Genomic DNA, 453,133 nt, shown 5'->3' with positions numbered 1-453,133 from the left:
GGCCGGATGCTCGTGCACAAGTCCTGCGCCGCGACCGTCTGCCCCACGGAACAGATGTCGTCGCGCTCGCCTTCCACGGTGAGCAGCACGGTGCGCCGGATCGCCGCCGGATCCACCTTGCGATCGCCCACCGTGAGCACGCCGCGCGCCAAGTCGTAGGTCTGGAACACCCGCTCCACCGTCTCCAGGTAGAACTCCGCCGGCAGGTCATTCACCGCAAAGTACTCGTCGTAGAACTTGCGGATGATGTCGGCCTCTTCGATTTCGCCTTCCACCAGATGCTGGAAGAGCAGCTCGAACTGCTTCTTGTGCCGCTCCGGGTTCATGCTCATGAAAGCCGTGAGCTGCAGGAAGCCGGGGTACACGCGCCGCATCACGCCCGCGTGCGGCCACGGCACCCGGCTGATGAGGTTGCGCTTGAACCAGTCGATCGAGCGTTCGTTCGCCAGCTTGTTCACCGCCGTGGGGTTGATCCGGCAATCGACCGGCCCGGCCATCAGCGTCAGGCTGCGCGGCGTTGCGGGGTTGTCGTCTTCCGACATCAGCGCCGTGGCCGCCACCGCCGCGACGCAGGGCTGGCACACCGCCACCATGCTCGCGCCGGGGCCGATCGCTTCCAGGAACTCGATGAGTTGCAGCGCGTAGTCGTCCAGCCCGAAGCCGCCGTGCCACAGCGGCACGTCGCGCGCGTTGTGCCAGTCCGTCACATAGACGTCGTGATCGCGCAGTAAGGTACGCACCGTTTCGCGCAACAGCGTCGCGAAATGGCCCGAAAGTGGTGCGGCCAGAAGCACCGGCGGATGCACGGCCTTCGTCTCTTTCCGGAAATGCAGCAGGGTGCCGAAGGGCGCGACCAGGGTCGGCTCCTCGTGCACGGCCACTTCCTCGCCGTCGATGACGACGGAGCGGATGTCGTAGTCGGGCCGGGAGTGCGTGAGCCGCATGCGGGCCAGCACCTCGAAAAACGAGGCCATTCGCCGGGTCGCGGTGCGTTCGCCCTTTTCGTGCCACAGGGCACGGCTCATGTATTGAGCGGCAAGCCGCATCGGCGAAGTGGCATCCGCGGAGGATTGGTAGGCCCGATACAGCATATGAAGACAACGCAGGCAAGTTGCGGGCCAACGCACAAAAGCGAGTCAGCGGCAGGCGCACCTTTCTGGCACAGCCCTTGCACTCACCCCGATTGCCACCCGGCGTTGCCGGATCACGAAGGAGCACGCGATGGCCAAACCCGTTCTGACGATCAGCAGCAAAAACTACGGCGCCTGGGCGCTGCGCGGCTGGCTGATGTGCCGCCTCGCGGAACTGGACTTCAGCGAAAAAGTGATTCCGCCCGACGACCCGGCCATGAAGGCCGAGATGCTGCTGCTGTCATCGTCGATGCTCGTGCCTTCGCTGGAGCATGGCGGCATCAAGGTGTGGGACACCCTGGCGATTGGCGAGTATCTGAACGAAATCAAGCCCAAGGCCGGCCTGCTGCCGGCAGACGCCAAGGCCCGCGCACACTGCCGCGCCATCTGCGGCGAAATGCACTCGGGCTTCAGCTCGATGCGCAGTTCGCTGCCGATGAACATCAAGGCGCACTTCAAGAACTTCAAGGTGTGGTCGAAGGCGCAAACCGATATCGACCGCATCGTGACCATCTGGCGCGAGTGCTTTGCGGCCTACGGCGGGCCGTTTCTTTTCGGCAAGCAACCCTGCATGGCCGACGCGATGTATGCGCCGGTGGTCACGCGCTTCCTGAGCTACGACGTGGCGCTGGACAAGAACTGCGCGGCCTATTGCAAGCGCATCATGGAATTGCCGGCGATGCAGGAGTGGGTGAAGGCGGCGAAGAATGAGCCGGAGGAAATCGACGAACTCGACGCGGAGTTCTAGAAAAACGCGCTGCGCCTGACCAGAATTGAATGAATACAGTCGCGGGCGAATTACCGGTTGATGAACTCAGGAATTCAATTACGTCGACTTCAGATGCATTGAATGTCGATGCATCTAGTATCTGACAATTATTGAAAATCGTCATCCAGCGGAATATCCAAATCTCCACAGAAATTTCCGCGAAGCGTTGGAGAGACGCCAATGTCTCGCGGCTGAACTCCCTTCGATGCGGGGTGGCGCGCAGCGCGGTCACGGCCATCGGACACACAGGCGAATCCACGCCGCATCGAATGCAATTTAAGAAATCAGGCAAATAGAAGCCGGAATAGAAGAAGCGCCTTGTGAGAAATCGCCCTGCCACCTATTCAGACCACAGGAATAAATTAACAACAACCCGCGCAATGTGAATTCAATCCCCCTGACATCCATTAATTAACAGTCCAAAGACAACCATCTCCAACAAAATCTGCGCAACACAGCAGATACAGGGTTGGAAAAAATGTCTAACAAGCGAGGCGCGCGGCGCCAGCGCTCATGGGAGGGAATTGCGCCTTCACGCGCAACTTGGCAGGTCAGCGCAATGGCGGCGACCGTGCTGGCCACGGGCCTGGGCGGTGCATGGGCGCAAGGCAATCCGTCAGCCCCGAGCCCATTCGTGGAAGAGCAACGCCAGCAAGAGCGAGAGCGCGCGCTGCGCGAGCAGCAGGAAGCGCCCGTCGATGTGCGCTTGCCTTCGGCCGCGTCGGCCGCCCCCCCACGGCTGCCCGAGCAGGAAAGCCCCTGCTTTCGGATCGACAGCCTCGCGCTCATCGGCCAGCGCGCCCCATCCTTCGACTGGATCCTCGACGCCGCCGCCGGTGAAGACGGCACGGACACTCCCATTGGCCGCTGCATCGGCACGGCGGGCGTCAACATCGTCCTTGCGCGCCTGCAGCAGGCGCTCATCGCCAAGGGCTGGATCACCACCCGCGTGCTCGCCGCGCCGCAAGACCTGAGCAGCGGCAAGCTCGAACTCACGCTGGTGCCCGGTCGCATCGCGGCGATTCGCTTTGCCGAAGGAAACGAAGCCACGACCAGCCTGCGCAACGCCCTGCCGGCCCAGGCCGGCGACCTGCTCAACCTGCGCGACATCGAGCAGGGCCTTGAAAACCTCAAGCGCCTGCCCACCGCCGACGCCGACATCCAGATCGAGCCCTCGACGGCGGCCGGCGCACAACCCGGCGAAAGCGATCTCGTCATCAAGTACAGCAAGAAGTCGCCGCTGCGCACCACGCTGAGCATGGACGACAGCGGCACCGAAGCCACCGGCAAGACGCAGGCCGGCGTCACTGTTGCGTGGGACGGCCCGCTGGGCCTCAACGACATTGCCTATTTCAGCCTGAACCACGACGCCTTCAACCACGGCGGCCAAGGCACGCAGGGCTATCGGTCAGATCATGCATTGAGAGCCGGCTGCACAACCTGCTGAGCAACTCGACTACCGGTCGCTCGCGGCGCCTGGGTCGCACACAGCAGCGGCAATGAGGCGACGACTGTCGTTCTGTCCCCGGTGCGTTTCCAGGGCACGTCAGCAAGGTCTCCGGCAAAGCCCCGAGTTGGCCGGTGCCATCGCCACCAACGTCAATCTGGCCTCGATGTCCGGCGCGGTACTCGCAGCGCCCGAGGGCGACGTCATCCACAAAGTGGCCATGCGGCGCAAATCAGTATCGCTGCTGATGCTGCCGCCAACGCGGCTGCAAACGACGGACTCAAGCACTTCGCGGAAAGAGCGTTGAGAAAGTTGGCGGACCGGTTGACGTCAATGTAACCCTAGCCACTGGTTGAACGGCAGCAACTGATCAGGGACTATCTGGACTATGCCGCAGTGCGCGGCGGGTTGACTGGTCGAAATCGCGGCGTTGGGTGTGATGTACGCGACCAACGAAGCCTTGTTCCCCACTTCCGTTCTGGCCGCGGCGCCTGTTGGCAAGGCGGTGAAGAAGGCCGGCGGCGAGGCGAAAGACGCGGCAAGATCGGAGCTGCCGAGTTGAAGGGCGCCAGGCGTATTGCTGATTCGGCAGCATCTGAGGCGGCAGCCCAATTTGAAAAAGGCCTCGTAAGATCGCCAACTGGTGAGCTGGTGGCGCTCGTCAAAGAGGAGGGTAGGGCGATTGCGCTTCAAAGGGAATGGAGCAATGCGTTAAAAGCGATGGAAAATTCTATTGATTTTTCTGGCGGTCATGATTTGAGGTTGAAATGATTGAATGGAATAAACTAATTGAGCGAGGTGTTCCGTCAATATCTCGAGGCGCACTCCTGAAATTTCCAGCGAAATACCCATTTGAGGCATACGTTGTAATGATGCTTTGCGAGGGCCCTCAGAATTCAAGTGAACGGTGCCTTGTCACCATTACTGGACATAAAGCAGGAATTAACTGCTATTTGGTTTTTCCTTCTGAGGCAACCACTTCGGATTGCTACGTTTCGACGGCATGGTTAATTGAAAACTGGAATAAATGGGTGTGGTCGGATGGAGATGTCGCTGATGTCTGTATATGCGACGGGCTCAGTGCTCAGGACCTCTGAGCACTGGCGAAAAACGATCGATTAGCAATCTCCGCTGGCAGCCTGAGCAACCAACAGCGTGCGACATCACACTGCAAGCGGAGCGCAACCTCACCATCGAGAGCGCGCACAACACTGCCACCGAGTCGGGCGCCCAGTCCAGCAGCAAGTCCGGATGATCGGCATTTGGTAGAACCCGTCGCTTGGCAACGTCAGAACTTCCCGGTCAACGCCAGCGGCATCACCCAAACCGGCAGCCAGGTCGCCAGCCTGGACGGGCAACGTTAACCTGATGGCGGGCATCCAGTACCGCCAGACGGGCCGGGCGAGGTCGTGCCGTGCGACCAACTGCGCAGCCGCGCAATGAATGCGGGAGTATCAATAGGAGGTTAAGAGGACGCGCCCGGCGTGAACCGGCTCAGGTCCAGCACAGCCGAATTTCCAAGCCACATCGCATGCGCCGTGTGGTCCGCGTAGTCGTCGCCCGTCAGCCCGTGCACCAGCACGTCCAACCCATCGCGATGCGCTTCGAGCCACGCGATCACCTGATCGAACATGGCGGCGTCGAAGGCCATCTGGAAGCTCCAATGCGGGTGCGGCCCCACGGGCTTTTCATGAAAACGCCCGATGCTCGCGGGCAGTTGTTCGCCCGCCGCTTCCCTCAGCTTGCGCGCCTGGTCGGCCGTATCGGGGCCGAAATAGACGTGGGCATGGTATTGGGCGTAGAGATTTTCGGGGCGTCTTGTCATGGGGCGGATTGTGGCGCAGCAGCTGGAATATCCGCCTTGCGGGCCGGGGCATGCAAGCCCGCGCCGACTGCTGCATACTGTACGAAAATACAGTATCTGAAAAGAACCCCTCCATGCCCGGCGACGTGCGCATTCCCCTCCATGCCATCAAGGGCCGCGGCGCCGCCACGCGCCTGGCGCACCGCTTCGAGCGCGACACGCGCGCCGACTTCGACGACGGCTGGGGCACGCTGGAAGAAGGCGAGGCCGAGGCCGAAGGCCTGGCGCCGCTGCAAACCGAAGTGCGATTCGAAGACGTCAAGTCCGTGCTCAGCAGCAACGATTCGCCCGACATTCCCTTCGACCGCTCGCTCAATCCCTACAGGGGCTGCGAGCATGGCTGCATCTATTGCTTCGCGCGTCCGACGCACAGCTACCTCAACCTCTCGCCGGGCCTCGACTTCGAGACCAAGCTCATCGCCAAGCGCAACGTCGCAGAGGTGCTGCGCGAAGAGCTTGGCAGGAGGAACTACCGCCCGAGCCAGATCGCCATCGGCACGGCCACTGACTGCTACCAACCCATCGAGCGCGAATTGCGCCTCACGCGTTCGGTCATCGAGGTGCTGAAGGAGGCGCGCCATCCCTTTGCCCTGGTCACCAAGTCCAGCGCCGTCGAGCTCGACCTCGACCTCATCGCCCCCATGGCGGCGCAGAAGCTCGCCGCGGTCTACGTCACCGTCACCACGCTTGACGGCGACGTGGCGCGCAAGCTGGAACCGCGCGCCGCTGCGCCGCATCGGCGCCTTCGCACCATTCGTACTTTGGCCGAAGCCGGCGTGCCGGTGGGCGTGAGCGTGGCGCCGCAGATTCCCTTCGTTACCGAAGACATGGAACAGGTGCTCCAAGCCGCGTGGGACGCCGGTGCGCGCTGCGCCTTCTACACGGTGATTCGCCTGCCGTGGGAAGTGGCGCCGCTGTTCAAGCAGTGGCTCGAACTGCACTACCCCCAGCGGGCCGATCGCATCATGGCCCGCATCCGCGAAATGCGGGGCGGCAAGGACTACGACGCGGACTTCGCCACGCGCATGAAAGGCAGCGGCTTGTGGGCCGACCTCATCAAGCAGCGATTCGAAAAGGCAACGCAGCGCATCGGCTTCAACCGCGAGCGCATCGCGATGGACCTCAACGCGTTTCGGCCACCCGGCTCATCGGGGCAGGGCAGCCTGTTTTAGCCGCGGCGTCGGTTGCAGGGTCGCCGCACCAGTCGCCGCCCAGCGCCTTCACCAGGAACACCGAAATGAGCAGGCGCTGGCCCAGCAACTGCGCCGCTTGCCGCTCGGTGTTCAGCACCGCTTGCTGCGCCGTGATGACATCGAGGTAAGTCGCCGCGCCGCCCTCATAGCGGTTGCTGGCCATGTCGAGTACGCGCCGCGATGCCGCGACCGCAGCCAGCGACTGCCTGAAGGCGCGGTCGAGCGACGAGACGCCGGTGATGCCGTCCTGCACTTCCTGCATCGCGGTGAGCACCACGCGACGGTAGTTGGACACGGTCGCGTCGTAGCCGGCCTGCGCAAAGTCGACGTTGGCGCGGATGCGTCCACCGTCGAACAGCACCTGCGTGGCCGACACGCCCAACGACCACAGCAAGCTGGGCGCATCGAACAGCGTCGAGATGTTGTTGCTGTCCACGCCAACGATGGGTATCAGCGAAATGCTGGGATAGAAGGCCGCTTTCGCCACGCCGATCTGCGCATTGGCGGCTGCCATGGCCCGCTCCGCCGAGGCCACGTCGGGCCGGCGTTCCAGCACATCCGATGGCACGCCCAGCGGAATGGGCGGGGGCTCGATGGGCTTCAGGTCGGGCGCCAGCTCGAAGTTCGGTGCCGGCGTGCCGATGAGCGTGGCGATGGCGTGCTCGTATTGCGAGCGGGTTTTCTTGAGCACGTCCACCTGCGTGAGCGTGTTGTCCAGCAGCGCTTGCTGCTGCGCCACGTCCAGGCCCGACACGGCGCCCAGGTCGTGGCGGGCGGTCACGAATTCCAGCGCGCGCTGTTGCAGCGTGATGGATCGCGAGACCACGTCCAGTTCGATGTCGACCGCGCGCATGTTGAAGTAGGTCGACGCGAGATCGGCGGTGATCAGCAGCCGCGTGTTTTCAAGGTCTGCGGCTGATTGCTGTGCCGATGCCGTCGCCCCTTCGACGGTGCGGCGCACGCGGCCCGCCAAGTCGATCTCGTAGCTGGCCATCAGCTGCAGCATGAAGTCGCTTTGCACCGTCGACTGGTTGGCCACCGCGTAGTTGGTCAGCGGGCGGTTGGCCGAGATGTCGAGGCGCGAGGCGCGGCCGCCGACGCTCACCTGCGGATACAGCAAGGACTGGCTGCCGGCCAGCGAGGCACGCGCCTGCGTCAGCCGCGCGTTCGCGATGGCCAGCGTGGCGTTGTTGGTGAGGGCCTGTTGCACCAGGCCGTCCAGCCGCGTATCGCCGAAGCGTTGCCACCAGGCGCCTTTGTCGGCGGCGTCTTGCGGCGTGCTTTCGCGCCACGGCGCTTCCAGTTTCCAGCTCACCGGCAGATCGGCGGCGGGCGTCTTGTAATCGGGGCCGACGGCGCAGGCGGTGAGCACCGCACAAGCAAGCACGCCCAGCACCGCGCCCAGGCGCATCACGCGGCTTCCTTCGCGACCGCGACCTGATCGCCGTCGGCGAGCGAGTCGGAGGGATTGAGCACGACGCGGTCCGTCGCGGCGATGCCGTCGAGCAATTCCACGGTCTCGCCGTAGTTGCGCCCGATGGTCACGGTCTTCAGGCTCACGCGGCCGCCCGCGTCCACCACCGCCACGCGCGTGCCTTCGGCGCGGAAGATCAGCGCATTGGCCGGCACGGTGAGCGACTTTGCCGCTTCCAGCGGCAATGAGACCTGCACGTAGGCGCCGGGCATCAGCGTACCGTCCGGATTGGGCAGCGCGACTTCGACCTGCATCATGCGCGTCGTGGTGTCGATGGCACCGGAGGTGCGCGCCACTTCGCCGCGGAAGGACTGGCCGCGCAGTTCGCTCTGCGTCACGACCACCGGCTGGCCCGGCTTGACCAGTTGCGCATAAGCCTGCGGCACGTTGATGTAGACGCGCAGCGGATCGGTCTGCGCCAGCGTGAAGAGGGCGCGGCCACCGTTGCCGGAGCCCGCATCGATCAGGTCGCCCACGTCCACGTTGCGCCGCGTGATGACGCCCGCAAAAGGCGCAACGACGCGCTTGAAGCCTTCGGTCTGCTTCAGGCGCTGCACGTTGGCATCCGCGGCGGCGAGGTTGGCGGTGGCAGACGCCACGGCGCTGCGCCGTTCGTCCAGTTCCTGCTGCGAGACCACGTCTTTCTTGCGCAGCGCTTCCCAGCGCACGACGGTGCTGCGCGCGAGTTCGAGCCCCGCGGCGGCTTGCTGGCGCGCGGCGACGGCTTGCGACAGTTGCTGGTCGATTTCCGGTGTCTCGATTTCCGCCAGAAGTTCGCCTTTTTTCACGCGGGCGCCGATGTCCTTGGTCCAGCGCGCCAGGTAGCCGCTGGCGCGCGCCGAGATGGGCGACTGCACGAAGCCCTGCAAGGTGCCCGGCAAGGCGAGCGTCTGCCCCGCGGTGGGTGTTTGCGGCGTGGCGACCTTGACGTATTGCGTGGCGCGCTCGGTGGTGCCGGCTTCCAGCGCCTTGGCATTGGCAAGGCGAACGAACACCGTGCGCGCCGTGCCGATGGCCAGCAGCAACAGCACGATGACGACGGCAATGCGCGCGCGCCGCACGATCTGGCGGCGGCGCAGCAGCTCGTGGTGCGCGCCCGCCTCCTCGGTGGCGGCGATCGGACGGATGCCCAGGGCCGTATGGCGTTGCGACATGGCTTTCAACTCTCCTGGGGATGGGCGCCGATGGGTTCGGAAGATGCGGCTTCACGCGCGGCGCGACGATGCGCCATGCGGCTGTGGATGCCGGCGTAAACGGCCGGCACGAAAAGCAGGGTCGACACCGTCGCGAAGATCAGCCCGCCGATCACGGCGCGCCCCAACGGTGCATTTTGCTCCGCGCCTTCGCCCAGGCCGAGCGCCATGGGAATCATGCCGATGATCATCGCCAGTGCCGTCATGAGCACGGGCCGGATGCGCGTGGCGCCTGCTTCGAGCGCGGCCGACAGCGGCGGCGTGCCGGCCTGCAATCGCTCGCGCGCAAAGGACACCAGCAAGATGCTGTTGGCGGTGGCCACGCCCATCGTCATGATGGCGCCGGTCAATGCAGGCACGCTCAGCGTCGTGCCGGTGAGGAAGAGCATCCACGCAATGCCGGCCAACGCGGCCGGCAGCGCGGTGATGATGATCGCGGCGTCCAGCCATGACTGGAAGGTGACCACGATCAGCAAATACACCAGCACGATCGCCATCGCCAGGCCCACGCCCAGCCCGATGAAGGACGACTGCATGGTCTGCACCTGCCCGCGAATCGTGACCTGGCTGCCGCGCGAGAGCTTGGGCTTGATGGCTTCCACCTGTTCGTTCACCTTGGCGGCCACGCTTGCGAGGTCGGTGCCCTGCACGCTCACGTAGACGTCGATCACCGGCGTGATGTTGTAGCGCGATGCCACTTGCGGCAGCCGCGCCGGCCCGGCTTCCACCAGGTTGCCCAGCAACTGCGGTGCGGTGCCGGAAGCCGCGCTGCCGCCACCTGCACCCACCGGAATGTTGAGCAGCGCATCCAGCGAATCAACTTTGTATTGCGGCGACTGCACGGCGATGTTGTAGACCACGCCGTTCTGCGGATTGAGCCAGAAGGCCGGCTGCGTCTGCGAACTGCCCGAGAGGGCGATGAGCACGTTCTGCCCCACGTTCTGCGCCGAGAGGCCGAGCTGCTGCAGCCGCGTGCGGTCCATCTGCAGGCTGAGCGTGGGCGCATCCAGCCGCTGGTGCACGTGCACGTCGACCGCGCCCGGAATCTTGCGCAGTTCCTTGACCAGTTCGGCCGCGCGCGCCGCGTTGGCCTGCACGTCGTTGCCGCTGAACTGCACGTCGATGGCGGCCGGCAAGCCGAAGTTCAGGATCTGCGTGACGATGTCGGCGGGCTGGAAGAAGAACTCCACGCCGGGAAAGCGCTTGGGCAACTCGGCGCGCAGGAGCGAGACCAGTTCGTCGGTCGGTCGGTGTCCGTCTTTCAGCGACATCAGGATCTCGCCATCGAGCGTGCCGATGGTGCCGGCGTTGCTGTACGACAGGTTGATGCCGCTGTTGGGCACGCCAAGGTTGTCCAGGATGGTCTCGAGCTGGTCCTTGGGAATCAGTTCGCGAATGGCGACTTCCACCGCGTCGGCCAGGCGCGCCGTTTCCTCGATGCGTGTGCCGGTGGGCGCGCGCATGTGCAGGCGGATCTGGCCCGAATCCACGCTCGGGAAGAAGTCGCGGCCCAGCGCCGGATACAGCAAACAAGACAGCACGCAGAAGCCCAGGAACATCGCGATGAACGGACCGCGCCTGGACAGGATGGCCGAGAGCACCAGCGTGTAGGCCCGGCGCACGCGCTCGAACTGGCGGTCGAAGGCGCGATAGAGGCGTTGCAGCGCGCCGGGCTTCGTGTTGGCTGCGTTGGCTTCATGCACGCCGCCCATCAGCAGCATGACCAGCGTGGGCACCAGCGTGCGCGAGAGGATGTACGACGCCAACATGGCGAACACCACCGCCTCGGCCAGCGGCACGAACAGGAAGCGCGCCACGCCCGACAAAAAGAACATCGGCACGAACACGATGCAGATGCACAACGTCGACACAAATGCTGCCGCGCCGATCTCGCCCGCGCCGACCATGATGGCCTCGTTCAGCTCGGTGCCCATGTGCAGGTGCCGCTCGATGTTCTCGATGGTCACGATCGCTTGGTCCACCAATATGCCGACCGAGAGCGCGAGGCCGCCGAGCGTCATGAGGTTGAGCGTTTCCCCCAGCGAATAGAGCACCAGCACCGACGCCAGGATCGACAGCGGAATCGTCAGCCCGATGATGAGCGTGCTGCGCCAGTTGCCCAGGAACAGCAGCACCATCGCGGCCGTCAGCGCCGCGGCGAGGATGGCCTCGAACACCACACCCTTGACGGCAGCCTTGACGAACAGCGACTGGTCGAAGAGGGGCGTGATCTTGATGTCCTGCGGCATGCCTTGCGCCGCCACGGGGAGCAGGGCGCGCAGGTTGGAGACGATGTCCAGCGTCGATGCGCCGCCGTTCTTGAGCACCGACAGCAGCACGCCGCGCACGCCGTCCTGCCGCACGATGTTGGTCTGCGGCGAGAAGCCGTCGCGCACGTAGGCCACGTCGCGCAGGTAGGTGGTGGCGCCGTTGGTGGTGCGCACCGGCAAATCGTTCAGGCCGCTCAGCACGTCGGGCGAGCCGTTCATGCGCACGTTGTATTCCGTCTCGCCGAACTTGGCCGTGCCTGAAGGAAGGATCAGGTTCTGCGCATTGACCGCGTTCACCACATCGGCCGGCGACAGGCCGCGCGCCTGCATGGCCTGCGTGTCGAGGTCGACGGAAATCAGCCGGTTCTTGCCGCCGTAGGGAAAGGGCACGGCCGCGCCGGGAATGGTGATGAGCTGCGGGCGCAGCTGGTTCACGGCTGAATCAAACAGCGAGTTCTCTGCCCGCGTCGGGCTCGACAGTGCCAGCTGGATCACCGGAATGCTGGACGCCGAATACTTGATGACCAGCGGCGGCGTGATGCCCGGCGGCAACTGCCGCACCTGCGTTTGCATCGAGGCCACCACCTGCGCCAAGGCCGTCTCGATGTTTGCGTTCGGCTGGAAGAACACCTTGATGACCGAGATGCCCGCCAGCGACTGCGACTCGATGTGCTCGATGTCGCTCACCGTGGTCGTCAGCCCGCGCTCGCTCTGGCCGGAAATGCGCTGCCCCATTTCCTGCGCGGGCAGGCCGCCGTAGTTCCAGATGATGCTGATCACCGGAATGTTGATTTCCGGAAATATGTCGGTCGCCATGCGCATGAGCACGAACGGCGTCGCCAGGACGATCAGCATCGCCATGACGATGAACGTGTACGGGCGCTTCAACGCCACCGAGACCATGGACACGAATTGTTACCTTCTGTGTAAGGGCGCCATCATAAGGAGTGAAGCTTTGGCAAATGGTTCGCGCGCGGGGAGCTTTACTTTTCTTCGTCAAAGCGTCGCGTGGCGGCTGCGCTCGTGGTGGTGGCGCATGCATGTTTTGCGCCTGAATTGCTGCATCAGGCGCGTCGAGGGGCTTGTCTCTTTTTGCGGGACGCGGGTGCGCCTGATCGAAGCGCCACCTCGAAGGCACGGGCTCCCCAACGCGCGGCTTCGTCCCGGTCTTCGAAGACTTCCTCGGGTGCCTGGCGGTACGAGGTGGGCGTCGGCTTGCCGGCGCGCAGGTAGGTGAAAGGCGGAAGCTGGCGCTCGTCGAAATGCGACGCCGTCTGCGCATCGGACTTGAGGTAGAGCGTGTCTTTGGAGACCAGCGCGAACATGCGGCCATCAAGAAAGAGGCCATGGCCGCCGAACATGCGCTTGACCTCGATGCGGCCCATTTTCTCGAACACCTCCGGCAGGCTCGCGGCGAACTGGCTCATGGGTCGGCTCAGCGCTTCAGGAGGATGTTGGCGTGATGGGCCAGATGATCGGCCATGAAGCTCTGGATGAAGTAGTAGCCGTGGTCATAGCCCTCGTGGCGTCGCAGTTGCAGCGGCTGGCCGACTGCGCGGCAGGCGGCCTCGAGGCGCTCGGGGTGCAGCTCCTGCGCCAGGAATTTGTCCGCCATGCCTTGGTCGACGAGGATGCCATCGGGGTAGGGCGCCGCGGTTTGCGATTGCATGAGCGCTGACGCGTCGTGTGCCAGCCACAAGGCGCGGTCGCTTCCCAGGTAGCCGGTGAATGCCTTCTCACCCCACGGGCACTGCGTGGGCGCGCAAATGGGCGCGAAAGCCGAGAGCGAACGAAAGCGTCCCGGGTGACGCAGCGCGAGCGTGAGCGCGCCGTGGCCGCCCATCGAATGGCCAAAGACACCGATGCGGCGTGCGTCGATGGGCAGCCGTTTCGTGAGCGAGGGCAGCAGCTCGTTCATGAGCCAGCTTTCGGTACGCCAATGTGCGGCCCACGGCGCTTCGGTCGCGTCGAGATAGAAGGCGGCGCCGATGCCGAAGTCCCAGCTGGCGGTGGCACCCGGAAGGCTTTCGGCTGCATGGCCGCGCGGGCTGGTGTCGGGCGCGATGAGGGCGATGCCCAGTTCGGCCGCCAGGCGTTGGGCGCCGGCCTTCACCATGAAGGTCTCTTCGTTGCACGTCAGGCCGGCGAGGTACAGGAGCGCCGGCACCGGCCCGCGCTGCGCCTGCGGCGGCAGGAACACCGAAAAGCGCATCGGCAAGCCGATCTCGCTGGAGGCATGCTCGTGGAATCGCATCACGCCGCCGAAGCAGCGGTGTTCGGAAAGGGTCTGGATGGCGTGCGTCATGTCTTGAGGCGGGCCACGAGTTCGGCGACGGCGTCGGCGAAGACTTGCGGCTTTTCCTGCGGCAGATTGTGGCCGGCGCCGGGAATGACCCTGTGCTGGTGCGGCCCGGTGAACTTGCGGGCATGTCCTGCCGTGCCGCCGACGGGCATCACGCCGTCGTCGGCGCCGTCGAAGGTGATGGCGGGGACGGTGATCGGTGGCTGTTCGGCCAGTCGCTTTTCAATATGCGAGTGAGCCGGATCGCCGGCCACCAGCCCGTAGCGGTGGCGGTAGGAATGGATCACGACGTCGATGAAGTCCGGGTTGTCGAAGGCGGCGGCGGTGCGCTCGAAGGTCGCGTCGTCGAAGACCCATGTCGGCGACCACATGCGCCACAGCAACTTGCCCAGCGCGCGCCGGTTCTGCGTGAGCCCGGCGCGGCCGCGTTCGCCGTGGAAGTAATAGTCGTACCAGTGGCGCGCTTCGTTTTCTGGCGCGGCGGGTTGGTGCGAGAGCGCGATGTTCTGGATGTTGTAGCTGTTCTGTGACACCAGGCCCGCACACCGATCGGGCCAGAGCGCCGCCACCACGCAGCAAGCCCGGCCGCCCCAGTCGTAGCCGGCCAGCACGGCGCGTGGAATCGACAGGGCGTCCAGCAACGCGAGGAGGTCGGCTGCCAACGCGGCCTGCTCGCCGGAGCGCGGCGTGCGTTCGTCCAAAAAGCGTGTGCCGCCGTAGCCGCGCAGAAAAGGAACGATCACGCGGCAGCCCTGGGCAGCCAGCAGCGGGGCGACTTCGGCGTACGCATGCACGTCGAAAGGAAAGCCGTGCATCAGCAGCACGGCAGGTCCGTCGGCTGGGCCGCTTTCAAAGCAGGCGACATCGAGCGCCCCCGCTTCGATCCGCCGCAACTCACCCAGTGATTCCATGGCATCTCCTTGGTCAGTGGCGGCCATCATTCCAGAAACGCCGTGCCGACCGGTGGCTGATGTCAAGCTGGCGACTTGCCAGCGCCGCGAAGGAGCCGCCCGGTCGCATCAGGCATCGCGCTCATCCAGGGCCAGCGCGCAGACATCTTCCTCGCTCATTTGGCGCCCCTGCGCGATCAGTCTCTCGAGGGTGGCCTCGTCCATCCGGCTTGCGAGCAGTGCAAGGGCGCGCGCATGCACCGCAACGCTGGAAGGGCTGGCCCGACCGAGCCGGTGCGTTGATTTGTCGAGGAAGCCCACCAGGCGTGCAGCGCTCGCGTAGCGTTGCTCCAGCAGTGCCAGCCGGACGGCCAGACCAGAGAAGTCGTCGAAGGCTTCCCATTCGGCACTTCGGCAGCAGTCGAAGAACTCCGCCAGCGCCGCGCGTGCCTGTCTTGCATCTCCCGCCGTCAGCAACGCCAGCGCCAGATAACCCAGCGAGACGATGAGCAATCCGCCCCGCAAGCGTTCGCGTGCCACAAGATCGCGGCAGCGGGACACGGCCGCCTCCACATTGCCAAGCATGAGGTCCGACCTCAGAACGAAACCTTCGAACACGGCGGCAAAGCGATCGGCGCCGGCCAGCTTCGCGAGTGAGAGCCCCGCCCCGGCTGCGGCCTGGAAGGCGGCGCCATCGTTCGCGTACATGAACACGTTGCTCCGCGCGAACTCGAGGTACATCCGCAGGCGGGGCGGCCATTGCGGATCATGGAGAGCGGCGATCTCGTCGAGCATCTTTCGGCAATCCTCCGGGGGTGCGATGCCCGTGGATGCGCGATAGCACAGCGAAAGATAGAGGCCGCGCGCATCGCCGGTCTGCCGAAAGAGCTCAACCGCCTTGCTTGCACATTCGTGCATCACGCCATACGCCGAATATGCGAGGGACTGGGTTCTTCCGAACCAGAACTCGGCGAGAACAGCGGGGTCGACGCCAGGCGGCAGATGGGCTGCCAGCTCGGCGCTGCGGCGGCGGTGCTCGTGCGACAGCCCCATCGTGCGCAAGGAGCGCGTCGAGCTGCCCATCAGCGCCACCGCCAGTGGCGGGTCGTGCCGCATGCTCCATTCGATGGCTGCGCGCATGTTGTCGAGCTCCGGCGCGCAAAAAGCAAGCCAGGCGGCGTCGCTGGTGACCCAGGCACTCTCGCTGCGGCGTTGAAGGATCTGCAGCATTGCCTTTGCATGGTGGTGCTGCGTTTCCTGCAACTGGCCACTGGTGCGCAATTGGTCCAGGGCGTATTCCCGAGCGCTTTCAAGCAATTGGTATCGCGGAGGATCGCCGCGATCGACAACGACAAAGGACCGGTCCACCAACTCGGCAAGAGCATCGACGAGCGCCGTCTCATCAGCCGCCAGGCTGGCTTCTTCCAGCCGTGTGAGCGCGCAGGCGAATTCCAGCGTGAAGCCGCCGACGAATACGCCCAGCGTCCTGAACACGGCCTGTTCGCTCGCGTTCAGGAGCCCGTAGCTCCAGTCGAGCGCGGCGCGCAGCGTCTGCTGGCGTGGCGGTGCGTTGCGGCTGCCTCCGCCAAGCACGCGCAGCCGCTCGGTCAGTTGCGAGGCCAGTCCGGCCAGGCCGAACAGCGGCATTCGCGCAGCGGCGAGCTTGAGGGCGAGCGGGATGCCGTCCAGCCGGCGGCATACGTCGATCACGGTGTCGACGTTGTCTTCGGTGAGCGCGAAGTGGTGGTTCGCGGCCTGGGCCTGGTCGATGAACAAGGCCACCGCACCATAGCGTGCCGCCGCGCTGCTCGTCGTTCGTGCTTCGGGGACTGCCAGCGCGCCCAGCCGGAACATGTGCTCGCCTTCGCACTTGAGCGCGGCCTGGCTGGTCACGAGCAGGTGAATCTCCGGCGCTGCGTGGATCAATGATTCGGCGAATGGCGCCACGACGTCGAGCAGGTGTTCCGCGTTGTCGAGCACCAGCAGCATTCGCCGCGGCTTCAGGCCCGCCAGCAGCGAGGGAAGCGGGGCGTCGCCGCGCCCCACCGGCAGGCCGACGGCGCGCGCCACCGTCGCGTACAGCAGGGCGGGATTGCTGATGGGGGCCAGCTCGATCCACGCGGCCCCATCCCCATGGGTCGCCTGCGCCGCATGGGCGGCCCACAGCGCCAGAGAGGTCTTGCCGATACCGCCTGCGCCGAGCACGGTCACGAGGCGGTGTTGCGCCAGAAGATGTTCGAGCACAGCCAGGTCGTCATCACGACCAATGAGTGGCGGGTGAGGCGTGGGCAGCGTTGAAAGAGGCCTTGTGCCTTCCTGCGCCGCGGATGCGGCCCCTTTTTCGGGCGTGTCTTGCAGCGCGCGGAAGGTGCGAAGCGGTGTCGCAATGTTCTTGAAGACCTGTTCGCCCATGTCTTCAAACGCGGCGCGGAGCCGGGGCGAGACCGCGCCCTGAACTGCTTGTGAAATCGCGATGCCTCCCGGCTGCGCGAGTTCCTGGAGCCGTGCGGCAATGTTGACCCCGTCGCCGTAGACGGTGCCGTCTTCCTTTTCGAGCACGTCACCCAGGTGGATGCCGATGCGAAACAGCATCCGGCAATGTTCAGGCACCGCTTTGGACTGCCCTGTGATGTCCCGTTGGACCGCCATCGCCGCGCTCACTGCATCGATCGCGCTTTCAAACGCAGCCAGCACCGAATCACCCGCGGTGTCGATCAACCGGCCGCTGTGCGAATGGATGTGCGACGCGAAGACTTGGCGCGCCGAATCCAGTGCCCTCAGGCTGCCAACGTCGTCTGCCGCCATCAGGCGCGAATATCCCGCCGCGTCCGCAGCCAGGATGACCAGGAGTCGATGCCTGACGCCGCCGTCCTGCATGTGCCAGCTTGCCTGAAGGCAATCCTCGTTCGAGCCTGCCCCATTGTCGATCCGGACGGCGACCAGCGGAACTCGCCGGTGTTACGGATTGAGCGACCTGAACGCCTCCACTTCAATGCCCAGCTTGCGCACCTTGTCATAGAGCGTCTGGCGCGCAATGCCGAGCGCCTGCGCCGTTGCGGGCTGGTCGCCCTGATGCTTGCGCAGCGCCTCGGCAATCACGGCGCGCTCGAAGGATTCGACCTGCTGCGGCAGGCTGCGCGGGAGGTCCGGCGCGGCCTCGACGCCGCCGCGCACCTGCGTGAGGCGCTCACCCAGCAAACCCAGCACGAAGCGGTCGGCCACGTTGCGCAGTTCGCGCACGTTGCCGGGCCAGGCGTAGGCCATCAGGTCGGCGAGCTGCGCGCTGCTGAGGATCGGCGCAGGACGCTCGTAGCGCGTGGCCGCCAGCAGCGTGAAATGTTCGAAAAGCAGCGGAATGTCCTCGCGGCGTTCACGCAGCGGCGGCAGTTCCACGAAGGCGACGCCGATGCGGTAGTACAGGTCGGCCCTGAACTTCTGCTGGTCGCTCAGCGCCTTCAGGTCGTCCTTGCTCGCTGCCACGACGCGGCAGTCGAATGCGATGGGCTTGTTCGAGCCGATGCGCTCGATGTTGCGCTCCTGCAAGGCACGCAGCAGCTTGATCTGCACCGCCATCGGCATGCTTTCGATCTCGTCCAGGAAGAGCGTGCCGCCATTGGCGTATTCGAACTTTCCGACCCGCACCTTGTTGGCGCTGGTGAAGGCGCCGGGCTCGTGGCCGAACAGCTCGCTTTCCGCCAGCGCCTCGGGCAGGCCGCCGCAATTGAGCGGCACGAAGTGATGCCGGCGGCGGTCGCTGTAGTCATGAAGGCAGCGCGCGACGAGTTCCTTGCCGGTGCCGGTCTCGCCGTAGATCAGCACGTCGGCAGAGGTTTCCGCCAGCGTCTTGACCGTGCGGCGCACCTGCTGCATCTGCGCAGAGCGGCCGATGAGCACGGACTGGATGCCCTGCCAGCTCTCCAGCGCCGTGCGCAGGGCGCGCACCTGCAGCATCAATTGCCGGCGCTCGATCGCATGGCGCACGACGGCTATCAGGCGCTCGGAGTTGAAGGGCTTCTCGATGAAGTCATAGGCGCCTTCGCGCATGGCCTGCACCGCCATGGCGATGTGGCCATGGCCCGTGACGAGGATCACGGGCAATTCGGCGTCCACACCGCGCAACTCGTGCAGCCATTCGGTGCCGCTGACACCGGGCAGTCGAACATCGCAGACCACGACGGCGGGCACGCCGAAGCTGATCTGCGCCCGCGCGCGCTCCACGCTCGCAAAGGATTCGACTTCGAACCCGGCAAGGCTCAGCGCCTGCGCGGTGCTCAGGCGCACGTCCTCGTCGTCATCGACCAGCAGGACCCGGATGGCAGCAGCTTCACTCACTCGATGGCTCCTTGTACCTGTGCAGTGGCGGCGGGCAAGTCGATCACGAAACACGCACCGCCCACTTGTTGCTCGACCGGACGCAAGGTGCCGCCCATGGCGCGCACCAATTGTGACGAGATCACCAGGCCCAGCCCCAGCCCCGACCCGGCCGTCTTGCTCGTCACGAAGGGCTCGAACAGGCGGGGCAGCACGTCGGCGTGAATTCCCGGCCCGGTATCGCTGACAGTGACGATGACGCGCCCATCATGCGCCTCGCCCGCAAGTCGCAACACACGAAGCGGCGACTCGTGCATGGCCTCGATGGCATTCTTCATCAGGTTGGCCAGCACGCTGACCAACGCCGCTTCCTCGCCCATGACGGAGAGCGTGGGCGGTTGCAACTCGACCTCGATCGTGACGCCGTGCTTCTTCGTGGCCTCGGCCACGATGACCTGCGCGTCATCGATGGTGCGCGCGAGCTGCACCGGCACGCTGGCCAGCTCGCTCTTGTGCGCAAAGGTCTTGAGTTGCTGGGTCAGGCGCGCGAGGCGGTCCACCATGTTGCGGATGCGCTGGAGGTTGCCTTGCACATCGTCCAGGCGATTGTGTTCGAGCAACTTGCTGGCGCTCTCGGACAGCGTGCGCATAGCCGTCAGCGGCTGGTTCAATTCGTGCACCACGCCAGCGGACATTTGGCCCAGCGCCGCCATCTTGCCGGCGTGCACCAGTTCGCCCTGCGCGGCGCGCAACTGAGCCGTGCGCGCGATCACGGTGGATTCGAGGTTGTCGTGCGCCGCTTGCAGCGCCGCCTGGTTCGCGAGCTTTTGCCGCTCGGCGCGGCGGCGTTGCCTCAGGGTCAACACCACCAACAGCAGCACGGCCATCGCCAGACTGGCGGTGATGGCGGCATTGCGTGCCGACACGCGCAGCGGTGCCATGGCATCGAGCACCACCAGTTGCCACGGTGCGCTGCGCAGTGAGCGCATCGACGCCAGCTGGTCGATGCCGGCCAGGGAGATGAGATGGACGTCGCGCGACAGCGCTTGCGACTGCTTCCACTGCAACGGCTCGAGGCCGGCCTCGCCATAGGGCCGCGAACGCTGCACTTCAACGCGCTGCACGGCATCCAGCGCCTGCAGCGGGCGGAACTTGATGTCCGAGCGCGTTGAAAGAATCACCACGCCGCGCTGGTCAATCAGCACCACGTCTCCCGGCAGGTTGCGCCACGCGCGCTCGGCTTCTTCGAGGTTGACCTTGACTGCCACTACGCCACGCGAGGGCTGGTCGCCGCGCAACGCATAGGAGAGGTAATAGCCCGGCTTGCGGCTGGTGATGCCGATGCCGTAGAAGCGGCCCCGGCCCTGGTTCAGCGCATCGATGACATAGGGCCGGAACGACAGGTCCTGGCCCACCGTGGTCTCAGGGCGGTTCCAGTCGGACGCGGCGAGCGATGTGCCGCCGGCATCCAGCACGTAGAGCATCTCTGCGCCCACTGTCGCGTTGACGCCCTGCAGATAGCGGTTGGCGGCATCCCGAAGCTGCGTGTCGGCTGGCGCGCTGAGCAACTCGGGCACGACGGGCGTCATTTCGAGCAGCGCGGGCAGGTAGTCGAAGCGGGTGAGTTCGGCATCGAGCCCGGTGGCCAGCATGTCCAGGCGATGCTCTGCCGCTTCTTGCAGGCGCGCCAAGCCGGCATGCATCGCGGCCTGGTGGCCGGCAAACGCCGCCGCGGCCACCAGCACCAGTGCAACAGACCAGCGCAACAAGGCTCGCCATCGGCGTCTTCTCCTGGAGGCAAGGTCCATGTGCGGCGCCGGCTCCCGTGATGTCATGCGCCCGTTATTGCACAAGGCCGGGCCCGCCGCATCGGTGCGAGCCCGGTGGCGCCATCAGCCGGATCAAGCGACCGGTGCGGCCCTGTTGGTGTCATCGGGCGCAGGAAGCGCCTCTCCGATCCACGTGCTTGCCTGCATCAGCGTGTCGCCGCAGCGACCGGCATGTGCGCTTCCGTGGCGTCGAGCACCATCTCTGGCTCGTCCGCTCCGGCAGACGTCTCGCCATTGAGCTGCTGCGTCATGCGCGCCGTGTCCAGGTCGCCGGTCCATTTGGCGACGACGATGGTGGCCACGCCGTTGCCGATCAGGTTCGTGAGCGCCCGCGCTTCCGACATGAAGCGGTCGATGCCCAGGATCAGCGCGAGCCCCGCCACCGGCACATGGCCCACGGCGGACAACGTCGCGGCCAGCACGATGAAGCCGCTGCCGGTCACGCCGGCTGCGCCCTTGGAGGTGAGCAGCAGCACCAGCAGCAGGGTGAGCTGCTGGGTCAGCGTCATGTCGGTGTTGGTGGCCTGCGCAATGAACACCGCCGCCATCGTCAGGTAGATGGACGTGCCGTCGAGGTTGAAGGAATAGCCCGTAGGAACCACCAAGCCCACGACGGACTTACGGGCGCCCAGGTTCTCCAGCTTGGCCATCATGCGCGGCAGCACCGATTCGCTCGACGAGGTGCCCAGCACGATCAGCAGTTCTTCCTTGATGTACTTGATGAACTTCCAGATCGAGAAGCCGTGCGCCCTCGCAATGCCCCCGAGCACGACGAAGATGAACAGCAGGCAGGTGGCGTAGAAGGTCGCCATCAGCTGGCCGAGTTGCAGCAGCGAGCTCACGCCGTACTTGCCGATGGTGAAAGCCATCGCTCCGAAGGCACCGATGGGCGCCACCTTCATGATGTAGCCGACGATGACGAAGAGCACGTGCGAGCCCTTTTCGATCACGTCGAACACCAGCGTGCCGCGGCCGCCGAACTTGTGCAACGCAAAGCCGAACATCACGGCGATCAGCAGCACCTGCAATATCTCGCCCTTGGCGAAGGCATCGACGACGGTGTTGGGGATCACGTTGAGCAGGAAGTCCGTCGTGCTCTGCATCTTGCCCGGCCCGGTGTAGGCCGCGATGCCCTTGGTGTCGAGCTGGCTCACGTCCACGTTCATGCCGGCGCCCGGCCGCACGATGTTGATGATGATCAGGCCCACGATGAGGGCGATGCTGCTCACGATCTCGAAGTACAGCAGCGCCAGGCCGCCGGTCTTGCCGACCTTCTTCATGTCCTCCATGCCGGCGATGCCGACCACCACCGTGCAGAAAATGATCGGCGCAATGATCATCTTGATGAGCTTGATGAAGCCGTCGCCCAGCGGCTTCATCGCCGCGCCGGTGTCAGGATAGAAATGCCCCAGCAACACGCCGATGACGATCGCCGTGATGACCTGGAAGTACAGGGACTTGTAGATGGGCTTGGATACGGGTTGGTGGTCCACGGGATATGTCTCCTTGTCATGGCGAACAGCGCATCGGACGACGCGGGCGTCTTTCTGGAGAGCAATCGATATGCCATGCCGTGCGAGCCGTAGCGGGCGCGCCAAGTCATTGATTCCAAAGGGATTTCACCTGCCGCATCGCAGGCGTCTTGCCGACGGTCCGGGCTTTGGCAAATGGGGCCGTCCGGTTCACCGTGTCGCCGTCCCCGCGTAAACCCTTAGGCCTGCGCTGGACTCGGGCGACGTGCCACGAAGCGGGGCAAAGACTCGCATACTGGACGCCTCACGAATGGAGGTCGCAGATGGCTCAGCATGCAATTACCGCGGTTCACTACGCGGGCGGCAAGATCGATCGCGTCGCCGTTCACACGGTGATAGACAAGGAATTCGGATCGCACGGTCTTTCGCTGGGGCCGGCGCAGCGCGTCAGCATTGCCGACTGCGCCAACCTGCTGGCCCTGGGCGAAGAAGTGTGCATCCTGCGGCGCACCGAAAGCCACAGCTGGGAGATCGTGTGTGACGTCATCCCCACGGGCGGTGGCGCCGGCATCGTGGGTGTCGACATCGTTGGTCAGCCCAACGATGCCCTGGACAAGCTGCCCAGCTGGGACTAGTACAGCACCACGCCGCGGATCGACTCGCCGCGCTTCATCAGGTCGAAGCCCTTGTTGATGTCTTCCAGCGGCATCGTGTGGGTGATCAGGTCGTCGATGTTGATCTTGTTCTCCATGTACCAGTCGACGATCTTCGGCACGTCGGTGCGGCCACGCGCGCCACCGAAGGCCGAGCCTTCCCACTTGCGGCCGGTCACCAGCTGGAAGGGCCGCGTGCTGATCTCAGCGCCCGCTTCCGCCACGCCGATGATGATGCTGCGGCCCCAGCCCTTGTGCGTGCATTCCAGCGCCTGGCGCATCACCTTCGTGTTGCCGATGCACTCGAAGCTGTAGTCCGCGCCGCCGTCGGTCAGCTGCACGATGGCATCGACCACGTTTTCGGTGTCCTTGGGGTTGATGAAGTGCGTCATGCCGAATTTGCGTGCCATCTCCTCGCGGGCCGGATTCAGGTCGACGCCAATGATCTTGTCCGCGCCGACCATCTTCGCGCCCTGGATCACGTTCAGGCCGATGCCGCCCAGGCCGAACACGACCACGTTGGCGCCGGCTTCCACCTTGGCGGTGAAGATCACAGCGCCGATGCCGGTCGTCACGCCGCAGCCGATGTAGCAGACCTTGTCGAAAGGCGCGTCTTCGCGGATCTTGGCCAGCGAGATTTCGGGCGCGACTGTGTAGTTGCTGAAGGTCGACGTGCCCATGTAGTGGAAGATCGGCTTGCCATCCAGGCTGAAGCGGCTGCTGCCATCGGGCATCAGGCCCTTGCCCTGCGTGCCGCGGATCAGCTGGCACAGATTGGTCTTGCGACTGAGGCAGAACTTGCACTGGCGGCATTCCGGTGTGTAGAGCGGAATGACGTGGTCGCCTTTCTTCAGCGTCGTCACGCCCGGGCCGACGTCCACCACGATGCCCGCGCCCTCATGCCCGAGGATGGCCGGAAAGATGCCTTCCGGATCCGCGCCCGAGAGCGTGTAGTAGTCGGTGTGGCAGATGCCGGTGGCCTTGATCTCGACCAGCACTTCGCCCAAGCGCGGACCCTCCAGATCGACGGTTTCGATGGTCAACGGCGAGGCGGATTTCCAGGCAACGGCGGCGCGGGTTTTCATAGGGTCTTCTCAGGTAGTTGGTTCGAAGGTGCGGCGACTATATGACGACGCGCCGAAGCTGAATGCGGCATCGGCCTACAAAGGTGCGTGGCCAAAATCGCCAAACTTTTGTTTCTAAATGTGTCTTTCTCCACGGACAACAAATGGGCTCGGTGGCAGCATCGAAATGTGAGCGCTCAATTTCACCCGCTTGATGACTATTTCTGACCGCGCACTGCTGGAACGCGCCTTGATCGGCATGGAAGAGGTCATGGCCAGGTTGGGCACGCCCGAGGGCGCCAGCCTGCCGACCGGAACGCCCGCGCATGGGGCGACGACCCTGTGCCTGACCGCCGCCATGGCGCTGGTCGATGTCGCGCAGGCGCTGCTGCGCGATCCGGCGGCGTTGCCTGCGGACGGGCAAACGGCGGATTGGCAGACGATCATCGGCCACACCAAGAACGCGAGCCGCACCGCACACCAAGCGGTCCTGCTGCTCGCCGCGCAACGCAACTTTTCAGCGGCACGCGGCGCCATCACGGTCGCCGCGGACGGCGGCGCGGCAGCCTGATGGCGCTGGTCTGTCCGTCCTGCGGGACCGAGAACCGTTCGGTCGCCAAGTTCTGCATCGAATGCATCGGCGCGCTGCCGACCACGTTTGCGCCGACGGAAGTGGCACCGCTGCTGCATGCGCCGGTCGCCGCGGGCCGCGATGGCATGCCGTCCGCCTTGATGGCGTTTGCGGCGAATGCGCCGATGCCCGCCAGGGCGGCGACTGCGGCGGCGGATCCTGTCCCTTCAAGGCCTTCGGCCGTGCAATCACTGGAGTCGCCCCTGCCGATGGCTGTCGACTCCCGCAAAGGCTTGTGGGTGAGTGCGGCAGCCTTTGCCATCGCGCTGGTCGTCGGTGCGGCGGGATGGATGATTGCGGGGGCGGGGAGTTGGTACATCTACTCCTCTGGCGGAAATGTGGAGGAAGCGGCGGCATCGGTGCCAAAAGCGACGGAGGTTCCGGCAACTCAAGCGTCTCACGTGCCTCAAGGACCACAGGCGCCAGAGGCGTCCGTTGCGACGGCAGTGCCTGCGCCTGCGGTCGCGCAGGTTACGTCGCCCACCGTTGCAGGAGTCGCCGCGGCCGCACCGCTTGCTGCGCCAGCCTTGGCCGCTCCGCCTCCCGCACCATCGCTCCCAGCGCGGGCCGAGGCAAGAGCGACGGACGTCTCGCCTGTCGCGGCAGTACCCACCCAGCCGCACAAGTCAGTGGCGACAGCGAAAGCGTCGGCGCCAGCAGACTTCGCGCTGGCGAAGTGCGACAAGCTGACTTTCATTTCCGCGTCGCGCTGCAAGGTCGAGCAGTGCAGCAAGCCGCAGTTTCGGGCTCGCGCCGAGTGCGGCCCGGTGCTGGCGCAACAGCGGCTGATCGAACAAAAGCGCAATCCGTCGATGTTCAACTGAAAGGGTCAACCCCTAAAAAGCGCGATCATCGATCAGTGGGGTTCATTCAGCGTTCGGCCGCATCGCAGGCTGGCTGGCGGCAGGGCAGCGTGACTCGTACAGTGGCGAATCCTTTCAACCCACCCCACCGAGAGCGCGCAAACATGATCAGCGGCAAGACCACCCTCATCGCCCACATTGGCTACCCGACGGAGTCCTTCAAGGCGCCGATGATCTACAACCCGTGGTTCGACAAGCACGGCATCGACGCGGTCGTGATGCCGATGGGCGTCAAGCCCGAGGACTTCCCGACCACGCTCAAGGCCATCGGCCGCATGACCAACCTGCGCGGCGCGCTGGTCACCATGCCGCACAAGGTGACGACGATGAGCCTGGTCGACGAGGTGACGCCCACGGCCCTCATCGCGGGTGCCTGCAACGCGATCCTCAAGCGGCCCGACGGCACGCTGCTGGGCGACCAGTTCGATGGCGCAGGCTTCGTGCGCGGGGTTGAACGCAAGGGTCGCGCGCTCAAGGGAACGCGCGTGCTGGTGTCCGGCACGGGCGGCGTGGGCTCGGCGATTGCAGCGTCGCTCGCCGCGGCGGGCGTGGCGGAACTCGCGCTCTTCGACATGAGCGCCGCGTCGGCCGACGCACTGGCGGGCCGCTTGCGCGAGCATTATCCGCAGCTCATCGTGAAGACGGGCTCCAAGGACCCGGCCGGCTTTGACGTCGTGGTCAACGCCACGCCGCTGGGCATGAAGGAGGGCGATCCGCTGCCTTTCGATGTGGACCGCATCGCACCAGGCACCTTCGTGGGCGAGGTCGTCATGAAGTCCGAATACACGCCGCTGCTGCGCGCCGCCAAGGACAAGGGCTGCGACGTGCAGGTAGGCACCGACATGCTGTTCGAGATGATCCCGGCGTACCTTGAATTCTTCGGCTACGGTACGACGACGGCCGAGGAGTTGCGCTCGGTCGCCCAGCTTCAATACTGAACCCGACAATCAAACAGACCATGAAAAAAATCCTCATCCTCAACGGCCCCAACCTCAACCTGCTTGGCACACGCGAACCGGCGACCTATGGCCACGAGACGCTGGCCGATGTCGAGACACTGTGCAAGGAGACTGGCGCAAAGCTCGGCGTGGATGTGGAGTGCCGCCAGTCCAATCACGAGGGCCTGCTCATCGACTGGATCCATGAGGCCGGCCGCGAGATCGCCGCGGGCAACATGCTGGGCGTGGTGATGAATCCCGGCGCCTACACCCACACATCGATTGCCCTGCACGACGCGATCAAGGGTGCGAGCGTCACGCTGATCGAGTTGCACATCTCGAACGTGCATGCGCGTGAGTCGTTCCGGCATCACTCGTACATCTCGCCGGCTGCGAGAGGGGTGATCGTGGGGTTGGGGGTGCAGGGTTATGCGGTTGCGATGGAGGCGCTGGCGCGCGTGGCGAAGTGATTTTCTGCCTCCGGCGGGGAGGTGCACGCGGCGCTCGCTGTGGCAACGTCGATGCCCCCATCCCGACCTTCCCCCGGAGGGGGAAGGAGCAAGAACTTCAGTGCGGGGCGGCGGCCTTGTAGCGGGTGATGTGGCCCTTGCTGTCGACGCTTTCCAGATGCACGTCGAAGCCCCAGAGCCGCGCGACGTGCTTCAGCACCTCGCTTGCGTCGTCGTGCAGCGGCCGGTCGTTGTGCTGCGTATGCCGCAGGGTGAGCGAACGGTCGCCGCGCAGGTTCACGCTCCACACCTGGATGTTTGGCTCGCGATGGTTCAGGTCGTACTGGCGCGACAGCGATTCACGCAGTTGGCGATAGCCGCTGTCGTCGTGAATGGCGGAGACTTCCAGCTCGGATTCGTCTTCCTTGTCGCTGATGGCAAACAGGCGGAAATCGCGCATCAGTTTCGGTGAGAGGAACTGGCCAATGAAGCTCTCGTCCTTGAAGTTGCGCATCGCATAGTCCAGCGAGGTGAGCCAGTCGGTGCCCGCAAGGTCGGGGAACCAGCGCTTGTCTTCCTCGGTCGGCTTTTCGCAAATGCGCCGCAAGTCGGTGTACATCGCGAAACCAAGCGCATAGGGGTTGATGCCGCTGTAGGCGCGGTGACCAATGGGCGGCTGGTACACCACGTTGGTGTGCGACTGCAGCCACTCGATCATGAAGCCGTCCGCCAGCAGGCCTTCGTCATACAGCGTGTTGAGCAGTGTGTAGTGCCAGAAGGTGGCCCAGCCTTCGTTCATGACCTGCGTCTGGCGCTGCGGATAGAAATACTGCGCCACTTTGCGCACGATGCGCACCACTTCACGCTGCCAGGGCTCCAGCAAGGGCGCGTTCTTCTCGATGAAATAGAGCAGGTTTTCCTGCGGCTCGGGCGGGAAGCGCTTGGCGGTTTCCTCGCTGGCGTCTTGGCCCGCGCGACGCGGCAGGGTGCGCCACATGTCGTTGACCTGCTGCTGCATGTAGTGCTCGCGTTCTTCGCGGCGCGTCTGCTCCTGGCTCAACGACAACTTCTGCGGCCTGCGATAGCGGTCGACGCCGTGGTTCATCAGCGCGTGGCAGGAATCGAGCACGTCCTCGACGACGCCCACGCCATGCTTTTCCTCGCACTCGGCGATGTAGTTCCGTGCGTAGACCAGGTAGTCGATGATGGACGACGCATCCGTCCACATCTTGAAGAGGTAGTTGCCCTTGAAGAAGCTGTTGTGCCCATAGGCCGCATGCGCGATCACCAAGGCCTGCATGGCCATGGTGTTCTCTTCCATGAGGTAGGCAATGCACGGATCGGAGTTGATGACGATCTCGTAGGCCAGCCCCATGTGCCCGCGGCGGTAGTTCTTCTCGGTGGAGATGAACTGCTTGCCATACGACCAGTGGCGGTAGATGACCGGCATGCCCACGGAGGCATAGGCATCCATCATCTGCTCTGCCGTGATGATCTCGAGCTGGTTGGCGTAGGTGTCGAGCTTGTAGCCGCGTGCCACCCGTGCGATCTCGCTGTGGTACTGCCCGATCAGGTCGAAGGTCCAGTCCGAGGGACTGGGCAAGGGCTCGCGCGTCCTCGTCTTCACAACATCTTCTGTCATGCCGGCACTCCCTCCTTTTTGAACAGGTCGCGGAACACGGGATAGATGTCCTGCGCATCCGAGACCTTGCGCATGGCAAAGTTCTTGTGGCCTTCGGCGAGCTGGGTGTATTCCTCCCAGAGGTTCTGCTCGGCGTCGGCCACTTGCACGTAGGCGTAGTAGCGAACAAGTGGCAACAATTGCTCGTCGAGCATCTTGCGGCACTGGCCGCTGTCCTGGTGCCAGTTGTCGCCGTCGCTCGCCTGTGCGCCGTAGATGTTCCACTCGTTGCTCGGATAGCGCGCCCGCACGATTTCATGCATGAGCCTAAGAGCGCTCGACACCACCGTGCCGCCGGTTTCGGTGGTGTGGAAGAACTCGTCTTCCGTCACCTCGGTGGCTTGCGTGTGATGGCGGATGAAGACGAGGTCGATCTTTTCGTAGTGCCGCGTCAGGAACAGGTATAGCAGCATGAAGAAGCGCTTGGACATGTCCTTGCGCGCCTCGTCCATGGAGCCCGACACGTCCATCAGGCAGAACATCACGGCCTTGGCCGAGGGCACCGGAATGCGCACGCGGTTGCGGTAGCGCAGGTCGATCGGGTCGATGAAAGGAATGCGCTTGGCGGTCTTGCGCATCTCCGCAATCGCCAGCTCGGTTTCCTTGATCTCGAGCTGCACCAGCGCATCGTCCACGCGCGGATTGCGCAGCAGCTTGAGCAGGTGCATTTCCAGTTCGCGAAGCTCGCGGCGTGGCTCGCCGCCCAGCGCAATGCGCCGTGCCAGCGCGCCGCGCATCGAGCGCACCACGTGCAGGTTGCTCGGCATGCCGTCGCTGGTAAAGCCGGCGCGGTGGCTCTTCCATTCGGGCACTTCGGCCAGCTGGGTGCGAACGAGGTGCGGCAGCGCCAGGTCTTCGAAGAAGACGCGCATGAACTCTTCCTTGGTCAGGCGAAAGACGAAGTCGTCTTCCCCCTCGCCACTGTCGGAAGCCTGCGAGCCGCCGGAACCGCCGCCGCCCCCTTGAGGTCGCTCGATGCGGTCGCCCTTGACGTACTCCTTGTTGCCCGGATGCACGTATTCGCGATTGCCGCCTTCACCGTGGCCGAACACAGGCTCGGACACGTCGTGCCGCGGCAGCGTGACGTCCTCGCCTTGTTCCAGATCGCGGATGCCGCGACCGCTGACGGCGCGCTTGACCGCCTCGCCGATCTGCTCACGATAGCGGCGCAAGAATCGCTCGCGGTTGCCGATGGACTTGTTCTTTCCCGACAACCGGCGATCAATGATCTGCTGCAGCACGGACAAGGACAGTTCTCCTCAGTACGTCTATGAACTCTTGCGAACCCGAAGGTACCACTCGCACAGCAGGCGCACCTGCTTCGATGTGTAGCCCTTCTTGACCATCCGGTTCACGAAATCTTCGTGCTTCTTCAACTCGTCGGCACTGCTCTTCGCGTTGAAGCTGATGACGGGCAGCAGTTCCTCGGTGTTGGAGAACATCTTCTTCTCGATCACCGTGCGAAGCTTTTCGTAGCTTGTCCACAACGGATTCTTGCCCGCATTGCCAGCACGCGCACGCAGCACGAAGTTGACGATCTCGTTGCGGAAGTCCTTCGGGTTGCTGATGCCCGCCGGCTTCTCGATTTTTTCAAGCTCGGTGTTGAGCGATCCGCGGTCGAAGACTTCGCCGGTGTCGGGGTCGCGGTACTCCTGGTCCTGGATCCAGTAGTCCGCGTAGGTCACGTAGCGGTCGAAGATGTTCTGGCCGTATTCCGAATAGCTCTCGAGGTACGCGGTCTGGATTTCCTTGCCGATGAACTCCGCATAGCGCGGCGCCATCAGTTCCTTGATGTAGGAGAGGAATTTCTGTTCCGTCTCCGGCGGGAACTGCTCGCGCTCAATCTGCTGTTCGAGCACATACATCAGGTGCACCGGATTCGCTGCGATTTCAGAGCTGTCGAAGTTGAAGACCTTCGAGATGATCTTGAACGCAAAGCGCGTCGAGACGCCAGCCATGCCTTCGTCCACGCCCGCGTAGTCGCGGTATTCCTGGATCGACTTGGCCTTGGGGTCGGTGTCCTTGAGGTTGTCACCGTCGTACACCAGCATCTTGCTGAAGATGCTCGAGTTCTCGGGCTCCTTCAAACGCGTGAGCACGGAGAACTGCGACATCATCTTCAAGGTGCCTGGTGCACAAGGAGCGTGCACGAGCGATGAATGACGCACCAACTTCTCGTAGATCTTGACCTCTTCCGACACGCGCAGGCAGTAGGGCACCTTCACGATGTAGATGCGGTCGAGGAAAGCCTCGTTGTTCTTGTTGTTGCGGAAAGCCTTCCATTCGCTCTCGTTGCTGTGGGCCAGCACGATGCCGTCGAAGGGAATGGCGCCGAAGCCTTCGGTGCCCTTGTAGTTACCTTCCTGCGTGGCCGTGAGCAACGGGTGCAGCACCTTGATGGGCGCCTTGAACATTTCCACGAACTCCAGCAGGCCCTGGTTGGCCAGGCACAGTCCGCCCGAATACGCATACGCGTCCGGGTCGCTCTGCGCATAGGTCTCGAGCTTGCGGATGTCGATCTTGCCGACCAGCGAGGAGATGTCCTGGTTGTTCTCGTCGCCCGGCTCGGTCTTGGCGACGGCGATCTGTCGCAGCACCGAGGGGTAGCGCTTGACGATCTGGAACTGGCGGATGTCGCCGCCGAATTCCTCGAGCCGCTTCACTGCCCAGGGCGAGAGGATGCGCTGCAGGTAACGGCGCGGAATGCCGTATTCCTTCTCGAGGATCTCGCCATCTTCGGCGTCGCTGAACAGGCCCAGCGGCGATTCATTGACCGGCGAATCCTTCAGCGCATAGAAGGGCACGTGCTCCATGAGCTGCTTGAGCCGCTCGGCGATGGAGCTCTTGCCCCCGCCCACCGGGCCCAGCAGATAGAGGATCTGCTTCTTTTCTTCCAGCCCCTGCGCGGCATGGCGGAAGTACGACACCACCTGCTCGATGGCGTCCTCCATGCCGTAGAACTCCTTGAACGCCGGGTAGAGCTTGATGACCTTGTTGGAGAAGATCCGCGAAAGACGGGGGTCGTTTCGCGTGTCTACCAACTCGGGCTCGCCGATGGCCTGGAGCATGCGTTCGGCCGCGGTGGCGTACGCCGTCGGCTCCCGCTTGCAGATTTCCAGGTACTCCTGGAGCGAAAGAACCTCTTCCCGAGTCCGTTCGTAACGGGCTGCGAAGTTACTGATGACATCCATGTTCACACCTCCAACGAGAGTCAACGGTGGGCGCTGCCCGGACCTTCCTGGCTGCACGCTGCCGCTTCTTCCGCAAGAAATGTGCTCAGCGTCGTTTGCATGCCCCTGGAAAATTCCTCATAAAGCCCAAACCTGCTTGCCAGCATAGACAACAAAACGAAATCAGGGAATTGTTTTTTAAATTAAGAACGGCCCGCCAGTGCAAAAGTTCCTGACAAAACGCGACAGCATTTGAGTGCGATGACAGGGTCCGGAATGTGGGATGACCGGCCGCGCGCACGCCAGACGGTTCCGCAGCGCGCTCCACTGGGAACCGGTACCCGCCAAGGCGCCTCGGCAGAGCATGACTACGGGTTGTGATTAGTCATTTTCATAATCTATAAACAATATATAGATCTATGAAGAAAACTATTTCCTTCAATGAGTGCTGAAGAATTAGACTTGAGAACTGCACTGCAAAAACGTGCGGTGCGTTCAAGCAACAAAATCGGCAGCCGGCAAGGCTGCTTTTTTGTTTTAAGTCGTGACTTACTCCACCTTGCCGATCTTTTGCACTGCTGACGTCATGGTTTTTGCGTCGGCGTCCCAGTAGGTCTGGAAATCGGCGGCGTCGAGGTAGGCGATGGGGCTGCCGGCCTTCTCGATCACCTGCACGACGGCGGGGTCCACGGCGGCTTTGGCCGCTGCTGCGCGCAGTTGCGACACCACTTCCGGCGGCGTGGCCTCGGGCACGAAGAGTCCCGACCACTGGGCGAATTTCACCTTGTAGCCACGCTGTTCGAGGCTGGGCACGTCGGGCAGCGAGGCCAGTGGCTTGTCGCCCCAATGCGCCAGCGCGCGCAGCTTGCCGGCCTGGATCTGCTGCACCACCGTCGAGGGACCGCTCGCAATGGCGTCCACCTGCCCCGCGAGCAGCGCGACGATGGCGGGGCCCGCACCGGTATAGGGAATGTGGGTCATCCGGAAGCCCGCAGCGCCCTTGAGCATTTCCATGGGCACATGCATGGTGCCGTAGTTTCCCGAACTGCCGTAGTTGTAGGTCCCCGGTTTGGTGCGCGCATCCGCAATGAACTCTTCCAGTGTTTTCCACGGCGCGTCCGCGCGCACCACCAGCACGGTCGGGTCGGCGGTGAATCGCGCGATCGGCTTGAACTGGCTCATCTGATAGGCCGGCTTGCGCTCGAGGATGGCATCGGCCTGCGGCAGGATGGAAATCGACGACAGACTCAGCAGCACCGTGTAGCCATCGGCAGGCGCGCGGGCCGCCGCACCGATGCCGACCGAGCCGCCCGCGCCCGCCCGGTTCTCGACGATGACCGGCTGCCTGAGTTCGCGCGACAGCGATTCGGCGACAGGCCGCGCCACTGTGTCCGCCACGCCGCCCGGCGGAAAGGGCACGATCATCGTGATCGGCCGGGTCGGCCAGCCCGATTGCGCGAAGGCGATCGTCACGGCGGCGGCGCTGCAGGCCAGTGCGAGGGCGGTGGCACGCAGCAGGGCGCGGCGTCGTTGTGGGTACATGTGCGTTCGTCTCTTGTTGCGGATGGGGTGTTCAGGCGAAGCGGTTCTCGATGACGCCCAGTCCGTCGATCTCGATGCGCACCACGTCGCCGGCCTTCAGGTAGCGCGGCGGCGTGAAGCCCATGCCCACGCCGGCGGCAGTGCCCGTGGCAATCACATCGCCGGGGTAGAGCGTAATGCCGCGCGAACAGGTTTCGATGAGGCTGGGAATGTCGAAGATCAGGTCGGTGGTGCGCGCGTCCTGCCGCGCCTCGCCGTTGACCCAGCAGCGCACGCAGGTGTCGGTGCCGTCGAGCGCATCGGCCGTGACGATCCATGGGCCCATCGGGCAGAAGGTGTCGAAGGACTTGCCCAGATCCCATTGCTGGTGTCGCATCTGCACGTCGCGCGCCGTCACGTCGTTGACGATGGTGTAGCCGAACACATGCGACATCGCATCGGCGCGTGCAATGTTGCGTCCGACCTTGCCGATGACGACGGCCAGTTCGGCTTCGTAGTCGATCTGCGTGGACACCGCCTCGCCCGGCAACTGCACGTCGTCGTGCGGACCGGTCACGCATTCGGGCACCTTGGTGAACACGATGGGCCAGGTGTCGGTGTTCGGCGCGTTGTTCTTGAACACCGAGGCCGACAGTTCCCTGGCATGCGCGTGGTAATTGCGTCCCACGCAGAAGATGTTGCGCCGGGGCAGCGGCAGCGGTGCTTCCAGCCGCACGTCTTTCAGGGCGATGGGTGCGTACGTGAGCGCCAGCGATTCCGTGCCGGCTGCGCAGTCGTCGATGAGCGTCTGGGCGCCGCGTTGCGATCGGCTTTCATCCCACTGAAAGGGGGCGACAGTGGTGCCGTCGTCCGAGACGATGCCGACATGTCGGCGGCCGCGATGCTGGAAGGTGGCGATGCGCAAGCTGATCTCCTGTTGTCTGCCAAATCCTACCAATGCGGTACCAAAGCGGCAATAAAATATGCGCGTAGTACTTTCAAACTCATCGACCGTGCAAAGTGCCCTGTCCCTTCGGGAGGCCATCCTCGACAACCTGCATTCGCGTGCCTGGCGCGCCGGGCACCGGCTTCCGACCGAGCGCGAACTGAGCGGCCAATACGGGTTGAGCCGATCGACGGTGCGCCGGGTCCTGGCGGATCTCAAGAACAAGGGCCTCATCACGCAAACCGTGGGCAGCGGCACCTATGTGAGCGACCAGGTCGGTGTGGCGCTGGCCCAAATTGCGGGCGGCAGCTCGCCGCTGGCCACCAGTCCCGCCGAGTTGATGAGCGCACGGTTGGTGCTGGAGCCAGCCATCATCGCAATGGTCATCGGCAGCGCCACCGCCGCGGACTTTTCCCGAATGGACGAGTGCTGCGACAAGGGAGAGGCGGCGGCCACCATCGAAGAGTTCGAGCTGTGGGACGGCAAGCTGCACGAAGCCATTGCCGACGCCGCGCACAACAGCTTCATCTCCACCGTGTTCCAGCGCATGAACGAGGTGCGCGCCCAAAGCGAGTGGGGCATGCTGAAGCGCCGCACTGCCACGCCCGAGCGTCGCAGCGCCTACGAGCGCGAGCACCGCGCGCTGGTGGCGGCATTGCGCAACCGCGACAGCGCGCAGGCGGCGCAGCTGTGCCTGGAGCATCTGGTGCATGTTCGGCGCAATTTGCTGGGTTACTGACTAACCCGGACTTGCATTGACCCGTCTTACCGGGCTCGCTATATTGGGCCTGCCTTGCGATCAGGCGAAACCAAACAAGACCAATCAACAAGCTTCTGCGTGGAGACACCGCCTTGAGAGCCGCCCGCCCCGATCGACGAATGCGACGGTGGATGGTCGGCGCGGCGCTGCTGGCCTGCCTGCCATGGGCCGCGGCGCAGGACTATCCGGCGCGGCCGGTGCGCCTTGTCGTTCCCTTCGCCGCCGGCGGACCGGCTGACGTCTACGCGCGCTTCATCGCAACGCGCCTGCAGGAATCGTTGGGGCAGGGCTTCGTCGTGGACAACCGGCCGGGCGCCGGTTCGGTGATTGGCACCGACGCCGTGGCCAAGAGCGCGCCCGACGGCTACACGCTGCTGCTGATGTCCAACGCGCACACGGTCAACGAATCGCTGATCCCCAACAAGCCCTTCCAGTTGATGCGGGACTTTGCGCCCATCGCGCCCATCAATTCGTCGGACCTGTTGCTGGTCACGCGCGCCAACCTGCCGGTCAACAACCTCGGCGAGCTGATCGCCATGGCCAAGGCCAAGCCGGGTTCGCTGAGCTATGCGTCTTCCGGGCCCGGCACGCCGTACCACATGGCCGGCGAACTCTTCAAGGCGATGGCGGGCGTGTCGATCCTGCACATCCCGTATCGCGGCAGCGCCGGCGCGCGCACCGATGTGCTGGGCGGACAGGTCGACATGATGTTCGACGCTGTGACCACCATGGCCGAACAGGTTCGCGCCGGCAAGGTGAAGGCAATGGGGACGACCGGCCTCACGCGCTCCGATGTGCTGCCCAACGTGCCCACCGTGGCCGAAGCCGGCGTTCCGAAATACGAGGCCACCATCTGGCTCGGATTGATGGCGCCCAAGGGCACGCCGGCGCCCATCATCGAGCGCCTCAACGCTGAAATCGGCAAGATTGTGTCGAGCCCCGACGTGGTGCGCGCGTGGCAAGCGCAGGGCGCCACGCCGATGTCGATGAACGTTGCGGACTTCACGCGCTATATGAACGAAGACATCCAGAAGTGGGCGCGCATTGTGAAGATTTCTGGTGCAAAGGCGGATCAATGAGCGCAGTGCCGGGCCGCCCCAAGCAAGCTCGCGCCCCCTCGGGGGGCAGCGAGGACACGAAGTGCCGAGCGTGGGGGTACATGGACACAGTGCCGGGCCGCCCCAAGCAAGCTCGCGCCCCCTCGGGGGGCAGCGAGGACACGAAGTGCCGAGCGTGGGGGTTGCAATGAACATCTTGTGCGCTGGCGCGGCGCAGGGTCTGGTCAAGGCCTTGCAGGGCGTGTTCCTCGAATTCACCGGCGCGCGGGTGGAAGGGCGTTTCGGCGCCGTCGGTGCCATGAAGGAAGCCTTGCTCGCCGGCGAGCCCTGCGACGTGATGATCGTGACCGCGGCGATGGTGCATGCGCTGCAGGCCGAGGGCCACCTGGTGCCGGGCTCGCAAGCGGATCTGGGCTGCGTGCGGACCGGCGTCGCGGTGCCCGACAGCGATCCGAAGCCAGACATCTCGACCCCGGCTGCGCTTCGCACCGCTTTGCTCGATGCATCGGCCATCTACATGCCGGACCCAGAGCGCTCGACGGCCGGCATTCATTTCGCCTCCGTGCTGCGCGACCTGCGCATTGCCGACGCCGTTGCGGAGCGGCTTCACAGTTTTCCGAACGGCGCGACGGCCATGCGCGAGTTGTCGACCAACGCGCCGTCCGGCGCCATCGGCTGCACGCAGATCACCGAGATTCGCTACACCTCGGGGCTTTTGCTTGTCGGCCCGCTGCCACCGGAATTCGAGCTGGCCACTGTCTACACGGCGGCCATCAGCACCCATGCAGAAAACCCGCAGCACGCGCAGCGCTTCGTCGATCTCATCGCCGGGATTCGCACGCGCGTGATGCGCCAACAAGGCGGGTTCGAGGTCACGGCATCCGGCGCCACAGCCGGATAAAAAAAGGCCCCCGAATCGGGAGCCTTCTGGATCAGCTGAAAAATTCCTTGGCCTTGTCGAACCAGCCCTTGTCCGTTGGGCTGTGCTTGTTGCCGCCCTTCTTCAGGGACTCGTCCAGCTCCTTCATCAGCTTGCGCTGGTGCTCGGTGAGCTTGACCGGCGTTTCGACGCGCACGTGGCAATACAGGTCGCCCGGATAGGTCGAGCGCACGCCCTTGATGCCCTTGCCGCGCAGGCGGAACTGCTTGCCGCTTTGGGTGCCATCCGGAATGTCGATGGCGGCTGCACCCTTGAGTGTCGGCACCTCGATCTCGCCGCCCAATGCGGCGGTCGTGATGCTCACCGGCACCACGCAATGCAGGTCGTCGCCATCGCGCTCGAAGATCTCGTGCTTCTTCAAACGGATCTCGATGTACAGGTCGCCGGGCGGCCCGCCGTTGGTACCCGGCTCACCGTTGCCGGTGCTGCGGATGCGCATGCCGTCGTCGATGCCGGCGGGAATCTTCACTTCCAGCGTCTTGTTGTTCTTGATCTTGCCCTGGCCGTGGCAGGTGACGCACGGCTCGGGAATCAGCTTGCCGGTGCCGTGGCAGGTCGGGCAGTTCTGCTGCACGCTGAAGAAGCCCTGGCGCATCTGCACCACGCCTTGGCCGTGGCAGGTCGTGCAGGTGATGGGCTTGGTGCCGGGCTTGGCGCCGCTGCCGTGGCAGGTGGCGCAGTCGTCCCAGCTGGGAATGCGGATCTGGGCGTCCTTGCCGTCGGCCGCTTCTTCCAGCGTGACTTCCATCGCGTAGCTCAGGTCGCTGCCGCGGAACACCTGGCGGCCTCCGCGTCCACGGCCTGCGCCGCCACCGAACACGTCTCCGAAGATGTCGCCGAAGGCTTCCGCGAAACCGCCGAAGCCTTCCGCGCCCGGGCCGCCGCGCATGTTCGGGTCCACGCCCGCGTGGCCGTACTGGTCGTAGGCCGCGCGTTTCTGCCCGTCCGAAAGCATCTCGTAGGCCTCCTTGGCCTCCTTGAACTTCGCTTCCGATTCCTTGGCCGTGTCACCGTGGTTGCGGTCGGGGTGGTGCTTCATCGCAAGCTTGCGATAAGCCTTCTTGATCTCTTCCTCGCTCGCGTTCTTCGGGACGCCGAGGGTTTCGTAGTAGTCGCGTTTGGTGGCCATGATCGGTGGTCAATCGTCGAAATCGGGGGCGGGTCTGAAAACGGAAAAAGGCTGGCCACCCTTTTGCGGTGGTCCAGCCTTGGGTTGGGCAGGGAAATCAGCCCTTCTTCACTTCCTTGACTTCGGCGTCGACCACGTTGTCGTCGGCCGGTGCCGCATTCGCCGCTTCGGGGCCGGCGGTGGCACCCGCAGCGCCTGCCGAGGCCGCCTGGTCGGCGTACATCTTCTCGCCGAGCTTCTGGCTGGCCGTCATCAACGAAGCGGTCTTTTCTTCGATCACGGTCTTGTCTTCACCCTTGAGGGCTTCTTCGACTTCCTTGATCGCCGCTTCGATCTTTTCCTTTTCGCCGGCTTCCAGCTTGTCGCCGTGTTCGCCCAGCGACTTCTTCACGCTGTGCACCATGGCTTCGCCCTGGTTGCGCGCCTGGACGATTTCCAGCTTCTTCTTGTCGTCGGCCGCGTTGAGTTCGGCGTCCTTCACCATCTTCTGGATCTCGTCTTCCGACAGGCCCGTGTTCGCCTTGATGGTGATCTTGTTTTCCTTGCCGGTGCCCTTGTCCTTGGCGCCGACGTGCAGGATGCCGTTGGCGTCGATGTCGAAGCTCACTTCGATCTGCGGCGTGCCGCGCGATGCCGGCGGGATGCCTTCCAGGTTGAACTCGCCCAGCAGCTTGTTGCCCGAGGCGATTTCGCGTTCGCCCTGAAACACCTTGATCGTCACGGCCGGCTGGTTGTCTTCAGCGGTCGAGAAGGTCTGCGCGAACTTGGTCGGGATCGTCGTGTTCTTCGTGATCATCTTGGTCATCACGCCGCCCATCGTCTCGATGCCGAGCGACAGCGGGGTCACGTCCAGCAGCAACACGTCCTTGCGGTCGCCCGACAACACTTGACCCTGAATGGCGGCGCCGACGGCCACGGCTTCATCGGGGTTCACGTCCTTGCGCGGATCGCGGCCGAAGAATTCCTTGACCTTGTCCTGCACCTTGGGCATGCGGGTCATGCCGCCGACCAGAATGACGTCGCTGATGTCGCTCACGCTCACGCCGGCATCCTTGATGGCGGTGCGGCAGGGGGCGATGGTGCGCTCGATCAGTTCGTCGACCAGGCTTTCCAGCTTGGCGCGCGTCAGCTTGATGTTCAGGTGCTTCGGGCCCGATGCATCGGCCGTCACGTACGGCAGGTTGATGTCGGTCTGCGCGCTGTTCGACAGTTCGATCTTGGCCTTTTCAGCGGCTTCCTTCAGGCGCTGCAGGGCAAGCACGTCCTTGCTCAGGTCGACGCCTTGTTCCTTCTTGAACTCGCTGATGATGTAGTCAATGATGCGCTGGTCGAAGTCTTCGCCGCCCAGGAAGGTGTCGCCGTTGGTCGACAGCACTTCGAATTGCTTTTCGCCATCCACGTCGGCAATTTCGATGATCGAGATGTCGAAGGTGCCGCCGCCGAGGTCATACACGGCGATCTTGCGGTCGGCCTTGTCGTGCTTGTCCAGGCCGAAGGCCAGTGCGGCTGCGGTCGGCTCGTTGATGATGCGCTTGACGTCCAGGCCCGCGATGCGGCCGGCGTCCTTGGTGGCTTGGCGCTGGCTGTCGTTGAAGTAGGCCGGCACGGTGATGACGGCTTCGGTCACGGTTTCGCCGAGGTAGTCTTCGGCGGTCTTCTTCATCTTGCGCAGGATTTCGGCGCTGATCTGTTGTGCCGCGAGCTTCTTGCCGCGCACTTCAACCCAGGCGTCGCCGTTGTCGGCCTTGACGATGCTGTAGGGCATCAGGTCGATGTCCTTCTGCACTTCCTTTTCGTCGAACTTGCGGCCGATCAGGCGCTTGACGGCGTAGATCGTGTTCTTGGGGTTGGTGACCGCCTGGCGCTTGGCCGAGGCGCCGACCAGCACTTCGCCGTCTTCCTGGTACGCGACGATGGAAGGGGTGGTGCGCGCGCCTTCCGAGTTTTCGATCACGCGGGTGGTGTTGCCTTCCATGATCGAGACGCACGAGTTCGTGGTGCCGAGGTCGATGCCGATGATTTTGGCCATGTTATTTGCTCCTGGATCAGAAATTGAGTTGTGTTGAACTTGTGGATAACCGCGCTGGAATCAAGGGATGAAGCGGGGATTTCCTGTGGGTTTCTTTTGTGAAACCTGATGTGTATGTCAGGCCGGCGCGCTGACGGTGACCAGCGCCGGGCGCAGCACGCGGTCGGCGATGGTGTAGCCCTTTTGCAGCACACCGACCACGGTGTTGGGTTCCTGGTCGGGCGCGGGCACGACCGAGATGGCCTGGTGCTGGTGCGGATCGAACTTGCTGCCGGCGGCCGGCGCGATCTCGATGACCTTGTTGCGCTCGAGCGCGCTCTTGAGCTGGCGCAGCGTGGCCTCGGCCCCTTCGCGGATCTGCTCGGGCGTGGCGTCGGCGATGGCCAGGCCCGCTTCGAGGCTGTCGGTGACCGGCAGCAGGCTTTCGGCGAAGGCTTCAACCGCGAACTTGCGGGCCTTGCTGATTTCGTCGTCGGCGCGGCGGCGGGCGTTCTGCACGTCGGCCTGCGCGCGCAGGTACTGGTCGGCCAACTCGGCGTTCTTCGACTGCAGCGCGGCGAGTTCGCCCTGGAGCTGGGCCAGTGCTTCGGCGGCCTGCTGGCCTTCGGCTTCATTGGCAGCCAGCGCGGCTTCGAGTTCTTCAGGGGAAGGATCGCCCTGGAGGCTTTGGTTTTGTTCGGGGTTTTGAGCTTCAGACATCATCAGGTAGGTCGGCCAGAAAGTCGGCCAAACGGATGAAAATAAACAATCTCGCCCTAGATAGGGCCGCCAAAGGCCTTTTCAAGGGAAAACACATAAAAAATGCGGCCCGCAGGCCGCACCTTTCAGCTGGCGCCCAAGGCGCCGATCTCAATGGGCGTCGAGCAGCTCGACGTCGAATTTCAGCGTGGCATTCGGGGGAATCACGCCGCCGGCGCCGCGTGCGCCGTAGCCCAGCGATGCCGGGATGATGAGGGTGCGGTGGCCGCCGATCTTCATGCCGGCGACGCCTTCGTCCCAGCCCTTGATGACCTGGCCGGCGCCCAGCGAGAAGGCGAAGGGGTCGTTGCGGTCGCGGCTGGAGTCGAACTTGGCGCCTTGCACGCCGTCGTTGTAGAGCCAGCCCGTGTAGTGCACGTGCACATGCTGGCCGGCCTTGGCCTCGGCACCGCTGCCGACGGTGGTGTCTTCGTATTGCAGGCCGGAAGGGGTGGTGGGCATGCAGGCTCCTTGGTGAGTCGGTTGAAAAAAGAGGGAAGGCGCGGAGTTTAACGAGCCGGCGCGACCGTCTTCTTGACTTGTGTAACTTGCCACTTCGCGGCGAAGGCTTGCAGGTCGGACATGCGCTTGAGCAGGTCCTGCCCGGTAAGCGTCAGGCTGTAGCCCTCGCTGCCATGGTTCACGATGCCCGCTTCGCGCAATTCCTTGATGCGGGTGTTCAGCGTGTTGGGAGTGATGCCGCCCACGCTGTCCTGCAGGAGCCGGAAGGTTTGCGCGTGCCCGTCACGCAGTGCCCAGAGCACGCGCATGGCATAACGTGCTTCAAGCAACGCCAGCAACTGGCTGATGGCCGCGGTTTCCTTCGTGCTCATCGGGCGTGTCTCCTCTGGCTTCTTTTGGGCGTCCCGGCGCATCCGGTGTTGCAGGCCCTTCGCAGGGGCCTTTGGTCGTGTGTGTTCGGTTCGACACAGCGTGCGGCGAATCGGCCGGCGACTATAGCGCAAAAAGCGCTCTGCTACGAGTTTTGTAGCTGCCGGATCAGGCTGGCTGCGGCCTGTGGCGCGGCCGCCTCAGGCGCGGGGAAAGTGACCCATGACTTCGCCAAGACGCACTGGACCTCCCGGCGCCCATGCCGGATTGAAGCTGACGCGCGGCGGCGGAAACAGCATGACGACCGTCGAACCGAGCAGGAAGCGGCCCATCTCCTCGCCCTTGCGCAGCACGATCTGCTGGTCCGCGTAGTGCCACTCGCGCACTTCCTTGGCGCGTGGCGGATTGACCACGCCATGCCACACCGTGGCCATGCTGCCGACGATCGTCGCGCCCACCAGCACCAGCACGAAGGGCCCGCGTGCCGTGTCGAACACGCACACCACGCGCTCGTTGCGCGCAAAGAGGCCCGGCACGCCGCGCGCCGTCGTCGGGTTGACCGAGAAGAGGTCGCCCGGCACGTGAATCATGCGCATCAGCCGCCCGTCGCAGGGCATATGGATGCGGTGGTAGTCGCGCGGACTCAGGTAGAGGTTGGAAAAACTGCCGTTGGCAAACTGCGCCGCCAGCGCGGCGTCGCCGCCCACCAGCGCCGTCGTGGAGAAAGCGTGGCCCTTGGCCTGGTAGATCTGGTCGCCCTCGATGGGGCCGAACTGGCTGATGCCGCCGTCCACCGGCGACACGAGATCGGCGTCGGCAATCGGCCGCACACCCGGCTTGAGCGCGCGGGTAAAGAAGTCGTTGAAGCTGGCGTAGCGCGAGATGTCCGGCTCGGCCGCCTCGTTCATGTCGACGCCGTACTTGGCGACAAAGCGCCGCACGATCCACGTCGTGACGTCTCCACGCTCCTTGCCTGCGACCCATCCGGCAAAAGACGTGAGTGCCTGCTTGGGAATCAGGTATTGCGGAAGGACGGAAAAACGATCGGACAAAACGGCGCGGCCTTTGAGAGGGGGAGCGCGATTCTATCGGGCGGGGCGCTGTGGGACGAGTCGGCCGGCGTCCCGCTTGCGTGAAGCGGCGGGGCGCCGGCAGCCTGTCAGGGCATGTACTGCCCGCCGTTCACCTCGAGGATCTGCCCGGTCACGTAGCCCGACAGCTTGTCGGAAGCCAGGAAGACGAAGGCACCCACGCATTCCTGCGGCTCGCCGATGCGGCCCATCGGAATGGAGGCCCTGAAGCTTTCCATCATCTGCGGGGTCGAGAAGCGGTCCTGGAAGGGCGTCTGGATCACGCCCGGCGCGACGGCATTCACGCGGATGCGGTCGGGCACCAGTTCCTTGGCCAATCCGTGCGTCACCGTGCTCACGAAACCCTTGGAGCCCGCATAAAGAAATGCGCCCGGACCCCCGCCGTTTCGAGCCGCCACCGACGTCACGTTGATGATGTTGCCGCCCCGGCCCTGCGCGCGCATGAGCGGCACCACCTCGCGGCAGAAAGCGACCACCGAGCGTGCGTTGATGTGCAGGATCTCATCGAACATCTCGTCGGTCATCTCCGCAATCGGCGCGCGCTTGACCAGGCTGCCGGCGTTGTTGACCAGCACGTCGATGCTGCCAAGGCGATCGTTCGATTCCTTGACGACGCGGCGGATGGCCGCAGTGTCGCGCACGTCGCCTTGAACGGCGAAAGCTTCGCCACCGGCGGCGACGATGTCCGCAACCACCTTGTTCGCAGCGTCGGCCGAGCTGTTGTAGTGCACCGCCACGCGCATGCCGCGCGCCGCGAAATCGATGGCGACGGCTGCGCCGATGCCCGTGCTGGCGCCGGTGATGAGTGCTGTTTTGCCCTTCAGGTCGTCCATGGGTTTCCTTTGGTCAGGCGGGAGGGTTCAGGTCACGGGTGCGGGATTGAACAGAACCAGCGCGTTGTGCAGCTTCCACTGCTCCGCCCAGGTCTTCTTGCGTCCGCTCGCGACATCGAGCATCAGCTGGAACATCTCCCAGCCCACGTCCTCGATGCTTGCGCTGCCGTCTGCAATGCGTCCGGCGTTGATGTCCATCAGGTCGTGCCAGCGGCGCGCGAGATCGCTGCGCGTGGCCACCTTGATGACGGGCACTTCCGCCAAGCCGTAGGGCGTGCCGCGGCCGGTCGTGAACACGTGCAAGTTCATGCCGGCCGCCAGTTGCAGCGTGCCGCAAATGAAGTCGCTGGCGGGCGTTGCCGCGTAGAGCAGGCCCTTTTGCCGGGCCTTTTCTCCCGGCGGGACCACGCCCGAGATGGCGCTGCTGCCGCTCTTGATGATCGAGCCCATCGCCTTCTCGACGATGTTCGACAGGCCACCCTTCTTGTTGCCCGGCGTCGTGTTGGCGCTGCGGTCGACGCGGCCTTTTTCCAGGTAGTTGTCGTACCAGGCCATCTCGCGAATCATGGCTTGCGCCACCTCGGGCGACGATGCGCGCGAGGTGAGCTGGTCGATGCCGTCGCGCACCTCGGTGACTTCCGAGAACATCACGGTGGCGCCGGCGCGCACCAGCAGGTCGGTGCAAAAGCCCACGGCTGGGTTGGCGGTGACGCCCGAAAAGGCATCGCTGCCGCCGCACTGCACGCCGACCACGAGTTCGCTGGCCGGCACCGTCTCGCGGCGACGGGCGTTCAGGCGCTCCAGATGCTCCTCGGCCTGCGCCATGATCGAATCGATCATCGACATGAAGCCGACGTGCGCGTCGTCCTGCAGGCAGACCACGTCGAGCCGGGCGTCGGCGCTGGAGCCCACGTCGGCCACATTGCGTTCGTCCACCAACGGGAAGCTGCCGGGTGGCAACAGGCGCTCAGGCTGCAGCTTCTCGCAGCCCAGGCTGATCACCATCACTTCGCCGCCAAAGTTGGGGTTGAGGCTGATGTTGCGCAGCGTGCGGATGGGAATGATGGCGTCGGGCGCGTCGATGGCCACACCGCAGCCGTAGCTGTGCGCCAGACCGACCACGTCATCGACGTGGGGGTACTTGGGCAGCAGTTCGGCCTTGATGCGACTCACCGCGAAGTCGGTGACGCCGGCCACGCACTGCACCGTCTGCGTGATGGCCAGGATGTTGCGCGTGCCCACCGAGCCGTCGGCGTTGCGGTAGCCCTCGAAGGTGTAGCCCTCCAGCGGCGGCTGCACGGGCGCCTTCACGGTGGAAATGGGCAGGCCTTCGAGCGAGCGGGCGTCGGGCATGTCGAGCAGGCGCTCGTGCACCCAGCTTCCAGCCGGCAGGTCGCGGTTGGTGCGGCCGATGACCACGTTGTAGCGCAGCACCGGCGAGCCGGCCGGCAGGTCGACCAGCGCCACCTTGTGGCCCTGCGGCACCTTGTCGATCAGCTTGAGGCCCGAGGCAAACACGGTGCCCGCCGGCAAGCCGCCATCGTTGGCCACGATCGCGACGTTGTCGCGTTCGTGCATCGTGATGTAGAGCGGGGCGGAACTGGTGGTCGCAGACATCTGTGTCAGTCCACCAGCGCGAGCGTCTCGACCCAGTTGGCGCCCTTGCCCGCGGGCGCGTCGCCCAGCACGCTCAGCGCGCCGGATTGCGGGTCGATGGCGTACAGGCGAAGCCGGTCGGAGAGCTGCCCCGACGCGATCAGGAAGCGACCGTCCGGTGTGACGTTGAAGCCGCGCGGTTGCGCTTCGGTGTCCACGTGGCCGATGAGCGACAGCGTGCCGCTTGCGGCATCCACGCGGAAGGCCGCAATCGTGTTCGAACGCCGTTCGCAGGTGTAGAGAAAGCGACCGTCCGGCGTGAGGTGAATGTCCGCGGCCCATGGCTTGTCGCTGAACGCCGGCGGCATGGCGCTGATGGTTTGCACCGTGCTCAGCGTGCCGGCAGCCGAATCGAAGGCGAGCACGTCGACCGTGCCGTCCAGTTCGTTCAAGAGATAGACAAAGCGCGCGTCCGGGCTGAACACCAGATGGCGCGGGCTCGCATCGTCGTGCGGCGCAAAGGCAGCCGGCTTGTGGGGCGTGAGTCGGCCTGTTGCAGCATCGAAGTCGAACTGCATCACCACGCGACCGCCAAGGCAGGGCACGAAGACAAAGCGGTTCGACGGGTCCGCCACGATGGCGTGCGCGTTTTGCCCGGTCGGCAACACCTGTTGCGTGGCGCCTGCAACGCCATCGGCATCGATGGTGTTGACGGCAATCTGGTGGCCGCCGTAGGAGCCGGTGAACAGGTAGCGGCCGCTGCGGTCCGTCGAGGCGTAGGCCATGCTTTGCGGCAGTGCCCCGGCGCCCAGCGCACGGAGTTCGCCGCTCCGGGGATCGATGGCAAAGCTCAGCGCCTCGTGCGGTTCCGAGCGACGGACCGCGTAGAGGCGATCGCGCTTCGGACTGAGCGCCATCGGCATCACGGCGCCGCCCACGGCCATGCTTTGAATCGGCGTCAGCGTGCCTTGCGCCGGATCCAGGCGCAGGACCGAGATGTCGCCACTGTCGGAGTTGGAAACGTAGACCGCAAACATGCGCTTATTTCACCACCATATAGAGGCCCGGGAGCCATGTGGAGAACGCGGGCACGAAAGTCACCACGCCCAGCGCAAAAATCAGCGCGCCATAGAAGGGCCAGATGGTCTTCATCACCGTGCCGACCGACACGCCGCCAATGGCGCAACCCACGAACTGCGTCGTGCCCACCGGCGGGGTGTTCAGGCCCAGCGCGCAGTTGATCAGCATCACCACGCCGAACTGCACCGAGGTCATGCCGTACTGCTGCGCGATCGGCAGGAAGATCGGCGTGCACAGCAGGATGGTCGCGGCCATGTCCAGGAAGGTGCCCAGCACGAACAGGATGATGTTGATCAGCAGGAAGATCATCCACGGCGTGGTCGTGATCTGCGACAGCATCTGGCCCGTGAGTTCCGCCACGCCATACAGGCTGATGAGGTAGCCGAAGGTGCTTGAGATGCCGATCAGCAGCAGGATCACGCCGGTGGTGCGCACGGCCTTCGAGGCGGCCTTGACGAAGTGTTCCCACTTGAGCGTGCGGTACACGAAGATCGTGAGCGCCAATGCATACAGCACGGCCACGGCGGCCGATTCGGTGGCCGTGAACACGCCCGACAGGATGCCGCCCAGGATCAGCACGACGATGAACAGGCCCGGCAACGCCGCCGCGAACGAACGCGCCACGATGCTCCAGCCCGGGAAGGTGCCGGCGGGGTAGCCGCGCTTCACCGCGACCAGGTAGGCGGCCGCCAGATTGCTGATGGTCAGCACCGCCGCCGGCAACAGGCACGCCAGGATCAGCGCCGCGATCGACACCTTGCCGCCCGCTGCGAGCGAATAGATGATGAGGTTGTGGCTGGTCGGCATCAGCGCGCCCACCAGGGCAGCGTGCGTCGTCACGTTGACGGCGTAGTCCGCGTGGTAGCCCTCTTTCTTCATCATCGGGATCATCACGGCGCCCATGGCCGAGACGTCCGCCACGGGCGAACCCGAGACGCCGCCGAACAGCGTGCAAGCCACCACGTTCGACATGCCCAGGCCGCCGCGCACATGGCCGACCAGCGCACGCGCGAAGTTGACGATGCGATCGGCGATGCCGCCGTAGAGCATCAGCTCGCCGGCAAAGATGAAGAAGGGAATGGCCAGGAACGAGAAGATGCCCATGCCCGATGTCATCTGCTGGAAGCCCACCGCCAGCGGCAGGCCTTCATACAGCAGCGTGGACAGGGCGGAGAGGCCGATCGAGAACGCGACCGGCACGCCGAGCAAGAGGAACAGCGTGAAGGACACGCACAGGATAAGGAGCGGAATAGTCATTGCAGTGCTCAGCCCCAGGCGGGTTCTACTTCCTGGCCTTTGGCCAGGGCGATGATGTGTTCAATGGAGAACATGACGATCAGCACGCCGGCGATCGTCGCCGGCACGTATTTCCAGCCTTCCGAGATCCACAGCGTCGGCAGGCGGTAGTCCCACACGGAGATCGCCAACTCGCCGCAGCCCATGGCCATCGCGATGCCGAACAGCAGGATCAGCGCGTGGATGAGGTATTCCATCTTCAGGCGCAGCCAGTCGGGCGCGAGCACGAGGAAGGATTCGAGACCGATGTGCCCGGCGTCACGCACGCCAACGGCCACGCCGAACATCGTGACGTAAAGCACCAGCAGCAGGGCGAGGCTCTCGGCCCAGGTGGGTGTGTTGTTGAGCACGTAGCGGCCGAACACCTGCCAGCTCACGGCGCAGATCACTGCGACGAGCCCGAAGATGCCCAGCCACATGCAGGCACGCGCGAGCGTGCGGCAGATTTTGGTGTACATGGTGTTTTCTTTTTTCTCCCTCCCCCGCCGGGGGAGGGTAGGGGTGGGGGCGCGCGGCGCATCCTTGTCGCGCATGCATGCCCCCATCCCGGCCTTCCCCCGGCAGGGGAAGGAGTGAGGTCATTTACTTCGTGTCCTGGACGCGCTTGACCAGGTCCTTCAGCTTGGCGTCGGTGATGAACTTCTCATACACCGGCTTCATCGCTGCCTGGAACGGGGCCTTGTCGACGTCGATGATCTCGGCGCCGCCCGCCTTCACCGTCGCGAGCGACTTGATTTCACGTGCTTCCCACTGCTTGCGCATGTAGGGCACCGATTCCTTCGCCGCCTGGCGCAGCCAGCCTTGCTCTTCCGGCGAGAGCTTGTCCCACACGCGCTTGGAGAAGAGCAGCACTTCGGGGGCCATCGAGTGCTCGGTCTTCGAGTAGTACTTGGCCACTTCGAAGGCGCGTGCGCTTTCGTAGGTGGGGTAGTTGTTCTCGGCGCCATCGATCAGGCCGGTCTTCAGGCCGGTGTAGACCTCGCCCATCGGCATCGGCGTGGCGTTGGCGCCCATGGCTTCGAGCATCGACACCCACAGGTCAGACTGCTGAACGCGGATCTTCATGCCCTTCATGTCGGCGAAGGAGCGCACCGGCTTCTTGGCGGTGAACATCGAGCGTGCGCCGCTGTCGTAGTAGGCCAGGCCCACGAAGCCCTGCTTCTCGCACGACTTCAGGATCTCCTCGCCGATCGGGCCGTCCAGCACCTTGTGCAGATGGTCGACCGAGCGGAACAGGAAGGGCATGGTCGGCACCTGCGTCTCGGGGCAGATGTTGTTCATGGGCGCGATGTTCACGCGCACCATGGCCAGGGCGCCGATCTTTGTCTGCTCGATGGTGTCCTTTTCCTGGCCCAGCGCGCTGTTGTTGAACACCTTGATGGTGTCCTTGCCGCCGGACAGTTCCTTGAGGCGCTCGCCCATGAACTTGACCGCCGTCACTGTCGGATAGTCGTCCGGGTGGATGTCCGCCGAGCGGAATTCGGTGGCCTGGGCGCCGATGCCGGTGAGGGTCGCGGCAGCAAAGGCGGCCAGTGCGATCAGGGAGCGTCGGAGTTTCATTTGTCGTCCTCTTTGGTTGTCGAAAAAAGTGAAAGCGGGTGGTGGCGTATCAGTCGCCGAAAGGGCCTTGCGCGGTGAACGCGCCGCCCTGGTAGATGGCATTGGGATCGGTGGGGGCCACGGGAGGCTGCGCCTCGACCTTGTCGCGGAATACTTCAGAGCTGTCTTGCGGCTTGAATCCCAGGTGCGCGGCGGCGCTGTTGTCCCACCACACGACCTTGTTGTCCGACATGCCGTAGGCCACCGTGTGCTTCACGCCAGGCGTGAAGAGCGACTTTTCCATCAGCGTCGTCAGGTCGCGGAAGCTCAGCCACGAACTCATCATCCGGCGATTGAGCGGCTCGGGGAAGGACGAACCGATGCGGATGCTGACGGTTTCGATGCCATAGCGGTCGAAGTAGAACTGCGCCATGTCCTCGCCGAAGGCCTTCGACAGGCCGTAGTAGCCATCGGGCCGGCGCGGAGCATGGGCGTCGATGCGCTCATCCTGCTTGTAGAAGCCGATGACGTGGTTCGAACTGGCGAACACCACGCGCTTGACGCCATGGCGGCGCGCGCCTTCATACAGGTTGAAGATGCCCTTGATGTTGGCTTCGAGGATTTCCTCGAAAGGGCGCTCCACCGAAACGCCGCCCAGATGCACGATCGCATCGCAGCCGGCCACGAGTGCGTCCACCGCGGCTTTGTCGGCCAGGTTGCAGGGCACCACTTCTTCGTTCGGGCCCTGCGCTGGCGCCATCTCGGCGACGTCGGAAAGGCGAATGACGTCGGCGTACGGGCGAAGACGCTCGCGAAGCACCTTGCCCAAGCCGCCGGCGGCGCCGGTGAGGAGAAGTCGGGCGACTTTGCGCTCTGAATTTGACATGTTTTAAAAAGCGGTCCTGAAGCTGGCATCAGTCCGGTCTTTCCGTTGACTGATGCATCCTGTTTCGATTGACTCTGACCCAATAGAGATCAGTTATATGTTGTCGTACAACGCGTGGGGGATTATCATCTTCGCATGGCGTCCATCGATACGGGTAATCACCTACTGCATGCAACGCCGGCGACAAGCGCCGGTGAGGGGGGCCCGCCTGCGGCCCCGCAGGCGCCCTTTGTAGGGCGTCCGCGCCAGCGTGCAAGAGGATTGGCACATGGTTTGGTAGAAGACCTCAGCGCCAAGATTCGCGATGGGGCGTTGCGCCCGGGCGACAAATTGCCGACCGAATCCGAAATCATGCAGGCCTACGAGGTGAGCCGCACGGTGGTGCGGGAAGCCCTGTCCAAGTTGCAGGCCGGCGGCCTGGTCGAGACGCATCACGGCATCGGCACCTTCGTGCTGCAGCCGCGCGCCGGCGGTGCATTCCGGCTCGACGCCGGCGACATCGCGACCTCGGTCGATGTGCTGGCGGTGCTCGAATTGCGCATCAGCCTTGAAACCGAATCGGCCGGCCTCGCGGCCAGCCGCCGCACGGAAGAGCAGTTGCAGGCCATGCGTCAGGCGCTCGACGACTTCGAGAGCAACGTGGCCGAAGCGGGCGATACCGTGGCGCCAGACTTCCGATTTCACCTGCAGATCGCGCAGTCGACGGGTAACCCGTACTTTGCGGACATCATGAGCCACCTGGGCACGACCATCATTCCGCGCACGCGCATCCATGCGATCCGCAACCAGGACAAGGGCGGCGAATACCTCAGCCGCGTGAATCGCGAGCACGAAGAGATCTACGCAGCCATCGCGCGGCGCGATCCGGAGTCAGCCCGCGCGGCCATGCGAATCCACCTGACAAACAGCCGCGAGCGCCTGCGGGTGGCGCAGGAAGCGGCACAAAAAGCGCAGCCCACGCCGCCTTCGCCGGTGGGCTGAAATCCTGTTTCGATTTTTTCTGGACAAGTCGTTCGTTGAGTTGTACGATGACTGATAACTTCAACGCCAGCGGGAAATTCAGCCCGCACTTTCATCCAGGCGCCATGTTTTTTCAACGCAAAGGGGACACATCAATGAGTTTCTTCCGTCAGCGCCGCATCGTCGGTGCCGCCTGCATCGCCGCCCTCTCCACCACCTTCGCCGTCGGTGCCTTCGCGCAGGATGCATGGCCGTCCAAGCCGATCAAGATCGTCGTGCCGTACCCGCCGGGTGGGTCGTCAGACATCATTGCGCGCGCCATCAGCCAGCCACTGTCGCTCGCGCTCAAGCAGCCGGTCATCGTGGAGAACAAGCCGGGCGCCAATGGCAACCTTGGCGCGGACTTCGTTTCCAAGTCGCAGCCGGATGGCTACACCATCCTGCTGTGCGACGTGGGCGCGCTGGCCATCAGCCCGTCGGTCTTCAAGCTGGCTTTCGATCCGTCGAAGGACCTGCGCGGCGTGACGATGCTGGCGTACTCGCCGCACCTGCTGGTGGTGCACCCGTCGGTCAAGGCCAACAACCTGAAGGAGCTGGTTGCGTTGTCGAAGACGAGCGACCTCAACTTCGCGGTGACCGCCACCGGCAGTGCGCCGCATCTCGCCGGCGTTGCATTGCAGCGCGCCGCGGGCGCCAAGTGGACCTACGTTCCCTACAAGGGCGGCGTGCAGGCGGTGCAGGACACCGTTTCCGGCACCACGCAAGTGCTGATGAACGGCATGCTGGCCACCTTGCCGCAAGTGCAGGGCGGCAACCTCAAGGTGCTGGGCGTTTCCAAGGCGACGCGCATGCCGCTGATCGGCAACGTGCCGACGATTGCAGAGCAGGGCGTGCCCGGATTTGAAACCGGCACCTGGCAAGGCGTGCGCGTGGCCAAGGGCACGCCGGACGCGGTGATCCAGCGCCTGAACAAGGAACTCATCGCCATCATCCGTTCGTCCGACATCCGTTCGCGACTGGCGGGGCAGGGCGCTGAAGTCGTGACGATGACGCCGGCTGAAGAAGAAGCGTTCTTCAACAAGGAACGTGCGCGCTGGGCGCAGGTCGTCAAGGAAGCCGACATCAAATTGGAATAGTCAGCCCCCCGGCTTTTCATTCCGCTTTGCTCCATGTAATTCGCCAAACGAGTCGATGCCAGAGGCATCGGCCCTTCGTCCCGTCCAAGCCTGCGCAGGCAGGCTTGGAGCCGCGGTCCTCAGCCCCGTGGGGGCGACCCCGGCACGCCTTGGGGCGGCCCGGCGGCGGCCGCGTTGCTTGAAACAGGCAGCAGTCGGCCTTGGCGAATTGCATCCGTTTTTTTCTCCCGAACCAATTCAATCTGGACACTCGATGAACCCGCAAGAACTCAAGACCATCATGGGCTCCGGCCTGCTTTCGTTTCCGTTGACCGACTTCGACGCGAACGGTGACTTCAACAAGAAGGGCTATGAAAAGCGCCTGGAATGGCTGGCGCCTTATGGTGCGAGTGCGCTGTTTGCGGCGGGTGGCACGGGCGAGTTCTTTTCGCTGACGGGTGCGGAATACCCCGGCATCATCAAGACGGCTGTGGACACCTGCAAGGGTGTGGTGCCGATCATCGCGGGTGCGGGCGGCCCGACGCGCTTTGCCATCGAGTGCGCGCAAGCGGCCGAAAAGGCCGGCGCGCACGGCATCCTGCTGTTGCCGCATTACCTGACCGAAGCCGGCCAGGAAGGCTTGGCCGCGCACGTGGAAGCCGTGTGCAAGAGCGTGGACTTCGGCGTGATCATCTACAACCGCGGCTCGACGCGCTTCAAGCCCGAGACGCTGGCGAAGCTGGCAGAACGCAACCCGAACTTGGTCGGCTTCAAGGACGGCATCGGCGACATCGAGACCATGGTCGCGATCTACCAGCGTATGGGCGATCGCTTCGCCTACCTCGGTGGCTTGCCGACAGCAGAGGTCTACGCCGCTGCCTACAAGGCGATGGGCACGCCCGTGTATTCGTCCGCCGTGTTCAACTTCATCCCGAAGACGGCGATGGACTTCTATCACGCAGTCGCCAACGACGACATGGCGACGCAGCATCGCCTGCTGAAGGACTTCTTCATGCCGTACCTCGACCTGCGCAACCGCATGCAAGGCTACGCGGTGAGCATCATCAAGGCCGGCGCGAAGATCGTCGGCCATGATGCAGGCCCGGTGCGCACGCCGCTCACAGACCTGAAGGCCGACGAGATCGAAATGCTCAAGGTCCTGATCGACAAGCTAGGACCACAGGGCCTGTAAAAACTTGCCCCGCCCGGGGCAAGACCAGCGGGCCGGCTGAGCTGGTTCCGCGGGATTCCACGACAACAAATTTCATAACAACCGCAGGAGACCACATGCTCAAAAAACTGTTCCTCATTGCCACCGCTGCATTGGCCCTGTCTGGCTGCGCCGGTATGTCCAACAGCCCTTCGCCGGGCGATGAGCAGGCCGTCGCGGCGGCCGCTGAAAAGCTGCGGCTCGCGATGATCGACCCGTCGCCTGCCGCCCTAGGCGCGCTCGTGGCGGACGATTTGAGCTACGGTCACTCGGGTGGCAAGGTGGACACCAAGACCAGCTTCATCGCGGACCTGATGAGCGGCGCGTCGGACTTCGTGACCATCGCGATCACCGAGCAGACCATCAAGGTGGTGGGCAATGCGGCCATCGTGCGGCACACGCTCACGGCCGACACCAACGACGCCGGCAAGCCGGGCAAGGTGAGCATCAAGATCCTCGGCGTCTGGCAGAAGCAGGGCGGCGACTGGAAGCTTCTGGCCCGCCAGGCCGTGCGCCCACCGGCACCATGATGCGCGGCTGATTCTCGACAACACACCGGGGCCGAAGCGGCATACGCTTCGGCCCTGTTCCGCTATTCCACTGCAAAGGACAACCAGAGATGCAACAACACGACAACCTCATCGGCGGCGAATGGGTCAAGGGCAACAGCTACAGCCCCAACCTGAACCCCTCGAACCTGTCCGACACCATCGCCGAATACGCGCAGGGCGACGCGGCGCAAGTTGCAGCGGCTGTTGCCGCCGCCACGGCCGCCTTCCCCGCGTGGGCCACGGGCAGCGTGCAAGCGCGCTCGGATGCGCTGGACAAGATCGGCAGCGAAATCCTCGCGCGCAAGGAAGAACTCGGCACGCTGCTCGCTCGCGAAGAAGGCAAGACCAAGGCGGAAGGCATCGGCGAAGCCACGCGCGCCGGCCACATCTTCAAGTTCTTCGCCGGCGAATGCCTGCGGTTGTCGGGCGAACTGCTGCCCTCGGTGCGTCCTGGCATCGGCGTGGAAATCACGCGCGAACCGGTGGGCGTCGTCGGCCTCATTACGCCGTGGAACTTCCCCATCGCCATTCCCGCCTGGAAGATCGCGCCGGCATTGGCCTTCGGCAATTGCGTCGTGCTCAAGCCGGCTGACCTGGTGCCGGGCTGCGCATGGGCGCTGGCCGACATCATCAGCCGCTCCGGCATTCCGGCGGGCGTGTTCAACCTCGTGATGGGCCGCGGCAGCGTGATCGGCGATGCGCTGGTCAACGATCCCGGCATCCATGCGGTGAGCTTCACCGGTTCGGTCGGCGTGGGCCGCCGCATCGCCTTGAAGTGCGTGGAGAACCACAAGAAGGTGCAGCTCGAAATGGGTGGCAAGAACCCGCAAGTCGTGCTCGACGACGCCGACCTGAACCAAGCCGTCGAACTGAGCGTCCAGAGCGCGTTCTATTCGACCGGTCAACGCTGCACCGCGTCGAGCCGCCTGATCGTCACCGAAGGCATCTACCCGAAGTTCATCGAGGCGATGAAGCAGCGCATGGCGAAGATCAAGGTGGGCGATGCGCTCGCCCAGGGCACCGACATCGGGCCGGTTTCCAGCCAGACCCAGCTCGAGCAGGACTTGAGCTACATCGAGATCGGCAAGAGCGAAGGCGCCACGCTGGCCGCCGGCGGCGAGCGCCTCAAGCTGGACACCGACGGTTTCTACATGTCGCCCGCGCTGTTCAGCGAATCCGTCGCCTCGATGCGCATCAACCGCGAGGAAATCTTCGGCCCGGTGGCGAGCGTCATCAAGGTCAAGAACTACGAGGAAGCGCTGGCGACAGCCAACGACACCGAGTTCGGCCTCTCGGCCGGCATCGCGACCACGAGCCTCAAGTACGCCACGCACTTCAAGCGCCACAGCCAGGCCGGCATGGTGATGGTGAACCTGCCGACGGCAGGCGTGGACTATCACGTGCCCTTCGGCGGGCGCAAGGGTTCGAGCTACGGTCCGCGCGAGCAGGGCCGCTATGCACAGGAGTTTTTCACGACGGTGAAGACGGCTTACACGCTGGCCTGAATGGGTTGGCCGCTCCGGAAGCGGCCTCCTCCAATTGAGGGAGGAACTGTAGGAAATTTCGAGGATCGTTTCAGGTCTTTCTTAGTCTGGCAACGCCTTGCACGAAGTGAAAATTGCCGACCACGCTCAGCGCGGTTTGCGAGGTTCAGCGACTTCGGCAATGCCAGAAAAGGGAGAGAACGATTCCACGAATCAGATTGCGTACGCCGGGGCCGGTGGGCCCGTCCTTGGCGCGCCGCGCAGAAGCGGATCCGGCATTTGGCTCCGAGACTCTTCCGGTCGACAACTCCAGCATCAAGATCGTCATCGTTGGCAGCAGCGGTAGCGGCAAGATCTGGCTGGCCAACACCCTGGGTGCCATTGCAGCGGCCCCGGTCCTTCATCTTGACGAACTCTCCTGCATTGCGCCCGCCGCCAGGCAAGAGCGGCCCGCCCGTGCGATTGCTGCGCAGGTTGAACAGATTCGCAGCACCGAAAGCTGGGTGGTGGCAGGCGGCTTTGGCGAGCTGGCAGCACCCTTTCTGGAAGACGCGCATGCGCTGATCTGGCTCAACTTCCACTGGGCCGCTTGTCGCGAATTCTCGATGAGCGCCGCTTCTGATGACAGGACGCCCGAGACCGGCTTCACCAAGCTTGTGGAGTGGGCGTCGGCCTATCAAACGCGTGGTGAATCCTTTGCCGGCCATCTCTCGTTGTATCGGCGCTTTCCGGGCCCGCGACTTTGCCTTCAAACGGAAGAAGAGGCGATCAGCCTCGTGGATGCCGCCATGCAGGTGGGCATTCACGACGCGCTGGGCGAAGGCGCCGCACGCCTGAACAGCCTGCGCTGGCGCTGAGCACCAGCAGGCGCATTTCGCTTCGGATTCGCGCCAGAATCGCGGGCGCATGAACACTTCGACCCGCCCCGACATCCTTCGCCTGCATGAACTTCGCTTTGCCTATCCGGGCGAGCCGCCATTGAACTTCGGCCCGACGCTGGCCATCGGTAACGGCATCACGCAGGTGTACGGCGACACGGGCAGCGGCAAATCGACTCTGCTGAAACTGATCGCGGGTGAATTGACCGGCAGCGGGCAGTTGACGCTGTCAGGCGTACGACTTGACGCGAACCGCGAGGCCTATCGCCGCCAGCTGTTCTTTGTCGAGGCGCCAACGGATGCCTTTGACCAGCTCACCGGCCGCGAATGCACCACGCAGCTGCGCGACGGCGACGAGGCTTTCGATGAAGGGCTCTGGCAGGCTGCAGTGGAAGGCTTTGCCCTGCCACCGCACATCGACAAGAAGATGTTCATGCTCTCCACGGGCACGAAGCGCAAGGTCTGGCTGGCCGCAGCGCTCGCCAGCGGCCGGCCGCTGGTGCTGCTCGACGAGCCGACCGGCGGCCTCGATGCAGCATCCATCCGCTGCCTTTGGCGGCTGTTGTCCGATCGCGTGCCGAGCGCCGGCCGTGCTGTCGTCGTTGCCAGCAGCGAGCGCATCGACGATCGCGTGCCTCTGGCGAAGGTCATCGAACTGCCGCTGGCTTGAGAAAGCCCTCGAACAGCCCTTCAGCCTGAAAACCGCATCACGCCGTCGTTCACCGAGCCAAAGCGCAAGGTCATCATGTCGGCGAGGTAGTTCTGGTTGAGCTTCCACGGCTTCTTCGTGCCTTGCCTGGGAAGCTGCGACAGCACCCGCTGGAAGTAGCCCGACGACAGGTCGACCCATGGGGCGGTGGCCATTGAATCGTCGACTTGCGGAATGCACTGGCGAATGCCGTTGCGCTTCATGTGATTGAGCAGCCGGCACACGAAGCCACTGGCCAGGTCGGCCTTCAAGGTCCAGGAGGCATTCGTGTAGCCGAAGACGGACGCGAGGTTGGGCACGCCGCCGAACATCACGCCCTTGTAGCTGACCATTTTGGACGCTTCCAGCTTCTGGCCATCGACGACGAATTCCAGACCTCCCAAGGGCTTGAGTTTCAGGCCCGTGGCGGTCACCACCAGATCCGCCTCGAGCTCGGCGCCGCTCGCCAGCCTCACGCCCTTTTCGGTGAACGATGCGATCTGGTCCGTGACGATGCTCGCGCGCTGCTCCCGGATGGACTTGAACAGGTCGCCGTCAGGCACCAGGCACAGGCGTTGCTCCCACGGGTTGTACCTGGGCGTGAAGTGCGTGTTGACGTCGTAGTTGTCGCCCAGTTCCTTTTTCACCATGCCGATCATGGCGGCCTTCACCTGCGCGGGCTTGCGCCTGCAAAGCCGGAACACGTACATGGTGAACAGCAGGTTCTTCCACCGCGTGAGGCCGTGCGACCACGAAAGCCCCAGCCGACGGCGCAACCACATGGCGACTGGGTCGATGGACGGTCGCGACACCATGTAGGTGGGCGAGCGCTGCAGCATGGTGACGTGCGCCGCGTCCCTGGCGAGCGCCGGCACCAGCGTCACGGCGGTGGCGCCGCTGCCAATGACCAGCACGCGCTTGCCGGCGTAGTCGATGTCTTCGCTCCAGTGCTGCGGATGCACGATGCGTCCCTTGAAGCTTTCGATGCCCGCAAAGTCCGGCGTGTAGCCTTCGGACGTGTCGTAGTAGCCGATGCACATCAGCAGGAAGGCGCAGCGCATGCGGATGTTGTCGCCGCCGTCGCGTTCGATGTCCACCGTCCATTGCGCGTCCTGCGAGGACCAGCTCGCGCGCCGCACGCGGTGGCCATAGCGGATGCGGCCTTCGATGCCTTCGTCGCGCGCCGTGTCGCGCAGGTATTGGAGGATGTCCTCTCCGGCGGCAATGGCCTGCTCGCCGCCCCACGGCCGGAACGAATAGCCCAGCGTGTACATGTCCGAGTCGGAGCGCACGCCCGGGTAGCGGAACAAATCCCAAGTGCCGCCGAGCCGTTGCCGTCCCTCGACGATCGTCACGCTGCGCTCCGGGCACTCGCGTTTCAAATGGCAGGCCGCGCCGATGCCCGAAAGCCCGGCGCCCACGATCAACACATCGACGGTTTCTTCTGCCATGGCGGGCATTCTCCTCAGGGCTCGCTGATCGTAGCGGCGGGGATTCCCTTGGTCGAGCCTCCGATTGGGGAGGTGTTGTCCCTACCTCGGCAACGCCAGCGCAAAAGGCAGGCTGGCCGCGCCGAGCAAGGTCGAGAGGGTGACCAGCCCGGCCACGAGCGGGCCGTTGTAGCCCATGCGCGCGGCCAGCACGTAGGCGCTCGAAGCGGTCGGAACGGCAGAAAAAGCGAGCAGCACAGTGGCCTGCATCGGCTCCAGCCGCAGCCCGCGTGCCAGTCCCCACGCGACCAGCGGCAAGATGAGGTGCCGGATCGACAGCACCGCCACGGCCAGCGTCTTGCCACGCCCCAGGTGCGCGAACTGCATGCCGGCGCCCGCCGCCATCAGGCCCAGCGCAAGCGATGCGCCGCCAATGCGCGAGAGCGTGGGCGTGAGCCAGGTCGGCACGGTGAAGCCCAGCACATTGGCCAGCAGCCCGCTGGCCGTCGCGATGATCAGCGGATTTCGAACCAACTGCCGCAGGAAGCCGGTGCGCCCGTGCCGCGCCATCGGCCATACCGATGCGACGTTGAGCAGCGGCACGCACACGCCGATGAGCACCGCGATCAGCAACAGGCCCTGCGCGCCGCCCAGCCGTTCCGCAAGCGTCAGCGCAATGAAGGAGTTGAAGCGGAACGCGACCTGCGCGCTGGCCGCATGGTCGCGCGCGTCGATGTGATGGCGCAGCCAGGGCAGCCAGGGAAGGCTGTAGGCCAGGCCAATGCCGATGAGGCTCATCGTGACGCCGGCCGCGAGCAGGCTCGAGGTCGCGCCAAAGTCCAGCGGACTGCGCACGATGGAATGAAAAAGCAGTACCGGGAAGAGAAAGTAATAGACCAGGCTTTCGACCTGGTCCCACACGCGGCGATCGAGTGCGGTGTAGCGGCACAGCAGCCACCCGCAGGCAATCAGCGAGAAGTCGGGAAAGAGCAACTGGGCGAAGTTCACCCGCCCGAGGATAAACGCCGTGCTCTCGGGCTTTACACCGACAGAAGGGGTGTGCGCTTGCCGCTAGCATTGAATGCTTCTTTCCAAGCTTTCAAGTCCACAGGAGATTGCTGATGTTGCAACGCCGTCAATGGGGCCAGCTGGCCATGGCCACCACGCTTGCCGCCCTTGCGGGCCCGAGCCTGGCGCAGGGCTACCCCACGAAGCCCATCGAACTGCAGGTGCCCTTTGCGCCGGGCGGCACCACCGACATCGTGGCGCGTGTCATTTCCGAGCCCCTGGCCAAGCAGCTGGGCCAGCCCGTCGTGGTGGTCAACAAGGCCGGTGGCGGCGGCGCCGTGGGCGCGAACGAAACTGCCAAGGCGGCGCCGGATGGCTACAAGCTCGGCGTGGCCACGGTGTCGAGCACGGCAGCCAATCCGGCGATCAACCCGAAGACGCCGTATGACCCGATCAACGACTTCACGCCCATCGTCAACATCGCCGCGACGCCGAACCTCATCGCGGTGAACCCGAGCTTTCCGGCGAAAAACTACGCGGAGTTCATTGCCGAACTCAAGCGCAATCCGGGCAAGTATTCGTACTCGACTTCCGGCACGGGCGGCATCGGCCACCTGCTCATGGAGCTCTACAAGAGCCTGACGGGCACCTTCATCACGCACATTCCGTATCGCGGTGCCGGCCCGGCGCTCACGGACACGGTCGCGGGCCAGGTCCCGATGATCTTCGACAACCTGCCCTCGGCGCTGCCCTTCATCAACACCGGCAAGCTGGTGCCCATCGTGGTCGCCGCACCGCAGCGGCTCAAGGAACTGCCCAACGTGCCGACCTTCAAGGAAGTGGGCCTGGAGCCGGTGAACCGCATGGCCTACTACGGCATCCTCGGTCCCAAGGGACTGCCCAAGGAAGTGGTCGACAAGATCAATGCCGGGGTCAAGAAGGCGGTGGAAGATCCGGCCGTCAAGAAGCGCATCGAAGACACGGGCTCGCTCATCGTGGCCAACTCGCCCGAGCAGTTCGCGGCGCAGATCAAGGCGGAGTACGAGGTCTACAAGCAGGTCGTGGCCAAGCAGAAGCTCAAGCTCGACTGATTGCTTCGGCAGTGCATCCATGAACCCAGGCCGCCCCCACCGGGCGGCCTTCTTGTTTTGATATCTTCGGCACGATGACCACGGCGGCTCCCGCACTTCCCGAAATCGACGACTTCGTCGATGCGCTCTGGCTGGAGAACGGCCTGTCGAAGAACACGCTCGCGGCCTATCGGCGCGACCTCACGCTGTTTGCCGTCTGGCTGCATGAGCGCGGCATGGCGCTGGACGCCGCGCGGGAGAATGACCTGCAGGCCTACATGGGCGCGCGCTTGTCGCAAAAGGGCAAGGCGACGTCCGCCAATCGTCGCCTGACGGTGTTCAAGCGCTACTTCCGCTGGGCACTGCGGGAGCGGCGCATCGTTGCCGACCCCACGCTGAGGCTCGTGCCGGCGCGGCAATCCTTGCGCGTGCCCAAGACCATGTCGGAAAAGCAGGTGGACGATCTGCTCGCCGCGCCGGACATCGACACGCCGCTGGGCTTGCGCGACCGCGCGATGCTGGAGCTCATGTACGCGAGCGGGCTGCGTGTGAGCGAGCTGGTTTCGCTCAAGGTTTTCGACATGAGCCTCAACGATGGCGTGTTGCGGGTGCTTGGCAAGGGCAACAAGGAGCGGCTGGTGCCTTTTGGTGCCGAGGCGCGCAAATGGATCGAGCGCTACCTGCACGAAGCGCGCGCCGTGATTCTCGGCGGCCAGCAGACGCCCGACCTCTTCGTGACGGCACGCGGCGCGGGCATGACGCGCGTCATGTTCTGGATCATCGTCAAGAAGCAGGCGCTGGCCGCGGGCATTCGCTCGCCGCTGTCGCCGCACACGCTGCGCCATGCCTTTGCCACCCACCTGCTCAACCACGGCGCTGACCTGCGTGCGGTGCAAATGTTGCTCGGTCACGCCGACATTTCGACGACCACCATCTACACGCACGTGGCGCGCGAACGCCTGAAGCAGCTGCATGCGCACCATCATCCCCGCGGCTGAAAGGATGTTCATCGGCTGCGCGGGCTGGAGTTTGCCGCGCGCGCAATGGCCGAAGTTCGCGTCGCAGGGATCGCATCTCGAGCGCTACGCGGGCCGCTTCAATGTGGTCGAGATCAACAGCTCCTTCTATCGGCCGCATCGCGTGGAGACCTACGCGCGCTGGGCTGAAAGTACGCCGGACGACTTCCGCTTCGCAGTCAAGCTGCCCCAAACCATCACGCACGAGCTTCGGCTGGTGAATGCCATGGCGCCGTTCGACGCCTTTGCAGGGCAGGTGGCGGGGTTGGGGAGCAAGCTGGGTTGTCTGGTCGTGCAACTGCCGCCGAGCCTTGCGTTCGACGCGGCGGTGGTGAAGCGTTTTCTGTCTGCGCTCCGGCGGCGTCACGAGGGCCCTGTCGCATTGGAGCCGCGACACGAGAGCTGGTTTGCCTCGGCGCCGGACGCCTTGCTGGCGAGTTTCAGGATCGCCCGCGTGCTCGCCGACCCGGTGCTGTTTCTCGCTGCAGCAGCGCCGGGCGGGTTTGACCGGCTGGTCTACCTGCGGCTGCACGGCTCGCCGCGCCGCTACTGGTCGCGCTACGCGGACGATCTGCTCTTGCAGCTTGCGCAGCGGCTTCGAATGGCGCAGGCGGGCGGCGCGCAATGCTGGTGCATATTCGACAACACCGCAGGTGGCGAGGCGATCGGAAATGCCCTGACGCTTGCCGATGCACTTGGCGCGACGCAGGCCTTCAACCCGCCCAATCAGTGAGAATTCAAAGGATGAGTTTGAACATCTCCCGTCGCGCTTTCGCCGCGTCTGCGCTCGCCGCAGCCGCGCTCGTGAGCGCAGGTGCCAACGCCCAGACCATTCCCAAGACCATTCGCCTCATCGTGGCTTATCCCACAGGCGGCGTGAGCGATGTGATTGCGCGCATGCTCGCCGAAAAGCTCTCGGCACAACTTGCCACCACGGTGGTCGTGGAAAACAGGGCCGGTGCCAGCGGCACCATTGGCATGGACGCGGTCGCAAAGGCACCTGCCGATGGCAGCGTGATCGGCTTTTCCGCCATCAGCCCGCTGGTGCTCAGCCCGCACTTGACCAAGTCGCCCTTCGACCCGGAGAAAGACATCGCGCCGGTGGCGAGCGTGATGTACTCGCCGGTGCTGATCCTCGCCACGTCCGCCAGCGGAACCAAGGACTTTCGCAGCCTGATGAGGGACGCCGATGCGTCGCCCGGCGCGATTCGCTGGGCAACCTCGGGCCAAGCCTCGCTGGGGCACATCATGCTGGAGCAGCTTCGTGTGGGCGCGAAAGTCGACATCACGCACGTGCCCTACAAGGGCGGTGGTCAACAGATGAACGACGCGCTGGGCGGGCAGTTCGAAATTCTTTCGACCAACGCGAGTCCGGCTGTGGCCTCGCATATCAAGTCCGGGAGGTTGCGCCCGCTGGCCGTCGGTGCGCCCAAGCGGCTGGAAAGCCTGCCGCAGGTGCCGACGCTGGCAGAGCTGGGCTACAAGGCCGCCAACATGTCGTCCCAGTTCGGCGTGTTCGCGCCCGCCGCGACGCCGGAAGTACTCATCATCAAATACAACGTCGAGATCAACAAGGCGCTGGCCTCGCCGGACTTGCGCGCCAGGCTGCTTGCGACCGACAACGTGCCCACGGGCGGCACACCCGACGATTTCGAGCGCGAGATCGTGCAGGAGTTCGAGAACAACGGGCGCATCATCCGCGCCTCCGGCATCAAGGCTGAATGAAGTCTCAGGGCTGATTCAGCGCGCGCAATTCTTCCTCGCTGAAGCCTGCACGCTGGCGCGCCTCGAGGTTGAAGGGCGGCTTGAGCCGTGGTGCCTCGTAGCGCGCGACCAGTTGCGGATACATCGCTTCAGCGTCGAGCCCCGCGTGTTCGCAGAGCCAGCGGTACCAGTGATTGCCGATGGCCACGTGACCCACTTCATCACGCAGGATGATGTCCAGGATGCGCACCGCCTCGTGCGCATCGGGCGTGTTCACGCGGCGCAGCTTGGACTGGATGAGGGGCGTGGCGTCGAGGCCGCGCGCCTCCAGCGTGCGGGGCACCAGCGCCATGCGGGCGAGCACGTCGTCGCGCGTTTTCTCGCACATGGTCCACAGGCCGTCGTGCCCGGGGAAGTCGCCGTAACGAAAGCCCATGCCCTGCAAGTGCGCGTGCAGCATGGTGAAATGTTGCGCCTCTTCATCGGCGACGCGCAGCCAGTCCTCGTAGTAGGCCGGCGGCATGCCGTCGAAGCGCCAGACGGCGTCGAGTGCGAGGTTGATCGCGTTGAACTCGATGTGGCAGATGGAGTGGATGAGCGCCGCGCGGCCTTCGTGGGTGAAGGGCGATCGGCGCGGAACGGCGGTCGCGGCCACACGGGCAGGGCGTTCCGGGCGGCCCGGCACGCCGGCATCGTCGCCGGGCTGGCGCACGGCTTGTTGCGGGGCGCGGGCCATGTCGCCATCAGCGGCAAGGGCGCGCGTGGCGGCAACTTTCTGTTCGGGGTCGTCCAGACGCAAAGCCGTCAGGGCGCGAAGGCGGGGGTGCATCCCTACAATTCTAGTTTTGACCCCCGAAGGAGCACCTGATGGCCGTGTATGAACTCGATGGCGTGGCGCCCCAACTGGCCGAAGGCGCCTGGGTTGCAGACAGCGCGCAGGTCATTGGCAACGTCGTCATGGCTGAAAACGCCAGCATCTGGTTCGGCAGCGTGGCACGTGGCGACAACGAGCCCATCACCATCGGGCGCAACAGCAATGTGCAGGACCTGTCGGCGCTGCATTCCGACATGGGCTCGCCCCTGACCATCGGCGAGAACGTGACGGTCGGCCACATGGTCATGCTGCATGGCTGCACGATTGGCGACGGCTCGCTCGTGGGCATCGGCGCGGTGATCTTGAATAACGCGCGCATCGGCCGCAATTGCATCGTCGGCGCCGGCAGCGTCGTGACGGAGGGCAAGGAGTTTCCCGACAACTCGCTCATCATCGGCGCGCCCGCCAAGGCGGTTCGCACGCTGGACGACGCCGCGGCCGCCCGCCTGCGCGACAACGCGCAGCACTACATCGACAACAGCCGGCGCTACGCCAAGGGCTTGAAGAAAATTGCCTGATCGGCGCCGGCGAAGCCGGTTGCGGTCCCATCCCCGAGGAAACCTGTTTTGAGCGAGCTCCATAAATTCCTGTTCGACGGCCTGCCGGTGCGCGGCATGATCGTGCGGCTGACCGACGCGTGGCAGGAGATCCTCGCGCGCCGCGCGTCGAACACCACCACAGGCGCCTATGCGCCGCCGGTGGCCGAACTGCTGGGCGAAATGACGGCCGCTGCCGCGCTCATGCAGGCCAACATCAAGTTCAATGGCTCGCTCATCCTGCAGATTTTTGGCGATGGCCCTGTCAAGGTGGCCGTGGCGGAAGCCAAGGCCGACCTGAGCGTGCGTGCCACCGCGAGCGTGACCGGCGTGGTGCCCGCCGATGCGCGGCTGCCGGACATGGTCAACGTGCACAACAAGGGCCGCTGCGCCATCACGCTGGAACCGGGTGAGCGCGTGCCGGGCCAGCAGCCCTATCAGGGCGTCGTTCCGTTGTTCGACGACCGGCGCGAGCCGCTGCAAAAGCTCAGCGACGTGCTGCAGCACTACATGCTGCAAAGCGAGCAGCTCGACACGACGCTGGTGCTGGCGGCCGATGAAAACGTGGCTGCAGGCCTGCTGATCCAGCGCTTGCCCACCAAGGGCATTGCCAACCTGGCCGGTGCGGCGGAAGGCGCGCAGGAGCGCACCGCGCATGAAGACCAGATCGGCCGCAACGAGGACTACAACCGGATTTCGATCCTTGCCTCCAGCCTCACGCGCGACGAACTGCTGACGCTGGATGTCGAGACCATCCTGCGGCGCTTGTTCTGGGAAGAAAAACTCCTGCGCTTCGAGCCGCAGACCGGCTTGCTCGGACCGCACTTCCGCTGCACCTGCAGTCGCGAGCGCGTGGCGGGAATGATCCGCGGCCTCGGCGTTCAGGAGGCTGAGGAAATTCTCGCGGAACGTGGCGACATCGAGGTGGGCTGTGACTTCTGCGGCAAGCAATACCGCTTCGACGCGGTGGATGCGGCGCAGATCTTTACCGCGCCGACCGACCAGGTGCCGGGCAGCAATCTGGTGCAGTGAGCCGGCTGGGCGAGCCGTATTCACCGAGCAGGTTCATCGCGCCGGCTCGGCGAGCCGATCAAGCGAGCCGATCAAGCGAGCCGATCAAGCGAGACGATCGAACGAGACGATCAATCGAGGCGATTCAGCGAGCCGGATTCAGCGAGCCGGATTCAGCGGGTCGTCCGGCGTGCCGCCCTGCGTGGTGCGGCGCTTGTCCGGCCGACGCGCGTCACGCGTGCTCTTGCGCTGTTCGCCGGCGACAGCTGCCTTGTCATTGGCGACGGCGCCGCCTTCCGCGCTTTTCGGCGCGTCGCCCCCCGGGGCGCGGACTTGGCCCTGCGTCTTCGACTGCTTGCGTTTTTCGCCGGCATCCTGCGATTTGCCGACGGTGTAACCGGGCGTGCCAGGCGGCACGGCCACGCCGGGCGGGAGGTCTTGCGCGTGGGCGTAGGCGCCCAGCAGGGTGGCGATCAGGACCGCGGGGACTTTGGTCATGAGATGCTCCGGTAAGGACGAGGCGGTGAGATCACCGCGCCGTCGGCCCGGTTCCCCGCCAGCCGTCAACGACGTTTATCCAGAAGACTGGAGAACATGCGGTGCTCGCAGACCGGGTCGGAGCACTTGTCGCAAGTCCAGTTCCATTCCGTTCGCGATGTGCTTGCGTCGGCGGTGCCGGGCAGCTTCAACCGGCGCTGAACCAGGCTCCACGCCGCCTCCAGCCGGGCCGCCGCGTCACCATGCAAGACGGAGTAGCCGACACCGCCTCGCGCGAGCGCGGCGCGCAGCAGGCGGTCCGCGCTTTCACGTGCATCGTTCGGTCCGGCGGTGTCCTCGATGGTCGAGAGGAGGGTAATGGCGTGCGCGCGGTGGGCGGCGAGCGCCTGCGCGTAAAGCGACGCATCTGCAAACTGCAGCTCGCACGCCACCGCGAGGCCGAGGGCGGTGCCGTCCACGACGGCCACTGCGCCCTGGGTCGACTGATCGATTCGCGCGGTCTGCTCGCGCGCCAGGGCGGCAAGCTCCTCGCGCGTCGGCGAACGGCCTTCGCGAGGAGGCCAAGCGTGGAGAGGGTCTTCGACCAGCGTCGCAGCGACGCCCGCCTCATTCAGCCGAAGAACCAGCGCCCGCGCCAGCGTCGTCTTGCCGGTGTTGCCGGCGCCGACCAGCGCGATCGTGACGGTCAACGCGCGATCTGCACGAAGACTTCGTTGGCCTTGACCATGCCGAGTTCGGTGCGAGCCCGCTCCTCGACCATTTCAAGCCCTTCCTGCAGGTCGCGCACTTCCGATGCCAGCCGGTCATTCGCGATGGCCGCCCGCGCGTTCGACTCGCTCAGCGCGGTGAGCGCCTCCCGCTGCCGCTTGACGTCCGGCACGCTGCCGCGCCCCGTCCACAACTGGTACTGCAGGAGTACCAGCAACATCACGAGAACGATGGGGACGATGCGAGACTGCATGGGGCCGGTCCGTCAGGCGTTTGATCAGCGAAGGTTATAGAAAGCGGCGCGGCCTGGATAGCTGGCAACATCACCGAGGTCTTCCTCGATGCGCAGCAACTGGTTGTACTTGGCCATGCGGTCCGAGCGCGAGAGCGAGCCGGTCTTGATCTGGCCGGCGTTGGTGCCCACGGCGATGTCGGCAATGGTCGAGTCTTCCGTTTCGCCCGAGCGGTGCGAAATGACCGCCGTGTAGCCCGCGCGCTTGGCCATCTCGATGGCGGCGAAGGTCTCGGTCAGCGTGCCGATCTGGTTGATCTTGATCAGGATCGAGTTGGCGATGCCCTTGTCGATGCCTTCCTTCAGGATCTTGGTGTTGGTGACGAACAGGTCGTCGCCCACCAGTTGCACGCGCTTGCCCAGGCGCTCGGTCAGGTGCTTCCAGCCGTCCCAGTCGCCTTCGTGCATGCCGTCTTCGATGCTGATGATCGGGTACTTGTCGCACCAGGTGGCGAGCATGTCGGTCCAGCTCTCGGCCGACAGGCTGAGGTTTTCGCCGGACAGCACGTACTTGCCGTCCTTGTAGAACTCGCTGGCAGCGCAATCCAGGCCCAGCGCGATCTGCTCGCCGGCCGTGAAGCCTGCCTTGTCGATGGCTTCGAGGATGAGCTGGATGGCGGCTTCATGGCTTTCGACGCTGGGCGCAAAGCCGCCTTCGTCGCCCACGGCCGTGCTGATGCCGCGGTCGTGCAGGATCTTCTTGAGCGCGTGGAAGGTCTCGGCACCGTAGCGCAGCGCTTCGCGGAAGTTCGGCGCGCCCACGGGAATGATCATGAACTCCTGCAGGTCCAGGCTGTTGTTGGCGTGTGCGCCGCCGTTGATGACGTTCATCATCGGCACCGGCAATTGCATGCCGCCCATGCCGCCGAAGTAGCGGTAGAGCGGCAGGCCCGATTCCTCGGCCGCGGCGCGGGCCACGGCCATCGACACGGCCAGCATGGCGTTGGCACCCAGGCGGGCCTTGTTGTCGGTGCCGTCCAGGTCGCACAGCGTGCGGTCGAGAAAGGCCTGTTCCGAGGCGTCGAGGCCCAGCACCGATTCGGAGATTTCGGTGTTGATGTGCTCGACGGCCTTCAGCACGCCCTTGCCCAGGTAACGGCCCTTGTCGCCGTCACGCAGTTCGATGGCTTCACGCGAGCCGGTGGAAGCACCCGACGGCACGGCCGCACGGCCCATGGTGCCCGATTCGAGCAGCACGTCGCATTCGACGGTGGGGTTGCCGCGGCTGTCAAGAATTTCGCGGCCGACGATGTCTACGATTGCACTCATGATTTGGAGCTAGGTTGTGAAACTGTAAAACTGGATCAAGGCAGGCGACTGAATCGCGCAATGCTCCAGGGCTGTGTGGCGTACGAGAGGCTGGCCTGTCGTGCGCTAGGGAAATCCGGCGCAGTGGATGCGCTCCGGAATATATCCCCGCTCGGGAAACGAAAGTTCTCCGGAATGAATTTCGGCGAGATGTCGATGAGAAAGAGGCCATGCCGGCCGTCGGTCAGTTCACAGGTCGTGGCCATGACCGATCGAAGCGTCTGGTTCAGACGCCTTCGACAGCAATCATGCGCATCACGGCCGCGCCTTCCCGGGCGTCGCGCGCCTTGCGGTATTCAGGCGTCTCGTAGAAGGCCTTGGCCGCTTCGAAATTCGCAAACTTGAGCACGACGACGCGGGACGGCGACCAGTCACCCTCGAGCACTTCCACCTGCCCGCCGCGAACGCACACTTCGGCGCCATGCGCTTGCATCGCAGCCGAGGACCACTTCTTGTATTCCTCGTACTGTTGCGGATTGGTGACTTCGATGTGGGCGATGACGTAACCGCTGCTCATGTTCAGGCTCCGAAGTTGTTCTCGAGGAAGGGCGACTTCTTGGTCACGCGGTCGAGCGCGACCAGCGTTTCGAGCAGCGCCTTCATGTGCTTGAGCGGCACGGCGTTGGGGCCATCGCTCATTGCCTTGTTGGGGTCGGGATGCGTTTCCATGAACAGGCCCGAAATGCCCACGGCCACCGCCGCACGCGAGAGCACCGGCACCATCTCGCGCTGGCCACCTGAGCTGGTGCCCTGGCCGCCCGGCAACTGCACCGAGTGGGTGGCGTCGAACACCACGGGCGCACCGGTCTCGCGCATGATCGAGAGAGACCGCATGTCCGACACGAGGTTGTTGTAGCCGAAGCTCGCACCGCGCTCGCAGGCCATGAAGTTGTCGACCGGCAGGCCCTTTTCCTTCGCGGCCTCGCGTGCCTTGTCGATCACGTTCTTCATCTCGTGCGGCGCGAGGAACTGGCCCTTCTTGATGTTGACCGGCTTGCCCGACTGCGCCACGGCGCGGATGAAGTCGGTCTGGCGGCACAGGAAGGCCGGCGTCTGCAGCACGTCGACCATCTTGGCGGCTTCGGTGATGTCGTCTTCGGTGTGCACGTCGGTGAGCACCGGCAGGCCCAGCTCGCGCTTGACCTTGGCGAGAATCTCCAAGCCCTTCTCACGGCCCGGGCCCCGGAAGCTGGTGCCGGAAGTGCGGTTGGCCTTGTCGAAGCTGCTCTTGAAGATGAAGGGAATGCCCAGCGAGGCCGTGATTTCCTTCAGCGTGCCCGCCGTGTCCATCTGGAGCTGTTCGGATTCGACCACGCAGGGGCCGGCGATCAGGAAAAACGGCTTGTCCAGTCCAATGTCGAATCCGCAGAGCTTCATGCCACCACCTTCAAGGGTTGCTTGTTGTCAGCGCCCTGGTGCGCAAGCGCGGCGCTGATGAATGCGTTGAACAGGGGATGCCCGCCCCAGGGCGTGGACTTGAATTCCGGGTGGAACTGCACGCCCATGTACCAAGGGTGCGCTTCCTTGGGCAACTCGACGATTTCCGTGAGGTGCTCGCGCTGCGTGAGCGCCGAAATCACCAAACCGGCGTTGCGCAGTTCGTCCAGGTAGTTCACGTTGGCTTCGTAGCGGTGGCGATGGCGTTCGGTGACCACGTCGCCGTAGATGCTGTGCGCCAGCGTGCCAGGCACCACGTCGGAGCTTTGCGCGCCCAGGCGCATCGTGCCGCCGAGGTCTGATTGCACGCTGCGTGTCTTGATGCTGCCGTCCGCGTCTTTCCACTCGGTGATGAGCGCGATGACGGGGCAGGAAGTCTCGGCGTCGAATTCGGTGCTGTTGGCGTTCTTCAGGCCCGCCACGTTGCGCGCGTATTCGATGGTCGCGACCTGCATGCCCAGGCAGATGCCGAGGTAGGGCACCTTGGTTTCGCGGGCATAACGGGCTGCGCAGATCTTGCCTTCCACGCCGCGCTGGCCGAAGCCGCCGGGCACCAGGATGGCGTCGTACTTCGACAGGCGCGACACGTTGTCGGGCTGGATGGTTTCAGAGTCGATGTACTCGATCTTCACGCGCGCATGGTTCTTCATGCCGGCGTGGCGCAGCGCTTCGTTGAGCGACTTGTAGCTGTCCGACAGGTCGACGTACTTGCCGACCATGGCGATGGTGACTTCCTTTTGCGGATGCTCGACTTCGTAGACCAGGTCGTCCCAGCGCTGGAGCTTGGCGGGCGGCGTGTTCAGGCGCAGCTTGTCGCAGATCAGGCCGTCCAGGCCCTGTTCGTGCAGCATGCGGGGCACCTTGTAGATGGTGTCCACGTCCCACATGGAGATCACGCCCCATTCGGGCACGTTGGAAAACAGCGAGATCTTGGCGCGTTCGTCCTCGGGAATCGGCCGGTCGGCGCGGCACAGCAGCGCGTCGGCCTGGATACCGATCTCGCGCAGCTTTTGCGCGGTGTGCTGGGTCGGCTTGGTCTTCAATTCGCCGGCTGCGGCAATCCAGGGCACGTAGGTCAGGTGCACGAAGGCGGCCTGGTTCGGGCCCATGCGCAGGCTCATCTGGCGCACGGCTTCGAGGAAAGGCAGCGATTCGATGTCGCCCACCGTGCCGCCGATTTCGACGATGGCCACGTCCACTTCATGCGGCGTGCCGATGCCGGCGCCGCGCTTGACGTATTCCTGGATCTCGTTGGTGATGTGCGGAATGACCTGCACCGTCTTGCCGAGGTAGTCGCCGCGGCGCTCTTTTTCGAGCACGGTCTTGTAGATCTGGCCGGTGGTGAAGTTGTTGGCCTTGCGCATGCGCGTCGTGATGAAGCGCTCGTAGTGGCCCAGATCGAGGTCGGTTTCGGCGCCGTCGTCGGTGACGAAGACCTCGCCATGCTGGAAGGGCGACATCGTGCCCGGATCCACGTTGATGTACGGGTCCAGCTTGATGAGGGTGACTTGGAGGCCGCGCGATTCGAGGAGCGCGGCGAGAGAGGCGGATGCGATTCCCTTGCCGAGGGAAGATACGACACCACCGGTGACGAAGACGAATTTGGTCATGCCAGGTCCGAATGCGGAGATTCGGTCAGTGGGAAATTCGAATTATAGAGGCTCCAGATTCCGGGACGCGGCGAAGGGCTGTCGTCAGTACACTCCGGGCCATATGACCGATCTTGCTGGCAAACACATCGTTTTGGGCCTCACCGGAGGCGTGGCTTGCTACAAGTCAGCCGAACTATGCCGGCTGCTGGTGAAGGCAGGCGCCACGGTCCAAGTCGTCATGACGGAGTCGGCGACGCAGTTCATCACGCCTGTGACGATGCAGGCGTTGTCGGGCCGGCCGGTGTACATCTCCCAGTGGGATGTGCGTGAGCCCAACAACATGCCCCACATCAACCTGAGCCGTGAGGCCGACGCGATCGTGCTGGCGCCGTGCAGCGCGGACTTCATTGCGCGGCTGGTGCAGGGGCGGTCCGACGAGTTGCTGAGCCTGATGTGCCTCGCGCGTCCGATCGGGCGCGTGCCGCTCCTCATTGCGCCGGCCATGAACCGCGAGATGTGGTCGCACCCCGCCACCCTGCGCAACCTGGCGCAGGTGCAAGCCGACGGCGCCATTGCACTGGGCGTGGGCAGCGGCGATCAGGCCTGCGGTGAAACGGGCGACGGCCGCATGCTGGAACCCGCCGAACTGATGGAAGACATCGTGGCGCACTTCCAGCCCAAGGTGCTGGCCGGACAGCACGTGCTGGTCACGGCCGGGCCGACCTTCGAGGCACTGGACCCGATCCGGGGCATCACCAACCATTCGTCCGGAAAGATGGGCTTTTCCATCGCCCGCGCGGCGCGCGAAGCGGGCGCCGAGGTCACGCTGGTGGCGGGCCCGGTGCACCTGTCCACGCCACGGGGCGTGCGGCGCATCAACGTGCAGTCCGCGCAGGAGATGCTCGCCGCAGCAACGGCGGGTGCGGCGCAGGCCAGCATCTTCGTCGCGACCGCAGCCGTGGCCGACTGGCGACCGGCCAGCCACAGCACGCAAAAAATCAAGAAGGACGGCAGCGGCCAGCCGCCGATGCTCAGCTTCATCGAGAACCCGGACATCCTGTTGACGCTGGCGCAAAGCGAGCGCGCCAAGAGCGGCGAACTCTTCTGCGTCGGTTTCGCGGCAGAGAGCGAAAACCTCGTCGAGCACGCCAAGGCCAAGCGCGAGCGCAAGGGCATTCCGCTGCTGGTGGGCAACATCGGCCCGCTGACATTCGGGCAAGACCACAACAGTTTGCTGCTGGTGGACGAAAAGGGCGTGCGTGAGCTGCCCCGCGCGCCCAAGCAGGTGCTCGCACGCGAGCTCGTAGCCGAGATCGCGGTGCGGCTTCCCCAATGGAGGGCCAAGTGAACCCGCAATGGAACACGCCACCGAATGGAGATTTCGCAAGCTACGTTGAGCGGCTGACCGCCCGCGCGCCCGTGTTGAGCGCCCAGCAGCGCGACGACAATGCACACCAGGCGCTGGACGATACGCCCGAGAGCCCGCAGATGCAGGCGCATCGCGCCGGCAACCCGGCAACCGCGGCGCACCAGATGACGCAGCCCTCGGTCGGCAGGGTGCAGCCCATGAGCGCCGACAATCTGCTGGCACGCGGCCTTCTGGCCATCCTCACCAAACTGCGCCAATCGCTTGAGCGCAACATTCAGAACACCCCTCGAAACCGATGAGAATTGACGTCCGAATCCTTGATCCCCGCATGGCCGAGCAACTGCCAGCCTACGCCACGCCGGGCAGCGCCGGCCTCGACCTGAGGGCCTGCCTCGACGAACCCGTCACGCTGGAGCCCAACGCCTGGCAACTGGTGGGAACGGGCATTGCCATTCACCTGGCCGATCCGGGCTATGCCGCGCTGATCCTTCCGCGCTCGGGGCTCGGGCACAAGCATGGCATCGTGCTGGGCAACCTTGTGGGGCTGATCGACAGCGACTACCAGGGCGAACTCAAGGTCAGCGCGTGGAATCGCAGCGACGTGCCTTTTGTGCTCCAGCCCATGGAACGGCTGGCGCAGCTGGTGATCGTTCCGGTGGTGCAGGCGCGCTTCAACGTCGTCCCGGAATTTCCGCCCACGGAGCGGGGTGAAGGCGGCTACGGCTCGACCGGCAAGCACTGAAGATTAAGCGCAGATTAAGCAGTAGGTCGCATCCTTCACATTGTCGCTGGCGGCGCCCACAGGTAAAGCGGGGAACCGCCCGCTGGCAACCCGCGTCGAACTGGACACACTTTTCTGCAGGTCATCCTGAAGGCGCGAGGCACGTTGAGTACATAGGCCACCGCACTCAGGTGACGAGGAGCAACACATCATGAAAAACTTTTCGACCCGATTCATCTCCGTTGCCGGCTCCGTGCTGGCGCTCGCCACCCTGACCGCCTGCGTGGCCCCGGCACCGGTTTACCAGACGACCAACCGTTACCCCTACCAAGCGGCGCCATATCCCGTTGCCGCGCAACCCGCGCCCAACGTGGTCTACGGGCGCGTGGCCAACATCGAGGTGCTGCAAACCACGGCCAGCGGCGGCCCCACCAGCGGTGGTGGCGCCGTTGCAGGCGGTGTGGTCGGCGGCGTGCTGGGGCACCAGGTGGGCAGTGGTCGCGGCAACACCGCTGCGACCATTCTTGGCGCGGTGGGCGGCGCCGTTCTGGGCAATGTCATTGAAGCCAACAACAGGGCGCCGCAGGTCTATCAAAGCTACCGCGTGTCGATCCAGACGGAGCAAGGCGGCTATCGCGCGTTCGACGTCAGCAACCCGGGCGATCTGCGCGTCGGCGACCGCGTGCGCATCGACAACGGCCAGATCTCGCGCATCTGACGTCGTCGACCTGGCGTTCGCGCCAAAAGAAAAAAAGCCGGGCTTGCCCGGCTTTTGCTTTGTTGACGCCCCTCAGTGCAAGGTGTTGTTGCCCGGCTCGATGGTGTGGACCTTGAAGAAGCCGGTGCCTGCCGTTCCGCGGCCCACTTCTTCCTCCGTTGCTTCGCGCACCGAGGCGACCGTCAGGTCGAGCCGCAGCGCAATACCCGCGAGCGGATGATTACCGTCGAGCACCACGTGCTCCGGATAGATTTCCGTCACCGTGTAAAGCACGTTGCGCGGCATGTCCGCATTGACGCCGGGTGGCAGCGCCGCGCCGTCGAAGGTCATGTCTTCCTCGATGCCTTCGGGGAAGAGTGCCCGGCGTTCCAGAAAGACTAGCTCTTCGTCGAAGTCGCCGAATGCCTGTTCGGGCTCCAGGTGAAGTTGCACCTTGGCGCCGGGGCCGTGGCCCTGCAGCGCGGCTTCGATGGCATCGAAGAGGTCGTCGCCGCCTACCAGGAACTCGACGGGTGCGTCGAGTTCATCCAATATTTCGCCGAGCGTGTCTTTCAGCGTCCAGGTCAGTCCGACCACGCATTGTTCCGAGATTTCCATAAGCGAGAATTCTCCCATGGAGACCCATATGCCCTTAACGTTGCTCGGCGGATTGAGCGCCGACCAATTCATGCGCCGTTACTGGCAGAAAAAGCCGCTGCTGATTCGCGGTGCCATACCCGATATGGTGCCACCGATTGCAAAGCCCGCGCTGTTCGAACTGGCGTCCCAAGAGGGCGTCGAGTCTCGCCTCATCCAGCACGGCGCCAAAGGCTGGACGCTGCGCCACGGTCCCTTTGCGCGGCGTGCCCTGCCGGCTGCAACACAACCCGCGTGGACGCTGCTCGTGCAAGGCGTGGACCTGCATCACGAAGGCGCGCATGCGCTGCTCAAGCAGTTCCGCTTTGTGCCTGACGCGCGGCTGGATGATCTGATGATCAGCTACGCCAGCGACCAGGGCGGCGTCGGGCCGCACTTCGACAGCTATGACGTGTTCCTCCTGCAGGCCACCGGTTGCCGGCGCTGGTCCATCGGCCGTCAGCGCGACATGGCCTTGCAACAGGGCGTGCCGCTCAAGATCCTCGAACGCTTCGAGCCGGAGCAGACATTCGACCTCGAACCCGGCGACATGCTCTACCTGCCGCCGCGCTATGCGCACGACGGCGTCGCCGTCGGTGGCGATTGCATGACCTATTCGATCGGATTGCGCTCGCCCGCGCGCAACCACCTGGGCGCCGACTTGCTCGCGCGCATCGCCGAAGCGCATGCCGATGAACTCGAGCACGCCGTGATCTCCGCGCGCACGCACTATCGCGATCCGGGCCAGGCTGCAGTGGCCACGCCGGCCGCCATGCCAGCGGCTTTGCAGGCCTTTGCGCAAGAAGCCGTCGAAGCGGCATTGCGTGAACCGCACGCGGTGGAACGCGCGCTCGGCGAATCGATGACCGAGCCCAAGTCCAACGTGTGGTTCGAGTCATCCGACGTTCCCGATGAATGGCTTAAGGTCACGCTCGACCGGCGCACGCGCATGCTCTACGACGAGCGGCACATCTACATCAACGGCGAAAGTTTTCGTGCGTCGGGCCGCGACGCGAAACTCATGCGCAGCCTCGCGGACACGCGCGAATTGCAGGCACGGGAACTCGCCAGCGCGAGTGATGACGCCATCGAATTGCTGAGCGACTGGTGCGAGGCGGGGTGGTTGCGTGCCGGCTGAAGACGACGCTTCATCGCTGCCGCATGGCCGCTTCGAAGGGCCACAGGCATTTCGCGAACTCGTGCTGTCTGCACTCGAAGCAGCGGCACGCGAAGGCTGGCGCGAGATCGTCCTGAGCGACCCCGACTATGTCGACTGGCCCCTGGGCGATCGCGCGACGGCGGATGCCTTGCAGCAATGGTCGGCCGCGGGGCGCAGCATGGTCATGCTGGCCGAACGATTTGATGTGTTCGAGCGGTATCACGCACGCTTCGTGACATGGCGGCGCATGTGGGGGCACATCGTTGATTGCCGCGTGTGTCGCGGATCCGGCATGCCGCAAGTGCCCAGCGGCATCTGGACTCCTGCATGGTTTGCGCGCCGCATGGACGTTGAAAATTACAAGGGAATGAGCGGCAACGACGGCGTGAGCCGACGCGCATTGCGCGAGGCCATCGACGAATGCCTTCGACACAGCCGGGCGGGTTTTCCGACCAGTACCCTGGGCTTGTAGGCCAAACGCGCAATCACCCTTTGATACACGGGTAAACGGCGAGCCGGGTCTAGAATTTTTCTCCTTGGACATCCATTCAAAGGAGTACACATGAAGAAACACGTTCTGGTCGCCTCAGTGGTGGCGGTTGCTGCGTTGAGCGCGTGCGGAAAAAAGGAAGAAGCGGCACCCGTTGTCGTGACGCCGCCTGCGGCTGCACCGGCACCCGCGCCTGCTCCACCGACGGCGGTCGTGGTAACGCCTGCACCTGCGCCCGCGCCCGCTGCTTCGTCACCGGCACCAGCGCCCGATGCGGCTGCCGCACTGGACGAAGCGAACAAGGCGGCCGAAGCTGCGCGCAAGGCCGCTGCGGATGCTGCTGCTGCGGCCCCACCCGCCAAGCCGTAACAGCCCGTCTCTTTCGTTGTCTTTGCTCTGAATCCGAGCGACAGGCCGCCCTTCGGGGCGGCCTTGTTTATGGAAGGATGAAGATGAGCGCAAGAGACTTCACGCGTCGAGCCAGCAAGTGCCTTCGCTGGCCGTGGCAGTGAGCATGTCCTGCTCTTGTGCGCCCAGGGCTTGCGCCATCACGCGGCGCACGATCTCTGGTCGATTGTTCTGCTCGCTCAGGTGTGCAGCCACCAGATGCCGCAATCCGCCATGCAACACCGCCGCAGCAATGGCGGCGGCAGCGGCATTGGACAGGTGGCCATAGTTGCCGCCCACGCGTTGCTTCAGGAAGGGCGGATAGGCTGATCCCGCAAGCATGTCCGCGTCGTGATTGAACTCCAGCAGCAAGGCATCCAGAGCGCCGAGTCGATGGATGACATAGGGCGTTGCGTGGCCCAGGTCCGTCAGCACGCCAAGATGCCGCGCGCCATCGGTGCAGCGCAGTTGAAGCGGCTCGCGTGCGTCATGCGGCACGGTGAAGGGCTGCAGTTGCATGTCGCCGATGTCGATGGTGTCGCCATCGCGCGCAATGTGCAGACGGCCTTCGAAGTCGCGCCCGCCCGTGGCGAGCCATGTGCCTTCGCTCATCCACACCGGGATGCGATGGCGCTTGGACAAGGTGTGCGCACAACCGATGTGATCGCCATGTTCATGCGTGATGAACACCGCGTCGATGTCAGTGGGCAGGAGGCCTGCGCGTGCAAGACGCGCTTCGAGATGACGCAGCGCAAAGCCGCAGTCGATCAGGAGGCGCGTGGTGCGGCCAGCGCTGGTCGCTTCGACCAGCGTGGCATTGCCCGTGCTGCCACTGCCGAGGCTACGAAAGCGCAGCATGGCAAAGGCGAATCACTTCAGGTCGTCGGCGATGACCTGGACGATCTTCTTCGCGTTGTCGGATTTCTCGGGCGCGCCCGCTTGATCAAGCACGCTCACCACGCTGGTGTCGGCCTCGCTCTTCACGAGCACGCGCAGCTTGAGCGGCGCCTCGCCCTTGCCAGCCTGGCCGAAGGTGATGAGCTTGGCCAGGGCGCCGGGCTCCTTGCGATCCGGCGGCACGTAGCGCACGAAGTAAGTGCCGGCGGCGCGGTCGCGGTCTTCCACCGTGAAGCCGGTGCGATCCAGCGTCAGGCCCACGCGGCGCCAGGCGCGATCGAAGCCGTCGTTGATCGTGACGATGGGTTGGCCGTTGAGGTCGGACACTGTTGCGCGCTGGCGTTCCACCGGCGCGGAGCCAGAAGCCACCAACGCCTTCGATTGTTCTTGCGGAACGCCCAGCTTCACCATCAGGCGGCGCAGGAATTCGGTTTCGAGTTCGCGGTCGGCCGGGCGCGGCTGCCAGATGGTCTGGTCCTTCTGGCTGTTGGAGTAGACCTCGATCATGCCGCGGTGGCTCACGAAGACTTCGGTGCCGTTCGCCGTGCGCTCCAGGCGCGTGCGGAAACGGTCGAGTTCACCCGTGGAATACAGCGAATCCACCATCTTGCCCAGCGTGCCGCGAATGATGTCCTGCGGCAGCTTGGCGCGGTTCTCGGCCCAGTCGGTTTCCATGATGCCGAGGTTGCGCTGGTCGGTGGTCAGCAGAAAGCCGCTCTCCTGCCAGAAGTCCTTGATGGGCTCCCACAGTTGATCGGGCGAGCGGTTGACGACCAGCCAACGCTGCGTTCCCGACGTTTCCATGCGAACGTCGCCCACGACGCTCACGGCCGTTGGCGCGCCGGGTGCATTGGCGATGCCGGTCTGGAAGGCGGTGGCCGACACCGGGCCGCCAGGCACGACGTAGCGGTTGTCGCGCGACAGTTGCGTGAGATCGGGCGGCACCTCCAGCGTGGGGGCCTTGCCGGCGCTCTTGTAGTCAATCTTGTCGCTCTCCAGTGCGGAGCAGGCGGCAAGGCTGGCAACGAGGGCCAGCAATGCAAATCGCGAAAGGGTTTTCAACGTCTTCGTCCTCAGTGGAATGGCGGGTATCTCAATGGCCGTCGGTCAGGGCGCGGCAGGTATCAGAGCGAATGGCGCGCAAAAGGTTGCCGGCTTGCATGACCCGCCGCGTTCAATGGAATCAAGCCTTGAGCAGGCCGGTTTGACGCAGTGCCCCTTCGACAACGGGTCGGGCGCCTTCGGACAGTTCGGTCAGGGGCAGTCGCAGCGCACCGCCGCACAGGCCCATGCGGGCCATGGCCCACTTCACGGGAATGGGGTTGGGCTCCACGAACAGATGGCGATGCAGCGGCAGCAGTTCCATCTGGATCTGCATGGCGCGCTTCACGTCGCCTGCAATGGCCGCCACGCACAGCTCGTGCATCTTGCGCGGCGCGACGTTGGCCGTCACGCTGATGTTGCCCTGGCCGCCGCACAGCATGAGTGCCACGGCCGTGGGGTCGTCGCCGGAATAGACGGCAAAGTCTTTCGGCACATCGCGGATGAGCCATTGCGCACGCTCGATGTTGCCCGTGGCTTCCTTGATGCCGATGATGCCCGGCACCTGCGCCAGGCGCAGGACTGTTTCGTGCGCCATATCGGCCACGCTGCGGCCGGGCACGTTGTAGAGCACCGTCGGCAGGTCGCCCACCGCTTCTGCGATGGCCTTGAAATGCTGGTACTGGCCTTCTTGCGTCGGCTTGTTGTAGTAGGGCACCACTTGCAGTTGCGAATCGGCGCCCACGCCCTTGGCGAATTTGGCGAGTTCGATGGCTTCGCGGGTGGAATTGGCCCCGCAACCCGCCATGACGGGCACGCGGCCCTTGGCCTGCTCGACCGAGACGCGAATGATTTCGCAGTGTTCCTCGACGTCGACCGTCGGGGATTCACCGGTCGTGCCAACGACGCCAAGGCAGTCGGTGCCTTCTTCAATGTGCCAGTCGATGAGTCGGCGCAGGGCCGGATAGTCGACGCTGCCGTCTTCGTGCATCGGCGTGATGAGCGCGACGATGCTGCCAGTCAGTTGCTGCAAGGGAGTGTCTCTTTGGGAGGACGAAAAGTACCTATTCTAATGAACCTTGGGCACTTGACCTTGCGCGTCTCGGGTGATACGTGTTATTCGGACCCGCGGCCGGTGCGGCTACAGCAAGTGGCGCGGCGGCCCTGAAGCTTGGCTTTCGGGGCGAACGGCCGCGATTCGCTGCACGAAGCGGTCGGGATCGGGCAGGAACCCGTCTTCATAAGCCACGATGCGCAGGCCGGCGCAGGCGCGCAGGAGTTCGCCCGGCGCCAGCAGGAAGTCCGGCCGCGACGGCTTGCCCACGGTCTCGTTGCCCTGTGCAAAAGTTTCGTAGAGCAGCACGCCGCCCGGCGCGAGCGCGGCGACGACGTCGGGCAAGCGCTCGCGCCAGAGGTAATTGGTGACGACCACCGCGTCGAACGCCTTGCCGTCAAAGGGCCAAGGGCCCGACTCGATGTCCGCCAGCACGGTGCGTCCGAAAGCGCCGGCCGAGGCCAGGGCGTCGCTTGAGCGATCAACGCCGGTCGTTACAAATCCCTTGTCTGCGAACCAGCGCATGTGGCGACCGGAACCGCAGGCCACGTCGAGGACGGTGCCGCCGGGCGGCACCAAGTGCGTCCACCGGGCGATCCAGCCCGATGCGGCGAGGGCGTCGTGCGGGCCGCTCAAAAGCAGGCCCAGATTTGATCGACCAGGGTCACCAGGAAGCCGGGCCGCGTGTAGAGCACGAACACGCCCGCAAGCGCTGCTGCGGCGGCAACGAACCAGGCTGTGCGCTCGACACGGTGACGTGTGTGGCTTCGCATTTCAGCGTGTCCTCAGGCGGGCTGTGGCGTGGGCACCGGCCGCACGATGGCCGATTCGCGCACCGGCAGGTTTACCAGCGCTGCGAGCACGCCCAAGGCAATCGAGATGTACCAGACGATGTCGTAGCTCCCCGTGCGGTCGTACAGGAAGCCACCCAGCCAGACGCCCAGGAAGGAGCCGATCTGGTGGCCGAAAAAGGCAAAGCCGCTGAGCATCGACAGGTGCGCCACGCCGAAGATGTTGGCCACGATGGCGTTGGTCGGCGGCACGGTCGACAGCCACAGGAAGCCGATCACCGCCGCAAACACATAGACCGACAGCGGCGAGATCGGCGCGATGAGAAAGGCCGCAATCGCAATCGAGCGCCCGAAGTAGATGGCCGCGAGGATCTTGCGGCGCGCCAGGCGTTGGCCGAGCGAGCCGGCGATGTAGGTGCCGAACACGTTGAACAGCCCGATCAGCGCCAGCGCGTAGCTGGCCACATCGGGCGACAGGCCCTTGTCGCGCAGGTAGCTGGGCATGTGAACGCCGATGAACACCACCTGGAATCCGCAGACAAAGTAGCCCGCCATCAGCAGCCTGAAGCTCGGGTAGCGAAAGGCTTCGGAAATCGCCTGTGCGATGGTCTGGGTGCGCGGCGCGGCACCATTCGCGCCATGCTGCGGTTCGCGCAGCCCTGCCGCCAGCGGCACGATGAGGAGCGAGGCCGCCGCGAGCACCAGCAGGGCGGTCTGCCAGCCGAAATGGCCGATCAACTGGCCTTCGACCGGCACCATGAGGAACTGGCCGAAAGAGCCCGCAGCCGCTGCGACGCCCATGGCCCACGAACGCTTTTCAGCCGGAATCTGCCGCCCGATCACGCCGTAGATCACGGCGTAGGTGGTGCCGGCCTGCGCGGCGCCGATGAGCACGCCCGTGGTCAGTGCAAAGAGCAGCGGCGTCGTCGACAGCGCCATGCCCACGAGGCCCAGGGCATAGACGACCGCGCCGATCACCAGCACCTTCGATGCACCCAGCTTGTCGGCCAGCATGCCCGCGAAGATGCCCATCACGCCCCACGACAGGTTCTGGATGGCCAGCGCCAGCGAGAAGGTTTGCCGTGACCAGTCCTGCGCCTGCGTGATCGGTTGCAGCCACAGGCCGAAGCCGTGGCGGATGCCCATTGAAAGGGTGACGATCATGGCGCCGCAAAGCAGCACCTGCTTGAGGCTGAGGGCTTGGCCGGTGGTGGAACGCATGCCGGCCAATGTACCCAAAAGCCCCTCAGGCCGCGGCCTGCGGGGCATTCCCGATTGTTGAAATATCGCCCGCGCTTTGATGCCGTATCAGCATCGCTGGCGCGCCGGAGTCCCGTTCATGCGACCGTTCCATGGGCGGCGGCGGAGGGCGCCGCGCCCCGGCTGCCCGCGCCGTACACCGGTGCGTTCACGTCGCGCCACGCCAGCATCGCACCCAGGCGACGGTCGGCGGGCGTCTCGAAACCGCACTCGCCGCGAAACTCGCGCGGATTGCGAAAGGTGCCCATCAGCAGGTCCCACAGCGGCAAGTCGCCGTAGTTCCAGGCGTGCACGCCCTGGCGATGGTGAACGCAATGCGCTTCGGGCCGCTGGATGATGTAGCCCAGCCACTGCGGCGTGCGCACGTTCCAGTGCTGGAACATGCCGTAGAAGGCGGCCACATAGCCCACCAGTGCCGCCGCCAGCGGGTCGAGCCCGAGCACGATGACCGTCACGAAAAGCTGCAACAGCACCTGCACGATCATTTCTGCCGGGTGGAACAGCGTCGAGCCGGAGATGTCGACGCGTTGCGGACCGTGATGCACCTGATGGCCGAAACGCCACAGCGGCGAAAACGTGTGCTCCGCGCGATGCCAGACGTACGCCAGGCCCGACAGCACGAACCAGCCGAGGGCGGTGCCGCCGACCACACCCAGGCGCGTGCCGTCCATCCAGCGGTGCGCTTCCATCCAGGAGAGCGGCAGCAGCATCGGCACGACGGCGCCCGCCGTCCCGATCAACACCAGAAAGCCAACCCCGAGCCATCGCCACCCGCGTCGTGCCGGGAAGGCACGCGCCGGCCAGCGTGTTTCGACCGCCAGCATCAACAGATAAGTGACCGGCACCAGAAGGCCGACGAGATCGACGGTTTCCATGGAGAGGCTCCTTTCTTACGCTGTAAGGTTTGAGCAAAGTCTAGACCTTACGCTGTAAGATTTCAAGCATGGCATTGAGCAAAAAGAATGGAGACGGTGGGGCTGAGCCCCTGTCGGCCCAGCGCATCTTGCAGGCAGCACTCGACGAGGTCGCGGCGGATGGGCTGCCCGCGCTGAGCATGCGCAAGGTGGGCCTGCGCTTGGGCCGGGAGGCGATGAGCCTCTACCACCACTTCCCGAGCAAGCAGCATCTTCTTGACGCCATGGTCGACCATGCGCTTTCGTCGCTGGAAAACCCGCCCGTTGACCTGACGCCGATGGAGCGCGTGCGCCACGCGATCTACGGCTACCGGGCCATGGCGCACCGCTTTCCGGCGCTGTATCCGCTGATCGCGGTGCACCGACTCAACACGCCCACGGGGGTGTGCTTCATCGAGTCCATCCTGACGCTGATCCAGGCCGTCGTGCAAGACCCCGAAGTGTCGGCGCGCTACTTCCGTGCGATCGGCTACTACGTCACGGGCGCCGGGCTTGACGAGACCTCGGGCTATGCCAAGGGCCCGTCGGCGGCCGATCCGGTCAGCGACGAGTTCGTGATGCGGGAGTGCCCGCGGTTGATCAGCGCGGGGAAGTTCTTTCAGCCCTCGCAATGGGACACGACCTTTGCGGTCGGCATCGAGGCCCTGCTGTCTGTGATGGGTCAGGAAGCACAGCGCCTGAACGCTGCGATTTCTGCTCCCTGAAAGCAGTCACGCTCGACGGCTGGATGGATATCCAGTTATTTCCGGTGCGGCTGACTACAATCCGCCACCATGCCAACCACCAGCAAGACAAATCCTCCCGCCTATTCCGAAGGCTCGATCCGCGTCCTCAAGGGACTCGAGCCGGTCAAGCAGCGGCCGGGCATGTACACCCGCACCGACAACCCGCTGCACATCATCCAGGAAGTGCTCGACAACGCGGCCGACGAGGCGCTCGCGGGCTACGGCAAGAAAATCAAGGTCACGATGCACACCGATGGTTCGGTGAGCGTCGAGGACGACGGGCGCGGCATTCCCTTTGGCCTGCATCCCGAAGAAAAGGCGCCCGTCGTTGAACTGGTGTTCACGCGCCTGCACGCGGGCGGCAAGTTCGACAAGGGCTCCGGCGGCGCCTACAGCTTTTCCGGTGGCCTGCACGGCGTGGGCGTGTCGGTGACCAACGCGCTTTCGACGCGGCTTGAAGTGACTTCGTACCGCGAGGGTTCGGTGGCGCAACTGGCGTTCTCCGCCGGCGACGCGATCGAGGCATTGCAGGTTCGGCCCCAGGAAAGCGGCGGCAGCGCCAACGCCGAAGGCGGACGCGACCGCAAGCAGGGCACCACGGTGCGCGCCTGGCCGGATGCAAAGTACTTCGAGTCGGCCGTGTTGCCCATCCACGAACTCACGCATCTGCTGCGCAGCAAGGCGGTGCTGATGCCGGGCGTCACCGTCACGCTCGTCAACGAGAAGACCAAGGACACGCAGCAATGGCTCTACAAGGGCGGTCTGCGCGACTACCTGATGCAGACGCTCAACGGCGATCCGGTGATCCCGCTGTTCGAAGGCACGGGCTATGCCGACAAGAACGCCGACAACTTTGCCGAAGGCGAGGGTGCCGAATGGTGCGTGGCCTTCACCGAAGAAGGCCAGCCGGTGCGTGAGAGCTACGTCAACCTGATTCCCACCAGCGCCGGCGGCACCCACGAAAGCGGCCTGCGCGACGGTTTGTTCAATGCCGTCAAGAGCTTTGTCGAACTGCACTCGCTGCTGCCCAAGGGTGTGAAGCTGCTGCCTGAAGACGTGTTTGCGCGAGCCTCGTACGTGCTGAGCGCCAAGGTGCTCGATCCGCAGTTCCAGGGCCAGATCAAGGAGCGCCTGAACTCGCGCGATGCGGTGCGGCTGGTGTCGAGCTTCGTGCGGCCCGCGCTGGAGCTGTGGCTGAACCAGCACGTCGACTACGGCAAGAAGCTGGCCGAACTGGCCATCAAGGCCGCGCAGACGCGGCAGCGGGCTGGACAGAAAGTCGAGAAGCGCAAGGGCTCCGGCGTGGCCGTGTTGCCCGGCAAGCTGACCGACTGCGAGAGCAAGGACATCGCGCACAACGAGGTCTTCCTGGTCGAGGGTGACTCCGCCGGCGGCAGCGCCAAGATGGGCCGCGACAAGGAATCGCAAGCCATCCTGCCGCTGCGCGGCAAGGTGCTCAACACTTGGGAAGTGGAGCGCGACCGGCTCTTTGCCAACAACGAAATCCACGACATCTCGGTGGCGATCGGCGTTGATCCGCATGGACCCAACGACACGCCGGACATGACGGGCCTGCGCTACGGCAAGGTCTGCATCCTGAGCGATGCGGACGTCGATGGCTCGCACATCCAGGTGCTGCTGCTCACGCTCTTTTTCCGGCACTTTCCGAAGCTCATCGATGCGGGCCACGTGTTCGTGGCCAAGCCGCCGCTGTTCCGAGTCGATGCACCGGCGCGCGGCAAGAAGCCCGCGGCCAAGGTGTATGCGCTGGATGAAGGCGAACTCACCGCCATCCTCGACAAGCTGCGCAAGGACGGCGTGCGCGAAGGCGCATGGTCGATCAGCCGCTTCAAGGGCTTGGGCGAAATGAGCGCCGAGCAGTTGTGGGAAACCACGCTCAACCCCGACACGCGACGCCTGCTGCAAGTGCGGCTGGGCCGGCTCGACTTCGAGCAGACGCAAGGCGAGATCACCAAGCTCATGGGCAAGGGCGAAGCGGCTGCGCGTCGCGAGCTCATGGAGTTGCGCGGCGATGACGTCGAGGTGGACATCTAGTTCACCCTCGACTTGCTCGTTTCGTGAGGCCGGTGAAAACAATGCGCTCCCTGCTCGTCGCGCTCTGGGTTGTTGCGCTGTCGCCCTGGGTGCATGCCGCGGACATCTACGGTTACGTGGATGCCAGGGGCGTAGCGCATTTCGCATCGGAGCCGCTGGATTCGCGCTATCAATTGTTCTTTCGCGCGGGTCAAAGTTTCGACACGGCCAAGGGCGTTGCGCCCTTGGGCAGGAGTGCGAAGCGGGACGCCCGAAATGCGGGCGTGCCACCGGCGTCGCAGACCTTGCTGACGCTGTTCAATGCGTCGCCCGGCTACAAGATTGCGAAGGCAGCCTTGCGCGATGCGTCGCGCACGCATTCGATCGACTATGAATTGCTGCAGGCATTGATCGCCACGGAGTCGGGTTTCGATTCGCAGGCCGTGTCGCCCAAGGGCGCCATCGGGCTGATGCAGGTCATGCCCGACACTGCGCAGCGCTACGGCGTTCGCACCGACGCGCGCGGGGCGATCGAGCAGAAGTTGTTTGATCCGAAGCTCAATATTTCGACAGGCTCGCGCTACTTGCGTGATCTGATCGCGATGTTTCCCGGCCAGATCGAACTCGCACTCGCTGCGTACAACGCGGGCGAGGGCGCGGTGCAGCGGGCTGGCAACAAGATTCCGAACTATCCCGAGACGCAGAACTACGTGGCGACGGTGCTGCAGTTGTATGCGTACCTCAAGCCGACGGCCGGAGGCATCGCCGTCCCGGGCGGCACGCGCGGCGGCAAGGCGCCCGGTCGGGTCCACATGGAAATGGGCGGCGCGATCGGGCGCGGCAACTTGCCGCCCGCGCAGCCGGCCAGAATGCCGGACATGCCCGACCCGCCGGCCGCGCCAACGCAACCGGCCAACGAATAAATACTGAACACAAGCGACAGAAGAAGATGGACTCCCAATCAATGCTGGATCTCCCACCGCCGGACGACGACACCGGTCTCACGCTGGCGGACTACGCGCAGCAGGCTTATCTTGAATACGCGCTCAGCGTGGTCAAGGGCCGCGCACTGCCTGACGTCTCCGACGGGCAAAAGCCCGTGCAGCGCCGCATTCTTTATTCGATGTCGCGCATGGGGCTCGGGTACGGCGGCGCCAACGGCACCGTCGGCGCCAAGCCGGTGAAAAGTGCGCGCGTGGTGGGTGACGTGCTCGGCCGTTTCCACCCGCACAGCGACCAGGCCGCGTACGACGCGCTGGTGCGCATGGCGCAGGACTTCTCGCAGCGTTATCCGCTGGTGGACGGGCAAGGCAACTTCGGCAGCCGCGACGGCGACGGCGCAGCGGCCATGCGCTACACCGAGGCGCGCCTGGCGCGCATCACCAGCCTGCTGCTCGACGAAATCGACGAAGGCACCGTCAACTTCGTGCCCAACTATGACGGCAGCACCGAAGAGCCGAGCCTGCTGCCAGCGCGCCTGCCCTTCGCCTTGCTCAACGGCGCCAGCGGCATCGCGGTCGGCCTGGCCACCGAAATCCCCAGCCACAACTTGCGCGAGATCGCCGACGCCTGCGTCGCGATCATCAAGAACAACGGCAAGATCAGCGACGAGGAACTCTTCTCGATGGTGCCGGGGCCCGACTATCCGGGTGGCGCGCAGATCATCAGCAGCGCGAGCGACATCGCCGACGCCTACCGCACGGGCCGCGGCTCGCTCAAGGTGCGCGCGCGCTGGAAGATCGAAGACCTCGCCCGCGGCCAGTGGCAACTGGTCGTCAACGAACTGCCGCCGGGCGTCAGCACGCAGAAGGTGCTGGAAGAAATCGAGGAACTCACCAACCCCAAAGTGCGCGCCGGCAAGAAGGCACTCACGGCCGAGCAGACGCAGCTCAAGTCCACGGTGCTCGCGGTGCTCGACGTGGTGCGCGACGAATCGAGCAAGGACGCGCCTGTGCGCCTGGTGTTCGAACCCAAGACCAGCCGCATCAGCCAGGACGAATTCAGCAAGACGCTGCTGGCGCACACCTCGCTGGAAAGCTCGTCGCCCATCAACCTCACGATGGTGGGCATCGACGGCAAGCCGGTGCAGAAGTCCTTGCGGCAGATGCTGCTGGAGTGGGTGGCCTTCCGCGAGCAGACGGTGCAAAAGCGCTCGCAGTTCCGGCTCGACAAGGTACTCGACCGCATCCACATCCTCGAAGGACGGCAGCTGGTGCTGCTCAACATCGACGAAGTGATCGCCATCATCCGCGCGGCGGAAGATCCGAAGGCAGCGCTGATTGCGCGCTTCAGCCTGAGCGAGCGGCAGGCCGAAGACATCCTTGAAATTCGCCTGCGCCAGTTGGCGCGGCTGGAAGCCATCAAGATCGAGCAGGAGCTCAAGGGCCTGCGCGAAGACCAGAAGAGGCTGGAAGACGTGCTCGGCAGCCCTGCCGCATTGCGCCGCCTGCTCATCAAGGAAATCGAAGCCGATGCGAAGAACTTCGAAGACCCGCGGCGCACGCTGATCCAGGCCGAAAAGCGTGCGGTGGCCGAAGTGCGGGTCGTCGACGAACCCGTCACTGTCATCGTGTCGCAAAAAGGCTGGGTGCGCGCGCAAAAGGGCTGGCCCGCGGTCGGCGCGCCGGCGCCGGAATACAGCTTCAAGTCGGGCGACGGGCTGTACGGCGCCTTCGAGTGCCGATCGGTCGACACGCTGCTGGTGTTTGGCACTGCCAAGGACAAGAGCGTGCGCGTCTACACCGTGCCGGTGGCGTCGTTGCCGGGTGCACGCGGCGACGGCCAGCCGGTCACGACGTTGATCGAACTGGAAAGCGGCACGCACGTGGCCCACTATTTCGCCGGGCCGGTCGGCGCCAGCGTGCTGCTGTCCAACAGCGGCGGCTACGGCTTCATCGCCACGGTGGAAAACATGATGTCACGCCAGCGCGGCGGCAAGGCCTTCATCGACGTGGGCGAGGGCGAGCAGCTGTGCCGGCCCTCGCTGGTCAGCGGTGCCAGCGGCGCCGAGCCGATGCCGGCTGCCACGCACGTGGCCTGCGCATCGACGGGCGGCCGCATCCTGACCTTCGAGATCAGCGAGCTGAAGGCCCTGCCCAAGGGCGGACGCGGGCTGACCCTGATCGACCTCGAAGCCAAGGACACGCTGGCTGGCGCTGCGGCGTACACCCGCAGCGTGAAGATCGACGGCGTGGGCCGCGGCGGCAAGGAGCGCGAGGAAACGCTGGAGATCCGTTCGCTCAACAATGCGCGCACCCATCGCGGACGCAAGGGCAAGGCGGCGGACCTCGGGTTCAAGCCGGCCAGCATCGTGCGCGTGCAGTAGCGGGAGATCGACATGTTGGACTTCGGCGTTGTCGGCACCATTTTGCTCATCGCAAGCTGCATCGGCAGCTTTGCACTGGCGCGCTTTCTGTCGCGCAAGCGGCGCGCCAAAAAGGCGGAGCGCGAGCGCGCGGCGGCGCTTGCGACGCAAAGCCGACAGGTTCGGCGCGCGCATGAGCGGCGTGGCAAGCGTTGAAGCGACCCGATGAGCAGTTCAGATTCCTCCGCCCTGACGAATGCCCCTGCCGGATATGCAGAGTGGCTTTCGGAATTGAAATCCCGCATTCATGGAGCGCAACGACGGGCGGCGACATCGGTCAACCGTGAATTGGTACGGTTGTATTGGGAAATTGGACGGGACATTCTGGTGCGTCAGGCGAACCAGGGTTGGGGCGCGAAGGTCATTGAGCGTCTGTCGCATGACTTGCGCGTCGCCTTTCCCGACATGCGAGGCTTTTCGCGTGCCAACCTCATGTCCATGCGTGCCTTTGCCGAAGCATGGCCGAGCGACGCAATTGTCCAACAGGCTGTTGGACAATTGCCTTGGGGGCACAACCTGGTGCTGCTCAGCAAGCTGAAAGCGCCGGCGCAGCGCCTGGCCTATGCGCAGCGGGCCGTTGAACACGGCTGGTCCCGAAGCGTGCTCAATATTCACATCGAGACGCGCCTGCTGGAACGCGAAGGCAAGGCCGTGACCAATTTTTCAGCCCGCCTCCCTTCGCCGGGGTCAGATCTGGCTCAGCAATCGCTCAAGGATCCCTACGTGTTTGATTTTCTGGGCATCGGGCAGGAAGCCGATGAGCGGGCGATTGAAGAAGCCTTGGTGCAGCACGTATCCCGTTTCCTGTTGGAACTGGGTGCGGGATTTGCCTATGTCGGGCGGCAGGTTCCTCTCGAAGTGGGTGGTGATGATTTTTTCATCGACCTGTTGTTCTATCACCTGAAGTTGCATTGTTACGTTGTCGTCGAACTGAAAGCCGGCGCATTCAAGCCGGAACACGCCGGCCAATTGAGTTTCTATCTGACGGCCGTCGATGAACAACTCAAATCTGCGCTGGATACCCCGACGATTGGCCTGCTACTGTGCAAGACGCAGAACCGCGTCGTGGCGGAATACGCACTGCGCGACTCGAACAAGCCAATTGGCGTCGCCGAGTATCAACTGGTCGAGTCGCTGCCAGCAGAGCTTCGATCCAGCCTGCCAACGATCGAGCAAATCGAGCGTGAATTGGGCCAGTTTGGCGAAGAATGAGTCTGCAAAGCATGATTCGCTATCGAATTGATAGCAAATCATGTGCTCCTCGGGTGCGCTAAGGTATCGGGTTGCGCCAAACATCGAAGCAATACGCCATGTCCCTCCCACCCATCGAAATCGAAACCGGCTCCAACCCCACCGCGGCCATCGTCCTCATGCACGGCCTTGGCGCCGACGGCAACGACTTTGTGCCGATTGCCCAGGAAATGGATCTTTCCAGCGTGGGCCCCGTCCGCTTCGTGTTTCCCAACGCCCCGGTGATGCCCGTCACCGTCAATGGCGGCTATCGGATGCCCGCGTGGTACGACATCTTTGGCCCCAATCTTGTCCAGCGCGAGGACGAAGCCGGCCTGCGCCGCTCGCAGGTGGCGATTGAAGCCGTCATCGCCAACGAGAAAGCGCGCGGCATTGCCGCTGATCGCATCGTCGTGGCCGGTTTTTCGCAGGGCTGCGCGATGGCGCTCATGACGGGGCTGCGTCATCCGGAAAAGCTCGCCGGCATCGTCGGCCTCTCGGGCTACCTTCCGCTGGCATCGACGGTGGCGGCGGAACGGCATGCTGCCAACCACAAAACCCCCATCTTCATGGCGCACGGCAGCCGCGACGGCGTGGTGCCCATCGCCCGCGCCACCGCTTCGCGCGACGCGCTGGCAGCGCTTGGCTACGCCATCGACTGGCACGAATACCCCATGGAGCATTCGGTGTGCATGGAGGAAATAGGCGACCTCAATGCCTTCCTGCTGCGGGTTTTGGCGCGCTGATCATGGCGGTCCCCGGGGCTGTGCCCGTCGCCGAGCAAGGCTTGTCAGGTCGTGCTAACTTCCTGCCCCACGAAAAGAACGACCGGTCATCAATGGAAAAGAGCACATTGCAGGAGCGGCTGAGCACGCTCTCGCCCGCGCGGCTGAAGGGAATCCGGCGCGGGGTCGAGAAGGAAAGCCTGCGGGCGCAGCCCGACGGCAAGCTCGCCTTGACGCCGCACCCGGCCGTGCTCGGCTCGGCGCTGACGCATCCCCACATCACCACCGATTTCAGCGAATCGCAGGTGGAATTGATCACCGGCGTGCACGCGGACGCCGAAAGCTGCCTGGACGAACTCACCCGCATCCACCAGTTCACGTATCGCGCGCTGCGCGAGGGCGACGAGCGCCTGTGGGTGTCGAGCATGCCCTGCGGCCTGCCGACTGATGAAACGATTCCGATCGGCCGCTATGGCGCCTCCAACGTGGGCCGCGCCAAGAGCGTCTATCGCATGGGGCTGGCGCACCGCTACGGCCGGCGCATGCAGACCATTTCGGGCATTCACTACAACTGGTCGCTGCCGGAGGTGTCGAGCGAGGAGTACTTCGCCCTCATCCGCAATTTCCGGCGTCACGCCTTCCTGCTGCTGTACCTTTTCGGCGCTTCACCTGCGCTTTGCTCGACCTTCGTCGCCGGGCGCCAGCACGAGCTGCAGCCGCTTGGCGAAGGCAGCATGCACATGCCCCATGGCACGTCGCTGCGCATGGGCCGGCTGGGCTATCAGAGCGATGCGCAGTCCTCGCTGGCCGTGAGCTACAACAGCCTGGACGGCTACGGCGCTTCGCTCGAGGACGCGCTCACGCGGCCCTGGCCCGCCTACGAATCCATCGGCATTTCCAACCCCGGCGGCGAATACAACCAGCTCGCCACCAGCCTGCTGCAGATCGAGAACGAGTTCTACGGCACGATCCGGCCCAAACGCGTCATCTATTCGGGCGAACGCCCCTTGCATGCGCTGCGCGAGCGCGGCGTGGAATACATCGAGGTTCGCCTGATGGACCTCGACCCCTTCGAGCCGGTCGGCATCAACGCCTCGACGATGCGCTTCCTGGACGTGTTCCTGCTGCATTGCCTGCTCTCGGACAGCCCCGACGACACGCCCGACGAAATCGCCGAGCTTGCCCACAACCAGCACCTGACGGCCGCGCGCGGACGCGAGCCGGGCCTGCACCTGGTGCGCGGCGGAGAAGAAGTCCTGCTCACCACCTGGGGCGAAGCACTGGTTGAAGAGTTCGGCCCCATTGCGGCGGCGCTGGATGCCGTGCACGGCGGCACGCTTCACGCCGATGCGGTGCGCGACGCGGCCATCGGCCTGCGCGACCCCGCCACGCTGCCCTCGGCACGCATGCTTGCCGCGATGGAAAAAGACCACGGCAATTCCTTTGTCTCCTTTGTCCGGGCGCAGTCTGAATCGACGCGCGAGCGGTTGATGGCGCTGCCCTGGCCCGAGCACGAAGAGGCGCATTTCGAACAGATGACCACCGATTCGGTCGAAGCCCAGGCGCAGATCGAAGCCGCCGACACGATGCCTTTCGAGATCTACCGACAGCAATACGTTTCCCCCGACCGCCTCGGCCTTCGCCGCCGCACGGTGATCGCGGCAGCGTAGTCCCACTTCCCTGACGAGCTGGTGGCCTGGCGCCACGGCAGCCGCATGTCAAACGCACCCCTTTTATCTAAACCAAGGAGACAGAGAGAAATGAGCATCGAATTCAAGGGCCGCGTTGCCATCGTGACCGGCGCAGGCGGCGGCTTGGGCCGTCAGCACGCGCTCGCATTGGCGGCGCGCGGGGCCAAGGTCGTGGTCAACGACCTCGGCGGCACGGTCAATGGCGGCGGCGGCTCGCCGGTGGCTGCGCAGGCCGTCGTGGACGAGATCAAGGCAGCCGGCGGCGAAGCCATTGCCAACGGCGCGTCGGTGACCGACTTCGAGGCCGTGCAGGCCATGGTCAAGCAGGCAGTCGACACCTGGGGCCGCGTGGACATCCTGGTGAACAACGCCGGCATCCTGCGCGACAAGAGCTTCTCGAAGATGGACATCGCCGACTTCAAGCTCGTGGTCGATGTGCACTTGATGGGCGCCGTGAACTGCACCAAGGCAGTCTGGGCCTTGATGAACGAACAGAAATACGGCCGCATCGTGATGACGACTTCGTCGTCGGGCCTGTATGGCAACTTCGGCCAGAGCAACTATGGCGCCGCCAAGCTGGCCCTGGTCGGCTTGATGCAGACACTCAGCATCGAAGGCGCCAAGAACGACATCCGCGTGAACTGCCTGGCGCCCACGGCGGCCACGCGCATGACGGAAGACCTCTTCCCGAAGGAAATGCTGGAAGCGTTCAAGCCGGAAGCGGTGGTGCCCGCCATGCTGGTGCTGGCAAGCCAGGACGCGCCGAATCGCACCATCCTGTGTGCCGGCGCCGGTACCTTCGAGGCCGCCAACGTGATCCTGACGCAGGGCGTTCATATCGGCATCGGCAACCACGCGCCGGAAGAACTTGCAGCGCGCCTGGCCGAGGTCACCAGCCGCACGGACGATCAGGTGCCCCAGAGCGGCGCTGCCCAGGGCAGCAACGAAGTCGCCAAGGGCATGGCGGCGGCTGCCGCCAGGTAAGCGCGCGCGCCGTCAATCCTCCGGACCGGCCATCTCCGCACCGCGAATGGATTCGCGGGCGCGATGGTCCGTCAAGCGGCCGAGCTTGCTGTCCAGCAGGTGCTTGAGCTTGTCCGCTGCGCCCCGGAACGCTTCGTCGATGCCAGGTGCATGGTGCGTGACCGCCACCGGCGCGAATTGCGCAAGGCGAGCCTCCATGGTGCAGCGTTTGTCGCTCGCGCCGCCCTTGTCGCCCGTTTCGCCGCTCAGGTGAATCTCCACGCGCGTGATGTCATTCCCGAAGCGCCCCAGCGCATGCCGGATTTCCCCGTCCGCCCATTTCTCGAGCGTTTCCTTGTTGTCGATGCCATTGCTTGCGTTGACTTGAACTTGCATGTGTCTGTCTCCCTTGTTTCACCAGGAACAATGTGAGCCGGACGGCTGACCCCTTGCGTAGGTGCATGCCGACGATGAGCGCCGGCACAGGGCATGATGGCGCTTTTTACACCGCGCCATCAAGCCACGGATTCGCATGTCCACACTCCCTTCAACGCTTTGCTATCTCAATGGGGACTACACCCCGCTCGACCAGGCCAAGGTTTCGGTGCTGGACCGCGGTTTCATTTTTGGCGACGGCATCTATGACGTGGTGCCGGTGTATGGCCGAAAGCTCTTCCGTTTCGGGCAGCATCTGGCGCGACTGGACCGCAACCTGAAAAAGCTGCGGATCCCCAACCCGCATACGCAAGACGAGTGGCTGCAACGATGCCGCAAGCTGATCGCGGCGCACGCGTCCGAAGACCAGATGATCTACATCCAGGTGACGCGCGGCGTGGCGGTTCGAGACCATGTGATGCCCGCCCATGTCGTGCCGACGGTGTTCATCATGGCAAGCGCCATGAAGTCGCCGAGCGCGGAGGCGATCCGCAACGGCGTGGCCTGCGTGACGGCCGAGGACTTCCGGTGGGAGCGCGGTGACATCAAGAGCACGTCCTTGCTGGGCAATGTGATGGCGCGGCAGGTGTCGGCGGATGTCGGAGCAACGGAGACCATCCTGTTCCGCGAAGCTCGGCTCACCGAGGCGTCGTCGTCCAACGTGTGGGTCGTGAAAGATGGTGCCGTGTTTGGCGTGCCCAGGAGCGAGCATGTGCTGGAGGGCATTCGCTTCGAGCTGATTCGCGAACTGTGTGCAGGGGAGGGCATCGAGTTCTCCCTGCAGCCGATCATGGAGGCGGAAGTGCGCGAGGCCGATGAGCTCATGCTCAGTTCGGCGAGCAAGGAGGTGCTCGCCGTGACGACGCTGGATGGAAAGCCCATTGGCAAGGGTGAGGCGGCGGGAAAGACGGGCGCCATCTTCCAGCGCCTGCACGCCGCGTACCAGCGCGCCAAGGCGGCGCAGGCGAGTTAGAGGTCTATTCGCCAGGCGTGACGCGCGACAAGGTCTTCTCGTCGGCCACGACGCTCTTGACTACGTTGCTGTCGTCGAACACCACCTGGAACTCGGTCCACGAATCGAGCCAGAAGCGCCAGACCTTTGCGTTGAAGTCGGGGTTCTCGCTGGTCACCGGGTAGCCCACGGACATCACGACCTGTTCGCGCGTCATGCCGGGGATGACTTTGGCAGCTTCAATGGCTTGCCGAGTCGCTTCTGAAAACGTGGCGAGCTTGAGCTTCGGATCGTCCTTGAGCACATATCGCTGCGCGAAAGGAGCGGCCTTGAGGTCTCGGCTGTAGTCATTCATCAAGCGCTGCGTGCCCTTGCCCTTCACGTCGATCTCCACCGAGCGGAAGTCATAGCTGGTGATGGACACCGGCGTTCCCAGCGGCAGCATGCTCTTGCCTGATTCGTCGTAGTTGATGTCGGTGATCTTCTTTCCCGTCGTGCGCAGGTTGCAACACAGGTAGCCCTGGATGAGCGGACCTTGTGGTGGCGTGGGCCGCTGCGCGTGAGCGGCGGACATGGCCAGGGAGGCGAAGGTGGCAACCATTGCGAGGCGTCGAAGCATGAAGATGACCTTGTCTTGAGTGAACTCCGCGGCATTCTAGGGTCACTCCCTGCTTCGCCCCGCGTTGGGCGACATGCGCGCGTTGCGCACACTCAGGTCGTCGTCGCGATTTCAACCGGCCAGCGCAACACGTGGCCGGTGCGCTCGGTAAAGCGCTGCAGGTCCTCGGGCGTGTCGATGTCCACGCGATACCGGCTGTTGTCCGTGTCGAGCCAACTCACGCGCGCCGGGTTGGCCTCGCGCCAGCGACGACATGCGGCATTGGCATCGCCGGCCAGCCACTCATCGCGCAAGGCCGCCTCGAAGATCACGGGATTGCCGGGTTCGCCCGCCACGCGCGGCACGACCATCGATGCCTCGCCGCGCTTCTTGAACGCGCCGATCAGTTGCGTGACGTCCTGCGCGTTGATCAGCGGCTGGTCGGCCAGCGCCACGATCACGGCATCGAGCTTGCCCGCCAGCGCGGCCAGGCCCACGCGCACGGACGATTGCTGGCCGTCTTCCGGCGAGGGGTTGCGCACCAGCGTCACCGGGAATTCGCGCACCACCGGTTCGATGGCGTCCGCGTGGTGGCCGAGCACGACGACCACTTCATCGACGCCCGCGCCCGACAGCGCAATCAACTGCCTGCGAATCAAGGGCACGCCGCCGAGTTCGAGCAGTGACTTGGGTTTGCCGCCGAGCCGGCTGCCCGCGCCGGCCGCCAGCAGAACCGCGCCGATCACGACGCGGCTGTAGAGGCCGCCGCCGCCCTTGAGGATGCAGCCCACCTCAGTTTCCGCCGCAGAACGATGGCTGCGTGACGACCGGCAAGGGCGGCAGTTCGGCCATGGCCGCGCCACCGCAGCAATGGCCCGCACCGGCGCCACTGCTGGCCTGCGTTGCAACCAGCGTCGGTGACAGCGCGCTGCGCCGACTCGACACCACGGCGGCCAATACCGACAGCGCGATCTCTTCCGGCGTCGTCGCCGATATCGGATAGCCCGCCGGCGCCACGATCGCATCGACCGCCGCCGGGTCTGCGCCGCCGGCAAGCAGCGAATCCTTGAGCACCTTCGCCTTGCGCGAACTGGCGACAAAGGACACCTGCCGCGCGTTCAGCACCAGGGCCAAGCGCAACGCCTGAAGATCGCGCCGCCCCTGTGTCGCGATGACGACCCAGGCGCCATGGGCAATGCGCGGCAGCACCGTCGCGGCATCGTCTCGGTCGATGACCTGCTGCGCATCCGGATACTCCGACGGCTGCGCCTCGTGCGCGACCACGCTCACTGCAAACCCCACGCGCGGCGCCAACTGCGCAAGGCTGGCCGCAACCGGCGACGAACCGATCACCACCAGTTGTGCCTGTGGCAGTTCCGGGTCGACGAACAGTTCGAGCGTTCCGCCGGAATGGCAGCTCATGCCGAACTCCAGCACATCGCCCAGATCTGTCTCGTGACCGTCCTGCGTCGGTGCGATGCGGATCACGCGCGCATGCCCGTCGGCGAGCGCGCGCCGCACCGTGCGCACGACGGCAGGCTGCGCGCAGCCGCCGCCGACCCATCCGTAGAAGTCGCCATCGGCAGTGACCACCGCCTTGTCGCCCGGCCGCGCCGAGGCGGGCGCCAGGGCCTTGATGACGCTCACCAAGGCGTAGGGCTTTCCGGCTTGCTGCAGGCGGCGCGCCGCATCGAAAACCGTGTCTGTGTTGTTCATGATCTGTCTCCTTCTGCCTCCGCCGGCGCTCAGTGCAACTGCCGCGAAAGGTCGGCGAGGTCGCGCAAGCTGTCCAGCCGCGAATAGCGTTCCACCAAGCCGCCTTGCGCCGCGACCTGTTGCATGGCCTGCGAGGCTGGCGCCTTTTCGCTGGGATGAAACCAATGGATGCGAGCGCCGCGCGCACGCACGCGGCCCAGTTCCCCGGCCAGCTGATGCGGCGCATCCGCATCGAAGCCGTCCGACAACACCCACACGCGCGCATTGCGCGTGAGTTGGGCGCGCGCATGCACTGCATGGAAGTCGCTCACGCTCGTTGCGATGCGCGTGCCACCGCCAAAGCCGGCCGTGACGGCGTTGATCTTTTCCTGCACCGCCTGCGAATCGCCGCGCAGCAGCGGGGTCACTTCGGCAAGCCGCGTGTGAAACACGAAGACTCGGGCGTTCATCGCCGAAACGAAGGCGCGTGCGATGCGCAGGAACAGTTGGGCATGCGTTTCCATCGAGCGGCTCACGTCGACGAGGATGAACAGGCGCGGCAACTCGCGGCGCGGTGTGCGCCACACCGGGTGCAGTGGCAAGCCGCCGGTGCGCAGGCTGGCGCGCAGCGTGCGGCGCACGTCCAGGCGCTGCCCGCGCGCGCTGTCGTGCCAGCGACGCGTGAGGCGGCGGCGCAGGTGTCGTGCGATCTGCTCGGCCAACTGCTCGAGCCGCGCGAGGTCTTGTGGCAGCCATTGCGAAAGCGAGCGGTCGTGCAGCGGGTCGGCGCGGCTCGCACCGCCTTGTGCACGCTGGAGGCCATCGTCCCCGGCGGCCATCGCCGGCACGTCGAGCGCCGTGTCCGCGGCGCCGGGCGCGGCAGATGGCTTGGCGCTCGCCATGTTGTCGTGCAGCGCCCGCACCACTTGCTGGAGGTTGCGGCTGGGCCGTGTTTGCCCGCTGAACTTCGTGGTGCCGCGGGTGCGCTGCGGATGCCAATAGCGATCGAACAGTTCGGGCCAGCGGCGCCAGTCGCGCGCGTCGTGGCAGGCAATCGCGCGCCACGCGGCATCGAGCCGCGCCGCGCGTTCCAGCGGCATGCGCAGCGCCGCGTGCACGAAGGCTTGCTGCTCGGCGATGCCGACTTTCATGCCGTGCTCGCGCAGCAAGGCCGCGAACCCAGCGATGCTCTCGAGCGGGCGCGCGGTCGTGTCGGCGGGAACGTTGCTCATGTCGGTTGCGCCGCCTTCTCGGCGACTCCCACGATGCGTCGGCCTTCGATCAACTGGCGAACGCGTTCCTCGCCAAGCTGGAAGCGGTCTTCGCGTGTCTTGAGCAGGCACGACAGCGTGCCCGCGATGGCATGCGGATCGTCCGGCAGCGCCTTGAACGTGAGTCGATGCAAGGCACGCACCCAGTCCAGCGTCTCGGCGATGCCGGGTGCCTTGGCCAGATCCTCGCGTCGCAAGCGCTGCACGAAGGCCACGGCCTGTTCCACGAGCGCGCTTTCGGCGCCGGGCAGGGTGGCCCGCACGATCGCGATCTCGCGGGCGAGCGTCGGGTATTCGAGGTAGTGATAAAGGCAGCGCCGCCGCAAGGCATCGGAGAGTTCGCGCGTGCCGTTGCTGGTGAGCACGACTTGCGGAATGTGCAGCGCGCGCAACGTGCCCAGTTCAGGCACGGTGATCTGGTAGTCGGCCAGCACTTCGAGCAGGAAGGCTTCGAACGCCTCGTCGGCGCGATCGATCTCATCAATCAGCAGGACGCAAGGCTGTTCGCTGGAAATCGCGCGCAGCAAGGGCCGTTCGAGCAGGTAGTCGCGCGAGAACAGGTCGGATTCCTTCAGCGAGCCGGCTTGCGTCTCGTGCAGGCGGATGGCGAGCAGTTGCCGTCCGTAGTTCCACTCATAGGCCGCTTGCGAGAGGTCGAGTCCCTCGTGGCATTGCAGGCGCACGAGTGCTTGTCCGCGGGCTTGGGCCAGGGAAGCGGCAAGCGAGGTCTTGCCGACGCCGGCATCGCCTTCCACGAGCAGGGGGCGCTGCAGTTCACCGGCCAGCCACAAGGTCGTGACCAGCGCCTCGTCCGCGATGTAGCCCGCACCGTGCAACGATTCGCGCAATGTCGATTCGGTGATGACGGTCGCCGCTTCGGACATGGCGCTCTCAGGCCTGCCGCTTGCCGAACAGTCCGGCGAACCAGCCCTTGACGAGATTCCAGGCGATGGCGAGCGCGTTGATCTCGCTGGCTTGTGCTGGGGGCGCGGATGCGGACACGGATTGTCGTGCGGCGACAGGCGCGGTGAACGCCACGCCCGCATCATTTGCCGCTTCCGGCTGCAATGCGGCCGCGCCAACCGAAGCCACCGGCACCGGAGCAGGCAGGGCCGCAGCAGCCGCACGAAAGTTGTCCGCGAACTGCGCCAGCAACATGTCCGACACCTGCGTCATCAACCTGCCGCCGAACTGCGCGAACTTGCCGTTGACGATCACCGTCGCCTGCCCGACCAGCACCGACGTGGCGGGCGTCTCGCCATGCTCGATCGTGGCCCTCAAGTCCATCGACGCCGACGATCCTGCGCGATCGGCACCCTTGCCCAGAAGCTGCAGCGTCATGGATTGCTCTTCCAGCGCCAGCACTTCGATGTCCCCCGCAAAAGCCGCATTCGCCGGTCCGACCTTCACCTTGACCTGGCCCTTGTAGTGCGTGTCATCGACCTTGTCGGTGATGGCCGCGCCGGGCATGCAGCCGGCCACGGCCGCGACGTCGCGCAGCACTTGCCATGCGCGCGCGCTGTCGACTTCCAGCGGATAGCGTTTTTCGAGCTTGACTTCCATAGTGGTCCTGCGTCAGAGCGCGACGCCGCTCGCTTTCAACTGTTGCCACACGCGGTAAGCGCTGTGCGGCATCACCATGTGCTTCACGCCCAGGTGCGCAAAAGCATCGACCACCGCGGACGTGAAGGTCGGAATGGAGCCGACGTGCGGCGATTCGGCCACGCCCTTCGCACCGATGGGGTGGTGCGGCGACGGCGTCACCGTGTGGTCGGTTTCCCACTTCGGCGTTTCGACGGCCGTGGGCAGGAAGTAGTCCATCAGCGTGTTGCCCATCAGGTTGCCCTGCGCATCGAAAGGCATCTGCTGGCCCATGGCGACCGCGTAGCCTTCAGTCAGGCCGCCGTGGATCTGGCCTTCGATGATCATCGGGTTGATGCGCGTGCCGCAGTCGTCCAGCGCGTAGAAGCGCCGCACCTTCGTCTCGCCCGTGCCGCGGTCGATGTCGACCACGCACAGGTAGATGCCGAAGGGGTAGGTGAAGTTCGGCGGGTCGTAGTAGTGCACCGCTTCGAGGCCGGGCTCCAGGCCCGGCGGCGCCTGGTGGTAGGCGGCCCAGCAGATGTCCTTCATCGTCTTGAACTTCGCATCGTCGCCTTTGACCTTGAAGCGGTCGATCTCCCAGTCCAGATCGTTCTCGCCGACTTCCAGCAGATGCGCCGCGATCTTGTGTGCCTTGGCGTGGATCTTCCGCGCGGCCAGTGCGATGGCCGCGCCTGCGACAGGCGTGGAGCGCGAGCCATAGGTGCCCAAGCCATAAGGCGCGGTGCTGGTGTCGCCTTCTTCCACCTGGATCACTTCCGAAGGAATGCCCAGTTCGGTGGCGATGATCTGCGCGTACGTGGTCTGGTGGCCTTGGCCCTGCGTGATCGTGCCCATGCGGGCAATGGCGCTGCCTGTGGGATGCACGCGGATTTCGCAGCTGTCGAACATGCCGACGCCCAGGATGTCGCACATCTTGCTCGGCCCGGCGCCGACCACTTCGGTAAAGGAGACGAGTCCGATGCCCATCAAGGTCGGGCTGTCCGGGTCGGCGCGCTTAAGGGCTTGCTCGGCGCGCAGGCCCTTGTAGTCGCACGCGTCGAGCACCTTCTGCAAGGCCGTGTGATAGTCCCCCGAGTCGTACTCGAAGCCGAAGGGCGAGGTGTAGGGGAACTGCTCCTTGCGGATGAAGTTCTTCGCGCGGATCTCGGCCTTGTCCATGCCCAACTGCTGCGCAAGGATGTCGACCATGCGCTCGACAAGGTACACCGCCTCGGTCACGCGGAACGAGCAGCGGTACGCCACGCCGCCCGGCGCCTTGTTCGTGTAAACCCCTTTCACGCTGCAGTACGCGGCGGCAATGTCGTAGGAGCCCGAGCAGATGTGGAACAGGCCTGCCGGGTACTTGGTCGGATCGGCGCAGGCATCGAAGGCGCCGTGGTCCGCCACCACATTCACGCGCAGGCCGAGGATCCTGCCGTCCTGCGTCGCGGCGATCTCGCCGTCCATGTGATAGTCCCGCGCAAAGGCCGTGCTCGAGATGTTCTCGATGCGGTCCTCGATCCACTTCACCGGCCGGCCCAGCACGATGCTCGCGACGATCGCGCAGACATAGCCCGGATACACGCCCACCTTGTTGCCGAAGCCCCCTCCGATGTCCGGCGAGACGATGCGCACCTTCGATTCCGGAATGCCCGACAGCAGCGAGACGACCGTTCGCACCACGTGCGGCGCCTGCGAGGTCATGTAGGTCACCAGTTCGCCGCGAACCGGATCGAAGGAAGCCACGCAGCCGCAGGTTTCCAGCGGGCACGGATGCACGCGCGGATAGAAGATGCGCTCTTTCACGGTGACCGGCGCCGACGCAAAGGCCGCGTCGGTTGCCGCCTTGTCGCCCGCATCCCAGGTGAAGATGTGGTTGTGATGCTCGCGCTTGCCGTGCACGCCTTCGGTCTTGCCGGCGAGGTCTTCACGCAGCACGGGCGCGCCGGCCTCCAGCGCCTTGAAGGGGTCGATGACGACGGGCAGTTCCTCGTATTCGACAAGCACCGCTTCCACGCCGTCGGCCGCCGCGTAGCGGTCTTCGGCGATGACGACCGCCACTTCCTGCATCTGGAAGTGCACCTTTTCGTCGGCCAGCACGGCAGCGACGTCGCCCGCCAGCGTTGGCATCCAGTGCAGCTTGAGGGGCTTGAGGTCGTCGGCCGTGAGAACGGCGAGCACGCCCGGCACTTTCAGCGCTTCGCTCTTGTCGATCTTCGTGATGCGTGCATGCGCGAGCGGCGAGCGCACGATGGCCATGTGCACCATGCCCGGCAGCTTGATGTCGTCGACATAGTTGCCCTTGCCCTGGATGAAGCGCGCGTCTTCCTTGCGCAGGCGGCTGTCGCCCAAGCCCTGCAGCGCGGCGCTGCGTTCGAGCAGTGCGGGATCGATGGGGGCGTTCATGCGGCCTCCTTCTGCGTCTCTTGCAGTTTGGCAGCGGCGTGGAGAACCGCCTTGACGATGTTCTGGTAACCCGTGCAACGGCACAGGTTTCCGCTCATGCCATGGCGCACCTCGTCTTCGCTGGGGTTCGGGTTCTCCTGCAGGAAGCGGTAGGCGCGCATCAGCATGCCGGGCGTGCAGAAGCCGCATTGCAAGCCGTGTTCCTTGTAGAAGCCCTCTTGCACCGCGTGCAGCAGCGGGCCCTTGGCGAGGCCTTCGACGGTCATCACCTCGGCGCCGTTGCACTGCACCGCAAGGTGCGTGCAGCTCTTGACCGAAGCGCCGTCGATGTCGACGGTGCACGCGCCGCAATGGCTGGTCTCGCAGCCGATGTGGGCGCCGGTGAGCATGCATTCCTCGCGCAGGAAATGCACGAGCAGCATGCGCGGCTCGACGGCCTTTTCATACGCCTTGCCGTTGACCTTGACGGTGATGAATGACTTGCTCATGGGGGGCTGTCTCCGCTTCTTTATTCAGTTGCAGCGCGATGCCGCTTTGGCGATGGCGCGCTTGACCATCTGGCCGGCCATCGCGGTCTTGTATTCGCGGTCGCCGCGCAGGTCTTCGGCCGGGTCGCAGGCGGCGCTGGCTTTGGCGGCAGCGTCGGCGATGGCGGCATCGTCCAGCGGCTTGCCCATCAGCGCGGCTTCTGCATCGGTCGCACGCAGCGCGGTGGGCGCGAGGTTGGTCAGTGCAATGCGCACGTGGCTCACGGCGCCGTTGTCGATGCGCAGCACGACGGCGGCCGCGGCGGTCGCGAAGTCGCCCGTCTTGCGCTTGAGCTTCTCGTAGGCCCAGCCGGTGCCTTTGGCGAAGGCGGGCACGCGGATCTCGGCAAGGATTTCGTCCTCGGCCGCTTCCGTCATGTAGGTGCCGTGGAAGAAAGCGTCGGCCTTCACCTGGCGCTCGCCCTTCGGCCCGTGCAGCACGAAGACGGCGTCCAGCGCCATCGCGATCGCGGGGTGGTCGTTGGCGGGATCGCCGTGCGCAATGTCGCCGCCGATTGTGCCGCGGTTGCGCACCTGCGGGTCGGCGATCTGCCGCGCGGCTTCAGGCAGCAGGGGCACCCTGGCCTGCAGCAGCGTGGAGCGGATGATCTCGTTCTCGACGGTCATCGCGCCGATGCAGATGGTGTCGCCTTCCTCGCGGATGCCGCGCAGTTCGGCAATGCCGTTGAGGTCGATCAGGTGCGCCGGCTGCGCGAAGCGCAACTTCATCATCGGCAGCAGGCTGTGGCCGCCAGCCAGCAGCTTGGCGTCGCCGCCGTACTGGCCCAGCATGCCGATGGCGTCCGCGACCGAACGCGGCGCGTGATAGTCGAATGCGGCTGGAATCATCGTGCTGTCTCCTCGTTCTTGCGCCGCCACGCGTCGTCGACGGGGCTGCTGCAAGCCGAAGCTAGCGCTGCATCGATGCGTCATGAAACGCGTTGCACGAACGGCGCACGGACGCGCACGAAATGCGGCAGCGCGTGCATGAATGGCGAGCGCTGAAAGCGGCTCGCGGGTTATCCCGGATCAGCTTCTGGCGAGGTCAGGCTCGGTGATGCCCAGCCGCTCCATCAGCAGCTGCACGCTGGTGCGTGCCACCGGCAGGGCGGTGCTTTCGCCGCGCAGCTTGAGGCCGACCTTGCCTTCCTCGCGGATGATCTGCTCGGCGTAGTCCAGGTTGGCGAGGTAGCTGCGGTGGATGCGCATGAAGGACGCGCCGTCGAGCCGGTCGGCCAGGTCGCTCATGTTCAGGTTGCAGAAGCTCGAACCCTGCGCAGTGCTCACCCAGGTGTAGTGCCCTTCGGAGCGGATGAAGGTCACTTGCTCCACGTCCACCAGCACGATGCGGTTTTGCGACACGGTCGGGATCTTGTGGAGTTGGCGCTTGCTCTGCAATTTCGGCACCACGAGTTCGTCGCCACTCACCAGTTCGGTGATGTCATAGAAGATGAGCGTGTAGCCGGCCGTGTCGCCGCGCATGTCCGACAGCTTGGTCACCTTGATGAGCAGCACCCGCTCGGGGATGTTGATGATCATCGTCATCGGCGGCGGATTGCTCACCGGGCACTCGGCCTGGTCGAGCAGGAACTTCACCTTGGGCTGCGAGCGCTCCGGATGGAAGGACAACACCATCTTCTCGAAGGGCTGCTTGTCTTCCACAGGCAGCACGCGGCGCGCAAAGCTGTTCATGGACGCGACCTTGAGATCGCTGTCGAGCTGCACCACGCCGACGTCCGAGCGTTCGAGCAGGTACAAGGGACTGCGGCTCTGAAATCGGTTGTCCAAGATGATGCCTCTTGTTCATCCAGGTGGGTGCTGCATTCTGGCGCTTGCAGCCGGCTGTCACAATGCGGGCCCGCCCAACACCACGCAAAGAGATCAGATCGCCATGGCCATCCAGTGGTTCCCCGGTCACATGCATGTGACGAAGAAGGCCATCGCCGAGCGCATCGTCGACATCGACGTCGTCATCGAACTGCTCGACGCGCGGCTGCCCGGATCGAGTGCCAACCCCATGCTGCAGGCGCTTACCGGCCACAAGCCGGGCTTGAAGGTGCTCAACAAGCAGGACCTTGCCGACCCTGCCGTCACCGGGCGCTGGCTCGCGCACTACAACGCTTTGCCCGACACGCGCGCCATCGGCCTCGACGCGAGCGAGAGCGCGCCGGCGCAGCAACTGGTCAAGGCCTGCCATGAACTGTCGCCCAACCGCGGCGGCATGGCCAAGCCGATGCGCGTGCTCATCTGCGGCGTGCCGAACGTTGGCAAGTCCACACTCATCAACACGCTCAAGGGGCAGCGCAAGGCCAAGACGGGCGACGAGGCGGGCATCACGCGGCTTGAACAGCGCATCGTGCTCGCCGACGACTTCTATCTCTGGGACACGCCCGGCATGCTGTGGCCTCGCATCGTCGTGGACAAGAGCGGCTACAACCTGGCCGCCAGCGGTGCCGTCGGGCGCAATGCCTACGACGAGGAAGAGGTGGCGCTCGAACTGCTCGACTACCTGCGCCAGCACTATGCCGAGCAGGTCGAGGCCCGCTTCAAGCTCGACGAGTCGATTGCGCAGATGCGCGACGAGGAAGTGCTCGAAGCCATTGGCCGCAAGCGCGGCGCGTTGCTGGGTAAGGGCCGCGTCAACCTGCAGAAGGCGGCCGAGATCGTGATGAACGAATTTCGCAGCGGCAACCTCGGCCGCGTCACGCTCGAAACCCCGGAAGAGTTCGCGCAATGGCTTGCCGCCGGGCAGGCCGCCGACGCCGCGCGGCAGGCGAAGAAAGATGCGCGCAAGAACAAGAAGAAGGGCAGTGCGGCGCCCGATGCCGCGGACGAGCCGCAGGACTGACTCAGGCCTTCACGGCCACCGGCGCGTAGGCAATGTCGAGCAGCGCGTCCTGCTGCTCCTGCGTGCGATGGGCGATCAGCTTGAGCAGCGTGGCGCCGTCCTGCATCTGGATGCCGTTGGCCTTGGCGAACTCCACCGCGTCCGGCGCGAAGCCCGAACTGGTGACGTAGGTTCCGTGCTGCAGGCCCTGCGACGTCATCACGCCCAGGAAGTCGCGCAACTCCTTCACGTTGACCGGCTGGCCTTCCCAATGGCGGCAACGCACGATGCGCGGCGCGGGCATGTGCCGCGACTGCAGCCAGATGTCGACGCCGCCATCCGCGCCATGGCCCTGGCTGCTGGTAGCAAAGCCCGCCTGCGCAAAGAAGGCCTGGCACACGGCCTCGAAATTACGCCAGTCGATGTGCTTGAAAACGCGCGGGCTCCACGAGGTCTCGCGCGCCGCAGTGGCGCCTTCGCCTTCTTTTTCCGCTTCGTAGACGGCGATCGTGTCGATGAACATCGGCTCTACTTCGGCCACGCCGCGATCGCCCCGCCCGATGCCCAAGGCCTGCAGCACCGACGGCCGGGTCATGCCGAATGGCGGGTCTTCAGGCTCTGAAGCCTCGTTCGCAGGCGATGGCGGGCGGTACATCAGCATCTGCGCCACGACGAACAGCACCCCGATTCCCAGGGCCAGCCATCCGAAAGGGCGCAGGCCCACGGCCAGGGGCGACTGGTCTGCGCCATTGGGCAGCAGCGGGGGCACCAGCAGGATGGCAAGGCCCACGGCGGCGCTGATCCAGGCCTTTTCGCTGGTACCACTGAACATGCCTTTGCGCCCGAACCGCGCTCGGTCAGAGTTGCTCATGGTCGCCTCGCAGCTGTAACCAAAAGTTGTAGGTAAAGCGGAGTGTACGCGTTTGGTGACAAATTCCACACAATTTCAACGCGGTCATTTCGCTATGAAAAACGTAGCAAAAACCGCCTCTGGTACGCTGACTCTCAATTCACCCCAGCAGGACAAGAGTCAAGGATATGTCTGATCTTCTGCCGCCGCTCGAAGTCCTTCCCCGCGACATTTCGGCGTATCGAAAGGGCAACACTGGCGTGGACTACGTCCACCGCTTCGAGTCGGGCCAGCCGGGGCCACACGTGCTCATCAATGCGCTCACCCACGGCAACGAGATCTGCGGCATGGTGGCGGCCACGCACCTGCTCGACACGGGTGTTCGACCGAAGATCGGCACGCTCACGGTGAGCTTTGCCCACGTGGAGGCCTACAACGCCTTCGACGCAAAGCAGCCGCACGAGAACCGGCAGATCGTCCACAACCTCAATCGCATCTGGTCCGACGACTGGCTCGACGGCCCGGAAAACAGCCCGGAACTGCAGCGTGCCCGCGAGTTGCGGCCGGTGGTGGCCGCCGCGGACCACATCCTGGACATCCACTCCACCAGCCAGCCCGTGGATCCTTTCTGGGTCTATCCCGCGTTTGCGCGCAATACCAAGGTGGCGATGGCCATCGGGCGGCCGTCGATCCATCTGGTGATGCCCAAGGGGCTGGGTTCGGGCACGCCGCTCATCCAGCACGGGCGGCACGGCGAAGACGCCGGTACGGCAGGGGCGGCGCTGGTCGTGGAATGCGGACAACACTTCCTGAAGTCCGCCGCCGACATGGCCACGCGGGTGAGCCTGGACTTCCTGGCACACTTCGGCCTCGTCGATCGCGACCCGGCCGCGCCGGCGCCGCCGCGCCAGCGCCGCTTCGAGTTGCTGGAGACGCGCATGATCAAGACCAAGAGCTTTCGCTTCGTGAAGCCCTTTGTCGGCTTCGAGGTGTTCTCGGAGGGCGAACTCATCGCCACCGACGGCGAGGACGAGATCCGCGCGCCCTGCGACCACTGCACGATCCTGATGCCCGCGCGCCTGCCCATCGTCGGACGCGAGGCGGTGTACCTGTCGCGGCCGATCTGAAGCGCTGCCTCCGGGCGCCTACGCGGCCGGGTCCTTCGTCTTGGGAATTGCCTTGCCGCGGCAGCTGGGATAGTTCGCGCAGCCCCAGAAGGCCTTCCTGCCCAGGCTGGCGCTGCGTTCCACCATCTTCACGCCGCAGCTCGCGCAGGTGGGGCGCCAGTATTCACCCTCGTAGGCCACGTCCAGCAGCGCTTTCTGCTGTTCGGGCGTGCGTTGCCCGATCAGCTTGAGCAAGGCGGCGCCGTCCTGCGTCTGGATGCGATTGGACTTGGCGAAGGCGGCGGCTTCGGCGGTGAAGGTCGAACTCGTCACGTAAGTGCCGTGCTTGAGCTGATGGGCAGCCATCACGCCGCGGAATTCGCGCAGTTCCTTCACGCCGACCGGCTTGGTCTTCCAGTGCTTGCACTGGACGATGCGCGGTTCGGGCATGTGCCTGGACTTCAGCCAGATGTCGACGCCGCCATCCGCGCCGTGCGACTGGGTGCGCGTTTCCAGGCCCACCTGGGCGTAAAACGCCTCGCACAGCGCTTCGAAGCGGCGCCATTCGATGGCGGCGAAGACGGCGGGGCTCCAGTGGTCTTCACGCCAATGCGCCATTGATTCTTCCGGCGCAAATGTGGATTCGAGCCCGGTGATCGTCAGCGGCGCGATGCCCGTCGCGTCCGGCGGCGAGGGTGTGCGATTCACGGTCTTGGGAACGAAAACCGGTGTCTGCACCGCGATCGGCACCTTGCGCCGCCCGGTAAAGAAATGCATGCCCAGCAGGAAGGTGCCCACGGCCAATGCTCCCCAGCCCGCCGGCCGGAGCGCCGGCACCATGGCGGCGGCCACCGGCCCTTGCAGGAAGGCTGGCGCGACCGTGAGCATTCCCACGCCCGCGGCGACGGCCGCCACACCCGTGCCCGCGAGTTCGCGACGGCCACGTTCTGCGCGCTGCTCTTTTCTGGTTTGTCGTCTGGTCATCGTTGCGTAGAGAAAGATGAATGCGCGCGGGCGATGCCACCCGCACGGTGAATGGAACCGGAAAGTTCGGCGATGCGCGTCACGCGGCGATGAAGAGCGCGGGATCGACCATCGCGCGGTTGAGGCTGACCGACCAGTGCAGGTGCGGCCCCGTCACGCGCCCCGTGGCGCCGACGGCGCCCAGGCGTTCGCCCGCACGCAGCATGTCGCCCGCCTGCACGTCGATGGCGCTCAGGTGGCAGTACATGGTGAGCAAGCCGCCCCCGTGGTCGAGCCACACCGTGTTGCCGTTGAAGAAATAGTCGCCGGTATCGATCACGCGCCCCGGCAGCGGCGCCAGCACCGGTGTGCCCGTGCCGGCCGCGATGTCCATGCCGCTGTGCGGATTGCGCGACTGGCCATTGAACACGCGGCGCAGGCCGAAGGAACTGGAGCGGCGGCCGGGCACGGGAACCTGCATGCGCAGGTCTTGCGGGAACGGATCGGTGAAGGTTGCCGCCACGGTGGCCAGGTGCTTGCGTTCGCGCTCGTAGCGGGCCTCGTCTGCTGCGGACAGGTTGACGGTTCCGGGCGCGACCTTCAAGCGCTGCTCGCTGTATTTTTTCGGCGCGATCTCGTAGCGGACCTGCCGCGTGGGGCTGCCGTCGGCCGGTTGCACGGTGATGCCAGCCTCGCCCGGCGGGGCCGCCAGGGGAATGCCGACGAGCGCCATCCATTCGATCGTGTCGCCGGTCACCAGCACCGGCACGTCGCCGGCCCGCGCTACGGGCCGCGCAGCCGCCGGGCCAAGCGACAGGCGCGCGATGCCGCCGGGCACTTGCAAGCTGTGCGGCCAGGCATCGGGCGACGAAACAGGAGCGGGCGCCTTCGCAGGCTTGGCGCCCATCGCGGGCAGCGCGAGGAAACCCAGCGTGCCCCCAATGGCCGATCGCCGGTCGATGGTTAAACGCTCAACGGACATATTCCAGATCGTCCGCCACCCTCTGCGGCTCGCCTCGACTCATAAGGTAATGGCCTCTTGCAGCACCCGTTTGCGAAACCGGACTGGCAAACCATCAGGCGTCAGAACGTCCACTTCGAGGCCGAGCAAGTCCTTCAGCTCATATCGAATGGCGCCGATGTCGAGCAGCGTGGTTTGCGCGGTCGGCTCAACCAGCAGATCGAGATCGCTGTCAGGTCCATCCTCGCCCCGCGAAGCGGAGCCGAACACGCGTACGCCCGTCACGCGATGGCTCAGCGCAATCTCGCGGATTCGGGCACGGTGCAGTGACAGGGCTTCGGATGGGCGCATGGGCGGAGTTTAGGGGCGTTCCGGCTTGATCGCGATCACTTGCCCCAACTGTCCCGCATCCCCGCAGCACGGTTGAACACGCGCGTGCCATCGGCTGCCGATTTCGAATCCAGCACGAAGTAGCCATGTCGCTCGAACTGATAGCCCGCACCGGCTTCTGCCTTGCCCAGCGCAGGCTCGACATACGCCGTGCACGTCACCAGGCTGTCGCGATTGAGTTCATCGACCAGTTCACCACCGCCCGGGTTCGGCGCCGCAAACAGCCGCTCGTACAAGCGCACTTCCGCCTGCAACGCATCCGCAGCCGCCACCCAGGTGATGTTGCCCTTGACCTTGATCGCGTCCGCGCCGGGCGTGCCGCTCTTGGTGTCGGGCACCAGCCTGGCCTGCACTTCGACCAGCTTGCCATTTGCATCGCGCGTGCCGCCGGTGCATTCGATCACGTGGCCGTACTTCAGGCGGACCTTGTTGCCAGGAAACAGGCGGAAGAAACCCTTGGGCTGAACGTCCTCGTAGTCCGTGCGCTCGATCCACACTTCGCGGCCGAGCTTGAAGTCGCGGCGGCCCATCTCCGGGTGATGTGGATGCACGGGCGCGGAACAGTCGTCGAACACATCGTCGCCGCCCATGAGTTCGGCCCAGTTCGCGATGACCAGCTTGACCGGATCCAGCACCGCCATCGCCCTCGGTGCGATGGGGTCCAGCGTGTCGCGCAGGGCGGCTTCGAGGCTGGCGTAGTCGATCCAGCCGCCGACTTTGGTGACGCCCGAGCGTTCGCAGAACAGCTTGAGCGCATCCGGCGTGTAGCCGCGCCGGCGCAGGCCCGCGAGCGTGGGCATGCGCGGATCGTCCCAGCCGTCGACGTGGCCCTCTTCGACGAGCTGGCGCAGCTTGCGCTTGCTGGTCACGACGTGCGTGACGTTCAGGCGCGCGAATTCGTATTGCCGCGGGTGCGGGCTCGCGATCAGTCCGCCTTCGGCCAGGCGGTCGAGCAGCCAGTCGTAGAAGGGGCGTTGGTCTTCGAACTCGAGCGTGCAGATGCTGTGGGTGATCTGCTCCAGCGCATCCTCGATGGGGTGCGCGTAGGTGTACATCGGGTAGATGCACCACTTGTCGCCGGTGTTGTGGTGCGTGGCGCGGCGAATGCGATACAGCGCCGGGTCGCGCAGGTTGATGTTGGGGCTGGCCAGGTCGATCTTGGCGCGCAGCACGGCGGCGCCGTCGTCGAGCTTGCCGTCGCGCATTTCGCGAAAGCGCGCCAGGTTTTCTTCGGGCGCGCGGGCACGGAAGGGGCTGGCGGTACCGGGCGTGTTGAAGTCGCCGCGGTTGGCGCGCATTTCCTCAGGGCTCTGTTCGTCGACGTAGGCCAGGCCGGCGCCGATCAGGTATTCGGCGGCGCTGTACATGAAGTCGAAGTAGTCGCTGGCGAAGTACTCGTGCTTTTGCCGCTCGCCCAGGTGCGTGGGGTCGTCGGCCAGGGCGGTGCCATAGCCCAGCCAGCGCACGTTCTCGCGGATGGCATCGACGTATTCCTGCTCTTCCTTTTCAGGGTTGGTGTCGTCAAAGCGCAGGTGGCACACGCCGTCGTACTGCTCGGCAAGGCTGAAATTCAGCCAGATGCTCTTGGCGTGGCCCAGGTGGAGGTAGCCGTTGGGTTCGGGCGGAAAGCGCACTCGCACCTTGGCGGGATCCTTCATGCCTTGGGCGTGGTGCGCGGCGTCGCCGGGAGTGCCGCCCCACTGGCGGGACGCGTAAGTGCCTGCCTCGAGGTCGCTCTCGATGACGTGTCGCAGGAAATTGCTGGGCTTGACCGGGTCTTTTTCGACGGGAGAATTCATTGGTTCATTCTAGAAGGCCGCGAAAGCTGTTACGTTTAGCAACGTTCTTCACGTTGTAGAGTGCACGGCATTTACGCCTCGCGCGTTCAATGACCACATGGACGGCCAATTTGGTGCCTGTCCCAGGAGATCCGACATGAACTTCAATCGAACATTCTTCAAATGGGCTGGTGCCTCTGTACTGGCCGCTGGCGCACTGGGTGCCGCCGCGACGGCTTCGGCGGGAGTTGGCGTCTCCGTGGGCATCGCGCTTCCGGGTGTGGTGATTGGCGCTCCAGCCCCTGTCTACTACCCGCCGGCCCCGGTGTACTACGCGCCGCCACCGCCGGTGTACTACCGCCCGGCTCCGGTGTACTACGCACCGCCGCCGCCCGTGTATTACCGCCCGGCGCCCGTTTACTACGGCGGACATGGTTATTACCGTCATGGGCACGGCCCCAGGTACTACCGCGGTGACCGCAACTGGCGCTGATTGCCCACTTTTGCCTGACTGCCGAACCGGCTCCCACTTGGGGGCCGGTTTTTTTTGTGGGCGCCGATTCTTCAAAATAGAATGAAAGTATTCATTGCGCTTGCAGGCGCCGCCATCAGGGAGAGAGAAAAATGAGAGTCATCAAGGGATGCGTGGTTGCAGCGGCCATGTGCGCGGCGCCGGGCGCGGTGGTGTCCGCCTTCGCAGCGCCACCGATATGGACCATGCCCGAGACGATCCCGGATGTGATTCCTGGCGTGCGTCCCGCGGCGGTGAGCAAGGCTTTGACCAGTCCGGTCGCGCCTTCGGTCCAGTTCCGGCGAAAAGCACCGCTCTTTTCCCGGGTGGCGCCCACCAATTTCCGGCCCATTCCCGTCGCCATCCAGACGCCAACGTATCTGGACAAATTGACGCCGGCTTCCGCGCCCCGGCTTTCGTACGTCGATGGGGGTGCCGGCGCTTCGCTCGCGGATGCTCCGCGCCATGCGCAGGCGGACTCGAAGTTCTATTACAGCCACGTCCATCGCATGTGGCGCTGAGCGCTCTTACATCGCCCGGAAAAGGTGGGCGTAGAGGCGGCTGACGGGGATTTTTTCGGGGCGCTCGCGCAGTGTGAGGTGCAGCTTGCCGGCCTCGTCGCGATGCACCGATTCCACGGCGTCGCTGCGCACGACCACGGCGCGATGGATCTGCCAGAAGACGTCGGGGTCCAACTGAGGCAATAGTTGCTTGAGCGGCGTACGGATCAGGAATTCCTGCGATGCCGTCAGCACACGAACGTATTTGTCGGCGGCTTCGAAATACAGCACATCCTGCACAGGCACCATGCGCACGGTGTTGCCGCCGGCGTCGCTGGCGGCGATGACCTTGAGCGGCGCTGCGGATGGCCCGTCCCGCAGTTGCGCGGGAGCGGACGCTCCAGCGGTTGCGATGAGTTGTCGCCACTGGGTCAGTGTCTGTTCCAGGGCCTCCGTGGCAGCCGTCGAGGTTGCCGCGCGCGCGGCGGCCTGTGCAGCCAGGGCCTGCTGCACGCGGGCCACCGTCTTTTTCAGGCGCTCGGGTTGCACGGGCTTCATCACGTAGTCGATGGCTTGTGCTTCGAAGGCGCGGGCCGCGTACTCGTCATAGGCGGTGACGAACACCAGCTGCGGCATGGGCGCCTCCTCCGTGGGCCAGCTGTCGGCCAAGTCGATGGCGGCGCTCAGGCCGTCGAGGCCGGGCATGCGGATATCCAGAAAGAGAACCTGTGGCAAAAGGCCAAGGGCCTCGCTCACCGCGCTCAATCCATCACCGACCGCGGCAATGATGGAAAGCTCCGGCCACACAGCCTTCAGCTCGAGCCGAAGGGCCTGCGCGAGGAGGGGCTCGTCTTCGGCAATGAGTGCGGTGGCTTTCATGCGTGCAGGGGAATGTGGATGGTGGCGCGTGTTCCGCCGTTGGGCACGGCGCCCAGGCGCAGCGTGCCGCCCGCACCATACACCGTGGCGAGCCGTTCCCGGATCTGTGCGAGGCCGAAGCTGTCCGCGTCGCTGGGCAAGTCGGCATCGATGCCGACGCCAGTGTCGCAAACCTCGATGCACAGCCCGCCGTTTGATGCCATTTCGTCGCGGCGCGCCCGCACGACGATCTCGCCGCCTTCAACCTTCGGCTCCAGCCCGTGGCGAATGCTGTTCTCAACCAGGGGTTGCAAGAGCAAAGGCGGCACGGGCACGTCGCGCAACTCGGCCGGCAGGTCCAGCGTGTAACGCAGCCGATCGCCCATGCGCACCGACATGAGTTCCAGGTAGTCGCCCAGGCGGTCGAACTCTGCCGACAGCGGATGCGACAGCTTGCGCGAGCCTGAGAGGGTGGAGCGCAGGTAGTTGTTGAGCCGGTCGAGCATGGCGATGGCGCGCGGCGGATCGGTGGCGATCAGCACGCGCAAATTCGCCAGCGTGTTGAACAGCATGTGCGGCTCCAGCTGCGTTTCGAGCAGCTTCAGCCGTGCCTCCGATGCGTCGCGCTCGGCGGCGCTCACGCGGGCGGCGAGTGAGGCGCGATGCCCGCGCGAATAGAAGTAGTAGCTTCCGGCCACGCCGGCCAGCACGGTGATCATCCAGGAGATGCGCTGGTCGCGTCTGGAATCCATGAAGCTGGCGTACGCGTCGCCCATGAACAGGGTGTCGCCAAGCATCGAGCCAAGGAAGGCGCCTGTGGCGATGCCAGCGGTGATCAAGAGGGCGCGGCGCAGCCCCTGCGGCCAACCGCCCGGGTCGTCCGGCTTGCGCATGGCCAATCGACCGAACTCGATCACCGCCCATGTGATGCCGCCGATGCACAGCGAGTAGCCCAGCTGGTTCAGGTAGCCCTTGTTCGGCCAGATGGTCGATGTCATGGCCGCAATGACAAGGCAAAACGCCACGACCTGCAGGCCCCGGCGAGCAACATCGCGCCACTCGATTTTCATGGCCGGATTCTGGACGAAGAAATGCCGGCCATCGCCGGCACTCGCGCCTTTCGATGGACTCACCACGGGTCGCCGTGCGTTCCGGCGAGCCGGGCCCGTTCGCGCTCGACCAGGCGTTCGAAGAATTGACCGCCGGGTGCCAGCAGCCAGACCGCCACGCCGTGCAGCACAAGCCCCAGGCCCCATCCCATCAGGGGAAAGACAGCCCATGAGCGGCCATTCGCGAAGGACAGGGCGATGAGCCCCGCATTGACCACGAGGTAGACCGTGGCGTGGGCAAACCAGCCGAGCTTGGCCCGCGCACGCCGGCGCGCCAGGGATTCGAGTTCGTCGTGCGATGAGGTGTTGCGCATGTCGGATTCTCCTTTGGGCTGAGGTTCGGATTCAGTCGGCCGCGACCGGGCGATAGCCTGCCGCGTCGGCACGGTCGCTGCGAATGGCCAGCTTCCACATGCGCAGCGAGCGCGCCATGAAGATCCCGCTGAAGGCGCCATACAGCGCGCTGATGCCCAGCGCGAAGTTGAACTGGTGCGCCAGCTGCGGATGCATCGCCAGCGTCACGCCCACGGCGTACTTGGTGAAGAAGATGCCCATCATCAGCACCAGCGGCACGGCGGTGCCGGCGACGCGGAAGCTGCGGGTGGCGGCGTCGAAGCGCGTGGTGGGGGGCAGGGGGCGCTGCAGCACGATGGCGACCAGGGCGGCGGCCGCCACGGCCCAGGCGGCCAGCGCAGCGGGCGAATCGCCGAAGGCCGAGATCACGCCGAAGAAGGACAGCGCCGTCATCGCCACCGGCAGGATCGTCACGCGCCCCAGGCCCACGCGGCCGCCGAGCAACTGCTTGGAGCCCAGCCAGAGCAAGACGCCGAAAAGCACGAAAACCCACTTCGGGGTGTGCAGGAAGATCTGGATCAGCATCAGGTACTCCTTGAAAGCGGTGGAAAAGATGTGGCGGAAAGCGATGTGGCGGACTGTGCCGGCCGGCGCACTTGCCTTCCAGCGCGATCCGACGAAATGCAGGAACACGGCGCCAGTTGCAACGTGCGCCGATGAAATGCAGCGGCTTTACCGTTCGTTTACGGGCCGGTTAACAAGGGCGATACGATTCCGGGCTGTACTTCACGGGGCATGCCCAGACTCTTCTGGCGCGCGCCCGCTGACCCCGCACACGCACCGAATCAAGCAATGGCCCCCAACTTTCCCGACGCCCCGCCCGAAGCCAGCCCAACGGCCATTCCATCAGGCCGTGGCCGCCGGCGCTGGGTGGGCAGCGTGGTGGCCTTGCTGCTGTTGATCGCGCTGGGCGCGGGGGCCTGGTACCTGGTGCAACGCGCCAAGTCGCCGGCGCCCGTGGCTGGCGCGCAAGGCGGGCCGGGTGGGCCCGGTGGCGCTGGTCGGCCGGGCGGGGGTCCCGGCGGTCCGGGCGGCCCTGGAGGCGGTGGGCGCGGCGCCGGCGCCAGCACGGTGGGCGTCGCCACGGCGCAAGAGGCCGATATTCCCGTGACCGTCGATGCGCTTGGCACCGTCACGCCGCTGGCCAACGTCACGGTGCAGCCGCAGGTCTCCGGCGTGCTCACGGCCGTGCTCTACACGGAAGGCCAACTCGTCAAGAGGGGCGACGTGCTCGCGCAGATCGACCCGCAACCTTTCCAGATTGCGCTGCAGCAGGCGCAGGGCGCGCGCAAGCGCGACGAAGCCTCGCTGGACGCGGCGCGCGTCACGCTCAAGCGCTATCAGAACCTGCTGCAGCAGGACTCCATCGCGCGCCAGGTCGTCGATACGCAGGCGGCGCTGGTGCAGCAGCTCGAAGGCACCGTGACCATCGACCGTGCCAACGAAAACACCGCCAAGCTCAATCTTGCGTGGAGCCGCATCGTCGCGCCCGTGAGCGGCCGCGTGGGCCTGCGGCCGGTGGACGCGGGCAACTACGTCAATTCGGGCAGTTCGACCAGCGGCATTGCGGTGATCACGCAGATCGAGCCCATCGACGTCTCGTTCTCCGTGCCGCAGGACCGCCTGCCGGAACTGCAGGCGCGCCTGGCCGCCGGGGCGCAACTGCCGGTCACGGCCTTCGACCGCACGCGTTCGCGCCAGCTTGACACGGGCGTCTTCCTGACGATCGACAACCTGATCGACACCACCACCGGCACCATCAAGGCCAAGGCCCGTTTCCAGAACACGACGCACGCGCTGTACCCCAACCAGTTCGTGAACGCGCGGATTCTCTTGCGCACGATCCGCAGTGCCGTGGTGGTGCCCGTGACGGCGCTGCGCCATGGCCCCAACGGGGACTTCGTCTACGTCGTCAAGGAAGACAAGACCGTGGCGTTGCGGCCGGTGAAGACAGGCATCGCCAGCGTCGAGAACATCGCCATCACCAGCGGCCTCGAAGCCGGCGAGCAGGTGGTGACCGAAGGCGGCGACCGGCTCAAGGACGGCGCCAGGGTGCAGACGGCACCCGATCGTCCCGCGCCCGCCGCGTCGGCCACTCCCGGCGCGAAAGACGGGCAGGGGCAGGGTGGCCGCCGCCGGCGGCAAGCTGCGCAGGCGCCGGCCGATGGCACGCCCGCGCCTTCAACGGACAGCGCGTCCGGGTCGCCTGCGGCGACGACGGCAGCGCCTGCGCCCGACGTCCGGGCCGCCGCGGCGCCGACGCCACCCGCGGGTGCACCCGCATCGGCGAGGCCCGCACCGACCACGCCAGCCGCCGCCCCGGCGCGCTGAGTCGTCGCCAAGCTGAGTTGCGATGAGTCCTTCGCGCCCCTTCATTCAACGGCCGGTGGCGACCTCGCTGCTGATGCTGGCGATCGTGCTGGCCGGCCTGGTCGGCTTCAAGTTCCTCCCGCTGTCGGCGCTGCCGCAGGTCGACTACCCGACCATCCAGGTGCAGACGCTGTACCCCGGTGGCAGCCCCGAGGTGATGAGCAACACCGTCACCGCGCCGCTGGAGCGCCAGTTCGGGCAGATGGCCGGACTGGACCGCATGAGCTCCGTCAGCGCGGCCGGCGTGTCGATGATCACGCTGCAGTTCACGCTGGGCCAGACGCTCGACGTGGCCGAGCAGCAGGTGCAGGCCGCCATCAATGCCGGCGGCTCGCTGCTGCCGGCCGACCTGCCGGCGCCACCGGTGTACGCCAAGGTCAATCCTGCCGATGCGCCGGTGCTCACGCTCGCCGTCACGTCCGACACGATGCCGCTCACCGAAGTGCAGAACCTCGTCAACACGCGGCTCGCGCAGAAGATCAGCCAGGTGAGCGGCGTGGGCCTGGTGTCGCTCAGCGGCGGCCAGCGGCCGGCCGTGCGCATCCAGGCCAACACGCAGGCGCTGGCGGCCAACGGCATCGGCCTGGATGCGCTGCGCACCGCCATCACCAACTCCAATTCAAACGGCGCCAAGGGCAGCTTCGACGGACCCAAGCGCAACTACACCATCAACGCCAACGACCAGTTGATGACGGTCGACGACTACAAGAACCTGATCATTGCGTACAAGAACGGTGCGCCGATCCGCATGGCCGACGTTGCCAGGGTGGTCAACGGCGCGGAGAACGCCCAGCTCGGCGCCTGGTCCGGCATCGCCTGCGTGCAGGGCGGCACTTGCCTGGACGCGAACGAGCGCAAGCTGAGCCCCGCCATCATCGTGAGCGTGCAGCGCCAGCCGGGCGCCAACGTCATCGCCACGGTGGACGCCATCAAGAAACAGTTGCCTGTGCTGGAGCAGGGCATGCCGGCGGGCCTGAAGGTGCAGGTGCTGAGCGACCGCACGGCCGGCATCCGCGCCTCGGTCGAGCACGTCGAAATGGAACTGGCGCTGGCCGTGGTGCTGGTGGTGCTGGTGATCTTTGCCTTTCTGGGCAGCCTGCGCGCCACCATCATCGCCAGCATTGCCGTGCCGATTTCGTTGATCGGCACATTCGGCCTGATGTACCTGCTGGGCTACAGCCTGAACAACCTGAGCCTGATGGCGCTCACCATTGCGACCGGTTTCGTCGTGGACGACGCCATCGTGATGATCGAGAACATCGCCCGCTACATCGAGGAAGGCGAGCCGCCGATGCAGGCGGCGTTCAAGGGCGCGTCGCAGATCGGCTTCACCATCATCTCGCTGACGGTGTCGCTCATTGCAGTGCTCATTCCGCTGCTGTTCATGGGCGACGTGGTGGGGCGGCTGTTCCGGGAATTCGCGGTCACGCTGGCCATCACCATCCTGATCTCGGCCGTGGTGTCGCTCACGCTGGTGCCGATGATGTCGGCGCGCTGGCTCAAGCACGAGCCGCCCAGGGAAGACCGCGGCGGCATCGGCGGGCGCATGCAGCGCTTCTTCAGCAGCGTGATGACGCGCTATGACAGCTCGCTCCACTGGGTGATCGGTCACCAGGCGCTCACGCTCATCGTCGCGCTGCTGACGCTGGTGCTCACGGTGCTGCTCTACCTCACGATTCCCAAGGGCCTGTTTCCCACGCAGGACACCGGGCAGCTTCAGGTGCGCCTGCAAGCTGCGCAAGACGTTTCTTTCGACCGCATGGCGTCGCTCCAGAAAGAGGCGGCCAACGTCATCCTGCGAGACCCCGACGTGCAGACCATCAGCTCCTTCGTGGGCGTGGACGCCGCCAACAACATGATGCTGAACACCGGCAGCATGCTGGTGAACCTCAAGCCCGGACACGGCGACCAGCAAAAGATCATGGACCGCCTGCGCGAGGAGGTCCGCCAGGTGCCCGGCGTGACCATCTACCTGCAGCCCACGCAAGACCTCACCATCGACGCCGAGACCGGACCGACGCAGTACCGCGTGTCGCTCGAAGGCGTGGACAGCGCCACCGTCACGCAGTGGATGACGAAGCTGGTGGATCACCTGCAAGGCGTCGACAAGGTGCGCAACGTGAGCAGCGATGCGGGCGCCAAGGGACTGGCCGCGTACGTCGAAGTGAACCGCGACACCGCGGCGCGGCTGTCGATCACCGCCAGTTCGGTGGACGACGCGCTCTACAGCGCCTTCGGCCAACGCATCGTCTCGACGATCTTCACCGAAACCAACCAGTACCGCGTGATCCTCGAGGCCGAGCCTGGCGTGGTCAACAGCCCGCAGACGCTCGGGCAGTTGAACCTGATCGCAGGTTCGGGCACCGCGACGCCGCTGTCGGCCTTTGCGACCATCACCGAGAAGCAGGCGCCGCTGCAGATCACGCACGTGGCGCAGTATCCGGCGAGCACGCTCAACTTCGACGCCGCACCCGGCGTGGCGCTCGGTGCCGCCGTGGGTGCGATCCGCCAGGCCGCCAAGGACATCGGCCTGCCCAACAGCCTGACGATGACCTTCCTGGGGGCCTCGGGTGCGTACGAGAACTCGCTGTCGAACCAGCTCTGGCTCATCCTGGCGGCGGTGATCTGCGTCTACATCGTGCTGGGCGTGCTGTACGAAAGCTACGTGCATCCGCTGACGATCCTGTCGACTTTGCCTTCGGCCGGCGTCGGTGCGCTGCTGGCGCTGATGATCACCGGCAACGACCTGGGGGTGATCGGCATCATCGGCATCATCCTGTTGATCGGCATCGTCAAGAAGAACGCGATCATGATGATCGATTTCGCCATCGATGCCGAGCGCAACGAGGGCAAGTCCGCGCGCGAGGCCATCCATCAAGCGGCCTTGCTGCGCTTCCGTCCCATCCTGATGACCACGCTGGCGGCCCTGTTCGCCGCCGTGCCGCTGATGCTGAGCTGGGGCGACGGCGCGGAACTGCGCCGGCCGCTGGGCCTGGCGATTTTTGGCGGGCTGATCGTGAGCCAGCTGCTCACGCTGTACACGACGCCGGTCATTTACCTGGCCTTCGATCGCCTGGGCGGCGGCGAGCGCCGCAGGCTGCGCGACAGTGAGCAGGCGCTGGGTCCGGAGGCGCGGGCGTGAACCTGTCGCTGCCCTTCGTACGCCGGCCCATCGGCACCGTGCTGCTCACGGTGGGCGTGGCGCTGGCCGGCATCGCCGCTTTCTTCGTGCTGCCGGTGTCGCCGCTGCCGCAGGTGGACTACCCCGTCATTTCAGTGAGTGCGTCCATTCCCGGCGCAAGCCCCGAGACGATGGCCACCAGCGTGGCCACGCCGCTGGAGCGGCGACTGGGCACCATCGCGGGTGTCAACGAGATCACCTCGAACAGTTCCAGCGGCTCGACACGCGTGACGCTGCAGTTCGACCTGAGCCGCAACATCGACGGCGCGGCGCGGGAGGTGCAGGCGGCCATCAACGCGAGCCGCGCCGACTTGCCAGCCACGCTGCGCAGCAACCCGACCTACCGCAAGGCCAACCCGGCGTCCTCGCCGGTCATCATCCTGGCGCTCACCTCCAAGACGCGCAATCCGGGGCAGTTGTACGACGCCGTGTCCAACATCGTGAGCCAGCGCCTGTCGCAGGTCAAAGGCGTGGGCGACGTTGAAATCGGCGGCGCCACGTTGCCGGCGGTGCGCATCGAGCTGCTGCCCTTTGCGCTCAACAGCTACGGCATCAGCACGGAAGACGTGCGAGCGGCCGTGCAGGCTGCAAACGCCAACCGCCCCAAGGGGCAGGTCATGGACGACGCGCGGCGGCTGCAGATCTACACGCAGACGCCTGCGCTTCGCGCCAGCGACTACGCGGACATGGTCATCGCATGGCGCAACGGCGCGGCCGTGCGGCTCAAGGACGTCGCCAACGTGGTCGATGGCGTGGAAGACAACCGCACGCTGGGCCTGTACAACGGCGAGCGGGCCATCATCGTGCTCGTCACGCGCCAGCCTTCGGCCAACGTCATCGAGACGGTGGACGCGGTGCGCGACCTGCTGCCGGAGCTGCGCGCGCAGTTGCCTTCGGACGTGACGCTGGACGTGGCCTCGGACAGCACGAGCACGATCCGCAGTTCGCTGCACGAGGTCGAGTTCACGCTGGTGGTTGCGGTCATCCTGGTGGTGCTGGTGGTCAGCGCCTTCCTGCGCAGCCTGCGCGCCACCATCGTGCCGGCGGTGGCCACGGTGACGGCGCTGCTGGGCACCTTCGGCGTGATGTACCTGCTGGGCTTCAGCCTCAACAACCTGAGCCTGATGGCGCTCACGGTGGCGACCGGTTTCGTGGTGGACGACGCCATCGTGGTCCTGGAGAACACCAGCCGCCACATCGAGGCCGGCATGTCACGCATGCAGGCCGCCTTGCTGGGCGCCAAGGAGGTAGGCTTCACGGTGCTGTCGATCAGCGTGTCGCTGGTGGCGGTGTTCATTCCGCTGCTGTTCATGGGCGGGCAGACGGGGCGGCTGTTCCGCGAGTTCGCGGTCACGCTGTCGGCGGCCGTGCTGATCTCGCTCGTCATCTCGCTGACGACGACGCCGATGATGTGCGCGTGGTTGCTCAGGCCCGGCGGCGAACATGCCAACCGCAAGCCAGCGGGGCGCCTGGGCCGGATGGCCGAGCGCAGCTACGACTGGATCCTGCGGCGCTACGAGCATGGGCTGGATTGGGCGCTGCACAGCAAGGCGCTGGTGATGTTCATCCTGCTGGCCGTCATCGGCCTGAACGTCTATCTGTTCAGGGAGGTGCCCAAGGGGTTCTTTCCGCAGCAGGACAGCGGCCGCTTCAATGCCGGACTGCGCGCCGACCGCAGCATCTCGTCCGCGGAAATGCAGACCAAGTTGCGCGAGGTGGTGGACATCATCCGCAAGGACGAAGCGGTCGAATCGGTGGTGGGTTTTGCGGGTGGCTCGCGTGCGGGCGGGGGCTTTCTGTTTGCCAGCCTCAAGCCGGTGTCGCAGCGAAAGGACAGCGGATTGGCTGTGATCGCACGCTTGCGGCCGCAATTGGCCAAGGTGGTCGGCTTGCAGGTGTTCCTGAATCCGGTGCAAGACCTGCGTTCGGGCGGCCGGTCGAGCAACTCCACCTACCAGTACTCGCTCAAGAGCGACAACGCGGCCGACCTGCGCGTGTGGGCCACCAAGCTGGCCGACGAACTCAAGCAGTTTCCCATGCTGACCGACGTCGACACCGACCAGGCCGAAAACGGCGTGGAGACGATGGTGCAGGTCAACAGCGAGGAGGCGCGCCGCCTGGGCCTGACGGCGCAGTCGATCGACAACGCGATGTACAACGCCTTCGGCCAGCGGCAGGTCGCCACCATCTACACCGAACTCAACCAGTACCACGTGGTCATGGAGTGGGCGCCGCCCTATACGCGCGGGCCCAATGCGCTGAACGATGTCTACGTGCCCGTGACGCGAACGGTGTCCAGCGGCGGGCAGGCCGTGACCGTCGAAGCGCCGGCTGCCAGCACGGCGGCCAAGAGCGCCACGGCGTCGACCGCGGCGGCATCGGGCACTGCGGTGCCGGTGTCCGCCAACCCGGCCCTCAGGAGCGCGTCCTCGGGCAACGTGCTGGCGAACACCGTGACCAGCCAGGTGCGCCTGCCCGTGGTGGCGAAGTTCGTCGAGGGATCGGTGGCGAGTTCGGTGAGCCACGAGGACGGCGAACTGGCCACCACCGTGTCTTTCAACCTCGCGGAAGGCGCGACGCTCGACCAGGCGCGCGAAGCCATCAGCCAGGCCGAGGCCAACATCGGCATGCCCATCAACGTCCGCGGCGCCTTTGCCGGCACGGCGCTGAGCGCGCAGCAATCACAAGGACAGCAGGCCATGCTCATCATTGCCGCGCTGGTGGTGATCTACATCGTGCTGGGCATTCTCTATGAAAGCCTGGTGCACCCGATCACGGTGCTCTCGACCTTGCCTTCGGCGGGCGTCGGCGCGGTGCTGGCGCTGCTCATGTTCCGCATGGATTTCTCGATCATTGCGTTGATCGGCGTGTTCCTGCTGATCGGCATCGTCAAGAAGAACGCCATCCTGATCATCGACTTTGCGCTGGAGGCCGAGCGCTCGCGCGGCCTGAGTCCGCTCGACGCGGTGCGCGAAGCCTGCATGCTGCGCTTCCGCCCGATCCTGATGACCACGCTGGCCGCGGCGCTGGGCGCATTGCCGCTGGCCGTCGGCTTTGGCGAAGGGGCGGAACTGCGCCGGCCGCTGGGCGTCGCCATCATCGGCGGGCTGATTGCCAGCCAGATGCTCACTCTCTTCACCACTCCCGTGGTTTATCTGCTGCTCGACAAGCTGCGCCGGCGCGGCCCCAGCGAGCGCATGCTGAGCAAGGTGGACGAGCCAGCCTTGCTGCCGAAACCTGAATTGCAATGACATCTCCGGCTCCAAAGAACTTCAAGACCGTGGCGGCGCTGACCGTGGCCATGCTGCTCAGCGCCTGCGCCGTGGGCCCCGACTACCAGCGCCCGAGCGCACCCGAGCCGGTGGCCTTCAAGGAGGCGCCGCAATCGGGTGCGCAATGGTTCCCGGCCGCGCCGGCCGACACGCTCGATCGGGGCCCGTGGTGGGAGCTGTTCGGAGACCCGGTGTTGAACCAGTTGGTCGCCCAGGTCGAGGTGTCGAACCAGAACGTGGCGGCAGCCGCTGCGGCCTACGAGCAATCGCGCGCCCTGGTGACGCAGCAGCGTTCGTCGCTCTTTCCCTTCGTGGGCCTGAATGCCAGCGAGAAGCGCATTGGCGGCCCTGCCAACGGACGTGCGTTGAATGCGGCCGCACTCGGCCTGCAGGCGAGTTGGGAGCCGGACATCTGGGGTGAGTTGCGCCGGGGCGTCGAGGGCGCGCAGGCCAATGCCCAGGCCAGCGAAGCCAGCCTCGCGGCGGCGCGCTTGTCGGCCCAGGGTGCGTTGGCGACCAACTATTTCCTGCTGCGCGACGCCGACATCGAGATCGGCTTGCTGCAGGAGGCTGTGACCGCCTATGAACGGGCGCTCAAGATCACGCAGAACAGCTACGACGCCGGCATCTCCGCCAAGACCGATGTGCTGCAGGCCCGCACGCAGCTGGCCTCGACCCGCGCCAATCTTGTGAGTGTGCAGGGGCAGCGTCCGCAACTGGAGCACGCCATCGCCGTGCTCATCGGCAAGGCGCCGACGGATTTCACGCTGGAACCGGTGGCGAACTGGAAGGGCGCAGTGCCCGCGGTGCCCTTGGGCGTGCCCTCGACGCTGCTGCAGCGCAGGCCCGATATTGCGCAGTCAGAACGCTCGGTGGCGGCGGCCAATGCGCAGATTGGCGTCCAGATGGCGGGCTACTACCCCAGCTTTACCCTGACGGGTGCGTATGGCTCGGCGGCGGTGCGAACACGCGACCTGTTCGATGCATCCGCCATCCTCTGGTCCATTGGCCTGTCGGCGGCGCAGACCTTGTTCGACGCGGGCGCCACCAAGGCGCGCGTGGCGCAGGCTGAGGCGGCACGCAGCGGCGCCGTCGCCCAGTACCGCCAGACGGTGCTGAGTGCCTTCCAGTCGGTGGAAGACCAGCTTTCCCTCGCGCGCTCGCTCGCGGAGCAGGCGGAATTCCGGCGTGAGGCGTCGGAGGCGGCCAACCTCACCGAAACGCAGATCCTGAACCAGTACAAGGAAGGGCAGGTGGCCTACACCGACGTGGTCGTGGCGCAGGCGGCGGCGTTGAACGCGCGCCAGGTGCTGTCGCAGTTGGCGGCCAGCCGGTTGACGAATGCCGTTGCGCTGATTCAATCGCTGGGTGGCGGATGGCAGGCGCAGCAGCTGGAGCACAGCGCCGATGCGGCGCCGTTGGCGGCGCCGAAGCCCTGATGGGTCGATCGGGCGGCGCCATTCGTGACAAGGTACTTCACATACTTTTACGCATGCGCGCATCTGCATTAGCATTCGCCCCGCATGATGCTGCAGCCTTCGCTGAAGACGCGAATGCAGCATCTGCCGACAACGCCCCGTCGACCATGACCTGGAACAAGGGAAAGCAACAATGATCCTGCCAGTTGCCAGCAACATTGGAGTCGCCGTCATGGCGGTGTTGTCCATGGCGATGCTCTGGCGTTCGTTGAACGCGCGCCTGGCGCTCGGCGCGTCCCAACCCAATGGCGGCTCGGCATCGCCCGTGCCACCGGCTGACCTGGACCTCGACTTTTCTCGCGACGAGCAGCAACCGACCGACCTGCGCCAGTTGCTGGACGAAACGCCGCAGCATTGCCACGCGCTGCTGCGCAGCAGCGAGATCACGTGGACCCAGAGCGTGCCGAAGGGCGCGCTCAACGTCTATGCCCGGCGGCAGGAACTGCAACAGTTGCTCGCCCACGTGGTGGCCATGGCCTGCCAGGCGATGCCGCGCGGCGGCGTGCTGAACGTGGTGGCGGTGCCGCAGGACACGCAGGCCGTCATCCAGTTCCGCGACACGGGCTTCGACCGCCAGGAGCCGTTGCTCTCCGGCCTGTTCCTGCATGGCTCGCGCGCGCTGGCAGGTTCGGGCGATGCCGACAGCATCCTCGTTGCGGGCGTCGCCAGCTGCCGCCGCATCGTGCAAGAGCATGGCGGGTGCATCGAGATGGCGCCACTGGCGTCCTCCGGTGAGCTTGCGCTCACCATCCGCCTGCCTTTGCGGGAGGACGCGGCGAATTGGTCACGCTATTGACCGGTTTGCGACTTTTCCGCCCGCGATAATTGACGCACTTAATCAAGGAGTGCGCGTGGATATCGTTTTGCTGGTCAAGGCCGCAATCATGGGTGTGGTCGAGGGCCTCACCGAGTTCTTGCCCATTTCGTCGACGGGCCACCTCATCCTGGCTGGATCGCTGCTCGGCTTCGACGACGACAAGGCCAAGGTGTTCGACATTGCCATCCAGACCGGCGCGATCTTTGCGGTGATCCTGGTCTATTGGCACAAGATCCAGTCCACCGTGCTGGCCCTGCCGCGCCAGCCCAAGGCGCGCAGGTTTGCGCTGAACGTGATCATTGCCTTTCTTCCGGCCGTCGTGCTGGGCCTGTTGTTCGGCAAGGCCATCAAGGCGCATTTGTTCACCCCGGCGGTGGTCGCCAGCACCTTCATCATCGGTGGCTTCATCATCCTGTGGGCCGAAAAGCGGCCGCCCGGCTCGGTGCGCATCGAGCACATGGACGACATGACGCCCATGGACGCGCTCAAGGTCGGCCTGGTGCAATGCTTTGCGATGATTCCCGGCACCAGCCGCTCGGGCGCGACGATCATCGGCGGCATGCTGCTGGGCCTGTCGCGCAAGGCGGCCACGGACTTCTCCTTCTTCCTGGCGATTCCGACGCTGATCGGCGCGACGGTGTACAGCCTCTACAAGGAGCGCGCGCTGCTGTCTGCGGCGGACTTGCCGCTTTTCGGCGTGGGGCTGGTGTTCTCGTTCATCAGCGCATGGATCTGCGTGCGCTGGCTGCTGCACTACATCTCCAGCCACAACTTCATTCCGTTTGCGTGGTATCGCATCGTGTTCGGCATCGTCGTGCTGGCGACTGCGTGGAGTGGACTGGTGGTATGGGCTGAGTAAGCCGCAACGGATAAAAAAAATGGGCCACCCCGTGCGCCCATGTGCTCAGGCAGGGAGGAGACAAAATGAAAAGAGAAACAGCCAAGTCAGCGCTTGGCGTCACGGCGGTCATCTGCGCGACGCTGCTTCAGCCAGCCAGTGCGCAGCAAGTCGAGAGCCTCAAGGCGATGCTCGCCAGCGGCGCGGGGCGCCTCGACGATGGCGCGACCATGTTCACCGATTTCAGCTTGGCCAAGGCCGGGATTGCCCCATGTCAGCCGACGGCGAACCCGCGCGTTGACATCCTGCAAGTCAGGTCGCATGACGACGTGCCCTTCCTGGCCAAGGTGCGGGTCACGGAAGGGCACTGCGCGAGCACCGAGGGGTGGGTGCTCGTGGAGAAACTGAAGGGCGTGTAGGCGCCCCTGAAAAGCTAAACCCCGCCGTTGCCCACCAAGGCCGGCGCGGCACGGTACACCCCCGGGAACACCTTCTTCAGGTTATCCAGCTTGGGAATGTCGTTGTAGGCGATGTACGGATCGTTCGGATTGCGCGTCAGGTAATCCTGGTGATACCCCTCCGCCGGGAAAAACGGCTTCTGCGTTTCGATCGTCGTGACGATGGGCGCCTTGTAGACCTTCGCCTTGTCCAACTGGTCGATGTAGTCCTTTGCGACGCGGGCTTGCTCCGCCGACTGCGCAAAGATGGTCGAGCGGTATTGCGTGCCCGTGTCCGGCCCCTGGCGGTTCAATTCCGTCGGGTTGTGCGCCACCGAGAAGTAGATCTGAAGGATGCGGCCATAGCTGATCTGCTTCGGGTCGAAAGTGATGCGAACCGCCTCGGCATGGCCCGTGCGGCCGGAGCCTACGGCTTCATAGCGCGCCGTCTTCGAATCTCCGCCCGCGTAGCCCGACACTGCGTTGCTCACGCCCTTGACGTGCTGGAACACGCCCTGCACGCCCCAGAAGCAGCCACCGGCCACGACGGCGGTCTCGGTGGTGGCGGACGACGCTGGCGCCGGTTCGTTGGCGGGCGCGGGAATGACCACCGCGCTTTCCGCGGCGAAAGAGGGCGTCGCTTTCCAAACGGCGGCACCGCACAGCAGCGCCAGCCCGCCCAGCATGACGCGACGTGATGTGGATGCGGGCCTGGCGCTTCGCGCGGCAGCAACAAGGGATCTGGATGGCGTTTTCATTCGGGCCTCATGGGTTCGACTCAACAGCACTCATTGTTGATGCATTTCCCGAGGCCGGCTGCGGGGAGTCGCCCGCCGACCCCGACGCGGCCCCGGTCTTTGTGCCGGCTCAGCCCGCCAGCAAGTTGCGCAGCGACGCCTCGACGGCCGCAGCCGTGGCAATGGGCTTTTCCATCGGGAACAGGTGCGTGCCATCGAGCATGGAGATGCGGCCCCTGGTGACCTGCTCCGTCATCGCCATGCCCACGCGCTTCATCTCCTGCGACTGGCGTCCGCCGATGAAGGCCACCTTGCACTTGACCGGGTTCTTGCGCAGCAGGCCGCTCAAGTTGTGCGGCAGCGTGTTGTAGATGGCGGTTTCCACGTCGCGGTCGAAAGCCAGGGCACGCGAGTCGTCCTCGTCGAAGGTGCCGTGCTCGATGTAGTCGCGCAGCACGCGCTCGTCCCACTTGGCAAAGGCCTTCTTGCTGCGGAAATGCTCGAACACCGCGTCGCGGTGCTCCCAGCTGTTCTTGCGCCTGCGGCTGATGGCGCCGGGCGACACGCTCTTCATGAGCGGCGTGAGCTTCACCAGCTCCAGCGCGTTGGCCCGCCAGCCGCCGAGGATGGGCGAGTCGATCAGCACCACGCCGCGCGCCAGCGCCGGAAACATGGCCGCGCACATCAGGCTCAGGAAGCCGCCGAGCGAATGGCCGACCAGGAAGACCGGGCCGCCGGCAAAGTCGACTTTCTCCTGCGCAAAGTCCGCAAGCTGGCGCACCAGGTGCGGCCAGTTGTCGGTGACGGGGTACTTCGGGTCGTGCCCGAACTTCTCGATGGCGTCGACGTCGAAGCCGCGATTGCGCAGGCTGTCGAGCATCACGCGGTAGGTGCTGGCGGGAAAACTGTTGCCGTGGGAAAAAACGATGGGAGGCACGATGCGAAAGGCGCGCCAGCAGGGCGCGCGCAGAAAGGTCTAGATGAGTTTTTCGTCCGGCGTCGAGATCTTGCGCAAGGCGCCATGACGCGCCGCCGGCATGCGCAGCGGGTGCTGCGTGAAGGCGTCGTCCCACACCGGGTCTTCGATGCTGTCGAACACCTCGCGCAGCTTCTGGCCCCAGCTGTTGTGCATCATGCGGTAGTAGGGGTTCTCGGCATCGATGCAGATCACGCGGTCGGTCCGCAGTGCATTGGCTTCGTACACCACCAGGTCCAGCGGCAGGCCGACGGAGAGGTTCGACTTCATCGTCGAATCCATGGACACCAGCGCGCACTTGGCGGCTTCGTCCAGCGGCGTGTCGGGCGTGAGCACGCGGTCGAGCACCGGCTTGCCGTACTTCGATTCGCCCACCTGGAAATAAGGCGTCTCGGTGGTCGCCTCGATGAAGTTGCCGGCGGAGTAGACAAGGAACAAGCGCATGCCTTCGCCCGCCACCTGGCCGCCGAAGATGAAAGACACGTTGAAGTCCAGCCCCGCCTGCTTGAGCGCTTCGGCATCGCGGTCGTACACATGGCGAACCGCAGAGCCCAGCACGCGCGCCGCGTCGAACATGCTCTTGGCGTTCCAGATGGTGATGGGCGGGCCGCCGCTGGCCTCGCGCAGTTCCTCGATCTGCAAGATCTCGCGCACCGACTGCGAAATGCTCAGGTTGCCGGCCGACAGCAGCACCATGAAGCGGTCGCCCGGCTGCTCGTACACGATCATCTTGCGGAAGGTGCTGATGTGATCGACGCCCGCGTTGGTGCGCGAGTCCGACAGGAACACCAGCCCGGCGTTGAGTTTGATGCCTACGCAATATGTCATGTGTGATTCCCCTCTGGCGCGTGCGGCGGACCGTTTACCGTTGCTCGCGCAGGTTGAGTTTTTGTAGTGCGTAAAGCGCTTCCAGCGCCTCCCTCGGGCTCATGGCGTCGGGGTCCAGCGCAGCGAGAGCAGATTCTACGGCGCTGGCTTGGGGCGCCTCGGCGACCGGCGCCGCCGCAAACAGGTCGACCTGGGCGCGTGCTTCGGTCTGCTGCGCCTCCAGCGCGCCCAGCGCTTGCCGGGCATGGTTGACCACGGCAGTGGGCATGCCGGCCAGCCGCGCGACCTGGATGCCGTAGCTCTTGCTGGCCGGGCCGGGCTGCATCTCGTGCAGGAAGACGATGTCGCGCCCCGCCTCGGTGGCGCTCACGTGCATGTTCACGGCGCCGTGGTGCGTCGCCGGAAATTCCGTCAGTTCGAAATAGTGCGTGGCAAACAGCGTGAAGGCTTTCGAGCGGTCGTGCAGGTGGGCGGCGATGCCGGCGGCCAGCGCCAGCCCGTCGAAGGTGCTGGTGCCGCGTCCGATCTCGTCCATCAGCACCAGCGATTGGGCGGTGGCCGCATGCAGGATCTGGGCCGCCTCGGTCATCTCCAGCATGAAGGTCGATTGCGCGTTGGCCAGATCGTCGGCGGCGCCGATGCGGGTGTGGATGGCGTCGATGGGCCCCAGCCGGCACGCGGACGCCGGCACGTGGGAGCCGATGGAGGCCAGCAGCACGATGATGGCGATCTGCCGCATGTACGTGGACTTGCCGCCCATGTTGGGGCCGGTGATGACCTGCATGCGTTGCTGCGGTCCCAAGCGCGTGTCGTTGGCGATGAAGCTGCCGGCGGACTTTTCGGCAAGGCGCGCCTCCACCACCGGATGGCGGCCCTGCACGATCTCGATGCAGGGGTGGGAGACGAATTCCGGCGCCTTCCAGTTCAGCGTGTGCGCCCGCTCGGCCAAGGCGCACAGGGCGTCAAGCGAGGCAATGGCGAAGGCCAGGCCCGTCAGCGCCTGAACGTGCGGCTGCAAGGCATCCAACAGTTGCTCGTACAGCCACTTTTCCCGTGCCAAGGCGCGGTCTTGCGCCGACAGGGCCTTGTCCTCGAAGGCCTTGAGTTCCGGCGTGATGAAGCGCTCGGCGTTCTTCAGCGTCTGTCGGCGGCGGTAGTCGTCGGGCACCTTGGTGAGGGCGCTCTGCGTCACCTCGATGTAGAAGCCATGCACGCGGTTGAACTGCACCCGCAGGTTGGTGATGCCGGTGCGCTCGCGTTCGCGGGTTTCGAGTTCGAGCAGGAAAGCGTCGCAGTTCTCGCTGATGGCGCGCAGTTCGTCGAGTTCTGCGTCGTGACCGTCCGCGATAACGCCGCCGTCGCGCACCAGCGCCGCGGGATCAGGCTTGAGTGCACCGACCAGCAACTCGGCGCAACCGGCGGGCGGCGTCAGGTCGCGCGCGATGCGGCCGAGCAGGGCGGCCGCATCCGGAAGCATCGGCCCCAGGTTCTCCGCCTTGGCCAGAGCCAGCCGCAGCGCGACCAACTCGCGCGGACGCACCTGCCGCAGGGCGATCCGTGCCGCGATGCGTTCGACGTCGCTGGTGTTCTTGAGTTGCTCGCGCAGGCTGCGCCACGTCGGCAGCGCGTTGCCCGCGCCCACGCGCTGCAGCGCGGCGATGGCGTCGAGCCTTTCGCGGGCGGCCGTGCGATCGCGCCGCGGCGACAGCACCCAGCGGCGCAGCAGGCGGCTGCCCATGCCGCTCATGCAGGTGTCCAGCAGCGAAAACAATGTGGGCGCCGATTCCCCGCGCAGCGTCTGCACGATCTCGAGGTTGCGGCGCGTGGTGACGGGCAGCTCGATGAATTCGTCGTCCCGCTCCACCGACAGGCGTTGCACGTGCGAGAGCGCCCGGCCTTGCGTGTGTTCCGCGTAGCCGAGCAGGGCGGCGGCGGCCGCCTGGGCGTGGGGCAGCGCATCCGCGTTCCAGGCGGCGAGCGTGGCCGCGCCCATCAGCTCGGTGAGCCGGCGCTCGCCCAGGCCGCCGTCGAACTGCCACGCGGGGCGCACGGTGAGGGTGAAGGGGGCGGTGCCGGCGGTGCGCGCGTCTTTCAGTCGCTGCTCGAAGCCGGTCGTGACTTCGGCGCTGTAGATCAGCTCGCTCGGGCCGATGCGCGACAGCCATGCTTCGAGGTCGTCGGCCGGGAACTCGGCCAGGTGCATCTGCGCCCCGGTCACGCTCAGCCAGGCCATGCCGCAGAGGTTGCGTGCGCCGCAATGCACCGCGACCAGCAGCGCTTCGTTCTTGTCGCCGAGCAGTTCCGCCTCGGTCAGCGTGCCGGGCGTGACGACGCGCACCACCTTGCGCTCGACCGGCCCCTTGTTCGCGCCGACTTCGCCCACCTGCTCGCAGATCGCGACGGATTCGCCCAGCTTGATGAGCCGCGCGAGGTAGGTGTCGACCGAATGAAAGGGCACGCCCGCCATCACGACCGGCGCGCCGGCCGACTGGCCGCGTTGCGTGAGCGTGATGTCGAGCAATCGCACGGCCTTCTCGGCGTCCGCGTAGAACAGCTCGTAGAAGTCGCCCATCCGGTAGAAGAGCAGGGTGTCGGGGTGATCCGCCTTGAGCTGCAGGTACTGCTGCATCATCGGCGTGTGCGCACTGAGGTCCAGGGCGGCTGTGGTCATGGGAGAGGCGGTCTTTTCTGTCTGGAAACCAGGTGATTCTGGCAATCGGGCTCGCGCGGCACGCTGGACGTGCGCGGTGGCCAATGACCAGAACTATACGGGCGGCGCCTGCCCCGGCCCGGCGCATCGGCCGGAGGATGGTCCTGCAGACCCGGATCGGGTCCGATGAGGGCCTGGTCAGTTCAATTGATCGATCGAATTGTCCGGCGCGCCCTTGGCGTCGGTCATCGAGAAGCGGTCGCGCGTGCGCACGTAGTAGCTCGCGCCGAAACGCGCCACCGGAAAGTAGTTTTGCAGCCGCACGCGGTACAGCTCGGTGTCGATCAGGTCTTCGCGCGCGTGCAGCCAGAGCACCTCGCCGATGAAGATGTGGCGGCTGGCCGTCTCCAGCTTTTCCGAGAGGCGGCACTCGAAGGCCACCGGCGCCTCGACGATGCGCGGCGGGCGCACCGCGCTCGACGGGGCCGAGGTCAGGCCCACCATTTCAAGTTCGCTGTGCGTCGCGGGCAACTTGTCGCCACAGCGGTGCATCTGCTCGGCCATCGGTTCGTCGGCGATATGCACCACGAACTCGCCATTGGCCAGAATGTTGGCGGAGGTGTCCTTGAGCAGGTCGTCCTGCAGTTTGTTGATGCTGATCATCAGGATCGGCGGGTCTTCGCCCAGCATGTTGAACATGCTGAAGGGCGCCGCGTTGATGACGCCATCGGCGTTCTGCGTCGTGACCAGGGCGATGGGGCGCGGCACGATCAGGCTGGCCATGAGCTTGTAGCGCTGGTAGGCCGTGATGGTGGAGAAATCGATTTGGGTGAGGCCGGCAGTCATGGGGCTGGAGGGCAAAAAAATGGGCGCCGGGCAGCGCGGCTGGATGGTGTGAACAACGCCAAGACGGAATTGTGAACAAAACCAGGCAGGTCTGTTCACATTATCCAGCCCACGCAATATGCGTGCCGCGCCAACTCGCCCAGTCCCTACGCCAGCGACGCGCCCCTGTGCACCTCGACACCGTCGATGAGCCGCGCCGCCAGGCGAGCCGACATCTCCAGGCGCTTCGTTTCCCGCTCGCCCATGATGGCGTCATGCGTCAGGCCAAAGTAGTAAAGCACGCCGTGGACAAGGCCGCTGGCCAGCCGGATCGGTGCGGCAGCGAATGCGCCGGGCGCAAAGGCATGCGCCGGCCCATCGTCGACGCGCGAGGCAAAGACGACGTCCATGCCGAAATGTTCTTTCAGCAAGCGCAGAAGTTCGGCGATGGTGTCGTCCACCAGGCGATCCCCGCGGTGGGCTGCCGCATGCGGCGTCCGGAGGGCGCGGGGTTCGAAGTTGGAGAGCTTGCGGTGCGGGGGCAGGGCGCGCGACACGCTCATATCGCGCCCACGCTGCCCGTCACGGGAAGCACGATGCCCGTGATGTAGCCCGAGCACACGGGTGACGCAAGGAACACATAGGCCGGCGACAGTTCTTCGGGCTGGGCCGGGCGCTTCATGTCGGTCTGCTCCCCGAACTGCGCGACTTTGGAAGGCGGCGCATCGGCCGGGTTGAGCGGCGTCCACACCGGCCCGGGCGCGATCGCATTCACGCGGATACCCTTGGGCAGCAGGTTGCTCGCGAGCGCCTTCGTAAAAGCGTGGATCGCACCCTTGGTGGTCGAGTAGTCGAGCAGGTGCGCACTGCCTTCGAGCCCTGTCACGGAGCCGGTGTTGATGATGCTGGAGCCTTCCTTCAGATGCGGCACCGCCGCCCGCGCCATGCGGAAATAGCCGCCGACGTTGGTGTCGAGGGTGAGGGCGAGCCGTTCGTCCGTCACGTCGGCGATGTCCGTGGCGTGCAACTGGAATGCCGCGTTGTTGACCAGGATGTCGAGCTTGCCGAAGGCCTTCACCGTCTTCTTGACCGCTTCCTCGCAGAAAGCCGGGTCGCCCAGGTTGCCGGGGATGAGCAGACAGCGCGTGCCTTCGGCTTCCACGTGCATCTGCGTTTCCTGGGCATCCAGGTGTTCGTCGAGGTAGACGATGGCGACGTCCGCGCCTTCGCGCGCAAACAGCACCGCCACGGCGCGCCCGATGCCCGAGTCGCCGCCGGTGATCAATGCCGTCATGCCCGCGAGCTTGCCGCTGCCACGGTAGTCGGGCGCCAGGAACTGCGGTCGCAGTTCCATGTCGGCCTCGGTGCCGGGCTTGCGCAGATGCTGCCTGGGCAATGGCAGGGTGGGGTAGTCACGCGGCCCGGCCTGCACCGCACGCTTCGACTTGCGCGCTGCGGGTGTGGCACGGTCATGTGCGTCTTGCGTCCGCTGGACGGCGCGCTGGTGTTTCGCGACCGCCTTCGGTTTGGCGGTCGTGGTTTTGGGAGCACTCGGCATGGGCAACAACCTGAGTTCAGGAGGCCGCGTGGCGCTTGCGGGTGGCAGCGGCCTTCTTGGCCGAAGCCGAGCGCGCCGCCGCAGGGCGGGACGCCGATGCCTGACCACCCAGGCGACCGCCCTTGCGCGACGCGCTGTGGTTTTCCGGCTTGCCGCGCCCGGAACCGCTCTTTTCTCCGCCGCCGCTTTCCTTGTTCACGGTGGCCCACGCACGACGTTCAGCCTCCGGGCCGGAAACGCCGCGCTTCTCGTAGCCTTGCTCGATGTGTTCGGCCTTGCGTTTCTGCTTGTCCGTATAAGCGGATTTGTCACCTCTGGGCATCTCGACTCCTTTCGCATCCGTCCATTCGACGGGAAAGAAGCCATGCTGCCCCCGCCGTCATGCGCGCGTGTAGGAGCGCGCCACACGTGGCGGTCGGCGAGCCAGGATTGCCGAGGCGAAGCGCGTCGGCCGGCGCTATGCGCTGGGTGCTATCTCAGCTTCCACTGCCCCGTGTTGCCTTGGCAGAAGGTGTAGACGCCTTCGTCTTTCATGAGCTTGTAGCTGTTGGCGATGCGCAGTTTGCGGCACTTGGGCGAGGCGCTGTCGACGCCAGCGGGGGTGACGGTGCCGGCCGCGCCGGTCTTGTCGTTCTTCCATTCCGTCGCCTCGCCTTCCGGTGCGCCGGCCAGCGACTTGTCGATTGCGCCGCGCAGCATCTTGAAGTCGGCCGCACTGAATTTGGAAGCGGGGCTGTTCTTCAGGAACAGGAGGTCCGACGCCGCGTGGGCTGCCGGCCCGGCGACGGTGGCGGCGAGTGCGAGCATCGTCGCGGCAATTCTTCTCATGGCAACTCTCCAGAAAGATCTGGAGGCATTGTCCATGGAACCGGCGGGCTGTCACCGGCGCCGGCGCGGCGCGGTCACCCGTTCGGCGTGAGCACCTTGCCACCCGCCACCGCGGCCGCAGCACTGGACGTGGCAGTTGGCATGGCCGCGTCGCTCTGGATGCGCAGGCGCGGAAGGAACTGCGGGTACTCCCGCTGCATGTAGTCGATGAGCCCTTCGCGGATGCGGCAGCGCAGGTCGAACGCCAGCGCCGACGAAGCCGCCGTGGCCAGCACGCGCAGCTGCATCGTGCGTTCGGTGGTGTCGGTCACCTGCATCACGAAGGTACGTCCATCCCACTCGGGCGCGGCGCGCACGATGCGCTCCATCTCGGCCCGCAGCGGAGCCAGCGGCATGCCGTAGTCCACGTAGAAAAAGGCCGAGCCCAGCAACTGCGAACTGCTGCGCGTCCAGTTCTGGAACGGCTTTTCGATGAAGTACTGCAGCGGCAGGATGAGGCAGCGCTCATCCCAGATGCGCAGCACGACGAAGGTGCCGGTGATTTCTTCCACGCGGCCCCATTCCCCCTCGACCACCAGCACGTCGTCGATGCGGATGGGCTGCGCCAGCGCCAACTGCAGTCCGGCAATGAGGTTGCTGAACACCGGCTTGGCTGCCAGGCCGGCGACGATGCCGATCACGCCGGCCGATGCCAGCAGGCTCGCGCCCACCTGGCGGGCGCCGGGAAAGGTCATCAGCATCATGGCGCCGCCGGCCACCGTCACCACCGTCATGGCGGTGCGGGCGAGCACGGTGCCTTGGGTGTGGATGCGCCGGGCCTGCAGGTTGTCCTGGACGGTGGGCGGGTGCTTCGACAAGAAGCCTTCGGTGAACCCGGCGATGGCGCGCACCAGCAGCCAGGTCACGGTCGCGATGAGGAGCAGGCCGGTGGTATGCCGGACGCTGCCCATGCCGCGCAGGTCGTCCGGCGCTCCTTCCCAGATCAATTGCAGCGCAACCAGCGGAAGCACCCAGCGCGCGGCCGAGCGGCACTTGTCGACCATCATGTGAAGACCGGGCAGCTGGCGCGTCAATCGCATGAGCAGCAAGCCGCCGATCCGATAGACGATGAACGCGACAGGCACGGCGATCAAGGCCGCCAGCAGGGGCGGAAACCACGGATGGGACAGGATGATCTGGCTGTTCATGTCGTCGCTTGGGAACTCGGATCGTTGGCCTGCAGAATGCGTGCCGCGTCGGCGCTCACCTGCGACGCAATGCGCGTGGCCATGTCGAGCCGGCGCAGCAACCAGGGGCTGATGTCGTTGTCGAAAGGATCGGGCAGCGGCACCGGGCCGCCCGCGCTCGCCGCGGGAATGCCCGCGGGCGGCGGCTCGGCCGGCAAATCCGCCGGACGCGCGCACAGGGCGTCCTCGATGCGTTGCGCGGTACGCGCCAGGGGGCCTTCGATCTCCTCGGGCGTGAGCCGGTCGCGGCGCAGCACAAGCATCGACTTCACCGCGCTCAGTTGCGCGAGCAACTGGTAGCTGTGCGCCTGCAGGTGTTCCAGCGGCCCCAGTGGCGGCTGCACGGCGCGCGGCTCGGACAGCGAGCGCTGCGTCGCCTGCACCAGCGCCGAGAGGCTGTCATAGGCTTCTCGCCGCGCCAGGCGCCATGCGAGCTCGGTGCTGTCGTCGGTGGCGCGCAGCTGACCCAGGCCCAGCGCCAGCTTGGCGTGCAGCGCCTGGGCCTTGAGCGTGCGCGTGACCAGCATGGGCAGCTGGGTGCGTTCCCACGAAGGGAGCACATAGCAAAAGGCCCAGGCCAGTCCGGCGCCGATCAAGGTGTCCGCAATGCGCTCGAAGAGGGCGAAGGTCGGCGCCACGCCGGCGTTGAGCACGTGGGCCTGCACCAGCCCCAGCACGGTCGCCGCCACCGCGGTGATGAGGTAGCGGCGCACCGCAAAACCGTGCGCGATCGCCTGCGCGATGGTCACGCAGGCCAGCAGCGCCAGCGGCGAGGGGTGCGCCGCCAGCAGGGCGGTGGCGAGCACGCAGCCCAGCAGCGTGCCCGCCACGCGGTGATTGCGCCGCTCCAGCGTTTGCGAAAGGCTGCCGCGCAGCACGACCACGATGGTCAGCAGAATCCAGTAGTCGTGCGAGCCCCAAGGCAGCAACAGGGCGATGCCGTAGCCCGCCGCCATGGCCAGCGTCGCGCGGATGGCGTGGCGAAGCGGCGGCGCATCCCAGCGCCACACGGTGAGGAATGGCGCGATCGACCAGGACGTCGGACTCACGAACATCTTCCAGCTGGCACGCACCACGGCGAGGTCGGGCTCGCGCTCGCCACGCGCGAGCAGCGCGAGCTTCATGACTTCGTCGTTCAGGTGCCCGATGCGGTTGGCCATGCCGCGTGCCAGCACGGCGGGGGTCGGGCCCATGCGGCCATCGGTGGGCGAGTCATCTTGTGGCAGACGGATGTCGGCCAGCACGGGGCGGCGGTCCAGCGGCGATTCGGGCGTGCGGCCCTGCAGCAGGGCGTCGGCCAGCGCGGCAGTTTCGCCGGCCAGCTCCTCGACGACGTGCCGCAGCTCGGCCAGCGCCTGTGCGCCGCCCGGATGGGCCTTGAGGGCATCCAGGTCGAGTTCGCTGGCCACCAGGTGGTCGCGCATTTCCAGCACGACCATGAGCATGGCCGACAGCTGCTGGCGCCGGGCCGTGCGAGGCGATTCGAGCACGATGTCGCGTGCGGCCTGCAGCTGGTCGGCCAGCGCCGCCTGGTTGCTCAGCAACTGGCCGAGCAGCGGTGCATGGGTCTCGCGCACGTCATCGGACTCGTCGCGCGTGGCGAACTGCCGCGCCTGCGTGCGCATCAGCGCGGCCAGCGTGAGCAGCACGTCCGCAACGAATTGGACCCGATAGCGCGCGTTGAGCAGCGAATTCGCGGCCGTCGCCCAGAGTACATAGAGGCCTGCGCCCAAGCCGAAATACGCCGTCGTCCACAGCGCCTGCGTGGCGCTTTCGGAGGGCGGCGTGGCCATTGAGAAGATCATCGAGAACATCACCGCAATGGCGATGGGAATGCCCCGCTTGCCCCACGCCATGGCCAGGAAGGCGAGGAAGGTGGCCGGCACCAGCACCAAGCCCAGCAGCAGTGGACGCGTGTGCAGCATCTGCACGGCAAAAAATAGCGGCAGGCCGATGAGCGGCGCCGGCAGCATGGTGAAGAACTTGCCGCGCCGGGGTGCCGCCATGTCGGGCGGCGCGCAGACGATGACGCCGACGGAGGCCGCGGCACCGGCCGCAACGCCCAGCGCCAGGTGAACGCCCGCGGAAATGACCGCCAGACCGATGGCGACCGACAGGCCGTTGGCGATGTAGTAGCTCAGGGCGACGCGCATCGCCGCGCGAGTACGTCGCGCCGCGGCGCGCTGCGCCTGCATCACTCAGCCGAAGAAGGATCCGTGGGAGTCGGGGCTTCGGTGCGCACGCGCGTGAGCTTGCGCGTTGCCGGCGCAGGGGCGGGTGCAGCTTGCTCGCCGCCTTCGGCCTCGGGCTGCTGCAGGCTCACCGTGGAGCGGGCGTAGGTGGCGTCGTCGGCATTGCCGGCGGTCACGGCGCGGATGCGGTCCGAGGCGCGCATCTTGTCGTCCACGCCGGCGAACTTGGAGTACTTGGCCAGCAGCGGCACGAGCTGGCCGTAGATGCGCGGCGCACCGGCCAGGCATTCGCGCTGATCGAGAAAGTCAGGCTCGCCCGTGAAATTGCCGATGAGGCCACCCGCTTCGGTGACCAGCAGCGAGCCCGCCGCGATGTCCCAGATGTTGAGGCCGGTTTCGAAGAAAGCGTCCGAGAAGCCTGCCGCCACGTAGGCGAGGTCGAGGGCGGCTGAACCGGGGCGGCGCAGGCCGGCGGCGCGCGGCATCAGGTCGGCCATGATGGCCAGGTACTGCTTGAAGTTGTCGCCCGTGCGGAAAGGGAAGCCCGTGGAGATGAGGCACTCGGTGAGCTTGGTGCGCTTGCTCACGCGCAGGCGCCGGTCGTTCATGTAGGCGCCGCGGCCCTTGGTGGCGGTGAAGAGGTCGTTGCGGCTCGGGTCGTAGATGACGGCCTGCTCGATCTTGCCCTTGACCGACAGCGCGATCGACACGCAATACACCGGAAAGCCGTGGATGAAGTTGGTGGTGCCGTCCAGCGGATCGATGATCCACACGTAATCCGAATCCTGCGCGCCATGCTGGGTGCCCGATTCCTCGGCCAGGATGCCATGGCCGGGGTAGGCGGTGAGCAGCGTCTCGATGATGGCGGCTTCGCTCGCGTGATCGACTTCGGTGACGAAGTCATTGACCTGCTTTTGCGAGATGCGCACCGCTTCGACGTCGAGCGCGGCCCGGTTGATGATGGCGCCGGCGGCGCGTGCGGCCTTGATGGCCACGTTGAGCATGGGATGCAGGTTGGACGACATTGGATTGTGTGAAGAACGGGCAGGCGGGAAGGCCGAAGATGCGGCTCGGCGATGCGGGCGGCGACAATTGGCCCCGATTTTACCCGGACCGACCATTTACAGGTCGTTGCAGCTCTTCGCTTCCCATGCGTACCCGATTCATCCTCATCCAGACCAGCCACGCCGGCAACGTCGGCGCCGCCGCACGTGCCTTGCGAACCATGGGCTTCGACGACCTCGTGCTCGTTGCGCCGCGCTGGGCCAATGTCTTGCGGCGCGAGGAAACCATCCAGCGCGCGAGTGGTGCGCTCGACGTGCTGGCCAAGGCGCGCATCGTCGAAACGCTGGACGAAGCACTCGACGGCGTGACCCACCTGTGCGCCACGGCCATGATCCCGCGCGACTTCGGACCACCCACGCGCACGCCGCGCGAGCATCTGGGTGAGTTGGCCCAATCCGACCAGCACGTGGCCTTTCTCTTCGGCTCCGAGCGATTCGGAATGCGCAACGAGGACGTGTATCGCTGCAATGTCGCCCTGACCATTCCCACCGATCCGAACTTCGGCTCCCTGAACCTGGGCGCGGCGATCCAGGTCATTGCCTACGAATGGCGGCAGGCGCTGGGCGGCTTCGAAGTGCGCGAGGCCGTCACGCCGAATCCCGCGGCTGACGCCAAGGCAGTTGCCGGCATGCTCGAACACTGGGAGCGTTCGCTGGTGCAGATCGGCTTTCTCGACCCGCAGGCGCCCAAGAAGTTGATGCCGCGGCTGCAGCAACTGTTCAACCGCGCCCAACCCACGCCGGAGGAAATCCACATCCTGCGCGGCATCGCCAAGGCGATGGTCGACCCGCACCGGCCCGACTCGGGCAAGGAGCCCCCGCAGCCAGCAAGCGATAGCGACGAGCGATAGACTGCGCGTCCCATATCGATATCACTGAACGATGTTTGCACGCCTGCAATCCGACATCCGCTGCATCCTCGAGCGCGACCCGGCCGCCCGCTCGGCCTGGGAAGTGCTGACGCTGTACCCCGGCTTCCATGCCGTGAGGCTGCACCGCGCGGCGCACTGGTGTTGGAACCGTGGCCTGAAGTGGATCGGCCAGTTCATCGCGCATTTCTCGCGCTGGATCACCGGGATCGAGATCCACCCGGCCGCGAAGATCGGTGACCGCGTGTTCTTCGACCACGCGATGGGCGTGGTCGTCGGCGAAACGGCGGAGATCGGTGATGGCTGCACGATTTACCAGGGCGTGACGCTGGGCGGCACCTCGCTCTACAAGGGCGCCAAGCGGCATCCGACGCTGGGACGCGACGTGGTGGTCGGGGCCGGCGCGAAGGTGCTGGGCGGCTTCACCGTGGGCGACGGTGCGCGCATCGGCTCCAACGCGGTGGTGACGCGGCCGGTGCCGGCGGGCGCCACGGCGGTCGGCATTCCGGCGCGCATCATCCCGGCCGGCGACGCCGCGCGCGCACAGGTTCCGGGCGAAGAGAAGTTCTCGGCCTATGGCGTGACGCAGAGCGACGATCCGCTGTCGCTGGCGATGCGCGGGTTGATCGACAACGCATCGTCGCAAGAACACCAGATCGCGCTCATCTGGCAGGCGCTGGAGAAGCTCTCGCAGCAACCAGGGCGCGATTGCGTGCCGGATGAAGCGGCGCGTGAAGAGTGCTTCGAGGCGAAGAAGCTGACGGAGTTGGTGGGGAAGTAGCCTGCGCGCCGGGGGTTTCAGCCGAAGCTGATCCCCTGCGCCAGGGGCAACTCCCGCGAGAAGTTGATCGTGTTGGTGGTCCGCCGCATGTACTGCTTCCACGAATCCGACCCGCTTTCCCGATCGCCGCCCGTTTCCTTTTCGCCCCCGAAAGCGCCACCGATCTCGGCGCCGCTGGGCCCGATGTTGACGTTGGCCATGCCGCAGTCCGAACCCGCCGCGGAGATGAAGGTCTCGACCTCGCGCATGTCGTTCGAGAAGATGCAGGACGACAGGCCTTGCGGCACGTCGTTGTGCATCTCGATGGCGCTCTCGAAGTCTTCGTAGGTCAGCACGTAGAGCAGGGGGCCGAAGGTTTCGTGGCGCACGATCCCGGTTTGCGCCGGCATATCGACGATTGCGGGCTGCACGTAGAAGGCGTTCGGAAACTCCTTGGCAAGCGCGCGACCGCCGCCGGTCAGCCGCTTTCCGCCTTGGTCCTTGGCCGCGCCGATCGACGCTTGCAGGGCGTTGAAGGCCGCCTCGTCGATGAGCGGCCCGACCAGCGTGCCCGCTTCCAATGGGTTGCCGACACGCAGCGTGCCATAGGCCTTCACCAGTTTTTCAAGCAGCACATCCTTGACGCTGCGGTGCACGATGAGCCGCCGCAGCGAAGTGCAGCGCTGGCCCGCAGTGCCCACGGCGCTGAAGAGGATGGCGCGAAGGGCCAGGTCAAGGTCCGCAGCCGGCGTGACGACCATGGCGTTGTTGCCGCCGAGTTCAAGGATCCGCTTGCCGAACCGGGCCGCCACCTTGGGGCCGACGGCGCGGCCCATGCGCGTGGAGCCGGTCGCGGAAACCAGCGCGATCGACGGGCTTTCCACCAGCGCCTCGGCCAGCGGCGCCTTGCCAATGACGATCTGCGCGAGGCCCTCGGGTGCCCGGTCGCCAAAGCGTTCGATCGCGCGCTCCAGCGCCTTGAAAGTCGCAAGACCCGACAAGGGCGCCTTCTCCGAAGGCTTGAAGATCACCGGATCGCCGCACACCAGCGCCAGCGCGGCATTCCACGCAAACACCGCGCTCGGAAAGTTGAAGGCCGTGATGATGGCCACCGGGCCGAGCGGATGGTATTGCTCCATGATCCGGTGCCCCGGCCGCTCCGACACGATGGTCTTGCCAAAGAGCTGGCGCGATTGCCCCAGCGCGAACTCGCAGATGTCGACGCCTTCCTGCACTTCGCCGAGGCCCTCTTGCAGGATCTTCCCGACTTCGATCGACACGACGTAGCCGATGTCCTGCTTCGCCTTGCGCAACTCTTCGCCCCACAGGCGCACGAGCTCGCCGCGCACCGGTGCCGGCACGTTGCGCCATTGCAGGAACGCAGCCTTCGAGCGGTCAATGATTTCCTGCATCTGCGAGGCGGGCGTCTCGTGCACCTTGGCCAGCTCCGCGCCGTCGACGGCCGAACGGACACCGAGCGAGCCGCCCTGGACTTCATGCTGCGCAAAGCCGCAGCGTTGCAAGACGGATTGCAATTCGTTCATGTCGTGGTTCCCTTGATTCGTTGGTGCGTGGCGCGCTCCGGCGGCGCGCCATTCGATCAGGCGTGTGCGGGCTCGCGCACCGCTTCATTGTCCATGGGCAGCAGGCCGACCCCTGTGTCCAGTCCCTTGTAGTAGTGGCCAACCCGGGTCGCCAGGAACTCGCGCAGCGGCACATGTTCCTGTCCGACAAAGCCGCTCGCCGGCAGCTTGCCTTGGCGCATGAGTTCGAAGACGCCCACGACGCCAGCGGCAGTCGTCAACTCGATCGCAGTGCGCTCCTTGCCGCGCAATACGCTGCCGAACACGCGGCTCGCCCGTGTCTCCTGCTCGAAGCGGCCGTCGCGCATGCCCGACGCCGAGGCAAACAGGATCACGACGTCTTCGCGGCTGTGCGGAACCGCATGTTCGAGCACCTGGCGCAGCAAGTCGCGCTGCTCGATCAGGCGCAGGTCATGCAGCAGGAAATCCATGGCGGCGCGATGGCCGGGGTAGCGGATGGTCTTGTAGTCGAGGTTCCTCACCTTGCCCTTCAAGGTCTCGCACAGCGTGCCGAGGCCGCCCGAGGTGTTGAAGGCTTCGAAGGCTTCCGCGTCCAGCGTGAAGGTCTCGTGGCCCTCCAGCGGCTGCACCGACACTTGCTGGCCGTTGACGATGGCGTCGCACGGATTGCAGTACTCGTTGATCACGCCGTCGATGCTCCACGTGAAGTTGTAGCGCAGGCTGTTTGTGGCGTTGCGCGTCAGCGCGCCGACGCGAAGGCGCAGGTCGTACAACTCGTCGAAGTGGCTCGCCAGATGGCCGCCGAGCATGCCGATCACGCCGGGCGCCAAGCCGCACTGCGGCATCAGGATCGAGGTGGTGTTGCGCGCGATGTCGCGAATCGCCTGCGTTGCAGCCACGTCCTCGGTGAGGTCGAAGTAGTGCACGCCGCGCGCAGCGGCTGCGGTCGCGATGCGCTTGGCGTGATAGAACGGCAGGCAGTTGATGACGGCCGAATGCGCGCGGAGCGCGCCATGAAGGGCCTGGTCGTCCTCCACGTCCAGCACGATCTTGCGCACCAACTCTTCCTGCGCGTCGCCCTTGTGCGGCTTGACGTCCGCGAGCGTCACGGGCAAGCCGTGATACTGCGCGATCATGTCCGCCACCGTGCTGCCGACCTTGCCGGCACCCAAAACCAAAACCTTGTCGATCTGCTGATTTGTCATGTTGCTTCTCCCGAGGGCACCGTTGCCCTGTGAAGGAAGTCTAGGTTTGAAGGCTGTCAGGCGGTAGGGAGCAGATCGTCGAACCGGCAGCTTCCTTCGTCGTTGTGACGACGCCCTTCGTCGACTTGGATGGGCAAGGCGCCACAATGGATTTTTTTGCTGCAAGTTCGCGCCGTGGAATTACAACTCGATGACCTCGACCGTCACCTCCTGACCCTGCTGCAGGCCAATGCCCGCGAGTCGGCGGCCAACCTGGCACGCAAGCTGAAGATCGCCCGCACCACGGTGGTCGCCCGCATCGCGCGCCTGGAACGCGAAGGCATCGTGGCGGGCTACGGCGTGCGCTTGGGGCAGCCGATGGAGCAGGCTGCCGTTCGCGCTTTCTGCAGCGTGAGCGTCGATGCAAGGCGCGCGTCGGCGGTCATTGCTGCGCTTGAGCGGCTACCGGAGGTAGAGGCGGCTTGGGCGGTGAGCGGGGCGTTCGACTACGTGATTCATTTGCGCTGCGAGACACCCGAGCAACTGGACAAGCTGCTGGACCGGTTGGGGCAGATCGAAGGCGTGCATCAAACCCAGACATCCATCGTCCTGAGCCGCAAGATCGACCGCCGCATGCTTGCTCCCTCGCTCACTGATAGTGGAGACGGGCGTCTTGCTCCCTCTCCCTCCGGGAGAGGGCTGGGGTGAGGGCTCCGGGCGGTTGATAGGTCCGTGGCTGATCCACCGCCCACGCCCCTCACCCCAACCCTCACCCCGGAGGGGCGAGGGGGTCAAAACAATCACACGCGGACGTGGCGGCGCCATGACTTGTCTTGCTCCCTCTCCCTCCGGGAGAGGGCCGGGGTGAGGGCACTGGGCGGTTGATGAAGTGCAGCCTCTACAAACGCCGCATGCCCCTCTCCCAACCTCTCCCCGGAGGGGAGAGGAGCAAGAATCTCAATCGAAGGTCCGAATCGCTGCCTTCGGCCTGAACACCTTGCAAACCGCCGCATCCGCTTCCAGATAAGGCCCGCCAATCAAGTCGATGCAATAGGGCACCGCGGCAAAGATGCCCGGCACCACCGACTTGCCTTCAGCATCACGCAGCCCTTCCAGCGTCTCCGCGATCGACTTCGGCTGCCCCGGCAAGTTGATGATCAGGCTCTTTCTGCGAATCACCGCCACCTGGCGCGACAGGATCGCCGTCGGCACGAAGTGCAGGCTGATCTGACGCATCTGCTCGCCAAAGCCCGGCATCTCCTTGTCGGCCACGGCCAGCGTCGCTTCAGGCGTGACGTCGCGCGCCGCAGGGCCGGTTCCACCCGTGGTCAGCACCAGCGCACAACCCGCGTCGACCAGTTCGATCAGCGCCTGGCTGATCAGCGCCTGCTCGTCAGGAATCAGCTTCGGTTCGAACGTGATGGGGTTCTTCAAGGCCCGCGAAAGCCAGTCGCGCAGGGCGGGCAGGCCCTTGTCTTCATAGGTCCCGCTGGAAGCGCGGTCGCTGATGGAGACGATGCCGATGCGTACAGGGTCGAATTTCGAATTCATGCGTCGTGCTCCCGCTCTTCCTCGGCAGCTTCGGCCGCCAGGTCGGCGCCGCCATGCACGGCCAGTTGCTCGCGCACGATCTGGAAGATTTCGCGGTAGGCGCGACCTTGGCGCGGCGCCTCGCCGGGCGGGCCGGCCTTCAGGTCCTTGCGGGCCTGGCGCACGAGGGCACGCAGTTGCTGGGCGTCGGTGGAGGGGTGGGTTTCGATCCAGCCGCCGACTGCGTCGTCGTCCACGATGAGCCTGTCGCGCCACAACTCGGCTTCGTGCAGCGCTTGGGTCGCCTCGGCGCTCGGGCGGTCCTGTTCGTCGAGCGCGGCCCGGACCTGGTCGAGCACCGCGGGTTCCTGCAGGCGCATCAGCTTGCCGATGAACTGCATCTGGCGGCGCTTGCCTTCGAAATTGGTGATCTTGCGGGCTTCGACGATCGCGTCGCGCAGCTTTTCGGTGATGTCGAGCTTGTCGAAGAGGCCCGCGCGCAGGGTCAGCAAAGCCTCGCCGAGCGCCTGCAGTTCGGCGCTTTCGCGCTTGAGGTCGGTCTTGCTCGCCGAGTCGCTGCCTTTGAGTTCGCGCTTGAGTTCAAGGTCGAGTTCGCTGCCTTCGGCCACGAACTGGCCTCGGACGAAATAGCCTTTTTTGGGTTTGCGGGACATGAGCAGATTCAGTATTGGCCCGGCCTCGCGGCACGGGACGGGCACAAGGTGGGCACAGGATGGAGGGTCACAAGTATCATTGTCCTCCACATGTCTACATCTTCCTCGCGCGCCGAGGGCGGCTTCGCTTACAGCCGCTCATACTTTGAAAACCTGGTCGACACCGCCCTGGCCCATGCCAGGAAGCTGGGCGCCACCGACGCCGGCGCGGAGGCCTCCGAGGGCTGCGGCCTGAGCGTCTCCGTCCGCAAGGGCGAACTGGAGAACGTCGAACGCAACCGCGACAAATCCCTGGGCGTGACCGTTTACGTCGGCACCCGCCGCGGCAACGCCAGCACCTCGGACTTCTCCGAAGCCGCCATCATGCAGACGGTGCAGGCCGCCTACGACATCGCCCGCTTCACCGCGGAAGACCCGGTGGGCGGCCTTCCGGACGAAGACGACATCGTCAAGGAGCAGCCCGAACTCGACCTGTTCCACCCGTGGAGCGTCACCAGCGAACAGGCCGCGGCCATTGCGCTGGAATGCGAAGCGGCGGCTTTGGGCACCAGCAAGCGCATCACCAACAGCGAAGGCGCCGGGGTCTCGGCCCAGCAGAGCCATTTCTTCAGCGCCCACACGCACGGCTTTCGCGGCGGCTACGCCAGCTCGCGCCACTCCATTTCGGTGGCGCCGATTGCCGGCAAGGGCGACGAAATGCAGCGCGACGCCTGGTACAGCTCGATGCGCTCGGCCGACGAACTGGCCAGCCCGCAAGCCATCGGCCGCTACGCAGCGGAACGGGCGCTCAGCCGCCTGAAATCGCGCAAGATCAAGACGGTCGAATGCCCGGTGCTGTTCGAGTCGCCCCTGGCGGCTGGACTGCTGGGTTCGCTCACGCAGGCAACGAGCGGCGGTGCGCTGTACCGCAAGAGCACCTTCCTGCTCGATTCGCTGGGCAAGCAGGTGTTGCCCAAGCACATCAGCGTCGACGAAGACCCGCACATCCTGCGCGGCAAGGGCAGCGCGCCCTTCGACGACGAAGGCGTGACCACCAAGGCTCGCAAGATCGTCGATGCGGGCCGGCTCGAAGGCTATTTCCTGAGCACCTACTCGGCGCGCAAGTTGGGCATGAAGACCACCGGCAACGCCGGCGGATCGCACAATCTCACGCTGCGTTCGAAGCTCACCAAGGCAAGCGACAACCTCGACGCCATGCTTGAAAAGCTGGGCACGGGCCTCTTCGTGATCGAACTGATGGGGCAGGGCGTCAACTACGTGACGGGCGACTATTCGCGTGGCGCGAGCGGCTTCTGGGTCGAGAAGGGCCGCATCGCCTTCCCGGTGGAAGAGATCACCATTGCCGGCAACCTCAAGGAGATGCTGATGGGCATCCAGGCCGTCGGCGCCGACACGTACAACTACGGCGCCAAGACGACCGGCTCGATCCTCATCAACCGGATGAAGGTGGCGGGGAGCTGAGGGCCTCGCGCGCCCTCGCGATGGCGCGCAGGTAGGGCTTCTTGAAGCCCTTGGGCTCTTCGTGCGGCGCGAGCCACGAGAAGCTGAAGACCAGGCCTTCCTCTTCGGGGCTGCCAACGGCCTCGTGCTCGAAGGTTTCGGGCAGTTCCGTTTCGGCACGCATCAGGTACAGGTGCCAGAGTTGCGCGTGGCGGAAGGCGTTGCCTTCGACGCCGGCACGGCATTCGCGCTCCATGGTGCCCAGGAACTGCAGCGGTCCCTTGAAATCGATGCCCGATTCTTCGAGCAGTTCGCGCCGGACCGCGTCTTCGGGCGCCTCGCCGGGCTCGACCGTGCCCTTGGGCAACTGCATGTTGCGGTCGCCGGGGTGGTGGAACACCAGCAGGCGGCCCTGCGCGTCCACGAGGCACGCGCAGGCCTTGGGGACGACGGTGCGCGGCATCAGGCGCCGGTCAGGGCAGCCTTGACCGCGGCGCTGACCGCGCCCATGTCGGCCTTGCCGGCCAGGCGCGTCTTGACGGCGCCCATCACCTTGCCCATGTCGCCGGGGCCGCTGGCGCCCAGCTCGGCCACGATGGCCTTGACTTCGGCAGCGATCTCGTCGGCGCCCATGCGCTGGGGCAGGTAGACCTCCAGCACCTTGATTTCGGCGGCTTCCTTGTCGGCCAGGTCGATGCGACCGCCCTGCGTGAAGGCCGCGACCGAGTCCTTGCGTTGCTTGACCAGCTTGTCGACGATGGCCACGACCATCGCGTCGTCCAGTTCCACGCGCTCATCGACTTCCTTCTGCTTGAGGGCGGCGAGCAGCAGGCGGATGGTGCCAAGGCGCTCGGAGTCCTTGGCGCGCATCGCGGTCTTCATGTCTTCGGTGATCTGGTCTTTGAGGCTCATGGCTTGGGTCCTGTTGGATTCTTGTTCTGGCAGAAAAAACAAAAGCCGCGACAGGTTTCCCTGAGGCGGCTTGGGCTTGCGGCTGCTGTGCTTGTTGCGACCCGCGGTGGGTAGCCAAGCACTCGCCAAGCTGCTTAGTACAGCTTCTTGGGCAGCTGCATGCTGCGCACGCGCTTGTAGTGACGCTTGACGGCGGCTGCCTTCTTGCGCTTGCGCTCGGCGGTCGGCTTTTCGTAGAACTCGCGGGCGCGCAGGTCGGTCAGCAGGCCGAGCTTTTCGATGGTGCGCTTGAAACGGCGCAGTGCGACGTCGAAGGGCTCGTTTTCTTTAACGCGAATGGTGGTCATCAGGAATCGTTGATTTGAATGTTGGCTCAGGGAGATCGAGGCCCAGAACCGGGGGTTCCTCAACTGAAATCTTTTGCGGCCGTTGAGGCAAGGCCAGAAGTTAGCCCAACATTATAACCAGAACCGGGAACTTGGTGTCAGAGGGCTGCCGCGCAGGCCGCGGCGCTCGCCCAGGCCCACTGGAAGTTGTAGCCCCCCAGCCAGCCCGTGACGTCGACGACCTCTCCGATGAAGTACAGGCCCGGCTGCTTCGATTCCAGGGTTTGCGACGATAAGTCCCGCGTGTCGATGCCGCCGGCTGTGACCTCGGCTTTTTTGTAACCCTCTGTGCCACTGGGCGTGATCTGCCAGCGCGTGATGCGCTCGGCCAATGCAGCCAGGGCGCGGTCCGCCGCCTCGTTGATGGGGCGGGCCAAGGCTGCATCCTGTTTCACCCAGGCGTCGGCCAGGCGGGAGGGCACGAGGGACGACAACTCGTTGGCGATCAGCTTGCGCGAGCGCGCCTTGGCCTCGGACAGGGCCGAGCCGATCTGCACGCCCGGCGCGAAATCGATCGTGAGCGGGGCGCCGGGCTTCCAGTAGCTGGAGATCTGCAGCACGCCGGGGCCGGAAAGCCCCCGGTGGGTGAAAAGCAGGTCTTCCAGGAAGCTCATGCGCTCCTTCTTGCTGCCAGTTTCGATTTGCACCGGCAGCGCGAGGCCCGCCAGGTCGGCGTACGGCACCCAGCCTTCGCCGCCGAAGGTCAACGGCACGAGGGCGGGGCGGGGCGAGACCACGCGCAGGCCGAATTGGGTGGCTACGCGGTAGCCGAAGTCGCTGGCGCCGATCTGCGGAATGGACAGGCCGCCCGTCGCGATCACGACACGCGGCGCCTGCACCGTGCCGCGCGCCGTGCCCACGCGGTAGCCGTCGCCGTCGGAAAAGCCGATCTCGCCCACCTTGCACGGCTGCCAGTGCGTCACGCCGCCGGCCGCGCATTCGGCCAGCAGCATGTCGATGATCTGCTGGGACGGGCCGTCGCAGAAAAGCTGGCCTTTGTGCTTTTCGTGGAACGCGATGCCGTGCTTTTGCACGAGTTCGATGAAGTGCTGCGGCGTGTAGCGCGAAAGTGCCGAGCGGCAGAAGTTCGGGTTGTCGCCGATGAAGTGGCGCTGCGGAGCGCGCACGTCGAGGTCGCGGTTGGTGAAGTTGGCGCGGCCGCCGCCCGAGATGCGGATTTTTTCGGCAATGCGCTCGTTGTGGTCGAGCAGCAGCACCTTCTTGCCGCGCTGGCCCGCCTGTGCGGCGCAAAAAAGGCCGGCAGCGCCGGCACCTATCACGATGGCGTCAAAGGAGGAGTTTTCTGTCATGGAGGGGCAGAAGTTACCTCAGCCGGCGCCAGGCATCCGCGGCTGCGGCCACTCAGCCGTGGCGTGCGCGGATTTCCCCGGGTTGCGCGGCCGCCGCCGCCATGCCGCGAATGACGTCGCCCACGACGATCACCGCCGGGCTCGCCATGCCGGAGTGCGACAGCGCCTCGTGCATGCGTTCGAGCGTGCTGACCACGTGGCGCTCCTGCGGAAGGCTGGCGTGCTGGACGATGGCCACCGGCGTGCTGCCGGGCAGGCCGCCCAGCAGCCCGTGCTGGATGTGCGCTGCGCCCGACACGCCCATGTAGATCACCAGCGTGAGCCGCGCCTGATGGGCCATCGCGGCGATGGCCCGCCAGTCGGTGGCTTTTTCGCCGGCGCTGCGGCCCGTCTTGGCGTGGCCGGTCATGAAGACAACGCCTTGGGCGCGATCGCGGTGCGTGAGCGGAACGTTGAGCGCAGTCACCGCCGCCAGCCCCGAGGTGATGCCGTTGATGACGCTCGCCTCGATGCCCGCATCGCGCAGGTGCTCCACCTCTTCGCCGCCGCGCCCGAAGATGAAGGGGTCGCCGCCCTTCAGGCGCACCACGTGCTCGCCCTCGCGCACCGCGGTGATCATCAGTTTCTCGATGAAGGCCTGCGGGGTGCTCTTGCAGCCGCCGCGCTTGCCCACGTAGACGATGCGTGCGTCGTCGCGCGCATGCGCAAGAATTTCGTCGTTGACCAGGTCGTCCACCAGCAGCACCGTGGCGCACTGGATGGCCTTGACGGCCTTGAGCGTGAGCAGGTCCGGGTCGCCGGGGCCGGCGCCCACGAGCGTGCAGGTGCCTTGAAGGGGTGTCGTGTTCATGCGGGGTCCAGGACGGTCGCTTGGGGTTCGGGTTGCGGCTGCGCCATCAGCAGGGCGTGCAGCTTCTTGATGTGGGCCACCTGCCGTGAGATGGCTTCGGGAACGGGGGCCGTGCCGTCGAGCACGCGTTGCGTGTAGTCGACCGTGCTTTGCAGGTCGATGGCGTCCGGCAGCCCGGGCACATCGGACAGCGTGCCGGCCTGCTGCGCCTGCAGTTCGATGCGCTGGCCGTGAATGAAGCCGTCCACCTGCGCGGTGCGGCGCGGATCGGCCACGCTTTCGCCTTCGAGGCCGCGCGAGAGCAGGGCGTTCATCTGCAGCAGATCGAAGGTGTCGGCCATCGAGCGTGCGTATTCAGGATGCGTGTAGCTGCTGATGACCAGGTTGGGGCCGAGCGCCGGTTGCATGAGTTTGACCACGCTGTGCGCCGGGTTTCGCAGGCCCACGACCTGGCGCACGTCGAGCAGGCGCTTCAAACCAGGGCAGAGGGTCTGCGTGGCGACGTGTGCGAGTTCGCCGCCCTGGATGGCGCGCACCTCTTGCAGCGCGTGCACGCCCATGGCGTCGAGCACCGCCGGCGCCGTGACGCGGCGCGATTCGGTCTGGCTGCCGTGGATGAGCACCGGAAGCCCCTCGCGCGCCAGCAACAGGCCCAGCAAGGGCGTGAGCACCGGCAGCTTGCGCGCGCCGTTGTAGCTTGGGATGACCACCAGCGGTTGCGGCGTCGCCGGAAAGCGCTTCAAGCGCGCATGGGTTGCGTCGAGGAAGCCGGCCATCTCGTCGGGCGTCTCGCCCTTGATGCGCATGGCCAGACAGAAGCCGCCAATCTCCAGATCGGTGACGGTGCCGTCCAGCACCTGTCCGAACAGATCGGTGGACTGTTCTCGCGTGAGCGGCTTCGCACCGCGCGCGCCGCGGCCGATTTCCTTGATGTATTGGCTGATTCCCATGGGTGTGGGGATTGTCCTGCAAGCGTTATGCCAATTCATGCATTGGCTTATGCCTTGGCGGCTTCGGGGGCGCTGGCGCGCACCATGCGCTTGAGTTCGGGCAGGCAACTGCCGCAGTTGGTGCCGCATTTCAGCCGGCCTTGCAGCGCGTCGAGACGCTCTGCGTCGTTGCCGGTGCATCCTCGAAGGGTGTCGCCAATCGCGGTCTCTGTGACGCCGAAACAGCTGCACACGATTTTTCCCCGTGCCGAGACGCCTTCCGGCGCCGTCGAGCCGGGACGCAACAGTTGGCGGCCGAAGGCTTGCGCGGGCAACTGCTCCTGCAGCAGGGTCTTGATCCAGGCCTCGGCGCGCGTGTCGCCGGCGAGAAGAAAGCCTTCCAGGTGTGCATCGTCCTGGTCGCCGCCGCTTCGCACCAGCCGGGCCGCGCGCCGCTGTCCATGGCGGGCATCGGCATAGCGCAAGGTGAAGGCGCCGGCCAGGCCCAGGAGATTTTCGATTTCCTGCAGCAATTCGTCCGGCGCTGCTTCGTGGGCGGCGGCGCGGAACAGCACGCCAGTGCGTTGCGCGTCCCCACCAGCCAATGCGCTGCCGTTGCTGAAAGGCACGCAGCTAGCAAATGCAAAGCGCTTCATCAGGCCGCGCAGCGTCTGCAGTGTTTCGAGCGCCGCGTGTCCGGGCAGCCACGCCGCCGCGAGCAAGGACCAGGGCAGCTCGGCCTTGAGGATCTTGACGGCCGCGTGCTTGAGTTCGGGCTGCTTCGAGTCGGGGCAGAAGGCGGGGCTCGTCAGCGCGTTGATGCCGGCCAGCGGCTCGCCGATGGAGGAGCGGCCGCTCAGGTACTCCTCGCCCCAATGCATGGCGACGAAGGCTTGGCTCAGGCCGACCTCGGGGCTGGCTTGGGCGGGCAGCACGATGGCGCCACGGCGCGAAGTCAGGTAGACCAGATCGCCATCCTTGATCTGGCGGCGCGCCATGTCCTGGCCGTTCATCTGGACGACTGGCTCAGGCACATGGCCGAACAGGCGGCCCAGCGTGCCGGTGCGGCTCATGCCGTGCCACTGGTCGCGCAGGCGGCCGGTGTTGAGCGAGAAGGGAAATCGCGCCTCGCGCTGCTCGGCCACGGGCTTGTAGGGCGTGTCGACAAAGCGGGCACGCCCGTCCTCCGTGGGGAACACGCCGTCTTCGTACAGGCGAACGCGGCCGGTGTGAGCACCTTCGGGCAGGGGCCACTGCTGCGGGCCTTGCGCGTCGAGCATGGCCCAGCTCAGGCCCGTGATGTCCAGGTCGCGCCCGCGCGTGGATTCGCGGTGCTCGTTCCAGATGGCCTCGGCGCCCGCTTCGTGGTCGAGCGCGTAGGGAAAGAGCGTCGCTGCCGTGGTGCGTCTGGGCAGGCGGGCCTCCAGGCGCTGCGCGAAGTCCACTGCCGCAGACCAGTCGTGTCGTGCGGCGCCCGGTGCCGACACAGCCGGCCGCACGCGCGAAATGCGCCGCTCGCTGTTGGTCACGGTGCCGGTCTTCTCACCCCAGGTTGTGGCCGGCAACAGCAGGTCGGCGTAGGCACAGGTGGCGGTGGTCGAAAAGGCTTCCTGCACGACGACGAACTCGCAGCGTTCGAGCGCGCGACGCACCGTGGCCTGGTCGGGCATCGACTGGGCCGGGTTGGTGCACGCGATCCACAGCGCCTTGATCTGGCCGTCGGCCACGGCGTTGAACATCTCCACCGCTGTCTTGCCCGGGGTGGCGGGCACCTCGGGCACGCCCCACAGCGCAGCCACTTCGGCTCGATGCTGCGGATTGTCCAGGTCGCGATGCGCGCTCAATAGGTTGGCAAGACCGCCCACTTCGCGCCCGCCCATCGCGTTGGGCTGCCCCGTGAGCGAGAAGGGGCCAGCGCCGGGCTTGCCGATCTGCGCGCTCGCCAGGTGCAGGTTGATCAGCGCCGCGTTCTTGGCGGTGCCGCTCGACGACTGGTTCAGGCCCTGGCAGTACAGGCTCAGCGTCGCGGCCGATGTCGCGAACAGGCGCGCCGCTTCGAGCAGATCCGCCTTGTCGATGCCGCACACCTGTGCCACCTTGTCGGGCGTGCATTCGCGGACGGTGGTCTTGAGGGCGTCAAAGCCGTTGGTGTGCGCGGCGATGTACCCGGGATTCGTCCAGCCTTCCCACAGCATCAGGTGCAGCATGCCGTGAAACAGCATCACGTCGGTGCCCGGCTGGATGGGCAGGAACAGATCGGCGATCTCCACCGTGTCGGTGCGCCGCGGGTCGGCCACGATGATCTTCATCGCCGGGTTGGCGCGCCGGGCGTCCTCGATGCGGCGAAACAGGATGGGGTGCGCCCACGCCGTGTTGCTGCCGACGATGAAGAGGCACTGCGCATCCTTGAAGTCGTCGTAGCACGCGGGCGGCGAGTCGGCGCCCAGCGTCTTCTTGTAGCCCGCCACGGCGCTGCTCATGCACAGGCGCGAGTTGGTGTCGATGTTGTTGGTGCCGATCAAGCCCTTCGCGAGCTTGTTGAAGACGTAGTAGTCCTCGGTGAGCAACTGACCGGAGACGTAGAAGCCGACGGCATCGGGGCCGTGGTCGCGGATGACCTGGGCGAACTTGTCGGCGGCGGTGTCGAGGGCGTGGTTCCACGTCGTTGCCTGTGGTGCGGCGTTGCGCTCGGACCGCTGCATTGGTTGGAGCAGGCGCGTCTGGTGCGTGACTTCCTGGCTTGCGGTGAGGTGGAGGGTCGAACCCTTGGTGCACAGGCGGCCGAAGTTGGCCGGGTGCTCGGGGTCGCCGCGCACGCCGGTGATCTGGTCGCCCTGCGATTCGATGATCACGCCGCAGCCGACGCCGCAGTAGGGGCAGGTGGATCTGGTTTCGCGCATGTCTTACTCCCTCCCCTCCCGGGGGAGGGTGGGGGTGGGGGTGGGGGCACACGGCGATGAAAGATGCGCAGTCGTGCCCCCATCCCGGCCTTCCCCCGGGAGGGGAAGGAGAAAGAGAAAGAAGTCAGTGGCCATGAGGTGCCTGCACATCAAACGTCTCATCACCCAACGGCCCCGCAGGCGCCGCCCTCCCGGGTCCGGCCCGCGGTGCCTCCAGATCCAGCGCATGCGTTGCCAGTTCGCGCGCATCGAGCATCACCTGTCCACCTTCGACCTTGCACACAAACTTCGGCGTGCAGCCTTCATCGGGTTGCTTCGCGCATCCGTCATCCAGCCCAATGGTCCAGTTGTGCAGCGGGCACGCCACGCTGGTGCCGAACACGATGCCCTGGGACAGCGGCCCACCCTTGTGTGGACAGCGGTCCAGCAGTGCGAACACCTCGTCCTGGCTGTTGCGAAACACGGCCACGGCCACGCCCGCCGGGCGCGCCACGCGGCGTGCACCCAGCACCGGGATATCGTCCACACGGCAGATGGTTGTCCATTCGCTCATCGTTGCCTCCATGGGGTCAGCTGTCCTGCAGCGCAGGCGCTTCGGCGTCGCTGATCGCTGACTTGGGCATGAAAGTCAGCGGCACTTCGGCCACCGGCGTGAACTGGCGAACGTCCACTTGCGCACGGGTCGATTCGAACCACGGATCGGGCTCGCCATCGAGCGCGAACTGCAGACGCTCCCACAGCGCCTTGCGGCACGCGGCGTCTTCAACGATCTTTTTCTTTACGTGGTCCAGGCCGACGCGCGAGATGTAGTGCACCGTGCGCTCCAGATACCAGCCTTCCTCACGGTACAACTGCAGAAAGGCCCCCGTGTACTCCATCACTTCCTCGCTCGTCTTGAGCTTCACGAGGAACTGCGCGACCTCGGTCTTGATGCCGCCATTGCCGCCCACATAAATCTCCCAACCGGAGTCCACACCGATCACGCCCACGTCCTTGATGCCGGCCTCGGCGCAATTGCGCGGGCAGCCCGACACGGCCAACTTGACCTTGTGCGGCGAATACATCGCCCACAGCGCATGCTCCAGGTCCTTGCCCATCTGGGTGGAGTCTTGCGTGCCGAAGCGGCACCACTCGCTGCCCACGCAGGTCTTCACCGTGCGCAGCGACTTGCCGTAGGCAAAGCCGCTCGGCATGCCGATGTCCTTCCACACGCCGGCGAGGTCTTCCTTCTTCACGCCCAGCAGGTCGATGCGCTGCCCGCCAGTGATCTTGACGGTCGGGATCTTGTACTTGTCGGCCGCATCGGCGATGCGCCTCAACTCGTCCGGCGTCGTGTGGCCACCCCACATGCGCGGGATCACCGAATAGGTGCCGTCCTTCTGGATGTTCGCGTGGCTGCGCTCGTTGATGAAGCGGCTTTGCGGATCGTCCTTCGCTTCCTTGGGCCAAGTGCTGATCAAGTAGTAGTTGACGGCAGGCCGGCAGCTTGCACAACCGTTGGGCGTGCGCCAGCCCATGCCTTCGAACACCTCCGCGTGCGTCAGGAATTTCTGTGCGCGAATGGCATCACGCACGTCCTTGTGGCTCGCGTCGGTGCAGCCGCAGATCGCCTTCTTCTTCGGTGCGGCCGAGTAGTCTCCGCCCGCGGTGAACATCAGGATCTGCTCGACCAGCCCGGTGCATGAGCCGCAGCTTGCGCTGGCCTTGGTGTGCTTCTTCACCTCGTCCAGCGTGAACAGGCCCTTGTCCTTGATCGCCTTGCAGATCGTGCCCTTGCTCACGCCGTTGCAGCCGCACACCTCGGCTTCGTCGGGCATCGTGGCCGCGCTCTTGTTGCCCTCGTGCCCGGTGTCGCCGATGTTCGATTCGCCGAACATCAGCTTGTCGCGGATGTCGCCCACGCTGCGGCCGTCGCGCAGCAGCTTGAAGTACCAGCTGCCGTCCACCGTGTCGCCGTACAGGCAGGCGCCGACCAGCTTGTCGTCCTTGATCACGAGCTTCTTGTAGACGCCGCCGAAGGGATCGCTCATCACGATTTCCTCGGTGCCTTCGCCGCCCATGAACTGGCCCGCGCTGAAGAGATCGATGCCCGTCACCTTGAGCTTGGTCGATGTCAGGGAACCCATGTAGCGCCCGATGCCGAACTGCGCCAGGTGATTGGCCGCGACCTTGGCCTGCTCGAAGAGCGGTGCCACCAGCCCGTAAGCGATGCCGCGATGCGCCGCGCACTCGCCCACCGAGTAGATGCGCGCGTCGGTCACCGTCTGCATCGTGTCGTTCACCACGATGCCGCGGTTGCAATGCAGGCGCATCGATTCCGCGAGCGTCGTGTTCGGGCGGATGCCGACGGCCATCACGACCAGGTCGGCCGGCACCTCGCTGCCATCCTTGAACTTCACGGCCTTGACGCGGCCCTGGCCGTCGTCGACCAGTTCCTGCGTCTGCGCGTTCAGCAGGAAGTTGAGGCCGCGCGCTTCCAGCGACTTGCGCAGCAGGCCACCCGCCACGTCGTCGAGCTGGCGCTCCATGAGCCATGCGTTGACGTGCACCACCGTCACGCTCATGCCGCGCAGCATCAGGCCATTGGCGGCTTCGAGGCCGAGCAGGCCGCCGCCGATGACGACCGCATGCTTGTGCGTCTTGGCGGTCTCGATCATCGTGTGGGTGTCGGCGATGTCGCGGTAGGCGATCACGCCCTTCAGGTCCTTGCCAGGCACCGGCAGGATGAAGGGGTTGGAGCCGGTGCACAGCAGCAGCCGGTCGTACGCGGCTTCGACGATGCTGCCGTCCGCGGCCTCGGCGCGCACGATGCGTTTCACGCGGTCCACTTCGGTCACCAGCTTGCCGGCGTGCAGCGTGATGTGGTTCTCCGCATACCACTCCCACGAGTTCAGGATGATCTGGTCGACCGTCTGCTCACCGGCGAGTACGGGCGACAGCAGGATGCGGTTGTAGTTGGGGTGCGGCTCGGCGCCGAACACCGTGATGTCGTAGAGGTCGGGCGCGAGCTTGATCAGCTCTTCGACCGCACGCACGCCGGCCATGCCGTTGCCCACCAGAACCAGTTTCATCTTTTTCATCATCGTGGTCTTCCGCATTGATGCGTTGATCAGAAGTGCAATGCCATCACCGCGGTGATGCGGCCCCCGGGCGCCACAGGGATGGCGATCATGGGTTCGGCCACGGCGGGAATGCCGCTGGAGAAGGCGCGTGCGATGGCGCCCGGCGTGCCCGGCGCGTCGACGGCCAAGGCGATGGTCTCCGGCACCTCGATGGCCGCGGACGCTTCGGAGAACCCGAGGCTGCGGCGAAGTCGCGTGCCGTCGGCATCGGGTTCCCAGGTTTCGACGCGGCGCGCAACCGGCGTCGCCAGCGCGGAGAGGAAGGCCATCACGAAGTGCTGGCCGTTCAGCGTCGAGCAGGGAATCGCAAAGCCGCGGTTGATGCCGACCTTGACGGCGCCCTCGGCACGCAGGAAGCCCGAGCCCTTGCCCAGGTCCGGCATGAACACCGGCTTTTGCGCTTCCCAGGCCATGCCCGGCAGGCCGGTGCCGCGGCGGAAGGCGGTGGCACGCGAGATGAATTCGAAGGTGTCGCCGGTCGTGCCGTAGTAGCCGTCGACCAGTGTCATGTCGTGCGACTCTTCGGGATCGTTGCCCCAGAGTTCGATGGCGCCGGCGTGCTGCTCGTCGTCGCCGCAGAAAATCACGGCCACCGAGCTCAGCCGGTCGCCCTTGAAGATCGGCACCGCAATGCCGCAGGTCAGGCCCGCGGCACGCGCCGCCTTGGCGCGGCGGAAGTACGAGCCTTCCAGTTCCTTGAGCACGATCGGGTGACCCGTGTCCCAGGCCCGGCCCGGCAAGCCCTCGCCGCGGCCGAAGCACAGGTTCTGGCTGATGGCCGCAAAACGGTGCGCGGCGCCGAACAGGCCACCGCCGAATTCGAGCAGGCTGCCGTCTTCACTGGGCACCCAGTATTCGATGACGCGGATGAAGGACTTCACGGCAGCCGCTTCCATTCAGTTGGCTGCAACGGGCTTGTCGGCCGCCGCGATCATCACGCCCGACAGCGTGCCGTACGCCGTCTCCCAGGCCGTGCGCACATCGGGGGTGAACTCTGCTCCCAAGCCCTTGTCGAGCGTGTCGATCAGCGCCGCGCCCACCACCGCGTAGTGCGCGGGTTCCGCGCCGTAGGCCACGTGCCGCACGGCGAGTTTCTGCGCCACCGGCACCAGCGTGTCGAGGTTGTTGAGTTGTCGCGTGACGCTGCCCAGCATCGTCATGAGCTTGCGTCCCTGCTCGACCATGTCGCCCTTGAAAAGCGCCCGCACATCCGGTGCAAGCTCGAACAGCCGCGTGTAGAAAAGTGCCGCGGCGTGGTCGGAAATCGGCACGACCTTGGCGAAGCTGGATTGCACCAGTTCGATTTGATGGGGGGTCATCGTGAAGCTCCTCGTTGGTTGTCGAGATCGAACGATTGCGCGCGCTGGCTCAAGCCGCCTTTTCCACATGACCTTGGCGCGTGTACAGGAAGTCAATGACGGCTTTTCGATAGTGAACGTAGTTCCGGTCTTCCGCCAGTTCCACGCGGTTGCGCGGGCGATCGAGGTTCACGGTGAGCACCTCGCCGATGGTGGCGGAGGGGCCGTTGGTCATCATCACGATCTTGTCGGACAGCAGCACGGCTTCGTCCACGTCGTGCGTGACCATGACGACGGTGCTCTGCGTCTTTTGCACGATGGCGAGCAGTTCGTCCTGCAGCCGCGCGCGGGTCAGTGCGTCGAGCGCGCCGAAGGGCTCGTCCATCAGCAGCACCTTGGGTTCCATTGCCAGCGCGCGGGCGATGCCGACGCGCTGTTTCATGCCGCCGGAGATCTCGCCCGGACGCTTGTGGGTGGCAGGCGTGAGGCCGACCAGTGCGAGTGCCGCATCGGTGCGCGCCTTCAGTTGCGCCTTCTTCTCGGTTGCGGCAAACACGCGCTCAACGCCGAGATAAATGTTCTCGTAGCAGGTGAGCCAGGGCAGCAGCGAATGGTTCTGGAACACCACGGCGCGCTCCGGTCCGGGGCCGGCGATTTCCTTGTTGGCGCACAGGAGCACGCCTTGGGTGGGCTTCGTCAGCCCGGCGATCAGGTTCAGCAGCGTCGACTTGCCGCAGCCCGAGTGACCGATGAGGGCCACGAACTCTCCCTTGGCGACGGTGAGGTTGATGTCGCGCAGCGCCTGGAAACTGCCCTTGGGTGTCTTGAAGGTCTGCTCGACATCCGAGATGTCGATGAATTTCCGGTCCGCCACGGTTGTGGTCGGCAATACGCTGACAGCACTCATGACTTCACCTCTTCAAACGTGAACGCAGTTGCAATCTTGATGAGCGCGAATTCGAGGATCAGGCCGACGATGCCGATCACGAAGATCGCGATGATGATGTTCTTGACGTTGAGGTTGTTCCACTCGTCCCACACCCAGAAGCCGATGCCGACGCCGCCGGTCAGCATCTCGGCCGCGACGATCACGAGCCACGCGGTGCCGACCGCGAGGCGCACGCCCGTCAGCATGTAGGGCAGCACGGCCGGAAAGAGGATCTTGGTGATGATCTTCCACTCGCTGAGGTTGAGCACCTTGGCAACGTTCATGTAGTCGCTCGGCACGCGCTGCACGCCGACCGCCGTGTTGATGACCATGGGCCAGATCGAGCAGATGAAGATGGTCCAGATGGCCGCCGGATTGGCGCCCTTGAAGACCAGCAAGCCGATCGGCAGCCACGCCAGCGGCGACACCGGCCGCAGCAGGCTGATGAGCGGGTTGAACATGCGCGCCAGGAACTCGAAGCGCCCGATCGCAAAGCCCGCCGGAATACCCACCGCTGCTGCCAGGCCAAAGCCCAGCGCCACACGTTGCAGCGATGACAGCACGTTCCAGCCCACGCCCTGGTCGTTCGGCCCGTTGCTGTAGAACGGATCGCTGAACACCTTCACGGCCTGCAGCCAGGTTTCGTAGGGGGCAGGGAAGGTGCCCGCGCTGCGCAGCGCGATCAGTTCCCAGATCAGCACCAGCAGGCCGAAGCCGGCGAGCGGTGCCAGCACGCGCATCCAGAGCCAACGCAAGTCAGTCGACCTGCGCGCGATTTGCTCCCTCGCCCCTCCGGGGAGAGGGCGGGGGTGAGGGGCAGCTTCGGCACGGGCCATGGCCTCGCCCCGACCCTCTCCAGCGTGCGGGAGAGGGAGAGCAGCCTCGAGCGGAGAGTGGAAGACAGCGCTGACCATCGTGTTCTCCTCAGGCCGCGTTGAGCTTGAACGCGTCGGCATAGGCCTTGGGGTTCTTGCCGTCCCACACCACGCCGTCCATCAGCTTGCTGGTGCGCAGCACGTCCTTGGGCACTGGTGTTTTTGTGGCAGTAGCGGCCTGCTTGTAGATGTCGATGCGGTTGATTTCCGTCGCCACCTTCAGGTAGTCCGGATGCTCCTTCAGCAAACCCCAACGCTTGTGCTGCGTGAGGAACCACATGCCGTCCGACAGGTACGGAAAGGTCGCCGCACCATCGTTGTAGAACTTCATGTAGTTCGGGTCGTCCCAGTTCTTGCCCAGGCCGTTGGTGTAGCGGCCCAGGATGCGCTGGTTGATCGCATCGACGCTGGTGTTGACGTAGCTCTTCTCGGCGATCGTCTCGGCCATCTTGTTCTTGTTCTGCAGGCCGGTGTCGATCCACTTGCCGGCTTCGAGGATGGCGGCCGTCACGGCGCGCGAGGTGTTGGGGTACTTCTTCGCGAAGTCGGCGGTGGTGCCCAGCACCTTCTCGGGATGGTCCTTCCAGATGTCCTGCGTGGTGATGGCGGTGATGCCGATGCCGTCCATGATGGCGCGCTGGCCCCAGGGTTCGCCCACGCAGAAACCGTCCATGTTGCCGATGCGCATGTTGGCCACCATCTGCGGTGGCGGCACCACGATGGACTTGGCGTCCTTCAGCGGGTTGATGCCGCTGGCCGCCATCCAGTAGTAGAGCCACATGGCGTGCGTGCCGGTCGGGAAGGTCTGCGCGAAGGTGTATTCGCGCTTGTCGGTGGCCATCAGCTTGGCCAGCGACGGGCCGTCGACCGCGCCCTTGTCCGCGATCTTCTTGCTCAGCGTGATCGCCTGCCCGTTGTTGTTCAGCGTCATCAGCACGGCCATGTCCTTCTTCGGGCCGCCGATGCCCAGGTGCACGCCGTACACCAGGCCGTAGAGCACGTGGGCGAAGTCGAGGTCGCCATTGACCAGCTTGTCGCGCACGCCGGCCCAGCTCGCTTCCTTGCTGGGCACGATCTTCACGCCGTACTTCTTGTCGATGCCCAGCACCGAGGCCATCACGACGCTGGCGCAGTCGGTGAGCGGAATGAAGCCGATCTTGACTTCTTCCTTCTCGGGCTTGTCCGAGCCTTGCGCCCAGACGGCGGCGCGCAGGGCGGGGTCGATGCCGACCGCGCCGAGGGCGGCGGTTTTCAGCACGGTGCGTCGGCTTAACTTGAACTTCAGCGCATCGGTGGTCATGGGGCGAACTCCGGTCAAAACAACAAAGCGAAAAACAAAAAAGGCGTCCTTGCCGTGCATGCGTTGCTCGTGTTGTTGAAACGAGCGCATGCGGGCAAGGACGCCTTTGTCCTGTTGGGTCGGCAACACCCGCCGTTGGGTGCCGCCTGCCTGAAGACCTTCGTTGGTCTATGCCGGAGATGTAAGCAAGTGGCGTGCCAACTGTTTGGAGCTACTCTTTGCTATCAAATAGATAGCGACGGATCCATGCTGGATTTAGGCAAAAGGCCAATACAGCCCAGAACGCCGCACGGGCACATTCCTTGTGCAGCGCACCAATTCAGTTTCCGCTTGGCAGGTATTCGGCCATCGACAGCACCGATTCGGCCACGTCGACCAAGCGCCGGTTCTGGTTCATGGCGGTTTGGCGCAGCATCTTGTGGGCGTCCTGCTCGCTCATGCGGCGGTGGGCCATGAGCAGGCCCTTGGCTCGCTCGACCAGCTTGCGCTCGTTCAGGCCGGCACGCACGGTGTCGAGTTCATCGCTCATGGCCTGCAGGCGTTGCGACTGCTCCTGCAGCATGTCGAGCACCGAGCGTTCGAGTTGGTGGCCGTAGGTGCTGGAAGCCGCCTGCGGTGCGGCCTCGGGCGCCTGCCCGTCGTCGAAAAAAGCGGCTGCGCCCGGGGCCGCGTTGCCCAGCTGATCGAGCAGGGCCTGGTTGGCGTCCGCCTCCGTGCGGGCTTCGGCAATCTTGCGCGTGCACAGCACGCGCAGATCTGCGGCAAGACGGTCTTCGACATCCCTCATGGCATCGATGCGCAATGAACAGCAGTCGAACCACGCCGTGCTGAGTTCACTGTCCAGCGCGGTACCGGGCGGGGCGGTGGTTGCCATGCGGCGAAGCCGTTCGAGTTCAGCCACTTCGGCCATCGGCTGGCTGGCACGCCAGACCTCGCGCAGGGCGGGGCCGGCGAAGTCGGCAAAGACGTTGAAGCAGCGCTCCTGCGCCGCGATCAACTGCAGCCACTGTTCCTGGCCCGCCTTGTCGGTGCGCCCTTCGGCGAAGGCGGCCGCGCCGCGCGCGCGCTCCTGCCCGGCGAATTCCTTGCCCTGCATGAAATTGAAGAGGGCCGCGAGCAGGCGCGAGATCTCGGGGTCGGTCGCGCCGTCGGCGGCTTCGAACACGACGGCCAGCAGGCCCGCGATCAGCTTGGCGAATCCGGCAGTGGCCTGTGCGGCATCGATTTCCAGCGCGCCAATGCGTCGGCGCAGGGCGGGCAGGGCGTCCAGCCCTGGCAACACCCAGGCGACGCGGCTGAACAGGCGCGTGCCGCTGCCAATGCGCTGGCTGCCCGTCTCCAGACGGTCGAAGCCTGCGCGCACGTCCTGTTCCAGGCGGATGCATTCGCCGATTTGCGCGCTGCGTTGCGAGACAAAGTGCTTGCCGCGCGACGCCAGCAGGATGTTGGAAAGCCCGCGCTCGCGCTGCAGTGCGTGAACCAGCCGGCCGATGGTGCCCACCAACTCGCTGGTGCGCGCCAACTGGTCCAGTTCGTCGATTTCGCAGCGTCGGGCTGCAACGAGAAAGCTCAATCCGGATTTCATCGTGGGGTCATCATGTGGATTTGGGCGTCGGCATTGGCAGGGCATCCAGCAACATTCATGCCCCGAATCGAGCGCCCACCTACACTCGACCCATGCTTGTTCTGGGAATTGAATCATCCTGCGATGAAACTGGCGTCGCCATGGTCGAAGTCGAGGGCGCGGCCGTGCCCCGCTTGTCGGCGCACGCCCTGCACAGCCAGATTTCGATGCACCAGGCCTACGGCGGCGTGGTGCCCGAGTTGGCCAGTCGCGACCATATCCGGCGCGTGCTGCCCCTGACGCAGGCCGTGCTCGACGAAGCCGGCAAGACCGTCGCCGACGTTGACGTGGTTGCCTACACGCGCGGCCCCGGCCTCGCAGGCGCCTTGCTGGTGGGTGCGGGCGTGGCCTGCGCGCTGGGCGCCGCGCTGGGCAAGCCCGTGCTGGGAGTTCATCACCTCGAAGGGCATCTGCTCTCGCCCTTCCTCAGTGCCGATCCGCCCGAATTTCCCTTCGTGGCGCTGCTCGTGTCGGGCGGACACACGCAACTGATGGAAGTCGATGGCGTCGGCCACTACCAGGTGCTGGGCGAAACCATCGACGACGCGGCGGGAGAGGCCTTCGACAAGAGCGCCAAGCTGATGGGGTTGCCTTATCCGGGCGGCCCGTGGCTTGCCAAGCTGGCGGAAAACGGCGACCCCGCGGCCTTCAAGCTCCCTCGCCCCTTGCTGCACAGCGGCGATCTCGATTTTTCGTTCGCGGGCCTGAAGACCGCCGTGCTGACGCAGGCGCGCAAACTCGGCGACGAACTGGAAGCACGCAAGAGCGACCTGGCCGCATCCACGCAAGCCGCCATCGTCGAGGTGCTGCTCAAAAAATCGATGACGGCGCTGGAGCGCACCGGCCTCAAGCGCTTGGTGGTCGCCGGTGGCGTGGGTGCCAACCGTTCGCTGCGCGATCAATTGAACGCCGCATGCGCCAAGCGCGGCGTGCGCGTGCACTATCCCGAACTGCATTTGTGCACCGACAACGGCGCCATGATCGCCATGGCGGCGGCCATGCGCATCCAAGCGGGCCTGGAGCAGCCGAACGATCGCTACGACTTCAACGTCAAGCCGCGCTGGCCCCTGGATTCGCTGCCGGTCGCCGCATAGCGCCGCGCAAAAAAATGCCCGCCAGCAGGCGGGCCCAAGAGGAGACAGGGTAGGGTGAAGGGGCGATCAGCTGATGGTCAGTTGGCTCACGTTGCTCACGGGCACTTTCTTGCCGAGCTTGAGCGTGAGCACGCCGTTTTCGAGCTTGGCTTCGCTGGTGGCCACGTCGATTTCCAGCGGCAGTTCATAGGCCGCCTTGAACTGGCGCTTGGCGTCGGCCTTGCTCTCGATGCGCACCACGGCGTCTTCGATCGAGATGGTGAGGTCTTCACGCGAGAGGCCCGGCACGTCGAGCGTGATGGTCCAGCTCTTGTCGTCCTGTTCGACGTTCAGCGAACGCTGCGGCGCAAAGGCGTCATTGAAGAAGCGTTCGACGCTGCGATCAAACGAGCGCGGAACATAGGTACGGGTGCGAACAGCGGGTGCGAAAAACATGTGGGACTCCTTGGTGGATAAACACTTACACTTCGCGGCCTTTCAACCATGAGTGCCGCATGCATCCCATCTAGGAGCGCGGGCAGGGGTTTCAAGAGAATGAATTTCACTGTTTTTCAACGACGCAAGGCCTTGAAATTGGGCGTTGCGACGCTATGTGGCGCGGCCTTCGCGTCGGCCTTGTCATCGACAGCGCATGCGCAGTCTTCAGGGCCGATCCGGTTGGCGCTCATCGAAAGCATGAGCGGGCCCTTCGCCAACACCGGCGAGGCGGTCTACCGCAACCTGCTGTGGGCGACGGAACGCGTCAACCAGCGCGGCGGCGTCAAGCTGCCCGGCGGGGCGAGGCAACTGCAGATCGACCGCTACGACAGCAAAGGGCAGAACGAGGAAGCCCTCTCTGCCTTGCGCTCGGCCATGGACGACGGCGCGCGCATCGTGCTGCAGGGCAACTCTTCGGCAACAGCGGCCGCGCTGCTCGATGCGATTGAAAAGAACAACGAGCGCGATCCGGCGCGCCGCGTGATCTTCCTCAACTATTCGGCGGTGGATCCGGCGCTCACCAACGAGCGTTGCAGCTTCTGGCACTTCCGCTTCGACGCGCATGCCGACATGCGCGTGACGGCATTGATGGAAGTCATCAAGGACGACAAGTCGGTCAAGCGCGCCTACCTGATCGGCCAGGACTACAGCTTCGGCCAGGCCGTGCTGCGCGAGTCGAAACGGCAACTCACCCAACTGCGGCCCGACGTGGACATCGTGGGCGATGAACTGCACCCGATGGGCCGCGTCAAGGACTTCTCGCCCTACGCGACGAAGATCATGGCCAGTGGCGCGCAAGCGGTGATCACCGGCAACTGGGGCAATGACCTGACGCTGCTCGTGAAGGCCGCGCGTGAAGCCGGCTACCAGGGCAAGTTCTACACCTTCTATGGCAACGCCTTGGGCGCGCCGGCGGCCATCGGCGACGCCGGTGTCGGCCGCGTGGTGGCGGTCGCGGACTGGCTGCCCAACGTGCAGACCGCCGAGTCGGAAGCCTTCTACAAGTCCTTTCGCGCGCGCTTTCCAAAGGCCGCCGACGACTACGTGCACATGCGCATGCAACTGTTGATGGAGGCGCTGGCGCAATCATTGGAACGCGCGGGCAGCACCGATGCCATTGCCGTGGCACGCGCACTCGAAAATGCCGATGTGAGCTTCGCCGGGCAGCGCGGGCGCATGCGCGCGTCGGACCACCAGTTCCAGCAACCGCTGGTCGTCGGGCTCATGGACAAGGTGGGCGCGCCGGGCGTGCAGTTCGACGTGGAAGGCTCGGGTTATGGCTTTCGCGTGATCAAGACCATTTCAGCCGAGCGCGCCGAAATGCCCACGACCTGCCGCATGCAGCGCCCTTGAGGCCATTGAATACCGCAGCGCCCGACGCGGGCCTTGCCCATCGGGCAACATCGGCACCATCCACAAAGAACTTTTGAGTCCCATGCGTCACGCCATCCAGAACCTCGAAGCCTCCAAGATCCGCGAAGTCGCCAACGTCGGCTTGGGCCGGGACGACGTGCTGGCCTTCTGGTTCGGTGAAAGCGACGAAGTCACGCCCGACTTCATCCGGCAGGCCGCCATCGACTCGCTTCAGCGCGGCGAGACCTTCTACGCGCACAACCTCGGCTTGCCCGAATTGCGCGAGGCCGTTGCCAGGTACACGAGCAGCCTGCATCCCGAGGTGGATGCCGGGCGCATCGCCATTACCTCCGGCGGCGTCAGCGCGCTCATGCTGGCGGTGCAGGCACTGGTCGATGCCGGCGACGATGTCGTAGCCGTGACGCCCGTCTGGCCCAACCTGACGGCGCAGCCCGCCATCATGGGCGCCACCGTCCGCTGCGTACCGCTGGTGCCCAAGGCAGGAGAGTGGACGCTCGACCTCGACGCCGTCCGCGCGGCCGTCAGGCCCGGCACCAAGGTGCTGATCGTCAACGCCCCGAACAATCCCACCGGCTGGACCATGTCCCGCGCCGAGCAGCAGGCCCTGCTCGACCATTGCCGCGGCACCGGCACGTGGATCCTGGCCGACGAGGTCTACGAGCGCCTGTACTACGAGCCGACGCCGAACCGCTGCGCGCCGAGCTTTCTCGACATTTCCGTGCCCGAGGATCGCCTGATCGTCGTGCACAGCTTCTCCAAGAGCTTCCTGATGACCGGCTGGCGCCTTGGCTGGCTGGTGCTGCCCCCGTCGCTGGTGGACAGCATGGGCAAGCTGATCGAGTTCAACACCTCGTGCGCCAGTGTTTTCACGCAGCGGGCCGGTCTCGTTGCGCTCGAGCACACCGAAGACGTCACCCCGCGCGTCGTCGCCCACCTCAAGCAGTGCCGGGACACGCTGATCCCGTTGCTGCAGGCCGTGCCGGGCGTCAAGGTCGCGCCTGCGAAGGGTGGCATGTACGCGTTTTTCCAGCTCGAGGGCTTCCCCGATTCGTTGGAGGTGGCGAAGCGTCTCGTGGCAGAAGCGGGCTTGGGCCTCGCTCCCGGCAACGCCTTTGCGCCCGAGGCGCAAGGCTGGCTGCGCTGGTGCTTTGCCTCCAAGGACCCGAGCCGCCTTGTGGAAGGCGTCGAGCGACTCAAGAGGTGGCTTGGCGCTCAATAAAAGCCGGGTAAAACGGATCGGCGAGGCCGCTGCAGGTCGTTGGTGGGTGTTGCGGACCGGCTCTTTGCCGGGCCGCAGGCGCCGTCCCGCGAGGCACGACTCCCGCGTCGCGCGAAGCGCGATGCCCAGTGCGCGGGGCCTGGATCTGAGGAAATTTCCGCAGCGGGATATAATCGAACGGCTTTGCATCTCGCAACGCGCACGGTGGGGGCAGTTCCAGCGCCCACCGCAAGTCAAATTCCATCGGAACACAGGAAATATCAAATGATCGCAGCCTCCATCAAGGCCGAAGTCGTCAAAGACAACGCTCGCGCCGCCAACGACACGGGCAGCCCCGAAGTGCAAGTCGCACTGCTGACCGCCCGCATCAACGAACTCACGCCTCACTTCAAGACGCACGCCAAGGACCACCACGGTCGCCGCGGCCTGCTGCGCATGGTGAGCCGCCGCCGCAAACTGCTGGACTACCTCAAGTCCAAAGACGCTGACCGTTACACCGCGCTGATCGCCAAGCTGGGCCTGCGCAAGTAAGTCAACCGCATGCAAAAACGCCTGAGTTAGCCCGCTAGCTCAGGCGTTTTTCACTTCGGAGCCGCCAAAACAGAGCGAAGCTGTGTCATTCCAATGAAGTTCGGACGCCGAGCTTCGCTGGAATGGCATCGTGTTCTGAGAAGCGCTCCGGCCCCGCAGGCCATCCAAGGCCTGCTATCAAAACAGGAGCAATCATGAGCCTCTTCAATAAAGTCACCAAGTCCTTCCAATGGGGCGACAAGACCGTCGTCATGGAAACCGGCGAAATCGCTCGCCAGGCCACGGGCGCCGTCAAGGTCGACATCGACGGCACCGTCGTGCTGGCCACCGTCGTGGCTTCCAAGTCCGCCAAGCCGGGCCAGGATTTCTTCCCGCTGACCGTCGACTACATCGAGAAGACCTACGCCGCCGGCAAGATCCCCGGCAGCTTCTTCAAGCGCGAAGCCAAGCCCAGCGAACACGAAACGCTCACCTCGCGCCTGATCGACCGTCCGATCCGCCCGCTGTTCCCCGAAGGCTTCCTGAACGAAGTGCACGTGGTCATCCACACGCTGTCGCTCAACCCCGAAGTCGATGCCGACATCGCCGCCATGATCGCTTCGAGCGCCGCCCTGTCGGTCTCTGGCATCCCCTTCGCCGGCCCGATCGGCGCTGCGCGCGTGGGCTACATCAACGGCCAATACGTGCTGAATCCGGGCCAGACGGCCCGCAAGGATTCGCAGATGGACCTGGTCGTCGCCGGCACCGAAGCGGCCGTGCTGATGGTCGAATCCGAAGCCCTGCAACTGTCTGAAGAAGTCATGCTCGGCGGCGTGGTGTTCGGCCATGAACAAGCCAACATCGCCATCAACGCGATCCACGAACTCGTGCGCGATGCCGGCAAGCCGGTGTGGGACTGGCAAGCACCCGCCGAAGACGAAGAATTCGTCGCCAAGGTCAAGGGCCTGGCCGAAGAAAAGCTGCGCGCTGTTTATCAAATCCGCAGCAAGCAAGCCCGTACGCAAGCCCTGCGCGAAGCCAACGCTTCGGTCATGGAAGCGCTCAAGGCCGAAGGCAACCCCTTCGACTCGGGCAAGGTCAACGACCTGTTGTTCTCCATCGAATCGAAGATCGTTCGCAGCCAGATCCTGGCAGGCGAGGCGCGCATCGACGGCCGCGACACGCGCACCGTGCGCCCCATTGAAATCCGCAATTCCGTGCTGCCGCGCACCCACGGTTCGGCCCTGTTCACCCGTGGTGAAACGCAGGCGCTGGTCGTGACCACGCTGGGCACCGAACGCGACGCACAGCGCATCGATGCGCTGGCCGGCGAGTACGAAGACCGCTTCCTGTTCCACTACAACATGCCTCCCTTTGCCACCGGCGAAGTGGGCCGCATGGGCTCGACCAAGCGCCGCGAAATCGGCCACGGCCGCCTGGCCAAGCGCGCGCTCGTCGCCTGCCTGCCGTCGAAGGAAGAGTTCCCCTACACGATCCGCGTGGTGTCGGAAATCACCGAATCGAACGGCTCGTCGTCGATGGCTTCGGTGTGCGGTGGCTGCCTCTCGATGATGGACGCCGGTGTGCCGATGAAGGCCCACGTGGCCGGCATCGCCATGGGCCTCATCAAGGAAGAAAACCGCTTTGCCGTGCTGACCGACATCCTGGGCGATGAAGATCACTTGGGCGACATGGACTTCAAGGTTGCGGGTACCACCAACGGCATCACCGCGCTGCAGATGGACATCAAGATCCAGGGCATCACAAAAGAAATCATGCAGGTCGCACTGGCGCAAGCCAAGGAAGCGCGCATGCACATCCTTGGCAAGATGCAAGAGGCGATGGGCGAGGCCAAGGCCGAAGTCTCCAGCTTCGCACCGCGCCTGTTCACGATGAAGATCAACCCCGAGAAGATCCGCGACGTGATCGGCAAGGGCGGCTCGGTCATCCGCGCGCTCACCGAAGAAACCGGCACGCAGATCAACATCGACGAAGACGGAACCATCACCATCGCGTCGACCGATCCGGCCAAGGCAGACGAAGCCAAGCGCCGCATCGAGCAGATCACCGCTGAAGTGGAAATCGGCAAGGTGTACGAAGGCCCGATCACCAAGATCCTGGACTTCGGCGCGCTGGTCAACCTGCTTCCGGGCAAGGACGGCCTGCTGCACATCAGCCAGATCGCGCACGAACGCGTCGAGAAGGTCACCGACTACCTGAGCGAAGGCCAGATCGTGAAGGTCAAGGTCCTCGAGACCGACGACAAGGGCCGCGTCAAGCTGTCGATGAAGGCGCTGAGCGAACGTCCGGCCGGCATGGAATTCCAGGAGCGTGCTCCGCGTGAAGACCGTGGTGACCGCGGCGACCGTCGTGAGCGTGGCGACCGCGGTGACCGTGGTGGTGACCGCGGCGACCGTGGTGACCGTCCACCGCGTGAAGACCGTCAGCCGCGCAATGTCGGCGAAACGGCGGACGCGGCAGCCAGCCAGCAGCAGCAATCGCTGTCGCTGCCGGGCGCCGATGTCGGCAACAACGGCCAGCAAGGCTGATGCGGTAGTGGCTCCGTCTGCGAAGACGGGGCTGCTGTCATTTCAATTTGCAATGCCGCCGGTTTCAAAGCCGGCGGACCGTCGCCAGGAAGAACATGAAAGCCATTGAGATTGCGTCCTTCGGTGCGCCCGGGATGTTGCGCGAGACCGAGCGTCCCGAGCCCGTCGCGGGCGACGGTGAAGTGCTGATCCGCGTCGCGGCAAGCGGCGTCAATCGGCCCGACGTTCTGCAACGCATGGGGCACTATCCTGTGCCGCCGGGGGCGTCGGACTTGCCGGGCCTCGAAGTGGCGGGCGAGATCGTCTCGGGTGACGAAAAAGCGATGCGCGAAGCCGGCTTCAAGGTTGGCGATCGCGTGTGCGCGCTGGTCGCGGGTGGCGGCTATGCGCAGTTGTGCGTCGCGCCTGCTGCGCAATGCCTGCCGGTGCCCAAGGGCTGGAGCGATCTGGAAGCGGCGACGCTGCCCGAGACCTTCTTCACCGTGTGGAGCAACGTCTTCGAACGCGGCCGCCTGCAAAAGGGCGAGACGCTGATGATCCAGGGCGGCTCCAGCGGCATCGGCGTGACGGCCATTCAACTGGGCAAGGCGCTGGGCGCGACGGTCATCGTCACGGCCGGCAGCGACGACAAGTGCGAGGCCTGCAAGAAGCTGGGCGCCGATCACGCGATCAACTACAAGACGGTGGATTTCGTGGAAGAGGTCAAGCGCCTCACGAATGGCAAGGGCGTCGATGTCATCCTCGACATGGTTGCCGGCGACTACGTGGCGCGCGAGATCGACTGCCTGGCCGACGACGGCCGACTGGTGATCATCGCGGTGCAAGGTGGCGTCAAGAGCGGATTCAACGCCGGGCAGGTGCTGCGCCGGCGCCTGACCGTGACGGGCTCGACCCTGCGCCCGCGTTCAGTGGCGTTCAAGGGCGCCGTTGCCAAGGCTTTGCGTGAAAAGGTCTGGCCGCTGCTCGAAAGCGGCGCCGTGAAGCCTGTGATCCACAGCACCTTCGCCGCGGGCGGCGAGCCCAGTGGCGCGAGCAAGGCGCATGTTTTGATGGAATCGAACCAGCACATCGGCAAGATCGTGCTGACCTGGTCTTGACACATCGGGAAGTCTGAAATGAACAAGAAGAAGCTCATCGCCGGGAACTGGAAGATGAATGGCGGCCTGGCTGCCAACGAGTCGTTGATCAAGGAACTGGCCCAAGGCCTGGGCACGCCGGCCTGCGATGTCGCGGTGTGCGTGCCTGCGCCTTATCTGGCGCAAGTGCAGTCGCTGGTGGCCGGCACGGCCATCCAGTTGGGTGCGCAGGATGTCTCGGCGCAGGAGCAGGGCGCATTCACCGGTGAGCAGTCGGCTGTCATGCTGCGCGAATTCGGCGTGCGCTATGCCATCGTCGGCCATTCGGAGCGTCGGCAGTATCACGGCGAAAGCGATGAAGTGGTGGCTGCCAAGACGGCGGCAGCGCTCAAGCACGGCGTCACGCCCATCGTGTGCGTCGGCGAAACGCTGGCGGAGCGCGAGGCCGGGCACACGAATGAAGTGGTCAAGCGCCAGCTGGCCGCGGTGATCCATGTCAATGGCCATTGCATCAGCGAGATCGTGGTGGCCTATGAGCCCGTGTGGGCCATCGGCACTGGCAAGACGGCCACGCCGGAACTGGCGCAATCGGTGCACGCCTTGTTGCGCGCGCAGTTGCACCACGCGGCAAGCGACCACGCGGCTGGCATCAAGATTCTTTACGGCGGCAGCATGAATGCCGCCAACGCTGCGCAACTGCTGGCGCAGCCGGACATCGATGGCGGATTGATTGGTGGCGCCTCGCTGAAGGCCCCCGACTTCCTGCAAATCATTGCTGCAGCGCGCTGAAGTACTGAAGTACCGGCGCGGCTGCTTTCGAATTAGGAGTAAGAGCGAATGAACGTGTTTATGAATATCTTGGTGGCCGTCCAGATGCTGGCGGCCCTGGCGATGATCGGGCTGATCCTCATCCAGCACGGCAAGGGTGCCGACATGGGTGCGGCCTTCGGCAGCGGCAGCGCCGGCAGTCTTTTTGGTGCAAGCGGCAGCGCGAACTTCCTGTCGCGCACCACGGCCGTGCTGGCAGCGGTGTTCTTCGCCTGCACGCTGGCCTTGGCTTACCTGAGCCACGCGCGTCCGGCTTCGGGCGGCAACAGCCTGCTCGAGCGCGCTGCGGGTTCCGCTGCGCCCGCACCCGCAACGCCGGCCGCGCCCGCTGCGCCTGCCACGACGGGTTCTGCTTCGGAGATTCCCGCAGCGTCGACGGCTGCCCCTGCCGCGCCGGCCGCAGCTCCCGCCACGGCGCCGGCAGCACCTGCTCCGGGCGCTGCGGACATCCCCAAGAAATAATCGTCGTCAACTTTGACGCAGTCGTAAGCAAAATCGACAGTTTTTCAGGGTAAACTCTAAAGCTGTTCCGGAAAGCCAAAGCCCTCTGGGTTCCTCATGCCATCCGAACAGCAAAACCGCCGTCGTGGTGAAATTGGTAGACACGCTATCTTGAGGGGGTAGTGGCGAAAGCTGTGCGAGTTCGAGTCTCGCCGACGGCACCAAATATCACCGGCAGGGAGCCATTTCCTGCCGGTGGCAAGCGGTAAAGAAATCCCCCGATGAGCCTCGATTCCTATCTCCCCGTCCTCTTGTTCATCCTGGTCGGTGTCGGTGTAGGCGTCGCGCCACAAGTCATCGGCTGGATCCTGGGCCCCAACCGCCCTGACGCGGCAAAGAACGCGCCGTATGAATGCGGCTTCGAAGCGTTCGAAGACGCCCGCATGAAGTTCGATGTGCGCTACTACCTCGTAGCCATCCTCTTCATCCTGTTCGACCTGGAAATCGCATTTCTCTTTCCGTGGGCCATTGCGCTCAAGGAAATCGGCGCCGTTGGCTTTTGGGCCATGATGATTTTTCTTGCCATCCTCGTCGTGGGCTTCGTCTACGAGTGGAAAAAAGGCGCGCTCGACTGGGAATGACAAGGAACTCACCAAATGGCCATTGAAGGCGTCCTGAAAGAAGGCTTTGTCACCACCACGTACGACTCGGTGGTGAACTGGGCCAAGACCGGCTCGTTGTGGCCGATGACCTTCGGCCTCGCATGCTGCGCGGTCGAAATGATGCACGCGGGCGCCGCCCGCTATGACATCGACCGCTTCGGCATGCTGTTTCGCCCGAGCCCACGCCAGTCCGACCTGATGATCGTGGCCGGCACGCTGTGCAACAAGATGGCGCCCGCTCTGCGCAAGGTCTACGACCAGATGCCCGAGCCCCGCTGGGTGCTTTCCATGGGTTCGTGCGCCAACGGCGGTGGCTATTACCACTACAGCTATTCAGTCGTGCGTGGCTGCGACCGCATCGTGCCGGTCGACGTCTACGTTCCCGGCTGCCCGCCCACGGCGGAAGCGCTCCTGTACGGGATCATCCAGCTCCAGCAGAAGATCCGCCGTACCAACACGATTGCGCGCGCCTGAGGACGGATGCAGACGATGACTGACTTTGCAATCGCCCCCGAGGTCCTGCTGGCCAACATCACCCAGGCGCTTGGCGACAAGGCCAAGGGCGTCACGCTTCGCCTGGACGAAGTGACCGTGGTGGTGGGTGCCGACGACTACATGGCCGCTGCGCTGATCCTGCGCGACGCGCCCGGCTGCCGCTTCGAGCAACTGATCGACCTGTGCGGCGTCGACTATTCCGACTACCGCGACGGCGAGTGGCAGGGAGAGCGCTTCTGCGTCGTGACCCACCTGCTGTCGGTGAGCCTCAACCAGCGCGTGCGCCTGAAGGTGTTCGTGCCGAACGAAGACCTGCCGGTCATCGATTCGCTCACGCCCGTGTGGAACGCTGCCGGCTGGTTCGAGCGCGAAGCCTTCGACCTGTATGGCATCGTCTTCGAAGGCCACGACGACCTGCGCCGCATCCTGACCGACTACGGCTTCATCGGCCATCCGTTCCGCAAGGACTTCCCGGTGTCGGGTCACGTCGAAATGCGCTACGACCCGGACCAGAAGCGTGTCATCTACCAGCCGGTGTCGATTGAACCGCGCGAAATCACACCGCGAGTCATCCGCGAAGACAACTACGGCGGATTGCACTAATGAGCCCCCACGTTCATCAATTCGTGTATTCACTGCCCCCCGAGGGGGCACGGCCTGCCCTTGGGGCGGCCCGGCGGGAGGCCTGATGGCCGAGATCAAAAACTACACCCTGAACTTCGGCCCACAGCACCCCGCAGCACACGGCGTGCTGCGACTGGTGCTCGAACTGGACGGCGAAGTCATCCAGCGCGCCGATCCGCACATCGGCCTGCTGCATCGAGCGACCGAAAAGCTTGCCGAATCGCGCACCTTCATCCAGTCGCTGCCGTACATGGACCGTCTCGACTACGTGTCGATGATGAGCAACGAGCACGCCTACTGCCTGGCCATCGAACGGATGATGGGCATCGACGTGCCGATCCGCGCGCAGTACATCCGCGTGATGTTCGCGGAAATCACGCGCCTGTTGAACCACCTGCTGTGGCTCGGCGCGCACGGCCTGGACTGCGGTGCGATGAACATGCTCATCTACTGCTTCCGCGAGCGTGAGGACCTGTTCGACATGTACGAAGCCGTGTCCGGCGCGCGCATGCACGCGGCCTACTTCCGCCCGGGCGGCGTGTACCGCGACCTGCCGGACGTGATGCCGCAGTACAAGGCCAGCAAGATCAAGAACGCGAAGGCCATCGAGCGCCTGAACGAAGACCGCCGGGGCTCGCTGCTCGACTTCGTCGACGCCTTCTGCAAGCGCTTCCCGAAGATGGTCGATGAGTACGAAACGCTGCTCACCGACAACCGCATCTGGAAGCAGCGCACCGTCGGCATCGGCGTCGTCACGCCCGAGCGCGCGCTCAACCTTGGTTTCACCGGCCCGATGCTGCGTGGCTCCGGCGTGGAATGGGACCTGCGCAAGAAGCAGCCCTACGACGTGTATTCGGAAGTCGATTTCGACATCGCCGTCGGCAAGACTGGCGACTGCTACGACCGCTACCTGGTCCGCGTGGAAGAAATGCGCCAGGCCAATCGCATCATCCAGCAGTGCTCTGCATGGCTGCGTGCCAATCCCGGCCCGGTCATCACCTCCAACCACAAGGTGGCGGCGCCCGCGCGCGAATCGATGAAGGCGAACATGGAGGAGTTGATCCACCACTTCAAGCTCTTCACCGAAGGCTTCCACGTGCCCGAAGGCGAGGCGTATGCCGCCGTCGAGCACCCGAAGGGCGAGTTCGGCATCTACCTGGTGAGCGACGGCGCCAACAAGCCCTACCGCCTGAAGATCCGCGCCCCTGGTTTCCCCCATTTGGCAGCGCTCGACGAAATGGCGCGCGGCCACATGATTGCCGACGCGGTGGCCGTGATCGGCACGATGGACATCGTGTTCGGCGAGATCGACCGATGAGTGATCACATGACTTCCGACAACACCCAAAGCGCATCCGCGCCCTTGTCGCAGGCGACGCTCGATCGCTTTGCGCGCGAAGTGGCCAAGTATCCGGCCGCAGGCAAGCAATCCGCCGTGATGGCCTGCCTGGCGATCGTCCAGCAGGAAGAGGGCTTCGTGAGCCTGCAGCGCGAGCGCGAGATCGGCGCGTACCTCGACATGGCGCCCATCGCCGTGCATGAGGTCACGACCTTCTACAACATGTACAACCAGCGGCCGGTGGGCAAGTTCAAGCTGAACGTTTGCACCAACCTGCCTTGCCAGTTGCGCGACGGCGCCGTGGCGCTCGCGCACCTCGAAAAGAAGCTGGGCATCCAGATGGGCGAGACCACGCCCGACGGCCTGTTCACGCTCCAGCAAAGCGAATGCCTGGGCGCTTGCGCCGATTCGCCGGTGATGCTGGTGAACGACCGCACGATGTGCAGCTTCATGAGCAACGACAAGCTCGATCAACTCGTCGATGGCCTGCGTGCCGCCGAAGGGAGCGCATCATGATGACCGCCGATCAAGTGCTGGCGCAGTTCCAGGCGACCGGCGTCCAGACCTGCTTCCACAACCGTCACATCGACCCGCAGATCTACGCGGGCCTCGACGGCACCAACTGGCGCCTGGCGGACTACGAAGCGCGCGGCGGCTACAAGGCGCTGCGCAAGATCCTGGAAGAGGGCCTGACACCCGACCAGGTGATTGCCGAAGTCAAGACCTCGGGCCTGCGTGGCCGTGGCGGCGCAGGCTTTCCGACGGGCCTGAAGTGGAGCTTCATGCCCCGCCAGTTCCCGGGCCAGAAGTACCTCGTCTGCAATTCGGACGAAGGCGAACCGGGCACGTGCAAGGACCGCGACCTGCTGCAGTTCAACCCGCACATGGTGATCGAAGGCATGGCCATCGCTGCATATGCAATGGGCATCAGCGTGGGCTACAACTACATCCACGGCGAAATCTTCCAGACCTACGACCGCTTTGAAGAAGCCCTGGAAGAAGCCCGCGCCGCCGGCTACCTCGGCGACAAGATCATGGGCAGCAACTACAACTTCCAGTTGCACGCGGCTCATGGCTTTGGCGCCTACATCTGCGGCGAAGAAACCGCGCTGCTCGAATCGCTCGAAGGCAAGAAGGGCCAGCCGCGCTTCAAGCCGCCGTTCCCGGCGAGCTTCGGCCTGTATGGCAAGCCGACGACGATCAACAACACCGAGACCTTCGCGGCCGTGCCGTGGATCATCAACAACGGTGGCCAGGCCTACCTCGAATGCGGCAAGCCGAACAACGGCGGCACCAAGATCTATTCGGTGAGCGGTGACGTCGAGTTGCCGGGCAACTACGAGATCCCGATGGGCACGCCGTTTTCCAAGCTGCTCGAGCTGGCGGGTGGCGTGCGCAAGGGCCGCACCTTGAAGGCTGTGATTCCCGGTGGTTCGTCCGCGCCGGTGCTGCCTGCATCCATCATGATGGAATGCACGATGGACTACGACTCCATCGCCAAGGCCGGCTCCATGCTGGGCTCGGGCGCCGTGATCGTCATGGACGACAGCCGCTCGATGGTCGAGTCGCTCAAGCGCCTCTCGTACTTCTACATGCACGAATCCTGCGGCCAGTGCACGCCCTGCCGCGAAGGCACGGGCTGGCTGTGGCGCGTGGTGGATCGCATCCACAACGGCCAAGGCAAGCCGAGCGACATCGACCTGCTCAACTCCGTGGCCGACAACATCCAGGGCCGCACGATCTGCGCGCTGGGCGATGCCGCCGCAATGCCGGTGCGCGCCATGATCAAACATTTCCGGCACGAGTTCGAGGCACTGGTGCCCGGCTACGTTCCCAAGGCCCCCGCAAAGGTCTGAGGCCTAAAACAATATGGTTGAAATCGAACTCGACGGCAAGAAGGTTGAAATCGCCGAAGGCAGCATGGTCATGCATGCAGCCGACAAGGCGGGCACCTACATTCCGCATTTCTGCTATCACAAGAAGCTGAGCATTGCGGCCAACTGCCGCATGTGCCTGGTCGACATCGAAAAGGCACCCAAGCCGATGCCGGCCTGCGCCACGCCGGTGACGCAGGGCATGATCGTCCGCACCAAGAGCGACAAAGCCATCAAGGCCCAGCAATCGGTGATGGAGTTTTTGCTCATCAATCACCCGCTGGATTGCCCTATCTGCGACCAGGGCGGTGAATGCCAGCTGCAGGACCTGGCCGTCGGCTACGGCGGTTCCAGCTCGCGCTACGAAGAAGAAAAGCGCGTGGTGTTCCACAAGGACGTGGGCCCGCTCATCAGCATGGAAGAGATGAGCCGCTGCATCCACTGCACGCGATGCGTGCGCTTCGGCCAGGAAGTGGCCGGCGTGATGGAACTTGGCATGTCGCATCGCGGCGAGCACGCCGAGATCGAAGCCTTCGTGGGCGAGTCGGTGGATTCCGAGCTGTCCGGCAACATGATCGACATCTGCCCGGTCGGCGCGCTCACGAGCAAGCCCTTCCGCTACAGCGCCCGCACGTGGGAGCTGTCGCGCCGCAAGTCGGTGAGCCCGCACGATTCGACGGGTGCCAACCTGATCGTCCAGGTCAAGAGCAACAAGGTCATGCGCGTCGTTCCGCTGGAGAACGAAGAAGTCAACGAATGCTGGATTGCTGACCGCGATCGCTTCTCGTATGAAGCGCTGAATGGTCCCGAGCGCCTCACGCAGCCCATGCTCAAGCAAGGCGGCCAATGGCAGCAAGTGGACTGGCAGACCGCGCTCGAATACGTGGCCAATGGCCTGAAGCAGATCAAGGCGGACCATGGTGCACAAAGCATCGGTACGCTGGCCAGCCCGCACAGCACGCTGGAAGAACTGCACCTTGCCGCGTTGCTGACGCGTGCCCTGGGCAGCGACAACATCGACCACCGCCTGCGTCACGCTTCCTTTGAAGCGACGGACGGCGTGCGTTGGCTCGGCACCTCGATTGCTTCGCTGTCGAATCTCCAGCGCGTGCTGGTGATCGGCTCGAACCTGCGCAAGGACCATCCGCTGTTCGCGCAGCGCATTCGGCAAGCGGTCCGCAAGGGTGGGGCGGTGAGCGTCGTCACTTCGAAGGCATCGATGAACGGCCACGATGCATGGGCGATGCCCGTTGCGAACGCTGCCGTGGTTGAAGCTGACCAATGGGTCGCTGCCCTGGCGGGCGTCGCGAGCGCTATTGCGCAAAGCACGGGCGCTTCGGCACCGGTCGCTGGCGTCGAAGCCAACGACGGCGCCAAGGCGATGGCTGCTTCGCTGCTCGGCGGCGAGCGCAAAGCCATCTTGCTGGGCAACGCCGCTGCGCACCATGCGCAGGCTGCATCGCTGCTCTCGCTGGCCAACTGGATCGGCGCGCAAACAGGCGCGACGGTGGGCTACCTCACGGAAGCCGCCAACACGGTCGGCGCCCAGTGGGTGGGTGCACAGCCGCGCAATGGCGGTGCCAACGCTGCTCAAATGCTGGCGGGTGGCCTGAAGGCCGCCATCCTGCTGAACACCGAACCGGTGTTCGACTCGGCTGCCGGCCGCGCTGCCGCCGAAGCCTTGTCCAAGGCGCAGATGGTCGTCACGCTCAGTCCATTCAAGGCAAACCTGGAATTCAGCGACGTGCTGCTGCCGATCGCGCCATTCACCGAAACGCCGGGCTCTTTCGTCAATGCCGAAGGCCGCGTTCAAAGCTTCCACGCCGTGGTCAAGCCGCTGGGCGAAACACGCCCCGCATGGAAGGTGCTGCGCGTGCTGGGCAACCTGCTGGGCCTGCAAGGCTTCGCGTTCGAATCGACCGCTGAAGTCCTGCAATCGGCCGGTGTGGCGGCCCAAGTGCCGGCCGACAAGCTGAACAACACGACCAAGGCGCAAGCCGAGGTCTCCACCGCCGCGCAAGCCGCGCCGGTCGTTGCCAGCATCTACCAACTCGACTCGATCGTGCGCCGCGCACCGTCGCTGCAATTCACGGCTGACGCACGTCAGGCACAGGAGGCCCTGGCATGATCGATTCGATCTACGGATTCGGCCTGGGCCTGGCCTCGGCAGGCTGGTGGACCGCGGTCGTCTGGCCGGTGATCTGGACGCTGATCAAGATCATCGTCGTCGTGTTGCCGCTGATGGGCGCCGTCGCGTACCTCACGCTGTGGGAACGCAAGGCCATCGGCTTCACGCAGATCCGCATCGGCCCCAACCGCATCGGCCCGATGGGCTTGCTTCAGCCGATCGCCGACGCGCTCAAGCTGATGACCAAGGAAATCATCGCGCCGACGGTGGCCAACAAGGGCCTCTTCTTTCTCGGCCCGATCATGACCATCATGCCGGCGCTGGCCGCATGGGCGGTGATTCCCTTCGGTCCGGACGTGGCGCTGGCCAACATCAACGCCGGCCTGCTCTTCGTGATGGCCATCACGTCGCTGGAAGTCTATGGCGTGATCATCGCCGGCTGGGCCTCGAACTCGAAGTACGCCTTCCTGGGCGCGCTGCGCGCATCGGCGCAAATGGTGAGCTACGAAATCGCGATGGGTTTCTGCTTCGTCGTGGTGCTGATGGTGTCCGCCAGCCTGAACATGAGCGACATCGTCACGGGCCAGGGCAAGGGCCACTTCGCCTCGATGGGCGTGGGCTTCCTGTCGTGGAACTGGTTGTCGCTGCTGCCGATCTTCTTCGTCTACTTCATCTCCGGCCTGGCCGAGACGAACCGCCACCCCTTCGACGTGGTGGAAGGCGAATCGGAAATCGTCGCGGGCCACATGATCGAGTACTCGGGCATGAGCTTCGCCATGTTCTTCCTGGCCGAATACGCCAACATGTGGCTGGTCTCGATCCTGTGCGTGATCCTGTTCCTGGGCGGCTGGCTGCCACCGTTCGAGTTCCTCTCGTTCATCCCCGGCTGGATCTGGCTCGGCGCCAAGACCTTCTGCGTGGTCACCATGTTCCTGTGGGTGCGCTCGACCTTCCCGCGCTTCCGCTATGACCAGATCATGCGTCTGGGCTGGAAGATCTTCATCCCCGTCACGCTGGTGTGGCTGGTGGTGGTCGGCGCATGGATGCAGACCCCGTTCAACATCTGGAAGTAATCGCCATGTCTGCGCAAACCGCAACAGCTTCGGCACCGTTCTCGCTGAAGGACTTCTTGTCCAGCTTCATGCTGATCGAGTTGTTCAAGGGTCTGGCCGTGACCGGCAAATACGCCTTCAGCCGCAAGATCACAGTGCAGTTCCCCGAAGAAAAGACGCCGCTGTCGCCGCGTTTCCGTGGCCTGCACGCGCTGCGCCGCTACGAAAACGGTGAAGAGCGCTGCATTGCCTGCAAGCTCTGCGAGGCCGTTTGCCCGGCGCTCGCCATCACCATCGAATCCGACGTGCGTGACGACGGCTCGCGCCGCACCACGCGCTACGACATCGACCTGACGAAGTGCATCTTCTGCGGCTTCTGCGAAGAAAGCTGCCCGGTCGACTCCATCGTCGAAACCCACATCTTCGAATACCACGGCGAAAAGCGGGGCGACCTGTACTTCACCAAGGACATGCTGCTCGCCGTCGGCGACCGCTACGAAACCGAAATTGCCGCCAACAAGGCGGCCGATGCCAAGTACCGCTGAGCGGTGCTTCGCGCTCAACCCGTAACGAACTCGATCCATGGACGTCAAGACCGGTCTGTTCTATCTTTTTGCCGCGGTGCTGCTGTTTTCAGCGTTCCGCGTCATCACTGCGCGCAACCCGGTTTATTCGGCGTTGTTTCTGGTGCTGGCGTTCTTCCAGGCTTCGGCCATCTGGTTGCTGCTGCGCGCCGAGTTCCTGGCGATTTCGCTGGTGCTCGTCTATGTCGGTGCCGTGATGGTGCTGTTCCTCTTTGTCGTGATGATGCTGGACATCGACATCGAAGGCTTGCGAAAAGGCTTCTGGAAGCACTTTCCGCTGGCCGGTGGCGTCGGCGCCGTCATCGCGCTTGAAATGATCGGCGTGCTGATGGGAGGCTTCCGACCCGAGGCGCCCCGTGGCGATGCCGCAGCGGCCGCGCCCAACACCTCCAACACGCTCGAGTTGGGCAAGATGCTCTACACGGAGTACCTGTATCCGCTTGAAATTGCCGCAGTCATCCTTCTGGTCGCCATCGTGGCAGCCATCGCACTCACGCTGCGTGCGCGCAAGGACAGCAAGCACATCGATCCGGCGATTGCCGTGCGTGTGAAGGCGCGCGACCGCGTGCGCATCGTGCAGATGCCGGTGACGCGTGCGGCCGAACCGGTCGCCCCGGCCACTGAAGAAGAAAAGACTGGAGCCAAGGCATGACGCTCACGCTCGGACATTACCTTTCGCTGGGCGCGATGCTGTTCGCGCTGTCGGTGATCGGCATCTTCCTGAACCGCAAGAACCTGATCGTGCTGTTGATGGCCATCGAGCTGATGCTCCTGGCCGTGAACATGAACTTCGTCGCCTTCTCCTACTACCTGGGCGACATGCACGGACAGATCTTCGTGTTCTTCATCCTGACCGTCGCTGCCGCCGAGTCGGCGATCGGCCTGGCATTGCTGGTTCTCCTGTTCCGCAACAAGTCGAACATCAACGTCGACGAGCTGAACGAGCTCAAGGGATAACAAGAAGAATCACATGAGCTCCACACTTTCTGCATCCACGCTGCTGGCGGTTCCGCTGGCACCCCTGGTCGGGTCGGTCATTGCCGGCCTGTTCGGCACCAAGTTCGGCGGCAACCACATTGGCCGCGTCGTCACGCATTCGCTCACCATCCTGGGCGTGTTCATCGCTTTCGTGATTTCGGCGATGACGCTCAACAGCGTCGTTTCCGACGGCGCGCGCTTCGAGGCCACCATCTACGAATGGATGGTCGTCGGCGGCCTGAAGATGGAAGTCGGTTTCCTGGTCGACGGCCTCACCGCCATGATGATGTGCGTCGTGACCTTCGTGTCGCTGATGGTGCACATCTACACCATCGGCTACATGGAAGAAGACGAGGGCTACAACCGCTTCTTCGCATACATCTCGCTGTTCACCTTCTCGATGTTGATGCTCGTCATGAGCAACAACATGCTGCAGCTGTTCTTCGGCTGGGAAGCGGTGGGCCTCGTGTCCTACCTGCTGATCGGCTTCTGGTACAACAAGCCGACCGCCATCTTCGCGAACCTGAAGGCCTTCCTGGTCAACCGCGTGGGTGACTTCGGCTTCATCCTGGGCATCGGCCTGATCGCCGCCTATGCGGGCACGCTGAACTACCACGAAGCCTTCGCCAAGGCCAACGAGATTGCGCAGATCACCTTTCCGGGCACCAACTGGATGCTGATCACCGTGATCTGCATCTGCCTGTTCATCGGCGCGATGGGCAAGAGCGCGCAGTTTCCGCTGCACGTCTGGCTGCCCGATTCGATGGAAGGCCCGACGCCTATTTCCGCGCTGATTCACGCGGCAACGATGGTGACGGCCGGCATCTTCATGGTGACGCGCATGTCGCCGTTGTTCGAACTGAGCGACACGGCGCTGAGCTTCGTCCTGGTGATCGGTGCCATCACGGCCCTGTTCATGGGCTTCCTGGGCATCATCCAGAACGACATCAAGCGCGTGGTGGCCTATTCGACGCTCTCGCAGCTGGGCTACATGACGGTGGCGCTGGGCGCTTCGGCCTATTCGGTCGCGGTGTTCCACCTGATGACGCACGCCTTCTTCAAGGCGCTGCTGTTCCTCGGCGCGGGCTCGGTCATTATCGGCATGCACCACAACCAGGACATCCGCTGGATGGGCGGCGTGCGCAAGTACATGCCGATCACCTGGATCACCTCGCTGCTGGGTTCGCTGGCGCTGATCGGAACGCCGCTCTTCGCGGGCTTCTATTCCAAGGACAGCATCATCGAGGCCGTCAAGGAAAGCCATCTGGCGGGCGCCGGCTTCGCGTATTTCGCGGTGCTCGCAGGCGTGTTCGTCACGGCCTTCTATTCGTTCCGCATGTATTTCCTCGTCTTCCACGGCAAGGAACGCTACGACCAGAACCCGGACGCGCATCATCACGACGCACACGACGAACCCGACCACGGCCATCACGACAATCATTCGTCGCCTCACGAGTCGCCGTGGGTGGTGTGGCTGCCGCTGGTGCTGCTGGCCATTCCGTCGGTGGTCATCGGCTACATGACGATCGATCCGATGCTCTTCGGCGAATTCTTCAAGGACTCGATCGCGGTCGACGCCACGAAGCATCACGCCATGAAGGAACTCGAAGAAGCCTTCCACGGCCCGATGGCCATGGCCATTCACGGCCTGACCGCGCTGCCGTTCTGGCTCGCCCTGGGGGGTGTGGTGCTGTCCTGGTACATGTACCTGATCAACCCGGCCGTGCCGGCTGCGATCAAGCGCGCCTTCGGTCCGATCTACAACCTGCTCGAGAACAAGTACTACATGGACTGGTTCAACGAGAACGTGATCGCCCGCGCCACGCGAGGCCTCGGCATCGGCCTGTGGAAGGGCGGAGACCAGGGCCTGATCGATGGTGCAATCGTCAATGGTTCCTGGAAGCTGATTGGCAAGGTGTCGAGCGTCGTGCGCTGGGTGCAGACGGGCTTCATCTACCACTACGCTTTCGGGATGCTGCTGGGTGTCTTCGTGCTGATGTCGTACTTCGTATGGTTCAAGCGATAAGCAACGGCGCTGGAGAAAAACAAAAATGGGTTTGCTGAGTCTTGCCATCTGGGTGCCGATCGTTATCGGCGCCTTGCTGCTGGCCTTCGGTCGTGACGAGAACGCGAGAGCGGTTCGCTGGTTCGCGCTCGTTGGCTCCATCGTGAGCTTCGTGGTCACGATTCCTCTCTACACCGGCTTCCAGCTGGGCACTTCGGCGATGCAGTTCGTCGAAAAGGCCCCGTGGATCCAGCGCTTCAACGTCAACTATCACGTGGGTCTTGACGGCCTGTCGCTGTGGTTCGTGCTGCTGACCTCCTTCATCACGGTGGTCGTGGTGATCTCGGCGTGGGAAGTGATCACCGAGCGCGTGAACCAGTACATGGGCGCGTTCCTGATCCTGTCGGGCTTCATGATCGGCGTGTTCGCCGCGCTGGACGGCGTGCTGTTCTACGTCTTCTTCGAAGCGACCCTCATTCCGATGTACCTCATCATCGGCATCTGGGGCGGCCCGAACAAGATCTACGCGGCCTTCAAGTTCTTCCTGTACACCTTGCTGGGCTCGCTGCTCCTGCTGGTTGCGCTGATCTACCTCTACAACGCCTCGGGCAGCAGCTTCGACATCCTGACCTGGCACCAGATGAAGATCAGCAGCCACGCGCAGACCATGCTGTTCTTCGCCTTCTTCGCGGCCTTTGCCGTGAAGGTGCCGATGTGGCCGGTGCACACGTGGTTGCCGGACGTGCACGTCGAGGCGCCCACCGGCGGTTCCGCCGTTCTGGCGGCCATCATGCTGAAGCTGGGCGCCTACGGTTTCCTGCGCTTCTCGATGCCGATTGCGCCTGACGCGGCGCACGAATGGGCATGGTTCATGATTGCGTTGTCGCTCATCGCGGTGATCTATGTGGGTCTGGTCGCGCTTGTGCAGCAGGACATGAAGAAGCTGGTGGCCTATTCGTCCGTTGCGCACATGGGCTTCGTGACGCTGGGCTTCTTCATCTTCAACGACATCGGCATGGCCGGTGGCATCGTGCAGATGATCGCCCACGGCTTCGTGTCGGGCGCGATGTTCCTTTGCATCGGCGTGCTGTACGACCGTGTGCATTCGCGCGAGATCGCCGACTACGGCGGCGTGGTCAACACCATGCCCAAGTTCGCGGCCTTTGCGCTGCTGTTCGCGATGGCCAATTGCGGCCTTCCCGCGACGGCTGGTTTCGTCGGCGAGTGGATGGTCATCCTGGGCGCGGTCAAGGCCAACTTCTGGCTGGGCTTCGGCGCAGCGACGGCCCTCGTCTTCGGTGCCGCCTACACGCTGTGGATGTACAAGCGCGTGTACCTGGGCGAGCCCGGCAACGACCACGTCAAGGAACTCACGGACATCAACGGCCGCGAATTCCTCATGCTGGCGCTGCTGGCCATTGCCGTGCTGTGGATGGGCCTGGACCCCAAGCCCATCACGGACGTGATGAACGCGTCGGTGGCGGACCTGCTGCACCACGTGTCGATTTCAAAGTTGCCCTGACCGAGCTGAACAAGAGAACGAGATGATTGACAAACTCAGCTGGATCACGATTTACCCGGAGCTGGTGCTCCTGGTGATGGCCTGCTTCATCGCGCTCATCGACCTGTCGTCGAAAGATCCGCGCCGCACCCGTACCTACATCCTCACGCTGGCCACGCTGGCCGTTGTAGCACTGCTCACCGGCCTGAATGCGACGGCCGGCAAGACCATCTACGGTTTCAACGGAATGGTGGTGAGCGACCCGATGGGCAACTGGCTCAAGTGCTTCTCCGCCATTGCGCTCATGGTGACGCTGGTCTACGGCCGTCCCTACGCCGCGGATCGCGACATGCTGCGCGGCGGTGAACTGTTCACGCTGAGCATGTTCGCGCTGCTGGGCATGTTCGTGATGATCTCCGGCAGCAACTTCCTGCTGATCTACCTGGGCCTGGAACTGCTGACGCTTTCGAGCTATGCGCTGGTCGCACTGCGCCGCGACAACGCGGTCGCGAGCGAAGCCGCCATGAAGTACTTCGTGCTGGGCGCGCTGGCCAGCGGTTTCCTGCTGTACGGCTTGTCGATGATCTACGGTGCCACGGGCTCGCTGGACATCAACGAAGTCTTCAAGGCCATCGCGAGCCGTGCGGTCAAGCACCAGGTGCTGGTGTTCGGCCTGGTGTTCATCGTTGCCGGACTGGCGTTCAAGGTGGGGGCGGCGCCTTTCCACATGTGGGTGCCTGATGTCTACCAAGGCGCACCGACGGCGGTCACGCTGCTGATTGGCGCTGCGCCTGAGCTCGCTGCCTTCGCGATCATCATCCGCCTGCTGGTGGAGGGGCTGTTGCCGCTCGCCATCGACTGGCAGCAGATGCTCGCGCTGCTGGCAATCGGGTCGCTCATCATCGGCAACCTTGCGGCCATTGCGCAGTCCAACCTCAAGCGCATGCTGGCCTATTCGACCATTTCGCAGATGGGCTTCATGTTGCTGGGTCTGGTGGCAGGCGTGGTCAACGACAACACCTACAACGCCCAGTTTGCGTACAGCGCCTCGATGTTCTACATCGTGACCTATGTGCTGACGACTCTGGCGAGCTTCGGCATCATCCTGCTGCTGGCGCGCGAAGGCTTCGAAAGCGAAGAGATCGTCGACCTGGCCGGCCTCAACCAGCGCAGCCCTCTGTACGCTGGCGTCATGGCCATCGCCATGTTCTCGCTGGCCGGCTTGCCGCCGCTGGTGGGCTTCTACGCCAAGCTGGCCGTGCTGCAGGCGCTGATCGCATCGGGCCAGGCCTTGTATATCGGCCTGGCGGTGTTCGCGGTCATGATGTCGCTGGTCGGCGCGTTTTATTACCTGCGCATCGTCAAGGTCATGTACTTCGACGAACCTGTGACGGCCACCACGGTGTCCGCCCCGCGTGACGTGCGCACGGTGCTCACCATCAACGGTGCCCTGATCCTGATTCTGGGCATCGTTCCCGGCGGCCTCATGACGCTGTGCGCGAAGGCCATCGTCGCGACGCTGGCGACCTGAGCTGGTTTTCGGGTGTCGCTGAACGCGTCTGTCTGGGTGGTGTTGCTGGTCGCGTTCGTCGGGGCCAGCCTGCCGTTTGTGAACGAGCGGCTTTTTGCGCTGGTTCCGCTGCGCACCGGGCGCAAGTCGCTGGCCGCGCGCCTGGGCGAACTCGTGATCTTCTATTTCCTGGCGGGCGGCGTCGGACTGCTGTTCGAAAGCCGCGTGGGGCAGATCGCCCCGCAGGGCTGGGAGTTCTACGCGATCACGGCGGCGCTGTTCGTGGTGCTGGCCTTTCCCGGCTTTACCTGGCGCTATCTGCTGAAACACCGGAGCTCACATGGATGACGGTCATCTGAAGGAAGAACTCGTCAGCAGTGAAGTGCTGCTGAAGGGCAATTTCCTGGAGGCGCGCCGGGACACGGTGCGCATGCCGGACGGCCACCACACCACGCGCGAATACGTGGTGCACCCCGGCGCGGTGGTGGTGATTCCGATGCTGGACGACGGTCGTGTCGTTCTGGAGCGGCAGTTCCGTTATCCCGTCGGCCACGTGATGGTTGAATTTCCTGCCGGCAAGCTCGACGCCGGCGAGGACCCGCTGCTGTGCGGCCAGCGCGAGTTGCTGGAGGAAACCGGCTACACCGGCGCTGAATGGGCTTACGCCGGGGCAATGCACCTGGCGGTGGCGTATTCGACCGAGATCATCCACGTGTATTTTGCGAGGGGCCTGTCGCTGGGCGAGCGCCAGCTGGACCACGGGGAATTCCTGGACGTTTTCACCGCAACGCCGCAAGAGTTGCTTGGCTGGTGCCGCGATGGCACGGTGACGGACGCCAAGTCGCTCACCTGCATGCTCTGGTTGACGAACGTCCAGTCGGGCGCATGGGCTCTGGACTGGAAAAAGACCTGACTTGCGCGGCAAGTTGGATAATCCGCCCATGAAGGTCCTCAACCTCCAATGCTCGCACGGCCATGGCTTCGAAGGCTGGTTTGCGTCGAACGAAGCGTTCGAGACGCAGCTGGCGGGCGGCCTCGTGGAGTGCCCGATGTGCGGCGGCAAGGACATCACCAAGCTTTTGGCGGCTCCCCGGCTGAACCTGGGCGCGACGAAGCAGCCTGCGGCGGAAACGCCGGTAGCGCTGTCGGAGTCCGAGCAATACAGCCGGTGGATGCGGGCCGTTCGGGAAGTCATTGCCAGCACCGAGGACGTGGGTGAGCGCTTTGCCGACGAGGCGCGAAAGATCCACTACGGCGAGGTCAAGGAGCGGGGCATTCGCGGCCACGCCACCCGCGAGGAGTCGGCGGCTCTGGCCGACGAGGGCATCGCGGTGATGCAGCTGGCGTTGCCGGCTGCGCTGAAGGAAACGTTGCAGTAGTCGCTGGGTATCGGTCCGTGGCTTGTGTACGCCCGGCCGCGATATTCGCCATCCTCGAATGGCTTCTCAAAGACAAATGGCTCCTGTGGGAGCCATTTGCTTTGTTGGAGTCGACTGACGCTTGCGCAGGCGACAACGAGCCGAGCACCATCCGGCTGGGCCCGATCACCCGGTTGGGCGGGCGCATCAGCGCGGCCAACGTGGCCTTCGACGCTCAACTGAACGAAACGCGCTTCTCGGACCGCATCGAAACGATCACCGTCGATTCGGTGTTCAACAGGATGCAACGCACCGGCATGTCCGGCGCACCCACGGTGCTGAAGCAGTAAAGGGGCTCAGGCCGTGAACTGCAGCGCCGCCAGGCGCGCATAGACACCCGCCTGCGCCACGAGCGAGGCGTGCGTGCCCTGTTCCACGATGCCGCCGTGGTCCAGCACCACGATGCGGTCGGCCTTTTGCACCGTGGCAAGCCGGTGCGCAATGACCAGCGTCGTGCGGTTTTCCATGGCCGATTCCAGGGCTGCCTGCACCATGCGCTCACTCTGCGCGTCCAGCGCGCTGGTCGCTTCGTCCAGCAGCAACAGCGGTGCGTTCTTGAGGATGGCCCGCGCAATCGCGATGCGCTGGCGCTGGCCGCCCGACAGGCGCACACCGCGCTCGCCCAGAAAGGTGTCGTAGCCCTCAGGCAATGCCTTGAGGAAATCGTCCGCGAAGGCAGCGTGCGCGGCGGCGCGCACTTCGTCGTCGCTCGCGCCGGGGCGTCCGTAGCGGATGTTGTCCATGGCCGAGGCCGAGAAGATCACCGCATCCTGCGGCACCAGTCCGATGCGGGTTCGCAAGTCGTCCAGCGCCAGGCTGTCCAGCGGCGCGCCGTCGATGAGGATGGCGCCCTTTTGCGGGTCGTAGTAGCGCAGCAGCAGTTGCAGCACCGTGCTCTTGCCGGCGCCGCTCGAGCCGACCAGCGCCACCGTTTCGCCCGGACGCACCTCCAGGCTGAATTCGCGCAGCGCCGGCGTGTCGGGCCGGGAAGGGTAGTTGAAGGTCACCGCGTCAAAGCGGATGGTGCTGCCGGCGGCAGGCGTCGGCACCTCGACCGGCTTGCCGGGCGATGCAATTGCCGACTCGGCGTGCAGCAGTTCCATCAGGCGCTCCGTCGCGCCGGCGGCGCGCAAAAGGTCGCCGTAGACCTCGCCCAACACGGCGGCGGCGCTGGCCAGGATGATCACGTAGACGACGGTCTGACCCAGATGGCCGGCGCTGATCTGGCCATTCAGCACCGCCTGCGTGCCTTCGTACAGGCCCCAAAGCAGCGAAGCCGAGGTCGCGATGATGATGAAGGCCACCAGCACCGAGCGCGCCTTCGTGCGGCGCACGGCGGTGCGGAAGGCGTTGTCCGTCGAGACGTGAAAGCGCGTCGCCTCGCGCTCCTCGGCCGTGTAGCTTTGCACCACAGGGATGGCGTTGAGCACCTCCGCGGCGATGGCGCTCGCGTCCGCCACCCGGTCCTGGCTGGCGCGCGACAGCCGGCGCACGCGGCGCCCGAACCACATGCTGGGCAGCACGATCAGCACCAGGATGAGGAAAACCTGCGTCATCACATAGGGATTGGTCCACACCAGCATCGCCAGTGCGCCTGCGCCCATCACCGCATTGCGCAGGCCCATGCTCAGGGAAGAGCCGACGACGGTCTGCACCAGCGTCGTGTCGCCGGTGAGCCGGGAGAGGACTTCGCCGGTCTGGGTGGTTTCGAAGAACGCGGGACTCTGGCGCAGCACGTGGGCGTACACCGCGTTGCGCAGGTCGGCCGTCACGCGTTCGCCGAGCCAGCTCACCGTGTAGAAGCGCGCCGCGGAAAACAGGCCCAAGGCCACGGCCACCGCGAACAGTTCGAGGAAATGGTTGCGCAGGCCCATGGCCTGTTCGCCCTTGTCCGCGCTGACGAGCCCGCCGTCGATTAGGCTGCGCAAAGCCAGGGGAAACGCCAGCGTGGTGACCGCCGCCAGCACCAGAAACAACGCTGCGAGCCCGATCTGGACGCGGTAGGGCCGCAGGAAAGGCGCCAAGCCGGAAAGGGATTTGGGCGAGCCCTTGGCAGGGGACGAGGAGACGGAAGCGGCAGCCATGCGTTCAATTCTACCGAACACTTGTCAACTCAAAGGCAGCCTTGACAATAACTGTTGCGGCAACTAATATTCGGGTCATGACTGATGGGAAAAACCCTGCATTACCTCCGGAAGATTCGCACGGCGATGATGCGAAGGAGCCGGTGGTTTTCTACCGCCCCGAGAGCTACCGAACCGAGGAAAGCGTCGGCTACATGATGCGCCGCATTCTTTCAGCGATCAGCCAATCGGTTGAAATCAATCTCTGCGACCCGGGCAGCCCGACCTATCCGCAGTGGGTTCCGCTGCACAAGCTGCACATGGGGCACGCCACCACCGTCGCCGAACTGGCGCGCGAGTGCCAGCTCGACACCGGCGCCATGACGCGCCTGCTCGACCGCCTGGAAGCCAAGGACCTGGTGCGCCGCGTGCGCTCGGTGTCCGACCGCCGCGTGGTGAACATCGAATTGACCGATGAAGGGCGCGTCGCCGCAGAAGAGGTGCCGCACCTCCTGGCGCGGGTGCAAAACGAACATCTGGCCGGCTTCACGATCGAGGAATGGGAACAGCTCAAGGGCTTCCTGCGCCGCATCCTGAACAACGCACAGGCCATCGCGGCCCGTGGAGAAAACAAGAATGATGACTCAAACACTTCTTCCTGAGCGCTTCGCCCGTCGCTCCATGGCCGTTGCGGCGTCGCTCGCCGTCTTCGTGCTGGCTGGCTGCGCGGACATGACCGGCATCCAGTCGAGCGCCAGCCTGCGCGACTCGACTTCCGTCGGGCTGAGCGCCGACAAGGCAAGCACCTTCAAGATCAGCGACGTCGAGAAGAATGACGTTGCCCCGAACTGGTGGCTGCCCTTTGGCGATGCGCAGCTGAACGCGCTCATCGACCAGGCCCTGCAAGGCAACCCCAACCTCGGCGTGGCGCGCGCTCGCGTCGCCAAGGCGCAGTCCGTGGTCTCGGTGGCCCGCTCGGCGGACCTGCCGCAGGTGGGCGCTGGGCTGGACCTGAACCGCCAGCTGTTCAGCGAGAACTTCATCTATCCGCCGCCGCTGGGTGGCTCCGTCATGAACTCCGGCACGCTGCAACTGAGCGGCAGCTGGGAGCTCGACTTCTTCGGCAAGAACCGCTCGGCGCTCGACGCCGCCATCGGCAGCGCCAACGCGGCCATTGCCGACGAGCAGGGCGCACGCATCCTGCTGACCACCCGCGTTGCCAGCACCTACATCCAGTGGGCACGGCTCGAGGCGCTGCAGGTCGTTGCAAAGCGCACGTTGGCGCAGCGCGAGGAAACGCTCAAGCTCGTTCAGGACCGCGTCAGCGCCGGCCTGGACACGCGCCTTGAATTGCGCCAAAGCGAAGCCGGCATCCCCGAGGCACGCCAGCGCATGGAATTGCTGACCGAGCAGATCGACCTCACGAAGCACGCGCTCGACGCGCTGGTGGCCCAACCCGGCGCCACCGTAAAGCTGCAGCCGCCCAGCCTCGAGGGCATCCAGTCGATCGCGCTGCAGGCGAGCATTCCTGCCGACCTGCTCGGCCGCCGCGCCGACGTGGCGGCCGCCCGCTGGCGCGTCGAAGCCGCCACGCAAGACGTCGCGAACGCCAAGACGCTGTTCTATCCCAACATCGATCTCGTCGCCTCGGCCGGCTACCAGAGCATCGGCTTCGACCAGTTGCTCAAGCCCGGCAGCCTGATGTGGAGCTTCGGCCCCGCCATTCGCCTGCCCATCTTCGAAGGCGGCAAACTGCGCGCCAACCTCCGCGGCAAGAACGCGGATCTCGATGCGGCCATCGAAAGCTACAACGCGACCGTGTTCGACGCGATCCGCGATGTGTCCGACCAGGTCGCGTCGGTGAAGTCCGTCGCGCGCCAGCAGGTGCAGCAGCGCGAAGGCCAGAAGGCGGCTGAAGGCGCCTACCAAATCGCGGTGCAACGCTATAGCGCCGGGCTGGGCACCTTCCTGGACGTGCTCACGTCGGAAAACAACGTGCTCGTCCAACGCCGCGACGCCGTCGACCTGGCGGCACGCGCACTCGATACACAAGTCGGCCTCGCCCACGCGCTGGGCGGCGGCTACCAGGCGCCGGAAACCACGGCCGCGCTTCGTTGAATCTCCTGAAAGACACATCACCATGAACGACAGCAACACCCCAGCCCCCGCAGCCGACAGCGCTGCGCCGGTCGAAGCGCCGGGCAACGGAAACGGCAAGCGCCGCAAGGCCCTCAGCGCCCTGGCGGCCATCGTGGTCGTGGCGGGTGCCGGATGGGGCGCCTACGAATGGCTGGTCGCCAGCCACTATGAGTCGACCGACAACGCCTACGTGCAAGGCAACGTGATCCAGATCACGCCGCAGATCGCGGGCACGGTCATGAGCATCATGGCCGACGACACCGACTTCGTGAAGGCCGGCCAGCCGCTGGTGAAGCTCGATCCGGCCGACGCAAAGGTTGCGCTGGAGCAGGCCGAGGCGGCGTTGGCGCAAACCGTGCGCCAGGTGCGCACGCTCTATCTCAACAACGGTTCGCTCGCGGCCCAAGTGACGCTGCGCCAATCGGACATCGTCAAGGCGCAAAGCGACATCGCACGTGCGCAGGACGACCTGCAACGGCGCAAGGCGCTGTCGGGCAACGGGGCCGTGTCGAAGGAAGAACTCAACCACTCCGAGACCGCGCTGTCCAACGCGAAAAGCGCGCTGGCGGCGGCACAGGCCGGCGTGACGGCGGCCAAGGAGCAGCTTGCCAGCAACCAGTCGCTCACTGACGGCACCAGCATCGAGAAGCACCCGAGCGTGCTCGCCGCAGCGGCCAAGGTGCGTGAGGCCTACCTGGCCACGCAGCGCGTCGAGATGCCGGCGCCGGTGGATGGCTACGTCGCCAAGCGCACGGTGCAGCTGGGCCAGCGCGTGGCCGCCGGCACGCCGATGATGTCCATCGTGCCGCTGGGCCAGGTGTGGGTCGATGCCAACTTCAAGGAAGTGCAGTTGCGCAACATCCGCCTGGGCCAGCCCGTCAAGCTCACCGCCGACGTGTATGGCGCCAAGGTCGAGTACACCGGCAAGGTCGCGGGCCTGGGCGTTGGCACCGGTGCGGCCTTTGCCTTGCTGCCGGCGCAAAACGCCACCGGCAACTGGATCAAGGTGGTGCAGCGTGTGCCCGTTCGCATCGCGCTGGACGCGGAACAGGTCAAGGCCAACCCGCTGCGCGTGGGCCTCTCGATGGACGCGGAAATCGACGTCTCGGACAAGGGCGGCAAGACGCTCGCCGATGCGCCGCGCCCCGCAGCGCTGTCGCAGACGCAGGTCTATGCCGCACTGGACAAGGGTGCCGAGGCTGACGTGCAGCGCATCATCGCGGCCAACCTGGGCAAGGCCAGCGACGTGTCGTCGGGCGCACCGCACCCGGCGACCAAGTCGCACGGCAACGCGCCGGCCAACGCTGCCAATCCCGGCTGATCCACGGCGCAACGAATGTCGACGTCGGCTCCCCCTTTCAACCCGCCGCCGCTCGAAGGCCCGGCGCGTATCTGGGGCACGGTGGCCTTGTCCGCCGCGACCTTCATGAACGTGCTCGATTCGTCGATCGCGAACGTCTCGCTGCCGGCCATCGCCGGTGACCTGGGCGTGAGCGCGACGCAGGGCACGTGGGTCATCACGAGCTTCGCGGTGGCCAACGCCATCGCGGTGCCGCTCACCGGCTGGCTCACGCAGCGCTTCGGGCAGGTGCGCCTGTTCATGGCGAGCATCATCCTGTTCGTCATCAGTTCGTGGATGTGCGGCCTGGCGCCCAACATGACGACGCTCATCGCCTTTCGTGCGCTGCAGGGCTTCGTTGCCGGTCCGATGATCCCGTTGTCGCAGACGCTGCTCCTGTCGAGCTACCCGCGTGCCATGGCGGGGCTGGCGATGGCGATGTGGTCGATGACGACGCTGGTCGCGCCCGTCATGGGGCCGCTGCTGGGTGGCTGGATCACCGACAACATCTCGTGGCCGTGGATCTTCTACATCAACATCCCGGTGGGCATCCTGGCGGCGACCATCACATGGGCGCTCTATCGTCATCGCGAGAGCCCGACGAAGTCGGTGCCCATCGACGTCATCGGCCTCTCGCTGCTCGTGCTGTGGGTCGGCTCCATGCAATTGATGCTCGACAAGGGCAAGGAACTCGACTGGTTCCATTCGGGCCAGATCGTGGCGCTGGCCGTCATTGCCGTGGTGGGCTTCGCCTTCTTCCTGATCTGGGAGTTGACCGACAAGCATCCGGTGGTGGACCTGTCGCTCTTCAAGCGGCGCAACTTCTGGACGGGTGCGGTCGCATTGGCGGTGGCTTACGGCCTCTTCTTCGGCAACATCGTGCTGCTGCCCCTGTGGTTGCAGCAGTACATGGGCTACACGGCCACGCAGGCGGGCATGGCGATGGCGCCGGTCGGCTTGCTGGCCATCGTCTTGTCGCCGATGGTGGGGCTGACGGTGGGCAAGGTCGATCCGCGCCGCTACGCCACCTTCTCCTTCCTGGTGTTTGCGCTGGTGCTGTGGATGCGTTCGAACTTCAACACCAACGCCGACTTCATGACGATCATGATCCCGACGGTGGTGCAGGGCATCGCAATGGCGTTCTTCTTCATTCCGCTGGTGACGATCACGCTGTCGGGCCTGGCACCGGATCGCATTCCGGCGGCGTCGGGCTTGTCGAACTTCCTGCGGATCACGGCGGGCGCCATCGGCACCTCGGTCACGACGACCGTGTGGGACAACCGCGCCACGCTTCACCATGCGCAACTGGTCGAATCGGTGAACAGCGGAAACTCGGCGGCGGCCAGCGCGATCACTGGTCTGGGGGCCAATGGCTTTGGCGTCGAGCAGGTGTTGGGGCAGCTCAACCGCATCGTCGACCAGCAGGCTTTCATGCTGGCGACGTCCGACATTTTCTATGCGTCGGCCGTGCTGTTCCTGTTCCTGATTCCGCTGGTCTGGCTTGCCAAACCATCGCGCGGACAAGGCGCTTCGGACGCGGCTGCCGGCGCGCACTGAAGCAGGGCTTACAGGGGCCTTACGCGGGCGCGCCACTTCGGTGCGCCGCCCGCATGATGTGGTCTGCGATCAACGTTCGAAGTTGCGCTGCAGCATAGGCATTTGCCCCAGTAGGCAAAGGTAACAGGCCCTGCAAACAATGCGGTCCGCGCTCATGATGGCGCGTGCACACGAACCGCATGAACGACCTCTACTGCCAGACCCCGGGTGACCGCGCGAGATGAGCGACATCATTCTCGAAACACGCCAGCTCACCAAGGAATTCAAGGGCTTTACCGCAGTCAGCAAGGTTGATCTGTCGGTGGTGCGCGGCTCGATTCACGCATTGATCGGCCCCAACGGCGCAGGCAAGACGACCTGCTTCAACCTGCTCACGAAATTCCTGGAGCCGACCTCCGGCACCATCCTGTTCAACGGGCAGGACATCACCGGCGAGCGGCCTGCGCAGATCGCGCGGCGCGGCATCATCCGTTCGTTCCAGATATCGGCTGTCTTCCCGCATCTCACCTTGCTGGAAAACGTGCGCCTGGGGCTGCAGCGTTCGCTGGGTACCTCGTACTACTTCTGGAAGAGCGAGAAGTCGCTCAAGCCGCTCGAGGGCCGCGCCCGTGAACTGCTGGCGCAGGTCGGACTCGAGGACCTGGCCGACGAACTGACCGTGAACCTCCCCTATGGTCGCAAGCGCGCGCTCGAAATCGCGACCACGCTGGCCATGGAACCCGAACTGATGCTGCTCGACGAACCCACGCAGGGCATGGGCCATGAAGACGTGCATCGCGTTGCTGAACTCATCAAGCGCGTATCGGCGGGGCGCACCATCCTGATGGTCGAGCACAACATGAGTGTGGTCTCCACCATTGCCGACACCATCACCGTTCTGCAACGTGGGGCCGTGCTGGCCGAAGGCCCGTATGCCGAGGTGTCAAGGAACCCGCAAGTCATGGAAGCCTACATGGGCACCACCGACGGCCAGTTGCAGGGAGCACATTGATGGCTGTACCTGCACTCGAGATCAAGGACCTCCACGCCTGGTACGGCGAGTCGCACGTGCTGCATGGCGTGGACATGGTCGTGCAGCCCGGTGAAGTCGTCACGCTGCTGGGCCGCAATGGGGCAGGGCGCACGACCACGATGCGTGCGGTGCTCGGCCTCACGGGCAGCCGCAAGGGCAGCATCAAGGTGCATGGCACGGAAACCATCGGCATGCCGACGCACAAGGTCGCGCACCTGGGCATCGGCTATTGCCCCGAAGAGCGCGGCATTTTTGCGAGCCTGTCGGCCGAGGAAAACCTGCTGTTGCCGCCGGCCCTGAAAGGCAGCGACAAGGGCATGTCGGTCGACGAGATCTACGCCATGTTCCCCAACCTGGCCGAACGCCGCAACAGCCAGGGCACGCGCCTGTCGGGTGGCGAGCAACAAATGCTCGCTGTCGCACGCATCCTGCGCACCGGTGCCAAGCTGCTGCTGCTCGACGAGATCTCCGAAGGCCTGGCGCCGGTGATCGTGCAGGCGCTGGCCCGCATGATCGTCACGCTGCGGTCAAAGGGTTACACCATCGTGATGGTGGAGCAGAACTTCCGCTTTGCCGCACCGCTGGCCGACCGCTTCTACGTGATGGAGCATGGTCGCATGGTCGAGGCCTTCAGCGCGAAGGAACTGGAAGCCAAGATGCCGGTGCTCACCGAGCTGCTTGGTGTTTGATGGATTTGATTTGATCGGGAGATATCCGGAATGAACAAGCGCAACCTCATCACCCTGGCCATCGGCGCCCTGGCCCTGGCATCCGTCGCCGCGCAGGCGCAGGAGAAGGTCAAGATCGGCTTCGTGACCGACATGTCCAGCCTCTATGCCGACCTGGAAGGCAAGAACGGCGCGATGGCCATCCAGATGGCGATCGACGACTTCGGCGGCAAGGCGCTGGGCCAACCCATCGAGCTGCTCACCGCCGACCACCAGAACAAGGCCGACGTGGCCGCGTCGAAGGCGCGCGAGTGGATCGACACGGCCGGCGTGACGATGATCTTCGGCGGCACCAGTTCGGGCACCGCACTCGCAACCGCCAAGGTCGCGCAGGAAAAGAAGCGCGTCTACTTCAACAACGGCGCCGCCACCTCCGCGCTCACCAACGAGCAGTGCAGCCCGTACACGGTGCACTACGCGTATGACACGGTGGCGCTGGCCAAGGGCACGGGTGCCACGGTGGTGGACCGCGGCGGCAAGAGCTGGTTCTTCCTGACCGCCGACTATGCCTTCGGCCATGCCCTCGAAGCCGACACCAGCGCGGTGATCAAGGCCAAGGGTGGCACGGTGGTGGGTTCGGTGCGCCATCCGCTCAACGCCTCGGACTTCTCGTCCTTCCTGCTGCAGGCTCAGAACTCGAAGGCGCAGATCCTGGGGCTGGCCAACGCGGGCGGCGACACCATCAATTCCATCAAGGCGGCCAGGGAGTTCGGCATCGGCAAGTCGATGCAGCTGGCCGGCCTGCTGATCTTCCTGAGCGACATCCACAGCCTGGGCCTGAAGAACACTGAAGGCCTGGTGCACACCACGAGCTGGTATTGGGACCTGAACGACGACACCCGCAAGTTCGCCGCGCGCTTCTTCGACAAGACCAAGCGCATGCCCACGGACGTGCAGGCCGCCGACTACTCCGCCACCATGACCTACCTGAAGGCCGTGGCCGCTGCCAAGACGACCGACAGCGACAAGGTGATGGCGCAACTCAAGAGCATGAAGCTCGACGATTTCTTCGGCAAGGGCCAGATCCGCGCCGATGGACGCTATGTGCATGACATGTACCTCGTCGAGGTCAAGTCGCCGGCCGACTCGAAGAAGCCTTGGGACTACCTCAAGGTGATCAAGCAGTTGCCGGGTGAACAGGTCTTCACGACGAAGGCCGAATCCAAATGCGCGCTCTGGCATTGATCCATTGATTCGTTTTCCGTCAGTCAAACTTTGAACAGGCATCGACCATGAAAAAGGCTCTCGCACTCTCCGCGGTTTCCGTCGCCATCGCGCTCGCAGCAGGCGCTGCGCAGGCGCAGGAAAAGGTCAAGATCGGCTTCATCACCGACATGTCGAGCCTCTATGCCGACGTCGAAGGCAAGAACGGTGCGCTGGCCATCCAGATGGCCATCGACGACTTCGGCGGCAAGGTCAACGGCATGCCGATCGAGTTGCTCACGGCCGACCACCAGAACAAGGCCGACATCGCCGCCTCCAAGGCCCGCGAGTGGATCGACACGCAAGGCCTGACGATGCTGTTCGGCGGCACCAGCTCCGGCACCGCCCTGGCGATGGCCAAGGTCGCGCAGGAGAAGAAGCGCGTGTTCGTCGTGAACGGCGCGGGCAGCTCGGCGCTCACCAACGAGCAATGCAGCCCCTACACCGTGCACTACGCCTACGACACCGTGGCGCTGGCCAAAGGCACGGGCAGCGCCGTCATCGCACGTGGCGACAAGAGCTGGTATTTCCTGACGGCCGACTATGCCTTCGGCCAGGCGCTCGAAGCGGACGCCACCAAGGTGGTGAAGGAAAAGGGCGGCACCGTGGTGGGCTCGGTCAAGCACCCGCTCAACACCTCCGACTTCTCGTCCTACCTGCTGCAGGCGCAGCAGTCCAAGGCCCAGGTGCTGGCGATGGCCAACGCAGGTGGCGACACCATCAACTCGATCAAGGCGGCCAAGGAATTCGGCATCACCAAGACGATGAAGATGGTCGGCCTGCTGGTCTTCGTGACCGACGTGCACAGCCTGGGCCTGAAGAACACCGAAGGCCTGCTGCTCACCACCAGCTGGGACTGGAACCTGGACGACAAGACGCGCGCCTTCGGCAAGAAGTTCTTCGACAAGACCAAGCGCATGCCCACCGACATCCAGGCGGCCGACTATTCCGCCACCATGACCTACCTGAAGGCGCTGCAGGCTGCCAAGACGACCGACGCCGACAAGGTGATGGATCAGCTCAAGAAGACGCCAATCGACGACTTCTACGCCAAGGGCACGATCCGCGCCGACGGCCGCATGATCCACGACATGTACCTGATGCAGGTCAAGTCGCCGGCCGAGTCGACGCAGCCCTGGGACTACTACAAGGTGGTGCAGAAGCTCAAGGGTGAAGACGTCTTCACGACCAAGGCCGAGAGCAAGTGCGCTCTCTGGAAGTAACGACCTTGCTGCGCGGCCGCTTCGCGCGGCCGTGCGTGGCGCTCTCCTGGAACTGATCCCTCTCACATGAACATTTCGATGCCGGCCCTGTTGAGCCAGCTCCTCCTGGGGCTGGTCAACGGCTCGTTCTACGCGATCCTGAGCCTCGGGCTGGCGGTGATCTTCGGGCTGCTCAACGTCATCAACTTTGCGCACGGCGCGCTGTTCATGCTGGGCGCCATCCTCACGTGGATGGCGATGGAGTATTTCGGCGTCAACTATTGGGTGATGCTGCTGGGAGCACCGCTCATCGTCGGCGCGTTCGGCGTGCTGATCGAGCGCTTGCTGCTGCGCTGGATCTACAAGCTCGACCACCTTTACGGCCTGCTGCTCACCCTCGGGCTCACCTTGTTGATCGAGGGCGTGTTCCGTTCGATCTACGGTGTGTCGGGCCTGGCCTATGACGCGCCCGAAGCGCTGTCCAGCGCCACCGACCTCGGCTTCATGGTGCTGCCCAACTACCGCGCGTGGGTGGTGCTGGCCTCGCTGGTGATCTGCTTTGCCACCTGGTTCGTGATCGAGAAGACGCGGCTGGGCGCCTACCTGCGCGCAGGCACTGAAAACCCGCGCCTGGTCGAGGCCTTCGGCGTCAACGTGCCGCTGATGATCACGCTGACCTACGCTTTCGGCTGTGCACTGGCCGCCTTTGCGGGCGTGCTGGCCGCGCCGGTCATCCAGGTTTCGCCGCTGATGGGGCAGAACCTCATCATCGTGGTGTTCGCGGTGGTCGTCATCGGCGGCATGGGCTCGATCATGGGCGCGATCCTTACCGGGCTCGGGCTCGGGGTGATCGAAGGCTTCACCAAGGTCTTCTATCCGGAAGCCTCATCCACCGTCGTGTTCGTGATCATGGTCATCGTGCTGCTCACCCGCCCGGCCGGCCTGTTCGGCAAAGAAAAATAAGGCGCGGCATGAAGAAAATCTCCACCGTCGTCTACGCGCTGTTGTTGCTGGCGCTCATCGTGGCGCCGTTCGCGGGCGCCTATCCGGTGTTCGTGATGAAGCTCATGTGCTTCGCGCTGTTCGCCTCGGCTTTCAACCTGCTGCTGGGCTTTACCGGGTTGCTGTCCTTCGGGCACGCGGCCTTCCTGGGCGGCTCAGCCTATGTGGCCGGACACGTCATCAAGGTGTGGGGGCTGACGCCCGAGGTCGGGCTCATTGCCGGCACGCTGGTTGGCGCAGCGCTGGGCTGGCTCTTCGGCGTGCTGGCGATCCGCCGCCAGGGCATCTATTTCTCGATGATCACGCTGGCGTTGGCGCAGATGATGTTCTTCGTTGCGCTGCAGGCCAAGTTCACCGGCGGCGAAGACGGCCTGCAGGCCGTGCCGCGCGGCAAGTTGTTCGGCGTCATCGACCTGTCGAACGACCTCACGATGTACTACGTGGCGCTGGTCATCGTGGTGGCGGCCTTCCTCCTGATCGTGCGGACCATCCATTCGCCCTTTGGACAGGTGCTCAAGGGCATCAAGGAAAACGAGCCGCGCGCGCTCTCGCTCGGCTATGACGTGAGCCGCTTCAAGCTGCTCGCCTTCGTGATTTCCGCGGCGCTCTCGGGGCTGGCCGGTTCGCTCAAGACGCTGGTGCTGGGATTTGCGACGCTCAGCGACGTGCACTGGACGGCATCCGGCCAGGTCATCCTGATGACACTGGTCGGCGGGCTTGGCACGCTTTCGGGTCCATTGGTAGGTTCGGCGGTCGTGGTGTTGCTCGAAAACAAGATCGGCGAACTCGGCAACTTCCTGGCGCGCATCACGACCATCGACTGGTTCAACACGCTCGGCGAGTCGGTCACGATGGTGACGGGGTTGATCTTCGTGATCTGCGTGCTCGCGTTCCGGCGAGGTGTGATGGGCGAGATCATTGCTCTCGTCACGCGGCGGCGGCACAACGGCGCCTAGGGCTTGGTGTTCTGGATTGCTTGCGCGGCGCGTTGCTTTGCGACGTGCGCGCCCGATGCAAAGGCACCGGTGTCGTTGATTGGCTGAGGTCGTGCGCGGCGCAAAGGCAACTGAGGGTCCGTTGATTGCTACGTTTGCGCGCGACGCAAAGGCACCTGCGGGCCCGGCGTGACGCGCCACTGCAGCGGTCGGCGCTGCGCACCGACTTCCCTGCGATGCTCACGCGACCGGCCTGCCGCGGAACTCGCGACGTTCACTTCGTTCACTCTGCTCAAACAGCCGCGGCAAATCAGATGACGAAGCACGCGTGTCCTTCGGCACGCGTGCAGGCCGGTCGCGCTCCGCTTCTCGGCGCCGCAGAGGCGCGTCACGCCGGGCCCGCAGGTGCCTTTGCTCTGGAAACAGTGTGGGGGTACCAACGCCGGCACCGTGCGCCGCAACGGCCATGGCGGCACAGCGTTCCGCTCCCCTCTCTGAACAGCACGACGTATCTCGCCGCGGCAGGTGGTCTGCGGCGCGGGCGATTTCCGGGGCGGCGAGGAGCGCAGGGCGCGGGGCGGCGCGTGCCGAAGGACACGCGCTTCGTCAACTGACTCGGTGCAGCTGTTTGAGCGTAGCGCGCCGAAGGAGCGCGGAGCGAGTTCTGCACCGCGCCCCGGGCCCGAGCACCGCAGTGCAGTCGATGCGCAGCATCGACCGCCCCGGATGAGCCCGTGCCGCAGACCACCTGCCGCGGCGCCCCCCGACCTACCCACTACATCCGCAGCGCGCCCATATACCCCACAAGCTCAAGATAACCGCGCCCCACACGCACCCCACGATCGTCCAGCAGGTCGCTCAGCCCTTCCCAGTAGACCGCGCCCGTCGAGCCCCGGCTGTCCAGTTCCTGATCGTCCAGCAGCGCCTTCACGGCGAAGCGCCCCGAGGGCGTGCGGATGCGCCATTCGACCGGGTAGCGCGCCTGTGTGGCGGGGCTCTTCCACACGCGCCCCGCCTCGAACACCACCTCGTCATGCCCGAACACGCGCAACTGTCCCTGCGCCGAGCGAAACGATCCACCCGCCCACACCGCGCCGCCTTCCCGGTCGCGCAGCCGGAAGGCCGTCAGCGCGCTGCCGTCGGACAGGTTCATGCCGATCCAGTCCCAGCCGACGGCGTTGGGCGCCATGTAGGTTTCGCTCCACTCGTGGTCCAGCCACGCGGTGCCCTGCGCCTCGAAAGCGCGGGATTGCAGGCGCAGCTGTCCGGTGGTCTTCAGTTGCGGCTCGCTGTAGTAGTTGCTCAGCTCGTCGGCCGCCGGGCCCTTGCGCGACAGGCCTGCATCGCCTTGCAACAGCACCGCCTGCGTGGGCGCAAAGCGAAGGTCCAGCGCAAACTCGCCCGCTTCGATGTGCGCAACGTACACGCCGCTCTTGTCGCGCAACAGGGACCAGTCGCGAATGCGCACGTCCGTGTCCTGTTCGCTGGCGCTGGCCACGTTCATCCCCGCGCGTGCGATGCGCTGGTCGTGGTGCAACTTGCCGCCCTTCAGGTCGGTGATGGCCGCGTGGGCAAAGATGAGTTGCCGCGCCGCAAAGGCCGATTTCATCGACTGCGTCGCATCGATGCGTGAGCGGAAAAAGGTGATCTGGAAACCGAACTCGCGCGCCGCATCGCCCGTGCCCGCCGAGGCGTGGCCCGTGATGTACCACCACTCGGTGCGCCAGTCGGGGTGGCTGCCGTAGTCGCGCGGAAACTGCAAAGGCCGATACACAGGCGCGGACGCGCCGAACACGCTGGCAGGCGCCATCCACATGCCGGCCAGCGGCAGGGAAGCGAGCAGGGCCGTGCGGCGCCGCATGGACATGGTTCAGGCCAGCAAGGCGTCGATGCGCGCCTGCGCCACTGCGCAATCGCCGAAGTTCGCCGCAACCCACGCGGCGTCGTGATAGCTCGGCAGGTAGCGCTCGCCCGCATCGCACAGCAACGAAAGAATCGAGCCCTTGCGGCCCGCGCTGCGCATTTCATGGGCCAGCGTGAGCATGCCGATGAAGTTGGTGCCCGTCGACGGCCCCACCTTGCGGCCGACCAATGCCGAGAGCGTGCGCATCGCCGCCACCGAATCGACATTCGGCACTTCCATCATCCGGTCCACCAGCGAACGGATGAAGCTCGCCTCCACGCGCGGCCGCCCGATGCCCTCGATGCGCGAACCCGGCGCAGTGAGCGTGGCGTCGCCGCTGCTGTGGTACGCACCGAACACCGAGCCCTCCGGGTCCGGCACGCACACTTGCGTGTCGTGGCAGCGATAGCGCACATAGCGCCCGATGGTCGCGCTGGTGCCGCCCGTGCCGGCGCCGACGACGATCCAGGCCGGCACCGGATGCGCCTCGCGCGACATCTGCTGGAACATGCTTTCGGCGATGTTGTTGTTGCCGCGCCAGTCCGTCGCGCGCTCCGCAAAAGTGAACTGGTCCATGTAGTGGCCGCCCGTGCGATCGGCCAGCGCGCGGGCCTCTTCGTACACCTGCGCCGCGCTGTCGACGAAATGGCTCTGGCCGCCGTAGAAGGCGATCTGCGCCACCTTTTCCGGCGAGGTGCTGCGCGGCATCACGGCGATGAAGGGCAGGCCCAGCAGGCGCGCGAAATAGGCCTCGCTCACGGCGGTGGAGCCGCTGGATGCCTCGACGATGGTCGTGCCCTCGCGCACCCAACCATTGCACAGCGCATACAGGAAAAGCGATCGCGCCAACCGGTGCTTGAGGCTGCCGGTGGGATGCGTGGATTCATCCTTCAGGTACAGGTCGATGCCATGCGCGGCGAAGGCGCGCAGCGGCAACGGAATCAGGTGCGTGTCGGCGCTGCGCTGGTAGTCCGCCTCGATGCGCTGAACGGCCGCGCCAAGCCAGCCGCTGCCGCTAGTGCCAGTGCCAGTGCCAGTGCCAGTGCCAGTGCCAATGGTGTTCATGGCCTGCATTGTCACCAGTCTTCCTTGACGGCGAGCACTGCATCCGTGCCCGCGGCAGCGCGACCGGAGAGCCACGCGGTCAGCGTTCCGGCCGCGAGCACCGCGACGCACAACGCCAGCAGGCGCAGCCACGGCACGAGCAGATCCATCGTCCAGTGAAAGCTCTGCGGATTGACGACGTGCACGAGGATCACCGACACGCCCAGGCCCAACGCCAACCCGGCAATCGCACCGATGGCGCTCCATGCTGCGCCTTCGCCCGCGACCACGCCCAGGATCTGTCCGCGCGTGAAGCCCAGGTGAGCCAGCAGGCCGAACTCCTTGCGCCGCGCCAGCACCTGCGCGCTGAAGCTCGCTGCGATGCCGAACAGCCCGATGGCGATCGCAACCGCCTGCAGCCAGTAGGTCACCGCAAAGCTGCGGTCGAAGATGCGCAGCGACGTCGCCCGGATCTCGCCGACGGACGCAAACTCGATCAGGTCCGGCGTGCCGAGCTGCCGCGCCGCAAGTGCGCGCACTGCCGCCTGCACGCTGCCATGGCTGGCGCCGGGTGCGATCCACATCGCGACGTCGCTTACGCTGCGGTCGCCGGAGATGCGCTCGAAGTCCCGCGCGTCCATGGTGATGGCGCCGAACTGGCGAACGTAGTCACGCCACACGCCCGCCACGAAGAAGCGTGGTGCGCCCGTGCCCGTGCCCGATGCCTTGGCGCTGCCGGCGAAGGCTTGCGACAGCGGCTCGAAATCATTGCCCGGCTTCGCACCGTAGAGATCGACCATCGCCTCGCTCACGTACACGCCGATGCGATCCGGCGGGGTCGGCATGAGCGCGCCGACCAGCGGCAGCGTGCGGGCCGGGTCGGCGTCCAGGCTGCGCGCGATCAGCGTGACTGCCGGCCGCGTGCTGTCCAGCAGCAGTGGCCGCGTGCGCAGCGTGCCCGTTCGCAAGACGCCAGGCACTTGTCCCACCGCTTGCACGAAGGCCGGATCGAAGGCTGCGGCATCGACCGCACTCCCACCGCTTCCGGCTGCGCGCAAGTAGAGGTCCGCCGGCAGCACCGCATCGAGCCAGCGCGTGACCGAATCCCGGAAGCTCGCCACCATGACAGTGAGCGCGACCGCCAGGCTCAGGCTCGCAACCACGCCGCTCACGGCGACGGCCGCACTTCCGCGCATGCGACGCGCGCGCTCCACCGCCAGCATCGGCAACACGCGATGCGCCACCAGCGGCGCGACGCGGTCGTACAGCGCGCCGATCAGCGCGGGCAGCGCTGCGATGCCACCCACCAGCAGGAACCCGACCGACAGATACGCTGCAATCGGCACGCCGAAGATCGCCGGTGCGAGCGCCAGCAGCCCGCCGGCGATCATCAACGTGAGGCCGATCCATCGCGCGAAACGCGAGCCGGACGACGCGGCCGTCGCGCCCAGCCCCTTGAGCGTCTGCGCTTCGGGCAAGGCCTGCGCCGCGCGTGCGGGCCACCAGCCACCGACCAGCGCCGCCAACACGCCCAGCGCGCCGTAGACCAGCGCGGCGCCCGTGCTCCAGCGCAACGTCGGCGCCACGCCCGGAAAGTAGCCCCCGCCCAGGTCGCCGCCGAGCAAGCGCAGCGCCAACGCGGCCAGCGCCGTTCCCAGCGCGATGCCCGCCACGCTGCCGATCAAGCCGAGAAAGCAGGATTCGACCAGCACCACCTGCAGGCGCTCGCGCGGCGTGAGGCCCAGCACGCCCAGCAACGCAAACTGCTGCGCACGCTTCGCCACACTCAACGCCAGCACCGAGAAGACCAGGAAGGCGCCTGTGAACAAGGCCACCAGCGCGAGCACCGTGAGGTTGACCCGGTAGGCGCGCGAGAGATTGCTCACGCGCTCCGCCGCATCGCCCGGCTCGGCCACGCGCACGCCGGCCGGCCACTGCGGCGACTGCTCGAGCGCGCGCACGAAGTCCGCCCGGTTAATGCCCGGCGTCAGCCGCAGGTCAATGCGGGTGAGCTGCCCCCATCGTTCGAACAAGTCCTGCGCCGCGGCGATGTCCATCACCGCGAGCGGCCCGCCACCCGCGGCCACACTGCCCGCGACCGCCAGCGTGTGCGGGAGGGCGCCGTATTGAATGTCGATGGACGTCGCCGTCGCGCCAATCGCCGATTGCGCCGCCGCGTTGAGGAAAACGTGTCCCGGCGCAATGGCCGCGAAACGATCGGCCTTCGCCGATGGCGAGGGCACCAACGCCGGCGCGATGCTCGACAGCGCCAGCGCATCCACGCCCAAGACCCGCATGGCAATGCGCTTGCTGTCGCGCAACGCCAGCACTTGCGTTTCGAGCACGGGGCTCGCCAGCGCCACCTGCGGATTAGCGGCAACACGCGCGAAAAGGCTTTCGTCAAACCCGCCTTGTGCTGCGCGCAATTCGAGGTCTGGCTGGCCATTCACCGAACGGACCGCGCTGGAGAATTCGTCGAGCGCCGAGGCGTTGATGAGCTGTACCGAGAACGCCAGCGCCACGCCCAGCATCACCGCGACGACAGCCGCCGCGCTGCGCCATGGGTGATGGCGCAGTTCACGCCACGAGAAGGTGCGGAGCAGGGCAAGCATCGCTGGATTATTCCGCGCGGGCCTGCTCAAAGCCGCTGCGAGACGCTGGCCAGCCAGGCGCGCACCGAAGGGTTGGCTGAAAGCCCGCTCGCGCGCAGATACGCGGCGCGCGCGGCGTCCGCATCGCCAAGCACACCGAGCAGGTGCGCCCGTGCCGCCCAATAAGGTTGGTAGCTCGTAACCTGTGCAGCATCCATGGCATCGAGTTCCTGCAAGCCCGCTGCTGCGCCGCGGGCCGTGGCGACCGCGCACGCGCGGCTTACCTGCGCGCCCACACTGGGTCGCAAGGCCAGCAAGCCGTCGTAGAGCGACACCAGCGCCTCGGACGGCACCTTGGCTCCCAATTGGCGCTGGCTGTGCGCGGACTGGATCGCAGCCTCCAACTGATAGGCGCCGATGGCGGACATCGCGGCGGCTTGGGCCAGGTGCTGCTCCGCCTCTTCGCGCATCGCGTGGTCCCACGCCGCCGTGTCTTGCGCATCGAGCGGAACGTAGGCGCCGGTGGCATCGCGACGTGCCTGCGCGCGGCTTTCGCAAAACAGCATGAGCGCGAGCAGGCCGCGCGGCTCGGGCTCGTGAGGCAGCAGGCTGCACAGGATGCGGCCGAGGTCGATCGCCTCCGCCGTGAGCCCCCGGTGCGCCGCATCGGCGCCTTCGACGTCTTCCCAGCCGGTGCCGTAGGCGGCGTAGATGCCGTCCAGCACATCCTGCAGGCGCTGCGGCACATCGCGTGCCTGCGGAAATTCAAAGGCGATGCCGGCCATGCGAATCCGCGCCTTGGCGCGCACCAGTCGCTGGCTGAGCGTTGCGGGCGCCACCAGGAATGCGTTGGCGATACGCGCGGCGTCCAGGCCGAGGACCGTCTGAAGCATCAGCGGCGCACGGGCAGCCGCGTCGATGGCCGGGTGCGCACAGACGAAAAGCAGTCGCAGGCGCTCGTCCGGCACGGCGCCTTGCGCATCGCCCTCGACGACCGCATCGGCCAGCAGCAACAGCGTTTGCGTGGCCCCTTCCTCGACGCGTGCATGGCGCCACGCGTCGAGCGTGCGGTGGCGTGCCACCTGCAGCAGCCATGCCTCGGGCTGCCCGGGAACACCGTCCACCGGCCAGCGCTCGAGCGCACGCGCAAAGGCATCGGCCAGCGCATCTTCCGACGCCGCGATGTCGCGCGTACGCGCCGACAGGATGGCGACCAGCCGCCCGTACGACTGCCGCGCCGCACGCTCGGCCGCGTCGTGCGCCGGCGAGGTACTCACATCTTCGACGGGTTGAAAAGCGGGCGCAGCTCCACGCCACCGGTCGAGGCGCAGGGCGCGCGCGCTGCCCATTCGAGCGCCGCGTCCAGGTCGGGCACGTTGATGACCAGGTAGCCGCCAAGCTGCTCCTTGGTGTCGGCAAAGGGGCCGTCCTGCACCTGCCGCTTGTCGCCGCGCAGCCGCAACGAGGTGGCCGTCATTGGCGGCTGCAAACCGTTGCCACCGACGGTGATGCCGGCTTCGTGCATGGCGCCCATGTAGGCCATCCAGCTGCCGACGTGGGCCTTGCCTTCGGCGCTCTCGCGCTGTGCGAAATCGGTCGGGGTTTCGTAGTACATCATCAGGTATTCCATCGCTGACTCCATCTTGCAAAAAGAGTTGTGTGAGCAGGATCGCTCACCACAATGACGCTTGGCGGCGGGCGATTTCGACAGTGTGCGACGGAACAGCGTCGAATTCAGGCGGCGATGCCGTCGGCGCGCAGGTGCAGCACCCGGTCGGCGCGTGCGGCGGCGGCTTCGGAATGCGTCACCAGCACCAGCGAGGCGCCGTGCTCGCGGGTTTGGCCAGCCAGCACGTGCATCACCTTGGCGGCGGTGGTGGGGTCGAGGTTGCCGGTCGGCTCGTCGGCCAGCAGCAGGGTGGGGCGATGCACCAGCGCACGCGCGATGGCGACGCGCTGCAATTGCCCGCCGCTCAGTTGCTGGGGCAGGCGGTCGCCCAGCCCTTCGAGTCCAACGGCGCTGAGCATCTGCTGTACGCGCGCATCGTCCCTGCGGCCCTGCAGCATCAAGGGCAAGGCGATGTTCTGCGCGACGTCCAGATGGGGCAGCACGTGGAAGGCCTGGAATACGAAGCCGACGTGGCTGCGCCGCCAGAGCGCGCGTGCCGTGGCGTCGAGCGTGCCGAGGTCGGTGCCGGCCTGCGTGATGGTCCCGGCGTCCCAGGTGTCCAGCGCGGCCATGCAGTTGAGCAGCGTGGACTTGCCGACGCCCGATTCGCCGACGATGGCGACGAATTCGCCCGGCGCAACGTCCAATGACACGTTCTCGAAAACGGCTGCTTCGCCGTAGTGCTTGGCGAGTCCGCGAACAGCAATCGTCATATCCCGCGCACCACGCCGGTAGCAATCCAACGATCCACCTGCCCTATCACCCGCTCTATGGCATCGGGCGCGCTGGCTTCGATCACCTGTCGGCTCGGCATGCTGCGCAGCCAGGTGATCTGGCGTTTGGCCAGCTGGCGCGTGGCTGCCACGCCGCGTTCGCGCAGTTCGGCCATGGGCCAGTCGCCGTCGAGCGCTTCCCACGCCTGTCGGTAGCCGACGCAGCGCATCGAGGGCAGGTCGGCCGTCAGGTCGCCGCGGGCCCGCAGTGCGGCTACTTCATCGAGAAAGCCCGCCTCCAGCATCGCATCGAAGCGTTGTGCGATGCGTTCGTGCAGCCAGGTTCGGTCATGCGGCTCCAGCGAGATGAGCGCCGCGGCTTGCGCCGGCGGTTTGGCGCCTGCATGAAAGCTCGACAGGGGCTTGCCGCTCGCATGCCACACCTCCAGCGCGCGCTGGATGCGCTGGCTGTCATTGGGCGAAAGGCGCGCCGCCGTTGGTGCATCGACCTGCGCCAGCCTGTCGTGCATTGCAGGCCAGCCCAGCCGCGCCGCATCCGCCTCGATGCTGGCGCGCACGGCAGGTTCGGCCGTCGGCATCTCGTCGATGCCATGGATGAGCGCGTTGAAATACAGCATCGTGCCGCCGACCAGCAAGGGCAGGCGCCCACGGGCGCGGATCTCCTCGATGAGCCGCGTTGCATCGCGCACGAAGGCGCCGGCGTTGTACGCATCGCGCGGATCGCGGATGTCGATGAGGTGATGCGGCACCTGCGCCAGCTCACTGGCGCTCGGTTTGGCCGTGCCGATGTCCATGCCGCGAAACACCAGCGCCGAATCGACGCTGACGATTTCCACCGGCCGTGTGCGCGCCACGGCCAACGCGGCGGCGGTTTTCCCACTGGCCGTGGGGCCGGCAAGGCCAAGCCACTTCAGGTCAACAGGAAGCCGGGACGTGGTGGCCGCAACCGTTGCGGTGAGAGCAGGGGGCGACATGCGCCCGAGGTTATCAAACGCGGTCAGCCGGGCGCCCGCACGCTGCTTCGGGTTTGGGCCTGCACCGGGTCCGCGGGATCGTCCGGCTGCTTCATGCGAAAGAGCTCGCTCAGCGCGGCCCGGTATTGCGCCGCGCCCACCGTGTTGGTGCTGTGGTGCGAGCCGCCCTCGACCAGCACGAAGAGCTTGGGATCGACGGCTGCGTTGTAGAGCTTCCGGCCGAGTTCAGGGCGGATCAGGTTGTCGAGCGAGCCATGCACGACCAGCAGGGGCGAGTGGATGTCCTTGACGCGCGCCAGCGCATCGAAGTGCTGCGTGAGGAAAGGCGTGAAGGGCAGCCAGCCCCACTTGAAGCTGCTCACCACTTCCGAGATGGAGGTGAAGGTGCCTTCGACGATGGTGCCGCTTTCGTCTTTCACCCGCGACGCGAGGTCGATGCCGATGGCGCCGCCCAGCGAGTGGCCGAAGATGTAGCGATGCTGTTTGGGATGCGCCTTGCCCAGCCAGATCCAAGCGGCCATGGCGTCTTCGCGGGCGGAGTCTTCGGATGGCAATGCCTTGCTGCTCTTGCCGAAGCCGCGGTAGTCGATGGCCAGCACCGAAAAACCGAGTTCGTGCATGCGCTGGATGCGCGGCGCGGAACCCGCCACGTTGTAGCGGGCGCCGTGCAGGTAGAGAAGGACCGGCTTGTCCGGCGAATCAGGTTTGTCGCCCAGCCACAGACCGTGCAGGCGCACGGCCTCGCCGGTGAGCGAGGACTTGTAGTCGATCCAGACGTCTTCCATGCCCGCCGTCATCGCGGCCGTGTTGCCCCAACTGCGGTCGCTGGGCTGGAAGATCCACTCGCGCTGCTGCGCATCCAGCGTGGAGCAGCCTCCAGCAAGAGCGCCCACGAGGGCGGTGGCTGCAACGAACAGGGACCAGCGTTTCATTCCTGCATGAGGGATTGGCGAGGCGGTTCTTTGGTTCCGTTTCCAGCCGAAATGGATGGAAACTTCTGACAGAAAGCATGCAACGCACGTGCCAGACGCTTCGATGACAGTCGGAATGCAAGCACTTGGTTACAAGTGGAATGCTCGCAGACGCTGGCAATCGGGCGTCGAAGGGTATTCCCCAATACCCGGGAAAGTTGCGCGAAGCGGTTGGCGCGAGCGCAGTAAAGTGCCTCGCTCACGGTGTTTCAAGGAGCTGAGTCATGGCCGCTCAATCCGCAGACCGCATCGAAGAATTTCGCGCGCAATTCGCAGGTCAAACCCTGACACCCGGCGACGCGGAGTTCGACAAGGCCCGTTCCGTCTGGAACGGCGCGATCGACCGCAAACCTGCAGTCATCGCCCGTTGCACGACAGCCGCACAGGTCGCCGACGCCATCCGGTTTGCCCGCGTTGCAGGGCTTCAGATTGCCGTGCGCGGCGGCGGCCACAGCTATGCGGGCAATTCGGTCTGCGATGGCGGGCTGATGATCCACCTCGGGGCCATGAACGGCGTGGGCGTCGATGCGGGCGCGCGGCGCGCCGTGTGCGGTGGTGGCGCGACGTGGGCCGATGTGGACGCCGCGACGCAGGCACACGGGCTGGCGACGCCGGGCGGCTTCATCAGCCACACCGGCATCGCGGGGCTCACCCTCGGTGGCGGTATCGGCTGGCTTTCAGCCAAGGCGGGCTTGTCGTGCGACAACTTGGTCGCCGCCGAAGTGGTGACGGCCGACTCGCAAATCATTCGCGCCTCGGGGGATGAAAACCCCGATCTCTTCTGGGCGCTGCGCGGTGGCGGCGGCAACTTTGGCGTCGTCACTTCATTCGAATTTGCGCTGCATCCCGTCGGCCCGCTGGTCAACCTCGGCCTGTTCTTCTACGAGCTCGACAAGGGCCCGGATGCGTTGCGATTTGCGCGCGGTTTCGTCAAGACGCTGCCTGACGACGCGACCTCTTTCCTCGCCATTGGCATCAACGCGCCGCCTGCTCCCTTCGTGCCGGAGCCGTTCCGGTTCCGGCTGGGGCATGCACTGCTCGTCGTGGGGTACGGATCGGTGGAGGCGCACGCAGCGCTCGCTGCACAGGTCCGCAACGCCGTCGCGCCGCTCTTTGAACTGGTCACACCAATTCCTTTCGTGGCCCTCCAGCAGCTGTTCAACGACAGCGCGACCTGGGGATCGCTGGCTTACGAAAAAGCGCTGTACCTCGATGAGTTGTCGGACGCGGCCATCGCCGTGATCGGCGAACATGCACCGAAGAAAATCTCGCCGCATTCTTTCTGTCCGACCTTCATGCTGTCCGGTGCCTATCGGGCCAAAGACGATGCCGACACGGCCTTTGGCGGCAGCCGCAGCGCGGGCTATGTCTTCAACGTCGAGGCCGCGGCGCACGACCAGGCGACCTACGAGGCGGACCGCATGTGGGTGCGCAATTTCTGGGAAGCAATGCGGCCGCATGCCAGCGGTTCAGGCGGCTACGTGAACTTCATGGCGGAAGCGGACGAGGACCGCCTGCGCGCTTCCTATGGCGAGGAGAAGTACCAGCGGCTGGCGCGCATCAAGGCACAGTTCGACCCCGAAAACATCTTCCGCCTCAATGCCAACATCCGGCCGATGGCGCAGGCCGCTTGAAGGGCTTGTCAGCGCCCGCGCATGAAGAGCGCGTCCAGCTCCCGCACCGACAGCTGGCGCCATGTGGGCCGACCGTGATTGCACTGGTCCGAGCGCTCGGTGGCTTCCATCTGGCGCAGCAGCGCGTTCATTTCGTCCACCGTCAGCTTGCGATTGGCGCGCACCGCACCGTGGCAGGCCATGGTCGACAGCAACTCGTTTTGAGCGCGCTGCACCACGGTGCTCGCATCGTGTTGCGCCAGCTCGGCCAGCACGCTGCGCGCGAGTTCGACCGGGTCGCCGTCGGCCAGCGTGCCGGGCACGGCGCGCACCGCCAGCGTACGCGGTGAAAAGGGCGTGATCTCCAGGCCCAGCGAGGGCAACACGGCGACGCAGGCTTCGGCCGTTGCCACCTCTTGCGGCGTCGCTGCGAACGTGGCCGGAATCAGCAGCGGCTGGCTGGTGATGGCGGCACCGTCGAGCTGCGTCTTGAGCCGCTCGTAGACGATGCGCTCGTGCGCCGCATGCATGTCGACGATGACCAGGCCTTGCGCGTTTTCCGCGAGGATGTAGATGCCTTGCAGTTGCGCGAGGGCGCGGCCCAGCGGCCAGATGTCGGCTTCGTTTGCTTGCGCAGCAACTGGCGCCGCGGCGAAGGACGGTATGGGGCCGTCCGCCGGTCGCGACACGAAAGGCGCGCCTTCCGCCGGTCGCGCGAAAGCGGGTTCCGGCGTGCGCTCGAAGGCGCGCGTCGGCCACATCGCTGCGCTGTCGCCCAGCCCCCCGCGCTCCGAAACGAAGTTCATCGTCGGCTGCGCCCAAGGGCGCATTGGGGCAGGTGCCACCGCAGCAGGTTGCAGCGAAGGCGCATCGGCCAGGCTCGCAGCGGGCTGCCCCGAACGCGGAACTGCCAATGCGTTCTCGATGGCATGGCGCACCGCCTGATGCACTTCGCGGCCATCGCGAAAGCGCACTTCGATCTTGGTGGGGTGCACGTTGACGTCCACACGCGCTGGGTCGATCTCCAGGTACAGCGCATACACCGGCTGGCGCTGCCCGTGCAGCACGTCTTCATAAGCACTGCGCGCCGCGTGGGCGAGCACCTTGTCGCGCACGAATCGGCCGTTCACGTAGAAAAACTGCTGGTCGCCGCGTGAGCGTGCCGCATCGGGAATGCCGGCGCGACCAGTGACGCGAACGGGGCCGTGCGCATGATCGACCGCGACGCTGCGCACGACGAAGTCCTCGCCCAACGCATCGGCCAGGCGCACCTCGGGCGTTTCGGTCGCGCGCCATTGCTCGACGAGCTTGCCCTCGTGCCACACTGCAAAGCCCACGTCGGGACGGGCCAGCGCGTGGCGGCGCACGGCCTCCACGCAATGGGCCAGTTCCGTGGCGTCCGTTTTCAGGAACTTGCGACGCGCGGGTGTGGCGAAGAACAGCTCGCGCACTTCCACCGTCGTGCCGACGCCGCGTGCGATGGGACGCAGTTCGCCGGATTGCCCGTCCAGCGACCATCCGCCGCCGCCTTCGCCATCGACAAAGCGCGAGTGCAGCGAGAGTTCCGCGATCGAGTTGATGGCCGCCAGCGCCTCGCCCCGAAAGCCCATGGTGCCGACGGTTTCAAGATCGATCAGGCTGGCGATCTTGCTGGTCGCGTGGCGGCGCAGGGCAATGGTCAGCTCGGAGGAGGGAATGCCCTGACCGTCGTCCTCGACGGCGATCAGCCGGACGCCGCCAGCCAGCAGGCGCACCACGATCTGCCTGGCGCCGGCATCGAGGGCGTTGTCCACCAACTCACGCACGACGGAGGCCGGCCGCTCGACCACCTCGCCTGCGGCGATCTGGCTGATCAGGTCATCGGATAGTTCGCGGATGGGACGCCGCACGGAGGGCGACGTCGAAGCAGGGGAGGAAGGAAGGGCGCTCACCCGGCAATTCTAGGCAAGGGCCGCCCCGGCGAACGGAAATGTGGATTTGCGTTCAGCCTCGTTCGGGATAATGGTTACATGGACATCATCAGTTTCCTCATCGACTTCATTCTTCACGTCGACAAGCACCTCGAAACCTTTGTCGTCAACTACGGCCCGTGGGTCTACGGACTTCTGTTCCTGGTCGTCTTCGTGGAGACGGGGCTGGTGGTCATGCCCTTTTTGCCGGGGGATTCGCTGCTGTTCATCGTCGGCGCGTTGTGCGGCACGGGGGCCATGAGCTATCCCGTGGCCTGCGGCGTGCTGCTGGCTGCGGCCATCCTGGGCGACCAATGCAACTACAGCATCGGACGCTACTTCGGGCCGAAGGTGTTCCAGTGGGAAGATTCGCGCTTCTTCAACCGCAAGGCCTTCAACCAGGCGCATGAGTTCTACGAACGCTATGGCGGCGTGACGATCATCCTGGCGCGCTTCATGCCCTTCATCCGCACCTTTGCGCCCTTCGTGGCGGGCGTGGCGATGATGGACCGTGCCAAGTTCACCGCCTTCAATGTCGTCGGCGCATTGCTTTGGGTTCTTGGCATTGCGACGGCGGGCTACTTCTTTGGCAACCTTCCCTTGGTGCGTGAGCACCTGGACAAGATCATCTGGGCGCTGATCTTCGTGCCGGGGCTCATCGCGATTTACGGGGCGTGGAGCGCAGGCCGCAAGTCGCGGTCTGCGGGTGCCTCACAGCCCTGAAGATTCAAGCGTCAGGCCCGATCAATACGTCGGTCCGTTGTTCGGGTAGTAGCGGCGCTGGTCGCTGCGTCGGCCCACTTCGTTGCCGATGAGCGCGCCGGCTGCAGCGCCGCCCACGGTTCCGAAGGCGTTGCCGCCGCCGATGGCGTTACCGGCAGCACCGCCGATGACCGCGCCGCCCACGGTGCCCAGTTGCTGGTTGGTCGGACCGCCCCCCGCGCAGCCCGTCAGTGCAACGACGGACGAGATCGCGATGGCTGAAATCCAGGTACGTGTCTTCATGATCTTCACCTTTCAGTTGGTTGTGAAGTCACTCTAGAAAGCACGCCAGATCGCGGTGTAGGAGCGCACCGCGAGCGCCTGCGCGCAGTCGCGGCAGGCCCTTGACAGCATCAAAGCTGCCGGCTGCGCGCCAGCGGCGGGTTTTGCGCGAAGTAGCGCTCGATGCCGCGCATCAGCGCGTCGGCCAGGTCTTCCTGGTACTTCACGCTGCGCAGGTTCGCTTCTTCCTCGGGGTTGCTGATGAAGGCGGTTTCGACCAACACGCTTGGAATGTCCGGCGCCTTGAGCACCGCAAAGCCTGCCTGCTCGACGCTGCCCTTGTGCAAGCGGCCGATGTTGCGAATTTCCCCGAGCATGGCCGTGCCGAGCTTGAGGCTGTCGTTGATCTGCGCGGTGGTGCTCATGTCGAACAGGGCGCGTTGAACGTGCATGTCCTGGTTGCCCAGGTTCACGCCGCCCACCTTGTCGGCATCGTTTTCCTTGTTGGCGAGCCATCGTGCGGCACTGCTCGATGCGCCGCGCTGGCTCAGCGCGAACACGCTGGCGCCGCGCGCCTCGGGCGTGGTGAAGGCGTCGGCATGAATGCTCACGAACAAGTCGGCCTGAACGCGCCGCGCCTTCTGCACGCGCACGTTCAGCGGCACGAAGAAATCGTCGTCGCGCGTCATGAAGGCGCGCATCGGGTTGCCGGCGACGGTCGCGTTGTTGATGCGCTGTCGAAGCCGGTGCGCCACCTGCAGCACGATGTCTTTCTCGCGCGTGCCGTTGGGTCCGATGGCGCCGGGGTCTTCACCGCCATGGCCCGGATCGAGCGCGACGATGATGATGCGGTCGGTGCGGGTTGCGGTCGCGTTGATCCGGGGTTGCGGCGCCACCGAAGGCGCGGCCGTTGGCTTGGTGGCCAGGGCCATGCCGGGCGGCAGGGGCGCTTGCGGCAAGGCGCGAGCAGGGGCCGTTCCGGGCGGCGTGAGTGGCCGGCTGTCCTGCTGGGCGATCAGTTCGCCGAGCGGATCGGTTGCGGTGGCGGTCGCAGATGCGGCCGCAGTTGTGGCGGCAGTCGTGGCGGGCGGCATGGGCCGCGCATAAGCCGGCGCGGGCTGTTGGCCGGCGGGCGCGGGCGCAACCTTGGGCGCGTCGCGCAGGCGCTCGGCCACCAATGCCTCGAGCGGGTCGACGGGTTGCTGGGGATAGAGATCAAGCACCAGCCGGTCGCGATACGCCGCAATCGGCGCCAGCGAAAACACCTGCGGCAACACCGCCTGCTTGAGATCGAACACGATGCGCACGACTTCGGGCGAGAACTGCCCCACGCGCAGGCCGTTGATGAAAGGGTCGTCCGGCTTGATCTTGCCCACGAGTTCGCGCAGCGCCGGATTGAGCTGGATGCCTTCGATGTCCACCGCCAGGCGCGGCGGATTGCCGACCACCAGTTGCTGCGACTGCAAGCGGCCGTCGGATTCAATGGTCACGCGCGTGTAGTCGGTGGCGGGCCAGACGCGCACGGCCATGATGGTGGCGCCGCTGGCGATGTGCTGCTTGCCCAGCAGCAGGACGAGGCTGCCGGCTTGCAGCAGTGCACGGCGGCGCGGGTGCCTCTGCACGCCACTCATGCCCGTGAGGCCTCCAGCAGCAGCTTGCCGCGCGGGGTGTTGGCAGTCAGGGTCACGGTTCGCGAATCATTGCTCATTGCTTCAATTTTAATAGCAAGGTCGGCAACTGGAATGTGGCCTGCAGCGTTGTCGGGCCATTCCGCCAACTTCAGGCCGGGTGCTGCGAAGATGTCCCGGAATCCGGCGTCTTCCCATTCGCGCGGATCGCTGAAGCGATAGAAATCGAAGTGGTGGATGTCCAGTCCCTGCGGCGTCGCGTGGGGTTCCACCACTGCATAAGTCGGGCTCTTGATGCGCCCCCTGATGCCCAGCGCATGCAGCAGGTGGCGAACAAAAGTCGTCTTGCCCGCGCCGAGGTCGCCATGCAGCGCGATGAAGGCGTTGGCGAGCTCGGGCTGGGCTTTCATTGCTTCGGCCAGGGCGGCAGAGAAGGCAATGGTCGCGTCCTCATCACGCCATTGGCGCGTTTCTACAATCGGCAGGTGATCGGCAGCAAGCAACTCTTGACCCATATTCAAACGCTGGCGCGGGAGCTTGGATTCTCCCAAATCGGTGTGGCGGGGGTTGACCTGTCCAGTTCGGAGCCGGGGTTGATGCAATGGCTCCATAACGGCTTTCATGGCGATATGGCCTACATGGCCGCGCATGGACTGCGACGGGCGCGCCCGGCTGAACTGGTGCCGGGCACGGTGAGCGTCATCACGGCGCGCATGGACTACCTGCCGCGCACCACGCCCGATGAATGGCAGCGCATCGAATTCGGGCGGCTGGAGCGGCCATCGGAGGCCATCGTGTCGATGTATGCGCGGGGCCGCGACTATCACAAGGTGCTGCGTTCGCGCCTCCAGAAACTGGCGGATGGCATCGCGGCGCAGGTCGGCCCCTTTGGCCATCGCGTGTTCACCGATTCGGCGCCGGTGCTCGAAGCAGAACTCGCCTCGCGCAGCGGCCAGGGTTGGCGCGGCAAGCACACGCTGGTGCTCGATCGCGATGCGGGTTCGATGTTCTTCCTGGGCGAGATCTATGTCGACATGGAACTGCCCAAAAGCGAGCCTGTGAGCGCGCATTGCGGCAGTTGCAGCGCCTGCATCGACGTGTGCCCCACGCAGGCCATCATCGCGCCGCATCGCCTCGATGCGCGCCGCTGCATCTCGTACCTGACCATCGAGCACGCGGGCGCGATCCCCGAGGAGTTGCGGCCCCTCATGGCCAACCGCATCTACGGCTGCGACGACTGCCAACTCATCTGCCCGTGGAACAAGTTCGCCCGCAAGAGCGCATTGCCCGACTTCGATGAACGCGAAGGTTTGACGGGACGCGGCCTGGCAGAACTCTTCGCGTGGACAGAAGAAGAGTTCCTGCGCCGTACCGAAGGCAGCCCCATTCGCCGCATCGGGCACGAACGCTGGCTGCGCAACATCGCCGTTGCGCTGGGCAATGCACTGCGCGCCGGTGACGAATCTGCTGCCGCAGCCCTGCAAACACGCGCCGCTCACCCCAGCGCCCTGGTGCGCGAGCACGTGGCGTGGGCCTTGTGCGCTGCGCGCGACTTCAGCGCATAGCGCGCAGCCTACTTCTTCGTTTGATGATGCTTCGACCCGTGGGACGGCGTCGATTTCATGGGCTTGGCCGGCACCGACTCGGCCGGCTTGCCGGACTGGAAGTCGCTCAGCGCTGCGGCCATGCGCTGGTCGCGAGTGGTATCGGTGACTGGCGTCGGGGAGGCTGCGAACGCCGGAGCGGCAAGGGCGAGGACGCTGGCCAGGAGCGCACTGCGAGGAATCAACATGATCGATCCTTTCAACGCCGATCGTGGTGTCGGCGCATGGTTGCTGAGATGGTGAAACGCGATGCCGGGTTCCCGGCACCCATTTAACAGAGGGTGTGCATGCAAGGGAAAGCGCTTTACACCGCTGACCCGGTAACAAGTGCTCCGATGTGCGACGGCTGACGCAGCAGCGGCCTGTTGCAGGCCCCTATTGCCGGCGCCGCCGCATCATCCATTCGATCCCCTCGAACACCGCTTCACTCAGCAGCGCCAGCGCTGCCGCCGGAATCGCACCTGCGAGCAACAGTTGCCTGTCGTTGAGCGCCAATCCGGTGACGATCCGTTCGCCAAAGCCCCCCGCGCCAATAAACGCCGCGATGGTGGCCGTGCCAATCGCAATCGAAGTGGCGGTTCGCACGCCGGCGATCAGGGTGGGCAGGGCCAGCGGAAGTTGCACCACGCGAAGGTTTTGCCCGCCCGTCATGCCCAGTGCGGTGCCGGCTTCGCGCAGGCCCAGAGGCACTTCCGCGAGGCCGGTGACCGTGTTGCGCATGATCGGCAGCAACGAATAAAGGGTGAGCGCGATGAGCGCCGGCAGCGTGCCGATGATGCCGATCAGCGAGATCAGCACTGCCAGCATGGCGAGTGAAGGGATCGTCTGCAACAGGCCCGTGGCGCCGAGCACCAGCGCACGCACGCGCACATGCGGAAAGATCCAGACGCCCAGGGGAACCGCAATCAGCACGGCCAGCCCCACCGACATGGCCACGAGCATGAGGTGCTGGCGCACGAGTCGGCCCAAATCCGGCCCGAACAACTTCGCCATCAAGCCGCGTCCGGCCTCCGACTTGGCGCCGCCCGCAAGGAAGTCCCGCGCGATGCCATCGAAGGCGACGCCATCGAGCTCCGCGCGGGCGTTCATCGCGATCATCGCGCGCTCGTCGATGCGGCCTTCCAGCTTGCCGATGGCGGCCCACGCCTTGGGGAAGCGCGCGGGCACGTCGAGCCGGTAAAGCACCACCGCGTCGTAGCGCGGAAAGTAGTTGCGGTCGTCCTGCAGCACGCGAAGGCCCAGGTGGTTGATCTTGGCATCGGTCGTGTAGATGTCGATCACATCGACCTGCTTCGCGCCGATGGCGTCGTAGGCCAGTCCGTGGTCCAGGCCCGTGGGCTTTTGCGGCAGGCCGTACTTGTCGGCCAGGCCTTTCCAGCCATCGGCCCGGCCAATGAATTCGTTGGACAGGCCCAGCTTCAGTTCGGGATGGCGCGCCAGGTCGCCCAGGTTGCGGATGGCCAATCGGTCCGCGTCGGCGGCACGCATCGCCAGCGCGTAGCCATCATTGAAGCCGAGCGACGCGCCCACGCCCAGCCCCAGCGGGGCCAGCGCCGCATTCATGGCCTCGCGCGTCATCGTGGCCGGGCCCTTGAGGATCTCCAGCGCGATCGTGCCGGTGTATTCCGCGTAGAGGTCGATGCTGCCCGAGCGAAGCGCTTCGTAGACGATGGCCGTGTTGCCCAGGCCCTGGCGAACGAGGGGCGACGAGGGCAGTGTGGGTGCGGCCGCCTGCGCCAGCACTTCGGCCAGGATGTACGACTCGGTGAAGCGCTTGGAGCCCACGCGCAGCGTGTTGTCCTGTGCGTGCGCAAGGGTCGCGACCAGCCACAGCAGGACGAACGCCAGCGCCGCATGGATCCGGGCGCGCGAGCGAGGGGGGTGCATCGGCGTCAGTGTATCGGCGAGTGCGCAGGCACGCTGCTCTCCTACGCACGTTAGTGCGCACTGCCGATTCGCAACGAGGCGCGCAAAGCCGACATTTCCTGCATGCCCAAGACAAGCCGCAAGGCACCCGAGCAGGAAAAAACAAAGGCCGCCAAGGCAGCATCGGAGCCCGTTCACGGCTTGATGAAACTGCCCTCGGTCGTCATTGAAGGCTACAGCCTCGAGTTGCGCGACCACGATGGATTCGTCGGCGACCAGGCCAGCCAGACCGCCTTTCGGGCCTTGCTGGACAACTGGCGAAAGCGCAAGCGCAAGCGTCACGGCAAGGATCCGCTGGGCAAGGTATCGAGCGACCAGGTCGCCAAGTCGGCACTCGATGCAGCCATCCACGAGAAGAAGGCATCGGAAGCCAGCGACATGGTGCACGCGGCGATCGAGGAGTTCGCCATTGAACTGGCGCAGGTCATTCGCCGCTTCCTGCGGCAGAAGTCCTGGCGCAAGGTGCAGCGCATCGTTCTTGGCGGCGGTTTTCCCGGCAGTGGCGTTGGCGAGCGCGCCGTCTTGCAGGCCAGTGCCATGCTGCACCACGAGGGCCGCAAGGTCGAGTTGGCGCGCCTGTCGCACGAGACGGATGATGGCGGCCTCATCGGCTGGGTGCACCTGGTTCCCCGCGACATGCTCAAGAAGCACGACGCCTTCCTGGCCGTGGACATCGGCGGCACCAATGTGCGCTGTGGCTTGGTCAAGACGCGCTTTGCCAAGGCCAGGGACCTGTCGCGCGCCGAGGTCGTGCGACGCCACAAGTGGCGTCATGCGGACGACGGACCGCAGCGCAAGGATCTGCTGCAAGGCATCGTCGAGATGCTGCATGAACTGTCGGCCCACGCGCGCAAGAAGCGCATTTCACTTGCGCCCTTCGTCGGCATCGCCTGCCCGGGGCTGATCCGCGAGGACGGCTCGATCGCGCGCGGCGTGCAGAACTTGCCTGGCGACTGGGCGAGCGAGACCTTTCATCTGCCCACGGCCGTTGCGCAGTTGATCCCGACCATCGGTCAGCACGAGACGCTGGTGCTGATGCACAACGACGCCGTCGTGCAGGGACTGAGCGAATTGCCCTTCATGCAGGACGTGAAGCGCTGGGGCGTGCTCACGATCGGCACAGGGCTGGGCAACGCAAGCTACACCAACCGCAAGAAAAAGAAGTAGCTCACACCTGGAAGGCCACGGTCAGCAAGAGCCCTTCGGCCAGGTCGCGCACCAGGCCGGGCCGCCGGGCGCGGTAGGTATCGCCTGCGGATGCGGTCGTCTCGATCCATTGCCCAAGCCAGTCGATTTCTTCATGGCCATAGAACACCACGGCCGACTCGTGGTTCAGTTGCAGGCTGCGCAAGTCGAGGTTGATCGACCCGCACATGGCAAGGCTCTCGTCCATCACCACGGCCTTGGCGTGGGCCATGAAGGGCAGCATGCGAAAGGTCACGCCTGCGCGCGCCAGGTCGCGCATGGCACGCGCTCGCACGAAGTCGGCCAGGCGGTGATTGGAGCGCTGCGGCATCGCAATGGTCACCTGCACTCCCCGCCGCGCCGCGAGCCGGAGAGCGTCGCGCAGTCCGTCGCCCGGCACGAAGTAGGGCGTCACCGCAAGCAGCCGGTGCTCGGCGCGAAAACACGCGTCGATGAGCAGGGACTGGGCCGTGTCCTCGGTCTGGTCAGGGCCACTTGGCAGGTACTGCGCGAGCCGATCGCCGCGTTGCGCGTCCAGCACCGAGATGCTGCGCGACTTCTTGCGCCGCACCGAGGCCCAGTCGTGGTCGAACTGGCGCGCGGCTGCAACCGCCACGTCGCCATGCAGGTCGAAGGACAGGTCGAGCCACGGCGTGGGGTGTTCGTCGTTGCCGGTGAAGTATTCGCCCGCCAGATTGCGTCCGCCCGACCACAACCACTGGTCGTCCGCGATGGTCACCTTGCGGTGGTTGCGCAGGTTGCGCGGCCCCGTGTTGCGCAGGCTGAAGAGCGGGCGAAAAACGGACACTTCGCACCCGGCGGCGCGCAATGAATCGAAATGGCCGCGTTTCAAGGAGAGTGCGCCGAATCCGTCGAGCAGTACGCGCACCTTGACGCCTTCGCTTGCGCGGCGAGACAGGCGGGTCAGCACTTCCTGGCCCAGGGCGTCATTGCCGATGATGAAGGTGCCCACGTCCAGTCGTTCACGCGCGCCTTCGATGACTTCCCACAGCGCATCGCGTGCGTCGTTGCCGTCGGAGTGCATGCGGATCGCGCAGGGGCTGGGCGGCGCGAGGCCAAAGCTCTCGATGAGGTCCGCTGCCCAGTGACCCATGGGCGCGGAGCGCGGAGGCCGGGGCGATCCGGCCGGCCGCAACTTGCGCTGCCCGAAGAGCAGGTACATCGGCAGGATGAGGTAGGGCAGCAGCAACAGTCCCATGACCCACGCGATGGCAGTGGTGGGCGCGCGTTGTTCGCGGCGCGTGCGGGTCGTCAGCACATAGACGAGCAGTGCAACGCTGACAACGAGGAAATGCTGGGAGGGTGAGGGTAGCCAGTCAACGTCGGCGTCGAACATGGCGGGCGATGCCTCAGCGTTGCAGGAAGGCCGGGACGCCGCGCCCCTGCGACGCAAGGAAATCCATCATCGGACCGACCACCGTCCGCACGGCGGGCCGGTCGCGCATGCGGTTGCGCCAATCGATGAGGCGTGGCGTGGCATCGGTCATGCCGGCGCCCTTGCGGTCGGCGAATATGCAGGCCATGAAGAAGGCGATGTCGGCAAAGGAGTAGGGGCCGGCGAGGTATTCGCGCGTGGCCAGCCGCGTTTCCATCTCGTCGTAGAAGCGTGCGCAGGCGGCGCAGGCTGCCAGCGCCGCGGGGCTTTGCATGTCGTTCTGCAAGCCGAAAAGGCGGTACACGTGCGGGATGAAGAAGACTTCGTCGGCCTTGAGTTCGAGCTGCCGTGCCTGTGCGCGGGCGGCGGGGCTTTCGGGCCAAAGGGCGGGGCTGGGGTAGCGGTCTTCCAGGTACTCGAAGATCTGCGTCGAGTCGAAGAGCTCGACCTCGTCGTCGATGAGCACCGGCACCTGTCCCTTGGGATTGACGCGAAGCACCTCCGGGTGCTTGGGAACGTAGTTGTCGTCACGGTCGAAAGGCACCATGACGAGCTCGAAAACGATGCCTTTCTCCAGCGCCGCGATTTGCACCTTGGCGCCGAAGAGGCTGAGAGGGCCGGAAAAGATGGTGGTCTTCACGGCCGCTACTTCACCATGATTGCGGCTTCAGGTCGAGCCCCAGACCTCCTGCGCCGTCTCGACAACGAGACGCAGCTTGTTGCGCTGCGCTTCCACGGCGATGTTGTTGCCATGCACGGTGCTGGAGAAACCACACTGCGGCGACAGCGCCAACTGGTCGAGCGAGGCGTACTTGGTGGCGTCCTCGATGCGGCGCTTGAGTTCGTCCTTGTCTTCCATGTCGCCGAACTTGGTGGTCACCAGGCCCAGCACCACGGTCTTGCTCTTGGGCAGGTAGCGCAGCGGCTTGAAGTCGCCCGAGCGGGCGTCGTCGTACTCCATGAAGTACGCGTCCAGGTCCATTTCCTTGAGCAGCGCTTCGGCCACCGGCTCGTAGTTGCCGGCCGCGGCGTGGGTGCTCTTGAAGTTGCCGCGGCACAGGTGCATGGCCAGCAGCATGCCCGGCGGTTTTTGCGCGACCACCTTGTTGATGAAGGCCGCATAGCGGTAGGGCAGCTCATTCGGATCGTCGCCGCGCTTGCGGGCGGCTTCGCGCAGGTGCTCGTCGCACAGGTAAGCGAGGTTGGTGTCGTCCATCTGCACGTAGGTGCAGCCGGCAGCAGCCAGCGAGCGCAACTCGTCGCCATAGGCCTTGGCCACGTCGTCATAAAACTCGGGGTCCAGTTCCGGGTAGGCCGTCTTGCTGATGCCGGCGCGGCCGCCGCGGAAGTGCAGCATGGTCGGCGAAGGAATGGTCACCTTCGGCGTGTTGCCAGCCGACACCTGGCTCTTGAGGTACTCGAAATCCGCCAGCTGGATGTTCTTTGCATGGCGCACCTTGTCGATCACGCGCATCACCGGCGGGGCCAGTTCCTCGGTGCCGTCGGGCTTGCGGATGGTCACTGGAATGTCGGTCTGCACACCGCCCAACTGGTCCAGGAAGTCGATGTGGAAATACGTGCGGCGGAACTCGCCGTCCGTGATGCTCTTCAGGCCAATGTCTTCCTGGAACTTGACGATTTCAGTGATGGCCTTGTCTTCGACCAGGCGAAGCTGTTCGGGCGTGATCTCGCCTTGCGCCTTCTTTTCGCGCGCTTCGAGCAGGTATTTGGGACGCAGGAAACTGCCGACGTGGTCGTAGCGGGCTGGCAATGTGGCGTGCTGGGACATGGATGGACTCCGTGCAGGCTGGTATGAAAAGAAAAAGATCGTATCCGGAGTGAAACGACATCGTATGTATACAGCAATGTCGGTGTTTACCCGGATTTTCGCCAGATACTCTGGACTTTTTGGCTTCAATGTATACATTGCGTATCCATGAACGCCACGACAAGCCCGTTTCCGCTGAACGCCTGGTACGCCGCCGCTTACGACGTCGAGGTCAAGCACGCCCTGTTCCCCCGCACGGTCTGCAACCAGAAAATGGTGATGTACCGCCGCACGGACGGGCAGGTCGCCGCGCTGGAAGATGCCTGCTGGCACCGGCTGATGCCGCTGTCGCTTGGCCGGCTCGAAGGCGACGAACTGGTCTGCGGCTATCACGGCCTGGTCTACAACAGCCAGGGCCGCTGCACGCACATGCCGAGCCAGGAGACGCTCAACCCTTCGGCCTGCGTTCGCAGCTACCCCGTCGTCGAAAAGCACCGCTTCGTCTGGGTGTGGCCCGGCGATCCGGCCAAGGCGGATCCGGCGCTGGTCCCTGACATGCACTGGAACGACGACCCGCAATGGGCCGGCGACGGCAAGATGATCCGCGTGGCCTGCGACTACCGGCTCGTCGTCGACAACCTGATGGACCTCACGCACGAGGCCTTCGTGCATGGTTCCTCCATCGGCAACCGCGCGGTGGCCGAGGCGCCCTTTGTCGCGACGCATGGCGACCGTTCCGCCACCGTGACGCGCTGGATGGAAAACATCGACGCGCCACCCTTCTGGGCGGCACAGATCAAGCATGGACGCGGCTACGCCGGCAAGGTGGACCGCTGGCAGATCATCCGCTTCGAAGGGCCGTGCACCGTGAACATCGACGTGGGCGTGGCCGAGGCGGGCAGCGGCGCGGTGCCGAGGGACGGCGGCGCCAGCGACCGCAGCAAGGGCGTCAACGGCTATGTGCTCAACACGATCACGCCCGAGACCGACAAGACCTGCCTGTACTTCTGGGCCTTTGCACGCAACTATTGCCTCGGCGAGCAGCGGCTGACACACGAGTTGCGCGAAGGCGTGGCGCACATCTTCAAGGAAGACGAGATCGTGCTGGAGGCGCAGCAGCGCGCGATGGACGACCGGCCCGACCACCAGTTCTACAACCTCAACATCGATGCCGGTTCGATGTGGGCGCGCCGCCTCATCGACCAACTCATCGCGAAGGAGCGGCCGCGCGTGCCGACCATTCCGATCCAGCCGGCGGCATCGCAGCGGGCGGCGGCATGAGGCGGCGGGTCGTTCACACGATGAATGCGCGTCGCGCGGAGCCTGCCCGATGAGTGCCGTCCTGCCCACGCCGGATGCCGGCGAGTCCGGCGGATCGCAGGCCGTCAAGGCGCAACTGCGGCTGCGCGAAATGATCCTCGCCGGCGAACTGGCCGGCGGTGCGCGCATTGCCGAAGTCGCGGTGTCCGAGATGCTGGGCGTCTCGCGCACGCCGGTGCGAAGTGCCTTGATGCGCCTCGAACAGGAAGGCCTGCTCGAAGCGCTGCCCAACGGCGGCTATGCGGTGCGCACTTTTTCGGAACGCGATGTGTCCGATGCGATCGAGTTGCGCGGCACGCTCGAGGGCCTGGCCGCGCGACTGGCGGCCGAGCGCGGCGCGCCGCCCGTCGTGCTGCGCGAGGCGCGCGCCTGCTTGGCGCGCATCGACGAATTGCTGCGCGAGCCCGCGCTGGATGACGCAGCCTTTTCGCGCTACGTGGCCTACAACGAGCAGTTCCATGCGCTGCTGTCGGAGCTGTCGGGCAGCGCGCTCGTCAGCAAGCAGCTGGAGCGCGTGGTCAACCTGCCATTTGCCTCGCCTTCGGGCTTCGTGGTGGTGCAGGCCAACTCGCCCGCAGCACGCGACATGCTTGTCATTGCGCAAGACCAGCACGTGCAGGTGCTCGACGCCATCGAGGCGCGCGAAGGCTCGCGCGCCGAAGCGCTGATGCGCGAGCACAGCCGCATCGCCCAGCGCAACCTGCGCGAGGCCCTGCATGGCGTGTCGCACCATCCCTTGCCCGGTGTCCAACTGATTCGCCGCCGCGGCTGAACGTACGCAAACAAGACGACATGAAGAGCGATATTCACTGGATGCCTGCGCGCATCGTTGCCACGCGGGATGTCACGCCGACCGTGCGCGAGTTCCAGATCCGTCCCGATTCCGGCATCGCCACGCCGCACGACCCCGGCGCGCATCTGCAAGTGCAGGTGCTGGCCGGTCGCATGCAAACGCGTTCTTATTCGTTGGTCGGCGAGCCCGACGGTGAATGCTGGCGCATCGCCGTGAAGCGGCTCGACGACGGCCGCGGCGGATCACTCGCCATGTGGCGCTTGTCCGTTGGCGACCGCCTGCTGGTGAGCGAGCCGCAGAACCATTTTCCGCTCGACCTCACAGCCCCTGGCTACCTGGTCGTCGCAGGCGGCATCGGCATCACGCCGCTGGTGCTGATGGCGCAGCGCCTGGCGCAGAGAAACCTCGCGTCGGTGCGGATGCTCTACGGCGCCCGCAGCACGGATGAACTGGCCTACTTGCCGCAATTGCAGGACGTGCTGGGTGCGCAATTGCAGCCACACGTCGGCAGCACTCCCATCGACTTCGCCGCCGAGATCGCAGCCTTGCCGCAAGGCGCGCAGCTCTACACCTGCGGCCCCGTGCCGATGCTCGAAGCCGTCAAGCGCGCGTGGTACGCGGCGGGCAGGCCGCCGGCCGATCTGCGCTTTGAAACCTTTGGCAGCAGCGGACGCTTGCCGACGCAATCTTTCGAGGTACGCATTCCCCGCCACGAGCTGCTGATGCAGGTGCCCGCCAACAGCACGCTGCTGGAAGCGCTCGACAACGCCGGCGTGCAAACGCTGTGGGACTGCCGCCGCGGCGAGTGCGGCCTGTGCGCAATGGACGTGCTGGCCGTCGACGGCGAGATCGATCACCGCGACGTGTTCCTGAGCGAGCACGAGAAGAAATCCAACACGCGCATCTGCGCCTGCGTGTCACGCGTCGTCGGTAGCGTGACGCTCGACTCCGCGTACCGCCCTGAAGCTTGAGATCCACTTGTGCGGTGATCGCGCAGTTTTTGTCGTCAGCGCGCAGCAATCCGCGATGCCGGGCGCGTCGTAGGTGATTGCGTGGATAGCATCTGTTGCAAATTGTAGAGAATTGCCAAATTTCGCACTTTCCCCCAAGAAGGAGATTCCATGAACCGCCGTCATCTCATCCAGGCCGCAAGCCTGACCGCACTGGCCCTGGCGTCACAGCTTGCGCTGGCTCAAGACACGTTCAAGATCGGCTTGATCCTGCCGATGACCGGCCAGCAGGCATCGACGGGGCGGCAGATCGAAGCGGCTGCGCGCCTGTACATGGCGCAAAACGGCGACACGGTCGCGGGCAAGAAGATCCAGCTCATCATCAAGGACGACACCGCCACGCCCGACGTCACCAAGCGCCTGGCGCAGGAACTCATCGTCAACGACAAGGTGAACGTCATCGCAGGCTTCGGCGTGACGCCGGCCGCGCTGGCCGCCGCGCCGCTGGCCACGCAATCGAAGACACCGCAGGTCGTGATGGCCGCGGCCACGTCGAGCATCACCGAAGCGTCGCCCTACATCGTGCGCACCAGCTTCACGCTGCCGCAGGCGGCTGTGGCCATGGGCGACTGGGCGCCCAAGAACGGCATCAAGTCGGTCGTGACGCTGGTGAGCGACTACGGCCCGGGCAATGACGCCGAGAAGTTCTTCAGCGAGCGCTTCCAGCTCAACGGCGGCAAGGTCATCGAGAAGCTGCGCGTGCCGCTGCGCAACCCCGACTTCGCGCCCTTCCTGCAGAAGGTGCGTGATGCCAAGCCCGATGCGCTCTTCGTGTTCGTGCCCTCGGGCGCCGGCGCGGCGGTGATGAAGCAGTTCCTGGAGCGCGGCATGGACAAGGCCGGCATCAAGCTCATCGGCACCGGCGACGTGACGGACGACGATCAACTCAACGACATGGGCGACGGCGCGCTGGGCGTGGTCACCTCGCACCACTACTCGACGGCGCATCCCTCGGCAATGAACAAGAAGTTTGTCGAAGCCTTCGAGAAAGCCAATCCGAAGATGCGCCCCAACTTCATGGCCATCGGCGGCTATGACGGCATGCGCGTGATCTACGAAGCGCTCAAGCAGACCAAGGGCCAGGGCGGCGGCGATGCGCTGCTCGCCGCCATGAAGGGCCAGATCTTCGAAAGCCCGCGCGGCCAGATCCTGATCGATGCGCAGACGCGCGATATCGTGCAGGACATCTACCTGCGCAAGGTCGAGAAGAAGGACGGGCAGCTCTACAACGTGGAGTTCGACGTCATCAAGTCCGTCAAGGATCCGGGCAAGGCAAAACCGTAAGCGACTGATTCGACAGCAGACATGCTCACTATCCTTTTCGATGGCATTGCCTACGGCATGCTGCTGTTCGTTCTCGCGGTCGGGCTGGCCGTGACGCTGGGCTTGATGAACTTCATCAACCTGGCGCACGGCGCCTTTGCGATGGCCGGTGGTTATCTCACCGTGTTCGGGATGCAGAAGTTCGGCATTCCATTTCTGGCCTGCCTTCCGCTCGCTTTCATCGTGGTCGGCCTCGTGGGTGCGGTGATGGAGCGCACGCTGTACCGGCCGATGTATGGCAAGCCGCACCTGGACCAGGTGCTGTTCTCGATCGGGCTTGCCTTCATGGCGGTGGCTGCCATCGACTATTTCGTGGGCTCGTCGCAGCAGAACATCCAATTGCCCGAGTGGCTGCGCGGCCGCACCGAGATCGGTGATGGCCCGCTGTTGCTGGGCATGGGCCACTACCGTCTTTTCATCATCGCCGTGTGCGCGGTGCTGACGGTGGTGCTGCAACTCATCCTGACGAAGACGCGCTTTGGCAGTCGGCTGCGCGCCGCCGTCGATGATCCGCGCGTGGCGGCCGGGCTGGGCATCAACGTCAATGTGGTGTTCCTGCTGACCTTTGCCGTCGGAACGGGGCTGGCGGGCCTGGGCGGTGCGCTGGGCGCCGAGATCCTGGGCATGGACCCGACATTCCCGCTGAAATACATGATCTATTTCCTGATCGTGGTTTCAGTCGGTGGCACCTCTTCGATCACCGGTCCGCTTCTGGCCGCGCTGCTGCTGGGCATCGCGGACGTGGCCGGCAAGTATTTCATTCCCAAGATGGGTGCCTTCACTGTTTATCTCCTGATGATCGCGATCTTGATGTGGCGTCCCCAGGGTTTGTTTGCACGCAAGGGAGGCAAGTGATGTCGCCCATGCAATCGGCCTTGCTGCGCAATGCGCGCTGGCGTCCTTGGGAGTTTGTGGTGTGGGCGGTGGCTTTTGCGCTGCCGGTCATCACGCCTTCGCATTCGCTCATGGTCAACGAGATCGCCATCGTCGCGCTGTTCGCGATGTCGCTCGATTTGATCCTGGGCTACACCGGCATCGTCTCGCTGGGGCATGCGGCTTTCTTCGGCTTCGGTGCCTACGCGGCGGCGCTGTTCGCCAAGCTGGTCGTGCCGGACCCGACCGTGGGGCTGGTGTTCGCCATCGTGCTGTCGGCTGCATTGGGCGCGCTGGCCAGCGTCACCATCCTGCGCGGCACTGACCTCACGCGGCTCATGGTCACGCTGGGCACGGCCTTGCTGTTGCTGGAGCTGGCCAACAAGCTGGACTGGCTCACCGGCGGTGCAGACGGCCTGCAGGGCGTGGTGATGGGGCCGGTGCTGGGCATGTTCGAGTTCGACCTCTTCGGTCGCACGGCGGCGTGGTATTCGCTGTCGATCGTGTTGCTGTTGTTCCTCTTCATGCGCCGCCTGGTGAACTCGCCTTTTGGCGCGACGCTCAAGGCGATTCGTGACAACCGACTTCGTGCCATGGCCATCGGCATTCCGGTGGTCTCTCGCCTGGCCGTGATCTACACGATTGCTGCGGCCATCGCGGGCGCGGCTGGCGCACTGCTCGCGCAGACCACGGGCTTTGCCTCGCTGGACGTGCTGGCCTTCGACCGCTCGGCCGACGTGATGCTGATGCTGGTCATCGGCGGCGTGGGCTGGCTCTATGGCGGCGTGGCAGGTGCCATCGTCTTCAAGCTGTTGCAGGACTGGCTCTCGGCCGTCACGCCGCAGTACTGGATGTTCTGGATCGGGCTGATTCTTGTGTTGCTGGTGCTCGTGGGACGTGATCGCCTGCTGCGGCCGACGACGTGGTTCGGCGCGCGCAAGCAAGGAGCCAAGGCATGAGTGCCGCGACGTCCCAAGCAAGCTCGCGTCCCGTCGGAGGGCAGCGAGGACACGAAGTGCCGAGCGTGGGGGCTGACGCAAGCGCGCCTGTTCTTTCCGCAAGCGGATTGGTGATGCGCTTCGGCGGCATCACCGCCACCAACAACGTCTCGATTCAACTCAGGCCTGGTGCGCGCCACGCGCTCATCGGCCCCAACGGCGCGGGCAAGACCACGCTCATCAATATCCTGACCGGCGTGCTCACGCCGACCGAAGGGCACATCGAACTGCTGGGCGAGGACATCACGCGCCTGGCGCCGCACCAGCGCGTGGCGCGGGGCATGGTGCGCACCTTCCAGATCAACCAGCTCTTCGATTCAATGACGCCGCTGGAAACGCTGACGCTGGTCGTGTCGCAGCACAAGGGCTTCGGGAGCAAGTGGTGGCAGGCGCTGGGCGCTTCGAGTGAAGTCGTCGAGCGCGCAGCGCAGCTGCTGGAACAGTTCCGGCTGACCGACGTTGCGCAGGTGCAGACGAAGCACCTGGCCTACGGCAAGCGCCGCCTGCTCGAAATCGCCATTGCACTGGCCTGCGAGCCGCGCGTGTTGCTGCTTGACGAGCCCGTGGCCGGTGTGCCGGCGGGCGAGCGCGAAGAACTTCTGCAGACCGTCGCCGCCTTGCCGGCGGATGTGTCGGTGCTGCTCATCGAACACGACATGGATCTGGTTTTCAGCTTTGCCGACCGCATGACGGTGCTGGTCAACGGCACGCTTCTCACGGAAGGCGACCCCGACACGATCGCCAACGACCCCAAGGTGAAAGAGGTGTACCTTGGACACGGGGAGGGCGCGCATGTCTGAGCTGCTTCGCATCGAAAACCTCAGCGCCGGCTACGGCGAAGCCGTGGTGCTCAATAACATCTCGCTCGCACTCGGCGAAGGCCAGACGCTCGCATTGCTCGGCCGCAACGGCACCGGCAAGACGACGCTGATCAACACGCTCGCAGGCGCCACGCGCCAGCACGGTGGCACCATCACCCTGGGCGGGCAGGCGCTGCACAAGATGGCGCCGCACCAGCGCGCCGCGGCCGGCATCGGCTGGGTGCCGCAGGAACGCAACATCTTCAAGTCGCTCACGGTGCACGAGAACCTCACGGCCGTCGAACGGCCGGGCAGGGCGGGCACGAAGACGCCACCGTGGGATGCACAACGCGTCTACGAAATGTTCCCGCGCCTGGCCGAACGCAAGGGCAACCTCGGCACGCAGTTGTCGGGCGGCGAGCAACAGATGCTCGCTGTCGGCCGCGCGCTGGCGCTCAACCCGCGCCTGCTCTTGCTCGACGAACCGCTGGAAGGGCTCGCGCCCATCATCGTGGAAGAGCTGCTGCGCGCCATTCGCCGCATCACGCGAGAAGAAAACCTCGCGGCCATCATCGTCGAGCAGCATCCGCAGGCGATCCTTGCGATTTCGGACGATGCGGTGGTGCTGGACCACGGCACCGTCGTGCATGCCGAGCGTGCCGCGGTGCTGCGCTCGCAGCCGGAAGTGCTGGAGCGACTGCTGGGCGTCACGCGCTGAGCGTGAACATCAAGGGCTGGCCGGCGGCACCGCCCGCCACGCCGGCACCTTGCGGTGAAAGCCCTTGAGGTCCAGTTCTCCAGCGGACTGGATCGACCATTCGCCGCTGTGCGCGGCGTTCTGCAACGCCGCCTGCACCCGCTGCGAGAGCAGGATTTCGCCGGCCACAGCTTCGCCGCACAGGCGCGCCGCCAGATTGGTCACCGTGCCGATGGCGCCATAGTCGATGCGCCCTTCGAAACCGATGCTGCCGAGCGTCGCAAAGCCCTGCGCAATGCCGATGCCCATGTGCAGGTCGTAGCCCCGCAGGCGCCATTGGTCGTGCAGGGCGGCCATCTCCAACTGCATCTGCAGGGCCATTCGCAATGCCCGTGCCGGCGCGTCGGGCACCGGCTGCGGATCGTTGAAGAAGATCATCATGCCGTCGCCGGAAAAACGCTCCAGCGTGCCCTCGTGCGCCAGCACCAGGCGGCCCATCACGGCGTGGTACTGGCCGAGCACGGCCATGACCTCCTCGGGCTCGGCGGTTTCGGTGAACGCGGTAAAGCCGCGCAGGTCAAGGAAGACGACGGTGATCTCGCGCCGGTGGCTTCGCAGCGGGTTGTCGGCGCCGCCGCCGATGATCGCTTCCGCGAGTTGCGGGGAAAAGAATCGCTTGAGCTGGCCCAGCCGTTCGAGTTGCTGCACGCCTTCGGTCACGCGCTGTTCGAGCGTGGCGTTCCATGCCTGCAGCTCGGCGCGCTGGCGTTGCACTTCGTCGTACAACGCCTTCACGCGCAGGAGGGAGCGCACGCGGGCCATCAACTCGGCCTGGTTGATGGGTTTGCTCAGGAAATCGTCGGCGCCGGCGTTGAGGCCGTTGAGGCGTTCCTGCTCGGGATCGAGCGCGGTCACCAGCACCACCGGCAGGATGGCGATGGCGGGGTTGGCGCGAATGGCGCGGCACACGTCGTAGCCGTTCATGCCGGGCATCATCACGTCGAGCAGCACGAGGTCCGGCGGCTCGCTGGCGATGAGCGACAGCGCTTCTTCCCCCGATGCCGCGGTGCTGGTGCGGTAGCCGCGCGCCGTCAGGATGTCGGCGAGCAGCCGCACGTTGCGATCGACGTCGTCGACGACGAGGATATGGGCGGAGCCTTGACCCGTGGGCGCTTCGCTCATGACAAACGGCCTTCCGACAGCAAGCGCTCGACCACGGCGAGGAAGGGCCTGAGCGAGACGGGCTTGAGCATGTAGGCGTCAAAGCCCGATCCGGAAATGTTGCGCTGGTCGTCCGGCATCACGGAGGCCGACACGGCGACGACGGGCACGGCGTTGAGCGCCGGCTCCCCGCGGATCAGCTTCAGCGCCGCGATGCCGCCCATGCCCGGCAGCTGGATGTCCATGAGGATGAGGTCGGGCCGATGCTCGATGGCCAGGCGCACGCCTTCTTCTCCCGTGACCGCTTCGAGCGCGGTGTGGCCGCTGTGCTGCAGGATGTCGCGCATCAGCTTCATGTTCTTCTCGTTGTCCTCGACGATCAGTATGGTGCTCATATCGGCCCCCGCGCTCGGCACTTCGTGTCCTCGCCGCCCCGCGAGAGGCTGCGTGCTTGTCTCGCTGCGCTCATGCCACAGCCTCCAGCTCCCTGAGCGGCAATGTAAATACAAAGGTCGATCCTTCACCCAAGCGGCTGTCGACCCCAATCGTTCCGCCATGCAGCTCCACAAGGCGGCGCGCCAGCGAAAGGCCCAAGCCCGTGCCCTCGGCCTTGCTCAGGTAGTGCCCGCCGGCCTGCCGGAACTGGTCGAACACCAGCGTCTGGTCTTCCAGGGCGATGCCCACGCCCGTGTCGCTGACGCTGATTTCGGCCATCGTCCCGCCGCTGGATGCAAGAAGCCGCGCCGCCAGGCGCACGCTGCCGCCGGCCGGCGTGAACTTCACCGCGTTGGAGAGCAGGTTCACCACCACCTGCTTGACCTTTCGCGCATCCGCCACCCACTCGCCCAGCCCCTCGCCAACGTCCAGCGACAGCGCCAGCCCATTGCGCTGCGCTCGTTCGCGCACCAGCGTCAGCGCGTTGTCGAGCAGCAGCCCGAGGTCGAAGCAGCTCAGGTCCAGCTCCATGCGGCCGGCTTCGATCTTCGACAGGTCCAGCACGTCGTTGATGAGCGTCAGCAAGTGCTGGCCCGAGGAGTTGATGTCGCGCAGGTATTCCATCTGCTTGTCGTTCACCGGCCCGAACATCTGCTCGGTCAGCACTTCCGAAAAGCCGATGATGGCGTTGAGCGGCGTGCGCAGTTCATGCGACATGTTGGCCAGGAATTCCGACTTGTGAAGGTTCGCCACTTCGAGCTGGCGGCTCTTGTCCTCGATCTCGTGGAAGAAGCGCGCGTTCTGGATGGCAATCACCGCCTGGTCGGCAAAGGTTTCGATGAGGCTGATCTCCGCGCCTGAAAAAGGCTGCACTTCCTTGCGCAGCACGGCAATCACGCCGATGGCTGCGCCCTCGCGCATCAGCGGCGCGGCCAGCACCGTGCGAAAGCCGTAGCGCGATTGCGGGTCGCGCGAATCGCTGAAATCGGAATCCAGGAACTGCGCCACGTCTTCGACGTGCGTGGTGCGGCGCTCGACAAAGGCGCGACCGACCACCGAGCGGTTGCTCAGTGGCAGCATCTCGCCGCCACCGGTGACGGCGCCCGCGTCCAGCTGGAAGCCGGTCATGGCGCGCAGGTGATCGCCCTCGGGCAGCCACACCCGGCTGCCGTGCGCCCGGCACAGGCGCACCGCGCGCTCCGCCACGGCCTGCAACACGGGCTGCAGGTCGGTCGGCGAACGGCTGAGCACGCGCAGGATCTCGGCCGTGGCGGTCTGGAATTCGAGCGAAGCTGTCAGCTCGGAGGTGCGCGCCGCGACCTTGCGTTCCAGCCCGCCATAAAGCTCGCGCAATTGCGCCGCCATGCGGTTGAACTGTTCGGCCAGCGCTTCCAGTTCGTCGCCGGTGTTCACCACGATCTGCTGGTTCAGGTTGCCCTCGCCGATGCGGCGCGCGCCACGCGCCAGCGTGCGGATGGGGCTCACCATGTTGCGCGCCAGCACCGATGCCGCAATGGCCGAGATTGCCAGCCCCGCCAGCAACAAGATGGCGGCGCGCAGGAAGGATGCATTGAGCTTGGCGTACACCTCGGCAATCGGCTGCTCGACGAAGACCTTCCATCCCAGCGGCTTGATGGGCGCCATCGAGGTCAGCACCGAGGCGCCGTGCAGGTCGCGCGACACCATGGCTTCGTCCTGCTGCAATTCGCCGCTGGCCGCGGCCTGGACGTGCGGCAGCGCCGCGAGGCTGGTCTTGCGCAGAACCAGGCCGATGTCCGGGTCGGCCACCAGGAACCCATTGCTGTCCAGCACATAGGCCTTGCCCTTCTCGCCGATGTGGATTCGCGAGACCACGTCCCAGATGAACTTCAGGTTCCATTCGGCCACCGTGACGGTGCTCCTGGGACCGCCCGAGCGGATGGCGACCGTCATGTAGGGCTCGGTGTCGCGGTTGAAGTGCACCGGGCCGAACCATGTCGTCTCGGGAATGGCCAGGCGAAACGCTTCTTCCGCCGAGCGATCGGTGAGCGAGTTCATCACGTCCAGGCCCAGGCGCGACACCGCGATCTGCTCGCGGCCATTGCGGTCGATGAGTGCGACGTCGGTGACCTCGGGCGCCTGGCGCAACAGGCGCCAGAACTCGGTGCGGCGCGACTCCAGGTCCGACGCATCCAGCTGGGCCAGCGAGGCGTAATTCAGTTCCTGCGACACCTGTTCCACATATTGCTCGATGCGCGACGCCGCGCCCACCGCCTTTTCATGCTGCAGGCTGGCGAGCGCCGCCTTGTTCTCCTGGTAGGAGAAATAAAGGCTGATCGCGCTCGAGGCCAGCAGCACGGCAGTCACCAGCGAAAGGATGAGCAGCAGGTATTTGCGGAACAACCGGCCGCGATGGACCGCCCGCACCGAATCCGACGCGAGCGCAAGGCGCGCGCCAAGGGATGCCGGGCGCGACTCGCCCGGCACAGGGGCCGGCGACGTATCCGGAAGCGTCATTGATGTCCCATTGGACATCGCCCGCCCCGGGAAGGGAATACCGCTTGCGTGGTCCCACGATTGGCCGATGCCGGGATCCCCCCGGAAGAGGGGAGAAGGGCGCTGAAGCGGCAGGAAGCGGCGCAGAATCGGGCGTGCCCTGCCGACAACGAGGAGAACGCTGATGCGCAGCAGATTCTGGTGGCTCATTCCCGGCGCCTTGCTGCTGCTGGGCGCCAGCCTGCAGGCGCAGTCCCAGCCGAAGAAAGTCCCGCGGCTGGGATACCTTGCGGCGGTGTCGGCCAGCGCGGACGCGCCTCGCTTCAACGCTTTCCGGCAGGGCCTTCGCGAGCTTGGCTATATCGAAGGGCAGAACATCCAGATCGACTATCGCCACGAGAGCGGCGATTTGACCCGGCTGCCGCAACTGGCGAGCGAACTGGTGCAACTGGACATTGACGTGCTGGTGACCGTCACCACCAATGCCGCGCAGGCCGCCCGCAAGGCGACATCGACCGTCCCCATCGTGTTCATGGGCGTGACCGATCCCATCAGCACCGGCCTGGCGGAGAGCCTGGCACGGCCCGGCGGCAACGCGACGGGCATCACCAATGTGGCGGCCGTTCTCACGGGCAAGCGGCTGGAGATCCTGAAGCAGAGCAACCCGCGCATTACCCGTGTCGCGGTGCTGTGGGACCCGAAGGCGCCGGGCTCGATTCCGCAGTGGGAGGCGAGCCAGAAGCCGGCGGCCACCCTGGGGCTGGAGCTTTATTCAATGGAGGCGAGCAGCGCGGAGGGCTATGCGCAGGCCTTCAGGGACGCGGTCAAGGCGCGCGCCACGGCCGTGTGGGTCACGCTCAATCCGGTGGCCAACTCGAACCAGAAAAAGATCGCGGAACTGGCGATCGAGAGCCGCCTGCCTTCCATCTGCGCACGCGGCGACTATGCCGAAAACGGCTGCATGATGGCCTACGGCCCCGGCTATGGCAACGAAGGCAAGGACGGCGCCCGCTACGTCGATCGCATCCTCAAGGGCGCCAAGCCGGCTGACTTGCCCATCGAGCAGCCGACCAAGTTCGAGTTGGTCATCAACCTCAACACCGCCAACCGGATCGGCTTCACCATTCCGCGCTCGTTGCTGAGCCGGGCGGACAAGGTCATTCAATAGTTGGGCCGCACCCGGGCGATGCGCGCGATGGCCGCGTTTCTGTCACCTCAATACCAGCCGCAGTGCCAGCCATCCCGGTTTCGTCGTTGGCCTCGCGCATGAGTTCCCTGGCACGGGCCGCGTGACCGCCCAGGTGCGCGTCGTTGGCTCTGGCATCCCAATCGTTGCCCCGGCGTCCCGGGATGCGGCCGGTGGCCTGTTCACAAGGCGCTGAAATGGCCATCATTCGGGCCATCACATCCCTGCACACCTACATCGGGCCGTGGAGTCCATTTCGATGACCACCAAGAAACCCCTCATCGCCGGCGCCGTGCTCCTGCTGGCCGCCGCAGCCTTCGCCTTCTGGTACTTCGATCGCAAGCCGGCGGAAAGCAACACGCTGGTGCTCCATGGCAACGTCGACCTGCGCCAGGTGTCGCTCGCCTTCAACGAGAGCGAGCGCATTGAAAAACTCGACGTGCAGGAAGGCGATCACGTCAAGGCGGGGCAGATCCTGGGCGAACTCGACACGCGCAGCCTGCGCCTGCGGCTGGCGCAGCAGCAGGCGCAGATTCGGGTGCAGCAGCAGGCCTTGCAACGCCTGAAGGCCGGCAGCCGCTCCGAGGAGGTTGCACAGGCGCGTGCCCAGAGCGACGCAGCCGCCGCCGACGCCGCGCTGGCGCAGCAGCAACTCGATCGCCTGCAGTCCATCCGCCAGACCACGGCGGGCCGCGCGGTCAGCCAGCAAGACCTCGACAACGCACTGGCGCGCCGCAAGGTGGCGCAGGCCCAACTGGCAAGCGCACGCAAGGCGCAGGAACTGGTCGTGAGCGGTCCGCGCAAGGAGGACATCGCACAGGCACAGGCGCAGCTGGACGTGTCCGTTTCCGCCTTGGCCCTGCTCGAGCATCAGTTGGCACAGGCACACCTCAAGGCGCCGATCGACGCCGTGGTCCGCGCGCGACTGCTGGAGCCCGGCGACATGGCATCGCCGCAGCGGCCAGTGTTCACGCTGGCCATCACCGATCCCAAGTGGGTGCGTGCCTATGTGGCCGAGACCGACCTGGGCCGCATTCGCCCCGGCATGGCGGCCACGCTGAGCACCGACAGTCATCCGGGCGAGCCCATCGACGGCAAGATCGGTTTCATCTCCTCGGTGGCGGAGTTCACGCCCAAGACGGTGCAGACCGAAGAGCTGCGCAGCAGCCTGGTCTACGAAGTGCGCGTGCTGGCGCAGGACACACAAGACCGGCTCCGCCTGGGCATGCCGGCGACGGTGCGCATTCCCCTCGATGCGCGCACCAGCACATCCACCGCGAGCGCAGGAGCCAAGCCATGACCTTGGCCGAAAGGCCGGCACTCGTCGCGCAGGGCCTGCACAAGTCCTTTGCGATCAAGGGGCGCGCCACGCCCAACCGCGCGCTCGAAGACGTGTCGCTCACGGTGCCTGCCGGAGCGCTGACGGCCTTCGTGGGGCCGGACGGCTCGGGCAAGACGACCCTGCTGCGGCTGGCCGCCGGCCTGCTGCGCGCGGACGCCGGATCGCTGCAAGTGCTGGGCATCGACGTCGCCTTGCACCCGCAGGCCGTGCAGGACCGCATCAGCTACATGCCCCAGCGCTTCGGCCTGTACGAAGACCTGAGCGTTCAGGAAAACCTGGACCTCTATTCCGACCTGCACGGCGTGTCGCACGACGAGCGCAGACAGCGCTACGCACGCCTGCTGGAGATGACCGACCTGGGCCGCTTCACGCAACGGCTCGCCGGCAAGCTCTCGGGCGGCATGAAGCAGAAGCTCGGCCTCGCCTGCACGCTGGTGCGCTCGCCCCAGTTGCTGCTGCTGGACGAACCCACCGTGGGCGTCGATCCGCTGTCGCGCCGCGAGCTCTGGGAGATCGTGCAGCAATTGGTCGAAGACGAGCGGCTCAGCGTCATCGTCAGCACGGCCTACCTGGATGAGGCGGAACGCTGTGCGCAAGTCTTCGTGATGCGCGAGGCGAAACTGATCGCCGCCGGCGCGCCGGGGGAGATTCGCGACCACGCGCGGGACCTGTGCTTTGTTGCGAAGCCGACGCAGGGCACGCACGCGCGCACCCTGCAGGCGCGCTTGCTGGACAACCCGGCGCTGGTCATCGATGCGGTTCCGCAGGGCGGCGAGGTGCGCTTCATCCAACGCCCGCAAGCGGACCTGCAGCGAATCGCTTCCCTGCTCGACGGCGCGCCCGTCGAAGCGGTTCCTGCGCGGCTGGAAGACGGGTTCATGGTGCTGCTGCGCTCACAGCAAGCGGACACTGCGGCGGCCAAGGCAGCGCCCGACGCGGTGAACACGGCGGCCCCGGCAACGAGCAACGAGGTCGTCATCGAAGTGAAGGACCTCGTTCGTCGGTTCGACGAATTTGTCGCCGTCGCCAGCACCAGTTTCGATGTGCGGCGCGGGGAGATCTTCGGGCTGCTGGGGCCCAACGGCGCGGGCAAGACCACCACCTTTCGCATGCTGTGCGGCCTGCTGCCCGCGAGCAGTGGCTTCCTGCAGGTGGCAGGCGTCAACCTGCGCCACGCACGGGCGCAGGCACGCGCGAAGATCGGCTACGTGTCGCAGAAATTCGCGCTCTACGGCAACCTCACGGTGGCCGAGAACCTGTCCTTCTTCGGCGGCGCCTATGGCCTGCGCGGTGAGCGCCTGCGCCAACGCACCGAGGCCGTGGTGCGCGAGTTCGAACTCGGCGGGCAGCAAGACGCTGCCAGCGGCCAGTTGCCGGGCGGCTTCAAGCAGCGCCTGGCCATGGCCACCGGCTTGCTGCATGAGCCGGAGATCCTGTTCCTTGACGAGCCCACCAGCGGCACCGATGCGCTGGCGCGCCGCGAGTTCTGGCGGCGCATCACCGCACTGGCGGCAGGCGGCGTCACGATCGTCATCACCACGCATTTCATGGAAGAGGCCGAGTACTGCGACCGCATCGTGATCCAGGATGCCGGCAAGCTGCTGGCCATCGGCACGCCGCAGGAAGTGCGCGCGCATGCCGCCAGCACGCCGGGCCAACGCCTGAACATGGAAGATGCCTTCATCGGCATCGTGATGCAGGCGCGCGAGCGTTCCGCCGAAAGGGCCACCGCATGACGACGCTCGAGGAAGCAGCCCCAAGGCGCGAAGCCGTCGAAACGGGTGTCGTCAAGGCCGCCCCGCCACGCTGGCAAGGCGGCTCGCGCCTGGTCGCGCTCACGCGCAAGGAAACGCGGCAATTGTTGCGCGACCCGAGCAGCCTCGCCATCGGCATCCTGCTGCCGATCATCCTGATCCTCATCTTCGGCTACGGGCTCTCGCTGGACGTCAAGAACGCGCCGATGGCCGTGGTGATGGAAGACAGTTCGCCGACCGCCATGCAAGCGGTGTCGGGCCTGCAACTCACGCCCTACATTTCCCCCGTGATGCTGGCCTCCATGAAAGAGGCCGAAGCCTTGCTGCGCGAACACAAGATCGACGGCATCGTGCGCGTGCCCGGCGATTTCTCGAGCCGGCTCGCCGCGTCGAATGCCCGCATCCAGGTGATCGTGAATGGTGCCGATGCGGCCAAGGCCTCCATCATCCTGCGCTATGCCGGCGCCGCGCTCGCACAGAACGCGGCGCGACAGGTGGACATGGCGGGCACGGCACGGGGCGCGCCCGCCGCCTCGGGCATCGGCGCGGTGACCATCGACGAGCGCATGTGGTTCAACAGCGCCAACACCAGCACCTGGTATCTGGTGCCGGGGCTCATCGTGCTCATCATGACGCTGGTGGGCGCCTTTCTCACGGCGCTGGTCATGGCGCGCGAATGGGAACGCGGCACGCTGGAGGCGCTGTTCGTCACGCCGGTGCGGCCGGTGGAGATCCTGGTCGCCAAGATCATTCCCTACTTCGGCATCGGCATGGCCGGGCTGGGGCTGTGCCTGCTGGCCTCGCACTTCCTGTTCGCGGTGCCGATGGTCGGGTCGCTGGTGATGGTGGTGTTTGCCTCCATGCTCTACCTCATCGTCGCGGTGGGCGTGGGCCTGGTGATTTCGTCCGTCACGCGCAACCAGTTCCTGGCGAGCCAGATCGCGCTGGTCGCGACCTTCCTGCCGTCGCTCATGTTGTCGGGCTTCCTGTTCGACCTGCGCAATGTGCCGACGGTCGTGCGCATCGTCGGGCAGGCGTTGCCGGCCACCTACTTCATGGAGTTGATCCGTACGCTCTTCCTGGCGGGAGACATCTGGCCGCTGGTGATCCGCAACTGCGCGATCCTGGCGGTGTATGCGGTGGCGCTGTTGTCGCTTGCGCGCTTCGTCACGCGCAAGCGTCTGGACTGAGGAGACGCTGCCATGGAATCGAGCTTCATCGCCTTCGTTCACCGCGTCATCAACCTGTGCCGCAAGGAGTTGCTGGCCGTCCTGAAAGACCCGGCCTCGCGCGTCATCCTGATCGTGCCCGCGATCATGCAAAGCCTGCTCTTCGGTTACGCAGCCACCTATGACCTGAGCCGCATCGACTACGCATTGCTGGACCAGAGCCACAGCGCCGCTTCCACGGCGCTCGTGGCCAGGCTCGATGGCACGGGCGTCTTTCACCGGGCCGCCAGCCTGCGGACGCAGGCCGACATTGCCGACCCCATCGATTCAGGCCGGGCGCTGGTGGTGATCGGCATCGGATCGCGCTTCGAGCAACAGTTGGAAGCCGGCCAGAACGCGTCGATCCAGGTCATCGTGGATGCGCGCAACTCCAACACGGCGGGATCGGCGCTGGGCTATGTGTCGCAGGTGGTGACGGCCTTCAACGACGAGTGGCGCGAGCGGCACGGCGGCGGGCGCCCGCCCGTCACCGTCGAATCGCGCGCCTGGTACAACCCGAACCTCACCACGCGATGGAACTTCATGCCGGGCATGATCGCCGCGCTGAGCATGATCCAGACGCTGCTGCTCACGGCCCTGTCCGTGGCACGCGAGCGGGAGCAGGGCACCTTCGACCAGTTGCTGGTCACGCCGCTCTCGCCCACCGAGATCATGATCGGCAAGGCCATTCCGCCGGTGTTGATCGGGCTGGTGCAATCCACGCTCGTGCTGCTCGTCACGGCGCTTTGGTTCCGCGTGCCGATGGCCGGATCGCTCGTCACGCTCTACGCGGGGCTGGTCTTCTTCACGGTGGCGAGCGTGGGCATTGGCCTGTCGATTTCGGCGGTGTCGGCCAACATGCAGCAGGCCATGCTCTACACCTTCGTGCTCATCATGCCGATGATGCTGTTGTCGGGGCTGACCACGCCCGTGAGCAACATGCCCGCGGCCCTGCAATTCGCCACGCTGGCGAACCCGCTGCGCTTTGCCATCGACCTGGTGCAGCGCGTGTACCTGGAAGGCGTCGGCATGGCCACGGTGTGGCCCAACCTGATTCCGCTCGTCGTCATCGCGGCCATCACGCTTCCGCTGGCGGCATGGCTCTTTCGCAATCGCCTCGTCTGAACGGGGACGCTGTCATGAAACTCCATTCGAAATTCACTCCGGTGTGGCTTGCGCTGCAGGTTGCGGCCATCTTGGCGCTCGCCGGTTGTGCCGTCGGGCCCGACTTCAAGCCTGCGGTGCCCGAGGCGCCTGCCGACTTCTCGGCATGGCATGGCGGTTCGCCGGAGCTTGTCGACGCGCAGCGCGCCTTGGCGAAGCCCGGCGCAACGCCCTTTGGCTGGAGCATCTTCGGCGACCCGGTGCTCATCCGGCTGGAAGAACGCGCGCTGGCCGCCAACAGCGATGTGCAAGCCGCCGCGCTGCGCTTTGCACAAAGCCGTGTGCAGGGCAGCATCGTGCGTTCGCAGCGCCTGCCGCAAGTCAATGCCAGCGGCTCGGTGTCGCGCGTACGCGAGAGCGAGGACGGCGACATCACCCGCATCCTGGGCGCCTTGAACCCGGCCAATCGTGACCAGATCATCAAGATCCTCGCCGATCCGCACGACCTCTACCAGGCCGGCTTCGACGCATCGTGGGAGGTGGACCTGTGGGGCCGCGTGGGCCGCGCGATGGAAGCCGCGGATGCGAACGCCGTGGCGTCGCAGGCGATGCTCGCGCAAGTGCAGCTGAGCGTGCAGGCCGAACTGGCGCGCCGCTACTTCGACCTGCGCTCGCTGCAGCGGCAGATCCGCATCGCACGCTCGGACATCGAGGCGGGCCAGGAAACGCGCGACCTGGTGCAGGCACGCGCCAACGGTGGGCTCACCACCGACCTCGACGTGGTGCGACAGGATGCACAGCTGGCAGACGTGCGCGCCAAGGTGCCGCAATTGCTCATGCAGGAGGCGCAAGCCGCGAACGCGATCACGCTGCTCGCGGGCGAGCGACCCGGTGCGCTGGCCGCCGAACTCGCGGCGCAGCCCGACGCGCCGGTGGCGGCCCTGCCGGATCTCTCGATGGGCCTTCCGTCCGAAGTGGCGCTGCGCCGCCCCGACATCCAGAGCGCAGAAGCGCAACTTCACGCCGCGACGGCCGACATCGGCGTGGCGGTGGCCGACCTGTATCCGCGCATCACCATCGGCGCCAACTTCGGCTTCCTGTCGGTCACGGACAGTGCGTTCGCCGAATGGGGCAGCCGGCAGTGGTCCATTGGTCCGAGCCTGCAATTGCCGATCTTCGACGGCGGCCGCCGCCGTGCCACGGTGACGCTGCGCAAGCTTCAGCAGCAACAGGCGGCCGTGGCGTATCAGCAGACTGTGCTCAAGGCCTGGCAGGAAATCGACGATGCCATGAACGCCTATGCGGCAGAGAGCCAGCGCAACGCGGAACTCGCCCGCAGGGAGCGCAGCAGCCGCGATGCCTTGCTGCTGGCCCGCGTGCGCTATGAAAGCGGCCTCACGGACTTCCTGGTGCAACTCGATGCGCAGCGCAACCTGCTGCAGGCGCAACGTGACTACGCCGAAAGCACCGGCCGTCTCGCGACGGGGCTGGTGTCGATCTCCAAGGCCCTGGCCTTGCCGGCGCCGCTGGTGTCGCAGGCGGTTCAGGTGGGGTCGGCGCCGAACCAGGACTAACAGCCTGCTAAAGAGCCTGCAGGTCAAGAACCGGGACGCGCAGGCAACACGTGGATGCGCTCGAGAAATAAGCTCTGGACACCTTGAAGGCGGTATGAATGCCGCCCGCTGTCCAACCCGTTTCCCTGGAAGCCATCCATGAACTTTCAAACAGGCCTCGCGACCGCTTTCGTCATCGCTGCCCTTGCCGTGCTCAACGGCTGCGCCAGCAGCGGCATGGGCGGCGGCGACATCGTGCAAAAGGGCAAGCCGGCACAGCCGGTGCTTTTCAGCTGGCAAAGCCGCGATGGGTCCATCGACGGCACCATGACCGCCACCACGCCCGACAGCACGTTCCAGGGCCGCTTCACGCAGGTGACGCGGCAAACCGTGACCGAGTCGCTCGCGCCGATGTGGGACCCCTGGCCGATGGCATGGTCCGACTGGCCCTACGAGGGCTGGGGCGTGGGCGGATTCGACGTCGTGCAGTTCGGCACCGTCTACAGCGGCAAGGTGATCGCCAACCTGAAAGACCCGACGGGTCGTGCCATGCGCTGCCGGCTGCAACTGGCGCAGCCCGAAATGGGCATGAAGGGCGGCGGCAGCGGCGAGTGCCAGATTGCGGGCAGTCCCGCCTTCAATGCGACCTTTTGAAGGCGCATCGTTCTTGAGCCTGCACCCCATGCAGGCTCGATCGGGTCAGCGTACAAGCCCGTCCGGTGCGACAGGTCGGTGAGACGCTGCGCCTGGCGGCGGCAATCCCCGCGGAGTTCCGTCCCTTCAGGCGCCGCAACGACCACCCCCATGAGCCATTGCACGGAGATCACCTCATGCCACTCAAGGAAATATTCACCATCGTCGCACTCAGCGTGAGCGTGCTGTGCATGCAGTCGCTGATCATGATCGCGGTCATGCTCACGATGGACGCCGACGCGCTGTTGCGCCGGTCGAAGGTGCCGCGGCGCGACGCTGCCGGCTGATCCACCCACCGCGGGACAGCGCACTACAAAGCGTGCTCGCGCCCAAGCTCCGGCCAGCGATGTCGCAACCACCACCATGCGACGAGCCCGACACCCATCATGGCGGCGGAGGTCAGCGCCATGGCGATGGTCGAATGCATGACCAGGGGCGCCACCACACCCGCAACCACCGCGTTCGCCACCGCGCCGATCACCGCCTGAAGCGATGAGGCCATGCCGCGGCGCTCGGGGTGCAGGTCCAGCACCAGCAGCGTGATGACGGGCACCATCAGCGCCCAGCCGAACGCAAAGATGCCGATGGGCCATAGCGCCCAACCCACATGCGCCGTGAAGAGCGCGTTGGCCACCACGTTGACGATGGAGGTCAGCAGCATGATGAGAAAGCCGTCGCGGATCTGGCGCTTGGGCTTCACGTTGCCTGCCTTGCGTCCGCTCAGCCACGCGCCGGCCATGATGCCGCCGATGGTCAGGATGAAGAACCAGAAGAACTGCGTGGGCGCCAGCCCCAGATGGTCGCCCAGGAAGGCCGGTGCCGCGAGCACGTAGAGGAACATGCCGTTGAAGGGCACGCCGCTGGCCAGCGCGAGCAGCAGGAAGCGCGGGTCGGAGCACAGGTCCCAATAACCGCGCAGCAGATGGCCCGGGTTGAAGGGTTGCTTGTGGTCGTCATGCAGCGTCTCGGGCAGCAGCCTGTAGTTGGCCACGAACAGCACCACGCCCACGCCCACGAGGAACCAGAAGATGCTGTGCCAGCCCGCGTGCACGAAGAGAAAGCCGCCGATGATCGGCGCGATGGCCGGCGCAACGCCAAAGTAGATGGTGACTTGGCTCATCACCTTCTGCGCTTCGGCCGGCGGGAACATGTCGCGGATCACCGCGCGCGAGACGACGATGCCGGCGCCGGTCGACAGGCCCTGCAAGGCCCGGAACAAGACGAGTTGCCCGATCGTCTGAGACAGCGCGCAGCCCAGCGATGCGACCGTGAACACCGCCAGGCCCCACAGCACCACCGGCCGCCGCCCGAAGCTGTCCGACAGCGCGCCGTGGAACAGGTTCATGAAGGCGTAGCCGAAGAGGTAGGCCGACAGCGTCTGCTGCATCTCGACTGGTGTGGCACCGATCGAGCGCGCGATGCCCGAGAAGGCCGGGATGTAGGTGTCGATGGAGAACGGCCCCAGCATGCCGAGCACCGCCAGCAACACGGCCAGTGCCCAGCGCGGTGCGGACCAGATCTTCGCGGCGTCAGGATTCATGGTGTCGTTCTTGTTGTTCAGACCACGGAGGGCGCTGAAGTGATCGAGCTGGGATCCGCATTGTCAAGCAATGCCTGCCTGCCGCGCGCCGCGGGGTTGTTGCAGCGTGCATGAGCGCTCGCTCGCTCGTCGCCGCGCAGCGCTATGCTGCCCGCCATGAACCCCCGCACGCTTTTGATCGTCTATCACTCGATGACTGGCGGCACCGAGCAGATGGCACAAGCTGCCGCGCAAGGTGCCAGCGACGAGGCGGGCGTGCGCGTGCGCCTGCTTCGCGCACACGAGGCACAACCCGATGACGTGTTGGGGGCCGACGGCTACATCTTCGCCACGCCGGAGAACCTCGCGTCGATGGCCGGCTTGATGAAGGACTTTTTCGACCGCTGCTACTACGCCGCGCTCGATCGCCTCAATGGCCGCCCGTACGCAGCCTTGATCTGCGCCGGCAGCGATGGCCAGAACGCCGCGCGCCAACTGGAGCGCATCGCCACCGGCTGGCGACTCAAGTCCGTGGCGCCTACCTTGATCGTCTGCACGCACGCGCAAACGCCGGAAGCGATCCTGCGGCCCAAGCAGATCGGCGCCGACGACCTGGCGCGCTGCCGGGAGATGGGCGAGGCACTGGCGGCGGGACTGGCGCTGGGGGTGTACTGAGCCTCCGCTGACATGGTCCCTGTCGGGCGGTTCCGGTGCCCTCGGCTCGCACCGCTGCTCAGCACCATTTTGAAGTTCCCTGCCAACGCGGAATGCGCCCCATCGTCCCGGACGACTCACGTCAGCGCCGCATGCGCCACTGCCGCAGCAGTGCCACGATCAGCGCCAGCGCGAGGGCGCCAAAGATGATCAGGTGTTCGTGATATCTCACCTGACCCACAAGGCCGTGGACGACACCGGCGACTTCGACCCCGAACGTCGCCACCACGGTGGCCCACAACACCGCCGCCAACGCATCCAGCCCCACGAACACGGCTGCGGACATCGTGCCCATGCCCAGCGCCGCCGGCATCACGATGCGAAAGCCCCAGGCGAAGCGCATCAGGAACACCGTGGCGACCGGATGCCGTTCGATGAAACCGCTCACGCGCTCCAGGTGTGCCGCCAGCGACGGCCGCGCCGCCAACCATTCCTTGCCCTTGCGACGCCCCACATGAAAGTAGAACTGGTCGGCGGCAAAGGCCGCCAGCGCCCCGCAGGCGACCAGCGGCAGCATCGACAAAACGCCCTGATGCACCGCATAAGCCCCCAGCATCAGGATCGTCTCTCCCTCGAACAGCCCGATGAAGAACACGGCGTAGTAGCCATAGTCGGCGAGCAGTTGGTGGGGGTGCATGTGTTCTTTGTTCTTGTCTGGCGGCGGAACAGATGCGCGATGGTAGATGGACGCACAAGAAAAAGCGCCCGGCACCCATGAATGGGCGGCCGGGCGCTTGGTGGTCTTGTTGCCGGCATTGCGCCGGCTCCAGGCTTACAGCGTATCGATGAACGAACGCAGCTTGTCCGAACGGCTCGGGTGCTTGAGCTTGCGCAGAGCCTTCGCTTCGATCTGGCGAATGCGTTCGCGCGTCACGTCGAACTGCTTGCCGACTTCTTCCAGCGTGTGGTCGGTCGACATTTCGATGCCGAAGCGCATGCGCAGCACCTTGGCTTCGCGCGGCGTGAGCGAGTCGAGGATGTCCTTGACCACGTCGCGCAGGCCCGCCTGCATCGCAGCCTCGATGGGCGCGGTGTTGGCACTGTCCTCGATGAAATCGCCCAAGTGCGAATCGTCGTCGTCGCCGATCGGCGTTTCCATGGAGATCGGCTCCTTGGCGATCTTCATGATCTTGCGGATCTTGTCTTCCGGGATCTCCATCTTCGCGGCCAGGATGCCGGCGTCCGGCTCGAAGCCGAATTCCTGCAAATGCTGGCGCGAGATGCGGTTCATCTTGTTGATCGTCTCGATCATGTGCACCGGGATGCGGATGGTGCGCGCCTGGTCGGCGATCGAGCGGGTGATGGCCTGGCGGATCCACCACGTGGCGTAGGTCGAGAACTTGTAGCCGCGACGGTATTCGAACTTGTCCACCGCCTTCATCAGGCCGATGTTGCCTTCCTGGATCAGGTCGAGGAACTGCAGGCCGCGGTTGGTGTACTTCTTGGCGATGGAGATCACGAGGCGCAGGTTCGCCTCGATCATTTCCTTCTTGGCGTCGCGCGAGGACGATTCGCCCTCGTTCATGCGCTTGTTGATGTCCTTGAGCTCGGTCAGCGGCACCACCACGCGCGACTGGATGTCGGCGAGCTTTTGCTGCAGTTCCTGGATCGGGGGGATGTTGCGTTGCATCACCACGCTCCACGGCTTGCCGGCAGCGGCCTGCTTTTCGACCCACTTGAGGTTCAGCAAGTTCGACGCGATGCGTTGGCCGTTCTTGTCGAAGCCGCTGAAGTCGCGGATGAACTCTTCCTGCGGGAAGCCGCACTTGTCCACGATGATGCGGCGCAGCTCGCGCTCCTTCTTGCGAACGTCGTCGACCTGCGTGCGCACCATGTCGCACAGCTTTTCGATGGTGCGCGCGGTGAAGCGGATGGTCATCAGCTCTTCGCTGAGGGCCTTCTGCGTCTTGTGGTACGAGGGCGTGCCGTAGCCTTCCTTGTCGTAGATCTTGTGGATCTTCTCGAACATCTCGGCCATGCGGTCGAAGCGGGTGAGGGCGTCGCGCTTGAGTTCTTCCAGCTTCTTTGTGAGTGCCTTGGAGCCACCGTTGCCGTCGTCGTCGTCTTCGGCGTCGAACTCGTCGAAGTCTTCTTCGGCCACGTAGTCGTCGGCTTCGTTCGGGTTGGAGAAGCCGTCGACCACGGTCGAGATCACGACCTTGCCGTCACGGATTTCATTGCCCAGGCGCAGGATCTCGGCGATGGTGGCGGGCGAAGCCGAAATGGCTTCCATCATGGCCATCAGGCCGCCTTCGATGCGCTTGGCGATTTCGATTTCGCCTTCGCGCGTCAGCAGCTCGACCGTGCCCATTTCGCGCATGTACATGCGCACGGGGTCGGTGGTGCGGCCGAATTCGCTGTCCACGGTGGACAGGGCGGCTTCGGCTTCTTCTTCGGCTTCTTCAACGGTCGCGGCGGTGGGCGCGACGTTGTTCTGGAACAGCGTTTCGGCGTCCGGCGTTTGCTCGTACACCGCCACGCCCATGTCGTTGAGCATGGATACGACGACTTCCATCGTTTCGGCGTCGACCAGCTTGTCGGGCAAGTGGTCGGAGATTTCGCCTTGCGTGAGGTAGCCGCGGGTCTTGCCCAGCGTGATGAGAGTCTTCAGGCGCGAGCGGCGCTTGGCCAGGTCTTCTTCGGAGAGGACCGTTTCGTCCAGGCCGAATTCCTTCATCAAGGCGCGTTCCTTCGCCTTGCTGATCTTCATGCGAAGCGGCTTGACCTTTTCGGTGGTCTCCGCCGCTGCCGGTTCACCGGCGAGGTCGTCCTCGATGTCCGACAGGTCGATGTCGGCCGTCGGTGCTTCGGCCGCCGCCTTGGGCTTGCGGCCGCGCTTGGCGCCCGTGGTGGTGGTGGCGGTCGTGCCGGCAGCCTTGGGCGGGCGACCCGGCTTCTTGGCGGGAGCGGCGGTGACGGCAGTTGCCTTGTCGGCAACTTTTTTCAGTTCGGCGGAGGTGGGGGCTTTGGTGGTCAAGGGTTTCGCTTTCGTTGCGGCAGTCGCTTTGGGCGCTGACGCACCAGTCTTCGTTGCCGGCATCGAGGCAACTCTGGACGGTTTATCGGCGACGGTTTTCGTGGCAGAAACGGCAGGCTTCTTTGAACTGGGCATACAACCTCGAACAACAAGAATGAACAAGCGGAATCACGGCGCCACTCACCCGGCGCGGGCATACGGAGGGGTCAGGGGAACGAAATCCCCAGCACACGATCCATCGGCAAGATGTCGGGCGAACATTTGGTGTGCAGTCCTTGCGGTAATTTGGCCCTTATCCCGTTTTGGGAGTGCATTGCGCTATGGGGGCCGGCCCGGAGGTGCTGCTGTCGCTCTTGCCTGGTATCAGTTTCGTGAGGGTTATCACCACTCACGAAGCCTTACATTATAGCGCGATGCGGCTTTTTCAAGCCGGGTTTCTACGCTATTTCAGGCTGCCTGTGGCGTTGCGGGACCGCTAAAGGCTGGCGTGAAGCTCTTTTTTTCGCGCTTGCAGAGCGCGGTAGCGCTCAGGCGCCTCGGGGTCCTTGCCGAAAACGTTGGCGGTTGCCGTCAGTTGGGCGTCGATGTGCTCGATCAGCATGCGGTTGAGCACGTCCTTGAGTTCGATGGCCGTGTCCGCAAGCGCTTGCTCCTGCGGGTCTTCGCTCATGTCGCCAACCGGCGCGCCGTCAGGGCCGGTCATCAACCGCAGCGACAAGGCCTCGAAAGCCTGCCCGCGCAGCCCTTCGCGCAAGGCCGCCCAGGGGATGACGCCATGCTCGTGAAATTGCGCATCGAGCCAGCGGAACAACTCCCCGATCTCGCCCGCCTGGTCGCACAACACGTTGTGCAGTTCGTGCGACAGACCGTCCCAGGGCGCCATGTTCGACAGCAGGAGCCGTGCGGCCACCTCCGGGCGTGATGGCGGCTTGACGCGGCCGGCCGCGGGGCGATAGGGCGCTGCCTTCTTGTCGAAGCGCTTGTTGAAGCGCTTCTTGAAGGGGCGTTGTTCGCCGTCGCGGTTCGGGCTGTACTCCCCGCCACCCCAAGAGGGTTCGCTCTGCCCGTAGCCCTCGCCGTATTCCGGCACGTACTCCCACTCGTCGTGGCGTGCGTTCGGAGCTTGGGCGGACCGCGGCGGCGCTGCGGCGGGCGCCCACAGGTCCGACAGTTCCTGCGCGCTCAACTGCACGAGGGTGGCGATCTCGCCCAGCAATTGGCGCTTGAGGGCGCCTTCGGGCAGCGCACTCCACATCGGCCGCACGTTGCTGCTGAGGTGGGCGCGGCCCTCCGCGCTGCCCAGATCCAGGCCGTCGCGCGCCACTTCGAGCATGAAGCGGCTGAGCGGCGTGGCCTCGGTCACGAAGCGGGCAAAGGCGTCGGCACCGTACTCGCGAATGAAGCTGTCGGGGTCGTGCTCGGCCGGCAGGAAGAGGAACTTGACGCTTCGCACGTCGCTCGCGTAGGGCAGGGCGCCATCCAGCGCCTTGCGCGCCGCCCGCCGGCCCGCGGCGTCGCCGTCGAAGCTGAAGACCACGGAATCGGTGAAGCGGAAGAGCTTCTGGACGTGTTCCGTGGTGCAGGCGGTGCCCAGCGTGGCGACGGCGTTGGGAAAGCCCAACTGCGCCAGCGCCACCACGTCCATGTAGCCTTCGGTGACCAGCGCGTAGCCTTTTTCGCGCAGGGCGGCCCGGGCCTCGAACAGGCCGTAGAGCTCGCGGCCCTTGCTGAACACGGGCGTTTCGGGCGAATTGAGGTACTTGGGCTTCTCGTCGCCCAACACCCGGCCCCCAAAGCCGATGCATTCGCCCTTGACGTTGCGAATGGGGAACATGACCCGGTCGCGGAAGCGGTCGTAGCGCTTGTCTTCGCCTTCCTCGCCGGTGATGACCAGGCCGCTTTCGACCAGCAGCGGGTCGTCGTACTGCGGGAAGACGCTGGCCAGCGCGCGCCAGCCCTCGGGCGCGTAGCCCAGGCCGAACTGCCGCGCAATCTCGCCGGACACGCCGCGGCCCTTGAAGTACTCCACGGCGCGGTCGGAGTCTTTCAGGTGCTTGCGGTAGGCGTCGCCCGCCTTTTCGAGCACGTCGGACAGCGTGGCCTGCTTCTGGCGTTGCTGGGCGGCGCGCGCGCGGTCTTCCGGCGAGCCGTGCTCGTCGGGCACTTCCAGGCCGTATTGGCCGGCCAGGTCGTGCACCGCCTCGACAAAACCCATGCCGCCGTGCTCCATCAGGAAGCCGATGGCGTTGCCGTGCACGCCGCAGCCGAAGCAGTGATAGAACTGCTTGGTCGGGCTCACCGAGAACGAGGGCGACTTTTCCCCGTGGAATGGGCACAGGCCCATGTAGTTGGCGCCGGCCTTTTTCAGCGGCACGTAGCGGCCGACGATCTCGACCACGTCGGCGCGGGCGATCAGTTCCTGGATGAAAGAGGCGGGGATGGTCATGGGGGAGCGGCCAAATCATACGCAAGCGACCAAGACCCGTCGCCGGCGGGCATACTCGCGCGCATGGAACTGGACGCATGAACCGAAGGCCGCCATTCCTTGTCGCCGTTCGACATCCCCTGCGCTTCTTGTGGGATGCGGTCAAGGGCTTCCGGGAGAACCAGGGCCTGCTGCTGGCAGGCGCGGTTGCGTACTACGCGCTGCTGTCGGTGGTGCCGCTCATCATCCTGAGCGTGTTTGCGATGTCGCGTTTCATCGAGCAGTCCGAGTTGCTGGCGACGGTGGGTCGCTACCTGGAATGGCTGCTGCCGGGCCAGTCCAGGGCGCTGGTGCAGGAACTGTCGAACTTCCTGACGCACCGCGACGTCCTTGGGCCGGTGCTGTTGATCACGATGATCTTCTTCAGCTCGCTGGCCTTCACGGTCCTGGAAAGCGCAATGTCGGTGATTTTTCATCACCGCAAGGCCGCGCGTTCGCGTCACTTCCTCATCTCGGCCGTGATGCCCTACATCTACATGCTTTGCCTGTGCGTGGGGCTGCTGCTGGTCACGCTGGTGGCCGGCGCGCTGCAGGTCATCGGTCAGGAAAGCGTGGAATTGCTGGGGCGCACGTGGTCGCTCTCGGGGGTTTCCGGCTTTCTGCTCTACATGCTGGGCCTGGGCGGGGAGATATTCATGCTGACCTCGCTCTACATGGTGATGCCCGTGGGTCGCCTGTCGTTGAGCCACGCGCTGATCGGCGGGGTGACGGCCACCTTGCTTTGGGAACTGACACGCCGCGTGCTGATCTGGTACTTTTCGACGCTGTCGCAAGTGAGCGTCGTCTATGGCTCGTTCACCACCGCCATCGTGGTGCTGCTGAGCCTGGAGATCGCCGCGACGCTGGTGCTCTTTGGCGCGCAGGTGATTGCGCAATACGAGCGGCTCGAGCGCAACGCCCCGTGGAGCGAAGCGTTCGACGGGAACGGCACGGATCGCGAGCTTTAGCGCGGCGCCATGCGGATGGCACCGTCCAGGCGAATCACTTCACCGTTGAGCATGTCGTTCTCGATGATGTGTTGCGCCAGTTTGGCGTAGTCCTGCGGCGTGCCCAGGCGCGAAGGGAAGGGCACGCTGGCGGCCAGTGCGTCCTGCACTTCCTGCGGCATGCCGAAGAGCATGGGCGTGCCGAAGATGCCCGGGGCAATGGTCATGTTGCGGATCCCGCTGCGCGCCAGATCGCGGGCAATGGGCAGCGTCATGCCGACCACGCCGCCCTTGGAGGCGCTGTAGGCCGCTTGGCCGATCTGGCCGTCGTACGCGGCAACGGAGGCGGTCGAGATGATCACGCCGCGTTCGCCCGTCGATTCGGGTTCGTTCTTCGCCATGGCGTCGGCGGCCAGGCGGATCATGTTGAAGGTGCCCAGCAGGTTGACCGTGATGGTCTTGCTGAAGATGCCCAGCGCGTGCGGGCCGTTCTTGCCCACCGTCTTTTCCGCAGGCGCGACGCCGGCGCAGTTGACCAGCCCCATGAGCTTGCCGAGCTTCAGTGCGGCCTGGACCACGGCTTGGCCGTCGGCTTCCTGGCTCACGTCGCATTTGACGAACACGCCGTCAATTTCGCGGGCGACCGCTTCGCCCTTGTCGACCTGCATGTCGGCAACGACCACCTTGCCGCCCTGGGCCGCCAGCATGCGTGCCGTGCCTTCGCCCAGTCCGGATGCTCCGCCTGTGACGATAAAAACCTTGCCTTCAATCTGCATTCGATATCTCCTGATGGTTCGCCGCGCATTATCGCGGGGGAGTTTGCTCCTTCCCCTTCGGGGGAAGGTTGGGATGGGGGCATGCAGCCTGTGCACCTGGACATTGCCACATCGAGGGCCGCTTGCCCCCACCCCGGCCCTCCCCCGTGAGGGGAGGGAGAAGGGCGGGCCGGACATAAAAAAAGGCCTCACCTGAGGGTGAGGCCTGAATTGGATCCGGAGGGACCCAAGGAGACAACTTGTCTTTATGTCGCCGGTCGAGCCGGCAGTATGGGATTAACGCTTGCGCGAAGCCGTTTGAGCGGTGCTCTTGGCAGCGTTCACAGCGGTGGTCGACACAGCGTTGAAGTTGGCTTCAGCGACGTCCGAAGCTTGCTTGACAGCCTTCTGGACCGATTCGAAAGCGTTGTTGGCAGCAGCCACGGCGCTTTTGAGCACGGCAACGGCGGTTTCCGAACCAGCAGGCGCGTTCTTCGAAGCGCTGTCGATCAGGCCGACGATGGCTTGCTGCGTTTCAGCAGCCTTGGCTTCGAAAGCCTTGCCGAATTCAGCGCCGGTGGCTTGGGCGATTTCATACAGGTGACGGCTGTAAGCAGCGGTCTTTTCAGCCAGGGGCTGATACAGGCCAGCTTGCAGCGCGAGCAGTTCCTGCACGTCCTTGACGCTCAGGACGGCTTGGGCGGTGCTGGCGGCTTCGGTCAGGGCGGCCTTGGAAGCGGTCACGTTCAGTTCGACGATCTTCTCGACGCCTTCGAAAGCCTTGGTCGTCAGACCGAACAGCGTTTCGATGTTGGCTTTTTGTGCAGAGATGATTTGGTCAGCGGTCAGGGCCATGTGGTTGCTCCAGTAGGTAGAAACAGGTTGAGGGCACTGCGCCGACTTGTCTTGTTGCGGTGCAGCATGGGATGAAGTATCAAACATGCGACGCTCGAGAGCAATACTTTTTTTGTGCAACGCAGCAATTTAGGGAGCGCTTTCTAAAACCGGCCGTTATTTGGATTTTTCCGGCTGCCTGTGCCGCTTGCCGCGTCCGGGACATCGAGGGCCCGAACCCCGCTGGCAGAATCGCCCGCCATGAGTGCCGCCCGCCCCACGCCCAACCACCGCAGCAGCTACCGCGAATTCCGGACCATCCCCACACGGTGGGCCGACAACGACATCTATGGCCACGTCAACAACGTCGTCTACTACAGCTGGTTCGACACGGCGGTCAATTCGCTGTTGATTGAAAGGGGCGCGCTGGATATCCACAAAGGCAAGACCATCGGATTCGTGGTCGAAACCCAATGCACCTACTTCACCCCGCTGGCCTATCCCCAGACGGTCGAGGCGGGAATCCGGGTTTCCCAAGCCGGGCGGTCCAGTGTTCGCTATGAGATCGGCCTGTTCGCGCAGGGCGAAGAAACGGCCGCCGCGCAAGGCCACTTCATGCACGTCTACGTGGATCGCGCGACGCAGCGGCCCGTCGCCGCATTGCCGGCTGCGCTGAAGCACGTGGTCGATCGCTTGCGGGTGGATTGAGCGCCCCATGAAAAACGGCGCCTCCCGGCGCCGTTCCCTTTGAATCGACCTTGAAGGTCAATTACATCTTCATGGCCTTCACATCGGCCTTGCCCTTGGCTTCGTCAGCCTTGGCCTGCTTCACGCAAGCGCTCTTGGCATCACCCTTCTGATCGTCGCACTTTTCCTTGGCGACCTCATAGGTCTGTTCGACCTTGGTTTCTGCGGCCTTGCGGGCGTGTGCGGCGGTCGGCTTGTATTGCTGTTCCAGCTCAGCCTTGGCGACCTTTTCCTTGGCTTCGGCTTCCTTCTTGCAGACGTCCTTGGCGTTGTCCTTCATCGCATCGCAACCCGCCTTGTCGACCTTGTAGTCGGCTTCGATCTTGGTCTTGGCGACGTCGTATTCGTCCTTGGTCATGGCACTGGCTTGGCCGGCAACGAAACAGGTGGCGACGGCGAGCATAAGGAGATGTTTTTTCATGATTTGGTCCTCTCGAGAAAATGAAATGGGATGGTGGAACGATCAGCTGCGTTCGAAGAAAGCGTCAGGATTGCGGCCTTCCCAATCCTTGACCTGCTTTTCGGCTTCGTCGCGGCTGATGCCGTGGCGTTCCTGAATGCGGCCCAACAGTTGGTCGCGTTTGCCGGCGATGACGTCGAAGTCATCGTCGGTCAGCTTGCCCCACTGCTCCTTGACCTTGCCCTTTAGTTGCTTCCAGTTGCCTTCGACGGTGTCCTTGTTCATCAGGATCTCCTTCCAGTGAGTTGATCGGCGACAGCGAACTGCCGGCGTGAAGACACTGTAGGTTTGACCCACGTGCTGCACCGGTAGGACTCACAGGGAAGGGACCGTAGGCAAGTGCTGACGCCCACCGTGATAATCGAACGCACGCCCAAGAGAGACTGCGCGCCAAAATGATCATTCAAAGCCTGCTGGACACCGACCTCTACAAGTTCACGATGATGCAGGTGGTGCTGCACCACTTTCCAGGGGCGCGGGTCGAATACCGCTTCAAGTGCCGGAACTCAGGGGTCGACCTGGCGCAGTTCGCAGGGCAGATCCGCGACGAGGTCCGCAGCCTTTGCTCGCTGACCTTCAAGGATCCCGAGCTTGCGTACCTGCGCTCGATGCGCTTCATCAAGAGCGACTTCGTCGATTTCCTGGGGCTTTTCCAGCTCAACGAGAAGTACATCAACATCATTCCCCGGCCCAATGGCGAGCTGGAAATCCGCATCGAAGGGCCGTGGCTCTACACGATCCTCTTCGAGATCCCGGTGCTGGCCATCGTCAACGAGGTGTACTTCCGCAACACGCAGCCCAACCCCGACCTGACGCAAGGCCGTCAGCGGCTCGAGCAGAAGATCGGGCAACTCAAGGCCGATGGCCTGATGGACCTGAAGATCGCCGATTACGGAACGCGTCGGCGCTTTTCCAAGTCATGGCACGAGGAAGTGCTGCGCACGCTCATCGGCTCGCTCGGCGCCGTGTCGCCGCCCACGCACGCGCCGACGACCAAGCAATTCGGCGCACGCCCGCCCCAGTTCGCGGGCACCAGCAACGTGCTGTTCGCGATGAAGCAGGGCGTGATTCCGTTGGGCACGATGGCGCACGAATACCTGCAGGCCTGCCAGGCGCTCGGCCCGCGCTTGCGCGACAGCCAGGTCTTCGGCTTCGAGATGTGGGCCAAGGAATACCGCGGCGACCTGGGCATCGCCTTGTCCGACGTGTACGGCATGTCGGCCTTCCTGCGCGACTTCGACCTGTTTTTCTGCAAGCTGTTCGATGGCGCACGCCACGACAGCGGCGACCCTTTCCAGTGGGGCGAGCGCATGATTGCGCACTACGTGGCCAACCGCGTCGATCCGCGCACCAAGACGCTGATTTTCAGCGACGCGCTCACGGTGCCGCGCACCATCGAGCTCTACCAGCAGTTCCGCGGCCGCTGCCAATTGGCTTTCGGCATTGGCACCAACCTCACGAACGACCTGGGCTACGAGCCGCTGCAGATCGTCATCAAGATGGTCCGCTGCAACGACCAGCCGGTGGCCAAGCTGTCGGACACGCCTTCCAAGAACATGTGCGACGACGAGCGATATCTCGCCTACCTGCGCCAGGTTTTCGAAATTGCCCAGCCGGCCTGAGCAGCGGTAGATGGACGGCGCTTCGCTTTCTCCCCTCTGGGGCGTGCCCTTTGCTGGCCTGCTCCTGTCGATTGCGCTCGGGCCGCTCCTGGCGCCGGGCTTTTGGCACCACCACTACGGCAAGGTCACGGCGGCGTGGGCGCTGGCTTTCGTCCTCCCGTTTGCGCTGCTTCTCGGGGCGGGGGAGGCGACGCATGAAGTGGGCCACGCGCTCGTGGCCGAATACATCCCTTTCATCATCTTGCTCGCGGCGCTGTTCGCGGTGGCAGGGGGGATCTTCGTTCGCGGCAACCTGCACGGCAGCGCGGGGCTCAACACGGGCTTGCTGGCCATCGGTGCCGTGCTGGCGTCCTTGATGGGCACGACCGGCGCGTCGATGCTGCTGATCCGCCCCCTGATCCGTGCCAACGACAACCGCAAGCATCGCGTGCACGTGGTGGTGTTCTTCATCTTCATCGTGTCGAACGTGGGCGGATCGCTCACGCCGCTGGGGGATCCGCCGCTGTTCCTTGGCTTCCTCAAAGGCGTCGAGTTTTTCTGGACGGCGAAGAACATCCTGCCCGAGACGCTTTTCATCGTGGGCGCGCTGCTGGCGATCTTCTGGTTGATGGATCGCCACTACTTCAGCAAGGATGAGGTGCTTCCTGTCGATCCGACGCCGGACACGGGGCGACTGGGCTTCGATGGCGCCGTGAATTTCGTCCTGCTCGCGGTGGTGGTGGGCCTGGTGCTGCTCAGCGGCATCTGGAAATCGCCCGTGGTGTTCGACGTGTGGGGCGTGCCCGTGGGTTTGCCGGGGCTGGTGCGCGACGTCGGGTTGGTGGTGGTGATCTTCGTCTCGCTGTGGATCACGCCGGAGCGGGTGCACGCGGCCAACCATTTCAACTGGGCGCCAATGGCGGAAGTGGCCAAGCTGTTCGCGGGCATCTTCCTGACGATCGTGCCCGTCATCGCGATGCTCAAGGCCGGCGTGGACGGGCCCTTTGGCGTCGTCGTGCGCGCCGTCACGCGGCCCGATGGCGCGCCCGATCCGGCCATGTATTTCTGGGCAACGGGTGTCCTCAGTTCCTTTTTGGACAACGCGCCGACCTACCTCGTGTTCTTCAACACGGCCGGCGGCGATGCGCAGGCGCTCATGACAAGGTACGCCGACACGCTGGCCGCCATTTCGGCGGGCGCGGTGTTCATGGGCGCCAACACCTACATCGGCAATGCGCCCAACCTCATGGTCAAGGCCATTGCGGAGAGTCGCAAAATCAGCATGCCGAGCTTCTTCGGCTACATGATGTGGTCGGGCGCCATTCTGGTGCCGCTCTTCATCATCCAGACCTTCCTGTTCTTTCGATAGCAAGCAAGCACCATGACCAAACCCAAGGTACTCGTCGCGCGCGCCGTTTTTCCGGAAACCATTGCGCGCCTGTCGGAGCATTTCGACGTTGAATCCAACCCCTCCGACGACACATGGAGCAAGGCGGAACTCATCGCCAGGCTGCAAGGCAAGGTGGGCGCCTTCACCACCGGCACCGAGCGCATCGATGGCGAATTGCTCGACGCCTGCCCCGACCTGAAGATCTGCGCCAACATGGCCGTGGGCTACAACAACTTCGACGTCGACGCCATGACGGCCCACGGCGTGCTGGGCACCAACGCGCCGGACGTGCTGACCGAAACCACGGCCGACTTCGGCTTTGCCCTGTTGATGGCCACGGCGCGGCGCATCGCGGAAAGCGAACACTTCCTGCGCCGCGGCGAATGGACGAAGTGGAGCTACGACATGTTCGCCGGCTCCGACATCCACGGCAGTACGCTGGGCATCATTGGCATGGGCCGCATCGGGCAGGGCATTGCGCGGCGCGGGGCGCATGGCTTCGGCATGAAGGTGATCTATCACAACCGATCGCGGCTCGACGCGACGCTCGAAGCCGAATGCAAGGCGAGCTACGTGAGCAAGGACGAATTGCTTCGCACGGCTGACCACGTCGTGCTCGTCGTGCCCTACAGCGCGGCCTCGCACCACACCATCGGCGCGGCGGAACTGGCGCTCATGAAGCCCAGCGCCACGCTGGTCAACATCGCGCGCGGCGGCATCGTGGATGACGCGGCGCTGGCCGTCGCACTGCGCGAGAAGCGAATTGCCGCCGCGGGGCTGGACGTGTTCGAGGGCGAGCCCAAGGTGCACCCCGATCTGCTGACCGTGCCCAATGTCGTGCTGACGCCGCACATTGCCAGCGCGACCGTGCCCACGCGACTCGCGATGGCGGACCTGGCGGCCGACAACCTCATCGGGTTCCTGACGCGGCAGCAGGCGCTGACCCCGGTCAACCCTGCCGTCCTGGCAAAGCGATAAACGGGCAGCGACGCATTGGAAACCTGGATCCTTGTGGGCCTCGCGGCCCTGAACCTCTTGCTCCTCATCTGGCTGCTGCTGCGCAGGCCGCCCGCGCCGGACCAGAGCGCGCTGCTCGCCACGCTGGGCGCCGCCAACGAACGGACCGAACGCGAACTGCGCCACGAGATCAGCGAAAGCTCTCGCGGCGCAAGGCAGGAAACGGCGCAGGCTTTCTCCACATTTCAGCGCACGATGCTGCAGCAGGGCGCGGAAGCCACGCGCACGCAGAGCGCACAAATCGAGGGTTTTACCCAGCAACTGGCGCTCATGCAAAAGTCGCTCGCCGATACGTTGGCCATGCAGCTTCAAAGCCTTTCCGAATCGAACGCGCGTCGGCTTTCCGAAGTGCGCGCGACGATGGAAACCCAACTCGCGCAACTGCAGCAAAGCAACACGGCCAAGCTCGACGAGATGCGCCAGACGGTCGACGAAAAGCTCCAGAGCACGCTGGAAACCCGCTTGGGCGAAAGCTTCAAGCAGGTGGCGGACCGGCTCGAGCAGGTGCACAAGGGCTTGGGCGAAATGCAGACGCTGGCCATTGGCGTCGGCAGCCTGCAGCGCGTGTTGACCAACGTGAAGACGCGCGGTGTTTTCGGCGAAGTGCAACTCGAAGCGCTGCTCGAACAGGTCCTGACGAACGAGCAGTACGCACGGCAGGTGGAAACCAAACCCCGCAGTGGCCAACGCGTGGATTTCGCGGTGCGCTTTCCCGGACGCGGCGACGACGGCGCGCCGGTGTGGCTGCCCATCGACGCCAAGTTTCCCCGCGACGACTACGAGCGCCTGCTCGACGCCCACGAGCGCGCCGATGCGGGCGCGGCGGAACTGGCCGCCAAGGCGCTGGAGGCACGCATCCGCGTCGAAGCCAAATCCATCGCCGACAACTACCTTGCCGCGCCACACACGACCGATTTCGCCATCCTGTTCCTGCCGGTGGAAAGTCTCTACGCCGAAGTGCTGCGCCGACCCGGTCTCATGCAAGCCGTGCAAAGCCAGCACCGCGTGACACTGGCCGGGCCGACCACCTTGCTGGCCATGCTCAACAGCCTGCAGATGGGGTTTCGCACATTGGCGCTGGAGCACCAGGCCTCCGAGGTCTGGAAGGTGCTGGGGGCGGTCAAGACGGAGTTCGAGCGCTATGGCGAATGGGTGGGCCGCGTGAAGGAGCAGGTCGCCAAGGCGTCCGACACCATCGACAAGGCCGACACGCGGGCGCGGCAGATGCGTCTGGCGTTGCGCAAGGTCGAGGCGCTGCCCGACGTGCAAACGCAGGGTCTGCTGCCATTGCTGGACAGCGGCTTGCCGGGCGACGACGACCTTTTCAACCCGTGACCGCCGAACTGCTGCGCCTCATCATCGCGCAGGTGTGCCTGCACGCGGCGATGACGGGCACCCGGCTGGCGGTTCCCCTGCTGGCCCTGCAACAAGGCTACAGCGCAGCGGCCGTTGGCGTGATGCTGGCGCTGTTTGCGCTCACGCAGGTCTTTCTGGCGCTGCCGGCGGGGCGCTACGCGGACCGGCATGGCCTGAAGCGCCCATTGGCAATGGCGGTGGTCGCCGCGTCGTCCGGTGCAGCGCTTGCCGCCGTCTTTCCGGTGTTCGGGGTGATGTGCCTTGCAGCCCTGTTGACTGGCGGTGCCACCGGCACGGCGGTGATCGCCTTGCAGCGCCACGTCGGACGCGCGGCCCGGAATCCGACGCAGCTCAAGAAGGTGTTCAGCTGGCTGGCCATTGCACCGGCCGCCGCGAATTTCATCGGCCCCTTTTTCGCTGGCATCCTGATCGACCACGCAGGGCGTCAGGCCGGCGACATCGTCGGATTTCGCGTGGCATTCGCATTGATGGCCCTGCTGCCGCTGGTGTGCTGGCTGCTGGCCCGGGGCGCGCACGAAACGCCGATCTCGCCGCCCGCGCCTGGTGCGCCCAAGCCGCGCGCGTGGGATCTGGTGAGCGATCCCATGTTCCGGCGCCTTCTGTTCGTGAACTGGCTGCAATCGGCGTCATGGGACGTGCACACCTTCGTCTTGCCGATCCTGGGCCATGAGCGCGGCCTCAGCGCGTCGGTCATTGGCTCGATCCTCGGTGCGTTCGCCATCGCCGCCGCCGGCATCCGCGTCGTGCTGCCGCTGATTGCGTCGCACCTGAGCGAACGCAAGGTCATCGCCATCGCCAACGTGCTGACGGCGCTCGTCTTCGCGGCCTACCCCTTCATGCCGACGGCGTTGACGATGGGTGTGTGCTCGGTGGTGCTGGGCATCGCGCTCGGGGCGGTGCAGCCGATGGTGATGAGCATGCTGCACCAGATCACGCCGCATGCCCGGCACGGCGAAGCGCTGGCGCTGCGGGTGATGACGCTCAATGCATCGAGCGTCGCCATGCCGATGTTCTTCGGCGCGGCGGGCGCGTTCATCGGCATTGCCGGCGTGTTCTGGCTGGTGGGCGGCGTGGTCGCGGCCGGCACGCGCGCCGTGTGGGGGCTACGCGCGCCGCCCCACGCCGATCACAGCTTGTAGAAGCGCGTGATGGCGTCCCATGCGTCCTGGGGCGTGTCGACGTATTCGAAGAGCTTGATGTCCTCTGGCGAAATCACGCCTTCTTCGGCCAGGAATTCGAAGTCGATGAGCCGGCGCCAGTAGTCGGAGCCGAACAGCACGATTGGCACCTGCTTGGCCTTGCGCGTCTGCACGAGCGTGACCACTTCGAACAGTTCGTCCAGCGTCCCGAAGCCGCCCGGAAACGCCACCAGCGCCTTCGCCCGCATCATGAAGTGCATCTTGCGAATGGCGAAGTAGTGGAACTTGAAGCTCAGCGCCGGCGTGACGTAGGGATTGGCCGCTTCTTCCATCGGCAGCGCGATGGCGAGACCCACGCTGAGCCCGCCCGCCTCGTAGGCGCCACGGTTGGCCGCCTGCATGATGCCGGGGCCGCCACCGGTGCAGACGAAGAGCTTGTCTTCCGGTTCCTTGTCGTTGCTGTAGGCGGCCACCAGCTTGCCGAAGGCGCGCGCCTGTTCGTAGTAGTGCGTTCCCCGCGCGAGGCGGCGCCAGCGTTCGGCGGCCACCGTATCGCCGGCTGCTTCGGCCTGGGCCAGCAGCGCGCCGGCTTCCTCAGAACTGCGAAAGCGCGCGCTGCCAAAGACCACCACCGTGTTCTCGATGCCGTGCAGGCGCATCTCCAGGTCGGGTTTCATCAACTCGAGCTGCATGCGCAGGCCGCGCGTCTCGCGGCGCAACAAGAACTCGGGGTCGGCGAAGGCCAGGCGAGAAGGATCGTGATCCAGCGGCAATCCCTTGTCGGCGTGGGCCTGCAAGGTGGCCCATGCATCGGCCAGTCGCTTGTCGTGAAGGTTGTGAGTCGAACTGTTCATAGGCTTGAAGGTCTGGTCGGGCGGCGATTGTGCGCGCTTTGTGACGCAATGCAGGAATCGGGCCCAAGCTTGGCAGAACTTGTGGCCTGCGCCAATCCAGCGTTCGAAATACAGCCCAGGAACGACAAAGGCTCCCGAAGGAGCCTTGTCTGGATTTTTCCAGGAACACCGTTGAGCCGGCTTTGCCGGTCCGCTGGTGTTGCCCCGGCAAGGGGGTTGGCAGAGCGGCGCGCCGCACCTGCCTGGGCGAGAGTTAAACCCGCTTGCGGTATTCGCCGGTACGCGTGTCGATTTCGATCTTGTCGCCTTGCGCGACGAAGAGCGGAACGCCCACTTCGAAACCGGTCGCGATCTTGGCCGGCTTCATGACCTTGCCCGAGGTGTCGCCCTTGACGGCCGGTTCAGTCCAGGTGATTTCGCGCTCGACGCTGGTCGGCAGTTCGACCGAGATAGCCTTGCCGTCATAGAACACCACTTCAACGGCCATGCCGTCTTCGAGGTAGTTCAGGGCGTCGCCCATGTTTTCGGCTTCGACTTCGTATTGGTTGTACTCGGCGTCCATGCAGACGTACATCGGGTCGGCGAAGTAGGAGTAGGTGCACTCCTTCTTGTCGAGGACGATCTGGTCGATCTTGTCGTCGGCCTTGAACACGACTTCAGTGTTGAAGTTGGCAATCAGGCTCTTCATCTTCATGCGCACGGTGGCCGAATTGCGGCCGCCACGGCTGTATTCGGTCTTGAGCACGACCATGGGGTCCTTGCCGTGCATGATGACGTTGCCTGCGCGGATTTCTTGAGCGATTTTCATAGTCTGTGTCTTCTGGATGTGCCGCTCGGCGCATCGTCAGACTCCAGTTTCTGGACTCGTGGACGCATGACCCGCGGCGGGTTCAGCGGAAGGTGCGGCGGGCTGTGCCCATCCGGAAATCCGCAAAGCCCGCTATTTTAGCTTTTTTGGGCGACGAATCCACGCAGGCGGGTCGCCAAGTCGTCTTGCTCCATCAATCTTGCGCGCGCGGAATGAATTGTTCCCCGCCAGTTTTCAAGGGCTTTCGCGTCGGGAACGACCAATGGCGCATCCGAGAAACCATTCCATTGATGGTGGAACTTTCGAAGGGACTCGGGCGCCCCGAGCCAGTCGAGAAAGGCGGCCAGCTTGACGTGATGCACATCGTCGTCTTGCGGGTAGATCTGCCAGACCAGGGGCGCACCCGCCCACAGGGCGCGCACGACCGAATCTTCACCCCGGACGAAATTGAGGTCGCACGACCAGAGCATGTGATCGAAATCGGGCTGCGGCACGTGTGGCAGCCAAGTCAGCGCCAAGCCGCCGCCCAGGGCTTCGGTCTTGAGCAGTCCGCGAACGGCGGCGGCCGATCGACCCGGTGTCACGATGAGCCGGGTGGGCGGGCCATCGCGCAGTTGCACCAGCAGCGAACGCAGGGCAACAGGTTCATAGCTGAAAAGCGATACGAGGCGCTCGCCTTGCCAGTCGATGCCTTGTCCCGCAAGCCATGCGGCGCGATCGAAACGCGCGCGTCGCGCCATCAGGTCGGGCTCCCGCAGCAAGCCGCCCGTCGCGGGGGTGAAGCCCGGATAAAAAAAATGCTTCGTGAGTCCTTCGCCCGGCCCGCGAAAAACCGGGGAGGGCAGGCCATGCAGCCGCTCCACATAGGGCTCGGCCGACAAATACTCGAGATTGATCCACACGTGCTTCACCCCGTCGACCTTGCCGGCCTGCGCGAAGCGTTCGATCACGGCCGGCGCCGGGTCGCATCCAAAGGCTTCGACGAGCACGTCGGGCGGCGCGTCCTGCACGTGGGCGACCGGAAGCTCATTGGTCCATGGCAGCACGGACACGCCCGCAAAGCCCTGGGGTGCCATCCAGCCCAAGGCGGCGCCGTCGTCGATCCACAGGCGAACCGTGTCGCCCGACGACGCAAGGTTGCAGGCCAGCCGCCAGCACACACCCGCGTCGCCATGGTTGTCGATGACTTTGCAGAAAATGTCCCAGCGCATCGCGGGATACTCTACAGCCCTTATTCAAGTCACTGCCATGGCCGTCTACACCGCCGAAATCCTTTGGGAGCGCGCTGACCAGGACTTTCTGGACAACCGCTACAGCCGCCGCCACACGATCCGCTTCGACGGCGGCGCGAGCCTGCCGGGTTCGTCTTCGCCGCACGTGGTGCCGCAGCCGATGTCGGACGCCACGGCCGTGGACCCGGAAGAGACTTTTGTCGCCTCGCTTTCCAGCTGTCACATGCTGTGGTTCCTGTCGATTGCGCGCGATCGCGGCTTTCGCGTGGATCGCTACGAAGACCAGGCCAGCGGAACCATGGCGCGCAACGGCGATCGCCGCATGGCCATGACCGAAGTTGTGCTGCATCCGCGCGTCGTCTTCGCGGGCGACGTGAAGCCTACGCGCGACATGATCGATTCAATGCATCACCTGGCGCATGAGCAATGCTTCATCGCCAATTCGGTGAAGACGGACGTGCGCTGCGAACCGGTCCATGGCAACTGACGCGAGCACGCATGCCTGAAGAAGAAATGCATTCGGAACAGCTTCTCGCGGAGGTGGCGGCGTTGCCGTCCATGCCGGGCGTCTATCGCTACTTCGACGCGGGCGGCGGCGTGCTCTACGTGGGCAAGGCGCGCAACCTGAAGAAGCGCGTGTCGAGCTACTTCCAGAAGAACCACGGCGGCACGCGCATCGGCCACATGATCTCGAAGATCGCGCGCATGGAAACGACCGTGGTGCGCTCCGAGGCCGAGGCCCTGCTGCTTGAAAACAACCTCATCAAGACGCTCAAGCCCAAATACAACATCCTGTTTCGGGACGACAAGAGCTACCCCTACCTGAAGATTGCATCGCACACCTTTCCGCGCCTTGCGTACTACCGCGGCGCGGTGGACCGCAAGCACCGCTACTTCGGGCCGTACCCGAGCGCGTGGGCGGTCAAGGAGTCGATCCTGCTGCTGCAAAAGGTGTTTCGCATCCGCACTTGCGAAGACACCGTCTACAGCAACCGCACGCGCCCGTGCCTGCTCTACCAGATCAAGCGATGCAGCGGCCCCTGCGTCGGCTACGTCACGCCGCAGGACTATGCGCAGGACGTCGCGAATGCCGAGGCCTTCCTGATGGGCGACACGCAACTCGTGCTGCAGCAACTCGAGGCCCGCATGACGGCACATGCGGAAAAGCTCGAGTTCGAGCAGGCGGCCGAGCTGCGCAACCAGATGTCGGCCCTGTCGCGCGTGCTGCACCAGCAGTCGGTGGAAATCGCGTCCGACAAGGACGTGGACATCCTCGTCGTGAAGGTGCAGGGCGGCAAGGCATGCGTGAACCTGGCCATGGTGCGCGGCGGCCGGCACCTGGGCGACCGCGCCTACTTTCCCGTGCACGTCGAAGACGCCGCGCAAATCCACCTGGAGGAAGACGAGGCTGCGCAGCCGGTGGAGCGGCAGGTGCTCGAAGCCTTCATTGCGCAGCACTACATCGACGTGCCCGTTCCGCCGACGCTGGTGTTGGGCGAGCAGATCGGCCGCGAGCTGATCGAGGCGGTGTCGGCCCAAGCCGGCACGCGCGTCACCGCGGTTTTCCAGCCACGCGAGCAGCGCCGGCTCTGGCTCGAAATGGCGCAAAAGAATGCGGACATCCAGCTCGCGCGCCTGTTGGCTGAAGAAGGCTCGCAGCAGGCGCGCACACGTGCGCTGGTCGATGCGCTGGAGATGGCGCCGGACGATCTCGACGCCTTCCGGGTCGAGTGCTTCGACATATCCCACACGGCCGGCGAAGCGACGCAGGCGTCATGCGTGGTCTTCGAGCGCCACGCCATGCAGAACCGCGAATACCGCCGCTTCAACATCGACGGCATCACGCCGGGTGACGACTATGCGGCCATGCGGCAGGTGCTCACGCGACGCTACGGCAAGCTGGCCGAAGCCATGGCGGCCGAGCAGGACGCGCCCACGGCGGGTGACGCATCGGGCGCCGATGCCAAGCCCGGCACCCTGAGCGCCCGCATGCCGGACCTGGTGCTGGTGGACGGCGGCAAGGGGCAGGTCTCGATGGCGCGCGAAGTGTTCACCGAATTGGGCTTGCCCCTGTCGCTGATCGTCGGCGTCGAAAAGGGGGAAGGGCGCAAGGTCGGCCTGGAAGAACTGGTCTTTGCCGACGGGCGCGAAAAGGTCTACCTCGGCCGAGACTCCGCCGCGCTGATGCTGGTGGCGCAGATCCGCGACGAGGCGCATCGCTTTGCCATCACCGGCATGCGCGCGCGCCGGGCGAAGGTGCGCGTGGGCGGGAGCCAGCTGGAAGACATTCCCGGCATCGGCCCCAAGCGCCGCGCGCGCCTGCTGCAGCGATTCGGCGGCATCCGGGGCGTCGCGGCGGCCAGCATCGAGGACATCGCTTCGGTGGACGGCATTGCGCAGGATCTGGCCGAAGAGATTTACCGCGCGCTTCACTGAGTTAATGGGTCCTTCACAGAGGCGGCCCGGCCTGCATGACACAATAACAACAATGTTCTGGACGCTTCCCACCATCATGACCTGGACGCGCATCGTCGCGATTCCATTGATCGTGGGGGTCTTCTACCTGCCGATCTCGGAGCCGATGCGCAACCTGGTCGCGACGGTGATGTTCGTCGTGTTCGCCGCGACCGATTGGCTCGACGGCTTCCTGGCACGCAAGCTCAACCAGACATCGGCCTTCGGTGCGTTCCTGGATCCTGTGGCCGACAAGTTCCTGGTGTGCGCCTCGCTGCTGGTCCTGGTGCATCTGAACCGGGCCGATGTGTTCGTGGCGCTCATCATCATCGGCCGCGAGATCGCCATCTCCGCGCTGCGCGAGTGGATGGCCCAGATCGGCGCCGGCAAGAGCGTGGCCGTGCACATGATCGGCAAGGTCAAGACGACCGTGCAGATGATCGCCATTCCCTTCCTGCTCTACAACGGCACGCTCTTCGGTCGGATCGACACGGGCCTGTGGGGGCATTGGCTCATCTGGCTGTCGGCCGTGCTGACTGTCTGGTCGATGATCTACTACCTGCAAAAGGCCATTCCCGAGATTCGGGCGCACACGCGATGACGGCCGATGCCCGCACCTCGGGCTGGCTGCGGGCGATGCCGATGGTGTTCGTGCTGATCTGGAGCACCGGCTTCATCGTCGCCCGCTACGGCATGCCCTACGCGCCGCCGCTGAAGTTCCTGGCGGTCCGCTTTGCCTTGTCGCTCCTGTGCTTTGGCGTGTGGATCGGCGTTGCGCGCGTGCCATGGCCCGCGACGCGCTCGCAGTGGTGGCACCTGTCGGTGACGGGCGTGTTGATGCAGGCGGGCTACCTGGGCGGCGTGTGGGCCGCCGTGCGTGCGGGCATGGGCTCGGGCCTGGTCGCCTTGCTGGTGGGCGTGCAGCCGGTGCTGACGGCCATCTGGATGTCGGCCAATGGCGGCGCCGTTTCGCGCAAGCAGTGGTTGGGGCTCGCGCTGGGGTTTGCGGGGCTGGTGATGGTCGTGTGGCGCAAGCTCGAGCAGGGCGGCGAAGTGACGGCACTCACCATGTCGCTGGCCGTGCTCGCGCTGGTGTCCATCACGGTCGGCACGCTCTACCAGAAGCGCTTCGTGGCGCCGTGCGATGTGCGCAGCGCAAGCATGGTGCAGCTTGCGGCGGCATTGGTCGTCAGCCTGCCCTTTGCATTGCTCGAAGCCGATGGCATCGTCTGGAATGCTTCGTCGATCGGCGCCATGGCGTGGTCGGTACTTGCACTGACGCTCGGCGGAAGCTCGCTGCTGTACATACTGATCCACCGTGGTACCGCAACGGCCGTGACCAGCCTTCTCTACCTTGTGCCACCGTGCACGGCCGTCATGGCCTGGGTACTTTTCGGCGAGCCGATCACGGCGCTGACCTTGGCGGGCATCGCCATGACGGCCGCCGGTGTCAGCCTCGTCGTCCGCGAACAGCGCAACCAGGAGACTTGAATCATGAGCAAGAAAAGAATCGCAGTCATTGCCGGTGACGGCATCGGCAAGGAAACCATGCCCGAAGGCCTGCGAGTGGTCGACGCGGCGGCGCGCAAGTTCGGCATCGACCTGGCCTTCGACCATTTCGATTTCTCGAGCTGGGACTACTACGAGAAGCACGGCAAGATGCTTCCCGACAACTGGAAAGACCAGATCGGCGGCCACGACGCCATCTTCTTCGGCGCGGTGGGCTGGCCCGAGAAAATTGCCGACCACGTGTCGCTGTGGGGCTCGCTGCTGATGTTCCGTCGCGAGTTCGACCAGTACATCAACCTGCGGCCGGCGCGCCTCATGCCCGGCATCATCGCGCCCGTGGTGCGCCGCGACGGCAGCCCGCGCCAGCCAGGTGAAATCGACATGTACATCGTGCGCGAGAACACCGAGGGGGAATACTCCAGCATCGGTGGCCGCATGTACGGCGGCACGGCGCGCGAGATCGTTGTTCAGGAAACCGTCATGTCCCGCGTGGGCGTGGACCGCGTGCTGAAGTTCGCTTTCGAGTTGGCGCAATCGCGGCCCAAGAAGCACCTGACCAGCGCGACCAAGTCGAACGGCATTTCCATCACCATGCCCTACTGGGACGAGCGCGTCGAAGAGATGGGCAAGCACTATCCGGGCGTGACGCTGGACAAGTTCCACATCGACATCCTGACCGCGCATTTCGTGCAGCGTCCAGACTTTTTCGATGTGGTGGTGGCGAGCAATCTGTTCGGCGACATCCTGTCCGATCTGGGGCCTGCGTGCACCGGCACCATCGGCATTGCACCCAGCGCCAACCTCAACCCGGACCGCAGCACGCCATCGTTGTTCGAGCCGGTGCATGGGTCCGCGCCGGACATTGCAGGCAAGGGCATTGCCAACCCCATCGGGCAGATCTGGTGTGGCGCCATGATGCTGGAGTTTCTCGGGCACAAGGACGCGCACGACGCCATTCTTGCGGCCATCGAGAAGGTGCTCGCGCCCCAAAGTGGCGCTCCGCGTACACCCGATATCGGCGGAAGCGCAACAACATCCGACGTGGGCCAGGCCATCGAGTTTGCGATTTGAAAAAAGAGTTCACGAAACCACTTTAAAATCGCGACCCCCACTGTGTTAGAGGTCGTGACGTCTTATTGACACCCCGTAGACCTGTGGCTTTAATCCTTGTGGGCAGTGCGCTGCCGACGTGACAAATTTCCTCCCTCATCGCCATGCCACGCGGCACCGCCGCGCGGGTGTCGTGCAGTTACGAATACCCGACAAATAATCTTCGACAAGAGGCACTTGTGAACAAAACTGAACTGATTGAGCACATCGCTAAGAACGCAGACATTTCAAAAGCAGCAGCGACCCGTGCGCTTGAGTCGACCATCGGGGCGATTCGCACCACGCTCAAGAAAGGCAACTCCGTGTCGCTCGTCGGTTTTGGAACTTTCGCTGTAGGTAAACGTGCGGCCCGTACGGGCAGGAATCCGCGCACCGGCGCTGCGATTAAAATCAAGGCCGCCAAGATCCCGAAGTTCCGTCCCGGCAAGGCGCTGAAAGACGCGCTGAACTGAGACAAGTTTCACGGTGGGGTGCTTAGCTCAGCTGGTAGAGCGGCGCCCTTACAAGGCGTAGGTCGGGGGTTCGAACCCCTCAGCACCCACCACCCGAAGCAAGACAAAGGCGAACAGGTTGTTCGCCTTTTTTGTTGCGCATGTTGCGCAACGCGTGGCATTCCCAAAGAGAGTGTTTAAGCATGTTTGATTTCTTCCGCAAGCACAACAAGTTCATGATGGTGCTCTTGTTCTTGCTGATCATCCCTTCGTTCGTATTCTTCGGAGTCGAGCGCTACACGAGGGATCAGACGGGCGAGAAGGTGGCGCACGTCGATGGCACGGACATCACCCGGCCCGAGTGGGACGCGCGGCATCGCAACGAGGTCGACCGCATCCGCCAGCAGATGCCCAACCTCGACGCTGCCATGCTCGACTCCGACGCGGCGCGCTATTCCACGCTGGAGCGCATGGTGCGTGAGCGCGTGCTTGCAGCGGCAGCCGCCAAGGGCCGCATGACCGTGTCGGAAGATCGTCTGGCACGCACCTTTGCGCAGGACACTGGCTTGGCCAGCTTCCGCGGCGCCGACGGCAAGTTCGACCGCGCGCTGTTCACGCGCGCGACGGGCATGTCACCCGAGCAGTACGAAGCGTCGGTGCGGGCGCAAATGGCCACTCAACAGGTTCTGCTCGGTGTCACGGCCAGCGCCTTTGCGACCAAGGCGCAGTCCGACGCCACGCTGGGTGCGCTCTACGAACGGCGTGAAATCCAGGTCGCGCAGTTCAAGCCGGCGGACTATGCCTCGAAGGTGACGCCCACCGACGCGGACCTTGAAGCCTATTACAAGGAGCACACGGCCCAATTCCAGGCGCCCGAAGAAGCGAACATCCAGTACCTCGTGCTGGACATGGACGCCGTCAAGAAGGGCATCGCCGTCAATGAAGCGGACCTGAAGACCTACTACGACCAGAACAGCGCCCGTTTCGGAACGCAGGAAGAACGTCGCGCCAGCCACATCCTGATCAATGCGCCGGCGAGCGCGACCGCCGAGCAACGCCAGACTGCCAAGACGAAGGCCGAGGAGTTGCTTGCCCAGGTCAAGGCGGCGCCCAACAGCTTTGGCGACGTCGCACGGAAGAACTCGCAGGACCCCGGTTCGGCGGAAAAGGGCGGCGACCTCGATTTCGTGACGCGTGGTGCCATGGTCAAGCCGTTTGAAGATGCCATGTTCGCGCTCAAGAAGGGTGAAATCAGCAACCTGGTGGAAACCGAATTCGGCTACCACATCATCAAGCTGGATGACATCAAGCCCGCAGTGATCCAGCCCTTCGAAAAGGTGCGCCCGGCCATTGAAAACGACCTGCGCACGCAGCAGGCCACCACGGAATTTGCGAAGGCTGCAGAATCGTTCAGCGATGTTGTCTACCAGCAACCCGACAGCCTCCAGCCTGCCGCCGACAAACTCAAGCTCACCATTCAAACTGCGAACAACGTGGCGCGCGTGGCCGCCCCGGGGGCGACCGGGCCGTTGGCAAACCGCAACTTCCTGATGGCGCTGTTCGCCGCGGATTCGCTGGAGCGCAAGCACAACACCGAAGCGGTCGAAGTGGGGCCGAATCTGCTGGCAGCCGGGCGTGTGACCCAGTATTCGCCCGCTCGCACCTTGCCCTTTGCCGACGTGAAGGAAAAGGTCCGTGCCTTGCTCGTGAACCAGCGTGCCGCCGAAATGGCGCGCAAGGACGGCGAAGAGAAGTTGGCTGCATGGCGCGCCGATGGCAAGGACGCCAAATTGGCAGCGCCAGTCACGGTTTCACGCACGGATGCGCAGTCTTTGCCCGGTCCGGTGATCGAAGCCGCCTTGCGCGCCGACACCTCGAAACTGCCCGCATGGGTGGGGGTGAACCTGGAAGGACAGGGCTATGACGTGGTGCGCGTCAACAAGTCAGTGCCCCGCGATGCGCCCAATGCCGAGATGGCGCAGCGCGAGACGGCGCAGTTCACGCAGGCCATTGCATCTGCCGAAGACAATGCCTACTACAACATGCTGAAGGACCGCTACAAGGCCGAGATTGTGGTTCCAAAGCCAGCAGAAACGTTGCCTGGCGCAGAAAAGTAGATTTTTGCGGCTACAATAGCAGGCTCTCAAACGGTGGCTGTAGCTCAGCTGGTAGAGTCCCAGATTGTGATTCTGGTCGTCGTGGGTTCGAGTCCCATCAGCCACCCCAAATCCCATTAAAAAAAGCGCCGGTCAACCTGACCGGCGCTTTTTTTTGTCTTTCCGGGAACCCCACCATTGTATTTTGATTCCCGCTTGAATTAGAATTTTTGCGTTATCAATACAAGGACACCGGAATGGCCACTCTTGCAGACATCAATTCCCAGATCAAGAAGCACGACGAGCAGATTGCGCAATTGCGCCAGCAGGCCGAAGCCCTGCGCAATCAGGAACGCGCAGGCGTGATTGAAGAGGTCCGCAAGAAAATCGCGGAATATGGACTGTCTGCTTCGGATCTGAAGCTTGCGGCGCGTGGCGCAGGTCGTCGCGCCACTGCAGCACCTGCAACGCGCGGTGCCGCCAAATACCGTGGTCCTACGGGCGAAACGTGGTCTGGTGGCCGTGGCCGTAAACCGCGTTGGGTGACCGAAGCGCTGGCCGCAGGCAAGTCGCTTTCCGATTTCGAGATCAAGTAATCCCCAACGACGGCCCCGGTCGAGACAAATAAAAAGCCCGCGCAAGCGGGCTTTTTTGTGTCTGGGTAAAACGCGCGCTAGTTGACCATCACCAGCTTGCCCTTGACGCCGCGCGAGCCCATATGGGCATACGCTTCCTTCAATTGAGCCATGGGCATCGTCTGGTCAATCACTGGCTTGATCTTGCCGGCGCCGTACCACTTGGCCAATTCGGCCATCATTTGCGCATTGGCCTTGGGTTCGCGCTTGGCGAAGTCGCCCCAGAACACGCCCACGAGGGAGGCGCCTTTGAGCAGGGCCAGGTTCAGGGGGAGAGAGGGGATCGGACCGGCTGCGAAGCCCACCACCAGATAGCGGCCGCGCCATGCGATGGAGCGAAATGCAGGCTCCGCAAAATCACCGCCCACCGGGTCGTAAATGACGTCCGGGCCTTTGCCGTCCGTGGCCTGCTTCACAGCATCGCGAAAGCCATTGGGCAAGGCATGCGTGGTGTAGTTGATGGTGATATCGGCACCGATGGATTTGCACAACTCGCACTTCTCGTCGGTCGATGCAGCCGCAATAACTTTTGCACCGGCTGCCTTTGCAATCTGAATCGCTGCCGTGCCCACGCCGCCCGCGGCGCCAAGGACCAAAACGGTTTCGCCGGCCTTGAGTTGCGCGCGGTCCATCAATGCATGCCACGAGGTCGCGTAAATCATGATGAACGCAGCCGCATCGACATGGCCAAAACCGTCGGGCAACGGCATGCACAATGCGGCGGGCGCAAGCGTATGCGTACCAAATCCGCCGGTGCCTGAAAGGCATGCAACGTTTTGGCCGACCTTCAGGTGCGTCACGCCTTCACCCACTGCTTGAACGACGCCGGCATATTCGGAGCCGGGAACAAAAGGCAGCGGGGGCTTGATTTGATATTTGTTCTGCACGATCAGCAGATCGGGGAAATTCAGGCTCGCCGCCCTGATTTCAATGAGGACCTGTCCGGCGCCGGGTTGCGGTGTCGGCAGTTCTTTCCAGGTCAGCGCATCAACGCCGGTGGGGTTTTCGCAAAGCCATGCGTGCATGCTCAAGTCTCCTAATTCGGTTGGCCATGATACGAGTCGGGACCGTTGCTGCAATGTCTCTGGCGTGACCGGGCTCCCCCTAGAATGGCGCACCGATCGACGACATGAAAATACTCATCTCCAACGACGACGGCTACCAGGCTCCCGGCATCGTCGCGTTGCACGCGGCATTGAAGGATGTAGCCGAAGTCGAAGTCATCGCACCCGAACACAACAACAGTGCCAAGTCCAACGCGTTGACGCTGGCGGCGCCCTTGTACGTGCATCAGGCCCACAACGGATTTCGCTATGTGACCGGCACGCCGGCCGACTGCGTTCACATCGCGCTCAAGGGCCTGCTTGACTACCGGCCCGACCTCGTGGTGTCCGGCATCAACAACGGCGCCAACATGGGCGACGACACGATCTACTCGGGCACCGTGGGCGCTGCGATGGAAGCCTATCTCTTCGGCGTGCCCGCCATTGCGTTCTCGCAAATCGAAAAGGGGTGGGCGCACGTCGATGCAGCGGCGCAAGTGGCACGCCGGCTCGTCGAACAGATCAAGCGTGAACGCATGCTCGAAGGCGAGCCGTGGCTACTCAACGTCAACATTCCGAATCGTCCGCTCGAAGCGTTGAAGCCCATCAAGGTCTGCCGATTGGGGCGCCGTCATGCGGCCGAGAAGGTGATCACGCAGGACAGCCCGCGCGGCGAGACCATGTACTGGATCGCCGGCGCAGGCGGCGCCAAGGACAGCGGAGAAGGCACCGACTTCCATGCGACTTCCGAGGGCCATGTGGCGCTCACGCCTTTGCAGATCGACCTGACCGATCACGCCAATCTCGGCCAATGGCGGGATGCCGTGACGCGGCTCGGTGCATCGGCGCAAGGTTGAAGCGTGAAGCAACGCCCGAGTTTTCCTGCGCGCCTGACACCCACTGCTTCCGCCGCTGTGCGCGGCAGCACCACGTCTGCGTCTGCGCCAATGAGGCCAGGCATGGGTGCAGCGGTAAAGTCGCAGGCGGTGGTGTCGTCAACGCCCTCGATGGCGTCTGATGCGGTGCGTGCGCGCATGGTTCAAAAGCTTGCCGCGCAGGGCATTGCCGATGCGCGCGTCTTGCAGGCGATGGGCATTGTCGAGCGGCATCGTTTCGTCGACAGCGCACTCGTCAATCAGGCCTATGAAGATACGAGCCTGCCGATCGGATTGGGGCAGACCATTTCAAAGCCCAGCGTCGTGGCGCGCATGATCGAGTTGTTGCTCGGCGCGCCGGCATTGGCAAACAAGCCCGCGGATCGCCTCGGCCGTGTGCTCGAGATTGGCACCGGCTGCGGGTACCAGGCCGCAGTGCTGAGTCATGTGGCCAGCGAGGTCTACAGCATCGAGCGCCTGCGCGGCCTCAACGAACGTGCGCGCACCAACCTGCGTCATTTTCGATTGGCGACCGTGCATCTATTGCTCGGTGATGGCATGCTGGGCTACCCGAAAGGCGCGCCCTATGCGGGCATCATCGCAGCCGCCGGTGGCGGCGCAGTGCCGCAGGCGTGGATTGATCAGTTGGCAGTCGGTGGGCGCATCGTCGCGCCGACGCAGTTGGATGCAGGTGGACAGGCCCTTGTCGTCATCGACAAGTCCACGGCCGGCGTGCAGCGCCGCATTCTTGAGGCCGTTCACTTTGTCCCCCTAAAATCGGGAATTGCTTGATGGAGGAATGCATGCAGGGTTTTGGAAGTCGAGGTCGCATCGCCGGCACGTTGTTGGTGATGGCCCTCGTCCTTGGAGGGTGTGCCCAGCCGCGTAACCCTGCGCCGGTGGAAGACCGCAGCGCCACGAGTCGCCCGCCGACTGCTACCGTGACGCCGGCGTTGCCTGGCGGTGCGCCGATCACGACGGATGCCAATGGCAAGCCGCTTCCCGGTATCGAGAACTACGGCAAGCCCGGCTACTACGCCGTGCGTCCCGGCGACACGATCATGCGCATCGGCCTGGAGACGGGTCAGAACTGGCGCGACATCGTCAAGTGGAACAATCTTGAAAACGCCAACCTGATCGAAGTCGGTCAGGTGCTTCGCGTGATTCCGCCTGTGGGTGGCGCAACTGTCGCTGCAGTGACGCCTACGGTACCGGCAACGACGGACAACAGCGCTGTCACGAAGCCCGTGACGCCGCAACCCAGTGTTGTGCCTGCCACGGGGGCAATGACCCCTGGCGCAGCACCTGCTGCAACTGCTGCCGGTGCTGCTGCAACGGCCGCTGCCGCCGCCGCTTCCAAGCCCGCACCGCCCGTCGCAGCATCTGGCGACGACGACGTGGGCTGGATCTGGCCCGCGCAAGGCCAGTTGATCGCCGGCTTCGACGAATCCAGGAACAAGGGACTGGACATCGGTGGCCGTGCTGGTGACGCGGTGCTCGCCGCTGCCGATGGCCGCGTGGTCTATGCAGGCGCAGGCTTGCGCGGCTATGGCAACCTGATCATCCTCAAGCACAACAACACCTACCTCACGGCCTACGCGCACAACCAGGCCTTGCTGGTGAAGGAAGATCAGTCGGTCCAGAAGGGCCAGAAGATCGCCGAGATGGGCAACAGCGACGCTGACCGCGTCAAGCTCCATTTCGAGATTCGGCGTCAGGGCAAGCCGGTCGATCCGGCGCGCTACCTACCGACACGGTGATGCCATGCCCGACCCGCGACCCCGCCGCACTTCGGTCGTGCGTGGGCTAGCGGGCAACGGGCGTACCTCTGCAAGCAAGCGAAAGATCGAGCCGCTGGTCGCGGGGCCGATCGATGAAGCTGCCGATCTCGACGCCGCCGATGATCTGGCGCAGGCAGTGCCCGAAGTTTTGCTGACGGAGCGCAACAACGGCCACGGTGGCGAGGGTGCTGATTCGCTCACGCAATATTTGCGCGAAGTGCGTCGCACCGAGCTCTTCACGCCAGAAGAAGAATACGAAGCCGCTTGCGCTGCGCGCAATGGCGACTTCGCCGCGCGGCAGTCCATGATCGAGCACAACCTGCGGCTCGTGGTGAACATCGCCAAGGCCTATCTCGGCAGAGGCGTGCCGCTCATCGACCTCATCGAAGAAGGCAACCTTGGCCTGATGCACGCCATCACCAAGTTCGAGCCGGAACGCGGTTTTCGTTTTTCCACTTATGCGACTTGGTGGATACGTCAATCGGTCGAACGCGCCGCCATGATGCAAAGCCGTGCCATTCGCCTGCCGGTGCACGTGGTGCGTGAGTTGCAGCAAGTCTTGCGCGCACGGCGCACGCTGGAGGGTGACGCCAAGTTCGTTGAACGGCGGCCCGATGGCGTGCGCGTGGAAGACGTCGCGGCGCTGCTGGGCCGTGAGGTGCAGGAGGTCGCTGAACTGCTGGCCCTGGCCGAAGCGCCCCGATCGCTCGATGCAGGTGGCGAGCGGGGCGACGACAGCTTCACGCTTGCCGACACGGTGGCATCGGACGATGAAGGCACCGATCCGTCGGGCGTGACGCACACGCACGAGGTCGAGCGCCTGCTCAACCAGTGGATCGAAGCCCTGAGCGAACGCGAGCGCGAAGTGCTCGAGGGCCGCTACGGCTTGCATGACCGGGAGCCCGAAACACTGGAGGTGCTGAGCGTCCGGCTGGGCCTCACGCGCGAGCGCGTGCGACAGATCCAGAACGAGGCGCTGGCCAAGATGCGGCGGCAACTCGCCCGCGCCGGCGTGGGCCGCGACGCGCTGTTCTAGACGGGTTGCCATCGTCAAAGGCGCCTCGGTGGGCCTGAGACAATCGGGACATGACAGATTCAAAACAGAAAAACGCCGCCGCTGCCCCCAGCGAGTGGCTGAAGGTCGAGTCGCTCGACCTCGACGCACAGGGCGTCGCGCACAAGGCGGACGGAAAAGTGGTCTTCATCGAAGGTGCGTTGCCCTTCGAGGAAGTGCAGTTCAAGTTGCTCCGGACCAAGAACAATTGGGAGCAGGGCGTGTTGAGCGCCATGCGTCGCGAATCATCGCAGCGCGTGCGCCCCGGCTGCCAGCATTTCGGTCTGCACGCGGGTGCTTGTGGTGGCTGCAAGATGCAGCATCTGGATGCCGCAGCGCAGGTGGCGGTCAAGCAACGCGCCCTTGAAGACAACCTTTGGCACCTGGGCAAGGTCAAGCCCGAGAACATGCTGCGGCCCCTGGAAGGCCCGACGTGGAACTACCGCTATCGCGCCCGCTTGTCGGTGCGCCGGGTGCTGAAAAAAGGCGTGGTGCTCATTGGCTTTCACGAACGCAAGAGCCGTTACATCGCCGACATGACGATGTGCCCGGTGCTGCCGGTGCGCGTCAGCGACATGCTCGTGCCGCTGCGGGAACTGATCGGCTCCATGGACGCATGCGAGACCTGTCCCCAGATCGAGATGGCATGCGGTGATGCGCCGGGTTCGACGGAGCTGGGCGTCATCGCGCTGGTGCTGCGTCACCTGGAGCCTCTGTCCGATGCCGACATTGCCCGCCTGAAGGCTTTTGCCGCCGGGCACGAGGGCGTGCAGTGGTGGTTGCAGTCCAAGGGCCCGGAAACAGTCAAGCTGCTGGAACCCGGCGGCATGCAGTTGCGCTACGAGCTGCCGGATTTCGGCGTGAGCATGCCCTTCAAACCGACGGATTTCACCCAAGTCAATCCGCACATCAATCGCGTGTTGGTCACACGGGCGCTAAGGCTGCTGGATGTGCAGCCCGAGGAGCGCGTCATCGACTGGTTCTGCGGGCTTGGCAACTTCACGCTGCCGTTGGCCACGCGCGCAAGGGAAGTGCTGGGCATCGAGGGCAGCGACACGCTGGTGGCGCGTGCCACCGACAATTTCAAGGCGAATCAGGTGGCTGCGGCTTCAACGCGCCCGATGTGCGCCACGACTTTCGTGGCGCGAAACCTGTTCGAGATGACCCCGGAAATGCTGGTGCGCGACGGCTATGCCGATCGCTGGCTGGTCGACCCGCCGCGCGAAGGCGCGTTTGCCCTTGCGAAAGCGCTGGCGGACCTGCATCAGGAGCGCCTTGCACATCCCGAGGAAGTGCCCGCACCGGGAGGCTGGAAGCCGCCCACGCGCATCGTCTACGTGAGCTGCAATCCCTCGACGCTGGCGCGCGATGCCGGCTTGCTGGTGCATCAGGCGGGCTACCGCTGCACGCACGCCGGCGTCATCAACATGTTCCCGCATACGGCACACGTCGAATCGATGGCGGTGTTCGACCTGCAGGCTTGAGCAACGCAAAGAAAAAGGGCCCCGATCTCGGGGCCCTTTTGCATGGAGTGCGTGGTGCGATCAGTCGCGCTCGCCGCCGAAAATGCCCAGCAGCGCCAGCAGGCTCTGGAAGATGTTGAACAGGTCCAGGTACAGCGCCAGCGTGGCGGTGATGTAGTTCGTCTCGCCGCCGTCGATGATCTGCTTCAGGTCGTACAGCATGTAGGCCGAGAAGATGCCAATGGCTGCCACCGAGATCGCTGCCATGCCGGCCGTGGAGCCGACGAACACGTTGATGATGGCGCCGACCATCAGCACCAGGGCGCCGACGAACAGCCACTTCGACATGCCGGAAAGGTCGCGCTTGATGACGGTCGCCAGCGACGCCATCACCAGGAACACGCCAGCCGTGCCGCCAAAGGCCGTCATGACCAGCTCGCCGCCGTTCTTGAAGCCCAGCACCATCGCGATCATGCGCGACAGCATCAGGCCCATGAAGAAGGTGAAGCCCAGCAGCACCGGCACGCCGGCAGCCGAGTTCTTGGTCTTTTCGATGGCGAACATGAAACCGAATGCGCCGCCGAGAAAGACGATCAGGCCGAGGCCGCCCGACAATGCGGCGGTGATTCCCGTGGCGACGCCCAGCCAGGCGCCGAGCACGGTTGGAACAAGGCTCAGCGCCAGGAGCCAGTAGGTGTTGCGCAGGACGCGCTGGCGGTCGGCCTGCAGGCCAGTGCCATAGCCACTCGACGGGTTGAGGGTGGTGACGCGGTCATTCATGGATCAGATCTCCTTGTAGGCTGCTGGGGCGCAGTTGGGGATGATTCTAGGGCGCTGCAAGTGGGGTCAGGCGAAATAACCGCAAGGGGGCCTTCCTACACTTTGTAGGGCTTCCAAGGCGTAGGGCCGTTATGCTCTCGGGTTTTTCCCAGTTACCGAATCCATCATGAAGACCAAGTCCTTCCTCGAACTCGCCGACGTCAAGGCCATCGCCGCCGCTGCAGAAGCCGAAGCGCTCAAGAACAACTGGGCCGTGACCATCGCAATTGCCGACGATGGCGGCAATCTGCTCTGGCTCCAGCGCCTGGACGGCGCAGCGGCCATCTCGTCGCACATCGCCCCCGCCAAGGCGCACACCGCCGCCATGGGCCGCCGCGAAAGCAAGGGCTACGAAGACATCATCAACGGCGGGCGCACCGCGTTCCTCACGGTTCCCGTGCTTCAGGGCATGCTCGAAGGCGGCGTGCCGATCGTCAAGGACGGGCAGGTCATCGGCGCCGTGGGCGTGAGCGGCGTGAAGTCGAATGAAGACGCGCAGATTGCCAAGGCCGGCATTGCCGCCATCGGCCTCTGATCGTTTCCTGATCGCCAATGCAAAACGCCGACCCCAGGGTCGGCGTTTTGCATTGGTCTGTCTTGCGGGAAAAAAAGCTTGGCTGTAGGTAAACCGTTGGCTAGCAAAAACGACCCCTCGGAGATTGCTCTCCTCAGGTCGCCCCACGATGAAACTTGCCTGAAAGGCGGCTGATCCTTTACTTGGTAAGGATCAGCTTGCCGAGTTTGGTGGCCTGGAGCCGATACAGCGCGCCGTTGTGCATGATGCCGATCGTCTTGTTGCCTTTGAGCAGATCTGCGCTTTCAACGAGCCCCGCCGGCCGGGCGCCGAGATCCTTGGCGCGACCACCGGACGTTCCGGGCGTTGGGTGGTTGAGGACGGAAGTCAGAGTTGTTTGCATGGCGAGGGGCCTTCACGGTGTCAGTGCTTAAATGATAATTGTTCGCATTCAAAAGTCAACGGTCTGGACAAATTAAATGCAAGTAAATCTCATTGAGGCTTGGGCTCGGTGATGAAGCCGATCTTGCGCACCCCGGCTTCGCGGGCTGCGGACATGGCCAGCGCCACGCGTTCGTAGCGAACTTCCTTGTCGCCGCGGATGTGCAACTCGGGCTGCGGGTCCTTGGCGGCTTCGGCGGACAGGCGCCTGGAAAGCTCCTCGTCGCTGATCTTCTGGTCGTTCCAGTAGTAGCTGCCGTCCGCCGTGACGGTGAACAGGATGTTCTCCGGCTTGGTCACCTCCTTCTCGCTGCTGGCGCGCGGCAGGTCGATGTTCACGGCGTGCTTCATGACGGGCACGGTGATGATGAAGATGATGAGCAGCACCAGCATGACGTCGACCAGCGGCGTCATGTTGATTTCGTTCATCACGTCATCGGGTTCGTCTTGCGTTCCGAATGCCATGGCGTTCAGCCCTTCTTGAGCGGCACGACGGTGGCTTCGCCCGTGCCGGTCTGGACGCGGGCGCCGGTCACGAAGTAGGCGTGCAGGTCATGCGCAAAGCTGTTGAGCTTGGTCAGCACGAACTTGTTGCCGCGCACCAGGGCGTTGTAGCCCAGCACGGCCGGGATCGCGACCGCCAGGCCCAGCGCCGTCATGACGAGCGCCTCGCCGATCGGTCCAGCCACCTTGTCGATGGTGGCCTGGCCGGCCGAGCTGATGCTCATCAGCGCGTGGTAGATGCCCCAAACGGTACCGAAAAGGCCGATGAAGGGGGCGGTGGAGCCCACCGACGCCAGCACGGCCAGCCCGGTCTGGATGCGTGCGGTGAATTCGTCAATGGCGTTGCGCAGCGAGCGCGTGACCCAGTCGCTCACGTCCAGTGCGTCGTGCAGGTGGGCCTTGGTGTTGCGGTGGTGGGCGGTGGCTTCGCGGCCTTCGAGCGCCAAGCCGCGGAAGGGGTTGCTGTCGTCCTTGCCCAGCTTGTTGAGCGCGGTGGCGAAGTCTTCGCTGTGCCAGAAGTCCGAAGAGCGACGGGCCTGGCGCTTGTACTTCACGATGTCCAGCGCCTTGATGATGATGACGATCCAGGACGCGAGCGACATGCCGACCAGCAGCAGCGCGACCGCCTTGGTGACGATGTCACCTTGCGTCCAGAGGTTCATCAGTCCGAATTGCGATTCCATACTTACCTACTCCAGAAAAATTAATTGAGAACCCAATTGATAGGGACGCTGAATTCCATTTGTTCAGGGACGCCATTTCGCTTGCCTGGCACGTATCGCCAACTCATGACGGCGGTGCGTGCGGCCTCGTCGAGTCGTTCGTAACCGCTCGATCGCTGAATGCTTGCCGACTTTGGTAGGCCATCCGCGCCGATGACAACGCGCACGATCGTCCTGCCTTGCTCGCCGAGTCGTCGGCTCATGGCTGGGAAAATTGGCTTCGGATTGTTCAGGTAGTCGGCGTCCGTCGAAGGCAACTGCATCGCAGGAGGTGCTGGCGGTGCCGGCGGCGGTGCGGGTGGCGCGGGCGGTGCCGGGGGCGCGAGAGGCGGCGCAGGCGGTTGCGGCTCCACTACACCCGTTGGTGCGTTCGGCGCCGGCTTGGGCTCGCGAATCGCCATCGGCCGCGGGGGCGGCTGCGCCTTGACGATCTCCTTCTTCGGCTGCGGTGGCGGCGGAGGAGGGGGCGGCGGGGGCGGCGGTTCGACCGGTTTCGGCGGATCGACGAACTGGCTCAGGATTTCCACCGGCACCACCACTTCGGCGGCGCGGCGGATGAGGCCGGTCTGCAATGCCCACAGCGCCGCGACGTGGAACAGCACGACGCTGCCCGCGATCACGACGTTGCGCGAAACACCGGTTTGCGGTGAGGAAAAGCGTTCAGACACGATGAGTCATATGACGAAAACGGGCACCCGAAGTGCCCGCGAGCAGCAGAAAAAGCGCACTCTGCTATTTACGAAAGATCCACCATGCCGATCCCAAAACGAGGATCAAGCTGCAACCGACCGCGATGAGTGCCATGCCTTGCTTTCCGAAATGGAGGCGGCAAGCTGAATCGCGACGGACCCCGTCTCGCGATTGCACGCGGCGACCGGATGCGATGCGCTGCACTGGGCAACGACATCACGCGCGCACCCTTCGCATTGACCACACTGGGTGGCCACGCCGAGTTCGAGCTGGACTTCGTCAAAGCTCATCCCGGCACGCGCATGGCGTGCAATTTCACGGTCAGAGACTCGACGGCAGACGCAGACGATCATGGCAATGCAGAGAGTTGGCTGGCTGGTTGAAGAAGTGAGGTGATTATAAATACGAATTCATCGCATTTGCAATAACTATTGCCGGCGAAGGGCTGACAGTGGCAGGCCCAGTGCGCGTGGACGGGCGTGCCTAGACGTCGGTCCACATTCTCAGAAGGTTGTGATAGTGGCCCGTGAGAGCGACGGATTCTTCGCTTTCACCGTGGCGTGCGCGCAACTTGAGAATGGTTTGGTCCAGTTCGTACAGCATCGCGCGCTGCCTGTCGTCGCGCACCATGCTTTGCAACCAGAAAAAAGAGCAGGTCCGCGCGCCCTGAGTGACGGGATGCACCCGGTGCAGGCTGCTCGCGGGATAAAGAATGAGGTCGCCTGCGGGCAGCTTGACCTCATGCGTGCCGTAGGTGTCGACCACTTCCAGCTCGCCCCCCTCGTAGTCCTCCGGCTCGCACAAGAAGAGGGTGCACGACAGGTCCGTGCGAAGCCGCTCGCCGGTAACGGGCACCGAGCGCACCGCGCCGTCGACGTGCAGCCCGTAGTGTTCGCCGCCCTCGTAGCGGTTGAACAGCGGCGGCACGAAGCGAAGGGGCAGGGCTGCAGAGAAGAAGAGCGCGTTCTTCACCACCGCCGCCAGGATCGTCTTGGCCAGTTCCCGGCCGATGGGCGAGTGCTCGGGCAGCTGCCGGTTGCGCTTGACTTGGGCGCCCTGCTGGCCGACCGTCTCGCGCCCGTCGATCCAGTCGGCCCTGTCCAGCGCCGCCCGCACTTCGCGCACCTGTGCGGTGCTCAGGACCTCTGGGACGTGCAGCATCATCTTGATTCACCTCGAAAAATGAAAATGCCCCGGCCGTCTGCCCGGGGCATCAGTTTCGCATTGACCGGGGGTTTCAGGCCCCCGGCAACGCATCAGAACGCGAAGTTGAGCGCCACGCGCGCCGAGCGCGGGATGCCCGGCGAGTAGCGGTAGCCGCTCTTGTTGATGGCCGCCACGTACTCCTTGTCGAACAGGTTGTAGATGTTCAACTGGAGATCGAGGTTCTTGCTGAGCCGGTAGCCCACCGTTGCGTCGAAGACCCAATAGGCCTCCACGAAAGAGGGCGTGCCGATGGCACTGTCCGTGCCGCGATGCAGCTTGCCGACATAGCGCGCGCCGCCGCCGATCGTCAGGCCCATCGGGAACTGATAGGTCGTCCATGCCGTGAAGGCATTCTTGGGGGCGTAGGCAATGATGTTGGTGCCATCGGCCGTGACGGCCGGACCCGACACGATGGAGGTGTCCATGTAGGCGTAGCCGGCACTCACGCCCCAGTGGTCGGTCAATGCGCCGGCCGCGCTCAACTCCAGCCCTTCGACGCGCTTCTTGCCCGCTTGATAGAACACAGCGGCGTTGGTCGGGTCGGGAATGACTTCGTTGCTGACGTCGGTTCGATACAGCGCCGCGGCCAGGCCCAGTTTCTTGTTGAGCACATCCCACTTCGTGCCGATTTCCGTCGACTTCGTCTTTTGTGGTTCGAAGTCGGTGCGCGAGGCGTTGTTGCCGCTGTTGGCCAGCGAGAAGTTGGCGCCACCTGGCGGTTGTGCCGCCGTGCCGTAGGCGATGTAGACGCTGCCGTTCTCGGCGGGCTTGTAGACCAGGCCGATCTGGCCCGACCACAGTCCGCCCGAGGTGCTCAGGTCCGTCGGCACCAGTGTGCCCACCGGCAGGCCTGGGTTGGTGGTGGCGGTCGAGCGCGTGGTGGCGTCGTAGTCGGTGCTGTAGTGGTCGTAGCGAACGCCGCCCGTCACTTGCCAGTTCTGGCTCAGCTTGGCTGTGTCGAACACATAGACGCCCACCGTGTCCGTGGTGCCCTTGCTGTCCGCGCCATTGCGCACGCGGTTGTAGCCCGTCACGTTCGGGTTGGGCGCGTACAGGTTGGCCGCGGGGAACGATCCGTTGCCGATGGGCTGGCCGTTGGCGATGCCGTTGTAGCCGTAGTAGCCGTTGTTGCTTTGCTCTTCGCGAATCAGCTCCAGGCCTGTGTTCAGCGAGTGGCTGACGCCGCCCGTGTCGAACTTCGCGCTCAGGTTGGTCTGGTTCGTGATGATCTTGTTTTCCTGGTCCTTGGACGTCGGATTGCTTCGCGCGATCGTCCAGGTGGAGGGATCGTTCGGGTTGGCTGCAGGCGGCCGCGTCGTCAAATTGGCCGAGGAGCCCATGAACGACGTCAGGAAATAGTCCTGGGACGTCTCGCCATAGCGCGTGATGTTTCGCACCGTCATGGTCGGCGTGATGTCGTGCTCGACGCGTGCCGTGAACATGTCGGCGGTCACGTCGTCGAAATCGAAGTTCGTGCCGTAGTAGTTGCGCGAACGAACCGGCGGTGCCGTGGTGATGTAGGGCCGCGTCGGATCCGGGGTCGAATAGCCAGGCAGGCCCACCGTCGGCACGCCGCCGTCGGGCACGTTGCTCTGCTTGGCGTGCAGGTAGTCCAGGTAAACGCGCGTGGGCGTGTTCAGGCCGAAGGCGATCGACGGCGCGATGGCCCAACGGTCGTTCTCGATGTTGTCGCGGCTGGCGACGCCCGAGTCCTCCACCATCGCGTTGATGCGGAAGGCCGTGCCCGAGCCGTCCGCGCCGCTGACGACCTTGTTCCAGTCCAGGGTGCCGCGCTTGAAGCTTCCGCTGCCAAAGCCGACCGAGCCCGAGAAAGCGTCTTCGAGCAGTGGCTTCTTGCTGATGAGGTTGATGTAGCCGCCCGGCGAGGTGCGGCCCACGTCGGTGCTGCTCGGGCCCTTGACGACCTCCACGGATTCGAGGTTGAACACGTCCCGCGAAATCGACCCGACGTCGCGGATGCCGTCCACGAAGATGCTGCCCGAGGCGTCAAAGCCGCGCATGTAGACCGCGTCGCCGGTGCTGGTGTTGCCGTTCTCGCCGAGGTAGAAGGCGCTGACGCCGGGCGAGTTGCGAAGCGCTTCGGTCAGCGTGGTCGCGCCCTGTTCGCGCATGACCTGCTCGGGCACCACCTGAATGGTCTTGGGCGTATCAACCAGGGGGGCAGTGAACTTCGGGTTGGCCGAGGTGTCGGTCTTGTAGTCCACCGTGGTGTCTTCGGTGACCCTGACTTCCTTGAGCGTGTTGGTTTGCGCGGCGACGGGAAGACTCAGGGCGACGAGGGTGGCAGCGGCCGCGGCACTGCCAAAAGGGGGAAGCGCACGGGCAACGGCGTGCTTGCGGCTCTTGATGTAGGCCATGAAGGGTTCTCCGGAAGGGGCATGGGGAAGAACTCGACTGGCGGGTCCCGCAGCGGTCCGACAAGTGCCGGAGAGGGGATTGGCTGGGTGAGTTGAATCGCTGATCTGGCGAAATCCATCAAATGATAATGAATCTCAATACAAAGCGTTCACCTCGCCTTCACATTTGCATCGAGGTGTGACTGTTCGCGTTGTGCGACAGCAACATCCACCGTCAGTTTGAAACTGCAGGTGCGCTGCGACTCAGTACACGTCGCGCCGGTAGCGACCGTCGGCCGTGAGTTGCTGTATCAGCGAATCGCCAGCGATTTGCCGCAAGGCTGCATCGACGGCCGGGGCCATGCCGCGCAGGCTGCCGCAGACATAGATCGCCGCACCCCGGTCGATCCACGCCTTGACCTCTCCGCTGGCTTGCAGCAGCCGATGCTGGACGTAGAGTCGTTCGTCCTGGTCGCGCGAAAACGCCAGGCTCAGGCGCCGCAGAACGCCGGTTGCTTGCCACGACTCGATCTCTGCGCGATACAGGAAGTCATGCGCCGCATTGCGCTCGCCGAACACCAGCCAGTTGTCCAGTTCGCGCGCCCTTTCACGCGCTCGCAGGTGGCCATGCAGTCCCGCGATGCCGGTGCCGTTGCCAATGAGGATCAGCGGGCGCCGGGCGTTGTCGCCGAGCCTGAAATTGCGGTTCGACCGGATGCGCAGGGGCAAGGAATCCCCGATGCCGAGCGTGGTCGTCAGTAGGCCCGATGCAAGCCCCAGTGTTCCGTCGGCATGCTGTTCCTGGCGGACGAGCAGTTGCAGTTCGCCATCGCTGCGAATGGAAGAGATGGAGTAGTCGCGCGGCCTGCCGGGGTCGGCTGAGACTTCGACTTGCGCGATGTCGCCGGGCTCCCAATGAACCGTTTGTCCTGCCGGCAAGGCGAAGCCGAGATGGAACACCGGTGTCCCGACGCTGCCCGCGTTCAGCAATTCACGCCGCACAAGGCGCCACGGCACGGCCTGCGCACTGTCCGATGCATTGGCATCACTGGATCCATCGTCGCCGGCGATGTTCGCCCGCCACGCTGCGAGGGCGGCGGGGTCCGCGTTGTCCGCGTCGATGCGTGCGAATTCCGGTTGGGCGCCAGCCTGGATCAACCATCTGTCCAGCGCCAGGCCAAACCCGCAGAAGTTGGCGTATTGGCGATCGCCCAATGCAAGCACCGCGTAACGCAAGGCCGGAAACTGAAGCCCGGCCATGCCCATCAGTTTCTGCATGAACACGCTGGCGCCATCGGGCGCGTCACCCTCGCCGTAGGTGCTGGCGATGAACAAGGCGCGCTGCGCGGATTTCAGGGTCGCCGCGTCGGTCTCATTGAGGGAGAGCACGCGCACGGGCTTGCCGACTTTGTGCAGCCATGCGGCGGTCTGTCGCGCGATGGCTTCGGCTTGTCCGGTCTGGCTGGCGAACAGCACGAGGGTGGGGGGCGCGGCTGTAGTGCCCGCGAACGACGCAGCTGTCCGTGCATCGTGGGCCGCGCGCGCTCGTTCGCACCGGTACACCGCCAGGCACAGCGTGGCATACGCCAGCACGGTGACGCACGCAGCCAGGATCCGCAGCGTCGTCTCGGTCATGTCTTCATGGCGGCTGGCCACCTGTCGGTGGGAATCAGTCGCAGGCCGTCGTTCCCGCGCGCGGCAAAGAGGGCGGCAATGCTGTGTCGCCTTGCGAATTCCATTCCCTGCAACGGACCTAAAACCGTGAGCAGCGTGGCGAGTGCGTCGGCTTGCATGCATTCGCGGTGGAGCACGCTGACGCTGGCGAGCGCATCGCCCGCCGGTTCGCCTGTGCGCGGGTCCACGCTGTGCGACCAGCGTCGCCCCTCACGCTCGCGCACGTGCCAGCGGTCGCCAGAGGTCGCGATGCTCGTGTCCGAAAGGGCGACGCGGCTCGATGTGCCGGGCGACATTTCAATCTGCACCTGCCAGGGTATGCCGCCGGGACGATGCCCGCTGGCGCGCAACTCCCCGCCGATTTCGATGAGGAAGTTGGCCAAGTCCAGCGCGCGCAGGGCTGCCGCGACATGGTCGACCGCAAAGCCCTTCGCGATGCCCGAAAGATCGAGTGATGCGTCGCCGGGTTGCAGGACCGTCGAAGTGCTGGCGTCGAATGCAATGCGGCGCCAGCCGACGCGCTCATGCACCGCCTGAGCCGCATCAGGCGACGGCGCTGTGTCATTCGCGCTCGCCTGCGCCCCGAATCCCCAGAAGCCCACAAGCGGGCCCACGGTGGGATCGATTGCGCCGTCGCTCTCTTGCGCCCAGTGCAAGGCGCAAGCGAGCACCCTGGCGAATTCGGGTTTCAGCACATGCCGCGTGCCAGTGGCGGCGCGGTTGAAGCGGCTGATGTCCGAATCGCTTTCCCACGTGCTCATCTGCCGGACGACGTCGCCCAGTGCCGCGTCGATGGCGGCGCGAATCCCGGCGAGCGGGAGCATCGCCGGGTTGTCGATGCGCACCGACCAGGTCGTGCCCATCGACTCACCTGTCAGCGTCTGCAGGCTCGCGGGGTCCACGCGTCGCGGCAAGGGCGCGTTGGCATAGCCGCCGCCGCGGCGTACCTCAAAGGAAAGTCCCACTGCGCTTCGATGCCTCAGGGCATGACTTCCAGCGTTGCGGCGTAGCTCAGGCGGCGCTCCGTCGCCTTGGGCACCGACGTCTTGCTGTCCTTGGTGGTCGCTTCCAGCCAGTACATGCCGGCTTGCGGCCACGTGACGGCGAACTGGCCCTTGGCGTCCGTCTTGACCTTGATCTCGTTCATCTGGTCGCGGTAACGCGTGTTGCCTTGCATCACGGTCACATCCAGGTCCTTGGCGGGCTGTCCGTCGATCTGCAACTCGAAGCTGGCCTTTTCGCCCTTGACGAGGTCGGTCGGATTGGTGAGCGTCACCAGTTCAAGGCCCTTGCCGCTGGGCTTCAGCGCGCTGGGCTTGCCCACCGTGACGAAGGTTTCGATGCGACCGGCCGACTGCGTCACTTCGACTTCCTGCGCATCCGCCGGGATCTGCCCGGCGATGGTGTCAGGCGTTCCGCGCGCGCGCTTTGGCTGGCCGGTGGCCTTGTCCTTCCAGCGTGCGAACACGCCCTCGTTGAGCACGGCGATGCGGTAGGTGCCGCTTTGCGCAAGGTTGAGGTCGAACACACTGCGCAGCTTGCCCTTGGAGACGTTCTCCGGCTTGACCGCGCTGCCGTCAGGCGCAGTCACGGCCAGGTTGTCCAGGGCCAGCGGGTTGTGGTTGAAGAAGAAGAGGTCGTTGGAGACCGCGGCGTCGATCGTGATCCAGTCGCTCTTGGACAGGACGGTGCTCGATGGCAGCAGCCACACGTTGTGTGCGCTGACGGTGGCGGTGCCGGCAACAAGCGCCAATGCCATGGCGGCGGTGCGAATGCCTGATTTCATCATGATGGGTCCAGCGTTGGGTGAAGGGATGGGGTTCAGGGCCTGAGTTCGAGCTTGACTTCGCCCAACTCGCTGCTGCCCGAGACTTGCGGCTGCTCGGCCTGCGCCGGCGGCCACTGGAACGGAATGCTCACGATCTCGCGGCCACCGCTCTCGCGTGCCGCCTCGACGAAGAGCTTGTAGGCACCCGGCGCCAGCTTGGGCAATTGCACCGAGCCTTCGCTGGCCGTGATGACCTGCTTGCCGGCGGGTCGCGTCGCGCTGCTCACGCCGTCGAGCGGCAACTGCAACTCGCGCCCGGTGCGGCGCCACCATTGGCGGATGTCCTTGAGCCACTTGGTGCCTTCGCCCTCCGGATTGCCGCCCTTGTTCTTGATGTCGTACCAGACGGCGAGCGTGGACGCGACCGAATGATCAGGCCGCTCGATCCATGCCGCCACGTAGGGCCGGTGGTATTCGGCGACGTTGAGGCGCGGCACCTCGATGCTGAGGGAAACACTGGCCGCAAAAGCGGGGGCGCCCAGCAAGGTGGCGAGCGCGAGTGAGTAGCGGATCTGCACGAATGAACCTCGTTTTTCTTGGGAATCAATGAATGAACAGGAGCGCAAGCAGCACGGGAACAACGAAGCCCATGCCCACCATCGGCCACGTGAAGGGACGGTTGCCCGCGTGCATCTTCAGGATGAAGAGGCCCGTGACGGCAAAGACCAGCGTCGCGGCCGCAAAGATGTCGATGAACCAGCTCCACGCGGCACCCGCGTTGCGGCCCTTGTGAAGATCGTTGAGGTAGGAAATCCAGCCGCGGTCAGTGCGCTCGTATTCGATCTCACCCGTGGCGAGATTCACGCGCAGCCAGGCGTCGCCGCCGGGGCGGGGCAGGGAGAGATAAACCTCGTCGTCCGACCACTCCGCCTCGCGACCCGTGGTGGCGATGTCCCATTTCTTGTCGACCCATGACTGCAGCTCAGGCGGCAATTCGGCCCTGCCTTTGCGCGCCTTCGCAGCGGGCAATAGTTGCTCCAGTCGGTCCAGCATGTCGCGGTCGATGGTGTCCGTATGGCTCACCACCCGCGCCTTGGCCTCGATCTGCGACGCATGGTTGAGCGTGAAGCCGGTCACACTGAAGAGCACCATGCCAATCAGGCAGATTGCAGAGCTGACCCAATGCCATTCATGCAGGGTCTTGAGCCAATAGGCGCGGCGGCGGGGATCGGTGGAGGAGGCATTCATCGATGGCGGGAATTCTATCGTCACCAATGAGAATGAATGTTATTTGCATGTAAAGCTGCGAGAGGCCAAAAAAAAGCGGGACCGTTGGGTCCCGCCTTCATGCGCGTTGGAAGCGCGCTTGCTTACTCTATCTCGCCCATTTGCGACTGCAGGTAGTTCTGCACGCCGACCTTGTCGACCAGGTCGATCTGGGTTTCCAGGAAGTCGATGTGCTCTTCCGTGTCGTCCAGGATGCCTTGCAACAGGTCGCGCGACACGTAGTCGCGAACCGACTCGCAATGCGCAATGCCGTCCTTGATGGTGGCTTGCGCGCCTTGTTCGCTTTGCAGGTCGCACGACAGGATCTCGGGCACGTCTTCACCCACGCGCAACTTGCCGAGGTCTTGCAGGTTGGGCAGGCCGTCCAGCGTGAAGATGCGATCCATCAACTGGTCGGCGTGCTTCATTTCGCCGATCGATTCTTCGTATTCTTTCTTGGCCAGCTTGTCGAAGCCCCAGTGCTTGAGCATGCGGTAGTGCAGGAAGTACTGGTTGATGGCGGTCAACTCGTTCTTGAGTTGCGCCTGCAGGTGTTCGATGACTTTTGCGTCGCCCTTCATGGCTTATTTCCTTTTATTGGTTTAGTTAATCAGGGATTGTCCGGGGGCGCAGCGTGCTCGCGCAAGGGAATCCCATGCTGGTCCGGTCTGCATGCGTGTGAGGCTGATAGGCGTTTGCATTCAGGACGCACTCATGGAACGCACTCATCGGGCGCATTGAGGCGCGCAATGGGTTGCATAGTGCAACTCTATGAAAGATGGCTTCCGATAGCAGTTACACTATCGATTCGCAAATTCCATAACCACCCAGAGGAAAAAGACTCCATGTCCCTGATCAACACCGAAATCATTCCCTTCAAGGCCACCGCTTACCACAACGGCAAGTTCGTGCCGGTGAGCAATGAGAACTTCAAGGGCCAGTGGTCGGTTGTCGTCTTCTATCCCGCTGACTTCACCTTCGTTTGCCCGACCGAGCTGGGCGACCTGGCAGACCATTACGCCGAATTCAAGAAGCTGGGCGTTGAAATCTATGGCGTGTCGACCGACACGCACTTCACGCACAAGGCTTGGCACGACACGTCGGAAACCATCGGCAAGGTCCAGTACCCGCTGATCGGCGACCCGAGCCAGCAGCTGTCGCGCGCCTTCCAGGTGCTGATCGAAGAAGGCGAAGACGCCGGTCTCGCGTACCGCGGCACCTTCGTGATCGACCCCGCAGGCAAGATCAAGACCATCGAAGTGCACGACAACGGCATCGGCCGCGACGCTGCCGAACTGCTGCGCCGCGTGAAGGCTGCCCAATACGTGGCGGCCCACCCCGGTGAAGTCTGCCCGGCCAAGTGGACGGAAGGCGCTGAAACGCTGAAGCCGTCGCTCGACCTCGTCGGCAAGATCTAAGCGCGCTTGCGCCAAAGCCCGGGCGCTGGTCTGGCCCCGGGCTTTTTTGTTCCCAATTGACGTTTGAAAGTGAGTCCTTCCCCATGCTCGACGCAGCCACCAAAGCCCAGCTGAAAAGCTATCTCGAACGCGCCACGCAGCCGATTGAAATCGTCGCCTCGCTCGACGACAGCAAGGCCTCGGCGGACGTGCTGTCGCTGCTGAAGGACGTCCAGGAAGTCTCGCCGCTGGTCAAGCTGACAGAGAGCCGCGACGACAACCAGCGCAAGCCCTCGTTCTCGGTCAACCGACCGAGCGAAAACCACGGCCCGCGCTTTGCCGGCCTGCCGATGGGCCATGAATTCACGTCGCTGATCCTTGCCTTGCTGCAGGTCGGCGGCTATCCCCCGAAGGTCGAGCAGGCTGTGCTCGACCAGATCCGTGCGCTCGACGGCGACTTCGAATTCGAGGTCTATGTTTCGCTCAGCTGCCACAACTGCCCCGACGTGGTGCAGGCATTGAATCTGATGGCGGTGCAGAACCCGCGCATTCGCGCCACGATGATCGAGGGCGGCACCTTCCAGCAGGAAGTGAAGGAACGTCAGGTCATGGCCGTGCCAACCGTGTTCCTCAACGGCACGGAGTTCGGACAGGGCCGCATGAGCCTCGAAGAAATCCTCGCGAAGATCGACACCAGCGGCGTCGAACGCGAGGCGAAGAAGATTGCCGCCAAGGATCCGTTCGACGTGCTCATCGTCGGCGGCGGCCCGGCCGGTGCGGCAGCGGCTGTTTACGCTGCGCGCAAGGGCATCCGCACGGGCGTCGCGTCGGAGCGTTTCGGCGGCCAGGTGCTGGACACCATGGGCATCGAAAACTTCATCTCGGTCAAGGAGACCGAAGGACCCAAGTTTGCCCACGCACTGGAAGAGCATGTGCGCGACTACGACGTCGACATCATGAATCTGCAGCGCGCCAAGGCGCTGATTCCGGGCGACGACCTGATCGAGGTGCAACTGGAAAGCGGCGCTTCGCTCAAGAGCAAGTCGATCATCATTTCGACGGGCGCGCGCTGGCGCAACATCAACGTGCCCGGCGAGCAGGAGTTCAAGAACAAGGGCGTGGCCTACTGTCCACATTGCGACGGCCCACTCTTCAAGGGCAAGCGTGTCGCCGTGATCGGCGGCGGCAATTCCGGCGTGGAGGCGGCGATCGACCTCGCTGGCATCGTCGGCCACGTCACGCTCATCGAGTTCGACACGCAACTGCGCGCGGATGCGGTGCTGCAGCGCAAGCTCAGGAGCCTGAAGAACGTCGATGTGTTCACCAACGCGCAGACCACTGAAATCACCGGCGACCAGAAGGTCAACGGCCTGGTCTACAAGGACCGCGCGACGGGCGAATTGAAGACGGTACCGCTCGAAGGCGTGTTCATCCAGATCGGCCTGGTGCCCAACACCGATTGGCTCAAGGGCACGATCGAGTTGTCCAAGCACGGCGAAATCATCGTCGACGCACGGGGCCAGACTTCGGTGCCTGGCGTGTTCGCGGCAGGTGATGCGACGACGGTGCCTTTCAAGCAGATCATCATTGCTGCGGGCGACGGTGCGAAGGCCGCGCTTGGCGCGTTTGATCACCTGATCCGTACGTCTGCCCCTGCCGCGGAAGCCGTGACCGCCTGACGGGACTCGGCGACGCGCAGTCCGCGTCGCCGGAGGTGAGCCCTAATAGATCAGGCGCTCAGGCCGAAGCTCCTGCAGGATCGTGGTGGCGATCTCCTCGATCGACTTGGTTGTGGTCGAGAGCCAGCGGATGCCGGAGCGACGCATCATGGCCTCGGCTTCGGAGATTTCGTGACGACAGTTCGCCAGACTCGCATAGCGCGAGTCGGGGCGTCGCTCGTTGCGGATCTCCGACAGCCGTTCGGGCTGGATGGTGAGACCGAAGATCTTCTTGCGATGCGGCAGGAGCGCGGGCGGCAGCTGCTTGCGGTCGAAGTCTTCCGGAATCAACGGGTAGTTGGCCGCTTTCAGGCCGTGCTGCATGGCCAGGTAGAGCGACGTGGGCGTCTTGCCGCTGCGGCTGACGCCCACGAGGATCACGTCGGCACCTTCGAGGTCGCGATTGCTCTGTCCGTCGTCATGCGCAAGGCTGAAATCGATGGCGGCAATGCGCGCGTTGTATTCCTTGCTCTTGCTGGCATCGCTGAAGCGGCCGATGCGATGGTTCGACTTCATCGCCAGCTCGATTTCCAGCGGCCGCACGAAGGTGCCGAACATGTCCAGCAGCATGCCCTTGCAGCCCGTTTCGATGACCTCCAGCACTTCCATGTTGGCCAGGGTCGTGAACACGATGGGTCGAACGCCTTCGATTTCGGCGGTGTGATTGATCTGCCGAACCGCCTGATGCGCCTTGTCCGCCGTGTCGGTGAAGGGCAGGCGCACGTGGCGCGGCGTGATTTCGAACTGGGCGAGAACGGCATTGCCGAAGGTCTCGGCGGTGATGCCAGTGCCATCGGAAACGAAGAAAACGGTACGTGTATACATGTGTCAGCAACCTCGTCAAGCGGTGCGCCGGACCGGGGTTGGCGCCTACAATCGTGCCCATTATCGGGATTTCCCGCATGGCTTCGCGCCCCGGCCGTCCCGTCCCACACACATTCCATGCCCACAGCGACGCTACCCAAAGCAACGAGAACGATCGTGCGCCGCCGTTCGCATGCGACACCGGTTTTAACTTCTGGAGCTTTCCCATGTCTGCACTTTTCGACGCGACCGCCCTGGTCGTACCGTTTGAAAACCTGAGAAATTCCGACGTCGAGTCGGTCGGCGGCAAGAACGCCAGCCTCGGCGAGATGATCTCGCAGTTGCCGGAAGGCGTTCGCGTTCCGACCGGTTTCGCGACCACGGCGCATGCCTTCCGCCAGTTCCTGGCGCACGATGGGCTGGCGGACCGCATCAATGCCCGACTGTCGGACCTCAACACCGACGACGTGCGCGCACTGGCCACGGCCGGCGCTGAAATCCGCACGATGGTCGAGGCGCAACCCTTCCCGGCCGACCTCGAGAAGGCGATTCGCGAAGCCTTTGCCACGCTCAGCGCAGGCAACTCGAAGGCGAGCTTCGCGGTACGTTCGTCCGCAACGGCCGAAGACTTGCCCGACGCCTCCTTTGCCGGTCAGCAGGAGACTTTCCTGAACGTGGTCGGCATCGAAGACATCCTGCACAAGATGAAGGAAGTGTTCGCGTCGCTCTATAACGACCGCGCGATCAGCTACCGCGTGCACAAGGGCTTCGCCCATGCCGACGTGGCGCTGTCCGCCGGCGTGCAGCGCATGGTGCGCTCCGACCTCGGCGCCGCCGGCGTGATGTTCACCATCGACACCGAATCGGGTTTTGAAGACGTCGTGTTCATCACCTCGAGCTTCGGCCTGGGCGAAACGGTGGTGCAGGGCGCGGTGAACCCGGACGAGTTCTACGTCCACAAGCCGACGCTGCGGGCCGGCAAGCGCGCCGTGATCCGCCGCAACCTCGGCTCCAAGTTGATCCAGATGGAATTCGCCACGCCCGAGGAAAAGGCCGCAACCGGCAAGCTGGTGAAGACCACCGACGTGCCGGCCGAGCAGCGCAACCGCTATTCGTTGAGCGACGCCGACGTCGAGCAGCTCGCCAAGTACGCGCTCGTCATCGAGGAGCACTATGGCCGCCCGATGGACATCGAGTGGGGCAAGGACGGCACCGACGGCCACCTTTACATCCTGCAAGCGCGCCCCGAGACGGTGAAGAGCCAGCAGCAAGGCAAGTCCGAGCAGCGCTACAAGCTCAAGGGTCGCAGCAGCGTGCTGGCGGAAGGTCGCGCCATTGGCCAGAAGATCGGGACCGGCCCTGTGCGCCTGGTGCATCACATCAGCGACATGGACAAGGTGCAGGCCGGCGACGTGCTGGTCACCGACATGACCGACCCCAATTGGGAACCGGTGATGAAGCGCGCGGCCGCCATCGTGACCAATCGCGGCGGACGTACCTGTCACGCGGCCATCATCGCCCGTGAACTGGGGATTCCGGCGGTGGTCGGCTGCGGCGACGCCACCGAGCTGCTCAAGGACGGCACACTGGTGACGGTGAGCTGTTCCGAAGGCGATACCGGCTTCATCTACGACGGCTTGCTCGAAACCGAGATCACCGAAGTCCAGCGCGGCGAAATGCCGCCGATCGACCTTCAGATCATGATGAACATCGGCAACCCGCAACTGGCCTTCGACTTCGCGCAGTTGCCCAACCACGGCGTGGGATTGGCGCGCCTGGAGTTCATCATCAACAACAACATCGGGGTGCATCCCAAGGCAATCCTCGACTACCCGAATGTTGACAACGACCTGAAGAAAGCCGTCGAGTCGGTGGCACGCGGCCACGCGTCGCCCCGTGCTTTCTACGTCGACAAGGTCGCTGAAGGTGTGGCGACCATCGCCGCGGCTTTCTGGCCCAAGAAGGTGATCGTGCGAATGTCGGACTTCAAGTCCAACGAATACCGCAAGCTCATCGGCGGATCGCGCTACGAGCCGGAAGAAGAAAACCCGATGCTGGGCTTCCGCGGCGCGGCGCGCTACCTGAGCAAGGACTTTGGCGAAGCCTTCGCGATGGAGTGCGAGGCGCTCAAGCGCGTGCGCAACGACATGGGCCTGACCAACGTGCAGATCATGGTGCCCTTCGTTCGCACGCTCGGCCAGGCTGAGCGTGTCATCAACCTGTTGGGCGAGCATGGCCTCAAGCGTGGCGAGAACGAGCTCAAGGTCATCATGATGTGCGAAGTGCCGAGCAACGCCATCTTGGCGGAGGAATTCCTCGAGTTCTTCGACGGCTTCTCGATCGGCTCGAACGACCTGACCCAGCTCACGCTCGGTCTGGATCGCGATTCCGGACTCGAGTTGCTGGCTGCCGATTTCGACGAGCGCGATCCTGCCGTGAAGGCCATGCTGTCGCGCGCCATCAAGGCGTGCAAGGCGAAGGGAGCCTACGTCGGCATCTGCGGACAAGGCCCCAGCGACCATCCTGACTTCGCGCTCTGGCTGGCCGAAGAGGGGATCGAGTCGATCTCGCTGAACCCCGACAGCGTCATCGAAACCTGGCAACGCCTCGCGGCGCGCTGAGCGTCCCTCCGGGCTCGTACGGCGGCTGTTGCTGCCGTACGACAAAATTCCGCACACCAGCCGACGTAATCCCTGCGTCAGGCTGGTGTTATTGTTTCTAAATGCGAATAACTGTCACACTTTGCGACACGGAAGAGGCTATTTCGCTGCGTTTTCACGAAGAGGTCGTCAAGACCCACGCCCAGGCCAGCGCTACGCGTCGGGAAAACAAACATGATTTTGATAAAGACAGAAGCAGGGCATCTGGCCCTGAAAGATCGGACGGTCCGGCTGACGCCGCGCCAGCGTTCCGCGTTCATCCTGTTTGATGGCAAGCGTTCCGTGAACGACGTTCTGGGCGCAGGCATGGGCATCGCGATGGATGACGTCGAGCAAATGATCGAGCTCGGCTTGTTGGGACACGTGGGAGGCGACGGCGTTGCCGCCAATTCCGCCAACGTCACGACGGCAGCGACGCCAGTCGCAAACGTACCGGTCCAGCCTGCCCAGACCGCGCCTGCCGTGGAAGTTGCAGCAGCCGCGCCCGCAAGCGCGCGAACGCCGCAGCAGCGCTACCAGGAGGCTTATCCCATTGCGACCAAGCTCACCGCAGGCTTGGGACTTCGCGGATTCAGGCTCAATCTTCAAGTCGAAGGCACGTCCAACTACGACGAACTGATGGCTCTGGCGCCAAAGATTCGCGCGGCCGTGGGCGAGGCCAAGGCTGCGGAACTCGACCGCTCGCTGGCGGCCTGAGTCCGCCCGGATCCCGGGACGCTCCGAATCTAGCTATAATTCTGGGTTCCGCCTTGCCACACCGCGCTTGACGCTGCGGGTGGCTCTAACCACCTCGGTTCCCGAGGAAACCCAAAAGGAGTGCCATGCGTCACTACGAAATCATTTTGCTGATCCATCCGGATCAGAGCGAGCAAGTTCCGGCCATGCTGGAGCGCTACAAGGGTCTGATCACCACCGGTGGTGGCAAGATCCACCGCGTCGAAGACTGGGGCCGCCGTCAACTGGCTTACCAGATCAACAAGCTGAACAAGGCTCACTACCTGTGCGTCAACATCGAAGCCGACCAGGCTGTGATGGCCGAACTCGAACACGCGTTCAAGTTCAACGACGCCGTGCTGCGCCACCTGACCGTCGTCAAGAAGAAGGCTGACACCGGCCCGTCGTCGATGATGAAGACCGTCGAGCGCGAAGAAGCCCGCAAGGCTCAACAGGCAGAGTACGCCGCCAACAACAACTGATTGATGTGAGTGCCGCTGCAGCCAATCAGCTCGTGCTGACTGCCTGCGTCGCCGAACTCGGATCCCTGCGATACACGCCTGCCGGACTTCCGGCTCTCGACCTCAAGCTCGAACACGAGTCCACCGTCGAAGAAGCCGGACAGAAGAGGCAGGTCAAGGCGGCCCTGAAGGCCGTGGCCTTCGGCGCCAATGCCGAACGGCTCGCAGGACTGGCGTTGGGAAGTCTCTGGCGATTCCAGGGGTTCCTCGCGACACCGGGTACGGCCAAGCATCCGGTACTGCATATCCAGGATTTTCAGCAAGATTAATTTTCGAAGAGAGGTCCCGAAATGGCCACGTTCAAGAAATTCAACAAAGACAAGCGCCCGAAGCGCAACACCCAGTCGCTGCTGTTCAAGCGCAAGCGCTTCTGCCGCTTCACCGTCGCCGGCGTCGAAGAAATCGACTACAAGGACGTCGACACCCTGCGCGATTTCATCAGCGAAAACGGCAAGATCATCCCCGCGCGCCTGACCGGCACGCGCGCCATCTATCAGCGCCAGCTCAACACCGCGATCAAGCGTGCACGCTTCCTCGCGCTGGTGCCGTACAGCGACCAACATCGCGTCTAAGGAGAACCGGAACATGCAAGTCATTCTTCTGGACAAGGTCGTCAACCTCGGTACCCTGGGCGAAATCGTCAAGGTCAAGGACGGCTACGCACGCAACTTCCTGATCCCGTCGGGCCGCGCCCGCCGCGCCACGGAAGCCAACAAGGCTGAATTCGCCGCCAAGCGCGCCGAACTCGAAAAGGCTGCAGCCGCCAAGCTGGCCGAATCGCAAGCCCAGGGCGAAAAGCTCAACGGCACCGCGATCAAGCTGACGCAAAAGGCTGGCGTCGACGGCCGCCTGTTCGGCTCCGTCACCAACCACGACATCGCCGAAGAGCTGAACAAGCAAGGCTACAAGGTCGTGAAGTCGCAAGTGCGCATGCCCAATGGCCCGATCAAGGTCGTTGGCGACAGCACGGTGAGCGTGGCCCTGCACACGGACGTGGTGGTCGACATCACCGTCACCGTGTACGGCGAAAGCGCATAAATCGGGACGCGCTTCGGCGCGCATTCGCAAAAGCCGCCTTCGGGCGGCTTTTGTTTTTTGGGACACCGGAGTTGTCCCGCTCGCTGCACACAAAGTTCACCACTTATGCACAGCGTTATCCAGTGACGCGCGACGTCGCGCGGCTTAGCATCAAGGGTTGCAAGGAACCTATGTCAGCAGTTTTTTCGTACGCAGATAACGACTCGGCCGACCGCGAAGTCGCGAAGCTGCGCATCCCTCCACACTCCATCGAAGCCGAGTCCAGCGTGCTTGGCGGGCTGTTGCTTGATAACGGCGCGTGGGACCGTGTGGCCGATCTGCTGGAAGAAGACAACTTCTACCGCTACGAGCACAAGCTGATCTTCTCGGCGGTGAGCGTTCTCATCAACGGCAGCAAGCCGGCGGACGTGATCACGGTGTACGAGCACCTGCAGAACCTCGGCAAGTCCGACGAGATGGGCGGGCTGGCGTACCTCAATTCGCTGGCGCAATACGTGCCGAGCGCGAGCAACATCCGCCGCTACGCGGAGATTGTCCGCGAGCGTTCGATCCTGCGCAAGCTGGTGAGCGCGGCCGATGAAATCGCAACCGCCGCATTCAACCCGCAAGGCAAGCCCGTCGACAAGATCCTCGACGATGCCGAGCAGAAGATCTTCCACATCGGCGAAGAAGGAACGCGCGGCAAGCAGGGCTTTCAGAGCATGGACGCGCTGGTGGTCGACCTGCTCGACCGCGTGACCGAGATGGCCGACAACCCGAACGACATCACCGGCATCCGCACCGGCTTCGATGAGTTCGACAAGATGACCTCGGGCCTGCAGCCGGGCGACATGATCGTGCTGGCCGCGCGTCCGTCGATGGGCAAGACCTCGCTCGCGATCAACATCGCCGAGCACGTGGCACTCAACGAAGGCCTGCCCGTGGCCGTGTTCTCGATGGAAATGGGCGCCGCGCAGTTGGCGGTTCGTATCGTCGGCTCCATCGGCCGCATCGACCAGGGCCACCTGCGCACCGGCAAGCTCACCGATGAGGAATGGCCGCGCCTGACCGAGGCCATCGAGAAGCTGCGCACGATCTCCCTGCACATCGATGAGACGCCTGGCCTCACGACGAGCGAGTTGCGCGCCAACTCACGCCGCCTTGCGCGACAGTACGGCAAGCTCGGCCTGATCGTGGTCGACTACCTGCAGCTCATGAGCGTGTCGACGGCAATGAACGACGAGAACCGTGCGACGGCCGTGGGTGAAATCTCGCGTGGCCTGAAGATGCTCGCCAAGGAACTCAAGTGCCCGGTGATTGCGCTCTCGCAGCTCAGCCGTGGCGTGGAAAGCCGTACCGACAAGCGCCCGATGATGAGCGACTTGCGCGAATCCGGCGCCATCGAGCAGGATGCGGACCTGATCATGTTCATTTACCGCGACGACTACTACAACAAGGAGTCGAAGGAGCCTGGGGTGGCGGAAGTCATCATCAGCAAGCACCGGAACGGTCCCACCGGCACGGTGAAGCTGGGCTTCCTGAAGCCGCTGACCAAGTTCGAAAACCTCGCCGGCTTTGGCGGGGGCGATTACTGAGCTGTTCCGGTTTCGTCGCAGGGGGCAGGGCGCGGTGACGAGGTCGAAGACGGGTCGGCCTGCAGGCGCCGCAGCATCTCGGCCAGTGTCTTGCCCGGCTCGTCGCTGAAGCGATCGGGCAGCACTTCGATCTCGTCGATGCGGTCGATGCGAAAGCCGCGGAAGTCCTCGCGCAACTCGCACCAGGCCGAGAAGGTCCACACCTTTCCCCAATAGAAGCAGCCCAGCGGACGCACGATGCGCTGGCTTGGCGCGCCGCCCACATCGTGATAGTCCATGCGCACCTTGCGGCGCGCCTGAACTGCTTCGCGCAGCACTTGAAGGCGCATGCGCGTGCCGTCATCGAGTGCGAGCGCGGGTGCAAAGAGTGCCAGGCTTTCTGCGGACACGCGCGCCGCCGGCGGCAGCACCGAAAGAATCTTGCCGATCGCAGTCTGAATGTCGCGCGCCATCGCCGGATCGACCCAGCTCTGCGCAAGCCGCGCCGCAGCCACAAGCGCCGCTGCTTCATCCTGCGTGAACATCAGCGGCGGCAGGTCGAAGCCTGTTCCGAGCCGATAGCCCACGCCGGCCTCGCCCTCGATGGGCACGCCCTGGTGCTGAAGATCGGCCACGTCGCGATACACCGTGCGCTCCGACACCTCCAGCCGCTGCGCCAGGAACGCAGCCGTCGTGAGCCGACGCCCGCGAATCAGCTGGACGATCTGGAACAAGCGATCAGCACGGCGCATGCGGGTTGGCGGTGATTTCAGATGAGCTTGCGCTCGTAGTCTTCGACAAAGTATCGCTTGCCGCGCTGCACCACCGTGTGGCCTTCGGACTCCAGGCGCCGCATGAGTTCATCCAGCCCGCCCGGATACTTGAGGTTCAGTTCGCCGTTGGCCTTGAGCGTGCGCCAATAGGGCGTGATGTCCTTTTTTCCCGATTGCAGGTCTTCCGCCGCGGCCTGCGCCGTCATGCTTGCGAAGATGGCGGTCGTGACGTTGCAACCGATGGTGGTCTTGTGCGCGCGGGCAAGATCTTCGCTGATGCCGAGCACCGTGACGAGGCGTCCTTCGGGTACGCGCTTCATCGCTTCTTCCACTTCGAAGACGGAGGGCGTCAAGATCGTTCCCTGGCCGTGGCGCCGCTGCATCGCCTCCGGGATGGGCTTGATGTCGGGCAGCCTCGAATAGCCGGCGAGCCTTTCTCGCCAGGTCTTGCTCCGCGCGCTGCCGGTGCCCGTCATGTCAGGGGATCCTCGATGCCGATATGAATGGCGACCTCGTCCGGGCCGCTGTACGCCTCGAAGTCGCTGCGGAAGGTCCGCCGGACCTCCGGGTGCTCGTCGAAATACTGCCAGATCGATTGCCAGAGCGCGAGCACCATCTGCGGCATTTCGCCGTGGCCACTGAAGACGAGATATTCACCCGCTTCGATGCGAACCGTGGCTGCCTCGTCCATCACGGCCACGCCGGTCGTGACGTCGAATGCGCCGTGCGCGCCGGATTCGTACTCCGAATACACGCCGTACAGGTGCATGTCGCCCGTGCGGTGCGGCGCTTCGTAGACGCACTCGTCGAAGAATCGGTTCCACAGCTTGCCGATGCGTGCCGACTGCGGATCGCGTTCGTCGCGATTGGTGGTGCGCGCAGTCAGCCCGGCGATGCCGAGGGCGTCATGGCGTTGGCGTTGTGGTTGCATGGCTGTTCTCCAGAAAGAGTCAGAAGTCGAGGGCCTTTTCGCTGGCCTTCATGGCGTTTGCGATCAGGCGCATGTCGTGGTCGCTGATGTCGAAGAGTCCGAAGCGAAACTTGTAGCCCCAGCGCTTCGGGTCTTCGACAAAGTCGAATTGATCGACGAGCGGAAGAATGGAGGCCTCGTGCGACGACGCATACCGAACGTCGCGCCGCCATGGCACGAAACCGTTGCCCATGTCGAACTCGTAAGGCTCGCCGTCCTGCACGACGCCGATGGAGACAAAGCTTTGAAGCTTGTCGCTGCCGCCGAACACCGTGGCCGGCGAGTAGTACGCGACGCGATCGCCGGGCGACACGCGCTTGAGCGGTGCGTGCTTGCCATGGCCCACCTGCATGAAGCCCATGCCGGCGTGGTCGCGCCCGAGCCGGGCATGCTCCGCGCTGGCAATGGCGATCCAGTTGCGTCGGGCGGTCATGGAATTCACGCCAGCGCGTGCAGGCCGACGACGTTGCCTTCGGTGTCGCGAACGCGGGCGTAGAAGCCCATGTCGCCCGGCAGCGCAGTCTTGGCTTCCACCACTTCACCGCCAGCCTTTTCGATGCGGCCGAGCGTGGCGTCGATGCTGGGCGAGCAGTCCAGGTAGATCAGCACGCCCTGGCCGTTCATGGCGGGCGCGTTGGCATCGGCTTGCAGGCATCCGCCCGCGTGCGGCTCGTCGTACGGGAAGACGGCCAGCGGCTGGCCGTCCATGACCTCGCGCCGCAGGGAACGAGACAGCACGGACTCGTAAAAGCGCTGTGCGCGATCCAGGTCTTTGACGGGAATTTCGAACCAGTTGACGGCTTGCATGTGGAACTCGCTTTCATGTCAGTAAGAAGCCTCCATGCTGCGCGGGGGCTCCTGACAACGTGATGTCAGTAGCCTTCCAGGAAGCGAACGGCGAAAGCAAAACGGGCGCCGTGTGGCGCCCGTTCCGTGAATCAACGCAGTACTGCCCTACAGCACGTCGCTCGCGAAATCCGCCAACCTCGAGCGCTCGCCGCGCGCCAGCGTGATGTGCCCGCCGTGCGGCCAGCCCTTGAAGCGGTCCACCGCGTAGGTCAGGCCGGACGAACCTTCCGTGAGGTAAGGCGTGTCGATCTGCGCGATGTTGCCCATGCAGATGATCTTGGTGCCGGGGCCGGCACGGGTGATCAGCGTCTTCATCTGCTTGGGCGTCAGGTTTTGCGCTTCGTCGATGATCACGTACTTGTTCATGAAGGTGCGGCCGCGCATGAAGTTCATGCTCTTGATCTTGATGCGGCTGCGGATCAACTCGTTGGTCGCCGCGCGCCCCCATTCGCCGGCGCCGCCGCCGTCGCCCTTGGCAAGAAACTCGAGGTTGTCGTCGAGTGCACCCATCCACGGGCCCATTTTTTCTTCTTCCGTGCCGGGCAGGAAGCCGATGTCTTCGCCGACGCTCACCGTGGCGCGCGTCATGATGATCTCCGTGTAGCGGCGGTCATCGAGCACCTGCGTCAAGCCGGAAGCCAGCGCCATCAGCGTCTTGCCGGTGCCTGCCGTGCCGGTCAGCGTCACGAAGTCGATTTCCGGGTCCATCAGCAGGTTCATTGCGAAGTTCTGCTCGCGGTTGCGCGTGGACACGCCCCACACCGCATTCTTGGCCGATGCGTAGTCTTTCAGCGTCTTCAGGACGGCGGTGTTTTCGCGAATCTCGGTCACGCGGGCGTACATGCTCGGCTCGCCCGGTGCCTCGAAGTACACGAACTGGTTGATGTAGAGGTTCGGCACGATCGGCCCGCTGATGCGGTAGAAGGTGCTGCTGCCGCTTTGCCAGCTTTCGACCGTCTTGCTCTGGCGTGTCCAGAAATCGGCGGGCAGGGCGAGCGAGCCGGCGTAGAGCAGGTCGCCGTCTTCCAGCGTCTTGTCGTTCTGGTAGTCGTCGGCATCCAGCCCCAGTGCGCGGGCCTTGACGCGCATGTTGATGTCCTTGGACACCAGCACGACTTCGCGCTTGGGGCGGTCGGGCGCTTCGGTCGCATAGAGATCGCGCAGGGCCTGGACGACGCCCAGGATCTGGTTGTCGGCCTTGCCTTGCGGCAGGCTGGTCGGCAGCGTGTAGTCCAGCGGCGCGGTCTGGAAGAACAGCTTTCCGCCGGCGGCACGGTGCCCCGTGGTGTCCAGCTTGAGGCCCTTGGCGATGTCGGCGCCGTGGTGCGCGGCCAGCGCGTCCAGCGTGCGGCTGGTCTGGCGGCCGTTGCGAGCGACTTCGGTCGTGCCCTTCTTGTGACCGTCGAGTTCTTCCAGCACGATCATCGGCAGGAAGATGTCGTGCTCTTCGAAGCGGAAAAGGCACATCGGGTCGTGCAGCAGCACGTTGGTGTCCAGCACGAAAAGCTTGGCCGGGCCGTTGGTTTTGCTGCGTTTGGTGCGTGGCGCCGGCTGCGGCGCGAGTGCCAAGGGCGCTGCCGGGCGCGCGTCAGCCTGGGTGCGCGTCGATTTGGGCGCCGGCGCCGGTGCCAGCGCTTTCAGGGTCGAATCCGCGATTTCCGCCGCGCCACCGGCATCCGTCGTGTGCCGATCAAACAACTCCAGTGCTTTGGGGCCACTCGAAGCCTGATCGTCAGACCGGCGGTCAGCCGATCGCCGGGGGCTCTTGTGCGCGGATCGCGCCGGCGCGTCGAGCGCGTCCGGCGAAAGCAATGCTGCGCGTTTCGTGGGTGCGGGGGGCAGGGGCATGTGGGAGTTCGCTCGCAGGAAGTGAGGAAATGGCAGAGCCAGAAAGCAAAAAAGCCGCCTGAAGACCAGGGCGGCTTTTTGCGGGGGATGCGGTCGCGGGCGTCAACGGCATGAGGCCATTATGCACACCGCTTGTGACAACTCGTGCGGCCGTTGCGCACCACCAACGGGTCTGCGCAAAACCGCACGAAAGGGCAGGATCAGGCGGCTTTCTTGAGCGCCTTGACGGCCTTGAGCACGTCATCGACATGGCCGGGGACCTTCAGTCCGCGCCACTCGGCCTTGAGCACGCCGTCCGCACCAATCAGGAAAGTGCTTCGTTCGATGCCCTTGACCTTCTTGCCGTACATGATCTTGTTCTTGACCACGCCGAACATGTGGCACATCTTTTCTTCGGTGTCGGCAATCAATTCGAACGGGAGTTCGAGCTTTGCCTTGAATTCGTCATGCGACTTCATGTTGTCGCGCGAGACGCCGAAAACCGTGGCGCCTGCCTTTTCAAAGTCCTTGAAGCGGTCGCGGAATTGCATGGCTTCCGTCGTGCAGCCTGGCGTGTTGTCCTTGGGGTAAAAATACATCACCAGCACGTGACCGAGGTGCGAGGTGTTGGAGACCCTGATGCCGCCGGTAGCGTTGGCTTCGAATTCTGGAATTGGTTTATTGACAACGATCGCCATGAAACTGTGTATCTCCGCTTAGATTTCCCGTTTAGGAAAGTTGGTCGTTGCTCACTGGAAAAATCAGGGGTCGAGAAAAAGTACGACCATCCCGACTTGAAACCTGAATGGCATCAACTCAATACACCATTGCCGTGCAATGGAATTGAGGGCAGCCGTTCAGTTTGCAACCTAATATTTTACCCTGAAACACCCCCTGGCCGCTACCCTAAGGGCTCTCGACCAGCAGGGCGGCAATGACGTGGCGCCCTTCGCCGGCCAGAATGTTGTAGGTGCGGCAGGCGGCCGCCGTGTCCATGGTTTCGACGCCCGTGCGCTTGGCCATGAGGTCCGAGAGCCACGCGGGCTTGGGGAAGCGGATGCGATTTCCACTGCCGAAAATGATGAGTTCCGCACCCAGTTCGCCGAGCTGGGCGAAGTGCTGAGGGCCGAGTTGATCGAAGCTTGTGCAGTCCCACGCGAAACGTTCGCCGCGCGAGCCCACCACCACGCTCCCCTCGATTTTTTCGTTGTTGACGGCAACCCAGCCGGGGCCGTGTGCGGTCAGGGTCTGGGTGTCGGACTTGTCGGGCTGGAGCTTCATCTGATGGGGTGTGGATCTGTGGTCAAATTATAGGTTTTCCCCCGTAAAAGTACGCCCCGGAGGGCCTTTGAAGACGATTCAGAAATCCGCCAAGCTGGCCAACGTGCTCTACGACATCCGTGGTCCGATCATGGATGCCGCCAAGCAAATGGAGGAAGAGGGCCACAAGATCATCAAGCTGAACCTCGGCAATCTGGCCGTTTTCGGCTTCGACGCGCCGGAGGAGGTCCAGCAGGACATGATCCGCAACCTGCCGAACTCGGCAGGCTATTCCGACAGCAAGGGCATCTTCGGCGCGCGCAAGGCGGTGATGCACTACACCCAGCAGCAGGGCATCGCGGGCGTCACGCTGGACGACATTTACCTGGGCAACGGCGCCAGCGAACTGATCGCGATGGCCACCAACGCCCTGCTGGACGATGGCGACGAGTTGCTCCTGCCGGCGCCGGACTATCCGCTGTGGACGGCTGTTACCAGCCTTTCGGGCGGCAAACCCGTCCACTACCTGTGCGATGAAGCCCAGGACTGGATGCCCAATCTGGACGACATCCGCGCCAAGATCACGCCGCGCACCAAGGGCATTGTCGTCATCAACCCCAACAACCCGACGGGCGTGGTGTATTCCAACGAGTTGCTCAAGGGCATCGTTGCCATCGCGCGCGAGCACGGGCTCGTGATCCTCGCCGACGAGGTGTACGACAAGGTGCTGTACGACGACGTCAAGCACACCGCGCTGGGCAGCCTGTCGAACGACGTGCTCACGCTCACGTTCAACTCGCTCTCAAAAAGCTATCGTTCCTGCGGCTATCGCGCCGGCTGGCTGGTGGTGTCGGGCGACAAGTCGACCGCCGGCGACTACATCGAGGGCCTGAACATGCTCTCGAACATGAAGCTGTGTTCCAACGTGCCCGGCCAATGGGCCATCCAGACGGCGCTTGGCGGCTACCAGAGCATCCACGACCTGACCTGCGAAGGGGGGCGCCTGCGCCGCCAGCGCGACTTGGCGTACGAGCTGATCACCAAGATTCCGGGCGTGAGTTGCGTCAAGCCGACCGCTGCGCTCTACATGTTCCCCAAGCTCGACCCGAAGGTCTATCCGATCGAGGACGATCGCCAGTTCTTCCTGGAACTGCTGAAGGAAACCAAGGTGATGCTGGTGCAGGGCACCGGCTTCAACTGGGCGACGCCGGACCACTTCCGCATCGTTTTCCTGCCTCACGAAGAAGACCTGCGCGAGGCCGTCGCACGCATTGCGCGCTTCCTCGAGCGCTATCGCAACCGATACGCGTAAGGCAGTTTTCCGTATCCCTTTTTCCGGCTGCTGCGGCATCCACCGTTTGAAATGACTGAATCCATGAAACCCATCCAGGTCGGCCTGCTCGGCATCGGCACCGTTGGCAGCGGCACGTTCAACGTGCTCAAGCGCAATCAGGAAGAAATCAAGCGTCGCGCGGGCCGCGGGATTGAAATCACCATGGTGGCCGATCTCGACGTCGAACGCGCCAAGGCCGTGGTGGGCAGCAGTGCCCAAGTGGTGAGCGATGCGCGTGCCGTCATTGCCAATCCCGAGATCGACATCGTGATCGAGCTCATCGGCGGCTACGGGATTGCCAAACAGCTCGTGCTCGAAGCTATTGCGGCCGGCAAGCATGTGGTGACTGCCAACAAGGCGCTGCTGGCCGTGCACGGCACCGAGATCTTTGCTGCGGCGCATGCCAAGGGCGTGATGGTGGCTTTTGAAGCCGCTGTGGCCGGCGGCATCCCGATCATCAAGGCGCTGCGCGAAGGCTTGACGGCCAACAGCATCCAGTGGATCGCCGGGATCATCAACGGCACGACCAACTTCATCCTGTCGGAGATGCGCGACAAGGGACTGGACTTTGCGACCGTGCTCAAGGAAGCGCAGCGCCTGGGCTACGCCGAAGCCGACCCGACCTTCGACATCGAAGGCGTGGACGCCGGCCACAAGGTCACGCTGATGAGCGCCATTGCTTTCGGCGTGCCGGTGCAGTTCGACAAGGCGCACATCGAAGGCATCACCAAGCTCGCCGCGCAAGACATCAAGTACGCCGAACAACTGGGCTATCGCATCAAGCTGCTGGGCATTACCAAGCGCACGGCGCAGGGCATCGAGTTGCGCGTGCATCCGTCGCTGGTGCCCTCCAAGCGCCTGCTGGCCAACGTGGAAGGCGCAATGAACGCGGTGGTGGTGCACGGCGATGCCGTCGGCACCACGCTGTATTACGGCAAGGGCGCGGGCAGCGAGCCCACGGCCAGCGCGGTGATCGCCGACCTGGTCGACATCACGCGCCTGCACACGGCCGACACCGCGCACCGCGTGCCGCACCTGGCCTTCCATCCCGATGCGATGAGCGACCTCAAGGTGCTGCCGATGTCCGAAGTCGTGACCAGCTACTACCTGCGCCTGCGCGTGGCCGACCAGGCCGGCGTGCTGGCCAAGGTGACGAGCCTGGTGGCGTCGGCCGGCATCAGCATCGACGCGGTGCTGCAGCGCGAGGCCGACGAAGTGGGCGGCGAAGGCTCGACCCAGACCGACCTGATCATCCTCACGCACGACACGCGCGAAGGAACCGTGGACCGCGTCTTGGTCGAACTGCAGGCGCTGCCGACGGTGCTGGCGCCCATCGTGCGCATCCGCAAGGAAGAGCTCTCCTGAGCGTTGGAACCTGGCGCTCCCGGTATTACAGGAACATTGAGTGAACTACATCAGCACCCGCGGCAATCCCGACCGCAAGCGCTTTTGCGAGATCCTGCTGGAAGGCCTTGCGCCCGATGGCGGCCTTTATCTGCCCGAACACTATCCGCAGGTTGACGCGGCCATGCTCGCCAAATGGCGCGGGCTGCCCTATGCACAACTCGCGTACGAGGTGCTGTCGCTTTACATCGACGACATTCCGCCGACCGATCTGCGCGACCTGTGCGCCAGGACGTACACCGCGGAAGTCTTCGGCACCGACGACATCGTGCCGCTGCGCGAACTGGAAGACGGCACCTACATCGAGGCCCTGTCCAACGGCCCGACGCTCGCCTTCAAGGACATGGCGATGCAGTTGCTGGGCAACCTGTTCGAATACGAACTGGCCCGCCGCGGCGAAGAACTCAACATTCTCGGCGCGACCAGCGGCGACACCGGCAGTGCAGCCGAATACGCGATGCGCGGCAAGAAGGGCGTGCGCGTCTTCATGACCTCGCCGGACGGGCGCATGAGCCCCTTCCAGCAGGCGCAGATGTTCAGCCTGCAGGACGCGAACATCCACAACCTCGCGGTCACCGGCGTGTTCGACGATTGCCAGGACATCGTGAAAGCGGTGTCCAACGACCTGGACTACAAGCGCAAGTACAAGATCGGCACGGTCAACTCGATCAACTGGGCGCGTCTCCTGGCGCAGGTCGTGTACTACTTCGCTGGCTACTTCCATGCGACGAGCAACAACGAGCAGAAGGTGAGCTTTGCCGTGCCCTCGGGCAATTTCGGCAATGTCTGCGCAGGCCACGTGGCGCGCATGATGGGTTTGCCGATTCACCAGCTCGTGGTGGCCACCAACGAGAACGACGTGCTCGACGAGTTCTTTCGCACGGGCGTCTACCGCGTTCGCTCCGCGGCGGACACGCACGAGACGTCGAGCCCGTCCATGGACATCAGCAAGGCCAGCAATTTCGAGCGCTTCGTGTTCGACCTGCTCGGCCGCGACGGCGCCAAGGGCCGCGCGCTTTTCGAAGGCGAACTTAGCCGCGTCGGCCAGTTCGACCTGAGCGCCGATCCGGCATTCGCGCAGGCCGCGACCCGCTTTGGATTCGTCAGCAGCCGCAGCACGCATGCCGACCGCCTGGCCACGATTCGCGACACCGACAAGCGCTTTGCAACCCTGATCGACACGCACACGGCCGACGGCCTGAAGGCGGCGCGCGAACACCTCACGCCTGGCGTGCCGATGATCGTGCTGGAAACCGCGCTTCCGATCAAGTTCGCATCCACCATCGTCGAGGCGCTGGGGCACGAGCCCGATCGGCCCAAGCGATTTGAAGGCATCGAAGACCTGCCCAAGCGCGTCACGCGCCTGCCTGCGGACGTGCAGGCGGTCAAGGACTACATCGCGCAGCACTGTGACTGAGTCGGGTTTGCGAGGAGCCGCGATGCTTCAGCGCGCCGTTAAGGTAAGCCGATGAAAGTGATTGGCTTCTCTGGTTATTCGGGCGCCGGCAAGACCACCCTGGTCGAGCGCCTCATCCCCGTGCTCAAGATGCACGGCCAGCGTGTTTCCGTCGTGAAGCATGCGCACCACAAGTTCGACATCGACCATCCCGGCAAGGACACTTATCGCCACCGCCAGGCGGGCGCCTTCGAAGTGGTGGTGGCATCGGACCGGCGCCTGGCCCTGATCCGCGAATTCGAGCGGCCCTCGCAACTGAGCGCACACCACCTCATTGCGGAACTGTACGAAGGCGTCGACTGGGTGCTGGTCGAAGGCTTCAAGCAAAGCGACCTGCTCAAGCTCGAAGTGTGGCGCCTGCCGGAGCCCGGCGAAAAACCACGTCCCGCGCGCTATCCGGAAGATGACTACATTGTCGGCATTGCCACCGATGCGGCCGACCATTTGCCGCAGCCCACCGGCTTGCCCATCTTCGACGTGAACGATGTGGAGGCCATCGGGCAATGGTTGCTCGAGAACGCCGACCGCTTCGAATACAACGCTGAACTCTATGCCTGACAAAGCACCCCCTGCGCGCCCGCCCTTGATGGCGCTCGACGAGGCCCTGTCGCGGTTGCTCGCCAACGCGCAGCCGGTGCTGGGGACCGAGAGCGTGTCCACCTTCGAGGCCGACGGCCGCGTGCTGGCGCAGGACGTCGTTTCGGCCCTGACCGTGCCGCCACGCGACAACAGTTCGATGGACGGCTACGCCGTGCGCACCAAAGATTGCGCCGCGGCGGGCGCGGTGCTGTCCGTGGCCCAGCGCATTCCCGCGGGCACCGTCGGCGGCCCGCTGGCATCCGGCACGGCGGCGCGCATTTTCACCGGCGCGCAGATCCCCGAGGGTGCCGACGCCGTCGTGATGCAGGAAGACACCGCCGCGCTGGAGGCACAGGATGCGCAGGACGCCTTCGGCCGCGTGCGCATCGAGACGCCGCCCGCTGCAGGCCAATGGATCCGGCGCGCCGGCGAGGATGTGTCGCGAGGCGATGTCGTCCTGCAAAAGGGCGAGCGCCTCTCGCCACAGGCGCTGGGCTTGGCGGCGAGCGTCGGCTTCGACAAGCTGACCGTCTCCCTGCGCCCGCGCGTGGCGTTGCTGTCGACCGGCGACGAATTGGTCATGCCGGGCGAAGTGGCGCCTGACGCCATGAAGCCTGGCGCCATCTACAACTCCAATCGCTTCTTCATGCGCGCGTTGCTCAAGCGATTGGGTTGCGACGTGAACGACCTGGGCATCGTCCCCGACCGGCGCGAGGCCACCATCGATGCGTTGCGCGAGGCCGCCGCCTGCAACGACCTGATCGTGACGACCGGCGGCGTCTCTGTCGGCGAGGAAGACCACATCAAGGCTGCCGTGCAGGCCCTTGGATCGCTTGAGTTGTGGTCGCTGTCGATGAAGCCCGGCAAGCCCTTCGCCTATGGCCGGATCGGCACGACGCACATCACCGGATTGCCCGGCAATCCGGTCTCCAGCTTCCTCACATTCCTGCTGCTCGTGCGGCCGTTCCTGCTGACTTTGCAGGGGGCTTCACGCGTCGCACCCCAGCCGGTCGCGATGCGCGCCGACTTCGACTGGCCGCGTGCCGATCGCCGACGCGAATTCCTGCGGGCGCGTCGCAACGCTTCCGGTGGGTTGGACCTGTTCTCCAACCAGAGCTCGGGCGTGCTCACCTCCACCGTGTGGGGCGATGGCGTCATCGACACGCCGGCAGGCCAGCCTTTCAAGGCGGGCGACATCGTCCAGTTCATTTCCTTCGCGTCGCTGCTCGCCTGAACATGAAAGTCCACGTCCGTTACTTTGCTTCGGTGCGCGAAGCCCTTGGCACGGGCAGCGAAGACTTCGAGACAAACGCCGCGACGCTGGCCGGCCTGCGTGACGAATTGATCGCGCGCGGCGGCCACCACGCGACCACGCTCGCCCGCGGCCGCGCGGTACGCATGGCGCTCGACCAGGTAATGATGAGCGACGAAGACGCCACGCTGCGCGAGGCCTGCGAAGTGGCCTTCTTCCCACCCGTCACGGGCGGCTGAGTTCGGCGTCGACCTGCGCCAGACGCTGGCGAAGGGCGTCGCTCGCCGGCGTCATGGGTGAACGCAATTCATCGCGCATTTCTCCGCGCATCGCAAACAACGCCTTGACCGGCGCAGGATTGGCTTCGGCAAACATCAGCTCGATCAAGGGCAGCAGGGGCTGCCACAGCGCCCGCGCTTGCAACAGTTGCCCGTCGCGCAAGAGTGCGATCACGCGTGAGAAGCGCCCGGTGTGCAGATGCGCGCTGGCTGCGATGGCGCCGGCTCCTCCGTGCGCGACGGTGTTGAACATCTCGGCGTCTTCCCCTGCGAGAACCTGCAGGCGCCCGTCCGCGATCAGTGCACGCGTCTTGCCGGCATCGCCGCCGCAATCCTTGATGGCGCGAACTCGAGGATTCGCGGCGAGCGCAAGAAGCGTGTCGCGTTCCAGCGTTGCACCGGTCCGGTAGGGGATGTCGTAGATCAGAAGGGGAGCGGCGCTCTCCTTCGCGATGGCGGCGAACCACTGCAGCAAGCCAGCCTGCGACGGCCGGATGTAGTTCGGCGCCGGCACCAGCAAGCCCGCCAGAGGCTCCTTGTTGAGCCGCCGCACCCACGCGAGCATCTTGCCCAAGTGGTAGCCGCTGACGCCCATGATGCGCGGCAATTGCGGCGCCGCCTGCGCGACCGTCGCGAGAACGGCCAGTTGCTCGCCCTCGTCGAGCGCCGCAGCCTCGCCGGTGGAGCCGCACACGACGTAGCCGGCGATGCCTGTCGATGCAAGCCGCTTCACCAGCGCGGCCAGCGCGGGGTGATCGACGGCGCCGCCGTTGAAAGGGGTGACCAGTGGAATCCACAGGCCGGAAAAATCGAAAGATGAAGTTGGATCTTGCACGCTGATTCCTTTGCAGGAGAACGACCGATGAATGAACCATCGTCGGGTGTGCGCGCAACACGAGCTTCTGAAATCGAGGCTTGGCAGTTCCGTCGCTCACCTGACGACGGAACCGCAGCTCCGGTCAGACGAGCTGTGGTTTTTTGGCTTTGCCGATCTGGCGCAGGCCGGCAGTTCCTTCGGCTGAAGGAGCAGGACGCTGCGCTTGGATGATCGACATGCTTGCAGTCTAGCGCATGGCGGAGCGGACCCTCATGCCGCCGCGCATCCGCGCATCCGCGCATCGGGCGGTGCCACAATCCCCGCATGAGCGAGCCACGCGTTTTCATCCAAGCCCACGATTTCGACCTGCAGGCGGAGATTGCCGCGTTGCGAGGCACCGACGCACGCGTGGGCGCCGTGTGCAGCTTCATCGGCACGGTGCGCGACCGCAACGACGGCGCTTCCGTCGCGTCGATGGAACTGGAGCACTACCCCGGCATGACCGAAAAGGCGATCGAGTCCATGATCGACGAGGCGCATCGGCGCTTCGACATCCTGGGCGCGCGCGTTCTCCACCGCGTCGGACTGCTTCAGCCGCTGGACCAGATCATGATGGTCGCGGTGATCTCCTCGCACCGCGGCGAGAGTTTCCACGCCTGCGAGTTCCTGATGGACTACCTCAAAACGCAGGCGCCGTTCTGGAAAAAAGAACAGACGCCCGAAGGCGCCCGTTGGGTCGATGCGCGCGTCGCCGACGACAAGGCCGCAGCGCGCTGGGGCATTGACGCGGCCAACGCAAGCTGAGGGAGACGCGGATCAGGGTGTTCTGAAAACCCCGCGTCGCGCAGCTTGCGCGATCAGGGCGCCAGCGAACTCGAGCCCGCGATGATCGCCGCCTCCGCAGTGCACGCAGCCGATGGCGACGCACCGGCGCCGGCGGCGCGGGCCTTCGCAATCTCCTCACGCGCTGCAGTCATCTGGGCGACGAACACCTCATTGGTTTGCAGGCGCGCCACGGCGGCGGCGCCAACCAGACGGCCGGCCTCGATGTCGCTTTGCCAATGGACGCCGCAGATGCCACGGCTTTGCGAGAACGCCCGGCCGCGCTGCAGGATTGCGTTGGCGCGGTCCGGTGCCACCTCGGTCAGCACCAGCGCCCAGCCCCACCCGACCGCCGAATGGCCTGACGGATAGGAGCCATCCTTGGCGAGGTAGGCTTCTTCCTTGGGCGTGCAACTGCCGGCTTTCAGCGCGACGAAGGGCCGTGTGCGGACGTACTTGTCCTTGGCCTTGTAGGTGGTCAGGCCGGCGTCGGTCAAGGTGCGGCGTAGCAGCATGTTCAGGTTGGGCGTAGCCTGCTCCGAGATCTGCACGCCCAGCGCGCAAGAGAACACCGAAGCGGCTTCGGGGAAGCGCAGGTTCGCGTCCGACACGGCCATCGCGCCGCGAGGCGTGCCCTGCAGCTTGGTGAGTTCGCGCCAGGCCGCGGTGTCTGCTGCCAATGCGGCCGAGCCCTCGGCCGGTGGCGGCGGCAGCAGGGCGAGGCTGTCAGGCAAGTCGGCCTGCGCGAGGTAGCCCTTGAGGTAGCCGGTGCCGGCACGCAGTTCGCCGACCTCGGCCGGTGAAGTGGGGGCCACGACGCGCGATGAAGTGCTGCAGCCAGCAGCGAGCAAGGCGGCGGTGAGCACTGCCGTCAGCGATTTGATTTCCATGGATGTCTCCTCCTGTTTTTGGGACCGCCATGGTAATCGGCTCGACGCACCCGTTCGCTCGCCAAGGCCCAGCGCGCGCAAGGCTATGGCGCCGCCAGCGGCAAGGCCGAACGCCCCGCAAAGACCGCGCTCGCGCCGATCTCGGCCTCGATGCGCAGCCCCTCGTTCCACTTGGCCATGCGTTCAGAGCGCGCAAAAGATCCCACCTTGAGCTGCCCCGTGTTCCACCCGGTCGCCAGATGCACGATGGCCACGTCTTCCGTTTCGCCGGAGCGCGCCGAAACCACCATGCCCCATCCCGCCGCCCGCGCGACTTCCATGGCCGCGCGCGTTTCGCTGACGGTGCCCGCCTGGTTGGGCTTGAGCAGCACCGCGTTGCACGATCGGGCCGCAATGGCGTCGCGCACCAGCGCCGCGTTGGTCACGAGAAAGTCGTCGCCGATGATCTGGATGCGCTGGCCGACCGCTTCCGTGAAGGCCTTCATGCCGGCGGCGTCGTCCTCGGCCACCGGGTCTTCGATGGAGAGGATCGGGTAGCGGTCGACCCAGCCTGTGAGCACGTCCAGCCATTCGCCGGTGTCGTAGGTTCGCTGTTCCAGCCCCAGCGTGTAGCGGCCCTCGCGGCCAAACTCCGAGGCCGCGATGTCGAGCGATATCGCCACCTGGTCGTAGCGGTAGCCGGCGGTGTCGATGGCGCGCACCAGCGTTTCCAGCGCCTCTTCGTTCGACTTGAAGTTGGGCCACCAGCCGCCTTCGTCCGCGACGCCGGCTCGCCGGCCCATGCTGTCCATGAGTTCGCCCGCGGCGCGGTACACCTCGGCGGTCATGACCATGGCTTCGTCAAAGGTCGCTGCACCGATGGGCATGATCAGGAAGTCCTGAACATCGACGCGCCGGCCCGCGTGGGCGCCGCCGCCGAAGATCTGGATTTCCGGCAGCGGCATGCGCACCGGCCCGTCTCCCGCCAGATAGCGCCACAGGGGTAACCCGGCACTCGCGGCTGCGGCATGCAACACGGCCAGCGAAACCGCGATGGTCGCGTTGCCGCCGAGTGCGGACTTGTTGGGCGTTGCGTCGAGCGCGACCAGCGTGTCGTCCACGAGTTGCTGGTTCATGGCGTCGAGGCCCACGACATGCTGTGCGATCGGGCCGTTGACGTTGGCCAGTGCGCGCGACACGTCGAAGCCGCCCAGCGCCACACCGCCGTCACGCAGGTCGACGGCTTCGCGGCTGCCGCGCGACGCACCGGCCGGTGCGACACCACGCCCGCGTGCGCCGTTGGCCAGCGTGACGTCGACTTCCACGGTCGGCCGGCCGCGGGAATCCCAGATGCGGCGGCCCAGGACGGAACGAATCAATGTGCTCATGAAAGTTGGCTCCAGCGTTGGCGGATGTCAGAAAGGCGCGACGGCGTTTGCAGCAACAGTGGAATGGCCACGCCCCGCACACGTTGCCGATCGGCTTCTTGAACGATGTATTCCACGGGCGACTTGCCGTCGATGCGCGCGAGCAAGAGCCCCGGCAGCAGGGCGGCTGCGCGTGCTTCGAGTACATCGCGCGCTTCCCAGTCCACGCCGCTCAGGTAGGCGCCCTGCAAGGCATCGAAGCAGCGCAGGAAGTCGTCGGCGCTTGACGGCCGCCAGACGCACTTCAGCAGCAGGTGATTGAGGCAGAAGGCCAGGTCGAATGCCGGATCGCCATACCAGGCGCATTCGGCGTCGAGCAGAACCGGCCCATTTGCGCCGACAAGGATGTTCTTGGGGCTGACGTCGCCATGCACCAGCGCGCGCCGCGTGCTTGCGGTGCGCTCTACCAGCGCCGTCAGTGCGTCGGCACATTCCGGGTGCATTTGAGCCGTCGCAAGTAGATAGGGTTCGAGCCGCAAGGCGTGGAAATTGACATCGTTGGCGAAGGCACGCGCCAGCGCCGCATCGTTCGCCGTTGCCGAATGAATGGCCGAGAGGCTCATGCCCACGCGCTGCGCGGTGGCGATGTCAGCAACGCCGTCACGCAGTTGGCTCTTCCAGACCGGGTACTCGGCCGGCTCCAGATAACGCATCGCGAACGCGTTGTCCAGTGCGTCTTCGCCAAGGATTTCAGGGACGGCAGCAGGCACGATGCGACGGGCAATTCGCATCCATGCCACTTCGGCGCGATTGCGTTCGACAGGCGCTTCCCACAGCGCTGCAACCTTCAGTTGCGGCAGGGCACGCTTGACGCACAGCGGGCCGCGCGCAGTGTCGACCCGCACGATGAGCGAGGAGACACCGCCCGTGAGCGGCGTGACCTGCGGCGCCTCGTCGGGGCCGATCAGCTTCATGCGGCGCAGCGCCGCTAGCACGTCGTCGGTCAAAGCGCCTTGAATCCGCTTTCGCGGATGATGCGTTGCCACGTCTGCGTGTAGGTGCGCACGCGTCCGGCGAACTGCCCCTGCGGCTCGTAGCCGACGGTCAGGCCCAGTCCAGTGAGCTTCTCGCGAACGTCGGGCATGGCCAGCACCTTGGCCAGCGCAACGCCGAAGCGGTCGATGACGGGCTGCGGCGTGCCCACGGGCGCAAAAATGCCGTAGTAGGGCAGGTCGTCGAGGTTCGCAAAACCCAGTTCGGCAAAGGTCGGCACCTGCGGCAGCAGCGCCTGCCGCTTGGCGCCGATGGTGGCGACGATGCGCAGCTTGCCGGCCTTGTGGTTCTCGATGAAGTCCGGCACCGAGGCGATGCCCGCATTGATCTGGTTGCCCAGCATGTCGGCCATCATCGGCGCGCTGCCGCGGTAGGGCGCGGCCTGCAGGTCGAGCTTGTACTTGTCGCCGATCATCTTGACCAGGAATTCCGGAATCGATGCAGGCGCGGGAACGCCGATGGTGCCTTTGCCGCCGCCTTGCGCGCGAATCCAGTTCACGTACTCGTTGACCGATTTGGCAGGCGTGCCGCCGGACACCGCGAGCGCGTTGGCAAACGTGGCAAAGCCGGCGACGGGCACGAAGTCGACCTGCGGATCGAAGCCCGGGCTCTTGACGACCTGCGGCAGGATGGAAATGCTGTGGTCGTGCGACAGGAACAGGGTATGACCGTCCGCCGCTGCCGCCTTGAGCGCCTGCGCCGCAATCTGCCCGCCGGCGCCGCCGCGGTTTTCGACCACCACGGGCGTTCCGAGTTCGTCCTTGAGTTTTTCCGCCAGCGTGCGGGCGATGGCATCCGTGCCGCCGCCTGCGGGAAAGCCCACTAGCAGGCGAATGGGCGTTCCGCCTTGCGCCTGCGCAAGCCCGGCGAGTGCCGTCAGCGCGCCAATGGCCACAGCGCTGCGCAGCCCGCGCGACAGGACACCACGTCTTGAAAAAACCATCATCGACTCCAAAGCATTGAGAGGTTAATTGGCGGGCCGGGGCATCATGCCCCTTGAATCGCCGCGCCACGGTCCTATTTTGAATGCAGGAAACAAGCCAATGCGCCAAGACAAACTCACCACCAAATTCCAGGAAGCCCTCGGCGACGCCCAGTCGCTTGCCCTGGGCAACGACAACGCCTACATCGACCCTGTACACCTGCTGCTCGCCATGCTGCGTCAGGACGACGGTCCGCGTGCGCTGCTCGAGCGAGCCGGCGCCAATGTGCCGGGGCTCATCAAGGCCAGCGAGGCGGCGATCAAGAAGTTGCCGCAGGTGCAGGGCCACGACGTCGTGCAGGTGGGTCCCGATCTGGCCAAGCTCCTGCAAGCCACGGAGAAGGAAGCCATCAAGCGCGATGACCAGTTCATCGCCGGCGAGTTGTACCTGCTCGCCGTGGCGGACAGCAAGGCCGACATCGGCAAGCTGGCGAAGGAAAACGGCCTCACGCGCAAGTCGCTCGAAGCGGCCATCGATGCCGTGCGCGGCGGCCAAGGCGTGAACAGCGCCGACGCCGAAGGCCAGCGCGAAGCCCTCAAGAAATACTGCCTCGACCTGACGGAGCGTGCCCGCCTGGGCAAGCTCGACCCCGTCATTGGCCGCGACGAGGAAATCCGCCGCGCCATCCAGGTGCTGCAACGCCGCACCAAGAACAACCCCGTGCTCATCGGTGAACCCGGCGTGGGCAAGACCGCCATCGTTGAAGGGCTGGCGCAACGCATCGTTGCGGGCGAAGTACCGGAATCGCTGAAGGGCAAGCGCGTTCTGTCGCTCGACATGGCGGCATTGCTCGCAGGCGCCAAATACCGCGGCGAATTCGAAGAGCGCCTGAAGACGGTGCTCAATGAACTGGCGAAGGACGAAGGCCAGACCATCGTCTTCATCGACGAACTACACACGATGGTTGGCGCCGGCAAGGCCGAAGGCGCGATGGACGCGGGCAACATGCTGAAGCCTGCGCTCGCACGCGGCGAACTCCATTGCGTCGGCGCGACCACGCTCGACGAATACCGCAAGTACATCGAGAAGGATGCCGCGCTGGAGCGCCGCTTCCAGAAGATCATCGTCGGCGAGCCGAGCGTGGAGGCGACCATCGCCATCCTTCGCGGCTTGCAGGAAAAGTACGAACTGCATCACGGCGTCGAGATCACCGACCCGGCCATCGTGGCGGCGGCGGAGTTGTCAGACCGCTATGTGACGGACCGCTTCCTGCCCGACAAGGCCATCGACCTCATCGACGAGGCCGCGGCCAAGATCAAGATCGAAATGGACTCCAAGCCCGAGGTGATGGACCGCCTCGACCGCCGTTTGATCCAGTTGCAGATCGAACGCGAAGCCGTGCGCCGGGAGAAGGACGAAGCTTCGCAAAAGCGCCTCGGCCTGATCGAAGAAGAGATCAAACGCCTGCAAAAGGAAATCGCGGACTACGACGAGATCTGGCAAGCCGAAAAGGCGCAGGCCCAAGGCAGCGCGCACATTCGCGAAGACATCGACAAGATCAAGTTCCAGATCGCCGAGTTCACGAACAAGGGTGACTTCAACAAGGTCGCGGAGCTTCAGTACGGCCAACTGCCAAGCCTGGAAAAGCGCCTGAAGGAAGCCATCGATACCGAGTCGAAGAAGGGCACCTCCGCGGGGCCCAAGTTGCTGCGCACGCAAGTCGGCGCCGAGGAAATCGCCGAAGTCGTCGCACGCGCCACCGGCATCCCGGTCGCCAAGCTGATGCAAGGCGAGCGCGACAAGCTGCTCATCATGGAAGACAAGCTGCACGAGCGCGTCGTGGGGCAGGACGAGGCGATTGCCGCCGTGTCCAACGCCATCCGCCGTTCGCGCTCGGGCCTGTCCGATCCGAACCGGCCGACCGGCTCCTTCCTGTTCCTCGGTCCGACGGGCGTGGGCAAGACCGAGTTGTGCAAGGCGCTGGCAGGCTTCCTGTTCGACGCTGAAGACCACCTCATCCGCATCGACATGAGCGAGTTCATGGAGAAGCATTCGGTCGCGCGTTTGATCGGCGCGCCGCCCGGCTACGTGGGCTACGAGGAGGGCGGCTACCTGACCGAAGCCGTGCGCCGCAAGCCCTACAGCGTGGTGCTGCTCGACGAAGTCGAGAAGGCGCATCCGGACGTGTTCAACGTGCTGCTGCAAGTGCTCGATGATGGCCGCCTCACGGACGGCCAGGGTCGCACCGTCGACTTCAAGAACACCGTCATCGTGATGACCAGCAACATCGGCTCGCCCATCATCCAGGCGATGGTCGGCCAGCCGTCGGAAGACATCAAGGACGCGGTGTGGGACGAGTTGAAGAACTACTTCCGCCCCGAATTCCTGAACCGCATCGACGAGACGGTCGTGTTCCATGCACTCGACGCAAAGAACATCGAAGCCATTGCGGCCATCCAGCTCAAGGTGTTGCAAGCCCGCCTGGTGAAGATGGATTTGTCGCTGGACGTATCGCCAGCGGCGCTGGCGGAGATTGCCAAGGTCGGCTTCGATCCGGTGTTCGGTGCGCGGCCGCTCAAGCGGGCGATCCAGCAGCGCATCGAGAATCCGCTGTCGAAGTTGCTGCTCGATGGCACCTTCGGCCCCAAGGACACGATTCACGTGGCGACCGACACGATCCACTCGCCGGGTCAGTTCACTTTCACCAAGGCTGGGGAACAAAGCGCCGAGGTGATAGCCTAAATGCCTATGCTCAATTTCGTCCTGCGCGTCATCCTGTTCGTCATGGGGCTGGTGTTCGCCGCCAGCCTGGCTTTTGCCGTGCTCGTGCTGGCAGCGTTGTGGATGATGGGCGCGGCATGGGCGCGCCTCACGGGACGACCGGTGCGGCCCTGGGCGGCGCGCTTCAATCCGGCCAGCGGATTCGACCGCTTCCGGGCGGCTGCCCGGCCGGCGGCGCCCAGCGCAGCGGACGTCGCCAATGCGCGGGCGCGCGGCCAATCCGTCAGCAGCCCCGTGGCCGCTGAGGTCGTCGATGACGTGACGGACGTTCGCGCCAAGCCGGTGTCCGGCTCGAAGTAGCCCCTCAGTTGATCGTCAGCTGGTAGCTGCCCAGCGGCCCGCTGTAGTAACTCACGTCGGCGTACATCACCATCGGCGCGCCCGACGTGTTGGTCACCTGCACGGTGTCGGTTGCAGATGCTCCCGCTGAACTGGAGCCGATCAAGCCGCCGTTGGCGTTGTAGACGTACAAGTCGTAGTCGCTGCCCGAGGGCGGCGTCATCGCGAAACGCGCTGTGGTGCCTGCGGGAATCGTCACCTTGTAGCGGTCATGGTCGCTGGTCCGCGCCATCGAGCCGGTGACCGTTGAATTGACCGCGACGGCCTGGGCCGTGGCCATCGAATCATTCGGTTCGATTTCCGTCACGCGCTGGATGCCGGGCGAGACGTTCGCCGCCAGGCGATAGCCGCCGAGCGTTCCCCCGAAGTAGTACACATTGGCATGGAGGACGACGGTCGCGGCCGATGTGTTGGTCCAGCTCAGGGTCTCGACGCGTCCCGCGCCGAGCGTGCTGCTGCCCAGCATCTGCCCCGTGCTGTTGAAAAACTGCAAGTCGTAGTCCGCGGTGGCCGCGGGCGTGAGCGTGACCGTGGCGGTTGCCCCAGGAGGCACGTTCAGCTTGTAGTAGTCGTTGTCGGACACTGCAAAGATGTTGGCACCGAGCGATCCGCCAACGGGCAAGGACTGCGCCGTGGCCCGCGTGTTGTTCGGCTCCACTTCTGTCGTCGTTGGCGCCGGGGGTGGTGGTGGTGGTGGGGGAGGAGGTGGCGGAGGTGGAGGCGGAGGTGGAGGCGGAGGCGGCGGTGGCGTCACCGTCCCCGCCAGATCCGCCACCATCTTCAACCCCGTCGAATGCCACAGCAACGACCCTTCGGCAGCCGTGTGCGGCATGTACGCCTCATACCAGAAGACCACATCGTTCCCCACCAGCGATTCGCCGTTGCCGTAGGGCACCTGCACGTTCGGCCCCTGGGTCCAGCCGGCATCCTCCACACTGTTGTAGCGACGGCCAAAGACCGTGTTCTGGTTGTAGGCGCTGACGGGAAAGGTGCTGACACCATCCGTGATCGCGAAATCGACAAAGCCCGGCAGCAGGGCCATCGTCAACCCGGTCGTGGCGTTGCGCACCCGCCATTCGTGGTTGGTCGCTGAATCCGCGGGCGCATTGAACTCGCTGTCGAGCCGCTGGTAGCTGCCAGCGACCTTGCGTTCGATCACGTTGTTGGCGTCACCGTCCAGGCTGAAGTCGATGCGCCAGTTCGGGTAGTGCGCATGGTTGACCCCGCACTGCAGGCCCTTGCTGTACATGTGCGCGTCGATGGTGCCGTCGCTGCTGATGTAGTAGGCCTGGTAGATGTCGTAGCTGCCGATCTGGTCGCGGATGCCGATCTCGTACCACTGGCGGCCGTTGAGCGTGAACTCGCGTTGCACCACCGTGGCGTTGTTGGCCCAGGGAACGGGCGCCAGCGTTCCGCCCAGTCGATCGGCGTAAGGCCCACACACGTCGCCGGTGTAGAACACGCGCATCACGGGCAGGCTGATCTTCTTGATCAGTTGCCGATTGCTGAAGCGCACGTTGCTCAATGACAGGCCGTCATACAGGCCGCTGACGTTGTAGCTGAAGCTCCAGGAACCCCAGTTGACGCTGCCTTGCTGCGCATTGGCGCTGCCAACGCCCATGGTGACCAGCACGCCGAGCATCACGGCGCGAAGCCGGAGGCGGGTGAATTTCGCGGCCTTCATTGCCGGGTCTCCTGACGCGCCTTGAGAATCCGTTGTGCGCTCAGGTCGACCCAGGCCATGAATTCGGGATTCGAATCGTTGTTGACGTGCAGCGTGACGTACACCACGCGGCCGTTGTAGAAGCCGCTCCCGGTGGGTTGGTAGGCCTGGATGCCGAAGCCCGCGAGTTGCTGTGCCCGTCCGTTGCCCTGGCGCACGAAATAGGCTTTCGCCAGGTCGATCGCTTCCTGGGCTTCCTCTTGCGTGATTTCCGGCTGGTAGACCGTGGCCGGCGTGGTGCTCACCACCGGCGCCCCCGAGGTGGGCGCGGCGACGGTCACCGTTTCATTGGTGCGCCTGTCGAAGTACTGGAAACGCCGTTCGACCACGAGGCCGCGCGCGCGGTCGTCGACGTCGATCACGGCCAGTGGCGTGAGCGTGCGCCCGCGCAGGCGGCTCAGCGCGGGCTCCCTGTCGATGCGCTGCTGCATCGCGCGGAAGACGAGATCGCGCGCCATGGAGCGGCGGGACGTGCCGCTGTAGTCCGACCGGTCGATGATGTTTTGCGCGCCGGTGGGCTGCGGGGGCCAGGTCATTCCGGGCGCGCGCTGAAGGTGTCCGGTGGGGTGTCCTGGCTGGAGATTGGCAAGGGCTTCGTGGGCTTGCGCCGCCCCGATTCCGGCGCCCAGCAGCAGCCCGACAAGGGTGCACGCCAAGGCGCGCCCTCGAACTTGGGGTTCGCTCATTCTTCTGACTCCCTGAATGTGGAAAAATCTATGCCGACCGGGTGACAGCCACGGCCCGTTGCCTCTTGCGCAACATTAAAACTTTAGTTCATTCGGCCGCGGCACTTTGCGCGGCTGCCTTGATTCCCTGCATTCAACACGTGGAGAAAACCATGACCCAACGCGAAATCTTCGTGGTCGGCACCGCCCGCACCGCCATCGGCACCTTTGGCGGATCGCTGAAGGACGTCCCCAACACCCAACTGGCGACCACGGCTGTCAAGGCCGCCATCCAGCGCAGTGGCGTGGCGCCGGAAGCGGTCGGCCACCTCGTGATGGGCAACGTCATTCCCACCGACGTGAAGGACGCATACCTGAGCCGCGTCGCCGCCGTCGACGCCGGCTGCCCGATCGAGACGCCCGCTTTCAACGTCAACCGCCTGTGCGGCTCGGGCCTGCAGGCCATCGTGTCGGCGGCGCAGGCCATTGCGCTGGGCGATTGCGACGTGGCGATTGGCGCCGGCTCGGAATCGATGAGCCGCGGCCCGTACTTCGACACTTCGGCCCGCTACGGCGCGCGCATGGGCGACACCGTGCTGGTCGATTACATGCTCGGCATCCTGCACGACCCGTGGGAAAAGATGCACATGGGCATCACGGCCGAGAACGTGGCCGCGCGCTATGGCATCACGCGCGAGCAGCAGGACGAACTGGCGGTCCTGAGCCAGCAGCGCGCCGCGGCGGCCATTGCGGCGGGCCGCTTCAAGGAGCAGATCGTTCCGGTCGAGGTCAAGACGCGCAAGGGCATCGTGCTGTTCGACACTGACGAGCACGTGCGCGCCGATACCACGGTCGAGACGCTGGCCAAGATGAAGCCGGCCTTCAAGAAGGACGGCCTCGTCACGGCCGGCAATGCATCGGGCATCAACGACGGCGCCGCCGCGGTCGTGCTGGCCGAAGGCGAGCGCGCCAAGGCGCTCGGCCTCAAGCCGCTGGCGCGCCTGGTCGGCTACGCGCACGCCGGCGTCGAACCGGCGTACATGGGCATCGGCCCGGTGCCGGCCACGCGCAAGGTGCTGGAGCGCACGGGCCTGAAGGTGAGCGACCTCGACGTGATCGAATCCAACGAAGCCTTCGCGGCGCAAGCCTGCGCGGTCATCAAGGAACTGGGCTTCGACCCGGCCAAGGTCAACCCGAACGGTTCGGGCATCTCGCTGGGCCACCCGGTGGGCGCAACCGGCGCGATCATCACCGTGAAGGCGATTGCGGAACTGCATCGCGTGCAGGGCCGCTATGCGCTGGTCACGATGTGCATTGGCGGTGGCCAGGGCATCGCGGCCATCTTCGAACGCGTTTGATGGAAGGCCACGCGCCGCGGATCGAGGTCGACCCCGACGAGGTCGAGATCAGCGCGATCCGGGCGCAGGGCGCGGGTGGGCAGAACGTCAACAAGGTGTCGAGCGCGGTGCATCTGCGCTACGACATCCGCGCTTCATCGCTGCCCGAACCCGTGAAGGAACGCCTTCTTGCGCTGCGCGACAGCCGCATCACGCAGGAAGGCGTGCTGGTGCTCAAGGCGCAGCAATTTCGCACCCAAGAGATGAACCGCGCCGATGCGCTGGCACGGCTTCAGGCCGTTGTCGACAGCGTGGCCGTGGCGCCGCGTGTGCGACGCGCCACCAAGCCGACGAAAGCCTCCAGGCGTCGTCGCCTTGAAGGCAAGAGCCAGCGTTCCGAAATCAAGAGCCAGCGCGCCCGCGTGCAGGAGTGATCCAGTGCACGCCGCTCAGCGCAGGCGCTCGGACACGAAGTCCAGGAACGACGTAATGCGCGCCGACAACTGCGTGTTGCGGTAATACACGGCGTTGACCGGTTGCCGCACGTCCACCGTGTCGCGCGCCAGCAGTTGCACCAGCTCGCCATTCGCGCGATCGGCGGTCGTCATGAAATCCGACAGGCAGGCAATGCCGGCGCCTTGCAGCGCCAGCTGGCGCAGCGTTTCACCGCTCGACGCGGTGAGCGCCGGCTCGATGGGCCACTCCTCGCCATGCGTGCCGCGCAAGGGCCATCGGTTGAGCGACTCCGGCTGGTTGAAGCCCAGCAGGGCGTGCTGCGCGAGATCGGCCACGCGGCGCGGCCGGCCATGGGCGGCGAGGTATGCCGGGCTCGCCAGTACCCGCAGCCGATGGCTTCCCAGCGGACGCGCATGCAACGTCGAATCGCGCAAGGTACCGATGCGGATGGCGATGTCGGTGCGCCGTTCCAGCAGGTCGATGTTCATTTCGTCGGTGTCCAGTTCGAGCCTGATCTGCGGATAGCGCTGCTGGAACTGCGGCACCAGCGGCACGATGACGTGCAGCATGAAGGGCGATGCAGCGTTCACGCGCAGCCGGCCGGCAGGCTGGTGGCGGCGCACTGCCATGCTCTCTTCCGCGTCTTCCACCGCATCGAGAATGGCGCGGGTGCGTGCGAGAAAGGCTTCGCCCTCTTCGGTGAGTTCCAGGCGCCGCGTCGTGCGGCGAAGCAGCGTCGTGTCCAGCTTGCGCTCCAGCCGGCTCAGTGCGCGGCTGATGCCCGAGACGGTCTGCTCGAGCTGCTCGGCCGCGCGCGAGATTGAGCCCGTTTCCACGACGGTGCGAAACGCGGAGAGTTCTTCAAGAGTGGTTTTCATTGTTGACTGTCGGGCAAATGAATTCTGAGGTGAACCGTCTTTTTCTGCAAAGGTAAACACCGCAAACTTCGCCCCATGCACAACACATCCATCACCCAGAACACCATCCCCGCGCTCGGTCTCGGCACCTTTCGCCTGACCGGTCAAGTCGTGACCGATTCGGTGACGAACGCCCTCGAACTCGGCTATCGACTGATCGACACCGCGCAGATCTACGGCAACGAAGCCGAGATCGGCCAGGCGATTGCGCAAAGCGGCGTGTCGCGTGAGGACCTCTTCCTCACCACCAAGGTCTGGATTGAAAACCTCGCCGGCGACAAACTCGCGGCCAGCCTGAAGGACAGCCTGCTCAAGCTGCGCACCGACCATGTCGACCTTGCCCTCATCCACTGGCCTTCGCCCGGTGGTGCGGTGCCCGTGGCCGAGTTCATGGGCGCTTTGGCGGAGGCGAAGTCGCAGGGCCTTGCCAGGCAGATCGGCGTGTCGAACTTCAACATCGAACTGATGAAGCAGGCCATCGCGGCCGTGGGCGCTGGCGAGATCGCAACGAACCAGATTGAACTGCACCCGTATCTGCAAAACGGCAAGGTCGTTGAATTCGCACAAACGCAGGGGATCCGCATTTCCTCCTACATGACGCTGGGCTACGGCAAGGTGCTGAATGATCCGGTCGTCCAGGCGATTGCCGCCGCGCACGACGCCACGCCTGCGCAAGTCGTGCTTGCGTGGGCGATGCAACGCGGCTTCGCGGTGATTCCGTCGTCCACGAAGCGCGAGAACCTGCAGTCCAACCTCAAGGCGCGGCAGTTGTGCTTGAGCGAAGGCGACATGGCCCGGATGGCGGCGCTGGACCGCAACGAGCGCCTTGTCAGCTCCGACGGCCTTGCGCCGGCTTGGGACTGATTTAGCAGCTTATTGACATGACGGCGCGGCGACCCTGAAGCGTGTTTCAGCAGCCCGTCAGGGCGTGCGAGACAACGCAGCCAGCGCGTCCGCATCCGTGCGGTAGTTGAACAGCATCGGCCCCGGCGCCAGCAAGCCGGCGCGCTCCAGCACCTGCTGCGCCGGCAGCTTGAGGCCCGAGATGTGCAGCCGCACGCCCTTGGACTCCAGCAGGCGGCGGATACTGCCGAACACCTCGGCGCCGGTGAGATCCACACGGTTGATCGGCTGCGCAAAGATGCACACATCCTGCAGATCCGGCCGCTCGGCCAGGGCGACGGAGATCGCCCGCTCCAGCGTGCTCGCCGATGCGAAGTCGAGTTCGGCGTCCATGCGCAGCGCATAGAGCCTGGGCGCCAGCAGCGGCAATTGCCACAGGTGCCGGTCGCGAAGGCTGCCGTCGGGGTGCAGGCCCACTTCGATGATGCGCGGGTGCAGGTGCCGGAACATGTAATGCGCCAGCGCTGCCAGCAATCCGCCGAGCACCCCCCAGTAAATGGACGGCGCGGTCGCAATGGTCAGCGCAAAGGTGGCGAGCGAGATGGCCGCCTCGATGCGCGAGATCTTCCACAGCGCGACGAAGGCCGACGGCTTCAACAGCCCCAGCGTCGCCGTCACCACGACCGAGGCCAGCACGGCCTGCGGCACGTGATAGAGCAACGGCATCGCCCACAGAAGCGCGCCCGCCACCACGGCCACGCTGAACAGCGTGGACCACTGCGTCTTGGCGCCCGCGTACAGCGTGATGGCCGAGCGCGAGAAGGACGAACTGGTCGGGAAGGAGCCGGTCAGGCCCGAGGCGATCTTGCCCAGCCCTTGTCCGATGAGATCCTGGTTTTCGTTCCACAGCGTGCCCGAACGCGCGTTGTCGACCTTGGCACTCGACGCGGTTTCCAGAAAGCTCACCAGCGTGATGAGGAAGGCCGGAAGCAGCAGCGTGCCCACGTCGGCCCCAGACACGAAGTGCGGCAGGTACAACGATGGCAGCCCCGAAGGCAGGGCGCCGATCACCGCACCGCCGCGCAGCGCGTAGCCCAGCGCAAAGCTGAGCGCCGCACTGACGGCCACCAGTGCCATCGTCGTCGGAAACTTCGGCGCCAGCCGCTTGCCCAGCCACAACATGGCCATGCCGCCGAGGCCAAAGGCGATGGCAAAGAAGTCCGGTGGCGGTCCATGCAACACCTGCAGATAAGACCGCCCGGTAAACCCCAGCAGGGCAGGCAATTGCGACAGAGTGATCAGCACGGCAGCGCCCTGCGTGAAGCCCATCAGCACTGGCGAATTCACCAGTCGCAGCAGCCACCCGAGGCGCCCGGCGCCCAAGGCAACCTGCATCAGTCCCGACAACAGCGTCAGCCAAACGGCCAGGGACACCCACTCGGCGCTGCCCGGCACCGCCAGCGGCGCCAGCGACGCGCCCACGAGCACGCTGGTGAGGGCCGTCGGCCCGACCGACAGCCGGGCCGACGAACTGAACAAGACCGCGATGAGTGCCGGAAAGAGCGCCGCATAGATGCCCGTGATGAGCGGCATGCCCGCGAGCGCCGCATAGGCGACGCCCTGCGGAATGACCATCAGCGCCACCGTGACGCCGGCGGACGCCTCGTTGAGGAGCAATGCGCGGTCGGGACGGGGCCAGGAGAGGAAAGGAAGCCAGCGCGACAGGCGTTGGCGCGTCGATCGGTCGGGGGTGTGTTGCATGTCGTTCACGTCCTCACCCCAGCGCGGCCAGTTCAGCCTGCAATTGCGCCAATTGCAATTCGACGCGCTCCACCACGGGCGTGGGCCGGTGGGCGGACAAGGCAAGGCTCAGCGTGGCGCGCGTCATGCCGACGTAGAGCAGACGCGTTTCTTCCTGCGTTTCATCTTCGCGGTGCGACAGGTCGTGCAGGCATCCCAGCAGCACATGCGGGAACTCCAGGCCCTTGGAACTGTGCAGCGTCAGCAGGCGCACGGCCTCCTGGTTCCAGCGGAACTGGCTGATGGGTATTTGCCGCATGGATTCGAATGCAATGCCTGCTTGATGCAGCGCGCGCTCCAGTTCGGCCATCGAGGCCCTGTAGCGAGACAGCACGCCGATCTGCCCGAGCGACACGCCTTCAGCGCGCAATTGCGCAATCCGGCTGGCCTGCCATTGCGCTTCGGCGCGCGCCGACGGCGCCCGGTGCAGCACGGGCAGCGGCCCGCGACGCCCGGCACTGTCGGGATGGACGACCGGCAACTCCTCGCTGGCCTGCAGGGCGGCGCTTTCTTCCAGCAAGCCGTGCGCGCAGCGCAGCGCCAGGCCCAGAATTTCCACCGTGTTGCGGTAGTTCAGCTTCAGCACCGTGCTGCGGCCGACGGCCTGGATGCCGAGCGACGCCAGGCTGACCTTGCGGCCCCGTTTGCGATAGATCGATTGCGCGTCGTCGTACAGCACCAGCAGCGCCTGCGTGGCGGGGTTGACCAGTTCGGTGGCCATGCGCAGCCACGCGTCCTCGAAGTCATGCGCCTCGTCGATCAGGACGGCCGTGTACTGGCCCTTGGGCACGAAGCCTGTGGCGAGCGCGCGGCTCACCGTGTCCGCCAGCGCTTCGAAGTATTGATTCGAGTCGCGCGGCGCATCGACGTGCAATTGGTAGGTTCGCACCATGTCCTCGCACCAGCTGTGGAAGGTGCGCACGCGCACGCCGTGTCGCTGCGGCGCGATGCCGCGCTGGCCCAGCAGGGATTCGATGCGCCCGGCGAGCCCGCGGTTGAAGCAAAGCACGAGCACCGGCTTGCCAACGGCGACAGCGGCTTCGGCCAGGTGCTGGGCGCGGAACACCAGGATCATCGTCTTGCCGGAGCCGGCCACGCCGTGGATCACCCGGTGGCCGGCGCCCATGCCGCGGGCTTCGCGTTCCTGCTGCATGTCCATGACCTGCAGCAGGTCGGGCACGCGAAGCGTCGAGGGCGCACTGCCTGCACCGCCGTCCGGCGCCGCGTCGAAATCGAGCGAAGCCTGGAAAGCATCCATGCGCAGTTCCGGGAACAGGTGCCAGCGGATCCGGTCGCGCTGCGGCAGGGTCAGCGTGTGCGGAAACGTCATCTGGAACATGCCCCACAGGCGCTCGGTGAAGGTGGCCGTGTCGACCTCCTCTTCCAGGTCGTCCCGCAGCAGCGTGCGGTTGGGGGGAAACATCTCGTCGAACTCGGGGTCGGTCAGGTCCGAACGCTTGAGCCCCGTCAGCGCAGTGCCCCAGCCCCAGGGAAACAGCAGCTTGCCCTTGAAGCTGCCGGTGACGTGAACGAGCGCGGCGTCTCGCTGCATGCGTTCCACGAGCGCGAGCACGTGCTTTCGCGCCTGCACCAGCGGGTGGGCCTCCTCGATCTCGCCGCGCTCCACCTTGAGTTGCACGGAGTCCTTGGTGGCGCCGGTCAGGGTGCCGCGCTTCCAGCCCTTGACTTCCAGCACCAGCACGCCCTGGCGCGGGCTCAGGATCACGAAGTCAGGCTGCAGGCCGGCGTCGCCGACTGGCAGGTCGTGCCACACGAGGTGATCGTCTCCAAGGTGGCGCTTGAGGGCCTGGAAAAGCTTGCGTTCGCCGGTGTTGCAGCGCCGGTCGACCTGCGTCATGCCTTGGGGAAAGATGGCCATTGGGTTTCGCGTACGGGCAAGAATTGTTTCCCGCGAGCTTAAGGCCACGTCAGGCCACGCCGGGACGCACCCGGTTGCGTCGGTCTGCAGCCAGGTCAGGCCTTTTCCTTTTTCTTGTGCTGGAAGGCCGTCGGGGATTGCCCGGTGGCCGCCTTGAACATCGCGCAGAAGGCACTGTCGGTCGCGTAGCCGCTCGCTGCTGCCACCTGGCTCACCGGCATCCCGCGGGCGAGCAGCGGCAGCGCATGCGCCAGCACCGCCTGCTGCCGCCATTGCTGCCAGCTGGTGCCCAACTGGTCGCGAAACAGGCGCGCCACGGTGCGCTCGCTGGCGCCGATGGCCTCGGCGCGTTCGGCCAGCGTCGCACGGCCCGCGGGCGCGCGCAGGAGGTTTTCGCACAGCTGGCGCAGGCGTTTGTCGGCAGGCAGCGGCACGTCGATGCGGATCTGCGTGGCGCGTTCGAGTTCGTCCACCAGCAAGGGAGCGATCCAGCGCTCGCGCTGCGCGGCATGCGCATCCGCGGGAGGCAGGCCGTCGGGCGTGGTGTCGAGCGCCAGCATCAGCGCGCGCAGCAGGGGGCTGATTTCCAGCACCTCGCACTTCTCCCAGGCCGGCGCCATCCAGGTGTGGACGTAGACGGTGCGCAGTTCCGCGTCTTCGATGAGCGTGATGCTGTGCGGCATGTTCGCCGGCACCCACAGGGCGCGCGAGGGCGGCACGATGTAGCTGCCGTCCTCGGTGCTCAGGCGGATCACGCCCTTCGTCGAAAAGGTGAGCTGCGGCCACGGGTGCGTGTGCAGTTCCACGAAGGTGTCGGCGCTCAGGAAGTGCTCCTTGGCGCGCAAGGGCCGCACGGCGTCCGGTGCGTACAGGTGCGGTGTCAGCGGGCCAACGCTGCGCGACGGTGCCGTGCCCAACGCACTGGCCGGCGTGGCCCGGGCCCGGACAGGGGTTTCAACGTTTGGCATCGTTTCGACAAATGTTGTCCATGTATCGCCATTCTGCCGCGACGCGCACGGATAGGATCACTGCATCCCTCCCGCTTTGTAGCCAAAAATGACCGCTTCCGCCACCGCATCCCCTCCACGTTCCCTTGGCGCGGATGCGCAACTGATTGGCCTTGTCGGTCTGGCGCACGCCATCAGCCACTTCATGCAACTGGTGCTCGCGCCGCTGTTTCCCTGGCTCAAGGACGCGTTCAATGTGAGCTACACCGAACTGGGCGTGGTGCTGACGGCCTTCTTCGTGGTGTCGTGCGTCGTGCAGGCGGCCTCGGGCTTCATCGTCGACAAGATGGGGCCGCGGCCGGTGCTGTTCACGGGGCTGGGGCTCCTGGCCCTGTCGGCCGTGGGCTATTCGCTGGCGCACAGCTATTGGGTCCTTGTCGCATGCGCGGTGGTCGCGGGCATCGGCAACGGCGTGTTCCACCCGGTCGACTACACGCTCTTCAACCGCAAGGTCACGCCCACCCGGCTGGGCCACGCCTACAGCGTGCACGGCATCACCGGCAGCCTGGGCTGGGCGCTGGCGCCGGCTTTCGTGGTGCCGCTGGCCATGGCCTTCTCCTGGCGCGTGGCGCTGGCGGCGGCGGGCGGTGTGGCGCTGCTGGTGCTCATCGTCCTGTGGGCGTATCGCCGCGTGCTGGACCTGGACGTGAAGGACATCCACAAGGCCACCGGGCACGCCCATGCTTCGGGTGGCGGCGAATTCGGGTTCCTGCGAATTCCGGCGGTGTGGATGTGCTTCGGCTTCTTCTTTTTCTACGCCGTGGTCATCAGCGTCGTGCAAACCTTTGCGCCGACGGCGGCCGGCCATCTGCACGCGGTGCCGGTCGGCATGGTGGCGATGTGCCTCACGGTCTACATGGTGGCCAGCGCGGGCGGCATGGCGGTCGGCGGCTTTCTGGTGACGGACCCGACGCGTTGCGAGCGCATCGTCGCTGTCGGCTTCGGGCTGGCGGCCTTGCTGGCTGTCCTGCTGGCGCTGGGCGACTTTGCGCCCATCGTGGTGCCGGTGCTGTTCGGCCTGATGGGCTTTGCTACCGGCACGGCGGGGCCTTCGCGCGACCTGCTGGTCAAGCGCTCGACGCCGCCCAATGCGACGGGGCGGGTTTATGGCGTGGTCTACGCGGGTCTGGACATTGGGCAGGCGTGCGCGCCGCTCGTCTTCGGGCCGCTCATGGACAACGGGCAATATCGCAGCGTCATCCTGGGACTCGCGGTGGTGCAGGGCGTGCTCATCGCTAGCGCGTTCAATGTGCGGCGTGTGCGTCGCACGGCGTTGGCGCCGGCCTGAAATCCGGGTGCTTGCAGGTCAAGCGGCTTACCAGTTGTACCGCGCACCGATGCGGCCGGCCCATGCCTGGTAGGACTGGTTGCCGCGCTGCCATCCAAGGTCGGCCCAACCCGCCCATCTGCGCCCGAAGTCCACGGCTACGCCGCCTTTCAGCTCGATGCGGTTGCTCGGCCAAAGATCGCGCGTCGAATTCTGGTTGAGCAGGACTTCGTCGCCCAGGTAGGCGTCGTACCACCAGTTCAGTGCACCGTAGGGCCGGATGCGCAGTCCGACGCCCGCCTGCTGCGAGTCGGTCTGCATGACGCGCACGCCGAGCCTGGACATCCATCCGCCACGATGCGCGTTGTCGATTTCGGTGCCGTCCGACTCGATGAAGTTGTACGTGTGGTTGTGGACGTAGACGATCTGGGCCTGCGGCGAGATCACCCAACTGCTGCCTTGCATCAATGGCAGTGCGTAGCCCGCCTCGGCGGAGGCCATGGCCACGTGCGAGCGATAGTCCATGCGCGCGAGGCCGGCCGAGTCGACCTTGTTGTCGAACCATCCGTACTGCCACCACAGGTCCGTATACCAGCCCAGGCGCGTGCGTTCGTTCTGGAACCACGTGCCATAAAAACCGGTGCCTACGCCCGAGGTGTCTCCATGCGCTTGCACCGGATTGCCCAGCGCCGTTGCATCGGTTCGCCCGCCACCCACGGACGCAATCGCGCCCAGGTGCAGCCGATCGGTGGAAAAGAGCGACCAGGTCGCGAGGTCGGCGCCGCCTTGCAGCAGCCATCCCTTGGTGTCCACATCGAAGTGGCCGCTTCCGCTCGTGGAACTGGCGCCTTCGCCCGATGCGCGCAGCCATGCCTGGCCCCGGCTCCGCGCCCCGTCGGGGCCTTGCGGTGCCGGCCACTGCGGCTCGCCGGAACGGTCGTCCAGGCCATGCACAAACAGGACGCCCGACAGCCGCTGGTTGCCCAGCAAGGCGCCGGTCTCGGGTCGGGTGAATGGGTTGAATGGAGTGCAGCCTGCAGGCGCGCATTGCGCGAATGCAGCGCAGCCGCTTCCCATGGCTGCGGCGATGGCCATCCGGGCGGCCAGGCGCGCAGAAGAGGCCACGAATGTTCCGGGAACTACCCGGAGAGCAACAAGTTCTGATGGATGAGCGAAAGTGCGACTCACGGACTGAACCTCCTGCATGACTGCTGAAAGGGCCGCACTGCGGACGCGGGTCGCTGTTCGTGCGCAGCATGGGGCTGGGCAAATTCTTGGCGCGAATGGGTGAATCCAGTGTGAACGGCGCCCTCGGCTCGTCGATTGACAGAAAGGAACCGCATGCACACCGTCATCGTGATGGCCGGCGGCTTGGCGCTGATGGCGGCTTGCCTGTTGCTTGGCTACGCTTGGGGCCAGATGCGCGGTCTGCTGATGGGAGCGCAGTTTTTCATCCCGCTGTGGCTCGTCGGCGCCTTCGTCAACATGTGGATTGGCGTGAGCAGCGCGGGCTATTCATGGGCTGAAGAATTTCCCATCTTCCTTGCGATTTTTGCCTTGCCCGCCGCCGTGGCCGCAGGGCTGTGGTGGAAGCTTTCGTGACGGCTTGAGCCTGCGCATGTAATCGGGAAAAAGCGGGAAAAATGGGCGCCCGCTGACATGTGCATACGACTTGCGGCTAATACGCGGGGCTGGTTTTCGGCGCTAATCTGGATACAGATTGCTACGGAGCCGTCATGCTCACCACTTTACAAAAAGCCAACATTCTGAGAAAAGCCGGCGTCCAGGTGCCGGCCGCACCGACCAGCGTTTCGGAGGACGCATCCAACCCTGCCGCCGAGCTTCACAAGGCGGCGAAGGAATGGGCCACGACGGTGGAAAACCTGTACGTCACCTACGCCGCTGCGCGCGCGGCCAAGAGCCTGCGTGACGCAGAGGAAGCACGACAACTGGACATGCTGCGACGGCTTTCGTCGTCCTCGGCCTTCGCCTGAGCCGCCCCGGGGCCGGGCCAGGGCCGGGCCCGCGCCGCAACTACTTCTTCGGCTGCATCAGCGTCTTGAGTTCTTCCATGTGCTCGCCGGCGCGCTTGGTGATGTGGGACATCATCTCCGCCTGCGAACTGCGGGCCAGTTCCGCCAGTTCCTTCATGTCGGCCAATGCCTTTTCGCAGGCCTTGCGCACCACTTCGGTCTGATCGCCCAGCCCCTTGCCGCCCGCCGCGCCCTTGGCCGCGTCCTGGATGCCCTGCATGGTTTGCGTCAGCATGTCGGACTGCTTCTTGGCGAGCGCCTGCATGGCCTCGTAGGCTGCCTTGTTGGCGTCGACCACGGCCTGAATGTCCTTGCGGCGCGCTTCGGCAATCGCGCTCATGTCGATGCCGGGAATCTTGAATCCCTGGATGAATTTGGTGATGTCGCCGAGGGGATTGAGGTCAGCCATGTCGTGTCTCCTTGTTCAACAGGTGCGGCGACGTTCGACGGTCTGGCTCCAAAAGTCAAGCGGCACGCGCTTGCCGCGGCACAAACAAGAAGGCCCAGCGGGTTTGAATCGCTGGGCCCCGGACTTCCTTTCGGTGCTGCATCTGCTTTTCAGGAAAAGCTGCTATCTGCCTACGTGAGAGGCGCACAGGAAGTCCAAGTGGAGACACTGCATGAATGCGATGGGTGCGGGTGTAGGACGGCGCCGCGCCCGCGCCCAGTCGCGCGTATCACCTGCCACAAGACGTATCGGCCGCCCGGTCTTTGGCCTTCAGATGCGACGCCCGCGGGGCACCACGCTCAGTTGCATCGTCGCCTTGGCGGGCGCCGCCGAGATCACGGTCTGCTGCGGTGCAATGTCGATCAATTGGTCCGGGTGCCACACCTTGATGATCGCGGCTCCTTCAGGCACATCGAGCGAAGCAACGCCTTCGGCGCTGGTCAGCGAAGCCCATGGCGAATCGCTCACGTAGACGTGGCCGCGCATCGAGTTGTGCAGGTGGCAGCCGAGCAACACAGCGCCGGCCTTGTCGAACACCGCGTCGGCGAACTTGCCGGGCTTGCCGTCCTGCTTGCCGTCGATGCGCAGTTCGAAGCCGCCGGCGGCGTCATCGTTGAACTGCGCAATGCCCGCGGCCGAGGCGCGCACGTGGTGTTCCCAGGGGTCGTTGTTCAGAAAACGCGCCTTGGCGCCCACGGCCACGAGGCTGATGGCAGGCATGAAACGCATGTTCTGCTGGGCGATGACCACGTCCTTCGGCAGGCCGGGGGTCGCTGCAGGCACGGCCGCCGCGCTGACGACGACCACGACCGCATTGATCACCGGCTTGCCCTCCTTGTCGAGCACGCTCACCTGCAAGGGTGTTGCGGCGGCATGGCCGGCAAGGGCGAGCAGGGCTGCGGCGACAAGGCCGCGCATGTGCAATTTCACAGCATCAGCCCGCGATGATGTGCCAGACCTTCAGGTAGTTGTCGCCGTACTTGTCGCCCGGCTCCTGGTCCTCCGGCCACGTGTACAGGGGCTTGCCGCGAAACGCCCATTGCTTGCGGCCATCGTCACGGGTCACGATCGAGTAGTCACCGCCGGGGCGGGCGCCGTCGGTGGCGAGGACGGGCGGCCATTTCACAGCGCAGTCGCCGTTGCAGTTGGAGCGGCCGGGAACGTCCTTGTCGAAGGTGTAGAGCGTCAGTCCCTTCGCGTTCACCAGCACGCCACCGGCGGCCTTGACGGGTGCGTTATGCGAGAAAGATGCACATCCGGAAAGCACAAGAAGACTCAGCGCAATGCTGCTGGCGACCCATTTCATGAATTCTCCTTCGTGTTAAATGTTAAATATGGTTACAAGATTACACATCTTGAGACACGAAGGGGAGAGGGTTGCCGGCAAATTTTCACGCTTGGGCGGGAAAGCCCGGGGGCAGTCAGAATCGGGCCAATGACCGACCTTTCCACCTTTCCCATCACCCAGAAATGGCCCGCCACGCACCCGGATCGACTGCAGCTTTACTCGCTGCCCACGCCCAATGGCGTGAAGGTGTCGATCATGCTGGAGGAAACCGGGCTGCCCTACGAAGTGCACCTCGTCGACTTTGGCAAGAGCGACCAGATGACGCCGGCGTTCATCTCGCTCAACCCGAACAACAAGATTCCCGCCATCCTTGACCCGAACGGGCCGGGCGGCAAGCCGCTGGCGCTCTTCGAATCCGGCGCCATCCTGATGTACCTGGCCGACAAGACGGGCAAGCTCTTGCCCACCGATCCGGCGGCCCGCTACGAAACCATCCAGTGGCTGATGTTCCAGATGGGCGGCATCGGTCCGATGTTCGGCCAGCTCGGTTTCTTCAACAAATTTGCTGGCAAGGACTACGAGGACAAGCGCCCGCGCGACCGCTACGTGGCCGAAGCGAAGCGCCTGCTCGGCGTGCTGGAAACGCGCCTGGCGGGTCGCAACTGGCTCATGGGCGACCAGTACACCATCGCCGACATCGCAACCTTTCCCTGGGTGCGCAACCTGATCGGCTTCTATGAAGCGGGCGATCTGGTGGGCTTCAAGGAGTATTCGAACGTGGGCCGCGTGCTGTCGGCCTTCGTCGAGCGGCCAGCCGTCGCGCGGGGCCTGACGATCCCCGCGCGCAGCTGACGACGCGCTGCCCAAGCCGCGATCAGGCGGCCAGCATCGCCTCGACTTGGCGCAGGCCTGCGATGGTCTTCACGCAAGCCTCCGCCGCCTCGGTGCCCTTGATGGCGAAGTGGCGGTGGAAGTACTTGCGGTGCTCCACGTGCTCGTGGAAGTGGTGCGGCGTGAGCACGGCCGACATGATCGGCACGCCCGTTTCCAGCTGGATCGACATCAGCGAACTGACGACGGTGCTGGCAACGAATTCGTGGCGGTAGATGCCGCCGTCGACCACCAGCGCGCAGGCCACGATGGCGTCGTATCTGCCCGACAAGGACAGCCGCTTGGCGTGCAGCGGAATCTCGAAGGCGCCGGGCACGTCGAGCACGTCGATCTGCTCGCGGGGCACGCCCTGGCGCGCCATCTCCTCCAGAAAGGCGTCGCGCGCCTGGTGGACGATGTCCGAATGCCATTGCGCCTGGACAAAGGCGATGCGCTTGCCTTCGCCGGAATGGGCGGTGGGCATGGCGGAAAGGGGAAGGTCGTTGATCTGACTCATGGTGCACCTCGTTGAATGCAGGGTTGCCTGAATCAGGGCGCACGAAACGGCAAACCGGCGCGGACGCACAAGCGCCCACGGCCCATTCGCTGGCTCGCGCTCTCTTTCATCCGGACTGTGACCGTCGGCCCCGGAATCCAACCGGGTCTGCTGACCCCGCCACTCATTGCGATTGGCGGGCGCTCGCGGGCTTGTGCAGTCGGGCCTTGTTGAAGACCTGCCGCCGTCACCGCCGGTGGGGAGTTACACCCCGCCCTGAGAACGCTTTTCGGCCGAAGCCGAAGCGCAGATTCTAGGCAAACTGTGAACCGGTTGCTGTCCCGGCAACGACAAGGCCATGAGCATTCGAGGCTCAACGGCGCAGCTTGAGGTAGCGCAGCATGATGTCCGCCATGGTGCCCGCGCGCTGGAACACCGGCTCGAACAGCATGTTGTAGAAGGCCGTTCCCACCACGGTGCCCAAGCCGATGGCGACGATGGAGAACAGCGTGGTCACGAAGTTCTCGACACCCGCCAGCCGGTCGTTGCCTACCAGTTCGGCCAGCCCGATGAGGCCCAGCGACCCGGGCACCAGGATCCACAGCGCCGGCGTGAAGGTCACCATGGCGGGCGGTCCGCCGAATCGGTATTGCACGATGTAGGCGGCCGGCGTGATCAGCGTCGCCGCGAAGAACGCGCCCATGTACCCACCGAAGATGGCGTTGCCGATCACCTGTCCGCCCTGCGCGATGAACAGCACCGCCAGCAACCAGGGGAGCGAGCGCACGCGCGCCGAGTAGTGCAGCATGTGGCCGACTCCGAAGAGCAGTACCCCCAGCCACGGCGCCCAGACGCGTACTGTGGCATCGGGCACGGGGGCGAGCAGATTCTCCGGAGGCAGCCCCACCAGCGACGCCGCCGCCAGCATCCCGAGCATCAGGAACACGAGTTGCAGCATGCCCGACACGAAGCGCGTGCCGCCGGACACGACGTCGCCATAGGCGAGTTCCACGCTGGCGATGGCGAGCGTGCCGCCGGGCAGGAAGGTCAGGAGCGAGGCCACCAGCACGTAGATCGGGCTTGCCGCAAATCCATGTCGCGCGCCTTCCAGGGCCACCAGCGCCACCACAAAGGCCGCAAAGGTCGGCAACAGCGTCGTGACGATTCCCCGGTCGCGCGCCATCACCTTGAGCACGCCCACGATGAGGCCGAAGAACGCCGCCGCGCCGACGACGTCCGCCGACGGTCGCAGCACCAGCGCGATGCCGATCGTCGCCAGCACGTGCCCCAGGATGCCCCACTGCTGGTTGAAACGCGGCGCCATCGCCAGGATGGCGTTGACGCGTTTGAGGCCTTCGGTCGGGTCGATCGGTGCGTTTTCCGCGTCGCGCGTGAGCTCGTAGATCGCTTCGATCTGGTCGAAGCGAAGGATGAGCCCTTGCTCGGCGGTGAACTCGATCTGCAGCGAATCCTCATCCGCGAAATTCACGAACACCACGGTGGGCAGGGCCAGCGCGTTGAAGTGCTCGATCTGGTATGTCTTGGCGATGCGCCGCAAGGTCGTCTCGACCACGCCCGCGGCGGCGCCTGTGGCGAGCAGCAGGTGCCCCAAGCGCAGGATGAAGCGCAGCAGGTGCCGGCGTTCGCGCGCGATGCGTTCGGCGTCGGTTTCGCCTTCGCGCGCGATGCCTGTGGCCAAGGTCGAAGCATCGACGATGCCCGGGCCCGGTCGCGTCATGTCGATGGGCATGTGCGGCTCCTGCGTGCGTTGTGCGGATCGACGACGGATACGCCGATTGCTGTGCGGGGTCCAGGGGACATGGCCGCCGATTATGGAAGCTGGACCGGCGCCTGCGTATCAGGGCGCCGGACTGTCTTGCTCAACGGCCGCCTGCTGCGGCGCAGCGCGCTCGATCCGCTTGCGCGCCGCATAGATGTTGCTGCGCAGGGCGTACAGCTCGCTGGCGTATGAGAGCGGCACCGTCACCTTGTTGGCGTTGGCTTCCAGTGCTTCGATTTCGCGCTGGAGCACGGCCGGGTCTTCAGTGCGGGTTTCCAGCCGGTGCTCGATGTCGCGAAGCTGCCCGTACCAGCGAAACACGCGCGAGCGCACGCGGAACTGGTAGAGCGGCGGCACCACGCGGCCCAGCGGCAGCATCAACACCAGCAAGCCGCCCAGCACCAGCCACATCCGCTCGAACAGGTTGCTCGCCCAGAAGGGCAGGTAGCGTTGCCAGAAGGGCGGCGTGCCGTTGATGGCGCGGTCTCCTTCGGGGCTCACTGGCAATTCGCTGGTTTTGGTGTTCGGAAAATCCCGCGCGCGGTTGAACCAGCCTCCCGTGCTGTGGATGGTTTGGGCGCTTTGCGCAAACAGCTGGCGCAGGGCGGGGTGCGTCTGCTCGCGCGACAGCAGCGATGTCGTCGTGGCCAGAAGCGTCAGGTCATGCGGCGGCAGGTCGGCGGCAAGATCGACCACACCGCGCGGCAACGTCACGTCCTGCAGGAAGGCAAAGCGCCGCACGTAAGCTTCGGCCTGCTGGAAGTCCATCAGCGAGATGCCCGGCGTGCGAAGAAGTTTTTGCACCAGTGGCGATTGCGGCGCCGAGGCGAGCACGATGGCGTCCAGCATGCCGGCCAGCAAGGCTTCGGTGGCGGGCGTCTGCTCGAGGTAGGACAACTCGAGCGAAGTCGGGTCGATGCGGTTCGCCTTGAGCATCTGGTTCACCACGTCGGGCACGCCGCTGCCGGGCTTGTCGATGTTCAACCGAAAGCCCTTGAGTTGCGACAGCGCGTTGAGCTGGCTGGACTTTCGATCGACCTTGCGTCCCGCCTCGGTGCGGTAGAACACCCACATCGGTTCGTAGAAGAGGGCGCCCAGGGAAGTGAGCCCGGCTTCTTCATCTGCTACCGGATCGGCACTGCCGCCGCGCACGAAGGCGACATCGGCCTCACCCTTTCGCAAGAGGGCCAGGTTGTCCAGCGAGCCTTCGGTCGGCTTGAGGATGACCTCGATGCCATCGGCCTTGAGCGCCGTTGCATAGCGCTTGCCGAACTCCGCATACGCGCTGCCGGCCGGGCCGGTGGCGAGCGTCACCTGCTTGGGCGGCTGCGGATCGAGCCACCAGTAGGCCAGCACCAGCAGGCCGACGACGATGAAGGCGACCGGCCCGATCGAGACGATCAGGTCGCGGATCGACAGCAGGATGAGCTTGAGCGTCTTGGGCATGGTCAAGCGATTCTTCAATGGTGTGCACCAAAATCGGCCGCGCAGGGAATGTGCAGGCTCGCACCTTCCGACATCACCGTGACGGCACGCGCCGCCTGCACTGCGCGCAAGGTGGCACGCGCGACCACTTCGGCGGCCAGCGCGCCCAGCACGGTCATGCCAGGCGATTCGTCGGTGAGCGCGACGCGGCCGGTCGCGAGCGCGAAGAGCGTGTCGCCATCGCTCATGGTGTGGACCGGATTGATGGCGCGTGCAAGGCCGTCGTGCGCCACGGTGGCCAGGCGGTTGGCCTGCACCTTGGTGAGGACGGCGTCGGTCGCGATCACCCCCAGCGTGGTGTTGGTGCCGGCGAGCAGGGGTTTTGGAAGTTCGCCACGGATCAAGGCGCGGCGGGTGTCGAGCAGGGCGCGGCCGTCGGGCGTGCGCGCTCCGGCGACGACAGTGGCCGTGTCGGGATCGAGCACATCGCCCAGCGCATTGCACGCGATCAGCGCGCCGACGGTGACGCCGCGCACCGTGATGGAAGCGGTGCCGATGCCGCCCTTCGTGGCACGCGCCACGCCAAAAAGCTTGCCCACGAGCGCGCCGCTGCCAGCGCCTACATTGCCTTCGGCGGGCGCGGTCGACGAAGCCGCTTCGCAAGCCGCATAGCCGGCCGCCGCGTCGGGTCGGATGCGCGCGTCGCCCAAGGGCAGGTCGAAGAGCACGGCCGCCGGCACGATGGGCAGGGTGCCAAAGCGCACGTCCATGCCGACGCCGCGTTCCTCCAGCCAGCGCACCGCCCCATCGGCAGCGGCCAGGCCCCAGGCGCTGCCGCCCGCGAGCATGACGGCGTGCACATGCTGCACGAGGTTGCCCGGCGCGAGCAGGTCGGTCTCGCGCGTGCCCGGCGCGGCGCCGCGAACATCGACGCCTGCGACCGCTCCTTCGCGCGCGATGACGACGGTGCAGCCCGTGGGCCGTCGCGCGTCGGTGTAATGGCCGACTTCGATGCCGGCGACGTCGGTGATGGCGCCTGTGTTCATCGGGCCTCCTGCGTTCATCGCGTCTCCTGCGTAGTGCGCGTTGGACCGCTCAGGTGACGGGGCAAGCGGGGAGGTGCTTCAAGGGTTCCACAGGGCATGGCGGCCGATTATGGTGGAGCGGTGGGTTGAGGGAGACGCTGATCGAGTCTCCACGCACCCGCATCACGCTGAGTCTTGATCCGGCACTCCCTATTCCGGTTCGATGACCACTTCGATCTGCCCGTCCAGCACCGCCTTGCGCAGCACCTCGTGGTCGCGCTCGTTCTGGTCCGCGTAGGCGGCGGCGAACTTGGCGATGGCCTTGTCGAAGGTGTCGCTCTTGCCGAGGTAGCCGCTGATGTGCGCCGGTGCGCCTGATCGCGCATGGGCACGTGCCAGCGTCCAGCCGCAGGCCGCGGCGTAATCGCTCATCACGCTGGGTGTGAAGAGGTCGACCAGTGCGCTGATCTTCATGTCGCGCAACTGGCGCACGTAGAAGTGCCGGCCCAGTTCGCCTTGCGTCCAGCCCAGGAAGATGTCGCTGGCCGACTGGATGAGCCGGTAGCCGTTCACGATGCGCTGGCCGTGGTTCGCATACTGGCTCTTGCCGGCATAGGCTTCCAGCACCGATGGGCGCGCCTCCTTGATCTGCAGGAAGAGCGGGTCGTCCTCGCTGGCCATCATGAGCAAGATGCCGCAGAAGGTGCCCACGCTGCCCACGCCCACCACCTTGACGGCGACGTCCTTGATTTGATAGCGGTCGACCAGGGTGCGCCGGTCTTCCTGCAGCGAATCGCGGTAGGTGGCCAAGCCGTTCCACGTGCGGTCGATCAGCGACTCGCCGCCCTCGGGGGTCGGGTGATAGACGAGCGGCGGGTTGTCCTTGATGCGCGGTGCTTCGCCCGCCATCGCCGCGAGCTTGGGAAAGTCGTGGTCGAGCACGGTGCGCTGGCGCACGGCTTCAAAGCGCTTTTCAAATCGCCTGCGGGCCTGGTCGTCCGAGATCGTCGAAAGCGTCTTCTTCACTTCCACGGAGGAATACCAGACCTCGAGCACCGACATGCGGCTGTACTCGGCCATGTGCTCGCGGTAGGAGCGCACGCAGGCCAGCGTCGCATCGCGCGCTGCGCTTTCGGTGAAGCCGTTGTTGCGGCAGGCCACGACCACGCTGGCCGCGAGCCGCTTGACGTCCCACTCCCACGGCGCGGGCAGCGTTTCGTCCATGTCGTTCACGTCGAAGATGACCTTGCGCTCCGGCGTGGCAAAGGCGCCGAAGTTCATCAGGTGGCAGTCGCCGCAGGCCTGTACGCGGATGCCCGAGGCGGGCGTGGTGGAAAGGTCGGCCGCCATGCCGAGCGCGGCGCCTCGATAGAAGGTGAAGGGCGTGCGCACCATGCGGCCCATGCGGATCGGGATCAGGTTGGCGATGCGCCCCTTGTTGGACTGCGCCAGCAGGTCCAGCGGGTCGGGCCGGTGGGAGCCCGGCTTCCACGTCGCGTGGGATTCGCGCGGGCAGGCGTCGCGCAGGCCCTTGCCGAGCTTCTGGAACTCGGCCGGTGATGGACGTGGCGCGGGCCGTGCGCCCGGGAGCAGGGCCGGCTTGTGGGGCGTCTTTGTCTTCGGGGATTGGCCTGAAACCTTCTTCATGGGGGCTCCTTCAGCACGGGACGCGTGCCCGATGCATTGTTGCAGCCCCGAAAGGGTTTGGGGCTGTTCTGTCAGTGCTTGAGCGCCTTGGGCAAGGGCAGGCCACGTTCGCGCATCAGGTCGCGCAGCACGTCGGGGTAGTCGGTGATGATGCCGTCGACGCCCCAGTCCATGAGGCGCACCATGTCTTCGCGTTGGTTCACGGTCCAGGGCAGCACGCCGAGCCCGAGGCTGTGGGCCTCCTTCACTTGGTCTTGCGTGAGGTCGCCGAAGCTGGGCGACCAGACCACGGCTGCGCCGCTGCTGCCGGCTGCGGCCTTGACCAGTTGCGGGACCGAGCCAAAGCGGTCGAGGACGAGGCCCGACGTCCAGCGGCTGTCCCGGAGCGTGCGCGTGCTGGTGAGGTAGGCGCGCGGCAGGCTGGGCGCCATCTGGCCGACGAGCGCCAGCGTGCGCCAGTCAAAGCTCTGGATGGTCACGCGCCCCGCCATGTCGGACTGCGCGATCACGGCGAGCAGCGCCTTGACGATCGCCTCCGGCGACGCCGTCTCGGCGGGCAGCGTGGGGTCGATCTTGGTCTCGATGTTGAAGCGCACCTCGCTCGCGGCGACGGAGCGTACTTGCGTGAAGAGGGCGCCGAGGGTCGGAATGCGCTCGCCGTCGCGCGCACGCTGCGCGGCAAACTGCTTGCCGTAGGCGCTGTCGGCGTTGATGCGGCCGACGTCGTAGGTCTGCAACTGCGCCAGCGGGAGCGATCGGATCGTGGGGCCCTTGGTCGTCAGCCAGGCGCCCTTGGCGTCGCGTGTGTGGTCGGGGTTGAGCGAGGTGTCGTGGGAGATGACGACGGTGTCGTCCGAGGTGAGGCCGATGTCGAGTTCGAGGGTGTCAACGCCGATGTCCAGTGCGTTCCCGAAGGCGGCGAGGGTGTTCTCGGGCGCGAGGCCGCGGCCGCCGCGGTGGGCTTGGAGGTCGAAGGCGTGTGTTGGGAGCGCGCAGGCCAGGAGGCAAGCCGTGAGGAGTGGCTGCAAAGTACCGAAGTTCATGCGTCGAAGTGGTCGGGGTGCCAGATGGGAGCACCTTAGCAGCGTGGCATGGCGGCTCAATGAAGCCCGGCGGTCTCCACCACGGCGCCCTTGCCCGCACCGCGCGCAATGTCCATCGCCGTCATCCCCCGGTCATCCTTCAGGTCCGCCTTCGCGCCCCGGGCCAGCAAGAGCTTCACCGCCTCACCTTGCCCCTGTCCTGCTGCCCACATCAACAGCGTCAGCTTGTGCTCATAGGTGGCGTTGACGTCGATGCCCGCTGAAAGCAGCGCATCCAGCACCGCCGCATTCCCCTGACCTGCCGCATACACCGGCGCACTCTTGTTCATGTGGTCAACGGCGTCCAGCCTCGCACCAGCCTGAAGCAGTCGCTTCACCAACACTGCATCCCCGCTGTAGCTGGCCGCGATCAACGGCGTGACGCGCTCCAGCGAAGGAAGGTCGACGTTGGCCTTCGCGTCGATCAACGCAATGCCGATGTCAGTGCTCCCTTTCTCGCAAGCAATCAGCAACGGCGTCTTGCCCAGCCGGTTGCGCGAATCGACCACCGCACCGCGGGCGATGAGGGCCTTCACGCGTCCCAGTTCCCCCTGTCGCGTTGCGACCAGCAACTGCGCATTCAGGTTCGGATCCGACTCCGCCTGCGCCGCCGCTCCGACCGGAACGACGCACAACAACAGGGCCACAAGGCCCGACGCGAGCACCTGAAAAGCGGGGAAATCCCAAAGCGGCATGGTTCTGTCCTGTAACTATGAATGCTGCGATGCGGCATCAAAAATAGCTATTCAGTTGACATGAATCTGGCTACGCTCGCAAGCGAGACAACGAAGGTGTCCTTTTGTAAAGGGAAAAAATCCTGACGCGCATATCCACCCACGCGCTGCAAGTTGTCTCCACGAGCCGACTTCGTTGTCGACCCGCGTCGGTGGAGGCATAGGCAAAAAACAAAGCCTGAGGAGACCACGATGCAGAAGTCAAACGTCCAGCGCCGCGCTCGCGTGCTGGTTTTAGCGCCGGTACTCGGCCTCATGTCGTTGGCGGCCTTCGGGCAGGCCGAGATCGCGGGGCAGGCGCAGGCCACCGGCGGGCCGGTGCCCAGGGATGTGAAGGTGTCGCAGCAGCAGCTCGACGCCGCCGCCGGCAACAGCACCAACGTCCTGCACTCCAACCTGAGTTATGCGCAGACGCGCTACTACCCGGGCGCGCAGATCAACTCGGGCAACGTCAGCAAGCTCAGGCCCGCCTTCACCTTCCAGACGGAAGTGGTGGAGTCGATGGAAACCGCGCCGATCGTGGTCGACGGCGTCATGTACATCACGACCTCGTACAACCACATCTATGCGCTGGACGCCGCCACCGGCAAGGAGTTCTGGCACTACAAGCACAAGATGGGCGCGGTGACCACCTACTGCTGCGGCCCCAACAACCGCGGCGTCGCCGTGATGGGCGACAGGCTCTACATGGGCACGCTGGACGCCAAGTTGATGGCCTTCGACGCCAAGACCGGCAAGGTGCTGTGGTCCACGCAGATTGCCGATCCCGAAGCCGGCTACTCCGAGACCATGGCGCCAGTGGCCGTCAACGGCAAGATCCTCATCGGCACCAACGGCGGCGAATACGGCATCCGCGGTTTCGTGAAAGCCTTCGACGCCAACGACGGCAAGGAACTGTGGAGCTTCGCCACCATTCCTGAAAAAGGCCACGAAGGCACTTGGGCCACCAAGGACGCCACCCAGCGCGACCTGCACCGCGACATCGCCGCCGAAAAGGCCGCGCTCGCCAAGAACGCCGACTTCTACAAGACCCTGGGCGGCGGCGTGTGGATGGCGCCGGCGATCGACAAGGAAAGCAACACCGTCTTCTTCGTCGTCGGCAACCCGAGCCCCGACCTCTATGGCGCCGAGCGGCCCGGCGACAACCTCTACACCGATTCGATCGTCGCCGTCGACCTGAACACCGGCGCCTACAAGTGGCACTACCAGTATGTGCCGCATGACATCTGGGACCTGGACGCCGTCTCGCCCGTGATCCTGACCGAAGCGAAGGGCAAGGACGGCAAGATGCGCAAGGTTGCCATCCACGGCGGCAAGACCGGCCACGTGTACGTGCACGACCGCGCCACGGGCGAACTCATCCGCTTCAGCGAAGCGATGGTTCCGCAAGAGAACATGTGGGTGCTGCCGACCAAGGACGGCGCGCGCATGCTGCCCGGCGCCAACGGCGGCGTGGAGTGGAGCCCGATGGCCTTCAACCCCAAGACGCGCCTGGCCTATGCGGCGAACCTTCATCAGCCGATGACCTATCACGTCGAACAGGCTGCGTACCCCGGCGGCAAGCTGTGGCTGGGCGGCGCCTTCAAGGTCATTCCGTCCGAGAAGCAATGGGGGCGCCTGGCGGCCGTCAACATCGACACCGGCAAGATGGTGTGGAAGTACGACACCGAGCAACCATTGATCGGCGGCGTGCTGGCCACGGCCGGCAACCTCGTCTTCAATGGCGAAGGCAATGGCCTGTTCCGCGCGTTCGACGCGACGAACGGCAAGAAGCTGTGGGAATACCAGGCCGGCGCCGGCGTCAACGCACCTGCCGTGTCTTACATGGTCAAGGGCAAGCAATACGTGGCGGTGGCCGCCGGTGGCAACACGCAGCTGGACTTCAAGCGCGGCAACTCCGTCATCGTGTTTGCGCTGAACTGACAGCAGAAAGAACCTTGGGCTTGCACCGCCGTACAGACAACGAAACCCCGTCGCGCGGCGTGCAGGCTCCTGCGCCTGGATCGGGTCCGGGCCTGCGCCATCGATGGCGTCAGGGCGCCGCGGGTTTTGCGACTGCGATGCTTCTTGTCTTGACGGCAGGCCATGCCGGCGCCCAAGGCACGGCACCGACCGCTGCCGGCGGAGCGGCCGCTGCACCGCCCAAGGCTGCTGCCTGCGCGGCGTGCCACGGCGCCGATGGCAAGCCCATCCTGCCGGCCTATCCCGTCATCGCGGGGCAAACCTCGCGCTACCTCTACCTGCAGCTGCGCGACTTCCAGGAAGGCCGCCGCAAGAACGATCTCATGACGCCCATGGTCGCCGGCATGTCGCGCGACGAGATGCGCGAACTGTCCGACTACTTCGCCAAGCAGAAGCCTCCGCCGCAGAAGTTCGCCGTGGTCGCCGACAAAGCGAAGCTCGGCAAGGCCAAGGCCGAGGAAACCCTTTGCACCATGTGCCATCTCGGCGGCTTCGCGGGCCAGAACGAGATCCCGCGCGTGGCGGGCCAGAACTACGACTACATCATCAAGCAGCTCGCCGACTTCAAGGCGCGGCGCCGGACCAACGATGCGGGCAGCATGACCAGCGTGGCCAACACGCTCAGCGACCAGGACATTGAAAACCTCGCACAGTATTTGGTGGGCTTGTAGTGCTCGCGTAATATGCCTTCAGTGCCGCGAACCGACGTCTTCACCAAGTACACACGCACAGCCATCGTCCTGCATTGGCTTCTGGCCATCGGGCTGCTGTCGCAGATCACCTTCGGCTTCTTCCTGGACGAGATCGCGCCGCGCAACACGCCTGCGCGGGCCGGCGTCATCAACCTTCACAAGTCGTGCGGCATGGTGCTGGGCATGCTGATCATGCTGCGCCTCGTGTGGCGCTTCAGGCATGCGCCGCCGCCCTGGCCGGCCACGATGCTGATGGGCGAGCGCCGTGCCGCCACCATCGGGCACTGGCTGCTGTATGGCTGCATGGTGGTCATGCCGCTGTCGGGCTATGTGGCCTCCAATTTCAGCAAGTTCGGTGTGGTCTTTTTCGGTGTGCACCTGGAACCCTGGGCACCCACGCTGCCCAAGGTCTATGCCATCTTCAATGGCGTGCACGTCGTCACGGCCTTCATCTTCACCGCGCTGATCGTGGGCCACATCGTCGTGGCCCTGCGCCATGCGTGGGTGCAGCGTGACGGGATATTTTCCCGAATGCTTTGGTAGGGTCCGGGAGTAGAGTGCATCGGTCAGTATCAGGAGACAGCATGTCGTTTCGATCCGTTCTTGCGCGGGCGTTGGCCCCGTGTGTCCTCGCATTGCCGGCGCTCAGCCTGGCGGCGCCCTTTGCCTATGTGCCCAACGAGGGCTCGGGCACGCTGAGCGTGATTGACACGGCAACGGACAAAGTGGTCGCCGAGATCGCCGCGGGCAAGAAGCCGCGCGGCACGGCCATCAGCAACGACGGTCGCACCGCCTATGTGAGCGATCAGCCCAACAACAAGATCGTCATGGTCGACCTGGCGGCGCGCAAGGCCAAGGGCACCATCGATCTGGGCGAGTCGCCGGAAGGCGTGGGCATCTCGCCGGACGGCAAGTGGGTCGTCGCCGCGGTGGAAGAGTCCAACGACGTGGCCTTCGTCGACACCAAGACCAACAAGCGCGCCTTCATCATCAAGGTGCACGGCAAGAATCCCGAGCACGCGGTTTTCTCGCCGGACGGCAAGTACGTCTTCGTGAGCGCGGAAGAGGGTGAGGCGCTGGACATCATCGACTTCACCAAGCGCGAGCAGGTCGCGCAGGTGCCCGTGGGCAACCGGCCGCGCGGCATCGGTTTCTCGCCGGACGGCAAGCGCGCCTATGTCGCGGCTGAAAACTCCAACGAGCTTTTCATCATCGACGCGCTGAAGTTCAGCGTGCTCAAGAAGATCAAGGCGGGCTTGCGGGCCAACGGCATCACCGTTCACCCGGACGGCACGCGCGTGTACATCTCCAACGGCGGCGACGCCACGGTGTCGGTGCTCGACACCAAAACGGACACCATCACGGCGACCATCCCCGTCGGCCAGCGTCCCTGGAACATGGCGTTGACGCCGGACGGCGCCAAGCTTTATGTGGCGTGCGGCCGCTCGGGCGTGGTGTCGGTCATCGACACGGCCAAGGGCACCAAGATCACCGACATCACCGTGGGCAAGCTGCCCTGGGGCGTGGCGATTCGCTGAATTACGACACCCGTGCGCGGCCTTCGCGCCGCCCTCAGAATGCGATCTTCATTGAATGAGGAGATCGCATGACAGCAGAGCGCAAGGCAGCCATCGTCACAGGTTCGGCCACAGGCGTCGGGGCGGCAACGGCCCTTGAACTGGCCCGGCGCGGCTACGACGTTCTCATCAATTATTCGAAGAGCGAAAGCGAAGCGCAGGAGGCCGAGGCCGCCTGCCGCGCCGCTGGCGCCGACACACTGCTGATGCGCGGCGACGTTGCCGACGACGCCGATTGCAAGGCCATGGCCGAAGCAGCCGTTGCCCGGTGGAAGCGGCTCGACGCGCTGGTCAACAACGCGGGCATCACCACCTTCGTGGGCGGCGGCAACTGGGATGCGCTGGATGGCGAGGCGTTCCAGCGCATCTTCGCCGTCAACGTGGTCGGGGCCTTCCAGATGGTGCGGGCCTGCGTGCCGCATCTGAAGGCGAGTCGCGGCTGCGTCGTGAACGTGTCGTCGATTGCGGGAAGCCTGGGCATCGGGTCTTCGGTGCCCTACGTCGCGTCCAAGGGCGCGGTCAATTCCATGACATTGCATCTGGCCCGCACGCTGGCGCCCGAAGTCCGGGTCAACGCGGTGTGCCCCGGGATGATCACCACGCGCTGGTTCGTCGATGGCGTGGGCGCCGAAGCGTACGAGAAGCTCAAGGCCAACTACGAGCGCATGGCGCCGCTCGGCAAGCCCTGCACGGCGGAAGATGTGGCCGAGGCGGTGGTCTGGCTGGTCGATGGGGCGCGCACCATCACGGGGGAGATGGTGCTGCTGGACTCCGGCATGCACCTGGGCGCCGCGCCGCCGATCGTACGGCCTCAAAGCTGAGAAGACGCCCGGGCGCGATCCGCCGAGGACTTGTTCAGCGTCCTGCCAGGCAGAAGTCCAATTTCACGCTTCCGAGGGTGCCCCGTCGCGTAATCGGCGTGGTCGGCATGCGCGGCAGATCCTTCCCGCAGCCCGCTCAGCCGCGTCTGGTACGGCAAGTTCGCTTCGAGACAGACAATGACAAATGTCAAGCGAACGTCTCTCAGGACTCGCATGAAGTCCGCCCAAGAGGCCGGGCGCATGCAGGCAGGCGAACGCACTTCACCACCGATGAGTCACTTGCATGCCTACCTCAGAGCGATCGCTTACCCCCAAGGAACAATCCCGGTTGTCCAGCTACGCCCGCATCGGGCTGCAGATGATCGGTGAATTCGAGGACACCCGGCCCTCGGCCGTCGTTGCCGCCATCGACGGCTGCGTGGACATGCTGCAGCGCAAGCAACGAGGTTGGTTGGCCAGGCTCCTGAACCTCAAGTCGAACAACACCGAAACCGCTCGCGCGCTGGGCGTCACATGGGGCGACCAGGTGGTGCGCGAATTCGGATGGGAATGGGTCGTGGTACTGCTCGACGGAAAGCGCTTCTTTGCCGTGACGCCGCCTGACCGCTCGCTGGCCATCTACCCGACGGAATTCATTCTCGAATGCCTGGATGCGCCACAAGCCGATTGCACCGTCTCGCTGTCTTTCGACATGCTGCGCTCCGGCTCCATTCCCATGCAAACACCGCTCAGCTACACGAGCGTGATGCCTGCCATCCATCGTTTGAAACCCAAGCACGCCCTCAACCTGAAGCGGGTGCCCGGGCCGGCGCTGTTCGGCGTGGAAGACCGGGATGGTCGCCTTTGCGCGGACCTGGTGTTCGTCAAGGCCTGATTCAAGGCACCGCGTCTACTTCAGCTGCACCTTGATGTCGTCCTGCTGGACCGTGATCTCGCCGATCTCGTAGGTCTTGCGGCCGAAGCTCAACTCCTCCGGCTTGAACACGCGAAGCGGATAGTCGCGCAGCAACTCCTGCATGACGACGCCGCCGATGCGCTGAAGCCGCACCGCGTCCTGCCCCGTCACGCCTTGCATTTCGAGCCGCTCGGCCCGCGGTTCGCTCAGCCGCAGTGCAAGTGCAGGCGCGTCGTAGCGCAATGCACTGCTCACCGCCACCACTCCATCGACACTTGAAGGCTGCAACAGCGGACTGCTGATGTTGAGCTGCGCCGTGATGGACGCCCGATTCGCCGCTGCGTCGAGCGCCAGGCGCGGGTCGCGCAGTGAAACGCTGAAGACCTCCAGATAGCGCTGCGTCACGGGGAAGCGCTTGGCAATCTGCGCCTGCAGTTCCTCACGCGTGGCCGTGTACTCGCTCAGGAAGAAATTGAAGCCTGCGAAGGCAGCAAGCGGTGCGGGCCCAACTGTTGCGACGACCAGCGTGCGAAGCATTGAACGGCGTGTATAAGCGCAAGCGCGGGAGGAGGGCAGTCGATCGGGCATCACGCCTGCGAGCTTGCCACAAGCGTCTTGGTTCCCCGAAAAGGTGGCCGCAGTCGTCGCGCCCGCACCGCCACCACACACCTGCAGCCCGCCGTCACGAAGCCTTGAGCGTCGCCTTCAGCGTGATCTCCGGAACGCTTGCCAGCGCCTTGGAAAGCGGGCAGTTCGCCTTGGCGCCATTGGCGATTTCATCGAACTTGGCCTGGTCGATGCCCGGCACGGCCGCTTCCATTTCAAGCGCGATGCGATCGATCTTGAAGCCGGGGCCGTCCTGCACCAGACGCACCGCGGCACGCGTGTCGATCGATGTGGCGGCCAGGCCCGCGCCTTCCAGCGCAAAGGCAAAGGCCATGGTGAAGCAGCCCGCGTGGGCCGCACCCAGAATTTCCTCCGGGTTGGTTCCCTTTCGGTCGTCGCCGAAGCGACTCGCGAAACCGTAGGGATAGTCCTTGAGCGCACCGGTTTCGGTGCTGATGCTGCCTTTGCCGGTCTTGCCGGCGCCTTCCCAATGGACACTTGCTTTTTTCTCGGGCATGGAGACTCCTCGGTGGGTTGAAGGGAACCCTGCTTTTTACGACCGCGCTCACACAAAGTCTGTAGTCGTAAGGCGCAACCGATATCCTGTTTGCCGGCGTCGCCAACGCGACGCCAACGCGACGCCAATCGGGCCAAACCCGGTGTGATCCCGGGCCTGCCCGTCGTAGGCTCGCACCCTTCCTGGAGACTGTATGGAACGACCGCACCACAAGTTCTGGCCCAAGCGCCTGCCGCACTCGATCACCGTCCCCGCCACCTCGATGTGGCACAACCTCGCCACCAACGCCGCGCGCTATCCGGACAAGCCTGCGCTCGTCTTCTTCGGCACGACCACCACCTACGCAGAGCTGGCGGCGCAAGTCGGGAAGCTCGCCGGCACGCTGCACGCCCTGGGCGTGAAGCGCGGCGACCGCGTGGTGCTGGACATGCAGAACAGCCCGCAGCTCGTCATTGCGCACTTCGCGATCATGCGGGCCAACGCCGTCGTCGTCCCCGTCAATCCGATGAACCGGGCGGAGGAGCTCAAACACTACATCACCGACCCGGACGCCAAGGTCGCGTTCATCACCGGTGACCTCGCGGCGGAACTCGCCAAGGCCAACAACGCGCTCGATCCGGAAGAGCGGCTGGCGCACATGATCGTCACGCAGTTCACCGACGCCTTCGACGCGAACGTGGAAGGCGACATCGCCCCGGTGCCCGCGTGGAAGGACTGGCTGCTCACGCGCCACCCGCTGCCCGAACTCGACGGCGGCCAGGTCATGACGTGGACCGACGCCCTGAACGCCGGTCACGCCGCGCCCGAGCACGTCGTCGGCGCCAACGACATGGCCTTGCTGCCCTACACCAGCGGCACGACCGGGCTGCCCAAGGGCTGCATCCACAACCACTCGAGCCTGATGCACAACGCCGTGGCGAGTCAGGTCTGGGGGCTGGGTTCGTCGGAAGGCGTGGTGCTGGCGGTCGTGCCCATGTTCCACATCACCGGCACGGTGAGCATGATGCACACCTCGATCCTCGTCGGTGCCACGCTGATCATCATGCCGCGCTGGGATCGCGACCTGGCCGGCCGGCTGATTTCGCGCTACAAGGTCACGAGCTGGACCAACATCCCGACGATGGTGATCGACCTGCTCGCCAGCCCGAACTTCGCCAACTACGACCTGAGCAGCCTGACGCACATCGGCGGCGGCGGCGCGGCGATGCCGCAGGCGGTGGCGCAGCGCTTGTTCGATTTGTATGGCCTGCAGTACTACGAAGGCTACGGTCTCACGGAAACGGCAGCGCCGTCGCACGCGAATCCGTACGAGAACCCGAAGCAGCAATGCCTGGGCATCCCCTACATGAGCACCGATTCGCGCGTGGTCGATCCCGACACGCTGCAGGAAATGCCCATCGGCGAATCGGGCGAGATCATCACGCACGGCCCCGAAGTGTTCCAGGGCTACTGGAAGCGCCCCGACGCCACGGAAGCGGCCTTTGTCGAATTCGAAGGCAAGCGCTTCTTCCGCACCGGCGACATGGGCCGCATGGACGAAGACGGCTACTTCTTCATGACCGACCGCCTGAAGCGCATGATCAATGCGAGTGGCTTCAAGGTCTGGCCGGCCGAGGTCGAGTTGCTGATGTTCAAGCACCCTGCCATCCAGGAAGCCTGCGTGATCGCCACCCGGGACAGCTACCGCGGCGAATCGGTCAAGGCCGTGGTCGTGCTGCGTCCCACGCACAAGGACACGACCGAGCAGCAGATCATCGACTGGTGCCGCGAGAACATGGCCGTCTACAAGACCCCGCGCGTGGTGCAGTTCGTCGACGCGCTGCCCAAGAGCGGCAGTGGCAAGGTGATGTGGCGCCTGCTGCAGGAGGCGGAAGCCAAGGCTTGACCGAGGCTTGCGTCCGCCGGCGCGTTGCTCAGGTCTCCGGCTTCGGGACGCTCTCCGGCCCGGTTTCCGGCACCACCCGCGCGCCGCGGTGATAGGTGCGGTAGACGCTGGCCCAGTCCATCAGCACGACCAACCGGTTGCGAAAACCGATCAGGAAGTAGGCGTGGGCAAGGAGCCAGAACCACCAGGCCGGCGCGCCGCTGAAGCGCAGCGGGCCGAAGGGCGTGCCCAAGTCCACCACCGCTGCGTTGCGGCCGATGGTGGCCAGGTTTCCATAGTCGGCGTAGTGGAAGGCCTGCGTCGGCTTGCCCTCGATGCGCCGCAGGATGTTGGCCGCCGCAGTTCGGCCCATCTGCTTGGCGCCGGGCGAGACGCCCGGCACCGGCGTGGGCGCCTTGCCCTTTGCATGGCTCATGGCGGCAGCCAGGTCGCCCACGACGCTGATCTCGGGATGGCCCGCCAGGCTCAGGTCGGGCTCGACCGGCAGGCGCCCCGCGCGGTCGCAATCGATGCCCACCGTTTCGCCCAGGATGCGTCCCAGCGGCGAGCCCGTCACGCCGGCGGCCCACACGACGCACCGGCTTTCGATGCGTTCGACGATGGGCGTGCCGTCGGCCGCGGTGCCCGTCTGGACGTTCAGGCCGGTGGCGTCGATGGCGGTCACCCGGGTGTCCAGATGCACTTCCACGCCGAGCTTCTCGAGTTGCTGCAGCGCCTTGTGGCTGAGGTTCTCGGGCATGGCCTGCAACACGCGCGAGCCACCTTCGATCAGGAGCACCCGTGACTCGGCTGGATTGAACCGGCGGTATTCGCCGGACAGGGTGTGCCGCGCGATCTCCGCCAGCGTGCCGGCCATCTCCACGCCCGTGGGCCCAGCGCCGATCACGCAGAAGGTGAGCATGCCGCGCCGCAGCTCGGGGTCGCGTTCGAGTTCGGCGGCTTCGAAGGACAGCAGTACCTTGCCGCGAACGTTGAACGCGTCGGCCAGCGTCTTGAGTCCCGGTGCATTGGCGGCCCAGTGGTCGTTGCCGAAGTAGCTGTGGGTGCTGCCCGCCGCCACCAGCAGGTGGTCGTAGGCGACGCGGTGACCGTCCGACAGCAGCACCTCGCGCGTGTCCGGCGAGAAGCCGCTGACTTCGGCCATCAGCGTGGTGATGTTCTGCTGGTTGCGAAACAGGGTGCGCACCGGCGCCGCGATCGATGGCGCCGCCAGCCCCGCCGTTGCCACCTGGTAGAGCAGCGGCTGGAACAGGTGATGGTTGGTCTTTTCGATGACCGTGATGTCGACGTCCTTGTCCTGCAAGGCCCTTGCGGCTTCGAGTCCGCCGAAGCCGCAACCGACGATCACGATATGGGGTTTGGAAGGGGAACCTTGCGTTGTCATGCCGGCGATGATACGCAGGTCATTTCGCAATATGGAATCAATTGGACAAGGTCAGCGCGAGACTGTGTCTTACACAAAGGGTATGCGTGTTGGACTAAAAACGCGGATTGCTCTGTCCGGAGTTTCAGCATGATTCCATCCCGCACGTTCGCGCAGGCGGCGAGCGCCCTGCGCGAACGTTTTCGTGCGGTCCGCTCGCACAGCCTTGGCTTGGCGGCGCCGCTGTCGGCGGAAGACCAATGCATCCAGTCGATGCCCGATGCCAGCCCGACCAAGTGGCACCTCGCACACACGACCTGGTTCTTCGAGACGGTGCTGCTCGAGCGACATGCGCGTGGCTACGAGCCCTTCGACCCGCGTTACCACTACCTCTTCAACTCGTACTACGAAGCGCTGGGGCCGCGTCATCCGCGCCCACAGCGCGGCCTGCTCACCCGTCCTTCGCTGGACGAAGTGCACGCCTATCGCCAGCACGTGGACGGCGCGGTGTTGAAGTTGCTCGAAGACACCCGTGAGAGTGAGTGGGACGCCATCGAGCCGATCGTCACGCTGGGCCTTCATCACGAGCAGCAGCACCAGGAGTTGATCCTCACCGACATCCTCCACGCGCTGTCGTGCAATCCGCTGCTGCCGGCCTATCGCCTGGCCACGGGACCGACGCTGCGCCTGGCCGCATCGCCGTCGGCCGTGCGATGGATCGACATGCACGGCGGTGTGGTGGAGGTGGGTCATGCCGGAGGCGGTTTTTCCTTCGACAACGAAACGCCCCGGCACACCGCCTTGCTGCGGCCTTACCGCATCGCCGATCGCCTGGTCACTTGCGGCGAGTTTGCACAGTTCATTGCCGACGGGGGTTACCGGCGGGCGGAGCTCTGGCTGTCGGACGGCTGGGCGGCGGTGCAGGCCAACGGATGGCGCGCGCCCGCCTATTGGCTCGCGCCCGACGACCCGCGCCTGGTGCATCAGGCGCCCGGCGCGGACTGGCAGGTCTTCGGTCTTCAAGGGGTGCGGCCGATGGAGCCCGAGGCGCCAGTGTCGCAGTTGAGCTTCTACGAGGCTGCCGCGTTCGCCGAATGGGCGGGCGCCCGCCTGCCCACCGAGTTCGAGTGGGAGGCGGCCAGTACGGCGCCCGGCATGACGCAGCTCAGCGGCCATGTCTGGCAATGGACGCGCTCCTCCTACGACCCGTATCCTGGCTTCAAGCCACTGCCCGGCGTGGCCGCCGAATACAACGGCAAGTTCATGGTGGGACAACTCGTGCTGCGCGGCGGGAGCGTCGCAACACCGGCCGAGCACACGCGGGCGACCTACCGGAACTTCTTCCCGCCGGCAGCGCGCTGGCAGTTTTCCGGGCTGCGGCTCGCGAAGGACCTTTGAAAATGCGCAATCCCCACGTTCAACTCGATCCGTCCATCGTCCGCGAACACCAACAACAAGAACTCCCCGCCACGGTCTTTGGGCGCGAGTTGCTCGCCGGGCTCCTGCACAAGCCGCGCAGCATTTCCCCCAAGTACTTCTACGATGCGGCCGGTTCGAGGTTGTTCGACGCCATCTGCGAATTGCGCGAGTACTACCCCACGCGCGTCGAGTTGGGCATCCTGGCCGAGCGCGCGCCGGAAATCGCGATGCAGATCGGCCCGCGCGCCGACATCGTCGAGTTCGGCGCGGGGTCGCTGCGCAAGGTTCGCCTGCTGCTGGACGCGCTGGATTCGCCCACGCGATTCGTGCCGATCGATATTTCGGGTGAACACCTGGAGGATGCGGCCGGGCGCCTGCGCGCGGACTACCCCGGCCTGGCCGTGCAACCCCTGGTGGCCGACTACACGCATCCCTTTGCGCTGCCTGCGCAACTGCCCGATGCCGGCGCGCGGGTCGGTTTCTTTCCGGGTTCCACGCTGGGCAACTTCAATCCTGAAGAGGCGTTGGCATTTCTCCAGATGGCGGCGCGCATGTTGCGCGGTGGCGGCCTGCTCATCGGCGTCGATCTCGTCAAGGACCCGGCGCTGCTGCACGCGGCCTACAACGATGCGCAGGGCGTGACGGCAAGGTTCAACCTCAACCTTCTCCAGCGCGCCAACAGCGAACTCGGCGCCGACTTCGACCTTGAAGGCTTCACCCACGCCGCCTTCTACAACTCGCCGCTGCAGCGCATCGAGATGCACCTGGTGAGCCGCCGCGCACAGACGGCGCACCTGCTCGGCGAGCGCATCAGCTTTGCCGAAGGCGAGACCATCCACACCGAGAATTCGTACAAGTTCACCGTCGACGGCCTGCGCACGCTGGCGGCCCGCGCCGGCTTCGGCATCGGCCCCGTCTGGACGGACCCGGAACGCCTGTTCAGCGTGCATTGGCTGCCGGCGGCACAATAGGCCCCTGCCCGCGAGGTTCGGGCTGGAGATATTGAATGAAAGCTACCTGGAACGGCGTGACCATCGCCGAGAGTGACGACACCGTCGTCGTCGAAGGGAACCACTACTTTCCCGCCGCGTCGCTCAACCGCGACTTCGTCACCTTCAGCAACCACCGCACCACTTGCGCGTGGAAGGGCTCGGCCAACTACTACTCGCTGCTTGTCAACGGCGAACTCAACACCGACGCCGTCTGGTACTACGCCGACCCCAAGCCCGAAGCCGACATGGTGCGCGACCGCGTGGCCTTCTGGAAGGGCGTAAAGGTCGAGGCGTGAGGGACTTCGCGCCACCCCGCACCCCGCCCGATCAACTGTCCCAAGCGCTCCTGGGCGACGGCTATGCCGTGCTGCCTCCGCAGGACGTCGCGCAATGGCTGGGCGCGCCGCTGGCGAAACTCGAAGCCCTGCATGCCGACTGGAATGCGCTGCCGCCGGACGAATACCTGAAGGACGGGGGCCGCTACCGCACGCGCCGCCATGCCTGCTTCGTGGCCAACGGTCCGCAGCTTGAGCAGGTGCCGCACCGCGCGCATTGGCAACCCGTTGAATACAACGCCCTGCACGGCGGCATGCAACGCTGGTTTGCGCCGATCGAGGCCGCCACCGTGGTGCAACCCGTCTGGCAGCGCCTGATGCGCAAGCTGGCCGACACCGCGAGCGACCTGCGCGGCGCGCGGCCCTGGTTCATCGAAGCGCACCAGTTCCGCATCGATACCTCGGGCGGCATCGGCCGACCGACCCCGGAAGGGGCGCACCGCGACGGCGTCGACCTGGTGGCGGTGGCCTTCGTCGGCCGTCACAACATCAAGGGCGGCGAAACGCGGGTTTTCGAAGCCGATGGGCGGCGCGGCGAACGTTTCACCCTGACCGAGCCCTGGACCCTGTTGCTGCTGGACGATTCACGCGTCATTCATGAATCGACGCCCATCCAGCCGCTGGTCGAAGGCGAGCCGGGCTGGCGCGACACGCTGGTGGTGACCTGCCGGAAAGAGGCTTTCCAAGGCGACTGAGCCGGTTTATCGACCGTTCCGAAGGGGGCGGGAGAGTCCTACAGCCGCCGGGCCTCATACTCTGTAGATTCTGATCTGGGTTGCTTCGACCCCCGGTCATGAACGAAAGCGAGGTCCAACATGTTCAACCACATCCTGGTTCCGATCGACGGCTCCGAGACATCGATGATGGCCGTGAGCAAGGCAAGTGGGCTGGCGCTGGCGTTCGGAAGCCGCATCACGCTGATCCACGTGATCGACAACTACCCGTTCATCGGGGTGGGCGCCGACTATGCGCTGGGGCAAAACGAATACCTGGCTGCTGCCACGTCAAGTGCAAATGCGGCCCTGGCACGCGGTGTTGCCGCGCTGGCGGCCGAGGGCTTGCACAGCGACCAGCGCGTGATCGACGGCCATGTGGTGCATGAAGGCATCGTCGACACCGCCAACGCCCTGGGCGCCGACCTGATCGTGATGGGCTCGCACGGGCGCCACGGCATCGAGAAACTGTTGCTTGGCAGCGTGACGCAACGCGTGCTGCAAGACGCGCATATTCCCGTGCTGGTCGTCAGGACCTGAGCCTGCTTCCTGCTTCAGCGCCCGGAGCGAGAGGAGACCAGGCACTTTCGAACCGCAGCGCCTCCTTTGTGAAGGGATGCTCGAACACCAGTTGCGTCGCATGCAGCATCAAGCGCGGTGCGCGCGCCTGGACTGCTTCCCCGGCGTACAACGCATCCCCCAGGATCGGATGCCCGATGTGCGCCAGATGCACCCGCAACTGATGCGTGCGCCCTGTCTGCGGTGCAAGCTCAAGCAGCGTCGCGCCCATCTCGGGCAAAGCCACTTTCACCCGCCAGAGCGTCCGGCTCGCCTTGCCAGCCGCGTCGATCATTTGCAAGGGCCGGCGCGGCCAATCCGCGGCGATCGGCGCGTCGATCTCCTGCCACGCGCCGCTGTCCTGCAACAACACCCCGTCGACCACTGCTTCATAGCGCTTGCCCACCTGCTGCGTTTCAAACGCACGGCTGAGCGCCCGCTGCATGTCGGCGCCGCGCGCCATGAGCACCAGGCCGCTGGTGGACATGTCGAGCCGGTGCACCACCAAGGCATCGGGCCAGCGCTGCGCGGCGCGGGTGCTCAGGCAGTCGAGCTTGTCCGCGCCGCGGCCGGGCACGCACAGCAGGCCGGAAGGCTTGTCGAGGACGAGCAGGTCGTCGCGCTCGTGGACGATGTTCAAGGGGAGGGTCACGATGGCGCAAGCGTAGCGTGCGATGGCGTTCCTCACGCTGGAGGTGGGCGTCGGTCCTTGATGGGCAATATCGGCTCGCTGTCATCGCAGAGCCATCAACCGCGTCCAGACTCGGAGCCCATGAATTCGCCCATCTCCAGAATCATCGCCACGACCGCCGTCGCATGGCGACTCGCCGACAAGACCACGACACAGCCCGCAGGCAACAAGCACGGCGGCACAAGCCGTTGAGAGCATGATGATTCGACCCCCGAAGCAATCCAGGGTCATGTCGCGCAGCAAAATGCCCTGATGCGGTGCGCGCAGCGCGCCTTCAACCGGAATTGCCCTGCGCAAGCAAGTAAGCGCCCGCAACTGCGACTCCCGGGTGGCAATACCCATGTCCGCCAGCAGATGCTGGGGTCTTTGTCATATTTCCCGGCGGTGCCGCGATCACAATCAGAAACACCGAATCAGCTCCCGGAAGGAGAACTCATGAATGCGATCAAGCGCGCCCGCCGGTTTATCGAGCAGAACCCCGAACAAGGCTCTGCGGCGGTGCTTTCACGGTTGGTGCTGGCGCTCGAATCTGACGAGCACGGCTTCGAGCTCTCCGACCTGTACGAGCTTGACCTCGATTCGTTCGACCTGGCAATCGACATCCTCAAGGAATGGCGCCTCGATCGCTACTACGCCGGCAAGGCGAAGCTGTTCGATCTTTCGCTGCAGATGGCGCAGATGCAGCAATAGGGTGCAGCGACGGCGCTCGCCGGTTTCACGCAGGCCGGGTCAGGCCACGATCGCCGCAAGGCGGTTCAACGACCAGAACGTCGCCATAGTGCCGATGCCATACAACGTGTTCGAGCACCGGTTTGTCCAGCGCCTCGTTCAACCCGATCTGCGCGAGCGATGGATGGGTCAGGCGGCGCGGCGCGAAAGGCGCAGCCAATCCGGGAACTGCTTGTCGAAGTCCTGCGGGCCAATCTTGTCGAAGCACTCGCACGCGGAGTCCGGCAGTCCCAGGCTCATTTCGTTGTGCCAGAGCACGATGCCCAGCAGGCGGACCACCCGGATGCGTTCTTCGCGCGGCACGGGGAATTCGCAAACGTGGGGCGGGATCGCATGCATGCCCACCCGGCGCCGTACCTCGATGGTGATCGGACCATTGCGCTCCATGCGTATGCGCACCGAGCTCCTCAGCCATGCCTGCAGATAGAGCGCGCGCAGCGCCAGGGCGATCAGGATGAGTACAGCGATGAACATGGCGAACCTCGGTCTCGTGTGTTGTGCGTGGGGCTGTCCTTCGGATGGCAGTCGTGAGAAGCAAGTTAAGACACACTGTTCCTTGATGCAATAGAGCAGAAGGCAAGATTCGTCAACTTGTGCACGATCAAGGCGATGCATGCGGCGAGATGAGCTGCACGGCAATGCGCAGCGCGTTTTCGTAGACCTGGTCGGCCCCTGTCGCCCTTGGTGGCACTGACGAAGTGCTTGTGGCGGACGATGGCACGGCGGGCGCTGACGCCAGGCTCTGCCAACGCGATGCGGGGAGCATCAGGGCTTCGCGGTCCGGTCCCTGCAAGGCGATGCCGGCGAGGCGTCCAGCGTTGTCGAACACCGGTCCGCCGTGAGGGCCGTCGGCCAGATCGATGCCCAGTCGGCGCAGGCCCGCGCCGCCTTGGGAAGCAGCGAAGAAGCCTTGGCTCAGCCACGGCCACGCTGCCTCGGCGTTGTCCGATGGCGCAAATTCGACCGTGAAGCCGGGGCTGCCCGCGAACGGTTCGCGAGGCGCCGGCGCAGGCATGCCCGCGGCGTCGATTGCGGCGTCAAGGCGCAGCACCACAATGCTCGCGTCCACCGGCAAGCTGCTGTCGATATGCGCGCGCGACGTTTGGCCCAAGCCGTTGCGCACCCACAGCATGTCCTCTGGCATCGACCGAACGGCCGATGCCGGCACCAGCGCCAGCGCACCGCCGGCAACGAGCACGCCACTGGCTACAACGCGTGCCGTCGCCGGCAGCGGCGCCTGGCTTGGTTGCATGACCCCATGCGGCGCCATCCGGTGTGGCGGCTCGAGCAAGACGCCGGCGGCCACAGGCAGGGGCGCCGTGAAGGCGCGGCGCACTCCGAGTGCCACCGCGTCCTGCGGCGCGCGTGCCAGCGTCTCGTCCAGCGTGCGTCCGGCAAAGGCGCCTTGCCCGCCGGCGCGCAGCAGCCATGCATACAGCGCGCCGGCGGGCGGGGCGTCGGCATGCGCCCCCGCCACATGGGCGCAGAAGGCCAGCGCGCGCCGGTATTGGCCGGCTTGCAGGTAGCTGCGCACCAAGGCCATCTCGGTGTCGGGTGCGTGCGCCATCAGGGCGGCGCGCTCGAGGGTTTCGGTGGCGGCGCCGGTCTGGCCCTGCGAGAGCTGGAGTTCAGCGCGGGCGAGCAGTGCGGCGCGGGTCTCGATCGTCGGCGAGCCGTTCACCCGCAAGTCCGGCGGCGAAGGCTGCGCATCGACACGGGCGCCCAGCAAGGCCAGCGCGATGCAGCCCAGCGTGCCGATGCGCGTGAACCGCTGCTTCAGGAAATGCAATCCCCAATTCCTCAGGGCACGACCGTGATGCGAGGAATCGCCAGCGCCGGCAGGGTCGGGTCGTAGGGGGCCTTTGGTGCCTTGTAGCCCGCATTGAGGTACGCCGTGAGTGCGTCGATGTCCTGCGCGCCACCCAGCACGTTGGTGCCGCCCAGCAGCACCGTGAATCCGTCGCCGCCGGTCGCCATGAAGTTGTTGACCGTCACCCGATAAGTCTTGGCCGCGTTTTGCACCACGCCGTTGGCCACGAGGGTCTCGGGTGCGCCGGTGGCCACTGGTGGCGTCACCGTCACGTCGGTCGGCGCAAGCACCACGTTCACGATCCTCGAACATGCCGCGGCCGATGCGCTCCACGTGTACTTCAGCCCGTTGGAGACCTGCATGATCCGCTGAGCGGTCTGGCCTTGGCAGCCGGTGAACTGTTGCTCGAGCAGGTCCTTCAACTGTTGCGCCGTCAAGGTCATCGTGACCAGGCTGTTGCCGAAGGGTTGCACCGTGAAGGCGTTGCCGTAGGTCACGTTGTACGGGTAGCTGGCACCGGTGAAGCCCGGGTTGCGCGCGCCGCCGGCGTTCATGAAGGCCATCACCGCGCCGCCGAGCGCGTTGGGTTGCGTGGCCTGGAGTTGCGCATCGGCGATCAGGCTGCCGGCAGGCATCTCGCCCGCGCTGTTGGCGGTGTTGGGCAACGGCGATGCGATGGTGCCGATGACCTGGCCCGCCAGCGGTGAGGCCAGCGCGTTGTAGCCATCGACGATGTTCTTCACGCTCGGGTCGGTCGCGATCGCGTCGTTGATGGCGACGTCGGTGCGGTCGACCAGGCGGTTGGTGACGGACACCGCCATGACCTTGTGCGAGCGCGGGTGCATGGTGAGGTCGATGTCGGTGAGAACGCGCCCGAAGGCGCTGGCGCTGGTCACCGGAATGAGCCGTCCACGGCTGTTGGGCAGGCCCGTCGGCCGCGGCGTGCTCACGGCCACGCCATTGACGTTCCTGACGTCCAGCGTGTTGGCCGAGCAGTTGTACGCTGCGTGCGTGTGGCCGCTGATGACCAGGTCCACGCGGTCGTCCAGGCGCTTGACGATGGCGCCGATGTCCGAGTCGCTGCCGTCGGCATTCTTGAGGTTGCCGTCGCAGCCGTTGATGTCGCCGACGTTGGGGCTGGTCTGGAAGCCGCCCTGGTGCACCAGCACCACGATCGCATCCACGCCCTGCGCGCGCAGGCGCGGCACGAGCGCGTTGACGGTGTCCGCCTCGTCGCGGAATTCCAGTCCGGCCACGCCGGTGGGTGTGACGATGCCCGGTGTGCCCTTGAGCGTCATGCCGATGAAGGCCACCTTCGCGCCGTGAAATGACTTGATGCCGTAGGGCGGCAGCAGCGGGCGACCGGTGGCCGTCTCGATCACGTTGGCCGACAGCCACTTGAACTTCGCGCCGTCGAAGGTGCCAGGCGACATGGAGCCCAGGCCCTTGCAACTGTTGGGATCGGGCACGCTGTCGGTGAGCTTGCAGCCGCCGTTTTGCAGGCGCTTCAACTCGGCCGAACCCTTGTCGAATTCGTGATTGCCCACGGCGTTGAACTCGACACCGATCTTGTTGAGCGTCTCCACCGCTGGCTCGTCGAAGAAAAGGGCCGAGATCAGCGGCGAGGCGCCGATGAAGTCGCCGGCGCCCACCACCACGTTCTGCGGGTTCTGCGCCTTCAGCCTGGCGACATGGGCGGCGATGTATTCGGCGCCGCCGACGGCCGGACGCTGCGCGGCGGGCACCAGTGTGTTCACGCCGAAAGTGCCGGGAGATTGCAGGTTGCCGTGGTAGTCGTTGAAGCCAATGATTTTGACCGTGATCGGCTCGGGCGGGCGGCCGTGACGGTCGTGGTTGTCTCGGTCGTGGTCCCTGTCGCGGTCCCGGCCACGATCGTGGTCATCGCCCCTGTCGCTGGTGGAAATGGCCTGCCCGGCGTCGCGCGGCTGGGCCAGCGCGTGAGGCGCAAGCAGCATGCTGCCCGCGGCAGCGCAGGCCAGTGCACAGCCCGGCAAAAGGCGTCGGAACGTCATGGCGCTTCTCCTCGCGGTCGATGTACCGCGAGTGCACTATCGAAGCCGCCGGTGACGCCGTCATGACGCGAGATGAACTACGCGTCGTTCACCGTTTCATGCTCGGCCGGAACAAGGATCTCCAGAAGTTCGCAGTCATCCGACCAGCCGATGACGGTATGGCGGATGCCAGGCGGCTGCACCCAACTGGACCCGGCCACGAGGCGCTGCGGCCCCACCCCTTCGAAATCCGTTTCGAACCAGCCCTTGAGGCAATACACCATCTGGAACTGGACGTTGTGGTGGTGGCGCAAGCTCAGCTCAGGCCGGAAGGGCGCGACCATGCGGATCACATGCGCCTCGGCCAGCCCGTTCGTCGCCTTTGCAACGCCCAGGTCACGGTAGGCGGAGTAGTCACGCAAGCCGCCCGTCTTGAAGTCGGCCTCGTTGGGGTGGCTGATCACGAAGCGCTGCGGCGCGAGCGTCGGCTGGGGTTGCATCGGGTTCTCCGTACTGACATCGGTGCGACATCTCACCTCCAAAATTTCGCCGATGCAAGCGAATGATGCGATCAGGGCGCAGGCTCGCAGAATTGACGCAGGGCGCTCGGGGCGGCGGTCGTGCTGGCCTGGGCTGATTCGCCTGGCCTTGAAGACGGGTCAAGACACGACCTGACGATCTTCATGGGGCGGGCGGCATCGGGCCAGGCGCAACGACATTCGCCCGATTCGTGAAGCACTTCACGCGGCGCAGGGTGCATGTAGTGCCCCCGACATATTGCATTTCCAGAATCGCCCACATGAAAAACCCCCCAGCCGTCCAGCGGCGACACATCCTGCGCAGCATTGGCGGCGCCATCGGCGCTGCCGCACTCAGTACCCACCCCATGCTCGCTGGCGCACAGCCGCGCGCGGCGGACGCCACCTTGCCGCGCGTCACGCAACTGTTGGACATGTCGCCCGACCAACAACAACTGTCGCGCGACTACGCGACTGGCATCCGGCTCGCCTTTGCCGAACTCAGGAAAATGAATGCGCCCGTTCCGCAACTTTCAACCCTGGAGACCGACGGCACGGCGGCCTCGGTCCGCAGCGCACTGCAAACGGTCAAGGACGATCCCGCGCAACTCGCGTTGCTGGGCACCGTGGGGGAAGACCTCGCACTGGCGAGCCTGAACGAGTCAGCGCAGATGCGCTTGGACATCGCGCACGTCGCGCCATGGCTGGCCGATCCGCAGATGGACACCGACCCGCGCCTGTTTGCGCTCTTCGCCTCGCGCGAAGACCAGATGCGCTACGTGCTCAAGAGGTGAACAGCGCCAGCTCGATGCTGCCGCCCATGAACATGAGATGGAACGGTGCGTTCGCAGGCAGCTTGGACGCATAGCCCGCGATGTCCGATGGGCTACTTCAACAGGGGGGAAGCGCCTTTCCAGTTCGCGCTGGCCGACGCGTTCACCCTCTGCGACGCGTACCACTGCTCGATGCACACGGGCACCAATTCCAACCGCATGTTCCTGTGGACCGGCACCAACGGACCCACGGGGGCCAACGTGGCGACGGTCAACAACGAATGGGATTCCATCGGCCCGTCCACTGAAGGCTACACATGGAAGACCTACCCCGAGCGCTTGCAGAAGGCCGGTGTCTCGTGGATCGTCTACCAGTGGATGCCAGACAACTTCGGCGACAACTCGCTGGCCGGCTTCGTGCAGTACCGCAAGGCCAACGAGGCCTCGGGCAAGCCGGTGAGCAACGAGGCGCTGTCACCGGCCTACGACCCGGCGAGCGACGAAGTGGGCAATCCGCTCTACAAGGGCATTGCCAACACGATGCCGGACGGCGGCTTCTTCGAGCAGTTCCGCCAGGACATCAAGAACGGAAAGCTGCCGCAGGTCTCGTGGATCGTGGCGCCCTCGACCTATTCGGAACACCCCGGCCCGTCGAGCCCGGTGCAGGGCGCGTGGTACATCCAGGCCGCGCTCGACGCCTTGACGGCCGTGCCCGAGGTGTGGAGCAAGACCGTGCTCTTCATCAACTTCGACGAGAACGACGGCTACTTCGACCATTGCCCTTCGCCATCGGCGCCGTCGATCAACCCCGATGGCACGCCCGCGGGCAAGACGACACTGCGCGACGAAGACCTCGCCTTCGAGTACTTCACGCACCCCAATCCGCCGGGCACGACGGGCCAGCCGCAACCGGATGGCCGCGTGTACGGCCCCGGCATGCGCGTGCCGATGTACGTGATCTCGCCCTGGAGCCGTGGCGGCTGGGTCAATTCGCAGGTGTTCGACCACACCTCGGTGATCCGCTTCCTCGAAAAGCGCTTCGGCGTGAGGGAGCCCAACATCAGCGCCTTCCGTCGTGCGGTGTGCGGCGACCTGACCAGTGCCTTCAACTTCGTGAACCCCAACAACGAGGTGCTGCCCACGCTGGCGGGTCGCAAGACGAAAGAGCAGGCGGATGCCCTGCGCGCCGCGCAGGAGTTGCTGCCGGCCATCGTGCCGCCGCCCGACACCACGCTGCCCGTGCAGCAGGACACCGGCATCCGGCCTTCGCGCGCCTTGCCTTACGAACTGCACGTGAGCGCGCGTGCCAACCCCCACAACGGAAAGCTGCGCCTGATTTTCGCCAACGGTGGCGATGCGGGAGCCGTCTTCCACGTGTACGACAAGCTTCATCTGGACGACCGCCTGCCGCGTCGCTATGCGGTGGAGGCCGGCAAGCGACTGGACGACGACTGGGCCGCCATGGCGGATGACCAAGGCAAGTACGACCTGTGGGTGCTCGGCCCCAACGGCTTTCATCGCGCGTTCAAGGGCGACCTGAACCGGCTGCGGCCCGCCAAGGCTGCGCAGCCCGAGATTCGCGTGGGCTACAACGTGCGCACCGGCGGCTTGCACCTGAAACTGCGCAACGACGGCGATCGTCCTTGCGTCTTCACGATCGTCGGAAAATCCTATGGCCAGGTCGGGCCGTGGACCGTGAAAGTCAAGGGTGGCGACGAGGACGAGCGGCGCTGGGAACTGCAAGGCTACGGCGGCTGGTACGACTTCGTGGTGACCTGTGACGCCGACGCCGCCTTCCATCGCCGCCTGGCCGGTCGCGTCGAAACCGGGCAGCCCTCGGTCAGCGATCCGTCTTTCACCTTGCCCGTGTAGCGAGATCGGCGGGTACGGTCACGAGCGGCAAAAAGACAACAATTCTGGCGCCGCCGCGTGACCGGCCCGTGACACACGCCTGACACACGGCGACGGCAGCATGGTCTCCTGTGTTCAACGGAGGACCACCATGAGCAGTGTGTACGCCGACGCCGGAAAGCCGGGGCAACCGAATCTTCACGCGCGGCCCAAGCTGGATTCCAGACCCAGCCCCTTGACCCTGGTCCTCTTCTTCTCGGTGCTGGCGTGCGGGCTGTTCTTTACCGCCTACAGCCTGAGCAGCGACGTCAAGTCGGCGGGTGGTGGCGATGCCCTCACCTGGGTGCCCTACATCCTGCTGGGCGTGGCGCTGCTGATTGCGCTGGGCTTCGAGTTCGTCAACGGCTTTCACGACACGGCGAACGCGGTGGCCACGGTGATCTACACCCACTCGCTGCCGCCGAACTTTGCGGTGGTGTGGTCGGGTTTCTTCAACTTCGTGGGCGTGCTGGTGTCCAGCGGCGCCGTGGCCTTCGGGATCATTTCGTTGCTGCCCGTCGAACTCATCCTGCAGGTCGGTTCCAGCGCGGGCTTCGCGATGGTGTTCGCGCTGCTGATTGCCGCCATCCTCTGGAACCTGGGCACCTGGTGGCTCGGCTTGCCGGCTTCCTCGTCGCACACGCTGATCGGCTCGATCATCGGCGTGGGCATTGCCAACGCCTTGATGCATGGGCGTGACGGCACCAGCGGCGTGGATTGGACACAGGCCACCAAGGTTGGCTATTCGCTGCTGCTCTCCCCGCTGGTGGGCTTTGGCTGCGCGGCGCTCCTGTTGCTGGCGCTGAAGGCGCTCGTGAAGAATCGTGCGCTCTATGAAGAGCCGAAAAACGACGCGCCGCCGCCGTGGTGGATCCGCGGGCTGCTGATCCTGACCTGCACCGGCGTCTCCTTCGCGCATGGCTCGAACGACGGGCAAAAGGGCATGGGCCTCATCATGCTGATCCTGGTCGGGACGGTGCCGATGGCGTATGCGCTGAACCGCGCCATGCCCGAGAGCGAGATGACCCGCTTCGTTGCGGTGGCACAGGTCGCGCAGCAGTCGCTCAGCAAGAACACCACCGTGGTCGCACCGGCCGAGCCGACCAAAGTCCTGTCGGAGTTCGTGCGCACACGGCAGTATTCGCCGGAAGTGGTCGCGTCGCTCGCGGCCGTGACGGGCAGCATCGGTGCGCAGGTCAAGGCGCATGGATCGCTCGCCAAGGTGCCGGCGTCGGCCGTGTCCAACGTGCGCAACGACATGTACCTCGCATCGGAAGCCATCCGCTTCCTTGAGAAGAACGAAGCCGTGCACTTCGATGCCGACACGCGGTCCAACCTCAAGGCCTTCAAGAGCGAGATTGACAACGCGACCAAGTTCATTCCGCTGTGGGTGAAGGTGGCCGTGGCCATTGCGCTGGGGCTGGGCACGATGGTCGGGTGGAAGCGCATCGTCGTCACCGTCGGCGAGAAGATCGGCAAGACGCACCTGACCTATGCGCAGGGCGCGTCCGCCGAACTGGTCGCGATGCTCACCATCGGTGCGGCGGACGTCTACGGTCTTCCGGTGTCGACGACGCACGTGCTCTCTTCGGGCGTGGCCGGAACGATGGCCGCCAACCGCTCGGGCCTGCAGATGTCGACCATTCGCAACCTGCTCATGGCGTGGGTGCTGACGCTGCCTGCCGCCATCTTGCTGTCGGGCTCGCTGTATTGGCTGTTCACGCAGGTTTTCTGAACAAACGATCGAACAAGAAGCAACTTGCCCCCAGCCAATTTTCCAGACGCGATTGCCGCGAACTACGGTGGTGACGAAGCCGGCCTGATCTGCGGCTTTCTCTTTGGTGCGGACGGTGTGGGCAAGCCCTTGACCTCCGCTGCCGCGGCGGACTGGCTTGCCGCATCGTCCGACGAGCAGCCCGCGGCGCCCGAGCCGCAAGCGCAGCCGGCCTTTGCCTGGCTGCACTTCAACTTTGCGCACGTGGCCGCCGAGCGATGGCTGTCACGCCATGCGCAGTTGTCGGACGATTTCTTCGAGGCGCTGCACGACGGCCTTTATTCCACGCGCATCGAGCGTGCGGAACAGTCGCTGGTGGCCGTCATCAATGACGTGCACTTCGACTTCGAACTCGATGCGTCGGACATCTCGACCTTGTGGATCAGCGTGGACCGGCGACTGGTGGTCACCGCCCGGCGCCATCCCTTGCGCTCGTGCGACAACCTGCGCACCGCCATCCTGCGCGGCGAGGCGATCCGCTCGACCGCCGATCTGCTGGAGCGCTTGATGCGCACGCAGGCCGATGTGCTGGTGGGCATCGTGCGCAGCGCGACGGATCGCGTCGACAAGATCGAGGACCAGTTGCTGGCCGGCCGGCTCAACACCAAGCGTGCGCGCCTCGGTGGCTTGCGGCGCGTGCTGGTTCGGCTGCAGCGCCTGCTGGCGCCCGAGCCTGCCGCACTGTTTCGCCTGCTGCAAAACCCGCCCGCGTGGATGGCGGGCAACGACGTGGAGGAACTGCGCGCCGCGACGGAAGAATTCTCCGTCGTGCTGCGCGACATGCAGGCACTTCAGGAGCGCATCAAGCTGCTGCAGGAAGAGATTGCGGCGAGCGTGAACGAAGACAACAACCGCAGCCTCTTCGTGCTGACGGTGGTGACGGTGCTGGCCTTGCCCATCAACATCCTGGCGGGCCTGTTCGGCATGAACGTGGGCGGAATTCCGCTGGCGCAGGACGAGCACGGCTTCTGGGTCGTCGTGGCCATTGTTGTCAGCTTCACGGCCATTGCGGGCTGGCTGGCGCTGCGGCGGCAGAAGGACCGCTGACTAGCGCTGGCTGGGCTGGCTGCGCTGCGCCTTCGCACCGCCGTCATGCGCACAGTTCGGCTTCTTCGCACGCACGTGCAGCGACAGCGGCGCGACGCGCGTGTCGTCGATCACCGCAACCCTTGACTGCTGCCCGGATTCCACCGTGGGTTCGCACAGCTTCTCGACCTGCAGGCCGCTCCCGATGAGCAGGTCGAACCACTGGCTCAGCGTTCGATGAAAAATGGGTGTGCGAAACGGCGCCACTTTCGCGCGTTCGGCGTTCGGCAGTGTCGAGAACCACCATGAGTCGACACGGCCTTCCGTCGAGTGAAAGTAGTCGGCGATCTCGATGGCGCGCGCCTTGCCGTGCCGGTCGCGCACCACCTTGCGGTGCGGCGGGTTGAAGCACGGATGAAGAATGGAAAACTGCAGGAAGCCACCGGGCCGCAGCACGCGGCTTGCCTCCTGCAGGGCAAGCGCGGGGTCGGGCATGTCCATCAGGGACATGAAGGCGGTGACGAAGTCGAAGCTGTCCGCCTCGAAGGGCAGGCTCATGCCATCGCCCGTGCGGAAGTCGATGCCCATGGGGTCGGCGGATTCCGCTTCCCTGGCGTAGCGCACGAAAGTGGGTGCGACGTCCACCGCGGACATCCGGGCGCCGCGCCTGGCGAGCTGGCGCGTGTTGGCGCCTTCGCCGCAGCCAACGTCCAGCCCGCGCAAGCCGCGAATGGGCGGGAGCAGGCCGAGAAATGCAGGGGTGTTCAATAGGTCGCGAAAGACATCCAGGCCAAGACGCGCTTGGCGCGTCCACAGTTCGGCATTGGATTCCCAGAGTTTTGCTGCGAATTCTGCATCCAAGGCGCTGGACCTTTCATGGTGATTCAGGGCTTCGAGGCCGGACCGGCTTTTGGCCTTCGTCCAACGACATTGCAATCGAGCCGGCGGCCACAAGTCATCGTCAATCGGGGGGAGGAACCGGCGCTGAACACTGGTAGTGTGCGACTCGGCATGATGCCTTGTCGCGTATGCGACAGCGCTGCGCGTGCCCGCCTTGCCATGGCCTTGGGCGGCGAGTTCCAACTGGCGTCAGCGTGCCGGGCTTCTGCCCGGCGTGCCAGCCGCTTCGTCATCGACGGCCTTCTGCACTGCGCGGTAGAAGGCTTCGCGCGCCTCGCCGGCGACAGGGTCTCGTGCGCCGCCCGCCCAGTTGGCGTTGGAGACGATGACGAGCTTGCGCTTCGGGTCGATGAAGATGCCCTGGCCGAAGATGCCGCGCGCAGCGAAGGTGCCGTCGGCGTAGGTCCACCACTGGTAGCCGTAGCCGCGCTCGGGCTGGCCAATGCTGGTGCGCCCGGTCGTGGCCAGCGCCAGCCAGCCCTCAGGAACGATGCCCTGGCCGTTGATGCGGGCACCGCCCAGGATGAAGAGGCCGAAGCGGGCGAAGTCCCGTGACGCGGCTTGGAGACAGCAGCCGCTGATCTCTTGCCCGGTCCGGCTGAGGATCCAGGTGGCTTTCTGCTCCATGCCGGCCGGCACCCAGATCTTTTCCGACAGATACGTCGACAAGGGCTTTTTCGTCGCCTGGCTCACGAGGATGCCGACGAGGTTGGTCTCGCCCGTGCTGTAGAGCCAGCGCGTGCCGGGTGGCACCTCGCGCGGCAGGCGGCGCAGGTAGCTCACGAGCGCATCGACGCCTTCCTCGGGCACGTGGTTGTTGAAGCGTGCGACGTCCGAGTTGGGGTCTGTGTAGTCTTCGTTCCACCGCACGCCGGAGGTCATGGTCAACAGTTGCTCGATGCTGACGTCGTCGTAGGCGGAGCCTTTCATCTGGGGGATGTAGTCGCTCACCTTGTCATTCATGCTGCGGATGTGACCGTCGCGGATCGCCGCGCCCACCAGCGTGGAGGTAATGGACTTGGCGACTGAAAAGCTGGTCCAGCGTCCGCTGCTGTCGAAGTCGAGGCCGTAGCGTTCGAGACGCAGCTTGCCGTCATGCACGACCAGGAGGGCTGCGCTTCGCTGGCCGGCCATGTAGGCATCGACGTCCAGCGGCAGTCGGAGTGGCGGCCCCGGCGGCAGCGGGGAGGGCGTGCCACCGGCCTCCACGACGCGCGACTTGGCGAGCACCGGCAGGCGATCGAGCGCGCGAAATGCCGCATCGCGCTGTGGCTGGCTCCAGAACAGGAGGTCGCGGTTGGTGGGCAGTGTCGCCAGCACGCCGCGCGTTTCCTTGTCGAGGCTGAACCAGCCGGCGCCACCCACGGCCACCACGGCAAGCAGCAAGCCAAGCGCGATTTTCCGGATCTTCATGCGCGGTCTCCAAGGTCAGTGCCGACAGGCCGGATTGGACACGAAGCCAGGCTGAAATGGGCAGCGTGGCGCCGAGCGGGCACTGGGGTGCACGCCAGTGGTCTTGCGGAGGGATCTTCGATTAAATGGGCGACGCCGAAACACCCAGAAGGAGACTTGACATGCTGTTCCCCACGACGATCGTTGGAAGCTTTCCGCAGCCCGATTGGCTGATCGACCGGGCCAAGCTGGCGGGACGCTTTCCACCACGCGTGCGGGCGAAAGAGCTTTGGCGAATCCCGCCGCAATACCTCAACGCAGCGCAGGAAGACGCGACCCTGATCGCGATTCGCGCCCAGGAGGATGCGGGCCTGGACATCGTGACGGACGGCGAGATCCGCCGCGAAAGTTATTCGAACCGGTTTGCCACGGCGCTCGATGGCGTGGATCTCGACAACCCCGGCTCGGCGCTGGATCGCTCGGGGCATCCAAACCCGGTGCCGCGCATCGTCGGCAAGATCCGGCGCATGCACGCGGTCGAGGTCGAGGACCTGAAGTTCCTGCGTGCCAACACCACCCGACAGGTGAAGATCACGGTGCCCGGCCCCTTCACGATGCTGCAGCAGGCGCAAAACGACTTCTACAAGTCCGAGGAAGAGGCGGCCATGGACTATGCGGAGGCGGTCAACCTGGAAATCCGCGACCTGTTTGCCGCAGGTGCCGACGTCGTGCAGATCGACGAGCCGTACATGCAGGCGCGTCCCGAAAAGGCGCGGCAGTACGGGCTGCGCGCACTGAATCGGGCACTGGAAGGCATCCAGGGCACCACGGCCGTTCATATCTGCTTCGGCTATGCGGCCATCATTCACGAGCGGCCGTCCGGCTATTCGTTCCTGCCGGAACTGGCGCAATGCAGTTGCTCGCAGGTGTCGGTGGAAACGGCGCAGTCGCACCTGGACTGCTCGGCCCTGCAGGCGTTGAGTGGCAAGAAGGTGATGGTCGGCTGCATCGACCTCTCGGATCCGGAGGTGGAATCGGTGGAGACGATCGTCGGGCGCATCAAGCGGGCGCTGCCCTACGTGGAACCCGCCAACGTCATCCTCGCGCCGGACTGCGGCATGAAGTACCTCGCGCGTGAAACGGCGGTGGGCAAGCTTCGGGCGATGGTCGAGGCGGCGAAGGTGCTGCGATCGGAATACGCCGGCTAGTAGCAAAGGGCTCGAGCCGGGCGGGCTCCATCTGGCATTCTTGGTGCTTTGCAGTCGCAACGCGAATCACCAAAAAAGCCCCATGTCCAACTTTCCCGAAGACATCTACACCGAGCCGTCCGACCTGGACGGCAAGACTCTTGCCAACCTCGGTCCGCTGCGCCGGATGGCCGGCCTTTGGCGCGGCGAGAAGGGCGTGGACGTCAAGCCCAAGGCGCAGGGACCGAAGACGCAGGTCTACGTCGAGCACTACGAACTGCAGCCCATCGATCCGCAGACCAACGGCCCGCAAGTGCTCTATGGCCTGCGCTATCACACCTTCATCCACAAGCCGGGCCTCACGAAGATGTACCACGACCAGGTCGGCTACTGGCTGTGGGAGCCTGCCACCAGCACCGTCATGCACACGCTGGCGATTCCGCGGGGGCAGATTGCGATGGCGAGCGGCCAGGTGAGCGCCGATGCTGACCGCTTCGAACTCGTGGCCACGCATGGGAGCCTGGTGAACGGCATCGTCTCCAACCCGTTCATCGAGCATGCCTTCACGACGCTGGAATGGCGCATCGCGGTGGCGTTCCATGCCGACGGAACGTGGTCGTACGACCAGGACACGGTAATGCAGATCCAGGGCCTGGCCGAGCCCTTTCATCACACGGACCGCAACACGCTCACGAAGGTGGGGGAGCCTACTGCGAATCCGCTGGCGGCCGTGCAGGGCTGAGCGCGGCGAAGGCGAAGCCGCGGAAGCCGGGCAGCCTCCGGGGACGGCTTCAAGCCGGGCGCCAGCGAGCAACGCGCCTGCCAGGATGCGGGTTATCGCGTGAGCGGCGATGCGCGCCTTGCCGTAGCATCGCCGCTCCCCGATTTGAAGGATTGATGCGATGACCCGACCTCTCTTCAGCGCGACCATTGCCGGCAGCCTGCCCAAGCCCGGCTGGCTGGCCGAAACGCAAAAGCTCTGGCCGCAATGGAAGCACGAAGGCGCCGAGCTGGCGCAAGCCAAGGCCGACGCCACGCTGCTGTGGATCAAGGCGCAGGAAGACGCCGGACTGGACGTGATCGGCGACGGCGAGCAGTCGCGCCAGCATTTCGTGCACGGCTTCCTGGAACAGGTCGAAGGCATCGACTTCGAGCACAAGGTCAAGATGGGCATCCGCGACAACCGCTATGACGCGATGGTGCCGCAGGTGGTCTCGGCCCTGAAGCTCAAGGGCCGCGTGCATGCCGCGGAGGCGCAACTGTTGCGTGCCCACACGCAGCGCAAGATCAAGTTCACGCTGCCGGGCCCCATGACCATCGTCGACACCGTGGCCGACCGCTTCTATGGCGACCGCGTGAAGATGGCGATGGCCTTTGCCGAATTGCTCAACCAGGAAGCATTGGCACTGCAGGCCGACGGCGTGGACATCATCCAGTTCGATGAACCGGCTTTCAACGTCTACATGAAGGACGCTGCTGATTGGGGCGTGAAGGCATTGGAGCGCGCCGCGCAGGGCCTGACCTGCACGACGGCCGTGCACATCTGCTACGGCTACGGCATCAAGGCGAATGTCGACTGGAAAGCCACCTTGGGCGAAGAGTGGCGCCAGTACGAGCAGGTGTTCCCTGCGCTTGCCAAGAGCAGCATCGACCAGGTGAGCCTGGAGTGCTTCCACTCGCACGTGCCGCCGGAAATGATGAAGCTGCTGGAAGGCAAGGACGTGATGGTCGGCGTGATCGACGTGGCGAGCGACGAGATCGAAACGCCCGAGCAGATCGCCGACACGATTGGCGAGGCGCTGAAGTACGTGCCATCGCAGCGCCTTCTGCCGTGCACCAACTGCGGCCTCGCGCCGATGGACCGCGAAGTGGCGCGGCGCAAGCTGGAGGCGCTGGGGCAGGGCGCGGCGTTGGCGCGCAAGCGCTACGGGTAGGCGCCCCGGCGCCGCTCATGGCGGCGCGGCGTTTCGGACGGCATTTCATTCGCACGGCATTTGTCGAACTTCGCCGACTTCGCGCAGCCATGGCGTCGATCAGCATGAAACGACGTCAACAGTGGAGTGCAGCATGGAAGCGCAGAAACTGCATCGCGGCCGCCTGATCGACCATATCCAGTTGGTGGTGCGCGATCTCGAGGCGAGCCAGAAATTCTATGAAGCCGTCTTCGCGGTGCTCGGCATCCCGGTGGGCGGCAAGGGCGACGACTACTTCTGGGCCGACGAACTCTTCGTCTCGACCGCCTCCAGCCAGGCCGCGCAAGGCACCCTGACCGGTCGCCATCACCTGGCGTTCCAGGCGCAAGACGAGGCGATGGTCGACGCGTTCCACAAGGCGGCGCTGGCGCATGGCGGCAAGGACAACGGCGCGCCGGGCATGCGCGACTACCACCCCGGCTATTACGCGGCCTTCGTGATCGATCCGGACGGCAACAACATCGAAGCCGTTTTCCACGGCAAGGCACAGCGCAGCGCGGCGTCGGTCGAGATTCGCTTCTGAGTTCGGGGACGCCCGGGCCCCTCCCTCCGGTATCCTCGAACGGATGCCCTCCGAGAACGCCCAGCCCAGCTTTTCCGACCTCACGCGCGAGCGGCCGTTCATGCGGATGTGGATCGCCCGCATCTGCGGCACGGCTGCCACGCAAATGTTGATGGTGGCCATTGGCTGGCACATGTACGACCTCACGTCGAGTGCGTGGGACCTCGGGTTGGTGGGGCTTTACCAGTTCGCGCCGGCGCTGGCGTTGGCGCTCTACGCCGGCCATGTGGTCGATCGGCACCATCGCGGGCGTATCGTCGCCATGTGCTTCACGGTGCAGGCGCTGGTTGCCCTGGCGCTGTTCGCGGCCGAGGCATCGCATCACGCCACGCGCGGATTGCTGCTGGGCCTCTCGGTGGTGCTGGGCGCGGTGCGGGCCTTCCAGATGCCGGCACAGCAGGCGTTGACGCCCTTGCTGGTGACGCCACTCGCCTTGCCGCGTGCGATGGCCTTCAGTTCGGCGGGCACGCAGGGTGCCATCATCGGCGGCCCTGCGCTGGGCGGCTTGCTCTTCGTGGCCGGCGCGGGCGCGGTCTACGGCACGAGCCTGCTGTTGTTCGCGGTGGCGGCCGTGATGATCGCCGGGCTGCGCTACGTGCAGGTGCCGCGCGCCAAGGAGCCGGTGACCATGAAGACGCTGCTGGCCGGCGTCAACTTCATCTGGCATCGCAAGACGGTGCTGGGCGCCGTGTCGCTGGACCTCTTCGCGGTGCTGCTGGGGGGCGCCGTGGCCTTGCTGCCGATCTACGCCAAGGACATCCTGCACACCGGTCCGTGGGGCCTCGGGCTGTTGCGCGGTGCGCCGGCCGTGGGCGCGCTGGTGATGTCGATCGTGCTCACGCGCCGGCCCGTGGAGCGGCACGTCGGGCGCACGCTGCTGCTGGCCGTCGGCGCCTTCGGGCTTTGCATGATCGTGTTCGGCCTCTCGCGCAGCTTCTTGCTGTCGCTGGTCGCGCTGGCGGTGTCCGGCGGGGCGGACATGGTCAATGTCGTGATCCGGCAGACGCTCGTCCAGCTGGAAACGCCCGATGAAATGCGTGGCCGCGTCAGCTCGGTCAACTCGATTTTCATCGGTGCGAGCAATCAACTGGGCGAATTCGAATCGGGCGCCACGGCCGCGCTGCTCGGGCCGATCGGCTCGGTGGTGGCGGGGGGCGTGGGCACGGTGCTGGTGGCGCTGGGTTGGGTGCGGCTGTTTCCGTCACTGGCACAACGCGACCGCATCGTCGCGTCGAGGCCTTCCGGCAAGCCGGTTTGAATCCGCTCAATCCGCGAGCAGCGCAAAGGGCACGTCGAGCGTGATGTCGTCCCGGGGTTCGGCCACGCAGGGCAGGATCCAGCCTTCGGCCTTTTCTTCGGCGCTCAGGCCGGGCCATTCGATGCGGTACTGCACCGCGCCCGCCAGCATCTTGCAGTAGCAGGTGCGGCAGGTGCCATTGCGGCAGGAGCTTGGGATCTCGATGCCGGCGTCTTCGGCGGCTTGCAGCAGCGTGCGGTCTGGCGGGGCGTCAAACGCGTAGCCTGCGGGCTCGATGCGGACTTTCACTCCTCGCCCCGGGCCTGCGACTGCTGCTCCCGTTTTTGTTCGCGCAGCATGAAGAGATAAAGGCTCTCGACCTTTTCGCGCGCCCAAGGCGTCTTGCGAAGAAACTTCAGGCTGGAGCCGACGCTGGGGTCGAAGGTGAAGCAGCGCACGGGAATGCGCTGCCCCAGTTCTTCCCAGCCGAAATAGTCGACCAGTGCGGTGACGACCGCCTCCAGCGTGAGGCCGTGCAGCGGGTTGCGGGGCTGCGCTGCCGGCGAAGCGTCGTCATTCACGGTGCGTGGCCCAGATTACTTGTTCTTGTCCTTGCCGCGAGGGATCACGGCTGTGACGATGGTGGGGCGCACCGGCTCGCCCGTCGAACCCGACAGGGGCTTGGGCGGCGCCGTGTCCTTCTTGGGCTTCTTGCCTTCCTTGTTGCTGCGTTGCTGACCTTTTGCCATGGCGATACTCCGTTGTGTGGGCTGGCATGAGTTTAGAGCCTGTTCACACATCGTGATTCATGTTGCAAACGGACCCGGCCGCCGCGCAGGCGACAATACGCGGCTTTCCGATTGCAAGCCGAATTCCCGATATGTCCGACTACGAAGTCCGCCCCGCCACCCTGCGCGACGCAAAAGCCGTTGCCGAAGTCCACGCGATTGCCGCGAAAGCCGCCTACGAGGGCATCCTTCCCGAAGACCAACTGCGCGCGCTTGAACCCGCCTCGCGGGAAGCCAAGTGGCGCGACGCCATCGAGTACAGCGAACCGCAGGTCCATGTGGCCGAACTCGACGGCGAAGTCGTCGGCTTTGTCGGCTTCGACCGCTCGCGCGACCCCAAGACGCCTTCCACCACCGGTGAAATCTGGGCCTTGCACGTCAAGCCCGAACATTGGGGCAAGGGCGTGGGCGTCGCCCTGTGGGACGCCGCACGTGAAGGCCTCGACGAGGAGGGCTGCACCACAGTCACCATCTGGGTTCCGTTGCGCAACGACCGCGCCATGCGCTTCATCGAACTCGCCGGCTTCAAGCGCGAGATGAAGACCGCCAAGACCACGGCGATTGGCACGGTGAAGATCGAAGAAATCCGCCTGAAGCGCAGCGTCGCCTGACGATCGTCCCGAATTTCGGTTGACCGCCAGCGCAGGCGCCCCTACTATCGCGCCTTGCTCCGGGGTGCACAGTGTGCTGAGACGGCCTTGATTGGCCGGACCCGACGAACTTGATCCGGTTAATACCGGCGGAAGAAGAGCTGAACCTGTCAGTTGTGCCAGACCGCGTGCGCCTTTTTTGAATGGGGCCCACGCGGGCCGGCTTTCTCCAGGGGCACTTTCCGGAGCAATTACTGCAACCGGAAAGGACACCCCTGATGAATGCTCCCCTCGATCCCCGCCTCGCCTCGTTCACCGAACTGCTGGCGCGCGCCCGCGAACCGTTTCCCGCCTCCACCAAGTCGCACGTGAGCGGCGCCGTGCATCCCGGCATCCGCGTGCCGATGCGCGACGTGAAGCTCACCAACGGCGAAGTCGTGTCGCTCTACGACACCTCGGGGCCGTACACCGATCCGCATGCGCAGATCGATGTGCGGCAAGGCTTGGCGCCGATGCGCCGCCCGTGGATCGATGCGCGTGGCGACACGGAGTTCTACGTCGGCCGCACGCCGCAGGCGCTCGACGATGGCACCAAGGGCGAAGCCAACGACCGATTGGCTGCGTTGCGCCGCGAAGCCTCGAACCTGCAGCGCACGCCGCGCCGCGCCAAGTCGGGCGCGAACGTCACGCAGATGCACTACGCGCGCAAGGGCATCGTCACGCCCGAGATGGAATTCGTCGCCATCCGCGAGAACGGCCGGCGCGAGTGGATGAACGAATACATGGCCGATGCACAGCGCGAACACCGCCTGCAAGGCAACCCGATGGGCGCGCAGATCCCGCGCATCGTCACGCCGGAATTCGTGCGCGACGAAGTGGCGCGCGGCCGCGCCATCATTCCCGCCAACATCAACCACCCCGAGATCGAGCCGATGGCCATCGGCCGCAACTTCCTCGTGAAGATCAACGCCAACATCGGCAACTCGGCCGTCACGTCGAGCATCGAGGAAGAGGTTGAAAAGCTCGTGTGGGCGATCCGCTGGGGCGCCGACAACGTGATGGATCTTTCCACGGGCCGCAACATCCACACCACGCGCGACTGGATCGTGCGCAACTCGCCGGTGCCCATCGGCACGGTGCCGATCTACCAGGCGCTGGAAAAAGTCGGCGGCGTGGCCGAAGACCTCACGTGGGAGATCTTTCGCGACACGCTGGTCGAGCAGGCGGAGCAGGGCGTCGACTACTTCACCATCCATGCGGGCGTGCGGCTGGCCTTCATCCACCTCACGGCGCAGCGGCGCACCGGCATCGTGTCGCGCGGCGGATCGATCATGGCCAAGTGGTGCATCTCGCATCACAAGGAAAGTTTTCTTCACTCGCACTTCGAAGACATCTGCGACATCATGAAGCAGTACGACGTGAGCTTTTCACTCGGCGACGGCCTGCGCCCCGGCTGCGCGGCGGACGCCAACGACGAAGCGCAATTCGCCGAACTGCGAACGCTGGGCGAGCTCACGCAGATCGCATGGAAGCACGACGTGCAAACCATGATCGAAGGCCCCGGCCATGTGCCCATGCACATGATCCAGGCCAACATGGAAGAGCAGCTCAAGCACTGCCACGAGGCGCCCTTCTACACGCTCGGCCCGCTGACCATCGACATTGCGCCCGGCTACGACCACATCGCGAGCGCCATTGGCGCGGCGATGATCGGCTGGTTCGGCACCGCGATGCTCTGCTACGTCACGCCCAAGGAGCATCTGGGACTGCCCGACCGCGACGACGTGAAGGCAGGCATCGTCGCCTACAAGATCGCGGCGCACGCGGCCGACGTGGCCAAGGGGCATCCTGGTGCGCGGGCGCGCGATGATGCGCTGTCGAAGGCGCGTTTCGAGTTCCGCTGGCACGACCAGTTCAACCTGAGCCTGGACCCCGACACGGCGCGCGATTTCCATGATGAGACCCTGCCCAAGGATTCGAGCAAGGAGGCGCACTTCTGCTCCATGTGCGGGCCGAAGTTCTGCTCGATGAAGATCACGCAGGAGGTGCGCGAATTCGCGGCCGCGAAGGGCTTGACCGAAGACGCAGCGCTGCAACAAGGGCTCGCGCAAAAGTCCGCCGAGTTCCGTCGCGCGGGTGGCGAGATCTACATTCCCATCGAACCGGCGGGGGCTTGACCGACAAGCGGCGGCTCTGCCGCCGCTTACCATCGCGGCTTCTTGCCAATCACAGGGATCCCGCTCCATGGCCTCCAGCCTCCTGCTGCTGCTCGATGACATTGCAGCCGTCCTCGACGACGTTTCCGTTCTGACCAAAGTCGCCGCCAAGAAGACGGCCGGGGTGCTGGGCGATGACCTGGCGCTCAATGCGCAGCAGGTGGCGGGCGTGACGGCGGATCGCGAACTGCCGGTGGTCTGGGCCGTGGCCAAGGGATCGCTGATCAACAAGGCGATCCTGGTGCCGGCGGCGCTGCTCATTGGCACCTACCTGCCTTGGGCTGTCGTTCCGCTGCTCATGATCGGTGGCGCCTTTCTCTGCTTCGAGGGCGTAGAAAAGCTCGCGCACAAGTTCCTGCACAAGGAAGAGGCGCAGGCCGATCGCGCGCGGCTGGAGCAGGCGCTGGTCAACGAGAAGGTCGATTTGCGCGCCGTCGAGAAAGACAAGATCAAGGGCGCCATCCGCACCGACTTCATTCTCTCGGCCGAGATCATCGTGATCACCCTGGGCACGGTGGCGGGCCAGGCTTTCACGACGCAGTTGAGCGTGCTGGTGGGCATTGCGCTGGTGATGACGGTGGGGGTCTACGGGCTGGTTGCGGGCATCGTCAAGCTGGACGACCTGGGCCTGTACCTGAGCCGTCGTGCAGGCGCCGCTTCGCAGGCGATCGGCCGCGCCATCCTGTTCGGCGCACCGTGGCTCATGAAGCTGCTGTCCATCGCGGGCACGGCCGCGATGTTCCTCGTGGGTGGTGGGATTCTTGTGCACGGCGTGCCCGCGGTGGGCCACGCCATCGAGGCATGGCTGGGGCAATGGGGCGCCGTTGCCGGCGTGCTCGGCACGATGCTGGCCAACGCGGCCGTCGGCATTTTGGCCGGCGCCATCGTGCTGGCCGTGGTCGAAGTGGTGAAGAAGCTGATGCCGAAGAAGAAGGTGGCACCGGCCTGAAGCCGTCAGCGCGCAGCGATCGCGCGTCGCCTCATTGCAGGCCGCGCACCCGTGCCAGCGCGATCATGTTCCCCGACGACGCAGCCTCCGCCTTGGGCTGCGGCGGCGACGTGGGCTTCGGGTCGCAGGCCGTCAGCGCCAGCAATGCCGCCGCCAATCCCGCAACGACGATGCGCGCGCGATTCGGGGCCTTGTCATTCAGATCATTTGTCATGGCCGTCTCCTGAACTGGATTCGCCATTCTTGCCAATACGGGGCGGGCGTGGTGTAGGCCATGCCCGCCTCTCAGGCCATGCGTTGCGCGCGTTCAGGCCGTCTTGAAGGGCAACTCGCGCAATGGCTTGCCTGTCAACGCCGCCACCGCGTTGGCAAACGCGGGCGCCAAGGGAGGCAAGCCCGGCTCGCCCATGCCCGTGGGTGCGTCGGCACTGGGAACGGTGTGCACCGCGATCTGCGGCATGCTGCTGATGCGCGGCACGGCAAAGTCGCCGAAGTTGCTCTGCTCGACGACACCGTCCTTGAGCGTGATGGCAGCGCCGGGCAGGCACATCGACAGACCCATCAACGCGCCGCCCTGCACCTGCGCCTCCAGGCTTTGCGGATTGATCACCAGGTTGCAGTGCACGCCGGCCGTCACGTTGTGCAGCGTCGGGGTGCCGTCGGTCACCGAGGCTTCGACGACATAGGCCACCACCGAATTGAAGGACTCGTGCACGGCCACGCCCCAGCCGCGGCCCGCTGGCAACTGTTTCTTGCCGTAGCCAGACTTGTCGACCGCCAACTGCAACGCGGCCTTGTGGCGCGGGTGATCGTTGCCCATGAGCTTGAGGCGGTAGGCGACCGGGTCCTGCTTCGTGCTGCGCGCAATCTCGTCGACCAGCGTTTCCATGACGAAAGCCGTGTGCGTGGAGCCGACGCTGCGCCACCACAGCACCGGCACGTTGAGCTTGGGATGGTGCACCGTGAGCCGCATCGGCAGGTCGTAAGGCTCCTTCATGCCTTCGGTGGCGGTGCCGTCGATGCCGTCCTTGACCATCATCGGTTCGAAGGCGGTGCCGGCCATGATGGACTGGCCAACGATGACGTGGTCCCATGCCGTGACCTTGCCCTGGTCGTCGAAGCCGATTTTCGCCGTGTGCAGGTGCATCGGGCGGTAGTAGCCGCCCTTGATGTCGTCCTCGCGGCTCCACAGCGTGCGGATGGGTGCATCCACGCCCGCCGTGCGCGCGGCCTTCACGACGTTGCAGGCCTCGACCACGTAGTCGCTGCTCGGCAGGCCACGGCGCCCGAAGCCGCCGCCCGCCATCTGCACGTTGACCTTGACGTTCTGTGGCGCAACGCCCAGCACCCTGGCAGCGGCCGCGGCGTCGATGCCCGGCATCTGCGTGCCCATCCACAACTCCGCCTTGTCGCCGGTAAGGTTGACGGTGCAGTTGAGCGGCTCCATCGGCGCATGCGCAAGGTAGGGGAAGACGAATTCCGCGTTGATCTTGTGCGGCGCGTCGTTCAGCTTCGACACGTCGGCGTCGTACTTGCGCGGCCCCGGCTTCGCCGCCAGCTCGCGGTACTGCGCGAGCTGCTTGACGCTGTCGACCTTCTCGACGCTGCTGTTGTCCCATTCGATCTTGAGCGCATCGCGTCCCTGCTTGGCGGGCCAGTAGCCGTCGGCGACGACGGCCACGCCTTCGCCGCCACGGTCCAGCGGCACGCGCAGGACAGCCTTGACGCCTTTCACGGCCTTGGCGGCGCTGTCGTCCACGGACTTGAGCTTGGCGGCAAACACCGGCGGGCGCGCCACGACGGCGGTCAGCATGCCCGGCAGGCGAACGTCGATGCCGTAGTTCTGGTGCCCGCTGGACTTGGCCTTGGCGTCCAGGCGGCGCGTGGCCTTGCCGATGAGGCGGAAGTCCTTGGGGTCCTTGAGCGTGACCTTCTCGGGCACGGGCAGCTTCATGGCGGCATCGGCCAGCTCGCCATAGCCGAGCTTCTTGCCGCCGGGGCCGATGACGACGCCGTTCGCGGTGCGCAGGCCCGCTGCGTCCGTCTTCCACCTTGCCGCCGCCGCGCTGACCAGCATGGCGCGCGTGCGTGCGCCCAACTCGCGGTACTGGGTGTAGGAATGGTTGATGGAGCCCGATCCGCCGGTGAGGTGCATGCCGAACACCGGGTCGACATAGGCCGGATCGCTGTTGCCGTGGACGGCTTGCACTTTCGACCAGTCGGCGTCCAGTTCTTCGGCAAGGATCATCGGCAAGGCGGTCTGCACGCCTTGGCCGAATTCGAGCCGGTTGATGGTCACGGTCACGGTGCCGTCCTTGGCGATCTGCACGAAGGCTGCGGGCTGCTCCACGGGCTTGAGTCCCGCCGCGGGCTTGCTGCCGGTGGCCGCGTCCTGCGCCAGCGCGTGAAGTGGGAAGACGCCGAGCGCGAAGCCGCCCATGGCCGTCATCTTCAGGAAGCTGCGGCGCGGCAGACCGGAGGGTTGGTCAACGCCCTCGTGCGGCGCCATGAGCGAGCGCAGATGGGCGGGCAGTTCAAAGGTGGCTTGATCGAAGTTCATGGTGTGTGCTCCCGATTCAAGCCAGCGACCTGGCGGCATCGGCCACCGCGACGCGGATGCGCGCATAGGTGCCGCAGCGGCAGATGTTGCCGGCCATGGCGCCATCGATGTCGGACGCGCTCGGCACCGTGCCGGGCGCGACGGTCTTGAGGAAGGCGGTGGCCGACATGATCTGGCCGCTCTGACAGTAGCCGCACTGCGCGACGTCATGCTTGACCCACGCGTCGTGCACCGCCTTGCCGACCTTGTCGCTGCCGTCGGTGACGGCCTCGATGGTGCTGATCTTCTGGCCCGCCGCCGCGGAGATCGGCGTGATGCACGAGCGGATGGCCTGCCCGTTCATGTGAACGGTGCAGGCGCCGCACAAGGCCGCCCCGCAACCGAACTTGGTGCCCGTCATGCCGAGCGTGTCGCGCAAGGCCCAGAGGATGGGAGTCGATGGATCGACATCGACCTGTCGATCCTTGCCGTTGATATTGAGCGTGGCCATCGTGTCGTCCTTTGAGTGAATATCGATTCGCTTAAACAATAGACCCGGCGCGAGCCCGGGTCAAGCCTTGATGCCATCCCAACACAGCCCGAAGGCCATTGCCAGATGGGCATTGGTGCGCGTGAGCGTGCCCGCGCGCAGCAGGTTGGCGGTCTCGCGCACCGAGCCGGCGAAGCTGTTGATCAGCAGCGGCGTCGGCACGTCCTTGAGGATCTGTTGCGCCTTGGCCGACTCGATCAGTTCAACCCATTCCTTGATGAGCCGCGCCGACAGGTTGCGACTTTCCTCGCTGAACCAGGGGGAGTTGTAGTACTGCTCCAGAAACACGACTTGCGAGTAGTGTTTCAGGCGGTGGTCGAGCCAGTTCATCCACATGCGCTGGAAGCGCGCGCGAAAGGGCGCAGCGGGGTCGTCGCCCTGCATGAGGCTGGCCGCGGTCGCCGTCTTGGCCTGCTCGTAGAGCGCGACCATCAACTCTTCCTTGGACTTGAAGTAGACGTACAGCGTACCGGTGGCCAGCTGCGCCTCGCGGGCGATGGCCGCCATGGTCAGGCCGCTCAGTCCGGTCTGCTCGACCAGCTTGAAAGTGGCTTGCGCGATGGCCTGGAGCTTTTCATCGTCCTTGGGTTTCATGCCATGCATGTTAGGCGAACAAAGATTCGCTCAAAAGGGCATTCCTTCGAGTCCCACTCCGGCGCATACTTTGTTCCCATATTTCGCCGACTTCATCGGCCGGAATCACGGCCGGGGACGGTGCGCGCTGGAATTCCCCACAGGAGGCTACATGCTCGAATCGCTTCGAACGGACCCTACCTTTCACCCCTCGCCGCGCCTGGCGATGGAGGCCGAACCCGAACGCATCGCTTACACGGCACTGCTGTCGCCCGATGCCTCGCGGCCCGACGCGCTGGCCGTCATCGACGTCGATCCGGCCTCGGCCACCTACGGCACCGTGCTGCACCGGCTCGACATGCCGAACAAGGGCGATGAGTTCCATCACTTCGGCTGGAACGCGTGCAGTTCAGCCCTGTCGCCCATGTCGGGCCACGCCTTCCTGAAGCGGCGCTACCTCGTCATTCCCGGCATACGCTCGTCGCGCATCTACATCGTCGATACGCAGCCCGATCCGGCCAAGCCCACGCTCGCGAAGGTGATCGAGCCCGAGGAGGTCTTTCGCAAGACGGGTTACTCGCGCCCCCACACCACGCACTGCGGCCCCGAGGGCCTGTACATCAGCACGCTCGGCGGCAATGGCGACGGCACCGACGGGCCGCCCGGCGTGTTCCTCATGGATTGCAAGAGCTTCGAGGTCATGGGCAAGTGGGAGATCGATCGCGGCCCGCAAAAGCTGCACTACGACTTCTGGTGGAATCTGCCGCGCGACTACATGGTGTCCAGCGAATGGGGCCTGCCGCCGCAGTTCGAGAACGGCATCGTGGCCGAAGACCTGCTGGGCAACAAGTACGGCCATCAGCTGCACTTCTGGGAACTGAGCGCGCGGCGCCATATACAGACCATCGACCTGGGCGCCAACCACCAGATGGCGCTGGAAGTGCGGCCCGCGCACGACCCGGCCCGCGAATATGGTTTTGTCGGCGTGGTGGTCGACACGACGAATCTCGAAGCCTCCATCTGGACGTGGTGGCGCGAAGGCGGCAAGTTCCACGCGAAGAAGACCGCGACCATTCCGCCGGAGCCTGCCGACGCCGCGCTGCTGCCGCCGCTGCTCAAGGGCTTCGGCGCCGTGCCGCCGCTGGTGAGCGACATCGACTTGTCGATGGACGACCGCTTCCTGTACGTCGCCTGCTGGGGCACCGGCGAGCTGCGGCAATACGACGTGACCGATCCGATGAACCCCAAGCTGGCCGGCAGCGTGCATGTCGGCGGCATTGCGCGGCGCACGCCGCATCCCAACGGCACGGCCTTTGGCGGCGGCCCGCAAATGACCGAGATCAGCCGCGACGGCAAGCGCGTGTACTTCACCAATTCGCTCTACAGCAAGTGGGACGCGCAGTTCTATCCCGATGGCGTGCCGGGCCGCATGGTCATGTGCAACGTCGGCGCCAACGGTGGCATCGAGCTGGACAAGAAGTTCGTGGTCGACTTCGGCGCGGAGTACGGCGCGCATCAGGTCCGCCTGCAGGGTGGTGACTGCTCGACGGATTCTTTCTGCTATTCGTCGGCGTGACAGGATTCGCGTCTGCCTGGCCGTTATGGGCCGGCGTGGTGGCGGTGGGTGTCTACCACGGGCTCAACCCCGCCATGGGTTGGCCGCTCGCGGTGGCCAATGGCCTGGCTGGCAAGCGCGACGCCGCCGTGTTCGGCAGCTGGGTGCCGCTGGGTGCCGGGCACCTGATGGCGATGGCGCTTGTGCTCGTGCCTTTTGCGGTGCTGGCGTGGCTGCTGCAATGGAGTCGCGAGATCCGGGTGACGGTGGGCGTGCTGGTGCTGCTGTTTGGCGCGTCGAAGCTCTTCTTGCCCCATCGCCATCGCTGGCTGGCGCGCATCCGGCCGACGCAACTGGCGCTGTGGTCCTTCCTGATGGCGACGGCGCATGGCGCCGCGTTGATGCTGCTGCCGATCCTGATGGGGCTCTGCGAGACGCCGGTGGCGCCTTCCTCTCCGATGTCAACAAGCGGCAGCTTCATCGACCACGCCGCGATGATGGACCTGATGCGCTCCAACATCGGAACGGCCGTCATGGTCTCGCTGGTGCACACGGCCGCGATGATCGCTTCAGGGCTGGGCGCGGCATGGGTCGTCTACCGGTACCTGGGGCTGCGCGCGCTGCGCAGGGCGTGGCTCGACCTGGACAAGGTGTGGGCGCTGGGGCTGGTGGCGTCAGGCGGCGCCGCGGTGGCGACGGCGCTGGCGGCGCATTAGGATCGCACCGTCAAGGACGCAGACACCGACATGACGACGAAATACTGGCTGATGAAATCCGAGCCCGAAGAGTGCTCGATCGACGATGCGCTGGCCGCGCCCAACGCCACGGTGCCGTGGACCGGCGTGCGCAGCTACCAGGCGCGCAACTTCATGCGCGACGCCATGAGCGTGGGCGATGGCGTGCTGTTCTATCACTCGAGCTGCCCGGAGCCGGGCATCGTCGGCATCGCGCGCGTGGCCTCGGGCACGCGGCCCGACCCGACGCAGTTCGACCCCAAGTCGCCTTACTACGACGCCGCTTCGAAAGCCGACGCGCCGCGCTGGTTGCTGCTGGATGTGCAGGCAGTGCGCAAGACGCGCCTGCTGGCGCTGCCCGAGATGCGCGCGACGCCCGGGTTGACGGACATGCTCGTGCTGCGCAAGGGCAATCGCCTGTCGATCACGCCGGTGGACGAAAAGCACTGGCGCCTGATCGAAAAGGAAATGCTGGGGTGATCGCACACTTTTGAAGATAGCCGCCCGTATTCGTCTTCCCCTTGGTGGCAACACGCGAGTGCCATCGATGACGGATCAACCAACGGGAAGGACTATCGACATGGCGAAATATGCTCCGGCGGATTGGGTGCTGCTTCGCAGCGGCAAGTACGGCCAGATCAAGGCGGTGCTGAATGACGATGACATGGCCATGAATGCGATCTACGACATCCGGCTTTATCCATCGACCGCCAAAATTGTTCTCGACGGCTTGAAGATCATTTCACGTCTCGCCCCGCATCAGGCCGAGCGGGTTCGGCTCGGCCTGTCGGAACTCGAATGCGACGCGATCGACCAATACACCGGCGGCGCCTACAAGGCCTGGAACGAAGGGCTTCGAACCGCGGGAACACGCAATCTGCAGATCGATGCCGTGGTCCGGGTGCTGGCGCGCTTGCCCAAGTACAGCAGGACCGTTCATCGCGCCCTGGGCTTCGACAACGCGGACGACCACAAGGCCTTCAAGGCGAAGTTCATGGGGCAGGCGTACACGACCCCGCAATTCCTTTCAACCAGCGCGAGCACCAATGTGCTCGACAGATTCGACGGCGGGTCGTTCCGGGTGTGGATGAAGATTCATACGGCAGGAAGAAATGGCGCGACGCTGCGGGTGATCACGGGCACCAACGACCTGAATGAGCAGGAGATCCTGTTTCCGCCCGGCGCGACTTTCAGCGTTGCCGCACCGCCGGTGGACATCAACGACAAGCACTTCACCGTGGAGTTGATGGAGGAAGGTGCGGTCAGGGCGCAGCCGCGGGGAAAGTATGCTGTTGTCGAAATTCCAACGAGGAAAGCAACGGTCGCCAAGGAAAAGCAGTAGCTCGACATGGCGGTTGGCGGTGCTTTCATCAAGTGCCGCCAACCGGGGGTTTGCATTGTTCAGTCTCTTCAAGTCACCAGTCTTTCGCGACCCCGTCCTCGGGGAATTCACACGATCCCGCGGGCACTGGCGCGGCGCTATTGCCCTCGATGGCGCTGTCGATGTCCCCTTGGTACTTTCAGGCCCGCGAACGGAGCCCGATGCACGGGCCGTGGCCATGGCGCGTGCCTTGCCCAATGCGTTCGCTGCGTGGCGTCCTGCCATCGAATCGGCGCTGTTCGAGCACCATGGCGCCGGCGCAGAGCCGCTTACGGAAGGCGAGCTTCAGCTCGCAGCGGGCGCTGTGCCGAACATCGGCACGGCGAGCCAGGTCTGGCAACACGCCAGCCTGGTGTTCGTCGCCGTTACGCCGCTCGACGGCGTGCTGACGACCGAGATCGGGTACACCACCGACTGGGACGAAGAGCACACGCTGGGTGCCCGCTTGCGGGACGGCAAACTGCTGGAGCTTTGCGGCAGCGTGCTTCGCCCGTGAAGGCGAGGCCCGCATCGCTCAGGACTTTGCCGTCGCCTTCTTCGCTGCCTTCTTCGGCGGCTTCAACGCGTTCAGCGCAACCGCTTCGCGAACGAGCGCCTTGAAGGCGGCCGCGTCAACCTCCTTGCCTTCCAGGATGTCGAGCGCCCGGCGTACGTTGCCCTCGAGGCTGGAGTTGAACAGGCCGGCCGGATCCTTCAGCGACGCACCCTTGGCGAAGGTGAGCTTCACCTTGTCCTTGTAAGACTCGCCGGTGCACAGGATGCCGTTGTGCGACCACACCGGCGTGCCCATCCACTTCACTTCCTCGACGACGTCCGGAACGGCCTCGTGGATGAGCTTGCGCATCCTGCCCAAGGTGTCAGCGCGCCAGTCGCCGAGGTTGGCGATTTTTTCCGAGATGCGCTCCGGGGCAGACGATTCCGGGTTGCTTGCTTCCGCCTTTTTCATGTTCCATTCCTTGAAGATCCAGAACTGCTTGATGTACAAGACTGCGCAGGATTGTCATGCAAGACTTCAGGGCAAACTTGCGGCCGGCGTGTGTGCATCCGCTGAAACCAGACAGTAGGATCGGTGGGAATCAGACTCGGTCAAAGGCTTCGGAATCGCCATGGTCACCTGCTATTTGCGCTACGTCGTCGATCCCTTCAAGCTCAAGGAATTCGAGCACTACGGGAAGCTGTGGATTCCTCTTGTCGAACGGTTCGGCGGGCAGCACCACGGCTATTTCCTGCCGTCGGAAGGGGCGAACAACATCGCGCTGGCCATGTTCACTTTTCCAAGCCTTGCCGCCTACGAGGAATATCGCGCGCTGTCCCTGAAGGACGCCGAGTGCCAGGCGGCTTTCAAGTATGCGGAGGACACGCGTTGCATCGTCAGTTATGAACGCAGTTTCTTCAGGCCCGTCTTCCGTTGATGCGCAAGGACCCCCCATGAAGCAACAGATCAAGCGACTGTCCCCGCACCAGAACGCGAAGGTGTTCGCGTCATTGATGGCCGTGGTGTCCTTCCTGCTCGCGCTGCCACTCACCCTGATCGCGAACGTGGTCGGCCCGAAAGACACGGCGCCGCCGCTGTACTTCATCCTCGTCTTGCCGATCGCTTATTTGGTCATCGGCTATGTCATGACGGTCGTGGGCTGCGCCATCTACAACTTCATCGCCAGGTACGTGGGCGGCTTCGAGTTCGAAGCTGAAGCAAAGCCTGAGTAAGACAAACCACCATGCCTCGCTACGTCGCGCTGCTGCGGGGAGTCAGTCCCATGAACGCGAAGATGCCCGAACTCAAGCGGTGCGTCGAGGGCGCGGGCTTCACGAACGTGAAGACGGTTCTGTCCAGCGGCAACGTGGTGTTCGACGCACGCAAGGCCGCTGAAAAATCGCTGGAGCGCAAGCTCGAAGCGGCGATGCAGGCGTCGCTGGGCCGCAGCTTCCACACGATCGTGCGTTCGGCCGAACACCTGCGCGGCGTGCTGGAAGCAGATCCGTATCGCGCCTTCGAACTCGCTCCGAACGCAAAGCGCGTCGTCACCTTTCTGCGCGAGCCGGGCGAAGGGCAGCTGAAGCTTCCCATCGAGCTGGACGACGCGCAGATCCTGTGCGTGGCGGGGCAGGAAGTCTTCAGCGCCTACGTGGCCGGCGACAAGGGGCCGGTGTTCATGCGGCTGATCGAGAAGACCTTCGGCACCGGCGTCACGACGCGCACGTGGGAGACGGTGCGCAAGTGCGCTGCGGCTTGAGCCATCATGCGGCCCAGCAACGCACAAGGACAGGAGCAGGGGAACATGAAGACAGAGCGCATCGTCCAGCGCCAACTTGGCGCATACCTGAGTCAACGCATGGAGGCCTGCAAATGAAATTCGGCTACACCATCGTCTACGTCCCCGACGTCGCCGCCTCGTTGAGCTTCTTCGAGTCCGCGTTCGGCCTGTCGCGGCGTTTTCTTCACGAGTCGGGCACCTATGGAGAACTGGACACGGGCGCCACCGCCATCGGGTTTGCCACGCATGCATTGGCCGAGGCGAACTTTCCCGGCGGGCATGTTGCAGCCAATGAGTCTGCGCAGCCTTTGGGCTTCGAACTCGCCTTCACGACGGACGACGTCCCGGCCGCACATTCGGCTGCCCTGGCGGCCGGTGCCACGGAGCTATCCGTGCCCCAAGCCAAGCCCTGGGGGCAGGTCGTTTCCTATGTGCGCTGTCCGGATGGCATCGTCGTCGAGCTGTGCACGCCCATCGTCGCGGGCTGAGCAGATCCAGCACAAGGCGAAGGTCCCACCATGATCCACCGCGAACGCCTCACCGCCACCTTCGACGGCCCTTTCGTCGTCTTCCTGATCGGCATGCGCGTCAACAACCCGCTGAAGGTCCACAAGTGGCTGCCGGTGGCGACCGCCATGCCGCGCATGGTCCGGGAGCTTCAGCAGCAGCCGGAGCTGGGCTTGCTTCATGCGGAAATGTGGTTCTCGCGAACGACGATCATGGTGCAGTACTGGCGCACGATGGAGCAACTGCTGGCCTACGCGAAGAGCAAGAATGCATCGCACCTTCCGGCGTGGCAGGCCTTCAACCGCAACGTGGGAACGGACGGCACCGTGGGCGTCTGGCACGAGACCTATGCGGCCTCCCAAGGCACCTACGAGAACATTTACGTCAACATGCCGCCCTTCGGCCTGGGCGTCGCAGGCACGACGCAGGCGGCGACGAGCGGCAAGAAATCGGCGGCGGGTCGCCTGGGGCGCAAGGACGACGAACCGGCCGATGGCCCTGAACTCACGCACGAACGAAGCTGAAGTCCCAAAGAAGGAAGCCCATGCCCGACATCCCCCAATTCCACGAAATGATGGCCTCGCAGTTTCCCGGCCTGATGGGCATTCGCCTGCTCGAACTCACGCCCGAGCGCGTGCTGGCGGAACTGCTGGTGCGGCCCGACCTGTGCACGGCCGGCGGGATCATGCACGGCGGCGCCTATATGGCCTTTGCCGACACGCTGGGTGCGATTGGAACGGTGGTCAACCTGCCACCGGGCAAGGGCACGACGACCACTGATTCCAGCACCAAGTTCATGGCTGGCGCCAAGGTCGGCAACACCGTGCGCGGCGAAAGCCTTGCGCTGCACCGTGGCCGCACGACGATGGTGTGGCAGACCTCCATCACCAACGCTGCCGGCAAGCTCTGCGCTGTGGTCACGCAGACGCAACTGGTGCTCGAAGGCAAGTAGCCAACGACCGCTTCGTCTGGCTATCGCTGCTCCGGCAGACCGCGCTCCCAAGCCCGCAGCCCGCGGTTCCAGGCGCGAATGCGCGCATCGGCCTGCGCACCGTTGCCCGACGTCGTCGCCAGCAACTGGTCGAGCAGGATCTCCTGGTCGGCGCTGAGTTGGTCCGGAAAGATCGGCAGCACGGTGATCAGGTGGTCCGCACGCACGCCGCGGCGCGCCACCGGAAAGCCCTGGCCCTTCAGGCGATATGTCACCTGGTCGCGCCGCAACTGCAGCGACTGGTAGCCGCCCACGGTGGGCACCTGGATCACGCGGTTGGCGACCCACGCGAAGCCGTCGACCGGAATCTCGCAGTGGATCGTGCCGTCGTCATGAAGCGTGAAGAAGTCATGCGCGGCCACTTCGACGCGAATCTCGAGGTCTGCGGGCGGACGATTGGCCCGTGTGCCGCCGCCTTCGACATGCAGCAGGTCGCCGCTGCGCACGCCCGCCGGAAAGCGCACCTTGACCTCGTAAGAGCGCGATGGCAGCTTGCCGCTGCCGTCGCAGGTGGGGCAGGGCCGGCGTGCGATGCCGCCGCCCAGACACGCCGAGCATTCCGCAAAGCCGCTGGGCCAGCCGAAGAAGGAGCGCTTGGCCACGGCGCCGGAGCCGCCGCACTGCGCGCAATTGCCACCCAGCACCTGGTGGCCCGCGCCTTCGCAGGTCGTGCAGGTGTCGGTGATCTTGCCGCGCAGGCTCTTGATGCAGCCGGTGGCCGCTTCTTCCAGCGTCAGCTTGACCTTGCGGTGCAGGGGGCGCCGGGGTGCTTCCCGGGTGCCCGTCGCGGCGGACTCTTGATGTTGCTGCTGCTGCTGATCTTGCGTGGCGGATGCACCGTCGCGCGCCTGCGCGGATGATGCGCGCGGGCTTTCCGGGGCTGCCTTGCGCGTCTGCTGCGAGCTGTTTCGCGTCGCAGAAGTGGACGACGAAGTGCGGGTCGCCGCCGGCGTGCGCGGCCCGGCGCGGCGGATTTCTTCAAAGGCGCGATTGATGCGCTGCATGCGCGCGACGGCGTCAGAGCTGTCGTTGCGGTCCGGATGCCATTGCGATACGAGCCGACGCCATGCGGCCTTGACTTCGCTGTCGGTTGCGTCGGGTGCCAAACCCAGTTCGGCGAAAGCGTTCTCGGTACCCAAATCCTTGTCCTCTTCGGCGCGCGTGCCCATCAGAAGATAGTGTCAAAAAAAGGTGACGGCACGACGGCATGAATGTTAGCCGAAGCTCACTGGCGGGCCGCGGGTAAATCGGGGCATTCAACGCGCGTCCGCACACCAAAAATGAGGGCTTGCGCTCGCGCGCCTCCATCCACAAGCTTCGTCGGGGGTTCCCATGACTGCTCAACACCTGGATCGTGTTCTCGGCGCCACCAAGGCAGTGCTCAAAAGTGCTGAAGATGTTTCGGTATTCGAGACGACGCCCTATGAGGAACGCATCGGCGCGCAAAGCACCTACGAGGCGCTCCAGATCGGTGCCTCGCAGAACCCCGACGCGCCAGCGCTCCAGTTCCTGTCCAGCGGCGACCCCGACACGCCCCCGCTCACCGTCAGCTACGCCCGCTTCATCGCCCGCGTGACGCAGGCGGCCAACCTGTTCAACGACCTGGGCGTCGGGCCGAACGACGTGGTGAGCCTGTTGATGCCGCTGGTGCCGCAGAGTTTTTTCTCGCTGTTCGGCGCGCAGGCGGCGGGCATCGCGAATCCGGTGAACCCGCTGCTGTCGCCCGCGCAAATCACGGAGATCCTGCGTGCTGCCAATACCAGGGTGCTGGTGGCGCTCGGCCCGGTGCCGGGTACCGATATCTGGGACAAGGTGCAGCGCATCAAGGGCGACTTGCCGAACCTGAAGGCCATCGTGGTCGTTCATGGCGCGGCGGATCCGGCCAACGGCGTCTACAGCTTCGATGAAAAGATCGACGCCTATCCGTCCGATCGGCTGGTGAGCGGGCGACGCATCGCGTCCGACGAAACGGCCGCGTACTTCCACACCGGCGGCACCACCGGCACGCCCAAGCTCGTGCGCCACACGCACCGCAACCAGGTCTACCAGGCGTGGGGCGTGAACCTGATGCTGTCGATGGGCCGTGGCCGATCACTGCTGTTCGGCCTGCCACTGTTCCACGTCGGCGGTGCGCTCACGCAGGCACTCGCGCCGCTGGCCGGCGGCGGCACGCTGGTGGTGGTGTCGGCGGCCGGCTGGCGCGACGCGAATGCCATCCGCAACGTGTGGCGGCTGGTGGAGCGCTACAAGCCCGAGGTTTTCGGCAGCGTGCCCACGGTGCTCGCAGCGTCGATCAACGTACCGGTGGGCGGCGCCGACCTGTCCAGCATCGTGTGCGCGTCGGGCGGCGGATCGGCCATTCCCGTGGCGGTCGGCAAGGCCTACATGGAGATGCTGAAGAAGCCCGTGCTGGAGGTCTACGGCATGACCGAGACGTCGAGCATCCACACCATGAGTTACATGGACCGGCCATTGCGCCTGGGCTCCGTCGGCCACGCATTGCCGTACAGCCGCGTGCGCATCGTCAAGATCGACGCCGACGGACGCTACGCGGGCGACTGCGCGACCAACGAGATCGGCGTGGTGGCGATGGCGGGGCCGGGCGTTTTTTCAGGCTACCTCGATCCTTCGCACCAGAAGGGCGCTTTCGTGGAGCCGGGTTGGGTGAATTCAGGCGACCTGGGACGGCTGGATGAAGACGGGTACCTGTGGCTCACCGGCCGCGCCAAGGACCTGATCATTCGTGGCGGCCACAACATCGATCCGCTGGCCATCGAGGAAGTCTTCTTCCAGCATCCGGACGTGGCACTCGCGGCCGTGGTGGGGCAGCCCGATGCCTATGCGGGCGAGTTGCCCGTGGCCTTCGTGCAATTGAAGCCCGGCGCGAAAGCGGATGACGGCGCGTTGCTGGACTTCGTGCGTGAACGTACGCCCGAGCGGGCGGCCGTGCCGGTGGCGGTCATCTTCGTCGATGCGATTCCGCTCACGGCTGTCGGCAAGGTGTTCAAGCCCGCGCTGCGCCTGAGCGCGGCGCAGCGTGCGGTGAGCATCATGCTTGCGGACGTTTTGAAGGACACGGTCTCCAGGGTCGAGGTCGTTGCGCATCCTGTGCACGGCCATCTCATCAAGATTCGTGTGGGCGGCGTTCCCGGGGATTCGCAGGAGGCGCTGGCCGCGCAGGTGCACGAGCGGCTGAATCCGCTCGAAATGCAGCACGAGATCGAGTGGGATTGAAACTCCCTCTCCCGCGGGCGGGAGAGGGTGGGGGTGAGGGTGTGGGCGGTTGATGGCGTGCGATTGATCTACCGCCCATGCCCCTCACCCCGGCCCTCTCCCCGGAGGGGCGAGGGAGCAATATCGAGGGAGCAAGACGTCAGTGCGTCACGCGGCCCCGCATCGAGGCCGGGTGGCCTTGCAGCGCGAATGACTTGCCGGTGTTGACCAGCGTGTCGCCATCCACACGCAGGATGCTGATGTCCTGATCGATGAAGTTGCCGACGTACAAGTAGCGGCCGTCCGCGCTCCACACCGCCCCTTCAGGCAGGCCTCGCACCTCGATCTCGTTGCCGCGCGTGACCTTCTTGCCGTCGATCTTCATCAGCACGACGGAGCCGTTGCGGTTGTAGAAGTAAGCGTTCTTCGGCGCGTTGCTGCCGCGAAGGAGCACGGCCACGGCATGCTTGCCACTCGGGCTCACCGCCAGCCCCTCCGGGCCGTCGCCGATCACCACCTTGTCGATGACGCGCGGTGGTGTCGCTTCGAGGTCGATCACGCTCACCGTGTCGATCTGGCCATCCGATGCGCCCGAGTTGCCGTTGTCGGCGCTCAGGGCCAGCTTGCCGTCAGGCGTCACGTCCACGTTGTAGGGCCACAAGCCCACGGCCAGGTCGACCTTGTTGTAGGTGACCTTCTCGCCATCGACATCGAGCAGCGCGATCTTGTGGTTGGGAAACTTGGCCAGCAGCGCGCGCTTGCCATCCGGCGTGAAGCGAACATGCGCCACCGATTCGCCAATGGCCACCGTGTCGATGAGCGTCACCTTCATGCCGGCGATGCGCAGCACGCTCACCGAGTTGTCGGCGCGGTTGGCCACCAGCGCCAGCGTGCCGGCCTTGTTGATCGACAGGCCGGAGGGCTGCTTGCCGAGGTTGAGCGTGTCGATGACCTTGGGCGGCGAGCTTGTCAGGTCGACGACGAACAGCCGCGTGTCGGGCACCGTCTTGCGCGCGCCGCCTTCCTCCACCACATTGATCGAGTTGGCGACCAGCGCCAGCGTTTCGTTGGATGTGATGGCAAGGTTGGTCGGCGGGCCCACGATGGTGTTGTCCAGCGGGAGCGTGGCCACGGCCTTCGGCGCTAGCGGGTCGGTGCCGATGTCCAGCAACTGCAGCGTGTCCTTGCCATGTGGCGCCAGCACCGGACGGCCGGCCTCGTCCCAGGACTGCTTCTCGTCGTTGGCGACGATCATCAGTTGCCGCTGGCCTGTCGAAGCCGACGGACCGGCGCAGCCCGCGAGTTGTGCCAGGGCCATGACAGCGCAAAGGCCGATGGCGAGGCGGGCGCCGGCGGCGCGGTGGTGAATACGCATCTTCATCCGATCTCCTCCACGCGGCCGGGTCGGCCGGTGGCGCATCCTATCCGCGGGGTGCGCAAGCATCACTCAGGGTGTTCACTCTGACGGGCAAGGCATGCATCGGTCATAGGCCATTCGCCAAATTGCCCTGCGGGGTGCGCAGTGAAATATTGCGGTGCAACGCAGAGGACCGGATGGACGACACCATAAGGGACATGGTGAGCACGCGCCGCAAGGCGCTCACGGGTGCGGACGATGGCCATCGCCCCTGGGGACTTGCCTTGTCCGGCGGCGGCATCCGCAGTGCGACTTTCAGCCTGGGCCTGCTCAAGGCGCTGGCGCAGCACCGGCAACTCCTGCAGTTCGACATCGTCTCGACCGTCTCCGGCGGCGGCTATGTGGGCTCGACACTGGGCCGGCTTTGCACGCGCGCCAAGGACGCCGATGGCGTGCGCGCAGTGGAGGGCGCCTTCGCCGAAGTGGACAAGGTGCGCTTCGGCTGGTGGCTGCGCAGCAACGGCCGCTACCTGATTCCCGGCGGCATGCGCGACACGCTCTTCGCGGTGGCGCTGTACCTGCGCAACCTGCTGGGCACGCACATCGAGATTGCGATTGCGGCCACGCTCGTGGGCATGTTCTTGGCGGCGATCAACCTGGGTGCGTGGGAGATCATGGCCGGCCTGGTCGACCTGGACAACGCGCAGTCCGTCATCTCGCCGGTGCGATGGGCCACGCAGTTGCCCACGCTCTGGCTCACGGCGCTCATTCCGTGGCTGCTGTCGATCGTGCTGGCGGACGGCTATTGGGCAGTGCGCGACAAGAGCACGACGCTGGGCATGCTGGGTCAGGTGACGATGTGGTGCGTGCTGGGTGCGCTGGCCTGGTGGCTCGGGCCGATCCTGGAAGACCGCTACGGCGGCCCGCTGTGGCTGGCGCCGGCCTTCATTGTCTTTGCGTCGGCGTGGGTGGTGGCGCTGCTGTGGGTGCTGTGGCGCAAATCGAGCGGCCAGACGCCGGCCGTGCTGCGCAACGAACTCACGGAAGGCCTGGCCACCGTGATCTACGTGATGCTCGTCATCGGGCTGCTGGGCCTGCTCGACTGGACGGCGTGGTGGCTCGCCGCGCATACGCGCGAGACGCGGGCCTCATGGGGCGGCGCGATGCTGGTGGCGGCGGCGGCGCTGCGTGCGGTGCTTCCGATGCTGTTCACCGGCAAGCGCGAGGTGCCGGGCGTCGGCAAGAGCATGCTCATCATGCTGGGCAGCATCTTCGGCCTGCTACTGGCCTTCTGCCTGGCGGCGTGGTGGATCGGCGTGCTGTATGCGGCCGTGCTGCTGCCGGTGTTCACGCCGCAGGGTCTGGACTTTCCGCGCGGCTGGGTGTGGTTCGGCACCATCGGCATCATCGTGGGCAGCTATGCGCTCGTCACGGGGCGCAACTTCGGCTTTCTCAACGCCTCGTCGCTGCACACCTTCTACCGGTCGCGCATCGTGCACGGCTACCTGGGCGCGGCCAACCAGCGGCGACTGGGCGCGGATCCGACGGCGGCGCTGTCGGGGCTGGCGCCGCCGCACGTGCCGGTCGGGGAGGTCGAGGAAGACGACGACATCTCGCAATGCAAGTACGCGCCGCACATGCACGGCGGGCCGGTGCACCTCATCAACGTGTGCATCAACCAGACGCACGACCCGCGGCAGCAACTGTTCAACCGCGACCGCAAGAGCCTGCCGCTCACGGTCGGTCCGCTCGGATGGATGCAGGCGGTGGGCGCGCCGTGGACCCAGGCCAAGCTGAAGGGGGCGCTGAGCATCGGTGCATGGACGGCGATTTCCGGCGCGGCCTTTGCGCCCGGCCTGGGCCGGCTCACCAAGCGCGGCATTGCGGCGCTGTCGGTGTTTGCAGGGCTGCGCCTGGGCTACTGGTGGGACAGCAAGGAAGCAGGCCTGGTGCAGCCCGGCGCGGCGCGGAGCATGTCGACCTTCCTGATGAAGTCGCGCTTCATCCTGCTCGAATGCTTCGGCGCCTTTCCCGGCAGCGGCTCGCCCTTCTGGTACCTGAGCGACGGCGGCCACTTCGAGAACACGGCCGCGTATGCGCTGCTGCGCGAGGAGGCCGAACTCATCGTCATCGCCGATTGCGGCGCGGACCCGGACTACCGCTTCCATGACCTGGAGAACCTCATCCGGCGCGCGCGCATCGACCTCAACGCCGACATCGTCGCGCTCAAGCCCAACAAGAGTGCGAGCTGGCGCAACCTGGGCGTGTTCGGCTCGCTCAACGACCTGGCGTCGCCCACCAGCCAGGCCTGCCTTGCGCTGGCGCGCGTCACCTACGCCAGCGGCCTGCTCGGGCACATCATCCTGGTCAAGCCGAATGTCTCGTCGGAGTTGTCGGTGGACCTGGTGAACTTCAAGGCGGCCAATCCCCTCTTTCCGCAGCAGCCGACCACCGACCAGTTCTTCGACGAAGCGCAATGGGAGTGCTACTTCCGCCTGGGCGCCGCCATCGGCGACCGGCTGGAAGGCGACTTGCTGTCGCGCGTGGCGCAGGGCGTGCCTGGCCTGTTCGAAGTCGATGACGGGCAGACCGGCCTGGCGGCGGCACCGGTCAACGGCACCAGTGTTTCCAGTGCCGTGGCCTCGGTGGGCCGGCTGCAGGCGCGCGTGCTCAAGGCCGGTGCGGTGACGGCGTCGCTGGGCATCGGCACGGCGGCCACCTTCGGCGTGGCCTTGTGGCAGGGCATCGATGCGTGGCGAACTCAGCAGGGCGACCAGTCGCGCGCCGAGAGCCTGGCCTTCAAGGACCTGACCGAGCGCTGGGCCAGGCTGCGCGTGGCGGGCACCTCGGACGAAGCGACTTCCTCCCTCGCGGCCGAACTGCTTCGCACCGGCGACCTGCTGTGCCGCCAGGGCAGCGAGAACTTCATGGCGAACTTCAAGCTGTCGGTGCGCATCGTCGACGATGCCAAGGCCGCTTGCGGTGCAGAGCCCCCCAACCGCCGCACGCCCGCCTGCCAGCGCCTGCTCGACCGCAACAACGGCATCGACTGCCTGCAGCCGGTGAGCGCACCGCCCTGCAAGCCGCGCTACTGGGCGCGCGACTACACCGGCCACACGCCGCCGCAGGAGAACTGCAGCGGCTTCGGCTCGGACTCGACCTCGTTCGTGACGGCGTTCATGGCGCGAGCCCATGTGCCCTTCAGGATCCGCTTTCGCGAGATCGCATTGCCGGCGGCGGTGCCACCCGCGGCGGGTTCGCCCCCGGCCGGCATGGTGGCCGGTGCGCCCACGGGCGGGGCCCGAAGTCCCCGGATGGCACCCGATGCCGTTTCCGGCGCCACGGTAGCTGCCGGTGTGCCTGGCGCCGGCGGTGGCTACGACCCGCCTGCGGCAGGCGCGGAGGAAGCGCCGCCGCGGCCGGACATCTGCAGGGGCCAGATCATCTACATCCAGGTCTATGGCCAGGAATCCCGCGAGGCGGCGCGCGCCTTTCGCAAGCCCTGGCGCGCGCTGGGCGCGGCCTTGCCTGCCGTCGAGGATGTGCTGGAAAGCTCGCGTGCAGCCGGACGCGCACCGCCTGCGGGGCATCGCCAGCCGACCATCCTCTACAGCGACGGGGCACAGGCCCCCTGCGCCGAGGCCATGGCGCGCTCGGTGTTCCCGCCCGTCACGGCGTGGACGGTACGTGCCGCGTCGCAAAGCGTCGTCGCGGGCTCCATCGAGGTGTGGCTGCCGCGGCCCAACCCGGGCCAAGGGGCGGGCGCGCCATCGACGCCGCAGACTTTCTGACGAAGGAAAGCGGCGCGCCGGTCGCGGTCAATCCGCGCCCGGCCGCCAGACGCGCTTGAAGGCCGCGAACTTGTCGCGCCACGACATCCGGTCGTCCGACAGCGCATCGATGAAGTCCGACAGGCGCTGCGACTTGATCATGGTGTAGACCGTGAGCCAGGTGGTGAAGCCGCCGACGACGGCGAACCACAGGATCTTGGTCAACAGCGGCGCTTCCGCTTCGGCCAGCAGGTTCATGCCCAGGAAGCCGGTGGTGATGGTGCCGATGAGGCCGAACAGCGTCACCACCGTCAGGCGCACGACGGTGCTGGCCTGGCGGCGCAGGCTGTCGGCTTCGAGGTAGGTGTTCATGTCGGCGATGCGCACGCGCACCTCCTCGTACAGCTCGTCCAGCCCCAAGTGGCGCGAGCACAGGTTCGACAGCGCCTGCACCTGCGCCTGGTGCGAGATCTGGTGGAACCAGTAGCGGTGCGTGAAACGCAAGAAGCGCTCGAAGCTCAGGCGAATCGCGCGCTTGAACCGCTTGACGCTCGCCATGTTGCGCTGGTCCAGCCGCTTGAGCGCTTCGACCAGCTGGTCGGAAAACATCAGCAGCGAGGCCTTCTGGAAATGCGCAATGAGGAACAGCAGGAAGTGCTGGTGGCGAAACTGCGCCAGCACGCCGCGGTCGCCGCATCCAAAGAAATGCGAACGCGCATCGCCGATGACGATGAACGCGCGGCCGTTGCACAGGTAGCGCGTGTTGGGCGCGGCGCCGGTGTCGGCCCAGAAGCGGTCGTAGCAGTAGTTCGACTCGAAGTCGGCCAAATGCTCTTCGCCATAGGGCAGCAGGCTCTCCGCGTCCCCCGAGCCGGTGACGAGCCCCAGGCGGATGAACTGGCTGCGCGTCAGGCGCCGCGGGTCGTCAAGGGCCAGGTAGGCCATGACGGGCATGCGGTAGTCCTCGATGTGGCGATAGCGCAGCAGGCCGGGCTCTTCGGAATGCTCGCTCACCAGCGGCTGGATGGCGTACGCCCAGTGCGCCGCAGTGCGCGGCGCGCGGTGCGTGGCCACGTGCGAGAGAAAGGTTTCGCTCTCCTGCGCATCGGAGCGCGCCAGCACGTTGCCGTCGGCGCCCAGCCATTCGACGCTCTCCATGCAATGCAGGGCGGCGCCGTCGGCATCCCAGCCGGCCGGGTAGGCGCGGCCGAAGCGGTAGAGCTGCTCCTGCGCCTGCCAAAGGCTCAGGTCGCTCGCGCCGATCTCGAGGTTGAGCAGCACCACGTCGACGTCGAAGAAGAAGTACAGGTCCAGATGCACAACGTCGAGCGTGAGCGGCGCGTCCCCTTCGCGTGCCACGACGCGAACGCCCTTGATGTCGTGGCGGCGGAACACGCGCATCGGTGAATCGCGGCCCACGTCGCGATCGCCTGTCGTGCCCGTGCCCTGCGTGCGGGAGCGCCCTTCACCATAGAGGAACTGCTGCACGTAGGGCAGGAAGCTCGCGAATTCGTTGTAGTGCCGCTCGTGAAAGTCGTCGGACTTGCCGGTGTACTCGTCGATCACTTCGCGCCATGGCGTGCTGTCGCCGAGTTCTTTCAGGACCTTCCACGCGGGCCGGTCGCCGCCGCCAGACTCATGGTCGCGCATGAGTCGCAAGGGCCACAGCAGCGCCTGCCGGAAGTGCCTGACGACCGGCGTCTTGCTGCCTGCACCTGTTTTGTCTTGGAGTGCTTCTAAGGTGGTGCTTTCCATTTGTCCAGTTTAGGCTGCACTAAAACATTTCGCTTTCGGGACGCGTTCCAGGTGGAATCCCTTAGTTTCATGAAACCGGTTTCAGCTAAAGTTCGATCCACTGATCCAGACAACGGAGACAAGCCATGTGCAAGGACGATGAAGCGCGGTGCGGCCTGAGGGCGGTGAACGCCTTCAAGACCTCTGGCGTGGTGTAGGCCCGCCATGAAATATCAATTCCAGTTCGAAGCAGTCTTTGCCGCGTGGCCGCTGCTGCTCAAGGGCACCTGGATCACGATCCAGCTCTCGCTCATCGCCACCCTGCTGGGCTTGGTGGTTGCCATCGTGTGCGCCTGGGGCAAGACGTCGGGGCCGACGTGGTTGCGCTTCATCGTCAATGCGTACATCGAGGTCATCCGCAACACGCCCTTCCTGGTGCAGTTGTTCTTTTTCTTCTTTGCGCTGCCGGCCATCGGCTTGCGTTGGTCGCCCTACACGGCGGCGCTCACGGCGATGGTGGTGAATCTTGGCGCCTACGCCACCGAGATCATCCGCGCCGGCATCGAGTCGATTCCCAAGGGGCAGATCGAGGCGGGCAGGGCGCTCAACCTGAAGGGCTGGGAGATCTTTCGCTTCGTCATCATCAAGCCGGCGCTCAAGGCCATCTATCCGGCGCTCACGAGCCAGTTCATCCTGCTGATGCTGAGTTCGGCGGTGGTGTCGGTCATCTCGGCGGACGACCTGACCTCGGTCGCGGCCAACCTGCAATCGCAGACCTTCCGCAGCTTCGAGATCTACATCGTGGTGGCCTGCATCTACCTGGCGCTGGCGCTGTCGTTCTCGGGGCTGTTCAAGCTCATCTATCAGCGCACGCTCAACTACCCGGACCGGCGATAGGAAATCGATCATGCGTACCTTCGGCTTCCCCGAGTTCCTGTTCATCCTTGAAGCGGCCAAGTGGACGCTGGCCCTGTCGCTGATCGCGTTCATCGGCGGCGCCATCCTGGGCCTGATCGTGGCGCTGGCGCGCACGTCAGAGAGCCGGGCGGCGCAAATCATTTCCACCGGCTTCATCCAGATCTTCCAGGGTACGCCGCTGCTGCTGCAACTCTTCCTGATCTTCTTCGGCGCGCCGGTGATGGGCTTCGACATCAATCCGTGGGTTGCGGCCGGCGTGGCGCTCATCCTCAACAGCGCGGCCTTCCTGGGCGAGATCTGGCGCGGCTGCATCCAGGCGATTCCGCGCGGCCAGGTGGAGGCGGCATTGGCGCTCAACCTCGACTACACGGCCCGCATGCGTGACGTCGTGCTGCCGCAGGCCTTCAAGATCGCGCTGCCGCCCACGGTGGGCTACGTGGTGCAGATCATCAAGGGCACCTCGCTCGCCGCGATCATCGGCTTCACCGAGATCACGCGCGCCGGGCAGATCATCAACAACGCGACCTTCCAGCCGCTCGAAGTGTTTGCGACGGTGGCTGCGCTGTATTTTGTGATCTGCTGGCCGCTGTCGCTGCTCGCGCAGTACATGGAGCGGCAACGTGCCCGCTCGTTGGCGCGCTGACCCATTTTTTTTGTTCCCAAACCAAGGAGACTTTTCCATGATCCGTATTGCAACCCGCCGCACCGCCACGGCCGCGCTCGCTGCCCTGGGCCTCGGTGCCGCGTTGACGGCCTTCACGCCCTTCGCCTTTGCGCAGTCGATGGCCGACATCAAGAAGAAGGGTGAAATCACCATCGGCATGCTGGTCGACTTTCCGCCCTACGGCACGACCAACGCGCAGAACCAGCCCGACGGCTACGACGCCGACGTGGCCAAGCTGCTGGCCAAGGACTGGGGCGTCAAGGCCAACATCGTGCCGGTCACCGGCCCGAACCGCATTCCCTTCCTCCTGACCAACAAGGTCGACCTGCTGGTCGCCTCGCTGGCCGTGACGCCCGAGCGCGCCAAGCAGGTGGCGTTTTCCACGCCGTATGCGGCCGCCACCATCGTGCTGTATGGCAAGACGAGCGCGCCGATCAAGACCGCGGCCGATCTCAAGGGCGTGCGCGTAGGCGTGGCCCGCGCCAGCACGCAGGACGTGACGGTGACGGCCGCAGCGCCCGAAGGCACCGAGATCCGCCGCTTCGACGACGACGCATCGGCCATGCAGGCCTTGATGTCGGGTCAAGTCGACGCCATCGGCTGCTCGGTGACGGTGGCGGCTCAGATCGCCAAGCGCGTTCCCGCCAACACCTTCGAAAACAAGTTCGTCCTGAAGCAGCAGGCCATGGCGATTGCCATTCGCCCCGGCCAGGATGAACTGCTCAAGAACGTGAATGACTTCGTCACCAAAAACACCGCCAACGGCGAGCTGAACAAGCTCTACCAGAAGTGGCTGCAAACCGACCTGCCCAAGCTGAATTGAGGCGTCGGTGCCTCCGATCCTGATTTCCCTCGCCGCCTTTGGCGCCGCCGAAGTGGGCCGCCACGGGCAGGCGTGGTTCGCGCGGCTGTCGCGCGAAGCGGGCGCCGATTCGGTGGAGGTGCGCGGCGAACTGCTGCGCGGCTCGCCCACCGAGGTGGATGCGCAACTGGCCACGCTCGCCGAATTCACCTCCGTCTATTCCGAACCGGAAGGGCTGTGGACCGAAGGCGGCGACCTGAACACCGCCGCGCTCGAACGCGGCCTGGCACGTGCGGCCATGCTCGAGGCACCGCGCCTGAAAATGTCCATCGGCGGCTTCGGTGCGGCGTCGCACGCATCACTGTCGGCCCTGAAGCACCGCCTGGCCGCCACCGACACCGAACTGCTGATCGAGAACGACCAGAGCGTGTCCGCCGGCAGCGTGCCCGCGCTGCTGGCCTTCTTCGATGCGGCAGACCGCAGCGGCCTCGAACTCGGCATGACCTTCGACATGGGCAACTGGCACTACGTCGGCGAATGCCCGCTGCAGGCCGCGCAGGCCCTGGGGCCGCGCGTTCGCTACGTGCATTGCAAGGGCGCGCAACGCCTGCCGCACAAATGGGTGGCAGTACCTTTGTCACACTCGCTTGCGCCGTGGCGCGCCATACTGCGTGCCTTGCCGTCCGACGTGCCGCACGCCATCGAATATCCCCTGGTCGGCGACGATCTCCTGGCCGTGACACGCGACGAAATCGCGCAGGTGCGCGCGGCCTGCACACCCCTGACATGAGCATCGACATGAGCTCCAACCAATCCACCTCCTCCTTCGACGTCGCCCTTTTCGGCGAGGCCATGATGCTGCTGGTCGCCGACCGGCCGGGCCCCATGGAGCACGCCGAGTCCTTTCACAAGCGAACGGCCGGCGCCGAGACCAACGTGGCCATCGGCCTGTCGCGCCTGGGCCTGAAGGTCGGCTGGGCCAGCCGGCTCGGCACCGACAGCATGGGCCGCTACCTCATCGCCAGCATGAAGGGCGAGGGCATCGACTGCTCGCACGTGATCTGCGATGAAACGCAGCGCACGGGCTTCCAGTTCAAGGGCCGCGTCACCGACGGCAGCGACCCGCCGGTCGAATACCACCGCAAGGGCTCGGCCGCGAGCCAGATGGGGCCGGCCGACGTCGACGAGGCCTGGCTGAAGTCCGCCCGCCACCTGCACGCGACCGGCGTGTTCGCAGCGCTGTCCGCCACCAGCGTGCAGGCGGCACGCAAAACGCTCGACGTCATGCGCGCGGCGGGCCGCACCATCTCCTTCGACCCCAACCTGCGGCCCACGCTGTGGCCGTCGAAAGAGGTGATGCGCGACACGCTCAACGAACTCGCCGCCAAGGCGGACTGGGTGCTGCCCGGCATCGAGGAAGGCTTGCTCCTCACGGGTGACGGCACGCCGGAAGGCATCGCGCGCTTCTATCGTGAACGCGGCGCGAAACTCGTGGTCGTCAAGCTCGGCAAGGACGGCGCCTATTTCGACAGCGACGTGGCCGGCACCGGCCGCGTGGCCGGCTTCCCGGTCAAGGAAGTGATCGACACGGTGGGCGCGGGCGACGGCTTTGCGGTCGGCGTGGTCAGCGCGCTGCTCGAAGGCAAGTCGGTGCCAGAGGCCGTGCGCCGTGGCGCGTGGATCGGCGCACGCGCCGTTCAGGTGCTGGGCGATACCGAAGGCCTGCCCACGCGCGTGCAGTTGAACGACGCGGGGCTTTGAGCACGCGCAGTTCCGTCCAGCGTCCCACGGGCCGCGCCACCATCGCGGACGTGGCGAAGGCGGCGGGCGTGTCCAAGGCGACCGTCTCGCGCTTCCTGAACCATCGCGAGCGCCTTCTCAGCCCCGACATCGCGGCGCGCGTCGAAGCCGCCGTGAAGGCGCTGGACTATTCGCCGAGCCCGATGGCGCAGGCCTTGAGCCGGGGCCGTTCACGCCTCATCGGCCTGGTGGTGGCGGACGTCAGCAACCCCTATTCGGTGGCGGTGCTGCGCGGCGCCGAAAAGGCCTGCCAGGCGGCCGGCTACCTCGTGATGCTCTTCAACCTGGGCAACGACGGCAGCCGCGAGCGCGAAGCCATCGACGCGCTGGCGGGCTACCAGGTGGACGGCTTCATCCTCAACACGCTCGGGCGCGGGTCATCTGCGGTCGATGCCTCGGCCTTGCATGGCAAGCCGGCGGTGCTGGTCGATCGGCGGCATCCCGCGATGCGCGCGGACTTCGTCTCGCTCGACAACCCCGGCGCCATGAAGCTCGCATGCGGGCATCTGGTGGAGCAGGGCTATCGCGAACTGATCTACATCAGCGAGCCTTCGAAGGGCGTGAGTTCGCGGCGCGAGCGAATCGCGGCGTTTGGCGACTGCATGGGAAGCCATCGGCCGCGCGTGGGTGCGTCCGTGTTCGAAAGCGAAGACGACCCGGCCGAAGCCACTGCGGCACTCGACGCCGAACTGCTTGCCCTGAAAAAGCGCGCTGGACGCGGCCGGCGTGCGGCGGTGCTCGCCGGCAACGCGGTCGTGACGCTTCGTGTGGCGGCAGCCGTCGAGCGGCTGGGTTGGCGCTTCGGTGTCGACATCGGCTTGGTGGGCTTCGACGACACGGAATGGGCCTCGCTCATCGGACCGGGGCTGAGCACCATCGCCCAGCCGACCGACGAGATCGGCCACGCGGCCGCTAGCTGCCTGATCGAGCGACTTCAGGGGCTCGATGCGGCGCCGCGTCAGTTGCTGCTGCCGGGCCGGCTGGTGGTACGCGGTTCGTCGCAAGGCTTGAGCGATCCGCAGCCGACGCCTTAGCCGCGGCGCGCATCCAGTCGGAGGCGCGCTCGGCAATCATGATCGTCGGCGCGTTGGTGTTGCCGCCGATCAGCGTCGGCATGATCGACGCGTCCACTACGCGCAGGCCGTCGATGCCGTGCACGCGCAACTGCGCGTCGACCACCGCCGTGGCGTCGCGGCCCATCTTGCAGGTGCCCACCGGGTGGTAGATGGTGTCGGCGCGCGCACGGATGTGCTGCATCAGTTCGTCGTCGCTTTCAACGCCCTCGGTGTAGACCTCCTTGTGCCGGTAGCGGGCCAGCGCCGGTGCCTTGAGGAGTTCGCGCACGCGGCGAACGCCCTTGAGCATCAGGGCCGCATCGTCCGGGTGCGACAGGAAGCGCGGGTCGATGCGCGGCGACGCGGTGGCATCGTTGCTGAAGAGCCCGACCTCGCCGCGCCCCTTGGGCCGCAGCACGCAGACGTGGCACGAGAAGCCGTATCCCATGTGCAGCTTGCGCGCATGGTCGTCCACCACCGAAATGACGAAGTGCAGTTGCAGGTCCGGCCGCGCGAGTTCGGGCGACGACTTGATGAAGCCTGCGCCTTCCGCAAAGGGCGTCGCGATCATGCCTTTGCCGGTCTTGCGCCACTGCGCGATGGCCTTCACCAGGTTCACCGTGCCCACGGCGCCGATGCCGAACATGTCCGTTTCCTGCGACTTGTACGAGACGATGAAGTCCAGGTGGTCCTGCAGGTTCTGTCCGACCCCGGCCAGCGGGTGCTGCACCTTGATGCCGTGCTTGCGCAGCTCGGCCGGATTGCCGATGCCCGAGAGCATCAGAAGTTGCGGTGAATTGAAGGCGCCGCCGCACAGGGCCACTTCCCGGCGCGCACGCAGCACTTCGACGATGTTGCCGCGACGCACTTCCACGCCGACGGCACGCCGGCCTTCCAGCACGACGCGCAGCGCCTGCGTCTCGGTTCGCACGTGCAGGTTGGGGCGATGCATGACCGGATGCAGGTAGGCCGCCGCGGCGGAGCAGCGCTCGCCGTTCCTGGCGCCCCCATGGAACTGCGTGACCTGGTAGTAGCCGACGCCTTCCTGCTCGGGACCGTTGAAATCGTCGTTGCGCGCAAGGCCGCACTCGACGCCGGCCTGGATGAAGGCTTCGGTGATCGGGCGGGGCGACTGCTGTTCCGAGACCTGCAACGGCCCGCTGCCGCCGTGCAGTTCGCTCTCGCCGCGTTCGTTGCCTTCGGAGCGCTTGAAGTAGGGCAGCACCTCGTCGAAGCCCCAGCCCTCGCAGCCCAGCCGGGCCCAGTCGTCATAGTCCGTGCGGTGGCCGCGGACGTAGAGCATCGCGTTGATGGCGCTGGAGCCGCCGAGACAGCGGCCGCGCGGCTGGTAGCCCCGGCGCCCGTCGAGGCCGGGCTGCGGCACCGTCTGGTAGGCGTAGTTGTTGATCTTCGGCCGGCCGGGCAGCATGGTCACGACGCCGGCTGGCGCGCGTACCAAAATGCCGCGGCCGTCGCCGCCGGCCTCGATGAGGCAGACCTGAATGGCAGGGTCTTCACTCAGGCGCGAAGCGAGCGTGGCCCCGCCCGAGCCACCACCCACGATGACGTAATCGAAGTCCAATTCTTGTCTCCTCGCTCCGGGACTACCGTGCAAGGGAGACTGTAGGAAGCTTGGAAACGTTTTGTGACGAGTGTTTTCCCGTGCAGGGGCTCGTCGTGCGGGTTCAGGCGACTTCGGCGATCAGCTCGATTTCAACGCAGGCGCCCATCGGGATCTGCGCCACGCCGAACGCGCTGCGGGCGTGCGCGCCCTTGGCACCGAAGACTTCGGCAAAGAGTTCGCTGGCGCCGTTCGTCACCAGATGCTGTTCGGTGAAGCTGCTCGTCGAATTGACGAGGCTCATCAGCTTGACGATGCGAACGACCTTGTTCAGGTCGCCCACCGCTGCATGCAGGGTGCCCATCAGGTCGATGGCGATGGCGCGGGCCGCGAGCTTGCCTTCGGCCGTCTCGATGTTGGCCCCCAGCTGGCCGACCCACACCTTGCCATCCTTCTTGGCAAGGTGGCCCGACAGGAAGACGAGCTTGCCGGTCTGCACGAAAGGAAGATAGGCCGCAGCGGGCACGGCAACGGGCGGCAGCGTGATGCCCAGTTGCGAAAGCTTGTCGTAGACGCTCATGAAGGGTTCTCCTGATTTGCGGCCGCATTGTCGCCCAGCTCGCTGGACGGGAGTTCCTCTTCAGGCTGCACCGTAACGCCGACCCGCAGCGTGTGCCGTGCGCCGCCGTGCAGCACGCCGCGCATGGGCGAGACGTCGGCATAGTCGCGCCCGATGGCCAGCGCCACATAGTCTTCGCACGGCTGGCGGCCATTGGTGGGGTCGAACTCGGCCCAGTCACCCGGCCCCTCGGCGCCGGGCAGGTAGACCGACACCCAGGCGTGCGACGCGTCGGCGCCCACCAGCCGCGGCTGGCCCGGCGGCGGCTGCGTGAGCAGGTAGCCGCTCACGTAGCGTGCAGGCAGCCCCATCGTGCGAAAGCACGCGATCATGATGTGGGCGAAGTCCTGGCACACGCCGCGGCGCTGCGCGAGGGCTTCGACCGCGGGCGTGCTGATCTCGGTGCTGTTGCCGTCGTACTCGAAGTCCTCGAACATGCGCAGCGTGAGGTCCATCGCGGCGTCGAACGCGGGACGGCCCTCGGTGAAGCTGGGGCGCGCGTAGGCCGCGAAGTCATCGTGGCGCGGCACGTACGTGGACGGGTAGACAAACTCCGACGCGGCGTCGTAGGGCGCGTCCTTGCGGTAGCGAAAGCGCTCGCGCACCTGCTCCCACGGCAGCTCCCGCGCAATGGCCGGGCTGAGCGTGGGCGTGCTGGTCTGCACCACGCTGTGCGCAATCACGGCCAGGTGTTCGTGCGTCGAATCCAGTGCAAAGAAAGCGCGCGTGTTGCCGTAGACGTCCGGCGATTCGCTGCGCTGTACCGGCGCGGGTTCGATGTCCAGGCGGTGACTCACCAGCTGCTGCCACGGCGTGGTCAGCGGCTTGAGGTGGGCCAGGTGCTGCGCCGTCTCGACGGGTGGCGTGTAGGCGTAGCGCGTTTCGTGGGTGACATGAAGGAGCATGGTCAGACTCCCACCGAACGCAGCGATTCGGACGTGAGGGTGAAGTAGCGCGTGCCGATGGCGTCGGACACGTGGTAGGCCGCCGTCTCGCACTGGTCGAACAGCGCAACCAAGGCCGGGTACACCGTGCCTTCGCCGGGCTCGCACAGGTGTTCGAGGGTCCAGCTCGCCGGGTCGGGCAGTTCGTAGGACAAGGCAGTGAGCTTGCCCGGCGCGCTGCCTGCCAGTCGCGCGATGCGCCCGCGCAAGGTCTGCGTGACCCAGGCGAGCGAGCGCGGGTTGTCGCCGTCGAGCACGAGCAGGTCGACCATGGTGGCGACGTCGCGCCGCTGCTGGTAGCGGGCGTGGAAGGTGATGGTGCTGTCAAAGAGCGCGACCATGGCTTCGAAGCCGGGGACCTCGTGCACCGCGCCGTTGGCAAAGCCAATGCTCAGCGCATCCGCCAGGAAGGCCAGCCGCTCGATGTGACGGCCGATGGAAAGCAATCGCCATGCGTCGTCGCGCGTCATGCGGTCCGTCTGCGCGCCGGTCATGGCGGCGAGGGCGCCGCTGGCCGATTCGAGCAGGCGCAGGGCGGCGCTGGTGGCATAGCTGCCTTCGGCCACTTCGCCGGCCTGTTCGGCGGAGCGGCGCAGGAAGTCGCTTTCGGCGCGCACGATCAGGTTCCAGTGGTCTTGCGACAGGCGCTCGCGCACGGCGCTCGCCGCACCGCGCACGCAGCCCAGCGTGTAGCCGACGCTGCCGCCGCTGCGGTCACCGAGTTCGGCGATCAGCGAGCGCTCGAACACCCGGCGCGAGCGCGGCGCGCTGGGCACGTCGCGCGGCACCAGGGCGTTGTGCTGTGCCAGTTCGTGCAGCCATTCGAGAAGCGGGCGCGACGACTGGTCTTCGCCGGCCAGCAGGCTCAGCGTGAGGCGGGCGAGCCGCACCGAATTTTCTGCGCGCTCGGTGTAGCGGCCGAGCCAGTACATGTTCTCGGCGGCGCGGCTCGTGACGGGCGCGCGGTGGCGCGCCAGCGATGCCGGCGTGGTGTGGGTGGGCAGCAGCGAGGTCCGGTCGATGGCGTCGTGCGTCTGCACCCAGGCATCGGCACTGCTGCCGCCGCGTTGCATCGACGCGATCTGCGCGTTGGGTCCGGCCAGGCGCGCCAGGCCGCCGGGCAGTACGCGCCAGCTTTGCGGGCCATCGCTCACGGCAAACACGCGCAGCAAGACGGCACGCGGCGCGATCTGTCCCTGGCCCATGTCGCCGGACGCCCACGTGGGCATCTGCGACAGCGGCATGTAGCTTTGCACCGTGTGCGCATCGCCCTGCAGCGCGATGCGGCCGGCCCATTCGTCCAGTTCGCGGCGGCTCAACTGGCTGCCGAGCACGGCGTCGAAGCTGCGGTGCTTGTCGCTGTCGGGAAAGGTCGCCTTGATGGCGCAGTCGGCCAGTTGCGGCAAGGCCGCTTCCATGGCGGCGCGCTCGCCGCACCACCAAGTGGGCAGCGAAGGCAACTGCAGCCGTTCGCTGATGAGCCGGCGCGCCAGCGAAGGCAGGAAACCCAGCAGCGCGGGCGACTCCAGGAACTCCGAGCCCGGCATGTTGGCCACCAGCACGTTGCCGGCGCGGATGGCTTGCAGCAAGCCGGGCACGCCCAGCGTGGAATCGGGGCGCAACTCGAGCGGATCCAGGAACTGGTCGTCCAGCCGCTTGATGAGGCCATGCACCGGGCGCAGGCCCTGCAGCGTCTTGAGGTAAAGCCGCTGGTCGCGCACGGTCAGGTCATTGCCTTCGACCAGCGTGATGCCCAGGTAGCGCGCGAGGTAGGCATGCTCGAAGTAGGTTTCGTTGTAAGGACCGGGCGTGAGCAGCACGATGTGCGGCGGCGCGCCGGCCGGGCACAGGTGCTGCAGCGCGCCCATCAAGGCGCTGTAGGTGGCAGCCAGGCGTTGCACGTGCAGCGCTTCGAAGGCCTGCGGAAACTGCCTTGAGATGGCGAGTCGGTTTTCCAGCAGGTAGCCCAGCCCCGAAGGCGCCTGCGTGCGTTGCGACAGCACCCACCAGTTGCCGTCCGGTCCGCGAGCCAGGTCGAAGCCGGTGATGTGCAGCCACGTGTCGCCCGGCGGCTTGACGCCATGCATGGCGCGCAGGTATCCCGGATGTCCTTGCACCAGCGCGGGTGGCAGGAGGCCTTCGGCCAGCAACTGCTGCGGGCCGTAGACGTCGGCCATGACGCGGTCGAGCACGCGCATGCGCTGCAGCACGCCGGTTTCGATCTGCGCCCAGCTTTCAGGCGAGACGATCAGCGGAAAGAGGTCGAGCGACCACGGGCGTTGCGGCCCGTCGCGATCGGCATAGACGTTGTAGGTGACGCCGTTGTCGCGGATCTGGCGTTCGAGGCTGAGCGCGCGGCGGGGCAGGTCGGTGAAGCCGCCCGGACCGAGCTCCTCGAAAAAATGCGCCCATGCAGGTGCCAAGGCGGCGGGCGCTTCGGGCTTGGTTGCGACTTCGCTGGATGCGGCCTGGGTTTGAGTTTGGGTTGCGGCCGGTGCGGTGCCGGCCGTCTGCGTCTGGCTTTGCCGCCCCTCAGTCGCCTCGCGCAGCAGGGGCGCCGTGGGCGGCGCCACTGTGCGCACCGGCTGGTTGGGCGTGGCCAGGCCACGCAGTTCGTCGAAGTGGCCGGGGGAAGCCGGCGGGGCCAGGCTCGACGCCAAAGCTGCAAGCGCTTCTGGCGAAGTGGCGTCGAATAAAGAGGGGTTCAGGTTTTCCACAACCGGTCGATTGTCCCATTGCGGTTCGCCATCCCGAGCCACCATGGCCCGGCGCGGCTACCGCCTCAGGTCCAGTGTGAACGGAAATTCACGGCTGCCGGCGAGTTCAATGGTTGCCGGTGGAGTTTGCATTTCTCCCGGTGTGTGTCCCATGCGCGAGAAGCGCGAGTGGCGCCGGCTTTCCGCTTCGTAGGCGTTGACGGGGAAGGTGTCGTAGTTGCGTCCGCCCGGATGCGCCACGAAATACTGGCAGCCGCCCAGCGAGCGCTTCATCCATGTGTCGACCAGATCGAAGGTCAGCGGCGCATGCGCGCCGATGCCCGGATGCAGCGAGGAAGGCGGGTTCCACGCCTTGTACCGGACACCCGCGACGAATTCGCCCACCGTGCCCGTGGGCTGCAAGGGCAGCACGCGGCCATTGACGGTGATGACGTGGCGGCTTTCATTGAGGCCGGTCACGCGCACTTCGATGCGCTCCAGCGACGAATCCACATAGCGCACGGTGCCGCCCGGCGCGCCTTCCTCGCCCATCACGTGCCAGGGTTCGAGGGCGTTGCGCAGCGTCAACTCCACGCCCATCGACTGCACCTGGCCCACCAGCGGGAAGCGGAATTCGAGGTGCGGTGCGAACCAGTCGGCATCGAAGGCGAAGCCGGCGCGGTTCATTTCCTCGATGACGTCGGCGAAGTCCATCTTCACGAAGGTCGGCAGCAGGAAGCGGTCGTGCAGCTCGGTGCCCCAGCGGGTGACCGGGGCGCTGTAGGGCGTGTCCCAGAAGCGCGCGATGAAGGCGCGCAGCAGCAGTTGCTGCGCGATGCTCATGCGCGCGTGCGGCGGCATCTCGAAAGCGCGCAACTCCAGCAGCCCCAGGCGCCCGGTGGTGGAGTCGGGCGAGTAGAGCTTGTCGATGCAGAACTCGCTGCGGTGCGTGTTGCCGGTGACGTCGATGAGGATGTTGCGCAGCGTGCGGTCCACCAGCCAGGGCGGCATGTCCTGCCCGTGGATCTCGCGGTTGCGCATGATCTGTTTGAGCGCGATTTCCAGTTCGTAGAGCTGGTCGTTGCGCGCCTCGTCCACGCGCGGCGCCTGGCTGGTCGGGCCGATGAACATGCCCGAGAACAGGTAGCTCAGCGACGGATGGTTGTGCCAGTACAGCAGCAGGCTGGCCAGCAGTTCGGGCCGGCGCAGGAAGGGGCTGTCGATGGGCGTGGCTCCCCCCAGCACGAAGTGGTTGCCGCCGCCGGTGCCGGTGTGGCGGCCATCGGTCATGAACTTCTCGGCCGACAGGCGCGTCTCGAAGGCGGCGTTGTAGAGGAACTCCGTGTGGTCCACCAGCTCGCGCCAGTTGTGGGCGGGGTGGATGTTGACTTCGATGACGCCCGGGTCGGGCGTGACCTGCAGCATCTTCAGGCGCACGTCGCGCGGCGGCGGATAGCCTTCCATGACGATCTTCATGCCCAGCTCTTCCGCGGTCGATTCGACGGCGGTCACGAGGTCGAGGTAGTCCTCCAGGCGACGCAGCGGCGGCATGAAGACATAAAGCACGCCCGAAGCGCTGCCGAGCTTTTCCGCAGCCGGGCCGTTGGCGCGGCGCGGGTCGCGCACTTCGACGCACAGCGCAGTGCGTGTGATGCCGTATGCCGATTCGCCGCGGCGGGGCATGCTTTCGCTGGCGGCTTGGCCGGCGAAGCGGGTGGCGGCTGCGGAGCCGGGGCCGCCAGTGCCACCCGCGCCTGCATCGCCACCGTCAGCCCCCGCGCCGCCCGGACCGCCGGGCAGGCCCTGGAGCTTCAGCGCTGCAGCGGAAGTCGGCGGCGTGCCGAAGGCATAGGGCACGGCGCCCAAGTCGCGCGTGTCGCCGAGGGCCGGCGTCGCGTAGCGCGAGCGGTAGTCGGTCGCTGCGGGCAAGGCGTCGACGGGCGCTGTGGGGTCGCGGTCGATCAGGTAGGGGTAGTCGGTCTTGCGCGTCCACGGTTGCGAGTCCAGCGGCAGCCGGTAGCCCATGGGCGAATCGCCGGGGATGAGGTAGAGGCGGTCATCGCGCAGGAACCACGGGCCGGTCTTCCAGCCGGGGCCGGCCAGCGGCGGCGAGGCGTTGTCGGCGTTGGCTGGCTCGATGGGAAGCATGTAGCCCACCACCGCATCGAGCTTCTGCGTGAACACGCGGCGAAGGCGCATGCGCTCGAGTTCGTCGTCCAGCTTCGATTCGAAGGGGTCGACGTTGACGGGCAGGCGGCGCTCGCGCCAGAGGTAGTAGTAGACGTCCTCGTAGCCCGGCTGGATGTATTTGGACGTGAGGCCGAGCTTGGAGGCGAGCAGGTTCGTGAAGCGGCCGGCGTCCTCGCTCGTGTAGTGCGTCGGCTTGCGCTCGTCGGCAAACAGGGCGGGGTTGTGCCACAGCGTCTGGCCGTCCGCGCGCCAGAAGATCGACAGGGCCCAGCGCGGCAACTGCTCGCCGGGGTACCACTTGCCCTGCCCGAAATGCAGGAAGCCGCCGTGGCCGTACTCGGCGCGCAGGCGGTGCACGAGTTCGGTGGCGTAGCCGCGCTTTGTCGGGCCGAGCGCGTCGGTGTTCCATTCAGCGGCGTCGCGGTCGCTGGTGGCGACGTAGGTGGGCTCGCCGCCCATCGTGAGGCGCACGTCGCCGGCTTCGAGCTTCTTGTCGACCACGTCGCCGAGGGCGAGCACGGCCGCCCACTGCTCTTCGGTGTAGGGCTTGGTGACGCGCGGCGCTTCGTAGATCCGCGTGATCTTCATCTCGTGGGCGAAGTCGACCTCGGCGTCGTCCACCACGCCTTCGATGGGCGCGGCGCTCGACGGCGTGGGCGTGCAGGCCAGCGGAATGTGACCTTCGCCGGCCAGCAGGCCCGAGGTGGCGTCCAGCCCGATCCAGCCTGCGCCGGGCAGAAAGACCTCGCACCAGGCGTGCAGGTCGGTGAAGTCGACCGTGGTGCCGCTCGGGCCGTCGAGCGCTTTCACGTCGGGCGTGAGCTGGATCAGGTAGCCCGAGACGAAACGCGCCGCAAGGCCCATGTGGCGCAGCAACTGCACCAGCAGCCAGCCCGAATCACGGCACGAACCGCTGCCGGCTTCCAGCGTGTGCTCGGGCGTCTGAACGCCGGGCTCCATGCGGATGAGGTACTTGACGTCGCTCTGCACCTGCTGGTTGATCTTGACCAGGAAGTCGATGGTGCGCTGCTCGGTGCGGTCGATCTTCTCGAGGTAGGCGGCCACCAGCGGCGTGGGCGGCTCCACGTCGAGGTAGGGCAGGAGTTCCTGCGCCTGCGCCTCGGTGTACTTGAAAGGGAAGTTCTCCGCCTGCGGCTCCAGGAAGAAGTCGAAGGGGTTGTAGACGGCCATCTCGACCACGAGGTCGACCGTGACCTTGAACTCGCGCGTCTTTTCCGGAAACACGAGCCGCGCGAGGTAGTTCGCGAACGGATCCTGCTGCCAGTTGACGAAGTGCTGGGCCGGCTCGATGCGCAGCGAATACGAGATCACGTTGCTTCGGCAGTGCGGTGCCGGACGCAAGCGCACCACCTGCGGACCCAGTTGCACCGGGCGGTCGTATTTGTAGTGCGTGACGTGATGGAGCGCGGCGTGGATGGACATGTTTCTCCAGACAATGCAAGAAATGCGTCGGCAAATAAGCCGTGTGGGATCGACGCATACTAGCCGAGAGCAAAGCAATTAATGCGCCAAACAAGGCGCTGGCAGGGAGTGCAAATGAATGAAAACGGCATGAGGGCGGATGCCCGGCGCCGCTGAGGGCGCGCGCGGCGCGTGGCCCTTCGCCGCGCTGGCGGGCTTTGTGCTTGGGAGCGCGCTGCAGCTGCAGCAGCCCGATTTGTGGGCGTGGCCGGCGTATACGGCGCTGGCTTTTGCGGGCTCGGTGGGCGTGCTTGCCGGTGGCCGGTCGCGCTCGAATTGGAGCAAATGGCTCCTGCTTGCAGTGATGGCATCGGGCTCGCTGTTCGGCGCCGGCTTGGCGGGCGGCCGGGCCAGCATTTATGCGGCCGATGAACTGTCGCCCGCGCTGGAGGGCCGTGACCTGGAGGTGGTCGGCGTCGTCGCCCAGATGCCGCAGCGCTTCGAAGGCGGCGTGCGCTTCCGGCTGGACGTCGAATCCGTGCTGGACCTGGGCGCGCAGGACATCGCCCCGCTGCCGCCCCGCATCGCCATCGGTTGGTATGCCGATTCAGCGGGCGCCACGCCCGGCGCGCCGCACGCGGGCGAGCGCTGGCGCATGACGGTGCGGCTCAAGGCGCCCCACGGAGGCATCAACCCGCACGGCTTTGACTTCGAACTGTGGATGTGGGAGCAGGGCGTGCAGGCCAGCGGCTACGTGCGCGGTGCTTCGTCAAGCGGCCAGCAGCCGGTGCGCCTGGGCAGCACGTGGCGCCACCCGCTGGAGCGCGCACGGGAAGCCACGCGCGACGCCATCTTCCAGCGCGTGGCGGACCCGCAGTGGGCCGGCGTGATCGCCGCGCTCGTCACCGGCGACCAGGCCGCCATCGACCGCAGCGACTGGGACGTCTTCCGTGCCACCGGTGTGGCGCACCTCATGAGCATCTCGGGCTTGCACGTGACGATGTTCGCCTGGCTTGCGACCTGGCTGGTCGGCGCGGCGTGGCGGCGCAGCGCGCGGCTGATGTTGCACTGGCCGGCGCAGCATGCTGGCTTGGTGGGAGGCGTTGCCCTGGCGACGCTCTACGCGGCATTCAGCGGCTGGGGCGTGCCTTCGCAGCGCACCATGTGCATGCTGGCGGCGCTCGCCTTGCTGCGGATCTCGGGCATGCGCTGGCCTTGGCCTTGCGTCTGGCTCCTGGCCTGCGGGGTCGTGGTCGCCGTCGATCCGTGGGCCCTGATGCAGGCGGGCTTCTGGCTCAGCTTTGTCGCCGTGGGCGTGCTGTTCGCAGCGGACTACGGCGCCCACGCCGATGACAAAAGCGGTTGGCGTTCGGCCCCGCTGCGCATGCTGCGCGAGCAATGGGTCGTGACGCTGGCGCTGACGCCGCTGAGCCTTCTGCTTTTTCAACAAGTGTCGGTGGTCGGCCTGCTGGCCAACCTGCTGGCGATTCCATGGGTCACGCTGGTGGTCACGCCGCTTGCGATGCTGGGCGTTGCCGTGCACCCCGTGTGGGACGCCGCCGCGTGGGCGGTGGAGGGGCTCGTCACTTGGCTGCAAGTGCTGGCATCGGTGCCGTGGGCAACGGTCTCGCTGCCGCAGCCGCCGCTTTGGGCGGCTGCGGCCGGCGTGGCCGGAGGCGTGCTCGTTGCCATGCGGCTGCCGTGGACCCTGCGCCTGCTGGGCCTGCCGCTCCTGATGCCGGCGGTGCTCTGGCAGTCGCCCCGCCCGGCGCCGGGCGAGTTCGAACTGTTGGCCGCCGATGTGGGGCAAGGCAGCGCCATCGTCGTGCGCACCGCCACCCACTCCCTGCTGTACGACGCGGGCCCGCGCTACGGCGCCGACAGCGACGCCGGCCAGCGCGTGGTGGTTCCCTTGCTGCGTTCCATGGGCGAACGGCTCGACGTGGTCGTGCTCAGCCATCGGGACAGCGACCACACCGGCGGCGCGCCGGCGGTGCTGGCCATGCAGCCGCATGCGGCGCTGCTGAGCTCCATCGAGAGGGAGCATCCCCTGCAACGCCTTCGGCCCGCCCGCCGCTGCGAAGCCGGGCAGCGCTGGGAGTGGGATGGCGTGCGATTCGACGTGCTGCACCCCTTGGCCGGGGACTATGCACAGGCCGGCGTCAAGAGCAACGCGCTCTCCTGCGTGCTGCGCGTTTCCAGCGGCGCGCGCTCGGCGCTGCTGGCGGGCGACATCGAACGCGAGCAGGAGCTGTCGCTGGTGCGCCGCGGCGTCGAGCTTCATGCCGACGTGCTGTTCGCTCCGCACCACGGCAGCAAGAGTTCGTCAAGTGCCAGCTTCCTCGACGCGGTGCAACCACAACTGGCCGTCGTGCAGGCCGGCTACCGCAACCGCTTCGGACATCCGGCCCCCGAAGTGGTGGCGCGATATCGACAGCGCGACATCGCAATCGCTGACACACCACGGTGTGGTGCCGTACGATGGCGCAGCGAGGATCCGGCAAACTGGAGCTGCCAGCGCGAGACCGCGCGGCGCTATTGGCATCACAGGATTCCGCCAATGACAGGGCAATGAAGACGTTTGCTGGCCTCGAACTTGCTAAGCTAATGCCAAGGAGATTGGTCGTCCCATATGCATAAATTTGACGAGATGTACGAGAAGGTTCCCTATACCGGGGCCAGCGTACGCAACCACTATCAGCGCTACGACCAATGGCTTGCCAGGCAGCCAGGCGAGCTGATGCGATCGCGGCGCGACGAGGCGGAAATGATCTTCCGCCGCGTTGGCATCACCTTCGCCGTGTACGGTGCCAAGGACGAGGACGGTGCCGGCACCGAACGCCTGATTCCCTTCGACCTGCTGCCGCGCATCATCCCGGCGCACGAGTGGGCGAGCATGGAAAAGGGACTGGTGCAGCGCGTGACGGCGCTCAACCGCTTCATCTACGACGTCTACCACGACCAGGACATCATCAAGGCCGGCATCATCCCGGCCGAGCAGATCCGCGACAACGCGCAGTTCCGCCCCGAAATGATGGGCGTGAACGTGCCCAACGACGTGTACTCCAACATCGCCGGCATCGACATCGTGCGCGCGCCGGACGCCAGTGGCAGCGGCGAGTACTACGTGCTGGAAGACAACCTGCGGGTGCCCAGCGGCGTGAGCTACATGCTGGAAAACCGCAAGATGATGATGCGGCTCTTTCCGGACCTGTTCAGCCAGAACCGCGTCGCGCCGGTTGCCCACTACCCCGACCTGCTGCTGGAAACCCTGCGGGCCAGCGCACCGCCCGCCACGGCCGAGCCCACGGTGGTGGTGCTCACGCCTGGCATGTACAACAGTGCCTACTTCGAGCACGCCTTCCTCGCGCAGCAGATGGGCGTGGAACTGGTCGAAGGGCAGGACCTGATCGTCAAGGACGACTTCGTCTATATGCGCACGACCAACGGGCCGCGCCGCATCGACGTGATCTACCGCCGGGTGGACGACGACTTCCTTGACCCGGAGGTGTTCCGCCCCACGTCCACGCTGGGCTGCGCCGGACTCATGCGGGCCTATCGCGCCGGCAACGTGGTGATCTGCAATGCGGTGGGCACGGGCGTGGCGGACGACAAGTCCATCTACCCCTACGTGCCGAAGATGATCGAGTTCTACCTCGGCGAGAAGCCGATCCTGAAGAACGTGCCCACGTACATGTGCCGCAACAAGGAAGACCTCGACTACACGCTGGCCAACCTGAAAGACCTCGTCGTGAAGGAAGTGCACGGCGCGGGCGGCTACGGCATGCTGATCGGCCCCGCCGCCACGCACGCCGAGATCGAGGATTTCCGCAAGGCTGTGCTCGCCAAGCCGGACGGCTACATTGCGCAGCCCACGCTGAGCCTGTCGACCTCGCCCACCTTCGTGGACGCCGGCATTGCGCCGCGCCACATCGACCTGCGGCCCTTCGTGCTGAGCGGCAAGGAAGTGCAGATGGTGCCGGGCGGCTTGACCCGCGTGGCCCTCAAGGAAGGCTCGCTCGTCGTCAACTCATCGCAGGGCGGCGGCACCAAGGACACCTGGATCCTGGAAGCGGATCGGCGCAATGGCGCGACGGCCGAACCCGCTTCGCAGAGCCAGTCGCAATCGCAGACGCAATCAAGCCACTGAGACATCAAGAGAGAGGGAACACACATGCTGTCGCGCACCGCCGATCACCTCTACTGGATGTCGCGCTACACAGAGCGCGCCGAGAACACGGCACGTCTGCTCGACGTCAACTACCAGACTTCCCTGCTGCCGCAATCGGCGGAAGTGGCCAAGTACGGCTGGCAAGGCTTGCTGTCCATCAGCGAACTGCTGCCGGCCTTCAACAAGAAGCACGGGCAGATCACGCCCAAGGACACCATGGAGTTCATGGTCAAGGATGAGGACAACCCTTCATCCATCGTGTCGTGCCTGCGTGCCGCCCGCGAGAACGCGCGTGCCGTGCGCGGCGCGCTCACCACCGAGGCGTGGGAAACGCAGAACACGACCTGGCTGGAAGTCAACCGCATGCTGCGTGCGGGGGATTTCGAGCGCGAGCCGGGGCAGTTCTTTGAGTGGGTCAAGTTCCGCTCGCATCTGTCGCGCGGCGTGACGCTGGGCACCATGCTGCAGGACGACGCGTTTTTCTTCTCGCGCCTGGGCACCTTTCTGGAGCGGGCGGACAACACGGCACGCCTGATTGACGTCAAGTTCCACGCGCTCAACAGCGAGTTCTTCGGCGCGGCGACGGCTGAGGATCAGGAGTACGACTTCTATCACTGGAGCGCGATCTTGCGCAGCGTCTCGGCCTTCGAGGTTTATCGCAAGGTCTATCGCGATGTGATCCGGCCGGAGCGGGTGGCGGAGCTGCTGATCCTGCGCGCGGACATGCCGCGCTCCTTGCACGCTTGCCTGCATGAAGTTGTCGTGAACCTGGAGAAGGTGCAGAACGCGCAGAGCGCGGAGACGCGGCGCCGCGCGGGCAAGTTGCTGGCGGATCTGCAATATGCGCGGGTCGAGGAGATCCTGGCGACGGGGTTGCACGCGTATTTGACGCAGTTCCTGGACCGGGTGAATGACTTGGGGATGCGGATCAGCCAGGACTTCTTGGTGCCGACGAACTGAGGCCTTGCGCTTTACCGTTGGTGTACGCGGTAAGTCTTCGTAACTCTCCGTTGCAGTTGACCAATGGTGATCGTTGTTCAGCGCATTTTTCGATGTAGCTGAACGCGCTGCGTTAATCTTCCCGTCCCCCGGACCCATGTAGTTCGGGACAGGGAGTATGGATGACGGGACATGCGGCGAGCGGTCTGTCGGCTGCCGCATTGAAGCGCGCCGACAGGATCGACAGTGACGGGGCAGCAAGAGCGCTGGAGGTGAATCCAGGCCTCGCGGCGCTGCGCGCGATCGGCCGTTTCCATCAAGTCGCGGCTGACCCGCTGACTTTGGCCCATCAACTGGGGCTGACTTCTCACGACGTCGTCGATGCAGACAGGCTGGTACGCGCGGCAAGGCTCATCGCCCTGAAGGCCAAGTGCAGCGGCAGCAACACCAAGCGACTCGCGATCGCGCCGCTCCCCGCCCTGGCGATCCTGGGCCACTGGACGGGCGAATTCATCCGACAAGCGCCAAGCGCTTCTCAAGACACCACAACGCGAAAAGCTCATTGAGCCCCGTGCAGAAGGCGACGGGCGAGAGCTGGCGCGAGCGAAAGTTTTTTTTTGTCAGTAAAGGAGAGAAGAAGATGTTCGGTGCAACCAGGTCGCAAGACAAGGCGTCAATCGACAAGCCGGCCGACGGGCGAGGGGCTTGGGCCTCGCAACTGAAAGACGAGGCCGGCAAGTGGCTCGGGCCGAACGCCCTGGGTGCGCTCGACGCCGCCCGGGGCATGAACGCACTGCGTGCCGTCAAAGCCACTGTCGAATCGACAGAACAGGCAGACCCTTCGGTCGGGGCCTCCGCGGCGGCAAGCGCGCCCACGCTGCTGGCTGCGCGCATCGCGTCAGGCGGCGCGGGCAACGATGTGCTGTCGGGCGGCAGCGAGAACGACACGTTCAGCGGCGGCGCAGGGGACGACACCCTGACGGGCGGCGCCGGCAACGACACGCTGTCCGGTGGTGATGGATACGACAGGCTGTGGGGTGACGCCGGCAACGACACGCTCAACGGCGATGCCGGCAACGACATCCTGATGGGCGGCCTGGGCGATGACACCATCAACGCCGGCACGGGCAACGACGCCATGGACGGCGGCGTCGGCAACGACAGGCTGTCCGGCGGCGATGGCAGCGACACGCTCTTCGGCGATGCCGGAAACGACGTGCTCTCGGGCGGCAATGGCGACGACACGATCCACGCCTACGTGGGCGATGACGTCATCGACGGCGGCGAGGGCCATGACGTCATCTACGGCGAGGCGGGCAACGACTCGCTGGCAGGCGGCGCCGGGAACGACACGCTCCAAGGCGGCGACGGCAACGACAGGCTCGAAGGCGGCCTTGGCAACGATCGCATCCAGGGCGGTGCGGGCATCACCACCATCGTGTTCGGGCGGGGTGACGGCCAGGACCAGATCGTGACCACCGCAGGCTCGACGAGCGTCCTGCAGTTCAGGAGCGGCGTTGCGGCCTCCGACGTGACCGTGACGCAGACGCCCGGCGGCACTGCGCTTGAACTGTCCATTGCGGGCACGTCCGACAAGATCAGCCTTGGCGGCATCCAGACGAATCCGCTGCAGCAGGTGAAGTTCAGCGACGGCACGACGTGGGACGCCGCCGCGCTGCGCGTCAAGTTGTCCGGCACTGGCGACATTCGCGGTACCAATGGTGCGGATGTCCTGTATGGCACCACGGCCTCCGACGCCATCATTGGCCTGGCAGGCGCCGACAGGCTGCATGGTGGCGCCGGCGACGACAAGCTCGACGGAGGCGCCGACAACGATGCCTTGCAAGGCGAAGCAGGCAACGACACGCTGATCGGCGGCCTGGGCAACGACGCCCTCGATGGCGGTGCGGGAAACAACACCTACGTCTTTGCGCGCGGCGACGGGCAAGACTGGATCACCAGCGCGGATGCCTCCCTGGAGATCGTGCAGTTTGGAAGCGGCATCAAGCCCGCCGACGTGCTGGTGTCCCAGTCGCTTCATGACTTCGGCCTGAACGTGCTGACCTTGTCGATCGCAGGCACGCAAGACAAGCTCTATCTCAGCGAATTCATGAACGACGTCACTGCTACCTCCAGGCCTGCCATGCAGGTCAAGTTCAGCGACGGCACCACGTGGGACAGTGCGACGCTGCTCGCGAAGGTGTTCGCCGGCACCCCGGGCGACGACCAACTGATCGGAACGGCTGCCGCCGACGTCATCCAGGGCCAGGCGGGCATCGACGTCCTGTATGGCGACGCGGGCGGCGACACCCTGCGCGGCGGGACCGGCAACGACTACCTGTTCGGGGAAGACGGCAACGACACGCTGGCTGGCGGCTTGGGCGATGACCTGCTCAATGGCGGCGCCGGCACCAACACCTATCTGTTTTCGCGTGGTGACGGCCACGACTGGATCGCCGGGGCGCCCGACGCGTCGGGTGTGCTGCAGTTTGCGGCCGGCATCGCGCCGCGCGACGTGCAGGTGTCGAATACCTACTATGACGGCGGATTGAAGGCCTTGACCCTATCGATTGCCGGCACGACCGACCGAATCAGGGTAGGGGGCTTCATCGGCAATGACGCGGGTCAGGTCTACCCCGTGCAGCAGGTGAAGTTCAGCGACGGCACCACGTGGCTGACGTCCTCCTTGCTCGCCAGCGTGAATCCCGCCGCCCAGGGCGGCGTCGTGAAGGCTGGCACCGCAGCCGCCGACATGATCCATGGCGACGCCACGAATGACCGATTGGCCGGCGCCGCCGGCAACGACGCCATCCACGGGTGGTCCGGTGACGACTACCTTTACGGCGAAGCCGGCAACGACACCTTGAACGGCGGCGCGGGCAATGACCATCTCGACGGTGGCACCGGCGCCAACACCTACGTTTTTGGCTGGGGTTTCGGCACGGACTGGATCACGGGAGCGGCCGGCTCGACGGGTGTCCTGCAGTTCGCCGGCGGCGTCGCGGCCAAAGACGTGGTGGTGACGCAGGCGCTTCATCCGCTCGGGTTGAACGTCCTGCAACTGTCCATCGCCGGAACGAACGACAAGGTGCAGATCGACGGCTTCTTCGAAGGGGGCGCTGCGAGGCCGGTGCAACAGGTGAAGTTCATGGACGGCACCACCTGGGATGCCAACACGCTGAAGGCCAAGGCCTTTGCCGGCACGGCCCAGTCGGACGAACTCATCGGCACGACCGGCGCCGACGGCATCAACGGCCAAGGCGGCGACGACGTTCTCTACGGCGATGCCGGCAATGACACGCTCAACGGCGGGGCGGGCGACGACGAGTTGTTCGGCGAGGACGGCAACGACACGCTGATGGGTGGCGCAGGTGACGATGTGCTCCACGGCGACGCGGGCAGCGACACCTACCGGTTCGGCCGCGGCGGCGGCCAGGACGTGGTTCTCGAATTCGACGCCAGGGATGCCAATCTCGACGTGGTCGTTTTCGACGGCAACGTGTCGGCGCAGCAGTTGTGGTTTTCGCGGTCCGGCGCCGACCTCGAGGTGAGCATCATCGGCACCGAAGACCTGCTCATCGTCGACGACTGGTTTACCGGCAGCGCCCATCAGGTTGACCAGTTCAGGTCGGGCGACGGCCAGGTCTTGCTGGACACGCAGGTGCAGAACCTCGTGCAGGCCATGTCGGAGTTCGATGCACCTGCGGCAGGCCAGACCTCCTTGGTGGCGAGCTACCTGAGCAGCCTCGATCCGATCCTTGCTGCCAACTGGAACTGACAGCTCAGGTCAGCGTCGCGCGCCGCACCGCCAGATCCCACCGCGCCATCGCCTCATCAGCGGTGGCGCGGCTCCACGTCGGCAGAAAGCGGCGTTCGATTTTCCAGAGCTTTGAAAGCTCCGACGTGTCGCTGTAGACGCCGCTGGAAAGCCCCGCGAGATACGCAGCGCCGAGGGCAGTCGTTTCGGTCACTTCGGGCCGCACGACAGGTATGCCCAGCAAATCCGCCTGGAACTGCATGAGCAGATCGTTCACGCTCGCCCCGCCGTCGACGCGCAACTCGGCCACCGGCTTGCCGCCCGCAGCGACCGCGTCGCGGCTCATGGCTTGCAGCAACGCTGCGCTTTGATACGCAATGCTTTCCAATGCCGCGCGTGCGATGTGGCCGACGGTGGTGCCCCGCGTCAGGCCGGTGATGGTTCCGCGCGCATCGGCATTCCAGTAAGGCGCGCCGAGGCCGGTGAAGGCCGGCACCATCATCACGCCGCCGGCGTCGGGCACGCTTTCGGCCAATGACTGCACCTGCGCGCTGCCCTGGATGGCCTTGAGGCCATCGCGCAACCATTGCACGACGGCGCCGCCCACGAAGACGCTGCCTTCCATGGCGTATTGCGGCGTGCTGCCGGTTTGTGCAGCGCTTGTCACCAGCAAGCCGTTGTGCGAAGGCTGGAACTTCTCGCCCGTGTGCATCAGGAGGAAGCAGCCGGTGCCGTAGGTGTTCTTTGCCATGCCGGCGTCGAAGCAGGCTTGGCCGAAGAGGGCGCTTTGCTGGTCGCCGGCCACGCCGCCGATGGACAAGGCGGTGCCGAGCAGCGCGGCATCGGTGTCGGCGAAATGCGCGCTGGAGGGCTTGACCATTGGCATCAACGAAGCGGGGATGTCCAGCGCCTTCAGCAGGTCGGCATCCCACGCATTGGTGTGCACGTTGAAGAGCATGGTGCGCGATGCATTGCTCACGTCCGTCACATGCACCTTGCCGCCGGTGAGTTGCCACATGAGCCAGCTGTCGATCGTTCCGAATGCCAGCTCGCCGGCCTCGGCCTGCTGGCGCGCGCCCGGCACGTTGTCCAGCAACCACCTGAGCTTGGTGCCCGAGAAGTAGGCGTCGATCACGAGCCCCGTCTTGTCGCGAATCGTGTCCGTCAGGCCTTCTTGCCGAAGCCGCGCGCACATGGGTTCGGCGCGGCGGTCCTGCCACACGATGGCGTGATGAACCGGTTGGCCGGTCTTGCGGTTCCACACCACCGTGGTTTCGCGCTGATTCGTGATGCCGATGGCGCGGATGTCGCTGCTCCGGAGCTTGGCCTTGAACAGCACTTCGCGCGCCGTTTCCAGCTGGCTCGCCCAGATCTCCATCGGGTCGTGCTCCACCCAACCCGGCTGGGGATAGATCTGCGTGAGTTCGCGCTGCGCGAGGGCGACGATGCGGCCTTCGCGGTCGAACACGATGCTGCGTGAACTGGAAGTGCCCTGGTCAAGTGCCAACAGATAGGTCATGTCAAATTACCTTGCAATCTCGCAGCGGACCTGGGCCCGCTCCAGGAGTTCGGGAAAGGGCGGCGGCGGCTCGGCGTCCGTGAAGAGGCAGTCGATCTGCGACAGGTCCGCGAGTTGCACCATCGCCGGCCGGTTGAACTTGCTCGCATCCGCCGCGAGCCACACCTCGCGCGCCTGCGCAATGATGGTCTGCGCCACTTTCACTTCGCGCAAGTCGAAGTCGCGGAGCGACCCATCGGACTCGATGCTCGAAATGCCGATGAGCGCAATGTCGACCTTGAACTGCCGGATGAAGTCCACCGTCGCCTCGCCCACGATGGCGCGGTCGCGCGCCCGCACCGAGCCGCCTGCGACGATGACTTCGCAATCGGGGTTCGCCGTGAGGATGTTCGCCACGTTCAGGTTGTTGGTGATCACGCGCAGGCCGCGGTGGCGCATCAGCGCCTTGGCCACGGCCTCGGTGGTGGTCCCGATGTTCAGGATCAGCGAGCAGTCGTTGGGCACCTTGGCGGCCACCGCATGCGCGATGCGTGCCTTGCCTTCGGCGTGCAGCGATTCGCGCTGCTGGTAGCCGATGTTCTCTGTCGTCGAACTCGGCATGCGCACGCCGCCATGAAAGCGCGTGAGCAGGCCCGCGTCGGCCAGCCGCTGCACGTCGCGCCGCACGGTTTGCAAGGTCACGCCCAGCATGTCGGCCAACTGCTCCACCGTCACCGCGCCGCGTGAGCGCACGGTGTCCAGAAGGTTGATCTGGCGGGGGTTGGAGTTGGTCAGTGCCATGGAGGCGCAATCAAAAGGGGCGAGTCGGCGTGCAGGACGCGCGACTTTAGAGCGAAAAGAAACGAATTGTTGTTCGGGAAAACTCCGAGGAAAATCGCGCCATAAAGAATAAAAATGAAAAAAATCGAAAATGAATCGCCGCTTAGGTGTGCAATAAATCACGAATGGATGGTGACCCGCTTGTGAGCGCTGTTCTTTCTTCTTCGTTCTCGTCGGGCCCCGTGCCACCCGCCAGCCCCACAGCTGATTGCGATGTGCTCATCGTCGGTGGCGGCATCAATGGCTGCGGCATTGCGCGCGACTTGGCGGGCCGCGGCTTGCGCGTGGTGCTGTGCGAGAAGGACGATCTGGCGTCGCACACTTCGTCGTCCTCCACCAAGCTGATCCACGGCGGGTTGCGCTATCTCGAGTACTACGAGTTCTCCCTTGTGCGCAAGGCGCTTCAGGAGCGCGAAGTGCTGCTCAAGAGCGCGCCGCACATCATGTGGCCGCTGCGATTCGTGATGCCGCACGACCCGACGATGCGGCCCGCATGGATGATCCGCATCGGCCTGTTCATGTACGACCACCTGGCGCATCGCGAAGTGCTGCCGGGCTCCCACACCATCGACCTGCGCCGCCATGTGGCCGGCGAACCGCTCAAGAAGGAATTCAAGCGCGGCTTCGTTTACTCGGACGGCTGGGTGGACGACGCGCGCCTGGTGGTGCTCAACGCCATCGACGCGCGGGAACGCGGCGCCGAGATCCTGACGCGCACGCGCTGCATCGCGGCGCACCGCGATGCGACCGGTTGGTCCGCCACGCTGCAGAGCGCGCAAGGCACGCGCTTCCTGCGGGCACGGGCCGTCGTCAACGCGGCCGGGCCGTGGGCGGAATCCTTCTTGCGCGGCGTGGCACAACCGGCGCGCGGCGAAGCCTTGGCGACCAAGAGCCTGCGCCTGGTCAAGGGCAGCCACATCGTGGTGCCGCGGGTCTTTGCGCACAACCACGCATACATCTTCCAGAACCCGGACAAGCGGATCATCTTTGCGATTCCCTACGAGCATGACTTCACGCTCATCGGCACCACCGACATCGAACTGGGTGGCGATGACCCGGGTGCCGCCCGCATCGCGGAAGACGAGATCGACTACCTGTGCGTGCAGGCCTCGCGCTACTTCGAAGAGCCTGTCACGCGTGCCGATGTGGTGTGGAGCTATTCCGGCGTGCGCCCCTTGCTGGACGACGCATCGGGCGACCCCTCGGCCGTGACGCGCGACTACCTGCTGGAGCCCAACACCACGGCCGCGCCGCTGATGTCGGTGTGGGGAGGCAAGATCACCACCTTCCGCAAGCTTGCGGAAGACGCTGCCGACGAGGTGGGCCGCATGCTCGGCGAAAAGCGCGCTGCATGGACGGGCAATGCCTTCCTCGCAGGCGGCGACCTGTCGGCGTGGATCGGCAAGGCCCAGCGGCCGGATGTGGATTTCGGGCGCTTCGTGGAGGCCGTCGAGACAAGGCATCCATGGTTGGAAGCACCCTTGGCAAGACGGCTCGCACGGGCTTATGGTTCGCGCATCGATCGGGTGCTCGGCGATGCCGCGTCAATGGCCGACATGGGCGAGGAGGTCGCTCCAAGCCTGCACGAGCGCGAACTGCGCTATCTGCAGCTCGAGGAATGGGCGCTGAGCGCCAGCGACGTCCTGTGGCGGCGCTCCAAGCTTGGCCTGCACTATGGCGAGGCCGAGCGCCAACAGGTGGCTGCATGGATGAACGCACACGCCGGCATGCAAGAACAACAGGAGGTCCGCCATGCAACTGTCCCTTGAGCGCGTCACCAAGAAGGTGGGCGCCCAACAGTGGTTGTATGAGCAGAGCATCGCGCCGCGCAGTGGTGCGGTCACCGTGTTGCTGGGTGCCACGCAGTCGGGCAAGACCAGCCTCATGCGCCTCATGGCGGGCCTTGATGCGCCGACCTCCGGCAAGGTGCTGGTCAATGGCGAGGACGTGACCGGCGTGCCGGTGCGCCAGCGCAACGTGGCGATGGTGTACCAGCAGTTCATCAACTACCCCTCGCTCACGGTGGGAGACAACATCGCGTCGCCGCTGCGCCTGCGCGGCGAGGCCAACGTCGATGCGCAGGTGCGCGATCTGGCGGAGAAGCTGCACATTGGCATGTTCCTCGACCGCTATCCGGCTGAGCTTTCTGGTGGACAACAACAGCGCGTGGCGCTGGCACGTGCGCTGGCGAAGAACGCACCGCTGATGCTGCTCGACGAGCCGCTGGTGAACCTCGACTACAAGCTGCGTGAAGAGTTGCGCGAAGAGCTTTCTCACCTTTTCGCGACGGGTGATTCCACCGTCGTCTATGCCACGACGGAGCCCGGTGAAGCGCTGCTGCTGGGTGGCTACACGGCCGTGCTCGACGCGGGCGAACTGCTGCAATACGGCCCGACGGCCGAGGTGTTCCATGCGCCGCAGTCGTTGCGCGTGGCGCGTGCCTTCAGCGATCCGCCGATGAACCTGCTGGCGGGACGATCCAGTGCAGACGGCATCCATCTGCTCGGCGCCAAGGGCGGCGATGACGGGCTGGTATTGCCCATCGCGCTGCCGCATGGTGTCGAAGGTTCCGTCACCGTGGGATTGCGCGCCAGTGCGCTGGACGTGGCCGGCCACGACGGCGATATCGCCTTGCCCGGCAAGGTCGAACTGGCGGAGATCTCAGGCTCCGACACCTACGTCCACTTGCAAAGTCCTGCCGGCGAACTGGTGGCGCAGCTCACCGGTGTGCACCGCTTCGACCTCGGCGCGACCGTGACCCTGCGCTTTCGCCTCGCCAGCGCCTACGTGTTCGACAGTGGCGGCCAACTGGTGGTGGCGCCCGACTGGCGAAAGGGGAACTGACATGGCGCGCATCGACCTCGACCTGGCCCACGCCTATCGGCCCCATCCGAAGCAGGACAGCGACTATGCGCTGCTGCCGCTGAAGATGAGCTTCCGCGACGGCGGCGCCTACGCCTTGCTCGGCCCCTCGGGCTGCGGCAAGACGACGATGCTCAACATCATCTCGGGCCTGCTCACGCCTTCGCAAGGAACCGTGAAGTTCGATGGCGGGGACGTCACCGGCGCCACGCCGCAGGAGCGCAACATCGCGCAGGTCTTCCAGTTCCCGGTGATCTACGACACCATGACTGTGGCGGAGAACCTGGCCTTTCCGCTGCGCAATCGGCAGGTGCCGGCGGACCGCATCAAGCAGCGCGTGGGGCGTATTGCCGAGATGCTGGAACTGAGTGGGCAACTCAACCAGCGTGCGGCGGGCCTTGCCGCTGATGCCAAGCAGAAGATCTCACTGGGCCGCGGCCTCGTGCGCGAAGACGTGTCGGCCGTGCTCTTCGACGAGCCGCTCACGGTGATCGATCCCCACCTCAAGTGGCAACTGCGGCGCAAGCTCAAGCAGATCCACCGCGAATTGAAGTTGACGCTGATCTACGTCACGCACGACCAGGTCGAGGCGCTCACCTTTGCCGACGAGGTCGTCGTCATGACGCGCGGCAAGGCGGTGCAGGTCGGCAATGCCGAGGCGCTGTTCGAGCGGCCGGCGCACACCTTTGTCGGCCACTTCATCGGCTCGCCGGGCATGAACTTTCTCTCGGCCGAAAGCAGCGGGGGCCGGGTGCAATTGGCCGGCACACGGCTGGACGCCCCGCGCCCCTTGCCGGACGGCTTGCTCAAGGTGGGTATCCGCCCTGAGTACCTGCGCCTGGCGCCGATCTATGCGGCGGGAGCCGTTCCCGGCACGGTGACACGGCTGCAGGACATCGGCACGCACACGTTGTTGACGGCCTCCGTCGAAGGCGGGACGCTGAAGGCGCGATTGCCGGGCGGCGCCGAATTGCCCGAGGTTGGCGAGGCAGTGTGGCTGCGCGTGCTGGACGCCCACACCTGCTATTACCGCAACGAGGAGTTGGTCGCATGAACTCGACGACGAAACCGATCAACCAGAAGGCATGGCTGCTGGTGCTGCCGGTGCTGATCTGCGTGGCTTTCTCGGCCATCGTGCCCTTGATGACGGTGGTCAACTATTCGGTGCAGGACATCATCTCGCCGGAGCGGCGCGTGTTCGTGGGCACGGAGTGGTTCTCCTCGGTGATGCGTGACAGTGAATTGCATGCGGCGTTGTGGCGGCAGCTGACGTTCTCGATTGCGGTGCTGGTGGTTGAAATCCCCTTGGGCATCGCACTGGCGTTGTCGATGCCGGCCACCGGATGGAAGGCATCGGCAGTGCTGGTGATCGTTGCGCTGTCGCTGCTCATTCCGTGGAACGTGGTTGGCACGATCTGGCAGATCTACGGGCGCAGCGACATCGGCCTGCTCGGTCACCTGCTGCTGCAGATGGGCATCAACTACAGCTACACGGGCAATGCGACGCATGCGTGGATCACGGTGTTGATCATGGATGTGTGGCACTGGACGCCGCTGGTGGCGCTGCTGTGCTACGCGGGGCTGCGTTCCATTCCGGATGCGTACTACCAGGCGGCGCGCATCGATGGCGCCAGCAAGTTCGCGGTGTTTCGCTACATCCAGCTGCCCAAGATGCGCGGTGTGTTGATGATCGCGGTGCTGCTGCGCTTCATGGACAGCTTCATGATCTACACGGAGCCCTTTGTGCTGACGGGGGGCGGGCCGGGGAACGCGACGACTTTCCTGAGCCAGTACCTGACGCAGAAGGCGGTCGGGCAGTTTGACCTGGGGCCGGCGGCTGCGTTCTCGCTGATTTATTTCCTCATCATCCTGTTGCTGTGCTTCATGCTCTACAACTGGATGCAAAGGGTGGGGACGCAGGATCTGGAGGAGGTCAAATGAACGACAACCGCTTCCACAAGCGCAGCATCTTCCTGGTGCTGTACATCCTGTTCGCGCTGTTGCCCATCTACTGGATGATCAACATGAGCTTCAAGACGAACGTGGAGATCCTGTCGAGCTTCTCGTTCTTTCCGCGCGAGTTCACGCTGTCGAACTATGTGCGCATCTTCACCGATGCGTCTTGGTACTCGGGGTACATCAACAGCCTGATCTACGTGGGCATCAACACGGTGATTTCGCTCACGGTGGCGCTGCCGGCCGCCTATGCGTTTTCGCGCTATTCCTTCCTGGGCGACAAGCATGTGTTCTTCTGGCTGCTGACCAACCGGATGACGCCGCCGGCCGTGTTCCTGCTGCCCTTCTTCCAGCTCTACAGCACCGTCGGGCTGATGGACACGCACCTGGGCGTGGCGCTGGCGCATTTGCTCTTCAACGTGCCCTTGGCGGTGTGGATCCTCGAAGGTTTCATGAGCGGCATTCCGCGCGAGATCGATGAGACGGCGTACATCGACGGCTATTCGTTTCCGCGCTTCTTCCTCACGATTTTCCTGCCGCTCATCAAGGCCGGTGTGGGTGTCGCGGCGTTCTTCTGCTTCATGTTCAGCTGGGTGGAGTTGCTGCTGGCGCGCACGCTCACCAGCGTGAACGCCAAGCCGATCGTCGCGACGATGACGCGAACGGTGAGTGCTTCGGGCATGGACTGGGCGACCTTGGCGGCTGCGGGTGTGCTGACCATCGTGCCGGGCGCGATCGTGATCTGGTTCGTGCGTCACTACATCGCGAAGGGCTTCGCGATGGGACGGGTTTGAATTTTCTCCCTCCCCCGCCGGGGGAGGGCAGGGGTGGGGGCACCGGGCGTCAGCAAGGGACGCATGCCCCCATCCCAACCTTCCCCCGGAGGGGGAAGGAGCAAGACAAGGAGACATGACATGTTCAAGTGGATGGTCTGGACCACGCCGGTGGCGGTGTTCTTCACCTGCATCGCCATCATGCTGGTGGGCATGACGCTGTGGGAAATCAAGTCGCCCACCACGATGCGGCGTGGCTGGCTACCGCTTGAAACCACGCGCGGCGACAGGCTGTTCATCGGCCTGTTGTCGGCTGCCTATGTGAACCTCGCATTCGTCGGCCTCGCCGGCAAGTTCAAGGACTGGCTGAGCCTGGACGCGGAACCGTCGATCTGGATCGGCTTCGTCATTTCGATGTTTGTCCTCGCGCTGGTCATGCGCAAGGGCTGAACGGCAACAAGACAAAAGAGCAAGAACATTCGAATCCGGCTCCCCGCCTTCCCGGGGCCGAACAAGATTCTGGAACGGGAAGGCGACCACCGAGGAGACAAGAGGATGAAGACGCGTTACACAGCACTGGCGCTGGCCGCTGCACTGGCGATCGCGGCGTGCGGCAAGAAGGAAGAACCCGCTGCACCGGCCGCGCCGCCGGCCGCGGCACCTGCTCCGGCAGCGCCCGCGGCTCCTCCGGCCGCAGCAGCGCCGGCCGCCTCCGATGCGGTCAGCAAGTGGATCGAGGAATTCACCCCGTCCACGCTTTCCAAGGAACAGCAGCAGGCCGAACTCAAGTGGTTCGCCGATGCGGCCGCCAAGCTCAAGGCCAAGGGCGTGACGGAGATCTCGGTCGTGTCCGAGACCATCACCACGCACGAGTACGAATCCAAGACCATGGCCAAGGCCTTCGAGGAGATCACCGGCATCAAGGTCAAGCATGACCTGATCCAGGAAGGCGACGTGGTCGAGAAGTTGCAGACGTCGATGCAGTCGGGCAAGTCGATCTACGACGGCTGGATCTCCGACTCCGACCTGATCGGTACGCACTACCGCTACGGCAAGGTCATGAACCTGACCGACTACATGGAAGGCAAAGGCAAGGAGTACACCAACCCCGGGCTGGACCTGAAGGACTTCATCGGCACCAAGTTCACCACCGCGCCGGACGGCAAGCTCTACCAGTTGCCCGACCAGCAGTTCGCCAATCTCTACTGGTTCCGCGCCGACCTGTTCGCCAAGCCGGAACTCAAGGAGAAGTTCAAGGCCAAGTACGGCTATGACCTGGGCGTGCCGCTCAACTGGAGCGCATATGAAGACATCGCAGAGTTCTTCAGCGTCGACGTGAAGACCATCGACGGCAAGCCCATCTACGGCCACATGGACTACGGCAAGAAGGACCCGTCGCTGGGCTGGCGTTTCACCGACGCGTGGCTCTCGATGGCTGGCGAGGCAGACATCGGCAATCCCAACGGCCTGCCGATTGACGAGTGGGGCATCCGCGTGGCTGACGACAAGTGCACGCCGGTGGGCGCATCGGTCGCGCGCGGCGGCGGCACCAATTCGCCGGCCGCCGTCTACGCGCTCACCAAGTACGTCGACTGGATGAAGAAGTACGCCCCCAAGGAAGCCACCGGCATGACCTTCGGCGAAGCCGGCCCCGTGCCGGCGCAGGGCCAGATTGCGCAGCAGATCTTCTGGTACACCGCCTTCACCGCGGACATGACCAAGAAGGGCCTGCCGGTGGTCAACGACGACGGCACGCCGAAGTGGCGCATGGCGCCCGGCCCGAACGGCCCGTACTGGAAGCAGGGCATGCAGAACGGCTACCAGGACGTGGGCTCATGGACCTTCTTCGCGGACCATGACGAGAACAAGACGGCGGCCGCCTGGCTCTACGGGCAGTTCATCACGTCCAAGACGACTTCGCTGAAGAAGACCATCGTCGGCCTGACGCCGATCCGCGAGTCCGACATCCAGTCGCAGGCGATGACCGACATGGCGCCCAAGCTGGGTGGCCTGGTCGAGTTCTACCGCAGCCCGGCGCGCGTGGCCTGGTCGCCAACCGGCACCAACGTGCCCGACTACCCCAAGCTCGCGCAGCTGTGGTGGAAAAACGTGGCCGAGGCCGTGACGGGCGAGAAGACCCCGCAGGCGGCGATGGACAACCTGGCCAACGAGATGGACGACGTGATGGCCCGCCTGGAACGCGCGGGCATGGCCAAGTGCGCACCCAAGCTCAATCCCAAGGGCGACCCCGCCAAGTGGCTGAGCACGGAGCACGCACCGTGGGCGAAGCTGGCCAACGAAAAGCCGAAGGGTGAGACCATCGACTACGACAAGCTGCTGGGTGCCTGGAAGGAAGGCAAGGTGCGCTGAGCGCAGGCAGTCAATAGTTGCCACTTGGGGCTGCTGCACTTTCGGGTGCGGCAGCCCTTTTTGCATTGGGGTCGGGTGCTTTGTTAGTGTGACGCCCATGCAAAGACGTCAATGGCTTGGGCTGGCGATGCTGCCCTTTGTCGGCAGCCGGGTGCACGCCGATCCGGCAGCGATCGGGCTCTTGCGCGCCGGCGCGTGCGCAGTGCTCCTGCGCCACGCCCAAACGACGCCGGGCGTCGGCGATCCGCCGGAGTTCAAGCTGGGCGACTGCAGCACGCAGCGCAACCTCAGCGACTCGGGACGTGCGCAATCCCGGCGCATCGGCGAGTGGTTTGCGGCGCAGCGGTTGAAGCCTTCTGCCGTGCGGTGCAGCGCCTGGTGCCGCTGCATCGACACCGCGCAACTGGCCTTCGGACGCCACACGCCATGGCCCGCGCTCAACTCCATGTTCAACGATCGCGCACAGTCCCCGGCCGCCAACCAGTTGCTGCGCGACGCCCTGGCCTCGATCCCATCGGGGACCTTCGAGGTCTGGGTCACACATCAGGTGAACATCACGTCGCTGACGGGGGAGCCGACGTCAATGGGGGAGGGCGTGATCGTGGATGCGACGGCACGGGTGCTCGCGCCCGCGCGCTTCGCTGCAAGTTGATGCTCAGCCGATGGCGTGGCGCAGGTTGGCGCGCGCGCTGGCTTCGCAACGTGCCCGAACACCGGGTGTCTGGTAGAGCGGGTCGCGTGCCAGGAAGCTGGCCAGTATCTGGCGGCGTCGCGCTTCGAAGGTGTCCTGGGGCACGTGCGCGTATTCGCGGCGGATCTGCTGCTCGTATTCCGCGAAGCGTTCAGCAGGCGCGCCAAGGATCGACAGGTCGATGTCGACCAGCAATCGCGCATCGGCATCGACGGGTTGCACGTCGTGCCGCGTGGCCATGACCAGTGAATGCACCCGCTCCGCGACATCTGCGGCGGCGCCGGCCGCAAGCAGCGCGCTGCGCGCCCAATCGGCGCTGCGTGCTTCGTTGTCGTGCGCGTTCAGGTCGTAGATGGCATCGTGGAACCAGAGCGCCAGCGCAACCTCTCCCGGCCGTTCGGCTGAAGCGCGTTCGCGTTCAAAGCCGTCGAGGCACTCGCGCAGGTGTTGCAGGGTGTGGTAGTGGCGCTGCGGCTCGCTGTAGCGCGCCACCAATTCGTTGAACAGCGCTTCATCGGGAACTGCGACCCCAATATCGGCCCATGCCTCTTGCCACGACGACTGCAGCGGCTCACGCATCGTCACTGATCCATCGACGCCTTGATCGCATTGCCCAGATCCAGCACGGACATCGCGTAGTAACTGCTCCAGTTGTACCGCGTGATGACGTAGAAGTTCTTGGTGCCTGCGTAATAGGTTGGCGCGTCGTTGCCGTTCTGCAATTCGATGAGTGCCAGCAGGCCCTTGTACTGCTCGGCCTTGCGGTCCAGCACCGCGCCTGCGGCCACGAAGCTGTCGGCGCTGAAGGTGGGCACGATGTCCGGTGCCAGGAGCACCGACTTCTTCAGGCGCGCTTCATCAAAGTCCACCGGAAAGACCGCCGGACGGCCAGGTTCCCAGCCGAAGGCCTTGAAGTAGTTCGCCACCGAGCCGATCACGTCGGCGGTGCTGTGCACGAGGTCGATGCGGCCGTCGCCGTCGAAATCGACCGCGTACTTCGCGATGCTGCTGGGCATGAACTGCGGCATGCCCATGGCGCCGGCGTAGCTGCCCAGCGGCGCCATCGGGTCTTCGGCGGTGCGGCTTTCGGTGCTCAGGAAGCTCTCGAGTTCGCCGCGGAAGAAAGCCCTGCGCTCGGCCGCGCGCGGGTGGCCATCGGGAAAGTCGAACGACAGGGTGGCCAGCGCGTCGATCACCCGGAAGCTGCCCATGTTCTGGCCATAGATGGTTTCCACGCCGATGATGCCCACGATGATCTCGGGCGGCACGCCGAACTGGCCTTCGGCCCGCGCCAGCGTCACCGAGTTCGCGCGCCAGAAGCGCGCGCCGGCGGCAATGCGGGTCTGATCGATGAAGCGGCCGCGGTAGGCGCGCCAGTTCTTCGGCGTGCCCACCGGCGCCGGGAGCATCAGGCGCGGAACGTTGGAGAGAAAACGTGCGTTGCCGATCGTGGCACGCACCCACTCGCGATCGAGGTTGCGCCTGGCGGCGATTTCGTCCGCAAACTGCATGGCGTCCTCGCGCGTCGAATACGGCACGCCGCCGCGCACGGCGCTGGCGCCGCTGGAGGCGGCCTGCGTTGCAGCGGGATGCTTGCCCGACGGTTTCTTGTGAGGGGTGGCCGCGCTGGCGCAGACGCCAAAGGCCAGCAAGGCAAGGGCGAGCGGAACAGCTTTCAGCGAGCAGGACAAGGAGGAGGACAACGGAAAGAGGCGGCGCATCGGCGCATTGTGCCGCCCGGATTCGCCGCGCCCGCGCAGCGTCACACCCCGTTTCAGCGCGGCCAGTGCAATCGTGTGAATTCCGCACGCAATGCGGACAGGGCTTGTGCCGGCGCAGGGCTGTAGCGCTGCGATTCCAGGCGCAGGAGCCACTCGCAAACGTCATCAACAGACTCGCCAAACTGGTTGCGCAATCGTTTCGCCATCTCGCGTGGCGGCACCGATTCGGGCAGGTCGACGCCGGCGCGTTGAAGACGGGTGCGCGTGCGCGCCAGCAGGCGCAGCCACGGATCGTGCTGGCTGCGTTCCCACAGCGTCCACGCCGCGCCCGCGAGGCTGACGCCGATCAGCAGGGCGAGCAGCAGGGAGACAAGGTCCTGCATGCTCGGCGCGCTGAATCCGATGTTCTTGAGCAGGTTGAGCTGGCGACCCTGCGTGTAGTTGAGCACCCACTGGTTCCAGCCGTTGTTCACTGCTTCCCATGCCGCGCGAACGTGCTGCGCAAAGGTCGGGCTCATGGCGTTGAAGGCGCCGGCGAACACGCCGGTGGGCGCGGCCAGCCGCTGGAAGGCGCCCACGCGTCCCGGCGAGACGGCCGCGGTGGGGTCCACGCGCACCCAGCCCGTGCCTTCCTGCCAGACCTCGGTCCATGCGTGGGCGTCGCTTTGCCGGATCGTCCAGAAGCCATCGACGTCGTTGATCTCGCCGCCCTGGTAGCCCGTGACGATGCGCGCCGGGATGCCTGCCGCGCGCATCAGCACGGCAAAGGCGGAAGAAATGTGCTCGCAGAAGCCTTCCTTGCGGTCGAACCAGAACTCATCGGCCGAGTCCAGCCCGTAGACGCCGGGATCGAGCGTGTAGCTGTAGCCGCCCGTTCGCAGGCGCTCCAGTGCAGCGCGCACGAAGTCGGCCGTCCGGCGGCCGCTGAGCGCCGGGTCCGCGCGCATCTGCGCCGCGAGGGCGACGGTGCGCGGGTTCAAGCCGGTCGGCAGCGCCGTGTAGGCCTGCAGGCCTGCCACGCGATTGACCGGTCCGCTCGTGTATTGGGGAAAGCTCACGGCCCGATAGCGCACCATATCGGTCGTCGGGCGGTTGCTCATCCATTGAAGGTCGCCCGTTTGCTGCAGTTCGTAGCCCGGCGCATCCGGTGCAGTGGGAGCCACGTCCAGCGTCAGAAGCCAGGGGTGGTTGGCGGGCTCGAGCGTGACTTCGTAGCGCACCGGCGCGCCCTGCACCTTGAGGTTGGTCGGCACCCGCGCCGCCGCAAAGGATGAAAGCGCCTTCCATTCCTGCCCGTCGAACTGCGCGAGCACCGGGCCGCGAAAGTAGAGCTCGCGCTGCGGCGGAATCCGGTTGTTCTCGAACTGGATGCGCGCGGCGATGGTGCTGTCCAGTGCGAGTTCCGCGACCGCGCCGACACGCATCGTGTTCGACAGGCCCGTGCGCCCGGCCATCGCGTCGCTCGGCGTGCCCCACAGCGGCGCCATGCGCGGAAACAGCACGAACAGCGCGACCATGATGGGCGCGCCCAGGAGCGCCATGGAAGCGGCCGTGCGCGCGGCCTGCATGAGCGGCGGGCGTCCCACCGGCATGTGGGCGTTGACCAGTGCGGTGAGCAGTCCCAGCAGGGCCAGCAGCATCGCCAGCGCCGTCAGCAGCGCCTGCGAGTAGAAGAAGTTCGTGAGCATCGCAAAGAAGCCCAGGAAGAAGATGACGAAGGCATCGCGCCGCGCGCGCAGTTCCAGCGTCTTCATCGCCAGCAGCAGCACCACCAGCGTGACCCCGGCGTCGCGGCCCAGCAGGGTGCGGTAGGTGATCCCGGTGGCCACGAGCGCAGCGCCCAGCAGGGTCAGGCGCATCCACATGCCCGGCAGCGGCTTGGCCTGAACGGCGAGGGTGCCGCGCCATCCCAGGATGACCACGGTCAGGGCGGTGCACCACCACGGCAGGTGGCTCACCTGCGGCAGCACGATCAGCGCGATCACGCAAAGCAGGAAGAGTGTGTCGCGCGCATCGCGCGGCAAAGCGCCGAGGCGGGCCAGGCGCGACTTCATGACCGGCCCCTTGTCGCCGCGATCGCTCGCAGGGGATGCGGGACAGCCTTCAGCATGTCGCAAGCACCTCCAGGCATTGGCGCTTGTGCGCTTCGCCCTGCGAAGGCGCCAGGGTCCGGCCCGGCAGTCGCAGGCCGTAGTCCACGCCCAGCCGGTCGGCCATGAGCACCCACGCACACAGGCGGGACAGGCGCGCCTCGTGGCCCGGCAGGCCGGTGTGCAATGCGTCGAGCCACAGCTCCTGGCGTTGCGCCTGCTGCGTGTCGCGGCTGAAAAGTTCGTCCGAGCCCGCGGCTTGCGCGCGGGCTGCTTTCTTCCACACCACCATCTTGAGCGGATCGCCGCGACGATAGGCGCGCATGCCGTCGTACTCGCCGGCGTTCTGCATGCGGGCGCTGGCCACGGCGGGCGAGCCGCTCATGGGTTCGCCGGGCGGAAGCGGCGGCGGGTGCAATTCGGGCGTCGGGTACACCAGCACCTTGGCGGCCGGACGCCACACCGTCCAGACGCGAAAGGTGCCCAGCGGAAAGCGCGTTTCCGCCGTCAGCGGCGGCACCGCGTGCAGTCCGCGCCGCTCGGGCTTGAACGCAATCTCGACGGTGGCGCTGCCTTGCGCGGGCACATCGCACCACGCCCATTGGCCGCTGCCGCGCACCGCCATGCCGATGCCGTAGCGCACGCTGCGCCGCGTGTTGTCCAGCACCACGCGAAACACAGCGGCCGCGCCGGCAAACTGCGCATCGGGCTGTACCAGATGCATCGCCAGCCCGCGCAGCGTCGCGTGGCACACGTGCATGCCGACCGCGACACAACCGGCCAGCAGGAAGGTCAGCAGGTAGCCCAGGTTGAGCTGGTAGTTGATCGAGCCGATGAGCAGCACCAGCACCGTCGCGCCCAGCATCCATCCCGCCCGTGTCGGCACGATGTAGACGTTGCGTTGCGTGAGTTCAAGCCGGTCCGACGGCGGCCGGCGCGAAAGGAACCACCCGTCGATTTGCCGTCTGATCGTGGCAATCACGGCCTGGGTCCCGTCATGGCAGGGGAACGGCGGCCATCATCGCGCGCACCTGCTCGACCGCACCGCGACCGGCGTCGCCGACGGGCGTCAGCCGGTGCGCAATGGTCTGCGGCAGCACGGCCTGCACGTCGTCGGGCGCCACGTAGTCGCGATTGGCCAGCAGCGCCTGCGCCTTGGCGGCGCGCAGCAGCGCGATGCCCGCGCGCGGCGACAGGCCCTGCAGGAACCATCGCCCGGAGCGCGTGGCCGCCATCAGGTCCTGCACGTAGTTGAGCAAGGGCTCCGCCGCGTGCACCTGTTGCACGCGTTGCTGCAGGGCGTTCAGTTCGCCGGCCGTGAGCAGGGCAGGCAGCTGCGCCAGCAGCTCGCGCCGATCCGCGCCCGCCAGCAGCGCGCGTTCGGCCGCGCGGTCGGGGTAGCCGAGCGAAATGCGCATCAGGAAGCGGTCGAGCTGCGATTCCGGCAAGGCGAACGTCCCCAGCTGCTCGTTGGGGTTTTGGGTCGCGATCACGAAAAACGGCGTGGGCAGGGCGCGCGTCTCGCCTTCGATGGTGACCTGCTTTTCTTCCATCGCTTCCAGCAGCGCGCTTTGGGTTTTCGGGCTGGCGCGATTGATTTCGTCGGCCAACAGCACCTGCGCAAAAATCGGTCCGGGATGGAATACGAAAGTTTGCTGTCCGCGGTCGTAGATGGCCACGCCGGAGAGGTCGCCCGGCATCAGGTCGGCCGTGAACTGCACGCGCGAAAAGTGCAGACCGAAGGTGTGGGAGAGCGCGTGGGCCAGCGTGGTCTTGCCCACCCCCGGAACGTCTTCGATGAGCAGGTGCCCGCCCGCCAGCAGACAGGCCACGCAGTCGCGCACCTGGGCCTCTTTTCCCACAATCACCGTGTTAAGCTGACCCAGCAAACTGGCGAGCTTTGCCGCAACGTCCATTTTTGTATCCATTTGCAAACCATACCGTAGGTCAGCGGTCTTTGCCGTAAAAGACCTTCGGGCCGAAAAGCCGAATCATGGGCAAGACGGGTTACTTCACACATCGCGATTTCTGGAAGCACGAGATGGGCAAGGGCCATCCCGAATGCCCGGAGCGCCTGGACGCCATCGAGGACAGGCTGCTCAGCAGCGGCGTTGGCGATGCGCTTGAACATTGCGATGTGCCGCTGGCCACGCTCGATCAACTGTTGCGTGCGCACTCCGAAGAGCATGTTGAGCACTTGCAGGCGCTGGCGCAACGCCTCACCGATGCGATATCCGTGGGCGGTCCGACACATGCCGCGGTCGATCCGGACACGTCCATCAACACCTTCACCATGCTGGCGGCCCGCCGCGCGGCCGGCGCTGTCATTGCCGCGACCGATGCCGTCATGGCCGGCGAGCTGGAGAACGCCTTTTGCGCCGTGCGCCCGCCCGGCCACCATGCCTGCCGTGACAAGGCGATGGGCTTCTGCTTCTTCAACAACGTGGCGATTGCCGCGCGCCATGCCATCGAAAAGCACGGGCTGGAGCGCGTGGCCGTGGTCGATTTCGACGTGCACCACGGCAACGGCACGGAAGACATCCTGTCGAACGATCCGCACGTGCTGATGGTCGGCATCTTCCAGCACCCGTTCTACCCTTACAGCGGCGCCGACAACCCGGCGCCCAACATGCTCAACGTGCCCGTGCCGGCCTACAGCCGCGGCATGGACGTGCGCGAGATCATCGAGTGCCTGTGGATGCCGCGGCTGGAAGAATTCAAGCCGCAGATGATCTTCATCAGCGCAGGCTTCGATGCGCACCGCGACGACGAACTGGGCCAGCTCGCGCTCAACGAGAACGACTTTTCGTGGATCACGAGCCGTGTGTTCGACGTGGCGCGGCGCCACGCCAAGGGCCGCATCGTGTCGATGCTCGAAGGCGGCTATCACTTCAATGCGCTGGCGGGCAGTGTTGAGGCGCATGTGCGTGTGCTGGCAGGTCTTTGACGACGGATGCAAGATTTCTTTTCGAGGCTGAACCAGGTCCACGCGCAAAGTCTGTGGATTGAAGCGGCGGCCCTGGCGGGCTGCATCGTGGTTGCATGGGGCATTTGCCATTGGGTCGGACGCGGCCAGCGCAAGGATTCGATCTGGTTCGGCGCGCGCGTCTTCGATGGCCTGCTTTTCCCGCTGCTTGCGCTCCTGTTTTCCGACCTGGCGCGGCGGGCGCTCCAGCAGGTGCAGACCGTGCTCGTGCTCGAGGCGGCCGTGTCGGTGTTCCTGGCGCTGGTGGTGGTGCGGCTCGTCGCGCGCGTGCTCGCGGCGGTGTTCCCGAAATCCGAACTGGTTCGCCTGACCGAACGCGCCGTCACCTGGTTCGCATGGGTGGGCGCGGTGCTGTGGACGGTGGGCCTCCTGCCGTGGCTGCTCGAACAGCTCGACCAGATCACCTTGGCCTTTGGCAAGACGCACGTCAGCCTGCGCACGATCCTCGACGGGGTGTTCTCCGCCGGCCTGGTCCTGATGATCGCGCTGTGGATATCCTCCACCGTCGAAAAACGCCTGCTCGACGAAGCGATCCACGACCTGTCGATGCGCAAGGTGGCGTCGAATGCGGTGCGTGCCGTGCTTCTGCTCGTGGGCCTGTTGTTCGCGCTGTCGAGTGTGGGCGTGGACCTCACGGCGCTCTCGGTGCTGGGTGGCGCGCTCGGCGTGGGCTTGGGCTTCGGCTTGCAGAAGCTCGCGGCCAACTACATCAGCGGCTTCGTGATCCTGCTGGAGCGTTCCATCCGCATCGGCGACAACGTCAAGGTCGACACCTTCGAGGGCCGCATCACCGACATCAAGACGCGCTACACGCTCATCCGCGCCGGCAACGGCCGCGAGGCGATCGTGCCGAACGAGTCGCTCATCACCAACCGGGTCGAGAACCTGTCGATTGCCGACCGCAAGTTCGGCATCACCACGAACATCGTGGTGGGCTACGACAGCAGCGTTTCGAAAGTGCAGGAGATCATGTGCGACGCGGCAACGGCGCAGTCGCGCGTCATGAGCGACCCGGCACCCGCGGCCTATTTGTTGAACTTCACGCCCGATGGCCTGGAGTTCAGCTTGAACTTCTGGGTTTCCGATCCGGACAAGGGGCAGGTGAACCTGCGCTCGGACATCAACATCACGATCCTCGAGGCGCTGCGCGCCGCGGGCATCAGCATTTCCAATCCTCAGCGCGTTCTTCGAATCGAATCCTTACCGAAGTCTTTGTCCAAAACGATGGATGCTGACCTATAATCGTGAAAAAAGCACGACCGTTCGTTTTTTGACGGCAAGGTCGGCGCCACGAGATTTGAGAGATTTGATATAGGCAGGGTACGCAAGGCGGGCGGTCCTAAAATGTCCCGTTTTCCTGCAAATTCACCCCGGTTTCGCAATCCAATGGAGTCACACCAATGAAGGTTCTTGTCCCCGTCAAGCGGGTCGTCGACTACAACGTCAAGGTCCGCGTCAAGTCCGACGGCACGGGCGTCGACATCGCCAACGTCAAGATGAGCATGAATCCCTTCGACGAAATCGCCGTCGAAGAGGCGGTTCGCTTGAAAGAAAAGGGCGTTGTCACCGAAATCATCGCCGTCTCCTGCGGCGAAGCGAAGTGCCAGGAAACCCTGCGC

Annotated in this window: 435 protein-coding genes, 3 tRNA genes, 1 pseudogene and 2 riboswitches (1 of these 441 cut by a window edge); of the genes and pseudogenes, 226 read left to right on the top strand and 213 right to left on the bottom strand. The window is 65.2% G+C overall.

The genetic code is table 11. The annotated features are described in order from the left end of the window. On the bottom strand, positions 1-1,091 hold the 5' portion of the coding sequence (locus tag QTI66_RS14970) for a polyhydroxyalkanoate depolymerase (protein WP_286560570.1). It extends 127 nt beyond the left edge of the window; 1,091 of the gene's 1,218 nt are visible here — the first part of the coding sequence; its start codon is at positions 1,089-1,091; its stop codon lies beyond the left edge, outside the window. 130 nt (positions 1,092-1,221) lie between these two features. On the opposite strand from QTI66_RS14970, the gene QTI66_RS14965 reads away from it, so the two are divergent. The 5 genes from QTI66_RS14965 to imm45 all read left to right on the top strand — a co-directional run bounded on the left by QTI66_RS14965 (position 1,222) and on the right by imm45 (position 4,443). Beyond that, positions 1,222-1,878: a glutathione S-transferase gene (locus tag QTI66_RS14965; RefSeq protein WP_286560569.1), complete on the top strand. Its 657-nt coding sequence runs from the start codon at positions 1,222-1,224 to the stop codon at positions 1,876-1,878. A 499-nt stretch (positions 1,879-2,377) separates the two neighbouring features. Next, the gene (locus QTI66_RS14960; protein ID WP_353506196.1) at positions 2,378-3,346 is read left to right on the top strand and encodes a ShlB/FhaC/HecB family hemolysin secretion/activation protein; all 969 of its coding nucleotides are present in this window, start codon (positions 2,378-2,380) and stop codon (positions 3,344-3,346) included. 127 nt (positions 3,347-3,473) lie between these two features. Then, positions 3,474-3,653, top strand: a complete 180-nt coding sequence (locus QTI66_RS14955) for a hypothetical protein (RefSeq protein ID WP_286560567.1) — start codon at positions 3,474-3,476, stop codon at positions 3,651-3,653. 251 nt (positions 3,654-3,904) lie between these two features. Beyond that, entirely contained in the window at positions 3,905-4,117 is a 213-nt protein-coding gene (locus tag QTI66_RS14950; protein ID WP_286560566.1) for a hypothetical protein, read from the top strand. Next, positions 4,114-4,443 carry an Imm45 family immunity protein gene (gene imm45 / locus QTI66_RS39570; RefSeq protein ID WP_353506195.1) on the top strand — a complete coding sequence of 110 codons (330 nt, stop codon included), beginning with the start codon at positions 4,114-4,116 and terminating at the stop codon, positions 4,441-4,443. The genes QTI66_RS14950 and imm45 overlap by 4 nt, the downstream gene beginning before the upstream one ends. A 368-nt stretch (positions 4,444-4,811) precedes the next feature. Here imm45 and QTI66_RS14945 read toward each other — a convergent pair whose 3' ends face one another. After that, the gene (locus tag QTI66_RS14945) at positions 4,812-5,171 is read right to left on the bottom strand and encodes a DOPA 4,5-dioxygenase family protein (RefSeq protein ID WP_286560564.1); all 360 of its coding nucleotides are present in this window, start codon (positions 5,169-5,171) and stop codon (positions 4,812-4,814) included. 113 nt (positions 5,172-5,284) lie between these two features. On the opposite strand from QTI66_RS14945, the gene QTI66_RS14940 reads away from it, so the two are divergent. Beyond that, positions 5,285-6,382 carry a PA0069 family radical SAM protein gene (locus tag QTI66_RS14940; RefSeq protein ID WP_286560563.1) on the top strand — a complete coding sequence of 366 codons (1,098 nt, stop codon included), beginning with the start codon at positions 5,285-5,287 and terminating at the stop codon, positions 6,380-6,382. Here QTI66_RS14940 and QTI66_RS14935 read toward each other — a convergent pair. The 10 genes from QTI66_RS14935 to QTI66_RS14890 form a co-directional block, all read right to left on the bottom strand. Next, positions 6,333-7,814 (bottom strand): efflux transporter outer membrane subunit, encoded by a 1,482-nt coding sequence (locus QTI66_RS14935; RefSeq protein ID WP_286560562.1) that lies wholly within the window; start codon positions 7,812-7,814, stop codon positions 6,333-6,335. The genes QTI66_RS14940 and QTI66_RS14935 overlap by 50 nt on opposite strands. Then, positions 7,814-9,031, bottom strand: a complete 1,218-nt coding sequence (locus tag QTI66_RS14930) for an efflux RND transporter periplasmic adaptor subunit (protein WP_286560561.1) — start codon at positions 9,029-9,031, stop codon at positions 7,814-7,816. Before QTI66_RS14930 ends, QTI66_RS14935 begins: the two co-directional genes overlap by 1 nt. Positions 9,032-9,036: 5 nt before the next feature. Next, positions 9,037-12,249 carry an efflux RND transporter permease subunit gene (locus QTI66_RS14925; protein ID WP_286560560.1) on the bottom strand — a complete coding sequence of 1,071 codons (3,213 nt, stop codon included), beginning with the start codon at positions 12,247-12,249 and terminating at the stop codon, positions 9,037-9,039. Between the two features lie 155 nt (positions 12,250-12,404). Next, a complete protein-coding gene (locus QTI66_RS14920) occupies positions 12,405-12,767 on the bottom strand; it encodes a TfoX/Sxy family protein (RefSeq protein ID WP_286560559.1) in 363 nt (120 codons plus the stop codon). 8 nt (positions 12,768-12,775) lie between these two features. Next, positions 12,776-13,645 carry an S-formylglutathione hydrolase gene (gene fghA, locus QTI66_RS14915; protein WP_286560558.1) on the bottom strand — a complete coding sequence of 290 codons (870 nt, stop codon included), beginning with the start codon at positions 13,643-13,645 and terminating at the stop codon, positions 12,776-12,778. After that, entirely contained in the window at positions 13,642-14,553 is a 912-nt protein-coding gene (locus QTI66_RS14910; protein ID WP_286560557.1) for an alpha/beta fold hydrolase, read from the bottom strand. The genes fghA and QTI66_RS14910 overlap by 4 nt, the downstream gene beginning before the upstream one ends. Positions 14,554-14,661: 108 nt before the next feature. Next, the gene (locus tag QTI66_RS14905; RefSeq protein WP_286560556.1) at positions 14,662-17,409 is read right to left on the bottom strand and encodes an adenylate/guanylate cyclase domain-containing protein; all 2,748 of its coding nucleotides are present in this window, start codon (positions 17,407-17,409) and stop codon (positions 14,662-14,664) included. Positions 17,410-17,490: 81 nt separating this feature from the next. Then, a complete protein-coding gene (locus tag QTI66_RS14900) occupies positions 17,491-18,864 on the bottom strand; it encodes a sigma-54-dependent transcriptional regulator (RefSeq protein ID WP_286560555.1) in 1,374 nt (457 codons plus the stop codon). Continuing rightward, the gene (locus tag QTI66_RS14895) at positions 18,861-20,609 is read right to left on the bottom strand and encodes a sensor histidine kinase (RefSeq protein WP_286560554.1); all 1,749 of its coding nucleotides are present in this window, start codon (positions 20,607-20,609) and stop codon (positions 18,861-18,863) included. The genes QTI66_RS14900 and QTI66_RS14895 overlap by 4 nt, the downstream gene beginning before the upstream one ends. A gap of 209 nt (positions 20,610-20,818) precedes the next feature. Then, entirely contained in the window at positions 20,819-22,165 is a 1,347-nt protein-coding gene (locus tag QTI66_RS14890; RefSeq protein ID WP_286560552.1) for a dicarboxylate/amino acid:cation symporter, read from the bottom strand. 302 nt (positions 22,166-22,467) lie between these two features. Here QTI66_RS14890 and QTI66_RS14885 point away from each other — a divergent pair, with 302 nt between their 5' ends. After that, on the top strand, positions 22,468-22,779 hold the full coding sequence (locus tag QTI66_RS14885; protein ID WP_286560551.1) for a hypothetical protein: 312 nt from the start codon (positions 22,468-22,470) through the stop codon (positions 22,777-22,779). On the opposite strand, the gene QTI66_RS14880 is transcribed toward QTI66_RS14885, so the two are convergent. Continuing rightward, on the bottom strand, positions 22,776-23,882 hold the full coding sequence (locus QTI66_RS14880) for an S-(hydroxymethyl)glutathione dehydrogenase/class III alcohol dehydrogenase (protein ID WP_286560550.1): 1,107 nt from the start codon (positions 23,880-23,882) through the stop codon (positions 22,776-22,778). The genes QTI66_RS14885 and QTI66_RS14880 overlap by 4 nt on opposite strands. Positions 23,883-24,075: 193 nt before the next feature. Between QTI66_RS14880 and QTI66_RS14875 the strand changes: the two genes are divergently transcribed. Continuing rightward, the gene (locus QTI66_RS14875; protein ID WP_286560549.1) at positions 24,076-24,432 is read left to right on the top strand and encodes a hypothetical protein; all 357 of its coding nucleotides are present in this window, start codon (positions 24,076-24,078) and stop codon (positions 24,430-24,432) included. Here QTI66_RS14875 and QTI66_RS14870 read toward each other — a convergent pair. Continuing rightward, on the bottom strand, positions 24,398-24,811 hold the full coding sequence (locus tag QTI66_RS14870) for a hypothetical protein (protein ID WP_286560548.1): 414 nt from the start codon (positions 24,809-24,811) through the stop codon (positions 24,398-24,400). The two genes, QTI66_RS14875 and QTI66_RS14870, sit on opposite strands and share 35 nt — an antisense overlap. Before the next feature lie 310 nt (positions 24,812-25,121). Between QTI66_RS14870 and QTI66_RS14865 the strand changes: the two genes are divergently transcribed. From QTI66_RS14865 to aroQ, 3 genes are all read left to right on the top strand, one after another. Continuing rightward, positions 25,122-25,316, top strand: coding sequence for a hypothetical protein (locus QTI66_RS14865; protein ID WP_286560547.1), 195 nt, complete (start codon positions 25,122-25,124; stop codon positions 25,314-25,316). A 143-nt stretch (positions 25,317-25,459) separates the two neighbouring features. After that, the gene (locus tag QTI66_RS14860; RefSeq protein WP_286560546.1) at positions 25,460-26,293 is read left to right on the top strand and encodes a shikimate dehydrogenase family protein; all 834 of its coding nucleotides are present in this window, start codon (positions 25,460-25,462) and stop codon (positions 26,291-26,293) included. Between the two features lie 20 nt (positions 26,294-26,313). After that, on the top strand, positions 26,314-26,763 hold the full coding sequence (gene aroQ, locus QTI66_RS14855; protein WP_286560545.1) for a type II 3-dehydroquinate dehydratase: 450 nt from the start codon (positions 26,314-26,316) through the stop codon (positions 26,761-26,763). A 97-nt stretch (positions 26,764-26,860) separates the two neighbouring features. Here the strand turns inward: aroQ and QTI66_RS14850 are convergent, their stop codons facing one another. The 5 genes from QTI66_RS14850 to QTI66_RS14830 all read right to left on the bottom strand — a co-directional run bounded on the left by QTI66_RS14850 (position 26,861) and on the right by QTI66_RS14830 (position 34,039). Continuing rightward, a complete protein-coding gene (locus QTI66_RS14850) occupies positions 26,861-28,384 on the bottom strand; it encodes a SpoVR family protein (RefSeq protein WP_286560544.1) in 1,524 nt (507 codons plus the stop codon). Further along, entirely contained in the window at positions 28,381-29,670 is a 1,290-nt protein-coding gene (locus QTI66_RS14845) for a YeaH/YhbH family protein (protein WP_286560543.1), read from the bottom strand. Before QTI66_RS14845 ends, QTI66_RS14850 begins: the two co-directional genes overlap by 4 nt. A gap of 21 nt (positions 29,671-29,691) precedes the next feature. Next, complete coding sequence (locus QTI66_RS14840; protein WP_286560542.1) at positions 29,692-31,614, bottom strand: PrkA family serine protein kinase; 1,923 nt, start codon at positions 31,612-31,614, stop codon at positions 29,692-29,694. A 528-nt stretch (positions 31,615-32,142) separates the two neighbouring features. After that, on the bottom strand, positions 32,143-33,135 hold the full coding sequence (locus tag QTI66_RS14835) for a Bug family tripartite tricarboxylate transporter substrate binding protein (RefSeq protein ID WP_286560541.1): 993 nt from the start codon (positions 33,133-33,135) through the stop codon (positions 32,143-32,145). A 31-nt stretch (positions 33,136-33,166) separates the two neighbouring features. Beyond that, positions 33,167-34,039 (bottom strand): fumarylacetoacetate hydrolase family protein, encoded by an 873-nt coding sequence (locus QTI66_RS14830; protein ID WP_286560540.1) that lies wholly within the window; start codon positions 34,037-34,039, stop codon positions 33,167-33,169. Positions 34,040-34,127: 88 nt separating this feature from the next. Here QTI66_RS14830 and QTI66_RS14825 point away from each other — a divergent pair, with 88 nt between their 5' ends. The 3 genes from QTI66_RS14825 to QTI66_RS14815 all read left to right on the top strand — a co-directional run bounded on the left by QTI66_RS14825 (position 34,128) and on the right by QTI66_RS14815 (position 36,779). Beyond that, a complete protein-coding gene (locus tag QTI66_RS14825) occupies positions 34,128-34,799 on the top strand; it encodes a FadR/GntR family transcriptional regulator (RefSeq protein ID WP_286560539.1) in 672 nt (223 codons plus the stop codon). 113 nt (positions 34,800-34,912) lie between these two features. Continuing rightward, positions 34,913-35,899, top strand: coding sequence for a tripartite tricarboxylate transporter substrate binding protein (locus QTI66_RS14820; RefSeq protein WP_286560537.1), 987 nt, complete (start codon positions 34,913-34,915; stop codon positions 35,897-35,899). Positions 35,900-36,065: 166 nt separating this feature from the next. Continuing rightward, complete coding sequence (locus tag QTI66_RS14815) at positions 36,066-36,779, top strand: molybdate ABC transporter substrate-binding protein (protein WP_286560536.1); 714 nt, start codon at positions 36,066-36,068, stop codon at positions 36,777-36,779. Between the two features lie 31 nt (positions 36,780-36,810). On the opposite strand, the gene dnaJ is transcribed toward QTI66_RS14815, so the two are convergent. The 13 genes from dnaJ to QTI66_RS14750 form a co-directional block, all read right to left on the bottom strand. Continuing rightward, a complete protein-coding gene (gene dnaJ, locus QTI66_RS14810) occupies positions 36,811-37,947 on the bottom strand; it encodes a molecular chaperone DnaJ (RefSeq protein ID WP_286560535.1) in 1,137 nt (378 codons plus the stop codon). A gap of 97 nt (positions 37,948-38,044) precedes the next feature. Further along, a complete protein-coding gene (gene dnaK / locus QTI66_RS14805; protein ID WP_286560534.1) occupies positions 38,045-39,976 on the bottom strand; it encodes a molecular chaperone DnaK in 1,932 nt (643 codons plus the stop codon). 117 nt (positions 39,977-40,093) lie between these two features. Then, positions 40,094-40,675, bottom strand: a complete 582-nt coding sequence (gene grpE / locus QTI66_RS14800; protein WP_286560883.1) for a nucleotide exchange factor GrpE — start codon at positions 40,673-40,675, stop codon at positions 40,094-40,096. A gap of 150 nt (positions 40,676-40,825) precedes the next feature. Continuing rightward, a complete protein-coding gene (locus QTI66_RS14795; protein ID WP_286560533.1) occupies positions 40,826-41,176 on the bottom strand; it encodes an FKBP-type peptidyl-prolyl cis-trans isomerase in 351 nt (116 codons plus the stop codon). A gap of 47 nt (positions 41,177-41,223) precedes the next feature. Next, the gene (locus QTI66_RS14790) at positions 41,224-41,547 is read right to left on the bottom strand and encodes a winged helix-turn-helix transcriptional regulator (RefSeq protein WP_286560532.1); all 324 of its coding nucleotides are present in this window, start codon (positions 41,545-41,547) and stop codon (positions 41,224-41,226) included. Positions 41,548-41,745: 198 nt separating this feature from the next. After that, positions 41,746-42,597 carry an archaetidylserine decarboxylase gene (gene asd / locus QTI66_RS14785; RefSeq protein WP_286560530.1) on the bottom strand — a complete coding sequence of 284 codons (852 nt, stop codon included), beginning with the start codon at positions 42,595-42,597 and terminating at the stop codon, positions 41,746-41,748. A gap of 107 nt (positions 42,598-42,704) precedes the next feature. Beyond that, positions 42,705-43,469, bottom strand: coding sequence for an SDR family NAD(P)-dependent oxidoreductase (locus QTI66_RS14780; RefSeq protein WP_286560529.1), 765 nt, complete (start codon positions 43,467-43,469; stop codon positions 42,705-42,707). A 27-nt stretch (positions 43,470-43,496) separates the two neighbouring features. Then, a complete protein-coding gene (gene garD / locus QTI66_RS14775; RefSeq protein ID WP_286560528.1) occupies positions 43,497-45,086 on the bottom strand; it encodes a galactarate dehydratase in 1,590 nt (529 codons plus the stop codon). 5 nt (positions 45,087-45,091) lie between these two features. Further along, positions 45,092-46,102, bottom strand: a complete 1,011-nt coding sequence (locus tag QTI66_RS14770; RefSeq protein WP_286560527.1) for a lactonase family protein — start codon at positions 46,100-46,102, stop codon at positions 45,092-45,094. Between the two features lie 4 nt (positions 46,103-46,106). Further along, a complete protein-coding gene (locus QTI66_RS14765; RefSeq protein ID WP_286560526.1) occupies positions 46,107-47,402 on the bottom strand; it encodes a TRAP transporter large permease in 1,296 nt (431 codons plus the stop codon). A gap of 8 nt (positions 47,403-47,410) precedes the next feature. After that, the gene (locus QTI66_RS14760; RefSeq protein ID WP_286560525.1) at positions 47,411-47,899 is read right to left on the bottom strand and encodes a TRAP transporter small permease; all 489 of its coding nucleotides are present in this window, start codon (positions 47,897-47,899) and stop codon (positions 47,411-47,413) included. A 124-nt stretch (positions 47,900-48,023) separates the two neighbouring features. Next, positions 48,024-49,001 (bottom strand): TRAP transporter substrate-binding protein, encoded by a 978-nt coding sequence (locus tag QTI66_RS14755; RefSeq protein WP_286560524.1) that lies wholly within the window; start codon positions 48,999-49,001, stop codon positions 48,024-48,026. 49 nt (positions 49,002-49,050) lie between these two features. Beyond that, on the bottom strand, positions 49,051-49,866 hold the full coding sequence (locus QTI66_RS14750) for an NAD-dependent epimerase/dehydratase family protein (protein ID WP_286560523.1): 816 nt from the start codon (positions 49,864-49,866) through the stop codon (positions 49,051-49,053). Positions 49,867-50,001: 135 nt separating this feature from the next. Between QTI66_RS14750 and QTI66_RS14745 the strand changes: the two genes are divergently transcribed. The 7 genes from QTI66_RS14745 to QTI66_RS14715 all read left to right on the top strand — a co-directional run bounded on the left by QTI66_RS14745 (position 50,002) and on the right by QTI66_RS14715 (position 56,734). Continuing rightward, positions 50,002-50,847 carry a FadR/GntR family transcriptional regulator gene (locus tag QTI66_RS14745; RefSeq protein ID WP_444815001.1) on the top strand — a complete coding sequence of 282 codons (846 nt, stop codon included), beginning with the start codon at positions 50,002-50,004 and terminating at the stop codon, positions 50,845-50,847. 134 nt (positions 50,848-50,981) lie between these two features. Beyond that, entirely contained in the window at positions 50,982-51,962 is a 981-nt protein-coding gene (locus QTI66_RS14740) for a Bug family tripartite tricarboxylate transporter substrate binding protein (RefSeq protein WP_286560522.1), read from the top strand. 253 nt (positions 51,963-52,215) lie between these two features. Beyond that, the gene (gene kdgD, locus QTI66_RS14735) at positions 52,216-53,133 is read left to right on the top strand and encodes a 5-dehydro-4-deoxyglucarate dehydratase (protein ID WP_286560518.1); all 918 of its coding nucleotides are present in this window, start codon (positions 52,216-52,218) and stop codon (positions 53,131-53,133) included. A gap of 95 nt (positions 53,134-53,228) precedes the next feature. Beyond that, positions 53,229-53,681, top strand: coding sequence for a nuclear transport factor 2 family protein (locus QTI66_RS14730; RefSeq protein WP_286560516.1), 453 nt, complete (start codon positions 53,229-53,231; stop codon positions 53,679-53,681). A gap of 89 nt (positions 53,682-53,770) precedes the next feature. Then, entirely contained in the window at positions 53,771-55,207 is a 1,437-nt protein-coding gene (locus tag QTI66_RS14725; protein WP_286560514.1) for an aldehyde dehydrogenase family protein, read from the top strand. A gap of 227 nt (positions 55,208-55,434) precedes the next feature. Beyond that, a complete protein-coding gene (locus tag QTI66_RS14720; RefSeq protein ID WP_286560512.1) occupies positions 55,435-56,043 on the top strand; it encodes a P-loop NTPase family protein in 609 nt (202 codons plus the stop codon). Between the two features lie 49 nt (positions 56,044-56,092). Beyond that, a complete protein-coding gene (locus tag QTI66_RS14715; protein ID WP_286560510.1) occupies positions 56,093-56,734 on the top strand; it encodes an ABC transporter ATP-binding protein in 642 nt (213 codons plus the stop codon). 20 nt (positions 56,735-56,754) lie between these two features. On the opposite strand, the gene QTI66_RS14710 is transcribed toward QTI66_RS14715, so the two are convergent. Together QTI66_RS14710 and QTI66_RS14705 are read right to left on the bottom strand one after the other, a co-directional pair. After that, entirely contained in the window at positions 56,755-58,203 is a 1,449-nt protein-coding gene (locus QTI66_RS14710) for a flavin-containing monooxygenase (protein WP_286560508.1), read from the bottom strand. An 81-nt stretch (positions 58,204-58,284) separates the two neighbouring features. Beyond that, a complete protein-coding gene (locus QTI66_RS14705; protein ID WP_286560506.1) occupies positions 58,285-59,190 on the bottom strand; it encodes an AEC family transporter in 906 nt (301 codons plus the stop codon). 116 nt (positions 59,191-59,306) lie between these two features. Between QTI66_RS14705 and QTI66_RS14700 the strand changes: the two genes are divergently transcribed. The 4 genes from QTI66_RS14700 (at position 59,307) to QTI66_RS14685 (ending at position 63,001) form a co-directional block, all read left to right on the top strand. After that, positions 59,307-60,281 carry a tripartite tricarboxylate transporter substrate binding protein BugE gene (locus QTI66_RS14700; RefSeq protein ID WP_286560881.1) on the top strand — a complete coding sequence of 325 codons (975 nt, stop codon included), beginning with the start codon at positions 59,307-59,309 and terminating at the stop codon, positions 60,279-60,281. Positions 60,282-60,355: 74 nt separating this feature from the next. Then, positions 60,356-61,258: a site-specific tyrosine recombinase XerD gene (gene xerD, locus QTI66_RS14695; RefSeq protein ID WP_286560503.1), complete on the top strand. Its 903-nt coding sequence runs from the start codon at positions 60,356-60,358 to the stop codon at positions 61,256-61,258. After that, complete coding sequence (locus QTI66_RS14690; RefSeq protein ID WP_286560501.1) at positions 61,233-62,009, top strand: DUF72 domain-containing protein; 777 nt, start codon at positions 61,233-61,235, stop codon at positions 62,007-62,009. Before xerD ends, QTI66_RS14690 begins: the two co-directional genes overlap by 26 nt. Positions 62,010-62,020: 11 nt before the next feature. After that, positions 62,021-63,001, top strand: coding sequence for a Bug family tripartite tricarboxylate transporter substrate binding protein (locus tag QTI66_RS14685; protein ID WP_286560499.1), 981 nt, complete (start codon positions 62,021-62,023; stop codon positions 62,999-63,001). Between the two features lie 4 nt (positions 63,002-63,005). On the opposite strand, the gene QTI66_RS14680 is transcribed toward QTI66_RS14685, so the two are convergent. Next, positions 63,006-63,809, bottom strand: coding sequence for a ferritin-like domain-containing protein (locus QTI66_RS14680; RefSeq protein ID WP_286560498.1), 804 nt, complete (start codon positions 63,807-63,809; stop codon positions 63,006-63,008). A gap of 38 nt (positions 63,810-63,847) precedes the next feature. On the opposite strand from QTI66_RS14680, the gene QTI66_RS14675 reads away from it, so the two are divergent. Beyond that, on the top strand, positions 63,848-64,372 hold the full coding sequence (locus tag QTI66_RS14675) for a gamma carbonic anhydrase family protein (protein ID WP_286560497.1): 525 nt from the start codon (positions 63,848-63,850) through the stop codon (positions 64,370-64,372). A gap of 48 nt (positions 64,373-64,420) precedes the next feature. Continuing rightward, positions 64,421-65,422 (top strand): Hsp33 family molecular chaperone HslO, encoded by a 1,002-nt coding sequence (gene hslO / locus QTI66_RS14670; RefSeq protein ID WP_286560496.1) that lies wholly within the window; start codon positions 64,421-64,423, stop codon positions 65,420-65,422. A 138-nt stretch (positions 65,423-65,560) separates the two neighbouring features. Here the strand turns inward: hslO and QTI66_RS14665 are convergent, their stop codons facing one another. From QTI66_RS14665 to pyrG, 7 genes are all read right to left on the bottom strand, one after another. Beyond that, positions 65,561-65,899: a cell envelope biogenesis protein TolA gene (locus tag QTI66_RS14665; RefSeq protein WP_286560495.1), complete on the bottom strand. Its 339-nt coding sequence runs from the start codon at positions 65,897-65,899 to the stop codon at positions 65,561-65,563. A gap of 65 nt (positions 65,900-65,964) precedes the next feature. Then, on the bottom strand, positions 65,965-66,588 hold the full coding sequence (locus QTI66_RS14660) for a P-loop NTPase family protein (protein WP_286560494.1): 624 nt from the start codon (positions 66,586-66,588) through the stop codon (positions 65,965-65,967). After that, a complete protein-coding gene (locus QTI66_RS14655; RefSeq protein WP_286560493.1) occupies positions 66,585-66,860 on the bottom strand; it encodes a septum formation initiator family protein in 276 nt (91 codons plus the stop codon). The genes QTI66_RS14660 and QTI66_RS14655 overlap by 4 nt, the downstream gene beginning before the upstream one ends. 24 nt (positions 66,861-66,884) lie before the next feature. Continuing rightward, complete coding sequence (gene eno / locus QTI66_RS14650; protein WP_286560492.1) at positions 66,885-68,168, bottom strand: phosphopyruvate hydratase; 1,284 nt, start codon at positions 68,166-68,168, stop codon at positions 66,885-66,887. Between the two features lie 265 nt (positions 68,169-68,433). Next, positions 68,434-68,724, bottom strand: a complete 291-nt coding sequence (locus tag QTI66_RS14645) for a DUF1330 domain-containing protein (protein WP_286560491.1) — start codon at positions 68,722-68,724, stop codon at positions 68,434-68,436. A gap of 2 nt (positions 68,725-68,726) precedes the next feature. Then, positions 68,727-69,584 (bottom strand): 3-deoxy-8-phosphooctulonate synthase, encoded by an 858-nt coding sequence (gene kdsA, locus QTI66_RS14640; protein ID WP_286560490.1) that lies wholly within the window; start codon positions 69,582-69,584, stop codon positions 68,727-68,729. After that, a complete protein-coding gene (gene pyrG, locus QTI66_RS14635; RefSeq protein WP_286560489.1) occupies positions 69,581-71,254 on the bottom strand; it encodes a CTP synthase in 1,674 nt (557 codons plus the stop codon). Before pyrG ends, kdsA begins: the two co-directional genes overlap by 4 nt. 103 nt (positions 71,255-71,357) lie before the next feature. On the opposite strand from pyrG, the gene coaBC reads away from it, so the two are divergent. The 4 genes from coaBC (at position 71,358) to QTI66_RS14615 (ending at position 74,044) form a co-directional block, all read left to right on the top strand. Then, complete coding sequence (gene coaBC, locus QTI66_RS14630; protein WP_286560488.1) at positions 71,358-72,584, top strand: bifunctional phosphopantothenoylcysteine decarboxylase/phosphopantothenate--cysteine ligase CoaBC; 1,227 nt, start codon at positions 71,358-71,360, stop codon at positions 72,582-72,584. Next, entirely contained in the window at positions 72,581-72,904 is a 324-nt protein-coding gene (locus QTI66_RS14625) for a hypothetical protein (protein WP_286560487.1), read from the top strand. The genes coaBC and QTI66_RS14625 overlap by 4 nt, the downstream gene beginning before the upstream one ends. After that, positions 72,901-73,347: a dUTP diphosphatase gene (gene dut, locus QTI66_RS14620; protein ID WP_286560486.1), complete on the top strand. Its 447-nt coding sequence runs from the start codon at positions 72,901-72,903 to the stop codon at positions 73,345-73,347. The genes QTI66_RS14625 and dut overlap by 4 nt, the downstream gene beginning before the upstream one ends. Positions 73,348-73,537: 190 nt before the next feature. Continuing rightward, positions 73,538-74,044, top strand: coding sequence for a glycine zipper 2TM domain-containing protein (locus tag QTI66_RS14615; protein WP_286560484.1), 507 nt, complete (start codon positions 73,538-73,540; stop codon positions 74,042-74,044). Positions 74,045-74,116: 72 nt separating this feature from the next. Here the strand turns inward: QTI66_RS14615 and QTI66_RS14610 are convergent, their stop codons facing one another. Continuing rightward, the gene (locus QTI66_RS14610; protein ID WP_286560483.1) at positions 74,117-74,641 is read right to left on the bottom strand and encodes an FKBP-type peptidyl-prolyl cis-trans isomerase; all 525 of its coding nucleotides are present in this window, start codon (positions 74,639-74,641) and stop codon (positions 74,117-74,119) included. 16 nt (positions 74,642-74,657) lie between these two features. Here QTI66_RS14610 and QTI66_RS14605 point away from each other — a divergent pair, with 16 nt between their 5' ends. The 3 genes from QTI66_RS14605 to QTI66_RS14595 all read left to right on the top strand — a co-directional run bounded on the left by QTI66_RS14605 (position 74,658) and on the right by QTI66_RS14595 (position 76,677). Continuing rightward, positions 74,658-75,797 (top strand): JmjC domain-containing protein, encoded by a 1,140-nt coding sequence (locus QTI66_RS14605; protein WP_286560482.1) that lies wholly within the window; start codon positions 74,658-74,660, stop codon positions 75,795-75,797. Further along, the gene (locus QTI66_RS14600) at positions 75,787-76,290 is read left to right on the top strand and encodes a hypothetical protein (protein ID WP_286560481.1); all 504 of its coding nucleotides are present in this window, start codon (positions 75,787-75,789) and stop codon (positions 76,288-76,290) included. Before QTI66_RS14605 ends, QTI66_RS14600 begins: the two co-directional genes overlap by 11 nt. A gap of 90 nt (positions 76,291-76,380) precedes the next feature. Then, the gene (locus QTI66_RS14595; protein ID WP_286560480.1) at positions 76,381-76,677 is read left to right on the top strand and encodes a hypothetical protein; all 297 of its coding nucleotides are present in this window, start codon (positions 76,381-76,383) and stop codon (positions 76,675-76,677) included. 99 nt (positions 76,678-76,776) lie between these two features. Here QTI66_RS14595 and QTI66_RS14590 read toward each other — a convergent pair whose 3' ends face one another. The 7 genes from QTI66_RS14590 to QTI66_RS14560 form a co-directional block, all read right to left on the bottom strand. Next, positions 76,777-77,553, bottom strand: coding sequence for an MBL fold metallo-hydrolase (locus QTI66_RS14590; protein WP_286560479.1), 777 nt, complete (start codon positions 77,551-77,553; stop codon positions 76,777-76,779). 12 nt (positions 77,554-77,565) lie between these two features. Then, a complete protein-coding gene (gene bamC / locus QTI66_RS14585) occupies positions 77,566-78,654 on the bottom strand; it encodes an NlpB/DapX family lipoprotein (protein WP_286560478.1) in 1,089 nt (362 codons plus the stop codon). A 121-nt stretch (positions 78,655-78,775) separates the two neighbouring features. Continuing rightward, positions 78,776-79,666 carry a 4-hydroxy-tetrahydrodipicolinate synthase gene (gene dapA / locus QTI66_RS14580; RefSeq protein ID WP_444815000.1) on the bottom strand — a complete coding sequence of 297 codons (891 nt, stop codon included), beginning with the start codon at positions 79,664-79,666 and terminating at the stop codon, positions 78,776-78,778. Between the two features lie 108 nt (positions 79,667-79,774). Next, a complete protein-coding gene (locus QTI66_RS14575) occupies positions 79,775-80,323 on the bottom strand; it encodes a class I SAM-dependent methyltransferase (RefSeq protein WP_286560477.1) in 549 nt (182 codons plus the stop codon). Continuing rightward, the gene (locus QTI66_RS14570) at positions 80,320-80,460 is read right to left on the bottom strand and encodes a hypothetical protein (RefSeq protein ID WP_286560476.1); all 141 of its coding nucleotides are present in this window, start codon (positions 80,458-80,460) and stop codon (positions 80,320-80,322) included. Before QTI66_RS14570 ends, QTI66_RS14575 begins: the two co-directional genes overlap by 4 nt. A gap of 12 nt (positions 80,461-80,472) precedes the next feature. Beyond that, complete coding sequence (locus QTI66_RS14565; RefSeq protein ID WP_286560475.1) at positions 80,473-81,699, bottom strand: MFS transporter; 1,227 nt, start codon at positions 81,697-81,699, stop codon at positions 80,473-80,475. 116 nt (positions 81,700-81,815) lie between these two features. Continuing rightward, positions 81,816-82,613 (bottom strand): sterol desaturase family protein, encoded by a 798-nt coding sequence (locus QTI66_RS14560; protein ID WP_286560474.1) that lies wholly within the window; start codon positions 82,611-82,613, stop codon positions 81,816-81,818. A 68-nt stretch (positions 82,614-82,681) separates the two neighbouring features. Between QTI66_RS14560 and QTI66_RS14555 the strand changes: the two genes are divergently transcribed. The 9 genes from QTI66_RS14555 (at position 82,682) to QTI66_RS14515 (ending at position 93,405) form a co-directional block, all read left to right on the top strand. Next, positions 82,682-83,356 (top strand): TetR/AcrR family transcriptional regulator, encoded by a 675-nt coding sequence (locus QTI66_RS14555; protein ID WP_286560473.1) that lies wholly within the window; start codon positions 82,682-82,684, stop codon positions 83,354-83,356. Positions 83,357-83,425: 69 nt separating this feature from the next. Next, on the top strand, positions 83,426-85,432 hold the full coding sequence (locus tag QTI66_RS14550; protein ID WP_286560472.1) for a DNA topoisomerase IV subunit B: 2,007 nt from the start codon (positions 83,426-83,428) through the stop codon (positions 85,430-85,432). Between the two features lie 41 nt (positions 85,433-85,473). Then, a complete protein-coding gene (locus tag QTI66_RS14545) occupies positions 85,474-86,334 on the top strand; it encodes a lytic transglycosylase domain-containing protein (protein WP_286560471.1) in 861 nt (286 codons plus the stop codon). Positions 86,335-86,360: 26 nt separating this feature from the next. After that, positions 86,361-88,736 carry a DNA topoisomerase IV subunit A gene (parC, locus tag QTI66_RS14540; RefSeq protein ID WP_286560470.1) on the top strand — a complete coding sequence of 792 codons (2,376 nt, stop codon included), beginning with the start codon at positions 86,361-86,363 and terminating at the stop codon, positions 88,734-88,736. A gap of 12 nt (positions 88,737-88,748) precedes the next feature. Then, the gene (locus QTI66_RS14535; protein ID WP_286560469.1) at positions 88,749-88,931 is read left to right on the top strand and encodes a hypothetical protein; all 183 of its coding nucleotides are present in this window, start codon (positions 88,749-88,751) and stop codon (positions 88,929-88,931) included. Positions 88,932-88,940: 9 nt separating this feature from the next. Continuing rightward, on the top strand, positions 88,941-89,987 hold the full coding sequence (locus tag QTI66_RS14530; protein ID WP_286560468.1) for a PDDEXK nuclease domain-containing protein: 1,047 nt from the start codon (positions 88,941-88,943) through the stop codon (positions 89,985-89,987). A gap of 98 nt (positions 89,988-90,085) precedes the next feature. Then, a complete protein-coding gene (locus QTI66_RS14525; RefSeq protein ID WP_286560467.1) occupies positions 90,086-90,751 on the top strand; it encodes an alpha/beta hydrolase in 666 nt (221 codons plus the stop codon). Between the two features lie 92 nt (positions 90,752-90,843). After that, positions 90,844-92,400: a glutamate--cysteine ligase gene (gene gshA, locus QTI66_RS14520; RefSeq protein WP_286560466.1), complete on the top strand. Its 1,557-nt coding sequence runs from the start codon at positions 90,844-90,846 to the stop codon at positions 92,398-92,400. Between the two features lie 90 nt (positions 92,401-92,490). Further along, positions 92,491-93,405, top strand: a complete 915-nt coding sequence (locus tag QTI66_RS14515) for an SDR family NAD(P)-dependent oxidoreductase (RefSeq protein WP_286560465.1) — start codon at positions 92,491-92,493, stop codon at positions 93,403-93,405. A 12-nt stretch (positions 93,406-93,417) separates the two neighbouring features. Here the strand turns inward: QTI66_RS14515 and QTI66_RS14510 are convergent, their stop codons facing one another. After that, entirely contained in the window at positions 93,418-93,780 is a 363-nt protein-coding gene (locus QTI66_RS14510; RefSeq protein WP_286560464.1) for an HPF/RaiA family ribosome-associated protein, read from the bottom strand. A 136-nt stretch (positions 93,781-93,916) separates the two neighbouring features. Between QTI66_RS14510 and QTI66_RS14505 the strand changes: the two genes are divergently transcribed. Further along, entirely contained in the window at positions 93,917-94,792 is an 876-nt protein-coding gene (locus QTI66_RS14505; RefSeq protein ID WP_286560463.1) for an aminotransferase class IV, read from the top strand. Positions 94,793-94,796: 4 nt separating this feature from the next. On the opposite strand, the gene QTI66_RS14500 is transcribed toward QTI66_RS14505, so the two are convergent. The 10 genes from QTI66_RS14500 to QTI66_RS14455 all read right to left on the bottom strand — a co-directional run bounded on the left by QTI66_RS14500 (position 94,797) and on the right by QTI66_RS14455 (position 104,640). Then, positions 94,797-95,390, bottom strand: a complete 594-nt coding sequence (locus QTI66_RS14500) for a cell envelope protein SmpA (protein WP_286560462.1) — start codon at positions 95,388-95,390, stop codon at positions 94,797-94,799. Positions 95,391-95,482: 92 nt separating this feature from the next. Next, a complete protein-coding gene (locus tag QTI66_RS14495; RefSeq protein WP_286560461.1) occupies positions 95,483-96,160 on the bottom strand; it encodes a nucleotidyltransferase family protein in 678 nt (225 codons plus the stop codon). A 1-nt stretch (position 96,161) separates the two neighbouring features. Then, positions 96,162-97,085 (bottom strand): XdhC family protein, encoded by a 924-nt coding sequence (locus tag QTI66_RS14490; protein WP_286560459.1) that lies wholly within the window; start codon positions 97,083-97,085, stop codon positions 96,162-96,164. A gap of 29 nt (positions 97,086-97,114) precedes the next feature. Further along, the gene (locus tag QTI66_RS14485; protein WP_286560458.1) at positions 97,115-98,296 is read right to left on the bottom strand and encodes a VWA domain-containing protein; all 1,182 of its coding nucleotides are present in this window, start codon (positions 98,294-98,296) and stop codon (positions 97,115-97,117) included. Further along, positions 98,293-99,219, bottom strand: a complete 927-nt coding sequence (locus QTI66_RS14480; RefSeq protein WP_286560457.1) for an AAA family ATPase — start codon at positions 99,217-99,219, stop codon at positions 98,293-98,295. Before QTI66_RS14480 ends, QTI66_RS14485 begins: the two co-directional genes overlap by 4 nt. A gap of 7 nt (positions 99,220-99,226) precedes the next feature. Further along, positions 99,227-99,898, bottom strand: coding sequence for an SRPBCC family protein (locus QTI66_RS14475; protein ID WP_286560455.1), 672 nt, complete (start codon positions 99,896-99,898; stop codon positions 99,227-99,229). Between the two features lie 12 nt (positions 99,899-99,910). After that, positions 99,911-102,325: an aerobic carbon-monoxide dehydrogenase large subunit gene (locus QTI66_RS14470; protein ID WP_286560453.1), complete on the bottom strand. Its 2,415-nt coding sequence runs from the start codon at positions 102,323-102,325 to the stop codon at positions 99,911-99,913. Continuing rightward, complete coding sequence (locus QTI66_RS14465; protein ID WP_286560452.1) at positions 102,322-102,813, bottom strand: (2Fe-2S)-binding protein; 492 nt, start codon at positions 102,811-102,813, stop codon at positions 102,322-102,324. The genes QTI66_RS14470 and QTI66_RS14465 overlap by 4 nt, the downstream gene beginning before the upstream one ends. 24 nt (positions 102,814-102,837) lie before the next feature. Then, positions 102,838-103,701, bottom strand: a complete 864-nt coding sequence (locus QTI66_RS14460) for an FAD binding domain-containing protein (RefSeq protein ID WP_286560450.1) — start codon at positions 103,699-103,701, stop codon at positions 102,838-102,840. Between the two features lie 180 nt (positions 103,702-103,881). After that, on the bottom strand, positions 103,882-104,640 hold the full coding sequence (locus tag QTI66_RS14455) for a PAS domain-containing transcriptional regulator (RefSeq protein ID WP_286560449.1): 759 nt from the start codon (positions 104,638-104,640) through the stop codon (positions 103,882-103,884). Positions 104,641-104,743: 103 nt separating this feature from the next. Between QTI66_RS14455 and ylqF the strand changes: the two genes are divergently transcribed. Continuing rightward, complete coding sequence (gene ylqF, locus QTI66_RS14450) at positions 104,744-105,700, top strand: ribosome biogenesis GTPase YlqF (protein WP_286560448.1); 957 nt, start codon at positions 104,744-104,746, stop codon at positions 105,698-105,700. A gap of 1 nt (position 105,701) precedes the next feature. Here the strand turns inward: ylqF and QTI66_RS14445 are convergent, their stop codons facing one another. Continuing rightward, positions 105,702-106,550: a restriction endonuclease gene (locus QTI66_RS14445; protein ID WP_286560447.1), complete on the bottom strand. Its 849-nt coding sequence runs from the start codon at positions 106,548-106,550 to the stop codon at positions 105,702-105,704. A 167-nt stretch (positions 106,551-106,717) separates the two neighbouring features. Between QTI66_RS14445 and QTI66_RS14440 the strand changes: the two genes are divergently transcribed. Next, complete coding sequence (locus tag QTI66_RS14440) at positions 106,718-107,656, top strand: M14 family metallopeptidase (RefSeq protein ID WP_286560446.1); 939 nt, start codon at positions 106,718-106,720, stop codon at positions 107,654-107,656. Positions 107,657-107,674: 18 nt separating this feature from the next. Here the strand turns inward: QTI66_RS14440 and QTI66_RS14435 are convergent, their stop codons facing one another. From QTI66_RS14435 to QTI66_RS14420, 4 genes are all read right to left on the bottom strand, one after another. Continuing rightward, the gene (locus QTI66_RS14435; RefSeq protein WP_286560445.1) at positions 107,675-108,619 is read right to left on the bottom strand and encodes a restriction endonuclease; all 945 of its coding nucleotides are present in this window, start codon (positions 108,617-108,619) and stop codon (positions 107,675-107,677) included. 79 nt (positions 108,620-108,698) lie between these two features. After that, the gene (locus tag QTI66_RS14430; protein ID WP_286560444.1) at positions 108,699-109,580 is read right to left on the bottom strand and encodes a M23 family metallopeptidase; all 882 of its coding nucleotides are present in this window, start codon (positions 109,578-109,580) and stop codon (positions 108,699-108,701) included. A 39-nt stretch (positions 109,581-109,619) separates the two neighbouring features. Then, entirely contained in the window at positions 109,620-109,910 is a 291-nt protein-coding gene (locus QTI66_RS14425; protein ID WP_286560443.1) for a nucleotidyltransferase family protein, read from the bottom strand. Positions 109,911-109,945: 35 nt separating this feature from the next. After that, complete coding sequence (locus QTI66_RS14420; protein WP_286560442.1) at positions 109,946-111,748, bottom strand: glutamine--tRNA ligase/YqeY domain fusion protein; 1,803 nt, start codon at positions 111,746-111,748, stop codon at positions 109,946-109,948. Positions 111,749-111,884: 136 nt separating this feature from the next. On the opposite strand from QTI66_RS14420, the gene QTI66_RS14415 reads away from it, so the two are divergent. Continuing rightward, positions 111,885-112,220: a hypothetical protein gene (locus tag QTI66_RS14415; protein ID WP_286560441.1), complete on the top strand. Its 336-nt coding sequence runs from the start codon at positions 111,885-111,887 to the stop codon at positions 112,218-112,220. Between the two features lie 131 nt (positions 112,221-112,351). Beyond that, on the top strand, positions 112,352-112,759 hold the full coding sequence (locus QTI66_RS14410; RefSeq protein ID WP_286560440.1) for a hypothetical protein: 408 nt from the start codon (positions 112,352-112,354) through the stop codon (positions 112,757-112,759). A gap of 6 nt (positions 112,760-112,765) precedes the next feature. On the opposite strand, the gene QTI66_RS14405 is transcribed toward QTI66_RS14410, so the two are convergent. The 4 genes from QTI66_RS14405 to QTI66_RS14390 are packed head-to-tail and all read right to left on the bottom strand — an operon-like array spanning position 112,766 to position 115,692. Then, a complete protein-coding gene (locus tag QTI66_RS14405) occupies positions 112,766-113,617 on the bottom strand; it encodes a LytR/AlgR family response regulator transcription factor (protein ID WP_286560439.1) in 852 nt (283 codons plus the stop codon). Continuing rightward, entirely contained in the window at positions 113,614-114,666 is a 1,053-nt protein-coding gene (locus tag QTI66_RS14400) for a sensor histidine kinase (protein WP_286560438.1), read from the bottom strand. The genes QTI66_RS14405 and QTI66_RS14400 overlap by 4 nt, the downstream gene beginning before the upstream one ends. Before the next feature lie 59 nt (positions 114,667-114,725). Next, the gene (locus QTI66_RS14395; protein WP_286560437.1) at positions 114,726-115,019 is read right to left on the bottom strand and encodes a 2TM domain-containing protein; all 294 of its coding nucleotides are present in this window, start codon (positions 115,017-115,019) and stop codon (positions 114,726-114,728) included. A gap of 31 nt (positions 115,020-115,050) precedes the next feature. Beyond that, complete coding sequence (locus QTI66_RS14390; RefSeq protein ID WP_286560436.1) at positions 115,051-115,692, bottom strand: DUF6622 family protein; 642 nt, start codon at positions 115,690-115,692, stop codon at positions 115,051-115,053. A gap of 159 nt (positions 115,693-115,851) precedes the next feature. Between QTI66_RS14390 and QTI66_RS14385 the strand changes: the two genes are divergently transcribed. From QTI66_RS14385 to QTI66_RS14355, 7 genes are all read left to right on the top strand, one after another. Then, on the top strand, positions 115,852-117,390 hold the full coding sequence (locus QTI66_RS14385; protein ID WP_286560435.1) for an efflux RND transporter periplasmic adaptor subunit: 1,539 nt from the start codon (positions 115,852-115,854) through the stop codon (positions 117,388-117,390). A gap of 22 nt (positions 117,391-117,412) precedes the next feature. Next, positions 117,413-120,571: an efflux RND transporter permease subunit gene (locus QTI66_RS14380; RefSeq protein ID WP_286560434.1), complete on the top strand. Its 3,159-nt coding sequence runs from the start codon at positions 117,413-117,415 to the stop codon at positions 120,569-120,571. Continuing rightward, complete coding sequence (locus tag QTI66_RS14375; protein ID WP_286560433.1) at positions 120,568-123,861, top strand: efflux RND transporter permease subunit; 3,294 nt, start codon at positions 120,568-120,570, stop codon at positions 123,859-123,861. Before QTI66_RS14380 ends, QTI66_RS14375 begins: the two co-directional genes overlap by 4 nt. Further along, positions 123,858-125,321: an efflux transporter outer membrane subunit gene (locus QTI66_RS14370; RefSeq protein WP_286560432.1), complete on the top strand. Its 1,464-nt coding sequence runs from the start codon at positions 123,858-123,860 to the stop codon at positions 125,319-125,321. Before QTI66_RS14375 ends, QTI66_RS14370 begins: the two co-directional genes overlap by 4 nt. A 172-nt stretch (positions 125,322-125,493) precedes the next feature. Continuing rightward, positions 125,494-126,156, top strand: coding sequence for a sensor histidine kinase (locus QTI66_RS14365; protein WP_286560431.1), 663 nt, complete (start codon positions 125,494-125,496; stop codon positions 126,154-126,156). A gap of 55 nt (positions 126,157-126,211) precedes the next feature. Continuing rightward, on the top strand, positions 126,212-127,036 hold the full coding sequence (locus QTI66_RS14360; RefSeq protein ID WP_286560430.1) for an undecaprenyl-diphosphate phosphatase: 825 nt from the start codon (positions 126,212-126,214) through the stop codon (positions 127,034-127,036). A 65-nt stretch (positions 127,037-127,101) separates the two neighbouring features. Continuing rightward, positions 127,102-127,434: a hypothetical protein gene (locus tag QTI66_RS14355; protein WP_286560429.1), complete on the top strand. Its 333-nt coding sequence runs from the start codon at positions 127,102-127,104 to the stop codon at positions 127,432-127,434. 14 nt (positions 127,435-127,448) lie between these two features. Here the strand turns inward: QTI66_RS14355 and msrA are convergent, their stop codons facing one another. The 12 genes from msrA to QTI66_RS14295 form a co-directional block, all read right to left on the bottom strand. After that, a complete protein-coding gene (gene msrA, locus QTI66_RS14350; protein WP_286560879.1) occupies positions 127,449-128,138 on the bottom strand; it encodes a peptide-methionine (S)-S-oxide reductase MsrA in 690 nt (229 codons plus the stop codon). Between the two features lie 181 nt (positions 128,139-128,319). Beyond that, entirely contained in the window at positions 128,320-129,126 is an 807-nt protein-coding gene (locus tag QTI66_RS14345; protein WP_286560428.1) for an alpha/beta fold hydrolase, read from the bottom strand. A 39-nt stretch (positions 129,127-129,165) separates the two neighbouring features. Further along, the gene (locus QTI66_RS14340; protein WP_286560427.1) at positions 129,166-129,993 is read right to left on the bottom strand and encodes a proteasome-type protease; all 828 of its coding nucleotides are present in this window, start codon (positions 129,991-129,993) and stop codon (positions 129,166-129,168) included. A 34-nt stretch (positions 129,994-130,027) separates the two neighbouring features. Next, the gene (mutS, locus tag QTI66_RS14335; RefSeq protein WP_286560426.1) at positions 130,028-132,664 is read right to left on the bottom strand and encodes a DNA mismatch repair protein MutS; all 2,637 of its coding nucleotides are present in this window, start codon (positions 132,662-132,664) and stop codon (positions 130,028-130,030) included. Positions 132,665-132,841: 177 nt separating this feature from the next. After that, a complete protein-coding gene (locus tag QTI66_RS14330; protein WP_286560425.1) occupies positions 132,842-133,489 on the bottom strand; it encodes a flavin reductase family protein in 648 nt (215 codons plus the stop codon). Positions 133,490-133,635: 146 nt separating this feature from the next. Next, a complete protein-coding gene (locus QTI66_RS14325; protein WP_286560424.1) occupies positions 133,636-134,025 on the bottom strand; it encodes a hypothetical protein in 390 nt (129 codons plus the stop codon). Positions 134,026-134,027: 2 nt separating this feature from the next. Then, on the bottom strand, positions 134,028-135,026 hold the full coding sequence (locus QTI66_RS14320) for an SDR family oxidoreductase (RefSeq protein ID WP_286560423.1): 999 nt from the start codon (positions 135,024-135,026) through the stop codon (positions 134,028-134,030). Between the two features lie 16 nt (positions 135,027-135,042). Beyond that, positions 135,043-135,348 carry a plasmid stabilization protein gene (locus QTI66_RS14315; RefSeq protein WP_286560422.1) on the bottom strand — a complete coding sequence of 102 codons (306 nt, stop codon included), beginning with the start codon at positions 135,346-135,348 and terminating at the stop codon, positions 135,043-135,045. A 149-nt stretch (positions 135,349-135,497) separates the two neighbouring features. After that, positions 135,498-135,854: an RT0821/Lpp0805 family surface protein gene (locus tag QTI66_RS14310; protein WP_286560421.1), complete on the bottom strand. Its 357-nt coding sequence runs from the start codon at positions 135,852-135,854 to the stop codon at positions 135,498-135,500. A gap of 74 nt (positions 135,855-135,928) precedes the next feature. After that, entirely contained in the window at positions 135,929-137,041 is a 1,113-nt protein-coding gene (locus tag QTI66_RS14305; RefSeq protein WP_286560420.1) for a mechanosensitive ion channel family protein, read from the bottom strand. Further along, positions 137,038-139,233, bottom strand: coding sequence for an FUSC family protein (locus tag QTI66_RS14300; RefSeq protein ID WP_286560419.1), 2,196 nt, complete (start codon positions 139,231-139,233; stop codon positions 137,038-137,040). Before QTI66_RS14300 ends, QTI66_RS14305 begins: the two co-directional genes overlap by 4 nt. 41 nt (positions 139,234-139,274) lie before the next feature. Then, the gene (locus QTI66_RS14295) at positions 139,275-140,297 is read right to left on the bottom strand and encodes an inositol monophosphatase family protein (RefSeq protein WP_286560418.1); all 1,023 of its coding nucleotides are present in this window, start codon (positions 140,295-140,297) and stop codon (positions 139,275-139,277) included. Positions 140,298-140,422: 125 nt separating this feature from the next. Between QTI66_RS14295 and QTI66_RS14290 the strand changes: the two genes are divergently transcribed. Then, complete coding sequence (locus QTI66_RS14290) at positions 140,423-141,187, top strand: RNA methyltransferase (RefSeq protein WP_286560417.1); 765 nt, start codon at positions 140,423-140,425, stop codon at positions 141,185-141,187. 31 nt (positions 141,188-141,218) lie between these two features. After that, entirely contained in the window at positions 141,219-141,986 is a 768-nt protein-coding gene (cysE, locus tag QTI66_RS14285; RefSeq protein WP_286560416.1) for a serine O-acetyltransferase, read from the top strand. A 17-nt stretch (positions 141,987-142,003) separates the two neighbouring features. Here the strand turns inward: cysE and amaB are convergent, their stop codons facing one another. Beyond that, positions 142,004-143,509: an L-piperidine-6-carboxylate dehydrogenase gene (gene amaB, locus QTI66_RS14280; protein WP_286560415.1), complete on the bottom strand. Its 1,506-nt coding sequence runs from the start codon at positions 143,507-143,509 to the stop codon at positions 142,004-142,006. A 56-nt stretch (positions 143,510-143,565) separates the two neighbouring features. After that, positions 143,566-144,714, bottom strand: a complete 1,149-nt coding sequence (locus tag QTI66_RS14275) for a saccharopine dehydrogenase family protein (RefSeq protein WP_286560414.1) — start codon at positions 144,712-144,714, stop codon at positions 143,566-143,568. A gap of 174 nt (positions 144,715-144,888) precedes the next feature. Here QTI66_RS14275 and QTI66_RS14270 point away from each other — a divergent pair, with 174 nt between their 5' ends. After that, the gene (locus tag QTI66_RS14270) at positions 144,889-145,401 is read left to right on the top strand and encodes an Lrp/AsnC family transcriptional regulator (protein WP_286560413.1); all 513 of its coding nucleotides are present in this window, start codon (positions 144,889-144,891) and stop codon (positions 145,399-145,401) included. A 249-nt stretch (positions 145,402-145,650) separates the two neighbouring features. Here the strand turns inward: QTI66_RS14270 and mog are convergent, their stop codons facing one another. Both mog and yjgA read right to left on the bottom strand, forming a co-directional pair. Further along, positions 145,651-146,244, bottom strand: a complete 594-nt coding sequence (gene mog, locus QTI66_RS14265; RefSeq protein ID WP_286560412.1) for a molybdopterin adenylyltransferase — start codon at positions 146,242-146,244, stop codon at positions 145,651-145,653. After that, on the bottom strand, positions 146,241-146,897 hold the full coding sequence (gene yjgA / locus QTI66_RS14260; RefSeq protein WP_286560411.1) for a ribosome biogenesis factor YjgA: 657 nt from the start codon (positions 146,895-146,897) through the stop codon (positions 146,241-146,243). Before yjgA ends, mog begins: the two co-directional genes overlap by 4 nt. A gap of 90 nt (positions 146,898-146,987) precedes the next feature. On the opposite strand from yjgA, the gene pmbA reads away from it, so the two are divergent. Then, positions 146,988-148,358, top strand: a complete 1,371-nt coding sequence (gene pmbA / locus QTI66_RS14255; protein ID WP_286560410.1) for a metalloprotease PmbA — start codon at positions 146,988-146,990, stop codon at positions 148,356-148,358. Here the strand turns inward: pmbA and QTI66_RS14250 are convergent. The 15 genes from QTI66_RS14250 to QTI66_RS14180 form a co-directional block, all read right to left on the bottom strand. Beyond that, positions 148,330-148,800: an NUDIX domain-containing protein gene (locus QTI66_RS14250; RefSeq protein WP_286560409.1), complete on the bottom strand. Its 471-nt coding sequence runs from the start codon at positions 148,798-148,800 to the stop codon at positions 148,330-148,332. The genes pmbA and QTI66_RS14250 overlap by 29 nt on opposite strands. Further along, positions 148,800-149,249 (bottom strand): GatB/YqeY domain-containing protein, encoded by a 450-nt coding sequence (locus tag QTI66_RS14245; RefSeq protein WP_286560408.1) that lies wholly within the window; start codon positions 149,247-149,249, stop codon positions 148,800-148,802. The genes QTI66_RS14250 and QTI66_RS14245 overlap by 1 nt, the downstream gene beginning before the upstream one ends. A 134-nt stretch (positions 149,250-149,383) precedes the next feature. After that, positions 149,384-149,596 carry a 30S ribosomal protein S21 gene (gene rpsU, locus QTI66_RS14240; protein ID WP_007833691.1) on the bottom strand — a complete coding sequence of 71 codons (213 nt, stop codon included), beginning with the start codon at positions 149,594-149,596 and terminating at the stop codon, positions 149,384-149,386. Positions 149,597-149,733: 137 nt separating this feature from the next. Beyond that, entirely contained in the window at positions 149,734-150,945 is a 1,212-nt protein-coding gene (locus tag QTI66_RS14235) for a BaiN/RdsA family NAD(P)/FAD-dependent oxidoreductase (RefSeq protein ID WP_286560407.1), read from the bottom strand. Between the two features lie 52 nt (positions 150,946-150,997). After that, on the bottom strand, positions 150,998-151,795 hold the full coding sequence (gene cobA / locus QTI66_RS14230) for a uroporphyrinogen-III C-methyltransferase (protein WP_286560406.1): 798 nt from the start codon (positions 151,793-151,795) through the stop codon (positions 150,998-151,000). Then, positions 151,792-152,745 (bottom strand): DNA-binding protein YbiB, encoded by a 954-nt coding sequence (ybiB, locus tag QTI66_RS14225; protein ID WP_286560405.1) that lies wholly within the window; start codon positions 152,743-152,745, stop codon positions 151,792-151,794. Before ybiB ends, cobA begins: the two co-directional genes overlap by 4 nt. 47 nt (positions 152,746-152,792) lie before the next feature. Then, positions 152,793-155,624: a nitrate reductase gene (locus QTI66_RS14220; RefSeq protein ID WP_286560404.1), complete on the bottom strand. Its 2,832-nt coding sequence runs from the start codon at positions 155,622-155,624 to the stop codon at positions 152,793-152,795. Positions 155,625-155,748: 124 nt separating this feature from the next. Beyond that, the gene (gene nirD, locus QTI66_RS14215) at positions 155,749-156,177 is read right to left on the bottom strand and encodes a nitrite reductase small subunit NirD (RefSeq protein WP_286560403.1); all 429 of its coding nucleotides are present in this window, start codon (positions 156,175-156,177) and stop codon (positions 155,749-155,751) included. Between the two features lie 16 nt (positions 156,178-156,193). Beyond that, positions 156,194-158,704, bottom strand: a complete 2,511-nt coding sequence (gene nirB, locus QTI66_RS14210; RefSeq protein ID WP_286560878.1) for a nitrite reductase large subunit NirB — start codon at positions 158,702-158,704, stop codon at positions 156,194-156,196. A 29-nt stretch (positions 158,705-158,733) separates the two neighbouring features. After that, positions 158,734-159,627, bottom strand: a complete 894-nt coding sequence (locus QTI66_RS14205; protein WP_286560402.1) for a GAF domain-containing protein — start codon at positions 159,625-159,627, stop codon at positions 158,734-158,736. Positions 159,628-159,642: 15 nt separating this feature from the next. Continuing rightward, complete coding sequence (locus QTI66_RS14200) at positions 159,643-160,065, bottom strand: globin family protein (RefSeq protein WP_286560401.1); 423 nt, start codon at positions 160,063-160,065, stop codon at positions 159,643-159,645. A 49-nt stretch (positions 160,066-160,114) separates the two neighbouring features. Continuing rightward, positions 160,115-160,951: an ABC transporter ATP-binding protein gene (locus QTI66_RS14195; protein ID WP_286560400.1), complete on the bottom strand. Its 837-nt coding sequence runs from the start codon at positions 160,949-160,951 to the stop codon at positions 160,115-160,117. Next, a complete protein-coding gene (gene ntrB, locus QTI66_RS14190; protein ID WP_286560399.1) occupies positions 160,948-161,886 on the bottom strand; it encodes a nitrate ABC transporter permease in 939 nt (312 codons plus the stop codon). The genes QTI66_RS14195 and ntrB overlap by 4 nt, the downstream gene beginning before the upstream one ends. A 10-nt stretch (positions 161,887-161,896) precedes the next feature. Continuing rightward, positions 161,897-163,147 (bottom strand): CmpA/NrtA family ABC transporter substrate-binding protein, encoded by a 1,251-nt coding sequence (locus QTI66_RS14185; RefSeq protein WP_286560398.1) that lies wholly within the window; start codon positions 163,145-163,147, stop codon positions 161,897-161,899. A gap of 319 nt (positions 163,148-163,466) precedes the next feature. Next, entirely contained in the window at positions 163,467-164,732 is a 1,266-nt protein-coding gene (locus QTI66_RS14180) for a nitrate regulatory protein (protein ID WP_286560396.1), read from the bottom strand. A gap of 92 nt (positions 164,733-164,824) precedes the next feature. On the opposite strand from QTI66_RS14180, the gene tsaD reads away from it, so the two are divergent. Next, a complete protein-coding gene (tsaD, locus tag QTI66_RS14175; RefSeq protein ID WP_286560395.1) occupies positions 164,825-165,865 on the top strand; it encodes a tRNA (adenosine(37)-N6)-threonylcarbamoyltransferase complex transferase subunit TsaD in 1,041 nt (346 codons plus the stop codon). Positions 165,866-165,931: 66 nt separating this feature from the next. On the opposite strand, the gene QTI66_RS14170 is transcribed toward tsaD, so the two are convergent. Continuing rightward, positions 165,932-166,300 (bottom strand): Hsp20/alpha crystallin family protein, encoded by a 369-nt coding sequence (locus QTI66_RS14170; RefSeq protein WP_286560394.1) that lies wholly within the window; start codon positions 166,298-166,300, stop codon positions 165,932-165,934. A gap of 99 nt (positions 166,301-166,399) precedes the next feature. Between QTI66_RS14170 and QTI66_RS14165 the strand changes: the two genes are divergently transcribed. The 26 genes from QTI66_RS14165 to QTI66_RS14040 all read left to right on the top strand — a co-directional run bounded on the left by QTI66_RS14165 (position 166,400) and on the right by QTI66_RS14040 (position 190,798). Next, positions 166,400-167,695: a branched-chain amino acid ABC transporter substrate-binding protein gene (locus QTI66_RS14165; protein ID WP_286560393.1), complete on the top strand. Its 1,296-nt coding sequence runs from the start codon at positions 166,400-166,402 to the stop codon at positions 167,693-167,695. Between the two features lie 4 nt (positions 167,696-167,699). Then, positions 167,700-168,935 carry a pyridoxal phosphate-dependent aminotransferase gene (locus tag QTI66_RS14160; RefSeq protein WP_444815007.1) on the top strand — a complete coding sequence of 412 codons (1,236 nt, stop codon included), beginning with the start codon at positions 167,700-167,702 and terminating at the stop codon, positions 168,933-168,935. A 264-nt stretch (positions 168,936-169,199) separates the two neighbouring features. Further along, the gene (rpsO, locus tag QTI66_RS14155; protein WP_007837783.1) at positions 169,200-169,466 is read left to right on the top strand and encodes a 30S ribosomal protein S15; all 267 of its coding nucleotides are present in this window, start codon (positions 169,200-169,202) and stop codon (positions 169,464-169,466) included. A gap of 194 nt (positions 169,467-169,660) precedes the next feature. Then, positions 169,661-171,994, top strand: coding sequence for a polyribonucleotide nucleotidyltransferase (gene pnp / locus QTI66_RS14150; RefSeq protein WP_286560392.1), 2,334 nt, complete (start codon positions 169,661-169,663; stop codon positions 171,992-171,994). A 95-nt stretch (positions 171,995-172,089) separates the two neighbouring features. Next, on the top strand, positions 172,090-173,091 hold the full coding sequence (locus QTI66_RS14145) for an NAD(P)H-quinone oxidoreductase (protein ID WP_286560391.1): 1,002 nt from the start codon (positions 172,090-172,092) through the stop codon (positions 173,089-173,091). An 18-nt stretch (positions 173,092-173,109) separates the two neighbouring features. Then, positions 173,110-173,859 (top strand): triose-phosphate isomerase, encoded by a 750-nt coding sequence (gene tpiA / locus QTI66_RS14140; protein ID WP_286560390.1) that lies wholly within the window; start codon positions 173,110-173,112, stop codon positions 173,857-173,859. Positions 173,860-173,907: 48 nt separating this feature from the next. Then, the gene (secG, locus tag QTI66_RS14135; protein WP_286560389.1) at positions 173,908-174,360 is read left to right on the top strand and encodes a preprotein translocase subunit SecG; all 453 of its coding nucleotides are present in this window, start codon (positions 173,908-173,910) and stop codon (positions 174,358-174,360) included. A 118-nt stretch (positions 174,361-174,478) separates the two neighbouring features. Then, positions 174,479-174,563, top strand: a tRNA-Leu gene (locus QTI66_RS14130). Positions 174,564-174,620: 57 nt separating this feature from the next. Beyond that, on the top strand, positions 174,621-174,980 hold the full coding sequence (locus tag QTI66_RS14125) for an NADH-quinone oxidoreductase subunit A (RefSeq protein WP_286560388.1): 360 nt from the start codon (positions 174,621-174,623) through the stop codon (positions 174,978-174,980). 15 nt (positions 174,981-174,995) lie between these two features. Next, on the top strand, positions 174,996-175,475 hold the full coding sequence (locus tag QTI66_RS14120; RefSeq protein ID WP_057592164.1) for a NuoB/complex I 20 kDa subunit family protein: 480 nt from the start codon (positions 174,996-174,998) through the stop codon (positions 175,473-175,475). A 15-nt stretch (positions 175,476-175,490) separates the two neighbouring features. Next, positions 175,491-176,099 (top strand): NADH-quinone oxidoreductase subunit C, encoded by a 609-nt coding sequence (locus tag QTI66_RS14115; RefSeq protein ID WP_286560384.1) that lies wholly within the window; start codon positions 175,491-175,493, stop codon positions 176,097-176,099. A gap of 85 nt (positions 176,100-176,184) precedes the next feature. Beyond that, the gene (locus tag QTI66_RS14110) at positions 176,185-177,438 is read left to right on the top strand and encodes an NADH-quinone oxidoreductase subunit D (protein ID WP_286560382.1); all 1,254 of its coding nucleotides are present in this window, start codon (positions 176,185-176,187) and stop codon (positions 177,436-177,438) included. Between the two features lie 8 nt (positions 177,439-177,446). Next, positions 177,447-177,974, top strand: coding sequence for an NADH-quinone oxidoreductase subunit NuoE family protein (locus QTI66_RS14105; RefSeq protein WP_286560380.1), 528 nt, complete (start codon positions 177,447-177,449; stop codon positions 177,972-177,974). After that, a complete protein-coding gene (gene nuoF, locus QTI66_RS14100) occupies positions 177,974-179,314 on the top strand; it encodes an NADH-quinone oxidoreductase subunit NuoF (RefSeq protein WP_286560876.1) in 1,341 nt (446 codons plus the stop codon). The genes QTI66_RS14105 and nuoF overlap by 1 nt, the downstream gene beginning before the upstream one ends. Positions 179,315-179,327: 13 nt before the next feature. Next, positions 179,328-181,460, top strand: a complete 2,133-nt coding sequence (gene nuoG, locus QTI66_RS14095) for an NADH-quinone oxidoreductase subunit NuoG (protein ID WP_286560378.1) — start codon at positions 179,328-179,330, stop codon at positions 181,458-181,460. Next, on the top strand, positions 181,457-182,533 hold the full coding sequence (gene nuoH / locus QTI66_RS14090) for an NADH-quinone oxidoreductase subunit NuoH (RefSeq protein ID WP_286560377.1): 1,077 nt from the start codon (positions 181,457-181,459) through the stop codon (positions 182,531-182,533). Before nuoG ends, nuoH begins: the two co-directional genes overlap by 4 nt. A gap of 5 nt (positions 182,534-182,538) precedes the next feature. After that, entirely contained in the window at positions 182,539-183,057 is a 519-nt protein-coding gene (gene nuoI, locus QTI66_RS14085; protein WP_286560376.1) for an NADH-quinone oxidoreductase subunit NuoI, read from the top strand. 37 nt (positions 183,058-183,094) lie between these two features. Then, entirely contained in the window at positions 183,095-183,748 is a 654-nt protein-coding gene (locus tag QTI66_RS14080; protein ID WP_286560375.1) for an NADH-quinone oxidoreductase subunit J, read from the top strand. Then, a complete protein-coding gene (gene nuoK / locus QTI66_RS14075) occupies positions 183,745-184,053 on the top strand; it encodes an NADH-quinone oxidoreductase subunit NuoK (protein WP_286560373.1) in 309 nt (102 codons plus the stop codon). The genes QTI66_RS14080 and nuoK overlap by 4 nt, the downstream gene beginning before the upstream one ends. A gap of 13 nt (positions 184,054-184,066) precedes the next feature. Further along, positions 184,067-186,100, top strand: coding sequence for an NADH-quinone oxidoreductase subunit L (gene nuoL, locus QTI66_RS14070; RefSeq protein ID WP_286560372.1), 2,034 nt, complete (start codon positions 184,067-184,069; stop codon positions 186,098-186,100). 25 nt (positions 186,101-186,125) lie between these two features. Further along, positions 186,126-187,601: an NADH-quinone oxidoreductase subunit M gene (locus QTI66_RS14065; protein ID WP_286560371.1), complete on the top strand. Its 1,476-nt coding sequence runs from the start codon at positions 186,126-186,128 to the stop codon at positions 187,599-187,601. A 22-nt stretch (positions 187,602-187,623) separates the two neighbouring features. Beyond that, a complete protein-coding gene (nuoN, locus tag QTI66_RS14060; RefSeq protein WP_286560369.1) occupies positions 187,624-189,111 on the top strand; it encodes an NADH-quinone oxidoreductase subunit NuoN in 1,488 nt (495 codons plus the stop codon). Between the two features lie 12 nt (positions 189,112-189,123). After that, positions 189,124-189,438 carry a DUF2818 family protein gene (locus tag QTI66_RS14055; RefSeq protein ID WP_286560367.1) on the top strand — a complete coding sequence of 105 codons (315 nt, stop codon included), beginning with the start codon at positions 189,124-189,126 and terminating at the stop codon, positions 189,436-189,438. Further along, positions 189,431-190,003: an NUDIX domain-containing protein gene (locus QTI66_RS14050; protein ID WP_286560365.1), complete on the top strand. Its 573-nt coding sequence runs from the start codon at positions 189,431-189,433 to the stop codon at positions 190,001-190,003. The genes QTI66_RS14055 and QTI66_RS14050 overlap by 8 nt, the downstream gene beginning before the upstream one ends. A gap of 28 nt (positions 190,004-190,031) precedes the next feature. After that, complete coding sequence (locus tag QTI66_RS14045) at positions 190,032-190,469, top strand: DUF1178 family protein (protein ID WP_286560363.1); 438 nt, start codon at positions 190,032-190,034, stop codon at positions 190,467-190,469. Between the two features lie 101 nt (positions 190,470-190,570). Then, positions 190,571-190,798 (top strand): DUF2145 domain-containing protein, encoded by a 228-nt coding sequence (locus tag QTI66_RS14040; protein WP_353506194.1) that lies wholly within the window; start codon positions 190,571-190,573, stop codon positions 190,796-190,798. A gap of 6 nt (positions 190,799-190,804) precedes the next feature. On the opposite strand, the gene QTI66_RS14035 is transcribed toward QTI66_RS14040, so the two are convergent. Continuing rightward, positions 190,805-192,592 (bottom strand): ABC transporter transmembrane domain-containing protein, encoded by a 1,788-nt coding sequence (locus tag QTI66_RS14035; RefSeq protein ID WP_286560361.1) that lies wholly within the window; start codon positions 192,590-192,592, stop codon positions 190,805-190,807. Between the two features lie 77 nt (positions 192,593-192,669). Between QTI66_RS14035 and QTI66_RS14030 the strand changes: the two genes are divergently transcribed. The 10 genes from QTI66_RS14030 to QTI66_RS13985 all read left to right on the top strand — a co-directional run bounded on the left by QTI66_RS14030 (position 192,670) and on the right by QTI66_RS13985 (position 203,709). Beyond that, on the top strand, positions 192,670-193,233 hold the full coding sequence (locus QTI66_RS14030) for a MarR family winged helix-turn-helix transcriptional regulator (protein WP_286560875.1): 564 nt from the start codon (positions 192,670-192,672) through the stop codon (positions 193,231-193,233). After that, positions 193,211-194,689: an efflux transporter outer membrane subunit gene (locus QTI66_RS14025; protein ID WP_286560874.1), complete on the top strand. Its 1,479-nt coding sequence runs from the start codon at positions 193,211-193,213 to the stop codon at positions 194,687-194,689. Before QTI66_RS14030 ends, QTI66_RS14025 begins: the two co-directional genes overlap by 23 nt. 22 nt (positions 194,690-194,711) lie before the next feature. Continuing rightward, positions 194,712-196,031 carry an HlyD family secretion protein gene (locus QTI66_RS14020; protein ID WP_286560359.1) on the top strand — a complete coding sequence of 440 codons (1,320 nt, stop codon included), beginning with the start codon at positions 194,712-194,714 and terminating at the stop codon, positions 196,029-196,031. 15 nt (positions 196,032-196,046) lie between these two features. Further along, the gene (locus QTI66_RS14015; protein ID WP_286560357.1) at positions 196,047-197,606 is read left to right on the top strand and encodes a DHA2 family efflux MFS transporter permease subunit; all 1,560 of its coding nucleotides are present in this window, start codon (positions 196,047-196,049) and stop codon (positions 197,604-197,606) included. Between the two features lie 220 nt (positions 197,607-197,826). Beyond that, positions 197,827-198,597: an ABC transporter ATP-binding protein gene (locus tag QTI66_RS14010; RefSeq protein WP_286560356.1), complete on the top strand. Its 771-nt coding sequence runs from the start codon at positions 197,827-197,829 to the stop codon at positions 198,595-198,597. Then, a complete protein-coding gene (locus QTI66_RS14005; RefSeq protein WP_286560355.1) occupies positions 198,597-199,307 on the top strand; it encodes an ABC transporter ATP-binding protein in 711 nt (236 codons plus the stop codon). The genes QTI66_RS14010 and QTI66_RS14005 overlap by 1 nt, the downstream gene beginning before the upstream one ends. A gap of 30 nt (positions 199,308-199,337) precedes the next feature. Beyond that, positions 199,338-200,531, top strand: a complete 1,194-nt coding sequence (locus tag QTI66_RS14000; RefSeq protein ID WP_286560354.1) for an ABC transporter substrate-binding protein — start codon at positions 199,338-199,340, stop codon at positions 200,529-200,531. 47 nt (positions 200,532-200,578) lie between these two features. After that, positions 200,579-201,772 (top strand): ABC transporter substrate-binding protein, encoded by a 1,194-nt coding sequence (locus QTI66_RS13995; RefSeq protein ID WP_286560352.1) that lies wholly within the window; start codon positions 200,579-200,581, stop codon positions 201,770-201,772. Between the two features lie 66 nt (positions 201,773-201,838). After that, positions 201,839-202,714, top strand: a complete 876-nt coding sequence (locus tag QTI66_RS13990) for a branched-chain amino acid ABC transporter permease (protein WP_286560351.1) — start codon at positions 201,839-201,841, stop codon at positions 202,712-202,714. Positions 202,715-202,722: 8 nt separating this feature from the next. Continuing rightward, positions 202,723-203,709, top strand: coding sequence for a branched-chain amino acid ABC transporter permease (locus QTI66_RS13985; RefSeq protein ID WP_286560349.1), 987 nt, complete (start codon positions 202,723-202,725; stop codon positions 203,707-203,709). Between the two features lie 754 nt (positions 203,710-204,463). On the opposite strand, the gene QTI66_RS13980 is transcribed toward QTI66_RS13985, so the two are convergent. The 8 genes from QTI66_RS13980 to QTI66_RS13945 all read right to left on the bottom strand — a co-directional run bounded on the left by QTI66_RS13980 (position 204,464) and on the right by QTI66_RS13945 (position 213,535). Further along, positions 204,464-205,555 carry a lipocalin-like domain-containing protein gene (locus QTI66_RS13980; protein ID WP_444814999.1) on the bottom strand — a complete coding sequence of 364 codons (1,092 nt, stop codon included), beginning with the start codon at positions 205,553-205,555 and terminating at the stop codon, positions 204,464-204,466. 3 nt (positions 205,556-205,558) lie between these two features. After that, positions 205,559-206,656: a PLP-dependent cysteine synthase family protein gene (locus QTI66_RS13975; RefSeq protein WP_286560348.1), complete on the bottom strand. Its 1,098-nt coding sequence runs from the start codon at positions 206,654-206,656 to the stop codon at positions 205,559-205,561. Between the two features lie 11 nt (positions 206,657-206,667). Then, positions 206,668-209,247, bottom strand: a complete 2,580-nt coding sequence (locus tag QTI66_RS13970) for an FtsX-like permease family protein (RefSeq protein WP_286560347.1) — start codon at positions 209,245-209,247, stop codon at positions 206,668-206,670. A 26-nt stretch (positions 209,248-209,273) separates the two neighbouring features. Next, entirely contained in the window at positions 209,274-210,503 is a 1,230-nt protein-coding gene (locus QTI66_RS13965; protein WP_286560345.1) for an RNA polymerase sigma factor, read from the bottom strand. Next, entirely contained in the window at positions 210,500-210,856 is a 357-nt protein-coding gene (locus QTI66_RS13960; RefSeq protein ID WP_286560343.1) for a YciI family protein, read from the bottom strand. Before QTI66_RS13960 ends, QTI66_RS13965 begins: the two co-directional genes overlap by 4 nt. A gap of 104 nt (positions 210,857-210,960) precedes the next feature. Next, the gene (locus tag QTI66_RS13955) at positions 210,961-211,608 is read right to left on the bottom strand and encodes an ABC transporter ATP-binding protein (RefSeq protein WP_286560341.1); all 648 of its coding nucleotides are present in this window, start codon (positions 211,606-211,608) and stop codon (positions 210,961-210,963) included. Then, positions 211,605-212,603 carry a tRNA (adenosine(37)-N6)-dimethylallyltransferase MiaA gene (gene miaA, locus QTI66_RS13950; protein WP_286560339.1) on the bottom strand — a complete coding sequence of 333 codons (999 nt, stop codon included), beginning with the start codon at positions 212,601-212,603 and terminating at the stop codon, positions 211,605-211,607. The genes QTI66_RS13955 and miaA overlap by 4 nt, the downstream gene beginning before the upstream one ends. A gap of 23 nt (positions 212,604-212,626) precedes the next feature. Continuing rightward, positions 212,627-213,535, bottom strand: a complete 909-nt coding sequence (locus QTI66_RS13945) for an alpha/beta hydrolase (RefSeq protein WP_286560337.1) — start codon at positions 213,533-213,535, stop codon at positions 212,627-212,629. A 263-nt stretch (positions 213,536-213,798) separates the two neighbouring features. Between QTI66_RS13945 and QTI66_RS13940 the strand changes: the two genes are divergently transcribed. Next, positions 213,799-215,208, top strand: coding sequence for an FAD-binding oxidoreductase (locus tag QTI66_RS13940; RefSeq protein WP_286560336.1), 1,410 nt, complete (start codon positions 213,799-213,801; stop codon positions 215,206-215,208). A gap of 8 nt (positions 215,209-215,216) precedes the next feature. On the opposite strand, the gene mutL is transcribed toward QTI66_RS13940, so the two are convergent. Further along, positions 215,217-217,118, bottom strand: coding sequence for a DNA mismatch repair endonuclease MutL (gene mutL / locus QTI66_RS13935; RefSeq protein WP_286560335.1), 1,902 nt, complete (start codon positions 217,116-217,118; stop codon positions 215,217-215,219). A 78-nt stretch (positions 217,119-217,196) separates the two neighbouring features. Here mutL and QTI66_RS13930 point away from each other — a divergent pair, with 78 nt between their 5' ends. Next, the gene (locus tag QTI66_RS13930) at positions 217,197-217,859 is read left to right on the top strand and encodes a DedA family protein (RefSeq protein WP_286560334.1); all 663 of its coding nucleotides are present in this window, start codon (positions 217,197-217,199) and stop codon (positions 217,857-217,859) included. Between the two features lie 21 nt (positions 217,860-217,880). Here the strand turns inward: QTI66_RS13930 and QTI66_RS13925 are convergent, their stop codons facing one another. The 3 genes from QTI66_RS13925 to tsaE all read right to left on the bottom strand — a co-directional run bounded on the left by QTI66_RS13925 (position 217,881) and on the right by tsaE (position 220,263). Next, positions 217,881-218,141 (bottom strand): YMGG-like glycine zipper-containing protein, encoded by a 261-nt coding sequence (locus QTI66_RS13925; protein WP_286560333.1) that lies wholly within the window; start codon positions 218,139-218,141, stop codon positions 217,881-217,883. A gap of 110 nt (positions 218,142-218,251) precedes the next feature. Beyond that, positions 218,252-219,751, bottom strand: coding sequence for an N-acetylmuramoyl-L-alanine amidase (locus tag QTI66_RS13920; protein WP_286560330.1), 1,500 nt, complete (start codon positions 219,749-219,751; stop codon positions 218,252-218,254). Next, positions 219,748-220,263 carry a tRNA (adenosine(37)-N6)-threonylcarbamoyltransferase complex ATPase subunit type 1 TsaE gene (gene tsaE, locus QTI66_RS13915; protein WP_286560872.1) on the bottom strand — a complete coding sequence of 172 codons (516 nt, stop codon included), beginning with the start codon at positions 220,261-220,263 and terminating at the stop codon, positions 219,748-219,750. The genes QTI66_RS13920 and tsaE overlap by 4 nt, the downstream gene beginning before the upstream one ends. Here tsaE and queG point away from each other — a divergent pair, their 5' ends adjacent. Then, positions 220,264-221,313, top strand: coding sequence for a tRNA epoxyqueuosine(34) reductase QueG (gene queG, locus QTI66_RS13910; protein WP_444815006.1), 1,050 nt, complete (start codon positions 220,264-220,266; stop codon positions 221,311-221,313). Between the two features lie 8 nt (positions 221,314-221,321). Here queG and QTI66_RS13905 read toward each other — a convergent pair whose 3' ends face one another. Next, positions 221,322-221,540: a hypothetical protein gene (locus QTI66_RS13905; protein ID WP_286560327.1), complete on the bottom strand. Its 219-nt coding sequence runs from the start codon at positions 221,538-221,540 to the stop codon at positions 221,322-221,324. A gap of 187 nt (positions 221,541-221,727) precedes the next feature. After that, positions 221,728-223,239, bottom strand: a complete 1,512-nt coding sequence (locus QTI66_RS13900) for a glycine betaine ABC transporter substrate-binding protein (RefSeq protein WP_286560326.1) — start codon at positions 223,237-223,239, stop codon at positions 221,728-221,730. A gap of 102 nt (positions 223,240-223,341) precedes the next feature. Between QTI66_RS13900 and QTI66_RS13895 the strand changes: the two genes are divergently transcribed. Further along, positions 223,342-224,445, top strand: a complete 1,104-nt coding sequence (locus tag QTI66_RS13895) for an ROK family protein (protein WP_286560325.1) — start codon at positions 223,342-223,344, stop codon at positions 224,443-224,445. 1 nt (position 224,446) lies between these two features. On the opposite strand, the gene QTI66_RS13890 is transcribed toward QTI66_RS13895, so the two are convergent. Genes QTI66_RS13890 through QTI66_RS13880 form a run of 3 tightly spaced genes read right to left on the bottom strand, consistent with a single transcriptional unit; the run spans position 224,447 to position 227,648 of the window. Beyond that, entirely contained in the window at positions 224,447-225,820 is a 1,374-nt protein-coding gene (locus tag QTI66_RS13890) for a phospholipase D-like domain-containing protein (RefSeq protein WP_286560324.1), read from the bottom strand. Between the two features lie 13 nt (positions 225,821-225,833). Continuing rightward, positions 225,834-226,499 (bottom strand): glutathione S-transferase family protein, encoded by a 666-nt coding sequence (locus QTI66_RS13885; RefSeq protein ID WP_286560322.1) that lies wholly within the window; start codon positions 226,497-226,499, stop codon positions 225,834-225,836. 27 nt (positions 226,500-226,526) lie between these two features. Continuing rightward, complete coding sequence (locus QTI66_RS13880) at positions 226,527-227,648, bottom strand: 5-methyltetrahydropteroyltriglutamate--homocysteine S-methyltransferase (protein ID WP_286560320.1); 1,122 nt, start codon at positions 227,646-227,648, stop codon at positions 226,527-226,529. 147 nt (positions 227,649-227,795) lie between these two features. On the opposite strand from QTI66_RS13880, the gene QTI66_RS13875 reads away from it, so the two are divergent. From QTI66_RS13875 to QTI66_RS13840, 8 genes are all read left to right on the top strand, one after another. Continuing rightward, complete coding sequence (locus QTI66_RS13875) at positions 227,796-228,908, top strand: aromatic ring-hydroxylating dioxygenase subunit alpha (protein ID WP_286560319.1); 1,113 nt, start codon at positions 227,796-227,798, stop codon at positions 228,906-228,908. 49 nt (positions 228,909-228,957) lie between these two features. Beyond that, positions 228,958-229,719 (top strand): GntR family transcriptional regulator, encoded by a 762-nt coding sequence (locus QTI66_RS13870; RefSeq protein ID WP_286560318.1) that lies wholly within the window; start codon positions 228,958-228,960, stop codon positions 229,717-229,719. A gap of 20 nt (positions 229,720-229,739) precedes the next feature. Next, a complete protein-coding gene (locus QTI66_RS13865) occupies positions 229,740-230,711 on the top strand; it encodes a PDR/VanB family oxidoreductase (RefSeq protein WP_286560316.1) in 972 nt (323 codons plus the stop codon). A 150-nt stretch (positions 230,712-230,861) separates the two neighbouring features. Beyond that, complete coding sequence (locus QTI66_RS13860; RefSeq protein WP_286560314.1) at positions 230,862-232,034, top strand: ABC transporter substrate-binding protein; 1,173 nt, start codon at positions 230,862-230,864, stop codon at positions 232,032-232,034. Between the two features lie 21 nt (positions 232,035-232,055). Continuing rightward, positions 232,056-232,928, top strand: coding sequence for a branched-chain amino acid ABC transporter permease (locus tag QTI66_RS13855; protein WP_286560313.1), 873 nt, complete (start codon positions 232,056-232,058; stop codon positions 232,926-232,928). An 8-nt stretch (positions 232,929-232,936) separates the two neighbouring features. Continuing rightward, positions 232,937-233,905 (top strand): branched-chain amino acid ABC transporter permease, encoded by a 969-nt coding sequence (locus QTI66_RS13850; RefSeq protein ID WP_444815005.1) that lies wholly within the window; start codon positions 232,937-232,939, stop codon positions 233,903-233,905. A gap of 113 nt (positions 233,906-234,018) precedes the next feature. After that, positions 234,019-234,744 carry an ABC transporter ATP-binding protein gene (locus QTI66_RS13845; RefSeq protein ID WP_286560871.1) on the top strand — a complete coding sequence of 242 codons (726 nt, stop codon included), beginning with the start codon at positions 234,019-234,021 and terminating at the stop codon, positions 234,742-234,744. Then, positions 234,737-235,462, top strand: a complete 726-nt coding sequence (locus QTI66_RS13840; RefSeq protein WP_286560309.1) for an ABC transporter ATP-binding protein — start codon at positions 234,737-234,739, stop codon at positions 235,460-235,462. Before QTI66_RS13845 ends, QTI66_RS13840 begins: the two co-directional genes overlap by 8 nt. A 9-nt stretch (positions 235,463-235,471) precedes the next feature. On the opposite strand, the gene QTI66_RS13835 is transcribed toward QTI66_RS13840, so the two are convergent. The 3 genes from QTI66_RS13835 to QTI66_RS13825 form a co-directional block, all read right to left on the bottom strand. Continuing rightward, positions 235,472-236,623: an adenylate/guanylate cyclase domain-containing response regulator gene (locus QTI66_RS13835; protein WP_286560306.1), complete on the bottom strand. Its 1,152-nt coding sequence runs from the start codon at positions 236,621-236,623 to the stop codon at positions 235,472-235,474. Then, positions 236,620-236,997, bottom strand: coding sequence for a response regulator (locus QTI66_RS13830; protein ID WP_286560305.1), 378 nt, complete (start codon positions 236,995-236,997; stop codon positions 236,620-236,622). The genes QTI66_RS13835 and QTI66_RS13830 overlap by 4 nt, the downstream gene beginning before the upstream one ends. Before the next feature lie 70 nt (positions 236,998-237,067). Next, the gene (locus tag QTI66_RS13825; protein ID WP_286560303.1) at positions 237,068-239,533 is read right to left on the bottom strand and encodes a sensor histidine kinase; all 2,466 of its coding nucleotides are present in this window, start codon (positions 239,531-239,533) and stop codon (positions 237,068-237,070) included. A 163-nt stretch (positions 239,534-239,696) separates the two neighbouring features. Here QTI66_RS13825 and QTI66_RS13820 point away from each other — a divergent pair, with 163 nt between their 5' ends. The 8 genes from QTI66_RS13820 (at position 239,697) to QTI66_RS13785 (ending at position 248,639) form a co-directional block, all read left to right on the top strand. Beyond that, positions 239,697-240,680, top strand: coding sequence for an ABC transporter substrate-binding protein (locus QTI66_RS13820; protein WP_286560301.1), 984 nt, complete (start codon positions 239,697-239,699; stop codon positions 240,678-240,680). A gap of 277 nt (positions 240,681-240,957) precedes the next feature. After that, positions 240,958-241,998, top strand: coding sequence for an HlyD family secretion protein (locus QTI66_RS13815; protein WP_286560300.1), 1,041 nt, complete (start codon positions 240,958-240,960; stop codon positions 241,996-241,998). Beyond that, on the top strand, positions 241,995-243,776 hold the full coding sequence (locus tag QTI66_RS13810) for an ATP-binding cassette domain-containing protein (protein ID WP_286560299.1): 1,782 nt from the start codon (positions 241,995-241,997) through the stop codon (positions 243,774-243,776). The genes QTI66_RS13815 and QTI66_RS13810 overlap by 4 nt, the downstream gene beginning before the upstream one ends. Further along, positions 243,773-244,984 (top strand): ABC transporter permease, encoded by a 1,212-nt coding sequence (locus QTI66_RS13805; protein WP_286560298.1) that lies wholly within the window; start codon positions 243,773-243,775, stop codon positions 244,982-244,984. Before QTI66_RS13810 ends, QTI66_RS13805 begins: the two co-directional genes overlap by 4 nt. Before the next feature lie 12 nt (positions 244,985-244,996). Further along, a complete protein-coding gene (locus QTI66_RS13800) occupies positions 244,997-246,127 on the top strand; it encodes an ABC transporter permease (protein WP_286560297.1) in 1,131 nt (376 codons plus the stop codon). A gap of 14 nt (positions 246,128-246,141) precedes the next feature. Further along, positions 246,142-247,680: an efflux transporter outer membrane subunit gene (locus tag QTI66_RS13795; protein WP_286560296.1), complete on the top strand. Its 1,539-nt coding sequence runs from the start codon at positions 246,142-246,144 to the stop codon at positions 247,678-247,680. 138 nt (positions 247,681-247,818) lie between these two features. Beyond that, complete coding sequence (locus QTI66_RS13790) at positions 247,819-248,313, top strand: hypothetical protein (RefSeq protein WP_286560295.1); 495 nt, start codon at positions 247,819-247,821, stop codon at positions 248,311-248,313. Between the two features lie 176 nt (positions 248,314-248,489). After that, on the top strand, positions 248,490-248,639 hold the full coding sequence (locus QTI66_RS13785; protein ID WP_286560293.1) for a hypothetical protein: 150 nt from the start codon (positions 248,490-248,492) through the stop codon (positions 248,637-248,639). Positions 248,640-248,662: 23 nt separating this feature from the next. On the opposite strand, the gene QTI66_RS13780 is transcribed toward QTI66_RS13785, so the two are convergent. Beyond that, complete coding sequence (locus QTI66_RS13780; protein WP_286560291.1) at positions 248,663-249,892, bottom strand: multidrug effflux MFS transporter; 1,230 nt, start codon at positions 249,890-249,892, stop codon at positions 248,663-248,665. Positions 249,893-250,048: 156 nt separating this feature from the next. Here QTI66_RS13780 and QTI66_RS13775 point away from each other — a divergent pair, with 156 nt between their 5' ends. After that, positions 250,049-250,546, top strand: coding sequence for a flavodoxin family protein (locus QTI66_RS13775; RefSeq protein ID WP_286560290.1), 498 nt, complete (start codon positions 250,049-250,051; stop codon positions 250,544-250,546). 121 nt (positions 250,547-250,667) lie between these two features. Here QTI66_RS13775 and QTI66_RS13770 read toward each other — a convergent pair whose 3' ends face one another. The 3 genes from QTI66_RS13770 to dnaG form a co-directional block, all read right to left on the bottom strand. Further along, positions 250,668-251,222: a DedA family protein gene (locus QTI66_RS13770; protein ID WP_286560288.1), complete on the bottom strand. Its 555-nt coding sequence runs from the start codon at positions 251,220-251,222 to the stop codon at positions 250,668-250,670. Between the two features lie 135 nt (positions 251,223-251,357). Further along, the gene (rpoD, locus tag QTI66_RS13765; protein ID WP_286560287.1) at positions 251,358-253,697 is read right to left on the bottom strand and encodes an RNA polymerase sigma factor RpoD; all 2,340 of its coding nucleotides are present in this window, start codon (positions 253,695-253,697) and stop codon (positions 251,358-251,360) included. Positions 253,698-254,037: 340 nt separating this feature from the next. Beyond that, the gene (gene dnaG, locus QTI66_RS13760; protein ID WP_286560286.1) at positions 254,038-256,008 is read right to left on the bottom strand and encodes a DNA primase; all 1,971 of its coding nucleotides are present in this window, start codon (positions 256,006-256,008) and stop codon (positions 254,038-254,040) included. A 77-nt stretch (positions 256,009-256,085) separates the two neighbouring features. Here dnaG and QTI66_RS13755 point away from each other — a divergent pair, with 77 nt between their 5' ends. Beyond that, complete coding sequence (locus tag QTI66_RS13755) at positions 256,086-256,994, top strand: YihY/virulence factor BrkB family protein (protein ID WP_286560285.1); 909 nt, start codon at positions 256,086-256,088, stop codon at positions 256,992-256,994. Here the strand turns inward: QTI66_RS13755 and QTI66_RS13750 are convergent. Together QTI66_RS13750 and QTI66_RS13745 are read right to left on the bottom strand one after the other, a co-directional pair. Next, a complete protein-coding gene (locus tag QTI66_RS13750; protein WP_286560281.1) occupies positions 256,991-257,749 on the bottom strand; it encodes a 3-hydroxyacyl-CoA dehydrogenase in 759 nt (252 codons plus the stop codon). The two genes, QTI66_RS13755 and QTI66_RS13750, sit on opposite strands and share 4 nt — an antisense overlap. Before the next feature lie 276 nt (positions 257,750-258,025). Continuing rightward, positions 258,026-258,583, bottom strand: coding sequence for a phasin family protein (locus QTI66_RS13745; protein WP_286560279.1), 558 nt, complete (start codon positions 258,581-258,583; stop codon positions 258,026-258,028). A 240-nt stretch (positions 258,584-258,823) separates the two neighbouring features. Here QTI66_RS13745 and QTI66_RS13740 point away from each other — a divergent pair, with 240 nt between their 5' ends. Beyond that, positions 258,824-259,270, top strand: coding sequence for an acyl-CoA thioesterase (locus QTI66_RS13740; RefSeq protein ID WP_286560277.1), 447 nt, complete (start codon positions 258,824-258,826; stop codon positions 259,268-259,270). A 61-nt stretch (positions 259,271-259,331) separates the two neighbouring features. Here the strand turns inward: QTI66_RS13740 and QTI66_RS13735 are convergent, their stop codons facing one another. Further along, the gene (locus QTI66_RS13735) at positions 259,332-259,730 is read right to left on the bottom strand and encodes a hypothetical protein (RefSeq protein WP_286560276.1); all 399 of its coding nucleotides are present in this window, start codon (positions 259,728-259,730) and stop codon (positions 259,332-259,334) included. 42 nt (positions 259,731-259,772) lie between these two features. Next, entirely contained in the window at positions 259,773-259,994 is a 222-nt protein-coding gene (locus QTI66_RS13730) for a CsbD family protein (protein ID WP_286560273.1), read from the bottom strand. 170 nt (positions 259,995-260,164) lie between these two features. Between QTI66_RS13730 and pncB the strand changes: the two genes are divergently transcribed. Genes pncB through QTI66_RS13705 form a run of 5 tightly spaced genes read left to right on the top strand, consistent with a single transcriptional unit; the run spans position 260,165 to position 266,293 of the window. Then, a complete protein-coding gene (gene pncB / locus QTI66_RS13725; RefSeq protein WP_286560271.1) occupies positions 260,165-261,391 on the top strand; it encodes a nicotinate phosphoribosyltransferase in 1,227 nt (408 codons plus the stop codon). Between the two features lie 10 nt (positions 261,392-261,401). Continuing rightward, entirely contained in the window at positions 261,402-262,739 is a 1,338-nt protein-coding gene (locus QTI66_RS13720; RefSeq protein ID WP_286560269.1) for a sodium:proton antiporter, read from the top strand. A 12-nt stretch (positions 262,740-262,751) separates the two neighbouring features. Next, on the top strand, positions 262,752-263,738 hold the full coding sequence (locus QTI66_RS13715; RefSeq protein WP_286560267.1) for a 2-hydroxyacid dehydrogenase: 987 nt from the start codon (positions 262,752-262,754) through the stop codon (positions 263,736-263,738). Between the two features lie 15 nt (positions 263,739-263,753). Next, positions 263,754-265,112, top strand: a complete 1,359-nt coding sequence (locus tag QTI66_RS13710; protein WP_286560265.1) for a DNA recombination protein RmuC — start codon at positions 263,754-263,756, stop codon at positions 265,110-265,112. Continuing rightward, entirely contained in the window at positions 265,109-266,293 is a 1,185-nt protein-coding gene (locus tag QTI66_RS13705; RefSeq protein ID WP_286560262.1) for an MFS transporter, read from the top strand. The genes QTI66_RS13710 and QTI66_RS13705 overlap by 4 nt, the downstream gene beginning before the upstream one ends. Here QTI66_RS13705 and QTI66_RS13700 read toward each other — a convergent pair. The 3 genes from QTI66_RS13700 to earP all read right to left on the bottom strand — a co-directional run bounded on the left by QTI66_RS13700 (position 266,281) and on the right by earP (position 269,166). Continuing rightward, a complete protein-coding gene (locus QTI66_RS13700) occupies positions 266,281-267,147 on the bottom strand; it encodes an LOG family protein (RefSeq protein ID WP_286560259.1) in 867 nt (288 codons plus the stop codon). The genes QTI66_RS13705 and QTI66_RS13700 overlap by 13 nt on opposite strands. Before the next feature lie 253 nt (positions 267,148-267,400). Beyond that, positions 267,401-267,955 carry an elongation factor P gene (gene efp, locus QTI66_RS13695; RefSeq protein WP_286560256.1) on the bottom strand — a complete coding sequence of 185 codons (555 nt, stop codon included), beginning with the start codon at positions 267,953-267,955 and terminating at the stop codon, positions 267,401-267,403. A 137-nt stretch (positions 267,956-268,092) separates the two neighbouring features. Next, the gene (gene earP / locus QTI66_RS13690; RefSeq protein WP_286560255.1) at positions 268,093-269,166 is read right to left on the bottom strand and encodes an elongation factor P maturation arginine rhamnosyltransferase EarP; all 1,074 of its coding nucleotides are present in this window, start codon (positions 269,164-269,166) and stop codon (positions 268,093-268,095) included. A 37-nt stretch (positions 269,167-269,203) separates the two neighbouring features. Here earP and QTI66_RS13685 point away from each other — a divergent pair, with 37 nt between their 5' ends. From QTI66_RS13685 to QTI66_RS13640, 10 genes are all read left to right on the top strand, one after another. Beyond that, positions 269,204-269,674 carry an OsmC family protein gene (locus QTI66_RS13685; protein ID WP_286560254.1) on the top strand — a complete coding sequence of 157 codons (471 nt, stop codon included), beginning with the start codon at positions 269,204-269,206 and terminating at the stop codon, positions 269,672-269,674. Positions 269,675-269,685: 11 nt separating this feature from the next. After that, complete coding sequence (uvrC, locus tag QTI66_RS13680) at positions 269,686-271,623, top strand: excinuclease ABC subunit UvrC (protein ID WP_286560252.1); 1,938 nt, start codon at positions 269,686-269,688, stop codon at positions 271,621-271,623. 52 nt (positions 271,624-271,675) lie between these two features. Next, on the top strand, positions 271,676-272,242 hold the full coding sequence (gene pgsA, locus QTI66_RS13675) for a CDP-diacylglycerol--glycerol-3-phosphate 3-phosphatidyltransferase (protein WP_286560251.1): 567 nt from the start codon (positions 271,676-271,678) through the stop codon (positions 272,240-272,242). Beyond that, positions 272,239-273,132, top strand: coding sequence for a DMT family transporter (locus QTI66_RS13670; protein ID WP_286560250.1), 894 nt, complete (start codon positions 272,239-272,241; stop codon positions 273,130-273,132). The genes pgsA and QTI66_RS13670 overlap by 4 nt, the downstream gene beginning before the upstream one ends. Positions 273,133-273,135: 3 nt before the next feature. Beyond that, complete coding sequence (locus QTI66_RS13665) at positions 273,136-274,221, top strand: tartrate dehydrogenase (protein ID WP_286560249.1); 1,086 nt, start codon at positions 273,136-273,138, stop codon at positions 274,219-274,221. A gap of 218 nt (positions 274,222-274,439) precedes the next feature. Then, complete coding sequence (locus tag QTI66_RS13660) at positions 274,440-274,712, top strand: HU family DNA-binding protein (RefSeq protein WP_068642416.1); 273 nt, start codon at positions 274,440-274,442, stop codon at positions 274,710-274,712. A gap of 16 nt (positions 274,713-274,728) precedes the next feature. Further along, positions 274,729-274,804: transfer RNA gene (locus tag QTI66_RS13655), tRNA-Val, on the top strand. 90 nt (positions 274,805-274,894) lie between these two features. Further along, entirely contained in the window at positions 274,895-276,808 is a 1,914-nt protein-coding gene (locus QTI66_RS13650; RefSeq protein WP_286560247.1) for a SurA N-terminal domain-containing protein, read from the top strand. Positions 276,809-276,841: 33 nt separating this feature from the next. Next, a tRNA-His gene (locus tag QTI66_RS13645) sits at positions 276,842-276,917 on the top strand. Between the two features lie 127 nt (positions 276,918-277,044). Further along, positions 277,045-277,383, top strand: a complete 339-nt coding sequence (locus tag QTI66_RS13640) for an H-NS histone family protein (RefSeq protein WP_286560245.1) — start codon at positions 277,045-277,047, stop codon at positions 277,381-277,383. Between the two features lie 77 nt (positions 277,384-277,460). Here QTI66_RS13640 and QTI66_RS13635 read toward each other — a convergent pair whose 3' ends face one another. Then, a complete protein-coding gene (locus QTI66_RS13635; RefSeq protein ID WP_286560870.1) occupies positions 277,461-278,447 on the bottom strand; it encodes an NADPH:quinone oxidoreductase family protein in 987 nt (328 codons plus the stop codon). Positions 278,448-278,551: 104 nt separating this feature from the next. Between QTI66_RS13635 and surE the strand changes: the two genes are divergently transcribed. From surE to rlmD, 5 genes are read left to right on the top strand one after another with little or no spacing between them, the layout of a single operon-like run. Continuing rightward, positions 278,552-279,322, top strand: a complete 771-nt coding sequence (gene surE, locus QTI66_RS13630) for a 5'/3'-nucleotidase SurE (RefSeq protein WP_286560244.1) — start codon at positions 278,552-278,554, stop codon at positions 279,320-279,322. Between the two features lie 3 nt (positions 279,323-279,325). After that, a complete protein-coding gene (locus tag QTI66_RS13625) occupies positions 279,326-280,132 on the top strand; it encodes a protein-L-isoaspartate(D-aspartate) O-methyltransferase (RefSeq protein ID WP_444814998.1) in 807 nt (268 codons plus the stop codon). A gap of 11 nt (positions 280,133-280,143) precedes the next feature. Further along, a complete protein-coding gene (locus tag QTI66_RS13620; protein WP_286560240.1) occupies positions 280,144-281,100 on the top strand; it encodes a peptidoglycan DD-metalloendopeptidase family protein in 957 nt (318 codons plus the stop codon). 4 nt (positions 281,101-281,104) lie between these two features. Beyond that, positions 281,105-282,157 (top strand): sigma-70 family RNA polymerase sigma factor, encoded by a 1,053-nt coding sequence (locus QTI66_RS13615; RefSeq protein WP_286560238.1) that lies wholly within the window; start codon positions 281,105-281,107, stop codon positions 282,155-282,157. Positions 282,158-282,207: 50 nt separating this feature from the next. Continuing rightward, positions 282,208-283,659, top strand: a complete 1,452-nt coding sequence (rlmD, locus tag QTI66_RS13610) for a 23S rRNA (uracil(1939)-C(5))-methyltransferase RlmD (RefSeq protein WP_286560236.1) — start codon at positions 282,208-282,210, stop codon at positions 283,657-283,659. A 60-nt stretch (positions 283,660-283,719) separates the two neighbouring features. Here rlmD and QTI66_RS13605 read toward each other — a convergent pair whose 3' ends face one another. Next, the gene (locus QTI66_RS13605; protein WP_286560235.1) at positions 283,720-284,418 is read right to left on the bottom strand and encodes a Bax inhibitor-1/YccA family protein; all 699 of its coding nucleotides are present in this window, start codon (positions 284,416-284,418) and stop codon (positions 283,720-283,722) included. Between the two features lie 166 nt (positions 284,419-284,584). Between QTI66_RS13605 and QTI66_RS13600 the strand changes: the two genes are divergently transcribed. Next, on the top strand, positions 284,585-284,992 hold the full coding sequence (locus tag QTI66_RS13600; RefSeq protein ID WP_286560234.1) for a GlcG/HbpS family heme-binding protein: 408 nt from the start codon (positions 284,585-284,587) through the stop codon (positions 284,990-284,992). Positions 284,993-285,170: 178 nt separating this feature from the next. On the opposite strand, the gene hemP is transcribed toward QTI66_RS13600, so the two are convergent. The 13 genes from hemP to bfr form a co-directional block, all read right to left on the bottom strand. Then, complete coding sequence (gene hemP / locus QTI66_RS13595) at positions 285,171-285,374, bottom strand: hemin uptake protein HemP (RefSeq protein WP_286560233.1); 204 nt, start codon at positions 285,372-285,374, stop codon at positions 285,171-285,173. A gap of 89 nt (positions 285,375-285,463) precedes the next feature. Further along, complete coding sequence (locus QTI66_RS13590; protein WP_286560232.1) at positions 285,464-285,877, bottom strand: ExbD/TolR family protein; 414 nt, start codon at positions 285,875-285,877, stop codon at positions 285,464-285,466. Between the two features lie 5 nt (positions 285,878-285,882). Beyond that, positions 285,883-286,599: a MotA/TolQ/ExbB proton channel family protein gene (locus QTI66_RS13585; RefSeq protein WP_286560230.1), complete on the bottom strand. Its 717-nt coding sequence runs from the start codon at positions 286,597-286,599 to the stop codon at positions 285,883-285,885. 20 nt (positions 286,600-286,619) lie between these two features. Further along, positions 286,620-287,309 (bottom strand): energy transducer TonB, encoded by a 690-nt coding sequence (locus QTI66_RS13580; RefSeq protein WP_444815004.1) that lies wholly within the window; start codon positions 287,307-287,309, stop codon positions 286,620-286,622. A gap of 102 nt (positions 287,310-287,411) precedes the next feature. Beyond that, positions 287,412-287,681, bottom strand: coding sequence for a (2Fe-2S)-binding protein (locus QTI66_RS13575; RefSeq protein WP_286560227.1), 270 nt, complete (start codon positions 287,679-287,681; stop codon positions 287,412-287,414). Between the two features lie 130 nt (positions 287,682-287,811). Beyond that, positions 287,812-288,492 (bottom strand): Fe2+-dependent dioxygenase, encoded by a 681-nt coding sequence (locus QTI66_RS13570; protein WP_286560226.1) that lies wholly within the window; start codon positions 288,490-288,492, stop codon positions 287,812-287,814. 92 nt (positions 288,493-288,584) lie between these two features. Further along, positions 288,585-290,912 carry a catecholate siderophore receptor Fiu gene (locus QTI66_RS13565; RefSeq protein WP_286560225.1) on the bottom strand — a complete coding sequence of 776 codons (2,328 nt, stop codon included), beginning with the start codon at positions 290,910-290,912 and terminating at the stop codon, positions 288,585-288,587. A 243-nt stretch (positions 290,913-291,155) separates the two neighbouring features. Next, a complete protein-coding gene (locus QTI66_RS13560; protein WP_286560224.1) occupies positions 291,156-292,526 on the bottom strand; it encodes a flavodoxin domain-containing protein in 1,371 nt (456 codons plus the stop codon). Beyond that, positions 292,523-293,530 carry an FAD:protein FMN transferase gene (locus QTI66_RS13555; protein ID WP_286560223.1) on the bottom strand — a complete coding sequence of 336 codons (1,008 nt, stop codon included), beginning with the start codon at positions 293,528-293,530 and terminating at the stop codon, positions 292,523-292,525. The genes QTI66_RS13560 and QTI66_RS13555 overlap by 4 nt, the downstream gene beginning before the upstream one ends. Before the next feature lie 14 nt (positions 293,531-293,544). Beyond that, positions 293,545-294,351 (bottom strand): DUF4198 domain-containing protein, encoded by an 807-nt coding sequence (locus tag QTI66_RS13550; protein ID WP_286560869.1) that lies wholly within the window; start codon positions 294,349-294,351, stop codon positions 293,545-293,547. A gap of 35 nt (positions 294,352-294,386) precedes the next feature. After that, positions 294,387-294,911, bottom strand: a complete 525-nt coding sequence (locus QTI66_RS13545) for a DUF2271 domain-containing protein (RefSeq protein ID WP_286560222.1) — start codon at positions 294,909-294,911, stop codon at positions 294,387-294,389. A 25-nt stretch (positions 294,912-294,936) separates the two neighbouring features. Then, positions 294,937-295,581: a PepSY-associated TM helix domain-containing protein gene (locus QTI66_RS13540; RefSeq protein WP_286560220.1), complete on the bottom strand. Its 645-nt coding sequence runs from the start codon at positions 295,579-295,581 to the stop codon at positions 294,937-294,939. Between the two features lie 122 nt (positions 295,582-295,703). Continuing rightward, the gene (gene bfr, locus QTI66_RS13535; RefSeq protein ID WP_286560218.1) at positions 295,704-296,180 is read right to left on the bottom strand and encodes a bacterioferritin; all 477 of its coding nucleotides are present in this window, start codon (positions 296,178-296,180) and stop codon (positions 295,704-295,706) included. A gap of 264 nt (positions 296,181-296,444) precedes the next feature. Between bfr and ahpC the strand changes: the two genes are divergently transcribed. Then, entirely contained in the window at positions 296,445-297,017 is a 573-nt protein-coding gene (gene ahpC, locus QTI66_RS13530) for an alkyl hydroperoxide reductase subunit C (RefSeq protein WP_286560217.1), read from the top strand. A gap of 83 nt (positions 297,018-297,100) precedes the next feature. After that, positions 297,101-298,675, top strand: a complete 1,575-nt coding sequence (ahpF, locus tag QTI66_RS13525) for an alkyl hydroperoxide reductase subunit F (RefSeq protein ID WP_286560216.1) — start codon at positions 297,101-297,103, stop codon at positions 298,673-298,675. A gap of 42 nt (positions 298,676-298,717) precedes the next feature. Here ahpF and ppsR read toward each other — a convergent pair whose 3' ends face one another. Then, positions 298,718-299,539 carry a posphoenolpyruvate synthetase regulatory kinase/phosphorylase PpsR gene (ppsR, locus tag QTI66_RS13520; RefSeq protein ID WP_286560215.1) on the bottom strand — a complete coding sequence of 274 codons (822 nt, stop codon included), beginning with the start codon at positions 299,537-299,539 and terminating at the stop codon, positions 298,718-298,720. Positions 299,540-299,745: 206 nt separating this feature from the next. On the opposite strand from ppsR, the gene ppsA reads away from it, so the two are divergent. The 7 genes from ppsA (at position 299,746) to dnaB (ending at position 306,025) form a co-directional block, all read left to right on the top strand. Beyond that, positions 299,746-302,139, top strand: coding sequence for a phosphoenolpyruvate synthase (gene ppsA / locus QTI66_RS13515; RefSeq protein ID WP_286560214.1), 2,394 nt, complete (start codon positions 299,746-299,748; stop codon positions 302,137-302,139). Positions 302,140-302,352: 213 nt separating this feature from the next. Further along, on the top strand, positions 302,353-302,874 hold the full coding sequence (locus QTI66_RS13510; protein ID WP_286560212.1) for a hypothetical protein: 522 nt from the start codon (positions 302,353-302,355) through the stop codon (positions 302,872-302,874). Between the two features lie 125 nt (positions 302,875-302,999). Then, on the top strand, positions 303,000-303,374 hold the full coding sequence (gene rpsF, locus QTI66_RS13505) for a 30S ribosomal protein S6 (protein ID WP_286560211.1): 375 nt from the start codon (positions 303,000-303,002) through the stop codon (positions 303,372-303,374). Positions 303,375-303,379: 5 nt separating this feature from the next. Further along, complete coding sequence (priB, locus tag QTI66_RS13500; RefSeq protein WP_286560208.1) at positions 303,380-303,682, top strand: primosomal replication protein N; 303 nt, start codon at positions 303,380-303,382, stop codon at positions 303,680-303,682. 21 nt (positions 303,683-303,703) lie between these two features. After that, positions 303,704-303,985, top strand: a complete 282-nt coding sequence (rpsR, locus tag QTI66_RS13495; protein ID WP_019655919.1) for a 30S ribosomal protein S18 — start codon at positions 303,704-303,706, stop codon at positions 303,983-303,985. A gap of 13 nt (positions 303,986-303,998) precedes the next feature. After that, on the top strand, positions 303,999-304,451 hold the full coding sequence (gene rplI / locus QTI66_RS13490; RefSeq protein WP_286560203.1) for a 50S ribosomal protein L9: 453 nt from the start codon (positions 303,999-304,001) through the stop codon (positions 304,449-304,451). A 170-nt stretch (positions 304,452-304,621) separates the two neighbouring features. After that, positions 304,622-306,025 (top strand): replicative DNA helicase, encoded by a 1,404-nt coding sequence (dnaB, locus tag QTI66_RS13485; protein WP_286560201.1) that lies wholly within the window; start codon positions 304,622-304,624, stop codon positions 306,023-306,025. On the opposite strand, the gene QTI66_RS13480 is transcribed toward dnaB, so the two are convergent. From QTI66_RS13480 to QTI66_RS13445, 8 genes are all read right to left on the bottom strand, one after another. Beyond that, positions 306,019-306,756: a helix-turn-helix transcriptional regulator gene (locus QTI66_RS13480; protein WP_286560199.1), complete on the bottom strand. Its 738-nt coding sequence runs from the start codon at positions 306,754-306,756 to the stop codon at positions 306,019-306,021. The genes dnaB and QTI66_RS13480 overlap by 7 nt on opposite strands. Before the next feature lie 17 nt (positions 306,757-306,773). Beyond that, positions 306,774-307,253 (bottom strand): MGMT family protein, encoded by a 480-nt coding sequence (locus tag QTI66_RS13475; protein WP_286560197.1) that lies wholly within the window; start codon positions 307,251-307,253, stop codon positions 306,774-306,776. Next, positions 307,250-307,708 (bottom strand): GyrI-like domain-containing protein, encoded by a 459-nt coding sequence (locus QTI66_RS13470; protein WP_286560195.1) that lies wholly within the window; start codon positions 307,706-307,708, stop codon positions 307,250-307,252. The genes QTI66_RS13475 and QTI66_RS13470 overlap by 4 nt, the downstream gene beginning before the upstream one ends. Before the next feature lie 19 nt (positions 307,709-307,727). Beyond that, a complete protein-coding gene (locus tag QTI66_RS13465) occupies positions 307,728-308,180 on the bottom strand; it encodes an EVE domain-containing protein (protein WP_286560193.1) in 453 nt (150 codons plus the stop codon). Between the two features lie 5 nt (positions 308,181-308,185). Continuing rightward, positions 308,186-308,554: a VOC family protein gene (locus QTI66_RS13460; protein ID WP_286560192.1), complete on the bottom strand. Its 369-nt coding sequence runs from the start codon at positions 308,552-308,554 to the stop codon at positions 308,186-308,188. A gap of 147 nt (positions 308,555-308,701) precedes the next feature. Then, on the bottom strand, positions 308,702-310,444 hold the full coding sequence (locus tag QTI66_RS13455; protein WP_286560191.1) for a PhoH family protein: 1,743 nt from the start codon (positions 310,442-310,444) through the stop codon (positions 308,702-308,704). Between the two features lie 200 nt (positions 310,445-310,644). Beyond that, a complete protein-coding gene (locus tag QTI66_RS13450; protein ID WP_286560189.1) occupies positions 310,645-311,121 on the bottom strand; it encodes a peroxiredoxin in 477 nt (158 codons plus the stop codon). Between the two features lie 208 nt (positions 311,122-311,329). Further along, complete coding sequence (locus tag QTI66_RS13445; RefSeq protein WP_286560187.1) at positions 311,330-311,704, bottom strand: Mth938-like domain-containing protein; 375 nt, start codon at positions 311,702-311,704, stop codon at positions 311,330-311,332. A 67-nt stretch (positions 311,705-311,771) separates the two neighbouring features. Here QTI66_RS13445 and QTI66_RS13440 point away from each other — a divergent pair, with 67 nt between their 5' ends. The 6 genes from QTI66_RS13440 to QTI66_RS13415 all read left to right on the top strand — a co-directional run bounded on the left by QTI66_RS13440 (position 311,772) and on the right by QTI66_RS13415 (position 317,946). Next, a complete protein-coding gene (locus QTI66_RS13440) occupies positions 311,772-312,995 on the top strand; it encodes a pyridoxal phosphate-dependent aminotransferase (protein WP_286560185.1) in 1,224 nt (407 codons plus the stop codon). Positions 312,996-313,058: 63 nt separating this feature from the next. Continuing rightward, entirely contained in the window at positions 313,059-314,381 is a 1,323-nt protein-coding gene (locus QTI66_RS13435; protein ID WP_286560184.1) for a homoserine dehydrogenase, read from the top strand. A 40-nt stretch (positions 314,382-314,421) separates the two neighbouring features. Further along, positions 314,422-315,837 carry a threonine synthase gene (thrC, locus tag QTI66_RS13430; protein WP_286560182.1) on the top strand — a complete coding sequence of 472 codons (1,416 nt, stop codon included), beginning with the start codon at positions 314,422-314,424 and terminating at the stop codon, positions 315,835-315,837. Between the two features lie 51 nt (positions 315,838-315,888). After that, entirely contained in the window at positions 315,889-316,434 is a 546-nt protein-coding gene (gene mobB / locus QTI66_RS13425) for a molybdopterin-guanine dinucleotide biosynthesis protein B (RefSeq protein WP_286560180.1), read from the top strand. Further along, the gene (locus QTI66_RS13420) at positions 316,427-317,689 is read left to right on the top strand and encodes a molybdopterin molybdotransferase MoeA (RefSeq protein ID WP_286560178.1); all 1,263 of its coding nucleotides are present in this window, start codon (positions 316,427-316,429) and stop codon (positions 317,687-317,689) included. The genes mobB and QTI66_RS13420 overlap by 8 nt, the downstream gene beginning before the upstream one ends. Positions 317,690-317,691: 2 nt before the next feature. Then, the gene (locus QTI66_RS13415; protein ID WP_286560177.1) at positions 317,692-317,946 is read left to right on the top strand and encodes a MoaD/ThiS family protein; all 255 of its coding nucleotides are present in this window, start codon (positions 317,692-317,694) and stop codon (positions 317,944-317,946) included. On the opposite strand, the gene dapA (QTI66_RS13410) is transcribed toward QTI66_RS13415, so the two are convergent. After that, the gene (dapA, locus tag QTI66_RS13410; protein ID WP_444814997.1) at positions 317,933-318,820 is read right to left on the bottom strand and encodes a 4-hydroxy-tetrahydrodipicolinate synthase; all 888 of its coding nucleotides are present in this window, start codon (positions 318,818-318,820) and stop codon (positions 317,933-317,935) included. The two genes, QTI66_RS13415 and dapA (QTI66_RS13410), sit on opposite strands and share 14 nt — an antisense overlap. Before the next feature lie 31 nt (positions 318,821-318,851). Here dapA (QTI66_RS13410) and QTI66_RS13405 point away from each other — a divergent pair, with 31 nt between their 5' ends. Next, a complete protein-coding gene (locus QTI66_RS13405) occupies positions 318,852-319,007 on the top strand; it encodes a hypothetical protein (RefSeq protein ID WP_286560175.1) in 156 nt (51 codons plus the stop codon). A gap of 119 nt (positions 319,008-319,126) precedes the next feature. After that, positions 319,127-319,606, top strand: a complete 480-nt coding sequence (locus QTI66_RS13400; RefSeq protein WP_286560174.1) for a molybdenum cofactor biosynthesis protein MoaE — start codon at positions 319,127-319,129, stop codon at positions 319,604-319,606. 53 nt (positions 319,607-319,659) lie between these two features. On the opposite strand, the gene QTI66_RS13395 is transcribed toward QTI66_RS13400, so the two are convergent. The 4 genes from QTI66_RS13395 to QTI66_RS13380 form a co-directional block, all read right to left on the bottom strand. Continuing rightward, entirely contained in the window at positions 319,660-320,514 is an 855-nt protein-coding gene (locus QTI66_RS13395; protein WP_286560172.1) for an acid phosphatase, read from the bottom strand. 83 nt (positions 320,515-320,597) lie between these two features. Further along, positions 320,598-321,881 carry a phosphopyruvate hydratase gene (eno, locus tag QTI66_RS13390; protein WP_286560170.1) on the bottom strand — a complete coding sequence of 428 codons (1,284 nt, stop codon included), beginning with the start codon at positions 321,879-321,881 and terminating at the stop codon, positions 320,598-320,600. After that, positions 321,878-322,867 carry a phosphotransferase family protein gene (locus tag QTI66_RS13385; RefSeq protein WP_286560169.1) on the bottom strand — a complete coding sequence of 330 codons (990 nt, stop codon included), beginning with the start codon at positions 322,865-322,867 and terminating at the stop codon, positions 321,878-321,880. The genes eno (QTI66_RS13390) and QTI66_RS13385 overlap by 4 nt, the downstream gene beginning before the upstream one ends. Continuing rightward, positions 322,864-323,856, bottom strand: coding sequence for a Bug family tripartite tricarboxylate transporter substrate binding protein (locus QTI66_RS13380; RefSeq protein WP_286560867.1), 993 nt, complete (start codon positions 323,854-323,856; stop codon positions 322,864-322,866). Before QTI66_RS13380 ends, QTI66_RS13385 begins: the two co-directional genes overlap by 4 nt. A gap of 100 nt (positions 323,857-323,956) precedes the next feature. On the opposite strand from QTI66_RS13380, the gene clpB reads away from it, so the two are divergent. Together clpB and QTI66_RS13370 are read left to right on the top strand one after the other, a co-directional pair. Then, a complete protein-coding gene (gene clpB, locus QTI66_RS13375) occupies positions 323,957-326,578 on the top strand; it encodes an ATP-dependent chaperone ClpB (RefSeq protein WP_286560168.1) in 2,622 nt (873 codons plus the stop codon). Beyond that, on the top strand, positions 326,579-326,917 hold the full coding sequence (locus QTI66_RS13370) for a hypothetical protein (RefSeq protein WP_286560167.1): 339 nt from the start codon (positions 326,579-326,581) through the stop codon (positions 326,915-326,917). A gap of 4 nt (positions 326,918-326,921) precedes the next feature. Here the strand turns inward: QTI66_RS13370 and QTI66_RS13365 are convergent, their stop codons facing one another. Together QTI66_RS13365 and QTI66_RS13360 are read right to left on the bottom strand one after the other, a co-directional pair. Continuing rightward, complete coding sequence (locus tag QTI66_RS13365) at positions 326,922-328,640, bottom strand: hypothetical protein (RefSeq protein ID WP_286560165.1); 1,719 nt, start codon at positions 328,638-328,640, stop codon at positions 326,922-326,924. Next, positions 328,637-329,365: a hypothetical protein gene (locus tag QTI66_RS13360; RefSeq protein ID WP_286560164.1), complete on the bottom strand. Its 729-nt coding sequence runs from the start codon at positions 329,363-329,365 to the stop codon at positions 328,637-328,639. The genes QTI66_RS13365 and QTI66_RS13360 overlap by 4 nt, the downstream gene beginning before the upstream one ends. Before the next feature lie 152 nt (positions 329,366-329,517). Between QTI66_RS13360 and QTI66_RS13355 the strand changes: the two genes are divergently transcribed. Beyond that, entirely contained in the window at positions 329,518-330,702 is a 1,185-nt protein-coding gene (locus QTI66_RS13355; protein WP_286560162.1) for an acetyl-CoA C-acyltransferase family protein, read from the top strand. Beyond that, entirely contained in the window at positions 330,702-331,115 is a 414-nt protein-coding gene (gene arfB / locus QTI66_RS13350) for an alternative ribosome rescue aminoacyl-tRNA hydrolase ArfB (protein WP_286560161.1), read from the top strand. The genes QTI66_RS13355 and arfB overlap by 1 nt, the downstream gene beginning before the upstream one ends. Before the next feature lie 15 nt (positions 331,116-331,130). Here arfB and QTI66_RS13345 read toward each other — a convergent pair whose 3' ends face one another. Continuing rightward, entirely contained in the window at positions 331,131-332,015 is an 885-nt protein-coding gene (locus QTI66_RS13345; RefSeq protein ID WP_286560159.1) for a LysR family transcriptional regulator, read from the bottom strand. Between the two features lie 75 nt (positions 332,016-332,090). Here QTI66_RS13345 and dkgB point away from each other — a divergent pair, with 75 nt between their 5' ends. After that, positions 332,091-332,918, top strand: coding sequence for a 2,5-didehydrogluconate reductase DkgB (dkgB, locus tag QTI66_RS13340; protein ID WP_286560157.1), 828 nt, complete (start codon positions 332,091-332,093; stop codon positions 332,916-332,918). Positions 332,919-332,975: 57 nt separating this feature from the next. Here the strand turns inward: dkgB and QTI66_RS13335 are convergent, their stop codons facing one another. The 3 genes from QTI66_RS13335 to QTI66_RS13325 all read right to left on the bottom strand — a co-directional run bounded on the left by QTI66_RS13335 (position 332,976) and on the right by QTI66_RS13325 (position 337,544). Beyond that, entirely contained in the window at positions 332,976-334,658 is a 1,683-nt protein-coding gene (locus tag QTI66_RS13335; RefSeq protein WP_286560156.1) for a SulP family inorganic anion transporter, read from the bottom strand. A 13-nt stretch (positions 334,659-334,671) separates the two neighbouring features. Beyond that, positions 334,672-336,576, bottom strand: coding sequence for a DEAD/DEAH box helicase (locus QTI66_RS13330; RefSeq protein WP_286560155.1), 1,905 nt, complete (start codon positions 336,574-336,576; stop codon positions 334,672-334,674). 95 nt (positions 336,577-336,671) lie between these two features. Next, positions 336,672-337,544, bottom strand: a complete 873-nt coding sequence (locus QTI66_RS13325) for an AraC family transcriptional regulator (RefSeq protein WP_286560154.1) — start codon at positions 337,542-337,544, stop codon at positions 336,672-336,674. Between the two features lie 88 nt (positions 337,545-337,632). On the opposite strand from QTI66_RS13325, the gene QTI66_RS13320 reads away from it, so the two are divergent. Continuing rightward, entirely contained in the window at positions 337,633-338,871 is a 1,239-nt protein-coding gene (locus QTI66_RS13320) for an MFS transporter (RefSeq protein ID WP_286560152.1), read from the top strand. 27 nt (positions 338,872-338,898) lie between these two features. On the opposite strand, the gene QTI66_RS13315 is transcribed toward QTI66_RS13320, so the two are convergent. Continuing rightward, positions 338,899-339,975 carry an autotransporter family protein gene (locus tag QTI66_RS13315; RefSeq protein WP_286560150.1) on the bottom strand — a complete coding sequence of 359 codons (1,077 nt, stop codon included), beginning with the start codon at positions 339,973-339,975 and terminating at the stop codon, positions 338,899-338,901. A 216-nt stretch (positions 339,976-340,191) separates the two neighbouring features. Between QTI66_RS13315 and QTI66_RS13310 the strand changes: the two genes are divergently transcribed. Further along, a complete protein-coding gene (locus QTI66_RS13310) occupies positions 340,192-340,452 on the top strand; it encodes a hypothetical protein (RefSeq protein WP_286560149.1) in 261 nt (86 codons plus the stop codon). Between the two features lie 134 nt (positions 340,453-340,586). Beyond that, entirely contained in the window at positions 340,587-340,844 is a 258-nt protein-coding gene (locus QTI66_RS13305; RefSeq protein WP_286560145.1) for a hypothetical protein, read from the top strand. A 40-nt stretch (positions 340,845-340,884) separates the two neighbouring features. On the opposite strand, the gene phaP is transcribed toward QTI66_RS13305, so the two are convergent. The 3 genes from phaP to QTI66_RS13290 all read right to left on the bottom strand — a co-directional run bounded on the left by phaP (position 340,885) and on the right by QTI66_RS13290 (position 342,637). After that, complete coding sequence (phaP, locus tag QTI66_RS13300) at positions 340,885-341,292, bottom strand: TIGR01841 family phasin (RefSeq protein WP_286560143.1); 408 nt, start codon at positions 341,290-341,292, stop codon at positions 340,885-340,887. A gap of 309 nt (positions 341,293-341,601) precedes the next feature. Next, a complete protein-coding gene (locus QTI66_RS13295) occupies positions 341,602-342,249 on the bottom strand; it encodes a cupredoxin domain-containing protein (RefSeq protein WP_286560141.1) in 648 nt (215 codons plus the stop codon). A 16-nt stretch (positions 342,250-342,265) separates the two neighbouring features. Continuing rightward, the gene (locus tag QTI66_RS13290) at positions 342,266-342,637 is read right to left on the bottom strand and encodes a COG4315 family predicted lipoprotein (protein WP_286560139.1); all 372 of its coding nucleotides are present in this window, start codon (positions 342,635-342,637) and stop codon (positions 342,266-342,268) included. Positions 342,638-342,766: 129 nt separating this feature from the next. On the opposite strand from QTI66_RS13290, the gene QTI66_RS13285 reads away from it, so the two are divergent. Continuing rightward, positions 342,767-343,471, top strand: coding sequence for a glutathione S-transferase N-terminal domain-containing protein (locus tag QTI66_RS13285; RefSeq protein WP_286560124.1), 705 nt, complete (start codon positions 342,767-342,769; stop codon positions 343,469-343,471). Positions 343,472-343,493: 22 nt separating this feature from the next. On the opposite strand, the gene QTI66_RS13280 is transcribed toward QTI66_RS13285, so the two are convergent. The 7 genes from QTI66_RS13280 to QTI66_RS13250 all read right to left on the bottom strand — a co-directional run bounded on the left by QTI66_RS13280 (position 343,494) and on the right by QTI66_RS13250 (position 351,639). Beyond that, on the bottom strand, positions 343,494-344,006 hold the full coding sequence (locus tag QTI66_RS13280) for a 6,7-dimethyl-8-ribityllumazine synthase (protein ID WP_286560122.1): 513 nt from the start codon (positions 344,004-344,006) through the stop codon (positions 343,494-343,496). A gap of 94 nt (positions 344,007-344,100) precedes the next feature. Further along, a riboswitch (FMN riboswitch) is annotated at positions 344,101-344,273 on the bottom strand. 85 nt (positions 344,274-344,358) lie between these two features. Continuing rightward, on the bottom strand, positions 344,359-345,735 hold the full coding sequence (locus tag QTI66_RS13275; protein ID WP_286560121.1) for a threonine/serine exporter family protein: 1,377 nt from the start codon (positions 345,733-345,735) through the stop codon (positions 344,359-344,361). A gap of 108 nt (positions 345,736-345,843) precedes the next feature. After that, positions 345,844-347,217, bottom strand: a complete 1,374-nt coding sequence (locus tag QTI66_RS13270; protein ID WP_286560119.1) for a TAXI family TRAP transporter solute-binding subunit — start codon at positions 347,215-347,217, stop codon at positions 345,844-345,846. 8 nt (positions 347,218-347,225) lie between these two features. Then, positions 347,226-348,236 (bottom strand): P1 family peptidase, encoded by a 1,011-nt coding sequence (locus tag QTI66_RS13265; RefSeq protein WP_286560118.1) that lies wholly within the window; start codon positions 348,234-348,236, stop codon positions 347,226-347,228. A gap of 189 nt (positions 348,237-348,425) precedes the next feature. Continuing rightward, positions 348,426-349,862, bottom strand: coding sequence for a DUF2252 domain-containing protein (locus QTI66_RS13260; RefSeq protein WP_286560116.1), 1,437 nt, complete (start codon positions 349,860-349,862; stop codon positions 348,426-348,428). A 71-nt stretch (positions 349,863-349,933) separates the two neighbouring features. Then, entirely contained in the window at positions 349,934-350,905 is a 972-nt protein-coding gene (locus QTI66_RS13255; protein ID WP_286560115.1) for a glycerophosphodiester phosphodiesterase, read from the bottom strand. Between the two features lie 56 nt (positions 350,906-350,961). Next, a complete protein-coding gene (locus QTI66_RS13250; protein WP_286560113.1) occupies positions 350,962-351,639 on the bottom strand; it encodes an ankyrin repeat domain-containing protein in 678 nt (225 codons plus the stop codon). 231 nt (positions 351,640-351,870) lie between these two features. On the opposite strand from QTI66_RS13250, the gene QTI66_RS13245 reads away from it, so the two are divergent. The 6 genes from QTI66_RS13245 (at position 351,871) to QTI66_RS13220 (ending at position 357,604) form a co-directional block, all read left to right on the top strand. Then, positions 351,871-353,601 (top strand): pyrroloquinoline quinone-dependent dehydrogenase, encoded by a 1,731-nt coding sequence (locus QTI66_RS13245; RefSeq protein WP_444814996.1) that lies wholly within the window; start codon positions 351,871-351,873, stop codon positions 353,599-353,601. A gap of 137 nt (positions 353,602-353,738) precedes the next feature. Then, positions 353,739-354,311 carry a c-type cytochrome gene (locus QTI66_RS13240; RefSeq protein WP_286560111.1) on the top strand — a complete coding sequence of 191 codons (573 nt, stop codon included), beginning with the start codon at positions 353,739-353,741 and terminating at the stop codon, positions 354,309-354,311. Positions 354,312-354,332: 21 nt separating this feature from the next. Continuing rightward, positions 354,333-354,875 carry a cytochrome b gene (locus tag QTI66_RS13235; RefSeq protein ID WP_286560110.1) on the top strand — a complete coding sequence of 181 codons (543 nt, stop codon included), beginning with the start codon at positions 354,333-354,335 and terminating at the stop codon, positions 354,873-354,875. A 41-nt stretch (positions 354,876-354,916) separates the two neighbouring features. After that, entirely contained in the window at positions 354,917-355,870 is a 954-nt protein-coding gene (locus QTI66_RS13230; protein ID WP_286560108.1) for a beta-propeller fold lactonase family protein, read from the top strand. A 68-nt stretch (positions 355,871-355,938) separates the two neighbouring features. After that, positions 355,939-356,730, top strand: a complete 792-nt coding sequence (locus QTI66_RS13225; protein ID WP_286560107.1) for an SDR family NAD(P)-dependent oxidoreductase — start codon at positions 355,939-355,941, stop codon at positions 356,728-356,730. A gap of 283 nt (positions 356,731-357,013) precedes the next feature. Continuing rightward, the gene (locus QTI66_RS13220; RefSeq protein WP_286560106.1) at positions 357,014-357,604 is read left to right on the top strand and encodes a DUF3806 domain-containing protein; all 591 of its coding nucleotides are present in this window, start codon (positions 357,014-357,016) and stop codon (positions 357,602-357,604) included. A 15-nt stretch (positions 357,605-357,619) separates the two neighbouring features. On the opposite strand, the gene QTI66_RS13215 is transcribed toward QTI66_RS13220, so the two are convergent. Both QTI66_RS13215 and QTI66_RS13210 read right to left on the bottom strand, forming a co-directional pair. Beyond that, positions 357,620-358,162: a YceB family lipoprotein gene (locus QTI66_RS13215; RefSeq protein WP_286560105.1), complete on the bottom strand. Its 543-nt coding sequence runs from the start codon at positions 358,160-358,162 to the stop codon at positions 357,620-357,622. Between the two features lie 145 nt (positions 358,163-358,307). Continuing rightward, positions 358,308-358,748, bottom strand: a complete 441-nt coding sequence (locus tag QTI66_RS13210; RefSeq protein WP_286560103.1) for an OsmC family protein — start codon at positions 358,746-358,748, stop codon at positions 358,308-358,310. A 193-nt stretch (positions 358,749-358,941) separates the two neighbouring features. Here QTI66_RS13210 and QTI66_RS13205 point away from each other — a divergent pair, with 193 nt between their 5' ends. Next, on the top strand, positions 358,942-360,633 hold the full coding sequence (locus tag QTI66_RS13205) for a long-chain fatty acid--CoA ligase (RefSeq protein ID WP_286560101.1): 1,692 nt from the start codon (positions 358,942-358,944) through the stop codon (positions 360,631-360,633). 28 nt (positions 360,634-360,661) lie between these two features. Here QTI66_RS13205 and QTI66_RS13200 read toward each other — a convergent pair whose 3' ends face one another. Then, complete coding sequence (locus tag QTI66_RS13200) at positions 360,662-362,017, bottom strand: NAD(P)/FAD-dependent oxidoreductase (RefSeq protein WP_286560100.1); 1,356 nt, start codon at positions 362,015-362,017, stop codon at positions 360,662-360,664. A gap of 129 nt (positions 362,018-362,146) precedes the next feature. Here QTI66_RS13200 and egtB point away from each other — a divergent pair, with 129 nt between their 5' ends. The 5 genes from egtB (at position 362,147) to QTI66_RS13175 (ending at position 365,995) form a co-directional block, all read left to right on the top strand. Further along, positions 362,147-363,394 (top strand): ergothioneine biosynthesis protein EgtB, encoded by a 1,248-nt coding sequence (gene egtB / locus QTI66_RS13195; RefSeq protein ID WP_286560098.1) that lies wholly within the window; start codon positions 362,147-362,149, stop codon positions 363,392-363,394. A gap of 2 nt (positions 363,395-363,396) precedes the next feature. Then, positions 363,397-364,386 (top strand): L-histidine N(alpha)-methyltransferase, encoded by a 990-nt coding sequence (gene egtD, locus QTI66_RS13190; RefSeq protein ID WP_286560096.1) that lies wholly within the window; start codon positions 363,397-363,399, stop codon positions 364,384-364,386. 35 nt (positions 364,387-364,421) lie between these two features. Next, positions 364,422-364,703 carry a DUF427 domain-containing protein gene (locus QTI66_RS13185; RefSeq protein WP_286560095.1) on the top strand — a complete coding sequence of 94 codons (282 nt, stop codon included), beginning with the start codon at positions 364,422-364,424 and terminating at the stop codon, positions 364,701-364,703. Next, positions 364,700-365,437 carry a 2OG-Fe dioxygenase family protein gene (locus QTI66_RS13180; protein ID WP_286560093.1) on the top strand — a complete coding sequence of 246 codons (738 nt, stop codon included), beginning with the start codon at positions 364,700-364,702 and terminating at the stop codon, positions 365,435-365,437. Before QTI66_RS13185 ends, QTI66_RS13180 begins: the two co-directional genes overlap by 4 nt. Before the next feature lie 120 nt (positions 365,438-365,557). Beyond that, on the top strand, positions 365,558-365,995 hold the full coding sequence (locus tag QTI66_RS13175) for a universal stress protein (RefSeq protein WP_286560091.1): 438 nt from the start codon (positions 365,558-365,560) through the stop codon (positions 365,993-365,995). On the opposite strand, the gene QTI66_RS13170 is transcribed toward QTI66_RS13175, so the two are convergent. Next, complete coding sequence (locus QTI66_RS13170) at positions 365,985-366,665, bottom strand: RluA family pseudouridine synthase (RefSeq protein ID WP_286560089.1); 681 nt, start codon at positions 366,663-366,665, stop codon at positions 365,985-365,987. The two genes, QTI66_RS13175 and QTI66_RS13170, sit on opposite strands and share 11 nt — an antisense overlap. Before the next feature lie 474 nt (positions 366,666-367,139). Here QTI66_RS13170 and QTI66_RS13165 point away from each other — a divergent pair, with 474 nt between their 5' ends. Next, on the top strand, positions 367,140-367,394 hold the full coding sequence (locus QTI66_RS13165) for a hypothetical protein (RefSeq protein ID WP_286560088.1): 255 nt from the start codon (positions 367,140-367,142) through the stop codon (positions 367,392-367,394). A 168-nt stretch (positions 367,395-367,562) separates the two neighbouring features. Here QTI66_RS13165 and QTI66_RS13160 read toward each other — a convergent pair whose 3' ends face one another. The 4 genes from QTI66_RS13160 to QTI66_RS13145 form a co-directional block, all read right to left on the bottom strand. After that, entirely contained in the window at positions 367,563-367,907 is a 345-nt protein-coding gene (locus QTI66_RS13160) for a hypothetical protein (RefSeq protein WP_286560087.1), read from the bottom strand. A 127-nt stretch (positions 367,908-368,034) separates the two neighbouring features. Beyond that, positions 368,035-369,222 carry a tetratricopeptide repeat protein gene (locus QTI66_RS13155; protein ID WP_286560085.1) on the bottom strand — a complete coding sequence of 396 codons (1,188 nt, stop codon included), beginning with the start codon at positions 369,220-369,222 and terminating at the stop codon, positions 368,035-368,037. Positions 369,223-369,233: 11 nt separating this feature from the next. Beyond that, on the bottom strand, positions 369,234-371,276 hold the full coding sequence (locus QTI66_RS13150; protein ID WP_286560084.1) for a bifunctional metallophosphatase/5'-nucleotidase: 2,043 nt from the start codon (positions 371,274-371,276) through the stop codon (positions 369,234-369,236). A gap of 77 nt (positions 371,277-371,353) precedes the next feature. Continuing rightward, positions 371,354-371,755 (bottom strand): cupin domain-containing protein, encoded by a 402-nt coding sequence (locus QTI66_RS13145; protein WP_286560082.1) that lies wholly within the window; start codon positions 371,753-371,755, stop codon positions 371,354-371,356. A gap of 299 nt (positions 371,756-372,054) precedes the next feature. On the opposite strand from QTI66_RS13145, the gene QTI66_RS13140 reads away from it, so the two are divergent. The 4 genes from QTI66_RS13140 to QTI66_RS13125 all read left to right on the top strand — a co-directional run bounded on the left by QTI66_RS13140 (position 372,055) and on the right by QTI66_RS13125 (position 377,257). Further along, on the top strand, positions 372,055-372,567 hold the full coding sequence (locus QTI66_RS13140) for a hypothetical protein (protein WP_286560079.1): 513 nt from the start codon (positions 372,055-372,057) through the stop codon (positions 372,565-372,567). A 45-nt stretch (positions 372,568-372,612) separates the two neighbouring features. After that, entirely contained in the window at positions 372,613-374,418 is a 1,806-nt protein-coding gene (locus tag QTI66_RS13135) for a phosphocholine-specific phospholipase C (protein ID WP_286560078.1), read from the top strand. Positions 374,419-374,548: 130 nt separating this feature from the next. Next, on the top strand, positions 374,549-376,171 hold the full coding sequence (locus QTI66_RS13130) for an inorganic phosphate transporter (protein ID WP_286560077.1): 1,623 nt from the start codon (positions 374,549-374,551) through the stop codon (positions 376,169-376,171). Between the two features lie 24 nt (positions 376,172-376,195). Continuing rightward, a complete protein-coding gene (locus QTI66_RS13125) occupies positions 376,196-377,257 on the top strand; it encodes a transporter (RefSeq protein ID WP_286560075.1) in 1,062 nt (353 codons plus the stop codon). On the opposite strand, the gene QTI66_RS13120 is transcribed toward QTI66_RS13125, so the two are convergent. Both QTI66_RS13120 and QTI66_RS13115 read right to left on the bottom strand, forming a co-directional pair. Then, a complete protein-coding gene (locus QTI66_RS13120) occupies positions 377,258-378,004 on the bottom strand; it encodes a class I SAM-dependent methyltransferase (RefSeq protein ID WP_286560074.1) in 747 nt (248 codons plus the stop codon). It abuts the gene before it with no gap. A 321-nt stretch (positions 378,005-378,325) separates the two neighbouring features. Next, a complete protein-coding gene (locus QTI66_RS13115) occupies positions 378,326-379,549 on the bottom strand; it encodes a serine hydrolase domain-containing protein (protein ID WP_286560073.1) in 1,224 nt (407 codons plus the stop codon). A 161-nt stretch (positions 379,550-379,710) separates the two neighbouring features. Here QTI66_RS13115 and QTI66_RS13110 point away from each other — a divergent pair, with 161 nt between their 5' ends. The 5 genes from QTI66_RS13110 to QTI66_RS13090 all read left to right on the top strand — a co-directional run bounded on the left by QTI66_RS13110 (position 379,711) and on the right by QTI66_RS13090 (position 384,508). After that, on the top strand, positions 379,711-380,736 hold the full coding sequence (locus QTI66_RS13110; protein ID WP_286560072.1) for a uroporphyrinogen decarboxylase family protein: 1,026 nt from the start codon (positions 379,711-379,713) through the stop codon (positions 380,734-380,736). Between the two features lie 82 nt (positions 380,737-380,818). Next, complete coding sequence (locus QTI66_RS13105; RefSeq protein ID WP_286560071.1) at positions 380,819-381,457, top strand: FABP family protein; 639 nt, start codon at positions 380,819-380,821, stop codon at positions 381,455-381,457. Positions 381,458-381,617: 160 nt separating this feature from the next. Beyond that, positions 381,618-382,649 (top strand): methionine synthase, encoded by a 1,032-nt coding sequence (locus tag QTI66_RS13100; RefSeq protein ID WP_286560070.1) that lies wholly within the window; start codon positions 381,618-381,620, stop codon positions 382,647-382,649. A gap of 133 nt (positions 382,650-382,782) precedes the next feature. Continuing rightward, complete coding sequence (locus QTI66_RS13095) at positions 382,783-383,211, top strand: VOC family protein (RefSeq protein WP_286560068.1); 429 nt, start codon at positions 382,783-382,785, stop codon at positions 383,209-383,211. A gap of 100 nt (positions 383,212-383,311) precedes the next feature. Next, entirely contained in the window at positions 383,312-384,508 is a 1,197-nt protein-coding gene (locus tag QTI66_RS13090; RefSeq protein ID WP_444815003.1) for an MFS transporter, read from the top strand. A 6-nt stretch (positions 384,509-384,514) separates the two neighbouring features. Here QTI66_RS13090 and QTI66_RS13085 read toward each other — a convergent pair whose 3' ends face one another. From QTI66_RS13085 to QTI66_RS13075, 3 genes are read right to left on the bottom strand one after another with little or no spacing between them, the layout of a single operon-like run. Further along, positions 384,515-384,796, bottom strand: coding sequence for a 2Fe-2S iron-sulfur cluster-binding protein (locus QTI66_RS13085; RefSeq protein WP_286560066.1), 282 nt, complete (start codon positions 384,794-384,796; stop codon positions 384,515-384,517). Beyond that, the gene (locus QTI66_RS13080) at positions 384,793-385,068 is read right to left on the bottom strand and encodes a VF530 family protein (RefSeq protein WP_286560065.1); all 276 of its coding nucleotides are present in this window, start codon (positions 385,066-385,068) and stop codon (positions 384,793-384,795) included. The genes QTI66_RS13085 and QTI66_RS13080 overlap by 4 nt, the downstream gene beginning before the upstream one ends. 15 nt (positions 385,069-385,083) lie before the next feature. Beyond that, positions 385,084-385,236: a hypothetical protein gene (locus tag QTI66_RS13075; RefSeq protein WP_286560062.1), complete on the bottom strand. Its 153-nt coding sequence runs from the start codon at positions 385,234-385,236 to the stop codon at positions 385,084-385,086. A gap of 131 nt (positions 385,237-385,367) precedes the next feature. Here QTI66_RS13075 and QTI66_RS13070 point away from each other — a divergent pair, with 131 nt between their 5' ends. The 3 genes from QTI66_RS13070 to QTI66_RS13060 all read left to right on the top strand — a co-directional run bounded on the left by QTI66_RS13070 (position 385,368) and on the right by QTI66_RS13060 (position 389,030). Continuing rightward, positions 385,368-385,886 carry a GNAT family N-acetyltransferase gene (locus tag QTI66_RS13070; RefSeq protein ID WP_286560061.1) on the top strand — a complete coding sequence of 173 codons (519 nt, stop codon included), beginning with the start codon at positions 385,368-385,370 and terminating at the stop codon, positions 385,884-385,886. 50 nt (positions 385,887-385,936) lie between these two features. After that, a riboswitch (TPP riboswitch) is annotated at positions 385,937-386,040 on the top strand. Positions 386,041-386,143: 103 nt separating this feature from the next. Next, a complete protein-coding gene (thiC, locus tag QTI66_RS13065; RefSeq protein ID WP_286560060.1) occupies positions 386,144-388,042 on the top strand; it encodes a phosphomethylpyrimidine synthase ThiC in 1,899 nt (632 codons plus the stop codon). Positions 388,043-388,109: 67 nt separating this feature from the next. Next, a complete protein-coding gene (locus tag QTI66_RS13060) occupies positions 388,110-389,030 on the top strand; it encodes a DUF808 domain-containing protein (RefSeq protein ID WP_286560059.1) in 921 nt (306 codons plus the stop codon). Positions 389,031-389,061: 31 nt separating this feature from the next. On the opposite strand, the gene QTI66_RS13055 is transcribed toward QTI66_RS13060, so the two are convergent. The 4 genes from QTI66_RS13055 to QTI66_RS13040 all read right to left on the bottom strand — a co-directional run bounded on the left by QTI66_RS13055 (position 389,062) and on the right by QTI66_RS13040 (position 392,713). After that, positions 389,062-389,244, bottom strand: a complete 183-nt coding sequence (locus tag QTI66_RS13055; protein ID WP_286560058.1) for a hypothetical protein — start codon at positions 389,242-389,244, stop codon at positions 389,062-389,064. Between the two features lie 93 nt (positions 389,245-389,337). Then, positions 389,338-391,590, bottom strand: coding sequence for a xanthine dehydrogenase family protein molybdopterin-binding subunit (locus QTI66_RS13050; RefSeq protein ID WP_286560057.1), 2,253 nt, complete (start codon positions 391,588-391,590; stop codon positions 389,338-389,340). 16 nt (positions 391,591-391,606) lie between these two features. Beyond that, on the bottom strand, positions 391,607-392,080 hold the full coding sequence (locus QTI66_RS13045) for a (2Fe-2S)-binding protein (RefSeq protein ID WP_286560056.1): 474 nt from the start codon (positions 392,078-392,080) through the stop codon (positions 391,607-391,609). 60 nt (positions 392,081-392,140) lie between these two features. Beyond that, on the bottom strand, positions 392,141-392,713 hold the full coding sequence (locus tag QTI66_RS13040; protein ID WP_286560055.1) for a TetR/AcrR family transcriptional regulator: 573 nt from the start codon (positions 392,711-392,713) through the stop codon (positions 392,141-392,143). 151 nt (positions 392,714-392,864) lie between these two features. Here QTI66_RS13040 and QTI66_RS13035 point away from each other — a divergent pair, with 151 nt between their 5' ends. The 5 genes from QTI66_RS13035 to QTI66_RS39900 all read left to right on the top strand — a co-directional run bounded on the left by QTI66_RS13035 (position 392,865) and on the right by QTI66_RS39900 (position 396,858). Next, positions 392,865-394,268: a selenium-binding protein SBP56-related protein gene (locus tag QTI66_RS13035; RefSeq protein WP_286560054.1), complete on the top strand. Its 1,404-nt coding sequence runs from the start codon at positions 392,865-392,867 to the stop codon at positions 394,266-394,268. After that, positions 394,265-394,963, top strand: a complete 699-nt coding sequence (locus tag QTI66_RS13030) for a hypothetical protein (protein WP_286560052.1) — start codon at positions 394,265-394,267, stop codon at positions 394,961-394,963. The genes QTI66_RS13035 and QTI66_RS13030 overlap by 4 nt, the downstream gene beginning before the upstream one ends. 30 nt (positions 394,964-394,993) lie before the next feature. Beyond that, complete coding sequence (locus QTI66_RS13025; RefSeq protein WP_286560051.1) at positions 394,994-395,461, top strand: EVE domain-containing protein; 468 nt, start codon at positions 394,994-394,996, stop codon at positions 395,459-395,461. A gap of 67 nt (positions 395,462-395,528) precedes the next feature. Beyond that, complete coding sequence (locus tag QTI66_RS13020; RefSeq protein ID WP_286560049.1) at positions 395,529-396,323, top strand: ADP-ribosyltransferase; 795 nt, start codon at positions 395,529-395,531, stop codon at positions 396,321-396,323. Next, on the top strand, positions 396,268-396,858 hold the full coding sequence (locus QTI66_RS39900) for a DUF6985 domain-containing protein (protein ID WP_444814995.1): 591 nt from the start codon (positions 396,268-396,270) through the stop codon (positions 396,856-396,858). Before QTI66_RS13020 ends, QTI66_RS39900 begins: the two co-directional genes overlap by 56 nt. 18 nt (positions 396,859-396,876) lie before the next feature. On the opposite strand, the gene QTI66_RS13010 is transcribed toward QTI66_RS39900, so the two are convergent. Further along, a complete protein-coding gene (locus QTI66_RS13010; protein WP_286560046.1) occupies positions 396,877-397,308 on the bottom strand; it encodes a DUF1801 domain-containing protein in 432 nt (143 codons plus the stop codon). Between the two features lie 160 nt (positions 397,309-397,468). Here QTI66_RS13010 and QTI66_RS13005 point away from each other — a divergent pair, with 160 nt between their 5' ends. The 6 genes from QTI66_RS13005 (at position 397,469) to QTI66_RS12980 (ending at position 400,076) form a co-directional block, all read left to right on the top strand. Next, positions 397,469-397,774, top strand: a complete 306-nt coding sequence (locus QTI66_RS13005) for an NIPSNAP family protein (RefSeq protein WP_286560044.1) — start codon at positions 397,469-397,471, stop codon at positions 397,772-397,774. Positions 397,775-397,790: 16 nt separating this feature from the next. Beyond that, positions 397,791-398,069, top strand: a complete 279-nt coding sequence (locus QTI66_RS13000) for a hypothetical protein (RefSeq protein ID WP_286560043.1) — start codon at positions 397,791-397,793, stop codon at positions 398,067-398,069. Positions 398,070-398,080: 11 nt separating this feature from the next. Continuing rightward, positions 398,081-398,596: a DUF1697 domain-containing protein gene (locus QTI66_RS12995; protein WP_286560041.1), complete on the top strand. Its 516-nt coding sequence runs from the start codon at positions 398,081-398,083 to the stop codon at positions 398,594-398,596. Between the two features lie 113 nt (positions 398,597-398,709). Then, entirely contained in the window at positions 398,710-399,105 is a 396-nt protein-coding gene (locus QTI66_RS12990; protein ID WP_286560039.1) for a VOC family protein, read from the top strand. Positions 399,106-399,135: 30 nt separating this feature from the next. Beyond that, the gene (locus tag QTI66_RS12985; protein ID WP_286560037.1) at positions 399,136-399,648 is read left to right on the top strand and encodes a DUF4188 domain-containing protein; all 513 of its coding nucleotides are present in this window, start codon (positions 399,136-399,138) and stop codon (positions 399,646-399,648) included. Between the two features lie 20 nt (positions 399,649-399,668). Further along, positions 399,669-400,076 (top strand): PaaI family thioesterase, encoded by a 408-nt coding sequence (locus QTI66_RS12980; protein ID WP_286560036.1) that lies wholly within the window; start codon positions 399,669-399,671, stop codon positions 400,074-400,076. 20 nt (positions 400,077-400,096) lie between these two features. Here the strand turns inward: QTI66_RS12980 and QTI66_RS12975 are convergent, their stop codons facing one another. After that, complete coding sequence (locus QTI66_RS12975) at positions 400,097-401,254, bottom strand: DnaJ C-terminal domain-containing protein (protein WP_286560035.1); 1,158 nt, start codon at positions 401,252-401,254, stop codon at positions 400,097-400,099. Between the two features lie 193 nt (positions 401,255-401,447). Between QTI66_RS12975 and QTI66_RS12970 the strand changes: the two genes are divergently transcribed. After that, positions 401,448-403,349 (top strand): acyl-CoA synthetase, encoded by a 1,902-nt coding sequence (locus tag QTI66_RS12970; RefSeq protein WP_286560034.1) that lies wholly within the window; start codon positions 401,448-401,450, stop codon positions 403,347-403,349. A 139-nt stretch (positions 403,350-403,488) separates the two neighbouring features. Here the strand turns inward: QTI66_RS12970 and QTI66_RS12965 are convergent, their stop codons facing one another. Continuing rightward, positions 403,489-404,709, bottom strand: a complete 1,221-nt coding sequence (locus QTI66_RS12965) for a YncE family protein (RefSeq protein WP_286560033.1) — start codon at positions 404,707-404,709, stop codon at positions 403,489-403,491. Positions 404,710-404,882: 173 nt separating this feature from the next. Here QTI66_RS12965 and QTI66_RS12960 point away from each other — a divergent pair, with 173 nt between their 5' ends. After that, entirely contained in the window at positions 404,883-408,476 is a 3,594-nt protein-coding gene (locus tag QTI66_RS12960; RefSeq protein ID WP_286560031.1) for a patatin-like phospholipase family protein, read from the top strand. Between the two features lie 27 nt (positions 408,477-408,503). On the opposite strand, the gene QTI66_RS12955 is transcribed toward QTI66_RS12960, so the two are convergent. Further along, positions 408,504-410,210: a hypothetical protein gene (locus QTI66_RS12955; RefSeq protein WP_286560030.1), complete on the bottom strand. Its 1,707-nt coding sequence runs from the start codon at positions 410,208-410,210 to the stop codon at positions 408,504-408,506. Positions 410,211-410,414: 204 nt separating this feature from the next. Between QTI66_RS12955 and QTI66_RS12950 the strand changes: the two genes are divergently transcribed. The 6 genes and pseudogenes from QTI66_RS12950 to QTI66_RS12925 form a co-directional block, all read left to right on the top strand. Continuing rightward, positions 410,415-411,086: an amino acid ABC transporter permease gene (locus tag QTI66_RS12950; protein WP_286560029.1), complete on the top strand. Its 672-nt coding sequence runs from the start codon at positions 410,415-410,417 to the stop codon at positions 411,084-411,086. A gap of 10 nt (positions 411,087-411,096) precedes the next feature. Beyond that, on the top strand, positions 411,097-411,750 hold the full coding sequence (locus tag QTI66_RS12945; protein WP_286560027.1) for an amino acid ABC transporter permease: 654 nt from the start codon (positions 411,097-411,099) through the stop codon (positions 411,748-411,750). 37 nt (positions 411,751-411,787) lie between these two features. After that, a complete protein-coding gene (locus QTI66_RS12940; protein WP_286560026.1) occupies positions 411,788-412,594 on the top strand; it encodes a transporter substrate-binding domain-containing protein in 807 nt (268 codons plus the stop codon). A gap of 7 nt (positions 412,595-412,601) precedes the next feature. Further along, complete coding sequence (locus tag QTI66_RS12935) at positions 412,602-413,363, top strand: sugar phosphate isomerase/epimerase family protein (RefSeq protein WP_286560025.1); 762 nt, start codon at positions 412,602-412,604, stop codon at positions 413,361-413,363. Between the two features lie 8 nt (positions 413,364-413,371). Then, a complete protein-coding gene (locus QTI66_RS12930) occupies positions 413,372-414,334 on the top strand; it encodes a sugar kinase (protein ID WP_286560024.1) in 963 nt (320 codons plus the stop codon). Beyond that, positions 414,331-415,383: pseudogene (locus tag QTI66_RS12925) on the top strand (LacI family DNA-binding transcriptional regulator); the annotation flags it as partial. The gene QTI66_RS12930 and the pseudogene QTI66_RS12925, both read left to right, overlap by 4 nt. Here QTI66_RS12925 and QTI66_RS12920 read toward each other — a convergent pair. From QTI66_RS12920 to QTI66_RS12900, 5 genes are all read right to left on the bottom strand, one after another. Beyond that, a complete protein-coding gene (locus tag QTI66_RS12920; RefSeq protein ID WP_444814994.1) occupies positions 415,286-417,010 on the bottom strand; it encodes a GMC family oxidoreductase in 1,725 nt (574 codons plus the stop codon). The pseudogene QTI66_RS12925 and the gene QTI66_RS12920 sit on opposite strands and share 98 nt — an antisense overlap. Before the next feature lie 103 nt (positions 417,011-417,113). Then, the gene (locus tag QTI66_RS12915) at positions 417,114-417,569 is read right to left on the bottom strand and encodes a RidA family protein (RefSeq protein ID WP_286560022.1); all 456 of its coding nucleotides are present in this window, start codon (positions 417,567-417,569) and stop codon (positions 417,114-417,116) included. Beyond that, complete coding sequence (locus tag QTI66_RS12910) at positions 417,566-418,513, bottom strand: transglutaminase family protein (RefSeq protein ID WP_286560021.1); 948 nt, start codon at positions 418,511-418,513, stop codon at positions 417,566-417,568. Before QTI66_RS12910 ends, QTI66_RS12915 begins: the two co-directional genes overlap by 4 nt. A gap of 2 nt (positions 418,514-418,515) precedes the next feature. Then, positions 418,516-421,269, bottom strand: coding sequence for a circularly permuted type 2 ATP-grasp protein (locus QTI66_RS12905; RefSeq protein ID WP_444814993.1), 2,754 nt, complete (start codon positions 421,267-421,269; stop codon positions 418,516-418,518). Between the two features lie 57 nt (positions 421,270-421,326). Further along, a complete protein-coding gene (locus QTI66_RS12900) occupies positions 421,327-424,881 on the bottom strand; it encodes a transglutaminase family protein (protein ID WP_286560019.1) in 3,555 nt (1,184 codons plus the stop codon). 139 nt (positions 424,882-425,020) lie between these two features. Between QTI66_RS12900 and QTI66_RS12895 the strand changes: the two genes are divergently transcribed. The 5 genes from QTI66_RS12895 (at position 425,021) to QTI66_RS12875 (ending at position 433,748) form a co-directional block, all read left to right on the top strand. Next, complete coding sequence (locus QTI66_RS12895; protein WP_286560018.1) at positions 425,021-427,435, top strand: DNA internalization-related competence protein ComEC/Rec2; 2,415 nt, start codon at positions 425,021-425,023, stop codon at positions 427,433-427,435. 57 nt (positions 427,436-427,492) lie between these two features. After that, the gene (locus QTI66_RS12890) at positions 427,493-429,010 is read left to right on the top strand and encodes a circularly permuted type 2 ATP-grasp protein (protein ID WP_286560017.1); all 1,518 of its coding nucleotides are present in this window, start codon (positions 427,493-427,495) and stop codon (positions 429,008-429,010) included. A gap of 24 nt (positions 429,011-429,034) precedes the next feature. Next, positions 429,035-429,991, top strand: coding sequence for an alpha-E domain-containing protein (locus QTI66_RS12885; RefSeq protein WP_286560016.1), 957 nt, complete (start codon positions 429,035-429,037; stop codon positions 429,989-429,991). A 161-nt stretch (positions 429,992-430,152) separates the two neighbouring features. Continuing rightward, entirely contained in the window at positions 430,153-430,536 is a 384-nt protein-coding gene (locus QTI66_RS12880) for a cysteine peptidase family C39 domain-containing protein (RefSeq protein WP_286560015.1), read from the top strand. Positions 430,537-430,610: 74 nt separating this feature from the next. Next, positions 430,611-433,748 carry a calcium-binding protein gene (locus QTI66_RS12875; RefSeq protein WP_286560013.1) on the top strand — a complete coding sequence of 1,046 codons (3,138 nt, stop codon included), beginning with the start codon at positions 430,611-430,613 and terminating at the stop codon, positions 433,746-433,748. 4 nt (positions 433,749-433,752) lie between these two features. Here QTI66_RS12875 and glpK read toward each other — a convergent pair whose 3' ends face one another. Together glpK and QTI66_RS12865 are read right to left on the bottom strand one after the other, a co-directional pair. Continuing rightward, positions 433,753-435,246, bottom strand: a complete 1,494-nt coding sequence (glpK, locus tag QTI66_RS12870) for a glycerol kinase GlpK (RefSeq protein ID WP_286560012.1) — start codon at positions 435,244-435,246, stop codon at positions 433,753-433,755. Positions 435,247-435,252: 6 nt separating this feature from the next. Next, positions 435,253-436,026, bottom strand: a complete 774-nt coding sequence (locus tag QTI66_RS12865; protein ID WP_286560011.1) for a DeoR/GlpR family DNA-binding transcription regulator — start codon at positions 436,024-436,026, stop codon at positions 435,253-435,255. 164 nt (positions 436,027-436,190) lie between these two features. Here QTI66_RS12865 and glpD point away from each other — a divergent pair, with 164 nt between their 5' ends. From glpD to QTI66_RS12825, 8 genes are all read left to right on the top strand, one after another. Next, the gene (glpD, locus tag QTI66_RS12860) at positions 436,191-437,834 is read left to right on the top strand and encodes a glycerol-3-phosphate dehydrogenase (protein WP_444814992.1); all 1,644 of its coding nucleotides are present in this window, start codon (positions 436,191-436,193) and stop codon (positions 437,832-437,834) included. Continuing rightward, on the top strand, positions 437,818-438,909 hold the full coding sequence (locus QTI66_RS12855) for an ABC transporter ATP-binding protein (protein WP_286560010.1): 1,092 nt from the start codon (positions 437,818-437,820) through the stop codon (positions 438,907-438,909). The genes glpD and QTI66_RS12855 overlap by 17 nt, the downstream gene beginning before the upstream one ends. Position 438,910: 1 nt before the next feature. Then, positions 438,911-439,981 (top strand): ABC transporter ATP-binding protein, encoded by a 1,071-nt coding sequence (locus QTI66_RS12850; RefSeq protein ID WP_286560009.1) that lies wholly within the window; start codon positions 438,911-438,913, stop codon positions 439,979-439,981. Beyond that, on the top strand, positions 439,978-440,868 hold the full coding sequence (locus QTI66_RS12845; protein ID WP_286560008.1) for a carbohydrate ABC transporter permease: 891 nt from the start codon (positions 439,978-439,980) through the stop codon (positions 440,866-440,868). The genes QTI66_RS12850 and QTI66_RS12845 overlap by 4 nt, the downstream gene beginning before the upstream one ends. Then, positions 440,865-441,677 carry a carbohydrate ABC transporter permease gene (locus QTI66_RS12840; RefSeq protein ID WP_286560007.1) on the top strand — a complete coding sequence of 271 codons (813 nt, stop codon included), beginning with the start codon at positions 440,865-440,867 and terminating at the stop codon, positions 441,675-441,677. The genes QTI66_RS12845 and QTI66_RS12840 overlap by 4 nt, the downstream gene beginning before the upstream one ends. 120 nt (positions 441,678-441,797) lie before the next feature. Beyond that, positions 441,798-442,106: a DUF2160 domain-containing protein gene (locus QTI66_RS12835; protein WP_286560006.1), complete on the top strand. Its 309-nt coding sequence runs from the start codon at positions 441,798-441,800 to the stop codon at positions 442,104-442,106. A gap of 105 nt (positions 442,107-442,211) precedes the next feature. After that, on the top strand, positions 442,212-444,026 hold the full coding sequence (locus QTI66_RS12830) for an ABC transporter substrate-binding protein (protein ID WP_286560005.1): 1,815 nt from the start codon (positions 442,212-442,214) through the stop codon (positions 444,024-444,026). Positions 444,027-444,123: 97 nt separating this feature from the next. Then, positions 444,124-444,678: a histidine phosphatase family protein gene (locus QTI66_RS12825; protein WP_286560003.1), complete on the top strand. Its 555-nt coding sequence runs from the start codon at positions 444,124-444,126 to the stop codon at positions 444,676-444,678. Between the two features lie 3 nt (positions 444,679-444,681). Here the strand turns inward: QTI66_RS12825 and QTI66_RS12820 are convergent, their stop codons facing one another. The 5 genes from QTI66_RS12820 to QTI66_RS12800 are packed head-to-tail and all read right to left on the bottom strand — an operon-like array spanning position 444,682 to position 450,444. Next, the gene (locus tag QTI66_RS12820) at positions 444,682-445,296 is read right to left on the bottom strand and encodes an HD domain-containing protein (RefSeq protein WP_286560001.1); all 615 of its coding nucleotides are present in this window, start codon (positions 445,294-445,296) and stop codon (positions 444,682-444,684) included. Positions 445,297-445,298: 2 nt separating this feature from the next. Continuing rightward, entirely contained in the window at positions 445,299-446,438 is a 1,140-nt protein-coding gene (gene mltB / locus QTI66_RS12815; protein ID WP_286560000.1) for a lytic murein transglycosylase B, read from the bottom strand. A gap of 53 nt (positions 446,439-446,491) precedes the next feature. Further along, entirely contained in the window at positions 446,492-448,492 is a 2,001-nt protein-coding gene (locus tag QTI66_RS12810; RefSeq protein ID WP_286559999.1) for a transglutaminase TgpA family protein, read from the bottom strand. 49 nt (positions 448,493-448,541) lie between these two features. After that, positions 448,542-449,510, bottom strand: coding sequence for a DUF58 domain-containing protein (locus tag QTI66_RS12805; protein ID WP_286559998.1), 969 nt, complete (start codon positions 449,508-449,510; stop codon positions 448,542-448,544). 13 nt (positions 449,511-449,523) lie between these two features. Continuing rightward, the gene (locus tag QTI66_RS12800; RefSeq protein WP_286559997.1) at positions 449,524-450,444 is read right to left on the bottom strand and encodes an AAA family ATPase; all 921 of its coding nucleotides are present in this window, start codon (positions 450,442-450,444) and stop codon (positions 449,524-449,526) included. Positions 450,445-450,521: 77 nt separating this feature from the next. On the opposite strand from QTI66_RS12800, the gene QTI66_RS12795 reads away from it, so the two are divergent. The 3 genes from QTI66_RS12795 to QTI66_RS12785 all read left to right on the top strand — a co-directional run. Beyond that, the gene (locus tag QTI66_RS12795) at positions 450,522-451,475 is read left to right on the top strand and encodes a histone deacetylase family protein (RefSeq protein WP_286559996.1); all 954 of its coding nucleotides are present in this window, start codon (positions 450,522-450,524) and stop codon (positions 451,473-451,475) included. Positions 451,476-451,481: 6 nt separating this feature from the next. Further along, positions 451,482-452,756 (top strand): mechanosensitive ion channel family protein, encoded by a 1,275-nt coding sequence (locus QTI66_RS12790; RefSeq protein ID WP_286559995.1) that lies wholly within the window; start codon positions 451,482-451,484, stop codon positions 452,754-452,756. Positions 452,757-452,914: 158 nt separating this feature from the next. Beyond that, a partial coding sequence (locus QTI66_RS12785) for an electron transfer flavoprotein subunit beta/FixA family protein (protein WP_444814991.1) occupies positions 452,915-453,133 on the top strand: 219 nt, incomplete at its 3' end.

This window comes from Variovorax brevis, assembly GCF_030317105.1.
GTDB classification, from domain to species: Bacteria; Pseudomonadota; Gammaproteobacteria; order Burkholderiales; family Burkholderiaceae_C; genus Variovorax; species Variovorax brevis.
This window is presented reverse-complemented; position numbering and strand designations above follow the sequence as displayed.

Coding starts and splice junctions, on each gene's coding strand:
- QTI66_RS14725 (WP_286560514.1), top strand. CDS start 53,771: ATGCAACAACACGACAACCTCATCGGCGGCGAATGGGTCAAGGGCAAC.
- ahpC (WP_286560217.1), top strand. CDS start 296,445: ATGTCCCTGATCAACACCGAAATCATTCCCTTCAAGGCCACCGCTTAC.
- QTI66_RS13075 (WP_286560062.1), bottom strand. CDS start 385,236: ATGGCAAAAGGTCAGCAACGCAGCAACAAGGAAGGCAAGAAGCCCAAG.
- QTI66_RS13045 (WP_286560056.1), bottom strand. CDS start 392,080: ATGGCCACGCTCAATATCAACGGCAAGGATCGACAGGTCGATGTCGAT.
- QTI66_RS14415 (WP_286560441.1), top strand. CDS start 111,885: ATGAACTTCAATCGAACATTCTTCAAATGGGCTGGTGCCTCTGTACTG.
- QTI66_RS14605 (WP_286560482.1), top strand. CDS start 74,658: ATGGAGACCCATATGCCCTTAACGTTGCTCGGCGGATTGAGCGCCGAC.
- glpK (WP_286560012.1), bottom strand. CDS start 435,246: ATGACCTATCTGTTGGCACTTGACCAGGGCACTTCCAGTTCACGCAGC.
- QTI66_RS14550 (WP_286560472.1), top strand. CDS start 83,426: ATGCCAACCACCAGCAAGACAAATCCTCCCGCCTATTCCGAAGGCTCG.
- QTI66_RS13890 (WP_286560324.1), bottom strand. CDS start 225,820: ATGTTCGACGCCGACGTTGACTGGCTACCCTCACCCTCCCAGCATTTC.
- QTI66_RS13115 (WP_286560073.1), bottom strand. CDS start 379,549: ATGAAGATCCGGAAAATCGCGCTTGGCTTGCTGCTTGCCGTGGTGGCC.
- QTI66_RS13540 (WP_286560220.1), bottom strand. CDS start 295,581: ATGAATGCCTCCTCCACCGATCCCCGCCGCCGCGCCTATTGGCTCAAG.
- QTI66_RS12885 (WP_286560016.1), top strand. CDS start 429,035: ATGCTGTCGCGCACCGCCGATCACCTCTACTGGATGTCGCGCTACACA.
- QTI66_RS13145 (WP_286560082.1), bottom strand. CDS start 371,755: ATGCAACCCCAGCCGACGCTCGCGCCGCAGCGCTTCGTGATCAGCCAC.
- QTI66_RS14645 (WP_286560491.1), bottom strand. CDS start 68,724: ATGAGCAGCGGTTACGTCATCGCCCACATCGAAGTCACCAATCCGCAA.
- QTI66_RS13600 (WP_286560234.1), top strand. CDS start 284,585: ATGAAGACCAAGTCCTTCCTCGAACTCGCCGACGTCAAGGCCATCGCC.
- QTI66_RS13755 (WP_286560285.1), top strand. CDS start 256,086: ATGAACCGAAGGCCGCCATTCCTTGTCGCCGTTCGACATCCCCTGCGC.
- miaA (WP_286560339.1), bottom strand. CDS start 212,603: ATGTCGCCCCCTGCTCTCACCGCAACGGTTGCGGCCACCACGTCCCGG.
- QTI66_RS13585 (WP_286560230.1), bottom strand. CDS start 286,599: ATGGAATCGCAATTCGGACTGATGAACCTCTGGACGCAAGGTGACATC.
- nuoN (WP_286560369.1), top strand. CDS start 187,624: ATGATTGACAAACTCAGCTGGATCACGATTTACCCGGAGCTGGTGCTC.
- QTI66_RS14570 (WP_286560476.1), bottom strand. CDS start 80,460: ATGCGAAGCCACACACGTCACCGTGTCGAGCGCACAGCCTGGTTCGTT.
- QTI66_RS13245 (WP_444814996.1), top strand. CDS start 351,871: ATGCAGAAGTCAAACGTCCAGCGCCGCGCTCGCGTGCTGGTTTTAGCG.
- kdsA (WP_286560490.1), bottom strand. CDS start 69,584: ATGAAGCTCTGCGGATTCGACATTGGACTGGACAAGCCGTTTTTCCTG.
- QTI66_RS13570 (WP_286560226.1), bottom strand. CDS start 288,492: ATGATGCTGCACGTCCCAGAGGTCCTGAGCACCGCACAGGTGCGCGAA.
- QTI66_RS13205 (WP_286560101.1), top strand. CDS start 358,942: ATGGAACGACCGCACCACAAGTTCTGGCCCAAGCGCCTGCCGCACTCG.
- rplI (WP_286560203.1), top strand. CDS start 303,999: ATGCAAGTCATTCTTCTGGACAAGGTCGTCAACCTCGGTACCCTGGGC.
- QTI66_RS14795 (WP_286560533.1), bottom strand. CDS start 41,176: ATGCCCACCACCCCTTCCGGCCTGCAATACGAAGACACCACCGTCGGC.
- parC (WP_286560470.1), top strand. CDS start 86,361: ATGGACTCCCAATCAATGCTGGATCTCCCACCGCCGGACGACGACACC.
- QTI66_RS14945 (WP_286560564.1), bottom strand. CDS start 5,171: ATGACAAGACGCCCCGAAAATCTCTACGCCCAATACCATGCCCACGTC.
- QTI66_RS12970 (WP_286560034.1), top strand. CDS start 401,448: ATGACTGCTCAACACCTGGATCGTGTTCTCGGCGCCACCAAGGCAGTG.
- QTI66_RS14015 (WP_286560357.1), top strand. CDS start 196,047: ATGTCGACGTCGGCTCCCCCTTTCAACCCGCCGCCGCTCGAAGGCCCG.
- QTI66_RS12825 (WP_286560003.1), top strand. CDS start 444,124: ATGCAAAGACGTCAATGGCTTGGGCTGGCGATGCTGCCCTTTGTCGGC.
- QTI66_RS13050 (WP_286560057.1), bottom strand. CDS start 391,590: ATGAACTTCGATCAAGCCACCTTTGAACTGCCCGCCCATCTGCGCTCG.
- QTI66_RS12820 (WP_286560001.1), bottom strand. CDS start 445,296: ATGCGTGAGCCGCTGCAGTCGTCGTGGCAAGAGGCATGGGCCGATATT.
- QTI66_RS14875 (WP_286560549.1), top strand. CDS start 24,076: ATGACTATTTCTGACCGCGCACTGCTGGAACGCGCCTTGATCGGCATG.
- QTI66_RS14680 (WP_286560498.1), bottom strand. CDS start 63,809: ATGCACCCCCGCCTTCGCGCCCTGACGGCTTTGCGTCTGGACGACCCC.
- QTI66_RS14910 (WP_286560557.1), bottom strand. CDS start 14,553: ATGGAATCACTGGGTGAGTTGCGGCGGATCGAAGCGGGGGCGCTCGAT.
- QTI66_RS13325 (WP_286560154.1), bottom strand. CDS start 337,544: ATGCCAAACGTTGAAACCCCTGTCCGGGCCCGGGCCACGCCGGCCAGT.
- QTI66_RS13805 (WP_286560298.1), top strand. CDS start 243,773: ATGACGACGCTCGAGGAAGCAGCCCCAAGGCGCGAAGCCGTCGAAACG.
- QTI66_RS12880 (WP_286560015.1), top strand. CDS start 430,153: ATGACGGGACATGCGGCGAGCGGTCTGTCGGCTGCCGCATTGAAGCGC.
- QTI66_RS13995 (WP_286560352.1), top strand. CDS start 200,579: ATGAAAAAGGCTCTCGCACTCTCCGCGGTTTCCGTCGCCATCGCGCTC.
- QTI66_RS13010 (WP_286560046.1), bottom strand. CDS start 397,308: ATGAAAAAGGCGGAAGCAAGCAACCCGGAATCGTCTGCCCCGGAGCGC.
- QTI66_RS13200 (WP_286560100.1), bottom strand. CDS start 362,017: ATGACAACGCAAGGTTCCCCTTCCAAACCCCATATCGTGATCGTCGGT.
- QTI66_RS13215 (WP_286560105.1), bottom strand. CDS start 358,162: ATGCTTCGCACGCTGGTCGTCGCAACAGTTGGGCCCGCACCGCTTGCT.
- QTI66_RS13305 (WP_286560145.1), top strand. CDS start 340,587: ATGCTCACCACTTTACAAAAAGCCAACATTCTGAGAAAAGCCGGCGTC.
- QTI66_RS14235 (WP_286560407.1), bottom strand. CDS start 150,945: ATGACAGAAAACTCCTCCTTTGACGCCATCGTGATAGGTGCCGGCGCT.
- QTI66_RS12790 (WP_286559995.1), top strand. CDS start 451,482: ATGCAAGATTTCTTTTCGAGGCTGAACCAGGTCCACGCGCAAAGTCTG.
- QTI66_RS12830 (WP_286560005.1), top strand. CDS start 442,212: ATGAAGACGCGTTACACAGCACTGGCGCTGGCCGCTGCACTGGCGATC.
- uvrC (WP_286560252.1), top strand. CDS start 269,686: ATGCCTGAAGAAGAAATGCATTCGGAACAGCTTCTCGCGGAGGTGGCG.
- QTI66_RS12955 (WP_286560030.1), bottom strand. CDS start 410,210: ATGGAAAGCACCACCTTAGAAGCACTCCAAGACAAAACAGGTGCAGGC.
- QTI66_RS14315 (WP_286560422.1), bottom strand. CDS start 135,348: ATGCCCAGAGGTGACAAATCCGCTTATACGGACAAGCAGAAACGCAAG.
- QTI66_RS13020 (WP_286560049.1), top strand. CDS start 395,529: ATGACGGATCAACCAACGGGAAGGACTATCGACATGGCGAAATATGCT.
- QTI66_RS13990 (WP_286560351.1), top strand. CDS start 201,839: ATGAACATTTCGATGCCGGCCCTGTTGAGCCAGCTCCTCCTGGGGCTG.
- QTI66_RS13735 (WP_286560276.1), bottom strand. CDS start 259,730: ATGAAAAAACATCTCCTTATGCTCGCCGTCGCCACCTGTTTCGTTGCC.
- QTI66_RS13700 (WP_286560259.1), bottom strand. CDS start 267,147: ATGAACAGTTCGACTCACAACCTTCACGACAAGCGACTGGCCGATGCA.
- QTI66_RS14860 (WP_286560546.1), top strand. CDS start 25,460: ATGATCAGCGGCAAGACCACCCTCATCGCCCACATTGGCTACCCGACG.
- QTI66_RS14370 (WP_286560432.1), top strand. CDS start 123,858: ATGACATCTCCGGCTCCAAAGAACTTCAAGACCGTGGCGGCGCTGACC.
- QTI66_RS14545 (WP_286560471.1), top strand. CDS start 85,474: ATGCGCTCCCTGCTCGTCGCGCTCTGGGTTGTTGCGCTGTCGCCCTGG.
- QTI66_RS13780 (WP_286560291.1), bottom strand. CDS start 249,892: ATGAATCCTGACGCCGCGAAGATCTGGTCCGCACCGCGCTGGGCACTG.
- clpB (WP_286560168.1), top strand. CDS start 323,957: ATGCGCCAAGACAAACTCACCACCAAATTCCAGGAAGCCCTCGGCGAC.
- QTI66_RS13850 (WP_444815005.1), top strand. CDS start 232,937: ATGCAATCGGCCTTGCTGCGCAATGCGCGCTGGCGTCCTTGGGAGTTT.
- QTI66_RS12965 (WP_286560033.1), bottom strand. CDS start 404,709: ATGAAGATGCGTATTCACCACCGCGCCGCCGGCGCCCGCCTCGCCATC.
- QTI66_RS12995 (WP_286560041.1), top strand. CDS start 398,081: ATGCCTCGCTACGTCGCGCTGCTGCGGGGAGTCAGTCCCATGAACGCG.
- QTI66_RS14755 (WP_286560524.1), bottom strand. CDS start 49,001: ATGAAACTCCGACGCTCCCTGATCGCACTGGCCGCCTTTGCTGCCGCG.
- tsaD (WP_286560395.1), top strand. CDS start 164,825: ATGCTTGTTCTGGGAATTGAATCATCCTGCGATGAAACTGGCGTCGCC.
- QTI66_RS13925 (WP_286560333.1), bottom strand. CDS start 218,141: ATGAAGACACGTACCTGGATTTCAGCCATCGCGATCTCGTCCGTCGTT.
- QTI66_RS12915 (WP_286560022.1), bottom strand. CDS start 417,569: ATGAGCGTCTACGACAAGCTTTCGCAACTGGGCATCACGCTGCCGCCC.
- QTI66_RS13335 (WP_286560156.1), bottom strand. CDS start 334,658: ATGCAACACACCCCCGACCGATCGACGCGCCAACGCCTGTCGCGCTGG.
- QTI66_RS13590 (WP_286560232.1), bottom strand. CDS start 285,877: ATGGCATTCGGAACGCAAGACGAACCCGATGACGTGATGAACGAAATC.
- QTI66_RS14465 (WP_286560452.1), bottom strand. CDS start 102,813: ATGAGCAAGTCATTCATCACCGTCAAGGTCAACGGCAAGGCGTATGAA.
- rlmD (WP_286560236.1), top strand. CDS start 282,208: ATGACAGATTCAAAACAGAAAAACGCCGCCGCTGCCCCCAGCGAGTGG.
- QTI66_RS13665 (WP_286560249.1), top strand. CDS start 273,136: ATGAGCAAGAAAAGAATCGCAGTCATTGCCGGTGACGGCATCGGCAAG.
- QTI66_RS13370 (WP_286560167.1), top strand. CDS start 326,579: ATGCCTATGCTCAATTTCGTCCTGCGCGTCATCCTGTTCGTCATGGGG.
- QTI66_RS14290 (WP_286560417.1), top strand. CDS start 140,423: ATGCGTACCCGATTCATCCTCATCCAGACCAGCCACGCCGGCAACGTC.
- QTI66_RS14110 (WP_286560382.1), top strand. CDS start 176,185: ATGGCCGAGATCAAAAACTACACCCTGAACTTCGGCCCACAGCACCCC.
- QTI66_RS13820 (WP_286560301.1), top strand. CDS start 239,697: ATGCGCAGCAGATTCTGGTGGCTCATTCCCGGCGCCTTGCTGCTGCTG.
- QTI66_RS14320 (WP_286560423.1), bottom strand. CDS start 135,026: ATGCCGAGTGCTCCCAAAACCACGACCGCCAAACCGAAGGCGGTCGCG.
- garD (WP_286560528.1), bottom strand. CDS start 45,086: ATGTCTGCGACCACCAGTTCCGCCCCGCTCTACATCACGATGCACGAA.
- QTI66_RS14050 (WP_286560365.1), top strand. CDS start 189,431: ATGGATGACGGTCATCTGAAGGAAGAACTCGTCAGCAGTGAAGTGCTG.
- QTI66_RS14195 (WP_286560400.1), bottom strand. CDS start 160,951: ATGAGTGCTGTCAGCGTATTGCCGACCACAACCGTGGCGGACCGGAAA.
- QTI66_RS14310 (WP_286560421.1), bottom strand. CDS start 135,854: ATGAGAAGAATTGCCGCGACGATGCTCGCACTCGCCGCCACCGTCGCC.
- eno (WP_286560170.1), bottom strand. CDS start 321,881: ATGAGCACATTGATTCGTTCCGTCCTGGGCCGCCGCATCTGGGATTCC.
- QTI66_RS13900 (WP_286560326.1), bottom strand. CDS start 223,239: ATGCACCCCCCTCGCTCGCGCGCCCGGATCCATGCGGCGCTGGCGTTC.
- QTI66_RS13880 (WP_286560320.1), bottom strand. CDS start 227,648: ATGTCCCAGCACGCCACATTGCCAGCCCGCTACGACCACGTCGGCAGT.
- rpsF (WP_286560211.1), top strand. CDS start 303,000: ATGCGTCACTACGAAATCATTTTGCTGATCCATCCGGATCAGAGCGAG.
- QTI66_RS13380 (WP_286560867.1), bottom strand. CDS start 323,856: ATGGTTTTTTCAAGACGTGGTGTCCTGTCGCGCGGGCTGCGCAGCGCT.
- QTI66_RS14115 (WP_286560384.1), top strand. CDS start 175,491: ATGACTGACTTTGCAATCGCCCCCGAGGTCCTGCTGGCCAACATCACC.
- QTI66_RS12940 (WP_286560026.1), top strand. CDS start 411,788: ATGATCCGTATTGCAACCCGCCGCACCGCCACGGCCGCGCTCGCTGCC.
- QTI66_RS14560 (WP_286560474.1), bottom strand. CDS start 82,613: ATGGAAACCGTCGATCTCGTCGGCCTTCTGGTGCCGGTCACTTATCTG.
- QTI66_RS13185 (WP_286560095.1), top strand. CDS start 364,422: ATGAAAGCTACCTGGAACGGCGTGACCATCGCCGAGAGTGACGACACC.
- surE (WP_286560244.1), top strand. CDS start 278,552: ATGAAAATACTCATCTCCAACGACGACGGCTACCAGGCTCCCGGCATC.
- QTI66_RS14275 (WP_286560414.1), bottom strand. CDS start 144,714: ATGACAAATCAGCAGATCGACAAGGTTTTGGTTTTGGGTGCCGGCAAG.
- QTI66_RS13150 (WP_286560084.1), bottom strand. CDS start 371,276: ATGACGTTCCGACGCCTTTTGCCGGGCTGTGCACTGGCCTGCGCTGCC.
- QTI66_RS13105 (WP_286560071.1), top strand. CDS start 380,819: ATGTCCAACTTTCCCGAAGACATCTACACCGAGCCGTCCGACCTGGAC.
- egtB (WP_286560098.1), top strand. CDS start 362,147: ATGATTCCATCCCGCACGTTCGCGCAGGCGGCGAGCGCCCTGCGCGAA.
- QTI66_RS13715 (WP_286560267.1), top strand. CDS start 262,752: ATGACCAAACCCAAGGTACTCGTCGCGCGCGCCGTTTTTCCGGAAACC.
- QTI66_RS14420 (WP_286560442.1), bottom strand. CDS start 111,748: ATGAATTCTCCCGTCGAAAAAGACCCGGTCAAGCCCAGCAATTTCCTG.
- QTI66_RS14480 (WP_286560457.1), bottom strand. CDS start 99,219: ATGTCCGAAGCGGCGACCGTCATCACCGAATCGACATTGCGCGAATCG.
- QTI66_RS12910 (WP_286560021.1), bottom strand. CDS start 418,513: ATGCTCCTTCATGTCACCCACGAAACGCGCTACGCCTACACGCCACCC.
- QTI66_RS14430 (WP_286560444.1), bottom strand. CDS start 109,580: ATGTCCGTTGAGCGTTTAACCATCGACCGGCGATCGGCCATTGGGGGC.
- QTI66_RS14740 (WP_286560522.1), top strand. CDS start 50,982: ATGAGTTTCTTCCGTCAGCGCCGCATCGTCGGTGCCGCCTGCATCGCC.
- tsaE (WP_286560872.1), bottom strand. CDS start 220,263: ATGGGTCAAGAGTTGCTTGCTGCCGATCACCTGCCGATTGTAGAAACG.
- QTI66_RS13510 (WP_286560212.1), top strand. CDS start 302,353: ATGATTTTGATAAAGACAGAAGCAGGGCATCTGGCCCTGAAAGATCGG.
- QTI66_RS13550 (WP_286560869.1), bottom strand. CDS start 294,351: ATGAAATCAGGCATTCGCACCGCCGCCATGGCATTGGCGCTTGTTGCC.
- QTI66_RS13470 (WP_286560195.1), bottom strand. CDS start 307,708: ATGCAACCACAACGCCAACGCCATGACGCCCTCGGCATCGCCGGGCTG.
- QTI66_RS13905 (WP_286560327.1), bottom strand. CDS start 221,540: ATGTTGATTCCTCGCAGTGCGCTCCTGGCCAGCGTCCTCGCCCTTGCC.
- dnaG (WP_286560286.1), bottom strand. CDS start 256,008: ATGACCATCCCCGCCTCTTTCATCCAGGAACTGATCGCCCGCGCCGAC.
- QTI66_RS14295 (WP_286560418.1), bottom strand. CDS start 140,297: ATGTCGTCCAACCTGCATCCCATGCTCAACGTGGCCATCAAGGCCGCA.
- QTI66_RS14020 (WP_286560359.1), top strand. CDS start 194,712: ATGAACGACAGCAACACCCCAGCCCCCGCAGCCGACAGCGCTGCGCCG.
- QTI66_RS13870 (WP_286560318.1), top strand. CDS start 228,958: ATGAGTGCCGTCCTGCCCACGCCGGATGCCGGCGAGTCCGGCGGATCG.
- grpE (WP_286560883.1), bottom strand. CDS start 40,675: ATGTCTGAAGCTCAAAACCCCGAACAAAACCAAAGCCTCCAGGGCGAT.
- QTI66_RS13790 (WP_286560295.1), top strand. CDS start 247,819: ATGAACTTTCAAACAGGCCTCGCGACCGCTTTCGTCATCGCTGCCCTT.
- pncB (WP_286560271.1), top strand. CDS start 260,165: ATGATCATTCAAAGCCTGCTGGACACCGACCTCTACAAGTTCACGATG.
- QTI66_RS14165 (WP_286560393.1), top strand. CDS start 166,400: ATGAATTTCACTGTTTTTCAACGACGCAAGGCCTTGAAATTGGGCGTT.
- QTI66_RS14870 (WP_286560548.1), bottom strand. CDS start 24,811: ATGTACCAACTCCCCGCCCCCGCAATCATCCATCCCGCCGCACCGACG.
- QTI66_RS14940 (WP_286560563.1), top strand. CDS start 5,285: ATGCCCGGCGACGTGCGCATTCCCCTCCATGCCATCAAGGGCCGCGGC.
- QTI66_RS12950 (WP_286560029.1), top strand. CDS start 410,415: ATGAAATATCAATTCCAGTTCGAAGCAGTCTTTGCCGCGTGGCCGCTG.
- QTI66_RS13955 (WP_286560341.1), bottom strand. CDS start 211,608: ATGACGATTGCTGTTCGCGGACTCGCCAAGCACTACGGCGAAGCAGCC.
- QTI66_RS13100 (WP_286560070.1), top strand. CDS start 381,618: ATGACCCGACCTCTCTTCAGCGCGACCATTGCCGGCAGCCTGCCCAAG.
- ntrB (WP_286560399.1), bottom strand. CDS start 161,886: ATGGTCAGCGCTGTCTTCCACTCTCCGCTCGAGGCTGCTCTCCCTCTC.
- QTI66_RS13250 (WP_286560113.1), bottom strand. CDS start 351,639: ATGCCGCTTTGGGATTTCCCCGCTTTTCAGGTGCTCGCGTCGGGCCTT.
- QTI66_RS13980 (WP_444814999.1), bottom strand. CDS start 205,555: ATGTCCATGCGGCGCCGCACGGCCCTGCTCGCTTCCCTGCCGCTGGCC.
- QTI66_RS13290 (WP_286560139.1), bottom strand. CDS start 342,637: ATGAAATGGGTCGCCAGCAGCATTGCGCTGAGTCTTCTTGTGCTTTCC.
- QTI66_RS14445 (WP_286560447.1), bottom strand. CDS start 106,550: ATGAGCAACTCTGACCGAGCGCGGTTCGGGCGCAAAGGCATGTTCAGT.
- QTI66_RS14475 (WP_286560455.1), bottom strand. CDS start 99,898: ATGGAAGTCAAGCTCGAAAAACGCTATCCGCTGGAAGTCGACAGCGCG.
- QTI66_RS13435 (WP_286560184.1), top strand. CDS start 313,059: ATGAAACCCATCCAGGTCGGCCTGCTCGGCATCGGCACCGTTGGCAGC.
- QTI66_RS14245 (WP_286560408.1), bottom strand. CDS start 149,249: ATGAGCCTCAAAGACCAGATCACCGAAGACATGAAGACCGCGATGCGC.
- QTI66_RS14505 (WP_286560463.1), top strand. CDS start 93,917: ATGTCCACACTCCCTTCAACGCTTTGCTATCTCAATGGGGACTACACC.
- QTI66_RS13395 (WP_286560172.1), bottom strand. CDS start 320,514: ATGGAAATCAAATCGCTGACGGCAGTGCTCACCGCCGCCTTGCTCGCT.
- QTI66_RS12895 (WP_286560018.1), top strand. CDS start 425,021: ATGCCCGGCGCCGCTGAGGGCGCGCGCGGCGCGTGGCCCTTCGCCGCG.
- QTI66_RS12875 (WP_286560013.1), top strand. CDS start 430,611: ATGTTCGGTGCAACCAGGTCGCAAGACAAGGCGTCAATCGACAAGCCG.
- QTI66_RS14340 (WP_286560427.1), bottom strand. CDS start 129,993: ATGACATATTGCGTAGGCATCAAACTCAACGCCGGGCTGGTGTTCCTG.
- dkgB (WP_286560157.1), top strand. CDS start 332,091: ATGCACAACACATCCATCACCCAGAACACCATCCCCGCGCTCGGTCTC.
- QTI66_RS13255 (WP_286560115.1), bottom strand. CDS start 350,905: ATGAACTTCGGTACTTTGCAGCCACTCCTCACGGCTTGCCTCCTGGCC.
- QTI66_RS14305 (WP_286560420.1), bottom strand. CDS start 137,041: ATGAACAGCCAGATCATCCTGTCCCATCCGTGGTTTCCGCCCCTGCTG.
- QTI66_RS13685 (WP_286560254.1), top strand. CDS start 269,204: ATGGCCGTCTACACCGCCGAAATCCTTTGGGAGCGCGCTGACCAGGAC.
- secG (WP_286560389.1), top strand. CDS start 173,908: ATGAACGTGTTTATGAATATCTTGGTGGCCGTCCAGATGCTGGCGGCC.
- QTI66_RS14935 (WP_286560562.1), bottom strand. CDS start 7,814: ATGCGCCTGGGCGCGGTGCTGGGCGTGCTTGCTTGTGCGGTGCTCACC.
- QTI66_RS14515 (WP_286560465.1), top strand. CDS start 92,491: ATGAGCATCGAATTCAAGGGCCGCGTTGCCATCGTGACCGGCGCAGGC.
- QTI66_RS13465 (WP_286560193.1), bottom strand. CDS start 308,180: ATGACCGCCCGACGCAACTGGATCGCCATTGCCAGCGCGGAGCATGCC.
- QTI66_RS14490 (WP_286560459.1), bottom strand. CDS start 97,085: ATGAACAACACAGACACGGTTTTCGATGCGGCGCGCCGCCTGCAGCAA.
- QTI66_RS14435 (WP_286560445.1), bottom strand. CDS start 108,619: ATGACCAGACGACAAACCAGAAAAGAGCAGCGCGCAGAACGTGGCCGT.
- QTI66_RS13285 (WP_286560124.1), top strand. CDS start 342,767: ATGACCGACCTTTCCACCTTTCCCATCACCCAGAAATGGCCCGCCACG.
- QTI66_RS14750 (WP_286560523.1), bottom strand. CDS start 49,866: ATGTCAAATTCAGAGCGCAAAGTCGCCCGACTTCTCCTCACCGGCGCC.
- QTI66_RS14905 (WP_286560556.1), bottom strand. CDS start 17,409: ATGCAGGACGGCGGCGTCAGGCATCGACTCCTGGTCATCCTGGCTGCG.
- arfB (WP_286560161.1), top strand. CDS start 330,702: ATGGAAGGCCACGCGCCGCGGATCGAGGTCGACCCCGACGAGGTCGAG.
- QTI66_RS13640 (WP_286560245.1), top strand. CDS start 277,045: ATGGCCACTCTTGCAGACATCAATTCCCAGATCAAGAAGCACGACGAG.
- QTI66_RS12840 (WP_286560007.1), top strand. CDS start 440,865: ATGAACGACAACCGCTTCCACAAGCGCAGCATCTTCCTGGTGCTGTAC.
- imm45 (WP_353506195.1), top strand. CDS start 4,114: ATGATTGAATGGAATAAACTAATTGAGCGAGGTGTTCCGTCAATATCT.
- QTI66_RS12930 (WP_286560024.1), top strand. CDS start 413,372: ATGAGCTCCAACCAATCCACCTCCTCCTTCGACGTCGCCCTTTTCGGC.
- dnaK (WP_286560534.1), bottom strand. CDS start 39,976: ATGGCCAAAATCATCGGCATCGACCTCGGCACCACGAACTCGTGCGTC.
- QTI66_RS13355 (WP_286560162.1), top strand. CDS start 329,518: ATGACCCAACGCGAAATCTTCGTGGTCGGCACCGCCCGCACCGCCATC.
- QTI66_RS12795 (WP_286559996.1), top strand. CDS start 450,522: ATGGGCAAGACGGGTTACTTCACACATCGCGATTTCTGGAAGCACGAG.
- earP (WP_286560255.1), bottom strand. CDS start 269,166: ATGCGCTGGGACATTTTCTGCAAAGTCATCGACAACCATGGCGACGCG.
- ybiB (WP_286560405.1), bottom strand. CDS start 152,745: ATGGGAATCAGCCAATACATCAAGGAAATCGGCCGCGGCGCGCGCGGT.
- nirD (WP_286560403.1), bottom strand. CDS start 156,177: ATGAGCGAATGGACAACCATCTGCCGTGTGGACGATATCCCGGTGCTG.
- QTI66_RS14880 (WP_286560550.1), bottom strand. CDS start 23,882: ATGAAAACCCGCGCCGCCGTTGCCTGGAAATCCGCCTCGCCGTTGACC.
- QTI66_RS13650 (WP_286560247.1), top strand. CDS start 274,895: ATGTTTGATTTCTTCCGCAAGCACAACAAGTTCATGATGGTGCTCTTG.
- QTI66_RS14365 (WP_286560431.1), top strand. CDS start 125,494: ATGATCCTGCCAGTTGCCAGCAACATTGGAGTCGCCGTCATGGCGGTG.
- QTI66_RS12985 (WP_286560037.1), top strand. CDS start 399,136: ATGATCCACCGCGAACGCCTCACCGCCACCTTCGACGGCCCTTTCGTC.
- nirB (WP_286560878.1), bottom strand. CDS start 158,704: ATGAAAAAGATGAAACTGGTTCTGGTGGGCAACGGCATGGCCGGCGTG.
- QTI66_RS14615 (WP_286560484.1), top strand. CDS start 73,538: ATGAAAAACTTTTCGACCCGATTCATCTCCGTTGCCGGCTCCGTGCTG.
- QTI66_RS13855 (WP_286560313.1), top strand. CDS start 232,056: ATGCTCACTATCCTTTTCGATGGCATTGCCTACGGCATGCTGCTGTTC.
- egtD (WP_286560096.1), top strand. CDS start 363,397: ATGCGCAATCCCCACGTTCAACTCGATCCGTCCATCGTCCGCGAACAC.
- QTI66_RS14610 (WP_286560483.1), bottom strand. CDS start 74,641: ATGGAAATCTCGGAACAATGCGTGGTCGGACTGACCTGGACGCTGAAA.
- coaBC (WP_286560488.1), top strand. CDS start 71,358: ATGACCGATCTTGCTGGCAAACACATCGTTTTGGGCCTCACCGGAGGC.
- QTI66_RS14690 (WP_286560501.1), top strand. CDS start 61,233: ATGCGCACCATCATCCCCGCGGCTGAAAGGATGTTCATCGGCTGCGCG.
- QTI66_RS13775 (WP_286560290.1), top strand. CDS start 250,049: ATGAACCCCCGCACGCTTTTGATCGTCTATCACTCGATGACTGGCGGC.
- tpiA (WP_286560390.1), top strand. CDS start 173,110: ATGAACAAGAAGAAGCTCATCGCCGGGAACTGGAAGATGAATGGCGGC.
- QTI66_RS14425 (WP_286560443.1), bottom strand. CDS start 109,910: ATGCGCCCATCCGAAGCCCTGTCACTGCACCGTGCCCGAATCCGCGAG.
- QTI66_RS13090 (WP_444815003.1), top strand. CDS start 383,312: ATGCGGATGTGGATCGCCCGCATCTGCGGCACGGCTGCCACGCAAATG.
- QTI66_RS14595 (WP_286560480.1), top strand. CDS start 76,381: ATGAAGAAACACGTTCTGGTCGCCTCAGTGGTGGCGGTTGCTGCGTTG.
- nuoF (WP_286560876.1), top strand. CDS start 177,974: ATGACCGCCGATCAAGTGCTGGCGCAGTTCCAGGCGACCGGCGTCCAG.
- QTI66_RS13750 (WP_286560281.1), bottom strand. CDS start 257,749: ATGCAGATTGAAGGCAAGGTTTTTATCGTCACAGGCGGAGCATCCGGA.
- QTI66_RS14850 (WP_286560544.1), bottom strand. CDS start 28,384: ATGACAGAAGATGTTGTGAAGACGAGGACGCGCGAGCCCTTGCCCAGT.
- QTI66_RS12990 (WP_286560039.1), top strand. CDS start 398,710: ATGAAATTCGGCTACACCATCGTCTACGTCCCCGACGTCGCCGCCTCG.
- QTI66_RS13975 (WP_286560348.1), bottom strand. CDS start 206,656: ATGAACACCATTGGCACTGGCACTGGCACTGGCACTGGCACTGGCACT.
- QTI66_RS14685 (WP_286560499.1), top strand. CDS start 62,021: ATGAGTTTGAACATCTCCCGTCGCGCTTTCGCCGCGTCTGCGCTCGCC.
- QTI66_RS13575 (WP_286560227.1), bottom strand. CDS start 287,681: ATGATCGTCTGCGTCTGCCGTCGAGTCTCTGACCGTGAAATTGCACGC.
- QTI66_RS14080 (WP_286560375.1), top strand. CDS start 183,095: ATGGACGTCAAGACCGGTCTGTTCTATCTTTTTGCCGCGGTGCTGCTG.
- QTI66_RS14730 (WP_286560516.1), top strand. CDS start 53,229: ATGCTCAAAAAACTGTTCCTCATTGCCACCGCTGCATTGGCCCTGTCT.
- QTI66_RS13035 (WP_286560054.1), top strand. CDS start 392,865: ATGCTCGAATCGCTTCGAACGGACCCTACCTTTCACCCCTCGCCGCGC.
- QTI66_RS14485 (WP_286560458.1), bottom strand. CDS start 98,296: ATGAGCAACGTTCCCGCCGACACGACCGCGCGCCCGCTCGAGAGCATC.
- QTI66_RS14525 (WP_286560467.1), top strand. CDS start 90,086: ATGTCCCTCCCACCCATCGAAATCGAAACCGGCTCCAACCCCACCGCG.
- rpsR (WP_019655919.1), top strand. CDS start 303,704: ATGGCCACGTTCAAGAAATTCAACAAAGACAAGCGCCCGAAGCGCAAC.
- QTI66_RS13835 (WP_286560306.1), bottom strand. CDS start 236,623: ATGAGCGAAGCGCCCACGGGTCAAGGCTCCGCCCATATCCTCGTCGTC.
- QTI66_RS12855 (WP_286560010.1), top strand. CDS start 437,818: ATGCAACTGTCCCTTGAGCGCGTCACCAAGAAGGTGGGCGCCCAACAG.
- ylqF (WP_286560448.1), top strand. CDS start 104,744: ATGGCCATCCAGTGGTTCCCCGGTCACATGCATGTGACGAAGAAGGCC.
- QTI66_RS14770 (WP_286560527.1), bottom strand. CDS start 46,102: ATGTTTGCGGTCTACGTTTCCAACTCCGACAGTGGCGACATCTCGGTC.
- QTI66_RS13005 (WP_286560044.1), top strand. CDS start 397,469: ATGGTCACCTGCTATTTGCGCTACGTCGTCGATCCCTTCAAGCTCAAG.
- QTI66_RS13445 (WP_286560187.1), bottom strand. CDS start 311,704: ATGAAGCTCCAGCCCGACAAGTCCGACACCCAGACCCTGACCGCACAC.
- QTI66_RS14180 (WP_286560396.1), bottom strand. CDS start 164,732: ATGAAATCCGGATTGAGCTTTCTCGTTGCAGCCCGACGCTGCGAAATC.
- ppsA (WP_286560214.1), top strand. CDS start 299,746: ATGTCTGCACTTTTCGACGCGACCGCCCTGGTCGTACCGTTTGAAAAC.
- QTI66_RS12945 (WP_286560027.1), top strand. CDS start 411,097: ATGCGTACCTTCGGCTTCCCCGAGTTCCTGTTCATCCTTGAAGCGGCC.
- QTI66_RS13130 (WP_286560077.1), top strand. CDS start 374,549: ATGAGCAGTGTGTACGCCGACGCCGGAAAGCCGGGGCAACCGAATCTT.
- xerD (WP_286560503.1), top strand. CDS start 60,356: ATGACCACGGCGGCTCCCGCACTTCCCGAAATCGACGACTTCGTCGAT.
- QTI66_RS13785 (WP_286560293.1), top strand. CDS start 248,490: ATGCCACTCAAGGAAATATTCACCATCGTCGCACTCAGCGTGAGCGTG.
- nuoG (WP_286560378.1), top strand. CDS start 179,328: ATGGTTGAAATCGAACTCGACGGCAAGAAGGTTGAAATCGCCGAAGGC.
- QTI66_RS14380 (WP_286560434.1), top strand. CDS start 117,413: ATGAGTCCTTCGCGCCCCTTCATTCAACGGCCGGTGGCGACCTCGCTG.
- QTI66_RS13070 (WP_286560061.1), top strand. CDS start 385,368: ATGTCCGACTACGAAGTCCGCCCCGCCACCCTGCGCGACGCAAAAGCC.
- QTI66_RS14385 (WP_286560435.1), top strand. CDS start 115,852: ATGGCCCCCAACTTTCCCGACGCCCCGCCCGAAGCCAGCCCAACGGCC.
- QTI66_RS12865 (WP_286560011.1), bottom strand. CDS start 436,026: ATGGCACTGACCAACTCCAACCCCCGCCAGATCAACCTTCTGGACACC.
- QTI66_RS13795 (WP_286560296.1), top strand. CDS start 246,142: ATGAAACTCCATTCGAAATTCACTCCGGTGTGGCTTGCGCTGCAGGTT.
- QTI66_RS13310 (WP_286560149.1), top strand. CDS start 340,192: ATGCACACCGTCATCGTGATGGCCGGCGGCTTGGCGCTGATGGCGGCT.
- QTI66_RS14440 (WP_286560446.1), top strand. CDS start 106,718: ATGTCTGATCTTCTGCCGCCGCTCGAAGTCCTTCCCCGCGACATTTCG.
- QTI66_RS14120 (WP_057592164.1), top strand. CDS start 174,996: ATGGCCATTGAAGGCGTCCTGAAAGAAGGCTTTGTCACCACCACGTAC.
- QTI66_RS13240 (WP_286560111.1), top strand. CDS start 353,739: ATGCTTCTTGTCTTGACGGCAGGCCATGCCGGCGCCCAAGGCACGGCA.
- QTI66_RS13165 (WP_286560088.1), top strand. CDS start 367,140: ATGAATGCGATCAAGCGCGCCCGCCGGTTTATCGAGCAGAACCCCGAA.
- mutS (WP_286560426.1), bottom strand. CDS start 132,664: ATGACCACAGCCGCCCTGGACCTCAGTGCGCACACGCCGATGATGCAG.
- QTI66_RS14790 (WP_286560532.1), bottom strand. CDS start 41,547: ATGAGCACGAAGGAAACCGCGGCCATCAGCCAGTTGCTGGCGTTGCTT.
- glpD (WP_444814992.1), top strand. CDS start 436,191: ATGGATGGTGACCCGCTTGTGAGCGCTGTTCTTTCTTCTTCGTTCTCG.
- ahpF (WP_286560216.1), top strand. CDS start 297,101: ATGCTCGACGCAGCCACCAAAGCCCAGCTGAAAAGCTATCTCGAACGC.
- QTI66_RS12800 (WP_286559997.1), bottom strand. CDS start 450,444: ATGGACGTTGCGGCAAAGCTCGCCAGTTTGCTGGGTCAGCTTAACACG.
- QTI66_RS13920 (WP_286560330.1), bottom strand. CDS start 219,751: ATGAGTGGCGTGCAGAGGCACCCGCGCCGCCGTGCACTGCTGCAAGCC.
- QTI66_RS14400 (WP_286560438.1), bottom strand. CDS start 114,666: ATGAAAATCGAGTGGCGCGATGTTGCTCGCCGGGGCCTGCAGGTCGTG.
- QTI66_RS14675 (WP_286560497.1), top strand. CDS start 63,848: ATGGCCGTGTATGAACTCGATGGCGTGGCGCCCCAACTGGCCGAAGGC.
- QTI66_RS14000 (WP_286560354.1), top strand. CDS start 199,338: ATGAACAAGCGCAACCTCATCACCCTGGCCATCGGCGCCCTGGCCCTG.
- QTI66_RS14760 (WP_286560525.1), bottom strand. CDS start 47,899: ATGTACACCAAAATCTGCCGCACGCTCGCGCGTGCCTGCATGTGGCTG.
- QTI66_RS13365 (WP_286560165.1), bottom strand. CDS start 328,640: ATGAAGGCCGCGAAATTCACCCGCCTCCGGCTTCGCGCCGTGATGCTC.
- QTI66_RS39900 (WP_444814995.1), top strand. CDS start 396,268: ATGCTGTTGTCGAAATTCCAACGAGGAAAGCAACGGTCGCCAAGGAAA.
- QTI66_RS13405 (WP_286560175.1), top strand. CDS start 318,852: ATGAACCATCGTCGGGTGTGCGCGCAACACGAGCTTCTGAAATCGAGG.
- QTI66_RS14960 (WP_353506196.1), top strand. CDS start 2,378: ATGTCTAACAAGCGAGGCGCGCGGCGCCAGCGCTCATGGGAGGGAATT.
- QTI66_RS13930 (WP_286560334.1), top strand. CDS start 217,197: ATGGACATCATCAGTTTCCTCATCGACTTCATTCTTCACGTCGACAAG.
- QTI66_RS14815 (WP_286560536.1), top strand. CDS start 36,066: ATGAACATCTTGTGCGCTGGCGCGGCGCAGGGTCTGGTCAAGGCCTTG.
- QTI66_RS14460 (WP_286560450.1), bottom strand. CDS start 103,701: ATGATTCCAGCCGCATTCGACTATCACGCGCCGCGTTCGGTCGCGGAC.
- pnp (WP_286560392.1), top strand. CDS start 169,661: ATGAGCCTCTTCAATAAAGTCACCAAGTCCTTCCAATGGGGCGACAAG.
- QTI66_RS13360 (WP_286560164.1), bottom strand. CDS start 329,365: ATGAGCGAACCCCAAGTTCGAGGGCGCGCCTTGGCGTGCACCCTTGTC.
- QTI66_RS13400 (WP_286560174.1), top strand. CDS start 319,127: ATGAGCGAGCCACGCGTTTTCATCCAAGCCCACGATTTCGACCTGCAG.
- amaB (WP_286560415.1), bottom strand. CDS start 143,509: ATGAACGAATTGCAATCCGTCTTGCAACGCTGCGGCTTTGCGCAGCAT.
- QTI66_RS12850 (WP_286560009.1), top strand. CDS start 438,911: ATGGCGCGCATCGACCTCGACCTGGCCCACGCCTATCGGCCCCATCCG.
- QTI66_RS13865 (WP_286560316.1), top strand. CDS start 229,740: ATGAAGAGCGATATTCACTGGATGCCTGCGCGCATCGTTGCCACGCGG.
- QTI66_RS13110 (WP_286560072.1), top strand. CDS start 379,711: ATGCTGTTCCCCACGACGATCGTTGGAAGCTTTCCGCAGCCCGATTGG.
- QTI66_RS14010 (WP_286560356.1), top strand. CDS start 197,827: ATGAGCGACATCATTCTCGAAACACGCCAGCTCACCAAGGAATTCAAG.
- QTI66_RS13320 (WP_286560152.1), top strand. CDS start 337,633: ATGACCGCTTCCGCCACCGCATCCCCTCCACGTTCCCTTGGCGCGGAT.
- nuoL (WP_286560372.1), top strand. CDS start 184,067: ATGAGCTCCACACTTTCTGCATCCACGCTGCTGGCGGTTCCGCTGGCA.
- QTI66_RS13620 (WP_286560240.1), top strand. CDS start 280,144: ATGCAGGGTTTTGGAAGTCGAGGTCGCATCGCCGGCACGTTGTTGGTG.
- QTI66_RS14510 (WP_286560464.1), bottom strand. CDS start 93,780: ATGCAAGTTCAAGTCAACGCAAGCAATGGCATCGACAACAAGGAAACG.
- QTI66_RS13055 (WP_286560058.1), bottom strand. CDS start 389,244: ATGACAAATGATCTGAATGACAAGGCCCCGAATCGCGCGCGCATCGTC.
- QTI66_RS14300 (WP_286560419.1), bottom strand. CDS start 139,233: ATGCGCGTCGCCCTGAGCTACTACATCGCCAACGGCCTGTCGGTCGCC.
- QTI66_RS14045 (WP_286560363.1), top strand. CDS start 190,032: ATGAAGGTCCTCAACCTCCAATGCTCGCACGGCCATGGCTTCGAAGGC.
- dnaB (WP_286560201.1), top strand. CDS start 304,622: ATGTCAGCAGTTTTTTCGTACGCAGATAACGACTCGGCCGACCGCGAA.
- QTI66_RS13295 (WP_286560141.1), bottom strand. CDS start 342,249: ATGCGCGGCCTTGTCGCCGCAGCCCTGCTCGCCCTTGCCGGCCATGCC.
- rpsU (WP_007833691.1), bottom strand. CDS start 149,596: ATGACCACCATTCGCGTTAAAGAAAACGAGCCCTTCGACGTCGCACTG.
- QTI66_RS14500 (WP_286560462.1), bottom strand. CDS start 95,390: ATGCTTCGACGCCTCGCAATGGTTGCCACCTTCGCCTCCCTGGCCATG.
- QTI66_RS14715 (WP_286560510.1), top strand. CDS start 56,093: ATGAACACTTCGACCCGCCCCGACATCCTTCGCCTGCATGAACTTCGC.
- nuoI (WP_286560376.1), top strand. CDS start 182,539: ATGTCTGCGCAAACCGCAACAGCTTCGGCACCGTTCTCGCTGAAGGAC.
- QTI66_RS13770 (WP_286560288.1), bottom strand. CDS start 251,222: ATGCACCCCCACCAACTGCTCGCCGACTATGGCTACTACGCCGTGTTC.
- rpoD (WP_286560287.1), bottom strand. CDS start 253,697: ATGCCCAGTTCAAAGAAGCCTGCCGTTTCTGCCACGAAAACCGTCGCC.
- QTI66_RS13740 (WP_286560277.1), top strand. CDS start 258,824: ATGAGTGCCGCCCGCCCCACGCCCAACCACCGCAGCAGCTACCGCGAA.
- QTI66_RS12980 (WP_286560036.1), top strand. CDS start 399,669: ATGCCCGACATCCCCCAATTCCACGAAATGATGGCCTCGCAGTTTCCC.
- QTI66_RS13280 (WP_286560122.1), bottom strand. CDS start 344,006: ATGAGTCAGATCAACGACCTTCCCCTTTCCGCCATGCCCACCGCCCAT.
- fghA (WP_286560558.1), bottom strand. CDS start 13,645: ATGACGCACGCCATCCAGACCCTTTCCGAACACCGCTGCTTCGGCGGC.
- QTI66_RS13800 (WP_286560297.1), top strand. CDS start 244,997: ATGGAATCGAGCTTCATCGCCTTCGTTCACCGCGTCATCAACCTGTGC.
- QTI66_RS13230 (WP_286560108.1), top strand. CDS start 354,917: ATGTCGTTTCGATCCGTTCTTGCGCGGGCGTTGGCCCCGTGTGTCCTC.
- QTI66_RS13840 (WP_286560309.1), top strand. CDS start 234,737: ATGTCTGAGCTGCTTCGCATCGAAAACCTCAGCGCCGGCTACGGCGAA.
- QTI66_RS14965 (WP_286560569.1), top strand. CDS start 1,222: ATGGCCAAACCCGTTCTGACGATCAGCAGCAAAAACTACGGCGCCTGG.
- ppsR (WP_286560215.1), bottom strand. CDS start 299,539: ATGTATACACGTACCGTTTTCTTCGTTTCCGATGGCACTGGCATCACC.
- yjgA (WP_286560411.1), bottom strand. CDS start 146,897: ATGTCCCGCAAACCCAAAAAAGGCTATTTCGTCCGAGGCCAGTTCGTG.
- QTI66_RS14555 (WP_286560473.1), top strand. CDS start 82,682: ATGGCATTGAGCAAAAAGAATGGAGACGGTGGGGCTGAGCCCCTGTCG.
- QTI66_RS14665 (WP_286560495.1), bottom strand. CDS start 65,899: ATGACCAAAGTCCCCGCGGTCCTGATCGCCACCCTGCTGGGCGCCTAC.
- bfr (WP_286560218.1), bottom strand. CDS start 296,180: ATGAAGGGCGACGCAAAAGTCATCGAACACCTGCAGGCGCAACTCAAG.
- QTI66_RS13345 (WP_286560159.1), bottom strand. CDS start 332,015: ATGAAAACCACTCTTGAAGAACTCTCCGCGTTTCGCACCGTCGTGGAA.
- pmbA (WP_286560410.1), top strand. CDS start 146,988: ATGTCTACATCTTCCTCGCGCGCCGAGGGCGGCTTCGCTTACAGCCGC.
- QTI66_RS13160 (WP_286560087.1), bottom strand. CDS start 367,907: ATGTTCATCGCTGTACTCATCCTGATCGCCCTGGCGCTGCGCGCGCTC.
- QTI66_RS13000 (WP_286560043.1), top strand. CDS start 397,791: ATGAAGCAACAGATCAAGCGACTGTCCCCGCACCAGAACGCGAAGGTG.
- QTI66_RS13615 (WP_286560238.1), top strand. CDS start 281,105: ATGCCCGACCCGCGACCCCGCCGCACTTCGGTCGTGCGTGGGCTAGCG.
- QTI66_RS13275 (WP_286560121.1), bottom strand. CDS start 345,735: ATGCCCATCGACATGACGCGACCGGGCCCGGGCATCGTCGATGCTTCG.
- QTI66_RS14470 (WP_286560453.1), bottom strand. CDS start 102,325: ATGAACGCCCCCATCGATCCCGCACTGCTCGAACGCAGCGCCGCGCTG.
- QTI66_RS14185 (WP_286560398.1), bottom strand. CDS start 163,147: ATGACCACCGATGCGCTGAAGTTCAAGTTAAGCCGACGCACCGTGCTG.
- QTI66_RS13260 (WP_286560116.1), bottom strand. CDS start 349,862: ATGAAGAAGGTTTCAGGCCAATCCCCGAAGACAAAGACGCCCCACAAG.
- pyrG (WP_286560489.1), bottom strand. CDS start 71,254: ATGACCAAATTCGTCTTCGTCACCGGTGGTGTCGTATCTTCCCTCGGC.
- nuoK (WP_286560373.1), top strand. CDS start 183,745: ATGACGCTCACGCTCGGACATTACCTTTCGCTGGGCGCGATGCTGTTC.
- dut (WP_286560486.1), top strand. CDS start 72,901: ATGAGAATTGACGTCCGAATCCTTGATCCCCGCATGGCCGAGCAACTG.
- QTI66_RS13265 (WP_286560118.1), bottom strand. CDS start 348,236: ATGAACACAGGCGCCATCACCGACGTCGCCGGCATCGAAGTCGGCCAT.
- QTI66_RS13025 (WP_286560051.1), top strand. CDS start 394,994: ATGACGACGAAATACTGGCTGATGAAATCCGAGCCCGAAGAGTGCTCG.
- QTI66_RS12810 (WP_286559999.1), bottom strand. CDS start 448,492: ATGAAGTCGCGCCTGGCCCGCCTCGGCGCTTTGCCGCGCGATGCGCGC.
- QTI66_RS12890 (WP_286560017.1), top strand. CDS start 427,493: ATGCATAAATTTGACGAGATGTACGAGAAGGTTCCCTATACCGGGGCC.
- QTI66_RS14765 (WP_286560526.1), bottom strand. CDS start 47,402: ATGACTATTCCGCTCCTTATCCTGTGCGTGTCCTTCACGCTGTTCCTC.
- QTI66_RS14105 (WP_286560380.1), top strand. CDS start 177,447: ATGACTTCCGACAACACCCAAAGCGCATCCGCGCCCTTGTCGCAGGCG.
- QTI66_RS14655 (WP_286560493.1), bottom strand. CDS start 66,860: ATGCAGTCTCGCATCGTCCCCATCGTTCTCGTGATGTTGCTGGTACTC.
- QTI66_RS14780 (WP_286560529.1), bottom strand. CDS start 43,469: ATGGACGACCTGAAGGGCAAAACAGCACTCATCACCGGCGCCAGCACG.
- QTI66_RS13420 (WP_286560178.1), top strand. CDS start 316,427: ATGCCTGACAAAGCACCCCCTGCGCGCCCGCCCTTGATGGCGCTCGAC.
- QTI66_RS14710 (WP_286560508.1), bottom strand. CDS start 58,203: ATGGCAGAAGAAACCGTCGATGTGTTGATCGTGGGCGCCGGGCTTTCG.
- mobB (WP_286560180.1), top strand. CDS start 315,889: ATGAAAGTGATTGGCTTCTCTGGTTATTCGGGCGCCGGCAAGACCACC.
- QTI66_RS14745 (WP_444815001.1), top strand. CDS start 50,002: ATGGCGTCCATCGATACGGGTAATCACCTACTGCATGCAACGCCGGCG.
- QTI66_RS13875 (WP_286560319.1), top strand. CDS start 227,796: ATGAACGCCACGACAAGCCCGTTTCCGCTGAACGCCTGGTACGCCGCC.
- QTI66_RS14330 (WP_286560425.1), bottom strand. CDS start 133,489: ATGACTGCCGGCCTCACCCAAATCGATTTCTCCACCATCACGGCCTAC.
- mltB (WP_286560000.1), bottom strand. CDS start 446,438: ATGCGCCGCCTCTTTCCGTTGTCCTCCTCCTTGTCCTGCTCGCTGAAA.
- thiC (WP_286560060.1), top strand. CDS start 386,144: ATGAATGCTCCCCTCGATCCCCGCCTCGCCTCGTTCACCGAACTGCTG.
- QTI66_RS13720 (WP_286560269.1), top strand. CDS start 261,402: ATGGACGGCGCTTCGCTTTCTCCCCTCTGGGGCGTGCCCTTTGCTGGC.
- QTI66_RS13825 (WP_286560303.1), bottom strand. CDS start 239,533: ATGACGCTTCCGGATACGTCGCCGGCCCCTGTGCCGGGCGAGTCGCGC.
- QTI66_RS13845 (WP_286560871.1), top strand. CDS start 234,019: ATGCGCTTCGGCGGCATCACCGCCACCAACAACGTCTCGATTCAACTC.
- QTI66_RS13480 (WP_286560199.1), bottom strand. CDS start 306,756: ATGCGCCGTGCTGATCGCTTGTTCCAGATCGTCCAGCTGATTCGCGGG.
- QTI66_RS12845 (WP_286560008.1), top strand. CDS start 439,978: ATGAACTCGACGACGAAACCGATCAACCAGAAGGCATGGCTGCTGGTG.
- QTI66_RS12835 (WP_286560006.1), top strand. CDS start 441,798: ATGTTCAAGTGGATGGTCTGGACCACGCCGGTGGCGGTGTTCTTCACC.
- QTI66_RS14250 (WP_286560409.1), bottom strand. CDS start 148,800: ATGCCGCGCACCGTCGTCCCCAAGGCCTGCGCGTGCCTCGTGGACGCG.
- QTI66_RS14005 (WP_286560355.1), top strand. CDS start 198,597: ATGGCTGTACCTGCACTCGAGATCAAGGACCTCCACGCCTGGTACGGC.
- QTI66_RS13960 (WP_286560343.1), bottom strand. CDS start 210,856: ATGGAATACCTGATGATGTACTACGAAACCCCGACCGATTTCGCACAG.
- kdgD (WP_286560518.1), top strand. CDS start 52,216: ATGAACCCGCAAGAACTCAAGACCATCATGGGCTCCGGCCTGCTTTCG.
- QTI66_RS14035 (WP_286560361.1), bottom strand. CDS start 192,592: ATGGCTGCCGCTTCCGTCTCCTCGTCCCCTGCCAAGGGCTCGCCCAAA.
- QTI66_RS14590 (WP_286560479.1), bottom strand. CDS start 77,553: ATGCTGCGCTTTCGTAGCCTCGGCAGTGGCAGCACGGGCAATGCCACG.
- QTI66_RS13730 (WP_286560273.1), bottom strand. CDS start 259,994: ATGAACAAGGACACCGTCGAAGGCAACTGGAAGCAACTAAAGGGCAAG.
- QTI66_RS14410 (WP_286560440.1), top strand. CDS start 112,352: ATGAGAGTCATCAAGGGATGCGTGGTTGCAGCGGCCATGTGCGCGGCG.
- QTI66_RS14200 (WP_286560401.1), bottom strand. CDS start 160,065: ATGACCCCCCATCAAATCGAACTGGTGCAATCCAGCTTCGCCAAGGTC.
- cysE (WP_286560416.1), top strand. CDS start 141,219: ATGTTTGCACGCCTGCAATCCGACATCCGCTGCATCCTCGAGCGCGAC.
- QTI66_RS13140 (WP_286560079.1), top strand. CDS start 372,055: ATGAAAAACCCCCCAGCCGTCCAGCGGCGACACATCCTGCGCAGCATT.
- QTI66_RS13455 (WP_286560191.1), bottom strand. CDS start 310,444: ATGCCCCTGCCCCCCGCACCCACGAAACGCGCAGCATTGCTTTCGCCG.
- msrA (WP_286560879.1), bottom strand. CDS start 128,138: ATGCTGGGCGGGCTGGCGCTGCTGTGCGGTGCCGCCGTTTGGAAAGCG.
- QTI66_RS14920 (WP_286560559.1), bottom strand. CDS start 12,767: ATGAGCCAGTTCGCCGCGAGCCTGCCGGAGGTGTTCGAGAAAATGGGC.
- QTI66_RS13175 (WP_286560091.1), top strand. CDS start 365,558: ATGTTCAACCACATCCTGGTTCCGATCGACGGCTCCGAGACATCGATG.
- QTI66_RS13450 (WP_286560189.1), bottom strand. CDS start 311,121: ATGGCGATCGTTGTCAATAAACCAATTCCAGAATTCGAAGCCAACGCT.
- phaP (WP_286560143.1), bottom strand. CDS start 341,292: ATGGCTGACCTCAATCCCCTCGGCGACATCACCAAATTCATCCAGGGA.
- QTI66_RS13220 (WP_286560106.1), top strand. CDS start 357,014: ATGCCTACCTCAGAGCGATCGCTTACCCCCAAGGAACAATCCCGGTTG.
- nuoH (WP_286560377.1), top strand. CDS start 181,457: ATGATCGATTCGATCTACGGATTCGGCCTGGGCCTGGCCTCGGCAGGC.
- QTI66_RS13970 (WP_286560347.1), bottom strand. CDS start 209,247: ATGCTTGCCCTGCTCCGCACCTTCTCGTGGCGTGAACTGCGCCATCAC.
- hemP (WP_286560233.1), bottom strand. CDS start 285,374: ATGCAAACAACTCTGACTTCCGTCCTCAACCACCCAACGCCCGGAACG.
- QTI66_RS14125 (WP_286560388.1), top strand. CDS start 174,621: ATGAGCCTCGATTCCTATCTCCCCGTCCTCTTGTTCATCCTGGTCGGT.
- QTI66_RS13460 (WP_286560192.1), bottom strand. CDS start 308,554: ATGCAAGCCGTCAACTGGTTCGAAATTCCCGTCAAAGACCTGGATCGC.
- QTI66_RS14145 (WP_286560391.1), top strand. CDS start 172,090: ATGAAAGCCATTGAGATTGCGTCCTTCGGTGCGCCCGGGATGTTGCGC.
- QTI66_RS14065 (WP_286560371.1), top strand. CDS start 186,126: ATGGGTTTGCTGAGTCTTGCCATCTGGGTGCCGATCGTTATCGGCGCC.
- QTI66_RS14535 (WP_286560469.1), top strand. CDS start 88,749: ATGTTGGACTTCGGCGTTGTCGGCACCATTTTGCTCATCGCAAGCTGC.
- QTI66_RS13635 (WP_286560870.1), bottom strand. CDS start 278,447: ATGCACGCATGGCTTTGCGAAAACCCCACCGGCGTTGATGCGCTGACC.
- QTI66_RS14930 (WP_286560561.1), bottom strand. CDS start 9,031: ATGTCGCAACGCCATACGGCCCTGGGCATCCGTCCGATCGCCGCCACC.
- QTI66_RS14395 (WP_286560437.1), bottom strand. CDS start 115,019: ATGCGCAACACCTCATCGCACGACGAACTCGAATCCCTGGCGCGCCGG.
- QTI66_RS14835 (WP_286560541.1), bottom strand. CDS start 33,135: ATGTACCCACAACGACGCCGCGCCCTGCTGCGTGCCACCGCCCTCGCA.
- QTI66_RS14030 (WP_286560875.1), top strand. CDS start 192,670: ATGACTGATGGGAAAAACCCTGCATTACCTCCGGAAGATTCGCACGGC.
- QTI66_RS14405 (WP_286560439.1), bottom strand. CDS start 113,617: ATGAAAGCCACCGCACTCATTGCCGAAGACGAGCCCCTCCTCGCGCAG.
- QTI66_RS14885 (WP_286560551.1), top strand. CDS start 22,468: ATGGCTCAGCATGCAATTACCGCGGTTCACTACGCGGGCGGCAAGATC.
- efp (WP_286560256.1), bottom strand. CDS start 267,955: ATGAAAATCGCTCAAGAAATCCGCGCAGGCAACGTCATCATGCACGGC.
- QTI66_RS14170 (WP_286560394.1), bottom strand. CDS start 166,300: ATGTTTTTCGCACCCGCTGTTCGCACCCGTACCTATGTTCCGCGCTCG.
- dnaJ (WP_286560535.1), bottom strand. CDS start 37,947: ATGGCCACCAAACGCGACTACTACGAAACCCTCGGCGTCCCGAAGAAC.
- QTI66_RS13475 (WP_286560197.1), bottom strand. CDS start 307,253: ATGACGGGCACCGGCAGCGCGCGGAGCAAGACCTGGCGAGAAAGGCTC.
- QTI66_RS13940 (WP_286560336.1), top strand. CDS start 213,799: ATGGCCGCTCAATCCGCAGACCGCATCGAAGAATTTCGCGCGCAATTC.
- QTI66_RS13985 (WP_286560349.1), top strand. CDS start 202,723: ATGAAGAAAATCTCCACCGTCGTCTACGCGCTGTTGTTGCTGGCGCTC.
- QTI66_RS13815 (WP_286560300.1), top strand. CDS start 240,958: ATGACCACCAAGAAACCCCTCATCGCCGGCGCCGTGCTCCTGCTGGCC.
- QTI66_RS13560 (WP_286560224.1), bottom strand. CDS start 292,526: ATGACCGAGACGACGCTGCGGATCCTGGCTGCGTGCGTCACCGTGCTG.
- QTI66_RS13095 (WP_286560068.1), top strand. CDS start 382,783: ATGGAAGCGCAGAAACTGCATCGCGGCCGCCTGATCGACCATATCCAG.
- QTI66_RS13415 (WP_286560177.1), top strand. CDS start 317,692: ATGAAAGTCCACGTCCGTTACTTTGCTTCGGTGCGCGAAGCCCTTGGC.
- QTI66_RS14220 (WP_286560404.1), bottom strand. CDS start 155,624: ATGCGCGAAACCAGATCCACCTGCCCCTACTGCGGCGTCGGCTGCGGC.
- QTI66_RS14565 (WP_286560475.1), bottom strand. CDS start 81,699: ATGCGTTCCACCACCGGCCAAGCCCTCAGCCTCAAGCAGGTGCTGCTT.
- rpsO (WP_007837783.1), top strand. CDS start 169,200: ATGATCGCAGCCTCCATCAAGGCCGAAGTCGTCAAAGACAACGCTCGC.
- QTI66_RS13895 (WP_286560325.1), top strand. CDS start 223,342: ATGCCCAAGACAAGCCGCAAGGCACCCGAGCAGGAAAAAACAAAGGCC.
- pgsA (WP_286560251.1), top strand. CDS start 271,676: ATGTTCTGGACGCTTCCCACCATCATGACCTGGACGCGCATCGTCGCG.
- QTI66_RS13810 (WP_286560299.1), top strand. CDS start 241,995: ATGACCTTGGCCGAAAGGCCGGCACTCGTCGCGCAGGGCCTGCACAAG.
- aroQ (WP_286560545.1), top strand. CDS start 26,314: ATGAAAAAAATCCTCATCCTCAACGGCCCCAACCTCAACCTGCTTGGC.
- QTI66_RS13745 (WP_286560279.1), bottom strand. CDS start 258,583: ATGGCCCTGACCGCTGACCAAATCATCTCTGCACAAAAAGCCAACATC.
- QTI66_RS13060 (WP_286560059.1), top strand. CDS start 388,110: ATGGCCTCCAGCCTCCTGCTGCTGCTCGATGACATTGCAGCCGTCCTC.
- QTI66_RS13605 (WP_286560235.1), bottom strand. CDS start 284,418: ATGAATGACCGCGTCACCACCCTCAACCCGTCGAGTGGCTATGGCACT.
- mog (WP_286560412.1), bottom strand. CDS start 146,244: ATGAATTCGAAATTCGACCCTGTACGCATCGGCATCGTCTCCATCAGC.
- QTI66_RS13830 (WP_286560305.1), bottom strand. CDS start 236,997: ATGAGCACCATACTGATCGTCGAGGACAACGAGAAGAACATGAAGCTG.
- QTI66_RS13860 (WP_286560314.1), top strand. CDS start 230,862: ATGAACCGCCGTCATCTCATCCAGGCCGCAAGCCTGACCGCACTGGCC.
- QTI66_RS13040 (WP_286560055.1), bottom strand. CDS start 392,713: ATGAAACCCAAGGACGATGAAAAGCTCCAGGCCATCGCGCAAGCCACT.
- cobA (WP_286560406.1), bottom strand. CDS start 151,795: ATGAACACGACACCCCTTCAAGGCACCTGCACGCTCGTGGGCGCCGGC.
- gshA (WP_286560466.1), top strand. CDS start 90,844: ATGGAAAAGAGCACATTGCAGGAGCGGCTGAGCACGCTCTCGCCCGCG.
- QTI66_RS13210 (WP_286560103.1), bottom strand. CDS start 358,748: ATGCCCGAGAAAAAAGCAAGTGTCCATTGGGAAGGCGCCGGCAAGACC.
- QTI66_RS12960 (WP_286560031.1), top strand. CDS start 404,883: ATGGACGACACCATAAGGGACATGGTGAGCACGCGCCGCAAGGCGCTC.
- QTI66_RS13225 (WP_286560107.1), top strand. CDS start 355,939: ATGACAGCAGAGCGCAAGGCAGCCATCGTCACAGGTTCGGCCACAGGC.
- QTI66_RS14355 (WP_286560429.1), top strand. CDS start 127,102: ATGAAAAGAGAAACAGCCAAGTCAGCGCTTGGCGTCACGGCGGTCATC.
- QTI66_RS13330 (WP_286560155.1), bottom strand. CDS start 336,576: ATGGCCATCTTTCCCCAAGGCATGACGCAGGTCGACCGGCGCTGCAAC.
- QTI66_RS14530 (WP_286560468.1), top strand. CDS start 88,941: ATGAGCAGTTCAGATTCCTCCGCCCTGACGAATGCCCCTGCCGGATAT.
- QTI66_RS13565 (WP_286560225.1), bottom strand. CDS start 290,912: ATGGCCTACATCAAGAGCCGCAAGCACGCCGTTGCCCGTGCGCTTCCC.
- QTI66_RS12900 (WP_286560019.1), bottom strand. CDS start 424,881: ATGTCCATCCACGCCGCGCTCCATCACGTCACGCACTACAAATACGAC.
- QTI66_RS14840 (WP_286560542.1), bottom strand. CDS start 31,614: ATGGATGTCATCAGTAACTTCGCAGCCCGTTACGAACGGACTCGGGAA.
- QTI66_RS13670 (WP_286560250.1), top strand. CDS start 272,239: ATGACGGCCGATGCCCGCACCTCGGGCTGGCTGCGGGCGATGCCGATG.
- eno (WP_286560492.1), bottom strand. CDS start 68,168: ATGAGTGCAATCGTAGACATCGTCGGCCGCGAAATTCTTGACAGCCGC.
- QTI66_RS13945 (WP_286560337.1), bottom strand. CDS start 213,535: ATGAAACGCTGGTCCCTGTTCGTTGCAGCCACCGCCCTCGTGGGCGCT.
- QTI66_RS14025 (WP_286560874.1), top strand. CDS start 193,211: ATGACTCAAACACTTCTTCCTGAGCGCTTCGCCCGTCGCTCCATGGCC.